397 protein-coding genes, 8 tRNA genes, 1 other RNA gene and 5 riboswitches (1 of these 411 cut by a window edge) are annotated in these 450,398 nt (G+C 71.3%); of the genes, 186 read left to right on the top strand and 220 right to left on the bottom strand.

From position 1 onward, the window contains the following. From ACT80S_RS00430 to ACT80S_RS00445, 4 genes are all read right to left on the bottom strand, one after another. A partial coding sequence (locus tag ACT80S_RS00430; RefSeq protein WP_377411341.1) for an ExeA family protein occupies positions 1–827 on the bottom strand: 827 nt, incomplete at its 3' end. 52 nt (positions 828–879) lie between these two features. After that, entirely contained in the window at positions 880–2,106 is a 1,227-nt protein-coding gene (locus ACT80S_RS00435) for an MFS transporter (protein WP_377411344.1), read from the bottom strand. Positions 2,107–2,159: 53 nt separating this feature from the next. Continuing rightward, positions 2,160–2,597, bottom strand: a complete 438-nt coding sequence (locus ACT80S_RS00440; RefSeq protein ID WP_377411346.1) for a DUF6691 family protein — start codon at positions 2,595–2,597, stop codon at positions 2,160–2,162. A gap of 12 nt (positions 2,598–2,609) precedes the next feature. Further along, positions 2,610–3,041: a YeeE/YedE family protein gene (locus ACT80S_RS00445; protein WP_377411349.1), complete on the bottom strand. Its 432-nt coding sequence runs from the start codon at positions 3,039–3,041 to the stop codon at positions 2,610–2,612. An 83-nt stretch (positions 3,042–3,124) separates the two neighbouring features. Between ACT80S_RS00445 and ACT80S_RS00450 the strand changes: the two genes are divergently transcribed. Both ACT80S_RS00450 and ACT80S_RS00455 read left to right on the top strand, forming a co-directional pair. Continuing rightward, on the top strand, positions 3,125–3,985 hold the full coding sequence (locus tag ACT80S_RS00450) for an MBL fold metallo-hydrolase (protein ID WP_377411351.1): 861 nt from the start codon (positions 3,125–3,127) through the stop codon (positions 3,983–3,985). 7 nt (positions 3,986–3,992) lie between these two features. Beyond that, the gene (locus tag ACT80S_RS00455) at positions 3,993–4,277 is read left to right on the top strand and encodes a hypothetical protein (protein WP_377411353.1); all 285 of its coding nucleotides are present in this window, start codon (positions 3,993–3,995) and stop codon (positions 4,275–4,277) included. A gap of 55 nt (positions 4,278–4,332) precedes the next feature. On the opposite strand, the gene clpB is transcribed toward ACT80S_RS00455, so the two are convergent. The 4 genes from clpB to ACT80S_RS00475 form a co-directional block, all read right to left on the bottom strand. Continuing rightward, positions 4,333–6,930: an ATP-dependent chaperone ClpB gene (gene clpB / locus ACT80S_RS00460; RefSeq protein WP_377411356.1), complete on the bottom strand. Its 2,598-nt coding sequence runs from the start codon at positions 6,928–6,930 to the stop codon at positions 4,333–4,335. A 98-nt stretch (positions 6,931–7,028) separates the two neighbouring features. After that, positions 7,029–8,282, bottom strand: coding sequence for a flavin-dependent oxidoreductase (locus ACT80S_RS00465; protein ID WP_377411358.1), 1,254 nt, complete (start codon positions 8,280–8,282; stop codon positions 7,029–7,031). A 13-nt stretch (positions 8,283–8,295) separates the two neighbouring features. Next, complete coding sequence (locus ACT80S_RS00470; protein ID WP_377411359.1) at positions 8,296–9,282, bottom strand: Bug family tripartite tricarboxylate transporter substrate binding protein; 987 nt, start codon at positions 9,280–9,282, stop codon at positions 8,296–8,298. 35 nt (positions 9,283–9,317) lie between these two features. Further along, positions 9,318–10,394: an amidohydrolase family protein gene (locus ACT80S_RS00475; protein ID WP_377411361.1), complete on the bottom strand. Its 1,077-nt coding sequence runs from the start codon at positions 10,392–10,394 to the stop codon at positions 9,318–9,320. Positions 10,395–10,503: 109 nt separating this feature from the next. Between ACT80S_RS00475 and ACT80S_RS00480 the strand changes: the two genes are divergently transcribed. Both ACT80S_RS00480 and ACT80S_RS00485 read left to right on the top strand, forming a co-directional pair. Continuing rightward, complete coding sequence (locus tag ACT80S_RS00480) at positions 10,504–11,454, top strand: LysR family transcriptional regulator (RefSeq protein WP_377411363.1); 951 nt, start codon at positions 10,504–10,506, stop codon at positions 11,452–11,454. 50 nt (positions 11,455–11,504) lie between these two features. Next, positions 11,505–12,479, top strand: coding sequence for a Bug family tripartite tricarboxylate transporter substrate binding protein (locus ACT80S_RS00485; protein ID WP_377411365.1), 975 nt, complete (start codon positions 11,505–11,507; stop codon positions 12,477–12,479). A gap of 57 nt (positions 12,480–12,536) precedes the next feature. On the opposite strand, the gene moaE is transcribed toward ACT80S_RS00485, so the two are convergent. The 7 genes from moaE to ACT80S_RS00520 are packed head-to-tail and all read right to left on the bottom strand — an operon-like array spanning position 12,537 to position 19,043. After that, positions 12,537–13,010 (bottom strand): molybdopterin synthase catalytic subunit MoaE, encoded by a 474-nt coding sequence (gene moaE, locus ACT80S_RS00490; RefSeq protein ID WP_377411367.1) that lies wholly within the window; start codon positions 13,008–13,010, stop codon positions 12,537–12,539. A 2-nt stretch (positions 13,011–13,012) separates the two neighbouring features. Next, the gene (locus ACT80S_RS00495; protein ID WP_377411369.1) at positions 13,013–13,264 is read right to left on the bottom strand and encodes a MoaD/ThiS family protein; all 252 of its coding nucleotides are present in this window, start codon (positions 13,262–13,264) and stop codon (positions 13,013–13,015) included. Next, entirely contained in the window at positions 13,261–14,490 is a 1,230-nt protein-coding gene (locus ACT80S_RS00500; RefSeq protein WP_377411371.1) for a molybdopterin molybdotransferase MoeA, read from the bottom strand. The genes ACT80S_RS00495 and ACT80S_RS00500 overlap by 4 nt, the downstream gene beginning before the upstream one ends. Beyond that, complete coding sequence (mobB, locus tag ACT80S_RS00505) at positions 14,487–15,020, bottom strand: molybdopterin-guanine dinucleotide biosynthesis protein B (protein WP_377411373.1); 534 nt, start codon at positions 15,018–15,020, stop codon at positions 14,487–14,489. Before mobB ends, ACT80S_RS00500 begins: the two co-directional genes overlap by 4 nt. 13 nt (positions 15,021–15,033) lie before the next feature. After that, positions 15,034–16,443 carry a threonine synthase gene (thrC, locus tag ACT80S_RS00510; RefSeq protein ID WP_377411375.1) on the bottom strand — a complete coding sequence of 470 codons (1,410 nt, stop codon included), beginning with the start codon at positions 16,441–16,443 and terminating at the stop codon, positions 15,034–15,036. Next, positions 16,443–17,753: a homoserine dehydrogenase gene (locus ACT80S_RS00515; protein WP_377411377.1), complete on the bottom strand. Its 1,311-nt coding sequence runs from the start codon at positions 17,751–17,753 to the stop codon at positions 16,443–16,445. Before ACT80S_RS00515 ends, thrC begins: the two co-directional genes overlap by 1 nt. 60 nt (positions 17,754–17,813) lie before the next feature. Further along, entirely contained in the window at positions 17,814–19,043 is a 1,230-nt protein-coding gene (locus tag ACT80S_RS00520; RefSeq protein ID WP_377411379.1) for a pyridoxal phosphate-dependent aminotransferase, read from the bottom strand. Between the two features lie 61 nt (positions 19,044–19,104). On the opposite strand from ACT80S_RS00520, the gene ACT80S_RS00525 reads away from it, so the two are divergent. The 3 genes from ACT80S_RS00525 (at position 19,105) to ACT80S_RS00535 (ending at position 21,952) form a co-directional block, all read left to right on the top strand. After that, the gene (locus ACT80S_RS00525; RefSeq protein WP_377411381.1) at positions 19,105–19,482 is read left to right on the top strand and encodes an Mth938-like domain-containing protein; all 378 of its coding nucleotides are present in this window, start codon (positions 19,105–19,107) and stop codon (positions 19,480–19,482) included. A gap of 111 nt (positions 19,483–19,593) precedes the next feature. Next, a complete protein-coding gene (locus ACT80S_RS00530) occupies positions 19,594–20,070 on the top strand; it encodes a peroxiredoxin (RefSeq protein ID WP_377411383.1) in 477 nt (158 codons plus the stop codon). Positions 20,071–20,251: 181 nt separating this feature from the next. Next, positions 20,252–21,952 (top strand): PhoH family protein, encoded by a 1,701-nt coding sequence (locus ACT80S_RS00535; protein WP_377411385.1) that lies wholly within the window; start codon positions 20,252–20,254, stop codon positions 21,950–21,952. A gap of 57 nt (positions 21,953–22,009) precedes the next feature. Here ACT80S_RS00535 and dnaB read toward each other — a convergent pair whose 3' ends face one another. The 7 genes from dnaB to ppsA all read right to left on the bottom strand — a co-directional run bounded on the left by dnaB (position 22,010) and on the right by ppsA (position 29,697). After that, complete coding sequence (gene dnaB / locus ACT80S_RS00540) at positions 22,010–23,419, bottom strand: replicative DNA helicase (protein WP_377411387.1); 1,410 nt, start codon at positions 23,417–23,419, stop codon at positions 22,010–22,012. 157 nt (positions 23,420–23,576) lie between these two features. After that, a complete protein-coding gene (gene rplI, locus ACT80S_RS00545) occupies positions 23,577–24,029 on the bottom strand; it encodes a 50S ribosomal protein L9 (protein WP_377411389.1) in 453 nt (150 codons plus the stop codon). A gap of 12 nt (positions 24,030–24,041) precedes the next feature. After that, on the bottom strand, positions 24,042–24,323 hold the full coding sequence (rpsR, locus tag ACT80S_RS00550) for a 30S ribosomal protein S18 (RefSeq protein WP_048438842.1): 282 nt from the start codon (positions 24,321–24,323) through the stop codon (positions 24,042–24,044). 18 nt (positions 24,324–24,341) lie between these two features. After that, entirely contained in the window at positions 24,342–24,632 is a 291-nt protein-coding gene (gene priB / locus ACT80S_RS00555; protein WP_377411391.1) for a primosomal replication protein N, read from the bottom strand. Positions 24,633–24,648: 16 nt separating this feature from the next. After that, a complete protein-coding gene (rpsF, locus tag ACT80S_RS00560; protein WP_377411393.1) occupies positions 24,649–25,017 on the bottom strand; it encodes a 30S ribosomal protein S6 in 369 nt (122 codons plus the stop codon). 214 nt (positions 25,018–25,231) lie between these two features. After that, positions 25,232–27,301, bottom strand: coding sequence for a VC_2705 family sodium/solute symporter (locus ACT80S_RS00565; protein ID WP_377411395.1), 2,070 nt, complete (start codon positions 27,299–27,301; stop codon positions 25,232–25,234). Positions 27,302–27,303: 2 nt separating this feature from the next. Continuing rightward, positions 27,304–29,697 carry a phosphoenolpyruvate synthase gene (gene ppsA / locus ACT80S_RS00570; RefSeq protein ID WP_377411397.1) on the bottom strand — a complete coding sequence of 798 codons (2,394 nt, stop codon included), beginning with the start codon at positions 29,695–29,697 and terminating at the stop codon, positions 27,304–27,306. 178 nt (positions 29,698–29,875) lie between these two features. On the opposite strand from ppsA, the gene ppsR reads away from it, so the two are divergent. The 12 genes from ppsR to hemP all read left to right on the top strand — a co-directional run bounded on the left by ppsR (position 29,876) and on the right by hemP (position 40,217). Then, entirely contained in the window at positions 29,876–30,697 is an 822-nt protein-coding gene (ppsR, locus tag ACT80S_RS00575; protein ID WP_377411399.1) for a posphoenolpyruvate synthetase regulatory kinase/phosphorylase PpsR, read from the top strand. A 129-nt stretch (positions 30,698–30,826) separates the two neighbouring features. Continuing rightward, on the top strand, positions 30,827–31,390 hold the full coding sequence (ahpC, locus tag ACT80S_RS00580; RefSeq protein WP_377411401.1) for an alkyl hydroperoxide reductase subunit C: 564 nt from the start codon (positions 30,827–30,829) through the stop codon (positions 31,388–31,390). 155 nt (positions 31,391–31,545) lie between these two features. After that, the gene (gene ahpF / locus ACT80S_RS00585; RefSeq protein WP_377411403.1) at positions 31,546–33,102 is read left to right on the top strand and encodes an alkyl hydroperoxide reductase subunit F; all 1,557 of its coding nucleotides are present in this window, start codon (positions 31,546–31,548) and stop codon (positions 33,100–33,102) included. A 91-nt stretch (positions 33,103–33,193) separates the two neighbouring features. Then, the gene (bfr, locus tag ACT80S_RS00590) at positions 33,194–33,670 is read left to right on the top strand and encodes a bacterioferritin (protein ID WP_377411406.1); all 477 of its coding nucleotides are present in this window, start codon (positions 33,194–33,196) and stop codon (positions 33,668–33,670) included. Between the two features lie 138 nt (positions 33,671–33,808). Next, complete coding sequence (locus ACT80S_RS00595; RefSeq protein ID WP_377411408.1) at positions 33,809–36,007, top strand: TonB-dependent receptor; 2,199 nt, start codon at positions 33,809–33,811, stop codon at positions 36,005–36,007. 5 nt (positions 36,008–36,012) lie between these two features. Continuing rightward, a complete protein-coding gene (locus ACT80S_RS00600; RefSeq protein ID WP_377411410.1) occupies positions 36,013–36,705 on the top strand; it encodes a Fe2+-dependent dioxygenase in 693 nt (230 codons plus the stop codon). 27 nt (positions 36,706–36,732) lie between these two features. Continuing rightward, complete coding sequence (locus ACT80S_RS00605; RefSeq protein ID WP_377411412.1) at positions 36,733–37,800, top strand: alpha-hydroxy acid oxidase; 1,068 nt, start codon at positions 36,733–36,735, stop codon at positions 37,798–37,800. Positions 37,801–37,866: 66 nt separating this feature from the next. After that, positions 37,867–38,112, top strand: a complete 246-nt coding sequence (locus ACT80S_RS00610; RefSeq protein WP_377411414.1) for a (2Fe-2S)-binding protein — start codon at positions 37,867–37,869, stop codon at positions 38,110–38,112. Between the two features lie 72 nt (positions 38,113–38,184). Continuing rightward, positions 38,185–38,877 (top strand): energy transducer TonB, encoded by a 693-nt coding sequence (locus ACT80S_RS00615; RefSeq protein WP_377411416.1) that lies wholly within the window; start codon positions 38,185–38,187, stop codon positions 38,875–38,877. A gap of 8 nt (positions 38,878–38,885) precedes the next feature. Continuing rightward, positions 38,886–39,602, top strand: a complete 717-nt coding sequence (locus tag ACT80S_RS00620) for a MotA/TolQ/ExbB proton channel family protein (RefSeq protein ID WP_377411418.1) — start codon at positions 38,886–38,888, stop codon at positions 39,600–39,602. Position 39,603: 1 nt separating this feature from the next. Next, a complete protein-coding gene (locus tag ACT80S_RS00625) occupies positions 39,604–40,020 on the top strand; it encodes an ExbD/TolR family protein (RefSeq protein ID WP_377411420.1) in 417 nt (138 codons plus the stop codon). Then, positions 40,017–40,217, top strand: a complete 201-nt coding sequence (gene hemP, locus ACT80S_RS00630; protein ID WP_377411422.1) for a hemin uptake protein HemP — start codon at positions 40,017–40,019, stop codon at positions 40,215–40,217. The genes ACT80S_RS00625 and hemP overlap by 4 nt, the downstream gene beginning before the upstream one ends. An 89-nt stretch (positions 40,218–40,306) precedes the next feature. Here the strand turns inward: hemP and ACT80S_RS00635 are convergent, their stop codons facing one another. Continuing rightward, positions 40,307–40,714: a GlcG/HbpS family heme-binding protein gene (locus ACT80S_RS00635; RefSeq protein WP_377411424.1), complete on the bottom strand. Its 408-nt coding sequence runs from the start codon at positions 40,712–40,714 to the stop codon at positions 40,307–40,309. 104 nt (positions 40,715–40,818) lie between these two features. On the opposite strand from ACT80S_RS00635, the gene ACT80S_RS00640 reads away from it, so the two are divergent. After that, positions 40,819–41,508: a Bax inhibitor-1 family protein gene (locus ACT80S_RS00640; protein ID WP_377411425.1), complete on the top strand. Its 690-nt coding sequence runs from the start codon at positions 40,819–40,821 to the stop codon at positions 41,506–41,508. Between the two features lie 562 nt (positions 41,509–42,070). Here ACT80S_RS00640 and rlmD read toward each other — a convergent pair. Genes rlmD through ispD form a run of 4 tightly spaced genes read right to left on the bottom strand, consistent with a single transcriptional unit; the run spans position 42,071 to position 45,474 of the window. Beyond that, the gene (rlmD, locus tag ACT80S_RS00645) at positions 42,071–43,489 is read right to left on the bottom strand and encodes a 23S rRNA (uracil(1939)-C(5))-methyltransferase RlmD (protein WP_377411427.1); all 1,419 of its coding nucleotides are present in this window, start codon (positions 43,487–43,489) and stop codon (positions 42,071–42,073) included. Between the two features lie 13 nt (positions 43,490–43,502). After that, a complete protein-coding gene (locus tag ACT80S_RS00650; RefSeq protein ID WP_377411429.1) occupies positions 43,503–44,288 on the bottom strand; it encodes a 3'-5' exonuclease in 786 nt (261 codons plus the stop codon). Between the two features lie 8 nt (positions 44,289–44,296). Next, positions 44,297–44,776, bottom strand: a complete 480-nt coding sequence (ispF, locus tag ACT80S_RS00655) for a 2-C-methyl-D-erythritol 2,4-cyclodiphosphate synthase (protein ID WP_377411431.1) — start codon at positions 44,774–44,776, stop codon at positions 44,297–44,299. Then, positions 44,773–45,474, bottom strand: coding sequence for a 2-C-methyl-D-erythritol 4-phosphate cytidylyltransferase (gene ispD, locus ACT80S_RS00660; protein WP_377411433.1), 702 nt, complete (start codon positions 45,472–45,474; stop codon positions 44,773–44,775). The genes ispF and ispD overlap by 4 nt, the downstream gene beginning before the upstream one ends. 78 nt (positions 45,475–45,552) lie before the next feature. Between ispD and mfd the strand changes: the two genes are divergently transcribed. From mfd to serB, 3 genes are read left to right on the top strand one after another with little or no spacing between them, the layout of a single operon-like run. Continuing rightward, complete coding sequence (mfd, locus tag ACT80S_RS00665) at positions 45,553–48,996, top strand: transcription-repair coupling factor (protein ID WP_377411435.1); 3,444 nt, start codon at positions 45,553–45,555, stop codon at positions 48,994–48,996. 19 nt (positions 48,997–49,015) lie between these two features. Continuing rightward, entirely contained in the window at positions 49,016–49,636 is a 621-nt protein-coding gene (locus ACT80S_RS00670; protein WP_377411437.1) for a hypothetical protein, read from the top strand. Between the two features lie 30 nt (positions 49,637–49,666). Beyond that, positions 49,667–50,389 (top strand): phosphoserine phosphatase SerB, encoded by a 723-nt coding sequence (gene serB / locus ACT80S_RS00675; RefSeq protein ID WP_377411439.1) that lies wholly within the window; start codon positions 49,667–49,669, stop codon positions 50,387–50,389. Between the two features lie 71 nt (positions 50,390–50,460). Here serB and ACT80S_RS00680 read toward each other — a convergent pair whose 3' ends face one another. Together ACT80S_RS00680 and ACT80S_RS00685 are read right to left on the bottom strand one after the other, a co-directional pair. Next, the gene (locus ACT80S_RS00680; protein ID WP_377411441.1) at positions 50,461–52,026 is read right to left on the bottom strand and encodes an alkaline phosphatase D family protein; all 1,566 of its coding nucleotides are present in this window, start codon (positions 52,024–52,026) and stop codon (positions 50,461–50,463) included. Next, complete coding sequence (locus ACT80S_RS00685) at positions 52,026–52,622, bottom strand: hypothetical protein (protein ID WP_377411443.1); 597 nt, start codon at positions 52,620–52,622, stop codon at positions 52,026–52,028. Before ACT80S_RS00685 ends, ACT80S_RS00680 begins: the two co-directional genes overlap by 1 nt. 296 nt (positions 52,623–52,918) lie before the next feature. On the opposite strand from ACT80S_RS00685, the gene ACT80S_RS00690 reads away from it, so the two are divergent. Further along, positions 52,919–54,262: a WD40/YVTN/BNR-like repeat-containing protein gene (locus ACT80S_RS00690; protein ID WP_377411445.1), complete on the top strand. Its 1,344-nt coding sequence runs from the start codon at positions 52,919–52,921 to the stop codon at positions 54,260–54,262. A gap of 10 nt (positions 54,263–54,272) precedes the next feature. Here the strand turns inward: ACT80S_RS00690 and ACT80S_RS00695 are convergent, their stop codons facing one another. The 10 genes from ACT80S_RS00695 to ACT80S_RS00740 all read right to left on the bottom strand — a co-directional run bounded on the left by ACT80S_RS00695 (position 54,273) and on the right by ACT80S_RS00740 (position 64,204). Then, on the bottom strand, positions 54,273–54,893 hold the full coding sequence (locus ACT80S_RS00695) for a DUF2889 domain-containing protein (protein ID WP_377411447.1): 621 nt from the start codon (positions 54,891–54,893) through the stop codon (positions 54,273–54,275). A gap of 22 nt (positions 54,894–54,915) precedes the next feature. After that, entirely contained in the window at positions 54,916–56,106 is a 1,191-nt protein-coding gene (locus ACT80S_RS00700; protein WP_377412596.1) for an aminotransferase-like domain-containing protein, read from the bottom strand. Positions 56,107–56,177: 71 nt separating this feature from the next. After that, on the bottom strand, positions 56,178–56,972 hold the full coding sequence (locus tag ACT80S_RS00705; RefSeq protein ID WP_377411449.1) for a crotonase/enoyl-CoA hydratase family protein: 795 nt from the start codon (positions 56,970–56,972) through the stop codon (positions 56,178–56,180). A gap of 32 nt (positions 56,973–57,004) precedes the next feature. Further along, positions 57,005–58,039, bottom strand: coding sequence for an acyl-CoA dehydrogenase family protein (locus tag ACT80S_RS00710; RefSeq protein ID WP_377411451.1), 1,035 nt, complete (start codon positions 58,037–58,039; stop codon positions 57,005–57,007). Positions 58,040–58,054: 15 nt separating this feature from the next. Continuing rightward, positions 58,055–59,212: an acyl-CoA dehydrogenase family protein gene (locus ACT80S_RS00715; protein WP_377411453.1), complete on the bottom strand. Its 1,158-nt coding sequence runs from the start codon at positions 59,210–59,212 to the stop codon at positions 58,055–58,057. Next, a complete protein-coding gene (locus ACT80S_RS00720) occupies positions 59,209–60,462 on the bottom strand; it encodes a CaiB/BaiF CoA transferase family protein (RefSeq protein WP_377411455.1) in 1,254 nt (417 codons plus the stop codon). The genes ACT80S_RS00715 and ACT80S_RS00720 overlap by 4 nt, the downstream gene beginning before the upstream one ends. After that, positions 60,462–61,442, bottom strand: a complete 981-nt coding sequence (locus tag ACT80S_RS00725; protein WP_377411457.1) for a Bug family tripartite tricarboxylate transporter substrate binding protein — start codon at positions 61,440–61,442, stop codon at positions 60,462–60,464. The genes ACT80S_RS00720 and ACT80S_RS00725 overlap by 1 nt, the downstream gene beginning before the upstream one ends. Positions 61,443–61,489: 47 nt before the next feature. Continuing rightward, on the bottom strand, positions 61,490–62,464 hold the full coding sequence (locus ACT80S_RS00730) for a tripartite tricarboxylate transporter substrate binding protein (RefSeq protein ID WP_377411459.1): 975 nt from the start codon (positions 62,462–62,464) through the stop codon (positions 61,490–61,492). A 41-nt stretch (positions 62,465–62,505) separates the two neighbouring features. Next, positions 62,506–63,009 (bottom strand): MaoC family dehydratase, encoded by a 504-nt coding sequence (locus tag ACT80S_RS00735; protein WP_377411461.1) that lies wholly within the window; start codon positions 63,007–63,009, stop codon positions 62,506–62,508. Then, entirely contained in the window at positions 63,002–64,204 is a 1,203-nt protein-coding gene (locus ACT80S_RS00740) for a CaiB/BaiF CoA transferase family protein (RefSeq protein ID WP_377411463.1), read from the bottom strand. The genes ACT80S_RS00735 and ACT80S_RS00740 overlap by 8 nt, the downstream gene beginning before the upstream one ends. 84 nt (positions 64,205–64,288) lie before the next feature. On the opposite strand from ACT80S_RS00740, the gene ACT80S_RS00745 reads away from it, so the two are divergent. Then, positions 64,289–65,173 carry a LysR family transcriptional regulator gene (locus ACT80S_RS00745; RefSeq protein WP_377411465.1) on the top strand — a complete coding sequence of 295 codons (885 nt, stop codon included), beginning with the start codon at positions 64,289–64,291 and terminating at the stop codon, positions 65,171–65,173. A gap of 74 nt (positions 65,174–65,247) precedes the next feature. Here the strand turns inward: ACT80S_RS00745 and ACT80S_RS00750 are convergent, their stop codons facing one another. Both ACT80S_RS00750 and ACT80S_RS00755 read right to left on the bottom strand, forming a co-directional pair. Continuing rightward, positions 65,248–66,069, bottom strand: coding sequence for an outer envelope protein (locus ACT80S_RS00750; protein ID WP_377411467.1), 822 nt, complete (start codon positions 66,067–66,069; stop codon positions 65,248–65,250). A gap of 88 nt (positions 66,070–66,157) precedes the next feature. Next, the gene (locus ACT80S_RS00755; protein WP_377411469.1) at positions 66,158–67,081 is read right to left on the bottom strand and encodes a recombination-associated protein RdgC; all 924 of its coding nucleotides are present in this window, start codon (positions 67,079–67,081) and stop codon (positions 66,158–66,160) included. A 99-nt stretch (positions 67,082–67,180) separates the two neighbouring features. Between ACT80S_RS00755 and ACT80S_RS00760 the strand changes: the two genes are divergently transcribed. Together ACT80S_RS00760 and ACT80S_RS00765 are read left to right on the top strand one after the other, a co-directional pair. Continuing rightward, the gene (locus ACT80S_RS00760; protein ID WP_377411471.1) at positions 67,181–68,047 is read left to right on the top strand and encodes a YihY/virulence factor BrkB family protein; all 867 of its coding nucleotides are present in this window, start codon (positions 67,181–67,183) and stop codon (positions 68,045–68,047) included. A gap of 56 nt (positions 68,048–68,103) precedes the next feature. Next, positions 68,104–68,472, top strand: a complete 369-nt coding sequence (locus ACT80S_RS00765; protein WP_377411473.1) for a hypothetical protein — start codon at positions 68,104–68,106, stop codon at positions 68,470–68,472. A gap of 16 nt (positions 68,473–68,488) precedes the next feature. On the opposite strand, the gene ACT80S_RS00770 is transcribed toward ACT80S_RS00765, so the two are convergent. Next, the gene (locus ACT80S_RS00770) at positions 68,489–70,099 is read right to left on the bottom strand and encodes a gamma-glutamyltransferase family protein (protein WP_377411475.1); all 1,611 of its coding nucleotides are present in this window, start codon (positions 70,097–70,099) and stop codon (positions 68,489–68,491) included. Between the two features lie 35 nt (positions 70,100–70,134). Next, positions 70,135–71,109 carry a Bug family tripartite tricarboxylate transporter substrate binding protein gene (locus ACT80S_RS00775; protein WP_377411477.1) on the bottom strand — a complete coding sequence of 325 codons (975 nt, stop codon included), beginning with the start codon at positions 71,107–71,109 and terminating at the stop codon, positions 70,135–70,137. Between the two features lie 110 nt (positions 71,110–71,219). Here ACT80S_RS00775 and nth point away from each other — a divergent pair, with 110 nt between their 5' ends. Beyond that, positions 71,220–71,870 (top strand): endonuclease III, encoded by a 651-nt coding sequence (gene nth / locus ACT80S_RS00780; RefSeq protein WP_377411479.1) that lies wholly within the window; start codon positions 71,220–71,222, stop codon positions 71,868–71,870. 11 nt (positions 71,871–71,881) lie between these two features. Further along, positions 71,882–72,259, top strand: coding sequence for a fluoride efflux transporter CrcB (gene crcB / locus ACT80S_RS00785; protein ID WP_377411481.1), 378 nt, complete (start codon positions 71,882–71,884; stop codon positions 72,257–72,259). Positions 72,260–72,365: 106 nt separating this feature from the next. Here crcB and ACT80S_RS00790 read toward each other — a convergent pair whose 3' ends face one another. The 8 genes from ACT80S_RS00790 to ACT80S_RS00825 form a co-directional block, all read right to left on the bottom strand. After that, positions 72,366–72,803 carry a universal stress protein gene (locus tag ACT80S_RS00790; protein ID WP_377411483.1) on the bottom strand — a complete coding sequence of 146 codons (438 nt, stop codon included), beginning with the start codon at positions 72,801–72,803 and terminating at the stop codon, positions 72,366–72,368. A gap of 147 nt (positions 72,804–72,950) precedes the next feature. Continuing rightward, on the bottom strand, positions 72,951–74,396 hold the full coding sequence (locus tag ACT80S_RS00795; protein WP_377411485.1) for a cobyric acid synthase: 1,446 nt from the start codon (positions 74,394–74,396) through the stop codon (positions 72,951–72,953). A gap of 58 nt (positions 74,397–74,454) precedes the next feature. Next, positions 74,455–75,228 carry an ABC transporter ATP-binding protein gene (locus tag ACT80S_RS00800; protein ID WP_377411487.1) on the bottom strand — a complete coding sequence of 258 codons (774 nt, stop codon included), beginning with the start codon at positions 75,226–75,228 and terminating at the stop codon, positions 74,455–74,457. After that, positions 75,225–76,208: a FecCD family ABC transporter permease gene (locus ACT80S_RS00805; RefSeq protein ID WP_377411489.1), complete on the bottom strand. Its 984-nt coding sequence runs from the start codon at positions 76,206–76,208 to the stop codon at positions 75,225–75,227. The genes ACT80S_RS00800 and ACT80S_RS00805 overlap by 4 nt, the downstream gene beginning before the upstream one ends. Next, entirely contained in the window at positions 76,205–77,227 is a 1,023-nt protein-coding gene (locus ACT80S_RS00810) for an ABC transporter substrate-binding protein (RefSeq protein ID WP_377411491.1), read from the bottom strand. Before ACT80S_RS00810 ends, ACT80S_RS00805 begins: the two co-directional genes overlap by 4 nt. After that, positions 77,224–77,817, bottom strand: coding sequence for a bifunctional adenosylcobinamide kinase/adenosylcobinamide-phosphate guanylyltransferase (locus ACT80S_RS00815; RefSeq protein ID WP_377411493.1), 594 nt, complete (start codon positions 77,815–77,817; stop codon positions 77,224–77,226). Before ACT80S_RS00815 ends, ACT80S_RS00810 begins: the two co-directional genes overlap by 4 nt. After that, on the bottom strand, positions 77,810–78,619 hold the full coding sequence (locus ACT80S_RS00820; RefSeq protein ID WP_377411495.1) for an ABC transporter substrate-binding protein: 810 nt from the start codon (positions 78,617–78,619) through the stop codon (positions 77,810–77,812). The genes ACT80S_RS00815 and ACT80S_RS00820 overlap by 8 nt, the downstream gene beginning before the upstream one ends. Before the next feature lie 10 nt (positions 78,620–78,629). Continuing rightward, positions 78,630–80,456, bottom strand: coding sequence for a TonB-dependent receptor domain-containing protein (locus ACT80S_RS00825; RefSeq protein ID WP_377411497.1), 1,827 nt, complete (start codon positions 80,454–80,456; stop codon positions 78,630–78,632). 77 nt (positions 80,457–80,533) lie between these two features. Next, a riboswitch (cobalamin riboswitch) is annotated at positions 80,534–80,777 on the bottom strand. 34 nt (positions 80,778–80,811) lie between these two features. Here ACT80S_RS00825 and ACT80S_RS00830 point away from each other — a divergent pair. The 4 genes from ACT80S_RS00830 (at position 80,812) to ACT80S_RS00845 (ending at position 82,577) form a co-directional block, all read left to right on the top strand. Then, a complete protein-coding gene (locus tag ACT80S_RS00830; protein WP_377411499.1) occupies positions 80,812–81,024 on the top strand; it encodes a DUF904 domain-containing protein in 213 nt (70 codons plus the stop codon). A gap of 14 nt (positions 81,025–81,038) precedes the next feature. Further along, positions 81,039–81,392 (top strand): cell division protein ZapA, encoded by a 354-nt coding sequence (locus ACT80S_RS00835; protein ID WP_377411500.1) that lies wholly within the window; start codon positions 81,039–81,041, stop codon positions 81,390–81,392. Between the two features lie 129 nt (positions 81,393–81,521). Further along, positions 81,522–81,701, top strand: a non-coding RNA gene (gene ssrS / locus ACT80S_RS00840) — 6S RNA. A gap of 60 nt (positions 81,702–81,761) precedes the next feature. Next, on the top strand, positions 81,762–82,577 hold the full coding sequence (locus tag ACT80S_RS00845) for a sulfite exporter TauE/SafE family protein (protein ID WP_377411502.1): 816 nt from the start codon (positions 81,762–81,764) through the stop codon (positions 82,575–82,577). A 55-nt stretch (positions 82,578–82,632) separates the two neighbouring features. Here the strand turns inward: ACT80S_RS00845 and ACT80S_RS00850 are convergent, their stop codons facing one another. After that, positions 82,633–82,878, bottom strand: coding sequence for a hypothetical protein (locus ACT80S_RS00850; RefSeq protein WP_377411503.1), 246 nt, complete (start codon positions 82,876–82,878; stop codon positions 82,633–82,635). Between the two features lie 59 nt (positions 82,879–82,937). Between ACT80S_RS00850 and ACT80S_RS00855 the strand changes: the two genes are divergently transcribed. Next, positions 82,938–83,387 carry a GNAT family N-acetyltransferase gene (locus ACT80S_RS00855; protein ID WP_377411505.1) on the top strand — a complete coding sequence of 150 codons (450 nt, stop codon included), beginning with the start codon at positions 82,938–82,940 and terminating at the stop codon, positions 83,385–83,387. Positions 83,388–83,605: 218 nt separating this feature from the next. Continuing rightward, positions 83,606–84,430: a DUF535 family protein gene (locus ACT80S_RS00860; protein WP_377411507.1), complete on the top strand. Its 825-nt coding sequence runs from the start codon at positions 83,606–83,608 to the stop codon at positions 84,428–84,430. Here ACT80S_RS00860 and ACT80S_RS00865 read toward each other — a convergent pair. The 4 genes from ACT80S_RS00865 to lgt all read right to left on the bottom strand — a co-directional run bounded on the left by ACT80S_RS00865 (position 84,352) and on the right by lgt (position 89,190). Further along, the gene (locus ACT80S_RS00865; RefSeq protein WP_377411509.1) at positions 84,352–85,989 is read right to left on the bottom strand and encodes a hypothetical protein; all 1,638 of its coding nucleotides are present in this window, start codon (positions 85,987–85,989) and stop codon (positions 84,352–84,354) included. The genes ACT80S_RS00860 and ACT80S_RS00865 overlap by 79 nt on opposite strands. Positions 85,990–86,095: 106 nt before the next feature. Next, positions 86,096–87,625 (bottom strand): malonate--CoA ligase, encoded by a 1,530-nt coding sequence (locus ACT80S_RS00870; RefSeq protein ID WP_377411511.1) that lies wholly within the window; start codon positions 87,623–87,625, stop codon positions 86,096–86,098. Positions 87,626–87,637: 12 nt separating this feature from the next. Continuing rightward, positions 87,638–88,375, bottom strand: coding sequence for an enoyl-CoA hydratase/isomerase family protein (locus ACT80S_RS00875; protein ID WP_377411513.1), 738 nt, complete (start codon positions 88,373–88,375; stop codon positions 87,638–87,640). Then, positions 88,372–89,190, bottom strand: coding sequence for a prolipoprotein diacylglyceryl transferase (gene lgt, locus ACT80S_RS00880; RefSeq protein WP_377411515.1), 819 nt, complete (start codon positions 89,188–89,190; stop codon positions 88,372–88,374). Before lgt ends, ACT80S_RS00875 begins: the two co-directional genes overlap by 4 nt. A 104-nt stretch (positions 89,191–89,294) precedes the next feature. Between lgt and ilvD the strand changes: the two genes are divergently transcribed. After that, positions 89,295–90,986: a dihydroxy-acid dehydratase gene (gene ilvD, locus ACT80S_RS00885; RefSeq protein WP_377411517.1), complete on the top strand. Its 1,692-nt coding sequence runs from the start codon at positions 89,295–89,297 to the stop codon at positions 90,984–90,986. Between the two features lie 18 nt (positions 90,987–91,004). Here ilvD and ACT80S_RS00890 read toward each other — a convergent pair whose 3' ends face one another. Continuing rightward, the gene (locus ACT80S_RS00890; protein ID WP_377411519.1) at positions 91,005–91,256 is read right to left on the bottom strand and encodes a TIGR04438 family Trp-rich protein; all 252 of its coding nucleotides are present in this window, start codon (positions 91,254–91,256) and stop codon (positions 91,005–91,007) included. 132 nt (positions 91,257–91,388) lie between these two features. Here ACT80S_RS00890 and ACT80S_RS00895 point away from each other — a divergent pair, with 132 nt between their 5' ends. Then, positions 91,389–91,694: a c-type cytochrome gene (locus tag ACT80S_RS00895; RefSeq protein WP_377411521.1), complete on the top strand. Its 306-nt coding sequence runs from the start codon at positions 91,389–91,391 to the stop codon at positions 91,692–91,694. A gap of 94 nt (positions 91,695–91,788) precedes the next feature. Here ACT80S_RS00895 and acs read toward each other — a convergent pair whose 3' ends face one another. Further along, positions 91,789–93,774 carry an acetate--CoA ligase gene (acs, locus tag ACT80S_RS00900; RefSeq protein WP_377411523.1) on the bottom strand — a complete coding sequence of 662 codons (1,986 nt, stop codon included), beginning with the start codon at positions 93,772–93,774 and terminating at the stop codon, positions 91,789–91,791. Positions 93,775–93,900: 126 nt separating this feature from the next. On the opposite strand from acs, the gene ACT80S_RS00905 reads away from it, so the two are divergent. Then, a complete protein-coding gene (locus ACT80S_RS00905; protein WP_377411525.1) occupies positions 93,901–94,497 on the top strand; it encodes a YqhA family protein in 597 nt (198 codons plus the stop codon). A gap of 18 nt (positions 94,498–94,515) precedes the next feature. Here the strand turns inward: ACT80S_RS00905 and ACT80S_RS00910 are convergent, their stop codons facing one another. Both ACT80S_RS00910 and fumC read right to left on the bottom strand, forming a co-directional pair. Next, entirely contained in the window at positions 94,516–96,735 is a 2,220-nt protein-coding gene (locus ACT80S_RS00910; RefSeq protein ID WP_377411527.1) for a hypothetical protein, read from the bottom strand. 67 nt (positions 96,736–96,802) lie between these two features. After that, positions 96,803–98,182, bottom strand: a complete 1,380-nt coding sequence (gene fumC / locus ACT80S_RS00915; protein WP_377411529.1) for a class II fumarate hydratase — start codon at positions 98,180–98,182, stop codon at positions 96,803–96,805. A 193-nt stretch (positions 98,183–98,375) separates the two neighbouring features. Here fumC and ACT80S_RS00920 point away from each other — a divergent pair, with 193 nt between their 5' ends. The 3 genes from ACT80S_RS00920 (at position 98,376) to murI (ending at position 101,195) form a co-directional block, all read left to right on the top strand. Beyond that, positions 98,376–98,774: an H-NS histone family protein gene (locus ACT80S_RS00920; protein ID WP_377411531.1), complete on the top strand. Its 399-nt coding sequence runs from the start codon at positions 98,376–98,378 to the stop codon at positions 98,772–98,774. 86 nt (positions 98,775–98,860) lie between these two features. Continuing rightward, complete coding sequence (locus tag ACT80S_RS00925; protein ID WP_377411533.1) at positions 98,861–100,414, top strand: fumarate hydratase; 1,554 nt, start codon at positions 98,861–98,863, stop codon at positions 100,412–100,414. Positions 100,415–100,418: 4 nt separating this feature from the next. Next, positions 100,419–101,195 (top strand): glutamate racemase, encoded by a 777-nt coding sequence (gene murI / locus ACT80S_RS00930; protein ID WP_377411535.1) that lies wholly within the window; start codon positions 100,419–100,421, stop codon positions 101,193–101,195. On the opposite strand, the gene ACT80S_RS00935 is transcribed toward murI, so the two are convergent. The 13 genes from ACT80S_RS00935 to tig all read right to left on the bottom strand — a co-directional run bounded on the left by ACT80S_RS00935 (position 101,192) and on the right by tig (position 112,594). Then, positions 101,192–102,499 carry an MFS transporter gene (locus tag ACT80S_RS00935; protein ID WP_377411537.1) on the bottom strand — a complete coding sequence of 436 codons (1,308 nt, stop codon included), beginning with the start codon at positions 102,497–102,499 and terminating at the stop codon, positions 101,192–101,194. The genes murI and ACT80S_RS00935 overlap by 4 nt on opposite strands. Positions 102,500–102,582: 83 nt before the next feature. Continuing rightward, on the bottom strand, positions 102,583–103,215 hold the full coding sequence (locus ACT80S_RS00940; protein ID WP_377411539.1) for a DUF6806 family protein: 633 nt from the start codon (positions 103,213–103,215) through the stop codon (positions 102,583–102,585). 33 nt (positions 103,216–103,248) lie between these two features. Continuing rightward, a tRNA-Leu gene (locus ACT80S_RS00945) sits at positions 103,249–103,337 on the bottom strand. A gap of 68 nt (positions 103,338–103,405) precedes the next feature. Continuing rightward, positions 103,406–103,481 (bottom strand) — tRNA-Gly (locus ACT80S_RS00950). A gap of 149 nt (positions 103,482–103,630) precedes the next feature. Beyond that, positions 103,631–104,884, bottom strand: coding sequence for a GGDEF domain-containing protein (locus ACT80S_RS00955; protein ID WP_377411541.1), 1,254 nt, complete (start codon positions 104,882–104,884; stop codon positions 103,631–103,633). A 33-nt stretch (positions 104,885–104,917) separates the two neighbouring features. Further along, entirely contained in the window at positions 104,918–105,655 is a 738-nt protein-coding gene (locus ACT80S_RS00960) for a substrate-binding periplasmic protein (RefSeq protein WP_377411543.1), read from the bottom strand. A 93-nt stretch (positions 105,656–105,748) separates the two neighbouring features. Then, positions 105,749–106,324, bottom strand: coding sequence for a hypothetical protein (locus tag ACT80S_RS00965; RefSeq protein ID WP_377411545.1), 576 nt, complete (start codon positions 106,322–106,324; stop codon positions 105,749–105,751). A gap of 86 nt (positions 106,325–106,410) precedes the next feature. Next, positions 106,411–106,484: transfer RNA gene (locus ACT80S_RS00970), tRNA-Cys, on the bottom strand. 51 nt (positions 106,485–106,535) lie between these two features. Beyond that, positions 106,536–106,611, bottom strand: a tRNA-Gly gene (locus ACT80S_RS00975). 71 nt (positions 106,612–106,682) lie between these two features. Further along, positions 106,683–109,121, bottom strand: a complete 2,439-nt coding sequence (gene lon / locus ACT80S_RS00980; protein ID WP_377411547.1) for an endopeptidase La — start codon at positions 109,119–109,121, stop codon at positions 106,683–106,685. Positions 109,122–109,192: 71 nt separating this feature from the next. Next, positions 109,193–110,458 (bottom strand): ATP-dependent Clp protease ATP-binding subunit ClpX, encoded by a 1,266-nt coding sequence (gene clpX / locus ACT80S_RS00985; protein ID WP_377411549.1) that lies wholly within the window; start codon positions 110,456–110,458, stop codon positions 109,193–109,195. Between the two features lie 90 nt (positions 110,459–110,548). Next, the gene (clpP, locus tag ACT80S_RS00990; protein ID WP_377411551.1) at positions 110,549–111,157 is read right to left on the bottom strand and encodes an ATP-dependent Clp endopeptidase proteolytic subunit ClpP; all 609 of its coding nucleotides are present in this window, start codon (positions 111,155–111,157) and stop codon (positions 110,549–110,551) included. 123 nt (positions 111,158–111,280) lie between these two features. Continuing rightward, positions 111,281–112,594 carry a trigger factor gene (gene tig / locus ACT80S_RS00995; RefSeq protein ID WP_377411553.1) on the bottom strand — a complete coding sequence of 438 codons (1,314 nt, stop codon included), beginning with the start codon at positions 112,592–112,594 and terminating at the stop codon, positions 111,281–111,283. Positions 112,595–112,897: 303 nt separating this feature from the next. On the opposite strand from tig, the gene ACT80S_RS01000 reads away from it, so the two are divergent. The 6 genes from ACT80S_RS01000 to ACT80S_RS01025 all read left to right on the top strand — a co-directional run bounded on the left by ACT80S_RS01000 (position 112,898) and on the right by ACT80S_RS01025 (position 120,159). Further along, positions 112,898–113,365 carry a DUF2846 domain-containing protein gene (locus ACT80S_RS01000; protein ID WP_377411555.1) on the top strand — a complete coding sequence of 156 codons (468 nt, stop codon included), beginning with the start codon at positions 112,898–112,900 and terminating at the stop codon, positions 113,363–113,365. Positions 113,366–113,525: 160 nt separating this feature from the next. Continuing rightward, positions 113,526–113,771 (top strand): hypothetical protein, encoded by a 246-nt coding sequence (locus ACT80S_RS01005; protein WP_377411557.1) that lies wholly within the window; start codon positions 113,526–113,528, stop codon positions 113,769–113,771. Further along, positions 113,762–114,703 carry an alpha/beta fold hydrolase gene (locus ACT80S_RS01010; RefSeq protein WP_377411559.1) on the top strand — a complete coding sequence of 314 codons (942 nt, stop codon included), beginning with the start codon at positions 113,762–113,764 and terminating at the stop codon, positions 114,701–114,703. The genes ACT80S_RS01005 and ACT80S_RS01010 overlap by 10 nt, the downstream gene beginning before the upstream one ends. An 84-nt stretch (positions 114,704–114,787) precedes the next feature. Next, positions 114,788–117,661 carry a PAS domain-containing hybrid sensor histidine kinase/response regulator gene (locus tag ACT80S_RS01015; RefSeq protein ID WP_377411561.1) on the top strand — a complete coding sequence of 958 codons (2,874 nt, stop codon included), beginning with the start codon at positions 114,788–114,790 and terminating at the stop codon, positions 117,659–117,661. Positions 117,662–117,791: 130 nt separating this feature from the next. Next, a complete protein-coding gene (locus ACT80S_RS01020; protein ID WP_377411563.1) occupies positions 117,792–118,607 on the top strand; it encodes a substrate-binding periplasmic protein in 816 nt (271 codons plus the stop codon). A 1-nt stretch (position 118,608) separates the two neighbouring features. Beyond that, entirely contained in the window at positions 118,609–120,159 is a 1,551-nt protein-coding gene (locus ACT80S_RS01025; RefSeq protein WP_377411565.1) for a GGDEF domain-containing protein, read from the top strand. A gap of 52 nt (positions 120,160–120,211) precedes the next feature. On the opposite strand, the gene ACT80S_RS01030 is transcribed toward ACT80S_RS01025, so the two are convergent. Next, entirely contained in the window at positions 120,212–121,186 is a 975-nt protein-coding gene (locus ACT80S_RS01030) for an SMP-30/gluconolactonase/LRE family protein (protein ID WP_377411567.1), read from the bottom strand. Between the two features lie 407 nt (positions 121,187–121,593). Here ACT80S_RS01030 and ACT80S_RS01035 point away from each other — a divergent pair, with 407 nt between their 5' ends. Then, entirely contained in the window at positions 121,594–122,637 is a 1,044-nt protein-coding gene (locus ACT80S_RS01035) for an amidohydrolase family protein (RefSeq protein ID WP_377411569.1), read from the top strand. Between the two features lie 22 nt (positions 122,638–122,659). Here the strand turns inward: ACT80S_RS01035 and ACT80S_RS01040 are convergent, their stop codons facing one another. The 9 genes from ACT80S_RS01040 to ACT80S_RS01080 all read right to left on the bottom strand — a co-directional run bounded on the left by ACT80S_RS01040 (position 122,660) and on the right by ACT80S_RS01080 (position 134,050). Next, a complete protein-coding gene (locus ACT80S_RS01040) occupies positions 122,660–124,126 on the bottom strand; it encodes an aldehyde dehydrogenase family protein (protein WP_377411571.1) in 1,467 nt (488 codons plus the stop codon). A 23-nt stretch (positions 124,127–124,149) separates the two neighbouring features. After that, positions 124,150–125,781: a GMC family oxidoreductase gene (locus ACT80S_RS01045; protein WP_377411572.1), complete on the bottom strand. Its 1,632-nt coding sequence runs from the start codon at positions 125,779–125,781 to the stop codon at positions 124,150–124,152. A gap of 72 nt (positions 125,782–125,853) precedes the next feature. After that, positions 125,854–126,849, bottom strand: a complete 996-nt coding sequence (locus ACT80S_RS01050; RefSeq protein ID WP_377411574.1) for a Bug family tripartite tricarboxylate transporter substrate binding protein — start codon at positions 126,847–126,849, stop codon at positions 125,854–125,856. Between the two features lie 151 nt (positions 126,850–127,000). Continuing rightward, positions 127,001–128,260 (bottom strand): ABC transporter substrate-binding protein, encoded by a 1,260-nt coding sequence (locus ACT80S_RS01055; RefSeq protein ID WP_377411576.1) that lies wholly within the window; start codon positions 128,258–128,260, stop codon positions 127,001–127,003. Positions 128,261–128,330: 70 nt separating this feature from the next. After that, on the bottom strand, positions 128,331–129,041 hold the full coding sequence (locus tag ACT80S_RS01060) for an ABC transporter ATP-binding protein (protein WP_377411578.1): 711 nt from the start codon (positions 129,039–129,041) through the stop codon (positions 128,331–128,333). After that, positions 129,028–130,830, bottom strand: coding sequence for a branched-chain amino acid ABC transporter ATP-binding protein/permease (locus ACT80S_RS01065; protein ID WP_377411580.1), 1,803 nt, complete (start codon positions 130,828–130,830; stop codon positions 129,028–129,030). Before ACT80S_RS01065 ends, ACT80S_RS01060 begins: the two co-directional genes overlap by 14 nt. After that, a complete protein-coding gene (locus tag ACT80S_RS01070) occupies positions 130,823–131,779 on the bottom strand; it encodes a branched-chain amino acid ABC transporter permease (protein ID WP_377411582.1) in 957 nt (318 codons plus the stop codon). The genes ACT80S_RS01065 and ACT80S_RS01070 overlap by 8 nt, the downstream gene beginning before the upstream one ends. A 260-nt stretch (positions 131,780–132,039) precedes the next feature. After that, positions 132,040–133,230, bottom strand: coding sequence for a CaiB/BaiF CoA transferase family protein (locus ACT80S_RS01075; protein ID WP_377411584.1), 1,191 nt, complete (start codon positions 133,228–133,230; stop codon positions 132,040–132,042). Positions 133,231–133,264: 34 nt separating this feature from the next. Beyond that, positions 133,265–134,050, bottom strand: coding sequence for an IclR family transcriptional regulator (locus tag ACT80S_RS01080; RefSeq protein ID WP_377411586.1), 786 nt, complete (start codon positions 134,048–134,050; stop codon positions 133,265–133,267). 278 nt (positions 134,051–134,328) lie between these two features. Between ACT80S_RS01080 and ACT80S_RS01085 the strand changes: the two genes are divergently transcribed. From ACT80S_RS01085 to ACT80S_RS01110, 6 genes are read left to right on the top strand one after another with little or no spacing between them, the layout of a single operon-like run. Further along, entirely contained in the window at positions 134,329–135,933 is a 1,605-nt protein-coding gene (locus tag ACT80S_RS01085; protein ID WP_377411588.1) for a class I adenylate-forming enzyme family protein, read from the top strand. A 28-nt stretch (positions 135,934–135,961) separates the two neighbouring features. After that, the gene (locus tag ACT80S_RS01090; protein ID WP_377411590.1) at positions 135,962–136,861 is read left to right on the top strand and encodes a cyclase family protein; all 900 of its coding nucleotides are present in this window, start codon (positions 135,962–135,964) and stop codon (positions 136,859–136,861) included. Positions 136,862–136,871: 10 nt separating this feature from the next. Continuing rightward, positions 136,872–137,900, top strand: a complete 1,029-nt coding sequence (locus ACT80S_RS01095) for a phosphotransferase family protein (RefSeq protein WP_377411592.1) — start codon at positions 136,872–136,874, stop codon at positions 137,898–137,900. A 34-nt stretch (positions 137,901–137,934) separates the two neighbouring features. After that, entirely contained in the window at positions 137,935–138,396 is a 462-nt protein-coding gene (locus tag ACT80S_RS01100) for a hypothetical protein (RefSeq protein ID WP_377411594.1), read from the top strand. Positions 138,397–138,399: 3 nt separating this feature from the next. After that, positions 138,400–139,524: a hypothetical protein gene (locus tag ACT80S_RS01105; protein ID WP_377411596.1), complete on the top strand. Its 1,125-nt coding sequence runs from the start codon at positions 138,400–138,402 to the stop codon at positions 139,522–139,524. 20 nt (positions 139,525–139,544) lie between these two features. Further along, complete coding sequence (locus ACT80S_RS01110) at positions 139,545–140,762, top strand: acetyl-CoA hydrolase/transferase family protein (RefSeq protein ID WP_377411598.1); 1,218 nt, start codon at positions 139,545–139,547, stop codon at positions 140,760–140,762. A 224-nt stretch (positions 140,763–140,986) separates the two neighbouring features. Here the strand turns inward: ACT80S_RS01110 and ACT80S_RS01115 are convergent. The 3 genes from ACT80S_RS01115 to ACT80S_RS01125 all read right to left on the bottom strand — a co-directional run bounded on the left by ACT80S_RS01115 (position 140,987) and on the right by ACT80S_RS01125 (position 145,319). Further along, positions 140,987–141,073 (bottom strand) — tRNA-Leu (locus tag ACT80S_RS01115). A 14-nt stretch (positions 141,074–141,087) separates the two neighbouring features. After that, positions 141,088–144,234 carry an efflux RND transporter permease subunit gene (locus tag ACT80S_RS01120; protein ID WP_377411600.1) on the bottom strand — a complete coding sequence of 1,049 codons (3,147 nt, stop codon included), beginning with the start codon at positions 144,232–144,234 and terminating at the stop codon, positions 141,088–141,090. Continuing rightward, positions 144,231–145,319: an efflux RND transporter periplasmic adaptor subunit gene (locus ACT80S_RS01125; RefSeq protein ID WP_377411602.1), complete on the bottom strand. Its 1,089-nt coding sequence runs from the start codon at positions 145,317–145,319 to the stop codon at positions 144,231–144,233. Before ACT80S_RS01125 ends, ACT80S_RS01120 begins: the two co-directional genes overlap by 4 nt. Before the next feature lie 130 nt (positions 145,320–145,449). On the opposite strand from ACT80S_RS01125, the gene hpnC reads away from it, so the two are divergent. From hpnC to hpnE, 3 genes are read left to right on the top strand one after another with little or no spacing between them, the layout of a single operon-like run. Continuing rightward, complete coding sequence (hpnC, locus tag ACT80S_RS01130) at positions 145,450–146,376, top strand: squalene synthase HpnC (RefSeq protein WP_377411604.1); 927 nt, start codon at positions 145,450–145,452, stop codon at positions 146,374–146,376. Continuing rightward, positions 146,373–147,212: a presqualene diphosphate synthase HpnD gene (gene hpnD / locus ACT80S_RS01135; protein ID WP_377411606.1), complete on the top strand. Its 840-nt coding sequence runs from the start codon at positions 146,373–146,375 to the stop codon at positions 147,210–147,212. The genes hpnC and hpnD overlap by 4 nt, the downstream gene beginning before the upstream one ends. Beyond that, on the top strand, positions 147,199–148,521 hold the full coding sequence (gene hpnE, locus ACT80S_RS01140) for a hydroxysqualene dehydroxylase HpnE (RefSeq protein WP_377411608.1): 1,323 nt from the start codon (positions 147,199–147,201) through the stop codon (positions 148,519–148,521). Before hpnD ends, hpnE begins: the two co-directional genes overlap by 14 nt. Here the strand turns inward: hpnE and ACT80S_RS01145 are convergent. Then, positions 148,493–149,188, bottom strand: coding sequence for an HAD family hydrolase (locus tag ACT80S_RS01145; protein ID WP_377411610.1), 696 nt, complete (start codon positions 149,186–149,188; stop codon positions 148,493–148,495). The genes hpnE and ACT80S_RS01145 overlap by 29 nt on opposite strands. A gap of 17 nt (positions 149,189–149,205) precedes the next feature. Between ACT80S_RS01145 and hemH the strand changes: the two genes are divergently transcribed. Next, the gene (hemH, locus tag ACT80S_RS01150) at positions 149,206–150,309 is read left to right on the top strand and encodes a ferrochelatase (RefSeq protein ID WP_377411612.1); all 1,104 of its coding nucleotides are present in this window, start codon (positions 149,206–149,208) and stop codon (positions 150,307–150,309) included. A gap of 597 nt (positions 150,310–150,906) precedes the next feature. On the opposite strand, the gene ACT80S_RS01155 is transcribed toward hemH, so the two are convergent. The 8 genes from ACT80S_RS01155 to ACT80S_RS01190 all read right to left on the bottom strand — a co-directional run bounded on the left by ACT80S_RS01155 (position 150,907) and on the right by ACT80S_RS01190 (position 158,796). After that, a complete protein-coding gene (locus ACT80S_RS01155) occupies positions 150,907–151,977 on the bottom strand; it encodes a branched-chain amino acid ABC transporter permease (RefSeq protein WP_377411614.1) in 1,071 nt (356 codons plus the stop codon). A gap of 13 nt (positions 151,978–151,990) precedes the next feature. Beyond that, positions 151,991–152,971, bottom strand: coding sequence for a branched-chain amino acid ABC transporter permease (locus ACT80S_RS01160; RefSeq protein WP_377411616.1), 981 nt, complete (start codon positions 152,969–152,971; stop codon positions 151,991–151,993). Then, positions 152,968–153,693 (bottom strand): ABC transporter ATP-binding protein, encoded by a 726-nt coding sequence (locus ACT80S_RS01165; RefSeq protein ID WP_377411618.1) that lies wholly within the window; start codon positions 153,691–153,693, stop codon positions 152,968–152,970. Before ACT80S_RS01165 ends, ACT80S_RS01160 begins: the two co-directional genes overlap by 4 nt. Then, the gene (locus tag ACT80S_RS01170; protein WP_377411620.1) at positions 153,690–154,454 is read right to left on the bottom strand and encodes an ABC transporter ATP-binding protein; all 765 of its coding nucleotides are present in this window, start codon (positions 154,452–154,454) and stop codon (positions 153,690–153,692) included. The genes ACT80S_RS01165 and ACT80S_RS01170 overlap by 4 nt, the downstream gene beginning before the upstream one ends. A 13-nt stretch (positions 154,455–154,467) precedes the next feature. Then, entirely contained in the window at positions 154,468–155,667 is a 1,200-nt protein-coding gene (locus tag ACT80S_RS01175) for a substrate-binding domain-containing protein (RefSeq protein WP_377411622.1), read from the bottom strand. Positions 155,668–155,805: 138 nt separating this feature from the next. Next, positions 155,806–157,323, bottom strand: coding sequence for a tripartite tricarboxylate transporter permease (locus ACT80S_RS01180; RefSeq protein WP_377411624.1), 1,518 nt, complete (start codon positions 157,321–157,323; stop codon positions 155,806–155,808). Then, positions 157,323–157,832: a tripartite tricarboxylate transporter TctB family protein gene (locus tag ACT80S_RS01185; protein ID WP_377411626.1), complete on the bottom strand. Its 510-nt coding sequence runs from the start codon at positions 157,830–157,832 to the stop codon at positions 157,323–157,325. The genes ACT80S_RS01180 and ACT80S_RS01185 overlap by 1 nt, the downstream gene beginning before the upstream one ends. A gap of 4 nt (positions 157,833–157,836) precedes the next feature. Further along, a complete protein-coding gene (locus tag ACT80S_RS01190) occupies positions 157,837–158,796 on the bottom strand; it encodes a Bug family tripartite tricarboxylate transporter substrate binding protein (protein ID WP_377411628.1) in 960 nt (319 codons plus the stop codon). Between the two features lie 118 nt (positions 158,797–158,914). On the opposite strand from ACT80S_RS01190, the gene ACT80S_RS01195 reads away from it, so the two are divergent. Genes ACT80S_RS01195 through ACT80S_RS01205 form a run of 3 tightly spaced genes read left to right on the top strand, consistent with a single transcriptional unit; the run spans position 158,915 to position 161,482 of the window. Continuing rightward, positions 158,915–159,592 carry a response regulator transcription factor gene (locus ACT80S_RS01195; protein WP_377411630.1) on the top strand — a complete coding sequence of 226 codons (678 nt, stop codon included), beginning with the start codon at positions 158,915–158,917 and terminating at the stop codon, positions 159,590–159,592. Positions 159,593–159,622: 30 nt separating this feature from the next. Then, on the top strand, positions 159,623–161,053 hold the full coding sequence (locus tag ACT80S_RS01200; RefSeq protein ID WP_377412598.1) for a sensor histidine kinase: 1,431 nt from the start codon (positions 159,623–159,625) through the stop codon (positions 161,051–161,053). A 15-nt stretch (positions 161,054–161,068) separates the two neighbouring features. After that, positions 161,069–161,482, top strand: a complete 414-nt coding sequence (locus ACT80S_RS01205) for an RNA-binding S4 domain-containing protein (RefSeq protein WP_377411632.1) — start codon at positions 161,069–161,071, stop codon at positions 161,480–161,482. Between the two features lie 34 nt (positions 161,483–161,516). Here ACT80S_RS01205 and ACT80S_RS01210 read toward each other — a convergent pair whose 3' ends face one another. Together ACT80S_RS01210 and ACT80S_RS01215 are read right to left on the bottom strand one after the other, a co-directional pair. Continuing rightward, complete coding sequence (locus ACT80S_RS01210; RefSeq protein ID WP_377411634.1) at positions 161,517–163,289, bottom strand: ATP-binding response regulator; 1,773 nt, start codon at positions 163,287–163,289, stop codon at positions 161,517–161,519. Between the two features lie 40 nt (positions 163,290–163,329). Continuing rightward, entirely contained in the window at positions 163,330–163,944 is a 615-nt protein-coding gene (locus ACT80S_RS01215; protein ID WP_377411636.1) for a LuxR C-terminal-related transcriptional regulator, read from the bottom strand. 182 nt (positions 163,945–164,126) lie between these two features. Here ACT80S_RS01215 and ACT80S_RS01220 point away from each other — a divergent pair, with 182 nt between their 5' ends. Beyond that, positions 164,127–165,002, top strand: coding sequence for an ion transporter (locus tag ACT80S_RS01220; RefSeq protein WP_377411638.1), 876 nt, complete (start codon positions 164,127–164,129; stop codon positions 165,000–165,002). A gap of 99 nt (positions 165,003–165,101) precedes the next feature. Further along, the gene (locus ACT80S_RS01225) at positions 165,102–166,094 is read left to right on the top strand and encodes a tripartite tricarboxylate transporter substrate binding protein (RefSeq protein ID WP_377411640.1); all 993 of its coding nucleotides are present in this window, start codon (positions 165,102–165,104) and stop codon (positions 166,092–166,094) included. A 22-nt stretch (positions 166,095–166,116) separates the two neighbouring features. Here ACT80S_RS01225 and ACT80S_RS01230 read toward each other — a convergent pair whose 3' ends face one another. Beyond that, complete coding sequence (locus tag ACT80S_RS01230) at positions 166,117–167,298, bottom strand: ABC transporter substrate-binding protein (protein WP_377411642.1); 1,182 nt, start codon at positions 167,296–167,298, stop codon at positions 166,117–166,119. Between the two features lie 51 nt (positions 167,299–167,349). Next, a complete protein-coding gene (locus tag ACT80S_RS01235) occupies positions 167,350–168,435 on the bottom strand; it encodes a Rieske 2Fe-2S domain-containing protein (RefSeq protein ID WP_377411644.1) in 1,086 nt (361 codons plus the stop codon). A gap of 90 nt (positions 168,436–168,525) precedes the next feature. Here ACT80S_RS01235 and ACT80S_RS01240 point away from each other — a divergent pair, with 90 nt between their 5' ends. Further along, positions 168,526–169,473 (top strand): LysR family transcriptional regulator, encoded by a 948-nt coding sequence (locus tag ACT80S_RS01240; RefSeq protein WP_377411646.1) that lies wholly within the window; start codon positions 168,526–168,528, stop codon positions 169,471–169,473. On the opposite strand, the gene ACT80S_RS01245 is transcribed toward ACT80S_RS01240, so the two are convergent. The 6 genes from ACT80S_RS01245 to ACT80S_RS01270 all read right to left on the bottom strand — a co-directional run bounded on the left by ACT80S_RS01245 (position 169,437) and on the right by ACT80S_RS01270 (position 194,428). Beyond that, entirely contained in the window at positions 169,437–170,213 is a 777-nt protein-coding gene (locus tag ACT80S_RS01245; RefSeq protein WP_377411648.1) for a hypothetical protein, read from the bottom strand. The genes ACT80S_RS01240 and ACT80S_RS01245 overlap by 37 nt on opposite strands. A 37-nt stretch (positions 170,214–170,250) precedes the next feature. Further along, a complete protein-coding gene (locus ACT80S_RS01250; protein WP_377411650.1) occupies positions 170,251–178,323 on the bottom strand; it encodes a tandem-95 repeat protein in 8,073 nt (2,690 codons plus the stop codon). A gap of 29 nt (positions 178,324–178,352) precedes the next feature. After that, positions 178,353–179,105, bottom strand: coding sequence for a hypothetical protein (locus tag ACT80S_RS01255; protein WP_377411652.1), 753 nt, complete (start codon positions 179,103–179,105; stop codon positions 178,353–178,355). A gap of 44 nt (positions 179,106–179,149) precedes the next feature. Next, on the bottom strand, positions 179,150–192,592 hold the full coding sequence (locus ACT80S_RS01260) for a DUF4347 domain-containing protein (protein WP_377411654.1): 13,443 nt from the start codon (positions 192,590–192,592) through the stop codon (positions 179,150–179,152). Between the two features lie 53 nt (positions 192,593–192,645). Then, positions 192,646–193,551 (bottom strand): GNAT family N-acetyltransferase, encoded by a 906-nt coding sequence (locus ACT80S_RS01265; protein WP_377411656.1) that lies wholly within the window; start codon positions 193,549–193,551, stop codon positions 192,646–192,648. A gap of 196 nt (positions 193,552–193,747) precedes the next feature. Then, the gene (locus ACT80S_RS01270; RefSeq protein ID WP_377411658.1) at positions 193,748–194,428 is read right to left on the bottom strand and encodes a response regulator transcription factor; all 681 of its coding nucleotides are present in this window, start codon (positions 194,426–194,428) and stop codon (positions 193,748–193,750) included. A 45-nt stretch (positions 194,429–194,473) separates the two neighbouring features. On the opposite strand from ACT80S_RS01270, the gene ACT80S_RS01275 reads away from it, so the two are divergent. After that, positions 194,474–196,411: a sensor histidine kinase gene (locus tag ACT80S_RS01275; RefSeq protein ID WP_377411660.1), complete on the top strand. Its 1,938-nt coding sequence runs from the start codon at positions 194,474–194,476 to the stop codon at positions 196,409–196,411. 27 nt (positions 196,412–196,438) lie between these two features. Here the strand turns inward: ACT80S_RS01275 and ACT80S_RS01280 are convergent, their stop codons facing one another. The 8 genes from ACT80S_RS01280 to cysS all read right to left on the bottom strand — a co-directional run bounded on the left by ACT80S_RS01280 (position 196,439) and on the right by cysS (position 203,218). Further along, positions 196,439–196,921 carry an aspartyl/asparaginyl beta-hydroxylase domain-containing protein gene (locus ACT80S_RS01280; RefSeq protein ID WP_377411662.1) on the bottom strand — a complete coding sequence of 161 codons (483 nt, stop codon included), beginning with the start codon at positions 196,919–196,921 and terminating at the stop codon, positions 196,439–196,441. A gap of 16 nt (positions 196,922–196,937) precedes the next feature. Next, positions 196,938–197,597, bottom strand: a complete 660-nt coding sequence (locus tag ACT80S_RS01285) for an aspartyl/asparaginyl beta-hydroxylase domain-containing protein (RefSeq protein WP_377411664.1) — start codon at positions 197,595–197,597, stop codon at positions 196,938–196,940. A gap of 94 nt (positions 197,598–197,691) precedes the next feature. Beyond that, positions 197,692–197,784 (bottom strand) — tRNA-Ser (locus tag ACT80S_RS01290). 34 nt (positions 197,785–197,818) lie between these two features. Next, complete coding sequence (locus tag ACT80S_RS01295) at positions 197,819–199,087, bottom strand: aspartate kinase (protein WP_377411666.1); 1,269 nt, start codon at positions 199,085–199,087, stop codon at positions 197,819–197,821. Positions 199,088–199,194: 107 nt separating this feature from the next. Then, the gene (gene tilS / locus ACT80S_RS01300) at positions 199,195–200,115 is read right to left on the bottom strand and encodes a tRNA lysidine(34) synthetase TilS (RefSeq protein WP_377412601.1); all 921 of its coding nucleotides are present in this window, start codon (positions 200,113–200,115) and stop codon (positions 199,195–199,197) included. Between the two features lie 34 nt (positions 200,116–200,149). Next, complete coding sequence (locus ACT80S_RS01305; RefSeq protein WP_377411668.1) at positions 200,150–201,124, bottom strand: acetyl-CoA carboxylase carboxyltransferase subunit alpha; 975 nt, start codon at positions 201,122–201,124, stop codon at positions 200,150–200,152. A 34-nt stretch (positions 201,125–201,158) separates the two neighbouring features. Next, the gene (locus ACT80S_RS01310; RefSeq protein ID WP_377412603.1) at positions 201,159–201,800 is read right to left on the bottom strand and encodes a DNA-3-methyladenine glycosylase family protein; all 642 of its coding nucleotides are present in this window, start codon (positions 201,798–201,800) and stop codon (positions 201,159–201,161) included. Positions 201,801–201,841: 41 nt separating this feature from the next. After that, positions 201,842–203,218 (bottom strand): cysteine--tRNA ligase, encoded by a 1,377-nt coding sequence (gene cysS, locus ACT80S_RS01315; protein WP_377411670.1) that lies wholly within the window; start codon positions 203,216–203,218, stop codon positions 201,842–201,844. A 151-nt stretch (positions 203,219–203,369) separates the two neighbouring features. Here cysS and ACT80S_RS01320 point away from each other — a divergent pair, with 151 nt between their 5' ends. Genes ACT80S_RS01320 through ACT80S_RS01340 form a run of 5 tightly spaced genes read left to right on the top strand, consistent with a single transcriptional unit; the run spans position 203,370 to position 206,639 of the window. Next, entirely contained in the window at positions 203,370–203,894 is a 525-nt protein-coding gene (locus ACT80S_RS01320; protein WP_377411672.1) for a tetratricopeptide repeat protein, read from the top strand. 29 nt (positions 203,895–203,923) lie between these two features. Beyond that, positions 203,924–204,538, top strand: a complete 615-nt coding sequence (locus ACT80S_RS01325) for a peptidylprolyl isomerase (RefSeq protein WP_377411673.1) — start codon at positions 203,924–203,926, stop codon at positions 204,536–204,538. A gap of 32 nt (positions 204,539–204,570) precedes the next feature. Beyond that, positions 204,571–205,077 carry a peptidylprolyl isomerase gene (locus ACT80S_RS01330; protein ID WP_377411675.1) on the top strand — a complete coding sequence of 169 codons (507 nt, stop codon included), beginning with the start codon at positions 204,571–204,573 and terminating at the stop codon, positions 205,075–205,077. Between the two features lie 6 nt (positions 205,078–205,083). After that, positions 205,084–205,860, top strand: a complete 777-nt coding sequence (locus ACT80S_RS01335; protein WP_377411677.1) for a UDP-2,3-diacylglucosamine diphosphatase — start codon at positions 205,084–205,086, stop codon at positions 205,858–205,860. A gap of 14 nt (positions 205,861–205,874) precedes the next feature. After that, positions 205,875–206,639, top strand: coding sequence for a M90 family metallopeptidase (locus tag ACT80S_RS01340; protein WP_377411679.1), 765 nt, complete (start codon positions 205,875–205,877; stop codon positions 206,637–206,639). Positions 206,640–206,646: 7 nt separating this feature from the next. On the opposite strand, the gene ACT80S_RS01345 is transcribed toward ACT80S_RS01340, so the two are convergent. Both ACT80S_RS01345 and ACT80S_RS01350 read right to left on the bottom strand, forming a co-directional pair. Continuing rightward, the gene (locus tag ACT80S_RS01345) at positions 206,647–208,161 is read right to left on the bottom strand and encodes a methyl-accepting chemotaxis protein (RefSeq protein WP_377411681.1); all 1,515 of its coding nucleotides are present in this window, start codon (positions 208,159–208,161) and stop codon (positions 206,647–206,649) included. A gap of 151 nt (positions 208,162–208,312) precedes the next feature. Then, positions 208,313–211,147, bottom strand: coding sequence for a DUF349 domain-containing protein (locus tag ACT80S_RS01350; RefSeq protein ID WP_377411683.1), 2,835 nt, complete (start codon positions 211,145–211,147; stop codon positions 208,313–208,315). Between the two features lie 636 nt (positions 211,148–211,783). On the opposite strand from ACT80S_RS01350, the gene ACT80S_RS01355 reads away from it, so the two are divergent. The 20 genes from ACT80S_RS01355 to ACT80S_RS01450 all read left to right on the top strand — a co-directional run bounded on the left by ACT80S_RS01355 (position 211,784) and on the right by ACT80S_RS01450 (position 231,377). Then, positions 211,784–212,584 carry a lytic transglycosylase domain-containing protein gene (locus ACT80S_RS01355; protein ID WP_377411685.1) on the top strand — a complete coding sequence of 267 codons (801 nt, stop codon included), beginning with the start codon at positions 211,784–211,786 and terminating at the stop codon, positions 212,582–212,584. Between the two features lie 25 nt (positions 212,585–212,609). Then, a riboswitch (ZMP/ZTP riboswitch) is annotated at positions 212,610–212,734 on the top strand. A gap of 58 nt (positions 212,735–212,792) precedes the next feature. Then, on the top strand, positions 212,793–214,037 hold the full coding sequence (gene glyA / locus ACT80S_RS01360) for a serine hydroxymethyltransferase (protein ID WP_377411687.1): 1,245 nt from the start codon (positions 212,793–212,795) through the stop codon (positions 214,035–214,037). A 15-nt stretch (positions 214,038–214,052) separates the two neighbouring features. After that, a complete protein-coding gene (gene nrdR / locus ACT80S_RS01365; protein ID WP_377411689.1) occupies positions 214,053–214,502 on the top strand; it encodes a transcriptional regulator NrdR in 450 nt (149 codons plus the stop codon). A gap of 87 nt (positions 214,503–214,589) precedes the next feature. After that, complete coding sequence (locus ACT80S_RS01370) at positions 214,590–215,183, top strand: GspH/FimT family pseudopilin (RefSeq protein WP_377411691.1); 594 nt, start codon at positions 214,590–214,592, stop codon at positions 215,181–215,183. Beyond that, positions 215,180–215,671, top strand: a complete 492-nt coding sequence (gene pilV, locus ACT80S_RS01375) for a type IV pilus modification protein PilV (protein WP_377411693.1) — start codon at positions 215,180–215,182, stop codon at positions 215,669–215,671. The genes ACT80S_RS01370 and pilV overlap by 4 nt, the downstream gene beginning before the upstream one ends. Positions 215,672–215,694: 23 nt before the next feature. Then, positions 215,695–216,720, top strand: a complete 1,026-nt coding sequence (locus ACT80S_RS01380; RefSeq protein ID WP_377411695.1) for a PilW family protein — start codon at positions 215,695–215,697, stop codon at positions 216,718–216,720. Further along, entirely contained in the window at positions 216,710–217,270 is a 561-nt protein-coding gene (locus ACT80S_RS01385; RefSeq protein WP_377411697.1) for a pilus assembly PilX family protein, read from the top strand. Before ACT80S_RS01380 ends, ACT80S_RS01385 begins: the two co-directional genes overlap by 11 nt. A gap of 58 nt (positions 217,271–217,328) precedes the next feature. After that, the gene (locus ACT80S_RS01390; protein WP_377411699.1) at positions 217,329–221,672 is read left to right on the top strand and encodes a pilus assembly protein; all 4,344 of its coding nucleotides are present in this window, start codon (positions 217,329–217,331) and stop codon (positions 221,670–221,672) included. Between the two features lie 2 nt (positions 221,673–221,674). Further along, entirely contained in the window at positions 221,675–222,121 is a 447-nt protein-coding gene (locus ACT80S_RS01395) for a type IV pilin protein (RefSeq protein ID WP_377411701.1), read from the top strand. A gap of 77 nt (positions 222,122–222,198) precedes the next feature. Beyond that, positions 222,199–223,284, top strand: coding sequence for a bifunctional diaminohydroxyphosphoribosylaminopyrimidine deaminase/5-amino-6-(5-phosphoribosylamino)uracil reductase RibD (gene ribD, locus ACT80S_RS01400; RefSeq protein WP_377412605.1), 1,086 nt, complete (start codon positions 222,199–222,201; stop codon positions 223,282–223,284). Positions 223,285–223,315: 31 nt separating this feature from the next. After that, positions 223,316–223,957 (top strand): riboflavin synthase, encoded by a 642-nt coding sequence (locus tag ACT80S_RS01405; RefSeq protein ID WP_377411703.1) that lies wholly within the window; start codon positions 223,316–223,318, stop codon positions 223,955–223,957. Further along, on the top strand, positions 223,954–225,090 hold the full coding sequence (gene ribBA / locus ACT80S_RS01410; protein WP_377411705.1) for a bifunctional 3,4-dihydroxy-2-butanone-4-phosphate synthase/GTP cyclohydrolase II: 1,137 nt from the start codon (positions 223,954–223,956) through the stop codon (positions 225,088–225,090). The genes ACT80S_RS01405 and ribBA overlap by 4 nt, the downstream gene beginning before the upstream one ends. 44 nt (positions 225,091–225,134) lie before the next feature. Next, positions 225,135–225,602 (top strand): 6,7-dimethyl-8-ribityllumazine synthase, encoded by a 468-nt coding sequence (gene ribH / locus ACT80S_RS01415; RefSeq protein WP_377411707.1) that lies wholly within the window; start codon positions 225,135–225,137, stop codon positions 225,600–225,602. Further along, positions 225,599–226,126 carry a transcription antitermination factor NusB gene (nusB, locus tag ACT80S_RS01420; protein ID WP_377411709.1) on the top strand — a complete coding sequence of 176 codons (528 nt, stop codon included), beginning with the start codon at positions 225,599–225,601 and terminating at the stop codon, positions 226,124–226,126. The genes ribH and nusB overlap by 4 nt, the downstream gene beginning before the upstream one ends. Positions 226,127–226,128: 2 nt before the next feature. Beyond that, complete coding sequence (locus ACT80S_RS01425) at positions 226,129–227,322, top strand: pyridoxal phosphate-dependent aminotransferase (RefSeq protein ID WP_377412608.1); 1,194 nt, start codon at positions 226,129–226,131, stop codon at positions 227,320–227,322. Continuing rightward, positions 227,319–227,720, top strand: coding sequence for a tol-pal system-associated acyl-CoA thioesterase (gene ybgC / locus ACT80S_RS01430; RefSeq protein WP_377411711.1), 402 nt, complete (start codon positions 227,319–227,321; stop codon positions 227,718–227,720). Before ACT80S_RS01425 ends, ybgC begins: the two co-directional genes overlap by 4 nt. After that, the gene (gene tolQ / locus ACT80S_RS01435; protein WP_377411713.1) at positions 227,717–228,409 is read left to right on the top strand and encodes a protein TolQ; all 693 of its coding nucleotides are present in this window, start codon (positions 227,717–227,719) and stop codon (positions 228,407–228,409) included. Before ybgC ends, tolQ begins: the two co-directional genes overlap by 4 nt. 92 nt (positions 228,410–228,501) lie before the next feature. After that, on the top strand, positions 228,502–228,927 hold the full coding sequence (locus tag ACT80S_RS01440) for a biopolymer transporter ExbD (RefSeq protein ID WP_377411715.1): 426 nt from the start codon (positions 228,502–228,504) through the stop codon (positions 228,925–228,927). A 32-nt stretch (positions 228,928–228,959) separates the two neighbouring features. Next, the gene (gene tolA, locus ACT80S_RS01445) at positions 228,960–229,823 is read left to right on the top strand and encodes a cell envelope integrity protein TolA (RefSeq protein ID WP_377411717.1); all 864 of its coding nucleotides are present in this window, start codon (positions 228,960–228,962) and stop codon (positions 229,821–229,823) included. 93 nt (positions 229,824–229,916) lie between these two features. Then, positions 229,917–231,377, top strand: coding sequence for a hypothetical protein (locus ACT80S_RS01450; protein WP_377411719.1), 1,461 nt, complete (start codon positions 229,917–229,919; stop codon positions 231,375–231,377). Between the two features lie 10 nt (positions 231,378–231,387). Here the strand turns inward: ACT80S_RS01450 and dnaE are convergent, their stop codons facing one another. After that, complete coding sequence (dnaE, locus tag ACT80S_RS01455) at positions 231,388–234,879, bottom strand: DNA polymerase III subunit alpha (protein ID WP_377411721.1); 3,492 nt, start codon at positions 234,877–234,879, stop codon at positions 231,388–231,390. Positions 234,880–234,935: 56 nt separating this feature from the next. On the opposite strand from dnaE, the gene ACT80S_RS01460 reads away from it, so the two are divergent. Further along, positions 234,936–235,673, top strand: a complete 738-nt coding sequence (locus tag ACT80S_RS01460; protein ID WP_377411723.1) for a sulfurtransferase — start codon at positions 234,936–234,938, stop codon at positions 235,671–235,673. A gap of 13 nt (positions 235,674–235,686) precedes the next feature. Here the strand turns inward: ACT80S_RS01460 and ACT80S_RS01465 are convergent, their stop codons facing one another. From ACT80S_RS01465 to ACT80S_RS01485, 5 genes are all read right to left on the bottom strand, one after another. Continuing rightward, positions 235,687–236,382 (bottom strand): DUF599 domain-containing protein, encoded by a 696-nt coding sequence (locus tag ACT80S_RS01465; RefSeq protein ID WP_377411725.1) that lies wholly within the window; start codon positions 236,380–236,382, stop codon positions 235,687–235,689. A gap of 66 nt (positions 236,383–236,448) precedes the next feature. After that, on the bottom strand, positions 236,449–237,339 hold the full coding sequence (locus ACT80S_RS01470; protein WP_377411727.1) for a pirin family protein: 891 nt from the start codon (positions 237,337–237,339) through the stop codon (positions 236,449–236,451). A 16-nt stretch (positions 237,340–237,355) separates the two neighbouring features. Further along, positions 237,356–237,916: a flavodoxin family protein gene (locus tag ACT80S_RS01475; protein WP_377411729.1), complete on the bottom strand. Its 561-nt coding sequence runs from the start codon at positions 237,914–237,916 to the stop codon at positions 237,356–237,358. A gap of 62 nt (positions 237,917–237,978) precedes the next feature. Next, positions 237,979–238,404 carry a DoxX family protein gene (locus ACT80S_RS01480; RefSeq protein ID WP_377411731.1) on the bottom strand — a complete coding sequence of 142 codons (426 nt, stop codon included), beginning with the start codon at positions 238,402–238,404 and terminating at the stop codon, positions 237,979–237,981. Positions 238,405–238,448: 44 nt separating this feature from the next. Beyond that, on the bottom strand, positions 238,449–239,150 hold the full coding sequence (locus tag ACT80S_RS01485) for a pirin family protein (protein WP_377411733.1): 702 nt from the start codon (positions 239,148–239,150) through the stop codon (positions 238,449–238,451). A gap of 117 nt (positions 239,151–239,267) precedes the next feature. Between ACT80S_RS01485 and ACT80S_RS01490 the strand changes: the two genes are divergently transcribed. Genes ACT80S_RS01490 through trmB form a run of 4 tightly spaced genes read left to right on the top strand, consistent with a single transcriptional unit; the run spans position 239,268 to position 242,980 of the window. Beyond that, positions 239,268–240,218, top strand: a complete 951-nt coding sequence (locus ACT80S_RS01490; RefSeq protein ID WP_377412610.1) for a LysR substrate-binding domain-containing protein — start codon at positions 239,268–239,270, stop codon at positions 240,216–240,218. Between the two features lie 18 nt (positions 240,219–240,236). Next, complete coding sequence (locus tag ACT80S_RS01495) at positions 240,237–241,334, top strand: NAD(P)/FAD-dependent oxidoreductase (RefSeq protein ID WP_377411735.1); 1,098 nt, start codon at positions 240,237–240,239, stop codon at positions 241,332–241,334. A gap of 24 nt (positions 241,335–241,358) precedes the next feature. Beyond that, entirely contained in the window at positions 241,359–242,267 is a 909-nt protein-coding gene (gluQRS, locus tag ACT80S_RS01500) for a tRNA glutamyl-Q(34) synthetase GluQRS (RefSeq protein WP_377411737.1), read from the top strand. Then, entirely contained in the window at positions 242,264–242,980 is a 717-nt protein-coding gene (trmB, locus tag ACT80S_RS01505) for a tRNA (guanosine(46)-N7)-methyltransferase TrmB (protein ID WP_377411739.1), read from the top strand. The genes gluQRS and trmB overlap by 4 nt, the downstream gene beginning before the upstream one ends. Here trmB and ACT80S_RS01510 read toward each other — a convergent pair whose 3' ends face one another. From ACT80S_RS01510 to alaS, 4 genes are all read right to left on the bottom strand, one after another. Continuing rightward, positions 242,981–244,276, bottom strand: coding sequence for a hypothetical protein (locus ACT80S_RS01510; protein ID WP_377411741.1), 1,296 nt, complete (start codon positions 244,274–244,276; stop codon positions 242,981–242,983). It lies immediately after the preceding gene. 67 nt (positions 244,277–244,343) lie between these two features. Continuing rightward, a complete protein-coding gene (locus ACT80S_RS01515) occupies positions 244,344–244,793 on the bottom strand; it encodes a CesT family type III secretion system chaperone (RefSeq protein ID WP_377411743.1) in 450 nt (149 codons plus the stop codon). A gap of 172 nt (positions 244,794–244,965) precedes the next feature. Next, positions 244,966–245,760, bottom strand: coding sequence for a dienelactone hydrolase family protein (locus ACT80S_RS01520; protein ID WP_377411745.1), 795 nt, complete (start codon positions 245,758–245,760; stop codon positions 244,966–244,968). A gap of 95 nt (positions 245,761–245,855) precedes the next feature. Beyond that, entirely contained in the window at positions 245,856–248,492 is a 2,637-nt protein-coding gene (gene alaS, locus ACT80S_RS01525) for an alanine--tRNA ligase (RefSeq protein WP_377411747.1), read from the bottom strand. Positions 248,493–248,638: 146 nt separating this feature from the next. On the opposite strand from alaS, the gene ACT80S_RS01530 reads away from it, so the two are divergent. From ACT80S_RS01530 to ACT80S_RS01540, 3 genes are all read left to right on the top strand, one after another. Continuing rightward, the gene (locus ACT80S_RS01530) at positions 248,639–250,117 is read left to right on the top strand and encodes an NAD-dependent succinate-semialdehyde dehydrogenase (RefSeq protein ID WP_377411749.1); all 1,479 of its coding nucleotides are present in this window, start codon (positions 248,639–248,641) and stop codon (positions 250,115–250,117) included. Between the two features lie 31 nt (positions 250,118–250,148). After that, a complete protein-coding gene (gene cysK / locus ACT80S_RS01535; RefSeq protein WP_377411750.1) occupies positions 250,149–251,066 on the top strand; it encodes a cysteine synthase A in 918 nt (305 codons plus the stop codon). 156 nt (positions 251,067–251,222) lie between these two features. Continuing rightward, positions 251,223–252,071 (top strand): mechanosensitive ion channel family protein, encoded by an 849-nt coding sequence (locus ACT80S_RS01540; protein WP_377411752.1) that lies wholly within the window; start codon positions 251,223–251,225, stop codon positions 252,069–252,071. 7 nt (positions 252,072–252,078) lie between these two features. On the opposite strand, the gene ACT80S_RS01545 is transcribed toward ACT80S_RS01540, so the two are convergent. Together ACT80S_RS01545 and ACT80S_RS01550 are read right to left on the bottom strand one after the other, a co-directional pair. Continuing rightward, the gene (locus tag ACT80S_RS01545; RefSeq protein ID WP_377411754.1) at positions 252,079–252,384 is read right to left on the bottom strand and encodes an addiction module antidote protein; all 306 of its coding nucleotides are present in this window, start codon (positions 252,382–252,384) and stop codon (positions 252,079–252,081) included. 6 nt (positions 252,385–252,390) lie between these two features. After that, entirely contained in the window at positions 252,391–252,687 is a 297-nt protein-coding gene (locus ACT80S_RS01550; RefSeq protein WP_377412612.1) for a type II toxin-antitoxin system RelE/ParE family toxin, read from the bottom strand. 107 nt (positions 252,688–252,794) lie between these two features. Here ACT80S_RS01550 and ACT80S_RS01555 point away from each other — a divergent pair. Further along, a tRNA-Gly gene (locus tag ACT80S_RS01555) sits at positions 252,795–252,868 on the top strand. Between the two features lie 24 nt (positions 252,869–252,892). Here the strand turns inward: ACT80S_RS01555 and ACT80S_RS01560 are convergent. The 3 genes from ACT80S_RS01560 to ACT80S_RS01570 form a co-directional block, all read right to left on the bottom strand. After that, positions 252,893–254,152 carry a putative Na+/H+ antiporter gene (locus ACT80S_RS01560; RefSeq protein WP_377411756.1) on the bottom strand — a complete coding sequence of 420 codons (1,260 nt, stop codon included), beginning with the start codon at positions 254,150–254,152 and terminating at the stop codon, positions 252,893–252,895. A 218-nt stretch (positions 254,153–254,370) separates the two neighbouring features. Beyond that, positions 254,371–255,162 carry a substrate-binding domain-containing protein gene (locus ACT80S_RS01565; protein WP_377411758.1) on the bottom strand — a complete coding sequence of 264 codons (792 nt, stop codon included), beginning with the start codon at positions 255,160–255,162 and terminating at the stop codon, positions 254,371–254,373. 34 nt (positions 255,163–255,196) lie between these two features. Then, positions 255,197–256,171, bottom strand: coding sequence for a Bug family tripartite tricarboxylate transporter substrate binding protein (locus ACT80S_RS01570; protein WP_377411760.1), 975 nt, complete (start codon positions 256,169–256,171; stop codon positions 255,197–255,199). A 114-nt stretch (positions 256,172–256,285) separates the two neighbouring features. On the opposite strand from ACT80S_RS01570, the gene ACT80S_RS01575 reads away from it, so the two are divergent. Further along, positions 256,286–257,200: a LysR family transcriptional regulator gene (locus tag ACT80S_RS01575; RefSeq protein ID WP_377411762.1), complete on the top strand. Its 915-nt coding sequence runs from the start codon at positions 256,286–256,288 to the stop codon at positions 257,198–257,200. 69 nt (positions 257,201–257,269) lie between these two features. Here the strand turns inward: ACT80S_RS01575 and thpR are convergent, their stop codons facing one another. From thpR to imuA, 4 genes are read right to left on the bottom strand one after another with little or no spacing between them, the layout of a single operon-like run. Further along, positions 257,270–257,815, bottom strand: a complete 546-nt coding sequence (gene thpR / locus ACT80S_RS01580) for an RNA 2',3'-cyclic phosphodiesterase (RefSeq protein ID WP_377411764.1) — start codon at positions 257,813–257,815, stop codon at positions 257,270–257,272. A gap of 32 nt (positions 257,816–257,847) precedes the next feature. Further along, a complete protein-coding gene (locus ACT80S_RS01585; RefSeq protein WP_377411766.1) occupies positions 257,848–261,156 on the bottom strand; it encodes an error-prone DNA polymerase in 3,309 nt (1,102 codons plus the stop codon). Beyond that, on the bottom strand, positions 261,149–262,657 hold the full coding sequence (locus tag ACT80S_RS01590) for a DNA polymerase Y family protein (protein ID WP_377411768.1): 1,509 nt from the start codon (positions 262,655–262,657) through the stop codon (positions 261,149–261,151). The genes ACT80S_RS01585 and ACT80S_RS01590 overlap by 8 nt, the downstream gene beginning before the upstream one ends. Further along, positions 262,626–263,354: a translesion DNA synthesis-associated protein ImuA gene (gene imuA / locus ACT80S_RS01595; protein ID WP_377411770.1), complete on the bottom strand. Its 729-nt coding sequence runs from the start codon at positions 263,352–263,354 to the stop codon at positions 262,626–262,628. Before imuA ends, ACT80S_RS01590 begins: the two co-directional genes overlap by 32 nt. A 61-nt stretch (positions 263,355–263,415) precedes the next feature. On the opposite strand from imuA, the gene ACT80S_RS01600 reads away from it, so the two are divergent. The 5 genes from ACT80S_RS01600 to ACT80S_RS01620 all read left to right on the top strand — a co-directional run bounded on the left by ACT80S_RS01600 (position 263,416) and on the right by ACT80S_RS01620 (position 267,285). Beyond that, positions 263,416–263,988, top strand: coding sequence for a DNA-3-methyladenine glycosylase (locus ACT80S_RS01600; protein ID WP_377411772.1), 573 nt, complete (start codon positions 263,416–263,418; stop codon positions 263,986–263,988). A gap of 103 nt (positions 263,989–264,091) precedes the next feature. After that, positions 264,092–264,631 carry a TRAP transporter small permease subunit gene (locus ACT80S_RS01605; protein ID WP_377411774.1) on the top strand — a complete coding sequence of 180 codons (540 nt, stop codon included), beginning with the start codon at positions 264,092–264,094 and terminating at the stop codon, positions 264,629–264,631. Next, positions 264,628–266,157 carry a TRAP transporter large permease gene (locus ACT80S_RS01610; protein WP_377411776.1) on the top strand — a complete coding sequence of 510 codons (1,530 nt, stop codon included), beginning with the start codon at positions 264,628–264,630 and terminating at the stop codon, positions 266,155–266,157. Before ACT80S_RS01605 ends, ACT80S_RS01610 begins: the two co-directional genes overlap by 4 nt. After that, positions 266,157–266,636 (top strand): hypothetical protein, encoded by a 480-nt coding sequence (locus ACT80S_RS01615; protein WP_377411778.1) that lies wholly within the window; start codon positions 266,157–266,159, stop codon positions 266,634–266,636. The genes ACT80S_RS01610 and ACT80S_RS01615 overlap by 1 nt, the downstream gene beginning before the upstream one ends. Before the next feature lie 58 nt (positions 266,637–266,694). Continuing rightward, entirely contained in the window at positions 266,695–267,285 is a 591-nt protein-coding gene (locus ACT80S_RS01620) for a thioredoxin fold domain-containing protein (RefSeq protein ID WP_377411780.1), read from the top strand. A gap of 65 nt (positions 267,286–267,350) precedes the next feature. Here the strand turns inward: ACT80S_RS01620 and ACT80S_RS01625 are convergent, their stop codons facing one another. Together ACT80S_RS01625 and ACT80S_RS01630 are read right to left on the bottom strand one after the other, a co-directional pair. Beyond that, on the bottom strand, positions 267,351–267,992 hold the full coding sequence (locus tag ACT80S_RS01625) for a 3-oxoacid CoA-transferase subunit B (RefSeq protein ID WP_377411782.1): 642 nt from the start codon (positions 267,990–267,992) through the stop codon (positions 267,351–267,353). Positions 267,993–268,002: 10 nt separating this feature from the next. Next, positions 268,003–268,704: a CoA transferase subunit A gene (locus tag ACT80S_RS01630; RefSeq protein WP_377411784.1), complete on the bottom strand. Its 702-nt coding sequence runs from the start codon at positions 268,702–268,704 to the stop codon at positions 268,003–268,005. Between the two features lie 102 nt (positions 268,705–268,806). On the opposite strand from ACT80S_RS01630, the gene ACT80S_RS01635 reads away from it, so the two are divergent. Then, on the top strand, positions 268,807–269,355 hold the full coding sequence (locus ACT80S_RS01635; protein ID WP_377411786.1) for a LuxR C-terminal-related transcriptional regulator: 549 nt from the start codon (positions 268,807–268,809) through the stop codon (positions 269,353–269,355). Between the two features lie 28 nt (positions 269,356–269,383). On the opposite strand, the gene ACT80S_RS01640 is transcribed toward ACT80S_RS01635, so the two are convergent. Then, entirely contained in the window at positions 269,384–271,198 is a 1,815-nt protein-coding gene (locus ACT80S_RS01640) for a methyl-accepting chemotaxis protein (RefSeq protein WP_377411788.1), read from the bottom strand. Between the two features lie 75 nt (positions 271,199–271,273). Further along, on the bottom strand, positions 271,274–272,728 hold the full coding sequence (locus ACT80S_RS01645; protein ID WP_377411790.1) for a catalase: 1,455 nt from the start codon (positions 272,726–272,728) through the stop codon (positions 271,274–271,276). Between the two features lie 177 nt (positions 272,729–272,905). Between ACT80S_RS01645 and ACT80S_RS01650 the strand changes: the two genes are divergently transcribed. Next, positions 272,906–273,481: a peroxidase-related enzyme gene (locus tag ACT80S_RS01650; protein ID WP_377411792.1), complete on the top strand. Its 576-nt coding sequence runs from the start codon at positions 272,906–272,908 to the stop codon at positions 273,479–273,481. Between the two features lie 14 nt (positions 273,482–273,495). Here ACT80S_RS01650 and ACT80S_RS01655 read toward each other — a convergent pair whose 3' ends face one another. The 3 genes from ACT80S_RS01655 to ACT80S_RS01665 all read right to left on the bottom strand — a co-directional run bounded on the left by ACT80S_RS01655 (position 273,496) and on the right by ACT80S_RS01665 (position 275,848). Continuing rightward, positions 273,496–273,915: an acyl-CoA thioesterase gene (locus tag ACT80S_RS01655; protein ID WP_377411794.1), complete on the bottom strand. Its 420-nt coding sequence runs from the start codon at positions 273,913–273,915 to the stop codon at positions 273,496–273,498. Next, complete coding sequence (locus ACT80S_RS01660; protein WP_377411796.1) at positions 273,912–274,796, bottom strand: DMT family transporter; 885 nt, start codon at positions 274,794–274,796, stop codon at positions 273,912–273,914. Before ACT80S_RS01660 ends, ACT80S_RS01655 begins: the two co-directional genes overlap by 4 nt. A 269-nt stretch (positions 274,797–275,065) precedes the next feature. After that, a complete protein-coding gene (locus ACT80S_RS01665) occupies positions 275,066–275,848 on the bottom strand; it encodes an SDR family oxidoreductase (RefSeq protein WP_377411798.1) in 783 nt (260 codons plus the stop codon). A 127-nt stretch (positions 275,849–275,975) separates the two neighbouring features. Between ACT80S_RS01665 and ACT80S_RS01670 the strand changes: the two genes are divergently transcribed. The 5 genes from ACT80S_RS01670 (at position 275,976) to ACT80S_RS01690 (ending at position 283,231) form a co-directional block, all read left to right on the top strand. Beyond that, positions 275,976–277,670: an electron transfer flavoprotein-ubiquinone oxidoreductase gene (locus ACT80S_RS01670; protein ID WP_377411800.1), complete on the top strand. Its 1,695-nt coding sequence runs from the start codon at positions 275,976–275,978 to the stop codon at positions 277,668–277,670. A 26-nt stretch (positions 277,671–277,696) separates the two neighbouring features. Beyond that, positions 277,697–277,790: riboswitch (glycine riboswitch) on the top strand. Positions 277,791–277,802: 12 nt separating this feature from the next. Beyond that, a riboswitch (glycine riboswitch) is annotated at positions 277,803–277,901 on the top strand. Positions 277,902–277,957: 56 nt separating this feature from the next. Continuing rightward, positions 277,958–279,100: a glycine cleavage system aminomethyltransferase GcvT gene (gene gcvT / locus ACT80S_RS01675; RefSeq protein WP_377411801.1), complete on the top strand. Its 1,143-nt coding sequence runs from the start codon at positions 277,958–277,960 to the stop codon at positions 279,098–279,100. 44 nt (positions 279,101–279,144) lie between these two features. After that, positions 279,145–279,522 carry a glycine cleavage system protein GcvH gene (gcvH, locus tag ACT80S_RS01680; RefSeq protein WP_377411803.1) on the top strand — a complete coding sequence of 126 codons (378 nt, stop codon included), beginning with the start codon at positions 279,145–279,147 and terminating at the stop codon, positions 279,520–279,522. A 36-nt stretch (positions 279,523–279,558) separates the two neighbouring features. Continuing rightward, positions 279,559–282,453 (top strand): aminomethyl-transferring glycine dehydrogenase, encoded by a 2,895-nt coding sequence (gene gcvP, locus ACT80S_RS01685; protein ID WP_377411805.1) that lies wholly within the window; start codon positions 279,559–279,561, stop codon positions 282,451–282,453. A 17-nt stretch (positions 282,454–282,470) separates the two neighbouring features. Further along, a riboswitch (yybP-ykoY riboswitch) is annotated at positions 282,471–282,645 on the top strand. Between the two features lie 7 nt (positions 282,646–282,652). Next, on the top strand, positions 282,653–283,231 hold the full coding sequence (locus ACT80S_RS01690) for a TMEM165/GDT1 family protein (RefSeq protein ID WP_377411807.1): 579 nt from the start codon (positions 282,653–282,655) through the stop codon (positions 283,229–283,231). Between the two features lies 1 nt (position 283,232). On the opposite strand, the gene ACT80S_RS01695 is transcribed toward ACT80S_RS01690, so the two are convergent. Further along, entirely contained in the window at positions 283,233–284,330 is a 1,098-nt protein-coding gene (locus ACT80S_RS01695; protein WP_377411809.1) for an NAD(P)-dependent alcohol dehydrogenase, read from the bottom strand. 409 nt (positions 284,331–284,739) lie between these two features. Between ACT80S_RS01695 and ACT80S_RS01700 the strand changes: the two genes are divergently transcribed. The 3 genes from ACT80S_RS01700 (at position 284,740) to ACT80S_RS01710 (ending at position 288,057) form a co-directional block, all read left to right on the top strand. Then, the gene (locus ACT80S_RS01700; protein WP_377411811.1) at positions 284,740–285,255 is read left to right on the top strand and encodes a hypothetical protein; all 516 of its coding nucleotides are present in this window, start codon (positions 284,740–284,742) and stop codon (positions 285,253–285,255) included. Between the two features lie 34 nt (positions 285,256–285,289). After that, a complete protein-coding gene (locus ACT80S_RS01705; protein WP_377412614.1) occupies positions 285,290–287,383 on the top strand; it encodes a copper-transporting P-type ATPase in 2,094 nt (697 codons plus the stop codon). A 125-nt stretch (positions 287,384–287,508) separates the two neighbouring features. Further along, positions 287,509–288,057: a hemerythrin domain-containing protein gene (locus tag ACT80S_RS01710; RefSeq protein WP_377411813.1), complete on the top strand. Its 549-nt coding sequence runs from the start codon at positions 287,509–287,511 to the stop codon at positions 288,055–288,057. A gap of 91 nt (positions 288,058–288,148) precedes the next feature. Here the strand turns inward: ACT80S_RS01710 and ACT80S_RS01715 are convergent, their stop codons facing one another. The 6 genes from ACT80S_RS01715 to ACT80S_RS01740 form a co-directional block, all read right to left on the bottom strand. After that, on the bottom strand, positions 288,149–288,811 hold the full coding sequence (locus ACT80S_RS01715; protein ID WP_377411815.1) for a DsbA family oxidoreductase: 663 nt from the start codon (positions 288,809–288,811) through the stop codon (positions 288,149–288,151). A gap of 19 nt (positions 288,812–288,830) precedes the next feature. Continuing rightward, a complete protein-coding gene (locus ACT80S_RS01720) occupies positions 288,831–289,826 on the bottom strand; it encodes an SDR family oxidoreductase (protein ID WP_377411817.1) in 996 nt (331 codons plus the stop codon). A 66-nt stretch (positions 289,827–289,892) separates the two neighbouring features. Then, positions 289,893–291,965 (bottom strand): hybrid sensor histidine kinase/response regulator, encoded by a 2,073-nt coding sequence (locus ACT80S_RS01725; protein ID WP_377411819.1) that lies wholly within the window; start codon positions 291,963–291,965, stop codon positions 289,893–289,895. A gap of 125 nt (positions 291,966–292,090) precedes the next feature. Next, positions 292,091–293,050 (bottom strand): alpha-E domain-containing protein, encoded by a 960-nt coding sequence (locus ACT80S_RS01730; RefSeq protein ID WP_377411821.1) that lies wholly within the window; start codon positions 293,048–293,050, stop codon positions 292,091–292,093. Between the two features lie 21 nt (positions 293,051–293,071). Then, a complete protein-coding gene (locus ACT80S_RS01735; RefSeq protein WP_377411824.1) occupies positions 293,072–294,544 on the bottom strand; it encodes a circularly permuted type 2 ATP-grasp protein in 1,473 nt (490 codons plus the stop codon). Between the two features lie 97 nt (positions 294,545–294,641). Continuing rightward, positions 294,642–297,038 carry a DNA internalization-related competence protein ComEC/Rec2 gene (locus ACT80S_RS01740; RefSeq protein ID WP_377411826.1) on the bottom strand — a complete coding sequence of 799 codons (2,397 nt, stop codon included), beginning with the start codon at positions 297,036–297,038 and terminating at the stop codon, positions 294,642–294,644. Positions 297,039–297,133: 95 nt separating this feature from the next. Between ACT80S_RS01740 and ACT80S_RS01745 the strand changes: the two genes are divergently transcribed. The 9 genes from ACT80S_RS01745 (at position 297,134) to ACT80S_RS01785 (ending at position 314,116) form a co-directional block, all read left to right on the top strand. Beyond that, complete coding sequence (locus tag ACT80S_RS01745; protein WP_377411828.1) at positions 297,134–299,899, top strand: ATP-binding protein; 2,766 nt, start codon at positions 297,134–297,136, stop codon at positions 299,897–299,899. Positions 299,900–299,959: 60 nt separating this feature from the next. Continuing rightward, positions 299,960–303,439 (top strand): transglutaminase family protein, encoded by a 3,480-nt coding sequence (locus tag ACT80S_RS01750; protein WP_377411831.1) that lies wholly within the window; start codon positions 299,960–299,962, stop codon positions 303,437–303,439. An 87-nt stretch (positions 303,440–303,526) separates the two neighbouring features. Continuing rightward, positions 303,527–305,404 (top strand): autotransporter assembly complex protein TamA, encoded by a 1,878-nt coding sequence (locus ACT80S_RS01755; RefSeq protein ID WP_377411833.1) that lies wholly within the window; start codon positions 303,527–303,529, stop codon positions 305,402–305,404. Positions 305,405–305,406: 2 nt separating this feature from the next. Then, the gene (locus tag ACT80S_RS01760; protein WP_377412616.1) at positions 305,407–309,066 is read left to right on the top strand and encodes a translocation/assembly module TamB domain-containing protein; all 3,660 of its coding nucleotides are present in this window, start codon (positions 305,407–305,409) and stop codon (positions 309,064–309,066) included. 33 nt (positions 309,067–309,099) lie between these two features. Next, on the top strand, positions 309,100–311,673 hold the full coding sequence (locus ACT80S_RS01765) for a circularly permuted type 2 ATP-grasp protein (protein WP_377411835.1): 2,574 nt from the start codon (positions 309,100–309,102) through the stop codon (positions 311,671–311,673). 22 nt (positions 311,674–311,695) lie between these two features. Beyond that, positions 311,696–312,577: a transglutaminase family protein gene (locus tag ACT80S_RS01770; protein WP_377411837.1), complete on the top strand. Its 882-nt coding sequence runs from the start codon at positions 311,696–311,698 to the stop codon at positions 312,575–312,577. Between the two features lie 18 nt (positions 312,578–312,595). Further along, positions 312,596–313,315 (top strand): hypothetical protein, encoded by a 720-nt coding sequence (locus ACT80S_RS01775; RefSeq protein WP_377411839.1) that lies wholly within the window; start codon positions 312,596–312,598, stop codon positions 313,313–313,315. Next, positions 313,308–313,589 carry a hypothetical protein gene (locus ACT80S_RS01780; RefSeq protein ID WP_377411841.1) on the top strand — a complete coding sequence of 94 codons (282 nt, stop codon included), beginning with the start codon at positions 313,308–313,310 and terminating at the stop codon, positions 313,587–313,589. The genes ACT80S_RS01775 and ACT80S_RS01780 overlap by 8 nt, the downstream gene beginning before the upstream one ends. A 71-nt stretch (positions 313,590–313,660) precedes the next feature. Continuing rightward, positions 313,661–314,116, top strand: a complete 456-nt coding sequence (locus ACT80S_RS01785; protein WP_377411843.1) for a RidA family protein — start codon at positions 313,661–313,663, stop codon at positions 314,114–314,116. 46 nt (positions 314,117–314,162) lie between these two features. On the opposite strand, the gene ACT80S_RS01790 is transcribed toward ACT80S_RS01785, so the two are convergent. From ACT80S_RS01790 to ACT80S_RS01805, 4 genes are all read right to left on the bottom strand, one after another. Continuing rightward, positions 314,163–314,717, bottom strand: a complete 555-nt coding sequence (locus ACT80S_RS01790; protein WP_377411845.1) for a hypothetical protein — start codon at positions 314,715–314,717, stop codon at positions 314,163–314,165. Between the two features lie 143 nt (positions 314,718–314,860). Next, positions 314,861–317,194 carry a DNA topoisomerase IV subunit A gene (parC, locus tag ACT80S_RS01795; protein ID WP_377411847.1) on the bottom strand — a complete coding sequence of 778 codons (2,334 nt, stop codon included), beginning with the start codon at positions 317,192–317,194 and terminating at the stop codon, positions 314,861–314,863. Positions 317,195–317,209: 15 nt separating this feature from the next. Then, positions 317,210–318,085: a lytic transglycosylase domain-containing protein gene (locus ACT80S_RS01800; protein WP_377411849.1), complete on the bottom strand. Its 876-nt coding sequence runs from the start codon at positions 318,083–318,085 to the stop codon at positions 317,210–317,212. Next, positions 318,085–320,055 (bottom strand): DNA topoisomerase IV subunit B, encoded by a 1,971-nt coding sequence (locus ACT80S_RS01805; RefSeq protein ID WP_377411851.1) that lies wholly within the window; start codon positions 320,053–320,055, stop codon positions 318,085–318,087. Before ACT80S_RS01805 ends, ACT80S_RS01800 begins: the two co-directional genes overlap by 1 nt. Positions 320,056–320,174: 119 nt before the next feature. Between ACT80S_RS01805 and ACT80S_RS01810 the strand changes: the two genes are divergently transcribed. The 6 genes from ACT80S_RS01810 (at position 320,175) to ACT80S_RS01835 (ending at position 324,993) form a co-directional block, all read left to right on the top strand. Continuing rightward, positions 320,175–321,407 (top strand): MFS transporter, encoded by a 1,233-nt coding sequence (locus tag ACT80S_RS01810; RefSeq protein ID WP_377411853.1) that lies wholly within the window; start codon positions 320,175–320,177, stop codon positions 321,405–321,407. Between the two features lie 2 nt (positions 321,408–321,409). Further along, positions 321,410–321,541 (top strand): hypothetical protein, encoded by a 132-nt coding sequence (locus tag ACT80S_RS01815; protein ID WP_377411856.1) that lies wholly within the window; start codon positions 321,410–321,412, stop codon positions 321,539–321,541. A gap of 16 nt (positions 321,542–321,557) precedes the next feature. Beyond that, positions 321,558–322,100, top strand: coding sequence for a class I SAM-dependent methyltransferase (locus ACT80S_RS01820; RefSeq protein WP_377411858.1), 543 nt, complete (start codon positions 321,558–321,560; stop codon positions 322,098–322,100). A 90-nt stretch (positions 322,101–322,190) separates the two neighbouring features. Beyond that, positions 322,191–323,078 (top strand): 4-hydroxy-tetrahydrodipicolinate synthase, encoded by an 888-nt coding sequence (gene dapA / locus ACT80S_RS01825; RefSeq protein WP_377411861.1) that lies wholly within the window; start codon positions 322,191–322,193, stop codon positions 323,076–323,078. 29 nt (positions 323,079–323,107) lie between these two features. Further along, positions 323,108–324,196 carry an outer membrane protein assembly factor BamC gene (bamC, locus tag ACT80S_RS01830; RefSeq protein WP_377411863.1) on the top strand — a complete coding sequence of 363 codons (1,089 nt, stop codon included), beginning with the start codon at positions 323,108–323,110 and terminating at the stop codon, positions 324,194–324,196. A gap of 20 nt (positions 324,197–324,216) precedes the next feature. Continuing rightward, complete coding sequence (locus tag ACT80S_RS01835) at positions 324,217–324,993, top strand: MBL fold metallo-hydrolase (protein WP_377411866.1); 777 nt, start codon at positions 324,217–324,219, stop codon at positions 324,991–324,993. Positions 324,994–325,055: 62 nt separating this feature from the next. Here the strand turns inward: ACT80S_RS01835 and ACT80S_RS01840 are convergent, their stop codons facing one another. Next, a complete protein-coding gene (locus ACT80S_RS01840; RefSeq protein WP_377411868.1) occupies positions 325,056–325,262 on the bottom strand; it encodes a hypothetical protein in 207 nt (68 codons plus the stop codon). Positions 325,263–325,401: 139 nt separating this feature from the next. Further along, entirely contained in the window at positions 325,402–326,553 is a 1,152-nt protein-coding gene (locus ACT80S_RS01845; RefSeq protein ID WP_377411871.1) for a JmjC domain-containing protein, read from the bottom strand. Positions 326,554–326,607: 54 nt separating this feature from the next. On the opposite strand from ACT80S_RS01845, the gene ACT80S_RS01850 reads away from it, so the two are divergent. After that, positions 326,608–327,126 carry an FKBP-type peptidyl-prolyl cis-trans isomerase gene (locus tag ACT80S_RS01850; protein WP_377411874.1) on the top strand — a complete coding sequence of 173 codons (519 nt, stop codon included), beginning with the start codon at positions 326,608–326,610 and terminating at the stop codon, positions 327,124–327,126. Positions 327,127–327,187: 61 nt separating this feature from the next. Here ACT80S_RS01850 and ACT80S_RS01855 read toward each other — a convergent pair whose 3' ends face one another. From ACT80S_RS01855 to coaBC, 3 genes are all read right to left on the bottom strand, one after another. Then, entirely contained in the window at positions 327,188–327,673 is a 486-nt protein-coding gene (locus ACT80S_RS01855; RefSeq protein ID WP_377411876.1) for a glycine zipper 2TM domain-containing protein, read from the bottom strand. A 111-nt stretch (positions 327,674–327,784) separates the two neighbouring features. After that, entirely contained in the window at positions 327,785–328,231 is a 447-nt protein-coding gene (gene dut, locus ACT80S_RS01860; RefSeq protein WP_377411879.1) for a dUTP diphosphatase, read from the bottom strand. 73 nt (positions 328,232–328,304) lie between these two features. After that, the gene (coaBC, locus tag ACT80S_RS01865; protein WP_377411882.1) at positions 328,305–329,519 is read right to left on the bottom strand and encodes a bifunctional phosphopantothenoylcysteine decarboxylase/phosphopantothenate--cysteine ligase CoaBC; all 1,215 of its coding nucleotides are present in this window, start codon (positions 329,517–329,519) and stop codon (positions 328,305–328,307) included. A gap of 93 nt (positions 329,520–329,612) precedes the next feature. On the opposite strand from coaBC, the gene ACT80S_RS01870 reads away from it, so the two are divergent. Genes ACT80S_RS01870 through ACT80S_RS01895 form a run of 6 tightly spaced genes read left to right on the top strand, consistent with a single transcriptional unit; the run spans position 329,613 to position 335,084 of the window. Next, the gene (locus tag ACT80S_RS01870; RefSeq protein ID WP_377411885.1) at positions 329,613–331,277 is read left to right on the top strand and encodes a CTP synthase; all 1,665 of its coding nucleotides are present in this window, start codon (positions 329,613–329,615) and stop codon (positions 331,275–331,277) included. A gap of 3 nt (positions 331,278–331,280) precedes the next feature. Beyond that, positions 331,281–332,138: a 3-deoxy-8-phosphooctulonate synthase gene (gene kdsA, locus ACT80S_RS01875; RefSeq protein WP_377411888.1), complete on the top strand. Its 858-nt coding sequence runs from the start codon at positions 331,281–331,283 to the stop codon at positions 332,136–332,138. Between the two features lie 43 nt (positions 332,139–332,181). Continuing rightward, positions 332,182–333,468 (top strand): phosphopyruvate hydratase, encoded by a 1,287-nt coding sequence (gene eno / locus ACT80S_RS01880; RefSeq protein ID WP_377411891.1) that lies wholly within the window; start codon positions 332,182–332,184, stop codon positions 333,466–333,468. Between the two features lie 15 nt (positions 333,469–333,483). Then, positions 333,484–333,795, top strand: coding sequence for a septum formation initiator family protein (locus ACT80S_RS01885; RefSeq protein ID WP_377411893.1), 312 nt, complete (start codon positions 333,484–333,486; stop codon positions 333,793–333,795). Positions 333,796–333,804: 9 nt separating this feature from the next. Next, positions 333,805–334,401, top strand: a complete 597-nt coding sequence (pnuC, locus tag ACT80S_RS01890; RefSeq protein ID WP_377411895.1) for a nicotinamide riboside transporter PnuC — start codon at positions 333,805–333,807, stop codon at positions 334,399–334,401. Continuing rightward, positions 334,398–335,084, top strand: coding sequence for an AAA family ATPase (locus tag ACT80S_RS01895; protein WP_377411897.1), 687 nt, complete (start codon positions 334,398–334,400; stop codon positions 335,082–335,084). Before pnuC ends, ACT80S_RS01895 begins: the two co-directional genes overlap by 4 nt. Here ACT80S_RS01895 and hslO read toward each other — a convergent pair. Both hslO and ACT80S_RS01905 read right to left on the bottom strand, forming a co-directional pair. Continuing rightward, positions 335,068–336,045, bottom strand: coding sequence for an Hsp33 family molecular chaperone HslO (gene hslO, locus ACT80S_RS01900; protein ID WP_377411899.1), 978 nt, complete (start codon positions 336,043–336,045; stop codon positions 335,068–335,070). The two genes, ACT80S_RS01895 and hslO, sit on opposite strands and share 17 nt — an antisense overlap. Before the next feature lie 8 nt (positions 336,046–336,053). Next, complete coding sequence (locus ACT80S_RS01905; protein ID WP_377411901.1) at positions 336,054–336,578, bottom strand: gamma carbonic anhydrase family protein; 525 nt, start codon at positions 336,576–336,578, stop codon at positions 336,054–336,056. Positions 336,579–336,683: 105 nt separating this feature from the next. On the opposite strand from ACT80S_RS01905, the gene ACT80S_RS01910 reads away from it, so the two are divergent. Both ACT80S_RS01910 and ACT80S_RS01915 read left to right on the top strand, forming a co-directional pair. After that, positions 336,684–337,925, top strand: a complete 1,242-nt coding sequence (locus ACT80S_RS01910; RefSeq protein WP_377411903.1) for an EAL and HDOD domain-containing protein — start codon at positions 336,684–336,686, stop codon at positions 337,923–337,925. 23 nt (positions 337,926–337,948) lie between these two features. Then, a complete protein-coding gene (locus ACT80S_RS01915; protein ID WP_377411905.1) occupies positions 337,949–338,761 on the top strand; it encodes a ferritin-like domain-containing protein in 813 nt (270 codons plus the stop codon). Between the two features lie 42 nt (positions 338,762–338,803). On the opposite strand, the gene ACT80S_RS01920 is transcribed toward ACT80S_RS01915, so the two are convergent. Continuing rightward, positions 338,804–339,811, bottom strand: coding sequence for an ABC transporter substrate-binding protein (locus tag ACT80S_RS01920; protein ID WP_377411907.1), 1,008 nt, complete (start codon positions 339,809–339,811; stop codon positions 338,804–338,806). Positions 339,812–340,016: 205 nt separating this feature from the next. On the opposite strand from ACT80S_RS01920, the gene ACT80S_RS01925 reads away from it, so the two are divergent. The 9 genes from ACT80S_RS01925 to ACT80S_RS01965 all read left to right on the top strand — a co-directional run bounded on the left by ACT80S_RS01925 (position 340,017) and on the right by ACT80S_RS01965 (position 348,723). Next, on the top strand, positions 340,017–341,513 hold the full coding sequence (locus ACT80S_RS01925; RefSeq protein WP_377411910.1) for a sulfatase-like hydrolase/transferase: 1,497 nt from the start codon (positions 340,017–340,019) through the stop codon (positions 341,511–341,513). A gap of 45 nt (positions 341,514–341,558) precedes the next feature. Next, the gene (locus ACT80S_RS01930) at positions 341,559–342,341 is read left to right on the top strand and encodes a formylglycine-generating enzyme family protein (protein WP_377411912.1); all 783 of its coding nucleotides are present in this window, start codon (positions 341,559–341,561) and stop codon (positions 342,339–342,341) included. Positions 342,342–342,362: 21 nt separating this feature from the next. Beyond that, positions 342,363–343,013 carry a TetR/AcrR family transcriptional regulator gene (locus ACT80S_RS01935; protein WP_377411913.1) on the top strand — a complete coding sequence of 217 codons (651 nt, stop codon included), beginning with the start codon at positions 342,363–342,365 and terminating at the stop codon, positions 343,011–343,013. Between the two features lie 164 nt (positions 343,014–343,177). Then, entirely contained in the window at positions 343,178–343,732 is a 555-nt protein-coding gene (locus ACT80S_RS01940; RefSeq protein WP_377411915.1) for a TRAP transporter small permease, read from the top strand. Further along, positions 343,729–345,009, top strand: coding sequence for a TRAP transporter large permease subunit (locus ACT80S_RS01945; protein WP_377411918.1), 1,281 nt, complete (start codon positions 343,729–343,731; stop codon positions 345,007–345,009). Before ACT80S_RS01940 ends, ACT80S_RS01945 begins: the two co-directional genes overlap by 4 nt. 28 nt (positions 345,010–345,037) lie before the next feature. After that, a complete protein-coding gene (locus ACT80S_RS01950; RefSeq protein WP_377411920.1) occupies positions 345,038–346,045 on the top strand; it encodes a TRAP transporter substrate-binding protein in 1,008 nt (335 codons plus the stop codon). A 5-nt stretch (positions 346,046–346,050) separates the two neighbouring features. Beyond that, positions 346,051–346,932, top strand: coding sequence for a shikimate dehydrogenase (locus ACT80S_RS01955; protein ID WP_377411923.1), 882 nt, complete (start codon positions 346,051–346,053; stop codon positions 346,930–346,932). Positions 346,933–346,964: 32 nt separating this feature from the next. Beyond that, positions 346,965–347,834, top strand: coding sequence for a VOC family protein (locus ACT80S_RS01960; RefSeq protein WP_377411927.1), 870 nt, complete (start codon positions 346,965–346,967; stop codon positions 347,832–347,834). Positions 347,835–347,841: 7 nt separating this feature from the next. Next, on the top strand, positions 347,842–348,723 hold the full coding sequence (locus ACT80S_RS01965; protein ID WP_377411930.1) for a sugar phosphate isomerase/epimerase family protein: 882 nt from the start codon (positions 347,842–347,844) through the stop codon (positions 348,721–348,723). A 76-nt stretch (positions 348,724–348,799) separates the two neighbouring features. Here the strand turns inward: ACT80S_RS01965 and ACT80S_RS01970 are convergent, their stop codons facing one another. The 3 genes from ACT80S_RS01970 to ACT80S_RS01980 form a co-directional block, all read right to left on the bottom strand. Continuing rightward, positions 348,800–349,288: a hypothetical protein gene (locus tag ACT80S_RS01970; RefSeq protein WP_377411932.1), complete on the bottom strand. Its 489-nt coding sequence runs from the start codon at positions 349,286–349,288 to the stop codon at positions 348,800–348,802. 190 nt (positions 349,289–349,478) lie between these two features. After that, the gene (gene xerD, locus ACT80S_RS01975; RefSeq protein ID WP_377411935.1) at positions 349,479–350,384 is read right to left on the bottom strand and encodes a site-specific tyrosine recombinase XerD; all 906 of its coding nucleotides are present in this window, start codon (positions 350,382–350,384) and stop codon (positions 349,479–349,481) included. 14 nt (positions 350,385–350,398) lie between these two features. Beyond that, the gene (locus ACT80S_RS01980; protein ID WP_377411937.1) at positions 350,399–351,370 is read right to left on the bottom strand and encodes a tripartite tricarboxylate transporter substrate binding protein BugE; all 972 of its coding nucleotides are present in this window, start codon (positions 351,368–351,370) and stop codon (positions 350,399–350,401) included. A gap of 97 nt (positions 351,371–351,467) precedes the next feature. Between ACT80S_RS01980 and ACT80S_RS01985 the strand changes: the two genes are divergently transcribed. Continuing rightward, positions 351,468–352,385 (top strand): AEC family transporter, encoded by a 918-nt coding sequence (locus ACT80S_RS01985; RefSeq protein ID WP_377411940.1) that lies wholly within the window; start codon positions 351,468–351,470, stop codon positions 352,383–352,385. On the opposite strand, the gene queG is transcribed toward ACT80S_RS01985, so the two are convergent. Next, positions 352,374–353,432 (bottom strand): tRNA epoxyqueuosine(34) reductase QueG, encoded by a 1,059-nt coding sequence (gene queG, locus ACT80S_RS01990; RefSeq protein WP_377412618.1) that lies wholly within the window; start codon positions 353,430–353,432, stop codon positions 352,374–352,376. The genes ACT80S_RS01985 and queG overlap by 12 nt on opposite strands. A 27-nt stretch (positions 353,433–353,459) precedes the next feature. On the opposite strand from queG, the gene tsaE reads away from it, so the two are divergent. After that, complete coding sequence (tsaE, locus tag ACT80S_RS01995) at positions 353,460–353,951, top strand: tRNA (adenosine(37)-N6)-threonylcarbamoyltransferase complex ATPase subunit type 1 TsaE (protein WP_377412620.1); 492 nt, start codon at positions 353,460–353,462, stop codon at positions 353,949–353,951. Further along, positions 353,948–355,279 (top strand): N-acetylmuramoyl-L-alanine amidase, encoded by a 1,332-nt coding sequence (locus ACT80S_RS02000; RefSeq protein WP_377411942.1) that lies wholly within the window; start codon positions 353,948–353,950, stop codon positions 355,277–355,279. Before tsaE ends, ACT80S_RS02000 begins: the two co-directional genes overlap by 4 nt. Before the next feature lie 6 nt (positions 355,280–355,285). Here the strand turns inward: ACT80S_RS02000 and ACT80S_RS02005 are convergent, their stop codons facing one another. Beyond that, complete coding sequence (locus tag ACT80S_RS02005; RefSeq protein ID WP_377411944.1) at positions 355,286–355,942, bottom strand: DedA family protein; 657 nt, start codon at positions 355,940–355,942, stop codon at positions 355,286–355,288. A gap of 84 nt (positions 355,943–356,026) precedes the next feature. Here ACT80S_RS02005 and mutL point away from each other — a divergent pair, with 84 nt between their 5' ends. From mutL to ACT80S_RS02050, 9 genes are all read left to right on the top strand, one after another. Beyond that, the gene (gene mutL / locus ACT80S_RS02010) at positions 356,027–357,913 is read left to right on the top strand and encodes a DNA mismatch repair endonuclease MutL (protein ID WP_377411946.1); all 1,887 of its coding nucleotides are present in this window, start codon (positions 356,027–356,029) and stop codon (positions 357,911–357,913) included. Between the two features lie 33 nt (positions 357,914–357,946). Continuing rightward, complete coding sequence (locus ACT80S_RS02015) at positions 357,947–358,804, top strand: alpha/beta hydrolase (RefSeq protein WP_377411948.1); 858 nt, start codon at positions 357,947–357,949, stop codon at positions 358,802–358,804. Positions 358,805–358,848: 44 nt separating this feature from the next. Beyond that, entirely contained in the window at positions 358,849–360,081 is a 1,233-nt protein-coding gene (locus tag ACT80S_RS02020; protein WP_377411950.1) for a multidrug effflux MFS transporter, read from the top strand. Next, complete coding sequence (miaA, locus tag ACT80S_RS02025; protein WP_377411953.1) at positions 360,074–361,090, top strand: tRNA (adenosine(37)-N6)-dimethylallyltransferase MiaA; 1,017 nt, start codon at positions 360,074–360,076, stop codon at positions 361,088–361,090. Before ACT80S_RS02020 ends, miaA begins: the two co-directional genes overlap by 8 nt. Then, the gene (locus tag ACT80S_RS02030; RefSeq protein WP_377411955.1) at positions 361,087–361,749 is read left to right on the top strand and encodes an ABC transporter ATP-binding protein; all 663 of its coding nucleotides are present in this window, start codon (positions 361,087–361,089) and stop codon (positions 361,747–361,749) included. The genes miaA and ACT80S_RS02030 overlap by 4 nt, the downstream gene beginning before the upstream one ends. A gap of 90 nt (positions 361,750–361,839) precedes the next feature. Further along, on the top strand, positions 361,840–362,343 hold the full coding sequence (locus tag ACT80S_RS02035; RefSeq protein WP_377411956.1) for a hemerythrin domain-containing protein: 504 nt from the start codon (positions 361,840–361,842) through the stop codon (positions 362,341–362,343). 45 nt (positions 362,344–362,388) lie between these two features. After that, the gene (locus ACT80S_RS02040; RefSeq protein WP_377411958.1) at positions 362,389–365,064 is read left to right on the top strand and encodes an ABC transporter permease; all 2,676 of its coding nucleotides are present in this window, start codon (positions 362,389–362,391) and stop codon (positions 365,062–365,064) included. Further along, positions 365,064–366,122: a lipocalin-like domain-containing protein gene (locus ACT80S_RS02045; RefSeq protein ID WP_377411960.1), complete on the top strand. Its 1,059-nt coding sequence runs from the start codon at positions 365,064–365,066 to the stop codon at positions 366,120–366,122. Before ACT80S_RS02040 ends, ACT80S_RS02045 begins: the two co-directional genes overlap by 1 nt. A 59-nt stretch (positions 366,123–366,181) precedes the next feature. After that, on the top strand, positions 366,182–368,614 hold the full coding sequence (locus ACT80S_RS02050) for a hypothetical protein (protein ID WP_377411962.1): 2,433 nt from the start codon (positions 366,182–366,184) through the stop codon (positions 368,612–368,614). Between the two features lie 21 nt (positions 368,615–368,635). Here the strand turns inward: ACT80S_RS02050 and ACT80S_RS02055 are convergent, their stop codons facing one another. The 13 genes from ACT80S_RS02055 to ACT80S_RS02115 form a co-directional block, all read right to left on the bottom strand. Further along, on the bottom strand, positions 368,636–369,610 hold the full coding sequence (locus ACT80S_RS02055) for a Bug family tripartite tricarboxylate transporter substrate binding protein (RefSeq protein WP_377411964.1): 975 nt from the start codon (positions 369,608–369,610) through the stop codon (positions 368,636–368,638). Positions 369,611–369,646: 36 nt separating this feature from the next. After that, complete coding sequence (locus ACT80S_RS02060; RefSeq protein WP_377411966.1) at positions 369,647–370,624, bottom strand: tripartite tricarboxylate transporter substrate binding protein; 978 nt, start codon at positions 370,622–370,624, stop codon at positions 369,647–369,649. 22 nt (positions 370,625–370,646) lie between these two features. After that, positions 370,647–370,937: a muconolactone Delta-isomerase gene (gene catC, locus ACT80S_RS02065; RefSeq protein WP_377411968.1), complete on the bottom strand. Its 291-nt coding sequence runs from the start codon at positions 370,935–370,937 to the stop codon at positions 370,647–370,649. A gap of 24 nt (positions 370,938–370,961) precedes the next feature. Continuing rightward, complete coding sequence (locus ACT80S_RS02070) at positions 370,962–372,143, bottom strand: muconate cycloisomerase family protein (protein WP_377411970.1); 1,182 nt, start codon at positions 372,141–372,143, stop codon at positions 370,962–370,964. Between the two features lie 203 nt (positions 372,144–372,346). Beyond that, entirely contained in the window at positions 372,347–373,510 is a 1,164-nt protein-coding gene (locus tag ACT80S_RS02075) for a PilT/PilU family type 4a pilus ATPase (protein WP_377411972.1), read from the bottom strand. A gap of 92 nt (positions 373,511–373,602) precedes the next feature. Further along, the gene (locus tag ACT80S_RS02080) at positions 373,603–374,040 is read right to left on the bottom strand and encodes a universal stress protein (RefSeq protein WP_377411974.1); all 438 of its coding nucleotides are present in this window, start codon (positions 374,038–374,040) and stop codon (positions 373,603–373,605) included. A gap of 34 nt (positions 374,041–374,074) precedes the next feature. Then, positions 374,075–374,773, bottom strand: coding sequence for a TerC family protein (locus ACT80S_RS02085; protein ID WP_377411977.1), 699 nt, complete (start codon positions 374,771–374,773; stop codon positions 374,075–374,077). 123 nt (positions 374,774–374,896) lie between these two features. After that, positions 374,897–376,312, bottom strand: a complete 1,416-nt coding sequence (locus ACT80S_RS02090) for a sensor histidine kinase (RefSeq protein WP_377411979.1) — start codon at positions 376,310–376,312, stop codon at positions 374,897–374,899. Beyond that, positions 376,293–376,973: a response regulator gene (locus tag ACT80S_RS02095; protein WP_377412622.1), complete on the bottom strand. Its 681-nt coding sequence runs from the start codon at positions 376,971–376,973 to the stop codon at positions 376,293–376,295. Before ACT80S_RS02095 ends, ACT80S_RS02090 begins: the two co-directional genes overlap by 20 nt. Before the next feature lie 44 nt (positions 376,974–377,017). Further along, complete coding sequence (locus ACT80S_RS02100) at positions 377,018–378,649, bottom strand: DHA2 family efflux MFS transporter permease subunit (protein ID WP_377411981.1); 1,632 nt, start codon at positions 378,647–378,649, stop codon at positions 377,018–377,020. 2 nt (positions 378,650–378,651) lie between these two features. Beyond that, a complete protein-coding gene (locus tag ACT80S_RS02105; RefSeq protein WP_377411983.1) occupies positions 378,652–379,878 on the bottom strand; it encodes an HlyD family secretion protein in 1,227 nt (408 codons plus the stop codon). Between the two features lie 26 nt (positions 379,879–379,904). Beyond that, a complete protein-coding gene (locus ACT80S_RS02110) occupies positions 379,905–381,371 on the bottom strand; it encodes an efflux transporter outer membrane subunit (RefSeq protein WP_377411985.1) in 1,467 nt (488 codons plus the stop codon). Beyond that, a complete protein-coding gene (locus ACT80S_RS02115; RefSeq protein ID WP_377411986.1) occupies positions 381,368–381,868 on the bottom strand; it encodes a MarR family winged helix-turn-helix transcriptional regulator in 501 nt (166 codons plus the stop codon). The genes ACT80S_RS02110 and ACT80S_RS02115 overlap by 4 nt, the downstream gene beginning before the upstream one ends. A 65-nt stretch (positions 381,869–381,933) precedes the next feature. Between ACT80S_RS02115 and ACT80S_RS02120 the strand changes: the two genes are divergently transcribed. Beyond that, positions 381,934–383,721: an ABC transporter transmembrane domain-containing protein gene (locus tag ACT80S_RS02120; protein WP_377411989.1), complete on the top strand. Its 1,788-nt coding sequence runs from the start codon at positions 381,934–381,936 to the stop codon at positions 383,719–383,721. A 28-nt stretch (positions 383,722–383,749) separates the two neighbouring features. On the opposite strand, the gene ACT80S_RS02125 is transcribed toward ACT80S_RS02120, so the two are convergent. From ACT80S_RS02125 to ACT80S_RS02245, 25 genes are all read right to left on the bottom strand, one after another. Next, positions 383,750–384,244, bottom strand: coding sequence for a VOC family protein (locus ACT80S_RS02125; RefSeq protein WP_377411991.1), 495 nt, complete (start codon positions 384,242–384,244; stop codon positions 383,750–383,752). 74 nt (positions 384,245–384,318) lie between these two features. Then, complete coding sequence (locus tag ACT80S_RS02130; RefSeq protein ID WP_377411993.1) at positions 384,319–384,783, bottom strand: DUF1178 family protein; 465 nt, start codon at positions 384,781–384,783, stop codon at positions 384,319–384,321. Continuing rightward, complete coding sequence (locus ACT80S_RS02135; RefSeq protein WP_377411995.1) at positions 384,780–385,364, bottom strand: NUDIX domain-containing protein; 585 nt, start codon at positions 385,362–385,364, stop codon at positions 384,780–384,782. The genes ACT80S_RS02130 and ACT80S_RS02135 overlap by 4 nt, the downstream gene beginning before the upstream one ends. 31 nt (positions 385,365–385,395) lie before the next feature. After that, the gene (locus ACT80S_RS02140) at positions 385,396–385,698 is read right to left on the bottom strand and encodes a DUF2818 family protein (protein WP_377411997.1); all 303 of its coding nucleotides are present in this window, start codon (positions 385,696–385,698) and stop codon (positions 385,396–385,398) included. 22 nt (positions 385,699–385,720) lie between these two features. Next, on the bottom strand, positions 385,721–387,208 hold the full coding sequence (nuoN, locus tag ACT80S_RS02145) for an NADH-quinone oxidoreductase subunit NuoN (protein WP_377411999.1): 1,488 nt from the start codon (positions 387,206–387,208) through the stop codon (positions 385,721–385,723). A 21-nt stretch (positions 387,209–387,229) separates the two neighbouring features. Next, complete coding sequence (locus ACT80S_RS02150) at positions 387,230–388,705, bottom strand: NADH-quinone oxidoreductase subunit M (RefSeq protein WP_377412001.1); 1,476 nt, start codon at positions 388,703–388,705, stop codon at positions 387,230–387,232. A gap of 21 nt (positions 388,706–388,726) precedes the next feature. Then, on the bottom strand, positions 388,727–390,763 hold the full coding sequence (nuoL, locus tag ACT80S_RS02155; protein WP_377412003.1) for an NADH-quinone oxidoreductase subunit L: 2,037 nt from the start codon (positions 390,761–390,763) through the stop codon (positions 388,727–388,729). 13 nt (positions 390,764–390,776) lie between these two features. Continuing rightward, positions 390,777–391,085: an NADH-quinone oxidoreductase subunit NuoK gene (nuoK, locus tag ACT80S_RS02160; RefSeq protein WP_377412005.1), complete on the bottom strand. Its 309-nt coding sequence runs from the start codon at positions 391,083–391,085 to the stop codon at positions 390,777–390,779. Then, a complete protein-coding gene (locus ACT80S_RS02165) occupies positions 391,082–391,714 on the bottom strand; it encodes an NADH-quinone oxidoreductase subunit J (RefSeq protein WP_377412007.1) in 633 nt (210 codons plus the stop codon). Before ACT80S_RS02165 ends, nuoK begins: the two co-directional genes overlap by 4 nt. A 21-nt stretch (positions 391,715–391,735) precedes the next feature. After that, positions 391,736–392,254 (bottom strand): NADH-quinone oxidoreductase subunit NuoI, encoded by a 519-nt coding sequence (gene nuoI, locus ACT80S_RS02170; RefSeq protein ID WP_377412010.1) that lies wholly within the window; start codon positions 392,252–392,254, stop codon positions 391,736–391,738. A gap of 4 nt (positions 392,255–392,258) precedes the next feature. Further along, positions 392,259–393,341 carry an NADH-quinone oxidoreductase subunit NuoH gene (nuoH, locus tag ACT80S_RS02175; protein WP_377412012.1) on the bottom strand — a complete coding sequence of 361 codons (1,083 nt, stop codon included), beginning with the start codon at positions 393,339–393,341 and terminating at the stop codon, positions 392,259–392,261. Continuing rightward, the gene (nuoG, locus tag ACT80S_RS02180; RefSeq protein WP_377412014.1) at positions 393,338–395,473 is read right to left on the bottom strand and encodes an NADH-quinone oxidoreductase subunit NuoG; all 2,136 of its coding nucleotides are present in this window, start codon (positions 395,471–395,473) and stop codon (positions 393,338–393,340) included. The genes nuoH and nuoG overlap by 4 nt, the downstream gene beginning before the upstream one ends. A gap of 5 nt (positions 395,474–395,478) precedes the next feature. Then, entirely contained in the window at positions 395,479–396,822 is a 1,344-nt protein-coding gene (gene nuoF / locus ACT80S_RS02185) for an NADH-quinone oxidoreductase subunit NuoF (protein WP_377412624.1), read from the bottom strand. 2 nt (positions 396,823–396,824) lie between these two features. Further along, on the bottom strand, positions 396,825–397,313 hold the full coding sequence (gene nuoE / locus ACT80S_RS02190; RefSeq protein WP_377412016.1) for an NADH-quinone oxidoreductase subunit NuoE: 489 nt from the start codon (positions 397,311–397,313) through the stop codon (positions 396,825–396,827). Further along, a complete protein-coding gene (locus tag ACT80S_RS02195) occupies positions 397,310–398,563 on the bottom strand; it encodes an NADH-quinone oxidoreductase subunit D (protein WP_377412018.1) in 1,254 nt (417 codons plus the stop codon). Before ACT80S_RS02195 ends, nuoE begins: the two co-directional genes overlap by 4 nt. A gap of 11 nt (positions 398,564–398,574) precedes the next feature. Next, positions 398,575–399,189 (bottom strand): NADH-quinone oxidoreductase subunit C, encoded by a 615-nt coding sequence (locus ACT80S_RS02200; protein WP_377412021.1) that lies wholly within the window; start codon positions 399,187–399,189, stop codon positions 398,575–398,577. 13 nt (positions 399,190–399,202) lie between these two features. Next, positions 399,203–399,682, bottom strand: coding sequence for a NuoB/complex I 20 kDa subunit family protein (locus ACT80S_RS02205; RefSeq protein ID WP_377412023.1), 480 nt, complete (start codon positions 399,680–399,682; stop codon positions 399,203–399,205). 39 nt (positions 399,683–399,721) lie between these two features. After that, positions 399,722–400,093 (bottom strand): NADH-quinone oxidoreductase subunit A, encoded by a 372-nt coding sequence (locus ACT80S_RS02210; RefSeq protein WP_377412026.1) that lies wholly within the window; start codon positions 400,091–400,093, stop codon positions 399,722–399,724. A 53-nt stretch (positions 400,094–400,146) separates the two neighbouring features. Continuing rightward, positions 400,147–400,231 (bottom strand) — tRNA-Leu (locus ACT80S_RS02215). Positions 400,232–400,347: 116 nt separating this feature from the next. After that, complete coding sequence (gene secG, locus ACT80S_RS02220) at positions 400,348–400,740, bottom strand: preprotein translocase subunit SecG (protein WP_377412028.1); 393 nt, start codon at positions 400,738–400,740, stop codon at positions 400,348–400,350. A 25-nt stretch (positions 400,741–400,765) separates the two neighbouring features. Further along, positions 400,766–401,533, bottom strand: a complete 768-nt coding sequence (gene tpiA / locus ACT80S_RS02225) for a triose-phosphate isomerase (protein WP_377412030.1) — start codon at positions 401,531–401,533, stop codon at positions 400,766–400,768. Positions 401,534–401,541: 8 nt separating this feature from the next. Next, positions 401,542–402,528: an NAD(P)H-quinone oxidoreductase gene (locus ACT80S_RS02230; protein WP_377412033.1), complete on the bottom strand. Its 987-nt coding sequence runs from the start codon at positions 402,526–402,528 to the stop codon at positions 401,542–401,544. Positions 402,529–402,612: 84 nt separating this feature from the next. Beyond that, the gene (gene pnp / locus ACT80S_RS02235; RefSeq protein ID WP_377412035.1) at positions 402,613–404,811 is read right to left on the bottom strand and encodes a polyribonucleotide nucleotidyltransferase; all 2,199 of its coding nucleotides are present in this window, start codon (positions 404,809–404,811) and stop codon (positions 402,613–402,615) included. Positions 404,812–404,993: 182 nt separating this feature from the next. Next, positions 404,994–405,254, bottom strand: coding sequence for a 30S ribosomal protein S15 (gene rpsO / locus ACT80S_RS02240; protein ID WP_377412038.1), 261 nt, complete (start codon positions 405,252–405,254; stop codon positions 404,994–404,996). 107 nt (positions 405,255–405,361) lie between these two features. Then, positions 405,362–406,522: a pyridoxal phosphate-dependent aminotransferase gene (locus ACT80S_RS02245; protein WP_377412040.1), complete on the bottom strand. Its 1,161-nt coding sequence runs from the start codon at positions 406,520–406,522 to the stop codon at positions 405,362–405,364. A gap of 148 nt (positions 406,523–406,670) precedes the next feature. On the opposite strand from ACT80S_RS02245, the gene ACT80S_RS02250 reads away from it, so the two are divergent. Beyond that, positions 406,671–407,054 (top strand): Hsp20 family protein, encoded by a 384-nt coding sequence (locus ACT80S_RS02250; RefSeq protein WP_377412042.1) that lies wholly within the window; start codon positions 406,671–406,673, stop codon positions 407,052–407,054. 7 nt (positions 407,055–407,061) lie between these two features. On the opposite strand, the gene tsaD is transcribed toward ACT80S_RS02250, so the two are convergent. Next, entirely contained in the window at positions 407,062–408,102 is a 1,041-nt protein-coding gene (tsaD, locus tag ACT80S_RS02255; RefSeq protein WP_377412044.1) for a tRNA (adenosine(37)-N6)-threonylcarbamoyltransferase complex transferase subunit TsaD, read from the bottom strand. 89 nt (positions 408,103–408,191) lie between these two features. Between tsaD and ACT80S_RS02260 the strand changes: the two genes are divergently transcribed. From ACT80S_RS02260 to ACT80S_RS02275, 4 genes are all read left to right on the top strand, one after another. After that, positions 408,192–408,818: an ANTAR domain-containing response regulator gene (locus tag ACT80S_RS02260; RefSeq protein WP_377412046.1), complete on the top strand. Its 627-nt coding sequence runs from the start codon at positions 408,192–408,194 to the stop codon at positions 408,816–408,818. Between the two features lie 273 nt (positions 408,819–409,091). Beyond that, complete coding sequence (locus ACT80S_RS02265) at positions 409,092–410,336, top strand: CmpA/NrtA family ABC transporter substrate-binding protein (protein ID WP_377412048.1); 1,245 nt, start codon at positions 409,092–409,094, stop codon at positions 410,334–410,336. Positions 410,337–410,348: 12 nt separating this feature from the next. Next, positions 410,349–411,263 carry a nitrate ABC transporter permease gene (gene ntrB / locus ACT80S_RS02270; protein WP_377412051.1) on the top strand — a complete coding sequence of 305 codons (915 nt, stop codon included), beginning with the start codon at positions 410,349–410,351 and terminating at the stop codon, positions 411,261–411,263. Then, positions 411,260–412,075: an ABC transporter ATP-binding protein gene (locus ACT80S_RS02275; protein ID WP_377412054.1), complete on the top strand. Its 816-nt coding sequence runs from the start codon at positions 411,260–411,262 to the stop codon at positions 412,073–412,075. The genes ntrB and ACT80S_RS02275 overlap by 4 nt, the downstream gene beginning before the upstream one ends. 42 nt (positions 412,076–412,117) lie before the next feature. On the opposite strand, the gene ACT80S_RS02280 is transcribed toward ACT80S_RS02275, so the two are convergent. After that, positions 412,118–413,401, bottom strand: a complete 1,284-nt coding sequence (locus ACT80S_RS02280; RefSeq protein ID WP_377412058.1) for an ANTAR domain-containing protein — start codon at positions 413,399–413,401, stop codon at positions 412,118–412,120. Positions 413,402–413,612: 211 nt separating this feature from the next. Between ACT80S_RS02280 and ACT80S_RS02285 the strand changes: the two genes are divergently transcribed. Further along, positions 413,613–414,842, top strand: a complete 1,230-nt coding sequence (locus ACT80S_RS02285) for an MFS transporter (protein ID WP_377412060.1) — start codon at positions 413,613–413,615, stop codon at positions 414,840–414,842. Positions 414,843–414,860: 18 nt separating this feature from the next. Here ACT80S_RS02285 and ACT80S_RS02290 read toward each other — a convergent pair whose 3' ends face one another. Next, the gene (locus ACT80S_RS02290; RefSeq protein WP_377412063.1) at positions 414,861–416,579 is read right to left on the bottom strand and encodes a bifunctional protein-serine/threonine kinase/phosphatase; all 1,719 of its coding nucleotides are present in this window, start codon (positions 416,577–416,579) and stop codon (positions 414,861–414,863) included. Positions 416,580–416,636: 57 nt separating this feature from the next. Between ACT80S_RS02290 and nirB the strand changes: the two genes are divergently transcribed. The 12 genes from nirB to ACT80S_RS02350 all read left to right on the top strand — a co-directional run bounded on the left by nirB (position 416,637) and on the right by ACT80S_RS02350 (position 430,271). Beyond that, the gene (gene nirB, locus ACT80S_RS02295) at positions 416,637–419,096 is read left to right on the top strand and encodes a nitrite reductase large subunit NirB (RefSeq protein ID WP_377412065.1); all 2,460 of its coding nucleotides are present in this window, start codon (positions 416,637–416,639) and stop codon (positions 419,094–419,096) included. A 2-nt stretch (positions 419,097–419,098) separates the two neighbouring features. Then, complete coding sequence (gene nirD, locus ACT80S_RS02300; protein WP_377412068.1) at positions 419,099–419,488, top strand: nitrite reductase small subunit NirD; 390 nt, start codon at positions 419,099–419,101, stop codon at positions 419,486–419,488. Between the two features lie 2 nt (positions 419,489–419,490). Continuing rightward, a complete protein-coding gene (locus tag ACT80S_RS02305; protein WP_377412627.1) occupies positions 419,491–422,265 on the top strand; it encodes a nitrate reductase in 2,775 nt (924 codons plus the stop codon). A gap of 44 nt (positions 422,266–422,309) precedes the next feature. Beyond that, positions 422,310–423,254 (top strand): DNA-binding protein YbiB, encoded by a 945-nt coding sequence (gene ybiB, locus ACT80S_RS02310; protein ID WP_377412072.1) that lies wholly within the window; start codon positions 422,310–422,312, stop codon positions 423,252–423,254. Between the two features lie 17 nt (positions 423,255–423,271). Further along, positions 423,272–424,042 carry a uroporphyrinogen-III C-methyltransferase gene (cobA, locus tag ACT80S_RS02315; RefSeq protein WP_377412075.1) on the top strand — a complete coding sequence of 257 codons (771 nt, stop codon included), beginning with the start codon at positions 423,272–423,274 and terminating at the stop codon, positions 424,040–424,042. A 59-nt stretch (positions 424,043–424,101) separates the two neighbouring features. Further along, the gene (locus tag ACT80S_RS02320; protein WP_377412078.1) at positions 424,102–425,337 is read left to right on the top strand and encodes a BaiN/RdsA family NAD(P)/FAD-dependent oxidoreductase; all 1,236 of its coding nucleotides are present in this window, start codon (positions 424,102–424,104) and stop codon (positions 425,335–425,337) included. 81 nt (positions 425,338–425,418) lie between these two features. Further along, complete coding sequence (locus ACT80S_RS02325; RefSeq protein WP_377412081.1) at positions 425,419–426,438, top strand: amino acid ABC transporter substrate-binding protein; 1,020 nt, start codon at positions 425,419–425,421, stop codon at positions 426,436–426,438. After that, positions 426,435–427,469, top strand: coding sequence for an amino acid ABC transporter permease (locus ACT80S_RS02330; protein ID WP_377412085.1), 1,035 nt, complete (start codon positions 426,435–426,437; stop codon positions 427,467–427,469). Before ACT80S_RS02325 ends, ACT80S_RS02330 begins: the two co-directional genes overlap by 4 nt. A 4-nt stretch (positions 427,470–427,473) precedes the next feature. Continuing rightward, positions 427,474–428,607 (top strand): amino acid ABC transporter permease, encoded by a 1,134-nt coding sequence (locus ACT80S_RS02335; protein ID WP_377412088.1) that lies wholly within the window; start codon positions 427,474–427,476, stop codon positions 428,605–428,607. Beyond that, on the top strand, positions 428,608–429,363 hold the full coding sequence (locus ACT80S_RS02340) for an amino acid ABC transporter ATP-binding protein (RefSeq protein WP_377412091.1): 756 nt from the start codon (positions 428,608–428,610) through the stop codon (positions 429,361–429,363). A 148-nt stretch (positions 429,364–429,511) separates the two neighbouring features. Further along, a complete protein-coding gene (gene rpsU / locus ACT80S_RS02345; RefSeq protein ID WP_012346814.1) occupies positions 429,512–429,724 on the top strand; it encodes a 30S ribosomal protein S21 in 213 nt (70 codons plus the stop codon). A 100-nt stretch (positions 429,725–429,824) separates the two neighbouring features. After that, the gene (locus tag ACT80S_RS02350; RefSeq protein WP_377412094.1) at positions 429,825–430,271 is read left to right on the top strand and encodes a GatB/YqeY domain-containing protein; all 447 of its coding nucleotides are present in this window, start codon (positions 429,825–429,827) and stop codon (positions 430,269–430,271) included. Positions 430,272–430,328: 57 nt separating this feature from the next. Here ACT80S_RS02350 and pmbA read toward each other — a convergent pair whose 3' ends face one another. Further along, positions 430,329–431,705: a metalloprotease PmbA gene (pmbA, locus tag ACT80S_RS02355; protein WP_377412097.1), complete on the bottom strand. Its 1,377-nt coding sequence runs from the start codon at positions 431,703–431,705 to the stop codon at positions 430,329–430,331. 60 nt (positions 431,706–431,765) lie between these two features. Between pmbA and yjgA the strand changes: the two genes are divergently transcribed. From yjgA to ACT80S_RS02370, 3 genes are all read left to right on the top strand, one after another. Beyond that, entirely contained in the window at positions 431,766–432,425 is a 660-nt protein-coding gene (gene yjgA / locus ACT80S_RS02360) for a ribosome biogenesis factor YjgA (protein ID WP_377412100.1), read from the top strand. Next, positions 432,418–433,011: a molybdopterin adenylyltransferase gene (gene mog, locus ACT80S_RS02365; protein ID WP_377412103.1), complete on the top strand. Its 594-nt coding sequence runs from the start codon at positions 432,418–432,420 to the stop codon at positions 433,009–433,011. The genes yjgA and mog overlap by 8 nt, the downstream gene beginning before the upstream one ends. Positions 433,012–433,118: 107 nt before the next feature. Then, positions 433,119–433,688: an NADPH-dependent FMN reductase gene (locus ACT80S_RS02370; protein ID WP_377412106.1), complete on the top strand. Its 570-nt coding sequence runs from the start codon at positions 433,119–433,121 to the stop codon at positions 433,686–433,688. Between the two features lie 12 nt (positions 433,689–433,700). Here ACT80S_RS02370 and cysE read toward each other — a convergent pair whose 3' ends face one another. Both cysE and ACT80S_RS02380 read right to left on the bottom strand, forming a co-directional pair. Then, positions 433,701–434,468 (bottom strand): serine O-acetyltransferase, encoded by a 768-nt coding sequence (gene cysE, locus ACT80S_RS02375; protein WP_377412109.1) that lies wholly within the window; start codon positions 434,466–434,468, stop codon positions 433,701–433,703. A 10-nt stretch (positions 434,469–434,478) separates the two neighbouring features. Next, positions 434,479–435,210: an RNA methyltransferase gene (locus ACT80S_RS02380; protein ID WP_377412112.1), complete on the bottom strand. Its 732-nt coding sequence runs from the start codon at positions 435,208–435,210 to the stop codon at positions 434,479–434,481. 90 nt (positions 435,211–435,300) lie between these two features. On the opposite strand from ACT80S_RS02380, the gene ACT80S_RS02385 reads away from it, so the two are divergent. Further along, positions 435,301–436,242 carry an inositol monophosphatase family protein gene (locus tag ACT80S_RS02385; protein WP_377412114.1) on the top strand — a complete coding sequence of 314 codons (942 nt, stop codon included), beginning with the start codon at positions 435,301–435,303 and terminating at the stop codon, positions 436,240–436,242. A 53-nt stretch (positions 436,243–436,295) separates the two neighbouring features. Here ACT80S_RS02385 and ACT80S_RS02390 read toward each other — a convergent pair whose 3' ends face one another. The 10 genes from ACT80S_RS02390 to ACT80S_RS02435 form a co-directional block, all read right to left on the bottom strand. Further along, positions 436,296–436,709 carry a hypothetical protein gene (locus tag ACT80S_RS02390; protein WP_377412117.1) on the bottom strand — a complete coding sequence of 138 codons (414 nt, stop codon included), beginning with the start codon at positions 436,707–436,709 and terminating at the stop codon, positions 436,296–436,298. 168 nt (positions 436,710–436,877) lie between these two features. Beyond that, positions 436,878–437,591: a hypothetical protein gene (locus tag ACT80S_RS02395; RefSeq protein ID WP_377412120.1), complete on the bottom strand. Its 714-nt coding sequence runs from the start codon at positions 437,589–437,591 to the stop codon at positions 436,878–436,880. Between the two features lie 102 nt (positions 437,592–437,693). Next, a complete protein-coding gene (locus tag ACT80S_RS02400) occupies positions 437,694–437,969 on the bottom strand; it encodes an SWIB/MDM2 domain-containing protein (RefSeq protein WP_377412123.1) in 276 nt (91 codons plus the stop codon). Between the two features lie 100 nt (positions 437,970–438,069). Next, positions 438,070–439,035: a Bug family tripartite tricarboxylate transporter substrate binding protein gene (locus ACT80S_RS02405; RefSeq protein WP_377412126.1), complete on the bottom strand. Its 966-nt coding sequence runs from the start codon at positions 439,033–439,035 to the stop codon at positions 438,070–438,072. A 63-nt stretch (positions 439,036–439,098) separates the two neighbouring features. After that, complete coding sequence (locus ACT80S_RS02410) at positions 439,099–439,788, bottom strand: SDR family NAD(P)-dependent oxidoreductase (protein WP_377412128.1); 690 nt, start codon at positions 439,786–439,788, stop codon at positions 439,099–439,101. Between the two features lie 12 nt (positions 439,789–439,800). Beyond that, positions 439,801–440,571: an HpcH/HpaI aldolase family protein gene (locus ACT80S_RS02415; protein ID WP_377412131.1), complete on the bottom strand. Its 771-nt coding sequence runs from the start codon at positions 440,569–440,571 to the stop codon at positions 439,801–439,803. Positions 440,572–440,579: 8 nt separating this feature from the next. Beyond that, a complete protein-coding gene (locus ACT80S_RS02420; RefSeq protein ID WP_377412135.1) occupies positions 440,580–441,749 on the bottom strand; it encodes an iron-containing alcohol dehydrogenase in 1,170 nt (389 codons plus the stop codon). A gap of 13 nt (positions 441,750–441,762) precedes the next feature. Next, the gene (locus tag ACT80S_RS02425; protein ID WP_377412138.1) at positions 441,763–442,932 is read right to left on the bottom strand and encodes a sialidase family protein; all 1,170 of its coding nucleotides are present in this window, start codon (positions 442,930–442,932) and stop codon (positions 441,763–441,765) included. Further along, a complete protein-coding gene (pdxA, locus tag ACT80S_RS02430) occupies positions 442,926–443,963 on the bottom strand; it encodes a 4-hydroxythreonine-4-phosphate dehydrogenase PdxA (protein ID WP_377412142.1) in 1,038 nt (345 codons plus the stop codon). The genes ACT80S_RS02425 and pdxA overlap by 7 nt, the downstream gene beginning before the upstream one ends. A 30-nt stretch (positions 443,964–443,993) precedes the next feature. Further along, positions 443,994–444,989: a Bug family tripartite tricarboxylate transporter substrate binding protein gene (locus ACT80S_RS02435; protein ID WP_377412145.1), complete on the bottom strand. Its 996-nt coding sequence runs from the start codon at positions 444,987–444,989 to the stop codon at positions 443,994–443,996. Between the two features lie 136 nt (positions 444,990–445,125). Between ACT80S_RS02435 and ACT80S_RS02440 the strand changes: the two genes are divergently transcribed. Both ACT80S_RS02440 and ACT80S_RS02445 read left to right on the top strand, forming a co-directional pair. Further along, positions 445,126–445,932, top strand: a complete 807-nt coding sequence (locus ACT80S_RS02440) for a DeoR/GlpR family DNA-binding transcription regulator (RefSeq protein ID WP_377412148.1) — start codon at positions 445,126–445,128, stop codon at positions 445,930–445,932. Further along, positions 445,929–447,080 (top strand): four-carbon acid sugar kinase family protein, encoded by a 1,152-nt coding sequence (locus ACT80S_RS02445; RefSeq protein WP_377412151.1) that lies wholly within the window; start codon positions 445,929–445,931, stop codon positions 447,078–447,080. The genes ACT80S_RS02440 and ACT80S_RS02445 overlap by 4 nt, the downstream gene beginning before the upstream one ends. Here the strand turns inward: ACT80S_RS02445 and ACT80S_RS02450 are convergent. Then, complete coding sequence (locus ACT80S_RS02450; protein WP_377412154.1) at positions 447,077–449,368, bottom strand: NADP-dependent malic enzyme; 2,292 nt, start codon at positions 449,366–449,368, stop codon at positions 447,077–447,079. The genes ACT80S_RS02445 and ACT80S_RS02450 overlap by 4 nt on opposite strands. Before the next feature lie 228 nt (positions 449,369–449,596). On the opposite strand from ACT80S_RS02450, the gene ACT80S_RS02455 reads away from it, so the two are divergent. Continuing rightward, positions 449,597–450,398, top strand: the 5' portion of a protein-coding gene (locus ACT80S_RS02455; RefSeq protein WP_377412156.1) for a dihydrodipicolinate synthase family protein. 131 nt of this gene lie beyond the right edge of the window; the window shows 802 of its 933 coding nt (coding positions 1–802); the start codon lies at positions 449,597–449,599; its stop codon lies off the right edge, out of view.

Consider the following 450,398-nt stretch of genomic DNA (forward strand, 5'->3'; position numbering starts at 1 on the left):
CGCGGCGGCGCGCCGAAGACCTCGGCGGCCGCCGCATCGACCATCGCCGCGGACACGTTGCCCCGGGCCCGGGCGTAGGCGCCGAGCAGCGCCCGGTCGCACAGCAGGTTGATGCGCCGGGGCACGCCGCGCGAACAGCGCCAGACGCGCCGCAGGGCAGCCCGGTCGAAGGGCAGCGTGCGCGCCAGGCCCGCCACCTCGAGGCGGTGCTGCACGTACTGCGCGGTCTCCTGGCGCGACAGCGGGGTCAGGTGGAAGCGCGCGACGACGCGCTGCGCCACCTGCTCCAGCTCGGGCCGGGCGACGATGGCCCGCAGCTCGGGCTGGCCGATCAGCACCACCTGCAGCAGCTTGCGCGAGGGCGTCTCGAGGTTCGTGAGCAGGCGCAGCTGCTCGAGCACCTCCGGCGCCAGGGCCTGGGCCTCGTCGATCACCAGCAGGCTGTCGCGGCCCTCGGCATGGGCGGCGAGCAGGAAGGCATTGAGCGGGTCCAGGCACTCCTTCACCGTGCGAGCCACGCCGCGCGGCGGCGGCAGCGGGATGCGGAATTCCTCGCACACCGACTGCAGCAGCTCCACCGCCGACAGCTTGGGATTGAAGACATAGGCCACCTGGCAGCGCGCCGGCACCTGCGAGAGGAAGCAGCGGCACACCGTGGTCTTGCCGGTGCCGACCTCGCCGGTCAGCATGACGATGCCGCCGCCGCAGGACAGCCCGTGCACCAGGTGCGCCAGCGCCTCGCGGTGCCGCCCGGTCATGAGCAGGTAGCGGGGGTCCGGGGCGATGGAGAACGGCTCCTGCCGCAATCCGAAGAAAGGCGCGTACATGCGCGCCAGATTAGCCCCGCGCCGCGGCGCGCGGGGGTCACTGCAACCGGCGTTACGCGGTCCGCCGTACGCGGCGCACGTTGAAGGCGCTGGTGATCAGCATGGCCTGCACGAGCACCAGGCCCAGCCACACGCCCTGGTACATCTGGCGGTCCATCATCAGGCCGAAGACCAGGGGCGCGGTGGCCTGGCCGATGTCCAGCCCGGAGTAGACGACGCCGTAGACGCGCCCGGTCGACCCCTCGGGGGTGGCGCGCTTGACGATCAGGTCGCGCGAGGGCCCGGAGATGCCCGCGGCGAAGCCCATGGCAGCGAACAGCGCCGGCACCGCCAGCGCCGGCACCGGCGCGAAGCCGATCACCAGCGCGATGCAGGCGGCCACGCCCATGCCCGCACCCACGATCCGCTCGCAGCGCTCCGGCTGCGCCGCCAGGAAGCCGCCCAGCACCATGCCCGAAGCGCTGCCCAGCATGTAAGCGGTGAGGCAGGCGGCCACCAGGGCCAGCGGCACGTCGTGCAGGTGACGCGCAGCCTCGGGCGCGAAGGCCTGGACCACGCTGATCACGAAGGCGTAGAAGAAGAAGAACAGGAAGCACATCCACACGGCCGGGATGCGCAGGAAGCCGAAGGTTCCCTTCCAGGCAGGCGGGGCGGCTGGCGCCCTGGCCGGGCCGGCGGCGGGCGCGGCCTCGGTGAAGGCCAGGCGATCACGGTAGACGAGCAGCACGGCCAGCACGCCGAAGGCCAGCACGCCGGCCCCCACCAGGGCCACGCGCCAGGAGAAGGCCACGGCCAGCGGCACCAGCATCGCCGGCGCCAGGGCCCACCCCAGGGTGCCGGTGATGCCGTGGATGCTGTAGGCATGGCCCAGGCGCGGGCCGCTGACCTTGCGATTGAGGATGGTGAAGTCCACCGGGTGGAAGACGCCGTTGCCGGTGCCCGCGACCACGGCGAACAGCGCCAGCATCGCGTAGCTGGTGGAGGCGGCGAAACCGAAGGCGGCCAGGCCGATCAGGGCCAGGCCGGCAAACAGGATGGGGCGCGGCCCGTAGCGGTCCACCAGGAAGCCCGAGAGCGTCTGCACGCCGCAGGAGACGACGAAGAACACCGTCATGAGGAAGCCCAGCTCGATGTAGCCGACGCCGAAATCGTCCTTGAGCCAGGGGAACAGCGGCGCCAGCAGGAGCTGGCTGTAGTGGCTGATCAGGTGGGCGATGCCGACGAGGCCGATGACGGCCCCATCCTGCCGCAAGGGCACGTGCGCGAGGGTGCTGCTCATGCGCCCGATGCTAACGGCTGCGTGCCGCGGGCGCGGACACCCGCGCGACTGTCCTACTCGTGCACCGGGCCGATCCGGCGCAGGGGGCGCAGCGAGAGTTCGTGCAGCGCCATGCCGGCCAGCATCGCGGCGCAGAACACCCAGGCCTGCCAGTGGCCGGCGCCAGCCGACACCACCGCCGGCCCCGGGCAGAACCCGGCCAGGCCCCAGCCCACGCCGAAGGCGAGGTTGCCCACCACCAGCCGCCGGTCGATGCCGGCGGTGCCGGGCAGGTGCAGCGCGCCCCCCAGCAGGGACACGCCGCGCCGCTGCGCCAAGCGGAAGGCGACCAGGCCCACGCCGACGGCCCCGCCCATGACGAAAGCCAGCGACGGGTCCCAGGCGCCCGCGAGGTCCAGGAAGCCGAGGACCTTGCCGGGATCGGTCATGCCGGCGAGGATCAGGCCGAGGCCGAAAACCAGGCCGGTGAGGAATTCGACGATGCGTTGCATGGCAGGGCCCCCTCAGGCCAGCAGGTGGCGGACGACGAAGACGGTGGCGAAGCCCGCCGCCATGAAGGCCAGCGTGGCCACCAGCGAGCGCGGCGACAGCCGCGACAGGCCGCACACGCCGTGGCCGCTGGTGCAGCCCGACCCCAGGCGCGTGCCCCACCCCACCAGCAGCCCGGCGGCCACCAGCACCGGCGTGCCGGCCTCGATGCGCGGCGCGGGCGGGGCTGCGAACAGCGCCCACACCGCCGGGGCCGCGAGCAGGCCGGCGAGGAAGGACAGGCGCCAGGCCACGTCCCCGGCGCGGGGCCGCAGCAGCCCGCCGAGGATCCCGCTGATGCCCAGGATGCGGCCGCAGCACAGGATGAAGGCCGCCGCCGCCACGCCCAGGGCAATGCCGCCGGCCAGGGAGGTCCAGGGGGTGAAATGCGACCCGTCGATGGTCATGGCGTGTCTCCAGGGGCGCGCGTGCGCTCCCGCCTCTATATCATTGGTTGATTATTGATCGGTTCACCCGCGAAGGAGCCGCGATGACCCCCGAGATCGAATCCTTTTTCGACCCGGCCACCTGCACCTGGACCCATGTGGTCCACGCGGGCCAGGGCACGGCCTGCGCGGTGATCGACCCGGTGCTGGACTACGACGCGAAGGCCGGCCGCACCGCCACCCGCTCGGCGCAGCGGGTCGTCGACTTCGTGCAGGCACGCGGCCTGCGCGTGGAGTGGATCCTGGAGACGCACGCCCATGCCGACCACCTCAGCGCGGCGGCCTGGCTGCGCGGGCAGCTGGGCGGGCGCATCGGCATCGGCGCGCTGATTCCGCAGGTGCAGCGAGTCTTCAAGGCGCTGTTCCACCTGGAGTCGGACTTCGCGGCCGATGGTTCGCAATTCGACCACCTGTTCGAGGACGGCGAGACCTTCGCCATCGGCGCGCTGCAGGCCCGGGTGCTGGCGGTGCCGGGCCACACGCCGGCCTGCGTGGCCTTCGAGGTGGGGGATGCGGTGTTCGCCGGGGACACCCTGTTCCCGCCCGACGTGGGCACCGCGCGCTGCGACTTCCCGGGCGGCAGCGCGCAGCAGCTCTATCGGTCGGTGCGCCGCCTGCTGGCGATGCCGGGCACGACGCGCCTGTTCATGTGCCATGACTACCCGCCCGAGGGCCGCGCCCCCCGTTGCGAGACCACGGTGGCCGAGCAGCGCGCCGGCAACATCCACATCCGCGACGGCGTCGACGAGGCCGACTTCGTCGCCATGCGCACGAAGCGCGACGCGGGACTGGACAAGCCGCTGCTGATCATCCCCGCGATCCAGGTGAACATCCGCGCCGGCCGCCTGCCCGAGCCCGAGGCCAACGGCGTGAGCTACCTGAAGATCCCGCTGAACGCGCTGTGAACCGGCCATGGTGACCGTCTTCCGGCACAGCGAGGTCTGGGTGGTGGACTTCCGCCACGACGGCCGCCCGCGCCGCTGGCTCAAGGCGCTGCCCGCCGGCACCGACGGGCCGCAGACGCTGCAGGCGCAGCTGCAGGACCTGTACGGCGCGCGTGCCACGGCGATCACCGTGCGCCGGGCCACGCCCGCGGAGGACCAGGCCTACGTGCGCGGCGACCTGCCCCGCAACGCCTACTGCCCCAGCGGCCGGCAGCCCCTGACCGACCACGGGCCACCGCGCGGCCCGGAATGAAACAGGGCCCGCCGTCACATCGACGGCGGGCCCTGCGGGCCTGGCCCCACCCGGGTCAGGCAGGCTCGCCGAAGTGGAATACCCCGGGCTCGCGCACCGGGTCGACCTCCACCGGGATCACGCTCTTGGGCGGGAAGCGCCCCTCGAGGATCAGGCGGGACAGCGGGTTCTCGATCCGCTGCTGGATCGCGCGCTTCAGGGGCCGCGCGCCGAACACCGGGTCGAAGCCCACCTTGGCCAGTTCCTCCAGCGCGTGCGGCGACACCTGCAGCGTGAGGTCCATCTTCGCCAGGCGCTGCTCCAGCACCTTGAGCTGGATGGCGGCGATGCGCGCGATGTGGTCCGCGCCCAGGCCGTGGAACACCACGGTCTCGTCGATGCGGTTCAGGAACTCGGGGCGGAAGTGGTTCTTGAGTTCATCCCACACCGCCTCCTTCACGTCCTCGTAGGGCCTGCCGACCATGGCCTGGATCATGTGCGAGCCGATGTTGCTGGTCATCACGATCACCGCGTTCTTGAAGTCCACGGTGCGGCCCTGGCCGTCGGTGAGGCGACCATCGTCGAGGACCTGCAGCAGCACGTTGAAGACGTCGTGGTGGGCCTTCTCGACCTCGTCGAGCAGGATCACGCTGTACGGCTTGCGGCGCACCGCCTCGGTCAGGTAGCCGCCCTCCTCGTAGCCGACGTAGCCCGGAGGCGCGCCGATCAGGCGGGCCACCGAGTGCTTCTCCATGAACTCGCTCATGTCGATGCGAATGAGGTGCTCCTCGCTGTCGAACAGGAAGGTCGCCAGCGCCTTGCACAGCTCGGTCTTGCCCACGCCCGTGGGGCCCAGGAACAGGAAGGAGCCGGTGGGCCGGTTCGGGTCCGACAGGCCCGAGCGGCTGCGGCGGATGGCGTTGGCCACCGCGCTGATCGCCTCGTCCTGGCCGACCACGCGCTGGTGCAGGCGGTCCTCCATCTGCAGCAGCTTCTCGCGCTCGCCCTGCATCAGCTTGGACACCGGGATACCGGTGGCGCGCGCCACCACCTCGGCGATCTCCTCGGCGCCGACCTGGGTGCGAAGCAGCTGCGGCTTGCCGCTGCCGGCCTTGCCGCTTTCCTTGTCCTGCGCCTCCTTGAGCTTCTTCTCCAGCTCGGGCAGCTTGCCGTACTGCAGCTCGGCGACCTTGTTGAAGTCGCCCTTGCGGGTCAGGCCCTCGATCTGCTGGCGCAGGCGGTCGATCTCCTCCTTCACCTGGGCGGAGCCCTGGGCCTGGGCCTTCTCGGCCTTCCAGATCTCCTCGAGGTCGGCCTGCTCCTTGCGCAGCTTGCCGATCTCCTCCTCGATCAGGTCGAGCCGCTTGCGCGAGGCCTCATCGGTCTCCTTGCGCACGGCCTCGCGCTCGATCTGCAGCTGGATCAGGCGGCGATCGAGCTTGTCCATCACCTCGGGCTTGGAGTCGATCTCGATCTTGATCTTCGAGGCGGCTTCGTCGATCAGGTCGATCGCCTTGTCCGGCAGGAAGCGGTCGGTGATGTAGCGGTGCGAGAGCTCGGCGGCGGCCACGATGGCCGGGTCGGTGATCTCCACGCCGTGGTGCACCTCGTACTTCTCCTGCAGCCCGCGCAGGATGGCGATGGTGGCCTCGACGCTGGGCTCGCCGACCAGGATCTTCTGGAAGCGGCGCTCCAGCGCGGCGTCCTTCTCGATGTACTTGCGGTATTCGTCCAGGGTGGTGGCGCCGACACAGTGCAGCTCGCCGCGCGCCAGGGCCGGCTTGAGCATGTTGCCGGCGTCCATCGCGCCCTCGGCCTTGCCGGCGCCCACCATGGTGTGCAGCTCGTCGATGAAGACGATGGTCTGGCCCTCGTCCTTGGCCAGTTCGTTGAGCACGTTCTTCAGGCGCTCCTCGAACTCGCCGCGAAACTTGGCGCCCGCCAGCAGGGCCGCCATGTCCAGGGACAGCACCCGCTTGCCCTTGAGGCTCTCGGGCACCTCGCCGGCCACGATGCGCTGGGCCAGGCCCTCGACGATGGCGGTCTTGCCCACGCCGGGCTCGCCAATGAGGACGGGGTTGTTCTTGGTGCGCCGCTGCAGCACCTGGATGGCGCGGCGGATCTCGTCGTCGCGGCCGATCACCGGGTCCAGCTTGCCCTGGCGGGCGCGCTCGGTGAGGTCCAGGCAGTACTTCTTCAGCGCCTCGCGCTGGCCCTCGGCCTCGGGGTTGTCCACCTTCTCGCCGCCGCGCACCGCGTCGATGGCGGACTCGAAGGACTTGCGGGACAGCCCGTTCTCGCGGGCGATGCGGCCGATGTCGGCCTTGGAGTCGGTCAGCGCCAGCAGGAACAGCTCGCTGGCGATGTACTGGTCGCCGCGCTTGATGCCCTCCTTCTCGGCGGCCTGCAGCAGGCTCACCAGGTCGCGGCCGACCTGGACCTGCTCCTGGCCCTGCACCTGCGGGCGGCGGTGCATCGCGCCCTCGGCGGCGGCCAGCAGGCCGGGCACGTTCACCCCGGCGCGCTGCAGCAGCGCGCGCGGGCCGTCCTCCTGGCGCAGCATGGCCACGAGCAGGTGCTCCGGCTCGATGTAGGCGTGGTCGTTGCCCAGCGCGAGGCTCTGGGCCTCGTTCAGGGCTTCCTGGAACTTGGTGGTGAGTTTGTCGAGTCGCATGGCGTATCCGGTGAATTGAACCGCAGCTTTGGGCCCGTGCCGCGGATTTCAAGGGAGGAACGCCAGGGCGGGCTTGACCCGCGTCAATCCGGCCGGTGTCAGCCGGCCTTGACCGCCTCCTTCGAGAACCCGGCGATGCGCTTGTAGTTCTCGGAGATCTCGCGCAGCTCGGCCTGGCTGATCAGGTCGTCGATGTGGCGGAACGGCTTGCCGCCGCTCAACTCGTCGACCTTGATGTTGATGAAGTCGGGCGGGACGCTGCGGTTGGTCTGCACCACCCGGGCGGTGGGCTCCAGCCGCGCCTTTTCATAGGCGGCCAGGGCATCGACCGGGTCCGGCGTCATGGACAGGATGTCGGCCAGCGTGCGGGCGTCGATCAGGCCCTGGGCCGAGCCGTTGGAGCCGCGCGGGTACATCGGGTGCGCGGCGTCGCCCATGAAGGTGACCCGGCCGAAGGTCCACTGCGGCACCGGGTCCTTGTCGACCATCGGGTACTCCAGGATCTGCTGGGCCCCGCGGATCAGGGCCGGCACGTCCAGCCAGTCGAAGCGCCAGTCGGCGAAGATGGCCTCGAAGTCGGCCACGTCGCCGGGGCGGTTCCAGTCGTTCATGGCCTCGCCCTCGCGCTGGATCTCGGCCATCCAGTTGATCAACTGGTTGCCCTGCCCGTCCACGTTGTCGACGATCGGGTAGATCACCATCTTGCCGGTGTGGATCGAGCCCACGCGCAGGTAGCTCTTGCCGGTGAGGATCGGCTTGTGCACCGTGACCCCGCGCCAGGTGTTGATGCCGGCGAAGGCCATCTTCTCGTTCGGGTAGAACTGGCGGCGGATCGCCGAGTTCACGCCGTCGCAGGCGATGACCACGTCGGCCCGCACCGGCGGGCGGGCGTTGCCCTGGGCGTCGGTGAAGCGGATCGTCGCACCCGAGGCGTCCTGGTCCACCCCGACGCAGCGGTGGTCGGTGTGGATGCGGCCCTCGCCGATCACGGACTGCGCGTGGTCGTAGAGGATGCGGTGCAGCCGGCCGCGGTGGATGCCCACCTCCGGCACCGGGTAGCCCGCATGCCGCCCGCGCGGCTCGCGGTAGATGAACTGGCCCCAGCGGTTGAAGAACACGCTCTCCAGGTTCTCGATGCCGGCGGCCTCCAGCTGCGGCTGCACGCCCAGGGCCGCCAGCTCCCGCATGGCATGCGGCAGCAGCGTGATGCCCACGCCCAGCTCCTTGACCTCGGGCACGGCCTCGTAGACGTCGCAGGCGATGCCGCGCTGGTGCAGCGACAGGGCGAGGCCCAGGCCGGCGATGCCGCCGCCCACGACCGCGATGCGCTTGCCTTGGTGCGTGAATCCCATGGCGTTCTCCCCGTTACTCCGCGGCGATCCCGTTGCGCTTGATCACCTCGCCCCAGCGCGGGTAGTCCTTGGCGGCGATGGCGCCGAGCTCCTGCGGGGTGGAGAAGGCGGCGTCCATGCCGCCCTTGCCCAGGATCTCCTTGACCTCGGGCGTCTTCATGATCGCCACGATCTCGTTGTTCAGGCGGCTGGTGACGGCCTGCGGGGCCTTTGCCGGCACGAAGAAGGCGTACCACAGGTCCACGTCCACGCCCTTGACGCCCAGCTCCTCGAAGGTGGCCACCTCGGGCGCCACCGGGTGGCGCTTGGGGCTGCCCACGGCCAGCGCGTTGAGGCGGCCGGCCTTGACCATGCCGGCGGCGATGTGCACCGGCAGGAAGCCGACGTTGACCTCGCCGGCCAGCAGGTCCTGCTGGTAGCCGGCGGTGCCGCGGTACGGCACGTGCAGCATGAAAGAGCCGGTGCGGGCCTTGAACAGCTCCATCGCCATGTGGTGCGGCGTGCCCACGCCCGGCGAGCCGAAGCTGATGCTGCCCGGCCTGGCCTTGACCGCGGCGATCAGGTCCTGCATGGACTTCAGGTTCGTCTTCGGGTTGGCCACCAGCATCAGCGTGCCCCAGGCGGCCATGGAGACCGGCTGGAAGTCGTTGATCGGGTGGAACGGCACGTTCTTGTACATCTGCGACGCCATCAGCATGGTGTTGGCGCCCATGAGGACGGTGTGGCCGTCGGTGGACTTGGCCACCGCGTCGGCGCCGATGTTGCCGCTGGCGCCGGGCTGGTTCTGGACCACCACCGGCTGGCCGAGGCGCTCGGCCAGCCGCGGCGCGACGGCGCGGGCGATGGTGTCCATGCCGGTGCCGGCGGTGAACGGCACGATGATCTTGACGGTCTGCGTGGGCCAGGCCGGGGCCTGGGCCAGCGCACCGGTGGCGGCCAGGCCGGCCGAAGCAGCGCAGGCGGCGATCAGTGCGCCGCGGCGGGTGATGCCGAAAGTCATGGCGGGAGTCTCCTTGGGGTCGTTCTGCGGCGGTCTCAACGCAGCTTGAACACGGTTTCCGCGTTGGTCTGGAAGAACTGCTTCTTCGCCTCGGGCGACATGGCCATGTCGTCGAGGATGTTCACCTCGTCGGGCGCGTACTGGTAGGGGTAGTCCATCGCGTACAGCACGCGGTCGGCGCCCATGAAGTCCTGCGCGAACTTGATGGCATGCGGCCAGGCCACGCCGCTGTTGGTGACGTAGAAGTTCTCGCGCAGGTACTCGCTGGGCCGGCGCTGGATCGGCTTCATGCTCTCGTAGCGCTGGGAGCGCACGGTGGCGGCGTGCATGTAGTCCAGGCGGTAGGCCCAGTACGGCAGCGCCTCGCCCATGTGGCCCAGGATCATGCGCAGCTTGGGGAAGCGGTCGAATACGCCGGCGGCGATGATGCGCATGGCGTGCAGGCCGGTCTCCACGCCGAAGCCGTAGATCGCGCCGTCCAGGCCCGCCTCGGCGAAACGCTCGTACATGCCGGGCGGCAGCGAGTTGGGGTGCAGGTAGATCGGCGCGTCGTGCGCCTCGGCGGCGGCGAAGATGTCCCAGAACTTCGTGTCCGAGAGGTACTCGCCCTGGGTGTGGGAATTGATCACCACCGCGTTGATGCCCAGCTTCGTCACGCCGCGCTCGATCTCCTTGGCGGCGGCGGCCGGGTCCTGCGGCGCCACGGCGAGCATGCCGGCGTAGCGGGTCGGGTGGCGCCGGATCGCGTCGGCCAGGAAGTCGTTGGCGGTGCGCGCGAAGGACACCGCGGTGGCGGTGTCCATCACCTGCACGCCCGGCGAGGTCAGGGCCAGCACGGCGACGTCGATGCCGGCGTCGTCCATGTGCTTCAGGCGCAGGTCGTCCATGTCGACCAGGCAGCGCATGATGTGCTGGGCGCGCTCGCTGGGGCTGGACATGTAGAAGCCCATGAGGCCCTTGAAGCCGGCGTCGCAGTCACCGCGCTCGAAGATGCGGCGGTAGATATCCAGCATCTCCGGCGGCGCGAAGGCCTCCTCGGTGGCGATGCGCTTGTAGGGGGCGGGGCCGGGGCGGCGGGTCGTGCCGGTGTCGGGCATCCGGATGTCGATCAATGCGGTCTCCTGTTTTTTCCTTGATTTGGATCAAGCGACTTTAATTAGGCATGAAATCAATAACAATACGCCGATTCGTGCGCTCAGCTTTTCCAGATCGAGACAAATCATGGACACCCTGGCCAACCTGCGAGCCTTCATCGCCGCCGCCGAGACCGGCAGCTTTTCCGAGGTGGCGCGGCGCACGGGGCTCGCGCCCTCGGTGATCGCCAAGCGCGTCGACCAGCTCGAATGGCGCATCCGCGCGCCGCTGTTCACCCGCTCGACCCGCAAGCTCACGCTGACCGACGTGGGCGAGCGCTACCTGCCGGTGCTGCGCCACCTGGTGCGCCAGATGGACAGCACCCTGGACGGCATGGCCCAGGCCGACGGCGCGCTGGAGGGCCACATCCGCATCAAGGTGCCCAGCACCCTGGGCGTGCTGTTCCTGTGCGGCCTGCTCAATGAGTTCCTCGCGGCCCAGCCCCTGGTGAGCCTGGAGGTGGTTCTCGCGGACCGCTCGGTCAACCCGGTGGAGGAAGGCTTCGACCTGGCCCTGGGGGCGCGGCCCGAGTCGTACGGCGGCGTGGTGGACCACCCGCTGTGCCCGGTGCGCCGGCGCCTGGTGGCCTCGCCCGCCTACCTCGCGCGAGCCGGCACGCCGCAGGTGGCCACCGACCTGGCCGGGCACGACTGCCTGGTGCTCTCCACCACCGGCACGCGCTGGGAGCTGCACGGGCCGCAGGGCCTGGTGGGGGTGGACGTGCGCGCGCGCCTGCGCACCAACGACGGCATCGCCCTGCGCAACGCCGCGCACGACGGCCTGGGCATCGCCCTGCTGGCGGACTACCTGGTCGCCCCCGGCCTGGGCCGCGGCGAGCTGCTCGAGGTGCTGCCGGACCTGCAACTGCCCGACCTCTGGCTCAAGGCCATGGTGCCCGCCAGCCGCGGCGAGCTGCCCCGCATCCGCGCGCTGCTGCAGTGGCTGTCGCAGCGCATGGCGCAGATGGCGCTGGGCGAGGGCTTCGTGTTCGAGTCGCGCCCGGCGGCGGCGGAAGCGGCCGGCTGCGCGGCCGCCTGAACGCCGCTTCCGTTATTCTTGGCGCGCCCCCAGCCCGACACCCCATGACGATGAAGACCTCCCTCCTGCGCCGCGGCCTGATGGCCGCCGTGGCGGCCGCCGCCTGCGGCGCCCTGCCCGCCTTCGCCCAATCCACCACCCCGGTGCGCATCCTCGTGGGCTTCCCGCCCGGCGGCGGCACCGACGCCATCGCCCGCACCCTGGCCGACAAGCTGAAGGACCAGCTCGGCGTGCCGGTGGTGGTGGAGAACCGGGCCGGCGCCGGCGGCCAGCTCGCGGGCCAGGCGCTCAAGGCCGCCGCACCCGACGGCCACACCTTTTTCCTGAGCCACGACCACAGCATCTCGATCCTGCCGCTGACGATCAAGGAGCCCGGCTTCGACCCGGCGAAGGACTTCGTGCCGGTGGCCGGCTTCGCCACCTTCGCCAACGCCCTGGCCGTCTCCGGCGGCACACCCGCCAAGACGATGGCCGAGTACGTCGCCTGGGTCCGCAGCCACGGCGGCAAGGACACCATCGGCGTGCCGGCCCCTGCCTCGATCCCCGAGTTCCTGGTGGGCCTGGTGGGCGCCCGCTACCAGCTCGACGTGCAGGCCGCCCCCTACCGCGGCAGCGCGCCGATGCTGGCCGACATGATGGGCAACCAGATCAAGGCCGGTGTGGGCTCCATCCCCGACTTCATCGAGGCCCACAAGGCCGGCAAGCTGCGCGTGGTGGCCGTGATCGGCGACAAGCGCCAGGCCCTGCTGCCCGACGTGCCCACCTTCACCGAGCTGGGCTTCGCCAACCTCGAGGACCTGCCGTACTACGGCCTGTTCGCCCCGGCCGGCACGCCCGCGGCGGTGGTCGAGCGCATGAACCAGGCGCTGGCCCGGGTCGTGGCCCTGCCCGAGGTGCGCGAGCGCCTGGCCGGCATGGGACTGACGGTGGCCTACCAGCCGCAGGCGCAGTTCGCGACCGTGGTGCGCCGGTACACCCAGACCTGGGAGCGCATCATCAAGGCCTCCGGCTTCCAGCCGAAGTGACCCTCGCGCGCGCCCGCCCGGGCCGGCGTGGGGCGGGGGCCCTGCAGGCCCGCGCCGTCACCCGTTGGCGGACGCGATGCCCCAGCGGGCCAGCGCCGCGTCGTCCGCCACGCGGGCATCGACCCAGCGGGCGCCCTCGGGCGTCTGTTCCTTCTTCCAGAACGGCGCCTGCGTCTTGAGGTAGTCCATCAGGAACTCGCAGGCCTGGAAGCTTTCGCCGCGGTGCGCCGAGGTCACGGCCACCAGCACGATCTGGTCCTTCAGCGCCAGCGGGCCGACGCGGTGGATCACCTTGACGCCGCGGATGTCGAAGCGGCGGTGCGCCTCGTCGATCATGGCCTCGATGGCCTTCTCGGTCATGCCGGGGTAGTGCTCCAGCTCCATCGCGCTGACGTCCTGGCCGTCATTGCGGTCACGCACGGTGCCGACGAAGGCGCAGACCGCGCCCACGCCGCCGTCCTGCGCGCGCAGCGCGGCGACCTCGGCGGACAGGTCGAAGTCGGCAGCCTGGATGACGACGCGCGCCGCCATGGTCAGCCCCCGGTCACCGGCGGGAAGAACGCCACCTCGGCGCCCTCGCGCAGGGAGGCGGACTCGTCGGCCATCACCTGGTCCAGCGCCAGGCGCACGGCCTTGCCGCGGGCCAGGGCCTCGGCATGGGCGCCGCCGCGGGCGATCAGCTCGTCACGCAGCGCACCGAGGGTGGCGGCGGCGGTGGACAGGGTCTCGCCCGGTCCCAGGGCCTCGCGGATCGAGGCGAAGTAGCGGATTCGCAGCGTGGTCATTGCAGCAGGTCGGCGAAGGCGATGAAGGATACGGCCTCGCCGCGCGCGATCGTGGTGCCGGCGGGAATGTCCACGACGCCGTCGCCCCAGGCGGCCGAGGTCAGCACGCCGGAGCTCTGGTTCGGGAACAGGTCCAGCCCGCCCTGGGCGTTGCGGCGCACCCGCGCGAACTCGCGGCGCTTGTCGGCGCGGGGCCAGTCGAAGTGGGCCGGCAGGCGCGTCACCGGCGGCCAGGTGGCGGCCACGCCCTGCAGCTTCAGCAGGAAGGGACGCACCAGCAGCAGGAAGGTGATGAAGCTGGACACCGGGTTGCCGGGCAGGCCGATGAAGTGGGCCTCGCCCACCCGCCCGTACGCAAACGGCTTGCCGGGCTTCATGGAGATCTGCCACAGGTCCAGCGCACCGAGCTGCTGCACCGCGGGCTTGATGTGGTCCTCCTCGCCGACGGACACGCCGCCGCTGGTGAGGATCAGGTCGTTGGCCTGCGCCGCCTCGCGCAGGGCTGCCAGGGTGGCCTCGCGGTTGTCCGGCACGATGCCCAGGTCGCGGACCTCGCAGCCCAGTCGCTGCAGCAGGGCGCGCAGGAAGAAGCGGTTGGAGTTGTAGATGGCGCCGGGCTTCATCGCCTCGGGCGGCACCTCGCCGGGCATCACCAGCTCGTCGCCGGTGGAGAACAGCGCAACGCGCGGCCGGGCCGCGACGCGCAGGCTCGCCAGCCCGATGCTGGCGGCCAGGCCCAGCGACGCGGGCGAGAGGCGCTCGCCGGCCCGCAGCACCACGGCGCCGCGGGTCACGTCCTCGCCGCTGCGGCGGATCCACTGGCCGACCTTGGGAGGCTGGAGCACGCGCACCGAGCCCTCCCCCGCCGGCTCGGTGTCCTCCTGCATCACGATGGCGTCGGCGCCCTCGGGCACCGGCGCGCCGGTGAAGATGCGGGCCGCGCTGCCGGCGGCCAGGGGCGCGCCGAAGCTGCCGGCCGGGATGCGCTGGCTCACGGGCAGCACCACGCCGGGCTGGGCGCAGTCGGCGGACCGCACGGCATAGCCGTCCATGGAGCTGTTGTCCTGCGGCGGCACCTGCAGCGCGGACACCAGGTCCTGCGCCAGCACGCGGCCGTCAGCCTCGAAGGTGGCCACGGACTCGGTGCGGCCCAGGGAACGCGCGTGTTCCAGGAGCTGGGCCAGCGCCTCATCCAGCGGGCGCAGCGGGGCGCGGGGGGCGTTCATGCGTAATGCTCCGGGTCGTAGTCGAAGCGGTCGCCGTTCTCGACCAGCCAAGCGGCCACCGCCTGCGGGTCGTTCAGGTCCAGGACGGGGCGCAGGGTCTCCTGCGGCAGGCGGGCCGCATCGTCGGTGGCGATGGCGGCGACGAAGGCGTCCTCGGGGTAGCGCACGGGCTGGCCGGCCTCGGCGCGCCAGACCTCGACCTTCTTCAGGTTGCTGTCCTTGAAGCCCTCGACGAGCACCCAGTCGACGCCGTCGTACAGCTCGGCGATCAGCTGGTGCACCGTGAGTTTGGCCTCCCGCTCGAACTCGCGCATCAGCGCCAGCCGGCGGCTGGAGGCGACCACCACCTCGAAGGCGCCGGCCGCGCGGTGGCGGTGGCTGTCCTTGCCGGGGTGGTCGACATCGAAGGCGTGGTGGGCATGCTTGACCACCGACACGCGCAGGCCCCGCGCCTTCAGCGCGGGGATCAGGCGTTCGACCAGCGTCGTCTTGCCCGAGCCGGAGTACCCGGCGAAGCCAACCACCTTCATGCGGGACCTGCCCTTACTGGCAATGCGTGGTGATGTACTGCTTGACGCGGTCCACGTCGGCCGGCAGCACGGTGACCCGCTTGGGCAGGTCCTCGATGCCGGCGAACTTGGCCGGGCGGTCCGGCTCGCGGCCCAGGGCCTCGACGATGGTGGCGGCGAACTTGATCGGCAGCGCCGTCTCCAGCACGATCATCGGGACGCCCGGCTCCATCTGCTCGCGCGCCACCTTCACGCCGTCGGCAGTGTGGGTGTCGATCATCACGCCGAAGCGCTCGAAGGTGTCGCGGATGGTGGCGAGGCGGTTCGCATGCGTGCTCCTGCCGCTGGCGAAGCCGTAGGTCTCGCGCGCGGCCTTCACCTCGGCCGGCAGGTCGAAGCGGCCGGCCGAAGACAGCGCGTCGCCGAACAGGCCCTTGACCTTGGCGCCGTCACGACCGAGCAGGTCGAACACGAAGCGCTCGAAGTTGCTGGCCTTGGAGATGTCCATCGAGGGGCTGGAGGTCTCGAAGGTGTCGGCGCTGCCACGCACGCGGTAGGTGCCGGTGCGGAAGAACTCGTCGAGGACGTCGTTCTCGTTGGTGGCGGCGACCAGTTTGGCAACCGGCAGGCCCATCATGCGGGCCACGTGGCCGGCGCAGATGTTGCCGAAATTGCCCGAGGGCACGGTGAAGCTGACCTTCTGGTCGTTGGACGTCGTGGCCTGGAAGTAGCCGGCGAAGTAATACACCACCTGGGCCACGAGGCGGGCCCAGTTGATGGAGTTCACCGTGCCGATGCGCCACTTGCGCTTGAACTCGAGGTCGTTGGAGACGGCCTTGACGATGTCCTGGCAGTCGTCGAACACGCCCTCGACGGCGAGGTTGTGGATGTTGGCGTCCTGCAGGCTGAACATCTGGGCCTGCTGGAAGGGGCTCATGCGGCCATGCGGCGACGTCATGAACACGCGCACGCCCTGCTTGCCCCGCATGGCGTACTCGGCGGCGCTGCCGGTGTCGCCGGAGGTGGCGCCCAGGATGTTCAGCTGCTCGCCGCGGCGGCCCAGCTCGTACTCGAACAGGTTGCCCAGCAGCTGCATGGCCATGTCCTTGAAGGCCAGCGTGGGGCCGTTGGACAGGGCCTCGAGGTACAGGCCGTCCTCGAGCTTCTTCAGGGGCACGATCTCGCGCGTGCCGAAGACTTCCTCGGTGTAGGTCTTGCGGCAGATGGCGCGCAGGTCCTCGGCGGGGATGTCGTCGATGTACAGCGAGAGGATCTCGAACGCGAGGTCCGCATAGGCCAGGCCGCGCCAGCGCGCGAGCGTGGCACCATCGACCTGGGGATAGCGCTCGGGCAGGTAGAGGCCGCCATCGGGGGCCAGGCCCTCGAGGAGGATCTCGCAGAAATGCTTGCGGTCCGGGTGGCCGCGGGTCGACAGGTACAGCATCAGGCGAGTTCTTCCTTGCGGATGCGGGTGACGGGCGACAGCACCGACGGCAGGCCCTGCAGCTTGGCGAGCACGTCGTTCATGGTGCCCTCGCGGGTGTTGTGCGTGAGGATGATCAGGTCGGTCTGCTTCTCGCCCTCGCCGGCCTCACGCTGGAGCACCGCGTCGATGGAGATGCCGGCGCCGGCCAGCAGGCTGGTGACCTGGGCCAGCACGCCCGGCTCGTCGGCCACGCGCAGGCGCAGGTAGTAGCTGGTGACGACCTCGGACATCGGCAGCACCGGCAGGTCGGTCATCTGGTCCGGCTGGAAGGCCAGGTGCGGCACGCGGTGGGCCGGGTCGGAGGTGTGCAGGCGGGTGATGTCGACCAGGTCGGCGATCACGGCGCTGGCGGTGGGCTCGCTGCCCGCGCCCTTGCCGTAGTACAGCGTGGTGCCGACGGCGTCGCCCTGCACCACCACCGCGTTCATCGCGCCTTCCACGTTGGCCAGCAGGCGCTTGGTGGGCACCAGGCTCGGGTGGACGCGCAGCTCGATGCCCTTGTCCGTGCGCTTGGTGATGCCCAGGAGCTTGATGCGGTAGCCCAGTTGCTCGGCGTAGCGGATGTCCTGCGCGGCGAGCTTGGTGATGCCCTCGACATAGGCCTTGTCGAACTGCACCGGGATGCCGAAGGCGATGGCCGACAGGATGGTCGCCTTGTGCGCGGCGTCCACGCCCTCGATGTCGAAGGTCGGGTCGGCCTCGGCGTAGCCCAGGCGCTGGGCCTCCTTCAGGACCACGTCGAAGTCGAGGCCCTTGTCTCGCATCTCGGACAGGATGAAGTTGGTGGTGCCGTTGATGATGCCGGCCAGCCACTGGATGCGGTTGGCGGTCAGGCCCTCGCGCAGCGCCTTGATGATCGGGATGCCGCCGGCCACCGCAGCCTCGAAGGCCACCATCACGCCGCGGCGGTGCGCGGCGGCGAAGATCTCGGTGCCGTGCACGGCCAGCAGCGCCTTGTTGGCGGTGACCACGTGCTTGCCGGCCTCGATGGCCTCCATCACCAGCTGGCGGGCGATGCCGTAGCCACCAATGAGCTCGACGACGATGTCGATGTCCGGATTGGCGATGACGGCGCGGGCGTCATTCACCACGCGGGCGGCGTCGCCCACCACGGCCTGGGCACGGGCGGTGTCGAGGTCCGCCACCATGGCGATCTCGATACCGCGGCCGGCGCGGCGCATGATCTCCGTCTGGTTGCGCTGGAGGACGTTGAACACGCCGCTGCCGACGGTGCCGATGCCAAGCAGGCCGACTTGAATGGGTTTCATCACGAAGCTCTTATCTGTCTCTGGACGGTGGAAGGGAAATGGGGCGCGCTCGCTGCGGGCTCAGTCGGTGCCCATGCGGCGGCGGTACTGCGCCAGGAACTTCGCGATGCGGCTGATCGCCTCGCGCAGGTCGTCCTCATGGGGCAGGAACACGATGCGGAAATGGTCGGGGCTGGGCCAGTTGAAGCCGGTACCTTGCACCAGCATCACGCGGGTCTCCTGCAGCAGCTCCAGGAAGAACTGGCGGTCGTCCTTGATCGGGTAGACCGCCGGGTCCAGGCGCGGGAACATGTACAGGGCCGCCTGCGGCTTGACGCAGGTCACGCCGGGAATGGCGGTGATCAGCTCGTAGGCCAGGTCACGCTGGCGGCGCAGGCGCCCGCCTTCCTTGACCAGGTCATCGATGCTCTGGTAGCCGCCCAGCGCGGTCTGGATCGCGTACTGGCCCGGCACGTTGGCGCACAGGCGCATGTTCGAGAGCATGTTCAGGCCCTCGATGTAGTCGGCCGCGGCCTTCTTGTCTCCCGAGATCACCAGCCAGCCGGCACGGTAGCCGCAAGAGCGGTAGCTCTTGGAGAGCGAGTTGAAGGTCAGCGTGACCACGTCGGTCGACAGGCTGCCGATGGCGGTGTGGACCACCCCGTCGTACAGCACCTTGTCGTAGACCTCGTCGGCCAGGATCACCAGGCCGTGCTCACGGGCGATCGCCACGATCTGCTTCAGCAGCTCGGGCGAGTACAGCGCGCCGGTGGGGTTGTTCGGGTTGATGACGACGATGCCCTTGGTGCGCGGCGTGATCTTGGCGCGGATGTCGTCGAGGTCAGGCATCCAGCCATTGGCCTCGTCGCACAGGTAGTGCACCGGCTTGCCGCCGGACAGCGTGGTGGCCGCAGTCCACAGCGGGTAGTCGGGCGCGGGCAGCAGCAGCTCGTCGCCGTCATTGAGCAGCGCGTTGGTCGCCATGTGGATCAACTCGCTGGCGCCGTTGCCCAGGTAGATGTCGTCGAGCGTGACGCCCTGGATGCCCTGCTCCTGGGTGCGGTGCATCACCGCCTTGCGCGCGGAGAAGATGCCCTTGCTGTCGGAGTAGCCCGCCGAGTTCGGCAGGTTGCGGATCATGTCCTGCTGGATCTCCTCGGGCGCATCGAAGCCGAACACGGCGAGGTTGCCGATGTTGAGCTTGATGATCTTGTGGCCCTCGTCCTCCATGCGGCGGGCGGCATCCATGATCGGTCCACGGATGTCGTACAGCACATTGGCCAGCTTGTTGGATTTCTGGATGGTCTTCAAGGCCCCTCCGGCAAAGCGTCGCTCGGGTGAAAACCTATAATTTGACCATAGTTGACGTGCCATGAAGCTGCAACCCGACCGCTCCACCGCCCAGACCATCACCGGCCACGGCCCGGGGTGGGTCGCCATCAATGGCGAACGCATCGACCACAGCCTCATCGTGGGCTCCGGCGGCGAGCGCATCGCCTGGGCCGGCGGGACATTCGAGCAACTCGACGCCAGCCATTTCGAGGCGCTCGCCAGGCTCGACGTGGAGGTGGTGATCTTCGGCAGCGGCAGCCGCATCCGCTTCCCCCGCCCCGCCTGGCTGGCCCCCCTGATCGCCCGGCGCATCGGCCTGGAGACCATGGACACCGCGGCGGCCTGCCGCACCTACAACATCCTGGCCCAGGAAGGCCGCACCGTCGCCGCGGCGCTGCTGCTGGAACCGGCCGCCTGATGGCGCGACACACCCGCCGGCCGGGTTGAACGTTTCGGGTAAAATCGCGGGTTCAGCGCAGCCCCACACCGCGCAACAACGACCAAATTACTGTCACACGAGTACAAATCCATGGCGATCGTTGTCAACAAACTCATCCCCGAATTCGAGGCGAACGCCACGGGCGGCATCAAGGTGACCAACACCACCCACCTGGGCCAGGTGCTCGTTCTGTACTTCTACCCCAAGGACAACACGCCGGGCTGCACCACCGAGGCCATGCAGTTCCGCGACAAGTACAAGGACTTTGTGAAGGCCGGTGCCACCGTCTTCGGCGTCTCCCGCGACAACATGAAGTCCCATGACGACTTCAAGGCCAAGCTGGAACTGCCCTTCGAGCTGATCGCCGACACCGAGGAAAAGATGTGCCACATGTTCGGCGTGGTCAAGAACAAGATCATGTACGGCAAGAAGGTCAAGGGCATCGAGCGCAGCACCTTCCTGATCGGCGCCGACGGCATCCTCAAGCAGGAGTGGCGCGGCCTGAAGGTCCCGGGCCACGTGGACGAGGTCCTGAAGGCCGTCAAGCTGCTGAAGAAGGCGGCCTGACGCCGGGCCGCAACAGGCACCGACCCTGTCGGTTGTCGTGTCAATCGGCCCGTGCATAATGGGTTCATGCCGTTGTCCCTGACGCCCTGCGTCAACACCGCCAGCCCCGACAAAGCCGCCCGGCTCGCCCGGCGGCTTTTTTGTTTTTCTTCGCCACTTCCAACCGGGAATTCCTCGTCGTATGCCGCTGCCCCCCGCCCCCACCAAGCGTGCCGCCCTCCTGCCGCCGCAGGCGTTTGACGCCCCGGCCCGTTCCCCGCACAAGGCAGCCCGGAAATCGGAGGCGGCATCCCCCACCGGCAGCCCGTTGCCTGAGCGCGCCCAGATCGAGGACCTGGACCCGCGCAGCGGCGGCGGCGAGTCCGAGGTGATGGCGCTGTTCGAGACGCCCGCCGCGCCGCCGGCCGCCAAACCCGCCGGCCGCCGCAAGGCCGCCCCCGCCGAGGCCAGCGCCCCGGAAGCTCGTACGCGCAAGACCAAGCCGAAGGCCTCCGGCCCCACCAAGCTGTTCGTGCTGGACACCAACGTGCTGATGCACGACCCGATGTGCCTGTTCCGCTTCGAGGAGCACGACATCTTCCTGCCGATGATCGTGCTGGAGGAGCTCGACGGCCACAAGAAGGGCATGACCGAGGTCGCCCGCAACGCCCGCCAGGCCAGCCGCTCGCTCGACGCCCTCGCCGACGCCCAGGGCGCCGACATCGGCAAGGGCCTGAAGCTGGACACCTCCGGCCACGTGGAGGCCGGCGGATGCCTGTTCTTCCAGACCCAGGCGCTGGCCAACCCCCTGCCCAGCACCCTGCCCCAGGGCAAGGCGGACAACCAGATCCTGGGCGTGGTGCAGGCCCTGCGCGAGCAGCATCCCGGCCGCGACGTGGTGCTGGTCTCCAAGGACATCAACATGCGGGTCAAGGCCCGGGCCCTGGGCCTGGCCACCGAGGACTACCGCAACGACAAGACCATCGACGACCTGGACCTGCTGTACGCCGGCAGCCTCGCCCTGCCCCCGGACTTCTGGGCCAAGCACGGCAAGACGGTGGAGAGCTGGCAGAACGGCCAGCACACCTACTACCGCATCACCGGCCCGATCGTGCCGAGCCTGCTGATCAACCAGTTCGTGTACTTCGAGGCGCCGGGCGAGCCGAGCCTGTACGCCCGCGTGACCGAGATCCGCGGCAAGACCGCGGTGCTGCGCACGCTCAAGGACTACGGCCACCTGAAGAACGCGGTCTGGGGCGTGACCACCCGCAACCGCGAGCAGAACTTCGCGATGAACCTGCTGATGGACCCCGAGGTCGACTTCGTCACCCTCACCGGCACCGCGGGTACCGGCAAGACGCTGATGGCCCTGGCCGCCGGGCTGACCCAGGTGCTGGACGACCGCCGCTACACCGAGATCATCATGACCCGCGCCACGGTGAGCGTGGGCGAGGACATCGGCTTCCTGCCCGGCACCGAGGAAGAGAAGATGGGCCCCTGGATGGGCGCGCTGGACGACAACCTCGAGGTGCTGGCCAAGACCGAGACCAGCGCCGGCGAATGGGGCCGCGCAGCCACCAACGAGTTGATCCGCAGCCGCATCAAGATCAAGAGCATGAACTTCATGCGCGGCCGCACCTTCCTGAACAAGTACCTGATCATCGACGAGGCGCAGAACCTCACGCCCAAGCAGATGAAGACCCTGATCACCCGCGCGGGCCCGGGCACCAAGATCATCTGCATGGGCAACCTGGCGCAGATCGACACGCCCTACCTCACCGAGGGCTCGTCGGGCCTGACCTTCGCGGTCGACAAGTTCAAGGGCTGGCCGCACAGCGGCCACATCACCCTGGCGCGCGGCGAGCGTTCGCGCCTGGCGGATTTCGCGTCGGAAGTGCTGTAAAGGGCGGCACACCCAACGAATTGGGCCTGCCTCGCGCAGGCCCTTTTTTCTGGCCGCTCAGAAGTCGTCGTACGCGCCGGAGGCCAGCGACTCGAACTTCGTCAGCTGCTTCATGAACGCCAGCTTGGCCGTGCCGGTGGGGCCGTTACGCTGCTTGCTGATGATGATCTCGGCGACGCCGGGCTCCTTGGAGTCCTTGTTGTAGTAGTCGTCGCGGTAGATGAACATGATCACGTCCGCGTCCTGCTCGATGGCGCCGGATTCGCGCAGGTCCGACATCATCGGGCGCTTGTCGGTGCGCGACTCCACGCCCCGCGACAGCTGCGACAGCGCGATCACCGGGCAGCCCAGTTCCTTGGCCAGCATCTTCAGGCCGCGCGAGATCTCGCCCACGGCGGTGGCGCGGTTCTCGTCGGCGCTGCTGCCGGACACCGACATCAGCTGCAGGTAGTCGATCACGATCAGGCCCAGCTTGCCGCCGCACTGGCGCGCCAGGCGGCGGGCGTTGGCGCGCAGCTCGCTCACCGTCAGGCCCGGGGTTTCGTCGATGTGCAGCTGCACCGAACGCAGCTTCTCGATGGCCTCGGTCAGCCGCGGCCATTCATCGTCGGTCAGCTTGCCGGTGCGCAGGTGGCCCTGGTCGATGCGGCCGATCGAACCCACGATACGCACGGCCAGCTGGGCAGCGCCCATTTCCATCGAGAACACCGCCACCGGCAGCTCCTCGTTGATGGCCACGTGCTCGGCGATGTTGATCGCGAACGAGGTCTTGCCCATGGAGGGCCGCGCCGCCAGGATGATCAGGTCACCGGCCTGCAGGCCGGAGGTCATGCGGTCCAGGTCGTAGAAGCCGGTGGGGATGCCGGTGATGTCGGCCGGGTTGTCGGCCATCTCCTGCACCCGGTCCATGAGGTCGATCACCAGCGAGCCCAGGTCGTGGAAGCCCTGCTTGGAGCGCGTGCCCTCCTCGCCGATGTGGAAGATCTTCTGCTCGGCCTCGTCGAGGATGCGGTCCACCGGCTTGCCCTGCGGGTTGAAGGCGGCGGTGGCGATCTCGTCGGAGGCGGTGACCAGCTTGCGCAGGATCGCGCGCTCGCGCACGATTTCCGCGTAGCGGCGGATGTTGGCCGCGCTGGGCACGTACTGCGCCAGCGAGTTCAGGTAGGCCAGGCCGCCGATCTCGTCCGACTTGCCCAGGCTCTGCAGCGCCTCGAACACCGTGATCACGTCGGCCGGCTTGGTGCCGTTGATCAGGTCGGCGATGGCCTTGAAGACCAGGCGGTGCTCGTAGCGGTAGAAGTCGCCCTCGGTGAGCAGGTCGCCGATGCGGTCCCAGGCGCCGTTGTCGAGCAACAGGCCGCCGAGCACGCTGGACTCGGCCTCGATGGAGTGCGGCGGCACGCGCAGCTGGGCCACTTCGCGGTCACGCGGGAAGTCGTCTTCGAGGGTTGTCAGTACTGCAGACATGATGTTCTCGTGAACCCGCCATGTTAGGCCGACGAGCCCCGCGGGTCACGGGACAAGGCTGTGGATAAACCGTGCCCAACCCGGGAACAAGTCCGGTTTTCCTGTGGGCAAATAAAAAGCCGCCCGGGCGGGCGGCTTTTCGGGCAGCGCAGGCTGCTTAGGCGGTTTCGCCGTAGACGGTGACGTTGATGTCGACCACCACGTCCGTGTGCAGGGACACGGAGACGCTGCTGTCGCCGACCATCTTGATCGGGCCGTTGGGCATGCGGACCTGGGCCTTGGACACGTCGTAGCCGGACTTCTTCAGCTCTTCGGCGATGTCGAAGTTGGTCACGGAGCCGAACAGGCGGCCGTCCACGCCGGCCTTCTGGGTCAGCTTGACGGTGGTACCGGACAGCTTCTCGCCCTGGGCCTGGGCTTCAGCCAGCTTGGCAGCGGCTTGCTTTTCCAGTTCGGCGCGCTTGGCTTCGAACTCGGCCTTGTTGGCGGCGGTCGCACGCTTGGCTTGGCCGGTGGGGATCAGGAAATTGCGGCCGTAACCGTCCTTGACCTTGACGATGTCGCCCAGGTTGCCAAGGTTGATGACCTTCTCGAGCAGGATGATTTCCATGTTCTTGGCTCCTTAGATGCGGTGCTGGTCGCTGTACGGCACCAGGGCCAGGAAGCGGGCGCGCTTGATGGCGGTGTTCAGCTGACGCTGGTAGATGGCGCGCGTGCCGGTCAGGCGCGCGGGGATGATCTTGCCGTTCTCGGCGATGAAGTCGCGCAGGGTGTCGACGTCCTTGTAGTCGATTTCCTCGACGCCGGCGACGGTGAAGCGGCAGAAGCGCTTGCGCTTGAACAGCAGCGACTGGGTGTTGCGCTTCGGACGCTTGTCCTTGTTGAATTTCTTGAACGTGGCCATGAGGGACCTCTCGAAAAATTAATCTTGCTGAAACTCTTGGATGTGCAGCACAGGGTGCTTGCCGTTGCGCGGGTTGGCCAGGAAGCCGGCGAATCGCCAGGGACTTCCCACCGGTTGCCTGGCCAGGGTCTCGGCCAGCGGGCCGAAGGCCACGGCCCTGAGGGCCGCCTTCACCTGCCGCCTGCCGCCTGCCTCGGACATCTCGGACTCGTGCTCGAGCCGAAGGTCCAGGGCGGGCAGCCCGGCCGGGGTGTATCGCAGGGCCGAAGCCTCGGCGATGCAGGCGCTCAGGACAACCTGGTTGGTCACGCGCGCAGCGGGCGCCTTACTGTTGCTGGAACTCCGCCTGCTGGGCCTTGCGGGCCTCTTCGCGCTCGACGGTCTTCATCATGGAAGACGCACCGGTCTCGGCCTTCTTCTTGACCACGGTCAGGTGGCGCAGGACGGCGTCGTTGAAGCGGAAGGCATGCTCGAGCTCGTTCATCACGGCCTGGTCGGCCTCGATGTTCACGCACAGGTAGTGGGCCTTGGCCAGCTTGTTGATCTGGTACGCCAGTTGACGGCGGCCCCAGTCTTCAACGCGGTGGATCTTGCCGCCGCCGGCGGTGATCATGCCCTTGTAGCGCTCCAGCATGGCCGGAACCTGTTCGCTCTGATCCGGGTGGATCAGCAAGACGATCTCGTAATGTCGCATGGATTTCTCCTTGTGGATGAAAGCCACCCGGTTGCGAGCCGGTGTGGCAAGGCAAAGCGCGAGATTGTAGCAGGCTTGCAGCCGGGCAAAAAAGAACCCCGGGCGCGTGAACGCCCGGGGCAATCCTGAAATGACTCTTGCTCAGTCGGGGAGCATGGTCCCGGCCGCCTCTTGCCGGCAGCTTACAAAATCGTCGATGAAACGGGCCACCGCCCTAGGGGTTTCCCGGAGCGGGCTGGGTCGCCGGCGCCAGGCGGGCGCGGGTGGCCAGGCTGGCCACGACCGTCACCGCCACGCCGGCCGCCACGCCGAACACCCCGCCGGAGACCGGCTGGATGCTCCACCAGAGGGATTGGGGCGTGTGCAGGTGCAGCAGGCCCCGCAGCCAGGCGGCGTTGGACAGCATGTAGAACACCGTCACCCCCAGGCCGGCGAGCATGCCCCAGGCGGCGCCCCGGCCGGTGGCGCCGCGCCAGAAGATGCCCAGCACCATCCCCGGCACCAGGGCCGCGGCGGCCAGCGAGAACGAGGCGGTGACCAGGGACAGGATGTCCGAGGGCTTGAACATGGCCACCGTGGCGGCGACCACCGCCACGGCCAGCAGCGCGAACTTGGACAGGATCACCCGCTGCTCGGGCGTGGTGCTGCCGGAGACGTCGGGCACGTACAGGTCGCGGACCAGGGCGCTGCTGATCGTGAGCAGCAGCGCGTCGGCGGTGGACAGGGCCGCGGCCAGGCCGCCCGCCGCCACCAGGGCCGAGACCACGTAGGGCAACCCGCCGATCTCGGGCGTGGCCAGCATGATGATGTCGGCCCCCAGGCGCAGCTCGCTGAACTGCAGCAGGCCGTCGCCGTTCATGTCGCGCACGGAGATCAGGGCCGGGTCGACCCGCGACCACTGGACGATCCAGGTGGGCAGCTCGCTGAAGCGGATGCCGGTCAGGCCCTGCATCACCTCGTACTTGACGAGCGCCGCCAGGGCTGGCGCGCTGACATACAGCAGGCCGATGAAGAACAGCGCCCAGCCCACCGAGGAGCGTGCCTGGCTGACGCTGGACGTGGTGTAGAAGCGCGTGAGCAGGTGCGGCAGGCCCAGGGTGCCCGCCATCAGGCAGAACATCAGCGCCAGGAAGTTGAGGCGGGAGGACTGGAAGGCCGCCCGGTCCTCCGGGCTGCCGGCCGGGTCGCCGGCGAAGGGCTGGGTGTGCAGCGGCAGCCCACCCAGCGGCTGCGAGCGCGCCTCGCTGTCCTGGACGGTGCGCAGCCACTGCTCGCGCGCGGTCGCCGCGTCGCGCGGGATCTCGGCCAGGTCCCGATGGGCGGCGGCCACCGTCATCGCGTCGGCACCCTGCTCGCGCAGGGCCTGCAGCCGCCCGCGCGCCTGCTCGCGCTCCGCGCGCAGGGCCTGGTCCACGTCCTGGAGCTTCAGGCTGTACTCGATGGCCCGCTGCTGGAACGCCATCTGCACCTGCCGCTCGGCGCGGGCGTCGGTCAGCTCCTTTTCCAGGATGGCGATCTTGTCCAGCTGCTGGCCGTAGACCGCCGGCGCGAAAGGACTGCCCAGCTGCTTGTAGGCCAGCCAGGAGACGGGGATGAGGAAGGCCAGCAGCAGCACCACGTACTGCGCAACCTGGGTCCAGGTGATGGCACGCATGCCGCCCAGGAAGGAGCACAGCAGCACGCCACCCAGGCCCAGAAGGATGCCGATCTCGAACTGCACGCCGGTCAGGCGCGAGGCGATCAGGCCGATGCCGTAGATCTGCGCGACCACGTAGACGAAGGAGCACAGCACGGTGGCGATGGCGGCGATGCGCCGGGGCCAGGTGCCGCCGTAGCGCAGCTGGAAGTAGTCGGGGACGGTGTAGAGGGACAGGCTGCGCAGGTAGGGCGCGACCAGCAGGGCCAGCAGGCAGAAGCCGCCGGTCCAGCCCATGATGTAGGCCAGCCCGCCGGCGCTGCCCGGCGCGCCCGAGAAGCCCTGCAGGTACAGGGCGCCGGCCAGGCTGATGAAGGAGGCGGCCGACATCCAGTCGGCCGCGGTGGCCATGCCGTTGTAGAAGGCCGGGATGCGGCGGCCGGCGACGTAGTACTCGAGCGGGTCGGTGGTGCGGCACCAGATGCCGATCACCGCGTACATCATCACCGACGCGAAGAGGAAGGCCGGCCCCAGCCAGCGCCGGGACAGGCCGCCCTCCTCCGCCGCGTGCAGCGCCGCCAGTACCGCCACCAGCCCTGCCACATACAGGGCCATGTTGCGGTGCAGGCGGCCCGGCGCGGCGCTCATGCTCAAGCGGAGGCCAGCCCCTGCCAGGTCTCGATGACGCTGTCCGGATTGAGCGAGATGGAGGAGATGCCCTCCTTCGCCAGCCACTGGGCGAAGTCGGGGTGGTCGCTGGGCCCCTGGCCGCAGATGCCGACGTACTTGCCCTGCTTGCGGCAGGCCGCGATGGCCAGCGACAGCATGGCCTTGACGGCCGGGTCGCGCTCGTCGAAGTCATGCGCCAGCAGCTCCAGGCCGGAGTCGCGGTCCAGGCCCAGGGTCAGCTGCGTCAGGTCGTTGGAGCCGATCGAGAAGCCGTCGAAGTGCTCGAGGAAGGCATCGGCCAGGATGGCGTTGCTCGGGATTTCGCACATCATGATCAGCTTGAGGTCGTCCTCGCCGCGCCTGAGGCCGAACTTGGCCAGCAGGGCCACGACGCGCGCGGCCTGGCTCACCGTGCGAACGAACGGCACCATGACCTGCACATTGGTGAGGCCCATCTCGCCGCGCACGCGCTTGAGCGCCTCGCACTCCATGGCGAACGCTTCGCCGAAGTCCTCGCTGATGTAGCGGGCCGCGCCGCGGAAGCCCAGCATGGGGTTCTCCTCCTCGGGCTCGTAACGCGAGCCGCCGATCAGCTTGCGGTACTCGTTGGACTTGAAGTCCGACAGGCGCACGATGACGGGCTTGGGCCAGAAGGCCGCGGCGATGGTGGCCACGCCCTCGGCGACCTTGTCCACGTAGAAGGCGCGGGGCGAGGCATGGCCGCGGGCCACGGACTCGACCGCCTTCTTCAGGTCGGCATCGACATTCGGGTAGTCCAGGATGGCCTTGGGGTGGACGCCGATGTTGTTGTTGATGATGAATTCCAGGCGGGCCAGGCCCACGCCCTGGTTGGGCAGCTGCGCGAAGTCGAAGGCCAGCTGCGGATTGCCCACGTTCATCATGATCTTGGTGGAGATCTCGGGCATGGCGCCGCGCTTGACCTCGGTGACCTCGGTCTCGAGCAGGCCGTCGTAGATGCGGCCGGTGTCGCCCTCGGCGCAGGAGACGGTGACCAGGGTGCCGTCCTTCAGGGTCTCCATGGCGTCGCCGCAGCCCACCACGGCCGGGATGCCCAGCTCGCGCGCAATGATGGCCGCGTGGCAGGTGCGCCCGCCGCGGTTGGTGACGATGGCGCTGGCGCGCTTCATCACCGGCTCCCAGTTGGGGTCGGTCATGTCGGCGACCAGCACGTCGCCGGGCTGGACCTTGTCCATCTCGGAGACGTTGTGCACCAGGCGCACCGGCCCGGTGCCGATCTTCTGGCCGATGGCCCGACCCTCGGACAGCACGTTGCCCTTGCCCTTGAGCTTGTAGCGAAGCTCCGCCTTGCCCGCGGCCTGGCTCTTCACCGTCTCGGGGCGGGCCTGCAGGATGTAGAGCTGGCCGTCCTGGCCGTCCTTGCCCCACTCGATGTCCATCGGTCGGCCGTAGTGCTTCTCGATGACCTGGGCATAGCGGGCCAGCTGCTCGACATCGGCGTCGGACAGGGAATAGCGGTTGCGCTGCTCCAGCGGCACGTCGACCGTCTTGATCAGCTTGCCGGAGGCCGCCTTCTCCTCCGGGGTGGCGAAGACCATCTGGATCAGCTTGGAGCCGAGGTTGCGGCGGATCACGGCCTTCTTGCCGGCCTGCAGCATCGGCTTGTGGACGTAGAACTCGTCGGGGTTGACGGCGCCCTGGACCACGGTCTCGCCCAGGCCGTAGCTGGCGGTGATGAAGACCACGTCCTCGAAGCCGGACTCGGTGTCGATGGTGAACATCACGCCGGCGGCGCCCAGGTCGGAGCGCACCATGCGCTGCACGCCGGCGGACAGGGCCACGTCGGCATGGGCGAAGCCCTTGTGCACGCGGTAGCTGATGGCGCGGTCGTTGTAGAGGGAGGCGAAGACCTCCTTCATCTTGTGCAGCACCTGCTCGATGCCCTGCACGTTCAGGAAGGTCTCCTGCTGGCCGGCGAAGGAGGCGTCGGGCAGGTCCTCGGCGGTGGCGGAGGAGCGCACCGCGAAGCTGGCGCTGGCGCTGCCGCCCGAGAGCTTGTCGAAGGCGGCGCGGATGGCAGCCTCCAGGTCGGCCGGGAAGGGCTGGGCTTCGACCCAGCCGCGGATCTCCGCGCCGGCGGCGGCCAGGGCGCGCACGTCGTCGGTGTCCAGGGCGTCCAGTCGGGCCTGGATGCGGGCGGCCAGCCCGTCAAAGGCCAGGAACTCGCGGAAGGCGTGCGCGGTGGTGGCGAAGCCGGTGGGCACGCGCACGCCCTGCGGCAGCTGCGAGATCATTTCGCCGAGGCTGGCGTTCTTGCCGCCAACGACCTCGACGTCGCTCATTCTCAGGTCTTCAAAGGGAACGACCAGGGCGGTCGGCTCGAACCGGGTGGACATGGGAAAGCTCCAGAAGTTGAAAACCTGTCGGGCCGGCGGGCGGGCCCGGCCCCCTGAAGCGGCAGCCAGCTTTGTGCTTGTTCGAATGGGCGGCTGCGGGTCATGGGGCCATGAATTCGGATAATGGCGATTCTAGGCGGCCAACCCGGCCGTATTGCAGCCCGTCTGCCGACTTTCCATGGCCCAACGCACCGTTTTCTACATCTCCGACGGCACCGGCATCACGGCCGAAACCTTTGGCAACGCCATCCTGGCGCAGTTCGAGTTCAAGCCGCGCCACGTGCGCCTGCCGTTCGTGGACACGGTGGAAAAGGCCCACCAGGCCGTCCGCCAGGTCAACCACACGGCCCAGGTCGAGGGCAACCGGCCCATCGTCTTCACCACGCTGGTGAACATGGAGGTGCTACGGGTGATCGAGGCAGGCTGCCAGGCGATGCTGCTGGACATGTTCGGCACCTTCGTGCGGCCGCTGGAAGTCGAGCTGGGAATGAAGTCCAACCACCGGGTCGGCCGTTTCTCGGACGTGAGCAAGAGCCAGGCCTACCACGACCGGATCGAGGCCATCAACTTCAGCCTGGCCCACGACGACGGCCAGAGCAACCGCGACCTGGAGGCGGCCGACGTGATCCTCGTCGGCGTGAGCCGCAGCGGCAAGACCCCCACCTCCCTGTACCTGGCCATGCAGTACGGCCTGAAGGCCGCCAACTACCCCCTGATCCCCGAGGACTTCGAGCGCCGCCAGTTGCCGCCGGCCCTGGTGCCGTTCAAGAAGAAGATCTTCGGCCTGACCATCCAGCCCGAACGGCTGTCCGAGATCCGCAACGAGCGCCGGCCCGACTCGCGCTACGCCTCGCTGCAGAACTGCCGCATGGAGGTGTCCGAGGCCGAGGCCATGATGCGGCGCGCCGGCATCCGGTGGCTGTCCACCACCACCAAGTCGATCGAGGAGATCGCCACCACCATCCTGCAGGAAGTCCGGCCCGAGCGGCTGGAGTATTGAGCCGGGTCAAGGCGGCAGTTAATAGATGAAATAAATCGACAGGATTGCTTCAATTGAGTTGATGCATCCCTTCCCCGGGCCTAAGATCCATCCCGTCGACTAACCCGCAACCAACCAGAGGAAACAACGATGTCCGTCATCAACACCCAGATCAAGCCGTTCAAGAACGCCGCGCTCAAGCAAGGCAAGTTCATCGAGGTCTCCGACGAAACCGTGAAGGGCAAGTGGTCGGTGTTCTTCTTCTACCCCGCCGACTTCACCTTCGTCTGCCCCACCGAGCTGGGCGACGTGGCTGACAAGTACGCCGAATTCCAGAAGCTGGGCGTGGAGATCTACTCCGTGTCGACCGACACGCACTTCGTGCACAAGGCCTGGCAGGACGCTTCGGACACCATCCGCAAGATCCAGTACACCATGATCGGCGACCCGACCGGAACCCTGACCCGCAACTTCGAGTGCATGCGCGAAGCCGAGGGCCTGGCCGACCGCGGCACCTTCATCGTCGACCCCCAGGGCGTGATCCAGGCCGTGGAAATCACCGCCGAAGGCATCGGCCGCAACGCCGCCGACCTGCTGCGCAAGGTCAAGGCCGCCCAGTACGTCGCCTCGCACCCGGGTGAAGTCTGCCCCGCCAAGTGGGAAGAAGGCGCCGCCACCCTCAAGCCCTCGCTGGACCTGGTCGGCAAGATCTAAGCCGCCAATCCACGCACGGCACGCAGGCCCCAGGCCTGTACTCCATTCGGCGCGCAGGCCCACCGGCCTGCGCCGCCTGATGAAAGAGGCCCGGGGTGCACCCCGCCCCGGGCCTTTGCTTTTCCGAAATCCAACGAATCCCCACGGAGGCTCCCATGCTCGACGCTGCTCTCAAAGCCCAACTCGCCGCCTACCTCGAACGCATCACGCAGCCGGTGGAGATCACCGCCCAGCTCGATGATTCGCAGGCCTCGGTCGACATGCAGGCCCTGCTGAACGACATCGCGGAGTCCTCGAAACTGATCACCGTGAACACCCTGCAGGGCGGCCCGCACCGCACGCCCTCGTTCGCGGTCAACCGCCCCGGCGAGAACCACGGCCCGCGCTTCGCCGGCCTGCCGATGGGGCATGAATTCACCTCCCTCGTGCTGGCGCTGCTGCAGGTGGGCGGCTACCCGCCCAAGGTGGAACAGGCGCTGCTGGACCAGATCCGCGCCCTGGACACCGACCTGGACTTCGAGGTCTACGTCTCCCTGACCTGCCACAACTGCCCGGACGTGGTCCAGGCCCTGAACCTGATGGCGGTGCAGAACCCGCGCATCAAGGCGACCATGATCGAGGGCAGCCTGTTCCAGGACGAGATCAACGAGCGCCAGATCATGGGCGTGCCCACCGTCTTCCTGAACGGCACCATGTTCGGCAACGGCCGCATGACGCTGGAAGAGATCCTGGCCAAGGTCGACAAGGGCGGCGCCCAGCGCGAGGCCGCCAAGATCGATGCCAAGGACCCGTTCGACGTGCTGATCATCGGCGGCGGCCCGGCCGGCGCCGCGGCTGCGGTGTATGCCGCGCGCAAGGGCATCCGCACCGGCGTGGCCTCCGAGCGCTTCGGCGGCCAGGTGCTGGACACCCTGGGCATCGAGAACTTCGTCTCCATCAAGGAAACCGAGGGCCCGAAGTTCGCCCTGGCCCTGGAGGAGCACGTTCGCCACTACGACGTGGACATCATGAACCTGCAGCGCGCCAAGGCCCTGATCCCGGGCGACCTGGTTCAGGTGCAGCTGGAAAGCGGCGCGACCCTGAAGGCGAAGACCGTGATCCTCACCACCGGCGCGCGCTGGCGCAACGTCAACGTGCCCGGCGAAAAGGAATACAAGAACAAGGGCGTGGCCTACTGCCCGCACTGCGACGGCCCCCTCTTCAAGGGCAAGCGCGTGGCAGTGATCGGCGGCGGCAACTCCGGCGTCGAGGCGGCCATCGACCTGGCCGGCCTGGTGCAGCATGTGACCCTGATCGAGTTCGCCACCGAGCTGCGCGCCGACGCCGTGCTGCAGAAGAAGCTGCACAGCCTGCCGAACGTGACCGTGGTCATGAACGCCCAGACCACCGAGATCACCGGCGACGGCCAGAAGGTCAACGGCCTGTCGTACAAGGACCGCGCCACCGGCGCCGACCACCACGTGCCGCTGGAGGGCGTGTTCGTGCAGATCGGCCTGGTGCCGAACACCGAGTGGCTCAAGGGCACGCTGGAGCTGTCGAAGCATGGCGAGATCGTGGTCGATGCCAAGGGCCAGACCTCGATGCCCGGCGTGTTCGCCGCGGGTGACGCCACCACGGTGCCGTACAAGCAGATCATCATCGCCGCCGGCGAGGGCGCGAAGGCCGCACTCAGCGCCTTCGACCACCTGATCCGCACTCCCGTCGCGGCGTAACAGGGGAGGGACGCCTCGTGAGGGGTGGGCGCTGGCAGGTGTTTCGCGCACAATGCCAGCACCCACCCTTCCTGCTTTCTGGAGCTCCGTGATGCAAGGCGACCCGAAGATCATCCACCACCTGCAGGCCCAGCTGCGCAACGAGCTCACGGCCACCAACCAGTACTTCCTCCACTACCGCATCCTGCAGCACTGGGGCTTCGGCAAGCTGGCCAAGAAGGAGTACCAGGAGTCCATCGGCGAGATGAAGCATGCGGACAAGCTCATGGCCCGCATCCTCATGCTCGACGGCCTGCCCAACCTGCAGGACCTGGGCAAGCTCCTGATCGGCGAGGACGTGCCCGAGCTGCTCGACTGCGACCTTCGCCTGGAGCGCGCCGCCCAGCTCACCATCAAGGAAGGCATCGCGGCCTGCGAGGCGGCCCGTGACTACGTCTCCCGCGACATCCTCCAGGACATCCTGGATGACACCGAGGAGCACATCGACTTCCTCGAAACCCAGCTGGACCTGATCAACAAGGTCGGCCTGCCGAACTACCTGCAGTCCCAGATGGACGAATCGCATTGAGAATGATTCGCATTTGATGTAAACTGCTGAGCTGAATCCAATTCGGCCAGCCAAGTCCGCGCGGGACTCCGTCCGCGCACCCAGCCAGCCTCCAACGTCCACCGTCCCCGGCCCCGGGGACCCACCTGAGGCTGCTGCATGCATTCCCTGTCCGACCACGCCCTCCTGCCGCTGGGCGCCCTCCTCCTGGCCGCGTCCGCCGGCGCCGCCGCCCAGTCCGCCCCCGCCACCACGCCCGCCCGCACCCTGGCCACCGTCGAGGTGAAGGAGAAGGCCGAGATCGCCGAAGGCAAGGACTCGGTGCGCGCCACCCAGTCGCGCATCGGCCGCGGCACGCAGGAACTGCGCGACATCCCGCAATCGGTCACCGTGGTGACCGAGCGCCTGATGGACGACCGCAACCTCGACACGGTGAAGGACGCCCTGAGGAACACCGCCGGCGTGAGCTTCATGGCAGCCGAGGGCGGCGAGGAGGACGTGCGCCTGCGCGGCTTCCCGGTGCAGGGCGCGGGCGACATGTTCATCGACGGCATGCGCGACCCGGCCATCTACGACCGCGACACCTTCGCGCTGGACCGCCTCGAGGTGCTGCGCGGCTCCGCCTCCATGCTCTTCGGCCGCGGCTCCACCGGCGGCGCGATCAACCAGGTCACCAAGCTGCCGCGCCTGATGGACGAGAACCAGGTCGACTACACGATCGGCAGCCACCGCCACCACCGCGTGGTCGGCGACTTCAACCGGGTCACCGGCGAGAACGCCGCCCTGCGCGTGAACGTGATGGCCACCCGGGCCGACAACAACGGCTCGGGCAGCGCCATCGACAAGAACGGCGCCGCCGTCGCCTACCGCCGCGGCATCGGCGAGCGCGACGAATTCCTCGCCTCGCTCTACTACCTGAACAACAACAACGGGGTGAACTACGGCATGCCGTGGATCCGCCCGGGCGCCACGTCCACCGTGGCCCAGACCACCGTGCTGCCGGTCGACCCGACCGCCCGGTACGGCATGGCCACCGACTACAACCACAGCGGCGCGGCCATCGCCAGCCTGGGCCATGTGCACCGCTTCGACGGCGGCGGCGAGCTGCGCACCCAGGCCCGCGTGAGCCACTTCACCCGCGACCTGCGCGCGAGCACCCTCCGCCTGCCCGGCGGCACCTACCTGTCCAACCTGACCGCCGCCAGCGTCCTGAACCGCAGCACCCAGCTGAAGATCCAGGAGATGGACGTGACGCAGCTGCAAAGCGACTACAGCGGCAAGTTCCAGGCCCTGGGCCTGCAGCACGAGCTGCTGGCCGGCGTCGACCTGGCGCTGGAGCGCAAGACGGTCCACGCCGCGCGCGCCGCGGCCCAGGGCGGCGTGACGATCGCCAAGCCGACCACCCTGCTCGGCACGCCCGACGACGGCGCCGCGATCGACGAATCCACCCGCGTGCTGCGCACCAACAACGACTACGAGTCCACCGGCTACGGCGCCTACGTGCAGGACATGGTGCAGGTGGCCGAGCACTGGAAGGTGGTGGCCGGCCTGCGCTGGGACCACCTCTCGGGCAAGTACCGCCAGTTCGCCATCCCCGCCAACGCCGCCGGCCCCGAGACGGTCACGCCCTACCGCATGAAGGTCTCGGAATTCAGCAAGCGCCTGGGCGCGCTGTTCCAGCCGAACGCGCTGCAGTCGTACCACGTCTCGCTGGGCACCTCGTTCAACACCTCGGGCGACGCCTACTCGCTGAGCGCCGCCAACCAGGACACCCCGCCCGAGCAGTCGATCAACTTCGAGGTCGGTGGCAAGTTCGACGCCCCCGGCAAGCAGTGGACCACCCGCGTGGCGGCCTTCCGCACGACCAAGCTGCACGAGCGCAACACCGACCCGCTGGTCAACCTGACCACCCTGTCCGGCAAGCGCCACGTCGCCGGCGCCGAGGTCGACATCAGCGGCCGCATCACCCCGAAGTGGGAGGTGTTCGGCTCGTACATGTGGCTGCCCATCGCCACCATCGACGCGGCGGTCGCCGGCGGTGAAACCGGCCGCCCCTCGCTCACGCCGCGCTACAGCGGCACGCTGTGGAGCACCTACCAGTTCACGCCCAAGCTGCGCGCAGGCGGCGGCCTGAACTTCCGCGGCGAGCAGACGCCGAACCGCAACCCGGGCTGGACCGTCCCCAGCTTCATCACCGCCGACCTGATGGCCGAGTACGTCGTCACGCAGGACCAGCTCACGGTCAAGGCGAACCTGAGCAACCTGGCCAACAAGCGCTATGCCGACCAGCTGTACTCGGGCCATTACATCCCGGGCGCCGGCCGCCTGCTGCAGGTGACGACCAGCTTCAGGTTCTGAGCGCCATGATCACCGTCCTGCCTGCCCTCCTCTCCCCGGACCAGGTCGCCACGGCCCGCCGCCTGCTGGCCGATGCGCCCTGGGAGGACGGCCGCGAAAGCGCCGGCCCGCAGGCCCGGACGGTGAAGAACAACCACCAGCTGCCGCACGACTGCGAGGCCGCCCGCGCGGTCCGCGCCCTGGTGCTGGCGGCGGTGGAGGCCTCGCCCCTGTTCCTCAGCGCGGCCCTGCCCCTGCGGATCTTCACCCCGCGCGTGAACCGCTACCGCGGCGACGCCAACGCCTACGGCGCGCACGTCGACAACGCGCTGCGCCTGAAGGCGGTGCGCGAGGGCGAGCCGCTGTACGTGCGCACCGATGTCTCCTGCACGGTGTTCCTCAGCGAGCCCTCCGCGTACGACGGCGGTGAGCTGGCCTTCGCCTTCGGTGCCGGCGAGCAGCGGGTCAAGCTGCCCGCGGGCCACGCGGTCCTCTACCCCGGCACCACGCTGCACCAGGTGACCCCGGTCACCCGCGGCGAGCGCCTGGGGTGCTTCTTCTGGGCGCAGAGCCTGGTGCGCAGCGCCGAACAGCGGCAGCTGCTGCACGAGATGGACATGCAGCTGCTGTCCTTGCGCCGCCAGCAGGGCGAGACGCCGGAAACCACCGCCCTGACGGGCACGTACCACAACCTCCTGCGGATGTGGTCCGAAACCTGAGACGCCGCGAACGAAGCCGGAATGTCCATGCGCCTGTCCCCCCTGCCCCCCGGCCTGAACACCCTGGCCGACCACGAGGCCCATGCGCGCGGCGTGCTCGATGCCGCGGCCTGGGCCTATTTCAATGGCGGCTCGGCCGACGAGGTCACGCTGGCCGAGAACCTGCAGGCCTGGCGGGCGCTGCGGCTGCTGCCGCGGGCGCTGCGACCGCTGGCCGGCCTGACGCCGGCCACCACCCTGCTCGGGCGCGCCCTGGCCCACCCGGTCCTGGTCGCGCCCCTGGCGCTGCAGCGCCTGGCCCACCCGGACGGCGAACTCGCCACCGCGCAGGCCGCCGCCGCCCAGGGCGCCGGCCTGGTGGTCAGCACCCAGGCCAGCCTGCGGCTGGAGGACGTCGCCGCCGCCGTCCGCGGCGACGCGGACCGCGGCCCGCTGTGGTTCCAGCTGTACGTGCAGGCCGACCGCGGCCTCACCCTCGACCTGGTGCGCCGCGCCGAGGCGGCCGGCTACGAGGCGCTGGTCGTCACGGTCGACGCGCCGGTGCAGGCGCCGCGCGACGCGCAATGGCGCGCCGGCTTCAAGGTGCCTCCCGGGCTGGCGGTGAACCTGCCGGCCACGCCGGCCGCCACCGACCTGGCCGACCTGCTGCGGCAGGCCCCGACCTGGGACGACATCGCCTGGCTGCGGGCGCAGACCCGCCTGCCGGTGGTCCTCAAGGGCCTGGTCCATCCCGACGACGCGCGCGAGGCGCTGCGCCACGGGGTGGATGCGCTCATCGTCTCCAACCACGGCGGGCGGGCGCTCGACACGGTGCCGGCCACCGCCCGCCTGCTGCCCGCGCTGGCCGAGGCCGCCGGCGGCGCCCTGCCCCTGCTCGTGGACGGCGGCATCCGCCGCGGCACCGACGTCCTCAAGGCCCTGGCCCTGGGCGCCCGCGCGGTGCTGGTCGGCCGCCCCGTGGCCTGGGGACTGGCCAACGCCGGCGCCCTGGGGGTGGCCCATGTCCTGCGCCTGCTGCGCGACGAATTCGAGGTCGCCATGGCCCTGTGCGGCTGCGAGCGGACGGACCAGATCACGCCGGACCTCCTATGCTGATTGCAAATGCGATCGATTCGCATTTATAATCAGCTCCAGTTCCACTGACACCCTGCGGGGTCCGCCATGATCGTCTGCGTCTGCAACCGAGTCTCCGACCGCGAGATCACCCGGCATGTCCATGCCGGCATGGATTTCAGCGACCTCCAGCTGGAGCTGGGTGTGGCGACGCAGTGCGGCCAGTGCGAGGGCTGCGCCCGTGAACTGGTGGAACAATGCAACCGCAACCGCAGCGACGCCGCGATGGCGGCGCCCTCGGCCCCCGTCGTCCTGCACCGGCCGGCATGGCTCTCCTCGCTGGCCTCGGCCTGAGCCTCGTGCTGATCGTCGCCGGCGCCTGGTGGGCGCTGCGTACGTGACGCGACCTTTCCTGCAGTACCCGACTTGTCCACCTCGCCCGATTTCCCGCTGTTCGGCTCCCGGCGCAACGCCCTGATCGTGGGCAGCGTCCTGGCCTTCCACGTCGCTGCCCTGTGGGCGCTCAACACCGGCCTGGTGCGGCGCGTGGCCGAGGTCTTCGTGCCCGCCGAGGTCATCGCCGAGATGCTTTCGCCCGCGCCGCAGCCGCGGCCGGCCCCGCCGCCGCCCGCTCCCAAGCCGGCGCCGCGCACCCCGGCCCCCGCCCCGGCGGTGGACAAGCCGCAGCCCCAACCCGTGCCGCAGCCCGCACCCCTGCCGGTGGCGGCGGCGCCGTCGGCCAGCCCCGCCCCCAACGCACCGGTGGTCCCGGCCGCCCCTGCCGCGCCGGCGGTGGCCACCGGCCCGGCCACGCCGGCGCCGCCCGCGCCCGCGCGCATCGACCTGCCCTCGAGCGATGCCGACTACCTGCAGAACCCCAAGCCCGCCTACCCCCCGGTGAGCAAGCGCCTGGGCGAGCAGGGCAAGGTCATCGTTCGCGTCCTCATCGCCGCCGACGGCACGCCGCAGAAGGCGGAACTGCGCCAGTCCAGCGGCTTCGAGCGGCTGGACCAGGCGGCCCTGGCCACCGTCCTCAAATGGCGCTACGTCCCCGGCAAGCGCGGCGGCGTGGCCGAGGCGATGTGGTTCAACGTCCCGATCAATTTCGTGCTGGAGTAAAGAAGACAATGGAAGCCCAATTCGGCCTCGCCCACCTGTGGAACCAGGGAGATTTCGTCACCAAGGCGGTCGCCGTGCTGTTGCTGGTGATGTCGCTGTCCTCGTGGATCGTGCTGATCGTCAAGGCGCTGGACCTGCGCCGCGCCGGCGCCCAGGGCCGCCGCACCGAAGCCTTCTGGCACGCCCCTGATTTCAACGGCGCGCTCGAGGCCCTGGGCAACGAGCCCGGCAACCCCTTCCGCGGGCTGGCCCTGGCCGGCCGCGAGGCCACCGTCCACCACCACGCGCAGCCGCAGTTGCACGACTCGCTGGACGTGAGCGACTGGATCACCCGCTGCCTGCGCAACGCCATCGACGAAGCCACCGCCCGCCTGCAGTCCGGCCTGGCGGTGCTGGCCTCGGTGGGTTCGACCGCGCCCTTCGTGGGCCTGTTCGGCACGGTCTGGGGCATCTACCACGCGCTGCTGTCGATCGGCACCGCGGGCCAGGCCTCGATCGACAAGGTGGCCGGCCCGATCGGCGAGGCGCTGATCATGACCGCCCTGGGCCTGGCCGTGGCCATCCCCGCGGTGCTGGGCTACAACGCGCTGGTGCGTGGCAACAAGGCAGTGGTCCTGAAGATGAACCGCTTCGCCCACGATCTGCACGCCTACTTCATCACCGGCGCGCGCGTGTCCGGCAACGGCGCGCCGTCCAACGTGGTTCCCATGAAGAAGGGCAACTGAGATGGCCTTCGGCACGCAGGACGACACCGACGACGTGATGAACGAGATCAACATGACGCCCCTGGTGGACGTCATGCTGGTCCTGCTGATCATCTTCATCATCACCGTGCCGGTGATGAAGCACGCGGTCAACATCGACCTGCCGCAGGCCTCCAACCAGCGGCAGCAGGACAAGCCCGAGACCATCCAGCTGTCGGTGGACGCGCAGGGCGGCTACCACTGGAACCAGGCCCGGGTGGACGACGCCGACCTGCCCCGCCTGCTGGCGCAGGAGGCGGCGCGCGAGCCGCAGCCCGAGCTGCACATTCGCGGTGACAAGGCGGTGCGCTACGAGCGCGTGGCCCAGGCCATGGCGGCGGCGCAGCAGGCCGGCCTGCGCAAGATCGGCTTCATCACCGAGCCCAAGCCGCTGCAATGACGGCCGAACCCGCCGAGGACCCGCGGCACGCCGTGCCCGTGCCGGCCGCGCGCCAGGAGGCGGCGGCGGTGCAGCGCCCGCCCCTTTTCTCCAGCGATGACCTGCTGCGGGGCCACCGCGCGGTGGAGATCAGCCACAACGGCGTCGTCTACCGGCTGCAGGCCACGCGCCTGGGCAAGCTGATCCTGACCAAGTGACGGCGCCCTGGAGGCGCTGGCGCCGCCAGGCGAACGACCAACGACAAGGGGGCCCGAGGGCCCCCTTGTTTCATTCGGGTGAGGGAGGATTACAGGCCGATGGCGGCGATGCCGGCCTTGGCGATCTGGGCGTCCTCGGTGGACTTCACGCCCGACACGCCGACGGCGCCGATGCACTGGCCGTCCTTCATGACGGGCACGCCGCCCTCGAGCATGCCGCTGACCGTGGGCGCGCTCAGGAAGGAGGTGCGGCCGCCATTGATCACATCTTCGTACACCTTGCTCTCGCGGCGGCCCAGGGCGGCCGTGTGGGCCTTGGACGGGGCGATGTGCGAGGAGATGGCCGGGGCGCCGTCGAGGCGCTGCAGCCACAGCAGGTGGCCGCCGGCATCGACGATGGCGATGGTCACGGCCCAGTTGTTCTTCAGGGCTTCGGCTTCGGCGGCGGCGGCGATGGCCTTGACGTCGGCCAGTTCGAGGAAATGGGTGGTCTTCATAGGGGCGCAAGCATAGCGTTTCCCCGGCCCCCCGGAGAAAACACGGGGAACCAACCTAGAATCCGCCCCATCCAAACAGCACCTCGACGAAAGGAGCTTCCTCAATGAACGAGCAACTGCAACCCACTGCCTACGGCTATGCGCTGCCGGCGGCGGATCGCAACAAGGTCCTTCGCAACACCTACTGGCTGCTGGCGCTGAGCCTGGTGCCCACGGTGCTGGGCGCCTGGGTCGGCGTGGCCACGGGCATCACCCAGATGCTGGGCGGCGTGGTCGGCCTGGTGGTCTTCCTGGCCGGCGCGTTCGGCTTCATCTTCGCCATCGAGAAGACCAAGAACTCCGCGGCCGGCGTGCCGGTGCTGCTGGCGTTCACCTTCTTCATGGGCCTGATGCTCTCGCGCCTGATCGCCATGGTGCTGGGTTTTTCCAACGGCGCCAGCCTGGTGATGACGGCCTTCGGCGGCACCGCCGGCGTCTTCCTGGTGATGGCCAGCCTGGCGAGCGTGATCAAGCGCGACCTCTCCGGCATGGGCAAGTTCCTGTTCGTGGGCGCCCTGGCGGTCATGATCGGCGGCATCATCAACGTCTTCGTGGGCTCCACCACCGGCATGCTGGTGATCAGCGTGATGTGCATCGGCATCTTCAGCGCCTACATGCTGTACGACCTGAAGCAGATCATCGACGGCGGCGAGACCAACTACATCTCCGCCACGCTGGCGCTGTACCTAGACATCATCAACGTCTTCCAGAGCCTGCTGGCGCTGCTGGGCGTGCTGGGCGGCGAGCGCGACTGACGCGGGCGAGCCGCAGGAACGACAGGGGCCTTCGGGCCCCTTTTTCTTTTGGGGAGCGGGGGTCAGGTCTTGCATCGACGCGACTGGTTATCTCGGCCTCCGCTGGCTTCTCCGGCTAAGCGCGCTGCACGGGCGGGGGCAGCAGGCTCCTCCCGGGGGGCTGGTGCGCTCCCGCGCACGGCCCCACGGGTCCCTCCGCCTGCCGCCCCCACCCGCGCATCGCGCACGAACACGTGAGGGCTTCGCGCCGGAAAGTACATGGGTCATTTCTCGCGCCGACGTGCGCTCGAAACGATACGCGCCGAAGTACCTCGCCCGCAGAAGACGGAGGTGATCTCTCCGGCGCGAAGCCCTCAGCGATGCAGCGTGAGCGGCATGGGGCTGGCGGGTGGGCGGAGGGACCCGTGGGCCCGTGCACGGGAGTGCACCAGGCCGCCGGGAGGAGCCTGCCCGCCGGCCCCGCGCCGCGCACCTCGCCGGAGGAAAGCAGGAAGCACCAACGAGCCAATCCGACCGGAAAAAGGACCGTCGCGTCGATGCAAGACCTGACCTCGGCCGCCCCTCAGCCCCGCTCGAACACCGCGATCGACTCCACGTGCGCCGTGTGCGGGAACATGTTCACCACCCCCGCCGCCGTGCAGCGGTAGCCCGCCTGGTGCACCAGCAGGCCGGCGTCACGCGCCAGCGTGGCCGGGTTGCAGGAGACGTAGACGATGCGCGAGGGCGGCGTCCAGCCCGGGGCGATGGCAGGGTCCTGGTGGATGTCCGCCAGCGCCTTGGCCAGGGCGAAGGCGCCCTCGCGCGGCGGGTCGACCAGCCACTTCTGCGCCACCCCGTCGGACACCAGCATCGAGGGCGTCATCTCGAACAGGTTGCGCGCCACGAACTGCGTCGGTGCGCTCGCGTGAGCGCGGTTGCGCTCCAGGTTGGTCCGCGAACGAGCCACCAGGGTCTCGCTGCCCTCGATGCCCAGCACCTCCCCGGCCTGCGTGGCCAGCGGCAGGGTGAAATTGCCGAGGCCGCAGAACCAGTCGATCACGCGCTCGCCCGGCTGCACCTTCAGCAGGCCCAGCGCACGGGTCACCAGCACCTGGTTGATGAAGGGATTCACCTGGGTGAAGTCGGTCGGCTTGAACGGCATGGTGATGCCGAACTCCGGCAGCACATAGGCCAGCTCCGGGCCCGGGTCCATCAGGTGCACGGTATCCGGGCCCTTGGGCTGCAGCCACCACTGCACGCCGGCATGCTCGGCGGCAAACTGGCGCAGCTTGGCCTGGTCGCCTGCCGACAGCGGCTCCAGGTGGCGCAGCACCAGGGCGATCACCGGCTTCGTGGGGTCGGCGGCGTCGACGCCGCAGGCCAGCTCGATCTGCGGGCAGGTCTCGATGGCGTCCATGCTGCCGATGAGGCCGCGCAGCGGCAGCAGCAGGTCGCTCACGTACTTCGGCACCACATGGCATTCCTGGATGTCCGCCACGTAGCGGCTCTTGCGCTCGTGGAAGCCGACCAGCACCGTCTCCTTCTTGCGCACGTGGCGCACCGAGAAGCGGGCGCGCCAGCGGTAGCCCCAGGACGGCCCCTGGATCGGGCGCAGCAGGGACTCGGCCTTGACCTTGCCCAGGTGCCAGAGGTTGTCCTCCAGCACGCGCTGCTTGATCGCCACCTGGGCGGCGGCGTCCAGGTGCTGCATCTTGCAGCCGCCGCAGGCGCCGGCATGCAGGCCGAAGTGCGGGCACTTGGGGGTGACGCGCTGCGACGACTCCCGGTACACCGCCTTCAGCGAGGCCGCCTCCCAGTTGTTCTTCTTGCGGTGCACATTGGCCGCCACCCATTCGCCGGGCAGCGCGCCCTCGATGAAGACGACCTTGCCGTCCTCGCGGCGGGCCACGCCCTGGGCCTCGATGTCCAGGGCGTCCACGTACAGGGCTTCCTCCGGCACGCCCGCGGGGCGGACCGGCTTGTTTTCAATCTCCGATGACATGGGCCCGATTGTCTCAGGCCCAGGCCGCCAGGTACTCCTGCCAGTGCGACTCCTGCGGCGCCAGGCCGGCCAGGGTCTCCTTGATCATCGCGATCTCCTGGTCGTACTCGGCCTCGGTGAAGCCGGCGCGCATCTTCTGGAAGCGGCAGTACATCAGGTAGGTGTTCATCACGTCCGTCTCGCAGTAGCGGCGGATGTCCTCCAGCTTGCCCTCCTGGTAGGCCTGGTACACCAGCGAGCCGTCCATGCCCAGCTTGCCGGGGAAGCCGCACAGCTTGGCCAGGGCGTCCAGCGGCGCGTTGGCGCGCCCGCCGAACATGGCGAGCACGTCCATCAGGTCCAGGTGCCGGTTGTGGTACCGGTTGATGTAGTTGTTGAACTTGAACTCGCGGTCGTCCTCGCCCTGGTCCCAGTACTTGGAGGCCACCACGCCATGGCGCAGGCCGCGGTAATTGAGCACCGGCAGGTCGAAGCCGCCGCCGTTCCAGCTCACGAGCTGCGGCACCTTCTTCTCCAGGGTGTTGAAGAAGGCCTGGATCACCTTGCCCTCGCTCTCGCCGTCGCGGTCGACGAAGGAGTGCACCTTCAGGCCGGCGGCGTCGCGGTACACCGCGCTGATCACCAGCACGCGCTGCAGGTGCAGCGGCATGAAGTCGTTCTGGCCCTTCTCGGCGCGGGCCTGCACCCAGGCCTGGTGGACCTGGGCGTCGGTGGCGTCCGGCGGGTAGTCGCCGAGCTGGCGCAGGCCGGCGATGTCGGGAATGGATTCGATGTCGAAGACGAGGACGGGCCAGGCCATGGGGTTCCTTAGGCGGAGGTGAGCAGGACGACGGCCCGCGCCTCGATGGAGCGGCCTTCGCCGACCGGCCCCATCTTCTCGGCGGTCTTGGCCTTCACGTTGACTTGTTGCGGCGACAGCCCCAGGACCTCGGCGATCCGGGCGCGGATCGCCTCGATGTGCGGAGCCAGCTTCGGCGCCTGGGCGACGATGGTGCTGTCCAGGTTGACGATCTTCCAGCCCTCGGCCTGCACGCGCCGGTAGGCCTCGGCGATGAGGACGGCCGAATCGGCGCCCTTGAAGCGCGCGTCGGTGTCGGGGAAGTGGCGGCCGATGTCGCCCAGGCCGGCCGCGCCCAGGAGGGCGTCGGTGATGGCGTGCAGCAAGGCGTCGGCATCCGAGTGGCCCAGCAGGCCCTTCTCGTGGGGGATGCGCACGCCGCCGAGGATCAGGGGGCGGCCTTCGACCAGGGCGTGCACGTCCCAGCCTTCGCCGATGCGGATGTTCATGAGGGGTTCCGGGTAAGCAGGGCCTCGGCCAGGGCGAAATCCTCCGGCCAGGTCACCTTGAAGTTGCGGGACGAGCCCGGCACCAGCCGGGGCTGGAGGCCGGCGGCCTCGACGGCGCTGGCTTCGTCGGTCACCGCGTCGCCGGCCGCCTCCAGGGCACGGGCCAGCACGCCCAGGCGGAACATCTGCGGCGTCTGGGCCAGCCAGTGGTCCTCGCGCGGCACGGTGGCCCGCACGCGGCCGCCCGGGCCGTGCTTGAGGGTATCCGCCAGGGGCTGGGCCAGCAGGCCGCCCACCGGGTCGTCGAGGCAGGCGTCGATCAGGCGGTCGATGAGGGCCGGGGTGACGAGGCAGCGCGCGGCGTCGTGCACCAGCACCCAGTCCGCGTCCGCCGCGCCGGCCTCGCGCAGCGCGCGCAGGCCGCCCAGCACGGTGGCGGCGCGGGTCGGCCCGCCGCACTCGGCCAGCGTGATGCCGGGCACGCCGGCCAGGGTACGGTCGCCGGCGGCCACCGCCACCAGCACCGTGGCCAGGCGAGGCACGGCGGCGAAGGCGTCCAGCGTGTGGCGAACCATCGGGCGGCCGGCCACGGGCTGGTACTGCTTGGGAATCGCGGTGCCGGCGCGGCTGCCCGTGCCCGCGCAGGGGACCAGGGCATGCAGGCGCGGGGCGCGGGGCGGGGGTGGGGAAGCGGTCATGGAATGAGCGCGCATTCTAAAATCCAGGCGCACTGCACACCCCTCGCCGCCCGGCGCGGGGTGTTCGCCATTTCCCCCATGGACCTGCCCAAGCTCACCCCCGGCAAGCGCTTCGCCCTGCCCCGTCCCGTCGGCTCGGCCGACGCCCTGCTGCTGGCCCGCCTGGCCCAGCGCGAACAGGCCGCCGGCCAGCGCACCGCGATCGTCACCGCCGACGCCACCGACGCCCAGCGCCTGATCGACGAGCTCGCCTTCTTCGCCCCCGGCCTGCGCTGCTGCCTGTTCCCGGACTGGGAGACGCTGCCCTACGACACCTTCTCGCCGCACCAGGACCTGATCTCCGAGCGCCTGGCGACGCTCTGGCGCATCTCGCAGGGCGAGGCCGACGTGGTCATCGTCCCCGCCACCACCGCCCTGTACCGCGTCGCCCCGCCGGCCTTCCTGGCGGGCTACACCTTCCAGTTCAAGGTCAGGCAGAAGCTGGACGAGGCCCGGCTCAAGTCGCAGCTCACGCTGGCCGGCTACAACCACGTGACGCAGGTGGTGAGCCCCGGCGAGTACGCGGTGCGCGGCGGCCTGATCGACCTGTTCCCCATGGGCTCGCCGGTGCCGTACCGGGTCGACCTGTTCGACGACGAGATCGACTCCATCCGCACCTTCGATCCGGACAGCCAGCGCAGCCTCTACCCCGTGCCCGAGGTGCGCCTGCTGCCGGGGCGCGAATTCCCGATGGACGAGGCCGCCCGCGCGCGCTTTCGCAGCCGCTGGCGCGAACTGCTGGAGGGCGACCCCACCCGCAGCCGCATCTACAAGGACATGGGCAACGGCGTGGCCACCGCCGGCATCGAGTACTACCTGCCGCTGTTCTTCGAGGAGACGGCCACCGTCTTCGACTACCTGGGCACCCAGGCCGCCCTGGTGCTGCACGGCGACCTGGAGCCGGCCTTCCAGCGCTTCTGGCAGGACACGAAGGACCGCCACCGCCTGGTGCAGGGCGACCCCGAGCGGCCGGTGCTGCCGCCCGAATCGCTGTTCCTGACCATCGAGCAGTTCTACGCCCGCGCCAACGACCACGCCCAGCTCGCCCTGCGCCCCGGCGCCGCCGATGTCGACGACAGCGCCTTCGTGCAGAAGCTGCCCGACCTCGCCGTGGTGCGCGGCGCCGAGGAGCCCCTGGCCCGCCTGAAGGAGCACCTGCGCCGCACGAAGCAGCGGGTGCTGGTGCTGGCCGAGAGCGACGGCCGCCGCGAGAGCCTGCTGGACTTCCTGCGCGCCAGCCATGTCTCGCCGCCCGCCTTCGACTCGCTGGCCGAGTTCCAGGCCAGCGACGAGGCGCTGGGCATCGCCACCGCGCCGCTGGCCCAGGGCTTCGCCTGGGTCGCCGAGGGCCTGGAGTTCATCACCGAGACCGAGCTGTTCGCCGCCGGCGTGACCGCGCGCCGCCGCCGCAAGCAGGAGCAGGTCTCGGACGTCGAGGCCCTGATCAAGGACCTCTCCGAGCTGAACGTGGGCGACCCGGTGGTCCACGCGCAGCACGGCATCGGCCGCTACAAGGGCCTGGTCAACATGGACCTGGGCCAGGGCAGCACCGAGTTCCTGCACCTCGAGTACGCCGACAAGGCCACGCTCTACGTGCCGGTGAGCCAGCTGCACCAGATCAGCCGCTACACCGGCGTCTCGGCCGACGAGGCGCCGCTGCACAAGCTCGGCTCCGGCCAGTGGGAGAAGGCCAAGCGCAAGGCCGCCGAGCAGGTGCGCGACTCCGCCGCCGAGCTCCTGAACATCTACGCCCGCCGCGCCGCGCGCCAGGGCCATGCCTTCCGCTACTCGCCGCAGGACTACGAGACCTTCGCCAACGACTTCGGCTTCGAGGAGACCGCCGACCAGAACGCCGCCATCCACGCGGTGATCCAGGACATGGTCTCGCCCCGCCCGATGGACCGCCTGGTCTGCGGCGACGTGGGCTTCGGCAAGACCGAGGTGGCGCTGCGCGCGGCCTTCGTCGCCGTCACCGGCGGCAAGCAGGTGGCCTTCCTGGCGCCCACCACCCTGCTCGCCGAGCAGCATTACCAGACCCTGGTGGACCGCTTCTCCAAGTGGCCGGTGAAGATCGCCGAGATGAGCCGCTTCCGCTCGCAGAAGGAGATCACCGCCGCCGCCAGGGGGATCGCCGACGGCAGCGTCGACATCGTCGTCGGCACGCACAAGCTGCTGTCCGAGAGCGTGCAGTTCAAGAACCTGGGCCTCTTGATCATCGACGAGGAGCACCGCTTCGGCGTGCGCCACAAGGAGGCCATGAAGGCCCTGCGCGCCGAGGTCGACGTGCTCACGCTCACCGCCACGCCGATTCCCCGCACCCTGGGCATGGCGCTGGAGGGCCTGCGGGACCTCTCGGTCATCGCCACCGCGCCGCAGCGCCGGCTGGCGATCAAGACCTTCGTGCGCAACGAGGGCCAGGGCGTGATCCGCGAGGCGGTGCTGCGCGAGCTCAAACGCGGCGGCCAGGTCTACTTCCTGCACAACGAGGTGGAGACCATCGAGAACCGCCGCGAGCGGCTGCAGGCGCTGCTGCCCGAGGCCCGCATTGCGGTGGCCCACGGCCAGATGCCCGAGCGCGAGCTGGAGCGGGTGATGCGCGACTTCGTGAACCAGCGCTTCAACCTGCTGCTCTGCTCCACGATCATCGAGACCGGCATCGACGTGCCCTCGGCCAACACCATCGTGATCTCGCGCGCCGACAAGTTCGGCCTGGCGCAGCTGCACCAGCTGCGCGGGCGGGTGGGACGCAGCCACCACCAGGCCTATGCCTACCTGCTGGTGCCGGAGATCGAGGGCCTGACCAAGCAGGCCGCCCAGCGCCTGGACGCGATCCAGGCCATGGAGGAACTGGGCTCGGGCTTCTACCTGGCCATGCACGACCTGGAGATCCGCGGCGCCGGCGAGGTGCTGGGCGAGAACCAGAGCGGCAACATGCTGGAGGTGGGCTTCCAGCTTTACAACGAGATGCTCTCGGAGGCGGTGCGCTCGCTCAAGGCGGGCAAGGAGCCGGACCTGCTGGCGCCGCTCTCGGCCGCCACCGACATCAACCTGCACGCCCCCGCCCTGCTGCCCGACGACTACTGCGGCGACGTGCACCTGCGCCTGTCCTTCTACAAGAAGCTGGCCACCGCGAAGAACGCCGACCAGGTCGACCGCCTGCTCGAGGAGATCATGGACCGCTTCGGCAAGCTGCCGCCGCAGGCGCAGAACCTGGTGGACGTGCACCGCCTGCGCGTGCTGGCGCGGCCCTACGGCGTGGTCAAGGTGGACGCCGCGCCCGGGGTGATCCACATCACCTTCAAGCCCAACCCGCCGGTCGACCCGATGCGCATCATCGAGCTGGTGCAGAAGAACCGGCACATCAAGCTCGCCGGCAACGAGAAGCTGCGCATCGAGCGCGAGCTCAAGGAGACCAAGGACCGCGTGCAGATGGTGCGCGACGTGCTGCGCTCCCTGGGCCAGCCCACCGGGGCGGCGGCCTGAGCCCGCGGGCGCACCGGCGATGACCCCGCACCTGGACCTCGCCCTGCTGCTGCCGGCGCTGGCCGTCGCCCTGGCCCTGCGGCCCTGGCGGCTGCTGGCCGGCGGCGCGCTGCTGGCGCCGATGCTGGGGACGCTGGTGCTCCTGCCCTGGCTGTGGGCCCTGCCCTCGCTGCGCGCCATGCCGCTGCAGCTGCAGCTGTCGGGGGCCTGCCTGGCGGTGCTGATGCTCGGGTGGCCGCTGGCGGTGCCGGTGCTGGTGGCGGTGGGCGCGCTCGCCGCGCTGCTGGCGGGCCAGGGCTGGCAGGCCGCAGCGGACATGGCGGCGTGGCTGGGCGTGGTGCCGGCCACGCTGGCCCTGGCGCTGGGCGCGGCGATCCGCCGCTGGATCGGGCCGCACCTGTTCGTCTACGTGCTGGGGCGGGCTTTCCTGGGCACCGCCCTGTGCGTGTTCGCCGCCGGCGCCCTGGCGCAATGGGCCGGCCATGCGTTGCCGGCGGTGGACAGCGGCCTGTCCCTGGTGGCGCGCTGGCTCATGGCCTGGGGCGACGCCTTCACCACCGGCATGCTGGCCGCGATCTTCGTGGCTTTCCGCCCGCACTGGCTGGCCACCTGGTCGGACCGGCTGTACCTCGGGCGGTGAGGTGGCGGTGATGCGAAAATCACCGGCTCCATGACCTCCCCCGCCCCCCACGAATTCGCCCCCGGCCTGGTGCTGCGCGGCGTCACCCCGCCCCTGTCGCTGAAGGATTTCGGCCTGATCGCCTTCGACATGGACTCCACGCTGATCAACATCGAGTGCGTGGACGAGATCGCCGACGCCACCGGCAAGAAGGCCGAGGTCGCCGCCATCACCGAGGCCACCATGCGCGGCGAGATCGCCGACTTCAAGGAGAGCCTGCGCCGGCGCGTGGCCCTGCTGCGCGGCGTGCGCGTGCAGGACATGCAGGATGTCTACGACCAGCGCCTGCAGCTCAATCCCGGCGCCGGCGAGCTGGTGGCCGCGGCCAAGGCCGCCGGCCTGAAGGTGCTGCTGGTCTCCGGCGGCTTCACCTTCTTCACCGACCGCGTGCGCGACCGCCTGGGCATCGACTACACCCGCTCCAACGTGCTGGAGGTGGTTGACGGCGTGCTCACCGGCCGCATGGTCGACCAGCCCTGGGGCGACATCTGCGACGGCGCCGAGAAGCGCCGCATGATGCTCGAGACCTGCGCCCTGCTGGGCCTCTCGCCGAAGCAGGCCATCGCCGTGGGCGATGGCGCCAACGACCTGCCGATGATGGGCGAGGCCGGCCTGTCGGTGGCCTACCACGCCAAGCCCAAGGTGCGCGAGCAGGCCATGGTCGCCATCAACGAAGGCGGCCTGGACCGGCTGCTGGAGATCGTGCGGGGCTGAGCCTTCGCACCGGCCTCCACGGGAGGCCGTCCACGCGGTCGCGTTGCTGCAAGACCTGACCCCGGAAACCCTCACTCCACCCGCCGGCCGCCGGCCTGCACCGCGAAGCGTGCCAGCGTGCCGATGCCCGAGTCGGCGCGCGCCGGGTCGTCCACCGCGCGCAGCGTGGTGGTGAGCGCACCCGGCGTGAACTCGCACACCCCGTAGCCGCGCTTCCAGCCGTCCGCGAAGACGAAGTGGGGGTTCTCCGCCAGCCGCTGCGCCGCCAGCGCCGCGCCGTTCGCGTGCGAGGTGATGCTGGTGCCGCAGAACTCCACGCCCAGCGCCGGCCCCTCGGGCCGGCGGTAGTCGGCCAGCACATGGCCCACCCAGTTCTCGTGGACGTCCCCGCCCAGCACCACCGGGTTGGCGACGCGGTGGCGGCGCAGGCCGTCGACCAGGCGCTGGCGCGCCGCGGGGTAGCCGTCCCAGCCGTCGTTCCACAGGCGCTCGCCCGGGCCGGGCAGGTTGTCGCGCGGGCCGAACAGGGTCTGCTGCCCCAGCACCGTCCAGGTCGCCGCGGCGGACTCCGCCAGGCGCTCGTCGAGCCAGCGCTCCTGCGCCGCCCCCAGCAGGCTGCGCGCCGGGTCCTGCAGCGCCGGGCAAGCCGCCGGGTCCACCAGGCCGGCCGGGCGCTGCGGGCGGCCGCAGGCCTGCGGGTCGCGCCACTGGCGGGTGTCCAGCAGCAGCAGGTCGGCCAGCCGGCCGAAGCGGTGTCGCTCGTGCAGCCGCAGCTGCCCGCCGGCCACCGCGCGGGAAAAGGCCGCCGCCCGCACCGGCATGTGCTCGTAGTACGCCTGGTAGGCCGCCGCGCGCCGGGCCAGGAAGTCGCGCGCCGCGTTCAGGCCCACCGGGCGGGCGTCGCCGGCATTCACGCCGGCGTAGTCGTTCTGCACCTCGTGGTCGTCCCACGCCAGCAGCCAGGGGCAGGCGGCATGCATGGCCTGCAGCGCCGGGTCGCTGCGGTACTGGGCGTAGCGGTCACGGTAGTCGGCCAGGGTGGTGGCCAGGCCCAGCGTCGGGAAGTTGCGCACCGCGGCGGCGGCGCTGGGGTACTCGTAGATGTAGTCGCCCAGGAACAGGACGAAGTCCAGCCCCTCCCCCTGCATGTGGCGCCACGCGGCGTAGTGGCCATGCTCCCAGCGCTGGCAGGAGGCGTAGGCCAGGCGCAGGCGCGCCGCCGGCGCGTCCGGCGCCGGCAGGGTGCGGGTGCGCCCGACCGGGCTGGCCACGCCGCCGGCGATGAAGCGGTAGAAGTACCAGCGGTCCGGCGCCAGCCCCTGGACCTCGGCATGCACGCTGTGGGCGAGCTCGGCGCTGGCCACGGCCTCGCCGTGGCGGGCGATGCGCGAGAAGCCCTCGTCATGCGCCACCTCCCAGCGCACCGGCACCGGCGCGTCGCCGAGGCGGTCGAACAGGCCGGGGGGCAGCAGGCGCGTCCACAGCACCAGGCCATCGGGCGTGGGCGAGCCGCTGGCCACGCCCAGGGAGAAGGGATCGAAGCCCAAGCGGGGCTGGGCCCGGGACCCGCGCGGCAGCCAGGCGCCGGCGGCGGTGGCGGCGGCCAGTCGCAGCAGGCCGCGGCGGTCGGCCAGCATCAACCGGGCTGGGTGGGCTGGAAGTCGGCGTTGTGGTCGCGACGCTGCGCGATGGCGGCGTCGCGGATCGCGAACAGCGCGCGCAGGTCTTCCTGCAGGGCGGCGTCGCTGGCGCTGCTGTCGGCCTCGCGCACCTCCACCCCGGGCACGGCGCGGGACCAGCTCTCCGGGTCGGGCATGGCGGCCGGCGACTCGTGGCCGCCCTCGAACTGCCAGGCCAGGCCGCGCAGCCAGTCGCCCACGCGCGGGTCGAAGCGCTCCAGCGCCTGCTGCAGGCTGGTCTGGAAGGCAGGCACGTAAGCCAGCAGGCGGTCCTGCCCGCCGCGCACGATCAGGGTGACGTAGGTGCCGGTGCTGCGGTCGGAACGCACCATCGACAGGGTGCGGCACTCGATCCAGTCGGACGGGATGCCGTGCCGGCGCATGGTCTCCCGCAGGACCATGTGGACCACCTCGCGGCGCGAGGCGCTGCGCGAGCTGGCGCCCTGGCGGTCGTCGTCGTCCGGGTCGTGGCCGTCGTGCAGCGACGGTTCGCCCAGGGGGGCGGGACGGGAGGCCGCCGGCTTTTCCCCGAACATCTTGCGCAAGAAGCTCATGTCAGGATTATCCGATCCGCGGCAGTTCCGGACTAGACAGGCGGTCTTCTTTACACGCCATACACGTTGCACCGGCCGCGCGCAGCAGCGGCCCCGGGGCTGTGGCGCCGCCCGGCCGGGCGCGCGCCCGCAGCGCGCCCCGGCGGCTTCCTACAGCGCCTCGGCCGATTCGCCAGCCTCCCCCTCCCGGCGCGCCGCGCAGGATCCGTGTCCGGCCGTGACAGGGTCGCCCATCACGAAACAGGGAGCAGAAGATGTTGATCCGAGCAAGCAGACACGGGGCCGCGTGTGCGGTCGTGACACTCGCCGCCGCGCTGGCACTGGCCGGCTGCGGCGGAGGCGGCGGCGGGAGCGCAGGACCTGGCGCCGCCCCGGCCCCGGCACCGCCGGCCGCCAGCCCGCAGTCGGCCGGGGCCCTGCCGGTCGAGGACGTGGCGGTGCCGGTGCAGGCGCTGGCGCCCAACACCCGCTACGAGGTGACGCGGGCCGGCCGGGTGGCCCTGGTGCTGCCCGCCGGCGGGCTGGCCGCGGGGGACCGCATCGAGGTCGTCGGCCTGGGCAGCGGCCAGTGGCATCTGGACATGGCGGCGGGCACGTCGGTGGTGGCGCCCGCGCCGGTGCGGGCGGACGCCACCTGGGTGGAGGCCGGCCCGGTGCCCGGCGTCGACGAGCGCTGGTGGGCCCTGCAGGCCTCGGCCGACGGCAACACGGTGCTGGCCGCGGCCAACGAGGGGGCGCTGCATGTCTCGCGCGACGGCGGCCGCACCTGGGCCACCCCCCTGCCCGACCCACGCCACTGGTCCGCCCTGGCGGTGAGCGCGGCGGGCAACCGGCTGGCGGCGGCCGCCTACCTCGGCGGCCTGTGGGTCTCGGCCGACGCCGGCGAGACCTGGCGCGAGACGGTCCCCGCCTCCGGCCCCGAGCCGCGCGAGTGGGTCGGCCTGGCCACCTCGGCGGATGGCCTGGTGCTGCTCGCGGCCGAAAAGAGCGGGTGGCTGGAAGTCTCGCGCGATGGCGGCGCCACCTGGGCGCGCCGCGGCGACCAGCCCCGCAGCTGGCGCGCGGTGGCCCTGGCGGGCAACGGCCGCAACATGACCGCGGTGGCGCATGACGGCACCGTCTGGACCAGCGACGACATCGGCTTCAGCTGGACGCGGCGCCTGGAAGGCGACTACGACTGGTACCGCGTGGCGATGTCGGCCGACGGCGCCACGGTGGTGGCCGCGGCCGCGGGCGGGCATGTCTGGGTCTCGTCCGACTACGGCCTGACCTGGGCGCCGCGCTTCCGCGAGGGACCGGTGAACGCGGTGGCCCTGTCCTCCGACGGCCAGCGCATCGTGCTGGCCGTGCCCTGGCACCCGAGCCTGCCGGACGGGCGGGTCCACCTCTCGGTGGACGGCGGCCTGACCTGGGCGCCGATGCTGCATGACGCCAACTGGCGCGCGGTGGCCCTCACCGGCGATGGGCGCACCCTGCTGGCCGCCGACAACCCGGGCCGGCTGTGGCGCGGCACCTCCCCGGAGAGGGCGGCGGTGTCCGCGGTCGAAGGCGGGAGCGCAGACTCGATCGAGCTGGTCTACCTGGGCGACGGCGTCTTCGAGCTGCGCGCGATCCGCGGGCCGGGCGTACGGGCGCAGTGAGGGGCGGCGCTCAGGCCGCCGGCTGGGCCGGTTCGGCGGGCCGGGCCGGCTTGTCGACGCGGCGCAGCGGCGCCCAGCCGGCCCAGCGCGGGTAGTAGCGGGCCACCGGGCCGCCGTCGATGTCCCAGCTGACGCAGCGCCCGAGGTGGAACGGGGGCGTCTGGCTCTCGGAGCCGGGCGGCCCCTGGATGCCGCTGCGGCGCTGCAGGCCGGCGGGGATGGTCTGGTAGGCCGCGGTGGCCGCGTTCACCAGCAACTCGCGCATGTGGGTGCAGCCGCGGGTGCCGCCGAGGACGCGGTCCACCGCCTGGCGCCAGCCCGGGCCCAGGCGCGCGCCGACCAGGCCGGCCACCGGCGGCAGCGCCTGCTGGCACTCGCCCAGCGGCGTGTCGTCCATGGTGGCGACGACGGCCCGCACCTGGAACGCGTCGTCCACCGTGAGGCGCACGGCCATGTGGTGCACGTACTCGCCGGGCGGCAGCTCGCCGCGTTCGTACATCTGGATCGGGTAGGCCTTGCTGTCACGCAGCTCGGCCTCGATGTCCCACAGGCCGTCCTCCCGGGCGTAGCCGCGGAAGGTGACGTTGCGGGTATGCAGGTGTTCCCGTTTCGCGGGTTCGGGCAGGGGCATGGGCGTGGCGGCGGCGAGGGCCTCAGAGCGCGCGGGCCAGGCGGGCCACGCCCTCCTCGATCTTCGCGATGTCGGCGGTGGCGAAGCTCAGACGCAGGCTGGCCGGGTCCGGGTTGCTGGCGTAGAACGGCGCGCCCGGCACGAAGGCCACGCCCTGCTCGATCGCGCGGCGGGCCAGTTCGGCCGCGTCCTTCAGCTTGCCGCCGGCGCCGGTCAGGCGGGCCCAGACGAACAGGCCGCCCTGCGGCTCGGTGAACTCGATGGCGTCGCCCAGCTCGCGGCGCAGCGCCTCGCACATCGCGCGGGCGCGCTGGCCGTAGACCTCGCGCACGTGCGCCAGGGTGGCGGGCATGCGGCCGGCCTGGAGGTAGGCCGCGGCGGTGGCCTGGGCGAAGGTGCTGGTGTGCGCATCGCTGAACTGCTTGCACATGGTGGCCTTGGCGAGCAGCTCGGTCGGGGCGATGAGCCAGCCCACGCGCAGGCCGGGGCTGAGGACCTTGCTCAGGCTGCCGCAGTGGATGGTGAGCTCCCGGCTGCCCGGCACCTGGTCGGTCAGCGCCAGCAGGCTGGGCGGCGGCGCCTCGCGGAAGTACAGGTCGCCGTACGGGTCGTCCTCGACGATGGGCACCTGGTGCTTGACCGCGATCTCCAGGATGCGCCTGCGGCGCTCCAGCGAGGTCAGCGCGCCGCTGGGGTTGCCGAAGGTGGGGATCAGGTAGACGAACTTCGGCTGGTGCTCGGCGACCAGCTGCTCCAGCTTGTCGACCTGTACGCCCTCGCTGTCCACCGGCGCGGCGATCACCTGCGCGCCGTAGAGGCGGAAGCACTGGATGGTGGCCAGGAAGGTGGGGCCCTCGACGATCACCTTGTCGCCCGGGCCGACCAGGGTCTTGCCCAGGAGGTCCAGCGCCTGCTGGCTGCCGGTGGTGACGATCAGCTGCTGCGGCGCCAGGTCCTTCACGCCCTTGGCGCGCATGAAGGCGGCCAGCTCGGCGCGCAGCGGCTCGTGGCCCTCGGTGGCGCCGTACTGGAGGGCGGCGCCGGGGTTGTCGGCCAGGGCCTGCTGGCTGGCCTCGCGCAGGCCCTCGACGTCGAACATCGCGCTGTCGGGGAAGCCGCCGGCGAAGCTGATGATCCCGGGCTTGCCCAGGAGCTTGAACAGCTCGCGGATGGCGGAGGTTTCGACGTTGTCCAGGCGTTGGGCGAAATTCAGGGGCATGGTGGTGCGGTGGGAAAAGGCGCCAAAACCGACATTGTCGCGCGGTCGCGGCGCCCCCTGCCGGGTCAGGAGAACCGGGGCGGGCGCTTCTCGATGAAGGCGTTGACCGCCTCGTGGTGGTCCGCCGTCATGTGGGCGATGGCCTGGTAGCTCGCCGACAGCTCCAGCACCGATTCCAGCGAGGCGCGCTCGCCCTCGCGCAGCAGGCGCTTGGTCATGCGCAGCACGCCGCCGGGGTTGGCGGCGATGCGCCGGGCCAGGGCCAGGGCCTCGTCCATCAGCGCCTCGTGCGGCACGACGCGCGAGACCAGGCCGCAGTCCAGCGCCGCGCGGGCGTCCATCGGCTCGCCGGTGAAGGCCAGCTCGGCGGCCTTGGAGCGGCCCACCGCGCGGGGCAGCAGCCAGGCGCCGCCGTCGCCCGGGACGATGCCGACCTTGACGAAGCTCTCGGCGAAGGTGGCCTTCTCGGAGGCGATGCGGATGTCGCACATGCAGGTCAGGTCCAGGCCGGCGCCGATGGCGGGGCCGTTGACGGCGGCGATCACCGGCACGTCGAGGTGGTAGAGGGCCTTGGGAATGCGCTGGATGCCGTTGCGGTACTCCTCGCGCACCGCGTCGGGCAGCGGCTTGTCCACCTGGTAGCGGCGCATGTCCTTGACGTTGCCGCCGGAGCTGAACACCGGGCCCGCGCCCGTGAGGACGACGCAGCGCACCGTGGTGTCCAGCGTGATGTCGGCGCAGGCCTGGACGAATTCCTCGACGGCGGTGTTGCCGGTCAGGGCGTTGCGCGTCTCGGGCTGGTTCATCGTCAGCACCAGGATCGCGCCCTCGCGGCGGCGGGAAAGGAAGGGAGTGGTCATCGGGTCTCCGGGGGTGTTCTCGTGGGGGGAAATCAACGCAGGTCGGTCAGCTCGCGCACGAGGTCCAGCGTGCTGCCGGCGCGGGCCTCGACCAGCTCGCGCCCGAGCACGTCCTGCCAGTAGCCTTCCGAGCCGGCGGCCTGGCGCCAGGCGTGCAGGCGGCGGGTGTACAGCTGCAGGTCGAACTCGTGGGTGAAGCCGATGGCGCCGTGGATGGAATGCGCCAGCGCCGCCACCTCGCCGGCGGCCTCGCTGGTGCGGGCCTTGGCCACCGCCACGCGCAGGCGGTCGGGCGCGGTGCCCGAGGCCGAGGCCGCGAGGCGGGCCGCCATCGCCGCCGCATAGGCATGCTCGGCGAGCACCGAGAGCTGGTGCTGCACCGCCTGGAACTTGCCGATCGGCTTGCCGAACTGCACGCGGTCATTGGCGTACTGGAGGGTGCGATCCAGCACCTGCTGCAAGGCGCCCGAGAGCAGCGCGGCATGCACGCAGGCCTGCCACTCGCGCACCGGCGGGCGGCCCGGCACCCTCGCCGCGGCGGCGACCACGGCGGCCGGCCAGGTGAGCGTGGCGTCCAGGCAGAAGCCCGAGGGCTCGCGCCGCGCCTGCGCCGCGGGCAGCAGCAGGCTGCCCTGCGGGCCCACGGCCAGCACCCAGTCGGCCACCGCGCCGCCGCGCGCGTCGGGGCAGCACAGGCCGCCCTCGCCTGCCACTTCGCCTGCCACTTCGCCTGCCACTTCGCCGGCGCCGCGGGCCTCGGCCAGCACCAGGCTGCCCGGCGGCCGGGCGATGCCGGCCTGCGCCAGCACGAGGCGGCCCACCAGGGTCTCGGCCAGGGGCACGGGCAGCGCGTACGCGCCGCACAGCGCCATGACCGGGAAGGCCTCGGCCAGCGAGAGGCCCGCGCCACCCTCGGCCTCGGGCACCAGGGCGTCGGCGAAGCCGGCCGCCTCCAGCACGCCCCAGAGGGCGGCGGGGGAGCCCCCGCCTTCGATGGCCCGCACCACGGCGGGCGTGCACTGGTCGGCCAGGAGCTGGCGGACCGCGTCGGTGAACAGGTCGTCCATCGTCTCGTCTCCGTTTCAGCGCAGGCCCAGGCCGCGCGCGATCATGCCGCGCAGGATGTCCCGCGTGCCCCCGCGCAGCGAGAACGACGGCGCCACCTGCGTCACGTGGTTGAGGGTGCGCAGCAGCTCGGCGGGCACCTCGGTGGCCTCGCGCGAGAACAGGTCGTCGGCGATGGCGGCGGGGATGGCCTGCTCCAGGCCGGTGCCCAGGTCCTTGACCAGGGCCGCCTCGACCACCGGGCTCTCGCCGCGGGCCAGCTTGGCGGTGAGCGCCACCGCCATCGCCCGCAGCGGCGCGAGCTGCGCCGCGATGCGCCCGGCCAGGCGCGTGGCCGCCGGCGTGCGGCCCTGCGGCGTGCGCACGAAGGCCAGCCACTCCTCGAACAGCACGATGCTGGAAAGCAGGCGCTCGGGACCGGAGCGCTCGTAGGCGAGTTCGGCCGTGACCTGCTCCCAGCCCTTGCCCTCCTCGCCGATGAGGGCGTCGGGCGCGAGCTTCACCTGGTCGAAGAAGACCTCGCAGAAATGGCTGTCGCCGGAGAGGTCGCGGATCGGGCGGATGGTCACGCCCGGCAGCGACAGGTCGACGATCACCTGCGACAGGCCCTGGTGCCGGTCCTGCGGCTCGCCCGAGGTGCGCACCAGGGCGATCATGAACTGGCAGTGGTGGGCGTTGGTGGTCCAGATCTTCTGGCCCTGCAGCGTCCAGCCCTCGGCGGTGCGGGTGGCGCGGGTCTTCACGCTGGCCAGGTCGGAGCCCGAGTTGGGCTCGCTCATGCCGATGCAGAAGAAGGCCTCGCCCTTGCAGATGCGGGGCAGGTAGAACTGCTTCTGCGCCTCCGTGCCGTACTTGAGGATCAGGGGGCCGCTCTGGCGGTCGGCGATCCAGTGCAGGCCCACCGGCGCGCCGGTGTTCAGGAACTCCTCCACCAGCACGTAGCGGGCGAAGGGGCTGCGGCCGCCGCCGCCATAGGCCGGCGGGAAGGTGATGCCGAGCCAGCCCCGGCGACCGAGCTCGCGGCTGAAGGCGGCGTCGCCCCCCATCCAGCTGCGGGCGCGCACATGGGGCGGCGTCTCCCGCAGGGCCTGCGAGAGGAAGGCCCGGACCTCGGCGCGCAGCGCCTCGTCTTCGGCCGGGATGGCGCCGGGTTGCAGCGCGGCAAGGCTTGTCATTCCAGGACTCCCTGTTCGAAATAGGCGTCGATGCGCTCGGGCGCGAGCCCCAGCACCTGCTGCATCACCGCACGCGTGTCCTGCCCCAGGGTCGGCGGGGCATGGCGGTACTGCACCGGCGTGCCGGACATCCGCACCGGGCTGGCCACCAGCGGGATCGCGCCGGCAGCGGCATGGTCCATCTCGATGCGCAGGCCGCGCGCCTGCACCTGCGGGTCGGCGAAGACGTCGGCCACGGTGTTGATCGGGCCGCAGGGCACGGCCGCGCCCTCGAGCAGGTCCACCCACTCGCGGGTGCTGCGGGTGCGGGTGACGGCGCGGATCATCTCCAGCAGCGCGTCGCGGTTCGCGATGCGCCCGGCATTGCGGGCGAAGCGCTCGTCCTGCGCCCACTCCGGCCTGCCGGCGGCGGCGCAGAAGCGGGCGAACTGGCCGTCGTTGCCCACCGCCAGGATCATGTGGCCGTCGGCCGTGGGGAAGTCCTGGTAGGGGACGGTGTTCGGGTGGCCATTGCCCATGCGGCGCGGCGACTGGCCCGAGTACAGGTAGTTCATGGACTGGTTGGCCAGGCAGGCCACGCCCACGTCGAGCAGCGCGAGGTCGATGTGCTGGCCCTCGCCGGTGCGCTGGCGCGCCTGCACCGCGGCCAGGATGGCGGTGCTGGCGTACAGGCCGGTGAGGATGTCGGTGAGCGCCACGCCCACCTTCATCGGGCCGGCGCCGGGCTCGCCGTCGGGCCGGCCGGTCAGGCTCATGAGGCCGCCCATGCCCTGGATCAGGAAGTCGTAGCCGGCGCGCGGGGCATAGGGCCCGGTCTGGCCGAAGCCGGTGATGCTGCAGTAGATCAGGCGCGGGTTGAGGGCGCGCAGGCTCTCGTAGTCCAGCCCGTACTGCGCCAGGCCGCCGACCTTGAAGTTCTCCACCAGGATGTCGCTGCGGCAGGCCAGCTCGCGCACCAGCGCCTGGCCCTCGGGCCGGGTGAGGTCCACCGCGATCGAGCGCTTGTTGCGGTTGGTGCACAGGTAGTAGGCGGCGTCGGCGGTGGGCTCGCCCGCGGCGTCCTTCAGGAACGGCGGGCCCCAGGTGCGGGTGTCGTCGCCGCTGCCGGGGCGTTCGACCTTGATCACCTCGGCGCCCAGGTCGCCCAGGGTCTGCGAGGCCCAGGGGCCGGCGAGCACGCGCGAGAGGTCCAGCACGCGCAGGCCCGCCAGGGCGCCGGGCGGGGGCGCCCCGGGTGCGTCCGCGTGCATCACTGCTGTTCCACCTTGGCCTGGGTGGCGATGCGTTTCCACAGGCGGATCTCGGCGGCTTGGAACTGGCGCATCTCCTCGGGGCCGCCGACCATGACCTCGGCGCCGAGCTTCTCGTAGAACTCGCGGGTCTCGGGCTGGCGGGCGATGGCGGTGAGCAGCGAGGCCATCTTCTCGGCCTCGGCCTTCGGCGTCTTCGCATGCATCATCGCGCCGACCCAGGTGTAGGCGGTGAAGCCCGGCAGGCCGGCCTCGGCGGCGGTGGGCACCGAGTTCAGCGAGGGCACGCGCTTGTCCGAGGCCACGGCCAGGGCCTTGAGCTTGCCGCCCTTGACCAGCTCCTGCGCCGAGGTCATCTCGGCGAAGGCCAGGTGGACGGTGCCGGCGGCGACCGCGGTGACGGCCTCGCCCGCGCCCTTGAACGGCACATGGTGGGTACTGACCCTGGCGGCGTCGTTGAACAGCTCCGCCATCAGCTGGTAGCCCGCGGACCCGGCGCCGTAATTGAGCTTGCCGGGGTTGGCGCGGGCGGCGGCCATCAGCTCGCCGAGGTTGCGGTGCTCCGAGGCGCCGGGCACCACCAGCAGCGCGGGCGAGCGCATCATCATGCTCAGGGGCGTGAAGTCGGCCACCGGGTCGTAGGGCAGCTCCTTGAACAGCGCCGCGTTCACCGCCAGCGTGGAGTTGCTGCCGACGAACACGGTGTAGCCGTCGGCCGGGGCCTGCAGCACCTGGCGCACGGCGAGGAAGCCGTTGGCGCCGGGCTTGTTCTCCACCACCACCGGCTGGCCGGTCATCTCGGACAGCTTCTTGGCAAAGTAGCGCGCCGAGGTGTCGGTGCCGCTGCCGGGCCCGAAGGGCACGACGAACTTCACCGGGCGCGCGGGGTAGGCCTGGGCGAGGGCGGTGGCCGGGCCGGCCAGGGCCGCCGCGGCGAGCGTGGCCAGGGCGGCGAAGCGGACGATGTGCCTGCGTTGCATGGGAGTCTCCTTGTTCTGTTTGTTCTCGTGTCCGGGCGGCGGCCTGCTCACTCCAGCGTGGCGCCGGTGGCCTTGACCACGCGGTCCCAGCGGGCCAGCTCGTCGCGGATGTAGGCGGCGTACTCGGCGGGCGTGGAGCCCAGGGGCGTGGCGCCCTGCGCCGCCAGCTTGGCCTTGACGTCGGGCGAGGCCAGGGCCTTCATCAGCTCGGCATTCAGCCGGTTCACGATCTCGGGCGCGGTGCGCGCCGGCACCATCACGCCCTGCCAGGCGCCGACCTCGAAGCCGCGCAGGCCGGCCTCCGAGAGCGTGGGCACGTCGGGCAGCACCGGGGAGCGCTGCAGGCTGGTGACGGCCAGGGCCTTCAGGCGCTTGTCCCGGATGAAGGGCAGCGCGGAGTTGATGGTGTCGGTGAGGAACTGGGTCTGGCCGGCGACCGCGTCGGTCAGCGCGGGGGCGCTGCCCTTGTACGGAATGTGCTGCGCGCTGAGGCCCTGGCTTTGCAGCATCAGGAAGGCGCCCAGGTGGGTGATGTTGCCGTTGCCGGCGGAGCCGTAGGAGACCTTGCTGGCGTTGGCCTTCACGTAGGCGAGGAACTCGGGCACGGTGTTGGCGGGCACCGAGGGGTGGACGGCCAGCACCAGCGGGATCACCGCGGTCAGGGCCACCGGCGCGAGGTCGGTGCGCACGTCGTAACTGAGCTTCTTGTACAGGGCCGGGCTGAGGGCGACGGCGGACGTGTTGTAGAAGACGGTGTAGCCGTCGGCCGGGGCCTTGGCCACCAGCTCGGCGGCGATGTTGCCGTTGGCGCCGGGCTTGTTGTCCACCACCACCTGCTGCCCCATCTGCTCGGTGAGCTTCTGAGCCAGCACGCGGGCCACCAGGTCGGTGGGGCCGCCCGGCGGGAAGGCGATGACCATGCGCACCGGCTTGTCCGGGTAGCTGCCCTGCGCGAAGGCGCCCAGGGGCGCGGCGAGCACCGCCATCGCGGCCAGGAGGGTTCTGCGGGTCCAGGATTTCATGGGGTTGTCTCCTCGTTGTCTTGTCTTGGGGGAAAGGTGGATCAGGCCGGCCGCCCGGCGAGCAGGCGGGTGGCGGTGTAACTCATGACCCGCTCGCCGCGCTGGTTGAAGACCTCGATGTCCGAGGTCACCACCGCGCGGTTGCGGCTGGAGGTGGGGCGGATGCCGGTGACGGTGACGGTGGCCTCGATGGTGTCGCCCACCCGCACGGGCGCGTGGATCTTCTGCGCCAGCTCCAGCATCGCCAGGCCGGTGCCCTGGATCATGGTCTGGAGGATGAAGCCTTCGATGAGGGTGTAGGTCAGCGCGCCGGGGACGGGGCGGCCGCGGATGGCGCCGCCCTCGTAGCCCTCCTCGATGAAGATCGCCTCGAGCATGCCGGTGCAGGAGATGAAGTTGACCAGGTCGGTCTCGGTGACGGTTCGGCGGAAGGTGCGGAAGGCCTGGCCCGCCACCAGGTCCTGCCAGTGGAAGCCCTGGCCGAGGCGGGGCAGCGCGGGACCGGGTGCGGGAACCGGGGCGGGGGTGCGGGCGGGTTCAGTCATGGGGTGCTTCCTGGCGGATCGCGCCGCTGGCGAGCCAGGCGGCGATCTGGTCCTCGGTGGCGCCGGCCTCGGCCAGCGCCTCGCGGGTGTGCTCGCCCAGGTGGGGCGGCAGGCCCACCGGCGGGCGCCGGCCGTCGAAGCGCACCGGCACGCCGGTGAAGCGCAGCGTGCCGCCGGCCGAGGGCATCTCCTCGAAGAAGCCGGTGGCGCGCAGGTGCGGGTCGTCCTTCAGGTCGGCCAGTTCGTTCACCGGCGCGGCCGGGATTTCCAGGCGGTCGCACAGGGCGAGCCAGTGCGCGCTGGGCCGCTCGGCCACGATGCGGCCGGTCAGCTCGTAGAGCGCCTCGATGTTGCGGGTGCGGGCGGCCATCGAGGCGAAGCGTTCGTCGGCGGCGCAGTCGGGGCGGCCCGCGCCCTCGAAGAAGCGGCGCCAGTGGGTGTCGGTGTAGGGCATCAGGCAGACATGCCCGTCCAGCGTCTGGTAGGGGCGGCGCCACTCGGACATCACCCGCGGGTAGCCGGTCGTGCCGCGGGGCGGCTCGAAGTGCTGGCCGTACAGGTGCTCCACCAGGTTGAAGGCCACCATGGTCTCGAACATCGGCACCTCGACGAAGCTGCCCTCCCCCGTCTGCCCTCGCCGCACCAGGGCCGCCAGGATCGACATCGCGGCCACCAGGCCGCTGGTCTTGTCGGCAGCGATGGTGGGCAGGTAGCGGGCCACCCCGCCCTGCGCCTTCATCAGCGCGGCGCTGCCGGACATGCCCTGGATGATGTCGTCATAGGCGGGCCGGCCGCCGTAGGGGCCGTCCTGCGCGAAGCCATGCAGGCCGGCGTACACCAGCCGCGGATGCCGCGCGCGCAGCGCCTGCGGGTCCAGGCCGACGGCGGCGAGCTTCTGCGGGCGCATGCTGTGCATGAAGACGTCGGCCGAGGCGATGAGCGTGGCCAGGGCCTGCTGGCCGCCGGGCGTCTTCAGGTCGATGGCGACGCTGCGCTTGCTGCGGTTGACGCCCAGGAAGATGGCGGACATGCCGGGCTCCAGCGCGGGGCCGGTGTGGCGGGTGGAGTCGCCCTCGGGCGCCTCGACCTTGATCACCTCGGCCCCCAGGTCGGCGAGCCACTGGCTCGCGTACGGGCCCATGACCACCACGCTGGCGTCCACCACCCGGATGCCGGCAAGGGGAAGTGCGTTCATGTTGTCTCCTGGGGCGAATCTATCGCCTGCGGCAAAATCAATCCAATATTGAATTGAGCGCCTTCGATACGCTTTGAATATCACATGAACCTGCGCCAGCTCCAGCAGTTCGTCACCCTCGCCGAGACCGGCAACTTCCACCGCGCCGCCGAGCGCCTGCACATGGCGCAGCCGCCGTTGTCGGTGTCGATCCGCAAGCTGGAGGAGGAGCTGGGGGCGCCGCTGTTCGAGCGCACGCCTGCCGGGGTGCGCCTGACCGCGGCGGGCGGCGGCATGCTGGCGCACGCGCAGCGGGCACTGTTCCACGCGCAGCAGTGCCAGGCCTCGGTGCGGGCCGGGGTGCGGGGCGAGGCGGGCCTGCTGAAGCTGGGGTTCGTGGGGTCGGCGACCTACGCGCTGCTGCCGCGGCTGATCGCCTCGTTCCGCAAGCGCTACCCGGCGATCGACCTGGAGCTGACCGAGCACACCACGGCCGGCGCGCTGGACGGGCTGGTGGAGCGCCGGCTGGATGCCGCGATCGTCCGCTACCCGCTGGTGGACCCGCGGCCGTTTCGCCTCACGCCGCTGGAGGCCGACGAGTTCGTGCTGGCGGTGAGTGCGCGCAGCCCGTTCGCGGGGCGCCGGTCGATTCCCCTGAGCGAGGTGGCCGGGGAGCCGTTCATCATGTACGGGGCCCAGCGGGTGCCGGGCCTGTTCGCCATCGCCACGCTGCGTTGCCAGCAATCCGGCTTCACCCCGCGCATCGCGCAGGAGGCGGCGCAGGTGCAGACGATCCTGAGCCTGGTGCAGAGCGGGCTGGGGGTGGCGCTGGTGGCGGGCGTGGCGCGCAAGTACGTGCCCTCGGGGGTGCGGCTGCTGGCGCTGTCGGACACGCCGGCCGGGTTCGAACTGGGGCTGGCGCTGGTCACCCCGGAGGAGAACGCGAGCCGGGTGGCGCAGACCTTCGAGCAGCACGCGCTGGGAGGGTGAGAGGACCTGACCCCAACGAAAAAGGGCCGCAGCGCGAACGCTGCGGCCCCTGGCTTCGGATTCCCGGACGGGAATCAGAAGTGGTATTCGACGCGCAGCTGCGGCGTCTTGGCCAGCGTGCCCGGCACCGAGTGCGGGTTGCCGAACTTGTTGCGCCAGTACTGGTACTGCACGCCGGCCTTCAGGGCCGACTTCGGCAGGCCGACCGTGGAGCTCAGGTCGTACATCACCTGGCCGTCGAAGTTGAACTCGGGGGAGGTGGCGCCACCGAACTCGTCCTTGCCCTTGGCGGCGATCCAGTTGGCGTAGCCCTCGAACGAGAAGCCGGCACCCAGCGGGATGCCCCAGGCGGCCAGCAGCGCGCCATGGGTGTCGAAGTCGTAGCGGGCGACACGGGTGGACTGGCCGAAGCCCGTCACCGGCTGGTTGCTCTCGAACAGCGCGGCAGCCGTCACGTTCAGGAAGCCGGCGGGCACCGCCATGAAGAAGGTCGGGCCGGCGACCAGCATGCGCTTGCGCGAGCTGTAGCCAGCGTCGTTCTTGGTGTTCCAGTCGAAGCCGGCGGTCAGGCCCATGCCCTTGACGGGACCGAAGCCATAGGCCTTGCCGGTGACCTTGCCCAGGTCCACCGTGTGGCGGTACACGACGTAGGCTTCCTGGGCGTTGCCGTCGTTGGCGTCGGAGTTCAGCAGGTCGACGCTCACGAAGTTCGTGCCGTACTTGTAGCCGCTCACATGGCTCAGGTTGAGGATGTTCTTCTTGACATCCTTGGTGTTGTACGGCTCGGCGTACTTGGTGCCCCAGCGATAGCTCAGGGAGGTGTCGCTCCAGTCGGCCGCTTGGGCGGCGACGGCGAGCAGGGACAGGGAGGCCGCGAGGGCGATCTTGGTCTTCAAGGTAACTCCTACTTTTTGTTAAAAACCTGTGAAAGCGTAACAGCCCCTAGGGTTTTTCCGAATACAACTTTCCTCCAGGGAGTTGCGATTACGCGACAGCCGACATGCCCGGCTGAACCTCCCCGCCCAGCGCCTGCAGCAGCTCAGGCAGCAGCGCGGACAGCTCGCCGGTGGCGATCGCGGCGTCGGCATCGAACCCCTTGTCGTCACCGAGGTTCTCGTCCACGCCGTGCATGTCGATCTTCCGGATCGCCAGCAGCTCGGTAAGCAAGAACGAGACCCGTCCCTCCCAGGTCAGGGCCAGCTGGGTCGGCAGCTTGCCTTCCTCGATGTGCCGGGCGATCTCCTCCAGGTCGAGGTTGTGCCGCGCGTAGCGCACCACGGAGCGCTCCTCGCCGGCGTTCTTCAGCTCCAGGTCGCGGTCCACGGTGAAGCCGGCGGGCGCCTCCTGGGATGACAGCCAGTGCGCCATCGCGGCGGCCGGCGAGGTGGCGGTATGCACCGGGGACAGCGGCATCACGCACCGTACCTGTGCCATCGCGTCCACGAGCTGGGCGATCACGCCCTCGGCGGCCTTGGTGCTGCCCACGCCGACCGCCAGCAGGCGGGCGGACGGGTCCAGCCACAGCAGGTGGGCCGAGCGCTTGCTGAAGGCCCGCGGCAGGAAGGCGTGGACGATGTCCTCCTTCAGTTCGGCCTTCTCCTTGCGCCCGGGCTTGCGGCCCTGGGCCTGCTCGATGGCCTTGCAGCGCGCCTCCAGCTCGGCGCGCACCGCGCCGGCCGGCACCGAGCGGCGCTCGACGGCCAGCTTCATGATCCAGTGGCCGTCGACCACTTCCACCATCGGCGCATGGGCCTCGCCGCGCGGCGGCACCCAGCCCACCGAAAGCTCCTGCGTCGCGGCGCAGGGCTGGAAGGTCAGGCGCTGGAGTTCGGCCTCCAGGGCTTCGAGGGCGGGCGGGCTCCACTCGGGCCCGATGCGAAAGGGAATCAGGTTCTTGAACAGCGGCATGGCGCGGGGTCGGACTGCAAAGGCAAAGGGGCGGATTCTGCCTTCGTACGCGTCGTGCGCCGACAACAGCCCGGGCCTTGACAACCGACGCTCGCGCCCATGGGCCGCGCACGCCACGGGCTGCGCCTGCTGCTGCAGGCCGGCCGCACCTGGATCGACGAGGACGCCCCGGCCATGGGCGCGGCCATCGCCTACTACACCGTCTTCTCGCTGGCGCCGCTGCTGGTGATCGTCATCGCCATCGCCGGCGCCCTGTTCGGCCGCGAGGCGGTGCAGGGCCAGGTGGTGGCCGAGATCTCCGGGCTGCTCGGCGCCGAGGGCGCGCGCCTGGTCCAGGACCTGCTCGCCAGCGCCAGCGACACCGGCCACGGCCTGGCCGCCGGCGCGGCCAGCGCCGGCGTGCTGGTGGTCGGCGCCACCACCGTCTTCGCGCAGCTGCAGTCCTCGCTGGACCGCATCTGGCACGTGCCCGCCCGCGCCCGCCCCAGCGGCCTGTGGGCGCTGCTGCGGGCCCGCCTGGTGTCCTTCGGGCTGGTGCTGGGCGTCGCCTTCCTGCTCATGGCCTCGCTGGCGGTGAGCGCCGCCCTGGCGGCCCTGGGCGCCTGGGCCGGCGGGCTGGCGCCGGGCTGGGAGCCGGTGCTGCAGGCCCTGCACCTGGCGACGTCGCTGGCAGTGTTCACCACCCTCTTCGCGATGATCTACAAGCTCCTGCCCTCGACCCCGATCGCCTGGCGCGACGTGTGGGTGGGCGCCCTGGTGACGGCCCTGCTGTTCGAGGCCGGCAAGCTGGCCATCGGCCTGTACCTGGGCAAGAGCGGCATCACCCGCGCCTTCGCCGCGGCGGGCTCGCTGGTGGTGGTGCTGCTGTGGGTCTACTTCGCGGCCCAGGTCTTCCTGTTCGGCGCCGCCTTCACCCGGGCCCAGGCCGAGGACCGGCTCGGGGCCGCGGCTAGGGAATCGACCTAAGGCGCATGCGCCGCGCCCCTATGCGGCGCGGGCGCCGGGCGACCAGACTGGAGCCCATGAACTCGCACCTCTTTCTCGACTCGCTGCCTGGCTGGGCCCGGCGTGCCTGCGGACTGCAGGCGCAGGAACCCACGATCGCCGACGACCCGCACCTGTACAGCCTGCGCGCCTGGCCGGAACTGCCCGAGGAGCAGCGCACCGCCGCCGTCTACCGGCTGCTCTCGGTCATGACCGTGCGCGCCGTGCCCCGCCTGTGGATGGCGCGCCAGTCCGGCCTGGACGCCGCGGCCCTGGACACCCTGCTGCTGTGGCTGGAGCGGGACGGCGTGCTGGTGCGCGGCACCCTGCGGTCGCAGGCCGGCACCGCCCAGCCCCGGGCAGCCGCCCGCGCGCCGGGCTCCGAGGACCTGCTGGCCCTGGTCTGAGGACCGGCCCGCCGGCTCAGAACCCCGCCACCAGGCCGTCGCGGCGGGGGTCGCTGGCGCACACGTAGCCCTCGACCTTCGGGTCGCCGGCGCGCCAGATGAACTGGCCGGCGCCGAAGTCCTGGTAGTTGTCGTTGATCACTTCCACCTGGTGGCCGCGGTCGGCCAGGCCCTGCACCGTGGCCTTGTCCATCTGCTGCTCGACGTTGATCTCGAAGCCGGCGTTGTAGCGCCAGCGCGGCGCGTCGCAGGCGGCCTGCGGGTTCTGGCCGTAATCGACCATGCGCACCGTCGTCTGCATGTGGCCCTGCGGCTGCATGTTGGCGCCCATCACGCCGAAGCTCATGACCGGCTGGCCGTCCTTGGTGAGGAAGGCCGGGATGATGGTGTGGAAGGGGCGCTTGCCCGGCGCGACCTGGTTGGCGCCGGCGTCGAGGCTGAAGGCGTGGCCGCGGTTCTGCAGGCTGATGCCGAAGGACGGCTCCACGCAGCCCGAGCCGAAGCCCATGTAGTTGCTCTGGATGAAGCTGACCATCATGCCGTCCTCGTCGGCGGCGGTGAGGTAGATGGTGCCGCCCTTGACCGGGTTGCCGGCGCCGAAGTCCTGCGCGCGCTTCATGTCGATCAGCTTCGCGCGGCTGGCGAGGTAGGCGTCGTCGAGCATCTGTTCGGCGGTGACCTCCATCGACGAGGGCTCGGCCACGTACTTGTAGACGTCGGCGAAGGCCAGCTTCATGGCCTCGATCTGCAGGTGCTGCGAGTCCACGCCGTCCACCGGCAGGCCGGCGACGTCGAACTTCTCCAGGATGCCCAGCGCGATCAGCGCCGCGATGCCCTGGCCGTTGGGCGGGATCTCGTGCAGCGTGTAGCCGCGGTAGTCGCGGCCGATGGGGGTGACCCACTCGGGCCGGTAGGCGGCGAAGTCACTGGCCTTGAGGCTGGCGCCGTGCTGCGCGGCGAAGCGCTCGATGGCCTGGGCGATCTCGCCGCCGTAGAAGGCCTGGCCCTTCGTCTCGGCGATGGCCTTCAGGCCGCGCGCCGCCGACTTGAACTGGAACAGCTCGCCCACCTTCGGCGCGCGGCCCCAGGGCAGGAAGCCCTCGGCGAAGCCCGGCAGGCCGCCCAGCTCGGGCGTGGCCGCGGCCCACTTCTGCTGCACCACGACCGGCAGCAGGTAGCCGCGCTCGGCCACCTCGATGGCGGGCTCCATCAGGTCGGCGAAGGGCAGCCGGCCGAAACGCTCGGACAGCGCCACCCAGCTGGCGACCGCGCCCGGCACGGTCACGGCGTCGAGGCCGCGCTTGGGCGGGGTCTTGGCGTCGGCGCCGTACTTGCGCTTGAAGTAGTCGGGCGTCCAGGCGGCCGGCGCACGGCCCGAGGCGTTGAGGCCGTGCAGCTGCTTGCCGTCCCACAGGATGGCGAAGGCGTCGCTGCCCAGGCCGTTGCTCACGGGCTCGACGATGGTCATCACCGCCGCGGCGGCGACGGCGGCATCGACCGCGTTGCCGCCCTTCCAGAGCATGCGCAGGCCGGCCTGGGCGGCCAGCGGGTGGGAGGTGGCGACCGCGTTGCGGGCGAACACCGGCAGGCGGGTGGTGGGGTACGGGTTGTGGAAATCGAAATGCATGGTCAGGGTCGGTTGGGGGGCCGGGTCTCGGCTTCTCAGTCGGCGGTGAGCTGGCGCTCGGTGATGATCTTCTTCCACTTGGCGCGGTCGGCGGTGGCCATGGCGGCGAACTGCTGCGGCGTGCCGCCCACGGGCTCGATGCCCAGGCGGGCCAGGCGGTCCTTGACGTCGGCGTCCTGCAGGGCCTGGTTGATGCCCGCGTTGACGCGCGCCACGATGTCGGCCGGCAGGTTCTTCGGGCCGTAGACGCCGAACCAGGTCACGCTCTCGTAGCCGGGCACCGTGTCGGCCACCGGCGGCAGCTCCGGCAGCAGCGGCGAGCGCTTGAGGGAGGTGACGGCCAGGGCGCGTAGGCGGCCCTCCTTCACATGGGGCAGGCCCGAGGGCAGCGAGTCGACCAGCAGGTCCAGCTTGCCGCTGGCGAGGTCCGGGATCGCCAGGGCGGTGCCGCGGTACGGGATGTGGACCATGAACAGGCCCGCCATCGACTTCAGGTGCTCGGTGCCCAGGTGGACCACCGTGCCGTTGCCGCTGGAGGCGTAGTTCAGGCGGCCGGGGTTGCGGCGCGCATGCTCGACGAACTCCTTCATCGTCTTCGCCGGCGAGGAGTTGGGCACCAGCACGATGCTCGGCGCGTTGCCCACATGCGAGATCGGCGTGAAGTCGGCCACCGCGTCATAGGGCAGCTTGCCGGCCGCGGCGAAGCTCGGGCCGATCGCATGGGTGCTGGAGGTGGTGAGCAGCAGCGTGTAGCCGTCGGCGGCGGCCTTGGCCGCGATGTCCGAGCCGATGGTGCCGCCGGCGCCGGGCTTGTTGTCGACGACGATGCTGGTGCCCAGGCGCTCGCCGAGCTTGCCGGCGACGGCGCGGGCGAAGATGTCGGTGGCGCCGCCGGCCGGGAACGGCACGACCAGGCGGATCGGCTTGGCAGGATAGGTCTCGGCCCAGGCGGGTGACGAGGCGAGCGCCGCGGCGGAGGCGGCCAGGAGGAGGCTGCGTCGGGTGGTCATCGCGCGATTATCTGCGCCCGCCCACGCGCCGCGTGACGCCTCGGGCACAGCCTAGAATGCCCGTCGATGACGCTCCCTTGCCGCGCCGGCATCCGGCCCCACTGACCGCCATGAAGACGCAGGACATCGAGCCCTTCTTCGCCACCCTGCGGGCCGCCAACCCGCACCCGGTCACCGAGCTGGAATACACCAGCGTGTTCGAGCTGCTCGCCGCGGTGCTGCTGTCGGCGCAGGCCACCGACGTGGGCGTGAACAAGGCCACGCGCCGGCTGTTCCCGGTGGCGGGCACGCCGCAGGCCATGCTGGACCTGGGGCTGGAGCGGCTGGAGGGCTACATCAAGACCATCGGCCTGTACCGCACCAAGGCACGCAACCTGCTGGAGACCTGCCGCATCCTGGTGGAGCGGCACCAGGGCCGCGTGCCCGCCACGCGCGAGGCGCTGGAGGCCCTGCCCGGCGTGGGCCGCAAGACGGCCAACGTGGTGCTGAACGTGGCTTTCGGCCAGCCCACCATGGCGGTGGACACGCACATCTTCCGCGTCAGCAACCGCACCGGCCTGGCGCCCGGCAAGAACCCGCTGCAGGTGGAACTGGCGCTGGAACGGCGCGTGCCGGCGGCCTATGCGGTGGACTCCCACCACTGGCTGATCCTGCATGGCCGCTACGTGTGCCAGGCGCGCACGCCGCGCTGCTGGGAGTGCGCGGTCGCCCGCTACTGCGACTTCAAGCCCAAGACGCCGGCGCCCGCCGGCAAGCGCTGAGGCACCGGCCGGTGTTCACCGTCTTCGTGCTGTGCGTGGGTGCCTCGCTGGGCGCGCTGGCACGGTGGCAGTTGGCCCTGTGGCTGAACACCGGCGGCACCTGGGTGCCCCTGGGCACGCTGGCCGCCAACCTGGCCGGCGGCTGGCTGATCGGCCTGCTGGTGGGGGTGTTCCAGGCCCTGCCGCACCTGGACCCGGCCTGGCGGCTGGCGCTGGTCACCGGCTTCCTGGGCGCCCTGACCACCTTCTCCACCTTCTCCGCGGAGACGGTGCAGCTGCTGCAGTCCGAGCGCTTCGGCCAGGCCCTGGCCCTGGCGGCGATGCACCTGGCCGGCTCGCTGGCCCTCACCTGGGTGGGGCTGCGGATGGCGCGCTGGGTGATGGCCTGAGGCCTGAGGCCTGAGGCCTGAGGCCTGAGGCCTGAGGCCCGAGGCCTGAGGCCTGAGGCCTGAGGCCCGCGCCGGGCGCCAGGCCCACGCGCCCCGGCCAGGCGCCTCAGTGCGTGATGGTCACCAGCACGCTGCACGGCGCGTGCTCGATCAGCGCGCCCGACACCGAGCCGCGCCACCAGCGGGCGGCCCAGCTGTCCAGGTGCTTGTGGCCCACCACGATCAGGTCGGCCCCGGCCTTGCGGGCGGCGCGGGTGATCTCCTCCACCGCCTCGCCCTGGGCCACCTCGCCGGTGGCCTTGAAGCCGGCGGCCTCCAGGCGCTTGATGCCGTCCTGCAGGATGCCCTCGAACTTCTTGCGCTCGCGCGTCTCCAGCTCGGCGTCGTAGACGCCGCCCTCCAGGCCGACGAAGGCCAGGGTCGAGGGCATCACCGCCACGAGCACGATGCCGGCCTGGTTCCACTGCGCCACCTCGCAGGCATCGAGCAGGGCCCGCTGGCCTGCCTCGCTGCCGTCGTATGCCATCAGGATCTTCTTGTACATGCTGCCTCCTACCGGGTTGGTGATGCTTCCAGCATAGACCCCGGCCTGTGGGAGAGGCAACCTGCCCGCAACAGGTGTAAACGCCAGTAGGCGCACGGCTTGATCGGGGTCAACGGTCCGCCCCGGCGGCGGACCCGGCCGGCGCGCTCAGTCGAGCAGCCCGCGCAGGACGCCGGGCGCGACATGGCGATCGAGGCAGGCCGCCAGGCCGTCGAACACGTCGTCCAGGGTCGGCACGTTCGCACCGAACAGCGCGCGCAGCACGCCCGGGTCCTCGAGCAGTCCGTGCAGGTAGACGCCCAGCACCCGCCCCGTGGCGTCGCACCAGCCCAGGCCGCCGGGCAGCACCGGCAGGCCGGCGCCCATGCCCGGGTGTTGCGCCGTGCGGCCGTGGCGGATCTCGTAGCCGCGCACGCGCAGGCCGGACAGCGCCTGCCACGGCCCCGGCACCGCAGCGAACACCGCCTCGGTGCGGCGCACGCGCTTGTCCGGCTCGAACAGGGTGACCACCGGCAGCAGGCCCAGGCCGGGCGCGTTGCCGTCGATGCCGTGCGGGTCGACCAGGGCCTCGCCGAGCATCTGCAGGCCGCCGCAGATGCCCAGCACGCGGCCGCCGGCCGCGGCATGCGCGGCGATGGCGGCATCCAGGCCCTGGGCGCGCAGCCAGGCCAGGTCGCCGCTGGTGTGCTTGGAGCCGGGCAGGACCACCCAGTCGGCCCCCTGCAGCTGGCGCGGCTCGCGCGCCCACGCCAGCTGCACGCCGGGCAGCCGGCGCAGGGGCTGGAATTCGTCGAGGTTGCTGATGCGCGGGTAGGCGATGACGGCGATGCGCGTGCCGCCGGGGGCCCAGCCGGCGGCGCCGCCGGCCCACCCCTCCCACATCCCGTCCTCCTCCGGCAGGCCGTGGTCACGCCACATCGGCAGGGTGGCCACGGTGGGCACGCCGGTGCGCGCCTGCAGCATCCCGGGGCCGGGCTCGAGCAGGGCCGGGTCGCCCCGGAAGCGATTGAGGACGAAGCCGCGGATGCGCGCGCGCTCGGCGGCCTCCAGCAGCGCCCAGGTGCCGTACAGGTGGGCGAAGGCGCCACCGCGGTCGATGTCGGCGACCAGCAGGCAGCGCGCGTCGGCATGGTCGGCGGTGCGCAGGTTGACGTAGTCGCAGTCACGCAGGTTGATCTCGGCGGGCGAGCCGGCGCCCTCGATGACCACGACATCGTTCTCGGCGCGCAGCGCGTCGAGCGCGCGGGCCACGTGGGGCCAGACCGCCGCGCTGCGCTCGCGCCAGGGCATGGCGGTGAGCGCGGCGTCCACCTGCCCGAGCAGCACGAACTGGCTGTGCGTGTCCCGCTCGGGCTTGAGCAGCACCGGGTTCATGCGCACCTCGGGCGTGCGGCGCGCCGCCAGGGCCTGGAAGTACTGCGCGCTGCCGATCTCGCCGCCCTCGGCGACGCGCGCGTTGTTGCTCATGTTCTGCGCCTTGAAGGGCGCGACGCGCAGGCCCTGGCCGGCATACCACCGGCACAGTGCGGTGGCGAGCCAGCTCTTGCCGGCGCCGCTGGTGGCGCCCCAGACCATCACGCAGCGGGCGGTCATGCGGGCCCCTGCGCCTGGCGCGGCGCACGCGGGCCCCGGGCGGCACGGCGCGGCGCGTTCACCCCAGGTCCTCCACCGGCAGCGCCACCCAGGCGCGGCCCACCGGGTGCACCGCGATGCGCTGGCCGAAGGCCGCTTCGACCGCGCGGTGCGTGGCGGGCGCGTCGCAGGCCCCCTGGTGCGCGATGCGCCCCTCGACGATGACGACGAGTTCGTCCGCATGCAGCGCCATGTTCAGTTCGTGCAGCACGGTGACGGCGGTGCCGCCGCCGCGCACGTGCTCGCGCACCAGTGCCAGCCAGTCGGCCTGGTGCGGCGGGTCGAGGTTGGCCAGCGGCTCGTCCATCAGCAGGATCGGCGCCTGCACCGCCAGCGCCCGCGCCAGCAGCACGCGCTGGCGTTCGCCGCCCGAGAGCTGGCCCAGGGCACGGGACCGCCACTCCCAGCTGCCGGTGCGGCGCATGGCCTCCTCCACCGCCGCGAGGTCGCGGGCCGAGGGGCCGGCCAGCCAGCCCTGGTGCGGCAGGCGCCCGAGCATCACGACATCCTGCGCCCGCAGGTCGCCGCCGCCCGGCTCCTGCTGCCCCAGCCAGGCGAGCAGCCGGCCGCGCTCGCGCGCCGGCAGGCCGGCCGGGTCGCGCCCCAGCCAGGCCACCTCGCCGCGCGCGGGCAGCAGCCGCGCCAGCGACTTGAGCAGCGTGGTCTTGCCCGCGCCGTTGGGGCCGACCAGGGCGGTCCAGCGGCCGGCGGGCAGGCGCAGGTCGAGGCCATGCAGCACCTCGCGCCCGTCGAGGGCGACGCGCAGGCCGGCGCAGGCCAGCGCCGCGCTCACAGCGGCCTCCGGTGCATCAGCCACAGCAGGTAGCCGCCGCCCAGGACGGCGGTGACCGCGCCCACCGGCAGCTCCTGCGGCGCCACCAGCCAGCGCCCGAGGACATCGGCCGCGACCAGCAGCGCACCGCCGGCCAGGGCCGCCAGCGGCAGCAGCCAGGCATGGGTGGGCCGCACCGCCGAGCGCACCAGGTGCGGCGCGACCAGGCCGATGAAGGCGATCAGGCCCACCTGGGCGACCGCCGCGGCGGTGGCCAGGGCCAGGATGGCGACCAGCGCCACCCGCACCGGGCCCAGGGCCACGCCCAGGCTGGCGGCAGTGGACTCGCCGAGGGAGAGCGCGTCCAGCGCGCGGCTGCAGCCCAGGGCCACGGCCAGGGCGGCGGCCAGGGCCAGCGCGAGCAGCTGCACCGCGCCCCAGCCGAGGAAACCGGTGGTGCCGAGCATGAAGCCCTGCATCGCGCGCAGGGCCTCCGGCACGCGGAACAGGACCAGCGCCGCCAGCGCGCCGAGCACCATGCCCACGATCACGCCCGCCAGCAGCAGCCGCAGCGTGTGCTGCACGCCGCGCGCCAGGGCCAGCGTGAGCAGCACCGCGCCGACCGCGCCGGCGAAGGCCGCGCCGGTGATGCCCAGGCGCGCGCCCCAGCCCGCCGCCGCGGCCGGCGACAGGCCCAGGGCCGCCAGCAGCAGCGCGACGCCCAGGCTGGCGCCGGTGGCGCTTCCGAGCAGGTAGGGGTCGGCCAGGGGGTTGCGGAACAGGCCCTGGGCCACCGCGCCCGCCAGCCCCAGCAGCGCGCCGGCCAGCCAGGCGCCCGCGGTGCGCGGCACGCGGATCTCCCAGAGGATGGTGGCGGCCGAGGCGTCGGCCGGCGACAGCGGCTCCCAGCCGGCGCTGCCGACGCAGGCGCCCACCACCAGGAGCGCCAGGCCGGCGAGGGCCAGCGCCACGGCAAGCGGCAGGGGGGCGCGCGGGTTCACGAGGCGCCTCCCTGGCCGCCCCGCAGGCGGCCCTGGAGGCAGTCGACCATCAGGCGCGCGGCCTCGGCCAGGCGCGGGCCGGCGCGCACCAGCACGTCGCCCTGCTGCGGGCTGAAGCGGCAGATGCGGCCGTCGCGCACCGCGCGGATGCGGGACCAGCCGGGGCGCTGCGCCATCGACTCGGCGACGCGGTCGGTGACCATGATCACCTGCGGGTCGGCGCGCACGACGAACTCGGGGTTGACCTTGGGAAACGGGCCCAGCGCGCCGGGCACGACATTGGCCGCGCCGATGCGCGCCAGCAGCTCGCCGATGAAGGAGGACTCGCTGGCCGCATAGGGGGCGCTGGCCACCTCCACGTAGACGCGGGTGCCGCGCAGGGCGGCGGGCATGGCGCGCACCGCGGCCTCCAGGTCGGCGTCGATGCGCCGCACCAGGGCCGGGCCGGCCTGGGTGCCCAGGAGCCGGTCGACCTGGCCGACGACGCGGCGCAGGTCCTCCAGCGTGCGCGGCTCCAGCGCCGCGACCTTCAGGCCCAGCGCCTCCAGGCGCGGCACGGCGCGGGTGGAGTGGGCGGCCAGCACCAGGTCGGGCCGCAGGGCGACGATGCGCTCGACCTGGGCGTCGTCCAGGCCGCCCACATGGGGCAGCGGCTGCACCTCGGCGGGCCAGTTCGAGTAGGTGTCCACGCCCACCAGCCGGTCGCAGGCGCCCAGGGCGCAGACGGTCTCGGTGAGCGAGGGCAGCAGGGTGACGATGCGCCGCGGCGGCGCGGCGAGGGCGACGGCGACGCCGCGGTCGTCGACGATGGCGGGCGCTGCGGGCGCCGCGGGCGTCGCGGCCGTCGGGGATGCGGCGGCGGACGCCGTCGGCACGGTCGCCCCGGGCCCGTTGCGCGGCGCAGGCGTCGCGGCAACCGCCTGCCGCCCCGGCCACGGCACCAGCAGGCCCACCGCCAGGGCCAGGCCGGCCACCCGCAGGCCCACCGACGCGCGCCCCGGCCCGCCCGCCGGCCTCATTCCGCCTCCTTCAGCGTGAGCGCGTCGCCCCCCGCCATGAGGGTGACCCGCTCGCAGGCCCGGGCGGCCTGCTGGTTCAGCGCACCCAGGGTCTCGAGGAAGGCCTCGCTGTCCTTGCGGGCGGGCAGCGCGGCGGCGTCGAGCTGGTGGCTCACCAGCACCAGCGGGCCGGCGCACGCCCGCACCGCGTCGGCCAGGGTGGGCGCACGCGTGGCCGGCGCGTGCGCCTGGGCCTGCGCGGCATCCGACTCGTCCGGCAGCAGCGCCTGCATCAGGGAGGCGGTGAGCCACAGCGTGAGGCAGTCCACCACGATCAGCGTGTCGGCGCGGCTTTGCGTGCCCAGGGCATGGGCCAGCTCGGTGGGTTCTTCCACCGTGACCATGCGCGAACGCTCGCCGCCCTCGCGGCGGTGCCGGTCCACCAGGTCGCGCATGTCGGCGTCCCAGGCCTGGGCGGTGGCGATGTAGACGACGCGGTGGCCGGCGCCCTGCCCCAGCCAGGCATCGGCCAGGGCCTGGGCGCGGGCGAGCTTGCCGCCGGCGTCGCCGCCGAGGATCAACTCGCTGCGGGCGATGCGCAGTTCACGCATGGCGGCGGCCCCAGTCCATCACCAGGCGGTGCATCTGCTCCACGCCGTCGGTGAGCGCGGCGGGGCCGGGCTGCAGGATGTCGGCGGACTTGATCTCGAACAGCTGCCCGTCGCGCACCGCCGGCACGTCCTGCCAGCCGGGGCGCGCGGCCACCTTCTCCGGGCGGAATTTCTTGCCGCACCAGGAGCCGATGATGAGGTCGGGCGCGCGGCGCACGATCTCCAGCGGGTCGGCGACGATGCGGTCCTTGCCCAGGGGCTGGCGGGCCAGCTCGGGGAAGATGTCGTCGCCGCCGGCGATGGCCAGCAGCTCGCTGACCCAGCGGATGCCGCTGATGGCGGGCTCGTCCCACTCCTCGAAGAACACGCGCGGGCGGCGCGGCAAGGCGCGCGCCTCGGCGGCGATGGCGTCGAGCCGGGCGCGCATCGCATCCAGCAGCGCCTGGCCGCGGGCGGCCTGGTCCACCAGGGCCGCCACCTGCCACAGCATGGCGAAGACCTCGTCCACGCTGCGCTGGTTGAAAACGGTGACCTGCACGCCCTGGCGCACCAGGGCCGAGGCGATGTCCGCCTGCAGGTCGGAGAAGCCGAACACGCAGTCCGGCTCCAGCGCGAGGATGCGGTCGATCTTCGCGCTGAGGAAGGCGCTGACGCGCGGCTTCTCGTCCCGCGCGCGGCGGGGCCGCACGGTGTAGCCGGAGATGCCGACGATGCGCGCCTCCTGCCCCAGCAGGTACAGCCACTCGGTCGTCTCCTCGGTGAGGCAGACGATGCGGCGGGGACCTCGCAGGGGCAGGCTCATGGCTGCGAGCTTACTTGGGCTGCCAGCGCAGCGTGAGGTAGGCCGAGCGACCCGGCTGGTTGTAGCCCAGCACCGTCTCGTACTTGCGGTCGGTGAGGTTGTTCACCCGGGCCTGCAGGCTCAGGTCGCGCGCGAACTGCCAGGCGGCATGCACGTCGAGCGTGGTGTAGGCATCGAGCGGCTTGGTGTTGGCCGTGTCGTCGAAGCGCTGGCCCACGTGCAGCACCGTGCCGCCCAGGCGCCAGTCGCCGCGCGCCCACTCGGCGCCGGCGGTGGCGTTGGTGTCGGCGCGGCGCGGCAGGCGGCGGCCGGTGACCTCGTCGCGCGGGTCCAGCGAGTCCACCGAGGCGCGCAGCGCGAAGGCGCCGACGCGGCCGGTGTAGCCCAGCGTCCAGCCGTCGATGCGCGCATGCGGCACGTTGACCGGCGCCATGCCGCTGGTGATGAAGCCGCGGATGCGGTTGTCGAAGTGCACCAGCTTGACCTCGTGCGCGCCCTCGCTCCAGGCCAGGCCCAGGTCGCGGTTGCGGCCACGCTCGGGCTGCAGCAGCGGGTTGCTCCAGCCCGGGTAGTACAGGTCGTTGAACGACGGGGCGACGAAGCTGGTGCCATAGGAGGCATGCACGCGCCAGGCGGGCGAGAGCCGATAGCCGTAGCCGGCGAAGCCGGTGTCGGCATTGCCGAACTGGGAGTTGCGGTCATGCCGCAGGTTGGCCTGCCAGCTGTGCGCGCCGGCCGAGCCGTTGAGGCCGGCGAAGGCGGCGTCGATGGTGCGCTCCTTGACGACGTAGGCCGTGGTGCTGGTCACCTTCTGCACGCGCTGTTCCAGGCCGGCCAGCACGGCGCCCAGGCGCGTGTCGACCGTGTTCTGCCAGGTCACCTGGTTCTGCGCCGTGCGGTAGGAGCCGGGCCACGAGGCCTGGATGCTGTTGTTGGTGTCGGTGCCCTGGCTCACGCGCAGCTCGGTCTGCCAGGCCGGCAGGAGGCGCCCCTTCACGCCGCCCTGCACCACCGAGGCGCGCAGCGCGCTGCGCGCGTCGAGGCCGGGGCCGTCGTCGAAGTGCGAGATGGCGTCGGAGTACAGCACCGAGGCGTCGGCGCGCCAGTCGCGGTTGATGTCGTAGCGCAGCGAGGCGTTGAACGCGTCCTGGCGGAAGGGGTCGCGGTCGGGGTTGTAGTTCCAGGGCTGGCGCGGGTTGGTGGCGGAGAAGCCGCCGTCCACCGTGCGCTGGACACCCAGCGAGTAGCCCAGGGGGCCCTCGCCGCCGGCGAAGCCCGCGGTGGCCTGCGCGTGGCCGCGGCTGCCCGCGGTGACGCTGGCGCCCGGGCGGAAGCCCTGCTGGCCCTTGCGGGTGAAGACCTGCACCACGCCACCGGCGGCGTCGCTGCCGTAGAGGGCGGACGCCGGGCCCTTGAGGACCTCGATGCGCTCGATCGCCTCGAGCGGCAGGGTCTCCCAGATCGGGATGCCGGCGGTGGCCGAGCCCAGTCGCACACCGTCGACCAGCAGCACCGCGTGGCGCGACGAGGTGCCGCGGATGAACACGCTCGAGAGCTGGCCGAAGCCGCCGTTGGAGGCGAACTGCAGGCCGGCCTCGCGCGCCAGCAGCTCGGGCAGGGTGCGGCCGGCGGCGGCCTCGATGGCGGCACGCTCGATCACCACGACCTCGCTGACGAGTTCGTCGGCGCGGCTGTCGGTGCGGGTGGCCGTGACGACGGTCTCGCGCAGGGCGGTGGCGGAAGCGGAGGATTGGGCAAGGGCGGCCTGCGAGGCGGCGACGCCCACGGCGAGCACGACCGCGGCATGGCGCGGCGTGCGGTACGCACGATGGTTCATGGATAACTGCAAAGGTCTGTCGCCCGCACCAGGTTCCCCGCCAGTGCATTGGGCATTACGGCGGCGCGCGCCAGGCGCGCACCGCCACCTCGTTGGCCGGTATCCGGGCTGACGGATCGATGCCATCGCCTTCCCAGGCCGCCCGAGGGCGGCCCAGTGGCACTTCGTGATGGAACCGGGTGCGCGCCGACAGGCTCGCACGCTCCGCTTACCGTTGCGGGGGCAGCGCAGGTTGGGCGTGGCCGGGGCCGTGCCTTCCTGCTTCCCGTTGAACTGCGGCATGAGAACCACACCGCGAGCACCAACCCGAACATTGTAGAAGCCCGACCTTTACCAAACCCTACAATTTGGCCCCATGTCCACCGTCTCCCAGATCGACCAGCTCGCCGAACGCGTCGAGCGCCTGCTGGTGCGCCACGAGGAACTCCAGCGCACGAACGCGCTGCTGCAGGCGCAGGTCGAGACGCTCACGCAGGAACGCGACTCCCTCAAGTCGCGCCTGTCGGCGGCCCGCTCGCGGGTCGACGCCCTCCTCGAGCGCCTGCCCGAGGCCAAGAACGCGGCCTGAGGGCCGCCCCCCCGATGAAGCAGATCGAAGTTCAGATCATGGGCCAGAGCTACCTGCTCGGTTGCCCCGACGGCGGCGAGGCGCGCCTGCGCGACGCGGTCGAGAAGGTGGACGGCGCCATGTGCCGCATCCGCGATGCCGGCAAGGTCAAGGCCCGCGACCGCATCGCGGTGCTGGCGGCCCTGAACCTGGCCTTCGACCTGGCCGACAAGCCGGTCGCAGCCGCTGCAGCGGCCGCGCCCGCGGCCTCCGCGGAAGGCGCGTCCGGCCATGCCGGCGCCCTCGACGACGACGCCTCGCAGGCCCGGCTCGCGCAGCTGGTGCAGCGCCTGGACCAGGCCCTCGGCCAGGACGGCCAGCTGCTCTGAACACCCGCCGCGCGGCCCCGGGGTCCGTGCAGTTCAGTGGCAGCCGCGGCTGTCAAACCGCCCTCGACGAGTCCGGGATCGCGGCAGGTGTTAAGCCTTCGGAAGCGGCCTCGCAGCGCCTACAATCGCGGGTGTCTGCAGTGCGCGCCGGGCTTTATATTTCCTTGAACCAATGCTCTACGAGCTCGGGCTTGGAACAAACCCCGTGAGCGTGAACGTCTCGCGTCAGATGATCCCAACGCGGGGGTGACCTGGCCCACCTGAACCCCCGGTTCAGGATGCCGGTCCGGTGGCATCTGCAGACGCCTCATTCCCCTCGTGCCGTCCGCAACGGACGGCACCCACGACAACAAGAACGACGGGCGACGGATGATCCTCGAACCTCTCCTCGTGGCCGAGCTGCTCGCGCTGGGCATCGGCACGGGCTTCCTGGCGGGCCTGCTGGGCATCGGCGGCGGCATGCTGATGGTCCCCTTCATCACCTTCATCCTCGGCGCGCGCGGCGTCTCGCCCGACCTGGCGGTGAAGATGGCCATCGCCACCTCCATGGCCACCATCATCTTCACCTCGGTGTCCAGCGTGCGCGCGCACCACAAGCGCGGCGCGGTGCGCTGGGACATCGTCAGGCGGCTGGCGCCCGGCATCGTCGCCGGCAGCATGGCCGGCAGCCTGGGCGTGTTCGCCCTCCTCAAGGGCTCGTGGCTGGCGCTGTTCTTCGCGCTCTTCGTGGGCTTCTCGGCCACGCAGATGTTCCTGGACAAGAAGCCCAAGCCCACGCGGCAGATGCCCGGCACCGCCGGCCAGTTCGGCGCCGGCGGCTTCATCGGCTTCCTCTCGGGCCTGGTGGGTGCGGGCGGCGGCTTCATCAGCGTGCCCTTCATGACCTGGTGCAACGTGGCGATCCACAACGCGGTGGCCACCAGCGCGGCGCTGGGCTTCCCGATCGCGGTGGCCAACGTGGTGGGCTACGTGTTCGCCGGCCAGGGCGTGCAGGACCTGCCCGCCGGCTCGTTCGGCTACATCTGGGTGCCCGGCCTGGTGGTGATCGCCGCGGCCAGCGTGCTCACTGCGCCCCTGGGCGCCAGGGCGGCCCATGCCCTGCCGGTGAAGCAGCTGAAGAAGGTGTTCGCCAGCATCCTGTACGTGCTGGCCGCCTACATGGCCTACAAGGGCTTCACCGCCTGATCCGGTCCGCGGGCGGCCCTGCCGCCCGCACGGTCCTGCACCGTCCTTCCCGGGGTCAGCCGCCCCCGATCCCCTCGATGATCCGCCCGGTGCCCAGGCAGTCCGGGCACTCCGTCTCGCCGATGCGCCCGCTGCCGCCGCAGCGGGGGCAGACGCCCTCGCCCGTGCCGGGCGTGCCCGCCGGCGCCTGGTCGCCCGGGGCCATGGGGGCGGCCGGCAGCTCGATGGCCGCGCCGGGGTCTTCCTCGCCCGCCACGGACTCGGCGGCGAGGTCGACGGCGGGCGGCGTGGCGGTGGCCATGGCCCCACCTTAGGCAGCGGCCGCCCCGAGGTCTGTAGGACGCGCGGCACAATGCACCCATGACCGCCCTGGTGATCCGCGCCGCCCTCCCCGCCGACGAACCCGCCTGGCGCTCGCTGTGGCGAGGCTACTGCCAGTTCTACGGCGCCCGGCTGCCCGACGAGGTGACCGACCGCACCTGGCAGCGCATCCTCGACCCGGACTCCTCGGTCATGTGCGTGGTCGCCGAGGTCGAGGGCCGGGTCTACGGCTTCGCCGCCTGCGTGGTCCACGAGGCCACCTGGGAGACCCAGCCCGTGTGCTACCTCGAGGACCTGTACGTGCTGCCCTCGGCGCGCGGCCGCGGCCTGGGGACCGCCCTGCTCGAGTGGCTGCGCGGCGCGATGCGCGCCGAGGGCTGGTCACGCCTGTACTGGATGACCCGCGAGGACAACACGCAGGCGCGCCGGCTCTACGACCGCTTCGCCAGGGCCGACGGCTTCGTGCGCTACGTGGTCCGGGACCGCTGAGGCCCCGGCCGGCCGGCCGGGCCGAAATCAAAACCTTTGACGTAGAACGTCCGGCGGATCGACCCCGAATTCACACCTGGAAGCGCCGCGGGTAGCCGCCTCGTCTTAAGCAAATTCCGAGGGTCGACCCCCCTGGCCGCGCCCCTAGCATCGACCGCATGCCTTTTGCCCACTTGCCCTGGGCCCTTGGCGTGTGTCGAGTCGAAGGCCGCCTGCCCTTGTCCGTTCGCATGCGCTTCGCGGCCCGTCACCTGCTCCTCGGCCCGAGCCTCGACCGCTGGTACGGCCACCTGCGCAACACGCCCTCCATGGCGGACCTGCCGCTGCTGCCGATGCTGCTGCTGCAGGCGCAGCGCCCCTTCTACGACCACCGACTGAGCACCTCCGAGCGGGTGCGAAGCCTCATCCACTCGCACCGGCTGCAGCATGACCTGCTGGGGCAAGGCCTGTACGGGCGCCTGCTCGCCGGCGAGGAGCGCACCGTGTGCACCCTCAGCGGCCGCGACACGCAGCCCTACCGCCTGACCCTCAGCTGCGAAGGCCGCTTCCTCCGCGAGGGCAATATCACCCTGAGCCTGTGGAAGGGTGACGACCGCTACAAGGCCCTGACCTTCTCCCTCGACGCCGACGGCGGCCAGGCGGTGTGCCGGGTCGGCGGCCTGCAGGGGATGACCCAGGACGCGCTGGAGAAATTCCGCGACGCGACGCGCGACCTGCACGGCCTGCAGCCCCGCACCCTGGTGGTCGAGGCCCTGCGCGCGCTGTGCCTGCGCTGGGGCGTCGGGCGCATCGAGGCGATCGCCACGCGCAACCACAGCTGGAACAGCTTGGTCTATCGCGTCTTCAAGCGGGCCAAGCAGCGCCACCTGCGCTACGACGAGACCTGGGCGCTGGTCGGCGGCACGCCCAATGCGCGCGGCAACTACGACATCCCGCTGTTCCAGGAGGCCCGCCCGATCGAGGACTATCCCTCGTCCAAGCGCGCCGCGATCCGCCGCAGGCGCGCCGTGCTGGACGAACTGCGCGAATCGCTCTGGGCCTGACCGGCCGCCGGCTGCGGCCGGCACCGCGGCCCCATGCCGAAGAAGGGCCGCGGCGGGCCGTGGATGGCGCACAGCCCGTGGTGCAGGCGGCGCGGCGGCTTGTAGACCGAGTCCACGTCGTCGAAGGCATAGCCCAGCGCGTTGCGCACCGACTCCGCCACCTCGAGGTGGCCGAGCCGCCCGTGCAGGCGCGGCTGGCGCTGGCGCAGCGCGGCGCGGGTGGCCGCATCGCCGGCGAGCACCACGAAGGGCACCGCGTACTCCGCGTCGCGCACCTGGGCGCCCACGTTGCAGTGCGGCACGGGCGCATCGAAGTCCTGCCCGTGGTCCGACGTGTAGAAGACCACCGTGCCCTCCCCCACCAGGCGCGCCACCTGCGCCAGGTACTGCGCGGCGTTCACGCGCACCGCGACCTCGTAGTCGGCGAGGCGCGCGCCGCGGCGCAGCCCGGGCGGGATCATCTCCGCGTACGGGAAATGCGCGCCCACCTTGTTGACGATGACGAACACCCGCGCCGGCCGCAGCAGTTCGCCCAGCGCGCGCAGCGAGGCCGGGTCGCGCCCGTGGGCAGGGCCGCGCACGGCCACCACCCGGTCCACGGCGGCGAGCTCCGCGGGGTCGAAGTAATTGCGCGCGCCGGGCTCGGCCAGCACGTTCTGCGTGTCGACATAGGCGGTGGCGTAGCCCGCCCGGCGCGCCAGCGAGAACAGGCTCTCGTAGGCCCGCACCGGCGCCGACGCCTCGCCGGTACGCACCCAGCCCGCCTTGCGCAGGAGCAGGTTGGCTGACGCGGAGCAGTTCGCCGCGCTGCGGGCCAGGCCGTAGTCGATCGCGCCGGCCGCGCCGGCGTCGAACACGCGCGCGAACACGTCGTGCCGGATGCTCTCGTCCACCAGCAGCACCACGCGCGAGGCGGCATGGGTGCGGTCCTCGCGCGGCACCCGCACCGCGCCCGCGCCGCCGGCCTGCAGGCGGGCGTCCACGGCCACCGCCGCCGCGCCGAAGCCGTAGGCGAAGCCCTTGGGAAAGCCGATCAGCGCCTGCTCGCCGCGCACAGCGAGCGTGGCCGCATACAGGGCCAGCAGGCCCGCCACCGAGGCCAGCGCCAGGCGCCGGGCCCTCCTCCCGGGCGCCGGGCCGGCCAGCAGCACGAGCGGCGCGAGCAGCAGCAGCGTCCAGCCCGCCGCCCGGCGCGCGGGCCCGGGGAATTCATGCCAGGCCTGCACCACATGGCCGGCCGCCGCCTGGAACACCGCGATGTTCGACAGCGAGGCCGGCCGCCCCAGCGCCGCGTGGGCCGCCAGGTCGGCGGCCAGGCCCAGGCCGAACAGGGCCAGCAGCGGCCAGGCCAGGCGCCGCTCGAGGCGGCTGCAGGCATAGACGGCGAGCGCCGCCGCCAGGTGCTCGCCCAGGAACACCGCGCGGCGGGCGTGGTCGGCCAGCCCGTGGCCGCCGATCCAGAGGAAGCGCGTGACGATGTGGAAGCCGTCGGCCGCGGCGGTGACGGCCGCCACCCAGGCGACGCCGGCCGCGCCCCGCCACGGAATGCAGGCTCGCATGGCCCGGCACGCTAGGCCCGGCCACGGCGCCCCGGCGTCGGCCGGGCGCGCGGCCGCGCCGTGGCCGGCGGCCTGCGCCGCGCACGGCGCCGCCGCCGGGCGCCCCTCAGGCGAACAGCGACTTGTACTGGTCCCGCAGCAGGTTCTTCTGCACCTTGCCCATGGTGTTGCGGGGCAGCTCGCCCACCACGAAGCAGCGCTTGGGGATCTTGAAATTGGCCAGCTGGGACTTGAGCGTGGCGATCACCGTATCGCCATCGACCGTGGCGCCGGCCTTCGGCACCAGCACCGCCACGCCGACCTCGCCGAAGTCGGGGTGCGGCACGCCCACCACCGCGCTCTCGTCGACGCCCGGCAGCTCGTTGATGCAGCCCTCGATCTCGGCGGGGTAGACGTTGTAGCCGCCGGAGATGATCAGGTCCTTGCTGCGGCCGACGATGGTGACGTAGCCGCGCGCGTCGAACTTGCCGACATCGCCGGTCTTGAACCAGCCGTCGTCGGTGAATTCCTCCTTCGTCTTCTCGGGCATGCGCCAGTAGCCCTTGAACACGTTGGGCCCGCGCACCTGGATGCCGCCGATCTCGCCCACCGGCACCGGCTGGCCGGCGTCGTCACGTACCCGCACGCCCACGCCGGGCAGCGGGAAGCCCACGGTGCCGCCGCGGCGCTCGCCGTCCTCGGCCCGGTAGGGATTGGAGGTGAGCATCACCGTCTCGCTCATGCCGTAGCGCTCCAGGATGGTGTGGCCGGTGCGGGCCTGCCAGTCGCGGAAGGTCTCGACCAGCAGCGGCGCCGAGCCCGAGATGAACAGGCGCATGTGGCGGGCCGCCTGCTTCGTGAGCGCCGGCTCGCCCAGCATGCGCACGTAGAGCGTGGGCACCCCCATGAAGACCGTGGCCTCGGGCATGCGGGCGATGACGCGCTTGGGGTCGAACCTGTTCAGCCAGATCATCTTGCTGCCATTGACCAGAGCGCCGTGGATCGCCACGAACAGCCCGTGCACATGGAAGATCGGCAGCGCGTGGATCAACACGTCGCCGGGGACCCATCCCCAGTAGTCCTTGAGCGTGAGCGCGTTCGAGGACAGGTTGCCGTGCGTGAGCATGGCGCCCTTGCTGCGGCCGGTGGTGCCGCTGGTGTAGAGGATGGCGGCGAGGTCGTCGTCGCCGCGCGCCGCGCAGTCATGCGCGTCGCTGCAGTGGGCGGCGCGATCGAGCAGCGAGCCGCTGCGGTCATCACCCAGGGTGAAGACGTTGCGGGTGCCGGCCTGGAAGGCGATCTTGCTGACCCAGCCGAAATTCTTCGGGCTGCACACCACCACCGCGGGCTCGGCGTTGCCGATGAAGTAGGCGATCTCGGCGCTCTGGTAGGCGGTGTTCAGGGGCAGGAAGACATGGCCCGCGCGCAGCGTGGCCAGGTACAGCATCAGCGCCTCGACCGACTTGTCCACCTGGGCCGCGATGCGCGAGCCCGCGGGCAGCTGCAGCGAATCCAGCAGGTTGGCGATCATGGCGCTGGCGCGGTCCAGGTCGCGCCAGGAGTAGCACAGGCCCTCGTCGGTCTCGACCGCGACGGCGTCCAGGTCGGCGGGGAAGGCCGCGCGCAGCACGGCGAAGAGGTTGCGGTGGGTCGTCATGGCGTGGTCCGGTCAGAAGCCGGGCGTTCGTTTCTCGAGGAAGGCGGTGATGCCCTCGCGGTGCTCGGCGCTGTCGGCATAGGCGTAGGTCCCCGGCTCGCCGCGCAGCAACTGCTTGTTCATGCGCGCGGCCTGCGGCGCGAGGCCGGCGATCCGGCGCGCGAGCGCATCGATGCGGGGGGCGAGCTCGCCCGCGGGCAGCACCTCGTTGAGGAAGCCGCGGGCCTTCATCTCGCGGGCATCGAGCACCGCGGCGGCCAGCAGCATCTCGCGCGCGGTGAGGTCGCCGGCCGCGCGGGCGACCAGGCGCGCCTCGCGTTCGGCCATGGGAAAGCCCAGGCGGGCGATGGGCGCGCCGAAGCGCGCCTCCTCGCTGGCCAGGCGCAGGTCGCAGCAGCTGGCGATCTCGACGCCGGCGCCCATGCAGGCGCCGCGGATCGCGGCCACCACGGGCACGTCGCAGGCGAGGATGGCCGACAGGCCGCCCCACACCTCCTCCTCGTGGAAGCGGCGCAGCTGCGGCTCGTCGAAGCGGAAGCCGGGGTACTCGGAGATGTCGCCGCCGGCGCAGAAGGCCTCGCCCTCGCCCTCGATCACCACGCAGCGCCATTGCGGCTCGCGCGCCAGCGCCAGGAACACCTCGCGCAGCGTGACCCACATGGCGCGCGACATCGCATTGAGCTTGCCGGGGTGCGAGAGCGTCACCCGCGCGACACCGCCCTCGCCCGCCAGGCGCACCTCGCCGGTCATGCGCGCGCCTCCCCGCGCCGCGCGGCCCAGGCCCACAGTGCCGCGCCGCCCAGCACCATGGGCACGCACAGCCACTGTCCCATGGACAGGCCCAGCGACAGCAGGCCCAGGTGCGCGTCGGGCTCGCGGAAGTACTCGGCGATGAAGCGCATCACGCCGTAGCCCGCGAGGAACGCCGCCGAGACCTGGGCGGGGCGGCGCGGCCGGCGCGCGTACAGCCACAGCAGGATGAACAGCAGCACGCCCTCGAGCAGGAACTGGTAGACCTGCGAGGGATGGCGCGGCGCGAGCGAGCCGCTGTGGGGGAACACCATCGCCCAGGGCAGCGACGGGTCGGCCGGGCGGCCCCACAGCTCGCCGTTGATGAAGTTGCCCACCCGGCCCGAGGCCAGGCCCAGCGGCACGCAGGGCGCCACCAGGTCCATCACCTGCCAGAACGGCTTGCCGCGCGCGCGGGCGAACCACCACTGCGAGGCGATCACGCCCAGCATGCCGCCGTGGAAACTCATGCCGCCACGCCACACCGCCAGGATCTCCAGCGGATTCGCGGCGTAGTAGGAAGGCTTGTAGAACAGCGCATACCCGAGCCGGCCGCCGACGACGACCCCGACGACCCCCCAGAACAGCATGTCCTCCACGTCCCGCGCGCTCCAGGCGCCCGGGCCGGTGACCGAGGCGAAGGGCTCGTGGCGCAGGCGCCGGCGCGCCAGCAGCAGGAACAGGGAAAACGCCGCCACGTAGGTCAGCCCGTACCAGTGGATCGCCAGGGGCCCCACCTGGAGGGCGACGGGGTCGATGGAGGGGAAGGTCAGCATGCGCGCGATTGTGCCCGGCCCCGGTGCGACAATGGCGGGCTGCCGCGCGCCGCGGCAGCCGCCTCAACGAGACTCCAACTACTCCCAGACTCCCCAGAGACACCATGGACACCAAGCCGATCCAGATGCACCTGCGAAGCAGCAACATCACCGAGGGCAAGTCGCGCGCCCCGAACCGCTCCATGTACTACGGCATGGGCTACAAGGAAACCGACTTCGGCAAGCCCATGGTCGGCGTGGCCAACGGCCACAGCACCATCACCCCCTGCAACAGCGGCCTGCAGCGCCTGGCGGACGCGGCCGTCCAGGGCATCGTCGAGGCCGGCGGCAACCCGCAGGTCTTCGGCACGCCCACCATCTCCGACGGCATGGCCATGGGCACCGAGGGCATGAAGTACTCCCTGGTCTCGCGCGAGGTCATCGCCGACTGCGTCGAGACCTGCGTGCAGGGCCAGTGGATGGACGGCGTGGTCGTCATCGGCGGCTGCGACAAGAACATGCCCGGCGGCCTCATGGGCATGCTGCGCGCCAACGTGCCCGCCATCTACGTCTACGGCGGCACCATCCTGCCGGGCAAGTGGAAGGGCCAGGACCTGAACATCGTCTCCGTGTTCGAGGCCGTGGGCGAGAACGCCGCCGGCAAGATCTCCGACCAGGAGCTCAAGGACATCGAGCAGCACGCCATCCCCGGCACCGGCTCGTGCGGCGGCATGTACACCGCCAACACCATGTCCTCGGCCTTCGAGGCTCTGGGCATCTCCCTGCCCTACTCCTCCACCATGGCCAACGTCCACGAGGAGAAGGTGGCCTCGGCCCGCGAATCGGCCCGGGTCCTGCTGGAGGCGATCCGCAAGGACATCAAGCCGCGCGACATTGTTACCCGCAAGTCGATCGAGAACGCGGTCGCGGTGATCATGGCCACCGGCGGCTCGACCAACGCGGTGCTGCACTTCCTGGCCATCGCCCACGCCGCCGGCGTGGAGTGGACCATCGACGACTTCGAGCGCATCCGCCAGCGCACCCCCGTGCTGTGCGACCTCAAGCCCAGCGGCAAGGCCCTGGCGGTCGACCTGCATGAGGCCGGCGGCATCCCGCAGGTCATGAAGATCCTGCTGAACGCCGGCCTGCTGCACGGCGACTGCATCACCATCACCGGCCAGACCGTCGCCGAGGTGCTCAAGGACGTGCCGGACACGCCGCCCGACCAGGGCGTGATCCACACCATCGACAACGCCATGTACAAGCAGGGCCACCTCGCGATCCTCAAGGGCAACCTCTCGCCCGAGGGTGCGGTCGCCAAGATCACCGGCCTGAAGAACCCGGTCATCACCGGCCCGGCCCGCGTGTTCGACGACGAGCAGTCGGCGCTCAAGGCCATCCTGGACGGCAAGATCAAGGCCGGCGACGTGATGGTGCTGCGTTACCTGGGCCCCAAGGGCGGCCCGGGCATGCCCGAGATGCTGGCCCCCACCGGCGCCCTGATCGGCGCGGGCCTGGGCGAGAGCGTGGGCCTGATCACCGACGGCCGCTTCTCCGGCGGCACCTGGGGCATGGTGGTGGGCCACGTGGCCCCCGAGGCCGCCGCCGGCGGCACCATCGCGCTGGTCAACGAAGGTGACACCATCACCATCGACGCCCACCAGCTGCTGCTGCAGCTGCACGTGAGCGACGAGGAACTGGCCAAGCGCCGCGCCACCTGGACGGCCCCGGCGCCGCGCTACACGCGTGGCGTGCAGGCCAAGTTCGCGTTCAACGCGGCCAGCGCCAGCAAGGGCGCGGTGCTTGACAACTTCTGAGGCTGAACAGCCCCCGGCTCAGCGCGGGCCGGGGTGCTCCCGCGGCGGCAGGCCGGTCGGCGCCTGCGCGCGGGCGATGCGGTCGCGCTTGCGCGCGTCTTCGCGCTCCATCGCCACGCGCTTGGTGTAGCCGGACCAGTCGGCCCAGGTCCACCACAGGGCGGCCAGCGGGAACGGGATCAGCACGGCCCACCAGGACCAGTCGGCCACGGGGCCGAGTTCGAGCAGCTTGAGGGCCACGAGGACGAGGCCGAGTCCGAGGAGGTACATAGCAGTCTTCAGGAGGGCGCGTGTACAACGCTTGCATGACATTTGACCGTACTCCGCCTGGGGTGGTCAACCGTCGCCGGTAGAATGCCGTTTGACGCGTATCAACCATCCGACACATCTCTGGAGCCCCCCATGAAGCGCATCTTGCTCGCCCTTGCCGCGACCTCCGTCCTGTCCGCCCCGGCCTTCGCCGACCAGGCCCTGGCCCAGTCGAAGAACTGCATGGCCTGCCACGCCGTCGACAAGAAGCTGGTCGGTCCTTCCTACAAGGAAGTCGCCGCGAAGTACGCCGGCGACAAGGGCGCCGTCGACAAGCTGGCTGTCAAGATCGTCAAGGGCGGCAGCGGCGTCTGGGGTCCGGTCCCCATGCCCGCGAACACCCAGGTCAGCGACGCCGAGGCCAAGAAGCTGGCGGCGTGGGTCATGAGCCAGAAGTAATCCGGCCCGCCCCCAAGCAAAAACCCGCCTTCCGGCGGGTTTTGTCTTTTCGGCAGTGGAGGGAGAGGGCCCTGGCCGGCCCTCCCCTGCGCCGTCACAGCGACTTCGCCAGCTGCTCCAGGATGTGCGGGTTCTCCAGCGTGGAGGTGTCCTGGGTGATGGTCTCGCCCTTGGCGATGGAGCGCAGCAGGCGGCGCATGATCTTGCCGGAGCGGGTCTTGGGCAGGTTCTCGCCGAAGCGGATGTCCTTGGGCTTGGCGATCGGGCCGATCTCCTTGGCCACCCAGTTGCGCAGCTCGTTGGCGAGCTTCTTGGCGTCGTCGCTGTTGGTCGGCACGCCGCCCTTGAGCACCACGAAGGCGCAGATGGCCTCGCCGGTCAGGTCGTCCGGGCGGCCCACCACGGCGGCCTCGGCCACCAGGTCGGTCTTGGCGACCAGCGCGGACTCGATCTCCATCGTGCCCATGCGGTGGCCAGAGACGTTCAGCACGTCGTCGATGCGGCCGGTGATGCGGAAGTAGCCGCGGTCGGCGCTGCGCACCGCGCCGTCGCCGGCCAGGTAGTAGCCCTTGAGCTCCTCGGGGAAGTAGGACTTCTTGAAGCGCTCGGGGTCGTTCCAGATCGTGCGGATCATCGACGGCCACGGGCGCTTGACCACCAGGATGCCGCCCGCGCCGTTGGGCATGTCACCGCCCTGCTCGTCGACGATGGCCGCCGCGATGCCCGGCAGGGGCAGCGTGCACGAGCCCGGCACCAGCGGCGTGGCGCCCGGCAGCGGGGTGATCATGTGGCCGCCGGTCTCGGTCTGCCAGAAGGTGTCCACGATCGGGCAGCGCTCGCCGCCGATGTTCTTGTGGTACCACATCCAGGCTTCCGGGTTGATCGGCTCGCCCACCGAGCCGAGCAGGCGCAGCGTGGACAGGTTCCAGTTCTTCGGGTGCACCTTCTCGTCGGAGTCGGCGGCCTTGATCAGGGAGCGGATCGCGGTGGGCGCGGTGTAGAAGATCGTGACCTTGTGGGCCTCGATCATCTGCCAGAAGCGGCCGGCGTTCGGGAAGGTGGGCACGCCTTCGAACACCACCTGCGTGGCGCCGGCGGCCAGCGGGCCGTAGGCGATGTAGGTGTGGCCGGTGATCCAGCCGATGTCGGCGGTGCACCAGAAGATGTCGTTCGGCTGGAGGTCGAACGTCCAGTCCATGGTGAGCTTGGCCCACAGCAGGTAGCCGCCGGTGGCGTGCTGCACGCCCTTGGGCTTGCCGGTGGAGCCGGAGGTATAGAGGATGAACAGCGGGTGCTCGGCGCCCACGGGCACCGGGGCGCACTCGGTGGACTGGCCGGCGAGCACTTCCTCGAAGGTCTTGTCGCGGCCGGCGACCATGTTCACCGGGGTCTTGGTGCGGTTGTAGACGATGACGGTCTTGAGCGTGTCGCAGCCGCCCAGGCCGATCGCCTCGTCGACGATGCTCTTGAGGGGCAGTTCCTTGCCGCCGCGCATCTGGTAGTTGGCGGTGATCACGGCCACCGCGCCGGCGTCGACGATGCGCTCGTGCAGCGCCTTGGAGGAGAAGCCGCCGAACACCACGCTGTGGGTGGCGCCGATGCGCGCGCAGGCCTGCATCGCCACCACGCCCTCGATGGTCATGGGCATGTAGATGACGACGCGGTCGCCCTTCTTGATGCCCTGGGCCTTCAGCGCGTTGGCGAACTGGCTCACGCGGGCCAGCAGCTCCTTGTACGTGACCCGGGTCACGGCGCCATCGTCGGCCTCGAAGATGATCGCGGTCTTGTTCTCGACCGGGGTGCCGATGTGGCGGTCCAGGCAGTTGGCCGAGGCGTTCAGCTCGCCGTCGTCGAACCACTTGTAGAAGGGGGCGTTGGATTCGTCGAGGGTCCGGGTGAAGGGCTTGCTCCAGCGCACGTTCTCGCGGGCCAGGCGGGCCCAGAAGCCCTCGAAGTCGCTGGCGGCCTCCTGGCACAACGCCTCGTAGGCGGCCATGCCGCTGATGCGCGCGGCCTTGACGGTGGCCTCAGAGGGCGGGAAAACGCGGTTTTCCACCAGCACCGATTCGATAGCACTCATGCATGTCTCCGTCGTGGTTTGAGTCCGGGCGCAACTGTCATTCCGGGGACTTACAGGGCTCTGACTCAGGCGGCCGCACCCGCCGGTGTCACGGCCTGTCCATACGGCCTACCTACAATCCCGGCCATGCAACCCCAACGTCCCCTTCGTCCCCTCCCGAACCTGATTTTTGCCAGCCGCTGGCTGCAGTTGCCGCTCTACCTCGGCCTGATCGCCGCCCAGGCGGTCTACGTCTTCCACTTCTGGGTCGAGCTGGTCCACCTGCTCGAGGCCGCGTTCGGCAGCCAGGCCGCGCTCGACAAGCTGGTCACCAGCATCGGCTACAAGTCGACGGCGCCTCTGGCGGGCTTGAACGAGACCGTGATCATGCTGGTGGTGCTGGCGCTGATCGACGTGGTGATGATCTCCAACCTGCTGATCATGGTGATCGTGGGCGGCTACGAGACCTTCGTCTCGCGCATGGACCTCGAGGGCCACCCGGACCAGCCCGAGTGGCTCAGCCACGTGAACGCCTCGGTGCTGAAGGTCAAGCTGGCCACCGCGATCATCGGCATCAGCTCGATCCACCTGCTCAAGACCTTCATCAACGCCGACAACTACTCGGACAAGGTACTGATCGCGCAGACCGCGATCCACATCACCTTCCTGCTGTCGGCCCTGGCGATCGCGCTGACCGACCGCCTCATGTCGCACCCGGCCCCGTCCGCGGGCGCGGACCACTGACCCCGCGCTGGACAGACCCTAGCCCACCCGCGCAGGCCGCAGCCAGGCCTGGGCCACGCGCCCGCCATCGGGTCCGGTGGTCAGCCGCACCAGGCCGCCGTTGGCCTCGGCGATGCGTGCGGCCAGGGCCTGGCCGGCGGCGTCCTGCTCGCCGGCCGGCTCGGCGGGGCCGTGGGCGTGGCCGGCGATGCGCACCACGATCCGGCTGGCCTCGAGCGAGGTCGAGATCTCGATCGGCGCGTCCCCATGCCGCACCACCTCGTCCAGCAGGTAGAGGAACAGGCGGCGCGCCTCCGCCGCGGGAATGTCGGCCAGGGGCAGACCGCCGAACGTCCACAGCAGCGGCGGCCCATCCCCGCCCGACAGCAGCGGTCGCAGCGCGCCGAGCTCGCCATTGATGTCGGTGGCGAGCTCCCCCGCGTCCTGCCGGCGCGCCGCGAACAGGTCCAGCTGCGCCACCCGCCGGGCCATCGCCTCCAGGCACTCGGCGGTGCCAGCCGCCTCGGCCGCGCGCGGGATCGCCTCCCGCAAGGCCGCCAGCGCCTCGGCCAGCGCCTCGCCCAGGAGGGCCAGGCCGAGCTCCTCCTTGTCACGCCCTCGGGCCAGGGCGCCTGCGGCGCGCTGGATGCTCCGGCGCATCGCCTGCATCGCCGGGTCGACCGCCCCTGTTTCCTCGTCGTCGGCCGGGGCCGGTGCGACGAGCGGGTCCGCGGCGTCGATGGTCCGGCTGAACCATGCCAGGCGCTGGCGCGCCCGCGCGACCACCAAGGCCGCCGCCGCAACCAGGAGCAGTCCGAGCGCGCCGAGGGCCACCCCCTGCATCGGCACGAAGACGGGGCTGCTGAAGCGGATCCACTGCCTGCGGCCGTCGCCATCCTCGAGCTGGACCCAGAGGAAGGAGTCCGGGAACGGCGTGATGAGGATCGGCAGGTCCGGCCGTCGCTGCCGCAGCGACTCCACCGCCTTCTGGGCAAGCCAGAGCCGCGGCGGCGCGATCGTCCAGCGCGCCGGGTCGTCCACCTGCACGGCCCCGCCGCCATACAGCGACAAGGCCTTGAGGTACGCCGCCCTGTGCTCTGCCGGCAAGGCACGGTAGCTCGCCTGGATGCCGGTGACGACGACATCCATGGTCTCTGCCGCGGATTGCGCGCGGGGCGAGGCCACGACACGGGTGACCACCAGTCCCCCCAGGGCGATCGCCAGGACGAACAGCGCCGTGACCATCACCACGTCACCCACCAGGCTGCGCCAGGGCGGGGACGCGCGGGAGGCGCGCAGCGCGGGAGCGCCTGCACCGGAACGCTTCTCCGGCGTTGCAGCCGCGGCGACGGCATCGAGCCGGGCCAGCGCATCCTCCAGGCGCGCCACGCCCTGCGCTGCCTGCGGCGAGGCCAGCGACGGCTCGGAGCCGGCCAGCCGCACGAGACCGTGGCGCAGGTCGCTGGCCACGGCCACGGCCAGGCTGGCCCGCTCGCGGCTCGCCTGCGCCAGCCGCGCCGCCAGCGCCGAGAGGTGGGGTTGCGGGTCGTCGGCCGCAAGGGCCGCGGTGCGCGGCCCCTTCGCAGACGCAAGGCCCGCCCCCGCGGTCTCGAGGTGCTCGAGTTCACGGCGCATCCAGCCGACCCGGTGCCGCAGCCGCCACGCGAGGAAGGCCGACCCCAGCGCGCCCACCGCGACCAGCAGGGCCAGCGACACCAGCACGGCGGCCCTCCAGTCAGCCGGCCTGGACGGCACGCTCACGCGCAGCCAGGTCCAGCCGCCCCCTCGCGCCGGCAGGGCCAGCCAGATCTGCTGCCCGCCCGGCCCCTTCGTCAACCCCACCCGGCCGACCGGCAGCAGGTTGCGCATGCGATGGAGGACCACGGCCGTCGCCTCGTCCGCGGGCTCGACCAGCCCCCAGGGGAGCGGGTCGTCACGCGCGATCCGCCCCCGTCCCCCGGCCACGACGGCGTCGAGGAAGGCCTCGCGCTGGACCTCGGGCAGCCGGTCGTAGGCTTCCGCCAGCGCGCCGAACTCGGCCGACAGGTGCCTGCCGGCCGCGTCGATGCGCGGCTCGGAGAACATGCGCGTGAAACCGAGGAAGGCCACCGCGAAGACGCCGGCCGTCAACGCCGTCAGCAGCAAGGCCTCGCGCAGGGGCACGACCGGCAGGAACGGTCGCAGCCAGGCGAATGCACGACGCCACCACCCGGCCGGGTCGGACGCCAGGCCACCAATGCGTACGGAAGAGTGGTCCACCCGCACAAAGTAGCACAGCCGTACTAAGAATCAAAATGCCCATGACGGCATCGGCGGTTGCCGCGGCTCAGGTCATCGAGGCCGGGTCGACCCACGCGTCGAACTCCTCGCCGGTCACGGTCCCCAGCGCCAGGGCGGCCTCGCGCAGGCTGCTGCCCTCGCGGTGCGCCTTGCGGGCGATCTCGGCGGCGCGGTCATAGCCGACATGGGGCGCCAGCGCCGTCACCAGCATCAGCGAGCGTCCCACCAGGTCGGCGATGCGCGCCGTGTCGGGCTCGATGCCCTGGGCGCAGTGCCGGTCGAAGCTGCGCATACCGTCCGCCAGCAGGCGGATGCTTTGCAGGACGCCGTGGGCGATCAGCGGCCGGTACACGTTCAGCTCGAAGTGGCCGGAGGCGCCCCCCAGGTTGACGGCCACGTCGTTGCCGAACACCTGGCAGCAGGCCATGGCCAGGGCCTCGCACTGCGTGGGGTTGACCTTGCCCGGCATGATGGAGGAGCCCGGCTCGTTCTCCGGGATGCGGATCTCGCCGAGGCCGCAGCGCGGGCCGCTGGCCAGCCAGCGCACGTCATTGGCGATCTTGGTGAGGCTGGCGGCCAGGCCCTTGAACGCGCCGTGGGCATGCACCAGCGCATCGGCCGCGGCCATCACCTCGAACTTGCTGGTCGCGGTGACCAGGGGCAGGCCGGTGTCCCGGGCGAGTTCGTCGGCCACCGCCTGCGCGTAGCCCGCAGGCGCGTTCAGCCCGGTGCCGACCGCGGTGCCGCCGAGGGCCAGCTCGCACAGGTGCGGCAGGCTCGCCTGCAGGTGCCGGTCGGCCTGGGCGAGCTGGGCGGCGTAGCCGCCGAACTCCTGGCCCAGGGTCAGGGGCGTGGCGTCCTGCAGGTGGGTGCGGCCGATCTTGACGATGCCGGCGAAGTCACGGGACTTGCCCTCCAGGGTGGCGCGCAGGCCGGCCAGCGCGGGGCGCAGGCGCCGCTCGATGCCCTCCACCGCCGCCAGGTGCATGGCCGCGGGGTAGACGTCGTTGGACGACTGGCTCATGTTCACGTCGTCGTTCGGGTGCACCCGGCGACCGGCCCCGCGCGGCCCCCCCAGCAGCTCGCTGGCACGGTTGGCGAGCACCTCGTTGAGGTTCATGTTCGTCTGCGTGCCCGAGCCGGTCTGCCAGACCACGAGGGGAAACTCCGCGTCATGCCGGCCCGCCAGCACCTCGCCGGCGGCGGCGGCGATGGCCTCGGCCCGGTCCGCCGGCATCAGGCCGAGGTTGCGGTGCACCACCGCGGCGGCCCGCTTGATCCGCGCCAGCGCCAGGATGATCTCGCGCGGCTGGCGCTCGCCGGAGATGTCGAAGAAAGCCAGGGAGCGCTGCGTCTGCGCGCCCCAGAGCCGGTCGGCAGGTACCTCGATGGGGCCGAAACTGTCCTGTTCGCGTCGCGTGGCCATGGCATCCCTCCGGAGGAGAAAAGGATTCATTCTGGGCATTCCCGGCCCGTGATCCGGCGACCGGTTGAAACAGGAGAAAACCCGGCGCCGGATTTTTCTCAAAACCTTTTATAGTGCGGCGCGGCGGGTATTTGAAGAAAACCCCAAAACCCTTTTTGAATTGATCAGCAAATAACCCTTGAAGGAGCGGAGCATGGCAAATGGAAATGGCTTGAACCTCGGCGACATCGACCTCGACCGGATCGACCTCGCCACCCTCAAGAAGCTCGCCGACGCCGCCAGCGAGAAGTTCGAGCATCGCAAGCGCAGCGAGCTCAAGACCATGGTCACGAACTGGCTCGCCGAAGCCGGCGCCGTCGGCTACAGCATCCAGGACGTGCTGGCCGAGGTCCGCTCGCGCCAGCCGGCCCAGGCCGGCGCCCCGGGCAAGCGCACGCGCGGCATCCGCGCCGACAAGGGCAAGACCGCCGCGCCCAAGTACCGCGGCCCCAACGGTGAGCTGTGGAGCGGCCGCGGCCAGCCGCCGAACTGGATGCGCCCCCTGCTGGCGGCCGGCAAGACCAAGGAAGACTTCCTGATCGACAAGGCCTGAAGGCCGCGCCGGGAAGCCGGTCAGGAGGGGGGAAGCCGGCGCTGAGATAATCGGCGCCGAGTCAAACCCTCCCCCCTCCCCACGCCATGACCACGAGCATCCAGCAGGCCGACCTGATCGAATCCATCGCCGCGGCACTCCAGTACATCAGCTACTACCACCCGGCCGACTACATCGCCCACCTGGCCCGCGCCTACGAGCGTGAACAGAGCCCCGCCGCCAAGGACGCGATCGCCCAGATCCTCACGAACAGCAAGATGTCCGCGCTGGGCCACCGCCCCATCTGCCAGGACACCGGCATCGTCAACGTCTTCCTCAAGGTCGGCATGGACGTGCGCTGGGAGGGCTTCTCCGGCAGCCTCGACGACGCCATCAACGAAGGCGTGCGTCGCGGCTACAACCACCCCGACAACACCCTGCGCGCCTCGGTCGTGGCCGACCCGCAGTTCGCCCGCAAGAACACCAAGGACAACACGCCCGCGGTGGTCTTCACCGAGATCGTCCCCGGCAACACCGTCGAAGTGACGGTGGCCGCCAAGGGCGGCGGCTCCGAGAACAAGAGCAAGATGGTCATGCTGAACCCGGGCGACTCGGTGGTCGACTGGGTCCTCAAGACCGTGCCCACCATGGGCGCCGGCTGGTGCCCCCCGGGCATGCTGGGCATCGGCATCGGCGGCACCGCCGAGAAGGCCGTCCTCATGGCCAAGGAAAGCCTGATGGACGACATCGACATGTACGAGCTGCAGGCCAAGGCCGCCAAGGGCGAGAAGCTGTCCCAGGTCGAGGAACTGCGCCTGGAGCTGCACGAGAAGGTCAACGCCCTGGGCATCGGCGCGCAGGGCCTGGGCGGCCTCACCACCGTGCTGGACGTCAAGATCAAGATGTACCCCACGCACGCGGCCTCCAAGCCCGTGGCCATGATCCCCAACTGCGCGGCCACCCGCCACGCCCACTTCGTGCTCGACGGCTCCGGCCCCGCCTACGTCGAGCCGCCGAGCCTGGACCTGTGGCCCAACGTCGACTGGACGCCCGACACGAAGAAGTCCAAGCGCGTCGACCTGAACGCCCTCACCCCCGCCGAAGTCGCCAGCTGGAAGCCGGGCGACACCCTGCTGCTGAACGGCAAGATGCTCACCGGCCGTGACGCCGCGCACAAGCGCATCCAGGACATGCTGGCCAAGGGCGAGAAGCTGCCGGTGGACTTCACCAACCGGGTCATCTACTACGTCGGCCCGGTCGATCCGGTCAAGGACGAGGCGGTCGGCCCCGCCGGCCCCACCACCGCCACCCGCATGGACGGCTTCACCGAGATGATGCTGGCCCAGACCGGCCTGATCGCCATGATCGGCAAGGCCGAGCGCGGCCCGGTCGCCATCGAGGCGATCAAGAAGCACAAGAGCGCCTACCTGATGGCCGTGGGCGGCGCCGCCTACCTGGTGTCCAAGGCGATCAAGAAGGCCAAGGTGGTCGGCTTCGAGGACCTGGGCATGGAAGCCATCTACGAGTTCGACGTGGTCGACATGCCCGTGACCGTGGCGGTCGACGCCGGCGGCACCAGCGCCCACATCACCGGCCCGGCCGAGTGGCAAAAGCGCATCGCCTCCGGCGAGTTCAAGGGCATCTCGGTCGCCGCGGCCTGACGCCTTGAGCGCCCCCCTCGGCGTCTTCGACAGCGGCATCGGCGGCCTCAGCGTCCTGCGCGCGCTGCGGCGCGAGCTGCCGCACGAGGACGTCGTCTACTTCGCGGACACGGCCTGGGTGCCCTACGGCGAGCGCGGCGACGCGTTCGTGCAGGAACGCACGCTGGCCGTGGCGCAGGACCTGATCGAGCAGCGCGGCGTGAAGCTGCTGGTGGTGGCCTGCAACACCGCCACCGCCTCGGCCATCGCCGCGGTGCGGGCGCGCTGGCCGCAGGTGCCGGTGGTGGGCGTCGAGCCTGCGCTCAAGCCCGCGGCCCGCGCCACCCGCACCGGGCGCGTGGGCGTGCTGGCCACGCGCGGCACGCTGGCCAGCGCCAAGTTCCGCATGCTGCATGAATCGCTGGCCGCGCAGGCCGAGTTCGTGCTCCAGCCCTGCGACGGCCTGGCCGCCGCCATCGAGGCCGACGACGCGCCGCGCATCGAGTCCCTGTGCGCGCAGTACATCGGCGCGCTCGGCCCCCTGGGCCCGGCCGCCGGCTGCATCGACACCCTGGTGCTCGGCTGCACCCACTATCCCTTCGCCCTGCCCGTGATCGAGCGCCTCGCCGGTCCCGGCGTGGCCATCCTCGAGACCGGGGAGCCGGTGGCCCGGCAGGCGCGTCGCCTGCTCGAACAGGCCGGCCTGCTCGCGCCCGGCCCGCAGCGGGGCCGGCTCACCCTCGCCTGCTCGGGCCCGCCGCCCGCACTGGAAGCGGCGGCACGCCGCTGGCTCGGCGACTAGGCGCCGGACGCCACCGCGGCCGCGCGTCCGCGCGCCACGTCGACCTTCGCCAGCAGCGCCAGTCCCGCGACGAACAGCCCCGAGGTGGCCACGATGGCCACGCGCTGGTTGCCCCCGGTGGCCCAGGTGATCGCCCCGTACATCAGCGGTCCCACGATCGAGGCCAGGCGGATGGCCACGCTCCACAGCCCGAAGAACTCGGCCAGCTGGGCCGGCGGCGCGAACAGCCCCGCCATCGCCCGGCCCGCCGACTGGCTGGAGCCCATGCACAGGCCCGCCAGGCCCGCGGCCCACCAGAACTCATCCTTGCCCTGGGCCGAGGCGGCCAGCACGCAGGTGAGGATCCAGCCCACCAGCGTGAGGGCCAGCGCCGGCTTGTGGCCGATGCGGTCCTGCAGGTAGCCCCAGGCGAAGGCGCCGGCGGCCGCCGCGGCGTTGAGCGCGAAGATCAGCACCATGGTCTCCTGCGGCGCGAAGCCGATCACCTGCTCGGCGTAGATCGCCGCCAGCGCGATCGCCACCGCCACCCCGCCCTGGTAGCAGACCGCGCAGGCCATCAGCCACATGAAGTCACGAAAGCGCCGGGCCTGCGCGAAGGTGCGCCGCAGCTGCGCCAGCGATGCCCGCAGGCCCGCGCGCTGCGGCGCCTGCGGGTCGGGCTGCGCATGCTCGCGCAGCAGTGCGAAGGTGACCAGCGCCGCCGCACCGTACATGAACGCCGTCACGCCCATCGTCACCGGCACGAAGTGCGAGGCCGGCAGCCCCCGGGCCTGCGCGTGCAGCACATAGGCCAGGCACAGCCCCAGCGTGAGCATGCCGCCCAGGTAGCCCAGTCCCCAGCCCCAGCCGCTCACGCGCCCCATCGCCTCGGGCCGTGCGAGCTCCGGCAGGAAGGCCGCGGTCAGCGACTCGCCCCAGGCGTAGAAGGTGTTCGAGATGACCACCAGCACGATGGCCAGCGCCACCTGCCCGGGCCCGGCCAGGGCCAGCGCCGCGGTGGACACCACGCAGCCGGCCGTCACCAGCATCAGCAGCCGCTTCTTGGCCGCGCGCAGGTCGGCCCAGGCGCCGAGGGTCGGCATGGTGAGCATCACGATCGCGTAGGAGGCGCTGAGCGCCGCCGTCCAGGCGAAGGTGGCCCAGGGCGCCTTGCCGGCGATGCCGCCGACGAAATAGGCCGCGAACACCGCGGTGATGACCACGGTCGTGTAGCCCGAGTTGGCGAAGTCGTACATGGCCCAGCCGAAGACTTCGCGCCGGCGCACGCCCGGGCGCAGGGCGGAATTCACGGAATCGGGAGGCATCGCGCGAGGATAGCCCAGCGCCACCGGGGTCCAGGAACGCGAAGGCCGGAACGAGTCCGGCCTGGGCAGCGATGCGGGGGGGGTCAGTGCAGGTGCCGCGGGCGTCGGCCACCGCCGTGCGAGCCCCCGGAGCCCGGCCCGCCACTGCCGCGCGGCGGCTTGCCCAGCTCCAGCGAGCTCACCAGCGCGTCGAAGCGCTGGCTGAACAGGCGATCGACCTCGGCGACCACGCCCCCCAGTTCGGAGGCATCGAAGTGGCGCTCCATCAGGTGGATCACGTCCTCCACCAGCAGGTCCCGCTGCACCTGCATGATCGCGGCCGGCGTGGGGCCGACGAAGAGCATCAGGAAATCGTCGCGCGAGTCCTCCTCGGGCGGGGCCTCCTCCTCGTCGAACTCGGTGTCGTAGAAGGTGACCTCGACCGCGGCGCCCTGGGACGCCAGCTCGTTGAGGCTCATGCACATCTCGTCGAGCGCCTGGCGGAAGTCCTCGTCGCCGGACAGGGTCCAGCACATGGTGAGCAGGTGGGCGGTGGCATCGAAGCGGATGCCCGGCTCCTCTTCGTAGGCGCTCTCGGCGGCATCGGCCAGCGACTTGGCGCCGATGTATTTCCAAAGGGGTTTGAGCGCCTCCTGCAACTGCGCGAACGTCACGTCCGCGCGCAGCGGCACGTCGCCGTGCACATGAATCTCGAAGGGGGCGTTGTAATGGGACATGATGCTCTCGCGCCGGAACGCTGCCTGACCGGATGGTGCCTCGAACCGGAATCGAACCGGTACGCCCGGCAAAGGGCGGCGGATTTTAAGTCCGCTGTGTCTACCAATTTCACCATCGAGGCCAGCAGTGGCCAATGTAATTCAGATGCGCAAAGAAAAAAGGAGAAGCCTAAGCTTCTCCTTTTTGAATTGGAGCGGGAAACGAGACTCGAACTCGCGACCTCAACCTTGGCAAGGTTGCGCTCTACCAACTGAGCTATTCCCGCGGAAGCCGCAAGTATACATCACTTTTCGGGCCTCTTGAAAGCCGACGCAATGACTCGCTCGCAGGGCCTGTGTCAGCGAGACCGGCGCAACGAACAGGCCGGCACCGTCGGCCTGCCGGCTTGAGCCACGCACCGGCCCCCAGGCGCGCCTAACCGGGCGCGATCTGCACCCGGTTGCGTCCCTGGGCCTTGGCCTCGTAGAGGGCGGCATCGGCGCGGCGCAGGGCGGCGTCGAGCGACACATCGGAGGCATCGCCGATGCCGGCGCTGAAAGTGGCGTGGAGCGTGCGCCCCTCGCCCAGGTCGATCGGACGCTGGGCGAACTGCTGCCGGATGCGCTCCACCAGCCGCGCCGCGATCTCCGGCGCGACCTCCGGCAGCACCAGGGCGAACTCCTCGCCGCCGATGCGCCCCACCACATCGGTCTCGCGCAGGCCGCCCTTGAGCAGCGCCGCGAAGGCCTTGAGCACCCGGTCGCCGGCTGCATGGCCGTAGGTGTCGTTGATGGCCTTGAACTGGTCGATGTCGGCCATGACCACCACCACCGGCCGGCGGTGCCGGTGATCGCGGCTGATCTCGGCCTGGGCCATCTCCATGAACTTGCGGCGATTGAGCAGGCCGGTCAGGTCGTCCTGGCTCGCCAGCTCCTCCAGCGCGACCCGGCTCTGCTCCTTCTGCGCCAGCAGCTCGCGCAGCGCGCGGAGGGCGGCCTGGACGGCGGCGATCTCGCGCAGCGGAGACCGCTCCAGCTCGAGAGCAGGATCCACAGTGTCGAGGCGCGACAGGACGCGGTTCATGCCGAGCAGGGGTCGGACCAGCAGGCGGTGCACCTGCCACAGCAGGAACAGGACCGTCGCGATGAACAGGGGCAGGACGACGTACAGCTTGTTGCGCGCGCCCTCCATGCGGTCCGAGACGCGCTGGAGGTCCGCTGCGGCCAGGTTCACGCTGTCGTTGAAGAGCTCGTCCACCAGCAGGGCCAGCTGCCGGGACTGCTGCCGCCAGGCCTCCCGGTGCCGGCCCAGGGCAGCGGGATCCACCTCGGCGCGCTCGACCGCGGCCTGCAGCAGCCGCTGGGACTGCGCTGCCATCTCGCGCGCCCGGCTGTCGTCCACCAGGCTGGGGTGGGCGGCGATCAGCTTGACCATGAACAGGGCCTGCTGGCGGCCTTCCGGCGAGGTGGAGGCGAAGACATTCTCGCCCTCCTCATGGAGCCGCTCGAGGTTACGCGCGAGCTGCTGGTGGCGCCGCATCTGCGGCAGGGTCTCGTCGTGCATGCGGGCCGCCTCGGAGAGCACCCGGCGCTGGTCCCACGCGATCAGTCCGATCCCGACGGCAAACAGCAGGCTCACCACCACCGCCATGACCGCCAGCAGCCGCCCCGTGCCTACGCCTGCTTCCACGGTCGGTGCCACGGGGGTCATCGCGTCAGGCCGTCAGTCGATCCGGAACGGAAGGAACTGCGAATTGATCTTGTCATGGCGGCCATCGCGCCGGATTCGGTCGAGCGCCGCATCGACGCGGACCTTGAGCTCCGGCTGCCGGGGCGAGATGGCAAAGCAGGCGTCGCCGCCGAGTCCGGGGGCATCGAGGGCCTGCGACATGAGGCCGAGCTTCTCGAAGCCCGGCTGCTGGATCAGCGCGATCGCGGTGGGCATGGGGACCAGCCCCGCATCGGCCAGGTCCGCCTGCAGCACCTGCGCGACCTGGTCGTTGCTGCGCAGCGGCTCGACGACCCAGCCCCGCGAGCGCACATAGGCTTCCTGAGCGGAGCCGGCGACCACCGCCACCCGCGCACCCGGCGCGCCCGGGCGCACGCCCCGCTTGGTGAACCAGATGGAGCGCGAGCGGAAGAAGGGTTTGCTCAGGAGCACCTTGGCGCGGCGCTCGGGGGTGTCGAGCAGGCCGATGGCGGCAATGTCGAACTCGTCGGCGAGCAGGCCATCGATCACCTTGTCGAGGGTGATGACCTTGTAGGTGCAGGTGGCGCGCAGCTCTTCGCAGACGGCACGGATGATGCCGATGGTGAAACCGGTGAGCTCGCCCTTGGCGTCGCGGTAGGACATGGGCACCGAGCTGTCGAGGACGGCGACCCGCAAAGGCCTGTCCGTCGCGCGTGCCGCCAAGCTCGCGACGAACAGGGCCAGGACGAGGAAATAACGGAATAAGGCCACGAAAAACCCAGAAGGATGGGCTAGCGATTCCGAATTAGCCTAACACAAAGTAGTCATTTTTACCATTGAAGCAGCCTAGAACCAAAGTGCGACTCAGGGTTGCGGCGCAACGAAAAGGAAGGGGCGGCGAATCTCGACCTTGAGGATGATGTGGGGCGGATAGGCGAACCTTCCCCGGGTCCCCGAACCGGCCGTGGCGGCGCCGATCGCCCCGCCCAGGCCGTCGCCGATGGCGTACCCCTCCAGCATCAGGGGCAGCATGAGTCCGCCGGCTGCGACGCCGGCAAAGGCCGCCAGGCCGGCCCCGACGACGGCACCGGCGCCCACCCCGACCCCTGCGCCGAATCCGGCGGCCCGGTCCGCCCGCTCGACCTGGGCGCCCTGCGGGCGGATGCGCGCCATCGCCGCCGACGCGCCGTCCGCCAGGTGGCACATGACCTGCAGCGGCTGCATCGATGGCTTGACCCGGACGGCACCCGGCGCCTGGAAGTGCCAGGAACCGCGGTCATTGGATGCAATACAGCCCATGCCTTCAGGGACCTGCACGGCCGCTTCGGGCGCAACCGCGAACGCGATCTCCTGGAAGGAAACGTCAGCCCCGGGCAGGAGGGCTGCACAGCCCGCCAGCAAGCCCAGCGGGTACAGGAGCCACGAGCGTCGACAGGCCATCGAGGCATGCTAGCCCCGCCCTGCCCTGCCGCCCAGCCCCAAAAACAAAGCACTCAGGCATTGCTGCGCTGAGTGCTTGTTTGTGTTGGAGGCGCGGGCCGGAGTCGAACCGACCTACACGGATTTGCAATCCGGTGCATAACCGCTTTGCTACCGCGCCGAACTCCGTCGAGAAAAAAGGGAAGCGTGAGCTTCCCTTTTCTTCTTGAATTGGAGCGGGAAACGAGACTCGAACTCGCGACCTCAACCTTGGCAAGGTTGCGCTCTACCAACTGAGCTATTCCCGCGGAAGACCGCTATTCTATGACGAAAATCGCCCCTTTCCGGGAAGCGAGGAAAAAAACTTTCGAAATCTTCCTCAGTGCTTCACCGAGCCGGTGCCGGTGCCCGGCGCGGCGGCCGAACCATCGGGCGTGGCGGGCGCGGCGACGGCCACGGCCTCGTCCTCAGGCAGCGGCGTGGGCTGGCGCTCGAGCGCGATCTCCAGCACCTTGTCGATCCAGCGCACCGGCACGATCTCCAGCCCGTTCTTCACGTTCTCGGGGATCTCCTGCAGGTCCTTGGTGTTCTCCTCGGGGATCAGCACCGTCTTGATGCCGCCGCGCAGGGCTGCCAGGAGCTTCTCCTTCAGGCCGCCGATGGCCGTGACCTCGCCTCGCAGCGTGATCTCGCCGGTCATGGCCACGTCGGCGCGCACCGGGATGCCGGTGAGCGCGGAGACCAGGGCCGTGGTCATGGCGATACCCGCGCTGGGGCCGTCCTTGGGCGTGGCGCCGTCGGGCACGTGGATGTGGATGTCCTTCTTCTCGAAGGCCTCGTCCTTGATGCCCAGCACGCGCGAGCGGCTGCGCACCACGGTGCGGGCGGCCTCGACCGACTCCTTCATCACGTCGCCCAGCGAGCCGGTGCGCAGGATGTTGCCCTTGCCCGGCATCAGCGCGGTCTCGATCGTCAGCAGGTCGCCGCCGACTTCCGTCCACGCCAGGCCGACCACCTGGCCCACCTGGTTCTGCGCCTCGGCACGGCCGTAGGTGTACTTGCGCACGCCGAGGAACTCGTTCAGGTTCTCCGGCGTCACGGCCACCTGCGGCGTCATCTTCTTGAGCTGAAGGCCCTTGACCACCTTGCGGCAGATCTTGGAGAGCTCGCGCTCGAGAGAGCGCACGCCGGCCTCGCGGGTGTAGTAGCGCACCACGTCGCGCACGGCGGCCTCGGTGACCTGCAGCTCCTCGTCCTTCACACCGTTGTTTTTCATCTGCTTGGGCAGCAGGTACTTGATGGCGATGTGGGTCTTCTCGTCCTCGGTGTAGCCGGACAGGCGGATCACCTCCATCCGGTCCAGCAGGGCCGGCGGGATGTTCATCGAGTTCGAGGTGGCCACGAACATCACGTCCGACAGGTCGAAGTCGACCTCGACGTAGTGGTCGCTGAAGGTGTGGTTCTGCTCCGGGTCCAGCACCTCGAGCAGCGCGGACGACGGGTCGCCGCGGAAATCGGTGCCGAGCTTGTCGATCTCGTCCAGCAGGAACAGCGGGTTGCGGGTGCCGACCTTGTTCAGGTTCTGCAGCACCTTGCCCGGCAGCGCGCCGATGTAGGTGCGGCGGTGGCCGCGGATCTCGGCCTCGTCACGCATGCCGCCCAGCGCCATGCGCACGTACTTGCGGCCGGTGGCCTTGGCGATCGACTGGCCCAGCGAGGTCTTGCCTACGCCCGGGGGGCCGACCAGGCACAGGATCGGCGCCTTCACCTTGTCCACGCGCTGCTGCACCGCGAGGTACTCGAGGATGCGGTCCTTGACCTTCTCGAGGCCGAAGTGGTCCTCGTTCAGCACGTCCTCGGCATGGCCGAGGTTGTGCTTGATCTTGGTCTTCTTGCTCCAGGGCAGGCCCACGAGCACGTCGATGTAGTTGCGCACCACGGTGGCCTCGGCCGACATGGGCGACATCAGCTTGAGCTTCTTGAGCTCGGCCTCGGCCTTCTTGCGCGCGTCCTGCGGCATCTTGGCGGCCTTGATCTTCTTCTCGATCTCCTCGATGTCGGCGCCCTCTTCGCCTTCGCCGAGCTCCTTCTGGATGGCCTTGACCTGCTCGTTCAGGTAGAAGTCGCGCTGGTTCTTCTCCATCTGGCGCTTGACGCGGCCGCGGATCTTCTTGTCGACGTTGAGGATGTCGACCTCGCGCTCGATCTGCTCGAACAGGTTCTCCAGGCGGTCCTCGACCTCGGCCAGGTCCAGCACGACCTGCTTGTTGTCCAGCTTGAGCGGGAGGTGGGCGGCAATGGTGTCGGCCAGGCGGCCCGGGTCATCGATGCTGGAGATGCTGGTGAGGATCTCCGGCGGGATCTTCTTGTTCAGCTTGACGTACTGGTCGAACTGCTGGAGCACCGCGCGGCGCAGGGCCTCGACCTCGGCCGAGGCGGCATGGCCAGCGGCCGGGTCGACCGGCACCACGGTGGCGGTGAAATGCTGTTCGCCATCGACGATGCGGCTGACGCGGGCGCGCTGCTGGCCCTCGACCAGCACCTTCACGGTGCCGTCGGGCAGCTTGAGCATCTGCAGGATGGTGGAGACGCAGCCGACCTCGAACATGTCCGAGGCGGCGGGCTCGTCCTTGGCGGCGGCCTTCTGGGCCACCAGCATGATGCGGCGCTCGGCCTCCATCGCGGCCTCCAGGGCCTTGATGCTCTTGGGTCGCCCCACGAACAGCGGGATGACCATGTGGGGGAAGACCACCACGTCGCGCAGCGGCAGCAGCGGCAGCTCGATCGGGTCGGACGGCAGGGGGACGTGGCCGGACATGAAAATCCTTTCTCTACCCGGTCGAGTGTGGACCGGCTGGCTTGTTTTTCAACCCGGAAAACGACAAGGCCTCAGGCCTTTTTCGCGGCTTCGCGATAGACGAGCAAGGGGGGCTTGTTCTCCTCGATCGTCGTTTCGTCGACCACGACCTTTTCGACGTTGTCCGTGGTGGGCAGGTCGAACATGGTGTCGATGAGCGATTGTTCAAGGATGGAACGCAGGCCGCGCGCGCCGGTCTTGCGCGCCAGCGCCTTGCGGGCGATGGCCTTGAGCGCGCTGGGACGGATCTCCAGGTCCACGCCCTCCATGGCCAGCAGCTTGCTGTATTGCTTGACCAGCGCGTTCTTCGGCTCGGTCAGGATCTGGACCAGGGCGTCCTCGCTCAGTTCGGCCAGGGTGGCGACCACGGGCATGCGGCCCACCAGCTCGGGGATCAGGCCGAACTTGATCAGGTCCTCGGGCTCGACGTCGCGGAAGGTGTCGGTCAGCGAGCGCTCCTTCTTGGAGCGCACCGCCGCGCCGAAGCCGATGCCGGAGGCCTCGGTGCGCTGCTCGATCACCTTCTCCAGGCCGGCGAAGGCGCCGCCGCAGATGAACAGGATGTTGGTCGTGTCGATCTGCAGGAAGTCCTGGTTCGGGTGCTTGCGACCGCCCTGGGGCGGCACGCTGGCCATGGTGCCTTCGATCAGCTTCAGCAGGGCCTGCTGCACGCCCTCGCCCGACACATCACGGGTGATGGAGGGGTTGTCGGACTTGCGCGAGATCTTGTCGATCTCGTCGATATAGACGATGCCGCGCTGGGCCCGCTCCACCTCGTAGTTGCAGCTTTGCAGCAGCTTCTGGATGATGTTCTCGACGTCCTCGCCCACGTAGCCGGCCTCGGTCAGCGTGGTGGCGTCGGCCATCACGAAGGGCACGTCCAGCATGCGCGCCAGGGTCTGGGCCAGCAGGGTCTTGCCGGAGCCGGTGGGGCCGATCAGGAGGATGTTGCTCTTGGTGAGCTCGACGTCGTCCTTCTTGGCCTTGTCCTTGTGGCGCAGGCGCTTGTAGTGGTTGTAGACGGCCACCGACAGCGATCGCTTGGCGGGCTCCTGGCCGATCACGTAGTTGTCGAGGTTGGTCTTGATCTCGGCGGGCGTGGGCAGGTCGCCCCGGGCCTCCTTGGGCTCCTCGCCGGCGGGCAGTTCGTCCCGGATGATCTCGTTGCACAGGTCGATGCACTCGTCGCAGATGAAGACCGAAGGTCCCGCGATGAGTTTCTTGACCTCGTGCTGGCTCTTTCCGCAAAACGAGCAGTACAGCGTTTTCTCGCTGGATGAGCCTTTCTTGTCGGCCATGTGGGCGTGCCTCGTAACTTGAGATTCAATGATAACCAAACGAAAACGGCGCTTCCCGGGGCGAGAAGCGCCGTTGCCGGGGCTGCGGCGTCAGGGACGCTTGTCGATCACCTGGTCGACCAGGCCGTAGTCCTTGGCCTCCGCGGCCTCCAGGAAGTAGTCGCGCTCGGTGTCACGCTCGATCTTCTCCAGGGGCTGGCCCGTGCGCTCGGCCAGGATCTTGTTCAACTGCGCGCGGGTCTTGAGGATGTCGCGGGCGTGGATCTCGATGTCCGTGGCCTGGCCCTGGGTGCCGCCCAGGGGCTGGTGGATCATGATCTTGGAGTTGGGCAGCGCGAAGCGCTTGCCCTTCTCGCCGGCGGCCAGGAGGAAGGCGCCCATGCTGGCGGCCATCCCCATGCACAGGGTGGACACCTGCGGCTTGATGAAGTTCATCGTGTCGTAGATGGCCATGCCGGCCGACACGCTGCCGCCGGGGCTGTTGATGTAGAACGAGATGTCCTTGTCGGGATTCTCGGACTCCAGGAACAGCAGCTGCGCCACCACCAGGTTGGCGGTCTGGTCATTGACCGGGCCGACCAGGAAGACCACGCGTTCGCGCAGCAGGCGGGAGTAGATGTCGTAGGACCGCTCGCCGCGGCCGGACTGCTCGATGACGATCGGCACCATGCCGAGGGCCTGGGTATCAAGTGCGCTCATGTAGTTGTGACTCCGTTGCGTGGCCCTTACTGTAGCCAAAAACGACATGGGGTCCGGCCGCCCCGGAACAAGGACGGACGAACCCCATGGCCATGGCGGGCCGCCCGGGCCCGCCGAGGGGCATCAGCCCTGCTGGCCCATCAGCTCGTCGAACGAGACGGACTTGTCGTTGACCTTGGCCTTGGACATCACGAATTCGGTGACGTTGTTCTCGATCACGATGGCCTCGACCTCGGCCAGGCGGCGGTTGTCGCTGAAGTACCAGCGCACCACGTCGGCGGGCTTCTCGTAGGAGGCTGCCAGTTCGTCCACGTGGGCCTTGATCTGGTCGGGGGTGGCGGCCAGGTTGTTGGCCTTGACCAGCTCGGCGACCACCAGACCCAGGCGCACGCGGCGCTCGGCCTGGGCCTGGAACAGCTCGGCGGGGATCGGGGCCTTGTCGGCGTCCTTGATGCCGCGCTGCTTCAGGTCGGCGCGGGCGCCTTCGACCATGCGGTCGACTTCGGCGGCGACGCTGGACTTGGGCAGGTCGAGTTCGGCCTTGGCCACCAGGGCGTCCATGGCGGCGGACTTGTTGCGGGCCAGCAGGCGGAACTTGACCTCGCGCTCGAGGTTCTTCTTGATGTCGGCGCGCAGGGCGTCGACGGTGCCGGCCTCGATGCCCAGGGACTTGACCAGCTGCTCGTTCACTTCGGGCAGGTGGGCGGCCTCGATCTTGTTCACGGTGACCAGGAAGTCGGCCTGCTTGCCGGCGACGTCCTTGCCGTGGTAGTCGGCCGGGAAGGACAGCGGGAAGGTCTTGCTCTCGCCGGACTTCATGCCGCGCACGGCGTCCTCGAACTCCTTGAGCATCTGGCCTTCGCCGACCAGGAACTGGAAGCCGTCGGCCTTGCCGCCGGCGAAGGGCTCGCCGTCGATCTTGCCTTCGAAGTCGACGGTGACGCGGTCGCCGTCCTGGGCGGCGTCGGCCTGGGCGCGCTGGGCGAAGGTGCGGCGCTGCTTGCGCAGGATGTCGATGGTGCGGTCGATGGCGGCGTCGTCCACGGCGGCGGTCAGGCGCTCGACTTCGGCTTCGGCCAGGTCACCGATCTTGACTTCGGGGAACACCTCGAACACGGCGTCGAAGGCCAGCTCGCCCTCGGGCGCGCCTTCCTTCTCGGTGATGCGGGGCTGGCCGGCCACGCGCAGCTTGGCTTCGTTGGCGGCCTGGGCGAAGGCCTCGCCCACCTTGTCGTTCATGACCTCGTACTGCACCGAGTAGCCATAGCGCTGGGCCACGACCGACATCGGCACCTTGCCCGGGCGGAAGCCGTCCATCTTGACGGTGCGCGCCAGGCGCTTGAGGCGGGTATCGACCTCGGCTTGGATCGCGCCGACGGGCAGCGTCAGCGTGATCTTGCGTTCGAGCTTCTCGAGGGTTTCAACGGTCACGGCCATGGTGTATCTCTCTGGTCAGTTCAAGTGTTCTGGCGGGTGCGCACGGGGGTGCCAGGCCTGCGCCCGCCCACCCACGGTAACCCGCCATTGTAGCCCGCCGACCCGGCCATTCCAGCCGCAGGGGCCGGCCCCGGGGCGCCGGGCTTCGCCCTCGCCCGCCCGGGCGAGACGACCCGACCGCAGGGCCACCTTCGGGTGCCTCCGATCCGCTCCGGCCGCGAACCCGGGCGGACCCGATGGCGGGCGATCCTAGACTGCCCCGGCCGCCGAGCCGGCGGCTCACCCTCACCGGATCACAGCCCCATGAACAAGACCGCGCCCTTCCTGGCCCTTTCCGCAGCCCTCCTGATGACCGGCTGCGCCTCCGTGAACCTGGCCCCCAAGGAGGAAGCCACCCGGGCCAAGGCCTTCGACGCCCCTGCCGCCGGCCAGGCGGGCGTCTACGTGTACCGGAACAGCGCGGTGGGCCGGGCGCTCAAGAAGGACATCCACATCGACGGCAAGTGCCTCGGCGAGAGCGCTCCGGACGTGTTCTTCTACACGCAGCTCCCGGGCGGCAAGCGCTACCGGTTCGAAACCGAGTCCGAGTTCTCGCCCAACGCCCTGGAGGTGATGCTGGACGCCGGGAAGAACTACTTCATCCGCCAGTTCATCAAGCTGGGGGTCTTCGTCGGTGGCGCGGACCTGGAGCAGGTGTCCGAGGAACAGGGTCGCCTGGACGTGGCCAAGCTCGAGATGGCCCAGCCGGGCACCTGCGACGGCAAGCCCTGACCGGCTGACCGCCCTCCCCCCCGAGCCGAAGGCAGCGTGGGGCGCGATGGTGATCCCGCCGCCTTCGTCCACCCGCCCACGCAAGGCAAATGCTCAAAATGAACAGGAATTCACCTAAGGCAAGGCAACGCGAGGGAATTAGCCTTGGGGGGCTTATTCCATGCAAGAACGGATCAGTCCCCCCCTGGGCGCGTACCACGTGCACGCCTTCTCCACCCGCTCCGACCCGCAGGGGTGGCTGGCCTGCGGCCAGACCTGGGTCACCGGGGCGGACGGTCAACCCCTGCTCCTGGCGGAGGTGAACTCCGGCCCCCACGACAGCGAGTCGGTCGCCGTGGACCGGGCCTACGAGCGCGCCTACGCCGACACACTCCGCCTCCTCCTTCGCGAGTTCGTATGCCTTTGAGTCCGATCCAGGCCCAGCTCCAGCAACGCCACAACCTGCGGTTTTCCGGCGAGGGTGCCGACACGCTGCTCTTCGTCCATGGCCTGGGATGCGACCAGGCGATGTGGCGCTTCGTCGCGCCGCATTTCGAGGCCCGCGCCCGCGTGATCCGGATGGACCTCATGGGCTTTGGCGCGTCCCTCCACTCCGACTGGAGCGAGCAGCGGTACGCCGACCTGGACGGCCATGCCCGGGACATCGCAGCCGTGGCCGAAGCGTTCGGCAACGGCCGCTGCATCGTGGTCGGCCATTCCGTGAGCACGATGATCGGCCTGCTGGCGGACGCCCATGCGCCGCAGGCCATCGCCGCGCACGCCATGGTCGCGCCCTCCCCTTGCTACCTCAACGACGGTGACTATCGCGGCGGTTTCGACCGGGCGGTACTCGACCAGACCCTGGGCCTCATGGAGACGGACGTCGAGGCCTGGACGCAGGCCATGATGCCCCTGCTGCTGGCGCCGGACGCCAACGACCCGATGGCCCAGGAACTGACCTCGGCCTTCTGCCGTGCCCGGCCCGAGGCGCTGGTCAAGCTGGCCCGCGCCACCTTCCTGGGTGACCTGCGGGGGCAGCTGCCGGGACTGGCCAAGCCGGTCCTGCTCCTGCAGTGCGACCAGGACATGGTCGCTCCCCGCGCCGTCGGCGACTTCATGGCTTCGGCCCTCCCCGACTGCACGCTGGCGGTGATCCGCAATCCGGGCCACTGCCCGCACCTGACCACACCCCAGGCCTGCATCGATGCGATCGGCAAGTTCCTGGACCTGCTGGCGGGCCGGGAGGCCCCCGGCGTTTCGCGCAATGCCCCGGGCCGCGAGGCAGGTCCCCCCGGCCTGCTGGGGCGCCTGGTCTCCAGCTTCAAATCGCGAGCCACCCAGGCTGCCACCGGCCGCTGATGGCCTGATGTGACGCGGGCCCAGCCCACTCGCTCTGGATGGAAGCGGCCTGGCGCCGCGGCACGGGCCTGCGCGCTGGCGGTCGTGGCGGCGCTGGCCTTCGCGGGCGTCGGCTGGCGGGCGGGCATCCCCGGCCCGGACATCCTGGTGGCCGCCGGGCTCCTGGCCTGCTTGCCCCTGTCCTGGGCCGCCGGTTGGCTCATGGGACGGCGCGCGCAATCCCGCCTGCGGGACCCGGAGATGGTCCGCGACCTGCGCCGGCTCGCCACCGTCGTCGAGCACACCTCCAATGCCGTGATCGGCCTGGACCTCGGGCTGAAGGTCCTGTGGGTGAACGAGGGTTTCACCCGCACCACGGGGTGGGAGCCCGACGAGTGCGTGGGCCGGCCGATCGGCGCGGTCTTCTCGCATCCGGACGGCGACCCGTCGGCACGGGCCGCCTTGCGCCAGGCGGCGGCACGCGGCGAGAGCTGCCGGGTGGAGATGATCAACCGCCGCAAGGATGGCAGCGCCGTCTGGATGAATGTCGAAATCCAGCCGACCCGGGATGAGGCCGGGCGGATCAACGGCTGGATCGAGATCGCGCTGGACATCAGCCACCGCAAGCGGGTGGAGGACATGCTGCACAAGCGTGAACACCTGATGCGGGTGATCACCGACAACATCCCGGCCCGCGTCTCCTACTGGGATGCCGACCTGCGCTGCCGGTTCGTCAACCAGACCTTCTGCGACTGGTTCGGCCTGCGGCGGGAAACCCTGCTCGAGCAGCCGATGTCGGCCGAGGTGTTCGGCGCCGACCTCTGGCACAGCATGGAGCCGCTGGTCCAGCGCGTGCTGGGCGGTGAGCCCCAGCTGTTCGAGCATGAGGACCGCAGCGCCGCCGGCGTGTCCGCCACCTGGCTGGTCCATTACCTGCCGGACCAAGACCCCGTCACGGGCCAGGCGCGTGGGGTGTTCGCGCTGGCGCTGGACATCACCGAGCTGAAGACGGCCCGCGACGGCGCGCTCCAGGCCAGCCAGGCCAAGAGCCAGTTCCTCTCGAACATGACGCACGAACTGCGCACGCCCATGAACGCGGTGATCGGCATGCTGGCGCTGCTGGAGGGAACGCCCCTGGATGCCCGGCAGGCGGACTACGCCCGCAAGGCGCATGGCGCTGCCTGCGCGCTGCTGGACCTGCTCAACGACATCCTGGACCTGTCGAAGGTGGAGGCGGGCAAGATGGCCTTGCACCCTCGCCCGTTCGGCTTCGACGACCTGCTGCGCGAGCTGTCCACCATCCTGTCGGTGCAGGTGGGGACCAAGCCGGTGGAGGTGGTGTACGACGTGGACGCCGGCCTGCCCGCCCGCCTCGTGGGCGACGACGTCCGGCTGCGGCAGATCCTCATCAACCTGTGCGGCAACGCCATCAAGTTCACCGAGCGCGGCGAGGTGGTCGTCACGGTCAGGCGGGTCCACGAGCAGGAGGGCCGGGCCCGCATTCGGCTGTCGGTCGAGGATTCCGGCATCGGCATGAACGAGGAGGAACTCGCCCGGCTGTTCCAGGAGTTCACGCAGGCCAATGGCGGCACGACCCGGCGCTTTGGCGGCACCGGGCTGGGCCTGAGCATCTGCCAGCGCCTGGCCGGCCTGATGGACACCCGGATCGAGGTGAGCAGCCGGCCGGGGCACGGCAGCTGCTTCTCGATGGAAGTCGAGCTGCCGGTGGAAACGCCTGCGGCGGACCTGCCCGCGGCGCTCCAGCGAGCCCTGGTCATCGATGACAACCCGCGGACCCGCGCCGCCCTCGCGGTGCAATTGCGCCAGCTGGGCTACCTGGCCGATGTGGCCGCTTCGTTCGAACAGGGGATGGCGCTTTGCGTTTCAGAGGACGCGGGCTATTCGGCCGCCCTGGTGGACTGGGGCCTGCCGGGGCTGGCTGGCCGGGAGGGCCTGAGCGCCTTGCGCAGCCTGCCGGGCGCGAAGGCCGCCAACCTGCTGGCCCTGGCCACGGCGGTCGAACGCGAAGCGGTCGATGCCGGCCAGGCCGGCGCCGACGACCTGCTGGCTGGCTGCGTGACCAAGCCGGTGACGGCATCGATGCTTCGCGACGGATTGGCCGCAGGCGATCGCGCCGCCCGTGCTGCGCCCCGGCCGGTGCCGCGCAAGCCGCAGCGGCTGGCCGGCCTCTCGCTGCTGGTGGCGGAAGACAACCTGCTGAACCAGCAGGTCGCGCGCGAGCTGCTGCAGCGCGAGGGCGCGCAGGTGACGATCGCCCCCAACGGCCTGGAAGCGGTGGCGGCCCTGCGCGACCAACCGCTGGCCTTCGACCTGGTCCTGATGGACCTGCAGATGCCGGTCATGGACGGTTTCACGGCGACGGCGCAGATCCGAGGCATGCCGGGGCTCGGCTCGATGCCGGTCATCGCCATGACGGCCAACGCGATGGACAGCGACCGCCAGGCTTGCCTGGAGGGCGGCATGAACGGGCATGTGGGCAAGCCCTTCGCGATCGACAACCTGGTCCAGGTGGTGCTGCAGCAGGTGGGCCTGGCCCTCCCCAGGGCCGGGGCGCCACGGCGTGCCGTGGATCCTGCAGACGCACTGGATGCAGCCGGGCGCGAAGCGCCGCCGGCCTGGGATCGTCAACGCGCGCTCGAGAACCTCGGGGGGGACGCCGAGCTGCTGGAAAGCGTGCTGGACCTTTTCCGCCTCAGCCTGGCCGAGACCCTGCAGCGATTGCCGGGGCTGCTGGACACGTCCTCACGCGAAGACGCCGTGCGCTGCCTGCATACGCTCAAAGGACACGCGGGAACGATCGCCGCGCAGCGTCTTGCCGAGGCCGCACAGGCTGCCGAGGCCCTGCTGCAACGCCCCTCGGCCGACGCCCGGGCACTGCAGGCGTGCTTGCAGGCGGTGGAGGCTGCCGCCAGGCTCACGCAGGCCGCGTTGCCGGCAGCGGCCAAGGTCGCGGCGTAGGCGCCCGGCCGTGGGGCATTGCGGATGCTTCGCTCCGCGAGCCGGACGGATGCCCCCTCCCATCCAGATGAGCCCAGTGCGCTGAGGGGCTTGCCTGCGAACTGCGGATGCGGTTGACGGATGGATGAGAATGAAAACCCTTTCGCATTACAGTCACGGAATGCTCGCGAAATTCATCGCCGGGATCGCTCTCGGCGCACTGGGGCTCAACGCTGCGAATGCGCAGGTCCTGCCGGAGATCGAGAAGACGCGCACGCTCAAGGTGTGCATCTGGCCGGACTACTTCGGCGTCACCCACCGGAATCCCCGCAACAACGCCCTCCAGGGCATCGACATCGACCTCTCGCGAGCCCTGGCCCGGGACCTGGGCGCCGAGGTGACCTATGTCGAGACGGACTTCTCGCGCTTGCTGGACGACGTCCAGGCGCGCCGCTGCCACATCGCCATGATGGCCGTCGGCGTCACGCCGCAGCGGCAGGAGCGAGTCGACTTTTCCCTCCCGTATCTCCGAAGCGACCTGTATGCGGTCGCGAGCCGCGGCAACGCCCAGGTCCGTCGCTGGGAGGACATCGATCGTCCCGGCCGGGTCGTCGTGGTCCAGAAGGGCACGTTCATGGAGCCGGTGATGCAGGGTCTCCTGAAGCACGCCCGGCTCGAATCGGTCCTGCGCCCCAACGAGCGGGAGCGGGAAGTCGAGTCCGGCCGCGCCGATGTGTTCATCACCGACTACCCGTACAGCCGCCGCGTGCTGGCCAGCTTCGAATGGGCCTCGGTGATTGCGCCGACCCGACCCGTCAGGCTGACGGATTACGCCTACGCAGTCCCCAAGGGCGAGGCGGCCTGGCTGGCCCGGGTCAATGCCTTCGTCATGCAGGTGCGCCAGGATGGACGCCTCGCCGATGCGGCGCGACGCCACGACCTGCTTCCGATCATCGTGAAGGACTGATTTGGCGTTGCCGACTTCCAGGGTGCGCGCGTCCACCTTCTGGCAGTTCGTGGCCGCCTGGGTCTCGACCCAGCTCCTGATCTGGATTGCCTTCGCGATCGCCCACGACGCCATCGTGAGCAACATGGAGCTGGACCTCCAGTACCGCCTGGAGACCGATTCGTTCGTCCTGGAGGATCATGCCTCGCGATCCCTCGACGGGGTGGTCTCGTCGCTCGAGGCGCTGGCGGCGCTGACCACCCGCGCGGAAGCCGTCGACCCGCGCAAGTTCTCGGCCAAGCTGCGGGAGCTGCGGTTCGACGACGTCATCATCCGCAGCGTCTCCCTTGCCGATCCCCAGGGCCGGATCATCGCGAGCTCCAATCTCGGCAACGTGGGGCACCCGATATCCGCCGCCGTGGCAAAGGGGATCGGCCCCCCGGCCCACCCGCCACGCCCGGGTGTCCGGTTCGGTGGTTCGATCGCCCAACGGGACCTGCCGGCCCCCGAGCCGCGGAACGAAACCGGCCACTCGATCTGGCTGGCCTGGATCGACGTCAAGAGTCCCGACCTGCCGGGGCATCGCTGGGTTGCCGCGATCAACTCGGGCTTCTTCGTGAACTTCTGGACGGCTGCGACCAAGGGGATTGGCGTCCAGGTGGCGCTGTTCGATTACAGCGGCCAGCAACTCATCTCCATGGGGCCGGGCCCCAAGGCCTCCGAGGCGTTGTCCAGGAATCTCCGGGAAGCGTTGTTGACGCGTGACAACGGTGACCTGGCGCTGGACGGGTCGAGCGAGGCCTGGCACATCCGGTACCGGGCCAGCTCGCGCCACCCCTTCGCCTTCGTGATCGCCGCGGACCGCGCCCGCCAGGCCGGGCTGGCGTTCAAGCGGACATCGGTCCTGCGGTGGTCGGCCATCGGTGGCACGGTGCTGGCCACGATCGCCATCGCCTTCGCCTTCAACGCCTCATCACGCTACCGGCGCGCCGTCTCGCTGAGCCACCGGCTCCTGCAGGTCGCTCACACCGATCCCCTCACGGGGTTGGGCAACCGGCGCGCATTCGATGAATCCCTCCAGGCGGCGCTGCAGCGAGCGGGGGCGCTGGGCGCCCCGTTGGCGCTGATGATCCTGGACCTGGACCGGTTCAAATCCATCAATGACCGGTTCGGCCACCCGGCCGGCGATGCCGTGCTGCGGGAAGTCGCCGGTCGCTGGAAGGCGCTCCTGCGATCCGACGACTTCATTGCCCGCGTCGGCGGGGAGGAGTTTTTTGCGGTCCTCCCGGACACCGGGTTCAACCAGGCGCAGGCGGTTGCGAGGAAGCTGCTGGAGGCGACCCGGGAGGAGCCCGTCCCCCTGCCCGGCACCGGCACCGCCTTGCCTGTCACGGTCAGCATGGGCATCGTGGGCCTGGAGGTCTGTCCCGCGCAGGTGGACGTCGAATCCCTCATCAGGGCGGCGGACGCCGCGCTGTATCGCGCCAAGGAGCGTGGCCGGGACCAATTCGTCGCGGTCGAGTGGCCCCCTGCGGGCGCCGATGCCAACGGCCCTGGCGGGAGCCCGGTGTGAACCGTCCGCCGGGTGCGCGATGGCCTGGTGGGCCGCGGGGCCGACGAGGAAGTCAGTAGTTCCAGTGCGGCGGGACCGCGCCGGCGATGGGGGAGCGAAAGCTCGCCAGGCGGTCGCCGGCCAGGTTGCCCAGGTACACCGTGCGCAGGTCGGGGCCGCCGAAGGCCACGCTGCTCACGTTGCGCAGCGAGCGGGAGCCGCCCGAGTCGATGTCGCCGCGTGACAGGCTGCCCCGGGCGTAGGCGGCCTCGGCCGCCGCGACCTGCTGCGCATCGGAATCGTCCAGCACCACCTGGACGCGCCCGTCCGGGCCGATGCGCAGCACGCGGTTGGACACCACGCAGGCGACCCAGACCCCGCCCTCCGCGTCGAAGGCAAGCCCGTCGGGGAAGTCGCCGTCGGTGAACTGGTGCACCACCTCGCGCGGGCCGAGCTTCCAGCCGGCGCCCTCGCCCAGGATGGCAAAGCGCGAGAGCTTGCGGCCGTAGGTCTCGTTCACGTACACCCAGCGGCCGCCCGGGTCGACGCGGCATTCGTTGGTGAACTCGATGCCGTCAGCCACGATGCGCGCGCCGCGCGCGTCCGAGACGGCGATGAAGCCGTCGGCGACCTGCGCCTTGAAGGCCAGCTCGCGCGGGACCTGGCGCGTGCTCATCGAGACCCAGGTGCGGCCCTGCGCATCGATCGAGACGAAGTTGGTGCTGGTCAGCGGCACGCCCTCGACCTCCATCAGCAGCGGCCGCATCTGCCCCTGCCGGTCCAGCCGCCAGACCCCGCCGCCGCAGGTGGTGCCCAGGTTGGCCACCAGGAACTCGCGCGCGGGCGTCAGCGCGATGCCGTTGGGCAGGAAGCCCTCGGGCATCCCGAGGGGCCGCGCGGGCACCGTGTCCACCGCGCGCACCGCGCAGTCGTGGTCGGAGACGAAGAGCTCGCCGCGCGCGGTCGCGATCACGCTCTCGGCCCGCTTCAGGCCCTGGCCCACGTGGCTGAGGCTGGACAGGTCGATCAGGGGGTCAGTGGTCTTCACAGTCGGGGATCCGCGGGGTGTTGTCGGCAAGGAGGGGACACGTCGCGTCGGCCGGGCCGCCGGCCGTGATGCGCTTGGCGGCTTTCCTGAGGGGGATCCCGCCGGCGCCGGGCCTCTGCGCCGATCGGGAGGACGCATCCGAAGGGGCGGGGTCGTTCATCGCGCGGGACCGGGGACGGCCGTGCCATGCATTTGTTTCGATTTCTAGAAACTCTCTTCGAAACTTGAGATGCATTTTCGCCTTCACGGGTCGCGGCGCATCAGGCATTTCCCTGAGCCTCTCAGGGGAGACTCGACCTAGAATTTTTCTTTTTACCGGAAACTAATTCACATTTTCGAATTGCGGCAAGTCTTGCCAGGCTTCCGCTTCCACTGCCGGATCGACCCTTCCCTTCCGAGGAATCGCCTTGACCCCACCCGACGCCCCGGCCGTGCCGCACCTCGTCGTCCGCCCGCAGTGGCTGGCCCTGCGCGAGGAGGAGGCGCTCGAGCCCGGGCTGCCCATCATCGACGCCCACCACCACCTCTGGGACCACGAAGGCGCGCGCTACTTCCTCGAGGACCTGCTGGCCGACACGGGCGCCGGGCATGACATTCGCGCCACCGTCGCGGTGGAGTGCAAGGCCCTGTACCGGACGGACGGCCCGGTGGCGCTGCGGCCGCTGGGCGAGACCGAGTTCCTGGTCGACGCCGCCGCGCGCAGCGCCGGGGATGGCCGCTGCCAGGTGGCGGCGGCCATCGTGGGCCATGCCGACCTGTGCCTGGGCGCGGCGGTCCGGCCGGTGCTGGAGGCCCAGGTCCGCGCGGGCGCAGGACGGCTGCGGGGCATCCGCTACAGCGCCGTCTGGCACCCCGACCCGGCCGCGCGCGGCTCGCTCGCGCGGCCCGCGCCCTACGTCATGGCCGACCCGGCCTTCCGTGCCGGCTTCGCCGAGCTCGCGCCCCTGGGCCTGTCCTTCGACGCCTGGGTCTACCACACGCAATTGCCCGAGCTCGCCAGCCTGGCGCGCCAGTTCCCGGGCACGACGCTGGTCCTGAACCATGTGGGCGGCGTGCTCGGCATCGGCCCCTACGCCGGCCACCGCGAGGCCGTGCGGCGGGAATGGACCGCCAGCCTGCGCGAGCTGGCCGACTGCTCCAACGTCTGCGTCAAGCTCGGCGGCCTGGGCATGCGGCTGTTCGGGTTCGATTTCGCCGACCGCGCGCTGCCCCCCGGCTCGCAGGAGCTCGCGCAGGCCTGGCGGCCCTACATCGAGACCTGCATCGAGCTGTTCGGCCCGCAGCGCTGCATGTTCGAAAGCAACTTCCCGGTGGACAAGGGCTGCTGCAGCTACGTCGTCCTGTGGAACGCCTTCAAGCGCATCACGGCCGGCGCGAGCGCGGCCGACAAGCAGGCCCTCTACAGCGGCACCGCGGCACGCGTCTACCGGCTCGCGCCCCCGGACGCCTGAGCCGGCCGGGCCCGCGCCGGGCTCACAGGCCCGGCAGCGAGACCGTCACGACCTTCTCGTCCATCATGTCGCGGATGGCGTAGCGCGGCCCCTCCTTGCCGTGGCCGCTGTCCTTCAGCCCGCCGTACGGCATGCCATCGACCCGCGCGCTGGAGGTTTCGTTGATGTAGACCGAGCCCACCTTCAGCGCGCGCGCGGCATGGAAGGCGCGGTCGATGCGCTGCGTGAAGATGCCGCTGGCCAGGCCGAAGCGCGTGCCATTGATGTCCTCGATGGCCTGCTCAAGGGTGTCGAATGCCAGCACGCAGACCACCGGGGCGAAGATCTCCTCGTCGAGGACCTTCATGCCCGGCCGGACACCCGCCAGCACGGTCGGCGCCATCACCGCGCCCGAGCAGGTGCCCCCCGCATGCACGCGGGCCCCGCCGGCCACGGCTTCCTCGACCCAGCCCATGGCGCGTGCCGCGCTGGCCGGGGTGATCAGCGGCCCCACCACGGTCGCCTCATGGCGCGGGTCGCCCGCCGGCAGGGCGCGCGCCGCGGCCGCCAGCCGCTCGCGCACCGCCTCGGCGAGGGAGCGCTCCACATAGAGGCGCTGCACCGAGGTGCAGACCTGGCCGGCCTTGCGGAAGGACGCGCGCACGATCTTCGGCAGGGCCAGGTCCAGGTCGGCATCGGCGCAGACCAGGGTGCAGGCGATGCTGCCCAGCTCCAGCTGGGTGCGGCGCAGCCCCGCGCCCGCCTGGATCGCTTCGCCGACGCGCGTGCTGCCGGTGAAGGTGTAGAAGTCGATGTCCGGGCACTCGAGCAGCCACTGGCCGACCTGCGCATCGCCGTGCACCAGCGACAGCAGGCCCGGCGGCAGGCCGGCCGCCAGGAAGGTGTCGCACAGCAGGCTGGCCGACAGCGGGGTGAAGCCCGAGGGCTTGAAGACCACCGCATTGCCCGCGGCCAGCGCGGGCCCGAGCTTGTGCAGCACGGCATTGAGCGGCGAGTTGAAGGGCGTGATCGCGCAGACCACGCCCACGGGCGTGCGCAGCGTGAAGCCCAGGCGGTGCTGCTGGCCGGGGTTGCCGTCCAGCGGTACCACCTCGCCGCCGATGCGCTTGGCCTCCTCGGCACACAGCTGCAGGGTGTCCAGCGCGCGGTCGATCTCGCCGGCGGCGTCGGCCCGGGGAAAGCCGGCCTCGGTGACGATCAGGTCCGTCCAGGCCTGGCGCTGCAGGCCGAGCAGCTCGGCCACCCGGCCCAGGATGCGCGCACGCTCGTAGGGCGGCGGCGACAGGCGCACACTGGCGCGCGCGACACGGCCGGCCAGCATGACCTGCTCGCGGGTGGCCTGCGCCACTTCGGCGACCGGCGCCTGCGTGTAGCGGTCGCGAACGGGCAGGCCGGGGCCGCCAGCCAGGCGGCGGCCGTCGATCAGGATGCCCGTGTCGGGAATCCCCAGGGGCAGCAGTTCGGCGGGGGTGGGCAGGGTCACGGTCATGGGCGGCGGGGATCGGGTGGGAGTCAGGCCTGCGGCTGCGCGGCGCGCAACGGCGGGCGGCCGAGGATCATGTCGGCGGCCTTCTCGGCCACCATCAGCGTGGCGGCCAGGGTGTTGGCCGACGGGACCTGCGGCATGACCGAGGCATCGACCACGCGCAGCCGCTCGGTGCCGTGCACGCGCAGCTGCGCATCGACGACCGCCATCGGGTCGGCGGCCGGCCCCATGCGGCACGAACCCACCAGGTGGTAGGCGGTGGAGCCGCGGCGCCGCGCGAAGTCCAGGAGCTCGTCGTCGCTGCGCACCTGGCTCCCGGGCAGGGTCTCGTGCGAGAAATGAGGCGCGAACGCGGCGCTGGCCATCAGCGCGCGGGCGAGCTTGAGCGCCGCCAGGACCACGGCCTGGTCGCGCGCGTCGGCCAGGTAGTTGGGCTGGACCTCGGGCATCACCTGCGGGTCGGCCGAGCGCAGCCGCACATGGCCGGCGCTGTGCGGCCGCTGCTGGCGCACACCGCAGCTCATGCCGGGGAAGTCGTCGAGCACGTAGTTCCTGCCCTCCTTGTAGCTGGCGGGCGTGAACAGCACCTGGATGTCGGAGCGCGCGAGCGCCGGGTCGGATTTCCAGAACAGGTGCATCAGCGACGGGCTCAGGGCCAGGATGCTCGGGCGGCCCAGCAGGTACCGGCCGATCTCCAGGCCCAGGCGCCAGCCGCGCGAGCGCTCGTTGATCGTGGTCACGCCGCGCGCCTGCGCGGCCACGCGCACGGTGAAGTGGTCGCGCAGGTTCTCGCCGACGCCCGGCAGCGCGTGCACCACGGGGATCCCCAGCGCCTGCAGCGCCTGCGGCGCCCCCAGGCCGGACAGCTGCAGCAGACGGGGCGAGTTGAGGGTGCCGGCGCAGACGATGACCTCGCGCCGCGCCCGCACCTCGTGCGTGCGGCCCGCCTGCGTGTAGCGCACGCCCACCGCGCGCCGGCCCTCCATCAGGAGCCGGTCGGCCCGCGCGTCCACCCGCAGGTCGACGCCGCCGCGCCGCACGGCCGGGTGCAGGAAGGCGTGGGCGCAGCTGACCCGGCGGCCGCGGTGGATGTAGCGCTGGAAGTAGCCAACGCCGTCCTGGCTGGCGCCGTTGTAGTCGGGGTTGAAGGGGATGCCCCGGTCCAGCGCGGCCTGGATGAAGGCCTCGCACAGGGGGTGGCGCCAGTCGGGGCTGGTGATGGGCAGCGCACCGTCGCGCCCGCGGTAGCGGCTGTCGGCCGGCCCCAGGCGACGCTCCGAGCGCATGAAGTACGGCAGCACGTCGCAGTAGGCCCAGCCTTCGTTGCCGCCGGCGGCCCAGTCGTCGAAATCCTCGGGCTGGCCGCGGCTGTAGACGAGGCCGTTGAGGGAGCTGGAGCCGCCGACGACGCGGCCCTGCGGCAGGCGGATGGCACGGCCCGCCACGGCCGGCGCGGGCGCCGTCTCGAACGGCCACAGCAGGCGCTCGTCATAGAGCATCTTGACGAAGCCGCCCGGGATGCGGATGTAGGGACTGCGGTCGCGCCCGCCCGCCTCGAGGACGCAGGCCGTGACGCCGGGCTGGGCGGCCAGGCGGTTCGCCAGCAGGCAGCCGGCCGGGCCGGAGCCGACGATCACGTAGTCGAAGCTGTCCGCCATGGGGCTCGATGGATCCAGGAGGGGCGTTCACCGGACCGGGCGGCGCTCGATCGCGCGCCCGGGCGGCGGCGGTCAGTCGAGGGAGATCTTGGTCCGGCTCACCACGGAGCGCCAGGTGGCGACGTTGCGCTTCATCAGGTCGGCCATGTCGGCGGGGTTCAGGTAGGCCGGCTGCACGCCCGCTTCGCGCAGGCGGGACTGGGTGTCCGGATCGGCCAGCACCTTGCGCAGGTCCTCGCTGATCTTCGCGGCCAGGGCCGGCGGCAGCTTGGCCGGCCCGAGCAGGCCGTACCAGACGTCCGCGTCGAAGTCGATCCCGGTGGCCTCCTTGATGGTGGGCACGTCGGGCAGCTGCGGCTGTCGCGCGGCGGTGGTCACCGCCAGCGGTCGCAGCCTGCCGGCCTTGATGAAGGCGTCGAAGGCCGACTGCGCGCCGAAGGACAGCTGGACCTCGTCGGCCAGCAGCGCCTGCACCGAAGGGCCGGAACCCTTGTAGGGGATGTGCGCCATCGACAGGCCCACCTTGTGCGAGAACTCCTCGGTGGCCATGTGCGGCGCGGTGCCCGCGCCGGCGGTGCCGTAGTTCAGCTTGCCGGGGTTGGCCTTGGCGAAGGACACCAGCTCGCCCAGGGTGCGCGCGGGCATCTTCTCGTTGACGACCACGACCAGGGGCATGTGGCCGTAGCGGCCCAGGGGCGTGAAGTCCCTGAGCAGGTCCCAGGACAGGCCCTTGTAGGCGACCGTGTTGATCGTGTAGGAGTTCACCGCCAGGAGCAGCGTGTAGCCGTCGGGCGACGCCTTGGCGACGATGTCGGCGCCGATGTTGCCGGCCGCGCCGGGCTTGTTGTCGACGATGACCTGGTGGCCCCACAGCTGGGACAGCTTCTGCGCAACGATGCGCGCCGAGATGTCCGAGCCGCCGGGTGCGAAGCCGACGACCAGGCGCACCGGGCGCTCGGGGTAGCTGGCCTGGGCGCTGGCCGCCAGCGGCATGCCCAGCGTGAGCGCCAGGAGGCCGGCGACGCGCCGAAGCGTCGAGCGGCGGGCGGGAACGGCGGAAGTCGTCATCCTTGTCTCCTTCGTGTATTCGCTTTTTCGAAACGAATTACCTTTTATCGAATTGACTCTACCAGCGCCTTCCGGGTCGGTCGACCTCGGCAAGCCGCCTCCGGGACAGGAAAAGGGGGACGCAGGCCCCCCTTGGCGCTGCCCCGGCCGTTCAGCGCTTCGGCCACAGCGGCGGCATGACCGCCAGGGAGGCCGGGTAGACCGGCACCGGCACGCCGTCACGCCACTGCAGGATCACGGTCTCGGCGCCCTCGCGCACGCCACGCTCGTTGAACTTCAGGCGGCCGCCGGGGAAGTACTTGGCGGCGCCCTCGGTGGTGTTCATCGCACGGATGGCATCGGCCACCTTGACGCGGTCGGCGGACCGGGCCGACTCCATCGCGTCCTTGAGGATCCACATGTCCCCGTACGTGGAGATGCTGTCCTGGGTCATCCAGGGCTCGTTGAACTTCTGCTTGAAGTCGGCGACCAGCTTCTCGTGGCCCTTGCCGCCCCAGTTGGCGATGACGACCATCACGCCTTCGAGCAGGTCCTTGTTCATGATCTTGAGCAGCTCGGGCGCCCCGAGCGGCCCGCCGTTGGTCACCACCGGAATCACGCCCTTGCCGATGCGCATCTCGCTCATCTTCTCGAGCAGGAGCTTGGTGTCCGGCACGTTGGTGGTGAGCATGAAGGTGAAGTCGGGCCGCGTGTTGCGCAGCTTCTGCACCACGGAGGTCGCGTCGGCCAGCGGCGGGGTGTAGACCTCGTCGACCGCCACCTTGAGCTGCTCCTTGGCGAAACCGCCCTCGCGCATGCCCTTGGTGAAGCTCATCGGGGAGGCCGTGTTGTCCATCACCACGCCGACCGACTGCGGCTTCTTGCCGGTCGCCTCGGTGGCCAGCTTGAGGATGATGGGCAGCGCGTCACCGGCCTGCTGGTTGGCCGTGGGCGAGGTCTGGAAGACGTACTTGAAGCCGCGGCTGGTGATCTGGTCCGAGTACGACAGCGTGAGGAAGGGCAGGTTCGCGCGCTCGGTCACCTCGGTGGCCGCCAGGGTGAAGGAGCTGACGAAGGCGCCGGTGGCGCCCACCAGGTCGGGATGGTCGGCCAGCATGCGCTGCGCGGCGCTGCGCGCCTTTTCCACGCTGTCGCCCGCGTCGACCGTCACCAGGCGCATCCTGGCGCCACCGAGGGCCTTGATGCCACCGGCGGCGTTGATGTCGTCGATGGCCAGCTGCGCGCCCTTGACGTGCAGCTCGCCGTTGCGGGCCCAGGGCCCGGACAGCGGCACGACCACGGCCACCTTCACTTCGGCCGGGCGGGCCTGCGCCAGGGCGGCGCCTTGCGGCAGCGCCCAGCCCAGGGCCACGGCGGCCGTCGCCGCGGCCACCAGGCGCCGCTGGCGGCCCATCACGTCATTCGTTTTCATGCGTATGTCTCCTTTGGAATCGTCGTGGGGAAGAGGCCCGCCCGGCTGGGCCGGGCCCGGGGGAAAGGAACTACATGCCCAGGTAGGCCTTCTTGATCTCGGGGTTCTTCGACAGCGCCTCGTGGGTGCCCTCCAGGGCGACCCGGCCGGTTTCGAGCACGTAGCCGTAGTCGCAGGCCTCCAGGGCCTCGCCCACGCGCTGCTCCACCAGCAGCACCGTGACGCCGTTGTCGCGGTGGATCTGCTCGATGCGCTCGAAGATCGCATCGGCCACCGCCGGGGCCAGGCCCATCGACGGCTCGTCCAGCATCAGCAGCTTGGGCCGCGAGGCCAGGCCGCGGCCGATCGCCACCATCTGCTGCTCGCCCCCCGAGAGCGTGCCGGCCAGCTGCGCGGCGCGCTCCTTCAGGCGCGGGAAGAGCGCGTAGACCTGCTCCAGGGTCTGCCCGAACTGCTTGCGCGCCGCGGCGGACTGCGCGCCCATCTCGAGGTTCTCCAGCACGGTCAGGCCGCTGAACACCTGGCGCCCCTCGGGCACGTGCGCGATGCCCCGGAGGGCGCGCTCGGACGGCGAGCGCACGCGGGTCAGGTCCTCGCCGTCGAAGACGATGCGGCCGGCCTGCGCGGGAACGCTGCCGGAGATGGCCTTGAACAGCGTCGACTTGCCGGCACCGTTGGCGCCGACGATGGCGATCAGCGCGCCGGCCGGCACCTCGACGTGGACATCGACCAGGGCACGGACGTCGCCGTAGGAGACATGAAGCCCTTCAATCTGCAGCATGCTTCACCCATTTCTTGCCGAGGTAGGCCTCGATGACCGTGGGGTCGCTGGTCACGGAAGGCGGGTCGCCGACCTTGAGCACCTTCCCGTGGTCCAGCACGAGCAGGCGGTCGGCGAGGCGGACCATGGCGTGCATGGTGTGTTCGATGATCACCAGGGTCATGCCGGCAGCGCGCAGCCGCTCCAGGACGTGCAGGACCTGTTCCACCTCCGCGCCTCCCAGGCCCGCCAGGACTTCGTCGAGCAGCAGCAGCCGGGGCTGCGAGGCCAGGGCACGGGCCACTTCCATCAGGCGCAACTGGACTGCCGTGAGGTTGCCGGCCAGGCGGGAGGCGACCTGCGCCAGGCCGACCTGCTCGAGTGCGCGCAGCGCGGCATCGCGCGCCCGGTCGTCGTCGGCCTGGCTGGACAGGGCCCCCACCAGCACGTTGTCCAGCACCGTCAGGCGCGCGAACGGGCGGGCCACCTGGAAGGTGCGGCCGATCCCGAGGCGGCACACCTCGAAGGGCTGCAGCCCGGTGAGCTCGCGGCCTTCGAAGAACACCTGGCCGGCCGAGGGCGGCACGATGCCGTTGAGGAGGTTGAACAGGGTGGTCTTGCCCGCGCCGTTCGGGCCGATGATCCCGAGGATCTCGCCCTGGTGGACCTCGAAGCTCACCTGCGAGACGGCCTTCAGGCCGCCGTAGTTGCGGGACATGTCCACCACCCGCATGACGACCTCCTGCGGGCCGCGATCCGGCCGGCGCCCGGGCGCTGTCGCAGCCGCCGGGAACGGGAGGACGGTCGCCGCGGCGGGCTCGGCAGGCTCGGCGGGCCTGGGGGCGGCGCGGGCGCGCCGCTGCGCGACCCACGTGAGCACGCCCTGCGGGGCCACCAGGATCACCGCGATGATCGCCAGGCCATAGATGACCCCCTGGATGCCCGGCAGGTGCTCGCCGATGGTGCTGGTGAGGAACTCGCTCAGCGGGATGAGCGTGACGGCCCCGAGGATCGGCCCCGCCACCTGGCCCACGCCGCCGAACATGGTGAAGATCAGCGCCTGCGCGGAGACCAGCATGCCGAAGGTCGAGTGCGGCGTCACGATGATCAGCAGCACCGCGTACAGGGCGCCCGCCAGGCCGGCGATGCCGCCGGAGATGGCCAGCGCCCTCAGCTTCCAGCGGAACGGGTCGATGCCGCAGGCCTGGGCGGCGAGCTCGTTCTGCTTGATGGCCAGCAGGGACAGGCCGAAGCGCGAGCGCCCCAGCTTCAGGTTCCAGAGCACGGCACCCACGAGCATGGCGGTGGCCAGGAGGATGTAGATGCGCGGCTCGCCGAACTGCATGTAGGCCCAGCCGTTCTCCTTCTTCATCGGCAGGGCCAACTCCTGCAGGCCGAGGTACTCGAAGATGTAGAGCATCGACAGCGGGTAGGCCAGCATGGCCAGGCTGAAGTACACGCCGCGCAGGCGGAAGGTGGGAAAACCCACCAGCAGGCCCGCCAGCGCGCCGACGGCCGCGCCGGCGACGACCCCCACCCAGGGCGTGATGCCGGCGTACTCGAACAGGATGGCCACCGTGTAGGCGCCCAGGCCGAAGAAGGCCGCGTGGCCGAAGGACAGCAGCCCCGAGTAGCCGCTGAAGATGTTCCAGGCCACGCCGAGGGTCGCCCAGATCGGGATCAGGGTCATGACCAGCAGGATGTAGCTGTTGCGGGTGGCGCCCGTGAGGAGCAGGTAGGCCGCCGCCAGGCCGATGGTGAGGAGGAACTGGCGTGCCAGCCCCCGGGAGGACAGGGTGGTCTCAGGCACGGTCGGTGCTCCTTCCGAAGAGTCCCTCTGGGCGCAGCAGCAGCGTGAGCAGGAACACCAGGAAGATGGCGGTGCCTTGCAGCTGCAGCGGCAGGAACAGCGAGGACATCTGCTGGATGAACCCGATCAGGATGCCGCCCCAGAGCGCCCCCTTGACGCTGCCCATCCCGCCGAGCACCACGCCCGTGTACATGATCACGATGAACTCGTGGCCCACGTAGGGCTGGAAGGGATAGGACGAGGCGAGCAGGCCGCCCGCGATGCCGGTGACGGCGCCGCCCAGGGCGAATGCGGTGCGGTGGGCGCGGCTGACGTCTATGCCCATGTAGCTGGCCGCCACCGGGTTGTCGGCGGCGGCCCGCAGGGTCTTGCCCGTGCGCGAGCGCGTGATGAACAGGATGACCACGAGCACCATCGCGAGCGCGACGACGAGGCTCAGGCTGCGGGCCTTGTTGAAGAAGACCATCATCTCCGCACCCAGCGGCAGGCCCCAGGCGTCGCTGGACAGCGGGGTCTGGATGGTGTGCTGGGACGACCCGAACAGCAGCAGGCCGCCGTTGGCCATCACCAGGGAAATGCCCAGGGTCAGGATCAGCTGGGGATAGTGGCCCTCGCCCTCCGTGCCGCTGACGCGCGCGCCGGTCACGCGTGCGAGCAGGCCCGGGTGCAGGGCCGCCCCCAGCAGGTACAGAGCCACGCCGGCGAGCAGCGCGCTCACCACCAGCCCGCCCCAGGCGCCGAGCATCGCGCCCAGGCCCAGGGAGCCGAACGCGAACAGCGCCGCGTACATGCCCAGCATCATGAACTCGCCCTGGGCGAAGTTGATGACCCGCATGATGCTGAAGATCAGGCCGAGGCCCACGCACAGCAGGCCGTACACCCCGCCCATCAGGAGGCTGGTGACCAGGGCCTGCAGGATGTTCTCGACCAGGATCGCGGACGGACTCATCGGGCCCTCCTTCGCGCGATCGCGCCCGGCGCGTGCATGGGATGTCTCATTCTTCGTCTCTTCCCTCTAAATTCGTGAATTGGAAACGTGATCCTCTTTTCGGAAAAATACTCTAGCGGACGAATGTCCGTTTGCAAAGGGGAGAAGGCCTGAGGGCGCGGCGTCGGGCGGTGATGGCGAGCGCGCAGGGACGCGCCGCGCGCCTTACCGGCGCGTCGTGCGTGGGAATGGAGCGCCGCAGTGCGCGACGCCTGGTGGGCTCAGGTCACGCCGGAGCGGGCCAGTTCCTCGATGCGCTCGGGCGACAGGCCGAGCGTGCGCAGGACGTCGGCCGTGTGCTGGCCCAGCGTGGGCGGCGGCGCGTGGATCGCGGCCGGCGTGCCGGAAAACTTGACGGGGAAACCCAGCTGCGGGATACGGCCTTCCACCGGGTGGTCCACGTGCAGCAGCATCTGGCGGGCGCGCACCTGCGGGTCGTCGAAGGCTTCGCGCAGGGTGTTGACCGGGCCGCCAGGGATGTCCTGGCGCATGAACAGCTCCACCCACTCGGCGCGGGTGCGCTGGAGGAAGACGTCCTCGAGCCGCCGGAACTGGCGCGCGCGGGCCTCACCCTCGGGGAACTGGTCCTCCTTGAGCTCCGGCACGCCCGCGGCGTCGCAGAAGCGCGCCCAGAAGTGCGTCTCCAGCGCGCCGAGGGTGACGTAATGGCCGTCCTGGCAACGGAAGATGCCGTAGCAGGCGGCGCCGCCGAGGTTGCGGTACTCGCCGCCGCGCGGCTCGAGGTTGCCGAACAGGGGCTCGGCGGCGTGGTACGTGAGGAAGGACATGGCCGCGTCCATCATGGAGACGTCCACGAACTGGCCTTCGCCGCTGGCCTGGCGGGCCAGCACGGCCGCGAGGATGCCGTACACGCCCGTGAGCGAGGCGCCGATATCGGCGGTCAGCAGGCCCGGCACCATCGGCGGGCCGCCGGCCTGCGAGAACAGCGGCAGCGCGCCGATGATGCCCATGTAGTTGAGGTCGTGGCCCGCGACCTTCCGGTAGGGCCCGTCCTGCCCGTAGCCCGAGATGGCGCAGTACACCAGGCGCGGGTTGACCGCCTTCAGTGATTCGTAGCCCAGGCCCAGCCGGTCCATCACGCCCGGCCGGAAACCCTCGACGACCACGTCACTGGACGCGGCGAGCTCGCGGAAGATGCGCTTGCCCTCCTCGCTCTTGAGGTTGAGCGTCATGCTTCGCTTGTTGCGGTTGCACAGCAGGAAGGTGCCGGAGTCCTGCTGGCCCAGGGGCGGAAACTCCCGCTGGTAGTCACCGCGCCCGGGCTCCTCGACCTTGAGCACGTCGGCGCCGAGGTCGCCGAGCATCTGGGTGCACAGGGCCGCCGGCAGCAGGCGGCTGGCATCCAGGACTTTCAGGCCCGCCAGGGCAGCAGGGTTGTTTGCAGGGGGCATGGGGTCCTCGGGGTTGCTGGCGGGCGGCCCGGCCTCAGGCGCTGCGGCGGGCCGGCCTGGCCTTGGGGCTGTCCTGCCTGAAGTTGCCGAGCAGACGCTCGATCTGGGTGGCGCAGGCCTGTGAGGCGCTGAGCAGCTTGCGTTCGTGCGCCTTCGTGGCGCGGGTGGCCAGCACCGAGACGTGGACGGCGGCGGCGAGCTGGCCGTCCGCGTTGCGGATCGGAATCGCGTAGCCGACCACGCCCGCCGTCGACTCCTCCTGGCTCTTGGAGTAGCCCTGCGCACGGATGCGCTCGTACTCCTGCGCGAGCGCCGCCGGGTCGGTGATGGTGCCGGGCGTGAGCTTGACCAGCTTCTTGCCCATCACCTGGGCGGCCAGCTTGTCGTCGAAGGCGGCGAACAGCTTGCCGGTGGCGGTGCTGTGCAGCAGCAGCGGCTCGCCCAGGCGGATGTCCAGCGAGATGCGCTGGGTGCCCAGGATCCGGTCGGCATAGACGACCCGCGCGCCCAGGCGCAGGCCCAGGTAGATGTCATCGCCGATCTCGCGCGCCAGCTCCTGGAGCGGGCGCCGTGCGAGGCCGCGCACGTCCAGTCCCTGCACCGTGCGCAGCGCCAGCGCCACCGCGCGGGGCCCGACGAAATAGCGCAGGTCGTCGTCGACCACGGCGACCTCGGCCGTCACCATGGTCTGCAGCATGTTGTGCACGCTGCTCACGGGCAGCTGAAGGGCCTCCTTGATCTCCGTCAGCCGCAGCCCCTCCTTGTGGGAGACCAGCAGGTCGAGGATGTCGAAAGTACGCAGGTACCGGTCGGGATTCATGGCGGAAATTGTAGGCGACCGTCTGCGGCGACCCCGGGTCCCGGCGCCTCGGGGGCGGCGCGGGCAGCGTGGCCATATCTTCCTAAATAGCGAAGTTGTTTTCCAGATCTGGAAGATAATCGGGATCGTTCCCCACGTCAACCGAGGGCGTTGCGGGTTCATCCCGAGTTGCCGCGGCCCAGGCTGATCTGCTACATTTTTCGAAATTGAAGAAGCCATTTCGAAAACCGGATGAATCGGCCCTGCCCGGATCGCCGCCTGGACACGGAGGCCTGCACATGACATTCCCGACCCCATCGAGCGAGACCATCCCGGCGCTGCTCGGTGAGCTGGCGCAGCGCTTCGGCGAGCGCGAGGCCTTCGTCGCCGGCGAGCGCCGCCTGACCTACCGCCAGCTGCGCCAGGAGGTGATGCGAACCGCCGCGGGGCTGGCGGCGCTGGGCGTCCGGCGTGGCGATCCCGTGGGCATCCTCATGGGCAACCGCATGGAGTGGGTGCTGGCCTTCCTGGCCCTGCAGCAGCTCGGCGCGACCTCGGTCGGGCTCAACACCTGGTCGACGCCGCGCGAGCTGGAGCACGCGCTCTCGCACGCCGAGGTGCGCCTGCTGGTGGCCGTCGACCGCTTCCGCCGCAGTGACTGGCGCGCCATCCTCGCGGCCCTGCGGCCCGCCGGGAACCTGCCGCACCTGGCGCGCACCGTCTGGGTGGCGGCCGATCCCGGGCAGGCCCCGGTCCTGGACGCCGGCCAGGGCGAGACCTCCTGGGAGGCGATGCTGGCCGGCGTGACGCCGGCGGGCCTCGAGGCCGCCGAGGCGGCCGGGCGCCGCGTCGAGCCCGGGGACGTGGGAATGCTGCTCTACACCTCCGGCTCGACCGCCTTGCCCAAGGGCATCCTGCTGCAGCACCGCCAGTGGATCCGCAACGGCTTCCACATCGGCGAGCGCCAGCACAACACCGAGCAGGACCGCCTGTGGCTGGCCGTCTCGCTGTTCTGGAGTTTCGGCTGCGTCAACGCCCTGCCCAACCTGCTCACGCACGGGGGCTGCGTGGTGCTGCAGGAGCACTTCGACCCGAAGGAGGCGCTGCGGCTGATCGAGGCCGAGCGCTGCAGCGTCCTCTACGCCACGCCCAACATCGTGCAGGCCTTGCACGAGCACCCCGACCGGCCCGCACGTGACCTCACGAGCCTGCGCAGCGGCGCGATCATCGGCACGCCCGAGCAGATCCGGCTGGCCGTGGACCTGGGCGCACACGCAATCTGCAATGTCTACGGCCTGAGCGAGACCTACGGCAATTGCGCCGTCATCGACGCCGGCGAACCGCTGGACCTGCGCCTGCGTTCGGTCGGCGAGCCCCTGCCGGACGTCACGGTGCGCATCTGCCACCTGGAGACCGGCGCGCCGCTGCCGGCCGGCGAGGTCGGCGAGATCCGCGTCCAGGGCCCGCTGTTCCTGGCCTACCACCGCGAGCCGGAGAAGACGCGCGAGTCCTACGACGCCGACGGCTACTTCCGCACCGGCGACCTGGGCCTGCTCGATGCGCAGGGCCGCCTGTACTACAAGGGCCGGCTCAAGGAGATGGTCAAGAGCGGCGGCATCAACATCGCCCCCGCCGAGGTCGAGGAGGTGCTGATGCGCCACCCCGCCGTGCGCACCGCCTACGTCATCGGCGTGCCGCACCCCACGCTGGACGAGGCGCTGGTCGCCATCATCGTCCCCGAAGGCGGCGCCGCGCCGAGCGGCGAGGAACTCAGGGCGCTGTGCGCGCGCGAGATGGCCGCCTACAAGGTGCCGCAGCGCTTCCACTTCACCAGCGAGTCGCAGCTGCCGCTGACCACCACGGGCAAGGTGCAGAAGATGATGCTGCACACCCTCCTGCCGTGAACATGAAGGACATGAAGGGAGCCAGACCATGAGCGACAACCCTTTCGCCAACGAGCGCCCGAACGCCTGGGGCCGCTGGGGCGAGGCGGACGAGGCCGGCGCGCTGAACCTGATCGGACCGGCGCAGGTCAAGCGCGCCGCGGGCCTGGTGCGCTCGGGCGAGGTGGTGCGCCTGGCGCAGCCGCTGTCCAGCCGCACGCCCGTGCCGCTCCACCGCGCCGGGCTGCAGCACTTCATGGGCCGCGACGGCGGCGACTATGCGGCCGGCGCCGGGCGGCCTGGCGGCTTCCAGTTCGCCGAGGACACGGTGGTCATGCCGCTTCACATCGGCACGCACATCGACGCGCTGTGCCACGCCTGGTGCGACGGGCGCCTGTTCAACAACTACCGCGAGACCACGGTCCGAAGCACGACCGGCGCCACGCGCCTGGGCGTGGAGAAGCTGCCACCGGCCGTCACGCGCGGGGTGCTGCTGGACGTGGTCGCCCTGCGAGGCCGCACGCTCGCCGACGGCGAGGTCGTCACCCGCGCCGACCTGCAGGCCTGCCTGGCCGCGGCCGGCCTGGCGCTGGAGCCCGGCGACGCCGTGCTGCTGCACACCGGGTGGCTGGCCGCCCAGCAGGGCAAGTCCGAGGTGGACTTCAATACCGAGCCCGGCATCGACCACGAGGCGGGGCTGTGGCTGGCGCAGCAGGACGTGGCCCTGATCGGCGCGGACAACTACGCCATCGAGGTGCTGCCCTTCGCGGCGGGCACCGTGTTCCCGGTGCACCAGTGCGTGATCCGCGACTTCGGCATCGCCCTGCTGGAAGGCCTGCAGCTCGAGCCGCTGGTGCGCACGGGCCGGCGCGAGTTCCTCTTCGTGGCGGCGGCGCTGCCGATCGTGGGCGCCACGGGCAGCCCGCTCACGCCGCTGGCGATCCTCTGAGTCCACCCCCATGAACACTGCCACGGACACCCCCCTGCCGGACCCCGTCGCCCAGGTGGTCGCGGGCCTGCGCGGGCTGATCACCGAGGCCATTCCCTCGGCACGGGACATCGTGCTGGAGGGATTGGTGCGAAGCGCCGGCGGCCTCTCGCGCGAGAACTGGTCCTTCGATGCGACCTGGACCGACGCCCAGGGTCGGCACGCGCACCGCCTGATGCTCATGCGGGATGCCGCCGGCACCCTGCTCAACACCGAAAGGGCGCGCGAGTTCGCGGTACTGCGAGCCCTGGAGGACACGCCGGTCCCCGCGCCGCGGGTCTTCTGGATGGACGGCGAGGGCCGCTGGCTGGGTGCGCCCTCGGTGGTGATGGAGCGCGTGCCCGGGGCCTGCGACTACATGGTCCTCAACGGCAGCGCGCCGCTGCCCTCCCGGCTGGCGCTCGCCCGCGGATTCATCGAGCTGCTGGCGGCCATCCATGCCGTGGACTGGCGCGCCCGGGCGCTGGACGCGAGCCTGGGCCTGCCGGCAGCCGCACCCTCGCTGGAGGCGCTGGGCCACTGGGAAGCCGAGTACCGCAGGGTGCAGCTCGAACCCCATCCGGAACTCGATTACGTGCGGGCCTGGCTGCGACGCCACGCGCCGCAGGCCGAGGCCATCGTGCTGGTGCACGGCGACTTCAAGCCGGGCAACGCGCTGGTGGTGGACGGCCGCATCACGGCCAAGCTCGACTGGGAGACTGCGCACCTGGGCGACCCGCTGGAGGACCTGGGCTGGGTCACCAACCCGGTGCGCAAGCGCGAGCACCAGGTCCCCGGCCACTGGGAGCGCCAGCAGATCGTCGAGGCCTACCGCGAGCTGACCGGCCGCAGCGTCCGCGAGGCCGACCTGCTGTGGTGGAACGTCTTTTCCTGCTGGAAGCTGTCGGTGATCCAGCTGACCGCCGTGGCCGAGTTCGTGGCGGGCCGCTACAACCGCGTGTTCCAGACGCCCTCGTGGCTGTTCCGGCCCATGTTCCAGATGATGGAGGCCGCCACATGAGCGCCACGCACGACCGCAGCGCGGGGAGCCGTCGATGAAACCCACCGTCCAGGAGCAGCTGCAGGGCACCTGCCGCATCCTCGAAACCGTGGTCGCGCCCTGCGTGGCCGACCCCTTCGCCCGCACCCTCCTCGACGGCCTGGTGGCCAACCTGCGCATGCTGACCGGCGCCCTGCCGGCCGTCGCGGGATTCCTGCGCCACGACAACGAGGCCACGGCGCGCCTGCTGGCCGGCCTGGGGGACGCGCTCGGCCCCGACCTGTCGGCGCGCGTGGACCAGGCTTTGGCGGAGCCCGAGCCGGACGTGGCCGACGCCGCCGCGCTGGAGGCGCGCAACACCCGGCTGCGCGAACTGCTGGCGCAGGCCGTGTGCAGCGAGGCCCTCTCGCCCGGGCACCACCGCGCCATCGTGGCCCACATGACCGAGCGCGCCTCGCGCGTGCCCATGCGCTACGTGCCGACCGCCCCGAGTCCCACCCCCGAAGCGAAGACCTGAACCATGCTGACCGCCCTCGACGACACCCTCTGGCACCAGTTGCCCACCACCTTCGACCATGTCTGGACGAGCGACCCGCGCTGGTTCGACCGCTACTGGTTCGCCATCTACTCGCCCGACGGCCGCGTCGCGATCCAGGTCACGATGGGCGCCTACCGCAACATGAACGTGCTGGACGGCGGCGCGGTGATGATCGTCGACGGCCGGCAGTACAACCTGCGCGTCTCGCGCTCGCTGAACCGCGATGCGCAGACCGTCTGCGGCCCCTTGCGGGTGCAGCCGGTCGAGCCGCTCAAGTCCTTCGAGATCACCATCGCGCCGGGTGACCACGGCCTGCACGGCCAGATCCGCTGGGACTGCGTCGCGCCGGCCCACGAGGAGCATCCGCACTACACCCGCCTGCAGGGGCGCACGGTCGAGGACTACCGCCGCTTCGACCAGATCGGCGAGGCCAGCGGCTGGCTGGAGGCGGGCGGCCAGCGGGTCGAGATCGACCGCTGGTGGGCCTGCCGGGACCACTCCTGGGGCGTGCGGCGCGGCATGGGCGTAGCCGAGCCGGTCACCGGGCCGAAGGTGGCGCTGGCCGAGAAGGGCCACGTGATGTCCTTCCTGTTCTTCTCCACCGACACCCTGAGCGGCTCGCTGCTGTTCTCGGGGCGCGGCGACGACGCGCCCTACACCACGGGCGTGGTGACGGACCGGCGCACGCAGCAGGAGCACCACGCCACGAAGATCGAGCTCGAGGTGGACCTGCACGAGGGCACGCGCCGGTTCCGGCAGGCCGGCGTGCGGGTGAGCTTCGAAGGTGGCCGGCAGCTGCGCCTGGCGGTCGATGCGCGCGGATCGTCCATCGCCATGCAGGGACTGGGCTACAGCGGCGGCTACAACGACGGCAAGGGCCTGGGCGCCTGGCGCGGCGAGGAGGTGGTGGAGCACGACGTCTGGGACGTCTCGCACCCCTCGAAGGTGGTTTTTCCCGACGGCACGCACAAGGAGCACTGGCACCGCATCCAGCCGGTGGGCCTGGAGGCCGACTTCGACGGCGAGGCGAGCCGCGGCGCGGGCAGCATGACGCTGACGATCGCCGGCAGGCTGCCGGAGCACCTGCAACTGCGGGCCGGGTCCTGAGCCGCGCCACGGGAGTCTCGATGGCATGCCCTCCCCTGGCCGATTGCCTGCGCCCCGGTGACCGCCTGCTCGTGGGCCAGGCGCTGGGCGAACCGGTCGGCCTGGTGGCGCAGCTCTTCGAGCTGGCGCCGCGCCTGGGCACGCTGGACGTGTTCTGCGGCTTCTCGCTCAACCCCGCGTGGGAGAAGGAGGTGCCCGAGTCCCTGCACGTCTCCACCTACTGCGGGCTGGGGGCGGTGCGCAAGCTGGTGGCGCGTGGCCGGGCGCGGGTGGTACCGGCCTCGCTGTCGCAGCTGTCGGGCCTGATCGCCTCGCGCAAGCTGGCGGCCGACGTGGTGCTGCTGCAGGTCTCGCCGGCCGACGCGCAGGGCTACCACAGCCTGGGCTGCACGCAGGACTACGCCTGGGAGGCGGCCCGCTCGGCGCGCGCGGTGGTGGTCGAGGTCAATGCGCGCCTGCCCCGGACACGCGGCGCCGGCCGGCTGCACCGCAGCCAGGTGGTGGTGGCGCGTGAATGCGACGAGCCCCTGCTGGAGTCCCCCGCCGAGCCGCCGGGCGAGGTGCAGCGGCAGATGGGGCGGCATGTGGCGCGCTGGGTGCCGGACGGCGCGACCGTGCAACTGGGCATCGGCAGCCTGGCGGCCGCGGTGGCCGAGGCGCTCCGGGACCGGCGCGGCCTGAAGCTGCGTTCGGGCATGCTGGGCGACTGGTTTCTCGGGCTGCTGGACGCAGGCGCGATCGACACGGCCACGCCGGATGCCTGCCTGGCCTCGCTGGCGGTCGGTACGCGGGCGCTCTATGACACGCTGTCGCCCGACGGCGTGCTGGGCTTCGCGTCGCCGTCGCAGCTCGTCGCGCCGGTGCCCGGCTCGCCGCTGATGGCGATCAACTCGGCCATCGAGGTCGACCTGTGCGGGCAGGTGAACGCGGAATTCCTGGGCGCGCGCTACGTGGGCGCGGTCGGCGGCCAGACCGACTATTTCCGTGCGGCGCGCCGGTCGGAGGGCGGGCTGGCGATCCTGGCGCTGCCCTCCACCACGGGCCGGGATGACACGAGCCGCATCGTCGCGCGCTGCGGGTGGGTCACCTCGGCGCAGAGTGACGTGGACCTCGTGGTCACGGAGCACGGCGTGGCGGACCTGCGGGCCACCACGCTGGAGGAGCGCAGGGCCTTGATCGCGGGCGTCGCGCATCCGGCGGCGCGCGAGCGGCTGCTCCTGGAGGGACGCCAGGCGTGAAGGGGGCGTGCCTGTGGCCCGGGCCCGGTCGGCCCCGGCCCGGGCGCCGCAAGAGGCGTGGCGCCGAGGAACGGCAGCGGGACCGGGTTCGCCCCCTGACCCGGCGCGCGGATGCGGCGCGCGGATGCGGCGGGCGGATGCGGCGGGCGGATGCGGCGCGCGGATGCGGCGGGCGGATCGCCCGGCACCCTCGCGAGATGCCGTTGGCTTTTCTTGTCTTCGTCTGGTGCGCGGGGGGGGACTCGAACCCCCACACCCTTGCAGGCGTCAGGACCTAAACCTGGTGCGTCTACCAATTTCGCCACCCGCGCAACGGAGGGCGATTCTAGCCGGTGGATTCGCGCCTCACCCGGAACCAGGCCGCATACATCGCCGGCAGCGCCAGCAGCGTGAGGGCGGTGGCCACGATGAGGCCGCCCATGATGGCCACCGCCATCGGTCCCCAGAACACCGAGCGTGACAGCGGGATCATGGCGAGCACCGCGGCGGCCGCCGTCAGGACGATGGGCCGCAGCCGGCGCACCGCCGCCTCGACGATCGCGTCCCAGGCCGGCACGCCGCGCGCCCGGTCCTGCTCGATCTGGTCGATCAGGATCACCGAGTTGCGCTGGATCATCCCCGTGAGGGCGATCACCCCGAGCAGGGCGACGAAGCCGAAGGGCCGGCCCGAGGCCAGCAGGGCCAGCGCCACGCCGGCGATGCCCAGGGGGCCGGTGAGGAACACCAGCATCGCCCGGCTGAAGCTTTGCAGCTGCAGCATCAGCAGGGTGAAGGTGATGAACAGCATCACCGGCACGCCCACCGCGATCGAGGCCGAGCCCTTGCTGCTCTCCTCCACCGCGCCGGCCACCTGCAGGCGGTAGCCCGGCGCCCACTTCGCCTCCAGCTCGCGCAGGCCCGGCAGCAGCTCGGTGGTGACGGTGGCGCCCTGCAGGCCCTCGACGACATCGGCCTGCACGGTGATGGCGTAGCTGCGGCCCTCGCGCCACAGCACGCCCGGCTCCCAGCCGAACACCGGCCGGGCCACCTGCGCCAGCGGGATCGAACGGCCCGAGGCGGTGGGCAGGTAGGCGTTGGCGATGTCGGAGATCGCGTCGCGCTCGGCCAGCGGCTGGCGCAGGACGATGTCGATCAGCTTGTCGCCCTCGCGGAACTGGCCGATGGTGCCGCCGGTGAAGACGGTGCGCGCCGCCTGCGCGATGGACTGGCTGGACACGCCCAGGGCGCGCGCCTTGTCCTGGTCCACCTCCAGGCGCAGGGCCTTGACCGGCTCGTTCCAGTTGTCGTTGACGCCCCGGGTATTGGGGCTGGCGCGCATCGCCGCCTTGACCTGGTCGGCATAGGCGCGCAGCTGCTGCGGGTCGCTGCCGACCACGCGGAACATCACCGGGTAAGGCACCGGCGGGCCATTGGGCAGCAGCTTGACCCGCCCGCGCACCTCGGGGAACTCCGCGGCGAGCAGCTGCGGCAGGCGCAGGCGCAGGGCCTCGCGCGTGGCCAGGTCGCGGGGCACCACGATCAGCTCGGAGACGTTGGTCTGCGGAAAGATCTGGTCCAGCGGCAGGTAGAAGCGCGGCACGCCCGAGCCCACCCAGCTGCTCACGCCCTCCACGCCATCCTCCTTCATCAAGCGCTGCTCGAAGCGGCGCACCACCGCCTCGTTGGCGGCGAACGAGGTGCCCTCGGGCGACCACAAGCTCACCAGGATCTCGGGCCGGCTGGAGTCGGGGAAGAACTGCTGCTGCACCTTCCCCATGCCGGCGAGGCCCAGCGCGAAGGCGGCCACGGTCAGGCCCAGGGTGGTCCAGCGGTGCGCCACGCACCAGGTGACCAGTCGGCGGAAGCCCCGGTAGAACGGCGTATCGAAATGCTCCTGGTGCTGCGCGGTCACCGGCTTCGGCCTGAGCAGTGCGTTGCCCAGGTAAGGCACGAAGTAGACCGAGACGATCCAGCTCAGGACCAGGGCCACCGCCGTCACCGCGAAGATGGCGAAGGTGTACTCGCCCACCGTGGACCGGGCCATGCCGATCGGCAGGAAGCCGGCCGCCGTGATCAGCGTGCCCGTGAGCATGGGCATGGCGGTGATCTCGTAGGCGAAGGTGGCCGCGCGGACCTTGTCGTAGCCCTCCTCCATCTTCCGCACCATCATCTCGACGGCGATGATGGCGTCGTCCACCAGCAGGCCCAGGGCGATGATCAGTGAGCCCAGCGAGATCTTGTGCAGGCCGATGCCCCCGTAGTGCATCACCAGGAAGGTGGCCGCCAGCACCAGCGGGATGGTGATGGCCACCACCAGGCCGGGGCGCATGTCGACGTAGTAGCGGCGCCAGAGGGGCCGGTACTGGCCGTCGTGGTGCTTGTGCAGGCCCAGCGAGAGGAAGCTCACCGCCAGCACCACCACGATGGCCTCGACCAGCACCTTCACGAATTCGCCCACCGAGGTGGACACCGCCTTCGGCTGGTCCTGCAGCTGCACCAGCTTCACGCCGGCGGGCAGCTGGGCCCCGATGCGGGCGGTGGCCGCGCGCAGGGCCTCGCCCAGGCGGATGATGTCGCCGCCCTTGGCCATGGACACGCCCAGCGCGATCACCTCGCGGCCCTGGTGGCGCACCTTGACCTGCGGCGGGTCGACGTAGCCGCGGCGGATCTCGGCGATGTCCCCCAGGCGCAGCTGCGCGCCCGAGCTGCCCCGGATCGGCATCGCGGCCAGCTGGTCGAGCGCGCGGAACTGGCCGGCCACGCGCACCTGCACCACGTCCAGCGGCGCCTGCACCGCGCCGGCGGACTCCACCGCGTTCTGCTGCCCGAGCTGGGCGATGACCTGGGCCATGTCCAGCCCCAGCTGCGCCAGCCGCTTGTGCGAGATCTCGATGTACAGCTTCTCGTCCTGCACACCGAACAGTTCGACCTTGGCCACGTCGGGCACCTGCAGCAGCGCCTGGCGCGCGTCGTCGGCGAAGCGCTTGACCTCGGCATAGCCGTAGCCGGCCTCGGCCTCGATCGCGTAGATGACGCCGAAGACGTCGCCGAACTCGTCGTTGAAGAAGGGACCCTGCACGCCGGCCGGCAGCGTGGAGCGCATGTCGCCGACCTTCTTGCGCACCTGGTACCAGACGTTGGGCACGTCGGCGGCGCGCGAGGAATCCTTGATCTGCAGGATGGTGAAGGACTCGCCCGGCTTGGCGTAGCTGCGGATGATGTCGGCGTAGGGCACCTCCTGGAGGGTGCGCTCGATCTTGTCGGTGACCTGGTCGGCCACCTGCTGCGCGGTGGCGCCGGGCCAGTAGGCGCGCACCACCATCGCACGGAAGGTGAAGGGTGGGTCCTCGTCCTGCCCGAGCTGGAAGTACGAGGCGAAGCCCAGCACCATCAGCGCGAGCATCAGGTAGCGGGTGAGGGCCGGGTGCTCCAGCGCCCAGCGGGAGAGGTTGAAGCCGGCCTTCGGCTCGTCGCCGGTGCGCGCCTCGCTCATCGCGGCTCCTGGTAGCGGGTGACCTTCTGGCCGGCCTGCAGCACGTGCACGCCGGCTGCCACCACCTGCTGGCCCGGCTGCAGGCCGGCGGTGACGACGACCTCGTTGCCGTCGGCGCCGGCCACCTGCACCGGCTGCGACTTCAGTGTCATGCTCGCCGCGTCCAGCACCCACACCGCGCTGCCCGCGCCCTCCTGGCGCAGCGCGCTGGTGGGCAGCTTGATCACCGGTGCGCTGGCGGGCGCCAGCGCCTGCGGGGTCACGTAGACCGTGGTGCCCAGCGCCAGCGGCGCGCCGGCCGGCAGGGCCACCTTCACCTGGAAGGTGCGGGTGACCGGGTCGGCGCTGGCCGCGACCTCGCGCACCTGGCCGGTAAGCGCCGGCCCGTCGGCCAGCGGGCGCACCGCCACGGCCGACCCGACCCGCACCGCGCGCACGCGGTCCTCGGGCACGGCGAAGACCGCGTCGCGTGGGCCGTCCAGGGCCAGGCGCACCACCGGCGCGCCGGTGGCCACCACCTGCCCCGGCTCGGCCTCCACCGCCGTCACCACGCCGGCGGCCGGCGCCAGCAGGCGTGCGTAGGCTGCCTGGTTGCCCTGCGCCGCGAGCTGCGACTGGGCCTGCTCGAGCTGCGCCTGGGCCGCCTTGAGCGCGGTCTCGCGGCGCTCCAGCTCGGCGCCGCTGATGAAGCCCTGGTCCTTGAGCGAGGCGTAGCGGCGCAGGTCCGCCGCGGCCAGGTCACGCTGGGTCTGGGCCGCCGCCACCTGGGCGCGCGCCGCGTCGGCCGCGAGCTGCAGGTCCTGCGGGTCCAGCTGCGCCAGCACCTGGCCGGCCTGCACCCGCTGGCCGGGCTCGGCCTGGCGCTGCACCAGCTTGCCGCCGACGCGGAAACCGAGGCGGCTCTCCACCCGGGCCCGCACCTCGGCGGAAAACTCGGAGGCGGCCGAGGCGGCGCCCGCCCCCACCGTGATCACCTTGACCGCGCGCACCGGCTCGGGCGCGGGCGGGGCCTTGCCGCAGGCGGCCAGGAGCAGGGTCATGGCCAGCGCCAGGGCGGCGCGCGGGAGGACGGGCAGAGGGTTCATCGGGGGTGGCCTGGAAATGCGGGGATGGTCGGGGTGACGCCAGGACAGCGTCAATGCGATTCTAGTGACTGACCGGTCAGTAATTCAACGGGAGGGGGATCGCTGAACCCGCCAAGCGACAATCGCGCCCGTGACCGAGCCCCTGCCCTCCAAGACGCCTGCGCCTGCGAACGCTCCCGCCCCGGTGGCCAGCGTGGACCACTACGAGAACTTCCCGGTGGCCTCGTGGCTGTGCCCGCCGGCCCTGCGCCCGGCGGTGGCCGCGATCTACGGCTTCGCGCGCACCGCCGACGACATCGCCGACGAGGGCGAGGCCGATGCGGCGCAGCGCCTGGCCGACCTGGCCGCCTACCGGGAGGACCTGGAGGCCTGCGCCGCCGGCCGCCCGGCCTCGGCGCGCTGGGCCGGCGTGTTCGGGCCGCTGGCCGCGGCGCTGCGCTCGCACGCCCTGCCGGTGCAGCCCCTGGCCGACCTCCTCTCGGCCTTCGCGCAGGACGTGCGGCACACCCGCGACGCCCAGGGCTACGCCGACCGCGCTGCGCTCCTCGACTACTGCCGCCGCTCGGCCAACCCGGTGGGCCGGCTGATGCTGCACCTGTACGGCGTGACCGACGACCGCGCCCTGGCCGAGAGCGACGACGTTTGCACGGCGCTGCAGTTGATCAACTTCTGGCAGGACCTGAGCGTGGACCTGCCCCGCGGCCGCCTCTACCTGCCCGCCGCCGACCTGCGCGCCCACGGCCTGGACCCCGACCGCCCCGCCACCTGGGCCGGCGCGGCGCAGGCCCGCGCGCTGGTCGCCAGCGAGTGCGACTGGGCGCGCGGGCTGATGCTGCGCGGCGCCGGCATCGCCCACCGCGTGCCGGGGCGCGCGGGCTGGGAGCTGCGCGCGGTGGTCCAGGGCGGGCTGCGCATCCTCGACAAGATCGAGGCCTCGGGCTGGGACAGCTTCCGCCGCCGTCCCACGGTGGGCGCGGCCGATGCCCCCGTGATCCTGTGGCGGTGCCTGCGCATGCGCCCGCGCGAGGCGGCGCCGATGGGACAATCGCGCGCATGACGCCCGAGCATTACGTCCAGGACAAGGCTGCCGCCTCGGGCAGCAGCTTCTACTACGCCTTCCTGTTCCTGCCTGCGCCGCGCCGCGCCGCCATCACCGCCTTCTATGCCTTCTGCCGCGAGGTCGACGACGTCGTCGACGAGGTCAGCGACCCCACCGTCGCCGCCGCCAAGCTGGCCTGGTGGCGCAAGGAGGTGGCGCAGGCCTTCGCCGGCAACCCGACCCACCCGGTGACCCAGGCGCTGATGCCGTGGACGCAGGAATTCGCCATCGAGGCGCGCCACCTGCAGGCCGTGATCGACGGCTGCGAGATGGACCTCAGCCAGACCCGCTACCTCGACTTCACCGGCCTGGAGCGGTACTGCCACCTGGTGGCCGGCATCGTCGGCGAGGTGGCGGCGCGGATCTTCGGCCAGACCCAGGCCGCCACCACCTCCTACGCCCACAAGCTGGGCCTGGCCTTCCAGCTCACGAACATCATCCGCGACGTCGGCGACGACGCGATGCGCGGGCGCATCTACCTGCCGGTGAACGAGCTCCAGCGCTTCGACGTGAAGGCGCACGAGATCCTCAAGCGCGAGTACTCGGAACGCTTCACCGCGCTGATGAAGTTCCAGGCCGCGCGGGCCCATGCGCTGTACGACGAGGCCCTGGCCCTGCTGCCCGCGGCCGACCGGCGCGCCCAGAAGCCCGGCCTGATGATGGCCAACATCTACCGCACGCTGCTGCGCGAGATCGAGCACGAGGACTTCCGCGTGCTGCACCAGCGCATCGGCCTGACGCCGCTTCGCAAGTTCTGGCTCGCCTGGAAGGTGCAGGCCCTTGGGCGCTTCTGATTCCTTCGCCACCGCCCCCCGCCTGGCCATCGTCGGCGGGGGCTGGGCCGGCCTGGCCGCCGCCGTCGAGGCCGTGCGCGCCGGCCACCAGGTCACCCTGTTCGAGGCGGCCCGCAGCTTCGGCGGCCGCGCCCGCACCCTGGACGTGGGCCTGCCCGGCGGCGGCACCGCGCGCCTGGACAACGGCCAGCATGTCCTGATCGGTGCCTACCGGCAGACCCTGGCGCTGATGGAGGCGGTGGGGGTGGACCCGGCCGCCGTGCTGCACGCCATGCCGCTGGCGCTGCGCGACCCGCAGGGCCGCGGCCTGGCGCTGCCCCCGTGGCCCGCGCCGCTGGACGCGGCCTGGGGCATCGTCACCGCGCGCGGCTGGTCCTGGCGCGAGCGCCTGGCCCTGCTGCGGGCGGCCGGCGGCTGGCGGCGGGCGGGCTTTCGCTGCGCCTCGCACCTGACCGTCGCCGCACTGTGCGAGGCGCTGCCTGCGCGCGTGGTGCGCGAGCTGGTGGAGCCGCTGTGCGTGTCGGCCCTCAACACCCCGGTCGACCGGGCCAGCGGCGCGGTGTTCCTGCGGGTGATGCGCGACGCCCTGTTCGGCCGCGGCTGGGGCCGCTGGGGCGGCTCCTGGCTGCTGCTGCCGCAGGCGCCCCTGGGCGAGCTGCTGCCCGAGGCCGCGGCGCGCTGGCTCACGGCCCATGGCGCCACGCTGCGCCTGGGGCACCGGGTCTCGCTGCTGGTGCAGTCGCCGACCGGCTGGCTGGTCGACGGCGATGCCTTCGAGTCGGTGGTGCTGGCCTGCCCGAGCTGGGACGCGCTGCGCCTGGTGGAGGACAACGCGATCGACGCCCTGGCCTGGCAGGCGCAGGCGCGGGCGCTGCGGCACGAGGCCATCGCCACCGTCTATGCCACGGGCGGGCCGCGCCTGCCGGCGCCGATGCTGGCCCTGGCCAGCGGGCCGGACGCGCCGGCGCAGTTCGTGTTCGACCGCGGGCAACTGGGCGGGCCCGAGGGCCTGCTGGCCTTCGTGGCGAGCGCCAGCCGCGGCGAGCGCGAGGCGATCGAGGAGCAGGTGATGGCGCAGGCCTGCGCCCTGGGCTGGGACGAGGTGCGGCCGCTGCGCACCGTGGTCGAGAAGCGCGCCACCTTCGCCTGCACGCCGGGGCTGGAGCGCCCGGGCATCGCCATCGCGCCGGGCCTGTGGGCCTGCGGCGACTGGGTCGACGGCCCCTACCCCGCCACTCTCGAGGGCGCGGTGCTGTCGGCGCAGCACGCGGTGGGCCGCCTCAGCGCAATGCGTCGCACAGCTCGTTGAAGCCGTAGACCTCGATCTCGGGCGCCTGGTCCTCGTGCGGCCACAGCGCCTCCTTGCGGTTGGCCCAGGCCGCCTGCATGCCGGCGTTCTGCGCGCCGAGCACGTCCAGCAGGGTGTCGTCGCCGACGTGCAGCACCTCGTGGGGCGTGAGGTCCACCGCGCCGGCGGCGGCATGGAAGATGCGCGGGTCGGGCTTGCCGACGCCGAACTCGCGGGCATTGATGGCGGCCTGGAAGAAGTGGTCCAGGCCGACGCGATGGAGTTGCGCGTTGCCGTTGGACAAGGCGACCAGGGGGTAGCGCGCGGCGAGGAATTCGAGCGCGGGCAGCACGTCGGGGTAGAAGGTGACGTGGTGGCGGGCATCGAAGAAGACCTCGAAGGCGGCCTCGGCCAGGAGCGGGTCCTCCCCCGCGCGGTACAGGGCCAGGCGGATCGACTCGCGGCGCAGGGCGCTGAGGTCGTTGTGCAGGTCGGGGCGCAGGCGCTCCATCTCGTTGCGGATCTCGCGCAGGGCGCCGGGATTGGCGTAGAGGGCGGCAGTCATCGGCGCGTGGGCGGCAAGCCACTCGCGCAGCACGCGTTCGGCGTGTTCGATGGTGGGCCAGATGGGCCAGAGGGTGTCGTCGAGGTCCAGCGAAATGGCCCGGATCCGTTCGAGGTTCAGCATGGGGCGAGAATACCCGGATGCCCGCAGTCCTTCCTTTCCGACCCGAGCCTCCCCACACCCATGGCCAGGCTCCCACCACTGGCATCCTCCTGTGCAACCTGGGCACGCCCGACGCGCCGACCGCGCCGGCCGTGCGCCGCTACCTGCGCGAGTTCCTGAGCGACCCGCGGGTGGTGGAGATTCCGCGCGCCGTGTGGCTGCCGCTGCTGCACGGGGTGATCCTGCCGCTTCGCTCCGGCAAGTCGGCCGCCAAGTACGCCAGCATCTGGACGCCCGCCGGTTCGCCGCTGCAGGTGCACACCGAGCGCCAGGCCCGCCTGCTGCAGGGCGCCCTGGGCGAGCGCGGCCACCGGGTGGTGGTGCGCCATGCGATGCGCTATGGCAATCCCTCCATCGCCTCGCAGCTCGACGCGCTGAAGGCCGAGGGCGCGACCCGGATCCTGGTGCTGTCGGCGTACCCGCAGTACTCGGGCACGACCACGGCCAGCGTGATCGACGCGGTGAACGCCTGGACCGTGCGCACCCGCCTGGTGCCGGAGCTGCGCTTCGCCAACCGCTACCACGACGCGCCGGCGTATATCGAGGCGCTGGCCTGCCGCATCGAGGACCACTGGGCGGCGCACGGCAGGCCGGACCACCTCGTCATGAGCTTCCACGGCGTCCCGGAGCGCACCCTGCTCGCCGGCGACCCGTACCACTGCGAATGCCACAAGACCGGCCGCCTGCTGGCCCAGCGCCTGGGGCTGGAGAAGGCGCAGTACACGGTGAGCTTCCAGTCCCGCTTCGGCAAGGCCAAGTGGCTGGAGCCGTACACCGAGCCGGCGCTGCAGGCGCTGGCCCGGCGCGGCGTGGCGCGCGTGGACGTGGCCTGCCCGGGCTTCACCAGCGACTGCCTGGAGACGCTCGAGGAGATCGCGATGGAGGGCAAGGAGGCCTTCCTCGCGGCGGGCGGCAAGGACTACCACGCCATTGCGTGCCTGAACGACCACCCGGCCTGGATCAGGGCGATGGCGGACATCGCCGCCACGCACCTCGCGGGGTGGCCGACGCTGGAGCGGCCGGATGCGGGGGAGTTGAAGGCGCAGAGGGAGAGGGCCCTGGCGATGGGGGCCAAGGACTGAGGGGCCTGGGGGCTGGGGTCAGGTCTTGCATCAACGCGACTGGTTGTCTCGGCCTCCCTCGGCTTCCTCCGGCGGCGCGCGCTGCACGGGCGGGGGCAGCAGGCTCCTCCCGGGGGGCTGGTGCGCTCCCGCGCACGGCCCCACGGGCCCCTCCGCCTGCCGCCCCCACCCGCGCATCGCGCACGAACACGTAAAGGCTTCGCGCCGGAAAGAACCCGGGTCATTTTTCCCGCCCACGTGCACCCCAAATCGCGGGCACCGTGGGCACTGTCCTTCCGACGTCATGGCCCACGCTCCGCGAAGCCACACTTTCTCCCAATACCACCGAAGTGACTCGGCCGGAGAAAACGGAAGTGGCCTCTCCGGTGCGAAGCCTTGACTTGGGCGGCGTGAGCGGCGTGGGGCTGGCGGGTGGGCGGAGGGACCCGTGGGCCCGTGCACGGGAGTGCACCAGGCCCCCGGGAGGAGCCCACCCGCCAGCCCCGCGACGCGAACCTTGCCGGAGGAAGGCGGGTGGCAGCCCCACCCGAACCTGACCGACAAACGAACGCTCGCCTTGATGCAAGACCCCGCAGGCCCGCAGGCTCGTCCCCCCGATCACGCGCCCGGCCGCCCCCTGGCCCGCAGCCGCCCCACCACCCCCGTCGGGAAGTGATAGACCGACAGCACGAACAGCAGCCCCAGCCACAGCAGCCAGCGGTCCGGCGAGAGCAGTGCGGCGAGCCAGGGCAGGCCGGCGGCGGCTTCGCTGGCGAGCTTGAGGAGGTCCTGCAGGTAGCTCTGGGCCACCAGGAAGAGGCCGGAGCCGAGCAGCGCCCCGTACACCGTGCCCATGCCCCCGATCACCACGATCAGCAGCACGTCCAGCATGATCTCGAAGGACAGCGAGGTGTCCGGCCCGTTGTAACGCAGCCAGAGCGCCAGCATCGCCCCCGCCAGCGTGGCGAACAGCGCCGAGAGGATGCTCGAGACCGTGCGGAACACCACCACCCGGTAGCCGATCGCCTCGGCGCGGAACTCGTTCTCCCGGATCGCCTGCAGCACCCGCCCGAACGGCGAGTTGACGATGCGCAGCATGACCAGCACCAGCACCAGCGCGGTGAAGAACAGCAGGTAGTAGCAGGCCAGGCGCCCGTCCAGCGACACCCCCAGGAACGGCGACTCGGAGAACTCGAAGCTCGGCGACAGCAGCTCGGGCACCTTGAAGCTCAGGCCGTCCTCGCCGCCCGTGAACTCGGACAGCTGCGAGGCCAGCGTCTGGAAGGCCGCGGCCACCGCCAGCGTGATCATGGAAAAGAAGATCGCCCGCACCCGCAGCGAGAACAGCCCGATCGCCAGCGCCAGCACGAAGGACACCGCCAGCGCCGCGCCCACGCCCACCCCCAGCGCCGTCCACCCCGCCCCCAGCCGCGTGGAGGCGATCGCCACCCCGTACGCCCCGATGCCGAAGAACATGGTGTGCGCGAAGCTCACGATCCCGGTGTACCCCAGGAGCAGGTCGAAGCTGGCCACCAGCACCACGAACACCAGCACCTTGGCCGCGACGTTCAGCGCCTTCACTCCCGGCACCAGGAACGGCGTGAAGGCCAGGGCCAGCAGCACCAGCACCAGCAGCGCCGCCAGCAACCGGCTGCGCGGGAAATCGTTGGACAGCAGGCGTGTCAGCATGGCCGCCCTCCCCTCACTTGTTCAGGGCGTACACGCCCTGGGGCCGCCACAGCAGGATGGCCATCATCAGCAGGATGTTGGAGAACAGCGCCAGCTTGGGCACCAGGAAGCCGGTGTAGTTGGCCATCAGCCCCACCAGCAGCGCCCCCACCAGCGCCCCCGTGGTGGACCCCAGCCCGCCGATGATCAGGACGATGAAGATCAGCACGTTGACCTGCGCCCCCATCTGCGGCACCACGTTCTGCTGGTACAGGCCCCACATCACGCCGCCCAGCCCGGCCAGCGCGCTGCCCGCGGCGAAGACGCCCACGAACAGCGCCCGCACCCGGTAGCCCAGCGCCTCGACCATCTCGCGGTCCTGCACGCCGGCGCGGATCAACAGGCCGGCCTTGGTGCGCGTGAGCGTCCATAGCAAGGCGGCGAACACCGCCACGCCCACCACCACCGCCAGCAGCCGGTACTTCTCGACCGCCGCGTCGCCCAGGAGCACCGTGCCCTTCATGCCCTCGGGCAGGGGCAGCGGCACCTGCAGCGGGCCCCAGACGACCTTGATCAGCTCCTCGCCGATGATCATCCCGCCCATGGTGATCAGGATCTGCTTGAGGTGGTTGCCGTACACCGGCCGCACGATGAAGCGCTCGAACGCCAGGCCCAGCCCGCCCGCCACCGCCATGGCCACGAGCATCGCGGGGAACACCGCCAGCAGGTTGGTCCAGAGGCTGCCCGACGCGGTGTAGTCGCCCATCGCGCCCAGCACGCTGGTGGCGACGAAGGCGCCCAGGGCGATGAACACGCCATGGCCGAAGTTCAGCACGTCCATCAGCCCGAACACCAGGGTCAGGCCCGAGGCGATCACGAAGATGATCATGCCCATGGCCAGGCCGGCCACCGTGAGCGTGGCCCAGGTCGAGGCGGAGCCGATGAAGGGCCACACCGCCAGCGCCAGCAGGGGCACCAGCGCCAGGGGCTTCCAGTCGACATCGATGCGGTTCATAGCGAGAGCCCCAGCAGCGACTGCTGCAGGCCTTCATCGTCCGCCAGGGCCTGCATGGGCCCGGCGTGGACGATGCGGCCGTTGTCCATCACGGCGACGGTGTCGCCCAGCTGCCGGGCGAAGCTGAAGTTCTGCTCCACGAGCAGCAGGGTCACGCCGCTGGCCTTGAGCTGCGCGAAAGCCTCGATCATGTTCTGCACGATGGCGGGCGCCAGGCCCTTGCTCGGCTCGTCCACCACCAGCAGCCGGCGCGGCTCCACGATCGCGCGGGCCACCGCCAGCATCTGCTTCTGGCCGCCCGAGAGCTTGCCGGCCGGATGGTTCCAGAACTTCTCCACCGCGGGGAACAGGCCGAAGATCCACTGCAGGCGCGCCGCATCCACCTGCTCGATGCGGCGCGCGCCGCGGGCAGCCAGCAGCAGGTTCTCCTTGACGGTGAGGTCGGCGAAGATGCCCATGTTCTCCGGCACATAGGCCACGCCCAGCGAGGCGATGCGCGGGGTCTCCCAGGCGGTGATGTCCTGGCCGTCGAACGAGACCCGGCCCTTCGAGGCCCGCCACAGGCCCATGACCGTGCGCAGCGCGGTGGTCTTGCCCGCGCCGTTGCGCCCCAGCAGCATGGTGAGCTGGCCGCGCGGCACGGCGAGGTCGACGCCGTGGAGGATGTGGTACGCCCCGATGTGCGTGTGCACGCCGCTGAGCGTGAGCAGGTCGGAACTCATGCCGCCTTCACCCCCAGGTACGCTTCCTGCACCACCGACAGCGCGATGACCTCCTCGGGCCGGCCGTCCGCCACCAGCGAGCCGTTATGCAGCACGATGATGCGGTCGGCGAGCTCGCGCACCACGTCCATCTTGTGCTCCACCAGCAGGATGGTCTTGCTGCGGTCGGCCTTGAGCTGGCGAATCAGCTGCAGGATCACCGGCGCCTCCGCGGCGTTCATGCCGGCGGTGGGCTCGTCGAACATGTAGACCTGCGGCTCCAGCGCGATCAGCAGGGCCACCTCCAGCTTGCGCTGGTCGCCGTGCGGCAGGCCGGCGACGCCCTCCCCGGCTCGCGCCTCCAGGGCCACCGCGCGCAGGATCTCCTGCGCCCGCGCGGTGAGCGCGGCGTGGTCGATCCAGATGCTCCAGAGGTTCAGGCCGCGCCGGTGCGCGCCCTCCCTCGCGGCCTGCACCGCCAGGCGCACGTTCTCCAGCACGGTCAGGCGCGGGAACAGGTTCGTGAGCTGGAAGGCCCGCCCGAGCCCGGCGCGGGTGCGCTGCGAGGCCGGCAGGCCGGTGAGGTCGCGTCCGCCGAGCGTGACGCGGCCCGCGGTGGCCGCGAGCTGGCCCGAGATCAGGTTGAAGTAGGTGGTCTTGCCGGCGCCGTTGGGACCGACGATGGCGGTGAGCGTGCCCGGCTCGAACGAGCAGGTCACGCCGTTGACGGCCACATGGCCGCCGAAGCGCACCGTGAGGTCGCGGGTGGCGAGGACGCCCATCGAGCCCGGGCGTTCAGCGCTTGTTGCGGATCGGGACGTCCATCTCGGACGGCAGGATCTCCTTGACCAGCTGCAGGTCCGGCTGCGCGCCCGGCTTGGCCTGGGGCGAGACGCGGAAGTGGTACATGGACTGCATGGCCTGGTGGTCCTCCTTGCGGAAGGTCATCATGCCCTTGGGCGTCTCGAAGCTCATGCCCTCCATGGCGGCGATCAGCTTGTTCGTGGTGGTATCGCCGCCGGTCTTCTTCAGCGCGCTGACCACCGCCATCGCCGCGGAGAAGCCGCCGGCGGTGAAGAAGTCGGGCGGGCTCTTGAAGCGGGTGTAGTGGTTGGTCACCAGCCAGACGTTGGCCGGGTTCTTGGCGAAGCCGTAGTAGTAATAGCTCGCGCCCTCCATGCCCGGGAAGCTGTTGTAGACGGCCATGGCGGGCAGGATGTTGCCGCCGGTGGCGATCTCGATGCCGTGGCGCTTGAGGTCCAGGTCGGCGATCTTGAAGGGGTTGCCGGCGCCGGCCCAAAGGATCCAGATCACCTTGCGGCCAGGCTGGTCCTTCAGCCGGTCGATCAGGCGCTGCGCGCCGGCGGTGAAGTCGGTGGTGGTGGCGGGCAGGTACTCCTCGTGGACGATCTTCGCCTTCTTCACCGACTCCTTGAAGGCCTTCACCCCGTCACGGCCGAAGGCGTAGTCCTGGGCCAGGGTGGCGATGGTCACGCCCGGCTTGTCGAGCGCCACCGCGTTGGAGATGGCGTCCTGCGAGCTGTTGCGGCCGGTGCGGAAGATGTACTTGTTCCACTTGTCGCCGGTGATGGAGTCGGCCACGGCGGGCTCCACCAGCAGGACCTTCTTGTACTCCTCGGCCACCGGCAGCATGGCCAGCGCCACGCCGGAGGAGGTGGGGCCGACGGCGAGGTCCGCCTTGTCGTCGGAGTAGGCGGCGGCCAGCAGGGACTTGCCCAGGTCGGGCTTGCCCTGGTCGTCCTTCTCGATCACGGTGATCTTGCGTCCCGCCACTTCCATGTTGCCGCCGGTGGCGTACTCCAGGCCCAGCATGAAGCCGGTCTGGGTCTGCTTGCCGTAGGCCTCCAGCGGGCCGGTGCGGCTGTAGATGTGGGCGATCCGGATGTCCTTGCCCTGGGCGAAGGCGGGCACGGCGAGGGAGCCGGCGGCAAGGGCGGCGAAGGGGACAAGCGCGAGCCAGTGGCGACGTTGCATGGCAGGGTCTCCTAGTGGAAGGGGCCTGGGCCGGATGAAACCGGCCTCAGGCCCCGATCCTACGTGCGCCGCATGACAGTTGTCATGCCGGCGCCAACAACTTGCGTTGTGTTTGCGCTGCGTCAGTCGCCTGCGTGGTCACGCGGTCATTCCCTCGCGCAGCTGCCGCCGCGAGGCGTAGAAGTGGAACAGGCGCGGCAGCAGCAGCACGGCGGCGATCACGATGACCAGGAACACCGACATCGGCCGCTGCAGGAACACCATCGCGCTGCCCTCGCCGATCGAGACCGCGTTGCGAAGCTGGGCCTCGGCCAGCGGGCCCAGGATCATGCCCACCAGCACCGGCGCGGTGGGGAAGTCGAAGCGGCGCATCACCACCCCCAGCAGGCCCACGCCCCAGAGCAGCACCAGGTCGAACGCGCTCTGGCGCATGCCGTAGGCGCCCACCGTGGCGAAGATCAGGATGCCGGCGTACAGCTGCGGCTTGGGGATCTTCAGCAGCTTCACCCACACCTTCACCAGCGGCAGGTTCAGCACCAGCAGCATCACGTTGCCGATGTACAGCGAGGCGATCAGCGCCCAGACCAGGGCGGCCGAGGCGGTGAACAGCTGCGGGCCGGGCTGGATGCCGTAGTTCTGGAAGGCGCCCAGCAGGATGGCCGTGGTGTTGGAGGTGGGAATGCCCAGCGTGAGCAGCGGGATCATGGCCGCGGTCACGGTGGCATTGTTCGCCGCCTCGGGGCCGGCCACGCCCTCGATCGCGCCCTTGGTGCCGAATTCCGCCTTGTCCTCGCCCTTGGCCAGCTTCTTCTCCACGGCGTACGACAGGAAGGTGGGGATCTCGGTGCCGCCGGCCGGGATGCAGCCGAAGGGCGTGCCGATGACGGTGCCGCGGATCCATGCGGGCAGGGAGCGGCGCCAGTCGCGGGCCGACATGTAGACGCGGCTCATGGTGTTCTGCGTCTCGACCTGGCGGCCCTCGTACAGGGCGAAGTAGATCACCTCGGCCACCGCGAACAGGCCCACGGCCACCAGCACGATCTCCACGCCATCGAGCAGCTCGGGCACGCCCATCGTGTAGCGCGCCTGGCCGGAGATCTGGTCCAGGCCGACGCAGCCCAGGGCCAGGCCGGCGAACAGCGCGGTCATGCCGCGCAGCGTGCTCTTGCCCAGCACCGCGCTGACCGTGGTGAAGGCCAGCGCCATCAGCAGGAAATACTCCGGCGGGCCGAGCTTGACCGCGAACTCCGCGACGAAGGGCGCGAACAGCGTGACCACCACGGTGGCCACCGTGCCGGCGACGAAGGAGCCGATCGCGGCGGTGGCCAGCGCCGCGCCGGCGCGGCCGCTGCGGGCCATCCGGTTGCCCTCCATCGCGGTGACCATGGAGGCGGTCTCGCCCGGCGAGTTCAGCAGGATCGAGGTGGTCGAGCCGCCGTACATGGCGCCGTAGTAGATGCCCGAGAAGAAGATCATCGAGGCGGTGATGTCCACCTTGGCCGTGATCGGCAGCAGCATGGCCACGGCCACCGCGGGGCCGATGCCGGGCAGCACGCCGACGGCGGTGCCCAGGGCGCAGCCCACCAGGGCCCACAGCAGGTTGACGGGGGTGATCGCGGTGGCGAAGCCCGAGAGCAGTGCGTTGAAGATGTCCATCACAGCCACCCGGTCTGCGTGAGGCCCGGCAGGTTGATCGCCAGGAATTGCGTGAAGGCCCAGAACACCGGCGCGGAGATCGCCAGGCCCGAGAGCAGGTCGATGGCCAGCACCGCGGGCGCCGAGGCCGCCTGGCCGCTGGCGCGGCGCAGGCCCTGCACCGCCAGCAGGTAGCACAGCGCGCAGGAAAGGATGAAGCCGATGGTGGTGATCAGGGCCGCATTGGCCAGCAGGCCGGCGGACACCCACACCCCGCCGGGCCACCAGGCGGCGTCACCGCCCGAGGGCGCGTCCATCTCGCGGAAGCCGCCGGTGCGCGCCTCGCGCACGATCAGCAGGCCGCAGGCGGTGAGCACGCCGGCCACCAGCCAGGGCAGGAAGTTGGGGCCGACGCCGGCATAGCCGGCCTCGCCCGGGATCTGCAGGGCGCCGGCCGCCAGGGCCAGCCCGAGCAGCGTGACGCCGGCGCCGACCAGGGTCTGCGCCAGGCGGGTCGAATCGCTCGCCATGGGGTCAGATCATCCCGGACTTGACCATGGTGGCGCGCAGGCTGGCGAACTCGTCGTCGACGAACTTGTCGAAGGCCGCGCCGGACAGGACCGCGGGGGTCCAGCCGTTCTTGTCCAGGGCTTCCTGCCAGGACTTGGTCTTGAGGGCCGCCAGCACCATGTCGGTCAGCGCCTTGCGCTGGGCGTCGGTGATGCCCGGGGCGCCGTAGACGCCGCGCCAGTTGCCGATCACGACGTCGATGCCCTGCTCCTTGAGCGTGGGCACGTCGATGCCCTTGAGGCGGGCGGCCGAGGTCACGCCGATGGTCTTCATCTTGCCGGCGGTGATGTACTCGGCGAACTCCGAGTAGCCCGAGCCGCCGACGGTGACGTTGCCGCCCAGGATGGCGGCGGTGGCCTCGCCGCCCCCGCGGAAGGCGACGTAGTTGATCTTGGCCGGGTCCACGCCCACGGCGCGGGCGATCATGGCCGCCGCGATGTGCTCGGTGGAGCCGCGCGAGCCGCCGCCCCACTTCACGCTGCCGGGATCCTTCTTCAGCTGGGCGACCACGTCGGCCATGGACTTGAAGGGCGAGTTGGCGGGCAGCACGAACACGTTGTATTCGCTGGTCAGGCGGGCGATGGGGGTGGCCTGCGACAGGTTCACCGGCGGCTTGCCGGTGATGATGCCGCCCAGCATCACCGCGCCCATGACCATCAGCGCGTTCGGGTCGCCCTTGCTGGCGTTGACGAACTGGGCCAGGCCCAGCGCGCCGGCGGCGCCGCCCTTGTTGTCGAAGGTCACGTTGTCGGCGGCCTTGGCCTCGATCAGGGCCTTGCCCAGGGCGCGGCCGGTGGTGTCCCAGCCGCCGCCGGGGTTGGCGGGGATCATCATCTTGACGCTGGGGGCGGCGCTGGCGGACAGCGGCAGCGCGCCGGTGGCGGCCAGGGCGGCCAGGGACTTGAGGAAGGTGTCTCGACGCATGGATGTCTCCAGTGGATTGACTACCCCGCGATCGTGGAAGGCCCCGCTGTCAATCGGCTGTCGCGGGCATCAGGGAAACTACGCAGCCCCGGGGCGCTAACCTCGGGCCCTCGGCCCCATGAAACTCCTGCTCGTCGAAGACGACCCCACCCTGCGCGACACCCTGGAGCGCGCCCTCTCGCGGCGCGGCCTGCAGGTCGCCACCTGCGGCGACGGCCCCGGTGCGCTGGCGCGCTGGCAGGCCGCGCCGCCGGATGTCGTGGTGCTGGACCTGAGCCTGCCGGGGCTGGACGGCCTGCAGGTGCTGGAGCGTGCCCGCGCCGCCGGCCTGGCCACGCCGGTGTTGATCCTGACTGCGCGAGGCACGGTGGGCGACCGGGTGCTGGGGCTGAACGCCGGCGCCGACGACTACCTGCCCAAGCCCTTCGACCTCGACGAGCTCGAGGCCCGCCTGCGCGCCCTCGCCCGCCGCCGCGCCGAGCCGGCCGCGGCGGCGCCGGCCTCGCGCATCGAGGTCGGCGGGCTGGCCTTCGACAAGGACAGCGGCGCCTTCTACCACGCCGGCCAGGTCCTCGAGCTGACCCCGCGCGAGGCCGCCCTGCTGCAGGCCCTGGTGGCGCGCCCCGGCCACGCAGTGGCGAAGGAGCGGCTGTTCGAGCTGGTGTTCCCCGGCGCCACCGACGTGCAGTACGAGGCGGTGGAGGTGGTGGTCTACCGCCTGCGCAAGAAGCTCGCCCCCACCGGCGTGAACCTCATGACCCTGCGCGGGCTGGGCTACCTGCTCAAGGCGGCCTGAGCGGCCGCGGCACCCGTGTCACCCGTGGCGATCGGACACCCCGCCTCCCTGCGCCGCCAGCTGCTGGTCGGCATCCTCGTGCCGGTGGTGGTCCTCCTGGCCGTTTCCGGCGCGATGCTGTACCAGCGCGCCCTGGCCGCCGCCAACACCGCCTACGACCGCACGCTGCTGGCCTCGGCCAAGGTGATCGGCGAGCAGCTGGACGTGACCGGCTACGACCGCGACGCCCGGCTGCATGCGCGGGTGCCCTACTCCGCGCTCGAGGCCTTCGAGGCGGACAACCAGAGCCAGATCTTCTACCGCGTCTCCAACCTGCAGGGCGAGCTGGTCTCCGGCTACGGCGACCTGCCGTTCTGGCGCGGCGAGCTGCCGGTGCGCCCGCCCTACGCCGCCCTCGTCGACTTCTACGACGACCGCTTCCGCAGCGACGCCGTGCGCGTGGCGGTGCTGCTGCAGCCGGTGGCCGGCCCGCAGGGGCGCGGCATGGCGGTGGTGCAGGTGGCCGAAACCCTGGAGTTGCGCCAGGCGCTGGCCCGGCAGATCCTGGTGGACACGCTGTGGCGCCAGGCGCTGGTGCTGGCGGTGATCGCCGCGGTGGTGGTGGTGGCGGTGCAGCGCGCCACCCGCCCGGTGCGGCTGCTGTCCTCGCAGCTGCAGCAGCGGCCCGAGGACGACCTCACGCCCCTGCAGGTGGAAGGCGCGCCGCGCGAGCTGCGGCCGCTGCTGGAGGCCACCAACGCGGTAATGCGCCGGCTGGCCCACCTGCTGGAGCACCAGAAGCGCTTCGTGCGCGACGCCGCGCACCAGCTGCGCACCCCCCTGGCGGTGCTGAAGGTCCAGGCCCAGTCGGCCCTGCGTGGCGACGAGCCCCCACTGCAGGCCCTGGCCGCGATCCACCAGACGGTGGACCGGGCCACCGCCCTGGCCAACCAGATGCTGTCGCTGGCCAAGGTCGAACAGCTGCGGCACCAGGCCCCGGCCGCGCCGGTGGACCTGGGCGAGGCGGTGCGCAGCGTGGCGCTGGAGCTGTCGCCGCTGGTGGCCGAGAAGGACCTGGACTTCGAGCTGTCCACCCGGCCCGCCCCGGTCCTGGCCCACGAGTGGATGCTGCGCGAGCTGGCCCGCAACCTCCTGCACAACGCGATCCGCCACAGCCCCCCGGGCGGCCGGCTGGCGGTGCGGGTGGTGGCCGACGGGCGATGGTGCGCCCTGGCCATCGCCGACGACGGCCCGGGCATCGCGCCCGAGCTGCGCGAGCGCCTGTTCCAGCCTTTCTCCCCGGGCCAGGCCGGCTCCGGCTCGGGCCTGGGGCTGGCGATCTGCCAGGAGATCGTGCGCGCGCTCGGCGGCAGCATCGCGCTGGACAACCGCGAAGCCCACGGCCGGGTCCACGGGCTGGACGCCTCGGCCCGCCTGCCGCTCGCGCCCGCCGCGGACAAGGCAGCGGACAATGGGGCCTGAGACCAACCTGCACGCATGGACCGCCTTCGCATCGACAAGTGGCTGTGGGCCGCACGCTTCTACAAGACCCGGGCCCTGGCCGTGGAGGAGATCGGCCGCGGCCGGGTCGAGGTCAACGGCCAGGTGGCCAAGCCAGCGCGCGAGGTCAAGCCCGGCGACACGGTGTCGGTGCGGCGCGAGGCCGTGACCCGCGTGGTCGTGGTGCGCGGCATCTCCTCGGTGCGCGGGCCGGCGCCGGTGGCGCAGCAGCTGTACGAGGAGACAGCCGAGAGCATCGCCGCGCGCGAGCAGGCCGCCGAGCAGCGCCGATTCGCGCGCGAGCCGGCCCTGGCGATCGAGCATGGCCGGCCCACCAAACGCGAGCGCCGCGACCTCGACGAGGCGCAACGCGGCTGGGACGATCGCTGGTCCGCGTCGCTGGACGACTGAGAAGCTGTGAATGAATCCGGCAGGCCGGCGAACCTCAGCGCGCCGGCGGCGCGCCGAGCACCTGCTCGATGGCGTCCATCACGCGCTGGAACGAGATCGGCTTGTGCAGCACCGGCACGTGCAGCTCACGGAAGTGGGCGATGTGCGCGGGCGAGGTGTCGGCCGTCACGATGATGGCGGGGATGTCTCGGTTGAAGTTCTCCCGCAGCATCTGGATCGCGGCTTCGCCCGTGCCATCGGTGAGGCGGAAGTCGCTGAGGATGAAGTCGATCGAGTCGACCTCGGCCAGTGCCGCCTGCATGCGCTTCGGGTCCTCGGGCAGCAGCAGCACCCGGGCGCCGCGCTGCGACAGGGTCTGGCGGTAGGCCTCGGCGATGTTGGCGTCGTCCTCGATGACGGCGATGGTCTTGCCCTCGAGCGTGACGCGGGCGCCCGGGGCCGCCTCCCCGGCTGCGGGCGGCAGCTCGGGACGCTGCACCGAGACCGGCATCGCCGTGATCACGCGGAACAGCGAGCCCTCGCCCACGCGCGACTCGAGCTCGATGCGCGCGTTCAGCAGATCGCACAGGCGCTTGACGATGGACAGGCCCAGCCCCAGCCCGTCGTGACGGCTGCGCGTCCCGCTCACGCGGTAGAACTCGGTGAAGATATGCGCCTGGTCCTCCGCGCTGATGCCGCAGCCGGTGTCTTGCACCTCGACCACCAGGCGGTCGTCCTTGGAGAGGAAGCGCACCTCGACCCGGCCGAACGCGGTGTAGTAGATGCCGTTGGTGATCAAGTTGAGGAGCAGTTGGCGCAGCAGCTTCTCGTCGCCCACCGCCCAGGCCTCGGGGCATTCCACCAGGAACCGGATGCCCTGGTCGTCGGCGAGCGGGGCGCCCACCTGCTCCAGCGCGCCAGCCAGGGCGCGCAGGCGGAACGGCTCGTCCTTCGCGGTGAAGGTGAAGGCGTCGAGCTTGCTCACGTCCAGCAGCGACTCGAACATCTGGTTCAGGTTGCTGACGCTGCTGCGGATCTTGCCGAGGACGACGCGGGCGGCCTCGGGCAAGCGGGCGAGGTCCAGCGACTCGAGGTAGAAGTTGACCGCATGCATCGGCTGGCGCAGGTCGTGGCTGGCCGAGGCGATGAAGCGCGACTTGGCCACGTTGGCCGACACCGAGGCATCGCGCTCGGCCACCAGCTCCTGGTACAGGGACTCGTTGCGCAGGCGCTGCCTGAGCGAGTCCTGGTAGGTACGGGCGAACCGTTTCGAGATGCCCAGCACCGAGATGAACAGGGTGGCCACCCCCACCGAGAACGGCCAGGGGAAGCCGTTATGCGGCCAGAAGGCGGCGGCGATGGCAGGCAGGAAGATCGGCAGGCACATCGCCAGGAAGGTCGGCCGGTGCACGCCGTAGCCGAACATGCTGGAGAACATCGCGCCGGTGGTGACGTACATGTACATCAGCCGGTTCACCATGCCCAGGTCCGGGGTCAGGATGATCCAGCCCAGGCCCCAGCCCACGCCGATGAGGCCCACGCACCAGGTGGTGGTGCGCATGCTGGCCACCGGGTCGTCGATGCGCGCCGGGTCGGTCTCGAGCTGGCGCGCCAGCACGTAGCGGGCGATGCCGGCGGCGATCATGTACACCAGCCACAGGCCGAAGCGCACCGGGTCGGCCTCGTCCCAGAACAGGGGCACGGTGAGCAGCGGTGCGACGAAGTTGGCCACCGTCGTCGAACGCACCGCGCTGGCGAGGTACGACGAGGTCTCGCGCGCGATGTACTGCGCCTCGTGGCCGGTGTCCGGCGGCGGCGGGGGGGGCATGGGCAAGGCGGGGGACGGGGACTCGGGCGCCGTGGCGGGCTCAGATCAGCTGGTGTTCCTGGGCCTTGAGCACGGCCTGCGTGCGGTTGAAGACCCGAAGCTCCTTGAAGATCTGATTCACGTGGATCTTCACCGTCTGCTCGCTGATCTGGAGCTGGCCGGCGATGATCTTGTTCGGGTGGCCGCGGCCGATCAGGGCCAGCACCTCCATCTGGCGGCTGGTCAGGCGGAACCGCTCGGGCGCGGGTGCGGCTTCCTGCGGCAAGGCGTGCAGGCGCAGCAGCTCGGTGAGCCGGCGGCCGATGGCGTCGCTGGTGCTGTTCTTGGAGATGAACAGGCTGGCACCCGCGGCCAGGGTGCGCGCCTCCCAGACCTTCTCCTCCAGCCCGGAGATCGCGACCACGTGCTCCACGCGCTGCGCCGCCTTGAAGGCCCGGATGCCCGCCAGCCCGCTCAGGCCGGGCATGAGGATGTCCAGGATCACCGTCCAGCGCACGCCCGCGGGCGAAGCCTCCACGATCTCCAGGCCCTCGCCCGCGCTGGCAGCCGCGGCCACGCGAAGGCCGGACGGTTCGAATTGGGTACGCAGCTTCTCGCTGAGCGCGTCGCGGTACACGGGATGGTCGTCGACGACCAGGATCCCCGGTTGGCTCATGATGGTTCTTCCTCTGACGACGATCGTACGTTCCCATGATGTCAACGCACAATCCCACAAGAGTTGTGCGCGGGCGGCATCTGCAATACGAAGGCACTCCTCGCACGTCAGTTCGGGGTCAGCGCGCTGGCAACCGCGCGCGGCGCTGGCCAGGCCGCAGCGCAAGCTGGCACACTGGCCGTGTGACCTCCTCCCCGACCATCTCCTCCTCCACCCGCCTGCGGATGCAGCGGGTGATCTTCGGCTCCGACACGCCCGCGGGCCGCGCCTTCGACCTCGTGCTGATGGCGATGATCGTGGCGTCGGTATTGGTGGTCGTCCTGGACAGCATCGAGCCGATCTCCGCGCCGCACGCGCAGGCCTTCTCCATCGCCGAGTGGTTCTTCACCGTGGTGTTCTCGCTGGAATACGCGGCGCGCCTGTACTGCGCCCCGGCCCGCCTGCGCTACGCCACCAGCTTCTTCGGCCTGGTGGACCTGGTCTCGGTGCTCCCGAGCTACCTGGCGCTGTTCTTCCCCGAGCTGCACGCGCTGCTGGACGTGCGCATCCTGCGCATGCTGCGGATCTTCCGGGTGCTGAAGCTCACCTCGTACCTGGTGGAGTTCCGCTACCTGGGCGTGGCGCTGGCCGCCAGCCGCCGCAAGATCCTGGTCTTCCTGGCCACGGTCTCGGCGGTGGTGCTGGTCATGGGCACGGTGATGTACGTGGTGGAGGGGCCGGGCAACGGCTTCACCAGCATCCCCACCGGGGTGTATTGGGCCATCACCACGATGACCACCGTCGGCTTCGGCGACATCACGCCCAAGAGCGACCTGGGCCGCGCGATCGCCTCGGTGATGATGCTCATGGGATGGGGCGTGCTGGCGGTGCCCACCGGCATCGTGACCGCCGCGATGGTGCAGCGCGCCGGCGGCCCGGGCACGCCGGGCGCGGCCGGCCTGCGCGTTGGGCTGCGCTGCACCCACTGCGGCGGCGGGGACCTCGCGGCGACCGACCGGTTCTGCCGGCACTGCGGGATCCCGCTGGCAGGCCCGGCGGGCGAGGCGCTGGAGCCCTAGGGCCTGCGGGCTTGCCCGGGTACGCAGGCACGGGCCCCGCGTTTAGATTGGCGGGTGCATGCAACCGCGCCACGCGCGCCTCACGACCCTCCCGCCACCATGACGCCCACCCTGCCCCGCCGCCTGCGCCGGCTCGCCCTCGCCCTCCCGCTCGCCCTGGCCTTTGCCGCCCTTCCCGCCGCGGCGCAGGTGGCCGGCTACCCGAACAAGCCGGTCAAGCTGATCGTCACCTTCCCGCCCGGCGGCACGCCCGACATCTACGGCCGCCTGATCGCCCAGGAGCTGACCGCGCTGTGGAAGCAGTCGGTGGTGGTGGAGAACAAGACCGGCGCCAGCGGCACCATCGGCACCGACTTCGTGGCCAAGGCCGCCCCGGACGGCTACACCCTCACCTTCGCCTCGGACGCGCCGATCACCATCGTGCCGAACCTGATGGCGGGCATCCCCTACAACTCGCAGAAGGACCTCACGCCCATCGTCAACGTGGCCTCGGGCCCCTTCGTGCTGATGGCGCACCCGGCCTTCCCGGCGAACGACGTGAAGGGCCTGATCGCACTGGCCCGGCAGCAGCCCGGCAAGATCAGCTATGCCTCCTCCGGCGCGGGCGGGCAGCAGCACCTGTCGATGGAGCTGGTCAAGCACCAGGCCGGCGTGGACATCGCGCACGTGCCCTACAAGGGCTTCGGCCAGGGCGTGAACGACGTGATGGCGGGCCATGTGCCGCTGATCTTCGGCGGTATCAGCGCGGCGGCCCAGATCACCAAGGGCGGCAAGCTCAAGGCCCTGGGCGTGACCAGCGCGAAGCGCTCGCGCGCCCTGCCCGAGGTGCCGGCGATCGCGGAGGCGCTGCCCGGGTTCCGCGTGGAGGCCTGGTACGGGCTCATGGGCCCGGCCGGCATGCCGCCGGAGCTGGTGCGCAAGATCCGCGACGACGTCGCTTCCATCGTGCGCCGCCCCGACTTCCAGGCCCGCATCGCGGCCGACGCGATGGAGCCGATCGCCAACACCCCCGAGCAGTTCGCCGCGCAGATCCGCGAGGACCTGCAGGAATGGGGCAAGCTGCTGAAGGCGGCGCAGATCAAGGTCGACTGAAGTCCCCTGCGGCGCCGGGTCCTCAGCGCGTGCGCGGGTCGCGCACGTCCTTCTGCTCCTGGAACTCGATGCTGTAAAGCTCGCCGTCCTGGCGCTCCACCTTGCGGATGTAGATGCTCTGGACGATGTCGCGCGTATTGGCGTCGATGTAGATCTGGCCGCGCGGGCTCTCGAAGATCTGGCCCTTCATCGCGGCCAGCAGCGCGTCGCCATCGGTCTTGCCGCCGGTCTTGCGCAGGGCCTCGTAGATCACGTGCATGCCGTCGTAGGCGAACACGGCCACCGCGTTGGGACGCAGGTTGTTATTGAGCTTGCGGAAGTCAGCGACGAACTTCTTGTTCTTCGCCGAGGGGTGGGCCGTGGAGTACGGGTAGGAGGTGACCACGCCCAGGGCGACGTCGCCCATCTCGTTGACCAGGTCGTCGTCCACCACCTCGCCGGTGCCGATGATGCGGATGCCCGCCTTGGACAGGCCGCGGTCGGCGAACTGCTTCATCACCTGGGTGCCCACGCCCGAGGGCACGAAGACGAAGACGGCGTCGGGCGAGAGGTCGCGCACCCGCTGCAGGAAGGGCGCGAAGTCCGGGTTGCGCAGGGGCACGCGGATCGACTCCAGCACGCGCCCGCCGTTGAACGAGAAGCGGTCGCGGAAGGTGCGCTCGGCGTCGTGGCCGGGGCCGTAGTCGGCCACCAGGGTCACGGCCTTCTGGATGCCGTTCTTCGGCGCCCAGTCGGCGATGCCCAGGGTGATCTGGGGCAGGGTCATCGAGGTGCGCACCATGTACGGCGAGGCGTCGATCACCGAGGAGGTGGCGGCCAGCATGTTCACCATCGGCACCTTGGCCTGCGTGGCCAGGGGCGCGGTCACCAGGGCCAGCGGGGTCAGGCCGAAGCCGGCGAGCACATGCACCTTCTGGTTCACCAGCAGCTCCTGCGCGAGGCGCTTGGTGTTGTCCGGCGTGCCGCCGTCGTCACGCAGGATCAGCTCGATCTTCTTGTTGCCGACCTTGCTGCCGTTCTGCGCCATGTACAGCCTGACCGCCGCCTCCATCTGCTTGCCCGTGGAGGCGAAGGGGCCGGTCATGGGCGCGAGCATGCCGATGCGCAGCGTGTCGTCGGCCTGGGCCCAGGCCGGCAGGGAAGCGCCCAGGCCGGCGGCCAGGGCGGATTGCAGCAGTTGCCGCTTGCTGAGGGAAGGGGTCATGGGTGTCTCCGTGTCGTTGTTGTCGTGGGGGTCGCGGGCGGTGCCGGGTGTTCAGGCCTCGAGCTGCGCCAGCCGCAGCAGGATCTTGCGCATCGCCAGGCCCGGGCGGTCCGGGCCGAAACTCAGCTCGGGCGGCGCGTGGCCGAGGTCGTCGTAGGTCTGCTGGATCCAGTTCAGGGCCTCCTCGTCCTGCGCATAGGCGGTCTGGGACTGCTCGCGCAGGAAGTCGCTGGCGTGGGCGTCGTCGAGGTCGAAGTCGCGGCTGTTGAACCACCAGTAGTGGATGCTGTTCCGGCGCTCCGGCGTGAACAGGTGCGTGATGTTCACGCGGAACTCGGCGGGCCGCCCCGGCGCGGGCGACGGGTCGACGATGCGGGCATGGGCGATGTGGCCGGCCGGCGACTCGAAGCGGCTGTCCGAGTAGCGGTCCACCCGCTTGCCCCCGAGCTTCATCGGCGTGTCGTAGATGCCGGGCGGGGGCGAGTCGTGCAGCGTGCGCAGGATGAAGACGCGGTCGCCCTCGGCGCGGAAGTCCAGCGTGGAGCGCGCGTACTCCGGCGTGCCCACCGCGCCGGGGTGGAGGATGCCGAAGTGCGTCTGGTCAAGGAGGTTCTCGTGCATGGCCACGTAGTTCGACTGGATGCGGAACTGCCCCTGCACGGTGGCCCAGGCCGGGTCGGCCAGCCAGGAGGTGTCGGGGATCTTCGCGGGGTCGGCCAGGGCCGGGTCCCCCATCCACACCCACACCAGCGGGAAGCGCTCCACCGCGGGGTAGCTGGCCACCCGCGCGTGGCTGGGGCAATTGGGCAGCGAGGGCATGCCCTCGCACTGGCCCGAGGGCGCATACGACATGCCGTGGTAGCCGCAGACGATGTTGTCGCCCACCAGGCGACTCCGGGACAGCGGGAAGGAGCGGTGCGCGCAGCGGTTGTTCAGGACCACCGGCGTGCCGTCCTCGCGGCGATAGAGGACCACGGTGGTCCCGAGCAGGGTGCGCTCCAGCAGCGTGCGGCCCACCTCGTCGGAGCGGGCGGCCACGTACCAGCAGTTGCGGACCAGGGGGGTCAGGTGGTCGGCCATCTGCAGGCCGGGCCGGGGGGCCGCGGCGGCGGCCGGGCGGGTGGGCGTGTCTTGCATCGCGGGCGTGTCTCCAAGGGTGGGTGCGAGGCAATTTACGTCAATGCAGGAGAATGAGTGCCGCTCAATTTCGTTTAATTTGATCGCGCCATGGAATCAATCGACGACCTCAAGCCGCTGCGCGCCTTCCTCGCCGTGCTGCAGGCGGGCAGCTTCGTGCAGGCGGCGCGGCAGCTGCACGTGGTGCCCTCGGTGGTGGCCAAGCGCATCGCGCAGCTGGAGGCGGCGCTGGGGGTGCGGCTGTTCGAGCGCACCACGCGCAGGGTGCAGGTGACGGCGGCCGGCGAGCGCCTGCGGGCGCGGGCCGCCGCCCTGCTCGCGGGCATGGAGGAACTGGCGCTGGAGGTCGCGGCCCGGGACGGGCAGGAGGCGCCGCACGGCCACCTGCGGGTGATGGCGCCGGCCACCCTGACCACCCTGCACCTGGGGCCGCTGTTCGCGCGCTTCCTGCAGCAGCACCCGGGGATCACGATGGAGGTGGTGCTGGGCAACCGCTCCACCAACCCGCTGGAGGACGGCTTCGACCTGATCGTCAGCGGCCGGCTCGCCAGCTACGAGGGCGTGGTGCAGCGCCCGCTGGCGCCGATCCACTACGCGCTGTGCGCCGCCCCGGCCTACCTGCGCGAGGCGCCGGCGCTGGAGCATCCGGCGGACCTGGCAAGGCATGCGTGCCTGGTGTTCGAGCCGCTGGGGCGCAACTGGGTCTTCCAGTCCACCCGGGGCGCGCTGCATGTGGACGTGCCGGCCCGCCTGCTGGTGGACGACAACCGCGCGGTGCTGAGTGCGGCCCTGCTGGGCCTGGGCATCGCCATGCTCCCGCGCTACATCGCCGGCGAGGCGCTGGCGCGCGGCGAGCTGCGGCCGCTGCTGCCGGCCTACCCGCCGCAGGAGGCCTGGTTCAAGGCCTTCATCCCGCGGCGCAAGGCCGGCCTGCCGCCGGTGGCGGCGCTGTGCGACTGGCTGGAGGCGCAGATGCCGGGGATCGACGCCCCGGCGCGGGCTCAGTCGAAGGCGAAGCGCACGCCGACGAGGAGCTGATCGACCGAGCGGGCGCCCCAGGTCGTCTTCGGCAGGCCGCCGCCGGTGGTGGCGTCGGGCAGCCAGACGCGGCCGGCCTGCAGCACCAGCTGCGCGCTCTCCGACAGCTGCCGCTCGGCCTGCAGCTTCACCTGGAAGGCGACGCCGGAGCCGCTGGCGCTGGCCAGGCAGTTGCAGGGCGCGAGCGCGCTGGCGTCGGGGACGGTGACGCGGGCGAAGCCCACGCCCGCCCCGAGCCAGGCGCGCCACAGGGGCGTGAAGCGGCGCTTGCCCCGCTCCTCGGATTCCCAGACGCGGCCCGCGCCGTTCAGGAACAGGGCCGAGGCGCGCACCGTGTCACCGGGGCGCACGGTCAGCGCGCCCAGGGAGACCTGCTCGCGCTTGGCCGAGCCCGACCAGAATTCGCCCTCGAGGCGCCAGGGCGTGCGCTCGTCGTCGTCGCGCTCGCCGCCGAGCCACTGGCGGCCCACGGCCAGCGAGTACACCGTGCCGGCGCCGAGGCTGGCCTGGCCGCTCAGGTTGACGCCGGCGCCGAGGGCGAGGTCCACGTCCTGGCTGCCGCTGCGGCCCTGGCCCACCTGGGCCTGGCCGTACCAGAAGGTCTCCTGGCGCTCACGCTCGGCCTTCTCCTGCGGCCCGAGCCTGGGGGCGGCCGCGAACGCGGCGCCCGTCACCGCAGCCAGCGCCAGCGCGATGCCGGCGCGAGTCCAGAGGCCCATTGATTTGCCCGTTGCTTTCATGTCGATCTCGATTCGGGTGGTTTGGCGGACGGCGTGATCAGGATGCCACGCCGACAAGGGTGACATTGTCGGCGGAAGCGAACAGGTAGGCCGCGCCCAGGTCCACGTAGCCCTGGGCCAGCAGCCCGAGCTTCTCGGCGGCGGCCTGGCCCATGACCTGGGTCACGCCCGCGCCGTTCAGGTAGGTGTGGACGTCGAAGACACCCTGGCCCGCGGGCAGGACGTTGCCCAGGACCACCTCGGGACGCTCCACGTAGCAGGCATAGGGCGGCGCCACGTCGGCACGGCCGTAGAACCAGTCGCCCGTGAGCACGTTCTGCCAGGCCTTGAGCGGCACCGTGCCCGGGGTGCCGGGGTCGGCGGCGTAGAACTGCACCTGGGCCGCGAGCGTGGCACTGGTCGGCGCGTTGGGCAGGGGCCGGTCGTCGGCGGAACCGGCGGGCGTGGCGGACAGGGTCCGGTCGCCCACGGTGCCGGTGGCGGCGTAATAGATGGGGACACCCCGGTCGGTGACGAAGACCGTCACCGACTGCACGCTCTTCGCGCCGGCGGCGTTGGTCGCCTCGACCTGCAGCAGGTAGCTGTTGTTGTGGTCCGCGTCGAGCGGTGCCTCGTAGTCGGGAGCGGCCTTGAAGACCAGCTGGCCGTCCGGGGCGATGCTGAACTGGCCGGCCTCGCTGCCGCCGCTCACCTTCCAGGTCACCGGCTCGTTGGCGGTGAAGCGGGTGACCGGCACCGTGCCCTCGGGCACGGTCTTCTCGCTGGCGGCCGCGCCAGGGCCGCCGGAGGGGCCGGTGATGAGGGGGCCGGTCAGGGCCAGCAGGCCGGGGTCGACGATGGTGCCGTTGACCACGCCGTCCTCGTCACCGGGGCCGCCGTCGGTGAGGGTCAGCACGATGCGGTCGATGCGGCCGTCGCCGTTCGTGTCGAGCAGGGCCGCGCCATCGACGAGGCCGAACTGCGCGGCGGGGTTGGTGAAGTCCTTCCAGGTGCGGGTCGTGGCGTTGTACTTCAGGTAGGCGTTGGCCTGGACCCCGGCGGGCAGGTCGATCACGGTCTGCGTCTGCAGGCCCGGGCGCACGTCGATGTCGGTGAGCTGGCCGCCGGCGACCGAGGTGACGCTGAACTTGTACAGGTCCGAGACGGCGCGCGTGCCGGTGGGCAGCGGCGCGCCCGCGGGCAGCGGCGCCAGGCTGATGCCGACCAGCTGCGCGCCGGCATCCAGCGCCACGCCGCCGGGCTGCGACGCGTCCGGGCGGCCGGCCAGGATGGCGCCGAAGGTGGCGTCGGGCGCGTTGCGACCCTGCAGGAAGTCCGCATAGGAAGTCACCGGCAGCTGGGCGACGTTGTTCTGCTCCCAGTCCAGGATGCCGTCGTCGTTGAAGTCGCCGCCGTTGGCGGACAGCTCGATCGAGGGGGCCACGCCGTCGCGGTCGGTGACGATGGTCACGGTGACCGGCGCCGAGGCGACCACGTTGCCCTGGGCGTCGAGGATCTGCGCCGTGTAGGTGTAGACGCCATCATCGAGCTGGCCGGTGGGCACGTTGATCTTGCCGGACTGGGCCTCGGTGGTGGTGACGGTGGCCGAGCCGATCACGGCGCCCGACGGGTCCACCAGGCGCGCGGTGCGACCGGGCTGCAGGTAGGTGCCGCCGTTGAGCGTGAACTGCGGCTCGGTGATGCGGGTCACGTTGTCCAGCGCGCCGGTGTCGGTGGTGGGGTCGAGGTTGGCGGTGAACGGGGGCGGCGCCGGCGGGGGCGGCGGCGGGGGCGGCGGGGGCGCGGCGGCGTCGGTGTTCAGGCCGGTGGTCGTCGTGCCGGTGGGGGCGTTCGTGGTCGGGTCGAAGGTGTAGATGACCCCGCCGCCCGTGTCGTCGATGGTCGCCGTGCCGGTGGTGGCGCGGCCGCCGGTGTTCGTCGCGGCGAGGGTGAAGGTCTGGTCGCCCTCGGCCGCCGTGTCGTTGACGAGGGTGGTGCGGACGTACAGCAGGTTGCCCGCGGGGATCAACGCCCAGCTGTTCGTGGTGTAGGCCACCCACCCGTTGGTGGCGTGCCAGTACTCCAGGCCGGTGCCATAGTCCACCGAGCCGTCGGTGGGCGTGGTGGCGCCGCCGAGGGCCGTGCCGTTGGCCAGGGCGAGCTTCGCCAGCTGGCCGGCGATGCCGGTCACCTCGAAGACGGCGTGCGTGGAGGCTTCGTTGACCCGGATGGAGTTGACGCCCAGCGCCCGGTCGTCGTCGAGGTTGGCCGGGGTGGTGTCGGTCAGCGGCGTCGTCGCGTTGGTGGGGTTGCCGGCGGGGTAGATCGTGCCGTTGCCGTCGTCGACGATGGTGGCCGTGCCGGAGGCGATCGCCGTGCCGTTGGACACGCGCAGCTGGAAGGTTTCATTCGCCTCGTTGACCGCCGGGGAGTCCTGCTCCGCCTGGATGTCGATGCGCACCAGCAGCGTGCCGTTGGCCGGGACCACCACCGAGGAGGAGTAGGTGGACCACTGGCTGGTGGCCGCGTTCCAGTACTTGATCGGCTGGGTCTGGTCGATGTCGGCGAAGCCGGCGCCGCTGCCCTCGACCACCGTCAGCGTGAGCGAGCTGCCCGCGACCGCGTTCACCACGAACACGGCGTAGGGCGAGGCCTCGTTCACCGTGGGGCTGGAGACGCCGATGCTGCTGTCGTCGTCCTTCGTGCTGGAGGAGTCCGTCGCCGGTGCGCCGCCGCTGAAATCGCCGGTGTACAGGGTGCCGTTGCCGGCGTCGACGATCGCGACCTCCGCGGAGGACGCGGGTGCGGGCGTCGCGCCGGCACCCACCGTGCCGGTGAGGCTGAAGGTCTCGGACACCTCATACGAGCCATCGGCCTCGCTGGTGATGTTGACCCGCACGTAGAAGGTGCCGGTGCCACCGCCCAGCGTGCCCGGGACGACCGGGGGCGCGTCCGCGCTGTAGGCCTTCCAGGTCGTGCCGTTGGTGGAGTACTGGATCGTGAAGCCGGTGGTGGTGGCCTGGGTCGTGCCCGAGCCCGCCACACCGAGCAGGATCGGCGCACCCTGCGAGCCGTCGACCTTGAACATCGCCCAGGTCGAGCCTTCGTTCACCGGGCCGTAGCCGGTCACGGTGACCGCGAGGTCGTTGTCCAGCGTGCCGGTGTTGTCGACCGCGCCGGTGATGTTGTCCGGGTACTTGCTGCCCGTACCGTCGTCGACGATGACGATGGTGCCGCTGACAGTCTGGCCGCCCGTGGTGGTCGCCAGCACACCCAGGGTCTCGGGGCCCTCGTAGACGGCGTCGTCCTTGATCGCGACGCGCACCAGCAGGGAGGTGCCGGTGAGGGTGACCCACTCGCCGGTGGTGTACTTCACCCAGCCCGCGCCGTTGTAGACCTCGACTTCGGTCGTGCCGCTGTTGTTGGTGAGCAGGCCATGGTCCGCATCGACGGCGGAGCCGTTGACGAGACTGAGCTGGACCTTCTGGCCCGCGGCGCCGGTGACCTTGAGCACGCCGTAGGGCGAGTCCTCGTTCACCACGATGCCGTTGAGGGTGGCGTCGTTGGGGTCGGTGATGGTGAGCGGGCGGTCGTCGTCCAGGGGGTCGGTGAAGTTGGACGGCGTCAGGCTGGTCGCGTCCTCCAGGTAGATGTCACCCTGGCCGTCGTCCCTGATCGTCCCGGTGCCGTTGTGGGCCGTCGCGGCCTGGTTCCTGGCGGTCAGCGTGAGGGTTTCCGAGCCTTCGTCGAGCTTGTCCTGCAGCACCGCCAGGCGCACCGGGGTGGTGGCCGAGGGCAGCTTGAAGAAGCTGCCGGCGGTGTAATTCACCCAGCCGGTGACAGCGCCGGCGTAGTACTGCAGCTTGGGCAGCGCGTCGAGGCCGAGGGTGGCGGAAACGCCCGCGACGGAGAGCTGGACATACTGCCCCTGGACACCCGCCACCGTGAACATCAGGTACGGCGAGGCCTCGTTGACGGTGGAGCCGGTGACCGTCAGGGGCCGGTTGTCCGCGTCGACCGTGAGGGTCACGGTGTCGAGGTCGGTGAGGCCGCCGGAATCGCGGGTCTGGATCCGCAGCTGGTCGTTGCCGCTGAACAGGTCGTTGGCGGTGTATTGCAGCGTGGCCAGGACGGCGTTGAGGTTGTCCTTGTCGGTGCCGGTCAGGGTCAGCGTGCCGGTGCCCGAGCCGCTGACCGTGACGCCGGTGCCAGCGGTGGCGGCCAGGGTGCCGTGGGACACGCTCAGGACCACGGTGGACAGGCTGTTCTCGACGTCGGCCACGGTGATGGCGTTGCCGTTGCCGCTGTTGAACGCGAGCGTCGTGGTGAAGGCCGTGGTGGGCGTGGCGTTCAGCACCTGCGTGGCCGGCACGGTATTCACCGGCGGGTCGTTCACCGGGGTCACGTTGACCGTGGTGGTGTAGGCCGAGGCGCTGTAGGTGGTGCCGTCATGCACCTTGAAGCCGAAGGTGGTGTAGGCGGTGCCGTTCTCGTTGGCGTCCGGCACGAAGCGCAGCTTGCCGGCGGTGATGTCGGCGGCGGTGAACTCGGCGTTGGCCAGGATGTCTTCCCAGCTGCTGGTGCCGCTGTTGTAGGCCTGCAGCTTGCCGTCGGCCGGCAGCGTCGTGACCTGGACCTTGGCCAGCGCGTCGCCATCGACATCGGCGAAGGTGCCGAAGTCGGAGAGGGCCAGGACGATGGGCGTGTCTTCCGGGGTGGTGACCAGGTCGACGCTGCCTCCGGGAGCATCCGTCGAAGCCGTGACGGTCGGCGCGTCGTTGGCGGGCTGGATGGTCAGGGACAGGGTGGCCGAGGCGCCCGAGGTGGCGAGCACATAGGTGGCCACCGGCACCGCGCCGGTGTAGTCGTCGACCGGGTTGAAGGTGAAGGAGCCGTTCGCGTTGATCGTCAGGACGCCAACGCCCGAGACGGTCAGGGAAGAGCCGGCGCTGGCCGACTGCCCGTTCCACTTGAACGAGGCGACAGCGCTGCCCGTGGGCATCGAGCCGTTCACCAGGTCGTTGGTGAGGACGCTGGTGGCGCCCGAGACATAGGTCCCGGAGTCTTCCGCCACCGTCACGGTGTCGTCGGCGAGGACGGCATTCGTCGTTCCGTTGACCGTGATGCGCAGGATGGCGGCGTCGGTGCAGGTGCCGTCGGACAGCGTGTAGGCGAAGGCCTCGACGTACGACTGGTTGTCGGTCAGCGCGTTGCTGGTCAGGGTGTACGTGTAGCCGCCGTTGGCAGCGAAGGTGAGCGTGCCGTACTTGCCGGTGAGGGTAGTGCCCGCAGTCGCGGTGAAGCTGAGAGATGCCCCGCTCCAGGACACAGCCTGGTCCAGGGTAACTGCCGTCACCTGGCCGCTGCCATCCGTGGTGATAGCCGTGACCTGACGGGTGGTGGTCCCGTCCGAGACGGACATCCCGGCGCTGATGGCACCCGTGATGGACGACACGTTAACCGTCGTCGAAGAGGGACTCACGGTGCCGGCATAAGCCGTGGTCTTGTAGTTGCCGGAGGCATCCGAGTTCGCGGAAAAACCGATGTACCGTGAAGCCCCGGTGGTGGCAAAGACCTTGCCTTGGTCGTTCGAAGCTAGGGCGTTGGGGTAGTTCAGGGTCACGTAGCCATTCGCGTCCTTGGCGGACACGGTGACGGGCTGCCCGGAAACCGTCAGCAGTACCGCGTCCGTTCCCAGGGTACGCGTGGTGGCGCTGTTGTCCGCATCCCAGAAAACGTAGTCCCCGACGCTCACCGAACTCGATGCCGCGACCTGGTACGAGGCATTGCCCTGCGAAGATCCAGTCGCCGCGGCGGTGGAGGACACCACGGTGAGGGTGGGCGAAGTGTCCGGGTCCGTGTCGTTGGTGATCACGTTGCCCGTCGCCATCCCGTAGTTGCCGCCCGACAGGGCCCGCTCCTGCAGGGAGTCGACATCGTCCACCGCATCCGGCGCATCGTTCGAGCCCTTGATGACGGCCGTCAGGGTGGCCGTCGCCGTGCTGCTGCCGTCGGACACGGTGTACGAGAAGGTCTCGGTCAGCAGGTCGCCCGCGCGAAGCTTCTGGACCGTGGTGTTCGTGTTGGCGGGCAGGTAGATATAGGACCCGTCCGCCCCGATGCGCAGCGAGCCATACAGGCCCGTCACGGTCGCATAGTTGGAGACCGAGGTGCTTCCCGCGGTGACAGCCTTCGAATCGTTGGCCGCAATGCTGGCCGCGGCGGTCACCGTCAGCGTGGTGCCGGTGTCGACGTCGGTGTCGTTCGTGCGCACGTTGCCGGACTGGTTGGAGCCGGCGTTCGTGAGCGTGGCGCCCGACTGGTCGGTGCCGGTGACGTGGCAGCCCGACTCCACGGCGAAGGCGGCATAGGTGCCGCCGGAGATGGTGTTGTCGTTGTTGGCAACCGGCGCATCGTTCACCGGGGTGACGTTGACCGTCACGGTGTAGGAGGAGGCGCTGTAGGTGGTGCCGTCGCTCACCTTGAAAGTGAAGGTCGCGTACGGGCTGCCGTTCTCGTTGGCGTCCGGCACGAAGCGCAGCTTGCCGGCAGTGATGTTCGCGGCGGTCACTTCCAGGCCCGTCGCCGAGACGTTGGTGAAGCCCGAGCCGCTGTCGTACTGCAGGCGGCCGTCGGTGGGCAGGCCGGTGATCTGGAGCTTGACCAGGGCGTCGCCGTCGACATCGGCGAAGGTGCCGAAGTCCGACAGGGCCAGGACGATGGGCGTGTCTTCCGGCGTGGTGACGAGGTCCGCGCTGCCGGCCGGCGCGCCGGCCGCGGCGGTCACCGTGGGCGCATCGTTCACCGGCGTGATGGACAGCGACAGCGTGGCGCTGGACGTCAGGCCCCAGGGGTCGGCCACCGTGTACGTGAACACCGGCACCGGGCCGGTGTAGTTCGCCTCCGGGGTAAACGTCCAGGTGCCATTGGAGGCCAGGGTGAAGCTGCCGACGCCGGAGATGCTGGCCGAGCCGGCCGTGGAGGTGGTCACGGTCACGGAGTTGGTCGTGCCGTTCACCGTGTAGGTGAAGCCGGTGACGACCAGCGTGTCGCCATTGGCGTCCGTGTCGTTGGTCAGCACGCTGCCGGTGGCGTTCACCGCGTCTTCGTTGAGGGTGGCCGTATCGTTCTTCGCCACCGGCCCGGAGTTGACCGGGATCAGCGAGTTCAGCGCCGTGTCCACCCGGTCCGACGAGGAGCCGATGCTGCCCGAGCTGAAGGCGCTCTCCTTGCCCGGCACCGCCAGGATGTAGCCCGTGTTCTGCGCGGTGTTGCCGTCGGCGTCCGCGTTGCCGTCGGCCTGCGCCAGCGCCAGCGAGGTGAAGTCGCTGTCGGTCCACATGTAGAAGCCGACGACCTGGCCGCCCACCTTGATCGGCCGGCTGATCCAGCCGTAGACCGGCTGGGCCAGGCCCGGGATGGTCAGGGTGGCCGAGACGTCGTTGCCGGTGAAGGTGCGGCTGGTGGTGCCGTCCACGATCGTGCCGTCCGCCGCGCTGAACAGCGGCGTGGCGTAGTTGAACGTGTGGTTGTTGCTTTCCTTGTCCGCCGTGTTGGTGACCTGCCAGACCTGGCTGAAGGTGAAGCTGGCGAGCTGGTGGTCCCAGGCCGCCAGCACCGGCGCCGCGAACGGCACCTGGGGCGCGCCCTCACCTTCGCCGTCCAGGCGCCAGAGCCGCTCCTCGCCCACCCGGCCCAGCGGGCGGTCGCTCGCGAAGACCTGCGCCCCGGTCAGGCGCGCCAGGGTGCGCACCAGCGCCGAGCCCTGCCCCACCGAGCAGGACCACAGCGCGATGCGGCGAACGTTCCAGCCGGCCACCAGGTGCGCCTGCGCGCGCAGGGCCGCGGCGTCGACCCAGTGCCCGCCGAGGCGGAAACCTTCGCGGCGGCCGTGGGCGACGATGTGCAGGACATCGACCGACTCCCCCGCCAGCGCCAGGCTGATCGCGCGCACCGGGTCCGCGACCTCCCCCACCCGCAGCACGGGCGCCTGGGCGCCCTCCAGCAGCCTGCCGATGTCGGTGGCCAGGCCGTCGGCAAGGATCAACTCGCGCGCGTGTTCAGGCATCAGCGCGGACCGTGAGGCGGGACGCGGGGTGGAGGACGTAGCGTGCGGGTACAGGCTGTTCATGGAGGAGGCTTTCTGTTCAGGCTGTGGAATCAGGTTTTCTTGATGAAATAGAGCGCCTTGGCATAGGCCCCGGCGGGCCCGCGCAGGGTCAGGGTCAGGCGGGCCTTGTCGGAGGCCAGGCTGCCGATGCCCTCGAGGAGCTTGGCGACACCGTCGATGCAGGTCTCGCTGACCTTGGCGTCGTAGACGAAGCTGTTCGGGCGGACCACCACGTAGCCCGCGTAGGTGCAGCCGGTGGTGCTGCTGCCGGTCAAGACACCCTGGGCATCGATGGCGTAGCTGAGGGTGACCAGGTCGGCGCCGAGCTGCGAGGTCCACGCACCGGTGACTTCGCCCTGCACCGCCAGCGGCTGCGCCGCGCTGCGCGTCATGCTGGTTCCATCGGCAAAGGCCAGGCGGGTGGCGCCGTCGACGATCGTCGCCGTGCCGTCCCAGGACGCGGCCGAGGTGGTCTGGGTCGCCGAATCGAGGGTGTAGCGGGTGCCCGAGGCACGGACCTTGCCGTCCGCGGCGACGGTGCCTTCCAGGTACGCCAGGTAGCTGCCATCACGCGCCAGCAGCCAGATCGGCGAGGCCGACTGGCCTGCAGCCGGCGCCAGCCACTTGGCATCCCAGTTGGCGGCGGCGTTCTCCCAACGCCCCTGCATGTCCTGCACCGAACTGGCCGCCTTGGTGGCCGGCGCAGCAGCGCCGCCGCCGCCGCCCCCGCAGGCCGCCAGGAGGCCAGCCAGGGCCAGGGCCGCCAGGGCGCGGGTCCCGCGAATCGTCTTAGTTTCAACCATACACATTAGTTTCATTTTGACACACAAGTCGGAAAATTCGCAGGTCAGAACCAGCCATGGCCCTCGGGCATGGCGGCCGGCGTTCCCATGAGGGACAGCGGCAGGGAACCGACGGCGCCCGGGTCGACCACGACGCCGTTGGCCACGCCGTCGGCATCGAACTCGCCGCCGTCCTGGACGCGGAAGTCGATGCGCAGCTTGTCGCCCTCGCGCACGATGGCGCCGCCGTAGGCCGCGCTCGCCAGGTTGGTCCAGACGCCCGCGGCGTTCTGCTTCCAGTAGCCGTTGAAGCTCAGGGTGGCATCGACGTACAGGCTGTAGCTGCTCGTCGCGCCGCCGACCGGCACCGTGGACTTGAAGGCGATCAGGCCCATCGGCATGGAGACCGGCTGCGGCAGGCCCGCCGGCGCGTCCAGCTGCTGGATGTCGGTGATCTGGGTCATCTCCGAGGCGCCCACCTTGCCGCTGACGGAGGCCGCCACCAGCGTGATGTAGGTCTGCGCGGTGCCTGCGCCTGCGGTGCTCGGCGTCGACGTGACCTTGAGCGGGACGGACACCACGGCGCTTTGCTGCGAATCGGCGATGCCGTCGCCGTTGCCGTCGCCGGCCACGGTCGCGCCGCCCGACGTGCCACTGGGCAGCGAGGGGACGGCGTTCTCGAGGGTGGGCGTGACGTCGACCTTGACGCCCGGCGTGCCACCGGTGCCACCGGTGCCGCCCGTGCCGCCCGTGCCGCCCGTGCCACCCGTGCCACCCGTGCCACCCGTGCCACCCGTGCCACCCGTGCCACCCGTGCCACCCGTGCCACCCGTGCCACCCGTGCCACCCGTGCCACCCGTGCCACCCGTGCCACCCGTGCCACCCGTGCCGCCCGTGCCGCCCGTGCCGCCCGTGCCGCCCGTGCCGCCACCGCCGGTGGCGGGGGCCGGGGTCAGGACGACCACGCTCTGGTTGCTGACCGTCGCCAGGTCGTTGCCGAACTCGTCCTGCAGCGCCAGCGCGTCGTTGGACGCGGTGGGATCCGTGTACCCCAGCGTCACCGTCGCGCCATTGGCGATGAACTGGCCCAGGGTCAGCGTCGCGGTCTTGGCCGTGGCATCCACGCTCACCGCCGTCACCGGCACGGCGGCGCCGTTGCTGGTGACCGTGAATCGGCTGGTCGCGGGCAGGTTCGTCGCGTCGAGCCGGCTCGTGTCCGACAGGTACACGGTCATCGAGGTGCCGTTGACCGTGGCCAGCGTCAGCGCCGGCGGGGTGTTCTCGTTCTCGCCCGGGCCCGTCGTCATGTTCTGGACCAGCACCTGCAGCGGGGCCTCGTCAACGAGGTTGAGGCTGTTGGTCGCGCGCACGATCACGCGGTAGCTGTTGTTGGCGCCCTGGTCCAGCGGGCTCTCGTAGTCCGGTGCGGCAATGAACTTCAGCAGGCCGGTCTGGGCGTTGATCGTGAACTTGGCACTGTCCTCGTTGTCCGCCGTGTTGGCCGTGCTGATGCTGTAGGTCACAGCCAGCTGGCCCGGGTCCAGCGCGACGAAGAAGCCCACGTCGGTGCTGTTCTCGTTCACGGACACCTGGGTCGCGCTGTTCTGGATCACGGGCGCGGCCGAGGCGGTCAGGTCGACGAGCACGGTGGCCGGCGCCGAGGTGCCGCCGTCGCCATCGCTCAGCGTGAAGCTGACCGCGCGGCTGGCCCGGCTCGGCACGGTCTCGCCATTGGAGAACTCGATCGCGCTGACCAGCGCCGCCACCCGGGCCGGGGTGGCATCCGCGTTGAGCGAGACGACCAGGTCGTCCGCGCCGGTGCCGCCGCTGAAGGTGCCGATCGCGGTCGTGCCGACCTTGACCGTGTTGCCGCTCACGTTCACCTGGCCGGCGCCCGTGCCCACGTGGCGGATCGACAGGCTGTCCTTGGCCGCGTTCTTGTTCAGGGTGATCGAGACCCGCAGCGAGCCGCCGCTGAAGTCCGTGGAGTCGCTGTCGGTCACCGACGCGAAGGTCGTGCCCTGGTCCAGCAGCATCTTCACGTTCGGCGTCGGATACGTGAGCAGGTCGCTCACCACGTCCGCGCCGCTCGTGGTGGACAGGCCGCCGATCGCCGGCGCGTCGTTCACCTCGGTCTTGCCGACGGTGAAGGCCACGGCGGACGTCTGCAGCAGGCCGTCGCCGAGCTTCAACGAGAAGGTGTCGCCCGCCTCGGAGCCGCCATGGCGGTAGCGGATCAGGCCCGAGCTCAGGTCGGCCCAGGTGAACTGGCCGCTGGCGGCGATGGCCTCGCCGTCGTCGAGCACCGCGTCGCCGTCGGCGTCGCGGTACAGGGTGCCCGCGGCGGGCGCCGCGGTGACGGTGAAGACATGCGAGCCGGTCAGCCCGTCGTTGTCCACCGCGCGCACCATGGCGCTGGCGCCGCCGGTGAGGGTGATGGAGCCGCCCTCGGCCACGGTGACGGTGCCGGCCGTGAGCGACGGCGCCTCGTTGATGTTGACGACGGTGGCGGTCGGCAGGCTGTCCACGGATTCGGCCGTGGTGCCCTGGTCGGTGTAGCTCACCGTCACGGTCAGCTGCTTGCCGATGTCCGCACGCTGCACGGTGTAAGTGGAGGCGGTGGCGCCGCCGAGGGCGACGCCGTCGGCCTTCCACTGGTAGCTCAGAGAACCCGGCAGGCCGTCGGCATCGGTGAGGCTGGCGACACTGGCCGTCAGCACCTCGCCGCGGCCGGCGGTGCCGGTGATCACCGGCAGGCCGACCGGGCCGTCGTTCACGTTGGTGACGGTGAAGGCGTGCGAGCTGGTGGTCGAGCCGATGCCGTCGGAGACCTTGACCGACAGCGTGTTGGTCGTCGGCTGGCTGCCGTTGTGGCGGATCTTGAGCAGGCCGTTGGCGATGTCCTGCTGGCTGAACGACTCGCCGACCGCGATCGCCTCGCCGGCGTTGACCACGCCATTGAGGTTGATGTCGCGGAACAGGGTCGCATCGGTCAGGCCGGTCAGCGTGAACTTCAGCGTGGAAGCGGCGCTCTCGGAGTCGCTGGCATTCAGCATCGCGGTGGTGACCTGGACCAGGCCGCCTTCCGCGATGGTGAAGCCGGTGTGGGTCACCGTGGGCAGCGCGGCGTTGGCCGGCTGCGCCAGCTCGGTGGCCGTGCCGCTGACGCCCGTCACCGCGATGGCGGAGCCCGTGGTCGGGGTCACGCTGGTGAAGGACACCGTGCGGTCGCCGGCATGCGGCGTGCCCGAGGTGTTGTCGTAGGTCAGGCTGTTCACCACAGCCTCGGCCACGGCTTCGGCCAGGACCGTCGCGGGCGCCGCGGGCGTCGCGGTGACCGTGGCCACGCCGCCGACGACGGACACGGTATAGACCACGCCCGTCGTGGCATCGGTCACCGTCGTGCCGTCAACCAGCGCCACGGTGGTGGCGCCGAACTTCAGCACTTCGCTGCTGCCGTCCTGCACGCCGCTGACCGTGAAGCTCAGGGCGTTGGCGCCGCCGGCGGGGATGGCCGCATTGGCCGCGGTGATGTCGCTGGCGCTGAACGGGTCGGTGCCGGCGTTGCCGTAGGAGGTGGTGCTGTCCGCGTCGGTGATCGGCGTGGCCGTGGGGGTGGTGGACGAACCGGTCAGCACGCCCACGCCGTCCAGGGAGATGGACTTGCTGGCCGCGGCCGGCGGCTCGGCGTTGTTGACGTAGGTGACGCCGTCGACCAGGGCCACGGCCTGGGCTTCGGTGAAGCCCGGGGCCGCCTTGCTGGCGGTGACGGTGGCCACGCCGCCGGTGACGGTGACGGTGTAGGTCACGCCGTCGATCACGGTGATGCCCGCCACCAGAGGGATGTCCTGGCCGTTGACCTTGAGCACCTCGCTCGCGCCATCGGCGACACCGCTGACGCTGAAGGTCAGGCTGCCCACCGTGCTGCCCGTGGGCACCGCGGTGTCCAGCTTGGCGAGGGCGGAGGCGCCGAAGGCGTCCACCGCCGGCTTCACGTTGACCACGCCGTCGAGGTTGACGGCGACGGTGGAGCCCGGCGTACCGGAGTCCGACATGCTGGTGAATTCCACCGAACGCTGGCCCGGGGTGGGCGGGACATGGAGGTTGGCGTAGGCCACGCTCTCCAGGGCCGCCTGCAGGGTGGCGGCGGTCAGGTCGGTGGCGTAGGTGGCGGTCACCGTGGCGATGCCGTTCACATCGACGGTGACGGTGTAGGTCACGCCGTTGGCGGCGTCGGTCACGGTCGTGCCGTTCACGAGCGGCACCGACTTGCCGCCGATCTTCAGCACTTCGTCCGCGCCGTCACGCACCGGGCCGGCGGTGAAGGTCAGGCGGTCGATGCCTTCGCTGGCGGGCATGCTCACCGCGACATCGGTGAACAGCGGCTGCGAGCCATCGGTGCTGCTGGTCACCGTGGCGCCGGCCGCGACATCGGTCACCGGGTCGGCCGGCGTGGCCGTCACGGTGCCTTGCTGGATCGGGGTCTGCGGCAGGGTGGTGCCGGAGCCGCTGTAGTTGCTGGTGCTGGTCAGCTCCACCACGCGCGGGCCGGCCGTCGGCGTGCCCGAGGTGTTGGTGTAGGTGACGCCGTCGATCAGGGCCGCGGCGTCCGAGGCGGTCCAGCCCGGGGCGGTGGTATCGGCCACGGTGACGGTCGCCTTGCCATCGGCATCCACGGTCACGGTGTAGGTGACGCCGCCCGCGGTGACGGTCGTGCCGTTGACCAGGGCCAGCGTCTGGCCGTTGATGGTCAGCTTCTCGCCCGTGTCCTTGATGCCCGACACCGTGAAGGTGAACGACTGCACGGTCTCGCCCGCCGGCACGTTCATGCTCACGCCGCTGAACACGTCGGTCGCCGTGGTGCTGGTGCCGCTGACGGCGCCGCGCACGCTCGAGGCCGGCACGATGGTGATGTCGAAGCCGCGGCTCAGGGGCGTGGCGATCACGCCGTCGGTGACGGTGAAGCTGAAGCTGTCGGCGCCGGTGCTGGTGCCCGCGGCCTGGAACTTGAGCTTGCCGGCGGCCAGTTCGGCCTGGGTGAAGGTGCTGCGCAGCGCCCCACCCTGCAGCGGGGCGCCGGAGGCCACCAGCTTCTCGCCGAAGTCGATGCTGCCGTTGCCGTTGCTGTCGATGAACAGGTCGCCCTTGGCAGGCGCGGTGGCCAGCGTGTAGGCCAGCTTGGCGGTCGCGGCCGCGCCGTCGCCGTCGGTGGCGCCCATGAGCGTGGAGCTGATGAGGCCGGTGGCGCCGTCGATGACCGACAGCGCAAAGGGCGCGGTGTTCAGCGTCGGCGCGGTATTGACCGGCGTCACGGGCACGGTGCGGGCCAGGGCCAGCGTGGCGGTGTTGACGTTCGGCGCGGTGCTGCTGCCGCTGTCGGTGACCGAGGCCAGGGTGATGACGCGGGCGTTGGCGGCCGGGTCGGTGCTGGCGTTGGTGTAGGCCAGGCTTTCCAGCAGGCCCTTCCACGCCGCGGTGGACTGGGTGCTGGCCAGCGTGACGGTGGCCACGTCGCCGCTCACGGTCACGGTGCGGACCACGGTGTAGGTGGAGCCGCCCACGGTCACCGTGAGGTTGCCGGAGCCGGTGGCCACGAGGTCGACCGCGACGGCCGTGCTGCCCAGGAGCAGCTTCTCGTCGGCGCCGTTCTTCACGCCGGACACCGTGAGGGTGGCCTGGGCGATGGACTGCGCCGCGCCGCTGGTGTCGCCGGTGGACACGGTGACCGCGCTGAACACCGGGGCGGCCGCGCCGCCCTCGGTGAAGCCGCCGGTGGCGGCCGTGGCGGTCACGACCGGTGCGTCATTCACCGGGTTGAGGGTGATGTTCAGCGTGGCGCGGACCGGCAGGGCGCCGTCCTGGCCGCCATCGGCCAGGTCCAGGCCCAGGGCGTAGGACGACTTCGACACCGTCACCAGGTAGGTGCCGGCGGTGCCGGTCGCGGTCACGGCGTAGACCGTGCCGCCGGCGGTGATGCTGCCGGGGACCAGCGGGATGTCCTGGCCGCCGATGTGCAGCACTTCGGAGAGGCCGTCACGGACACCCTCGACCTGGAACTTCAGGGTCTTGTAGTCGTCGGCGCCGAGGGCGGTCAGGGTGGTGCTGGCAAACAGCGTGGAGACCACCGCCAGGTCGGTCACGTTGGCCACCGTGCCCAGGGACACGGCCGAGCCTTCGGTGCCCGAGTGGTTCCAGGGGGTCGCCTCGACCAGGGTCACCTTGCGCAGGCCGGCGCCCGGCACCGTGGCGGTACTGGCATCGGTACCCAGCTTGTTCTCGAACGACATCGCCTGCACCAGGGCCTGCGCGTCGGCCTGGCTGAAGCCGGCGAAGACGCGGTCGGCGCCCGACTGCGAGAGCTTGACGCGGCCCGCCAGCAGCTCGGCATGCGTGAAGCTGGAGCCCACGGCCAGGGCTTCGCCCGGGTCGACGTTGCCGTCGCCGTTGGCGTCGACAAAGACGGTCAGGCCGGCAGCGGGCAGCGTAGTGACCGCGTAGGTCAGGGTGGTGACATCGTTGTCGATGTCGGCCGGGTTGAAGTCGTTGCCGGCGCCTCCCGTAATGACGTAGACCCCGCCCTCGTCCATCGTGGCCTTGAAGTCGCCGCCCAGGGTCGGCGCGTCGTTCACCGGGATGATGTTGATGGTGGTGTTCGCGGACACGCCGGACAGCCCGCTGGTGTCCTCCACCGTCACGCTCAGCACGCGCGGCGTGACATTCGGGTTCTCGCTGGTGTTCAGGTACTGCACCGCGCGCAGGGCCAGCTGCATGTCGGCAGCCTTCACGCCGGCGCCGGTGTTGATGGCCGCCAGGGTGATGGTGTGCTGGTCACCGCTCACCGTGGCGGTGATGCCGCGCCCCAGGAGCGCCGTGGTGTAGGCCGGGTTGAGGCGCAGCTGGTCCGCGGTGCCGTCGACCGGGTTGGTGAGCACCGCGACCACGCGGCGCACGTTGACCTCCTGGTTGTCCAGGCTGGCGGAGGCGGCGGCGATCTCGACGCCGTTGGCATTGCCCTCGGTAAAGCTGGTGGTGTAGTCGCGGCCGTTGGCCAGCACGCCGTTCAGGTCCACCTCGGTGGTCCAGATGTTCTGGATGGTGGCCGTGGCGGTGGGCACCGTATTGGTCGCGAAGCTGCGGAAAGTCAGCGCGTCGGTCGTGGCCACGTTCAGCGCGGCGCTCGCGGTGACGGTGGTGCCGGACGCGGCATGGCTGATCGCCGTGATCGTCTTGCCGGTGTCCGTGCCGCCAATGAAGATGTGCTGGCCGACCTTCAGGGTGAGGTCGATGGCGTTCAGGGCCAGCGAGGTGCCGCCGCTCACCGCGGAGGTCACGTTGCGCGTCGCCGAGCTGCCGGTCTCGGTCAGCGGCAGCGTGGTCTCGAAGGACACCTGGGCGCCGGCCGAGAGGCCGTGGGCGGCGGTGGTGGTCACCGTGGTGACGCCGCCCGTCGTGTTGACCGCGCTGACCGTGGCCACCACGCTGCCGCCCACGACGATCTTCTGGCCGGCCTGGATGGCGGCGTCGGCCACCTCCAGCGTCAGCGTGCTGCCGCTGCCGGTGGCGATGACGGCCGCGTCGGCCAGGGTGATGGTCGAGGTCGGCGTCAGCACCGGCATCGGGCTGCTGGTGACGTAGTGCTTGGAGTCCAGCACCTGGGCCACGGAGATGCCCGTGTCCACGCCGTCGATGATGATGCGCAGGCCGGGAGCCACGCTGGTGTTGGCGGCAGCGGCGATCAGCAGCGACTTGTTGGAGTCGGAGCGGTTCGCCGCGGAATCCGCCGTGTCCACCAGGCGCACGGTGACCTCGCGGTCGCCGCCGTAGGCGTTGGGGTTGGCGTTGAGGTAGCTGACGGACTTGATGATCGTCGCGTACTCGGCGTGGGTGCCGAGGCCGGAGACGGTGATCTCCGGCGTGCCGTTCCCCGTGATCGTGAAGCTGTGGCCACCCACGCTGTAGGTGTCGCCCAGCGAGGAGGTCAGGGTCTCGTAGATCGTGCCGAACTCGTTGTCCACGGCGCCACCGGACAGGCGGATCACGGCGGACTGGATGGTGTCGCCGGTGTCGGCGTCGAAGACCACCGCGTCGGTGTCGGCGATCTTGACGGCGTCGCCGCGCGGGCGGAACAGGACGGTGTAGCCGTAGCCCGCGTTGCCCGCCGTGCCGGCCGGGCCGTTCAGGTCCACCACCGGCGAGTCGTTCTGCGCGGTGATGGTCATGTTGATCGCCGGGAAGGTGACGAGGCCGTAGCCGTCGTCCACCGCCACGTTGATCGTGGTCGTGCCCTCGTCGTTGGGCGCGGTGATGTACTGGATGCGGTCGGCGCCCAGCCAGTCCTGGATGGCGGCCATGGAGCCGGTCAGGACGAGCTTGGCGGTGCCGTTGCCGGTCACCGTGATGGCGTTGACGCCCGTGCCGGCGGGAAGCACCGGCACCTTGAGGTGGCCTTCCGCGACCGAGAACACCACCTTGAAGTTGGTGTTGACGCCGCTGGTGCGCTGGGCCGTGTCGCCCATGTCGGGGTCGGTGAAGACCAGCGCGCCGGTGGGCAGGAAGGTGGCCACGTCCTCCAGCACCACGGGGGTGAAGCGGTCGAAGCCGGTCACCGTCGGCTTGTCGTTCGCGCCGTTGATGGTGAAGGTCAGCGTGGCGGTGTCGGTGAGGTAGGCCGGGCGGCCGTCGCTGAGTTCGTAGTTGAATTCCTCGGTCAGGGTCTGGCCGACGGCGAGGGCCTGCACGTCGGCATTGGCCTGGTCCAGGGTGTAGGTGTACTGGCCATTGGCCTGCACCACCAGGGTGCCGTACTTGCCAGCGAGGGTGTACTCGCGGGTGTCGGTGAGCACGCCGCCCGGGTAGCTCAGGCTACCGGTGACGGTGGCCTGCTCGCCCACGCCTTCGGTGCTCCCCAGCATGACGGCGGACACCGCGAACTCGGCGCGGCCGTTGACGTTCACGTCGGTGTCGTTGGTCAGCACGTTGCCGCTGGACGTGGCGGTGCCGACGGTGGCGTTGGCGATGCCGGAGTTCTCGGTCAGCGGGTTGCCGGTGTCGTTGACGGCCACGGGCGCGGTGGGGGCGAGCTCCATCGGGTTGCCGCTGTTGACGGCTTGGGTGATGGATTCGCTGAAGCCCTGGGCGTCGGTGTACGAGACGACGACGGTGATGAACTTGCCGCCGTCGTCGGGAGTCAGCGTGTAGTTGGCGGAGGTGGCGCCGGAGATCGCGGTGCTGACCGAAGGCGTGAAGCCGGTGGACGTGCCGCGGTGCCACTGGTAGTTGAACGAGGCGCCCGAGATGCCGTTGGCGTCGCTCACCTGCGCGAACAGGTTGTCGCCCGGGGCGGGGTAGCCCAGGATGGTGACGGTACCAGCCACGTTGTTGGCGGCGACGGTGAGGGCGTTGGTGGTCAGGGTCTCGACGTTGCCCTGGTTGTCGTCATAGAACGCCAGCGCGCGCACCTGGCCGGTGGCCTCGGCCTGGGTCAGCGTAAGGGTGTTGCCGGCGGTGCCGCGGGCGCCCGGAACGTTGGTCCAGGTGGTGCCGGAGTCGTTCGACACCTGCCACTGGTACTGCACGTTGCCGGCGGTGACGCCGTTGGCGTCGGTGACGGTGGCCGTGACCACGTCGCCGACGGTGGTGCCGGAAGGCGCGTTATCCGTGGTGACGGCGAGCGTGGCCGAGCCGGCGGTGTTGGCCGGGACGTTGGTGAAGTTGAAGGTGAAGCTGGTCGACGCCGTCGTGGTGTCGGCCGAAGTGCCGGTGACGCGGACCTGAAGGAACGGCAGGGTGTCGAGCGGGGTGCCGCTGATCTTGCGGGTCGCGGAGTCGAACGTCAGGCCGGTGCCATGGGTGGCATCGTCCAGCGCCACCCAGGTGGTGCCGTTGTCGTAGCTCCACTCGGCGGCATAGGTCACCGCCTCGCCATCGGCGTCGGTGAAGGTGTTGGCGGGGATGGTGAAGTCCACCGCGCTGCGGGCGTTGACGGTCTGGTCCGGGATGCGGTTGGCCAGGACCAGGGGGTCGTTGGAGCCGGTGACGTCGAGCGTGAAGGACTGCGTGGCGGTCAGCCCGCCGGTGGTGGCCGTGACCAGGACCGCAACGCTCGATGCCCCCGCCGGCGGATTGCCGCTGAAGGTCTGCGTGACGGGATCGAAGGTCAGCCAGGACGGCAGCGGCGTGGTGCCGTCCGCCAGCGTTGCCGTGTAGGTCGGCACCTGGCCGCTGATGGCGAAGGCATCCGGCGGCACGGTGTAGCTGAAGGAGCCGGCGCCGCTGCCGAAGGTCACGTGGCCACCGGTGCCGGGAGTCGTGCCGGCGGTCAGGCTCGTCACCGGGGCACCGGTGTAGACCTGCAGGCCGAACAACAGCTCGGTGCTGGCGTTGGCCGAATCGGTCGCAACCAACTTGATGGTCTTGTTGAAGGTGCTTCCGTCACCGCTGAAGGTGCGTGTGGCAGGATCGAAACTGATCGAGGTGCCAGACGTCGACAGCAGCGTTGCTCCGTCATAGGCGGAGTAGGTCAGCGCCCCGCCCTCGGGGTCGGTGAAAGTGCCCGCCGGGACTTGGTAAGTCCATGCGCCATCGGTCGTAACGACGGTGAGCCCACCCAGCTGCGTGCCATTGAGCGTGAAACCAGCGTCCGTGATGTTTGCCTGGTTGCTGTAATCGGTCGCAGTGAAGGTGACCTTGGCGCCGGCACTCGTGACCGTGTAGCCCGTGTAGGCCGCCCCAGCAATGGAAAAAGCGACTTCTTCAGGGGTAGCGGTATCGCCCGGCGTTGCTGCCGCAACAGTAACGGGAACGGTTGCGCCTGCCGCCGGCAGGGCAACGTCGATGATCATGCCGTCTGCTACGCCGGTGGAGAACGTCACCTCGGTCGTTTCGTGCTGCGCCGCCTTGATCTGGTAGGCGATAGGGCTAGCCACTACGGGCGCGCGGTTGCCCTGACCGGAGAACGTCACGTCAAACGCCTGGTCGACCGACGAAGTCCCGTCGCTGGCCGTGACCTTCAGGTGCAGGGTTTCATCCGCCGTCGGATCGCCGCTGAAGGTGCGGGTCGCGGGATTGAAGCTGAGCCAGCCAGGCAGCGCGCTGCCGTCCGCCTGCTTCGCCGTGTAGGTCAGCGCCGTGCCTTCCGCATCCCAGAACGCATTGGCGGGCACCTGGTACGTCCAGTTGCCGGTGGCGCTGAAGGTCTCATTCCCCAGCACGCCGCCCACCTTGGGTGCATCGTCCGTGCCCGTCAGGGAGACGGTCAGGGTCTGGGTGCTGCTGTAGCCGCCCGCATCGGTGGCCTTGAAGGTGAAGACCTCGGTCGCATTGGACGAGAGCTTGTTGACCGCCGCGTACTTGTTCGGCGCGTAGCTCCACGCGCCGGTGGAGGGCGTGAGCGTCAGCGTGCCGTAGGTGCCCGACTTGGTCACCGAGTCGCCGGACACGGTGCCGCCCAGGATGCCCAGGGTCACCGAGGCGGTGTTCTCGGGGTTGGTGGCGCTCAGCGTGCCGGTGAGCGCGGTGTAGCTGGTGTCATAGGCCGCCGTGTCGGCGACGGTCATCGTCTGGGCCGGGGTGACCGTGATCACCGGCAGGTCGCGGACCGACTGCACCGACAGCGTCATCGTCGCCGCCGCCGTGGCATCCGCGATGCCGTCATTGACCTTGTAGGTGAACGAGGCCGTGCCGTTGTAGTTGGCCACCGGGGTGAACACCAGCTGGCCCAGCGAGGCCTTCGGGATGACCTGGTCCACGGTGACGGCCGTGCCGCCCAGCGTGAGCACGCCCGCCGAGGCGGACGGCAGCGAGGTGATCTTCACGCTGACCAGGGTCGCGCCGAAGCCGGTGGAGCCGCCCGTGGTGTTGTCACGGTCGGTGAACGTGAACAGCGCCTCACGGAAGGTGAAGGCCGTGTCCTCGTTGAAGGTGACCGTATTGCCCGAGCTGGCCGGCGCGTCGTTCACCTGCGCCGCCGTGCCGGTGGTCAGGGTGAACAGCTTGTCGATCGTCGTACCGTCGCTCGACGTGGCCCGCACCGTGATCCGGTACTCCTTGCCCGCGTACTCCGGCGCCAGGTTGTCCACGTAGAAGGTGGTGCCACTGAGCTTCAGCCAGGTCGGCAGCGTGCTGGTGATGGACGTGTAGCTGCCGGACACCTTCTCCTGGATGCCGACGAAGCTGTAGCCGGTGACGTAATCGGCGCTGTCCGGGTCCTGCGCGCCGCGGGCGAAGTTGAAGGTCGAGCGGGAGGCGCTGGTCCAGGACTGGTCCGCCGGCGCGGACGTCCAGGTGATCGCGTCGTTCGCATACGTGCCGTAGACGTAGGTCGTGTACGTCGCCGACTTGTAGCGGCTGTAGGCGGAGTAGTAGTCGGGGTTGAGGTTGTCGCCCCGGCTGTAGTCCACGCCGTCGTTGACGGAGTAGGTGATGCTGCCCAGGTAGACCGTGCCCTTCCAATCGATGCGGTTGGGCGCGTTGAAGGTGGCGTAGTTCGCAGTCGCGTCGTCAACGGTGAACGAGGACGCGGAGATCACGCCGGCATACGCCTGGGTCGCATAGCCGCCAGTGAAGTAGCGCCAGGTGTTGGCCGCGTCGTAGTAGTCGTCCGCGACCAGCTTGGACACGTCGATCGTGCGGCTGGCGCCCTGGCCGATGAAGACGTTGCCGCCGGACAGCCCGATCGAGCTGTCATTGGACACGCGCCAGGGCGTGGCGTTGGCGTACGCACCCCAGTAGGTGTAGCCGCCCGCATCCGGGTCCCAGTTCGACACGTACCACGGCGAGCCGGGGATCGCGCCCGGCGAGCCGGTGAACGTGTACCAGATCGCTTCCCAGTCGCCGTTGTAGCCGCTGGCGTAGAGGTTGGAGACGTTGTACGAACTGACGTTGTTGGCCACGCCGTACTTCGAGCCCTTGCCGCCGCCGTCGGCGTCCCAGATCATCGTGTACTGGGTGCCTCGGTTGATGGCCCAGGGGTCCGTGCCCCCCGGGCTCGTGATCGACACGTTGGCCCACCAGCCCAGGTCGAAGCCGTAGTCGGCCGGCGCAAGCGACGTCGCCTCGACCGGGCCGGTGGCGCTTTCCAGCGACCAGTCACTGGTCGCCGTGGCACTGCCCGTCGCGTCGATCGACGCCGCCACATCCGCGCCGGTTCCGGCCGCCAGCGCCTGGATGAAGCGCTGGCCCGCATCGCCCGCCGCCACGTCACAGCCATACAGGAGGATGTCGGCATCGGCCGACAGGCTGGCGCCGATGGCGGCCAGCGTGGCGCTCTCGGCGGCCAGGGTGTCCGCGTTCACCAGGCTGCTGCCAAGCAGCAACGCACCCGGGCCGCCGTGCGAGACCACGTGGACCCCGGAGACATCCTGGCGCCCCTGCAGCGCCCGCTCGATCTGGACCAGGCCCGACTCCTGATCGTTGAGCATGATCACGTCGGTCGACGGATCGAGGCCCGCCATCAGCAGTTCAGGCGAAGGAACGCGGGAGTCGATGAAAAGGATGTTCTGTGCGGTCATGGAGGGGGCGGAGGCGTTGAGTCTGGGAATTCAGGGGGCGGTGGAGGCCGGCATCAGCGCCGGTGGTCGAACAGCCGGGTCGGGTCCGTGCGCCGGAAGGCCAGGCGCGAGTGCTGCTGGATCCGGGGGTCGGTGTGGAAGTCGGAGAGCAGCAGGCCGTTGAGGTACACGTCCACGCCCTCGGGGTGGCCGGGCACCACCAGGTGGCGGCGCAGGTAGCCCTCCTGGGTCAGGCCCATGCGCAGGGTCATGTCCTGGGCCTCGGGGTTGGTCGCGTAGACCATGCTGCACAGCTTGGCCAGGCGCAGCTCCTGGAAGGTCAGCATGAGGACCAGCTGGAAGGCCTCCATGCGCGCGCGGCCATCGGCCGCGTCACCCCGGAAGCCGAAGACCAGCTCGGCGCGGCGGTTGACGAAGTCCAGCGCCGCCAGCGTGGCCAGGCCGGCCACCTCGCCCGACGGGCTCTGCACGACCCAGTTGATCTGGCGGGCGGCCTCGACGGGCCGGCCCACGCGCTCGATGTACTCGCGCGCCGCGGCTTCCGGCGCCGGCAGGAAGGCGTTGTACTTGGCCCGGAACTCCGCGTCGCCCAGCATCTCGACCAGGGCCGGGGCATGGTGCTCGCGCGGGCGGGCCAGCACCACCCGGTCGCCCTTCACGTCCTGGTGCCACAGCGGGTGGTTGCGCAGCAGCGCGTTCTGCATCGGCAGGGGCAGGTGCTGCGCGCCCCCCAGCAGCCGGGCCGCGTAGTACAGGCCCCACCCCGCATCGGCATGCGAGCCGAAGCGCAGGCAGATCGAGGCGAACAGCTGCAGGGGCTGCGGCTGGTGCAGGGGCGAGTCCGGCTCGAGCACCTGCGCCTGCTGCAGCACGGTCAGGCAGGCGGCGGGCTTGCGGACGGCGACGGAGCGCAGCAATTCCCAGTCGGCCGCGTCGATGGCCTGCCGGGCCACCTCCATCGGGTTTTTCTGGAAAAAGGAAACAGGTTCAGGCGGGGCGGCGGTGATGACCATGAGACGTCCGGTGGGCCGGACGGCCCACTGAGTGGAAGCTCATGGATTGTCGAAATCGACAGTCCCCGCGAACTGTCAATTTATGATTTCAAAGTAGATAAAGACCCGGTATTAAGGCCTGAAGAAGTGAAGCCTTATTCACTCAATATTTCTCTTCCGAGAGGGCCTCGGAGAGCATGTAGCCCGATCCGTGCACGGTCTTCAGCGGCAGGTCCTCGGCGGTATGGTCGCGCACCTTGCGCCGCAGGCGCAGCACCAGGGCGTCGAGGTTCCGGTCGTCATAAACCGTCGCATCCTTGCCCAGCTGCTCGATCAGCTGGCGGCGCGTCAGGGCCTGCCCCTGGCGGGCATTGAGGGCCACCAGGAAGCGGTATTCCATGGCCGTGAGGCGCACCTCGGCCCCCCGCGGCGAGCGCAGCGACCAGCCGCCCAGCTGCAGGCTCCACGAGGGCGGCTCACAGACCCGGCGGGCCAGCGCCTCCAGGATCGCGAGGAGCTCCTCCATGCGGATCGGCTTGGTGACGTAGTGGTCCACGCCCCCGCGGTAGCCGTTGATGCGGTCGCGCGTGCTGTCGCGGGCGGTGAACATCACGATGCCGCACTTCGGGTGTTCCCGGCGAAGCTCCTCGGTGACCGAGGTGCCATCGCCATCGGGAAGCATGGCATCCACCACGACAATGTCGAAGGCGTCCGGCTTGAAGTACTGGTAGAACTGCCGGATCGAGCCGACCTCGACCACCTCGAATCCCCCCCGCTCCCGCAGGAAGGTAGCCACCTCTTCCCTAAGATCCTGCTCGTCGTCCAGCAATAGCACTTTGGTCATGTTGAGCAATCATGCCCATCGGGCGATTCCGATTCCTGATCAAATATGACGTTCCGGCTATTTTCAGTCACTTTTAATTGGCGTATAAGCCCGGCCCGCTGGTTCCTCGCGCTGGCCCTGGCCTGGCTGCCCGCGCTGGCCTTTGCGCAAAGCGAGCCGCTGCCCCCGCCCCTGCGGCTGGCCCAGGCCAAGAAGCTGGACCTCAAGCGGCATGCCCAGGTCCTCCGGGACAGCAGCGGCGCGCTCACGGCGGCCGAGGTCCTCCAGGCGCCGGCAGCGCAGTGGTCGAATCTCACCGGGGAACTGTCGGAGGGGTTCACGGCGAGCGCGATCTGGCTGCGCTTCCGCCTGGCGCGCGAGGCGGCGGACGACCCGACCAGCTGGTACCTGGCGTTGGGCCAGCCCCTGCTGATGGACGTTCGGCTCTACGCCATCGACCGCGAGGGACGGCCCCACGAGCGGCTGGGCACGACGCTTTCAGCCGAGGCCCGACGGGAGCTTGCCCTGCGCCAGCCCACCTTCCACATCCTCAAGCAGGACGAGGCGGCCGACCTGTACCTCCTGCGCATCAGCACTCAGACGGCCCTGAATTCCACGATCGAACTGCACCCGCAGGAATCCCTGCTGCTCCAGCATTCGCGGGAGAACTTCATCTGGGGCCTGATGTTCGGGGCCTATGCCTTCGTGGTCGTCTTCTACGCGTTCTACTGGACGTGGACCCGCGAACGCCTGCACCTGTGGTACCTGGGCTATGTCGGGATCAATTTCCTCGCCGCGCTCTTCACGAGCGGCTGGCCGATCCAGTACGTCGACGCGATGCCCAGCGGCACCTACGTCACCTGGCTCGGCATCTGGCTCGCCCTGTCGCTCACCTCCGGGATGTTCTTTTCCACCGAGTTCATCCGCCTGCCGGACCATGCGCCCAGGCTGTCCACGGCCCTGCGCTACATGGCGATGGCACTCACCGCCGTCGGGCTCGTCCTCGTGCTCGGCGGCCAGTACCGGACGATCGTGCCGGTCATGCAGCTGGTCTCGATCAGCGTGATCGCCCTCCTCCTGGTCCTCGCCCTGCGGCTCGCCCTGGCGGGCGACCGCGAATCGAGGATCTTCCTGGTCGCCTTCAGCCCCTTCTACCTGGGCGTGTGCTGGCGCTACCTGCGCAACATCGGCTGGATCGAGCCCACTTTCTGGAACGACAACAGCTACCAGATCGGCGCCTTCGCCCACATGATGGTCATGAGCGTGGCCATCTTCGCCGGGTACAACAAGCTGATGCGGGACAAGGATGCGGCCGAGACCCGGCTGCGGCTGGAAACGCAGTTGCGGGAGGACCAGGGCAAGTTCATCGACATGGTCTCGCATGAGTTCAAGACGCCCCTGAGCGTGGTCCAGGCCTCGGTCGACAACCTGCGCGCCCTGCATTCCGGCGAAGAGGGCCTGCTCAAGCGCCTGGACAAGATCGAGCGTGCCAACCACCGCATGTCCTCGCTGATCACCAGCTACCTCACCACCGAGCGGCTGCTGCTCGATGCCTGCAGCCCGGACCTGGGCTGGCACGACCTGGCGGCCGTGTGCCGGCTGGCCATCGACGACCTGCCCGAGCCCGAGCGGGGCCGGATCACGCTGGAGATCACCGCCCCGGCCCGGGTCATGTGCGACGCCGGGCTCCTGCGGATCGCGATCGGCAACCTCCTGCGCAACGCCTGCGACCACAGCCCCGAGGAGGAGCCGGTGACCTTGCGGCAGCACCAGGCGGACAACCAGCTGGTGATCCAGGTGCTGGACCAGGGCGAGGGCATCGCCGGCGACGACCGCGAGCACCTGTTCAAGCGGTATTTCCGGGGGCGCCACACGCACAAGCCCGCCGGCACGGGCCTGGGCCTCTACATCGCGCGGTCGATCGTGGACCGCCATCACGGCACCATCCGCGTGGAGGCCAACACGCCCCGGGGCAGCGTGTTCACCATCACCCTGCCCGCGTGAGGCGCGGCGCGGCCCGCCGCGCCGCCTTCAGCGGAAGAAGTCGACGATCAGGACCACCCGGTCCTGCGCCGACTCGTTGGCGGCGCTGTGCAGCTCGGTGTCGTCGAAGACCACCCCCTGCCCGGCCGTCCAGCTGTAGGACTCGCCGGCGACCTGAATCCAGGCGGGCTGGGGGCAGACCAGGCCCAGGTGGGAGCGCAGCACCTCCTGGGTGTAGCCCCGGTGCGGGTGGATGCGGCAGTTCGCCTTCAGCACCGAGAAGCCGGCAAGGAAGAGGCCCGGCACGCCCTCCAGGGCGCGGGTGGTCTCGGGGCAGGCGCCGGCCTCGGGAAGCCACTTGCCGAACTGGTACAGGCCGACGGTGTCCCAGCGCCCGTTGTGGAGGCCGGCCTCGTGCCAGGGCTTGCCGCGGTGGGCGATGGCCAGGTACTCGTCGCGGATCGCCTCCCACCGGGCCTCCAGGGGCTGCAGGAAGGGGAACTGGGCGTAGTCGCGGAAAACGGGCGGCACGGCGCGAGGCAGGCTGTCAGGCGGCATGCCAGGGCCCGCAGATGCCCGGGATGAACCGGGCCACGTAGGTCAGGCGCAGGTCGAACGAGGCGACGATCCGCTCGCGTGCCCCGGCGTGGCGGACGCTGTGCTCGTAGGGGCCGCCGTCCTTGAAGGCCAGGAGTTCGCCCGGCTTCCAGGCATGGGTTTCAGGGCCCACGGTGAGGCGGCAGCCCGGGTCGCACAGCAGCCCGAGGTGGATGCGCAGGTAATGGGGCGTCCAGCCCCGGTGGGGATGGATCACCGACCCGGGGCGCAGGCGGCTGACGAAGGCATTGCGCAGGACGCCCTCACGCTCCAGGGGCTCCACCAGCGCGGACAGCACCGGCAGGTGCTGGCGGATCCGGCGCATCGTGGCGGCCATGTCGATCGAGGCCGCATTCGGGAGGAAGTCATTGAACTCCCCCTCGTAGACCGAGACCGGGAAAGCCTCCCAGCCATTGCTGTAAAGCCCGTAATCGGGGAAGTCGTTGAAGGGCTTGTGCGACAGCGCGAGCTCGTTGAGCTCCATCAGGATGTCGGGGTAGCGCTGCTTGAGCGCCTGGCAGAAGGGGATGGCCTCCACCTCGGCGTTCCAGAAGGGGGGCTCCTGCGCGTGTGCGGGCGCTGCCACCTCGGGAAGATCATGGGTATTCATGCCGGCATGCATTGCGTCAGGTCCATCCGTGATTCTAGGAGTCGCGCCGGACAAGAAAAAACCCCAGGCAATCGCTTGCCTGGGGTCGGGTGCTTGGCGGAAACGGAGGGATTCGAACCCTCGATGCGGCTCTACACCGCATACTCCCTTAGCAGGGGAGCACCTTCGGCCTCTCGGTCACGTTTCCAGCAGACCGGCATTATGCCCGAAGAATGGCCTCTTCAGGCGGCGGGCTGGTCCAGATCGAACGCGCGGTGCAGCGCGCGCACGGCCAGCTCCATGTACTTCTCGTCGATCACGACCGAGGTCTTGATTTCCGAGGTCGAGATCATCTGGATGTTGATGCCCTCGTCGCTCAGCGAACGGAACATCTTGGAGGCGACGCCCACGTGGCTGCGCATGCCGATGCCGACGATGCTGACCTTGCAGATCTTGGTGTCGCCCTCGATGCGGTCCGTGCCCAGCGCGGGCAGCACCTTGGCCTTGAGCAGGTCGACGGTGCGCTGGTAGTCATTGCGGTGCACCGTGAAGCTGAAGTCGGTCTTGCCGTCCTTCGAGACGTTCTGGATGATGATGTCCACCTCGATGTTGGCCTCGGCCACGGCACCCAGGATGGAGAAGGCGATGCCGGGCTTGTCGGGCACGCCCAGGATCGAGATCTTGGCTTCGTCGCGGTTGAACGCGATGCCGGAAACGACGGCTTGTTCCATTTGTTCGTCTTCCTCAAAAGTGATCAAGGTGCCGGACTTGGCCTCTTCCTCGATCGGGATGTCCCAGGCGGTGAAGCTGGACAGCACGCGCAGCGGCACCTTGTACTTGCCGGCGAATTCCACCGAGCGGATCTGCAGCACCTTGGAGCCCATCGAGGCCATCTCGAGCATCTCCTCGAAGGAGACGGTGGAGAGGCGGCGGGCTTCCGGCACCACGCGCGGGTCGGTGGTGTAGACGCCGTCGACATCGGTGTAGATCAGGCATTCCGCGGCCTTCATCGCGGCGGCCACGGCCACGGCGGAGGTGTCGGAGCCGCCACGGCCCAGCGTCGTCACGTTGCCGGCCTCGTCCACGCCCTGGAAGCCGGTGATGACCACCACCTTGCCGGCGGCCAGGTCGGCGCGCACCTTCTGGTCGTCGATGGACTCGATGCGGGCCTTGGTGAAGGCGCTGTTGGTGCGGATCGGGACCTGCCAGCCGGAGTAGCTCACCGACTCGACGCCCTCGGCCTGCAGCGCGATGGCCAGCAGGCCCACCGAGACCTGCTCGCCGGTACAGGCCAGCTGGTCCAGTTCGCGCAGCAGCGCGTCGGAGGACTTGGCGGGAGAGAGCTCCTTGGCCAGGCCCAGCAGGCGGTTGGTCTCGCCGCTCATGGCGCTGGGCACCACCACCATCTGGTGGCCGGCCCGCGCCCACTTGGCCACGCGCTTGGCGACGTTGCGGATGCGCTCGGTGGAGCCCATCGACGTGCCGCCGTATTTGTGAACGATCAATGCCATGGGAAAAATGGGAGGTGGATCGCGCGCACAGTGCGCACCAGCGCGGTCCAGCGTCCCGCACGGCCAGGACGGGCGTCCTGCGCGAAGCCGACGATTATACCGTTGGGCTACACCGCGGCCTGGTAGGCCAGGCGATCCCCGGCCCGCAGCACGAAGCCGCTGGCCACCTTGAGGTGGATGCGGTGGCCGCGCGTGCGGCAGGCCGCCACCTGGTCCAGCAGGGCCTCGAGCTGGGCCGCACTGGGCGCCGCGCCATGGGCCACGCGCAGCCAGTGCCGCAGCAGGTTGGCCTGGCGCTCGCGGGACAGGCGCTGCAGCGACGCCAGGGCGGGCGGGCCGCCCATGGCCTGCAGGTCGTCGGCCGCCACCTGCGCCAGCAGCTGCTGGGCCTGCGCCGCATGGCGCGCCGAGCGCGCGAAGGTCTCGCGGAACTGCGGGAAGGCCGCCTCCAGCGCCGGCAGCAGTTCGTGGCGGATGCGGTTGCGGGTGAAGGCGGTGTCCGCGTTGGTGGGGTCGTCCACCCAGGGCACGCCCTCGGCCTGCAGCCACCGCCGCAGCTGCGGGCCGGGCACGGCCAGCAGCGGGCGCTCGAACGCCAGGCCCTCGCGCTCGAAACGCCGGGGCATGGCGGCCAGGCCCGGCAGGCCCGCGCCGCGGCTCAGGGCCAGCAGCAGGGTCTCGGCCTGGTCGTCGGCATGGTGCCCCAGCCACACGCAGGCGGCGCCGGCCTCGCGCGCGGCCCGGGCCAGCGCGGCGTAGCGGGCGCGGCGGGCGGCGTCCTCCGGGCTCTCGCCCGGGGCGTGGGCGGCCTGCACCCGCACCGTGGCCAGCGGCACGCCCAGGCGCCCGCACAGGGCCTCGCAATGGCGCTGGAAGCCGTCGGCCGCGGCCTGCAGGCCGTGGTGGATGTGGACCGCCCTCACCTGCCCCGGGAAGGCGCGCACCGCCAGCAGCAGCAGCGCCGTGGAGTCGGCGCCGCCGCTCAGGGCAACGGCGAGGGGAAGGGAGGGAGCCGGGCCGCGCAGCATCGCCTCGAGGGCGCCCTGCACGGCCGGCGGGGGATCAGCGTTCGGCCTTGGTGTCGGTGAAGCGGCCATAGCTTTGCAGCCGCTCGTAGCGCCGGTCCTGCAGCTCGCGCGGCTTCAGGTCGGCCAGCTGGCGCCAGGCGTCGTTCAGCGCGCGCTTGAGGTAGGCCGCCATCTGCTTGGCATCGCGGTGGGCGCCGCCCACCGGCTCGTTGACGATCTTGTCGACCAGGCCCAGGGCCTTCAGGCGGTGAGCGGTGATGCCCATGGCCTCGGCCGCGTCCTGCGCCTTGTCGGAGGTCTTCCAGAGGATGGAGGCACAGCCCTCGGGCGAGATCACCGAGTACACGGAGTACTGCAGCATCAGCACCTGGTCGGCCACCGAGATGGCCAGCGCGCCGCCGGAGCCGCCCTCGCCGATCACCGTGGTGATGATCGGCACCTGCAGCTGCGCCATCTCGAAGATGTTGCGGCCGATGGCCTCGGACTGGCCGCGCTCCTCGGCGTCGATGCCGGGGTAGGCGCCGGGCGTGTCGACGAAGGTGAACACCGGGAGCTTGAACTTCTCGGCGGTCTTCATCAGGCGCAGGGCCTTGCGATAGCCCTCCGGCCGGCTCATGCCGAAGTTGCGCAGCCCGCGCTCGCGGGTGTCGCGCCCCTTCTGGTGGCCCAGCACCATGCAGGCATGGCCGTTGAAGCGCGCCAGGCCGCCGACGATGGACTGGTCGTCCGCGAAGTGGCGGTCACCGTGCAGCTCGATGAAGTCGGTGAAGATCTCGTTCACGTAGTCGAGCGTGTACGGGCGCTCGGGGTGGCGCGCGATCTTGGTGATCTGCCAGGGGGTCAGGTCGCTGTAGATGTCCTTCGTGAGCTGCTGGCTCTTCTTGGACAGCTGGTCGATCTCGTCAGAGATGTCGACGGCGGACTCGGACTGCACGTAGCGCAGTTCCTCGATCTTGGTTTCCAGTTCCGCGATGGGCTGCTCGAAATCAAGAAAGGTCTTCTTTGCCAAATTGTTCTCCTCGTGGGGCGTGGCCCGTCGCGTTTCAATACTCGACGGGCAGCGGGTCGAGCGACCGCCAAATATACCAAGTCGCGACGCTGCAGAAGGGCGACCAGGCGGCGGCCACCTCGCGGGCTTCGCTGCGGCTCACCGGGTCGCCCGAAAAATAGTTCTGGCTGATGCCATTGATGAGACCGACATCGTCCAGCGGCAGCACATTGGGCCGCATCAGGTGGAAGATGAGGAACATCTCGGCGGTCCAGCGGCCGATGCCGCGGATGTCCACCAGCTCGGCGATGATGGACTCGTCGTCCATGTCCTGCCACTTCGCCACGTGCAGCGCGCCGGAGTCGAAGTGCAGGGCCAGGTCGACCAGGTACTCGATCTTGCGGGCCGACAGCCCGGCCGCGCGCATGTCGTCGACCTTGAGCTTGAGCACACTGGCCGGCGTCATCTTCCTGGGCAGCACCGCGAAGCGGTCCCACACGCTCTGCGCGGCCTTCACCGAGATCTGCTGGCCCACGATGCTGCGCGCCAGGGTGGTGAAGGCATCGCCGCGCGAGCGCAGCGTGGAGTCGGGGAACTGCGGGATCAGCCGCTTCATCACCCGGTCCTTGCGGGCCAGGTACTTGCAGGCCTCGGCCCAGTACGCCGGGGTGGTCAGCTCGACGGGGCTGCCCGTCACCGCATCCGGGTCCGGCGCCGCGGCGCGCTTGTCGGGTGCGCTCACGACGCGGCCTCCCAGGTGGTGCCGGCGGCCGAGTCCTTGAGCACGATGCCCTGCGCGAGCAGCGCCTGGCGGATGCGGTCGGCCTCGGCGAAGTCCTTGGCCTTCTTGGCGGCGGCGCGTTGTTCGATCATGGACGCAATGGTCGCCTCGTCCAGCGCCGCGCCACTGCGCAGGAAATCACGCGGATCGCCCTGGAGCAGGCCCAGGCAGCCCCCGAGGGCCTTGAGCAGGCCCGACACCTGCGGTGACCGGGTGCGATTGGCCTCGCCGGCGAGGTCGAACAGCACCGCCACCGCCTCGGGCGTGGCGAAGTCGTTGTCCATGGCGGCCTTGAAGCGCGCGGCATGGGGTTCGGCCCAGTCGATCACGACCTCGGCCGGCGCCACCGCGTCCAGCGCGGTGTACAGGCGCTTGAGCGCGCCGCGGGCGTCGTCCAGGTGGACGTCGCTGTAATTGAGCGGGCTGCGGTAGTGGGCGCGCACGATGAAGAAGCGCACCGTCTCCGCGTCGAACTTCTTCAGCACGTCGCGGATGGTGAAGAAGTTGCCCAGCGACTTGGACATCTTCTCGTTGTCGATGTTCACGAAGCCGTTGTGCATCCACGTCTTCGCCAGCGGCACGCCATGCGCGCCCTCGCTCTGGGCGATCTCGTTCTCGTGGTGCGGGAAGGCCAGGTCGGCGCCGCCGCCGTGGATGTCGAAGGTCTCGCCCAGGAGGGCGCAGGCCATCGCCGAGCACTCGATGTGCCAGCCCGGGCGGCCCGGGCCATAGGCGCTGTCCCACTTGGCGTCGGCCGGCTCACTGGGCTTGGCGGACTTCCACAGCACGAAGTCCAGCGGGTCCTCCTTGCCCTCGGCCACCGCCACGCGCTCGCCGGCGTGCAGCTCGTCGAGCGACTTGCCCGAGAGCTTGCCGTAGCCAGGGAAGCGGCGCACCGCGAAGTTCACGTCGCCGCCGGGCGTGCGGTAGGCGAGCTGCCGGCCCTCGAGCGCGCGCACGATGTCCAGCATCTGCGGCACGTAGTCGGTGGCGCGCGGGTCGTGCGTGGGGCGCTCGATGCCCAGGGCATCGAAGTCCCGGTACATCTCGTCGATCATGCGGCTGGTGAGGCCGCGGACGGTCTCGCCGTTCTCCACGGCGCGGCGGATGATCTTGTCGTCGATGTCGGTGATGTTGCGCACGAAGGTCACGCGCAGGCCGCTGGCCTTGAGCCAGCGCTGCACCACGTCGAAGGCGACGTTGGCGCGGGCATGGCCGACGTGGCACAGGTCGTAGACCGTGATGCCGCACACGTACATGCGCACATGGCCGGGATCGATCGGCGAAAAATCTTCCAGCGCACGCGACAGCGTGTTGTAGATGCGCAGACTCATGGGTGTCGGGAGGGCGGGCGGCGGGGATGCGGCCGGCAGTTGTCGGGAACGGGTTCGGGACCTGCGCCGCAGGCACTCCCGCTGGGGGGCCACGGCTACAATCCGGCGCAGTATATAGCCCCGCGCCGAGCCCGGCGCCCCTTGACAGCCCATGTCGCCTGGCCTCCAGAATCCCGTCCGCGCCCGCCACCTCGCCGCCGCCCTCGTGCTGGCGGTGGCCGCCGGCTCCGCGCTGGCCGACGACTACGCCGACGTCGCCCGCCTGCTGCGCGCCGGCCAGAGCGCCGAGGCCCTGGCCCGCGCCGACCGCTACCTCGCCGCCAGCCCGCGCGACCCGCAGATGCGTTTCCTCAAGGGCGTGGCCCTGGGCGATGCGGGCCGCTCCGCCGAGGCCCTCGAGGTCCTAACCCGGCTGGTCGAGGAGTACCCCGAGCTGCCCGAGCCCCACAACAACCTCGCCGTGCTGCACGCCGCGCGCGGCGACCTGGACAAGGCCCGCTCCGCGCTGGAGGCCGCCCTGCGCGTCAACCCCTCGTACGCCACCGCGCACGAGAACCTGGGCGACGTGTACCTGGGCCTGGCCGCACGCGCCTGGGAGCGCGCGCAGCAGCTCGAGCCGGGCCTGGCGCGCAGCGTCGCGCCCAAGCTGGCCGCCGCCCGCAGCCTGGCGCGCTGAGCGCACCCTCGTCCCCAAGGAACCCACGCATGATCCGCACCGCCCGCCGCACGGCCTGCCGCTTCGCCGCCACCTGGCTCACCGCCCTGGCGCTGGCCCCCGCCCTGCCCGCCCTCGCCCAGGACGCGCCGCGCGTGCGCCTGGCCACCAGCCAGGGCGACATCGTCGTCGAGGTCTACCCCGACAAGGCGCCGAAGACCGTGGCCAACTTCCTGCAATACGTGCGGGACGGCCACTACGACGGCACCATCTTCCACCGCGTCATCGACAACTTCATGATCCAGGGTGGCGGCTACGACACGCGCTACGCGCAAAAGCCCACCCGCGCGCCGATCCCGCACGAAGGCGCCGAGGCCCTGGCCGCCGGCGGCCCGCGCAACACCGTGGGCACCATCGCCATGGCCCGCACCATGGACCCGAACTCCGCCTCCGCGCAGTTCTTCATCAACGTGAAGGACAACGCCTTCCTGGACCACACCGCGCCCACCGCGCGGGGCTACGGCTACGTGGCCTTCGGCAAGGTCGTCAGCGGCATGGACATCGTGAACCGCATCAAGGCCCTGCCCACCGGCCCGGGCGGCCCCTTCCCCTCCGACGTGCCGAGGACCCCCGTGGTCATCAACTCGGCCACGCTGGTCAAGTAACCCCCTCGAACAACAGCCCACAGGACACCACCATGAGCAATCCCAAGGTCGAACTGCACATCGCCGGCCACGGCGTCATCACCCTCGAACTCGACGCCGAGAAGGCGCCGGTGTCGACCGCCAACTTCCTGTCCTATGTGAAGAAGGGCCACTACGACGGCACCATCTTCCACCGCATCATCCCCAGCTTCATGATCCAGGGCGGCGGCTTCGACGCCGACATGAACCAGAAGCCCACCGACGCGCCGATCAAGAACGAGGCCGACAACGGCCTGAAGAACAACAAGTACACGATCGCCATGGCCCGCACCAGCGACCCGCACTCGGCCACCGCGCAGTTCTTCATCAACGCCACCGACAACGACTTCCTGAACTTCAAGTCGCCCACCGCCCAGGGCTGGGGCTACGCCGTGTTCGGCAAGGTGGTCTCGGGCGCCGAGATCGTCGACAAGCTCGAGCGCGTGAAGACCGGCAGCAAGGGCTTCCACCAGGACGTGCCGAAGGAGTCCGTGGTGATCGAGAAGGCCGTCGAGGCCTGATCCGCGGTGGGCACGGCGACCGCGCCCTCCTTCGACGAGATGTCGGCGCCGGCCTCCTGGGCCTGCGCCGATTTCATTTCCGACCTGCACCTGCAGCCCTCGCAGCCGGCCACCTTCGCGGCCTGGCGCGACTACCTGGCGGGCACGCCCGCCGATGCGGTGTTCATCCTCGGCGACCTGTTCGAGGCCTGGGTCGGTGACGACGCGGCCCTGGTGCCGAGCTTCGCCGCCGACTGCGCCCGGGTGCTGCAGGAGGCTGCGGCGCGCCGGCCGATGTTCCTGCTGCACGGCAACCGCGACTTCCTGGTCGGCGAGGCGCTGGCGCGCCGCTGCGGCTTCCGGCTGCTGCAGGACCCGGCGGTGCTGGATTTCGGCGGCCGCCGCTACCTGCTCTCGCATGGCGACGCGCTGTGCCTGGCGGACACCGAGTACCTGCGCTTTCGCGCCCAGGTGCGCACGCCGCAGTGGATCGAGGCCTTCCTGGCCCGCCCCCTGGCCGAACGCGAGGCCGTGGCGCGCCAGCTGCGCGACGCCAGCCAGGCCCGCCACGCGGTGACCACCGAGTACGCCGACGCCGACACCGACCTCACCCGGGCCTGGCTCGCCGCGGCCGGCGCCACGGCGATGATCCATGGCCACACACACCGCCCCGCCGACCACGACCTGGGGGGCGGGCTGCGCCGGCTCGTGCTCTCCGACTGGGACCTGGAGGCGGGCACGCCGCGCGCCGAGGCCCTGCGCCTGCACGCGGACGGGCGTAGCGAGCGCATCGCGCTCGCCTGAGGAGGCAGCCCGGCATGTTCGGCTGGTGGCGCAGGCGGCGGACCGCACCGGCCATTCCCGAGGACCTGTGGCTGCAGGTGCTCGCCGACTTTCCCTTCCTCGCGCAGCGCCCGGCCGCGGACCTCACCCGCCTGCGCGAGCTGGCCGCGCGCTTCCTCCGGGACAAGGAATTCCACGGCGCCCAGGGCCTGGTGATCACCGACGCCCTGGCCCTGTCGATCGCCGCCCAGGCGGTGCTGCCGGTGCTGCACCTGGGGCTCGGCTGGTACGACGACTTCGTCGGCATCGTGGTCCACCCCGACGAGGTGGTGGCGCGCCGCAGCGCCGTCGACGAGGCCGGCGTGGTGCACGACTGGGACGAGGTCCTGGCCGGCGAGGCCATGGAGCGGGGGCCGGTGATGCTGTCCTGGCGCGACGTGCGCGAGGCCGGCCAGGGACGCGACGACGGCTACAACGTCGTGGTCCACGAGTTCGTCCACAAGCTGGACATGCGCGACGGGGCCAGCGACGGTTGCCCGCCCCTACCCTCGCGGGCGGCGCGCCAGGCCTGGCTGTCGGTGATGCAGGCCGAGTACGAGGCCTTCCGCGAGCGCGTGGTCATCGCCGAGCGCTTTGGCGGCGAGCCGACCTGGCTGGACCCGTACGGCGCGCAGTCGGTCGACGAGTTCTTCGCCGTCGCCTGCGAGGCCTACTTCGTCCAGCGTGAGCGCTTTGCCACGGAGTTCCCGGTGCTCGTGCCGCTGTTCGACGGCTTCTTCGGCCCGAAGCCAGCCGCCTGACCGGCGCTCACTCCGCCGCGAGGTAGCCCACGCGCACCGCGCCCCAGTGGCGCCCGCGCACCCACACCGGCACCGACAGGTCGTGCATGGTCTGCCCCGTGTCGCGCAGGTAGGTCTGGACCAGCACGCCCTGGTGCTTCGGGCAGCGCTTGCCCACCGCATCGTCGAACACGCGCTTCGTGCGGTTGTTCGCCAGGTCGGTGGCGGCGTCGCCGGTCAGGGGCTTCGAGAAGCGCGCGTTGTGCGTGGGGCAGTAGCCGTCGGCATTGACCACGATGGCATAGGCGGCGCCCTGCTCCAGCAGCGGCTCCTGCAGCGGGGGCAGGGCCTGGTCGCACAGGCTGTCCCAGCCGGTGGTCTTCTTGACGGGATGGGTGCGGGGGATGTCCACGTAGCGCGGCGCGAACAGGTCCTGCTCCTGGACCTCGCCGCGATCGAGCATCGCCTCGAGGGCGCGGCCGGCCTGCGCCGCCAGCGCCAGGGCCTGTCCCTTGCGCGTGGTGTGCTCGCAGGCCACCCCCTGCTCAGCCAACCCGCCCAGGAGCTGCTCCAGGCACTCGCCCACCTCGCGCGCCGAGGCGGCCGACAGGTCGCCCAGCGCGCCCATGTCCGCGGACAGCGCCTGCGCCTGGCCGGACAGGCCCATCGCCTCCCCGGCCGCGCCCTCGCAGACCTGCTGCGCGCCCTGCAGGCGCTCGGTCACCGCCGACACCCCCGCCACCGCCTCCGCGACCTCGGCCAGCGTGGCCTGGACCTGACGCGTCGTGGCCTCGGTCGTCGCGGCCATGCCTTCGACGGCGGCCACCGCTTCGCCATTGAGGGTGATGATCTGGGCCACCTCGCGCTTGATGTCGCTGGCGCGGCCCGAAGCTTCCTCGGACAGCTTGCGCACCTCCGCGGCCACCACCGCGAAGCCCTTGCCGGCCGGACCCGCATGGGCGGCCTCGATGGTGGCGTTCAACGCCAGCAGGCGCGTCTGCACCGCGATCTTCTCGATGGTCGCGGCCGCCGCCTCCACCGCGCGGATGGCCTGCGCGAGCTCACCCACGCGCTGCTGCGCGTGCCGCGAGCCCTCGGCCACCTGGCCCAGTTCGGCGCCAATGCGGCCCAGGCGTTCGGAGGTGTTGCGTGCGGCGGTCAGCGTCTGCTGCGCGGCGCTGGCGGCCGCCTGCACCGAGGCTGCGGCCTCGCGCGAACTCGCGGCGGTGCGGCCGACGCCGCCGGCGGCCTCGCCGGTGCTGCCCGCCACCTCGTGCGAGCGGGTGGCGGCGCGGGCCGCATCGAACGAGGCACGCGACAGGGCCGGCGCGGCCTGGCGGACGATGTCGACCACGGCCTGGGCCTGGTCGCGTTCGCGCGCCAGCCGGCCCCAGCGGCTGGCCACCCAGGCCGCCGGCAAGGCCAGCACCACCGCGGAAAGCGCCGCAGGCTGGCCGGTGAGGAGGTAGAGGCCCGCAGGCGCCAGCAGCCACGCCGAGGCGAGGCCTCGCAACGACCAGACGATCAGGGAATGTGAGGGCATCGAGACGGGCTCCAGGAAGTCCGGGCGCCACGGCAATTCGCCGACGCCCCCAGCCCGTCTTTCGGCCGGCGCCCCAAAAAACTGAGCCCCGGGATTGCCCGGGGCTCCACCGCAGCGCGAGGACGCGCCGGCGCATCAGCGCATCAGCGCATCAGCGCATCAGCGCCTTGAGCGCATTCTGCAGGCGGCGGGCCGCCTGGGCCTGGTGCGGGCTGGCCAGCACGCGGGCCACGTCCTGGCCCCAGGTCTGGGCCGGGGACGGGTCGTTGCGGCGCGTCAGCAGTTGCAGCTGCAGCATGCGGCGGGCCGCCAGGTGCTCGGCGGGCGTAGGCACCTCGGCGGCGATCTCCAGGCGCAGCAGCGCCTCGGCGGCGTCACCGGAGGGGTTGGCCTGCAGGGCCTGCACCCAACCGCCACGCACGGCGGGCGGCACGGACTTGCCCAGCTCGCTGGCGCTGGGCACCTGGTCGCCGGCACGCTGCTCCCAGGCGGACAGCAGGTGGGCCAGCGCCTCGCCGTGGGCCTGGGCGGCCAGCTTGCGCAGGGCCGACTGGGCATGCTCCAGGGCGTCGCGCTGGGCGCGGAAGGCCACGTCGCCCAGGCGGGGGCCGCGGTCCTCGCGCTCGGGACGGTCGCCGAAGCGGCCGCGGCCGCGGTCGCCACGGTCACCACCGCCCTCACCGAAACGGCCCGGGCCGCCCGGCTTGCGGTCACCGAACTTTCCGCCGCGCACGGGGGCCGGCTCGGCCTTCTTCATGCCGGGGCGGTCATCGCCGCGCATGGCCACCACGGGACGTGGCGCGGGCTTGGCCGCGGGCGCGGGAGCCGCGACTTCGCCAGCCGGGGCCTCGGCATCGGCGGCAGGCGCACCAGCCGCGGTGGCATCGGCCGCTGCGGCTTCGCCGGCCGGCGCCGCGGGCGCCGCCTGGGCCGCCGCGTTGGCCTGGGCCATCTCGGCACGGGCCTGGGCCTGGCCCTTCAGGGCGGCTTCCAGGGCGGTCATGGCTTCGCGGATGCGCTGGGCATCCCCGGAGGCGTTGGCCGCCTCGAGGGCCTTGGAAGCCTCGAGCACGACGCGGTCACGGTCGCTCAGTGCGGACGCCGCGCGGTCACGCTCGGCGCCCTTGCGCTGGAAGGCCTCGTCGATCGGCTTGCGGAACGCGTCCCACAGCTTCTGCTCGTGCTTGCGGTCCAGCGGCACCGCCTGGGCTTCAGCCTGCCAGCGCTGCTGCAGCGCCTTGACGGCGTCGATGCGCAGGGACGGCGCGGCGCCCAGCGCCTTGGCCTCCTCGATCATGGCGTGGCGGCGCTCCAGGCTCTGCTTCTGGGCCGCGGCCAGCGGCGCCTCGGCCGCATGGATCGCGGCCTTCCACAGCGGCTGCATTTCGGCGAAGGCCTTCTCGCTGAGGTGGCCGGCCTCGCGCCAGCGGCTCTCGAACTGGTGGATCGCGCGGGCGAAGCTCTTCCAGTCGTTGTTCGCGGGGGCCGGGTGGGCAGCCGCCCAGGCCTGGACCTCCTCGATCAGCGCCGTGCGGCGAGCCCGGTGCTCGGCGGCCTCGGACTTGACCTTCTCCAGCCAGGACTCGACCACCTTGTAGGCCTCATTGCAGGCCTCGTCGAAGCGCTTCCACAAGGCATGGTTGGGGGCGCCGCCCTGGTCCAGCTTCTTCCACTGCTCGCGCAGGCTGCGCAGCTGTTCCTGCATCTTGCGGCCGCCGAAGCGGGGCTTCTTGACGACGGCGGCCGGGGTCGCGGCGGGCGCCGGGGCGGAAGCCGGCGCGGGAGCCGCGGCGGCCACGGCCTCTTCGCCCTCGGCGGCGGGTGCGGCGGCCTCAGCCGCTGCCTCGTCCGCAGCGGGCGCAGGCACGGGCGTAGGTGCGGGTGCGGTCGCCGGCGCCGGCGCGGCAACGCGCTCGAACAGGTCCTCGGCCTTCGCCACCAGCTCCTGGCGCAGCTGGTCGGTGCGCCAGCGCTGCCAGCCTTCCATCTCGCCGGCAGCCGCCAGGGCGCCGTGGGCCTGGCGGTCGAGGTCGGCATCGACCAGCTTGCCGTACTCCTTCAGCGCGTTGCGCAGTGCAGCGGCGGCGCCGGCACTGGCCTTGCCATGGCCCTCGCCCACTTCCTGCTCGACCTTCGCCAGCGCCGCGCGCACGGCCTCGTTGGCCTTGGCACGCAGTTCGGGATCGACCTTGGGGCGGGCCGGCTTGGCCGGCAGCTCGGCCGGCAGGCCGCGCGCCACACGCAGCTCATCGGCCCACACCGGCACGGGCGGCAGCGGCGCGGCGGGATCGTTCTCGGCCGCGCCAGCCTGGGCCAAGGCGCTCTCGAAAGCCTCCCACACCGCCTGCAGCTGGGCACGCGAGGCCTCCAGCAGGGGCGGGAAACGGGCGTCGACGCTGGGCCAGGTCGGGTCCTCGACCAGGGCCTGGGCCTGCTGCTGCCAGACCGGCACGTCGGCGCGCAGCGCCTCGGCCGCCGCCTGCGCGTCGCGCCAGGACTTGGTGGAGAGCACCTCGATGCGCTGGGCCAGCAGCACGGCTGCCTCACGCTGCACCTGCACGCGGTGCTGGAGGTCCTCGACCCCCTTCACGCGCTCGGCCAGCTGCGACTTGAGGCCGGCCAGCGGCTCGCGGCTCAGGGGGGCGCCGGCCTTGGCGGCGTCACGCTGCCAGGCCAGCGCATCGGCGATGTTCAGCTTGGCCTGGGCCAGCAGGGCCTGGGCCTTCTCGGCCCACTCGGCCGCGATGGCTTCCTGCCCCTTGGCCCGCTTGATCTCGTCCAGCCGCTCACGCAGCACGCGGGCCGCGCCCTTGTCTCGGCTGCTGAGTTCTCGGTAGACCTCCTGCATCTGCTCGACGGCGGGTTCGCTGGCCAGCCATTCGCGCAGTCGCGCGGCGCGCTCGCCGGAGGTCGCGGCCGTGAAGGCGCCGCCGGTGAGCGTGTCGAGGGCCTGGGTATCGTGGGGTCGGGTCGGGGCTTGGGTCACTGTGTCTTCTGGAGCGCCACGGGGCGCCCGGGATTCGAAAGCAATCGCGTATTGTCCCCTCGAAACCGGGCGGCTGGCGCGCGGCCCGCGCCACGGGGCCCGGAAAAGAGAAAGCCCGGCAGAAGCCTGAAGCCATCTGCCGGGCTTGGCCCGGACCCGAAGTCCGGCGCCAGGCGCGGTTGGGAGGTTCTCGTCCCGCCCGCAGCGGAAGCAACGATTGCTTCCCGGGTTGGCCGGCGGACCACCGAAGCGGCATCGCCAGCGGGATGCTCGAATCACTCGAGCGAAGTCAGCGTAACCGCCGGCCGCCAGCTGTTCAAGTTTGAGTTTTCAATGGCTCCGGGCGCGTCGATTGCCCCGGGATGGGTGGCCAAGAAGTCAAACCGGGAGGAATAAAGAACGATTCCCTTAATATTGACCGGTTATTAGGAGCCCCCTAGAATCCGCCCATTCCTGTAAAACGTCACAGGGACTCCCGAAACCCGCTGCCGACCCCGGCCAAGTCCCGGCAACCCCGCAGAGTCCTGTCAAGGCCTGTCGCCGCGGACAGCGTACCAATCCAAACGAGGTGCACGAGCCCGAGCCAGACGCTCACAGCGTCTTTCCGGCCCGTCCCCCGCGTAGAAAGGAAGTGCTATGACAGCGTTCGAGAACATCGTCCAGGGCTTGCGAGTCTTCGCATCCGACGTCGCCCAGGGCTTTTTCGAAATCACCCACAACAGCTTCGCCCTCGTCGGCCTGGCCGTCGTGTTCGCCACCGTCACCCTCACCGTCCGCCCCGACCTGCGCGAAAGCGGCGAGGCGCGCCTGATGGGCTGGCTCCAGGCCCGCCAGGCGGATGCGCTGGGCATCGAGGCCGACCTGGCCGCGATCGACCGCGCCACCGCCACCGATCCGGCCGACCTGCCCAAGCAGCAGGCCGCCGTGGCGCATTGGCTCAGCCGCAAGTACCGCGTCGCGCCGGAGCCGATCAGCGCGCTGGTCGCCGAGGCCTACCAGGTCGGCGCCAAGGTCAAGCTCGACCCGACGCTGATCCTGGCCGTGATGGCCGTGGAATCCGGCTTCAACCCGTTCGCCCAGAGCCCGGTGGGCGCCCAGGGGCTGATGCAGGTGATGACCAAGGTCCACAGCGACAAGTACAGCCTGTTCGGCGGCAAGCTCGCCGCCTTCGACCCGGTGTCCAACCTGCGCGTGGGCGTGAAGGTGCTGCAGGAGTGCATCCAGCGCGCCGGCTCGCTCGAGGCGGGCCTGCGCTACTACGTGGGCGCCGCCAACGTCGAGGACGACAACGGCTACGCCGACAAGGTGCTGGCCGAGCACCAGCGCCTCAAGCAGGTCGCGGCCGGCCAGAACGTGCCGCACTCCGCCCCCACCGGCCTGCGCGCCAACAAGCCCGAGACCGGGCCGGCGCGCGTCGCCGCCCTCGCCCTGTCCTGAAGCCCCCCGGGCCTCGGATACACTTACGCCCGTACGCGACTGGCGATAGGCGCGTCCGCCTCGAGCAGGCGGCACGCGCCGACGTGGGACACCACGGGGGAGCGTACCGCCGGCCGTGCCGGTGATCCGCCGTTCGCCTGGGCAGCCCTTGTTCGACGCTTGTTCGACATCAGGGACCACCGTCTGAAAAGACCGAAGGACTGCCGCCGTGTACCACCGCAATACCCTCATCGAGCAAACCGATCCTGAACTGTTCGCCGCGATCCAGGCCGAAAACCGTCGGCAGGAAGAGCACATCGAGCTGATCGCCAGCGAGAACTACGCCTCCCCCGCCGTCATGGCGGCCCAGGGCACCCAGCTGACCAACAAGTACGCCGAGGGCTACCCCGGCAAGCGCTACTACGGCGGCTGCGAGTACGTGGACATCGCCGAGCAACTGGCGATCGACCGCGTCAAGCAGCTGTTCGGCGCCGATGCCGCCAACGTGCAGCCGCACTGCGGCGCCTCCGCCAACGAGGCCGTGTTCCTGGCCTTCCTCAAGCCCGGCGACACCATCATGGGCATGAGCCTGGCCGAAGGCGGCCACCTGACCCACGGCATGCCCCTGAACATGTCGGGCAAGTGGTTCAACGTCGTCTCCTACGGCCTGAACGAGAAGGAAGAGATCGACTACGACGCGATGGAAGCCAAGGCCCGCGAGCACAAGCCCAAGCTGATCGTGGCCGGCGCCTCCGCCTACGCCCTGCGCATCGATTTCGAGCGCTTCGCCAAGATCGCCAAGGAAGTCGGCGCCATCTTCATGGTGGACATGGCCCACTACGCCGGCCTGATCGCCGCGGGCGTGTACCCCAACCCGGTGCCCTTCGCCGACGTGGTGACCTCCACCACCCACAAGAGCCTGCGCGGCCCCCGCGGCGGCATCATCCTGATGAAGGCCGAGCACGAGAAGGCGATCAACTCCGCCATCTTCCCCGGCCTGCAGGGCGGCCCGCTGATGCATGTGATCGCCGCCAAGGCGGTGGCCTTCAAGGAAGCCCTGACGCCCGAATTCAAGGCCTACCAGCAGCAGGTCGTGAAGAACGCCCAGGTCGTCGCCGAGACCCTGACCCAGCGTGGCCTGCGCATCATCAGCGGCCGCACCGAGAGCCACGTGATGCTGGTCGACCTGCGCGCCAAGGGCATCACCGGCAAGGAAGCCGAGGCCGTGCTGGGCGACGCCCACATGACCATCAACAAGAACGCCATCCCGAACGACCCCGAGAAGCCGTTCGTGACCAGCGGCGTGCGCATCGGCACCCCGGCCATGACCACCCGTGGCTTCAAGGAAGAAGAAGCCCGCATCACGGCTAACCTGATCGCCGACGTGCTGGACAACCCGCGCGATCCGGCCAACATCGCCGCGGTGCGCGAGAAGGTCAACGCCCTGACCCGCCGCTTCCCGGTCTACGGCTAAAGCGGCAGCGGCACGATGAAATGCCCCTTCTGCGGCAACGCCGACACCCAGGTGGTGGAAACGCGTGTCGCCGAAGACGGCGACATCGTGCGCCGGCGCCGCCAGTGCGCCCATTGCGAGAAGCGCTTCACCACCTACGAGCGGCCTGACGTCTCGTTCCCGGCCGTCGTCAAGAAGGACGGCCGGCGCATCGAGTACCAGCGGGCCAAGCTGCTCGACTCCCTCAACCTCGCCCTGCGCAAGCGGCCGGTGAGCACCGAGCAGGTCGACTCCGCGATCGAGCGCATCGAGGAAAAGCTCCTGAACCTCGGCGTGCGCGAGATCCCCTCCTCGCGCATCGGCGAGCTGGTGATGCGAGAACTCAAGAAGCTGGACAAGGTGGCGTACGTGCGCTTCGCCAGCGTCTACCGCAGCTTCGAGGACATCGACGAGTTCAAGACCCTCGTCGACGAAGTCCGCAGATAAGCCCGCGACGGGCCCGGCCGCCCGGCCGTCGCCTGCATTCGTCGGCACACCCTGTGAGCCCGGAAGGGCGCCTCGCATAGTCGCGGCATGTCCACGACTGCGACCGCCCGAGCCCCACGCGCCGGCGCCCTGCGCTCCACGCGCGGCGTGACGCTCGTCGAGTCCCTCGTCGCCATCGCGATCCTGGCCGTCCTCGGCGCCCTCGCCGCCCCCTCCTTCCGCACCCAGCTCGCCGCGGCGCGCCTGTCGTCCGCCACCAGCGAGCTCACGGGCAGCCTGATGCAGGCGCGCGCGCTGGCCGTGCGCCTGGGCCGGCGTGTCACCGTATGCCGCAGCCAGGACCAGTCCACCTGCGACACCGATGCCAAGCGCCACTGGGGCAGCGGCTGGATCACCTTCATCGACGCCGACGGCAACGGCTCGCGCAGCGGCACCGAGACCCTCACCTACCAGGTCTCCCCGCTCGATGCCGACCTGCGTGTGCGGGGCAACGGCACCCTGACCGATCGCGTCACCTTCGTCCCCTCCGGCGGGGCGCGCGCCAACGGCACGCTGAGGGTGTGCAGCGCGGACCCGGGCCTGGGCAACGATGCACGGGCCCGCCAGCTCGTGATGCAGCAGACCGGCCGCGTCGTCGTCGAGCGCGTCGCCGGCATCCAGGGGACCTGTCCGGGGCCATGAGGCACCTGCCCGTACGCCCCTCCCGCCCCCGGACCCGGGCGCACCGCGGCGCCAGCCTCATCGAGGTGCTCGTCGCGGTGCTGGTCCTGAGCATCGGCATGCTGGGCCTGGCCGCGCTCCAGGCGCGCAGCCTCCAGGGCAACGTGAGCAGCTTGCAGCGCACCCAGGGCGTGGTGATGGCTCAGCACCTGCTCGACATCCTGCGCGCCGACCGGGCCTCCGCCGCCACGGGTGCCTACGACCTCGGCGCCAGCCTCGAGAAGCCGGCCTGCGTGAGCAGCGACATCGCGGGCACCACCTTCGCCGCCGACAGCCTGCGAGCCTGGCTCGACGCCCTCAAGGCCCACCTGGGCCAGTCCGGCGACACCACCACGTGCGCGCTCGTGCGCTGCGAGGCCAGCGCCGTCTGCGCCGTCGATGTCCTCTGGGACGACCGCCTCGGCGGCGGCCTGGGCGCCCAGAAACTCTCGGTCAGCTCCCGCCTGTGACACCCTCCACTCCCCCTCGCCGCGTGCGCGGCTTCAGCCTCGTGGAAATGCTGGTCAGCCTGGTGCTGGGCCTGGTCGTGCTCCTCGGGGTCATCGGCCTGTACCTCGCCAGCCGCGACATGTTCCGCACCCACGAGGGCCTGGCGCGCCTGCAGGAAGGCGGCCGCTTCGCGCTGGACCGCCTGATGCGCGAGGCGCGCCAGGCGGGCCAGGTGCCTTGCGGCACCCGGCTGGACGCCAACACCCTGCGCACCGTGAACAGCCCCGCCATGGACTGGTGGGCCGACACCGACGCCGGCCTGGTACGCGCGTGGAGCGGCTCGCAGGCCAGCACCGGCATCGCCGACTGGGGCACCGGACCGGGCCAGCGCCTGAAGGGCACCGGCGCACTGCTGCTGATGCGCCCCAGCGACGACCCAGGCCTGGTGCAGCGCGCCACCGGCCACGCCATCGCCGCCCGGCGATTCACGCTCACCGACGTGGGCGACCTGCGCACGAACGACATCATCCTGGCCTGCGACGGCCGGCGCAGCGCGCTGTTCCAGGCCAGCGCCGTCAACACCCAGGGCGCCACGCTGGAGCACAAGGCCACCGGCCGGAACTGCACAGACCGCCTCGGCGCGGTCGGCACCGGCTGCCTGAACCCGGTCGACGCCGAGTTCGAGCCCGCGAGCGGGATCGTGCTGGCCCGCTGGGACCCATCGTTCTGGTTCGTGGGCATGAACGACCAGGGCACCCGCTCCCTGTACCGCATGGCCCTCAACGCAGGAGGCGGCAGCAGCGCCGTGGCAGGCAGCCAGGAGATCGCGCGCGGCGTGGAAGACCTGCAGGTGGAGGCCCTCACGCGGGACGACCAACTGGATGGCGAACTCGCCACCGCCTGGTCGCCGCCGGCGAGCTTCGCCGCCGGCTGGAGCCAGGACAGCCAGCGCGTCGTCTCGCTGCGCATCACGCTCACCCTGCGCAGCGAGGACGCGGTCGGCGCCGGCGGCAAGCCGCTGGAGCGCACGCTGGTCTCCGTCGCCACCTTGCGAAACCGTGACCGCTGACGCCATGCGCAGGCCCGCGGGGCACCCTCGTCGCCGCCAGTCCCGCGGCCTGGCCCTGGTCGTCGGCCTGGTGATCCTGGTCGTCGTGATGGTGCTGGGGCTGGCCGCACTGCGCCTGGGGGCGATGGAGGAGCGCATGGCCGGCTACGCGCAGGACCGCAGCCTCGCCTTCCAGGCCGCCGAGGCGGCGCTGCGCGAGGCCGAGGCGCTGGTCGATGCCATCCAGCCCATGCCAACAGCCGGCGCGGCCTCCGCCTGCACCGATGTCTCCCAGCCCCCCGCCTCCGTGCGTGCCTGCACGATCCCCGCGCCGCAGGACACCCCGCGCTGGACCGACACCGCCTTCACCGGCTGGCGCGACGCCACCACAGTCGGCAGCGGCACCCTCGCCGTCACGCCCCAGTACTTCGCGGAGTACCTCGGCAATGAATTCCCCTGCGGCGACAGCCCGGACGCCCCCCGGAACTGCCGCCGCTACCGAATCACCGCACGTGCCGGCGGCAACGGGCGCGCCGCCGTGATGCTGCAGTCGGTCTACGCCATCGACTGAGAAGCCGGGAACGAATCCGTCACGCCCGCCCATCCCGCGCCCACCCGGAGCCTCGAACATGTCACCATGCCCCCGGACCCCCACCGCCCTGGCCGCCCGCCACGGCGTCATGGCCCTCCTGCTCGCAGCCTGGTGCAGCGCCTGGCCCGCGCGGGCCGACTTCACCATCCCCGGGGTGCCGCTGGCCAGCCGCCCCGCGGTCAAGCCCCTGGTGATGCTGGTCGCGGCCAAGGACCACCGGCTGTTCTACGAGGCGTACAACGACGCCAGCGACATCGACGGTGACGGCGTCCCGGACACCCGCTTCAAGCCCGCCATCACCTACCTGGGCCTGTTCGACAGCAACACCTGCTACAGCCACAACGGGCGGGCGGACAACGCCGGCCTGTTCACGCCAGCGGCCTCGGCCGGAAGCCTAGGCACCTGCACCGGACAGTGGTCCGGCAACTGGCTGAACTACGTCACCACCAGCCGGATCGACGCCTTGCGCGTGGTCCTCTACGGGGGCATGCGCGAGGTCGACGAAGCGAAAAGCACCATCTTGCGCCGCGCCTACATCCCGCAGGACGCCCACTCCTGGGCCAAGGAGTACACGAGCAAGGCGGTGGACGGCTACGCCATCGAGGAGTACACGCCCCTGAAGGCGCCGATGGATGGCAGGCGCCACTTCTTCGGCAACCTCACGCCGAACGCTGCAGTCAATTGCGAAAGGCTCCAGACCTGCAGCGACCTGCCGCCCTGGCTCTCGGTGGTCACGAACTCGACCCGCCGGGTCTGGGACTGGGCCTCGAGCGAGCGGCCCGTTCTGAGCAACAGCAACCACGCAGGCACCCGCAGCGACCTGACCGTGCGGGTGCAGGCCTGCACCGCGGCCTTCCATGGCAGTGACCGGTGCCGCTCCTACCCCGCGGGCTACAAGCCCGCCGGCCTGCTGCACGAGTTCGGCGAGACCGGGTTGATGGACTTCGGCCTGATCACCGGCAGCTACGACAACAGCATGGCGGGGGGGCGCCTGCGCAAGGCCGTCGGGCCCTTCGCCTCGGAGGTCAAGCCGGAAGACGGCACCTTCACCGCATCGGCCACGCTGGTGCGAACCTTCAACGCACTGCGCATCCGGGACTTCAACAACGGCTACACGAGCAGCCGCTACCGCACCTGGAAGACCGACTACCCCCCCAAGCCCGATGACTACCCGGACTGGGGCAATCCGGTGGGCGAAATGATGTACGAGGCCCTGCGCTACTTCGCCGGCGCGGGCGCGGCGACACCCGCCTTCTCGGCCCCCACCGGCGCGGACACCGCGGTGGGGCTGCCCCTGCCCGCCTGGGACGATCCCTATGGCGCCTCCGGCAGCGCCAAGGCCGCGAGCTGCTCGCGCGCCAGCCTGCTGGTGATCTCGGACACCAACCTCTCGTACGACTCCGACCAGGTCCCGGGCGCGGACCCGGCCTTCTCGGCGGGCGCCGGCAGCCAGGCCCTGGCGGGCCTGGACACCAGCCGCGAACTCGACGCGATCACCGCGGCCGAGGCGGACGTCAAGGGCCTGCACTTCATCGGCCAGTCGGGGAACAGGTTCGACGCGGCGTCGACCGCCAAGCCGGTGGAGTCCCTGGCGAGCGTCCGCGGGCTCGTCCCCGAGGAGCCGACCAAGCAGGGCAGCTATACCGCCGCCGCGGTCGCCCGCTTCGGCAAGCGCACCGACCTGCGGGCCGACCTCGCCGGCCGCCAGTCCGTCGACACCTTCGTCGTGGCCCTGGCGTCGCCCCTGCCGCGGATCACGGTGCCCATGGGCGACGGCAAGTCGATCACGCTCGTGCCTTTCGGCAAGTCCATCAGCGGCGGTGGGGTCTCCGAGGCCAAGGGCAACTACCAGCCCACCGCGCAGATCGTCGACTTCTATGTCGACAGCCTGGCCAACACAGGGCCCGGGGACGCCAATGCCTCCGTCAACGGAGGCCGCTACTTCGCACGATTCCTCATCAACTTCGAGGATGCCGAACAGGGAGCCGACCACGACATGGACTTCGTCGTGGAGTACACCGTCCAGGTCACTGCGGAAGGCACCCTGCAGGTCCAGCTTCGGCCCACCCGCACGCAGTTCACCGGCGTGCGCCTGCGCATCGGGTACGTGATTTCGGGGACCGAGGCCGACGGCGTCTACCTCGAGGTCCAGAACGATGAAACCAATGGCGACCCGCAGAAGGAACCCGCCCGGGTCTCCTACTTCCTGAGCACCCCGCCGGGCCAGCGCCCCGGCGACTGCGACGCCGCCTCGCCGCCGCAGGCCTGCGAGCGCCTGCCGATGTACCGCCTGGGCGTGACAGAGGTGGCCAGGCGAACCTTCCGCCCCGGCACGGCCGCTGCCGCCACCTTCCTCAAGGACCCGCTGTGGTACGCCGCCAAGTGGGGCGGCTTCGTCGAGTCCACCCCCGAGACCGAGCCGCACCAGCCCGACCTGAGCACGGAATGGGACGCCGACGGGGACGGCGTACCCGATACCTACCTGATGGTCCAGAACCCGACCCGCCTGCGCGCGGCACTGCGCAAGGCCCTGGGCGAGATCCTGCGCCGCACCAGCAGCGCCAGCAGCGTGGCGACCACCGGCCCCAGCGTGCGCCAGGGCTCGCGGGTCTTCCAGGCCAGCTTCGATTCGCGCCGCTGGTCCGGCGACCTCGTGGCGCGCGCCGTCAGCGCCAGCGGCATCGGCAGCACCACGGCGTGGTCCGCCAACGCCATGCTCCCCGAATGGCAGCAGCGGCGTCTGTTCATGCGCACGGCCACGGGCGGAACCGCGGCGGTCACCTCGTTCGGTGCCCTGCCCTCCGACGACCAGAAGTCCCTCGGCAGCGCCGACGTGTTCGACTACCTGCGCGGCAACCGCGCCGCGGAGCGGGCCAGTGGCGGCACCCTGCGCGATCGCGACGGCGCCCTGGGTGACTTCGTCCACTCCGGCCCGGCCTACGACCGCAACACCGACACCCTGTTCGTCGGTGGCAACGACGGCATGCTCCACGCCTTCCGGGCGCAGGATGGCGTCGAGCTGTTCGGCTTCATCCCGCGCGCCGTGGTCTCGCGCCTGCCGGCACTCGCCCGCAGCGACTACAGCCACCAGTACTTCGTCGACGGCGCCATCGCCCTCGCTCCGCGGAGCACGAACACCTCCAGCCGAGGCTACCTTTACGCCCTCCTGGGCCGGGGCGGCAAGGGCATGTTCTCGCTGGACGTGTCCAACCCCGCGTCCTTCGGCGCCGCCAACTTCCTGTGGGAATACACGCCCGAGGGCAGCACCGAGGCCGCAGGCGACGACGACCTGGGCCTGATGCTCGGCGAGGCCGTGCCGGTGCGCCTGGCCGACGGCCGCCTGGGCGTGGTGGCCGGCAACGGCTACAACAGCCGCAAAGGCGACGCGGTCCTCTACATCTTCATCGTCAGCGCCGACGGCAAGCTGGCCTCGGTCCGCAAGCTCGCCACCGGCAGCGGCGGCGACAACGGCCTGGCCGCTCCCGCCGTCATCGACACCGACAACGACGGCCGGGCCGACCTGGTCGTCGCGGGAGACCTCAAGGGCAACGTCTGGCGCTTCGACATCTCTGCCCAGGCTCCGGGGGATTGGCGCGTGGGCCTGGACGGCCTGCCTCTGTTCAAGGCCCGGGGGCCGGACAACCAGCCTCAGCCCATCACGGCGCGCCTGCACGTGGCGCGCAACGACCGCGCCAGCGACAAGAACTTCGGCAAGCTCTTCGCGTTCTTCGGCACCGGCGCCTACTTCCGCGAAGAGGATCCGGCCAGCACCCGCGTGCAGAGCTGGTACGGCCTGCTGGCCGAGGCAGGCTCGCCGATAGGCCAGGACCGCGGGACTCTGGTGAAGCGGCGCATCGAGCAGGTCGGCACCTTCGCAGGCCGCACCGTGCGCACCTTCTCGCGCGCCGCCAGCGGTGACATGACCGGCCGCCAGGGCTGGTACATCGACTTCAACCAGCCGCCCGCGGGCGAGCGCATCGTCACCAACTCCCAGGTCCTGAACCTGGGCATCCCGGCCCTGCTTGCCGTGTCCCTGGTGCCCACGGCCGACAAGCCCTGCGACCCCGGCGGCCGCGGCTTCCTCAACGTGGTCGAGCCCTTCACCGGCGGGGGCACCGAGGTCGGCCTGCTCGACGTCAATGGCAGCAACCGGTTCGAGGACGACCGGCTCGGGGACCGCCCGATCGGCTCGGTCGAACTCTCCGTCGGCGCCCCGTCCGCCGCCGCAGCCATGAACGCCGGCAACCTCACCCTGGTCCTGGTCGGCGGCTCCGGCACGAAGGACGCCCAGGACGCGACCCCGGCCCTGGCCGCCGTCCGTGCCCGCAGCCCGGGCCCCCTGCGCCGCCGCATCGCCTGGCGCGAACTCCTGGCGGAGTGAGCATGACGACGCCCCGCGCCGCCCGCAAGGCCCCGACCGCCGCACTCCCGCGCGGCTTCACGCTGATGGAGCTGCTGGTCGCCCTGGTCATCGTCGCCCTGCTGGCCATGGTGGCCTACCCGGGGTATGCCAGCCATGCCCGGCGCGCCTACCGCGCCACCGCCGCCGCCTGCCTGCAGTCCCTGGCGCACCAGATGGAGCGGCGCTACACCACCGACATGGCCTACGACGCCGCCAGCGCGGTGCCTGCCGCCGGCTGCGTGCGGGAGCTCGAGAACCGCTACTCCTTCGCCTTCGCCGCCAGCCAGCCCACCGCCACCACCTACGTCCTCCAGGCCGACCCGCAGAACCAGCAGTCGGCCGACACCGGCTGCGGCAGCCTGCGGCTGGACCAGGCGGGCCAGCGCACGGTCAGCGGCGACAGCGATGTACAGTCCTGCTGGCGCTGAACCACCGACCGCCCGCCTTGACCGAACCGACCTCCCCGACCAGCCCCCCGCCCGACGCATCCGCCGTGCCCGCGCCGATGGCCCGGGCCCTCGCGCTGGCCGAAAGCGCCCTCTTCATCACCAGCCCCAATCCGCGCGTGGGCTGCGTGATCACGGCCGCCGACGGCCGCGTGCTCGGCGAAGGCGCCACCCAGGCTGCCGGCGGCCCCCATGCGGAGGTCATGGCCCTGCGTGACGCCCAGGCCCGCGGCCAGGACGTGCGCGGCGCCACGGCCTGGGTCACCCTGGAGCCCTGCTCGCACACCGGCCGCACCGGCCCGTGCTGCGACGCGCTGGCGGCCGCCGGCATCGCCCGCGTGGTGGCCTCCCTCGGCGACCCCAACCCCCTGGTGGGCGGCCGCGGCTTCGAGCGCCTGCGCGCCGCGGGCATCGCGGTCGAGGTCGGCCCCGGCGCGGCGGCCGCGCGCGAGCTGAACCTCGGCTTCTTCAGCCGCATGGTCCGCAAGACCCCCTGGGTGCGGATGAAGGTGGCCGCCTCGCTGGACGGCACCACCGCCCTGGACAACGGCGCCAGCCAGTGGATCACCTCCCCCGCCGCGCGGGCCGACGGCCACGCCTGGCGGGCCCGGGCCTGCGCCGTCCTCACCGGCATCGGCACCGTGCTGGAGGATGACCCTCAGCTGGACGTGCGCCTCGTCGAGACCCCCCGCCAGCCCCGCGTGGTGCTGGTGGACAGCCGCCTCGAACTGCCCCTGGAGGCCCGCCTGCTCAGACCGGGCCGCGAGCTCCTGGTCTACACCGCCAGCGACGACCCGGCCCGCCGCGCGGCCCTGCAGGCGCGCGGCGCCACCGTCATCGCCCGACCCGGCCCCGGCGGCAAGGTGGACCTCGCCGCCATGCTGCGGGACCTGGCCGCGCGCGAGGTCAACGAGCTGCACGTGGAGGCCGGCCACAAGCTCAATGGCTCCCTGGTGCGCGAGGGCCTGGTCGACGAGTTCCTCGTCTACCTCGCGCCCCGGCTGCTGGGCCCCGGCCGCGGCATGGCCGCCCTCGGCCCGCTCACCGCACTGGCGCAGGGCGTGGACCTGGAATTCACGTCCGCCACGCCGGTCGGCCCGGACCTGCGCGTGCTCGCCCGGGTCCCCGGCCGCGACCGCTTCTGAGGCCCTGCCGAATACCTGCGAAAATAGCCGGATGTTCACCGGCATCATCACCGGCGTGGGGCGTATCGCCGCCGTCCACGACCTCGGAAGTTCTTCGCAGCACGGCAAGCGCCTGACCCTGGAGGCGCCCGACGGGTACCTCGATGACGTCGGCCTGGGAGACAGCATCGCCCTCAACGGCGCGTGCATGACCGTCACCAGCTTCGACCCCGCGGCGCGCACCTTCACCATCGACATCTCCGCCGAGTCCCTGGCCCGCACCGCCGGCCTCGACCGGGCGGGCGTCCCGATCAACCTCGAGAAGGCCCTGCGCGCGCACGACCGCCTGGGCGGCCACATCGTCTCGGGCCATGTGGACGGCATCGGCCGCGTCAGCCGCTTCGCCCCGGTGGGCGAGAGCTGGGAGCTGCGGGTGCTGGCCCCGGGCGAGATGGGCAAGTACTTCGCCTACAAGGGCTCCATCACCGTCAACGGCGTGAGCCTCACCGTCAACGCGGTGCGCGACCTGCCCGAGGGCTGCGAGGTGAGCATCAACCTGATCCCGCACACCGTCCAGAACACCGCCCTGCACGCCCTCCAGGACGGCACCCCGGTGAACCTGGAAATCGACCTGATCGCGCGCTACGTCGAGCGCATGCTGGGCGGCTCGCTGCCCGAGAAAGTCTCCCAATGAACGCACTGACCTCCCCCGTCAACCCGGTGGCCATCTCGCCGGTCGAGGACATCGTGGCCGACATGAAGGCCGGCCGCATCGTCATCCTGGTCGACGAGGAAGACCGCGAGAACGAGGGCGACCTGGTCCTCGCCTCCGACCACGTCACCCCCGAGGCCATCAACTTCATGGCCCGCTTCGGCCGCGGCCTGATCTGCCTGACCCTGACCCGCGAGCGCTGCGAGCTGCTGCGCCTGCCGCCCATGGTCTCACGCAACGGCACCAAGCACTCCACCGCCTTCACCGTCTCCATCGAGGCGGCCGAGGGCGTGACCACCGGCATCTCCGCCGCCGACCGCGCCCGCACCGTGCAGGCCGCCGTCGCCAAGGACGCGAAGGCCGAGGACCTGGTCCAGCCGGGCCACATCTTCCCGCTGCAGGCCGTCGACGGCGGCGTGCTGATGCGCGCCGGCCACACCGAGGCCGGCTGCGACCTCGCCGCCATGGCCGGCCTCACGCCCTCCTCGGTGATTTGCGAGATCATGAAGGACGACGGCACCATGGCCCGCCTGCCGGACCTGCAGGTCTTCGCCGCCGAGCACGGCCTGAAGATCGGCACCATCGCCGACCTGATCGAGTACCGCAGCCGCAACGAGTCGCTGGTGCAGAAGGTCGCCTCGCGCCCGCTGAAGACCGCCTACGGCGAGTTCACCGCCCACGCCTGGCAGGACCAGCCGAGCGAGGGCCTGCACCTGGCCCTGGTCATGGGCCAGTGGGGCCCGGCCGACGCCGTGCCGGTGCGCGTGCACGAGCCCCTGTCGGTGCTCGACGCGCTGGAGGTGGGTCGCAAGATGCACTCCTGGAGCCTCGACGCCGCCCTCGCCCACATCGCCAAGGAAGGCCGCGGCGTGGTGGTGCTGCTCAATGCCGGCGAGTCCGCCGAGCAGCTGCTGGCGCAGTTCGAGGGCACGGCCCGTTCCGCCCAGGCTCCCGAGCGGGGCCGCATGGACCTGCGCACCTACGGCGTGGGCGTGCAGATCATCCGCGAATGCGGCGTGCACCGCATGACCGTCATGGGCTCGCCCCGCCGCATGCCCAGCATGGCGGGCTACGGCCTCGAGATCGCCGGCTACGTCACCCCCGGCGCGGCCTGAGCGCGGCGCCCCGAAACAGCCAGAGAACCGAAAGAACACACCGCATGCAAGGCGCAGACAAGGGCCAGGCCCACGCCCTCGACGGCACCGGCCTGAAGGTCGGCATCGTCCAGGCCCGCTTCAACGAGAGCATCACCGACACCCTGGCGCAGTCCTGCAAGGGCGAACTGCACCGCCTGGGCGTGGCCGATGCCGACATCACCCATGTCTTCGTGCCCGGCGCGCTCGAAGTGCCGCTGGCGCTGCAGGCGCTGGCCGACCGGGGCGGCTTCGACGCGCTGGTGGCCCTGGGCTGCATCATCCGCGGCGAGACCTACCACTTCGAGCTGGTGGCCAATGAATCGGCCGCCGGCGTCACCCGCGTGGGCCTGGACTACCGCCTGCCCATCGCCAACGTCATCCTCACCACCGAGAACCTGGAGCAGGCCGTGGCCCGCCAGGTCGAGAAGGGCGTCGACGCCGCCCGCGTGGTCGTGGAAATGTGCAACCTCCTGCAAGGCCTGAAGAAATGAGCGACGAGCCCCAGAACGAAGGCGCCCGTCCCGCGCGCCGCCCCGGCCTGACCGCCACCGGCGCCCGCAAGGCCTCGGCCAAGTCGGCCCGCACCCGCGCGCGCGAGTTCGCGCTGCAGGCCCTCTACCAGCGCCTGGTGGGCGGCAACGAGGCCGAGGCCATCGACCACTTCACCCGCGACCTGTCCGGCTTCCACAAGGCCGACGCGGCCCACTACGACGCGGTGCTGCACGGCTGCATCGCGCAGGCCGCCGAACTCGATGCGCTGATCACGCCCCTGCTCGATCGCAAGTGGGAGGAGATCTCCCCCATCGAGCATGCCGCCATGTGGATCGGCACCTGGGAGTTCCAGCACGCCGTCGAGGTGCCCTGGCGCGTGGTGATCAACGAGTGCGTGGAGCTGGCCAAGGAGTTCGGCGGCACCGACGGCCACAAGTACGTCAACGCCGTCCTCAACGGCCTGGCCGCCCAGCTGCGCCCCCTGGAGGTCGAGGCCGACCGCGCCACCGGGAAGGCGAAGTGACGCTGCGCATCGCGAGGCGCGCCGAACGCATCGAGCCGTTCTACGTGATGGAGGTGGCCAAGGCCGCCTCCCGCCTGGCCCGCGAGAACGCGGGCGGCGACCGGCCGATGGTGTTCCTGAACATCGGCGAGCCGGACTTCACCGCGCCGCCGCTGGTGCAGGAAGCCGCCGCGCGCGCCGTGCGCGACGGCCTCACCCAGTACACCGACGCCCTGGGCCTGGACGCCCTGCGCGAGCGCATCAGCGACTGGTACCGCACCCGCTTCGGGGTGGCGGTGCCGGCCCGCCGCATCGTCCTGACCGCCGGCGCCTCGGCCGCCCTGCAGCTGGCCTGCCTGGCCCTGGTGGAGGCCGGCGACGAGGTGCTGATGCCGGACCCGAGCTACCCCTGCAACCGCCACTTCGTCAGCGCCGCCGAGGGCACGCCGGTGCTGGTGCCGGCCACCGCCGCCGAGCGCTTCCAGCTCAGTGCGGCGAAGGTCGAGGCCCACTGGGGCCCGAAGACCCGCGGCGTGCTGCTCGCCTCGCCCTCCAACCCCACCGGCACCTCGCTGGAGTTCGCCGAGCTGGCGCGCATCCACGAGATCGTGCGCGCCCGCGGCGGCATCACCCTGCTGGACGAGATCTACCTGGGCCTGAGCTACGAGGCGGCCTACGGCCACACCGGCCTGGCCCTGGGCGAGGACGTGATCAGCGTCAACAGCTTCAGCAAGTACTTCAACATGACCGGCTGGCGCCTGGGCTGGCTGGTGGTGCCCGACGCCCTGGTGCCGGTGGTCGAGCGCCTCGCCCAGAACCTGTTCATCTGCCCGAGCGCGGTGGCCCAGCACGCGGCCCTGGCCTGCTTCGAGCCGGCGAGCCTGGCCGAGTACGAGCGCCGGCGCGCCGAGTTCAAGGCGCGGCGCGACGGGTTCATCCCGCAGCTGGAGGCCCTGGGCCTGACGGTGCCGGTACGGCCCGACGGCGCGTTCTACGCCTGGGCCGACTGCCGCGCGTGGTGCGAGCGCCTGGGCGTGGCGGGCAGCTGGGAGCTGGCCTTCGCGGTGATGGAGCGCGCCCATGTGGCCATCACCCCGGGCCGTGACTTCGGCCACACCGACATGGACCGCTACGTGCGCTTTTCCACCGCCAGCTCGATGCCGCAGCTGCAACTGGCCATCGAGCGCCTGCGCGCGCTGCGGGACACCTTCGAATGAGTTTTGAATTCCCCGTCCGCGTCTACTGGGAGGACACCGATGCCGGCGGCATCGTGTTCTACGCCAACTACCTGAAGTTCTTCGAGCGCGCCCGCACCGAGTGGCTGCGGTCCCTGGGCATCGCCCAGAGCACGCTGCGCGAGCAGACCGGCGGGATGTTCGTCGTCAGCGAGACCGCGGTGCGCTACCTGCGGTCCGCGCGGCTCGATGATGAACTCCTGGTCTCCGCCCGGCTCGAAGAAGCGGGACGCGCCTCGCTGGTCATCGCGCAGGACGCGCGCCTGAAATCCGGCGGCACGGTGCTGGCCGAAGGCACCATCCGCATCGGCTGGGTCGAGGCCGCCACGCTGCGCCCTGCCAGAATCCCCACCTCCCTCCTCGAAGTGCTCAAGCCATGAACCAAGACATGTCCATCCTGACCCTGGTGCTGCACGCCAGCTGGGTGGTGCAGCTGGTGATGGCCCTGCTGGTGACCGTCTCGGTCGCGAGCTGGGCGGCCATCTTCCGCAAGCTCATTTCCCTCAAGCGGATCAAGGCACTGAACGAGGACTTCGAACGCGAGTTCTGGTCCGGCACCAGCCTGAACGACCTGTACGCCGCGGCCGCCAAGAACGCCAAGCTCGCCGGCCCGATGGAGCGCATCTTCGCCTCCGGCATGCGCGAGTTCCAGAAGCTGCGCGAGCGCCGCATCACCGACGCCGGCACCCTGCTCGATGGCGCGCGCCGCGCCATGCGGGCCAGTTACCAGCGCGAGGTGGACGCGGTGGAACACCACCTCTCCTTCCTCGCCTCGGTCGGCTCGGTCTCCCCTTACGTGGGCCTGTTCGGCACGGTGTGGGGCATCATGCACGCCTTCACCGGCCTGGCCAGCCTGCAGCAGGTGACCCTGGCCACCGTGGCCCCCGGCATCGCCGAGGCGCTGGTGGCCACCGCCATCGGCCTGTTCGCGGCGATCCCGGCGGTGCTGGCCTACAACCGCTTCGCGCGCGACATCGACCGCGTCTCGATCAAGCTGGAGACCTTCATCGAGGAGTTCTCCAACATCCTGCAACGCAACGTCGGCGCGGGCACCGCGTCGGCCCACTGAAACATGACCCCCACGCTTCTCGCTGCGCGTCGTGCGCTGCCCCCCGAGGGGGCCCAGGCCTGCCTGGGGGCGGCCCGTCGGAGGCCTGAGTAATGCCCGGCGTCGCCTCCCGCGGCAAGGGCCGCCGCGCGGTGAACGAGATCAACATGGTCCCCTTCATCGACGTGATGCTGGTGCTGCTGATCATCTTCATGGTCACCGCGCCCCTGATCACGCCCAGCACCATCGACCTGCCCAGCGTGGGCAAGGCCAACCGCCAGCCGGACCAGAAGATCGAGATCGTGATCGGCAAGGACGAATCGCTGGAGGTGCGGCTGGATGACAAGCTGCAGCGCGTGAGCGCCGCCGAGGTCGCCGCGGTGGTGCAGCGCGCGCAGCAGGGCCAGGCCCCCGGCAGCAGCGCGGTGGTGATCAGCGCCGACCGCAACGTGAAGTACGAGTCCGTGGTGCGGGTGATGGACACCCTGCAGCGCGCCGGCGTGCAGCGCGTGGGCCTGTCGGTGCAGCTCGCGCCCTGACCCTCCCCGGCCCCCGACACCTCGAGCACGCCATGCACGTCGCCGACCCCCAGGCCTTCGCGCCGCCGCCCGAACCCGGGCGGGGCCGCGCCCTGGGCCTGGCGGTGCTGGCCCACCTCGTGCTGGTGGCGGCCCTGACCTGGGGCGTGGGCTGGAAGCGCGACCCGCAGACGCTGGCCGCCGAGGCCGAACTGTGGGCCCCCACCGCGCAGGAGGCCGCGCCCAGGCTGGTCGAGGCCCCGCCGCCCCCTCCCCCGCCGCCCGCCCCGGCGCCCCGGGTGCAGGCCCCGCCGCCGCCACCCGCGGTGAAGGACGCCGACATCGCCCTGCAGAAGCAGCGCAAGGCCGCCGAGGAGAAGAAGAAGCTCGAGGCCGAGCGCGAGAAGCAGAAGAAGCTGGAGGCGGAAAAGGCCGAAGCGAAGAAGAAGCAGCTCGCCGAGCAGAAGCGCCTGGAGGACCAGAAGAAGCGCGAGGCCGCCGAGAAGCTGGCCAAGGCGCAGGCGCAGGAGCAGGCCGAGGCCAAGCGCGCCGAGGCCCTGCGCCAGGAGAACCTGCGCCGCATGCAGGGCCTGGCCGGCGCCACCGGCGGGGCCACGGCCACCGGCAACGCGCTGCGCTCGGCCGGCCCCTCGGACAGCTACGCCGGCCGCATCCGCGCCCGGGTCAAGCCCAACATCGTCTTCAGCGACGACGTGCCGGGCAACCCGGTCGCCGAGGTCGAGGTGCGCATGGCCCCGGACGGGACCATCACCAGCCGCAAGGTCACCAAGTCCAGCGGCAACAAGGCCTGGGACGACGCGGTGCTGCGCGCCCTGGACCGCACCGAGGTCCTGCCCCGCGACACCGACGGGCGCGTTCACAGCCCGCTGCTGATGGAGTTCCGGCCCAAGGGCTGAAGCCCCGGCCGGACCCGACGAGCGGGGAACCCGGCCAGCTCATCCGTTACCACGCCTTTGCCCAGCAGTTCGCCGGGATCCGAGGAGGCGCGCATGCAGCCGGTCGTGAGCATCCAGCAATTCCGGGCCCTGGGCCTGCAGGCGGGCCCGGAGTCCGCCTCGGACCTGGTCCAGGTCAAGTTGGGCAGCGGCCAGGAGCCGGCCACGCTCTCGCTGCAGAAACCGACCAACCCACCCTCCCTCTGGAGCTCGCTGGTCGGCGCCCTGGTCGGTACCCCGACCCCGACCACGGCCGCCCCCTCGGCCGGCGGCGAGGTGACCCTGCTGCAGTTCCGGTCCGCCCTGGCGTCGGGCTACCACGGCGACATCGGGGCGAACGTGGCCCGCACCCTGGAAGGCGACAAGCTCACGCTGTCCCTGATGAACCGCGCCATCGCGATGGCGGACCGGGAACAGGCCGAGTTCCGCGCCGGCAAGGTCGACGCCTTCGCGGCGACCCTCCGGGGCAGCCTGGTCCAGGACGGCGCCGGCACACCCGGGCCCGGCGAGCCAGCGCCCCCGTTCCACCGCAGCTTCCCCGACCGGGCCTGCTGCGAGCTGCTGCGGCAGGCCTTCATGGTCAAGGACATCCTCTCGGCCTCCTCGAAGGACATCCGCGAGGACGCCGGCAAGGCCGCGGCGTGGTTCGACGCCATGCGGCAGACCCCGGGCATGTCGATGCCCCGCCTGATGGCGACCCTCGAATTCGCGCTCGCCGGCCCGGCCGACCAGGTCCGCACCGTGCTGGCGCGCGAGACCGCCCTCGAGCGGCCGAACCAGGCAGGCCCGACGGTCCTGCCGGGGACGGCCATCGCCGGCACCCTGCCCGACACGATCGCCGCCACCGGCAGCAGCGACCGCCAGGCCTTCGCCGAGGCGATGAAGTCCGAGACCAGCTTCCTCGCCGGCCCGAACCCCGGCCTGCGGGACCTGCACCGGGAGGTGGCACGCCAGGTCGGCCTGATGCAGACCGCCGTCGAGCCCATGTCCGTGAAGATCGCCGACGGCCGCACCGTGCAGATCGCCCACCAGGTCCATCGCGACGCGGTCGGCGCCGACTACTCGGTCCAGGGCCGGACGCTTGCGCGCACCCCCGAGGCGGTGGCGGCCGGCCTGCTCTCGGCCCTGCCCGCCGGCGAGCCCGGCGAGCGGATGCTGCCCAAGGTGTCGGCCGCGTTGTGCCAGGCCCTGCAGATGCAACTGGCCAAGTTCACCGCGCTGCACGGGTTCCTCCAGGGCAAGGACAACACGGGCGGCTCGAGACAGAGCTACGACCTGTGGACCGGCGCGGACGGCCTGCTCCATGCGCGCGCCGGCACCTTCCAGCGCTTCTCGGCCGCCATCATCGGCGTCGAGCAGGTGGAGACGCCCGCTTCGGCGGTGCGCATGGCGGTCGAATGCGTGTTCGACCTGCGCGCGGGCAATGAGGCGCCGCTACTGGTGCAGGTCCACACCGACATGGCCTACACCTCCGCCGCGGCCGCGGCGGACGGCAAGCAGGCTCAGACGCCGTGAACGAAGCCTCTCAGGCCTCGTAGACGATCTGCGCCTGCCCCTGGTCCGCCTGGGCCATCCAGCTGGCCAAGGCGGCGTCGCTGGGGAAGAAGCGGGCCTCCTCGCCGAGCAGCAGTTCGGCCACCGCCTGCTCGCGGCGCACGGCCAGGCGCACCGGCAGGCCGCGCACCAGTTCGCCCTGCTCACTCTCGATGCGCTGCGGCGGGAACTCACGCACCAGGCGGTGGATGTCGGGCGCGCGCCCGTTGACGGCCACCTTCAGGTACTTGCCGAAGCGGCAGCGCGCGGTGGCCAGGTCCCAGACCTGCTGCACGTTCAGGCGGAAGCCGCCGGAAAAGCGATCCGGCTGCATCTTGGCCATGACGATCACCAGCTCGTCGTCCTTGAGCAGGTTGCGGCTGGCGTTGATGACGGACTCGTCGGCCACCGCCTCGATCATCCCGGACTTGTCATCGAGCTTGAAGATCGCGACCTTGCCGCGCTGGCCGTTGATCACCCGCAGGTCGCTGATGATGCCGGCGATCAGCTGCGGCTCGCGCGAGTCGATCAGGTCGTCGATGGTGCGCCGGGCGAAGCGGCGCACCTCGGCGGCCACCTCGTCGAACAGGTGGCCCGAGAGGTAGAAGCCCACCGCCGTCTTCTCGAAGGTGAGGCGCTCCTTCACGCCCCAGGGCGTGGCCTCCACCAGGTCGGGCTCGGTGGTGCTGGCGCCATGCGTGTCGTCGCCCAGGTCGAACAGGCCGCCCTGGTTGGCGTTGGCCTCGGCGGCGATGGCGAACTCCCAGGCGCGGTCGATGCTGGCCACCAGGGAGGCGCGATTGAGCTGGATCGCGTCGAAAGCGCCGGCCTTGATCAGGGCCTCCACCGTGCGCTTGTTGATGCGGCTGCGGTCTATGCGCTTGACGAAGTCGAACAGGCTCGTGAACGGCCCGCTCTCGGAGCCGGAGGGGCCGCTGCCCTTGCCTTCGCGCGCCGCCACGATCGCCTCGATGGCCGACTGGCCCGTGCCCTTGACCGCGCCCAGGCCGTAGCGGATCACCTTGTCCGTGACCGGCTCGAAGCGGTAGACGCCGCGGTTCACGTCCGGCGGCTCGAAGGTGATGCCGAAGTTCTTGACCGCGTCCTCGAACAGCACCTTGAGCTTGTCGGTGTCGTCCATTTCCACGGTCATGTTGGCGCAGAAGAACTCCGCCGTGTAATGAACCTTGAGCCAGCCCGTGTGGTACGCCAGCAGCGAGTAGGCGGCGGCGTGCGACTTGTTGAAGCCGTAGCCGGCGAACTTCTCCATCAGGTCGAAGATCTCGTCGGCCTTCTCCTGCGGGATGTCGTTCTTGGCCGCGCCGGCGCGGAAGATCTGCCGGTGCTCGGCCATCTCCTCGGCCTTCTTCTTGCCCATGGCCCGGCGCAGCAGGTCGGCGCCGCCGAGCGAGTAGCCGCCCAGGATCTGCGCGGTCTGCATCACCTGCTCCTGGTAGACCATGATGCCGTAGGTCTCGGAGAGCATGTCGGCCACCAGGGGGTGCGGGTACTCCACTTCCTCGCGCCCGTGCTTGCGGGCCACGAAGCTGGGGATCAGGTCCATCGGGCCCGGGCGGTACAGCGCGTTCAGGGCGATGAGGTCTTCCAGGCGGGTGGGCCGGGCGTCGCGCAGCATGCCCTGCATGCCGCGGGATTCGAACTGGAACACCGCCTCGGTCTTGCCGTCGGAGAACAGCTTGTAGGTGGCGGCGTCATCGAGCGGGATGTTCTCGAACGCGAAGTTCTCCTGGCCCTTGTGGCGCTTCATGATGAACTCGCGCGCGATCTCCAGGATCGTGAGCGTGGCCAGGCCCAGGAAGTCGAACTTCACCAGGCCGGCGGCCTCCACGTCGTCCTTGTCATACTGGCTCACCGCGGAATCGGAGCCGGGCTGCTGGTACAGGGGCGTGAAGTCGGTCAGCTTGCCCGGGGCGATCAGCACGCCGCCGGCGTGCATGCCGACGTTGCGCGTCAGGCCCTCGAGCTTCTTGGCCAGGCCGATCAGGGTCTTGACCTCGTCCTCCTTCTCCAGGCGCTCGGCCAGGATCGGCTCCTGCTCGATGGCGCCGTCGATGGTGATGTGCTGGCCGGGCTTCTGCGGCACCAGCTTGCTGATGCCGTCGCAGAAGGTGTAGCTCATGTCCAGCACGCGGCCGACGTCGCGGATGGCGGCCTTGGCCGCCATGGTGCCGAAGGTGGCGATCTGGGACACGGCGTCGCGGCCGTACTTGTCCTTCACGTACTCGATGACCCGGTCGCGGTTGCCCTGGCAGAAGTCGATGTCGAAGTCGGGCATCGACACCCGCTCCGGGTTCAGGAAACGCTCGAACAGCAGGTTGTACTGCAGCGGGTCGAGGTCGGTGATCTTCAGCGCGTAGGCGACCAGCGAGCCGGCGCCGGAGCCCCGGCCCGGGCCCACCGGGCAGCCGTTGTTCTTGGCCCAGTTGATGAAGTCGCCCACGATCAGGAAGTAGCCCGGGAACCCCATCTTGAGGATGGTGCTGATCTCGAACTCCAGGCGCTCCACGTAGCGGGGCATTTCCTTTTCGCGCTGCGCCTCGTCGGGGTAGAGGTGCGCCATGCGCTCCTTCAGGCCCTCGTGCGAGGCGAAGCGGAAGTACTCCTCCATCGGCATGCCGTTGGGCGTCGGGAAGTGCGGCAGGCGCGGCTTGCCCAGCTCCAGGGTCAGGCTGCAGCGGCGGGCGATCTCCACCGTGTTGGCGATGGCCGAGGGCACGTCGGCGAACAGCGCCTCCATCTGGGCGCTGGACTTGAAATACTGCTCGCGGGTGAACTTGCGCACGCGGCGCTGGTTGCCCAGGATCTCGCCCTCGGAGATGCACACGCGCGCCTCGTGGGCCTCGTAGTCGTCCTCGGTGAGGAACTGGATCGGGTGGGTGGCGACCACGGGCAGGTGCAGCTTGGCGGCCAGTTGCACCGCGGCGGCCACATGGGCCTCGTCGTCGGCGCGGCCGGCGCGCTGCAGCTCGATGTAGAAGCGGTGCGGGAACACGCCCGCCAGCGCCAGCGCCGCCTGGCTGGCGCGGTGCGCGTCGCCCTGCACCAGGGCCTGGCCCACCGGCCCGGCCTGCGCGCCGGACAGCGCGATCAGCCCCTCGCCCAGCTCCTGCAGCCACTCGAGCTTGCACACGGCCTGGGCCTTGACCACGTTGGCGGTCCAGCCGCGGGCCAGGATCTCGCACAGGTTCAGGTAGCCCTGGCGGCTTTGCACCAGCAGCACGATGCGCGAGACCTGGGCGGCGTCCTTGCCCAGGCCCTGGAGCATGACCTCGGCGCCCAGCACCGGCTTGACGCCCGTGCTGCGGCCGGCCTTGTAGAACTTGATGCCGCCGAACAGGTTGTTCAGGTCGGTGATGGCCATGGCCGGCTGGCCATCGGCCGCTGCGGCCTTCAGGGTGTCGTCGATGCGGCAGGTGCCGTCGACCACGGAGAACTCGGAATGCAGGCGCAGGTGGACGAACATAGCCTGCGATTGTAGGAAGTCGCCGGGGGTTGACCCCGCCTAAAATCCGTGGCCTCGTGCCTGAAATCCTCAACGTTTCCGCCTACAAGTTCGTCGAACTCGACGACTGCCCCGCCCTGCGCGAGCGCCTGCTCGCCGACGCCCTGGCCTGCGGCCTGAAGGGCACCATCCTGCTGGCCACCGAGGGCATCAACCTGTTCCTGGCCGGCGAGGCGCAGGCCCTGCGCGGCTTCCTGGCGCGCCTGCAGTCCGACCCGCGCCTGGGCGGCCTGCCGGTCAAGGAGAGCTGGTCGGCCCACCAGCCGTTCCGCAAGATGCTGGTGAAGGTCAAGCGCGAGATCATCCGCATGAACCACCCCACCATCCGCCCGCAGGACGGCCGCGCCCCGGCGGTCGACGCGCTCACCGTGCGCCGCTGGCTGGACCAGGGGCATGACGACGCCGGCCGCCCGGTGGTGACGCTGGACACGCGCAACGCCTTCGAGGTGGACCACGGCACCTTCGAGGGCGCGATCGACTGGCGCATCACCAAGTTCAGCGACTTCCCGCAGGCCGTGCAGGACCACCGCGCCGACCTCGAGGGCAAGACCGTGGTGAGCTTCTGCACCGGCGGCATCCGCTGCGAGAAGGCCGCGATCTACCTGCAGGAGGCCGGCCTGGACAACGTGTGGCAGCTCGAAGGCGGCATCCTGCGCTACTTCGAGGAAGCCGGCGGCGCCCATTACCGGGGCGGCTGCTTCGTGTTCGACGAGCGCGAGGCGCTCGACCCGGCGCTCGCGCCCGCCCGCGACTGAGCCCGCGGCGGGCTCAGCCCCGCAGGACGGTGAGCACCTGCGAGTGGAACTCGCGCCCGTACAGCACCGCGACCACCAGCGCCGCGCCGACCGCGAAGGCCAGCGGCGAGACGAACCAGGCGATGGCGGCGAAGGCGAAGTAGTAGGCCCGCACGCCGTCGTTGAACGACTCCGCGGCCATGCCCACGAGGGCCGCGCCCTGGTCCGCCACCGCCTCGCGGTCCTTGCGGCCGGCCGCGAACTCGCCGGGCGCAGGCATGGCACCCAGCATCAGAGCGGCGAAGGTGTACTGGCGGATCGACCAGGTGAAGCGGAAGAACGCGAAGGTGAAGATCACCAGCAGCAGCACCAGCTTCAGGTCGAACTGCAGCATGTTGGTGCGGGCGGCGAAGGGCAGCTCGCGCACCACCTCGGCGGCCTTGTCGGTGGTGCCCAGGAGCGCCAGCAGGCCGCCGATGATGATGATGGTGGTCGAGGCGAAGAACGAGGGGCTGGAGGACAGGCTCTGCACGATCACGCCGTCGACCACGCGCGGATCGCGCTGGGTGGCCTGGAACAGCCAGGCGCGGCGCCAGCGGTTGGTGATCGCCAGCAGGGTCTGGCCGCGCGCGCTCGCGGCGCGCGAGTACCAGGCATAGCCCCACCAGACGGCGATGAACCAGGCCAGCGCGAGCCAGTCGTACCAGGGGAAGACGTCGGTCAGGGACATGCCGCGCATCATAGAGGCGCGGCATGCCTCCTCACGTGCCGGCACGCGTCGGCCGGCCCGCGGCGCTCAGAGCGGCGGCGCCTGCACGAAGCGCTGCGCCGGCAGGGGGATGGATTCGGTCTCGCCCGGCACCGGCGCGAAGCGGCCGGCCTCCCAGTCGGCCGCGGCCTGGTGGATCCGCTCGGGGCGGGAGTGGACGAAGTTCCACCACATGTGGCGCGGGCCCAGCGGCTCGCCGCCGACCACCGCGATGCGGCTGGCGTCGCGCGCCTCGATGCGCGTCCCCTGCCCGCCCTCCAGCACGCGCATGCGCCGCGCGGCCAGCGGCTGGCCGTCGACCACCGCCTCACCTTCGACCAGGTACAGCGCCAGCTCGGTCGCTACGGCGGGCAGGTCCAGCGTGGCGCCGGCGGGCAGCTGCAGGTCCAGGTAGGTGGTGGGCGATTCGGGTCGCACCGGCGAGCGCGCGCCGAAGGCCTCGCCCACCAGCACGCGCACCCGGGCGCCGCCCAGGTCCAGCACGGGGATGGCAGCCGCCGGCGTGTGGGTAAAGGCCGGCTCGGCCTCCTCCAGCGCCTCGGGCAGGGCCACCCACAGCTGCAGGCCGTGCACCACCATCTCGGTCTGGCGCAGCGCCTGCGGACGGCGCTCGGAGTGCACGATGCCGCGCCCGGCGCGCATCCAGTTGATGGCGCCGGGCTCGATCAGTTGTTCGCAGCCGAGGCTGTCGCGATGCATCATCGCGCCCTCGTACAGGTAGGTCACGGTGGCCAGGCCGATGTGCGGGTGCGGCCGCACATCATGGCTGGCGCCCGGGACCTGGGTCACCGGGCCGAAATGGTCGAAGAAGACGAAGGGCCCCACGCTGCGGCGGCGCGCCGCCGGCAGCAGGCGGCGCACGGTGAAGCCACCGCCCAGGTCCTTGTCGTGTCCCGTCAGTTCGAGCCCGGTGGACATGGCCGTCACCCGGGCCTTACTTGGCCCACTTGCGGGCGACTTCCGCCACGCGGGCGCCGAACTGGCGCGAGGTCTCGAGGTCGCCGGGCAGCATCTCGGCCACCGAGGCGTCGGAGGGCGTGGTGGCCATGGCGCCGGCGGAGGCGCCCATCCAGTTCACGTCGTTGCGGGTGGCGGCCTTGCTGTTGGACGGCATCATGCCGGTGCCGACCCACACGCCGCCGTGCTGCATGGCCAGCGTCATGAAGTAGCTCATGGTGCTGTTCTTGTCGCCGTTGGTGCTGGCGCTGTTGGTGAAGCCGGCGAAGACCTTGTTCTTCCAGGCCTGGGTGAACCAGGCCTTGGAGGAGGCGTCGGCGAACTTCTTGAACTGCCAGCTCGCGCCGCCCATGTAGGTCGGCGAGCCGAAGATGATGGCGTCGGCGTTCAGCAGCTGGTCCCAGCCGCCTTCGGGCAGGTTGCCCTCGGCGTCGATGGCCACCAGGTGGGCGGTGGCGCCGGCGCCTTCGGCGACGGCCTGGGCCTGGCGCTGGGTGTGGCCGTAGCCGGAGTGGTAGACGATAGCGATGGATGCCATGGTTCTTGTCCTGAGTCAGTGGGTGATGGAAAGTGCCCCGGGGGGCGGAAATGGGTGGCGCGTCAATCGCGCTTGAGGCGGGCGTCCAGGCTGAAGCCGCCGGCGCCGAAGGCCGCGAAGGCGAGCAGGCCGCCGGCGATGCCCAGGTTCTTGAAGAACATGATCTGCTGGATCATGACCTTGTCCGCCGGCATGGCCCAGTAGTTGTGGAAGAACACGCCGGCCACGACGGTGAAGGCCGCCAGCACCAGGGCCACCAGGCGCGTGCGGTAGCCCGCCAGCAGCAGCAGGCCCAGGCCCAGCTCCACGATGATGGCGATGGCGACGCCGAGCTGCGGCATCGGCAGGCCGACCGAGGCGATGTAGCCGGCGGTGCCCTCGAAGCCGCCGATCTTGCCGTAGCCGGCGGGCACGAAGAGCGCGGCCAGCAGGATGCGGCCAGCCAGGCTCAAGAGGTCCTGCAGCTTGTCGTTGGGGGAAGCGGTCACGGTGTTTCTCCTTGGAATGAAGTTGAAAGGAAAAGAGGGAAGGGTCAGGCGGGCAGGTCGAACACCAGCACCTCGGCCTCGCGGCCGGCGGCCAGGCGCACGGCCTGCTCGCCTTCGAGCTTGGCGGCGTCGCCGCCCTTGAGGGGCGTGCCGTTGACGGTGAGCTCGCCGCGCACCAGGTGCACGTAGGCCTTGCGGCCGGCGGCCAGGGGGAGTTCGGCGGACTCGGCGCCGTCGAACAGGCCGGCATGCAGGCGGGCGTCGGCATGGATCGTCACGCTGCCCTGCGCGCCGTCGGGCGAGGCGACCAGGCGCAGGCGGCCGCGCTTGTCGGCCTCGGCGAAGGTCTTCTGCTCGTAGCTCGGGGCGATGCCGGTCTCGTTCGGCTCGATCCAGATCTGCAGGAAATGCGTCACCTGGGCCGGCGCGTGGTTGAACTCGCTGTGCATCACGCCGGAGCCCGCGCTCATGCGCTGGACGTCGCCGGGCGGGATGCCCTTGACGTTGCCCATGCTGTCCTTGTGCGCGAGGTTGCCCTCGAGCACGTAGCTGATGATCTCCATGTCGCGGTGACCATGCGTGCCGAAGCCGGTGCCCGGGGCGATGCGGTCCTCGTTGATCACGCGCAGCGGGCCGAAGCCCATGTGCGCGGGGTCGTAGTAGCCGGCGAAGGAGAAGCTGTGGTACGAGTCGAGCCAGCCGTGGTTGGCGTGGCCGCGGTCCTGGGATTTGCGCAGGGTCAACATGTCCGGTCTCCTTTCGTGCTGGGGTGCGTTGGCGTCCCGATGGAGGGACTGTAGGGGCCGGCCCCGCCTCCCGGAGCCTCCGCGTTTGATGGCATCATTCAAAAAAACTGAATGCCCATGCCCAGCCCGCGCGAAGTCCTCACCCCGGAGACCCTGGCCCTGCTGCAGGCGGTGGCGCGGGCCGGCAGCTTCGCTGCCGCGGCGCGCGAGCTGGGGCTGGTGCCCAGCGCGGTGACCTACCGGGTGCGCCAGGTGGAGGACGCGCTGGACGCCCTGCTGTTCGACCGCGCCTCGCGCCAGGCCCGCCTGACGCCCGCCGGCACCGAACTGCTGCGCGAGGGAGAGCGCCTCCTGGGCGAGGTGGACGCGGTGGCCAACCGGGTGCGCCGCGTGGCCACCGGCTGGGAGTCGCAGCTCACGATCGCGGTGGACACCATCATCTCCTGCAGCACGGTGATGGAGCTGGCCCACGACTTCTTCGAGGTGGCGCCGCAGACCCGCCTGCGCCTGCGCGACGAGGCGCTCTCGGGCACGCTGGAGGCGCTGGTCTCCGGCCAGGCCGACCTGGCGCTGGGCGTGTCGCTGGAGGCCGGCACCGCGCCCGGCATCCGCAGCCAGGTCCTGGGCGAGATCGGCTTCGTGTTCGCCGTGGCGCCGCACCACCCGCTGGCCCGCGCGCCCGGGCCGCTGGACGACGACCTGCTGGTCAAGCACCGCGCCGTCGCGGTGGCCGACTCGGTCACGCGCGGCAGCGGCATGACCCTGGGCCTGCTGGCGGGGCAGGACGTGCTCACCGTGCCCACCATGCGCGCCAAGCTCGACGCCCAGCTGCGCGGGCTGGGCGCGGGCTTCCTGCCCGAGCCGCTGGCGCGCCCCTACATCGAGTCGGGCCGGCTGGTCGAGCGCCCGGTGCGCCGCCCGGACCGCCTGACCCGCACCAGCTACGCCTGGCGCGACACCGGCGGCCTCGGTCCCGGGCTGGCGCTCCAGTGGTGGCTCGACCGCCTCGAAACACCGGCCACCCGCCGAGCCCTCCTGGATCGCCCGGGTGGCCCCACCCTGCCGTGATGACACAATCGACCGACCATGCCGCGCAAGACCTCCAAGACCCTCGCCTCGCCCGCCGCTGACACGGCGGTCTCCAACCCCCCGCGCCGCATCGCCGTCATCGGCGCGGGCGTCGCCGGCCTGGCCTGCGCCCGCACCCTGGCGCAGGCGGGGCACGAGGTCATCGTGTTCGAGAAGAGCCGCGGCTTCGGCGGCCGCATGGCCTGCCGGCAGACGCCCTTCGGCGGCTTCGACCACGGCGCCCAGTACTTCACCGTGCGCGACGAGCGCTTCGAGCGCGTGCTCCAGCTCACGCCCGGCCTGGTGCGCCCCTGGAGCGCCAACGCGGTGCGCGTGCTGGACCCGCATGGCCGCGTGGCAGAGGCCGCGCGCACCGGCGTCGAGGCGCACTGGGTGCCGGTCCCCGGCATGAACGCGCTGGCGCGCGCCTGGGCCCAGCCCCTGGCCGACGCCGGCCGGGTGCACCTGGAGACCCAGGCCACCCGCATCGAGCGCGACGCCATCGACCAGGCCCGCTGGCAGCTGCACACCGCCGGCCCCGGCGACACGGTGCATGTGCACTCCGGCTTCGACCAGGTGCTGCTGGCCATCCCCTCGGTGCAGGCGGCGGACCTGCTGCGCGCCTCCTCGCTGGCGCCCGATTTCGTCAAGCGCATCGGCCAGGTGCAGGTTGCGCCGTGCTGGACGCTGATGGTCGCCTTCCCGCAGGCCCAGCAGCCCGGCATGTTCCACCTCGGGCCGCAGTGGAATGCGGCCATGAGCACGCACCACCGCATCACCTGGCTCTCGCGCGAGTCGTCCAAGCCCGGGCGCGCGCTGATCGAGCGCTGGACGGTGCAGGCCAGCCCGGAGTGGTCGCTCGAGCACCTGGAGGACGACCCCCAGCGCGTGGCCGCCAAGCTGCTCAAGGGCTTCGCCGAGGTCACCGGCATCCGCGCCGAGCCGACCCATGCCCAGGTGCACCGCTGGCGCTTCGCCAAGACCCAGGTGCCGCTGGGCCAGTCCTTCCTGTGGGATGCGAAGTCCGGCCTGGGCGTGTGCGGCGACTGGTGCCTGGGCCACCGCGTCGAGGACGGTTTCGTCTCCGGCCTGGAGCTCGCCCTGGCCGCGGCCTGAGGCCGCCGAGCGCCTGCGCGGGCCTTGAGCTACACCGGCCGCTTCGCCCCCTCCCCTACCGGCGCGCTGCACGCCGGCTCGCTGGTCGCCGCGCTGGCCAGCTGGCTGGACGCGCGCGCCCACGGCGGGCGCTGGCTGGTGCGCATCGAGGACGTGGACACGCCGCGCTGCGTGCCCGGCGCCGACCGCGAGATCCTGCGCCAGCTCGCCGCCTGCGGCCTGGTTCCCGACGCGCCGCCGGTGTGGCAGTCGGCCCGCGGCGCGCACTACCAGGCGGCCCTGGACCGGCTCGCCGCCGCCGGCCTGGCCTATCCCTGCGGCTGCTCGCGCAAGGACATCGAGCAGGCCCTGCAGGCGGCCGGCCATGCCCGCGAGCGCCACGGCGAGCTGGTCTACCCCGGCACCTGCCGCGACGGCCTGCACGGCAGGCCCGCGCGGGCCTGGCGCTTCCTCACCCGCGACGCCGGCACCCTCGAATGGACCGACCGCCGCCTCGGCCCGCAGCGCCAGGACCTGGCCCGCGAGGTCGGCGACTTCGTGCTGCGCCGGGCCGACGGCCTGTGGGCCTACCAGCTCGCGGTGGTGGTGGACGACGCCGACCAGGGCATCACCGACGTCGTGCGCGGCGAGGACCTGGCCGACAACACCGCGCGCCAGGTGGCCCTGCAGCGCGCGCTGGGCCTGCCCACGCCGCGCTACCTGCACACGCCGCTGGTGCTGGGCCCCAACGGCGAGAAGCTGTCCAAGCAGAACGGCGCCGCACCGCTGGACCTGGCCGACCCGCTCCAGCGGCTGCGCGAGGCCGGGGCCTGCCTCGGCCTGGACATCGCCGGCGCGCACGCCGCGGCATCCGCCACCGCCGCCACCGGCACCCGCATCGCCGCCTGGCTCGCCGCGGCGACCCGCGCCTGGGCCGCGACAATACGGGGATGACTGATTCCAAGGAAACGCCCGAGGGGACCCCTCCCGAAGGCGTGCAGCACCCCCGCACCATCCGCAGCTTCGTGCGCCGCGCCGGCCGCACCACCACCGGCCAGGCCAAGGCGTTCGAGGTCTACGGCCCGCAGTTCCTGCTGCCCTACACCGGCCAGCCGCTGGACTTCACCGCCGCCTTCGGCCGACCCGCCCCCACCATCCTGGAGATCGGCTTCGGCATGGGCGAGGCCACGGCCCACATCGCCGGCGTCCGCCCGCAGGACAACTTCCTGTGCTGCGAGGTGCACGAGCCGGGCGTCGGCGCGCTGCTCAAACGCATCGGCGAGCAGGGCCTGACCAACATCCGCATCTGCGCGCACGACGCGGTGGAAGTCGTCGACCACATGCTGCCCGAGGGCAGCCTGGCCGGCATCCACGTGTTCTTCCCCGACCCGTGGCACAAGCTTCGCCACAACAAGCGCCGCCTGATCCAGCCGCCGCTGGTGGCCCGCCTCGCGAAGCGCCTGGCGCCCGGCGGCTACTTCCACTGCGCCACCGACTGGGAGCCCTACGCGCAGCAGATGCTCGAGGTGCTGGGCGCCGAGCCGCTGCTGAAAAACACCGCCGAGGGCTTCGCGCCCAAGCCGGACTACCGCCCCCTCACCAAGTTCGAGAACCGCGGCCTGAAGCTGGGCCACGGGGTGTGGGACGTGGTGTTCCGGCGAGCCTGATCAGGCGTCACGCATCACCCGCCGGTCCGGCGCGCCCTCCCCCAGCAGCCGGGGCGCGGGATGCACCCGCACTGGCGCGGCCTCCTCGTCGGCCACCGCCTCGGTCAGGAAGTCGCCGGACTGTGGCGGCAACTCGGCCAGCGCGCTGCGGTGCCTGGCCAGCGTCCCCAGCGCCCGCTGCGGATCGATCAGCGCCCAGGCCACCGCCGACAGCGCCGGCGCCAGGTGCTGCGGCGCCATCAGCGTCAGCGCCACGCTGGTGTCGAGGAACAGGGCATTGAAGAACAGCCGCAGGCTGGCGCGGTCGCGCAGGTTCTCCGTGAGCCGGCGCACCGCGTCGAGGCAGCGCCCCGACTCGGGCCGCGCCGCCGCACCCGGTTGGGGCGGCGCCAGGGCCTCGTCGGTGGCCAGGCCCCGGGCCCCCAGGACGGCGGCGTCGATCGCCGTCGCGGCCAGGGTCTGCAGGCCCTCGATCAGGGCGATGCCCACCCCCACCGACAACGACGACAGGTAGTGGTCCAGCCACGGCCCCTCGCCGAAGGCGGGCGGCTCGGCCACGCCGAGGGACTCGGCCACCCGCGGCATCACGTGGGCGCTGACGCCCCACACCGCCAGGGCATAGGGCACCAGGGCCGGCACCGTCATGCCGCCCAGGGTCGCCAGCCCCCGGGCCGGCGCCTGCGGCCCCGCCAGCAGGGCGTGCTGGTACGCGAGGGTGCCGGGGGCCACCGTGCGGCCGTCCGGCCCCGCCAGCCGCGTCGGCAGCGCCATGCCGGCGCTCAGGTCCGCCGCCACGTCCGAGACCAGGCCCTGCACCACCCGCCCGGCATTGATGGCGAGCAACTGGGCGCCCAGGCGCTGCGCGTCGCGGTCGCCGCACAGGGCCACCGTCGCGGGCACGAGCGAGGCCGCCAGGGCCAGCGAGGTCCCGATGGCCTTGCAGGTGCGGCCGACGGCCTGCGGCCGGCCCGGCGCCTGCGCCGCCGCCCGCACGCCCTCGACGGCGACCTCGACCCCGCGCACCATGCCCAGCCCCGAGGCGCCGATCACCAGCCCGTTGGCCACCACGCCGGCGGTGCGCGGGCCGGTGGCCGAGCAGGCGTAGGTGCCGGCCTTGGCGAGCAGGCCGACCATCAGCACACCGAAGGTATGCAGGCAGCCCCGCACGCCGGCGCGGGCGACGGTGGCCAGCGAGCGGCCGAGGGGCACGGGCACGCCGGAGGGCGGCTCGGGCGGGTCGTCCGGCACCTGCCATGGCTGCGGGGCCGCGAGGGCGGGTCTGTCGTTGCGGATCATGGGCATGCTCCCGGGTTGGAAACGGCGGAATCGGGTATCGGCGGCCGCGGGGCCGGGCCTCGGCCTGTCAGGCCAGGTCGGCGGGGACGGGGTGCGCGTCCTGCGGCGGAAAGGGGTCGTCGCGCCAGCGCGCCACCGCCTCGGTGATGGCGCCGAGGCTGCGGCCCAGGCCCCCGGGATCCGCCTCGGTGAGCCGGAAGCCCTGGTGGTACATGACATGCCCCGTGGTGGGGTCGAGGCCGAACGCCGGCGAGCGCTCGCCCAGCATCAGGAAGTTGGACTCGAGCAGCACGCGGAAGGCCTCGGCCTGGCGCTGCACGGGCGGCGGCCCGAAGTCCACCAGCATCACCGCCGCCGCGGCGTCCCCGGCGCGCGCCTGCACCAGGCCGATGCGCACGCCCTGGTAGTCGAGGCTGAAGGTCGGCGGCCCCTCGCCCTCCGGCTCCAGCCGGGGCGCGGCCACGCCCGCCGCCGCGCAGACCTGGCGGCAGAAATCCTCGAAGTGCTGTGATGGCATGCGCAGGCCCTCCCCGGGCGACGGCTGTTGGACGTCCTGCGATGACGCAAAACGTATGCCTTTTCTCGTCGGGAGTCAGGCCGCCGCCAGCCTCGCACGCCAGCCTCGCACGCCAGCCTCGCACGCCAGCCCCACGCGCCGGACGCGAGCGCCGGACGCGGGCGCGACCGGCTCAGCGCAGGGCGGTGTCCAGCACCTCGGCCAGGCGACGGTAGGCCGCCTCACGGGCCGCCGGGTTCGGCCCCGTGTGCACGCCCATCTCCGGGCGCAGGCCGTTGGGAATGTCGGTGCGCAGCACCACCCGGCCCACCGGGGTGTCGAAGTCGTGGTAGCTGCCGGGGAATACATGGACCTCGGCGCCCACCGCCTGGCCCAGCTCCACGCAGGGGCCGGGCGGGGTCCAGTCGTCCAGCTCGCCAAGCATCAGCACCAGCGGCACGGCCGCCCGGTAGCCCGCGCGCAGCGAGGCGCCGCAGCCCGGGTAGAAGCCGACGGCCACGCGCGGCTGCACCGGGTGGCGGCGCACTTCCTCACGGTTCGCGTTGGTCGTGGCCAGCAGCGTGCTGCCGCCATGCGACCACCCGAGCAGCGCGATGCGGTTCGCGTCGCTCCCCGGCTGGCCCGCGGCCCAGGCCATGGCGGCCTGGGCGTCGGCGCGGCGTCCGCCGGGGTCGATGCGGCGCTCGGCGAATTTCTGCGCGCACAGGGAATCGATGCCGCGCGGGCGCAGGCTGTCGGGAAACACCGCCAGGTAGCCGCGGGCCTGCAGCCACTCGCCCATGGCGTGGTGCCGCGGGTTGAGCCGCCCGGCCCGTGCGCCCGCCCGGGCATACAGGCCGCCGCAGCCATGCAGGGCCACCACCGCGCCGCGCGGCGGGCCCTCGGGGCGGTAGACCCAGGCCTGCAGGGGCGTGCCGTCCAGGCTGTCGAAGGCGACGGCTTCGGGCTCGGCGGCCCGGGCGCCCATGGCGGCGGCGAGGCCGCAAAGAAAAAGCCCCGCGGCCAGGCAGGCACGCAGGGCTCGGGGCGTTCGCGCGGAGGGTCGCATCACGCCGCGGGGGCTCAGGCGCGCTCGGCCACCCAGGCCTGCACCGACTGCAGCGCCGCCGGCAGGGCCGCGGCGTCGGTGCCGCCGGCCATGGCCATGTCGGGCTTGCCGCCCCCCTTGCCGCCGACCTGCTGCGCGACGAAGTTCACCAGCTCGCCGGCCTTGACCTTGCCCATGCTGTCGGCAGTGACGCCGGCGGCGATCTGTACCTTGCCGCCGTCGACGGCCGCCAGCACGATGGCCGCGGTCTTGAGCTTGTCCTTGAGCTTGTCCATGGTGTCGCGCAGCGTCTTGGCGTCGGCGCCCGCCAGGGTGGCGGCCAGCACCTTGATGCCCTTGACGTCCACCGCCTGGGAGACGAGCTCGTCGCCCTGCGAGGAGGCCAGCTTGCCCTTGAGGGCGGCGACTTCCTTCTCCAGCGCGCGGACCTGCTCCAGCACCTGGCCGAGGCGCGACTGCAGCTCGGTGGCCGGCGCCTTGAGCGTGGCGGCGGCGGCATTCACCGTGGCCTCGACCTGCTGCAGGTAGGCCAGCGCGTTGGCGCCGGTGACGGCCTCGAGGCGGCGCACGCCGGCGGCCACGCCGGACTCGGCCACCACCTTGAACAGGCCGATGTCGCCGGTGCGCGCGACGTGGGTGCCGCCGCACAGCTCGCGGCTGGTGCCGATGTCCAGCACGCGCACGGTGTCGCCGTACTTCTCGCCGAACAGCATCATCGCGCCGGTGGCCTTGGCGGACTCGATGTCCATCACGCGGGCCTGGGTGGCGTGGTTGTCCAGGATCTCGGCATTCACGCGGGCCTCGATCTCGCGGATCTGCGCCGCGGTGACGGGGGCGTTGTGGGTGAAGTCGAAGCGGGTCTTGTCGGCGTCGACCAGCGAGCCCTTCTGCTGCACGTGGTCGCCCAGCACCTCGCGCAGGGCCTTGTGCATCAGGTGCGTGACCGAGTGGTTGCGCATGGTGGCGGCGCGGCGGGCCATGTCGACCTGGGCCGTCACCGCGTCGCCCACGGCCAGCGTGCCCTCGGCGACGGTGCCGTGGTGGCCGAAGACGTCGGCCTTGATCTTCTGGGTGTCGTCCACGGTGAAGCGGGCCGAGCCGGCGACGAGGGCGCCGGCATCACCCACCTGGCCGCCGCTCTCGGCGTAGAAGGGGGTGGTGTCCAGCACCACCACGCCGACCTGGCCGGCCTTGATGTCGGCCACGGGCGTGCCGTCGACGTACAGAGCCAGCACCTTCGCGGGGGCCTCGAGCTTCTCGTAGCCGATGAAGGTGTTGCCGGCGCCGGTGTACTCCAGCGCGCGGTCCATCTTGAACTTGCCGGCGGCGCGGCCGGCGGCCTTCTGCTTTTCCATCGCCGCGTGGAAGCCGGCCTCGTCCACCGACACGTCGCGCTCGCGGCAGACGTCGGCCGACAGGTCCAGCGGGAAGCCGTAGGTGTCGTGCAGCTTGAAGGCCACCTCGCCGGGCAGGACCTTGGCGCCGTCCTTCAGGGCGGCGTCGAGGATGTCCATGCCGTTCTCGAGCGTCTCGAAGAAGCGCTCTTCTTCCGCCTTCAGCACCTCGGTGATGCGGGCGGCGTTGGCCTTCAGGCGCGGGTAGGCGTCGCCCATGAGGGCGACCAGGTCCGGCACCAGCTTGTGGAAGAAGGGCTGCTTGCGGCCCAGCTTGTAGCCGTGGCGGATGCCGCGGCGAATGATGCGGCGCTGCACGTAGCCGCGGCCTTCGTTCGACGGGATCACGCCGTCGGACACCAGGAAGGCGGTGGCGCGCACGTGGTCGGCGATCACGCGCAGCGAGGGGTTGGCCAGGTCGGTGACGCCGGTCTCGCGCGCGGCGGCCTTGATCAGCGTGTCGAACAGGTCGATCTCGTAGTTGCTGTGGACGTGCTGCAGGATGGCGGCCAGGCGCTCCAGGCCCATGCCGGTGTCCACGCAGGGCGCGGGCAGCGGGCGCAGCGAGCCATCGGGCTGCATGTCGAACTGCATGAACACGTTGTTCCAGATCTCGATGTAGCGGTCGCCGTCCTGCTCGGGGCTGCCGGGGGGGCCGCCGGCGACCTCGGGGCCATGGTCGTAGAAGATCTCGGAGCACGGGCCGCAGGGGCCGGTGTCGGCCATCATCCAGAAGTTGTCGGAGGCGTACTTGGCGCCCTTGTTGTCGCCGATGCGCACGACGCGTTCGGCGGGCAGGCCGATCTCCTTCGTCCAGATGTCGAAGGCCTCGTCGTCGTCGATGTAGACGGTGGCCCACAGGCGCTCGGCCGGCAGCTGGTAGACCTCGGTGAGCAGCTCCCAGGCCCACTTCAGCGACTCGCGCTTGAAGTAGTCGCCGAAGGACCAGTTGCCCAGCATCTCGAAGAAGGTGTGGTGGCGGGCGGTGTAGCCCACGTTCTCCAGGTCGTTGTGCTTGCCGCCGGCGCGCAGGCAGGCCTGGACCGAGGCCGCGCGCACATAGGGGCGCTTGTCGGTGCCGAGGAAGACGTCCTTGAACTGCACCATGCCGGAGTTGGTGAACATCAGCGTGGGGTCGTTGCCCGGCACCAGCGGGCTGGACTCGACCACCGTGTGGCCCTTGGCGGCGAAGAAGTCCAGGAAGGTCTTGCGGATGTCGGCGACGGTGATCGAGGGCTTGGCGTGGGTGGAGCTCATGGTCTGGGCGTGTCGTGGCCCGGGCGCGAGATGGCCCAGGCGAAGCCTGCGATTATAGGTTTCGCCCCTGCGCGTGCCGGCGCCGCCGGCAACCGGTCCGCGCCGGGCGCACAATGCGGCGCGAGACAGCCATCCAGGAGACACGAATGGACATGAAGACCTCCCCCCTCGCCCTGCTCAAGGACCCCAGCCTGCTCAAGACCGATGCCCTGGTCGGCGGCCGCTGGGTCCCGGGCGCCGGCCGCTTCGCGGTGCATGACCCGGCCACCGGCCACAAGCTGGCCGACGTGGCCAACCTCGGCCCCGCCGAGGCCGAGGCCGCCATCGCCGCCGCCGACGCCGCCTGGCCCGCGTGGCGCGCCAAGACCGCCAAGGAGCGCAGCATCCTCCTGCGCAAGTGGTTCGACCTGCTCATGGCGAACCAGGAGGACCTGGGCCGCCTCATGACCGCCGAACAGGGCAAGCCCTTCGCCGAGGCCAAGGGCGAGGTGGCCTACGCCGCCAGCTTCGTCGAGTGGTACGCCGAGGAGGCCAAGCGCATCAACGGCGAGACCCTCCCCCAGTTCGACAACAACCGCCGCCTGATGGTGGTGCGCCAGCCCATCGGCGTGTGCGCCGCGATCACGCCCTGGAATTTCCCGCTGGCCATGATCACCCGCAAGGTCGCGCCCGCCCTGGCCGCCGGTTGCCCGGTGGTGATCAAGCCCGCCGAGCTCACCCCGCTCACCGCCCTGGCCGCCGCCGAACTGGCGGTGCGCGCCGGCATCCCCGCCGGCGTCATCAACCTGGTCACCGCCGACGGCGCCAACAGCATCGCGGTCGGCAAGACCTTCTGCGCCAGCGACACGGTGCGCCACATCAGCTTCACCGGCTCCACCGAGGTCGGCCGCATCCTGATGGCGCAGAGCGCGCCCACGGTGAAGAAGCTGGCGCTGGAGCTGGGCGGCAACGCGCCCTTCATCGTCTTCGACGACGCCGACCTGGACTCCGCGGTCGAGGGCGCGATCGCCAGCAAGTACCGCAACGCCGGCCAGACCTGCGTCTGCGCCAACCGGATCTACGTGCAGGAGGGCGTGTACGACGCCTTCGTCGAGAAGTTCGCCGCCAGGGTGAAGGCCTTCAAGGTCGGCAACGGCTTCGAGGACGGCGTGGTGCAGGGCCCGCTGATCGAGGACGCGGCGCTGGAGAAGGTGCAGCGCCACGTGGAGGACGCGGTGGCCAAGGGCGGCCGCGTGGTCGCCGGCGGCAAGCGGCTGCACGGCCAGTTCTTCGAGCCCACCGTGGTGGCCGGCGCCACCGCCGACATGCTGTGCGCGCGCGAGGAGACCTTCGGCCCCTTCGCGCCGGTCTTCAAGTTCAAGACCGAGCAGGAGGCCATCGCCGCGGCGAACGACACCGAGTTCGGCCTGGCCAGCTACTTCTACAGCCGCGACGTCGGCCGCATCTTCCGCGTGAGCGAAGCGCTGGAGTACGGCATGGTGGGCATCAACGTGGGCATCATCGCCACCGAGCACGTGCCCTTCGGCGGCGTCAAGCAGTCCGGCCTGGGCCGCGAAGGCTCCGCGCACGGCATCGACGAGTACGTGGAGATGAAATACCTCTGCGTGGGCGATATCCTCAAGTAACCCGATCCACCCCCTCACGGAGACCCCCAGCATGAAGGCAGACAGCATCCTCGCCACCATCGGCGGCACCCCGCACATCCGCATCAACCGCCTGTTCGGCGGCGGCCACGAGGTGTGGGTGAAATCCGAGCGGGCCAACCCGGGCGGCTCGATCAAGGACCGCATCGCCCTGTCCATGGTCGAGGCGGCGGAGGCCAGCGGGCAGCTCAAGCCCGGCGGCACCATCATCGAGCCGACCTCGGGCAACACCGGCGTGGGCCTGGCTATGGTGGCCGCGGTCAAGGGCTACAGGCTGGTGCTGGTGATGCCAGACAGCATGTCCATCGAGCGCCGCCGCCTGATGCTGGCCTACGGCGCCACCTTCGACCTGACCCCGCGCGAAAAGGGCATGAAGGGCGCGATCGCCCGCGCCGAGGAACTCGCCGCGCAGACCCCGGGCGCCTGGATCCCGCAGCAGTTCGAGAACCCGGCCAACATCGACGTGCACGTGCGCACCACGGCGCAGGAGATCCTGGCCGACTTCCCCGAGGGACTGGACGCGATCATCACCGGCGTGGGCACCGGCGGACACATCACCGGCGTGGCCCAGGTGCTCAAGGCCAAGTGGCCGAAGCTCAAGGTCTTCGCCGTCGAGCCCGAGGCCTCGCCGGTGATCTCCGGCGGCCAGCCCGCGCCGCACCCGATCCAGGGCATCGGCGCCGGCTTCATCCCGAAGAACCTCAAGACCGAGCTGCTCGACGGCGTGATCCAGGTCGGCGCCGAGGAGGCGCGCGAATACGGCCGCCGCAGCGCCCGCGAGGAAGGCCTGCTGGTGGGCATCTCCTCGGGCGCGACGCTGGCGGCCATCGCCAAGAAGCTGCCCGAGCTGCCGGCCGGCAGCCGCGTGCTGGGCTTCAACTACGACACGGGCGAGCGTTACCTCTCGGTCGAGGGCTACCTGCCGGCCTGACCTGCCGGCCCCGGGTCGTGACGCGGCCGCCCTGGGCACCTGCCCGGGCGGCCGCGGCGCTTTCCGCCTCCTACATGCGCGGCGGGCGGCAGACGACGTCGCCCGTCGCCCGGCCTCGTGAAAGTGGCTGCCTCACCCGATGTACCGGAGGCTGCCATGGACACGACGATCATTTCCGACTGGGGCACCGCCCTCATGTCATCGCTGGCCGCAGCGATGGCGATGCTGTTCTCCGCGGTCCCCAAGATCCTGGGCTTCGTCGTCATCGTGCTGGCCGGCTGGCTGATCGCGTCGCTCGCGGAGCGGGCGGTGGCGGCGGTGCTCAGGGCGATCCATTTCAACGACCTGGCCGAGCGCTCGGGCTTTGCGGACTTCGTTCGAAAGATGGGCGCGGGCACCGACTCGTCCGGGATGATCGGGCTGGTGGCGAAGTGGTTCATCCGGCTGATCGCGCTGGTGGTGGCCTTCGACGCGCTGGGCCTGCCGGCGGTGTCCGAGGTGCTGCGCCAGCTGCTGCTGTGGCTGCCCAACGTGGTGGTGGCGCTGATGGTGCTGGTGATCGGCGGGCTGGCGGCGCGGGCGCTGTCGAACGTGGTGCGGGGCGCGGCGGCCGAGGGCGGCCTGGGCAACCCCGAGTTCCTGGCCAAGGTGGCCAACACCCTGGTGTGGGCCTTCGCCATCGTGGTGGCGGTCAACCAGATCGGCATCGCCACCGAGCTGGTGAACACGCTGTTCATGGCCTTCGTGGGGGCGATCGCGCTGGCGCTGGGGCTGTCGTTCGGGCTCGGGGGGCGGGACACGGCCGCCGAAGTCGTGCGCAGCTGGTGGGCGCGAGGACAGGCCAATCGCGAAGAGCTGGCACGGACCACGCAGGCGGCATCCAGCCGTGTGGGCTCGATGACAGCAGGCCCCCTGCCGGGCGGCCGCCAGGGCGGCGGCGGTGCTGGCACAGGCGGCGGCTTCCAGCCGACACCGGCGGGTCGGGAGTCGTCGGGCGAGATCTGAGCCGGACTCAGCGTTGGGTGGGCTGGACCACCAGGCGGACCCCCAAGGCCTGGCACACGCGGTGGATCGTGTCGAAGCGAGGATGCGAGGTGGGACGCAATGCCTTGTACAGAGCCTCTCGGGTCAGGCCCGATTGCTCGGCGACCACACTCATGCCCCGGGCACGGGCCACCACCCCCAGCGCATGGGTCAGTTCCGCCATGTCGCCTTCTTCCAGCACCAGGGTCAGGTAGTTGGCGATGTCCTCCTCCGACTTGAGCATCTCGGCCATGTCGAAGTCGGGCAGTTCGGAGACTTTGAGCTTTCGGGACATGGTCAACTACTCCTCGAGGGTGCGGGACAGGGCTATCGCCGCGCTGATATCGGCCTGCTGGGTGCCCTTGGAACCGCCGCCGAGCATCACCACCAGCACCTCGCCCCGTTCCACGTAGTACATGCGCCAGCCGGGGCCGAAGTGCTCGCGCATTTCCCAAACTCCTTCACCCACAGCGGCCACATCGCCCAGCAAGCCGCGCTGCGCCTTGTCCAAGCGACGCGCGAGGCGAATGCGGGTCATGCCATCCTTGATCCCGCTCATCCAGGCATCGAACTCCGGCGTGCGCTTGATGGCGAGGATGGACATAGTGTAATCACTTGTTCACACATGGACAACGCAGGAGAGTTGCACAAAGGTGCCGCCGCCGGATGCGCCTTCCGCCAGCCGGCTAGAATCGCGGCACTCCTGCGGGCGTCGTTCAATGGCAGGACCTGAGCTTCCCAAGCTCAAGACGTGGGTTCGATTCCCATCGCCCGCTCCACCCTCCGCGGCGGATGCGCCCCGGCTACAGCAGCCGGAACGCCAGCACGCTCACCAGCGTGGGCGGCAGCGCCGCCACCAGCAGCCCCAGCGGGTGCACCGCATTGCCCTCGAAATTCCCGCGCAGGATCGCCACGCCTGCGGGGTTCGGCGCATTGGCGATCACCGTCAGGCCGCCCCCCGTCACCGCACCCGCCACCAGCGCGATCTTGAATTCCTCCGTCAGGCCGTCGACCAGCGAGCCCAGGTAGGTGAGCGCCGCGTTGTCGGTGATGGCCGTCAGGGCGATGGAGCCGAAGAAGACGGTGGTGCCGTCCATGCCCATGAGCAACGGCTGCAGCCACCACTGCTGCTGCCCGCCCAGCACCACCAGCCCTGCGAGGAAGAACGCCACGAGCAACCCCTCCCGCAGGATCAGGGGCGACTGGTGGCGGCTGTACGCGGTCGCGAAGCCCAGGAAGAACAGCAGCAGCCCCATGAACATCGCAGGATGGTGCCCAAAGGCCACCACGCCGAGCAGGAACAGCAGGTGCACCAGCACCACCGGCCACGGCACCGGCGCTTCGGCCCGCGCGGGCCGGGCCGCCATGGCGCCGAGTTCACGCCGGAACAGGAGCATGGCGCAACCGGCGTTGACCACCACGGCCACCGCCGCCTTCCAGCCGAAATTGGAGACCATGAACCACAGGTCCCAGTCCCACTTGGCGGCGACCATCAGCACCGGCGGGGCCGCGAAGGGCGTGAGCGTCCCGCCGATGGAGATGTTCACGAACAGCACGCCGACCGTGGTGTATTTCAGCTTCCGCGACACGGGATGCGCGAACAGGGTGTGTCGCAAGGTCAGCGCCGCGAGCGTCATCGCCGCCGGCTCCGTGATGAACGACCCGAGCAGCGGCACCAGCGCCAGCAGCAGGAAGTACAGCGCCAGGCCTCTGTCCAGCGGGAGGAATCCAGCCACCACGCGCACCAGGCTCCCCGTCACCTGCAGGACGGCCCGCGTCCCCGCGATCACCATGATGGCGAACACGAACATCGGCTCGGTGAAGTTGCGGCTGTCCAGGTAGTTGGTGGCCTCGGCCTTCCCCGCCAGGACGAACATGAAGACCATGAGCACCATCGCCCAGAAGCCGAAGACGACCTCGACTTCACCGAGCAGGTGCCAGACCCCGGCATGCCGTGGGTGGCGGTGGGCGAGGCGCTCGAAGATGCGGGAGGAAAAGGTGTGCAGGACGGCCAGCCCGAAAAGGACGGCGCCGATGATCTGGAGGGACGTGGGTGAGGTCATGGTCGCGGCAAATCCGCGAGGCGGCCCGACCATCGCGACAACCTGCCGCCTCGCCCCAGCGCGAGACGGCACCCGCCGCAAGTTTAAGGCCTGTCAGCGAATTCCCCGGATCCGTGGAATTCGCTGGCAGGCCCTGGCGGCCACGCGCCGGGTTGGGCGAGTGGCCGCAGCGCCGCGCCCGCCACCCCGAACCCGGGGCGCGGGCCTGGCGGCCGACCTTACTTGTTGGCCACCGGGTCCAGCCCGGTGCCGCGCACGATGGTCGCCACGGACGCCGAGGACAGGAAGCGAAGCAGCTGGCGCGCCGCCTCAGCCTGCTCGGCGCCGCTGACGATCGCGCCCGAGAAGAAGATGGTCTGCTGCACCGACTCCGGCAGCGTGCCCACGAAGTCCAGCTCCTTGAAGTAGATCAGTTCGCTGACCTGCTGGAAGCCCAGCTCGGCGTCACCACGCGCCACCACGGCGCCCACGCGCTCGCTGAAGATGCGCTTGGCAGTCACGTCGGTGCGATGGGTCACGCCCAGCTTGGGAAACAGCTCGCTGGACAGGTAGGTGCCGCTGGCGCTGGCCGAGTAGGCGATGGACTTGGCTTCCAGGATCGTCTTCTTCAGCGCCTCGACGGTGCTGATGTCGGGCTTCGGCGTGCCCTTCTTCACCGCCACGCCGATCTGCGAGCGGGCCAGGTCGATGCGGCTGCCCGCGACCAGCTTGCCTTCCTTGACCAGGGCCTCCAGGCCGCCCTCGGACAGGATCGCCGCGTCGAAGCGCTCGCCACGGGCGAAGCGGCTCGGGATCGAGTCGGGCGCGTTGCCCACCGAGGCGCCGAAGGAGCTGACCACCTTGTGGCCGGTGGCCGCCTCGAACATCGGCACCAGCACCTTGTAGGCCTCGGTGAAGGCGCCCGAGGTGATCACCTTGATCTCGGCGGCGGACGCCAGTTGCGCGAACAGCAGCGAGCCGGCGAGGACCAGGAAGCGCGAACGCGCGGCGACGGAACGAAGGAATGCCATGGGGATGTCTCCGGGTGTTGTCGGTAGGGGGGGCTTATTCGCCCTTGATGTTCCGCTGCTTGATCACGCGGCCGTAGGTCGCGTACTCGGTGCGGATGGTCTTGTCCAGCTCCTCGCGGGTGCTGGGTTGCGGGGTCAGGCCGTGGGTATTGAGCTGTTCGATCACGTCGGGCGACTTGAGCACCTTGACGATCTCGGTGTTCCAGCGGTCCAGGGTGGCCTTGGGCACCTTGGACGAGGCCACGAAGGCATACCAGTTCGTGGCGCTGAAGCCCGGGAAGCCGGACTCGGCCACCGTCGGGACCTTGGGGTAGCTCGCCAGGCGCTGCGGGCCGGTGCTGGCCAGGGGGATCAGCTTGCCCGCGTCGATGTGGGGCTTGGCGGTGGAGACGGTCGAATAGTGGGCAGCCACGCGGCCGCCGAGCAGGTCCTGCATCGCCGGGGCGCCGCCCTTGTACGGCACGTGCAGCATGTCGACATCCGCGATGTCGTTGACCAGTTCGCCCGCCAGGTGCGAGGCCGAGCCGGGGCCGGTCGAGGCGAAGTCGATCTTGCCCGGGTTCTTGCGGGCGAAGGCGATGAACTCGGCGAAGGTCTTGTAGGGGGAGTTCGCGGGCACGACCAGCAGGTTGGGCGTGTTGATCGCCATGGCGATGGGCGCCAGGTCCTTCAGCGGGTCGTAGGTGACCTTCATCATGTGCGGCGCCAGCGCCAGCGGGCCGATGGAGCCGAGCAGGATGGTGCTGCCGTCGGCGGGGCCGTTGGCGACCAGCGAGTGGGCGATGTTGCCGCCCGCGCCGGGCTTGTTGTCGACGACGACGGTGGCGCCGATGTTCTCGCCCAGCTTCTTGGCGATGATGCGCGCCGCGGTGTCGGCCGCGCCGCCGGCGGCGAAGCCCACGGTCAGGGTGATGGTGGGCTTGGGCGGGAAGGCCTGGGCCATGGCGGCGGTGCCGGTCAGGGCGGCGAGCAGCACGGGCAGCAGGCGGAAGGTGGAGCGTCGGTTCATGGGGAGCCTCAGAAGGAGTGCGAGGGATGTGCAGGACGAAGCCCGGCGGGCATTCCGCGGATTCTGGGTGTCGGTGAAAATTGTGTAAATTGCAATTTTTCAAACTATTGCTGCATGACTCGCATCAATCTCGATCTCCAGGAGCTCTCGGCCTTCGTCGAGGTGGCCGAGTGCGCGAGTTTCCGCGCGGCCTCCGAGCGGCTGCACCTGTCGGCGCCCGCGCTGTCGCGGCGCATCGACAAGCTCGAACGCACGCTGGGCGCGCGGCTGCTCGAACGCACCACGCGCCGGGTGGCGCTGACGCCGGCCGGCCGCGCGTTCGTCGACCCCGCCCGCGATGCGCTGGACGCGCTGGAGCGCGCCGCCCTCGGCATCCAGGAGACCTCGCGGCTTCGCAGCGGCAAGGTCACCATCGCCTGCGTGCCCTCCACCACCTTCACCCTGGTGCCGCGCATGCTGCGGCTGTTCGCCGAGCGCCTGCCCGGCGTGCAGTTCCGCCTGCTCGACTCCACCGAGGCCCTGGTCACCCAGCACGTGATTGCCGGCGAGGCCGATTTCGGCATCGGCTTCATGCAGCGGCGCGCGCCGGAGGTCGACTTCACGCCCCTGAGCCGCGACCCGTACGTGGTGGCGGTGCCGCGCGGCCATGCGCTGGCCGGGCGCAAGCGCATCGGGTGGGCGCGACTGCAGAAGGAGCGCCTGATCACCGTCTCGCGCGCCAGCGGCAACCGGCCCTATGTCGACCAGCTGCTGCGGTCGGCCGGCGACCTGCCGCCGGTGTTCATCGAGGTGAACCGGGTGTCCACCGTCCTGAGCCTGGTGGAGGCCCGCCTGGGGCTGGGCCTGGTGCCGCGGATGTCGCTGCCCGAGACCCACCCGGGCCTCGTCGGCGTCGCGCTGGAGGGCGCCAGCGTGGAGCGCACCATCGGCGTGATGGCACGGCACGGGGCGCCGCTCAAGCCGGTGCCCCGGCTGGCGCTGGACCTGCTGCTGGAAAGCCTGGGGCAGGCGCCGCCAGGCGAAGACTGAACACCGTGTCCCCTGTCAAGCCGAAGCAGTCGCAGCGGCTCGACGCACCAGGGCATCGGGCCGGCGACGTCAGCGGCCCGGAATGGGCGGCACCTCGCCCCAGGCCGCCACGCGCTCGTAGCGCGCCACCGGCACCTGCGGCGGCAGGCGTGACCAGACCAGGGCAAAGCCGCGCACCGGCCAGTCGATGTCCGGCGGCACGGCCGGCGGCTGGGCGCCCGGGGCCTTGCGCGCCAGGGTGAGGTGGGGCTTCCAGCGGGCCTCGCCGGCGGGGAAGCCGGCGGACCGCAGGGCCGCGGTGACCCGGCCCTGCAGCGCGTCGAGAGCCTCGCAGGGGTCAGGGCGCAGCACCACCAGGCCGTGGTGCCAGGCCTCGGGCCGGCCCAGGCGCAGGGTGAAGGGCGCGACGGCCACCGTGTCCAGCGCCGCGCGCAGCGCCGGCAGGCGCGCGGCATCGATCTCGCCGAGGAAGGACAGGGTCAGGTGCGCATGGGCCGGGGCCGAGAGCGCGGTGCCGCGCGGCCAGGCCCAGCGGGCGCGCCAGGCGAGCAGGGCCGCGCGCGTGGCCTCGTCGGGAACGAGGCCGACGAAGAGGCGGCACGTGGGCTCGGGCATGGCCGCAGGATAACGGCGGCCGCGCGGCGGCTTCAGTGGAAATCCCGGCTGCGCCCGTGGGCCCCGGCCAGCCGCCCCAGCAGCGGCGTGAGGTCCTCGGCATGGCGGGCGACCAGGTGGCGCGCCCGCCCGCCGCTGGAGGCGTCGCGCTGCCAGGTGCCCGAGATGGCCAGCAGGCGGGACCGCAGCAGCACGTCGCGCAGGCGGTCCACCAGCGAAGGCCAGACGATCACGTTGATGCTGCCGGTCTCGTCCTCCAGCGTCACGAACATCACGCCCTTGGCGGTGCCCGGGCGCTGGCGCAGGGTGACCAGGCCGCAGGCGCGCGCGGGACGGCCGTCGGCCAGGGTGTTCAGGTGCTGCGCGCTGCGCCAGCCCGCAGCGTCCAGCCGCGCGCGCAGCAGCGCGAGCGGGTGGCGGCGCAGGGTGAAGCCGGTGGCCGCATGGTCGAAGACGATGTCCTCGCCCTCCCCCGCGGCCGGCAGGTGCAGCAGGTCCTCGCGCACCGGCGCCTCGCGCAGCAGGCCGGCGGCGCGGCGCGCGCCGGTGGCGGCCCACACCTGCTGGCGGCGGTGGCCGGCCAGCGTGGCCAGGGCGTCGGCCGAGGCCAGCGCGCCGAGGTCGCCGCGGTCCAGGCCGGCGCGCAGGGCCAGGTCCTCCACGTCGGTGAACGGGGCCTGCGCCCGCGCCCGGGCGATGCGCCGCGCCGCTGCCTCGCCCAGGCCGCCGACCAGGCGCAGGCCCAGGCGCACGGCGGGCTGCAGGCGGCGCGGGTCGAAGCCCGGCGCCTCCTCGCCCAGCGCCGTGCCGGGCACCTCGAGCGCGCACTCCCAGCCGCTGGCGGTGACGTCGATGGGCCGCACCTCGACGCCGTGGCGCTGCGCGTCCTGGATCAACTGCGAGGGCGAGTAGAAGCCCAGGGGCTGCGCGTCGAGCAGCGCAGCGAGGAAGCAGGCCGGCTCGTGCCGCTTGAACCAGCTGCTGAAGTACACCAGCAGCGCGAAGCTGGCGGCATGGCTCTCGGGAAAGCCGTACTCGCCGAAGCCCTCGATCTGCCGGAAGATGCCCTCGGCGAAGTCGCGCGGGTAGCCGTTGGCCACCATGCCCTCCACCAGCGGCTCGCGGAAGCGGTGCACCCCCCCCTTGCGGGACCAGGCCGCCATGGAGCGGCGCAGCGCGTCGGCCTGGTCGGCGCTGAACTTCGCGGCCACCATGGCCAGCTGCATCACCTGCTCCTGGAAGATCGGCACGCCCAAGGTGCGGCCCAGGGGGCCGGCGAGTTCGTCCCTGACGTAGGCGATGGGCCGGCCCTCGCGCCGGCGCTGGCGCGCCTGCAGGTAGGGGTGGACCATGCCGCCCTGGATCGGCCCGGGCCGCACGATGGCCACCTGCACCACCAGGTCGTAGTAGGTCAGCGGGCGCAGGCGCGGCAGCATCGCCATCTGCGCGCGGCTCTCCACCTGGAACACGCCCACGGTGTCGGCGCGGCACAGCATGTCGTAGACCTGCGGGTCCTCGGTGGGGACCTGCTGCAGGCGCCAGTCACGTCCCCGCCACTGGTTGGACAGCTGCAGGCACCGGCGCAAGGCACTGAGCATGCCCAGGGCCAGCACGTCCACCTTCAGCAGGCCCATGGCCTCGAGGTCGTCCTTGTCCCACTGGATGATGGAGCGGTCCGGCATGGCGGCGTTCTCCACCGGCACCAGGCGCGTGAGCTTGTCCTGCGTGAGCACGAAGCCGCCGACGTGCTGGCTCAGGTGGCGCGGGAAGCCGGCCAGCTGCCGCGCCACCGCCAGCCACAGGCGCAGGCGGTGCGGCGGCTCCTGCACGCCGGTCTCCTGCATGGCCTGGGCGAGGCGCTGCGCCAGCAGCTCGCGGTCGAACCAATGGTGGTCCTTCGCGAAGGCATCGACGAGGCGCGCGTCCACCCCCAGGGCCTTGCCGGCGTCGCGCAGCGCGCTGCGGGTGCGCCAGCGCACCACCACCGCGGCGATGGCGGCGCGCTCGCGGCCGTACTTGGCGTAGATGTACTGGATCACCTCCTCGCGGCGCTGGTGCTCGAAGTCGACGTCGATGTCGGGCGCCTCGTCGCGCTCGCGGCTGATGAAGCGCTCGAACAGCATGTTCGACTTCTCCGGCGAGACCTCGGTGATGTGCAGGCAATAGCACACCAGCGAGTTGGCCGAGGAGCCGCGGCCCTGGCACAGGATGTCCTGCCCCCGGGCCCAGCGCACGATGTCCTCCACGGTGAGGAAGAACATCTCGTAGCGCTTCTCGGCGATCAGCCGCAGCTCCTTGGCCAGCTGCGCGCGGTGGACGGGCGCCAGGCCCTGCGGGTAGCGCCGGCGCGCGCCGCGCAGGGCCAGGCGCGCCAGCTGCGTGATCGGGCGGCGCCCCGGCGGCACCGACTCGAGCGGATAGTTGTAGCGGATGTCGCCGAGGTCGAAGCGGCAGCGCGCGGCCACCAGGCCGGTGGCCTCGAGCAGGTCGGGCGGGAAGGCCTGGGCCAGCGCCGCGCGATAGCGCAGGTGGCGCTGGCCGTTGGCCGCCAGCGCGAAGCCGCACTCGGCCACCGGGCGGCCCTGGCGCACTGCGGCGAGCACGTCCAGCAGCGGCTTGCGCGAGCGCCGGTGCATGTGGACGCTGCCCACCGCCACCAGGGGCACGCCCAGCTCGGCGCCGGCCTGCCGCAGCAGCGCGAGCCACAGGTCGTCGCCCAGCTCGCCGGCCAGGGACACGCCGAGCCACAGGCGCGGGCCCAGGCACTCGCGCGCGCGGCGCAGGCCGGCGCGCAGGGTGGCGGCGTCCATCGCGTCGGGCCGGTCGCGGCGCGGCACCCACAGGCACTCGCAGCCGGCCAGCAGGGCCCAGTCGCTGCCGGCCCAGTCGACGGCGTAGCCGCCCTTGGGCGCGGCGCGGCGCGCGGCGGTGATGAACTCGCACAGGTCGCCCCAGCCGAAGGCGTTGCGCGCCAGGGCCACCACCTCGCCCTCGGGCAGCGCGAAACTGCTGCCGAAAAGCAGGCGGAACGGGCGCAGGCGCGGCAGGCCGTCCTCCTGCTCGAGCCGGCGCGCGGCCTGCAGGTGCTCGCGCAGCGCGGTCCAGGCCTGCACCGCGCCGGCCACCGAGCATTCGTCGGTGAGGGCCAGGGCGGCATAGCCCAGGTTGAAGGCGCGGCGCACCAGCTCGTGCGGGTGCGAGGCGCCGCGCTGGAAGCTGAAGTTGGTGAGGCACTGCAGCTCGGCGTACGCGGGCAGGGGCGGCTCGTCGCCGGGCAGGTGCGGCGGCGGGTCCTCGTCCTCCAGGGGCGGCAGCTGCGGCTTCGGCGGCGGCTCAGGCATACAGCCCCTGGAGGAACCATCGCGGCGAGCCGGCCGGCCCGGGCCCGTGCTCGCAGAACACCCACAGCAGGCCGGCGCGCTCGCTGCGCGCGATGCAGTAGTCACGCACCACGGCGCCGCGGCCGTGCGGTCCGTCCTCCCACCAGCCGGTCTCCACCCGCTGGCGGCGCGTGAGCAGGCGCAGCGGCCCCTGGTACCAGGGCCGGTCGCCGCGCACCTCCAGCGGCAGCGGCTCGGGCAGCAGCCAGGGCGGCATCAGGCTGTCGGCGAGCGAGGCGCCCTGGCCCGCCAGGTGGCGCACCGTGCTGCCTCCCTGTCCAGCTCCCTGCCCTGCTCCCTGTCCCGCGCCCCGTCCTGCGACCGTCCCGCCAGCCAGCCCGTGCAGGTGCCGCAGCGCCGGCTCCCAGCGCTGGCGGCGCTCGGGCCGCCAGTCCTGCTGCGGCACGGGCACCTGCACGGCGTCCTCGCCCAGGCGGGCCGACAGGCGCTCGACCAGCTCGTGCAGCCGCTCGCCCTCCACCGCATCCTCCGGCAGGAAGCCGCGGCTGGCGCCGGGCCAGGGCACGGTCTCGAGCGTGCGCAGGCGCAGGTGGTTGGCCGGGGCGGCCAGGCGCACCCGGGCCAGCTGCTCGCCGGCGAGGCGACGCAGGTGGTCCGGGGCCTGCACCGCCTGCGCGGTACGCACCGCCAGCTGCTGGCGCGGCGGCAGCTCGACGCCGTCGAGCCGGCGCAGGTCCAGCGTCCACTCGAGTTCGAAGGCCAGCACGCCGCGCTGGCGCGCGCGCAGCCACAGCTGCAGCAGCGCCAGCAGGTGCTGGGCCGCGTCCAGCAGCGCCGGCGCGTCGGCCACCAGGGCGGGCAGCTCGACGCCCTGGTCGAACACCTCGGGCAGCTGCAGCCAGGGGTAGCGCTCGGGGCGCAGGCCCCAGGCGGCGTCGAGCGCGTCGAGCAGCGGCGGTCCGAAGCGCCGCGCCAGCGGGCCGCGCGGCAGGGCGCGCAGCTGGCCCCAGGTGCGCAGGCCGGCGCGCGCCAGCAGGTCCTGGTGCGGCGCGGCGGCGGACAGCACCGCCAGCGGCAGGTCGTCGGGCAGGCGGGCCGGCGGCGGCACGCCGGCCGCCCGCAGCCGCAGCAGGGCCAGCGCCACCAGGGAGGTGGCGGCACGCGCCCAAGTCACCGGCCCCAGTTCCGGCCCCGACCCCGACCCCGGCTCCGGCTCCGGCTCCGGCTCCGGCTCCGGCTCCGGCTCCGGCTCCGGCTCCGGCTCCGGCTCCGGCTCCAGGTCCAGGTCCAGGTCCAGGTCCAGGTCCAGGCCCACCGCCGCCCCGGGCGCCAGCAGCGCGCGCAGCAGCGCCTCGCCCCCGCCGAACAGGCGCAGGCTGCCCGAGACCTCGAGCAGCACCGCCTCCTCCACCCGGGCGACGCGCGGCGTGAAGCGCAGGGCCTGCCAGCCCCAGGCCGGCGCCGCGTCCTCACGCGAAGGCTGCAGCGCGATCCAGTCCATGGGAGCGTCCGGGAAGGGGGTCGCCGGCACGGGCGCGCAGCAGCTGCCCCAGCAGGCCGTGCCAGGGAGGCAGGCACACCGGCGCGGCCAGCGGCGGGCCGCGGCGCTTGAGGACGTCCAGCTGCAGGGAGTCGCTGGCCCCCGCCCCGCCCGCCACCCGCAGCCGCAGGCGCGCCGGCGAGGCCTGGGCGGCGGCGGCCTGTGGCCGCATCACGAACAGCAGGCGCCGGCGCGGCTGGGCGGCCAGGTGCAGCCGGCGCAGGTCGGCCGGCCGGGCCTGCGGCAGCCAGGCCAGCACCGCCGCCACCTCGGTGCAGCGCAGGGCCTGCTCGGCCGCCCACAGCCGGGCGGACGGCGCCTCGGCCCGCACCCACAGCAGCCGGCCCGCCGGCAGCCCCTGCGCCGCCAGCGCGGGCGCGAAGACCGGGTGCGGCGGCGCCACCAGCAGCACCGGCCCGGCCTGCGCCGCCAGGGCCCGGGCCAGGACCGGCGCCAGCAGGCGCCAGACCTGCTGGTGCGGCACCGCCTGGAGCAGCTCGACCAGCGCCCCCACCGGCCAGCCGCCACCCGGCAGCACCGCGTCCAGCGCCGGCAGGCCGCTGGGCAGGACGGCCTCGTCCCGCGCAGCCAGCTCGTGGGCGCGCCAGACCGCCTCCGGCAGGGAGAAATCAGGACGGACAATCGCGGATCCAGCCACGGCAGACACCTCAAAACTGTATTTTTATACAGTATTCTGCCGTGACTGCAGAGCTTTTTCCATGGCCCGGACGCTCCACCCCGACGACTTCAGCGGCAACGCCGTGGACCTGGCGCGCGCGCTCATCGGCGCGACCTTGCGGGTGGACGGGGTGGGCGGGCGCATCGTCGAGACCGAGGCCTACGACATGGCCGACCCGGCCTCCCACAGCCACGGCGGACCGACCGAACGCAACCGCTCCATGTTCGGCCCGCCCGGCCATGCCTACGTCTACCGCTCCTACGGCATGCACTGGTGCCTGAACTTCGTCTGCCGGGAGGCCGGCCATGGCGCCGGAGTGCTGATCCGCGCGCTGGAGCCCACCGACGGGCTGGACCGGATGCGCGCCCGGCGTGGACTGGCAGCGGTGCGCCTGCTGTGCGCCGGCCCGGGCCGGCTGGGCCAGGCCCTGTGCATCACCCGGGCGCTGGACGGGCTGGCGCTCGACCAGCCGCCCTTCGAGGTGCTGGCGCCGGCCGGGTCGGCGCCGGCGGAGGTGGTGGCGGGGCCCCGCATCGGCATCTCGCGGGCCGTCGAACAGCCCTGGCGTTTCGGGCTGGCCGGATCACCCTTCCTGAGCCGCCGCTTCCCGTAGGACAGGCGCTCGTCCTTGCGTCAGGGGAGAGTCAGAGTGACCATCCCCCCTGGTTTAAATTCGACCGTTTGTTCAATTTTCCCCATCTACGGCCGGAGACAACGTGCAACAACTGCTCGCCTTCGCCCATCTGATCGACTGGATCAACGACCGCTTCGGATCCATCGCCAAATGGGCTGTCACATTGGCCTGCGCCATCAGCGCAGGCAACGCCTTCATACGCTACGGCCTGGACATCAGCTCCAACGCCTGGCTCGAAATCCAGTGGTACCTGTTCGCCGTGTGCGTGATGCTCGGCGCCTCGCAGGTGCTGCGCCTGAATGAGCACGTCCGCGTGGACATCTTCTACGGCAAGCTCTCCAGCAAGGGCCGCGTCTGGATCGACCTGCTGGGCATCCTGTTCTTCCTGCTGCCCGCCATGGCGATCCTGCTGTACTACAGCTGGCCGCTGTTCCTGAACATGTTCCGCACCGGCGAGATGTCCAGCAACGCCGGCGGCCTGATCCGCTGGCCCGCCGCGCTGACGCTGCCGCTGGGCTTCGCGATGGTCGGGCTGCAAGGCGTATCCGAGGCCATCAAGCGCATCGGCTGGCTCACCCACACCTACGACATGGACATCCACTACGAGAGGCCGCTGCAATGACGATGGAGAACTTCCCCCCGCTGATGTTCGCGGGGCTGATCGTCATCATGCTGATCGGCTTCCCCGTGGCGTTCTCACTGGCAGCCCTGGGCCTGCTGTGCGGCTTCTATGCGATCGAGATGAGCTGGTTCCCCGCCAGCTTCATGGCCAACCTGCCGCTGAACGTGTTCGGCATCCTGTCCAACGAGCTGCTGCTGGCCATTCCCTTCTTCACGCTGATGGGCGCCATCCTGGAGAAGTGCGGCCTGGCCGAGGACATGCTCGACTCCATGGGCCAGCTCTTCGGCCCCGTGCGCGGCGGCCTGGGCTACTCGGTGATCATCGTGGGCTTCATCCTCGGCGCCATTACCGGCACCGTGGCCGGCCAGGTGATCGCCATGGCCATGATCTCCCTGCCAGTGATGATGCGCTACGGCTACAACATGCGCTACGCCACCGGCGTGCTGGCCGCCTCGGGCACCATCACGCAGCTGGTGCCGCCCTCCCTGGTGCTGGTCGTGATGGCCGACCAGCTGGGCCGCTCGGTGGGTGACATGTACAAGGGCGCCTGGGGCCCCTCCGTGCTGCAGGTCCTGCTGTTCGCGCTCTACACCTTCCTGCTCTCGCGCATCAAGCCCGAGCATGTGCCGGGCGTGCCGCCCGAGGCCCGCACCCTCAACGGCTGGGCCCTGTGGTCCAAGTGCCTGCGCGGCATCATCCCGTCGGCCGTGCTGATCTTCACCGTGCTGGGCTCCATGGGCGGCCTGCCGGGCATCGACCACGCCATCGCCACCCCGACCGAAGCCGGCGCCATGGGCGCGGTGGGCGCCTTCGTGCTGGCGGCCATCCACCGCCGCCTGAACTGGACTCTGGTCCAGGAGGCCATGGTGGGCACCATGCGCATCACCGCGATGGTGGTGTTCATCCTGATCGGCTCGCGCGTGTTCTCCCTGGTCTTCCAGGGCGTCGATGGCGCGCGCTGGGTGGAGCACCTGCTGTCGCACCTGCCGGGCGGCCAGATCGGCTTCCTGCTGGTGGTCAACATCTTCATCTTCTTCCTGGCCTTCTTCCTCGACTTCTTCGAGATCGCCTTCATCATCCTGCCGATGCTGGGCCCGGTCGCGGACAAGATGGGCATCGACCTGATCTGGTTCGGCGTGCTGCTGTGCGTGAACATGCAGACCAGCTTCATGCACCCGCCCTTCGGCTTCGCCCTGTTCTACCTGCGCGGCATCGCCGACACGCTGCACAAGAACGGCGCCCTGCCCGCCAAGGTGGAATCCAAGGACATCTACCTGGGCTCCGTCCCCTGGGTGATCCTGCAGCTGGTGCTGGTGGTGATCGTGATCTTCGTGCCCCAGTCCGTCACCATGATGCTGGACAAGGAGGAGAAGGTCGACCTGGACAAGGTCAAGATCGAGATGCCGGTCGAGGCTGACCCGGGTGCCGCGGCCCTGTCGGGCGCCAGTGCCCCGGGCGGCGACGACCAGAAGGCCATCGACGACCTGTTCAAGCAGGCCCTGCCCCCGGAAGGCGAGAAGAAGTGATGGCCTTGCCTGAGGGTGGCCCCCAGCCCCTGAGCGCGGAAGGCCCGGCCTTCCCGCTGACCACGCGGGTGCTGGCCACCGCCCTGGTGGGGTGGATGGCGTACTGGGGCCTGCGCTCCGGCGGCGCCCTCGCCGCCACCGACTGGAACCCCACCGCGCTGGCCGTCTTCATCGGCGCGCTGGTGCTGGTGCTGTGGGTCCTGGTCTGGATGTGGCGCAGCCGCACCGGCGTCGACGCCCAGGGCATCCACCAGACCTGGATCTGGAACAAGCGGGTCGCCTGGACCGACATCGCCCAGGCCAAGCTGATCGCGGTGCCCGGCCTGGAGTGGCTGGTCGCCCCGCGCCTGATGGTGCGCGCCCGGGGGGGCGGCCTGCTGGTGTTCCACAGCGCGCACCGCGTGGTGCTGGCCTCCTTCGCCTGCTACGCCGGCACCGGCGTGCCGCTGCTGCAGGAAGGCGACGCCCCCCGGGGCTGAACCCGCCGCCACTCTGGTAAGGTCAAGGCACCGCATGCGCGGTGCCTTTTTTCTTACCATGAACTTCCGTCCCCTCACGACTTTCCTGGCCGCCGCCGCGCTCGCCGCGGGCCTGGCAGCCTGCAAGGACGCCCCCGCACCGGGCGCCGCGCCCGCCGCCCAGAAGGCGCAGCAGGCGGTGTCCATCGAGGCCATCGCCGCCGAGGCCAAGGGCTTCACCGTCGGCTCCGAGATGTCGGTGCGCCGCATCTTCGTCTTCTTCGACCCGCAATGCCCGCACTGCGCGGCGCTGTGGACGGCGGCCAAGCCGCTCAAGCCGCAGGCGCGCTTCATCTGGATCCCGGTGGGCCTGCTCAATGCCGCCAGCGCGCCGCAGGGCGCGGCCCTGCTGGCCGCGGCCGACCCGGTGGCGGCGATGGACCAGCACGAAGCCTCGATGAGCGCCAAGCAGGGCGGCATCACCGCCATCGGCGACCTCGACGCGCAGAAGGCCCAGGTCGCGGCCAACACCGCGCTGATGAACCGCTACGGCTTCGGCGGGGTGCCGGTGATCGTGGCCAAGCATGCCGTCACCGGGGAGCTGGTGGTCAAGGAAGGCGCGATGCCCACGCCCGCACTCGCCGCGGCGCTGGGCCTCACGGCGCCCTGAGCAAGGCGCCACGCCCATGACAAAGGCCTCCCGAGGGAGGCCTTTTGCCTGGGCTTGGCGGGCGGTCAGGCGATCAGCTTCACGCCCGTCTTGGCCTGCACCTGCTCCAGGGTCACGTCGGGCGCCAGTTCGACGACCTTCAGGCCCTGGGGCGTCACGTCCATGACGGCCAGGTCGGTGATGATGCGGTCCACCACGCCCAGGCCGGTCAGCGGCAGGGTGCACTGGGGCAGGATCTTGAGGTCCTCGGTGCCGTCCTTCTTCTTCGCGACGTGCTCCATCAGCACGATCACGCGCGGCACGCCGGCCACCAGGTCCATGGCGCCGCCCATGCCCTTGACCATCTTGCCGGGGATCATCCAGTTGGCCAGGTCGCCCTTCTCGCTGACCTGCATGGCGCCCAGGATGGACAGGTTGATCTTGCCGCCGCGGATCATGGCGAACGACTGGTCGCTGCCGAAGATCGACGAGCCCTTCATCGTGGTGACGGTCTGCTTGCCGGCGTTGATCAGGTCGGCGTCGACCTCGTCCTCGTACGGGAAGGGGCCGATGCCCAGCATGCCGTTCTCGCTTTGCAGCCAGACCTCGATGTGGTCGGGCACATGGTTGGCCACCAGCGTCGGGATGCCGATGCCGAGGTTCACGTAGAAGCCGTCCTGCAGCTCCGCGGCCGCGCGCGCGGCCATCTGGTCTTGGGTCCAGGGCATGTCCGTCTCCTTACTTGCGGTCGCGGGTGGTGCGCTTTTCGATGCGCTTTTCCGGGGTGGGGTTGTGCACGATGCGGTGCACGTAGATGCCGGGCAGGTGCACGTCGTCCGGGGCGATCTCGCCGGTGGCGACGACACGCTCGACCTCGACGATGCAGATCTTGCCGGCAGTCGCCGCGGCGGGGTTGAAGTTGCGCGCGGTGAGGTTGAAGCGCAGGTTGCCCGAGCGGTCGGCGACGTCGGCCTTGATCAGGGCGATGTCCGGCACCAGCGAGCGCTCCATGACGTAGGTCTCGCCGTCGAACTCGCGCAGCTCCTTGCCCTCGGCCACCAGGGTGCCGACGCCGGTCTTGGTGAAGAAGGCCGGGATGCCCGCGCCGCCGGCGCGCAGCTTCTCGGCCAGCGTGCCCTGGGGCGTGAATTCCAGCTCGAGCTCGCCGGCCAGGTACTGGCGCTCGAACTCCTTGTTCTCGCCCACGTAGCTGGAGATCATCTTCTTGATCTGGCGCGTGTCGAGCAGCTTGCCCAGGCCGAAGCCGTCGACGCCGGCGTTGTTGGAGATGACGGTCAGGTCCTTGACGCCCGAGTCGCGCAGTGCGTCGATCAGCGCCTCGGGGATGCCGCACAGGCCGAAGCCGCCCACGGCCAGCAGCTGGCCGTCGCGCACGATGTCGGCCAGGGCCGCAGCGGCGGAGGGGAATACCTTGTTCACGGGATGTGTCTCCTGGTGGATTCGCCGCGGCATGGACAGCCCCGGCATGGCGCTACGATACTACGTAGCACGTTACGTAGTATCCCGTAAAGAGCCACCCGCATGGACACCATCGACTACCGCACCGCCTTCGACCTCGCCCCGGTGGGCCTGTGCCTCTCGCGGGAGCGCCGCATCGTCGACTGCAACCAGCACCTGTGCGAGATGTTCGGCGCGGCGCGCGAGGTCCTGATCGGGCAGACCTTCCAGGTGCTGTATCCCAGCGCCGACGAATACGAGCGACTGGGCGCGCGCATCGCCCCCATCCTCAATGCCCGCGGCTACTACGCCGACGACCGCATCATGAAGCGCGCCAGCGGCGAGATGTTCTGGTGCCATGTGACCGGCCGCGCCCTCAATCGGGAGCACCCGCACGAGGCGGGCATCTGGTCGTTCGAGGACCTGAGCGCGCAGCGGCCGGTGCGCGCCGAGCTCACGCCGCGCGAGCGCGAGGTGGCCGCGCGCCTGCTCGATGGCATGACCTCCAAGGAAATCGGCAAGGCCCTGTCGATCAGCCACCGCACGGTGGAGATCTACAGGGCCCGCCTGATGCGCAAGTACAAGTCCGGGACGACCGCGGACCTGGTGCACAAGCTGATGGCGGGGGTCTGAACCCCCGCCAGGACGGCACGCGCAGCGCTCAGAAGCTGTCCCAGCCGTCCGCCGCAGCCGGCGAGGGCTTGCCGGACAGGGGACTGACGATCGCCGGCTCGCGGTCCGCCTGGGCGGCCTTGGCAGGCGCGTGGGCCGGGGCTGGGGATGCCGCGTGCGCCGGGGCGTGGCCCGTCGTGTGGCCCGTCGTGTGGCCCGTCGTGTGGCCCGTCGTGTGGGCCGGCGCCTGGGTGGCGCCCTTGGCCGGCGCCGCGGCGGCGGCGCGGGGAGCCGCGGCCACGAGGGCCGCCGCGCCCGCCTCCAGGCGGAAGGCGCTGACCGCCGCCACCAGGTGCACCGCCTGCTGGTTCAGGCTCTCGGCGGCGGCGGCGCTCTCCTCCACCAGGGCGGCGTTCTGCTGCGTCACCTGGTCCAGCTGCGTCACCGCGTCGCCGACCTGGGAGATGCCGCGCCCCTGCTCGGTCGTGGCGGTGCTGATCTGGCCGATCAGGTCGCTCACGCGCTGCACGCGGGCCACGATGTCGGCCATGGTGCGGCCCGCCGCGTCGGCCTGCTCGCCGCCGGCCTCGACCTTGGCCACGCTGTCGCCGATCAGGCCCTTGATCTCCTGGGCGGCCGCGGCGGAACGCTGCGCCAGGCTGCGCACCTCGCCGGCCACCACCGCGAAACCGCGGCCCTGCTCGCCGGCCCGGGCGGCTTCCACCGCCGCATTGAGCGCGAGGATGTTGGTCTGGAAGGCGATGCCGTCGATGAGCCCGGTGATGTCCGCGATGCGGCGGCTCGACGCGGTGATGGCCTGCATGGTCTGCACCACCTCGCCCACCGCCGCCCCGCCCTGCTGCGCCACCGCGCTGGCGGCGCTGGCCAGCTCGCTGGCCTCGCGGGCGGTCTCGGCATTGGCCTTCACCGTGGACGTCAGTTCCTCCATCGAGGCCGCCGTCTCCTCCAGGTTGGAGGCCTGCTGCTCGGTGCGCTGGCTCAGGTCCTCGTTGCCGGTGGCGATCTGGCTGGCGCCGGTCGCGATGTTGCTGCTACTGGTGCGCACCTGGCCGACCAGGCGCACCAGGCTGTCATTCATGGCCTGCAGCGCGGCGAGCAGCTGGCCGGGCTCGTCACGGCCGTCGGCCACGATGCGCGAGGTCAGGTCGCCGGCAGCGACCGTGCGGGCCACCGCCAGGGCCTGGGCCAGGGGGCGGCTGATCGAGCGGCTGATCGCCAGCGCCACCGCCGCCGCCACCAGCACCGCGACGCCGGCCAGGATGCCGATGACCCACAGCGCCCGCATCACCAGGGCGTCGGTCGCGCGCTGGGCGTCGCTGGCCTGCGCGGCCAGGAAGGCGCTGAGCTTGTCCAGGGCGTCGTAGTAGGCCTGGTGCGCGGGGATGGCCTCGTCCACCAGGAACTTGCGCGCGTCGGCGACCTTGCCGGCCTGGGCCAGCCTGACCATCTCCTCGCGGGCCTTGAGGAAGGTGCCCCGCACCTGGGCCGCGGCGGCCAGCAGGCCGCGCCCGGTCTCGTCGGTGATGCCCGTGCGCAGCTGCTCCATGCGGGCCGAGATGAAGCGGACGGTGTCCTCCATCTCGGCGATCTCGGTTTCGACCTGCATGGCGTCGGACACGAGCACCAGGTTGCGGATACGCACGCCCTGCATCAGGAACTGCTTCTGGATGCCGTTGATCAATTCGACCTTGCCGTAGCGATCGAGCACCAGGGTGGACATGCCCTGGCGCACGGCCAGGATCTGGGAAGCCCCCACCGCCGCGATGACCGCCAGCAGGAGCACGAGGAGGGCGAAGCCGGCCGCCAGGCGCGGGCCGATGCGCAGGGATCGGATCAGGTTCATGGAAGTCACCGGGTAGGACGGGGGTGTCCCCCCGCTTTTCGGCAGCGACCGCCAGGAACTTGAATCCCCGCAGCGTCAGGCCCGCTGCGCCGCGAGCTTGCGCGCCACCTCGGCGCCGTAGCGCGCGTCGGCGCGGGTGAAGTGGGCCACCTGGCGCTCCTGGATCTCCGCGGCCACCGGGGCCATCGCGTGGGCGATGTTCGTGGTGAGCCGGTCCTGTTCGTCCGGGGACATCAGGCGGAACAGGTTGCCGGCCTGGGTGAAGTCGTCGCTGGTGGCGCGGGGATCGCTGCGCCCGGCCACGCCGTCCAGCACCCAGCCCGGGTCGCCGTGGCCGAAGCCGCGGGTGTCCACGCCGCCGGCCTGCACGCTGTTGTAGTTCGGCGCGGCGCCGCCGTTGTGGATCGCCATCGCACCATCGCGCTGCTGGTTGTGGAAGGGGCAGCGCGGGCGATTCACCGGCAGGTGCTGGTGGTTGGTCCCCACCCGGTACAACTGGGCGTCGTGGTAGGCGAACAGGCGCCCCTGCAGCATGCGGTCCGGGGAGTAGCCCAGGCCCGGCACCACATGGGCCGGCGAGAACGCGGCCTGCTCCACCTCGGCGTGGTAGTTCTCGGGGTTGCGATCGAGCTCCAGCACGCCCACCGGCAGGCGCGGGAAGTCGCCATGCGGCCAGACCTTGGTGAGGTCGAAGGCGTCCCAGCCGGTGCGGGCCTCCCAGGCGATGCGCTGGTCCTCGGTCATCACCTGGATGAACACGTTCCAGCGCGGAAAGTCGCCGCGGGCGATCGCATCGAACAGGTCACGCTGCGCATAGTCCGGGTCCTCGCCGGCCAGGCGCACCGCGTCGGCGGCGGACAGGTTGCGGATGCCCTGCAGGGTCTTGAAGTGCCACTTCACCCACACCCGCTCGCCGGCGGCGTTGATCAGGCTGAAGGTGTGGCTGCCGAAGCCGTCCATGTGGCGGTAGCCGTCGGGCGTGCCGCGGTCGGAGAACAGCATGGTCACCTGGTGCAGCGACTCAGGCGCGCGGCTCCAGAAGTCCCACATCATCGTGGGCGACTTCAGGTTCGTCTGCGGGTCGCGCTTCTGCGTGTGCACGAAGTCGGGGAACTTGATCGGGTCCTTGATGAAGAACATCGGCGTGTTGTTGCCCGCCAGGTCCCAGTTGCCCTCCTCGGTGTAGAAGCGGATCGCGAAGCCGCGCGGGTCGCGCTCGGTGTCGGCGCTGCCCCGCTCGCCGCCGACGGTGGAAAAGCGCACGAAGGTCTCGGTCTTCTTGCCGATCGCGCTGAACAGCGCCGCCCGGGTGTACTTCGTGATGTCGTGCGTGACGGTGAAGGTGCCGTAGGCGCCGGAGCCCTTGGCATGCACCACCCGCTCGGGGATGCGCTCGCGGTTGAAGTGCTGGAGCTTCTCGAGCAGGTGGAAATCCTGCAGCAGGATGGGCCCGCGCGGACCGGCCGTGATCGAGTTCTGGTTGTCGGCCACCGGGATGCCGGAGGCGGTGGTCAGGCGCTGGATGCTCATTCGATCTTCTCCTGGTCGTGGGGTCGGGGGTTCGGTGCGAAGTGTGTTTGCCGCTGCAAAATGGACAAAGCCAATTGCATGAATCGCAGCGATAGCTTTTCTGCCGGGCCACGCGCAAGACTCATCAATGGCCGAGGCACGCTACGCTTGGCCCCGAAGCGATACAAGGAGACAACTGTGAGCAATCGTTACCCCCTGGCCGAACTCGCCGGCCTGCCCGAGGACATGCGCGCGCGCATCCTGGAGGTGCAGGAAAAGAGCGGCTTCGTGCCCAACGTGTTCCTGGCGCTGGCGCGCCGGCCGGCCGAGTGGCGGGCCTTCTTCGACTACCACGACGCGCTGATGCTCAAGGAGGGCGGCAGCCTCACCAAGGGCGACCGCGAGATGATCGTCACCGCGACCAGCGCCGCCAACCACTGCCTGTACTGCGTGGTGGCGCACGGCGCGATCCTGCGCATCTACGAGAAGAAGCCCCTGGTGGCCGACCAGGTGGCGGTGAACCACCGCAAGGCCGACATCACGCCGCGCCAGCGCGCGATGCTGGATTTCGCGATGAAGGTCTGCCTGCGCTCGCACGAGGTCGAGGACGCCGACTTCGAGGCCCTGAAGGCCCATGGCTTCGACGACGAGGACGCCTGGGACATCGCCGCCATCACCGCGTTCTTCGGCCTGTCCAACCGCATGGCCAACGTCACGGGCATGGCGCCCAATCCCGAGTTCTACCTGCTCGGGCGGGTGCCGCGGCAGAAGTAGGGTAGGGCCGGGCCTTACTCGAGGTGGGGCCGCAGCCAGTCGGGCAGCGGCGCCGACTTCTGCCTGGGGAAATCGACCCACACCGTGGTGGCGCCGCCGGCGGCGCAGATCACGTCGGGCTCGCTGGCGCGGGCCATGGTCGCCCAGGTCTCGAAGCTGGTGCGGCCGGGGTCGCTGGCGTACATGCGAAGCAGCACCACGTCGGGGTACTCCAGCTGCTTGTAGAAGTTGCAGAAGGCGTTGACGATCACCGGGCCCTGGCCGGTGGGCGTGGGCGGGCCGCCCAGCGACTGCATCCAGTCCACCCGCGCCATCTCCAGGTAGCGGAAGTAGACCGTGTTGTTCACGTGCCCCATGGCGTCCATGTCGCCCCAGCGCACGGGGAACGTCATCTCGAACACCAGTTTCTTCTTCTCGGGAATCTCGATCTTCATCGGTGGGCCTTGACGGAGGAAAGGATGCCCAGCGTGAACAGCACGCAGGCGACGGATTGTGCGGGGTCGGGCCAGCGGCCCTCCCACGCGAAGGCGTAGAGCAGCGCGAACAGCGTCTCGCTGACGATCAGCTGCCCGCACAGGCTGGCGGACAGCCGCTGGCTGGCCACGTTCCACAGGATCGTGGCCAGCCAGGCCGAGCCCAGGCCGGTGGCCAGGCTCAGGAACAGGTAGCGCCCGGCCTGGGGCTGGGCCAGCATCTCGGCCGGCGACGAGCCCGCCAGAAGCCACAGCGCGAGGGCGCCCAGGCCGGTGGCCACCCCCAGCCAGTTGGCCCAGTCGGTGGCGGCCACCTCGCGGTGCCGGCGCAGCCAGGCGGCATTGAGCAGCGCGAAGGCCGTCCAGCTCGCCAGGGAGACCACGGCCAGCGCCACGCCGCGCCACCAGTGGACGGCCGAGCCCGGCTCCTGCGCCTGCGGCGCGGACATCATCAGCGCCAGGCCGGCCGCCGTGAGCAGCAGGCCCGGCAGCAGCGCCATCCAGCGCAGGTGTCCCGGCTTGCCGAGGAACATCACCCACACCGGGATGGTGCCGATGATCAGCGCGGGCACCTCGGCGCCCGCGTCGCGCACCGCGAACACCAGCAGCGTGTAGTAGCCGGTGAAGCCCAGCAGGCTCAGGCCCAGGGCGCCCAGCGCCTGGCGCAGGGTGGGCAGCGGGCGGCGCGCCAGCGCCATCACCAGCGCGGAGAAGGCGCCGTAAGCCACGAAGCGGCCGCTGGCCAGGTCGACCGCCGAAAAGCCCTCGACCATGCGGGGCATGACGAACACCAGGCCCCACAGGGCCCCGGCCGCGAGGCCCGCCAGGACGCCCCGGAGCACTAGGGTGTGTCCTCGAATTCCCCGGGCCCGCGTTGGGGCGCAATCGGGATGGATTGCGCACCGACGGAGCGCGGCATGGGCTGATGCCCATGCAAGCGACGAGGCGTGCAAGACGCCCGATTTCGCCCCAACCCGAAGGGCTCCTGCCTTGGCGGGCGGTGCGCTGCGTTGCAAAACCGGGCAAGGCGTACAGCCTTGCCCTGGGTTTTGCGCCTTGCGCCCCATCCCGCCAAGGCAGGAGCGCGGCCCGGGGAATCCGATGACACACCCTAGAGGGCGAAGCCATCATCGGCGGCGATGATGGAGCCGTTGATGAAATGGCTCTCGCTGCTGGCGAGCAGCACCAGCAGCGCGTCGAGGTCCTCGGGATGGCCGATGCGCTTGCGCGGGAGCATGTCCACCAGCTTGCGGCCCTGCTCGGTCTGCCAGTGGTGGTGGTTGATCTCGGTGTCGATGTAGCCGGGGCAGATCGCGTTCACGTTGATCTCGAAGCGGCCCCACTCCAGCGCCATCGACTTGGTCATGTGGACCACCGCCGCCTTGGCCATGGCGTACACGCCGATCTGCGGCAGCGGGCGCAGGCCGGCCATCGAGGAGACATTGATGATGCGCCCGCCGGTGAAGGTGCCGGGGGCCGCGCCGCGCGCGCGCGCCAGCATGCGCTTGGCGACTTCCTGCGCGACGAAGAAGGCGCCGCGCACGTTGGTGTCGAAGACGAAATCGAAGTCTTCCTCCGAGACGTCCTGCAGGCGCTGGGTCGTGCCCACGCCGGCGTTGTTCACCAGGATGTCGATGGAGCCGACCTCGGTCTCGGCATGGGCCACGGCGGCGCGGATGCTGTCGAGGTCGGTCACGTCCATGGGCGTGATGTGGGCGTCGCCGCCCTCGCCCTCGATCTGCGCGCGCAGGTCCTTGAGGTTCTCCACGCGGCGGGCCGCGAGCACGACGGCGGCGCCGGCCCGCGCCAGGGTGCGCGCGAACTGCGCGCCCAGGCCGCTGGATGCGCCGGTGACCATTGCAACGCGGCCGGACAGGTCGATGGTGTAGCTCATGTCGTCTCCTCGGGGCGCCAGGGTGCGCCGGAGCGTCCCGCGGCAGGCAATAGAATCGTTCGCGGTGCGCCGGTACCCCTCGGGGCAGCGGCTCAAGACGGACTGGAACCATTATCAGCGAGACAACATGACGCAAGAAGAGATCCTGTCGCAATACGGACCCCGCGAAGCGATGGAGTACGACGTGGTCGTCGTCGGCGCCGGCCCCGCGGGCCTGGCCACCGCGATCCGCCTGAAGCAGCTGGCTGCCGAAAGCGGCAAGGAGGTGTCGGTGGTGGTGCTCGAGAAGGGTTCCGAGCCCGGCGCGCACATCCTGTCCGGCGCCATCATGGACCCGCGCGCGATCAGCGAGCTGTTCCCCGACTGGCAGGCCCTGGGCGCGCCGCTGAACCAGCCCGTCACCGAGGACATCTTCCTTTTCCTCACCGAGCAGGGCGCCACCCGCACGCCCAACGCGCTGCTGCCGAAGAACTTCCACAACGAAGGCAACTACATCATCAGCCTGGCCAACCTCACGCGCTGGATGGCGCAGCAGGCCGAGGCGCTGGGCGTGGAGATCTTCCCCGGCTTCCCCGCCGGCGAGGTGCTTTACCGCGAGGACGGCTCGGTCAAGGGCGTGGCCACCGCCAACATGGGCATCGGCAAGGACGGCGAGCCCACCGAGAACTTCCAGCTCGGCATGGAGCTGCACGCCAAGTACACCGTGTTCGCCGAGGGCGCGCGCGGCCACCTGGGCAAGCAGCTGATCGCGAAGTACAGGCTCGACGAGGGCCGCGACCCGCAAAGCTACAGCATCGGCATCAAGGAGGTCTGGGAGATCGACCCGGCCCGCCACAAGCCGGGCCTGGCCCTGCACAGCGCCGGCTGGCCCCTGGACAACAACACCTACGGCGGTTCCTTCCTGTACCACATGGAGGACAACCAGGTGGCCGTGGGCTACGTGGTCGGCCTGGACTACGCCAACCCCTGGCTCTCGCCCTACGAGGAGTTCCAGCGGTTCAAGACGCACCCCAACATCCGCTGGTACTTCGACACGCCCGAGGGCGGCAAGCCGGCCAAGCGCCTGGCCTATGGCGCCCGCGCGCTGACGGTGGGCGGCCTGCTGTCCCTGCCGAAGCAGGTGTTCCCCGGCGGCGCGCTGGTGGGCTGCGACGCCGGCTACCTCAACGCGTCGCGCATCAAGGGCAGCCATGCCGCCATCAAGAGCGGCATGCTGTGCGCCGAGGCCGCCTTCGAGGCCCTGGGCGCCGGCCGCCAGGGCGACGAGCTCACCGCCTACCCCGAGGCCTTCGAGCAGTCCTGGCTGTACGCCGAGTTGAACAAGGCGCGCAACTTCAAGCAGTGGTTCAAGAAGGGCCTGCCCCTGGCCACCGTCATGACCGGCATCGAGCAGTTCGTGCTGCGCGGGCACATCCCCTGGACCCTGCACCGCGAAAAGCCCGACCACGTGTACCTCAAGCCGGCCGACCAGTGCCCGCGCATCGAGTACCCCAAGGCCGACGGCAAGCTCACCTTCGACCGGCTCTCGTCGGTGTTCATCTCGAACACCAACCATGCCGAGGACCAGCCGGCCCACCTCACGCTCAAGGACGCCTCGGTGCCCGTGAACGTGAACCTGGCGAAGTTCGCCGGCCCCGAGGCGCGCTACTGCCCGGCCGGCGTGTACGAGTTCGTCAAGGACGACAGCACCGGCGCCGACCGCCTGCAGATCAACGCGCAGAACTGCGTGCACTGCAAGACCTGCGACATCAAGGACCCGACGCAGAACATCGTGTGGGTGGTGCCCGAGGGCGGCGGCGGCCCCAACTACGCCAACATGTAAACGGCGCCCGCCTGGCGGCTACAATCGCCGGGTTGTCAGGAGAGCGCCTGCCCCCGAGCAGGCCGCCGAAGGCGCAGGCTCATCGCCGAACGCTCAGGCACCCAGGACTGGCAACGCGCGGCGCTCGCGCCGCGTTTCCTTGCTGGAGAGAGGTACTTTCGCGGTACCCACCGAAGGAGCAAGCCCCCGCGCGGGGTGAATCTCTCAGGTAAAGCGGACAGCAGGGCTCCCCCATGGTCGTACCACATGGTCGTACCATGGCCCGCAGCCCTTTCCCGGAGACCCGGATGTCCGCCCCGAACGCCACCCCTGAGCCCTCCCTGCAGCACACGCCGCTGCACGCGCTGCACCTCGAACTGGGCGCGCGCATGGTCCCCTTCGCGGGCTACGCGATGCCGGTGCAGTACCCGGCCGGCCTCATGGCCGAACACCAGCACACCCGCGCGGCCGCCGGCCTGTTCGACGTCTCGCACATGGGCCAGCTGCGGCTGGTCGGCCCCGACGCCGCGGCCGCCTTCGAGACGCTGATGCCGGTGGACGTGGTCGATCTCGCGGTGGGCCGACAGCGCTACGGCCTGCTGCTCACCGACGAGGGCACCATCATCGACGACCTGATGTTCGTCAACCGCGGCGGCGACCTGTTCGTCGTCGTCAACGGCGCCTGCAAGGCCGGCGACATCGCCCACATCCAGGCCCGCATCGGCTCGCGCTGCGAGGTCGTGCCCCTGCCCGAGCGGGGCCTGCTGGCGCTGCAGGGGCCGCAGGCCGCCGCAGCCCTGTCCGGCCTGGTGCCCGGGGTCGAGAAGCTGGTCTTCATGACCGGCGCCGCCTTCCTGTGGGATGGCACCGAGCTGTTCATCACCCGCAGCGGCTACACCGGCGAGGACGGCTTCGAGATCTCCGTCGAGGCCGGCAAGGCCGAGGCCCTGGCCCGCGCGCTGCTGGCGCAGCCCGGCGTCATGCCGATCGGCCTGGGCGCGCGCAACTCGCTGCGCCTGGAGGCGGGCCTGTGCCTGTACGGCAACGACATCGACACCACCACCACCCCGGTCGAGGCCGGCCTGGCCTGGGCCATCCAGAAGGTGCGCCGCAGCGGCGGCGCGCGCGCGGGCGGCTTCCCCGGCGCCGCCCGGGTGCTGGCCCAGCTCGATGGCACCGCCCCCCCGGCGCGCCGGCGCGTCGGCCTGGTGGCCCTGGAGCGGGTGCCGGTGCGCGAGCACACCGAACTGCGCGACGCGCAGGGCCGACGCGTCGGCGAGGTCACCAGCGGCCTGCTGGCCCCCAGCGTGGACAAGCCGGTCGCCATGGCCTACGTGGACGCCGCGCTGGCAGCCCACGGCACCCGCGTCGACGCCATCGTGCGCGGCAAGGCCGTGCCGATGGAGGTCGCGCCCCTACCCTTCGTGCCGCCCCGCTATTTCCGCGGCTGAACCGCCGCAACGCCCCTCAACGAGACAACAACCGGAGAAAAACCATGACCCTGAAGTTCACCCCCGACCACGAATGGATCCGCGCCGAGGGCGACGGCCCCGCCACGGTGGGCATCACCGTGCACGCGCAGGATGCGCTGGGCGACGTGGTGTTCGTCGACCTGCCCGAGGTCGGCCGCAGCTATGCCAAGGGCGAGGTCGCCGGCGTCGTCGAGTCCGTCAAGGCCGCGGCCGACGTGTACATGCCCCTGGACGGCGAGATCACCGAGGTCAACGAGGCCCTGCGCGCCGACCCGTCGCTCGCCAACAGCGACCCGCTGGCCGCCGGCTGGTTCTTCAAGGTCAAGCTGGCCAATCCCGCCGAGGTCGACGCCCTCATGGACGAGACCGCCTACGACGCCTTCGCCAAGAACGGCGCCTGACCCTTCCTCCCCAACACCTCTGACGGACCCGCCGCGATGCTGATGCAAGCCGCCCGCCCGCTGGGCGAACTCGAGAACCCCAGCGAATTCATCCCGCGCCACATCGGCATCTCCGAGGCCGACGAGCGCCACATGCTCTCGGTCGTGGGCGAAGCCTCGCGCCGCGCCCTGATCGAAGGCATCGTGCCGCGCTCGATCGCGCGCAGCACCGAGATGAAGCTGCCCCCGGCGGTGACCGAGGCCGCCGCGCTCGCCGAGCTCAAGGCCATCGCCTCGCGCAACAAGGTGATGCGCAGCTTCATCGGCCAGGGCTACTACGGCACGCTCACGCCGCCGGTGATCCTGCGCAACATCCTGGAGAACCCGGCCTGGTACACCGCCTACACGCCCTACCAGGCCGAGATCAGCCAGGGCCGCATGGAGGCGCTGGTCAATTTCCAGACGATGGTCTGCGACCTGACCGGCATGCCCATCGCCAACGCCTCGATGCTGGACGAGGCCACCGCCGCCGCCGAGGCGATGACGCTGGCCAAGCGCAGCGTCAGGAGCAAGTCCAACCGCTTCGTGGTCTCGGGCGACTGCCACCCGCAGACCATCGAGGTGGTGCGCACCCGCGCCAAGCCCCTGGGCCTGGAGGTGCTGGTCACGACGACCGCCGATGAATGGGCCGCGGCCCTGGCCGGCGAGCACTTCGCCGCGCTCGCGCAGTACCCGGCCTCCACCGGCCGGATCGACGACCTGCGCGCCGACGCGGACAAGACCCACGCCCAGCACGGCGCCTTCATCGCCGCCGCCGACCTGCTGGCCCTGGCGCTGATCGTGCCGCCCGGCGAATGGGGCGCGGACATCGTGGTCGGCACGACCCAGCGCCTGGGCATGCCCATGGGCGCCGGCGGCCCGCACGCCGCCTACATGGCCTGCCGCGACGAGTACAAGCGTTCGCTGCCCGGCCGCCTGGTCGGCGTGAGCGTGGACAGCCACGGCAACCCCGCCTACCGCCTCGCGCTGCAGACGCGCGAGCAGCACATTCGCCGCGAGAAGGCCACCTCCAACATCTGCACCGCGCAGGTGCTGCCGGCGGTGGTGGCGAGCATGTACGCCGTCTACCACGGCCCCCAGGGCCTGCGGCGCATCGCGCAGCGCGTTGCGGCCTACACGGCCATCCTGGCGCGCGGCCTCGCGCAGCTGGGCTTCCAGGCCGTGAACGCCACCGCCTTCGACACCCTGTGCGTGAAGGCCGGCGAGGAGGCGGTGCGCCGCATCGCCGAGCGCGCCCTGGCCGCCGGCGCCAACCTGCGCCACGTCGACGCGACCACGCTGTCGATCTCGCTGGACGAGACCACCACCCGCGAGGACCTCACCCTGCTGTGGTCCGCCTTCGCCGGCCGCGACCAGGCCGTGCCCGGCTTCGAGGCCTTCGAGAAGGGCGTGGAGCCGCTGATCCCCGAGTCGCTGCGCCGCACCAGCGCCTACCTCACGCACCCGGTGTTCAACACGCACCACAGCGAGACCGGCATGCTGCGCTACATCCGCGCGCTGTCGGACAAGGACCTGGCCCTGGACCGCAGCATGATCCCCCTGGGCTCGTGCACCATGAAGCTGAACGCCACCAGCGAGATGATCCCCATCACCTGGCCGGAGTTCGCCCACCTGCACCCCTTCGCGCCGCGTGATCAGCTCGAGGGCTACGCCGAGCTCGACGAGCAGCTGCGCGCCTGGCTGTGCCAGGCCACCGGCTATGCCGGCATCAGCCTGCAGCCCAATGCCGGCTCGCAGGGCGAGTACGCCGGCCTGCTGGCGATCAAGGCCTGGCACGAGAGCCGCGGCGACCACCACCGCACCGTCTGCCTGATCCCCTCCTCCGCGCACGGCACCAACCCGGCCAGCGCGCAGATGGTGGGCATGCAGGTGGTGGTGACCGCCTGCGACGCCATGGGCAACGTGGACCTGGCCGACCTGCAGGCCAAGTGCGAGCAGCACTCGGACAAGCTGGCCGCGGTGATGATCACCTACCCCAGCACGCACGGCGTGTTCGAGACCCAGGTCAAGGAGCTGTGCGCCCTGGTGCACCGCCACGGCGGCCGCGTCTACGTGGACGGCGCCAACATGAACGCCCTGGTGGGCGTGGCCGCGCCCGGCGAGTTCGGCGGCGACGTGAGCCACCTGAACCTGCACAAGACCTTCTGCATCCCGCACGGCGGCGGCGGCCCGGGCGTCGGCCCGGTGTGCGTGGTGGAGGACCTGGTCCCCTTCCTGCCGGGGCATGCCGCCGGCGGCCTGGGCGAGCGGCCGGTGGGCGCGGTCTCGGCCGCCCCCCTGGGCAATGCGGCGGTGCTGCCGATCTCGTGGATGTACGTGCGCATGATGGGCGCCGAGGGCCTGCGCCAGGCGACCGAGGCGGCCATCCTCTCGGCCAACTACATCAGCCAGCGGCTGGCGGACCACTACCCCACCCTGTACGCCAGCGAGAACGGCCATGTGGCGCACGAGTGCATCCTGGACCTGCGCCCGCTGAAGGAGACCTCCGGCGTAACCGCCGAGGACGTCGCCAAGCGCCTGATCGACTACGGCTTCCACGCGCCCACCCTGAGCTTCCCGGTGGCCGGCACGCTGATGGTGGAGCCCACCGAGAGCGAGACGCTCGAGGAGATCGACCGCTTCATCGACGCGATGATCGCGATCCGCGAGGAGATCCGCCGCGTCGAGCGCGGCGAGTGGCCGCAGGACGACAACCCGCTCAAGCACGCCCCGCACACGGCCGCCGCCCTCCTCCAGGGCGAGTGGCGGCATGCCTACCCGCGCGAGGCCGGCGCCGCCATCCTGGGCGACCGCCGCCACGCCAAGTACTGGCCGCCGGTGGGCCGGGTGGACAACGTCTACGGCGACCGCAACCTGTTCTGCAGCTGCGTGCCGATGTCGGCGTACGAGTGAGACGCGGCTGCTAGAATCCGCCCGTCATTGGGGAGTAGCCGCTCTTTCCCCGCGAAAGAGGCTTGCGTCAACACACTTGTCCCGCAGGACATGGCGCAAGCGGTTCCCGTGCCTGGCAAGACCTTTGACCACGATGCCTCCGTTTTCTGGCCGGGGATGCGTCGTGGTCAATCGTCCTTGAACCGGCCTTGCATTCATCATGGAATCCCTCCTGGTCTCGACCGGCGTCGTCGCCCTCGCGGAAATCGGCGACAAGACGCAGCTGCTGGCCTTCATCCTGGCCGCCCGCTTCAAGAAGCCCCTGCCCATCATCCTCGGCATCCTCGCGGCCACCGTCGTCAACCACGGCCTGGCCGGCGCGCTCGGGGCCTGGATCACCTCGGCGATCAGCCCGGAAGTGCTTCGCTGGGTGCTGGGCGCCTCCTTCATCGGCATGGCGGTCTGGACGATGATCCCGGACGAGATCGAGGAGGACGAGACCCGGGTCGCCCAGCGCTTCGGCGTCTTCGGCGCCACCCTGATCACCTTCTTCCTGGCCGAGATGGGCGACAAGACCCAGATCGCCACCGTGGCCATGGCCGCCCATTACGCGGCGCCGCTGATGGTGGTCATCGGGACCACGCTGGGCATGCTGATCGCCGATGTGCCCGCGGTGTTCGTCGGCGACAAGCTGGCCAACCGGATCCCGATGAAGCTGGTGCACTCGATCGCGGCGGCGGTCTTCGCCGCCCTGGGCGTGGCCACCCTGCTGGGCGCGGGGGCCAGGTTCGGGCTCTGAGTCAGGGCTTGATGGCCACCTTGAGCACGCCATCGCGCTGGTTGGCGAACAGGTCGTAGGCGGCCACGATGTCCTGGAGCTCGTAGTGGTGGGTCACCATCAGGCCCAGGTCCACGCGGCCCGAGGCCAGCACGTTCATCAGGCGGCGCATGCGCTCCTTCCCGCCGGGGCACAGGGCGGTGACGATGCGGTGGTCGCCCAGGCCGGCGGCGAAGGCCGACAGCGGGATCGTCAGGTCGCTGGCGTACACGCCCAGGCTGGACAGCGTGCCGCCCGGCTTGAGCACGCGCAGCGCCGACTCGAAGGTGGACTGCAGGCCCAGCGCCTCGATCGAGGCGTCGGCGCCGCGCCCGCCGGTGGCCTTCATGACCTCGTCGACCACGTCGCAGTGGCGGAAGTTGAGCGTCAGGTCGGCGCCGAGCCGCTTCGCGATGTCCAGCCGGTGGTCGTTGCCGTCCACCGCGATGATGGTGGAGGCGCCCAGCAGGCGGGCGCCGGCGGTGGCGCACAGGCCGATGGGGCCCTGCGCGAACACCACCACCGTGTCGCCGATGCGGATACCGGCGTTCTCTGCGCCCTTGAAGCCGGTGGACATGATGTCCGGGCACATCAGCACCTGTTCGTCGGTCAGCCCGTCGGGGATCGGTGCGAGGTTGGCCTGCGCGTCGGGCACCAGCACGTACTCGGCCTGCGTGCCGTCGATCAGGTTGCCGAAGCGCCAGCCCGCCGTGGCCTTGAAGCCGTGGCAGCCGCACAGGCCCTGGGGCACCAGGTAGCTGCCGTCCTGCGAGGGCGCGCCGTCCTGCGCGGCGTAGGAGTTGAAGTTGGGGCAGATGGCCCCGGCGATCACGCGCTGGCCCTCGGTGTAGCCCTGCACGGCGCTGCCGAGTTTCTCGATCACGCCCACCGGCTCGTGGCCGACGGTCAGGCCCTTGGCCACCGGGTACTCGCCCTTGAGGATGTGGACGTCGGTGCCGCAGATGGTGGTCGTGGTGATGCGCACGAGCGCGTCGTTCGGGCCTACGTCGGGGATGCGCTTGTCGACGATTTCGATGCGGCCTTTCTCGACGAAGACGGCTGCTTTCATCATGCCTGCCATGGGGGCTCCTGGTGGGATTGAACGGGCGCCGGGCCGACAGCCGCGGGCGGATCGCACCGCGCAGCGTAGTGCGGGCTGGCGGCCGCATGGCGACATCCGCGGGCGAAACACGCACCGGATTGATCCGGATCAAGCGGGTTCGGCCGCGTGCCGCCGCGCGCCCTGGAAGCTGCGGGCCGCCTGGCGGCAGGGGCCGGCGGCCGATGCGGCTGATGCGGCTGATGCGGCTGATGCGGCTGATGCGGCTGATGCGGCTGATGCGGCCGATGCGGCCGATGCGGCCGGGTAATCGTTTGCAAATCCAGGGTCGGACCTGCAAGCAGCGGCCCGCGACCGCCGTTGATGCAGGTCAAGATGCACCGGCCCCAACCGTCGGATGCTGCGAGGGAGCCTTCACAAGGAGAGCACCATGCGCCTGCGGATCGTTGCTTCCACCCTGGCCACCCTCGCGGTCGCCGGCTGCGCCGTCGCCCAGGCGCCCAAGGCCGAGGAAGATCACTCGGCCCACCATCCGCCCGGCAGCGCCCCGGCGGCCGCCGCGCCGACGGCGCGGGCCCCGGCCACGCCGGACGCCTTCGACCAGCAGATGAAGGCCATGCAGGACATGCGCCAGCGCATGCAGTCGGCCAGGACCCCGGCCGAGCGCGCGGCCTTGATGGACGAGCACATGAAGCTGATGCAGTCAGGCATGGCCATGATGGGCCAGATGCGCGGCATGGGCGGCCCCGGCACCACGGCCGGCCAGGGCGGCATGGGGATGATGCGGCCCCAGCCGCCGGCGTCCGGCGCCGGTCCCGGCGCCCCTGGAATGCCCGGCATGTCCGGGATGATTGCGATGCACCAGCAGATGGAGCGACGCATGGCCATGATGGAGCAGATGATGCAGATGATGGTCGACCGCGAGGCCGCCATGCCGCGCAGGTAGGCCGGGCGGGAGGCCAGGCGTGTTCACCTGCCCGATGCATCCGCAGGTGCGCCAGGCGGAGCCGGGGTCCTGCCCGATCTGCGGGATGGCCCTGGAGCCTGTGATCGCCACGGGCGGGGCCGGCGAGAGCGCCGAGCTGCGGGACATGACGCGGCGTTTGCGGATCGGCCTGACGCTCACGCTGCCGGTGTTCGCCCTGGAGATGGGAGGCCACCTGTTCGACATCGGCCACCGGGTGCCGGCGCAGGCCGCCAGCTGGGTCCAGATGCTCCTGGCAACACCCGTCGTCCTCTGGGCCGGCTGGCCCTTCTTCGAGCGCGCCCGGGCCTCGCTGGTCCACCGCAGCCTGAACATGTTCACGCTGATCGCCCTGGGCAGCGGCGCCGCCTGGGCCTACAGCATGGCCGGCACCCTCGCCCCCGGCCTGTTTCCCCCGCCGCTGCGCGGGCCCGGGGGCGCGGTGGCCGTGTACTTCGAGGCGGCCGCCGTCATCACGGTGCTGGTGCTGCTGGGGCAGGTGCTGGAGCTGCGGGCGCGCGAGAAGACCTCGGGCGCCATCCAGGCGCTGCTGGCCCTGGCGCCCCGGACGGCGGTGCGCGTGGCGTCCGGCGGCCCGGACCAGACCGTGGCCATCGAGACGCTGCAGGTGGGCGACCTGCTGCGCGTGCGCCCGGGCGAGAAGGTGCCGGTGGACGGCGAAGTCACCGAGGGCAGGGGCACGGTGGACGAGTCCATGGTGACCGGCGAGCCGATGCCGGTGGCCAAGGCGCCAGGCGCCAAGGTCACCGCCGGAACGATGAACCAGACCGGGGGCTTCGTCATGCGCGCCGAGAAGGTCGGCGCGGACACCCTGCTCTCGCAGATCGTGCACATGGTGGCGGCGGCGCAGCGAAGCCGGGCGCCGATCCAGCGCATGGCCGACCAGGTCTCGGCCTGGTTCGTGCCCGCGGTGATCGGGGTGGCCCTCGTGACCTTCGCGGCCTGGCTGGTGGCGGGGCCGGCGCCCGCGCTGTCGCATGCCCTCGTCACGTCGGTGGCGGTGCTGATCATCGCCTGCCCCTGCGCGCTGGGGCTGGCCACGCCCATGTCCATCATGGTCGGCGTGGGCCGGGGCGCGCAGCACGGCGTGCTGGTTCGCGACGCCGAGGCCCTGGAGCGCCTGGAGAAGGTGGACACGCTGGTGGTGGACAAGACCGGCACCCTCACCGAGGGGCGGCCCAGGGTCGTCCACATCGAGGCGGCGGCCGGCTTCGCCGCCGAGGACCTGCTTCGCAAGCTGGCCAGCGTCGAGCGCGCCAGCGAGCACCCGCTGGCCCTGGCCGTGGTCCAGGAGGCGCAGGCGCGCCGGCTGGCGCTCCCGGACGCGCAGGCCTTCGACTCCCCCTTGGGCAAGGGCGTGCTCGGCACGGTGGAAGGCGTGGCCGTCCTGTGCGGCGGCGCCCGGTTCCTCGCCGAGCGCGGGGTGGACGCCGCGCCGCTGCAGCCGGCCGCGGAGGCGCAGCGCGCCCGGGCCGCCACCGTGGTCTTCGTGGCCCTGGACGGCCGGCTCGCCGGCTTCGTCGCCATTGCCGACCCGGTCAAGGCCACCACCCCGGCGGCCCTGCAGGGCCTGCGCGACGCCGGGGTGCGCATCGTCATGCTCACCGGCGACGGCAGGACCACGGCCGAGGCGGTGGGCCGCGAGCTGGGCATCGACGAGGTGGTGGCGGAGGTCTTCCCCGAGGACAAGGCCCGCATCGTGCAGCGCCTGCGCGGCGAGGGCCGCGTGGTGGCCATGGCCGGCGACGGCGTCAACGACGCGCCGGCGCTGGCCGCCGCCGAGGTCGGCATCGCCATGGGCACGGGCACCGACGTCGCGATGGAGAGCGCGGGGGTGACCCTGCTCCATGGCGACCTGCTGGGGATCGTGCGCGCGCGCCGCCTTTCACGGGCCACGATGCGCAACATCCGGCAGAACCTGTTCCTGTCCTTCGCCTACAACGTGGCCGGCATTCCGCTGGCCGCAGGGCTGCTGTACCCCTCCTTCGGGCTGCTGCTGTCGCCGGTGGTGGCGGCGGCGGCGATGGCGCTGTCGTCGGTCAGCGTCATCGCCAATGCCTTGAGGCTGCGCCATCTCCAGGTGGGTTGAATGGCTCCATCCGTCCCGCCCTGCACCCGTCGACTTCCCCCTGGCAGGGCGAGCGGCCGTGGATCCACGACCCGCCGCCCGCAGGGATCGCAGACCCCCATCAACCCCCGAGAAGGAGGCGTCCCATGAGCCGCGCCATCGACGACCTGCGCCATGAACACGAGGCCATCCTGGCCGCCCTGCGAATCCTGGAGCGCTTCGAACAGCGTGCCGCCGCCGGCCAGCCGCTCGACACCGCCGACCTGGCCTCCTTCCTGGGCTTCCTGCAGGAGTTCGCCGACAAGTGCCACCACGGCAAGGAGGAAGGCATCCTGTTTCCCGCCCTGGTGGGGGCGGGCCTTCCCGCGCAGGGCGGGCCCGTCGGCGCGCTGCTCGACGAACACGCGCAGGGGCGCGACTGGATCGCCCGGATGGCGGCCAGCCTGGCGCCCGCGCTGGACCCGGCACGCTTCGCCGAGGCGGCGCGCGGCTACCGCGAGCTGCTGCAGGCGCACATCCGCAAGGAGAACGAGGAGCTGTTCCCGATGGCCGAGGAGATGCTGGGCCCCGACACGATGGACCGCCTCTTCGAGCGCTTCGAGGCGCACGAGGCACAGGTCATCGGGGAGGGCCGCCATGAGCAGCTCCACGCGCTGCTCAAGGGGTTGTGGGCCAAGTACCTGGCTGCGGCCTGACCCGCTCAGGGGCCAGGGTTCCAGCCACCGCCCTGCCCGCCTCAGCCAGCCACCGCCCTGCCCGCCTCAGCCGGCCACCGCCCTGCCCGCCTCAGCCGGCCGCTGCCTGCCCCGCGATCTGCCGCAGCGCCTGCTCGTAGGCCTGCGCCGGCTGCCCGCCCTGGATCAGGTACTGGTCGTTCACGATCACCGAGGGCACGGCGGTGATGCCGGCCTGGGCGTAGAACTGCTGCTGCCGGCGCACGTCGGCCGCATGCGCGTCGCTCTCCACCACCGCGCGCGCGCCGGCCTCGTCCAGGCCCGCGGCGCGGGCCGCGGCCAGCAGCACCTCGGGCGCGGCGGGGTTCTCCGCGCGGCCGAAGTAGGCCTCCAGCAACGCCCGCTTCAGGCGGTGCTGCGCATCGCCGCCCTGCTCGCCCGCCCAGTGCAGCAGGCGGTGCGCGTCGAAGGTGTTCCAGGTGCGGCCCCGGCCCTCGGCGCGGAACTCGAAGCTCGCCGCCGCGGCGCGCTCGCGGATCCCCTGCCAGTTGGCCGCCTGCTGCTCGGGGGTGGCGCCGTACTTGCGCTGCAGGTGCTCCACGATGTCCTCGCCCTCGGGCGGCATCTGCGGATTGAGCTGGAACGGCTGGAAGTGCAGCTCCGCCTCCACCTCCCCCTGCAGTCGCTGCAGCGCCTGCTCCAGGCCACCGAGGCCGACGGCGCACCAGGGGCACACCACGTCGGAGACGAAATCGATCTTGAGTCGTGAGGTCATGCGCCGATGGTAGGCCCGATCACGACGCCCCCACCGAGCCCGTGACCGGCAGCACCAGCCCGGTGATGTAGCTGGCGCAGCAGGGCGCGGCCAGGAAGACATAGGCCGGCGAGAGTTCCTCGGGCTGGGCGGGCCGCTTCATGTCGGTGGACTGGCCGAACTTCGCGACCGCCCCGGCCTCGCGGTCCGCCGGGTTCAGCGGCGTCCACACCGGCCCCGGCGCCACGCAGTTGACCCGCACGCCCTGGTCGACCAGGCTGCGCGCCAGCGACAGCGTGAAGGCATGGATCGCGCCCTTGGTCGCCGCGTAATCCAGCAGCTCGCCGCTGCCGCGCAGGCCCACCACCGAACCGGTGTTGATGATGGAGGCGCCGCGCTGCAGGTGGGGCACGGCCGCCCGGGCCATGTAGAAGTAGCCGCAGACGTTGGTGCGCAGGGTCTCCTCCAGGCGCTCGTCGCTCACGTCGGCGATGGCATGCGCGTGCAGCTGGAAGGCGGCGTTGTTCACGAGGATGTCCAGGTGGCCGAAGGCCTCGAGGGTGCGCGCCACCGCCTCCCGGCAGAAGGCCGAGTCGGTCACGTCGCCCGGGATCAGCTCGCAGCGCCGGCCCTCGGCCTCGACGTAGCGCTTCGTCTCCTGCGCGTCGTCGTGCGAGGCGAGGTAGACGATGGCCACGTCGCAGCCCTCGCGCGCATACAGCACCGCCACCGCACGGCCGATGCCGGAGTCGCCGCCGGTGACCAGGGCGGCCATGCCCTCGAGCTTGCCGCTGCCGCGGTAGTCGGGGGCGAGGAAGCGCGGCTTGAGTTCCATGTCCGCCTCCTGCGCCGGCCGCGGCAGGTGCTGCGCGGGCAGCTGCTCGGGCTGCGGCTGCGGGCCGGCCTGCACCGCCCGCGGCTCGCGCGGGCCCTCGCCTGCCTGCTCCTGCCGGCGCGCCTGCGCGCGGCCCTGGTCCTTCTCGTCCTGCTGGCGCTGCAGCTCGCGCTGGCGCTCGATGCCGGGCTTGTCCTTCATGGCGACCTCCTTGCGATATGTCGACGCGGATGCCGACGGGAATGTCGGCGGGAATGCCGGTGGGAGTCAGACCGCCGCCGCCAGGTCCAGCAGCCGCTGCGGCTCGACGGGCTTGGTCCAGTGCTGGTCGAACCCGGCCTCGGCGGCCAGGCGCTTGTCCTGCGCCTGGCCCCAGCCGGTGAGCGCGATCAGCCGCGGCTGGCGCACGCCCGCCAGCTGGCGGATGCGCCGCGCGGCCTCGTAGCCGCTGATGTCGGGCAGGCCGATGTCCAGCAGCACCACGTCGGGCCGGAAGCTGCGCGCGTGCTCCACGGCCTGCTCGCCGTCATGCACCACGTCGACCTCGCAGCCGGACATGGACAGCAGGTCCGCCACGGTGCTGGCGGCATCGATGTTGTCGTCGACGACGAGCACGCGCCGGGCGGCAGGCGTCGCGGGCGCGTCGGGGGCAGCGGCCGGCGGCGCTTGCGCGTCGGCCTCCCGGGCCGGCGCCGGCCCGCGGGCCAGCCGCGGCAGCCACACGACGAACTCGCTGCCGCGGCCCGGCCCCTCGCTGCGCGCCTCGACCCGCCCGCCGTGCAGGCGCACCAGGCCGTCCACCAGCGACAGCCCGATGCCCAGGCCGCCCTGGCGGCGCTCGTCCTGCTGCGGCACCTGGGTGAACATCCCGAACACCCGCCGCAGCATCGCCGGCTCGATGCCGGCGCCGTTGTCGCGGACGCGCACCACCAGCTGCTCGCCCTGCGCCTCCACCGCCACCTCGATGCGCCCGCCATGCCGCGTGTACCGCGCCGCGTTGTTCAGGAGGTTGGCGAAGACCTGCGCCAGGCGTGCCGGGTCCGCCAGCAGCTCGGTGGGCTCGTTGGTGAAGGACAGCACCAGCTGGTGGTGCGCCGCCTCGATGTGGGGCCGGCTCATCTCCAACGCCGTGGCCAGCACCGGGAGCAGGCTGGTCGGCTCCTTCTTCAGCTCCAGCTTGCCGGTGGCGATGCGCGAGACATCGAGCAGGTCGTCGACCAGCCGCGAGAGCTGGCCGACCTGGCGCTCGATCATCGAGCCCACCTGCTCCACGCGGCCCCGGTCGCCGGGCACGCGCAGCAGGATGGACAGCCCGTTGCGGATCGGCGCGAGCGGGTTGCGCAGCTCGTGGGCGAGCGTGGCCAGGAACACGTCCTTGGCCCGGTCGGCTTCCTGCAGGGCGCGCAGCAGGCGGGCGTTCTGCAGGGCGACGGCGGCGCGGCGCGCGAGGTCGGCGGCCAGGGCCAGGTCGGCCTCGCCGTAGGTGCGCTGCGATTCGGCGGTGGCGAAGCTCAGGACGCCCAGCGCCTGGCCATGCGCCACCAGAGGCGCCGCGATGTACGAGTGCAGGCCCAGCGCCAGCACCGCCTCGCGCCGCTCGGTCGAGGGCATGGCCTGCGCCAGCACCTCGCGCGTGAGCCGCGGCACGAGCACCGGCTGCCGGGTCCGCAGCACATGCCAGGTCCCGCCCCGGGTCTGCGGGTCGGGCGGGAGGCGCTCATGCAGCGCCACCACCTGCGCCCGGCGGGTCGGGTCGCCGTGCGCGAAGGCGACCCGGCGCAGCTGGCCGTCGGCCTCGAGCACGTCCACCGAGCAATAGTCGGCGAAATGCGGCACGGAGAAGTGGGCGATGCGCTCCAGCGTGGAAGGCACGTCGGTGATCTCGGCCAGGGCCTCGCTGGCGCGGGCCAGGAACTGCAGGTCCAGGGCCTGCTGGCGCTGCTCGGTGCGGTCCCGCACGATCTTGAGGAAGCCGCGCACCTGCCCGTCATCGCCGAGCAGCCGCATCATTTCGCCGGAGGCCCAGAAGCGGCTGCCGTCCTTGCGCAGGTGCCAGCGCTCGTTGATGGCGCGGCCGTCCTTCAGGGCCAGCGCGCACTCGCGCCCGGGCACGCCGGCCTCCCGGTCCTCGGGCAGGAACAGCCGCTCCACGCCCTGCCCGAGCATCTCCGCCTCGCTCCAGCCGGTGATGCGCTGCGCGCCCAGGTTCCAGCTGGTCACGCAGGCGTCCTTCGTCAGGGCGACGATGGCGTAGTCGATCGCGCTGGCGACGATCTGCCAGTAGTGGCCCTCGGGCAGCGGCCCGGTCGGCGGGGGTGGGGGTGCAGCGGGGTCGGACATGGCCTGCCTCGCCAGCGTGACGCACAGCGGGCTCAGGCTCCCAGCGTAGTCACAAACCCCGCCGCGGGAGTGTCAGCGGGCGGCGGGTCCCCGCATCGGCGGCAACTTGCGTTGCCGGATGTGGCTCAGGCGAGGGCCGGGACGAGGAAATCGCGGCTGATGCGCACGCCCAGCTCGTTCACGCGGTCCAGGAACTGCGTGAGGAAGGCGTGCAGGCCGGTGGCCAGGATCTCCTCGATGTTGCCGTACTGCACCTCGGCGCGCAGGCGGCCGGCGCGGCGCTGGGTCTCGGCGGACTGGTCGTTGGTGATCATGGCCAGGTTGGCCACCACCTCGTTCATGCTGGCGTGCAGCGAGCGCGGCATGTCCGGGCGCAGGATCAGGAGCTCGGCGACGCGCTCGGGCGTGATCACGTCGCGGTAGACCTTGCGGTAGATCTCGAAGGCGGAGACCGAGCGCAGGATCGCGCTCCAGTGGTAGAAGTCGTACTCCTGGTCCTGCTGCGTGGCGGCGCCGAAGAAGTCGCTGTGCACGGCGTGGAACTTCACGTCCACCAGGCGCGCGGTGTTGTCGGCGCGCTCGAGGAAGGTGCCCAGGCGCATGAAGTGCAGGGCCTCGTCCATCAGCATGGTGCCCACCGTCACGCCGCGCGAGAGGTGCGAGCGGAACTTGACCCACTCGAAGAACTGGCCCGGGTCCTTCTCGAACTCGCCGGCGCGGATCATGCGGTTCACCTCCAGCCAGGTCTGGTTCTGGGTTTCCCAGACCTCGGTGGTGAGCGAGCCGCGCACGGCCCGGGCGTTCTCCCGGGCGGCGCGCAGGCAGGAGATGATGGACGACGGGTTGGCCTCGTCCTTGACCATGAACTCCATCACCGCCTGCGGCGTGATCTCGCCGTGCCTGGCCTGGTAGGCCGGCACCAGCTCGCTGATGGACAGCAGGCCCTTCCACCCGAGCTGGGCGACGGCGGCCGACTGCGGCAGCAGCGAGGTCTGGTAATTCACGTCCAGCATGCGGGCGGTGTTCTCGGCGCGCTCGGTGTAGCGCGACATCCAGAACAGGTGGTCGGCAGTGCGTGACAGCATGGGGGGCCTCCTTGTCGTTCTTCAGTCTTCCAGGATCCAGGTGTCCTTGGTGCCGCCGCCCTGCGACGAGTTGACCACCAGGGAGCCTTCCTTGAGCGCCACGCGGGTGAGGCCGCCCGGCACCATCTGCACCTGCCGGCCCGAGAGCACGAAGGGACGCAGGTCGATGTGGCGCGGCGCGATGCCGCTGTCCACGAAGGTGGGGCAGGACGACAGGCTCAGCGTGGGCTGGGCGATGTAGCCGTCGGGCTTGGCCTCCACCGCCTTGCGGAAGTCCTCGATCTCCTGCTTCGTCGAGGCCGGGCCGACCAGCATGCCGTAGCCGCCGGCGCCATGGACCTCCTTGACCACCAGGTCCTTGAGGTTCGCCAGGATGTACTTCAGGTCCTCGGGGTTGCGGCCCATGAAGGTGGGCACGTTGCTCAGGATCGGCTTCTCGCCCAGGTAGAACTCGATCATCTTCGGCACGTAGGGGTAGATGGACTTGTCGTCCGCCACGCCGGTGCCGATGGCGTTGCAGATGCTCACGTTGCCCGCCGCGTAGGCATCCACCAGGCCGTGGCAGCCGAGGGTGGAGTTGGGGCGGAAGACGGCGGGGTCGAGGAAGTCGTCGTCCACGCGGCGGTAGATCACGTCCACGCGGCGCGGGCCGCGGGTGGTACGCATGTAGACGTAGCGGTCCTTGACGAACAGGTCCTGGCCCTCGACCAGCTCCACCCCCATCTGCTGCGCCAGGAAGGCGTGCTCGAAGTAGGCGCTGTTGTACATGCCGGGGGTGAGCACCACCACCGTCGGGTCGTTGGCGCCGGGCTGGGCCGAGGCGCGCAGCGTCTCCAGCAGCAGGTCCGGGTAGTGCATGACCGGGGCCACGCGGTGCTGGCTGAACAGGTCGGGGAACAGCCGCATCATCATGCGGCGGTCTTCCAGCATGTAGCTCACGCCGGAGGGCACGCGCAGGTTGTCCTCGAGCACGTAGTACTCGCCCTCGCCCTGGGCATTGGGCGCACGCACGATGTCCACGCCGGCGATGTGCGAGTAGACCCGGTGCGGGGTGTAGACACCCATCATCTCCTTGCGGAACTGGGCGTTGTTCAACACCTGCTCGGCGGGGATGACGCCGGCCTTGAGGATCTCCTGGTCGTGGTAGACGTCGTGCAGGAAGCGGTTCAGGGCGGTGACGCGCTGGACCAGGCCCCTTTCCATGCAGCGCCACTCGTGGGCGGGGATGATGCGGGGGATCAGGTCGAAGGGAATCAGGCGCTCGGTGCCCGAGCCGTCCTCGTCCTTCGCGCCGTAGACCGCGAAGGTGATGCCGACGCGGCGGAAGATCATCTCCGCCTCCTCGCGCCGGGCCTGCATCACCTCCTGCGGCTGGCGGGCGAGCCAGCGGGCATAGGCCTCGTAGTGCGGGCGGACGGCGTCGATGGACCCGTCCTTGAATGCGACCGCGCCGGTGCCGGGCAGGCGCGCGAGCATTTCGTCAAATCTCTGCATGCGCTAACAACTCCTCGCAGCAGGTTAGCAATATCCGGGCCGCCTCCGGTTGATCCAGGTCGCGCGCCGGGGATGCCGCCCCGTCGCGCCGCGGTTCTCAGGGCCGGTGCTGCCAGTATCGTCGCGACTGGTTGCGCTCGCATCCCACCTGCCCCGGCCGGGCCGAACTCCAGCGCGCCGCGCCGCAGGCCGGGGTGGCGACCACCTCGATGCCGCGTGCCTCGTAGCGCGCCACCACCGCAGGTGCCGGGTGGCCGAAGCGGTTGCGCCAGCCCGCCTGCACCAGCGCCAGCCTGGGCCGGGCCGCGTCGAGGAAGCCGGGCGTGGACGATGTCTTGCTGCCATGGTGCGGCACCAGCAGCAGGTCCACCGGGGTGATGGCGCCGTCGGCCAGCAGGCGGCGCTCCTGCGGCGCCTCGATGTCGCCGGCCAGCAGGGCCGACCCGCCCGCCCCCTGCACCCGCAGCACGCAGCTCAGGGCATTGGGCGGCTGGCCCGGGTGCGCGTAGTCGGCGGCCCGCGGGTGCAGGAACTCGAACACGACGCCGTCCCAGGCCCAGCGCTGGCCGGCCTCGCAGCGCACCGGCGCATGGGCCTGCGCCAGCGGGTGCTCCGGTTCGACCGAGCTGTGCAGCCGGGCCTGCGGCTGCTGCGCCAGCACCGAGGGGGCGCCGCCGCTGTGGTCGCTGTCACGGTGGCTCACCACCACCACGTCCAGCCGCTCGCCCAGCGCCCGCAGCAGCGGCACCAGCACCCGGTGGCCGGCATCGCCCTCGGCGCTGTAGCGGGGGCCGGTGTCATAGAGCAGCGAATGGCGCGCGGTGCGCACCAGCACCGCGTTGCCCTGGCCGATGTCCGCCGCGAGCAGTTCCACCTCGCCCGGTGCCGGACGGGCCGGCTGCCACAGCAGCACCGGCAGCAGCAGCGGCAAGCCCAGGGCCCGCAGCGACAGGGGCAGCCGCAGCACCAGCAGCAGCCCGCCCAGCAGGGCCGCCGCGGCCAGCGGCAGCGGCGGCGCGGCCACCGAGAGCACGGCCAGGGGCACCGAGGCCAGCACCTGCAGCACGGCCAGCAGGGCCTGCACCGCCCAGGCCCCGGCGGACCACAGCCCCGGCCACAGCGCCCCGCCCAGGGCCAGCGGCGTGACCACCAGGGTCACCCAGGGGATGGCCGCCAGGTTGGCCAGCAGGCCCACCAGCGAGAGCTGCCCGAACAGCAGCAGGCCCAGCGGCGCCAGGGCCACCGTGACCACCGCCTGCTCGCGCAGCAGGGCGCGGGCCCGGCCCGGGAGGGAGGCGGCCGGCGGCGCGGTTCCGTCCCCGTCCCCGGTGGCGAACAGCACGCCCACCGCGACGAAGCTGAGCCAGAAGCCCGGCTGCAGCAGGGCCCAGGGGTCGACCGTCACCACCACCGCCGCGACCAGCGCCCAGGTGCGCGGCCAGGGCCAGCGCCGGCCGGCCAGCCGCAGCGCGGCCACCGTGGCCAGCATCCAGACAGTGCGCTGCGACGGCACGCCGCCGCCGCTGAAGGCGGCGTACAGCGCCGCCAGCGCCACCCCGCCGGCCAGGGCCGCCGAGGGCGCGGGCCAGGCCAGGCAGAGCCGGCCGCTGCGCCGCCACAGCGCGCCCACGGCGGCCGCGGCGGCCCAGGCGAACATCGTCACGTGGAGGCCCGAGATGCTGACGAGGTGGGCCACGCCGGTGGCGCGGAACAGGTCCCACCCGGCGCGGTCGATGGCGGCCTGGTCGCCCACGGCCAGCGCGGCGAGCACGCCGGCCTCGGCGGGCGCCGCCACATGCGCCAGCAGCGCGTCGCGCACCGACTGGCGCGCCCGCTCCAGGTCGTGGCGGTGGGTGCGGCCCAGCCGGCGCGCGGGCGTGCCGGGGCCGTCGCGCACGTAGCCGGTGGCCTGCAGGCCCTGCGACCAGAACCACAGCTCGGCGTCGCCGCCATGGGGGTTGCGCGCGCCATGCGGCGCCTTCAGCCGTACGGTGAATTCCCAGCGGTCCCCGGCTACGGGCAATTCCGCCGGGCCAGGCACCGCCGTGGTGCGCGCCGCATACGAACGTTCATACCAGGACAGCAACATGCGCGGCGGCAGGCGCACCGCCTCGGTGCCCCGCCAGGCCGCCTCGGGGGCGAACACGAAGCGCGGGCCCAGCTCCCCCGGTTGGGGCATCGCCGCCACCACGCCCACCACCCGCAGGTCGCGGCCCTGCAGGTCCGCGGGCAGGGCCCGGGCCTCGAAGGCGCAGGCGCGCAGGCCGGTGATACCGAAGGCCAGGCCCGCGAAGCCGGCGAGCAACAGGGCGCCTGCGCACCCCGGCCAGCGCGCGGCCGGGGCCGCCCGGATCGCCAGGACCGCCAGCAGCAGCCCGCCCGCCCCGGCCAGCAGGTAGGCCCAGGCCTCCCACAGCAGCGGCTGCCGCAGCTGCAGGGCAGGACCCAGCAGCAACCCGCCCAGCACCCATCCCGCGCGTCCCGTCGATGGCATGGCCCTCCCCTGTCCCGGCAGGCCCGGGGCGGCCGAAGAATACCGGGCCCCGCGCGAAAACAGATCCCTTTTTCCTAACCGACGGACCACCGCCCATGCCAGCCGCGCCCCGCGCCCAGCCGCTGAAGGTCATCCTCGCGGGCAGCGATGCCCAGGACCGTGAATGGGTCGGCGAGCTCCTGCGCAGCGGGGCCGCCCGCGCCTGCGCCATCCACCCGGCCGCCGACGGCGAGCAGGCGCTGCACCTGGCGCGCAGCGAACCCTGCGGGGCGCCGCCCGGCCACCTGCTGCTGGCCGCGCCACTGGCCGGCACCGACCCGCTGGACCTGGTCGCCCGCCTCGCCGGCGACGGCGGGGTCACCGCGTGCCCGGTGGTGGTCATCACGCCCGGCACCGGCCGCGAGCTGGGCCCGCGCCTGCTGCGCGCCGGCGCGCAGGACTACATCGGCGAGGGCTGGCTCAGCCCCTACGTGCTGGCCCGCGCGGTCGACAACGCCCTGGTGCGCTGGTCCATGGAGCAGGAGCTGCGCGAGCGCGACGCCGCCCTGCAGCGCAGCGAGGCCTTCGCCCGGGGCGTGCTCAACTCCCTGCCCCAGCATGTGCTGGTCCTCGACGACGAGGGCGCGGTGCGGGCGGCCAACGAGTCCTGGGAGCGCTTCAGCCGGGACTGCCCCGGCGGCGGCCTGCCGGGGGCGCAGGTCGGGGCCAACTACCTCGAGGCCTGCCACCGCGCCGCCGCGTCGGGCGACGCCGGCGCCGGCGAGATCCTCCAGGCCCTGCGCGCCCTGCTCGCCGGCCAGGGCCAGGAGTGCGTGGTGGAGCACGCCCGCCCCTGCCCCGGCCAGCCGCCGCGCTGGTTCCTGATGCATGCGCGCCGGCCCTTCCACGGCCACGGCCTGATCCTCAGCCACGTGGACATCAGCGCGCGCAAGCAGGCCGAGGAGCAGCTGCGGCATGCCCAGCGCCTGACCCAGACCATCATCGACGGCGCCGGCGCGCTGGTCTTCGCCAAGGACCTGGAGGGCCGCTACTTCCTCACCAACCGCGCCTGGCGCGAGCGCATGGGGCTGACCGAGCAGCAGGCCCATGGCGCCACCGACGAGGCCGTCTTCGGCCCGCAGACCGCCGAGGCCCTGCGCCGCAACGACCGGCAGGTGCTGGCCTCGGGCCGGCTCATGGTCGCCGAGGAGACCACCTGGCTGCGGGGGCGGCCGGTGACCTACCTGTCGAGCAAGTTTCCGCTGGTCAACGAGGAGGGCCAGCCCTATGCGGTGTGCGGCGTGTCCACCGACGTCACCGAGCAGAAGCGGGTCGAGAAGCGCCTGGCCGGCCTGCTCGAGGAGGAGCGCCGCCACGCCCGCCTGCTGGCCCGCATGGCCGAGGCCGCGCGCCTGATGCACGCCAGCCTCTCGGCCGAGGAGATCGCCCATGTGCTCACGCAGCAGGCCCGCGAGATCCTGGGCGCGCAGCACGCCGCCACCTCGCTGGCGCCGGCCGGGCCGGGCGCGCGGGCGGTGGAGGCGCTCTCGCAGGCTGGCGACGAGGCGCCCGGCCCCGACGCCGCCCGCCTGGCCGCGTCCCTGGCCGGCCCCGGCGGCCAGGCCCTGGGGCAGGTGCGCCTGGCCGGCCGCCCCGGGGACCCCTTCGGCCCGGCGGACGAGGCGGTGCTGGTGCAGATGGCGGCCATCGCCTCCACCTGCCTGGACAACGCCCGCCTGGTCGCCTCGCTGCGCGAGGCCGACCACCGCAAGGACGAATTCCTCGCCACCCTGGCGCACGAGCTGCGCAACCCGCTGGCCCCGATCCGCAACGGCCTCGAGGTCCTGCGCCGCAGCGGCCAGCTCGCCGGCCCGGCGGCCCGGGCGCGGGACATGATGGAGCGCCAGCTCGCCCACATGGTCCGCCTGGTCGACGACCTGCTCGACGTCTCGCGCATCAGCCGAGGCAAGGTCGACCTGCGCATCGAGCGCATCACCCTGCAGGCGGTGCTGGAGAACGCGCTGGAGGCCAGCCGGCCGGCGCTCGAGGACAGCCGCCACCACCTGGCGCTGCAGGTGCCGCCCGAGCCGCTGTGGGTCGACGGCGACCTCACCCGCCTGGCCCAGGTCGTGAGCAACCTGCTCAATAACGCGGCCAAGTACACGCCGGCGGGCGGCCACATCGGCCTGTCGGCGCGTGACGAGGGCGGCCACGCCGCGGTGCGCGTCACCGACGACGGCACCGGCATCAGCGCCGAGATGCTGCCCCGGGTGTTCGACCTGTTCGCCCAGGCCGGCGGCACCCTGGCCCAGGCCCAGGGCGGCCTGGGCATCGGCCTGTCGCTGGTGCGCCAGCTGGTGGAACTGCACGGCGGCGAGGTGGGCGCGGAAAGCGCCGGGCTGGGCCAGGGCAGCCGCTTCACCGTACGCCTGCCGCTGGCCGCGCCGCCGGCAGCCGCCGCGCCTGCGCCGGCGACCGGAGCCGCCGGCGCGGGCGCCGGCACGGGCCGCCGCATCCTGGTGGTGGACGACAACGTCGACGGCGCGGAAAGCCTGGCGATGATGCTCTCGCTGTCCGGCCATGAGGTGCGAACCTGCCACGACGGCCCGGCGGCCCTGGCCCTGGCGCCGGGCTGGCGCCCCGAGGTGGTGCTGCTGGACATCGGCCTGCCCGGGCTGTCCGGCTACGAGGTGGCCCAGCGCCTGCGCGCCGGGCCGCTGGGCACCGCAGCGTTGCTGGTCGCGGTCACCGGCTGGGGCGCCGAGGACGACCAGCGCCGCGCCGCCGAGGCCGGCTTCGACCACCACCTGACCAAGCCGGTGGACATCGCGGCGCTGGAGTCGGTGCTGGCCCGGCGCCGGCAGCCTGCAGGCGCCGCCTGACGACACCCGCCGCCGGCCGCGGGCCAGGCGCTTGGTCCGGCCCTTGCTAGCATGGTTTGCATGTCCATCCATGCCGCCCTGAACCACGTCACCCACTACACGTACGACCGTCCGGTGCAGCTCGGCCCGCAGGTCGTGCGCCTGCGCCCGGCCCCGCATTGCCGCAGCAAGGTGGTGTCGTATTCGCTGAAGGTCGAGCCCGCCGGCCACTTCATCAACTGGCAGCAGGACCCGTTCTCCAACTACCAGGCCCGCCTCGTCTTTCCGGACAAGACCACCGAATTCAAGGTCACGGTGGACATCGTGGTCGAAATGGCGGTCTACAACCCGTTCGACTTCTTCCTCGAGCCCGCCGCCGAGACATTCCCCTTCCGCTACGAGCCGGGCGTGGCGCAGGAGCTGGCCCCCTACCTCGCCGCCGAGCCGGCCGGCCCCCGGGTGCAGGCCTACCTGGACCGCATCGACCGCAGCGAGCGCCCCACCATCGACTTCCTCGTCGCGCTGAACCAGCGGGTGCAGCAGGACATCGGCTACCTCATTCGCATGGAGCCCGGCGTGCAGTCGCCGGAGGAGACGCTGGACAAGGCCAGCGGCTCCTGCCGCGATTCGGGCTGGCTGCTGGTGCAGCTGCTGCGGCACCTGGGACTGGCCGCGCGCTTCGTCTCGGGCTACCTGATCCAGCTCGCGCCCGACGTGAAATCGCTGGACGGCCCCAGCGGCACCAGCATCGACTTCACCGACCTGCACGCCTGGTGCGAGGTGTTCCTGCCCGGCGCCGGCTGGATCGGCCTGGACCCGACCTCGGGCCTGCTCGCCGGCGAGGGCCACATCCCCCTGGCCTGCACGCCCCAGCCCTCGGGCGCCGCGCCCATCGAGGGCCTGGTCGACGAGGCCGAGGTCCGGTTCGGCCACACCATGCAGATCACGCGCATCCACGAATCGCCGCGCGTGACCAAGCCCTACACCGAGGACCAGTGGGCCGGCGTGCTGGCCCTGGGCGAGGCGGTGGACCGCGCCCTGGAGGAGGGCGACGTGCGCCTGACCATGGGCGGCGAACCCACCTTCGTCGCCACCGCGGACCGCGACGCGCCCGAGTGGAACACCGACGCCCTGGGCCCGACCAAGCGCGGCTACGCCACCGCCCTGGTGGACAAGCTGCGCAAGGCCTACGGCCATGGCGGCTTCCTGCACTTCGGCCAGGGCAAGTGGTACCCGGGCGAGCAGCTGCCCCGGTGGGCGCTGTCCATCTTCTGGCGCGCCGACGGCCTGCCTTGCTGGCACGACCCGGCGCTGTTCGCCGACGAGCGCGAGACGCACCGCTACACGACGCAGGACGCCGGGCGCTTCATCCGCACCCTGGCCCGCAACCTCGGGCTCACCGACGAATTCGTCACCCCCGGCCACGAGGACGCCTGGTACTACCTGTGGCGCGAGCGCCGCCTGCCGGTGAACGTGGACCCGTTCGACTCCCGGCTCGACGACGAGCTCGAGCGCCAGCGGCTGCGCCGCGTCTTCAGCCAGGGGCTGGACACGGTAGTGGGCTACGTGCTGCCGCTGCAGGCCGAGGGCGTCCACCCGGCGCGGGGCGGCCCGGCCTGGTCCACCGGCCCCTGGTTCTTCCGCGACGAGCGCATGTACCTGGTGCCGGGCGACTCGCCCATTGGCTACCGCCTGCCGCTGGACTCGCTGCCCTGGGTCAGCCAGGCCGACTATCCGTACCTGGTCGAACAGGACCACTACGCCGCGCGGGACGAACTGCCCCACCCGGCCCGAATCCGCGCGCAGTACACGCCGCAAGCGGCCGGCGGCGGCTTCGCCGAGGGCGGCACGGTGGCGATGCAGGGCGGCGCGCCGGCGGCCGGCTCCGGCTCCGGCTCCGGCTCCGCCCCGCGCCAGCCCGAGCCCGCGGATTTCGCCCGCCAGCCGGCGCGCTTCGAATCCGCCCACTGGATCACCCGCACCGCGCTGTGCGTGGAGGTGCGCGACCCGCAGCGCGCCAACGGCCCGAAGGCCGAGAAGGACCACGGCGGCAAGAGCGGCGTGATGTACGTCTTCATGCCGCCGCTGGCGCGCCTGGAGGACTACCTGCACCTGCTGGCCGCGGTCGAGGCCAGCGCCGCGGAGCTCGGCGTGAAGATCGTGCTGGAGGGCTACCCGCCGCCGCGCGACGCGCGCCTGAAGCTGCTGCAGGTCACGCCCGACCCGGGCGTGATCGAGGTCAACATCCACCCGGCGCGCAACTGGCGCGAGCTGGTGGACCACACCGAGTTCCTCTACGAGGCGGCCTTCGAGACGCGCCTCACCGCCGAGAAGTTCATGACCGACGGCCGCCACACCGGCACCGGGGGCGGCAACCACTTCGTCCTGGGCGGCGCCACGCCGGCCGACTCGCCCTTCCTGCGCCGGCCCGACCTGCTCGCCAGCCTGGTCGCCTACTGGCACAACCACCCCTCGCTGTCCTACCTGTTCTCGGGCCTGTTCATCGGCCCCACCAGCCAGGCCCCGCGGGTCGACGAGGCGCGCAACGACCAGCTGTACGAGCTGGAGATCGCGATGAAGGAGATCGAGCGGAACCGCCTCGTGCATGCCCAGCACATGCCGCCCTGGCTGGTGGACCGCACGCTGCGCAACATCCTGGTCGACGTGACCGGCAACACCCACCGCAGCGAGTTCTGCATCGACAAGCTGTACTCGCCCGACTCCGCCACCGGCCGCCTGGGCCTGCTGGAGCTGCGCGCCTTCGAGATGCCGCCACACGCGCGAATGAGCATCGTCCAGCAGCTCCTGATCCGCGCCCTGGTCGCCCGCTTCTGGAAGACGCCGTACCGGGCCCCGCTCACGCGCTGGGGCACGCAGCTGCATGACCGCTGGATGCTGCCCGCCTTCGTGCAGATGGACCTGCACGACGTGCTGGCCGAGATGCGCGAGGCCGGCTTCGCCTTCGACGCGGCCTGGTTCGCGCCGCACTTCGAGTTCCGCTTCCCGCTGGTGGGCGAGGTCGCCTCGCGCGGCATCGAGCTGACCTTGCGCACCGCGCTGGAACCCTGGCACGTGATGGGCGAGGAAGGCGCGATCGGCGGCACGGTGCGCTTCGTCGACTCCTCGCTGGAGCGCATCGAGGTGCGGGTCACCGGCCTGAACGACAGCCGCCACGCCATCACCGTCAACGGCCACGCCCTGCCCCTGCAGCCCACCGGCGTGGCCGGCGAGTTCGTGGCGGGTGTGCGTTACCGCGCCTGGAACCCGCCCTCGGCGCTGCACCCCACCATCGGCGTGCACGCGCCCCTGGTCTTCGACATCGTCGACACCTGGATGGGCCGCTCCCTGGGCGGCTGCCAGTACCACGTGGCCCACCCGGGCGGCCGCAACTACGTGACCTTTCCGGTCAACGCCTACGAGGCCGAGAGCCGCCGCCTCGCGCGCTTCTTCCGCATGGGCCACACCCCGGGCCGGCTGGCCGTGGCGCCGGCCACCATCGGCGTGCCGGGCAGCCGGGAGTTCCCCTTCACGCTGGACCTGCGCACGCCGCCGGCCGGCTGAGCCCGGCCTGCCGGGGCCGGGCCGCAGTGCGGGGACAATCAGGCCATTCCTACGCAGGACCGCGGCCGGCCCTGCGATGCTGACCTGATGCCCCGACCCGTCCGCCACCGCTTCCACTGCCTCGCCCGCCTCGCCCGCCTCGCCCGCCTCGCGGGCTTCGCGGGCCGCGCAGGCCTGTCAGGCCTCTCAGGCCTGGTGCTCGCCGCCGCCCTGGCGGCCGGCGAGGCCCGGGCGCAGGCCGGGGCGCCGGCGCCCGTCCCCGCGTTCACGCTGGAGATCAGCGCCCCCGCGCCGGTGCGCGAGCTGCTCGCGCGGCACCTGGCCCTGGGCCGCTACCGCGAGGTCAGCGACCTGGACGAGGCCGAACTCGCCCGCCTGCTGGTACTGGCCGAGCGCGAGGCGCGCGAGCTCCTGGCGACGCAGGGCTACTTCGCGCCCTCGCTCTCGCTGGCCACCGACGCCGCCGCCCGCCCGCCGCGCGTGACGATCCGCGTCGAGCCCGGCGAGGCCACGCGGGTCGAGGCGGTGGCCATCGCCTTCGAGGGCGACATCGCCGCCACCATCGAGCCGGGCGCCGTCGCCCAGCGCGAGGACCTGCGCGCCGGCTGGCGCCTGCGCCCCGGCGAGCGCTTCACGCAGGAGGCCTGGGACGAGGCCAAGGCCCAGGCCACCCGAGCCCTCACCGCGCGCCGCTACCTGCGTGCGCGCATCGCCCACGGCGAGGCCGACGTGGACGCCGCCGCCTCGCGCGCCCGCCTCGGCCTGCGCCTGGACTCCGGCCCGCGCTTTTCCCTCGGCCCGCTGCAGGTCACCGGCCTGGAGCGCTACGACCCGCGCATCGTCCCCCGCCTGGCGCGCCTGAGGGAAGGCGCCGACTACGACCAGGACGAACTCGTGCAGGCCCAGCTGCGGCTGGCCGGCAGCGGCTACTTCGACTCGGCCTTCCTCTACGTGGACCCGGACAGCGACCCGCGCGCCGCGCCGGTGCAGGTGCAGCTGCGCGAGGCGCCGATGCAGCGGGTGGTGCTGGGCCTGGGCCTGACCACCGACCGCGGCCCGCGCCTGTCGCTGGAGCACCGGCACAACCGCGTGCCCGGCCTCGGCTGGCGCGCCGCCACCCGCGTGCAGCTGGAACGGCGCGCCCGGTCCGCCGAGACGGAGTGGACCGACATCCCCGACGCCGCCGGCTGGCGCTGGGGCGTGCTGGCCCGGGCCGAGCGGCAGGAGGACGACACCCAGGTCACCCTCGCGCAGCGCCTGCGCGTGGGCCGCAGCGAGGCGGGTGACCGCATCGAGCGTAATGTCTTCGCCCAGTTCGACCGGGCCACGGTGCACGACATCGCGGGCATCGTCGACCAGGAAGCCGGCGACGGCACCGCCCTCACCGCCGGCCTGGCCTGGACCGGCCGCTGGTTCGACCAGCGCGTGCAGCCCACCCGCGGCTTCGGCGTGGGCCTGGAGCTGGGCGGCGGCGTCACCCTGGCGGGACGCAACATCCCGTTCCAGCGCACGGTGGCCCGCGGCCTGTGGCTGCTGCCGCTGCCCACGGGCCGGCTGCAGCTGCGCGCCGAGGGCGGCGCGGTGCTCACGCGCGGCGACGCCCGCGTGCCCTCGACCCAGTTGTTCCGCACCGGCGGCGACACCACGGTGCGCGGCTACGGCTACCGGGACATCGGCGTCGAGCGCGCCGGCGGCACGGTGAGCGCCGGCCGCTACCTCGCGGTCGGCAGCGTCGAGTGGCAGCGCCCGGTGCGCAGGGACGGCGAGGCGACGCCCTGGGAGCACACCCTGTTCCTGGACGCCGGCTCGGTGGGCGACCGCGCCGGCCGGCTTGCCGACCTGGCCTACGGCCTGGGCACCGGCGTGCGCTACGCCAGCCCGGTGGGGCCGCTGCGCGCCGACATCGCCTGGGCCTCGCGCACCCGCCGCCCGCGCCTGCACCTGAGCGTGGGGGTGGTGTTTTGAGCGTGCTGCGCGGGCTGCGGCGGCTGCACGACGCCCTGCTGGCGCTGGCGGCCCTGCTCGCCATCGCCGCCGGGGCGCTGTGGTGGTGGTCCGGCACGCCCGGCTCGCTGGCCTGGGCCTGGGCCCGCTGGGCCCAGCCCCTGGGGCTGCAGGCCGAGGGGCTCGAGGGCTCGCTGCGCGAGGGCCTGCGCGCGCGGCGGCTGCAGTGGTCGCAGGACGGCCTGCAGGTGCAGGCCGAGGGCGTGGACCTCGCCTGGTCCCCGCTGGACCTGCTGCGCGAGCGCCGGCTGCACCTGGCCCGCCTGCGCGTCGCGCTGCTGGAGGTGCGCGACGAGCGTCCCGCCGCCGCCCCGGCGCCGCCGGCCGACCTGAAGCTGCCCCTGGCCGTCACCATCGACGACATCCACCTCGGCCGCCTGCGCTGGCACGGCCCGCCCGCCTTCGAGACGCGGGACCTCGCCGGCCACTACCGCTACGCCGGCGGGCGGCACCTGGCCAAGTTGCGCCAGGTCCTCGTCGCCCGGGGCCGCTACAGCGGCGAGGCCACGCTGGGCGACACCGCGCCGCTGCCGCTGCAGCTGCGCCTGGAGGGCCAGGTCGAGGCCGCGCCGCCCGGGGGCCGGCCGCAGGCCCTGGCCCTGGACGCCGAGGCCCGCGGCCCGCTCGCGCGGCTCGAGCTGCAGGCCCGCCTGCGTGCGCGCGAGGCCGGCGACGCCGCCCCCGCCGCCGACCTGGAGGCGACGCTGGCGCCGTGGCAGTCCCCCGCCCTGCCGCAGGCCCGCGCCCGGCTGCGCAACATCGACCTGGCGGCCCTGTGGCCGCAGGCGCCGGGCACTGCGCTGGGCGGCCGCCTCGACCTCGCCCCGGCCGGCGCGGGCTGGGCCCTGGACACCGAGCTGGCCAACGCCCGCCCGGGCCCCTGGGACCGCAGGGCGCTGCCCGTCTCGCGCCTGCAGGCCCGGGGCGAGTGGCGGGCGGGCACCTTGCTGGTACGCAGCCTGCAGGCCGACCTGGGGGGCGGCACCGCCCGCGGCGAGGGCGCCTGGACCGGCCCCGGCCGCTGGCGCGCGCAGGCCGAGGTCGCCGGCGTGGACCCGGCCGCCCTGCACGGCGCGCTCGCCTCGCACCCCCTCTCCGGCAGCCTGACGGCGCAAGGGGACGCCCGCGCGATCGACTTCGAGGCCGACCTGCGCGGCGCGCGCCGGACCTCTGCCTCTGCCTCTGCCTCTGCCTCTGCCTCCGCATCCGCATCCGCATCCGCATCCGCATCCGCATCCGCATCCGCAGCCTCCGCTGCCGCGCCTCGCCCGGCCCCGGGCCCGGTCCCTGCCCCGGTGCCAGCTGCCAGTGCCGCCCTGTCGCTCGAAACCCTCCACGCCCAGGGCCGCTGGGATGGCCAGCGCCTGGCCCTGCCGCGCCTGCGCGTTCGCGCCGCCGACGCCGTGCTCGAAGGCGCGCTGGACCTGCAGCCCGCTGCGCGCGCCGGCGAAGGCCGCCTGCGGCTGGAGGCGCCGGGCCTGTCCGCCCAGGCCGAGGGCCGCCTCGCGCCGGACCGGGGCGCCGGCCAGCTCACGCTGCGCGTGCCCCAGCTTGCCGCGGCCCAGGCCTGGCTGGCCCGCCTGCCCGGCGTGGCGGTCCCGGGCTGGGCCCTGGCCAGCGGCGACGCCAGCCTGGACCTGGGCTGGCGCGGCGGCTGGAACGCCCCCGCCCTGGAGGCACGCCTGCAGGCCCGGGCGGCGCAGGGGCCGCGCCGCGCCCGCCTCGCCCTGTCCGCCACCGGCACCCGCGCGGGCAGCGCCTGGCAAGGCCGCATCGACACCTTCCACCTCGCCGCCGCCGACCCCGCCCGCACCGCGGGCGAGTGGCAGCTGCAGGCCCGCCAGCCCGTCACCCTCCAGTTCGCGGACGGCCGCCTCGCCGTCGGCGCCGGCCAGGCCACGCTCACCGCCCCGCCCCTGGGCGGCGCCGGCCCGACGCAGGCGCTGGTGGCCTGGGAGCCCGCGCGCTGGGGCGGCGGCGAGCTGCACACCGCCGGGCGCGTCACCGGCCTGCCGCTGTCGTGGAGCGCCCTGGCGGGCATGGCCCCGCCCGCCGGCGACCTCCTGCTCGACGGCCGCTGGGACCTGCACCTCGCGCAGGCCCTGCGCCTGCGCGCCGAGCTGGCCCGCGCCAGCGGCGACGTCACCCTGCTGGCGGAGACCGCCGAGGGCACGCCCGCGCGCGTGACCGCCGGCGTGCGCGAGGCCCGCCTGACCCTGGACAGCCAGGGCGAGGCCGTGCGCCTGGCCGCGCGCTGGGACAGCGAGCGCGCCGGCGCGCTGCAGGCCGACCTGGCCACCCGCCTGGCCCCTGGCGGCGCCGCCGGCTGGACCTGGCCGCAGGAGGCGCCGCTCACCGGCCGCCTGCAGGCCCGGCTGCCCCGCATGGGCGCCTGGTCGGTGCTGGCCCCGCCCGGCCGGCGCCTGCGCGGCTCCCTCGCCGCCGACCTCGCCCTCTCCGGCACGCGCGGGCAGCCGCGCCTGCAGGGCCCGCTCTCGGCCGACGACCTGGGCCTGCGCTCGGTGGTCGACGGCGTCGCGCTGGAGGGCGGCCGGCTGCGCGCGCGCCTGGACGACACCCGGCTGGTGGTCGACGAGCTCCTGCTCCAGGGCCCCGCCGGCGGCGGCACCCTGCGCGCCAGCGGCGAGGGCCGCTGGCAGGCCGGCGCGCCGGCGCTGCGGCTGGAGGCCCGCCTCGAGCAGCTGCGCGCCAGCGTGCGCACCGACCGCCAGCTCACCGTCTCCGGCACCCTCACCGGCTCGCTCGACGGGCGCGAGGCCGCCCTCGCCGGCCGGCTGCGGGTGGACCGCGCCCGCATCACCCTGCCCGATCGCGGCGCGCCGGCCCTGGGCAGCGACGTGGTGGTCCGCAACCTGCCCGCCGGCGTGCAGCTCGGCGCGCAGGCCCGGCCCGCGGCCCCGGCCCGGGCCCTGCGGCTGGGGGTGGACATCGACCTGGGCGGCGACTTCCGCCTCCAGGGCCTGGGCGCCGCGGTGCGCCTGGGCGGCGAGGTCACCGTCAGCGGCGAGTCGCTGGCGCAGCCGCGCCTGGCGGGCACGGTGCAGGTGCTCGAGGGCGAGTACCAGGCCTACGGCCAGACCCTGGCGATCGAGCGCGGCGTGCTGCGCTTCACCGGCGCCCCCGACAACCCGGCGCTGGACCTGCTCGCGGTGCGGCCCAACCTGGTGCAGAAGGTGGGCGTGCTGGTCACCGGCCGGGCGCAGTCGCCCACGGTGCGCCTGTATGCCGAGCCCGACCTGCCCGAGGGCGAGAAGCTGTCCTGGCTGGTGCTGGGGCGGGCGGCGCCGGCCGGCGGGGCCGAGGCGGCGCTGGTGCAGCAGGCCGCCCTGGGCCTGCTGGCGCAGCGCACCGGCGCGGGCGGCGGCATCGCCACCCGCCTGGGGCTGGACGAGCTCTCGGTGCGCCGCGAGGGCAGCAGCGGCGCGGCCATCACCCTGGGCAAGCGCTTCGCCCGCAACTTCTATGCGGCGTACGAGCGCAGCCTGGGCGGCGCCCTGGGCACGCTCTACGTGTTCTACGACCTGACCCGCCACCTCACCCTGCGCGCCGAGGCCGGCGACCGCGCGGGCGTGGACCTGGTCTACACCCTCAGCTACGACTGACACGACGCCGCGCCTGTCACAATCCCGACCGACGTGGAAGGCACCAACGACTCCCTTTTCGACGGCGATGCGCACGAGGCCCCGGCCGCCCTGGCGGCGACCCTGGCGCAGCCCGCGGCCCCCGGCCGCTTCGACGAACTGCGCGGGCGCAGTTCGCCGGCCGCCACCGACCTGCCCACGCGCGCCTGGAGCCGCTTCTTCGAGCACCTCGGCGCCGAGGGCTTCGCCGACCTGGACCGGCGCACCCTCAACCTGGCGCGCCAGGTGCGGGACAACGGCGTCACCTACAACGTCTACGCCGACGCCAACGGCCCGCAGCGTCCCTGGTCGCTGGACCTGTTCCCCCTGATCCTCACGCCCGAGAGCTGGCGCCGCATCGAGACCGGCGTGCTGCAACGCATGCGCCTGCTCGAGCAGGTGATGGCCGACGTCTACGGCCCGCAGCGCCTGGTGGCAGGCAACCTGCTGCCCCCGGCCCTGGTGCACGGCCACCCCGGCTACCTGCGACCGATGCAGGGCGCCACGCCCGCCGGCGGGCGGCACCTGCACATCGCCGCCTTCGACCTCGCGCGCGACGCCGAGGGCCGCTGGTGGGTGGTCTCGCAAAGCACGCAGGCGCCCTCGGGCCTGGGCTACCTGCTGGAGAACCGGCTGGTCATCTCGCGCCTGTTTCCCGAGGCCTTCGCCGACCTGCGCGTGCAGCGCCTGGCCGCCAGCTACGGCGCCCTGGCCGACAGCCTGCGCACCCTGAGCCCCTGCGACCGCGCCGGCGGCGAGGAGCCGCGCATCGTGCTGCTCACGCCCGGCCCCTGGAACGAGACCTACTTCGAGCACGCCTTCCTGGCGCGCTACCTGGGCCTGACCCTGGTGGAGGGCAGCGACCTCACCGTGCGCGGCGAGCGCCTGTACCTCAAGACCCTGGGCGGGCTGGAGCCGGTGCACGGCATCCTCAAGCGCCTGGACGACGAATTCCTCGACCCGCTGGAACTGCGCGCCGACTCGCGCCTGGGCGTGCCCGGCCTGCTGCAGGCGATCCGCGCGGGCAACGTGCTGGTGGCCAACCAGCCCGGCTCGGCCCTCCTCGAGTCCACCGCCCTGCTCGGCTTCCTGCCCGCGCTGTCGAAGCACCTGCTCGGCGAGGAGCTGCAGCTGCCCTCGCTGCACACCTGGTGGTGCGGCGAGCGCGCGGCGATGGAGGCGGTGCTGCCGCAACTGGGCAAGAGCGTCATCAAGCCCACCTACACCGCGCCGGGCGCGGGCGCGGTGCTGGGGCACACGCTGCCGCGGCGCGCGCTCGACGAATGGGCCGGCCGCATCCTGCGCAACCCGGACGACCACACCGTGCAGGCCTACCTGCCGCTGTCGCAGATGCCCACCTGGGACGGCGAGCGGCTGGCGCCGCGCTCGCTGCTGCTGCGGGTCTTCGCCGTGCCCGACGGCGCGGGCGGCTGGCGGGTGCTGCCCGGCGGCCTGACCCGCCTGGCCGGCGCCACGCAGGAGACCGCCTCCATGCAACGCGGCGGCAGCAGCGCCGACACCTGGGTCATGACCGACGGCGAGGTGGACCGCACCACCCTGCTGCCGCAGGCCAGCACCGACGCGGCCGCCGCCGTGGCCCACCGCAGCCGCGTGGTCACCAGTCGCGCCGCCGAGAACCTCTTCTGGCTGGGGCGCTACACCGAGCGCACCGAGAACACCGCGCGCCTGGCCCGCCTCGCGCTGGACGCCCTCGGCGGCGAGGACCAGGACTCGCAGCCCCTGCTCGCCTGGGTCAGCGCGATGGCCGCCGGCAACGCCCTGCTCCTGCCCGGCGTGCCGCCGGCCACGCAGTCGCGCCGGGTGTTCGAGCGCTCGCTGATCGCGGCGCTGGCCGACACCCGCAAGGCCACCAGCGTGGGCTTCAACCTGGGCGGCATCCGCTCGGCCGCCTCGGCGGTGCGCGAGCGCCTCTCGCTGGAGCAGTGGAACCTCATCGTGCGCGCCGAGCAGGAGTTCCTGCGCGGGTGCGGGCAGTGCACCCGGCATGGCGAGTACGCGCCGGTCGAGGCGGTGCGGGTGCTGGAGCAGCTGTCCGGCCACATGGCCGCCATGACCGGCGCGCAGACCGACCGCATGACCCGCGACAACGGCTGGCGCCTGCTGTCCACCGGCCGCCACCTGGAGCGCCTGGCCTTCCTGGCCTCGGCCCTGTCCGAGGGCTTCGAGACCGGCGCGGTGACCGACGAGGCCGGCTTCGAGGCGCTGCTGGCGCTGTTCGACAGCACCATCACCTTCCAGGCCCTGTACCAGAAGCGGCACGACATCCCGGCGCTGCTGGACCTGCTGGTCCTGGACCGCGACAACCCGCGCTCGCTGGGCTGGGTCACGCAGACCCTGCGTGGCCGCCTCGCCCGCATCGACGAGGGTGCGGCCGGCCTGGCCGAGGTGCTGCCCGACCCGCAGTCGTGGACGCTGCAGGCCCTGTGCGAGCGTGACGCCGACGGCCGCCCGGCGCGCCTGCTGGCGCTCCTGCAGCAGTGCGTGGACGGTGCGCTGCGCCTGAGCGACGACCTCACCGCCCGCTACTTCGCCCACTCCGAGGACGCCCGCCAGACGGTGGGCGCCTGAGCCACTTCGCACCGACATCCCGATGCTGCTGCAGGTCGTCCACGAAACCACCTACGACTACGCGCCCGCGGTGAAGACCGCGCAGCACCTGGCCCACCTCAAGCCGCGGCAGACGCCGCACCAGAAGGTGCTGCGCCATCGCCTGTCCGTCACGCCGCAGCCCGCGCAGCTGCGCGAGGTGCCCGACGCCTGGGGCAACACCCGCACCTTCTTCAGCCTGGCGTCCAGCCATGAGCGGCTGCGGGTGGTGGCCGACAGCCTGGTCGACACCGCGCCGCCGCCCGAGCCGGCCAGCACCATCCCCTGGGAGGACGCGCGCGAGCGCATGCGCTACCACCGGGACGCGCGGTTCGACCCCGCCAGCGAGTTCGCCTTCGCCTCGCCCTACGTGCCGCGGCACGAGGACTTCATGGCCTATGCGCAGCCCAGCTTCACGCCCGGCCGCCCGCTGCTGGCGGCGGCGCGCGAGCTGATGGCGCGCATCCACCGGGAGTTCGAGTACCACTCGCAGGCCACCGACGCCAGCACACCGGCGCTGCAGTCCCTGGCCCTGCGCCAGGGCGTGTGCCAGGACTTCGCGCACGTGATGATCGGCTGCCTGCGCAGCCTGGGCCTGCCGGCGCGCTACGTCAGCGGCTACCTGCTCACCGAGCCGCCGCCGGGCCAGCCCCGGCTGGTGGGCGCCGACGCCTCGCACGCCTGGGCCTCGGTCTGGCTGCCCGGCGAGGGCGGCGAGCCCGGCACCTGGGCCGACCTCGACCCCACGAACGACCGCGCCCCGGGCGAGGACTATGTCGTCCTCGCCATCGGCCGCGACTATGCCGACGTCTCGCCCGTGCGCGGGGTCATCCACGGCGGCGCGAACCACCAGCTGAAGGTGGCGGTGACGGTGGCGCCGGCCTGAGGCAGCGCGAGTCGTTTCATGCCCACGCACGACCAGCTGCTCCACATCCTGCGCACCTGGGGCCGCCAGCCCGCGGGTGAACTGGTCTCGCGCCTGGGGGTCAGCCGCCCCACGCTGATGCGGGCCGTGCGGGCCCTGGGCCCGCAGGTGGTCGCCCTGGGCCGCGCCCGCCGCAGCGCCTACGCGGCCCGCCGCGCGCTGCGGGGAGACTGGGCCTCGCTGCCGGTCTACCGCATCGACGAGTCCGGCCAGGCGCACGAAGCCGCGACGCTGTCGCCCCTGCATCCTGGGGGCTGCGCGGTGGACTGGCGCGAGCCCTGCCCCTGGCCGCTCGACGCCGACATGGCGGACGGCTGGTTCGACGGCCTGCCGTACCTGCTGGACGACCTGCGCCCGCAAGGCTTCCTGGGCCGCCACTTCGCGCGCCAGCATGCGCCCCTGCTGCAGTTGCCGGCGGACCCCGCGCAGTGGTCCGAGGACGACACCCTGCACGCCCTGAGCCTGGTCGGCGGCGACGCGCCCGGCTGCTACGTGCTGGGCGAGCCGGCCTTGCGCGGCTGGCTCGCCGCAGTGCGCCTGGTCCGCGCTCAATGCCGGCCTGCTCGGGCTGCCCGCGCCGGCCTGGGTGACGGGCGCGCGGGCCCTGCAGGCGCGGGGCTGGATCGATGCCGGCACGCGCGAGGCGATCGAGCACGCCTGGCAGTTCGGCCAGCTGATCGCCAACAGCGACATGCATGACGGCAACCTCGCCTTCCTCCCCGGCCTGCGGCTGGCGCCGGTCTACGACATGCTGCCGATGCGCTACGCCCCGCCGCGCGCCGCCGAGGTCGTGACGCCGCCCTTCGCCCCGCCGCTGCCCCTGCCGGCCGAGCGCGAGGCCTGGGCCGCGGCGTTGCCGGCGGCCCGCGCGTTCTGGGCCGAGGCCGCCGGCGACCGCCGCATCAGCGGCGGCTTCCGCCGCGTCTGCGAGGCCAATGCCCGCCACCTCGAAGGCCTGGCCGCGGTGGGCTGATCGCGGCGATGCGACGCCGGCGGCTCCTACAATCGCGCCCTCCCCCGACTCCAGACCTCCAAGAGATTCCCATGACCATCGCCGCCAAGCTCCAGGAACTGAACATCACCCTGCCCCCGGTGGCCGTGCCCGCCGCGGCCTATGTGCCCTTCGTGCGCACCGGCAACCTCGTCTTCCTCTCCGGCCACATCGCCAAGAAGGACGGCAAGCCCTGGGTCGGCCAGCTGGGCAAGGACATGAACACCGAGCAGGGCAAGGAAGCCGCCCGCGCCATCGCCATCGACCTGCTCGGCACGCTGCAGGCCGCCGTGGGCGACCTGGAGAAGGTGGTCCGCATCGTCAAGGTGATGAGCCTGGTCAATTCGACCTCCACCTTCACCGAGCAGCACCTGGTCACCAACGGCGCCAGCGAGCTGTTCGCCCAGGTGTTCGGCGACAAGGGCGCCCACGCCCGCAGCGCCTTCGGCGTGGCCCAGATCCCGATGGGCGCCTGCGTCGAGATCGAGCTGATCGCCGAGGTGGCCTGACCACTCGCGCTCCTGGCGCGCCCGGCGCGCCTCGTGGCGCGTTGCCTCAGCGCACCGGAATCATCAGGTGCTGCCAGGGCGTCCCCGGCCACATGATGTAGGGCACGCCCGTGTCCGGCGTCGCCGACTTCGGGTACTGGTCGTAGAACGCCGCGTCTGCGCCCACGACCATCACGTGCGGCCCGGTGCTGACCCAGTGGTTGCTCGCCGTGGGCTGCTGCGCGAAGGGGTCGGTGTTGCTCGCGTCGGTGCCGCCCTTGAGCATGTACATGAAGCCGATCTTCCCGGCCGGCGGCGGCTTGCGGGCCATCCAGGCCTGGACCCACTCCATCGCCGCCCTGTCCATGCACATCGGGTCCGGGCCGGGCGTGGCCGGGTTGTCCGGCATGCAGGTGAAGCCGTTGCGACCCTCGCGCAGGGTGCGCAGGCGGCCGTCCTTCTCCACGGCCACGATGGTGGCGCCGGCGGCCACCTTGGGCGGCGCGGCCTGCAAGGCGCTGTCGACCAGGGCGGCGTCGGCCGGCGCGGGCGCGGGGACCGCCTGCGCGTGAACGAGGCAGACGCCAGCCAGCAGGCTGGCGGCGATCGGGGTCTTCTTCATGGCGGACTCCGGGAGACGGGGCCCGCAGTCTCGGCGGCAACGGCCCGCCGCCGCCGGGGAATCGGCCGCGCCTGGCCGTGCGGCGCGGCCTACATCGCGCGGCCGTGCTGCGAAGGCCGCGGGTTACCCGCGACCCCAGGCCCTCACTCCACCCGCACGATGGCCGTGGGCTTGAAGCCCAGGTCGGCCGCCTTGCCCTTGCGGCCGCGGCCGGCGCGGGCGTTATTGAGCGAGCGGATCTCCAGCGTCTCCTCGCGGTCCTTGCCGCCGCGGCCCACGCCCGAGATCTTCACGCTGCGGGTGTAGGCCGCCGCGCCGGCCAGGGTGTCCTTGGCCTCGAGGTCGATCAGCATCAGGCCGCGGCCGCCGTTGGCCTGGGCCTTGAGCTCGCCGATCTCGAAGGTGAGGATGCGCCCGCCGGTGGAGGCGCAGGCCACGTGCGTGGCGGCCGCGACCGGCGCCACCTGCGCCGGGGAAGGCCGGCACACGGACTCGCCCTCGCCGCAGGAGATGAAGGACTTGCCCCCGCGCTGGCGCGAGGTCATGTTCTCCACCGTCGCCAGGAAGCCGTAGCCCGCGCTGTTGGACAGCAGCAGGCTGGCGCCGGCGGCGCCGGCGAAGTAGTGCACGACCTGCGTGCCCGCCTCCAGCTCGATGAAGGTGGTGATCGGCTGGCCGTCGCCGCGCGCGCCGGGCAGCGTGGCCACTGGCACCGAGTAGATGCGGCCGTTGCTGCCGAAGACGAGGAGCGTGTCGACCGTGCGGCATTCGAAGGTGCCGTAGAGGCCGTCGCCGGCCTTGAAGGCGAAGCTCGCGGCGTCATGGCCATGGCCCTGGCGCGCGCGCACCCACCCCTTCTGCGAGACGACCACGGTGACCGGCTCGTCGATGATCTTCACTTCGGCCACGGCCTTCTTCTCGGCCTGGATCAGGGTGCGGCGGGCGTCGGCGAAGGTCTTGGCGTCGGCCTCGATCTCCTTGACCATCAGCCGGCGCAGCGCGGCGGGGCTGCCGAGGATCTCCTCCAGCCTGCCCTGCTCCTCGCGCAGCTCCTTGAGCTCCTGCTCGATCTTGATCGCCTCCAGGCGCGCCAGCTGGCGCAGCCGGATCTCGAGGATGTCCTCGGCCTGGCGGTCGCTGAGGTTGAAGCGCGCGATCAGGGCGGCCTTGGGCTCGTCGGCGCCGCGGATGATCGCGATGACTTCGTCGATATTGAGCAGGACGGTCTGGCGGCCCTCCAGGATGTGGATGCGGTCCAGCACCTTGTCCAGGCGGTGCCGCGAGCGGCGCTCCACCGTGCGCTGGCGGAATTCGATCCACTCCACCAGGATCTGGCGCAGCGGCTTCTGCACCGGCTTGCCGTCGAGCCCGATCATGGTCATGTTGACCGGGGCCGAGGTCTCCAGGCTGGTGTGAGCCAGCAGGGCCTGGATCAATTCCGACTGCTCGATGCGGCTGGTCTTGGGCTCGAACACCAGGCGCACCGGCGCGTCCTTGCTGGACTCGTCGCGCACCGCGTCGAGCACGGCGAGCATGGACTGCTTCAGCTGCAGCTGGTCCTGCGTCAGCGCCTTCTTGCCGGCCTTGACCTTGGGGTTGGTGATCTCCTCGATCTCCTCCAGCACGCGCTGCGAGCTCACGCCCGGGGGCAGCTCGTTGACCACCAGCTGCCACTGGCCGCGGGCGAGGTCCTCGATCTTCCAGCGCGCGCGCACCTTCAGCGAGCCGCGGCCGCTGCGGTAGGCGTCGGCGATGTCGGAGGCGCTGGAGATGACCTGGCCGCCGCCCGGGAAGTCGGGGCCCGGGATGACGGCGAACAGCTCCTCGTCGGACAGCTTCGGGTTCTTGATCAGGGCCACGCAGGCGTCGGCCACCTCGCGCAGGTTGTGCGAGGGGATCTCGGTGGCCAGGCCCACGGCGATGCCGCTGGCGCCATTGAGCAGCGTGAACGGCAGGCGCGCGGGCAGCTGCACCGGCTCCTGGGTGCTGCCGTCGTAGTTGGGGCTGAAATCGACCGTGCCCTCGTCGATCTCGTCGAGCAGCAGGTTGGTGATCTTGGCCAGGCGGGCCTCGGTGTAGCGCATGGCCGCGGCGCCGTCGCCGTCACGCGAGCCGAAGTTGCCCTGGCCGTCGATCAGGGGGTAGCGCTGGGAGAAGTCCTGCGCCATGCGCACCAGGGCGTCGTAGGCGGCCTGGTCGCCGTGCGGGTGGAAGCGGCCCAGCACGTCGCCCACCACGCGGGCGCTCTTGACCGGCTTGGCGCCGGCGGTGCCGGAGAAGCCCAGGCCCATCCGGGCCATCGAGTAGAGGATGCGCCGCTGCACCGGCTTCTGGCCGTCGGCCACGTCGGGCAGCGCGCGGCCCTTGACCACGCTGAGGGCGTACTCGAGGTAGGCGCGCTGGGCGTAGGTCGCCAGGTCCAGTTGCGAGTCGTCGTCGCCGCCGTCGGCGGCGAGGGTGATGAGGTCCTGCTCCATGGGGGAAGGTCAGTGTCAGTCGATGTGGGTTCGCACGAGGGACGGCACGGCGGCCAGCGGCGCGCCGAGCGAGGGCGGCATGCGGGCTCGGCCCGGCACCGGGGCCGGCAGCTCCATGCGCACGCGGTGCGCGCCGGTGCCGGCGGTGATCGCGGTCGCCGTGGACGCCGTGGACGCAGCAGACGCCTGGGCCTCGGGCGCCGGCTTCAGCGCGGCGTACAGCTGCATCACGGTGCGCACGTAGTGGCGCGTCTCGCGGATGTCGGGGATGCGGTTGCCGGCGCGCAGCACCGCGCCTTCGCCCGCGTTGTAGGCGGCCAGCGCGAGCTCGAGCCGGCCGGGAAAGAGGTTCACCAGGTGGCGCAGGTAGCGCGCGCCGGCCCGCACATTGGTGCGCGGGTCCAGCAACTGGCGCGCGACCGGGTGGCGCGGCGAGCCGGCCACGCCGAAGCGCTCGGCGGTGGCGGGGATCACCTGCATCAGGCCGATGGCGCCCTTGGGCGAGACTGCCTGCGCATCGAAGCCGGACTCGGTGGCGACCAGGGCCTGAAGCAGCTCGACGTCGAGGTTGTGTGCGCGGGCCGCCTCGTGCAGCAGGGGCTGGGCCTGGCGCACGCCGGGGGCGGCGGCCAGCCAGGCGAGCAGCTTCGGCGAGGCGACGCCGTCGTCGGCGGGCCGGGGAGCGGCCGGCGCTGCGCCTTCGGCCGCCGAGGCCAGGGGCGCGGGCGCGAGGGGCCCGTCACCGCGCGAGAACAGCTCGTAGCGCTCGTCCAGCTTCTCGCCGGCGAAGAAGGCCACGCCGCGCGCGTCGACGAAGCCCCAGACGTCCGCGCGCGCGCCCGCCGACGCTGCCAGCAACAGCGCCAGGAGCCACGCGCGGGCGGGCCGCATCAGATGTCGACCTCCACCTCGTCGCCATGCAGCTCCATCAGCTCGCGGCGGGCCGCGGCCTCGCCCTTGCCCATGAGCTTGGTGATGAGGGTCTCGGTGCCGGCGAAGTCGAAGCGGCCCAGGGCCACCGGCAGCAGGCGGCGGGTGTCGGGGTTGAGCGTGGTCTCCCACAGCTGCTCGGCGCTCATCTCGCCCAGGCCCTTGAAGCGGCTGATGCTCCAGGCGCCTTCGCGCACGCCTTCCTTGCGCAGCTTGTCGAGGATGGCGGTGAGCTCGCCCTCATCCAGCGCGTAGCTCTTGGAGGCGGGCTTCTTGCCGCGCGCCGGCGCATCCACCCGGAACAGCGGCGGGCGGGCCACGTAGACATGGCCGGCCTCGATCAGCTTGGGGAAGTGGCGGAAGAACAGCGTGAGCAGCAGCACCTGGATGTGGGAGCCGTCGACATCCGCGTCGGACAGGATGCAGATCTTGCCGTAGCGAAGGCCGGAGAGGTCCGGCGTGTCGTTCGGCCCGTGCGGGTCGACGCCGATGGCCACCGCGATGTCGTGGATCTCGGTGTTGGCGAAGAGGCGGTCACGCTCCACCTCCCAGGTATTGAGCACCTTGCCGCGCAGGGGCAGGACCGCCTGGCATTCCTTGTCGCGGCCCATCTTGGCGCTGCCGCCGGCAGAGTCTCCCTCGACCAGGAAGACCTCGTTGTGGGCGATGTCGCGGCTCTCGCAGTCGGTCAGCTTGCCCGGGAGCACGGCGACCCCGGAGCCCTTGCGCTTTTCCACCTTCTGGCCGGCGCGCTGGCGGGTCTGGGCCGCCTTGATGGCGAGCTCGGCGAGCTTGCGGCCATAGTCCACGTGCTGGTTCAGCCACAGCTCCAGCGCCGGGCGAACGAAGCTGGAGACCAGGCGCACGGCGTCGCGCGAGTTCAGGCGCTCCTTGATCTGGCCCTGGAACTGCGGGTCCAGCACCTTGGCCGAGAGCACGTAGCTGGCGCGGGCGAAGACGTCCTCGGGCATCAGCTTCACGCCCTTGGGCAGCAGCGAGTGCAGCTCGATGAAGCTCTTGACCGCGTTGAACAGGCCGTCGCGCAGGCCGCTGTCATGCGTGCCGCCGGCGGACGTGGGGATCAGGTTGACGTAGCTCTCGCGCACCGGCGCGCCGTCCTCGGTGAAGGCCACGCACCACTGCGCGCCCTCGCCCTCGGCGAAGGTCTCGCTGTCCTCGGCATAGCCCTCGCCATCGAACAGCGGGATCACCGGGTCGGTGGGCAGGGTCTGCATCAGGTAGTCGCGCAGGCCGCCCTTGTACTGCCAGCTTTGCGTCTCCTTGGTCTTATCGTTCACGAGGTAGACGGCCACGCCCGGCATCAGCACCGCCTTGCTTCGCAGCAGGTGGGCCAGCTCGTTCAGGGGCAGCTGGGAGGACTCGAAGTACTTGGCGTCGGGCCAGACGCGCACGCTGGTGCCCTGGCGGCGGTCGCCCTCCTGGGCCTTGCGCACCTGCAGGTCCTCGGTGACGTCGCCGCCCTCGAACACCAGGCGGGCCACCTGGCCCTCGCGGTGCGAGACCGCCTCGAGCCGCTTGGCCAGGGCGTTGGTCACGGACACGCCGACGCCGTGCAGACCGCCGGAGAAGCTGTAGGCCCCGCCCTTGCCCTTGTCGAACTTGCCGCCGGCATGCAGGCGGGTGAACACCAGCTCGATCACCGGCGCCCCTTCCTCGGGGTGCAGGCCGAACGGGATGCCGCGGCCGTCATCTTCCACGCTGACGGAGCCGTCGGCATGGAGGGTGACCTTGATGCGCTTGCCGTAACCGGCCAGGGCCTCGTCGGCGGCGTTGTCCAACACCTCCTGGATGATGTGCAGGGGGTTGTCGGTCCGCGTGTACATGCCGGGACGCTGCTTGACGGGCTCCAGGCCCTTGAGCACGCGGATCGAACCTTCGGAATACTCGGTGGAGGGTTTGCTGCTTGCCATGGGAGCGGCGATTGTAGTTGCGGGCCAGCCTCGGGGCTGTATGGAACCACAGTCTACCCGACGCACCTGGCGCCCTCACGACAGCGGGGAAGGAGGCGATTGGGTACAGTCGCCCGGTCATGACGTCCTCCCCCCCCAAGCTTTCCATGGTGCAGGTGCTCGCCTGCGGCGCCGCCATCGTCACCCTGTCCATGGGCGTGCGCCACGGCTTCGGCCTGTGGCTGCAGCCGATCACGCAGGCCCAGGGCTGGACGCGCGAGACCTTCGCCTTCGCCCTCGCGGTGCAGAACCTGGCCTGGGGCGTCTTCGGCGTCTTCGCGGGCATGCTGGCCGACCGCTTCGGCGCCTTCCGCGTCATCACCGGCGGCGCCCTCCTGTACGCCGCCGGCCTCCTGGGCATGGCCCTGAGCACCAGCGTCCTGGGCTTCACGCTCACCACCGGCCTCCTGATCGGCGCGGCCCAGGCGGGCACCACCTACGCGGTGATCTATGGCGTGATCGGCCGCCAGGTCGACCCGGCCCGGCGCTCCTGGGCCATGGGCGTGGCGGCCGCCGCCGGCTCCTTCGGCCAGTTCCTCATGGTGCCGACCGAGGGCCTGCTGATCGCCAGCTTCGGCTGGCAACAGGCCCTGATGCTGCTGGCCGCGGCCGTGGTGCTGGCGGTGCCCCTGGCCTTCGGCCTGCGCGAGCCGGGCTTTCGCGGCGGCGCGGCGCCCCGGCGCGACCAGAGCGTGGGCCAGGCCCTGCGCGAGGCCTTCAAGTACCCCAGCTTCCAGCTGCTCACCGCGGGCTACTTCGTCTGCGGCTTCCAGGTGGTATTCATCGGCGTGCACATGCCCAGCTACCTGAAGGACCAAGGCCTCACGCCGCAGGTGGCCAGCTACGCGCTGGCGCTGATCGGCCTGTTCAACGTGTTCGGCACCTACATCGCCGGCTCGCTGGGCCAGCGGCTCGCCAAGCGCAAGATCCTGGCGACCATCTACTTCGGCCGCGCGGTGGCCATCGCCCTGTTCCTGTGGGCGCCGCTGACGCCGATGTCGGTCTACATCTTCTCGGCGGTGATGGGCCTGCTGTGGCTGTCCACCGTGCCGCCCACCAATGCCACCGTGGCCCAGATCTTCGGCGTGGCCCACCTGTCGATGCTGGGGGGCTTCGTGTTCCTCAGCCACCAGTTCGGCTCGTTCATGGGCGTGTGGCTCGGCGGCCTGCTGTACGACCGCACCGGCAGCTACGACATCGTCTGGTACATCGCCATCGCCCTGGGCGTCTTCGCCGCGCTGGTGAACCTGCCGGTGCGCGAGGCGCCCATCGCGCGCCAGCCCCGGCAAGAGACGCAGGCCCAGGCCGCCTGACCATGAAGCCTCGCGCGCGCACCCTGCTGGCCTACGCCGCCGCCCTGGCGGCGCTGGGGGCGGTGTTCGCGCTCTACACCCGGCCCGCGCTGCTGGTCACCCTGGCCGACCAGCTCTGGGCCTGTTTCAACTGATTCCCCCTCCCCTCCCATGCACGGAACCGAAGCCCCCAGCGAGTGGGTGCAGCGCTGGAGCCACCTCGTGCCCGCGGGCGGCGCGGTGCTCGACGTCGCCTGCGGCGCCGGCCGCCACCTGCGCTGGTTCGCGGGGCGGGGCCACCCCGTCACAGGCGTGGACCGCGACCCGGCGGCCCTGGCCGCGGCCCAGGTGGCTGGCGAGCTGCTGCAGGCCGACATCGAGAACGGCCCCTGGCCCTTCGCGGGCCGGCGCTTCGCGGGCGTGGTGGTGACGAACTACCTGTGGCGATCGCTGCTGCCCGCGATCGTGCACAGCGTGGCCGAGGGCGGCGTGCTGGTCTACGAGACCTTCGCCGCCGGCAACGAGACGGTGGGCAAGCCCTCGCGGCCGGATTTCCTGCTGCAGCCGGGGGAGCTGCTGCGGGCCTGCGAGGGCTTGCGGGTGGTGGGCTACGAGGACGGTTTCCTCACCGGGCCCGAGCGGTATGTGCAGCGGGTGGCGGCGGTGCGCCCCCGCCCTGGCGACCTGGGCCGGCCGTTGCGGCTCGCCGGCTGAACGCGTCATCTCCCCGCGGCGACGGCCGGCCCCCCCGCCCTCGCTAGAATGCGCTGTTCCCTTTCACGAGCCCCTCAGACGAGCCCCCAAATGACCCAGATCACAGGCAGCATCGTGGCCCTGGCCACCCCCATGCACGACGACGGCAGCGTGGACTATGCGAGCCTGCGAAAACTGATCGACTGGCACATCGCCGAAGGCACCGACTGCATCGGCGTCGTCGGCACCACCGGCGAGTCGCCCACGGTCAGCGTCGAGGAGCACCGCGAGATCATCCGCGTCTCCGTCGAGCATGCCGCCAGGCGCGTGCCGATCATGGCCGGCTGCGGCGCCAATTCCACGGCCGAGGCCATCGAGCTGGCCAAGTACGCCCGCGAGGTCGGCGCCGACTGCCAGCTGCAGGTCGTCCCCTACTACAACAAGCCCACGCAAGAGGGCCAGTACCTGCACTTCAAGGCCATCGCCGAAGCCACCGGCGACCTGCCGATCGTGCTGTACAACGTCCCCGGCCGCACCGTGGCCGACATGGCCCACGACACCGTGCTGCGCCTGGCCGAAGTGCCCGGCATCGTCGGCATCAAGGAGGCCACCGGCAACATCGAGCGCGCCCAGTGGCTGATCCGCGATGTGCCCCAGGGCTTCGCCGTCTACTCCGGTGACGACCCCACCGCCGTCGCCCTCATGCTGTGCGGCGGCCAGGGCAACGTGAGCGTCACCGCCAACGTCGCCCCTCGCCTGATGCACGAGCTGTGCGTGGCCGCCATCGCCGGCGACCGCAACCGCGCCATGGAGATCCAGCGCCAGCTGATGCCGGTGCACAAGCACCTGTTCTGCGAGGCCAACCCCATCCCCGTGAAGTGGGCCATGGCCCGCATGGGCCTGTGCGGCGGCGCCTTGCGCCTGCCCCTCACGCCGCTGACCCCGGCCAACCACCCCGTGGTCGAGGGCGCGCTGCGCGCCAGCGGCCTGCTCGGTTGAATACGCCCTTTCCCCGAGGAAACCGCTGCATGAAGCACCCCGCACGTCTGGCGCTGCTGGCGCTGTGCGCCCAGCTGGCCGCCTGCTCCAGCCTCCAGAGCGACAAGATCGACTACAAGAGCGCGACCACCGCGCCCTCGCTGCAGGTCCCGCCCGACCTCACGCAACTCGCCCGCGACACCCGTTACTCGGTGGCCGGCGGCGCCGTCACCGCCACCGCGCAGCAGGCCGCCCGCCCGCTGGGCGTGCCCACTGCCGTGTCCAGCGTCGCCGACGTGCGCATCGAGCGCAGCGGCAACCAGCGCTGGCTCGTGGTCAAGCGCCCCGCCGAGCAGATCTACCCCCTGGTGCGCGAGTTCTGGCAGGAGGGCGGCTTCCTCCTCACCCAGGACCAGCCCGAGCTGGGCATCATGGAAACGGACTGGGCCGAGAACCGCGCCAAGATCCCGCAGGACTTCATCCGCGCCACCATCGGCAAGGTGCTGGACTCGCTGTACTCCACCGCCGAGCGTGACCGCTTCCGCACCCGCATCGAGCGGGCCGCCGACGGCAGCACCGAGGTCTACGTGACGCACCGCGGCCTGCAGGAAGTCACCCAGGGCACGCACCCCCAGAACACCACCGGCACGCTGTGGCAGCCCCGTCCGGCCGACCCGGAGCTGGAGACCGAGTTCCTGCGCCGCCTGATGGTCAAGCTGGGCGTGCCGCAGCAGCAGGCCCAGGCCACCGCGCCGGCCGCGCCCGCGCGCGCCACCGCCCGCGTGGCCACTGTGAACAACCAGCCCGTGCTGCAGATAGACGACGCCTTCGACCGCGCCTGGCGCCGCGTCGGCCTGTCGCTGGACCGCACCGGCTTCACCGTGGAAGACCGCAACCGCGCCGAGGGCACCTACTTCGTGCGCTATGTCGAGCCCAACCCCGACCGCCAGCAGGAACGCGGCTTCTTCAGCCGCCTCTTCAGCGGCTCGGAGAAGCCCGCCGCGCCGGCCCGCTACCGCATCGCGGTGCGCAGCCAAGGCGAGGCCACCACCGTGTCGGTGCTGGACGCCAATGGGGCGCCGGTCACCACCCCCGCGGCCCAGCGCATCGTCCAGGTGCTGGCCGACGACCTGAAGTAAGGCCGCCGCCCCCTCCCGCCGTGCTTCGATTCAAGAGCCTGGGCAGCGGCAGCTCGGGCAACGCCACGGTGGTCGAGGCCACCAGTGGCAACGTCACCACCCGGCTGCTCGTCGACTGCGGCCTGGGCATCCGCCGGCTGGACCGGGCCCTGGCGGAGGCCGGCCTCGCGGCCGCCGACCTCGACGCGATCTTCGTCACCCACGAGCATTCCGACCACATCGGCTGCGCCCGGGCGCTGGCCCTGCGCGAGCGGCTGCCAGTCCACATGAGCGCCGGCACCCATGCCGGCTTGCGCGAACGCGACTTCGACGGCCTGCTGCGGGTGGCCGCCGACGGCCAGGCCATCGACCTCGGGGCGCTGCGGGTCATGCCCTTCGACGTGCCGCACGACGCGCGCGAGCCGCTGCAGCTGCATTGCACCGATGGCGACGCGCGCCTGGGCATACTGACCGACCTGGGCCATGTGACCGCGCATGTACTGGCCCACCTCGCAGGCTGCGGCTCGCTGCTGCTCGAGTGCAATCATGACGCGCAGATGCTGGCCAGCGGCCCCTACCCCTGGTTCCTCAAGCGCCGGGTGGGCGGGGACTGGGGCCACCTGGCGAACGCGGCGGCGGCCGAGGCGGCCCGCACGCTGCAGGCGCGGGGCCTGCGCCAGGTCGTGGCAGCGCACCTGAGCGAGAAGAACAACACCCCCGACCTCGCCCGCACCGCGCTGGCGGAGGCCCTGGGGGCTGCGCCGCAGGACATCCACGTGGCGACAGCCTCCGCGGGCTGCGCGTGGCTGCGGGCCTGAGCGCCCAATAAAAAAGCCGCCCCGAAGGGCGGCTTTCGTTCTTTCAAGAACCGGAGAACCGATTACTTGGAAGCGGCGCTGGCGGCCGGGGCAGCAGCGGAAGCGGCAGCAGCGGCGGCGGCGGAAGCGGCGCCAGCAGCGGCGTCGGCAGCGGGGGCGGCCGGGGCGGCGGCGGGAGCGGGAGCCGGGGCCGGAGCCTCTTCCTTCTTGCCGCAGGCGGCCAGGGCGAAGGCGGCGATCACGGAGGCCAGGACGAGCGATTTCTTCATTTCAGGTTCCTTTTATGGGGGTGGACAATTTTCCGGAAAACTGCCCGTGAAGCAGCCGCTCCACGGACTGAAGAACAAGAAGGACTCGAGCTCTTCCTGCTCAACCCAACATTATAGGCACATCGAACCCGAGACTTAATTACTTGGTCGCCGTCAATCCGGACGACCGAGCATCTTCGTGCAGCCAGCCGGCTTCGCACCAGGCCAGGAGCAGGTCGATGGCCGCCTCGCTGGCGCCCGCCAGGTCGCGCGCATCGAGGGCGCGGCGGTCGGCCAGGCGGCGCATCAGGGTGGCGTCGCGCCCGCCGGCGCGCCAGCTCTCGCCATTCAGGTAGATGTGGCGCGCGTCATAGACCATGCGCGATCGCGCGTCCAGGCGCACTGCCCGCAGGCGGCGCGGCGCGCGCTGCGACTCGAACCAGACGTTCGCCTTGGGCTCGGTGAGGTACTCGCCCAGGGCGCGCTCGAGAGCGTCGGGCGTGCGCAGCGCGCGGGCCAGCGCGTCGCGCGCGAAGTCGACGAGCCCGTCGGGCATGGCACCGGGGCTCGCCGTGGCGGCCTGGCGCGGGTCGCGGTAGATCGCCTCGCCCACCTCCTCGGCGGCCTCCTCGGCGATGCGTTGCAGCAGTTCGCGCGCCAGCTCGCCGCGCGCCGGCGAGCGAAAGCCGATGGAGTAGGTCTGGCACTCGCCCTCGGCGATGCCGTCGTGCGCGTAGCGCGGAGGCAGGTACAGCATGTCGCCCGGCTCCAGCACGTATTCGGCCTCGGGCTCGAAGTTGGCGAGGATCTTCAGCGGCACGCCCTCCTGCAGGGTGAAGTCCTCCTGGCGGCCGATGCGCCAGCGGCGGCGGCCGTGGGCCTGCAGCAGGAACACGTCGTAGCTGTCGAAGTGGGGGCCGACGCCGCCGCCATCGGTGGCGTGGCTGATCATGAGGTCGTCCAGCCGCGCCTCCGGCACGAAGCGGAACTGCTGCATCAGCGCATGCACGCCGGCATCATGCAGGTCCATGCCCTGCACCAGCAGGGTCCAGCCGGGACGCTTGCGCGGCGGGATGCCGCGCCCCTCGAACGGGCCGCGCCGCATGCGCCAGCGCCCGCCGCCGAGCTGCTCCACGAGGCGCGACTCCACCTCCTCCTGCCCGGCCAGCTCGAACAGGCGCTCGCGCGGCACCAGCGCCTGGAAGCCGGGGATGGCGCCGCGCACCAGCAGGGGCTTCTTCTGCCAGTGGCGCTTCATGAACTGCGAGGGCGTGAGGCCGCCCAGGAGGGCGAGGGGCTGGTCGATCTGCATGCGGGAGGTGGGCGCGAGCGAGGCGCGAGGGGTGCGAACTGCGACAATTCTCCTATGGAAATTTCGAACCAATGCGTCGTCGCCCTCACGTGGACCCTCAAGGACACGCTGGGCGACACGCTCGACACGCTCGAGGCCCCGGTGGAGTTCCTGGTGGGCGGCGACGACCTGCTCGCCAAGATCGAGGAGGCCCTGCAGGGCCATGAGGTGGGCGACCGGCTCGACCTGCACCTCGAGCCCGAGGAGGCCTTCGGCGACTACGACGAGAACCTGGTGTTCCTCGAGGCGCGAGCCCTCTTCCCCGAGCAGCTCGAGGAGGGCATGACCTTCGAGGAGCTGCCCACGGGCGCCACGTCGCAGGGCCCGGCCAGCGCGCTGTACACCGTCACCGAGATCTACCCGGAGCACGTGGTGCTGGACGCCAACCACCCCCTGGCCGGCATCGCCCTGCGGCTGTCCCTCAAGGTCGAGGGCGTGCGCGAGGCGACCGAGGAGGAGGTGGGCCGCGGCAGCGCGGGCACCGGCTTCTTCCGCGTGCAGCCCCAGGCGCCGGGCAGCGACAGCATCCACTGAGGCCCGGGCCGCGGCCCGCAGCCTCTGCCTCCCGGCCGGCCGCCCGGTCAGGGCCAGCAGATCAGGACCGGTAGATCACGTTGTTCTCGATGCGCACCCGGTCGCCCACGCGCAGGTCGCCGGTGGCCTGAACCTCGTAGACGCGGGAGACGCCCTGGTCGGTCTGCACCGTGATGCGGTAGGCCGGCCCGCTGGTGGCCGCGCCCGCCGGGGCGCCGCGGCCGACCTGGCTGCCCGCCGCCGCTCCCGCCACCCCGCCCAGGACGGTCGCGGCATCACGGCCCGAGCCGCCGCCGATCTGGTGGCCCAGGACGGCGCCGGCAACGCCGCCGACCACCGCGCCGACCACGTTGGGGCCGCGCGCCGCGGCGGGCGTGCCCGGGGGGAGGTACTCGATGCTCGTGACCCGCCCCCACTCCAGCGAGGCGGGCGCGGTGCCGGCCTGCGGGTAGGCGGCCGTCTGCGCCGTGCCCGTGGTGGGGTACTGGGCGCAGGCCGCCAGCAAGGCCAGGCCGGCGGCGGCGAGGATGCGGAGGATGGGTCGCATGGCAGTCTCCTGGGAGCGTCCGGGGAGCGGACGCCGGCGATTGCATCGCCGGCATGCGCCGGGGCGCGTAGGAGACCCGCGACGGCGGCCGTCAGAGGCCGTGACGGGTTCTCAGGCCTTGCCCGTCGAGCCGTAGCCGCCCTCCCCGCGCTCGGTGGCGGGGAACTCGGTGACCACGTTGAACTGCGCCTGCACCACCGGCACGATGACCAGCTGCGCCAGGCGCTCCAGGGGCTGGAGCGTGAATTCGACCGGGCTGCGGTTCCAGCAGCTGACCATTAGCTGGCCCTGGTAGTCGCTGTCGATCAGGCCGACCAGGTTGCCCAGCACGATGCCGTGCTTGTGGCCCAGGCCCGAGCGCGGGAGGATCATCGCGGCGTAGCCCGGGTCCTTGAGCCACATGGCCAGGCCGGTGGGCACCAGCTGCCAGGCGTTGGGCGCCAGGGTCAGCGGCGCGTCGATGCAGGCGCGCAGGTCCAGGCCGGCGCTGCCGGGCGTGGCGTAGGTGGGCATCTGGTCCACCAGGCGGGGATCCAGGATCTTGACGTCGACTTGCATGGGTTCAGGCGTTCAGGGGGCGGGGCATGGCGCGTACGCCGAGGCGGGAGCGCCGCAGGGAAACGGGGCGGGGTCAGGCCGCCATCCGCCGGGCGATCTCGGCCACCAGCTGGCGCGCCAGGGTGAGCTTGTCCGCGGGCGGGAGTTCGTGGGTGCCGGCGGCGTCGACCAGCAGCAGCTGGTTGTCGTCGCGGCCGAAGGTGGCGGGGCCGATGTTGCCCACCAGCAGCGGCACGCCCTTGCGGGCGCGCTTGGCCTGGGCGTTGGCCACCAGGTCGTGGCTCTCCGCGGCGAAGCCGACGCAGAACAGCGCGCCGCTGCGGGCCCGCTCGCCCTGGGCGATGCCGGCGAGGATGTCGGGGTTCTCGATGAACTCCAGCGGCGGCGGCAGGCCGGAGCCGTCCTTCTTGATCTTGCGCTCGCTGGCGGCGGCGGGGCGCCAGTCGGCCACCGCGGCGGTGGCCACGAAGAGGTCGGCCGACTGCGCGGGCGCCTGGCAGGCGGCCTGCATCTCCAGCGCCGACTGCACGTCGACGCGGGCCACGCCGCGCGGCGTGGCCAGGCTCACCGGGCCGGCCACCAGGGTGACCTCGGCGCCGGCCTCGCGGGCGGCGCGGGCGATGGCGAACCCCATCTTGCCCGAGCTGCGGTTGGTGATGCCGCGCACCGGGTCCAGCGCCTCGAAGGTGGGGCCGGCGGTGACCAGCACGCGCTTGCCCGAAAGCAGCTTGGGCTGGAAGAAGGCGATGACGTCCTCGAGCAGTTCGGCCGGCTCGAGCATGCGGCCGTCACCGGTCTCGCCGCAGGCCTGGAAGCCGGTGCCCACGCCGAGCACGTGTGCGCCGTCGGCGACGAGCTGGGCGAGGTTGCGCTGGGTCGCGGGGTGGGCCCACATCTCGCGGTTCATGGCCGGGGCCACCAGCAGCGGCACGGTCTCGATCGGGCGGGCCAGGCACATCAGCGAGAGCAGGTCGTCGGCCCGGCCATGCAGCAGCTTGGCGATGAAATCGGCGCTGGCGGGGGCGATGAGGATGGCGTCGGCCTCGCGCGAGAGGTTGATGTGGGCCATGTTGTTGGCCTCGCGCGCGTCCCACTGCGAGTCGTAGACCGGGCGGTTGGACAGGGCCTGCATCGTCACCGGGGTGATGAACTGGCCGGCGGCCTCGGTCATCACCACCTGCACGGTGGCGCCTTCCTTGATCAGGGCCCGGCACAGCTCGGCGGCCTTGTAGCAGGCGATGCCCCCGGTGAGGCCCAGGACGAAGTGTTTGCCGGCCAGGTCGTTCATGGCGGGCAAGTGTAGCCGCCGGGCCGGGCCGGCTCGGCGGCTGCCTATAATCTCGCTTTACCACCTCCCCGGAAGCACGGCCTTCCGACCGACATGACCAAATTTGTCTTCGTCACCGGCGGTGTGGTGTCTTCCCTGGGCAAGGGAATCGCCTCAGCCTCCCTCGCCGCGATCCTGGAGTCGCGCGGCCTCAAGGTTACTCTCATCAAGCTGGATCCCTACATCAACGTGGATCCGGGCACCATGTCCCCCTTCCAGCACGGCGAAGTGTTCGTCACCGACGACGGCGCCGAGACCGACCTGGACCTGGGCCACTACGAGCGCTTCGTCACCACCCGCATGGGCAAGGTGAACAACTTCACCACCGGCCGCATCTACCAGAGCGTGCTGGAGAAGGAGCGCCGCGGCGACTACCTGGGCAAGACCGTGCAGGTGATCCCGCACGTGACCAACGAGATCCAGGAATTCATCAAGCGCGGCGCCCGCATGGACACGCCCGAGGCGGCCGATGTCGCCATCGTGGAAATCGGCGGCACGGTGGGTGACATCGAGTCCCTCCCCTTCCTGGAGGCGGTGCGCCAGATGTCCCTGCGCATGGGCCCGAACAACACGGCCTTCGTGCACCTGACCTACGTGCCCTGGATCGCCGCTGCTGGCGAGCTCAAGACCAAGCCCACCCAGCACACGGTGCAGAAGCTGCGCGAGATCGGCATCCAGGCCGACGCCCTCCTGTGCCGCGCCGACCGCGCCATCCCCGATGACGAGCGCGCCAAGATCTCGCTGTTCACCAACGTCGCCGAATGGGGCGTGATCTCCATGTGGGACGTGAACACGATCTACAAGGTGCCGCGCATGCTGCACGAGCAGGGCCTGGACGGCCTGATCTGCGACAAGCTGCGCCTGAACACGCCGCCCGCCAGCCTCAAGCGCTGGGACGACCTGGTGTATGAGACCGAGCACCCGCAGGGCGAGGTGCACATCGCCATGGTCGGCAAGTACGTGGACCTGTCGGACAGCTACAAGTCGCTGAACGAGGCCCTGCGCCACGCCGGCATGAAGAACCATGTGCGGGTGAAGATCGACTACGTCGACTCCGAGACCATCACCTCCGAGACCGCCTCGCAGCTGGCCAAGTACGACGCCGTGCTGGTGCCCGGCGGCTTCGGCAAGCGCGGCACGGAAGGCAAGATCAACGCCGCCCGCTTCGCCCGCGAGAACAAGGTCCCCTACCTGGGCATCTGCCTGGGCATGCAGGTCGCCACCATCGAGTACGCCCGCCACGTGGCCGGCCTGAAGGACGCCAACTCCACCGAGTTCGAGCCGCAGTGCCCGCACCCCGTGATCGCCCTGATCACCGAGTGGAAGGACGCCGACGGCAGCATCAAGACCCGCAGCGAGAACTCCGACCTCGGCGGCACCATGCGCCTGGGCGCGCAGAGCTCCGACGTGGCCAAGGGCACGCTGGCGCACAAGATCTACGGCGACGTGGTCACCGAGCGCCATCGCCACCGCTACGAGGCCAACGTGGCCTACCTGGACCAGCTGCGCAAGGCCGGCCTGGTGATCTCCGCGCTGACCCAGCGCGAGCAGCTCACCGAGATCGTCGAGCTGCCGCAGGACGTGCACCCCTGGTACATGGGCGTGCAGTTCCACCCCGAGTTCAAGTCCACCCCCTGGGACGGCCACCCGCTGTTCAACGCCTACATCAAGGCGGCGGTGGATCACCAGAAGACCGGCAAATTGAAGGCAGTGGCTTAAACCATGAAACTCTGCGGCTTCGACATCGGGCTGGACAAGCCCTTCTTCCTGATCGCCGGCCCCTGCGTGGTCGAGAGCGAACAGCTCCAGATGGATGTGGCCGGCCAGCTCAAGGAGATCACCTCCGCGCTGGGCATCCCCTTCATCTTCAAGAGCAGCTACGACAAGGCCAACCGCTCTTCGGGCACGAGCTTCCGCGGCCCGGGCATGTCGCGCGGCCTGGAGATCCTGGCCAAGGTGAAGAAGGAGCTCGACGTTCCCATCATCACCGACGTCCACACCGAGGCCGAGATCCCCGAGGTGGCGAAGGTGGTCGACGTGCTGCAGACCCCCGCCTTCCTGTGCCGCCAGACCGACTTCATCCGCGCCGTGGCGCAGTCGGGCAAGCCGGTGAACATCAAGAAGGGCCAGTTCCTCGCCCCGCACGACATGAAGAACGTGATCGACAAGGCACGCGCCGCAGCCCGCGAGGCCGGCCTGCCCGAGGACAGCTTCATGGCCTGCGAACGCGGCGCCAGCTTCGGCTACAACAACCTGGTCTCGGACATGCGCTCCCTGGCCATCATGCGCGAGACCGGCGCCCCGGTGGTGTTCGACGCCACCCACTCGGTGCAGCTGCCCGGCGGCCAGGGCACCAGCTCCGGCGGCCAGCGCGAGATGGTGCCGGTGCTCTCGCGCGCGGCGGTGGCCGTGGGCGTGGCCGGCCTGTTCATGGAGACCCACCCCGACCCGTCCAACGCCCTGTCGGACGGCCCGAACGCCGTGCCCCTGAAGCACATGAAGGCCCTGCTCGAGACCCTGGTCGCCCTGGATACGGTGACCAAGAAGAACGGCTTCCTCGAGGCGCAGTTCAACGCCTGAACCCGGACGCCAGCCCCCTTTCCAACTTTTCGGAGATCTTCCTGTGAGTGCAATCGTTGATATCGTCGGCCGTGAAATCCTCGACTCGCGCGGCAACCCCACCGTCGAATGCGACGTGCTGCTGGAGTCCGGCACCATGGGCCGCGCCGCGGTCCCCTCGGGCGCCTCGACCGGCTCGCGCGAGGCCATCGAGCTGCGTGACGGCGACAAGTCCCGCTACCTGGGCAAGGGCGTGCTGAAGGCCGTCGAACATATCAACACCGAGATCTCCGAAGCCGTGCTGGGCCTGGACGCCTCCGAGCAGGCCTTCCTGGACAAGACCCTGATCGACCTGGACGGCACCGAGAACAAGAGCCGCCTGGGCGCCAACGCCATGCTGGCCGTCTCCATGGCCGTGGCCCGCGCCGCCGCCGAGGAATCCGGCCTGCCCCTGTACCGCTACTTCGGCGGCATGGGCGCCAACCAGCTGCCGGTGCCGATGATGAACATCATCAACGGCGGCGCGCACGCCAACAACTCCCTGGACCTGCAGGAACTCATGATCATCCCCGTGGGCGCGCCGTCGTTCCGCGAGGCCCTGCGCTGGGGCGCCGAGGTGTTCCACGCCCTCAAGAAGATCCTGCATGACAAGGGCATCAGCACCGCCGTGGGCGACGAGGGCGGCTTCGCCCCCAGCGTCGAGAACCACGAGGCCGCGATCAAGCTGATCCTGGAAGCCATCGACAAGGCCGGCTACACCGCCGGCGAGCAGATCGCCCTGGCCCTGGACTGCGCCGCCAGCGAGTTCTACAAGGACGGCAAGTACGTGCTGGAAGGCGAAGGCGGCATCTCGCTGAGCGCCGAGCAGTGGACCGACATGCTGGCCACCTGGTGCGACAAGTACCCCATCATCTCCATCGAGGACGGCATGGCCGAAGGCGACTGGGACGGCTGGAAGCACCTGACCGAGCGCCTGGGCAAGAACGTGCAGCTGGTGGGCGACGACCTGTTCGTCACCAACACCAAGATCCTGAAGGAAGGCATCGAGAAGGGCATCGGCAACTCGATCCTGATCAAGATCAACCAGATCGGCACTCTGACCGAGACCTTCGCCGCCATCGAGATGGCCAAGCGCGCCGGCTACACCGCCGTGATCTCGCACCGCTCGGGCGAGACCGAGGACAGCACCATCTCCGACATCGCGGTGGGCCTGAACGCCGGCCAGATCAAGACCGGTTCCCTGTCCCGTTCGGACCGCATGGCCAAGTACAACCAGCTGCTTCGCATCGAGGAAGACCTGGGCGACGTCGCCAGCTACCCCGGCCGCGCCGCGTTCTACAACCTGCGCTGAAGCCCCTGAGCGCCCATGTCGCCCCGCGTGGTCACCGGCCTGCTGCTCGCCCTGCTGCTCGTGCTGCACGCGCAGCTGTGGTTCGGCCGAGGCAGCGTGTCCAGCGTCGGCGACATGCAGCGCAAGCTCGATGCCCAGAAGGCCGCCAACGTGGCGGCACAGCAGGCCAACGAGCGCATGGCCTCCGAGGTGCGTGACCTCAAGGAGGGCCTGGAGATGGTCGAGGAAAAGGCCCGCCTGGAGCTCGGCATGGTCAAGCCCAACGAGGTCTTCGTGCAGGTCACGTCCGCGGCCTCCGCGGCCCGGCCGGCCCCGGCGGGCAAGTAGCCGCCGGCGATGCCCGAGTTCCTGTTCGCCGAGGCCTTCGTCCTCGGCGGCTCCCCCACCACCTGGCTCGAGATCGCCGCCGTCGCGATCTCGCTGCTCATGGTGTGGTGCAACATCCGCGAGATCCACTGGGGCTGGCCGCTGGCCATGGTGGCCTCGGGCCTGTACTTCGCGATCTTCTGGCGCAGCCTGCTCTATGGCGAGGCCGGGCTGCAGGTGGTCTTCATCGTCGTCGCGGCCTGGGGCTGGCGGCAGTGGCTGCGCGGCGGCGCCGGCGAGCTGCACGTGACGCGCCTGTCCCCGCGGGGCCGGGCGCTGGCCCTGGCGGCCTGCGCCGCGCTGTGGCCGCTCACCGCCCTCTTCCTCGACCGCCTGACCGACAGCGACGTGCCCTGGTGGGATGCCTTCCCGACCGCCCTCAGCCTGGTCGCCCAGTACCTCCTGGGCCGCAAGATCCTGGAGAACTGGACCGGCTGGGCCGTGGTCAACCTGGCCAGCGTCGCCCTGTTCCTGCACAAGGGGCTGTGGCTCACCGTGGCCCTCTACACCGTCTTCATCGTCCTGAGCGTCGCCGGCTGGCGCGCCTGGCGCCGGCAGCTGCCGTGACCGCGGCCGCCCCCGCCTCCCGCGCGACGCCCCTGCGCATCGCCCTGCTCGGCGCCGAGAGCACCGGCAAGAGCACGCTGGCGCGGGCCATGGCCGGCCGCCTCGAAGAGCGGGGCCACCGCGTCGCCGTGGTCGACGAGGTGCTGCGCGAATGGTGCGCCCGCGAGGGCCGCACGCCGCGGCCCGAGGAGCAGATGCCGATCGCGCAGGAGCAGGAGCGCCGCGTCGAGGCGGCCTGCGCGGGCGCCGACATCGTCATCGCCGACACCACCGCGCTGGTGGTGGCGATCTACAGCGGCATGCTGTTCAGGGACCGGGGGATCTACCCCTACGCCCTGGAGCGCCAGCGTACCTTCCACCTCACCCTGCTCACCGGCCTGGACCTGCCCTGGGTGGCCGACGGCCTGCAGCGGGACGGCCCGCACTCGCGCGAGCCCATGGACGCCCTGCTGCGCGAGGCCCTTGCGCTGGCGCAGGTGGACTGGCGGGTGGTCTACGGCGCCGGCGAGCAGCGCACGCTCAACGCGCTGCAGGCGCTGGCCGAGGTCGCGCCCTGGGCCTGGCAGGCCGAGGCGGACCCGGCGGACATCGAGCGCTGGTCACGCCTGCGGGCCACCTGCGAGAAATGCGGTGACGCCAGCTGCGAGCACCGCCTCTTCACCGGCCTCACTGGACGGACGTAGTCACCGGCGGCTGGTCGCCGGGCGAGGTGAACAGCCTGGCCGCGTCGACCGGGTCGAAGCGGTACTGGCTTCCGCAGAAGTCGCACCCGACCTCGATCTCGCCGCGCTCGGCGAGGATGGACTCGGCCTCCTCGCGGCCCAGGCCGCGGATCATGCCGGCCACGCGCTCGCGGCTGCAGGTGCAGGCGAACTGCGGCCGCTGCGCCGGGAAGCGCAGCAGGCTCTCCTCCCAGAACAGGCGGCGCAGGATGGTGTCCACGTCCAGCTCCAGCAGCTCCTGGCGGGTCAGGCTGGCGGCCAGCGTGGCGATGCGGTTGAAGTCCTCGTGCTGGCCGATGGCGTCCTCGTTGGCGCGGGAGACCATCGAGCCGGCCAGGTTGCCCTCGCCCTCGATCGGCAGGCGCTGGATCAACAGGCCCGCCGCCACCTTCTCGTCGGCCGCCAGGATCAGGCGGGTGTCCAGCTGCTCGGACTGCAGCATGTAGTGCTCCAGCACCTCGGACAGGCGCTCGATCTTCTCGCGCCGGTCGCCATGCAGCGGCACCACGCCCTGGTACGGCTGCTGGCCGGGGAACTTGTCCTTGGGGTCCAGGGTGATCGCGCAGCGGCCCTGGTTGCGCACGTTGACCAGGTCGGACAGGCGCGCGTCCATCGGCACCTCGCCCACCACCTTGGCGGTGGCGCGCAGCGACAGGTCGGGCTGGACCTCGACCACGGCCAGCTTGACCGGGCCGTCGCCGAAGACCTGCAGCACCAGGGCGCCGTTGAACTTGATGTTGGACTGCATGAGGGCGCCGGCCGCGGCCATCTCCCCCATCATCTCGGCGACGGCGCGCGGCCAGGGGCCGGTGGCGGTGTTGGCCTCGCGCCGCTGCAGGACCTCCTGCCAGGCGTCGGTCAGGCGCACGATGATCCCGCGCACCGGCAGGCCGTCGAACAGGAACTTGTGGAGTTCGCTCAAGCCGGGCCTCACGCGATCTTCTTGAGGCCCTGGGCGAAGCGCCGGGCGTTCGCCACATAGCCCTCGGCGCTGGCCGCCAGCTTGCGGGCGGCCTCGTCGTCGAGGGTGCGCACCACCTTGGCGGGGCTGCCCAGGATCAGGGAGTTGTCGGGGAATTCCTTGCCCTCGGTGACCACGCTGCCGGCGCCGACGATGCTGTTGCGGCCGATCTTCGCGCCGTTGAGGATCACCGTCTGGATGCCGATCAGGCTGCCGTCGCCGATGGTGCAGCCATGCAGCATGACCTGGTGGCCCACCGTGACGTTCTCGCCGATGGTGAGGGGCTTGCCGTGGTCGGTGTGCAGCACCGAGCCGTCCTGCACGTTGGAGTTGCGGCCGATGCGGATCGGGTCGTTGTCGCCGCGGACCACCGCGCCGAACCAGACGCTGGCGTTCTCGCCCAGTTCCACCGCGCCGATCACCTGGGCGCTGTCCGCCACCCAGGCGCCTGCGCCGAGCGTGGGGGTCTTTCCGTCGAGTTCGTAAATGGCCATGGGGATGTTCTTGCGTCGAAAAGAGGCATTGTAGGGAGCGTGTTCCGCGCCTGCCCGGGGCCGGGGGGTGACCACAATGGTCCGCCAGCGAACGAATCGCCCCCCATGACCCCGCCCGCCCACGACACCGCCATCGCCGCCACCGCCTTCGCCCGCCTGCCGATCCTCGACGGCAAACGCGCCATCGTCGGCTGGGAGCTGGTGGACAACGGCGGCGGCGCCGAAGGGCCCGCGCGCGACGCCGACCTGCTGCTGCAGGCCCTGGCCCTGCAGGAGCAGGGCGCCCTGGGCAGCGGCGAGCGGCGCCGCCTGCTGTTCGTGCGCTGCGACGCCCGCACCGTGGCCGGCGGCCACCTGGAAGCGATGGACCCGCAGCAGGCGGTGATCGAGGTGGCCCTGCCGCCCCAGCCGGAACCCGGCCTGGTCGACGAGGTCGCCCGCAACCTGGCCGTGCTGCGCGCGCTGGGCCTGCGCTTCGCCTTCCCGCACGAGGCGCTGGCCTCGCACTGGAAGGACTGGCTGGCCCATGCCAGCTACCTGAAGATCGACGTCGCGCGGCTGCCGCCCGCGGCGCTGCCGGCGCTGGTGAAGGTGGCCCGCACCCGGCCGCAGCTGCAGCTGATCGCCGGCGGTATCACCCGCCCCGAGCAGCAGGCCGAGGCCGCCGCCCTGGGCCTGGACTGGTTCCAGGGCCGCTGGTTCACCGAGCCCGTCTGGGTGCGCAGCCAGGTGATGCGGCCGAGCCAGGCCATGATCCTGGAGATGATCGGCCTGATCCAGCGCGGCGCCGAGGTCCCCCACATCGAGGCACTCCTCAAGCGCGACCCGGCGCTGTCGTTCAACCTGCTTCGCTTCATCAACAGCTCGGGCTTCGGCCTGTCCTGCGAGATCACCTCCTTCGCCCACGCGGTGATGATCCTGGGCATGGACCGCCTGCTTCGCTGGGCCTGCCTGCTGGTGGCCGGCGCCCACGCCGGCGCCGCGCCCGCCATCGGCCAGACCGCCGTCGTGCGCGGGCGGCTGATGGAGCTGCTCGCCGACGAACTCCTGCCCCCCGAGCAGTGCGACCATGCCTTCGTCGCCGGCGTGTTCTCCCTGCTCGACGCCATGACCGGCGTGCCCCTGCCGCGCGCGCTGGACGACCTCCCGCTGCCCGACGCGGTGCGCGACGTGCTGCTGTCCCGGCACGGCGTGCTCGCCCCCTTCCTCGAGCTGGCCCAGGCCTGCGAGGCGGCCGACGACGCCGCCTTCGCCCGCGCCGCCGGCACCCTGCAGCTGTCCAGCCACCAGGTGAACATGGCCCACCTCGAGGCCCTGGCCTGGGCCGAGGAACTGCTGGCGGCCTGACGCCCTCGGGCATGATCGGGGGCATGGACGAACTGCGGTCCCTGGCCCTCGCGGCCCTCCTCCAACCCGACCCCGCGGCCAAGGCCGAGGCGGCGTGCGCGCTGCACGGGCGCGCCGCGTCGCTGCCCCTGGCCGAGACCCTGCCCGCCGTCGAGGGCCTGCTGCCGGGCCGCCCGCCGCGGCCGGTGCTGGTGCACCCGGCGAAGGTGCCGCGGCGCTCGCCGTCCCGGCCCGAGGGGCTGGCGGCGCTGCTGCATGCCATCGCCCACATCGAGTTCAACGCCATCAACCTCGCGCTCGACGCGGCCTGGCGCTTCACCGGCATGCCCCGGGCCTTCCACGAGGACTGGCTGCGCGTGGCCGCCGAGGAGGCCATGCATTTCGGCCTGGTGCGCGACCTGCTCGCCGGCCTCGGCCATGCCTACGGCGACTTCCCGGCGCACGACAACCTCTGGGCGATGTGCACCCGCACCCAGGAGGACATCGTCGCGCGCATGGCCCTGGTGCCGCGCACCCTGGAAGCCCGCGGCCTGGACGCCACGCCCCAGATCCAGGACAAGCTGCGCGCGGTGGGCTCGCCCATGGCCCTGCGCGCGGTCGAAGTGCTGGACATCATCCTGCGCGACGAGGTCGGCCACGTGGCGATCGGCAACCACTGGTACCGGTGGCTGTGCGCGCGCGAGGGCCTGGAGCCGGTGGCCCACTACCCGGTGCTGGTCGAGAAGTACGCGGCGCCGCGCCTGTACCCGCCGTTCAACAAGGCGGCGCGGCGGCGCGCCGGCTTCAGCGACGAGGAACTCGACTTCCTCGAGGCTGCTCCCGGAGAGGCTCGCTGACAGGCTCCCGCCGGCGCGCCGGCCCGGGCGGGAGCGCCGCGGTCAGCGCGAGGCCGCGTCGTAGTAGCGCGGCTCGTAGTAGGAGGACACCGGCTGCATCTGGCGGCGGGGCTGGCCGTACTTCTCGCGCAGGGCCACCGTCGTGCGGGTGCCGGCCTCGTCCAGGCGGCCCTGGCGCTGGAACCCGGTGACGGGGTGCAGCAGGATGTCGTAGGCGCGCTCGGCGGACGCCATCGTCGAATTGGGCACGTTGGCGAGGAACAGCTTCAGCGCGGCGTCCTTGTTGCGGCGGTCGTAGAGCCAGTCCAGCGCCTGCCGGTAGCCGCGGATGTAGCCCGTCACCGCCTGCGGGTTCTGCTGCGCCCAGCTGCGGCGCACGCCGCCGACCAGGCCCTGGTAGCTGCCCAGGGCGGCGGAGGCGTCGGCCAGCACGCGCAGGCCCTGGGCCTGGGCCATCACCTCGAACGGCGAGATCAGCATGGTCGCCGCGTGCTTGCCGGCCACGAGCTGCTCGTAGCGTTGCAGCACGCCGCCGGCTGGCACGGTGCGGTAGTCGCGATTGAGCACCAGCCCGTTGCGCTCCAGGATCTCCAGCAGCACGAAGGCGTAGCCGGTGGTGAGCGCGTCGACCGAGACCTCCTTGCCGCGCAGGTCGGCGATCGAGCCCACGGAGGACTGGGCCGTCAGGCGCAGGAAGCCGTTGTCCCCGCCCATGATGGCCACCAGGTCGCTGCCGTCGGCGCCGGGCGCGCCCTGGCCCTCGCGGTAGGCGATCAGGTTGTCGATCGCGGTCACGGCGATGTCGAAGTCGCCCTTGATCAGGCCGGTGAGCTGGAAGGTGGAATTCGGCGTGGGCGTGAGCTTCACGTCGACCCCGTTGCGGGCAAAGAAGCCCTGGGACTGCCCGACCCACAGCGGCCAGTTGAAGCCGCCGGGGAAGACGATGACCTTGAGTTCGCGCGGCGGCTGGGGTGCCGTCGCCTGCATGGGCGCGCAGGCCGCCGCCAGCCACGCCGCCGCCAGCAGCGCCAGCGCCTTGAGGATTCGCATGCTTGTCTCCTGTCGTTGGAAGGGTCGTGGGCCGCGAGGGGCCCGCGCCATGCTAGCCAGCGCCCCGGGCGCCGTCGCGCGCCCCGCCGGAAAACTGTTTTCCCCCAGCCCCGGCCCCGCCCCCTCCTGGCCGTGGAAGATTTACCTCGCGTACACATCCACCGCTTGCTCTCGATACTTTCATTGGACATCATCGGGCTCACCGATGAACCCGAACAACAAGCTGCGGGCCGCCCTGCGCGCCGCCCTCCTGTTCGCCGGCACCTACCTGCTGCTCGCCATCGCCAGCGCCGCGCGATGGCTGCAGCGGCACTTCGGCACGGTCGACATCGACCAGTTCCTGTTCCACCTCCAGCAACGCAGCGCCGGCCTGCTCTCGGGCGACACCACCCTGGTGCGCAGCGCCCTGCGCAACATCGTCGCCGCGCCGGTGGCCTACGCCGCCCTCGCTATCGCGCTCGCCTGGGCCCTGGGCCGCTGGCGGCGCACCGCGCCGGCCGTGCGCCGCCTGCTCGCGCTCTGGCGCCATCCGCTCGGCCAGGCCGGCGCGTTCTGCATGGTCACCGCCTGGGCGGGGCTGTCCACCCTGGCCTGGCACCCGCAGGACCTCGAGCGCCGCGACTGGATCGCCGAACTCCACCGCCCGCCGGAGCGCCTGGTGGCGCCGGCGCGCAAGCCCAACCTGCTGCTGGTCTACGCGGAGTCGCTGGAGGCCACCTACGACACGCCGGCCTTCCCCGAGCGGCTGCTGGCGCCGCTGGAGCTGCCCGGGTTCGGCGGGCACAGCATCTCGTTCGGCGACTTCCAGCAGGCCGCGGGCACCGGCTGGACGATCGCGGGCATCGTCGCCTCGCAGTGCGGCCTGCCCCTCAAGCCCCTGGGCTTCATGGGCCGCAACGACCTGGGCGAGGCCGCCCCCGCCTTCCTGCCCGGGGCCGACTGCCTGGGCGACGTGCTGGCGCGCCACGGCTGGCACAACGTCTTCCTCAATGGCGGCTCGCTCGCCTTCGCCGGCAAGGGGCGGTTCCTCTGGAACCATGGCTACCACGCCGCCTTCGGCCTCGAGGACTGGCAACAGCTCGCGCCGCACGCCCACACCAATGCCTGGGGCCTCGACGACGACGACCTGTTCACGCAGGCCCTCGGCCAGCTGCGCGCCCTGGTCGCGGCCGGGAAGCCCTTCAACCTCACGCTGCTCACGGTGGGCATGCACCCCCCGCGCGGCTTCCTCGCGCCCAGCTGCCCCGGCGTCCATGGCGACATGCGCGACGCGGTGGCCTGCACCGCCCGCCTGCTCGCCGGCTTCCTCGAGGACGCGCGGCGCGAGGGCCTGCTGCGCGACACCCTCGTCGTGGTCATGGGCGACCACCTGGGCATGCACAGCGAGCTCTCGCCGCGCCTGCAGCAGGCCCGCCACCGGCGCATCTACAACCGGATGTTCAACGCGCCGGCGCTGGCCCCCAACCGCGACGCCATCAACCACTTCGACATGCTGCCCACGGTGCTCACCGCGCTGGGCTTCGACCTCGGCGGCGGCCGCTTCGCACTCGGCTGCGCCGCCCTCGGGCCGGTGGACTGCCAGTCGCTCACGCAGGACCTGCAGGCCGACGCCAAGTTGCGCATGCGTTCGGCCTTCTACGAGGCGCTGTGGGGCCTGCCGGACGGCCGCGGCGCCGCCGTGGCGATCCACCCCGAGCCGTGAGGTCATGTCCATGCCGCTAGATTGGCGGCCATGGCCCTTCCTCGCTTGACCCCCTCCCCTGCGGCCCTCGGGCCGCTGGCCCGCCTCGCGGTCACCCTGGCCGTCGCGGCGCTCCTGGCGCCCGCCGCGGGCCGCGCCTCGCCCGGCACCGAGACCCCGATGCAACGCATCGGCGATCGTTTCGAGATCGACCGCACCGAGGTCACGATCGGCCAGTTCCGCCGGTTCGCTCAGGCCACCGGCTTCACGAGCCAGGCCGAGCGCGCCGGCGGCGGCAGCACCTTCGAGGGCGGCTGGGTCCAGCGCCCGGGCTGGACCTGGCGCGCGCCCTACGGCAGCCCCGGCGACGACCGCGAGCCCGCGGTGCACCTGACCTTCGACGAGGCGCGCGCCTTCTGCCGGTGGGCCGGCAAGCGCCTGCCCACCGACGCCGAGTGGATGGAGGCGGCCTACACCGAGCGCCGCGCGCAACCCGCGCCCGGATTCGTCGCCGGCCGCACCTACCCCTACCCCACCGGCGATTCGCCGCAGGGCGCCAACTGCGCCGAAGGCTGCGGCGACCCGCCCACGGTGCTCGCGCAGCCCCGCCAGGCCACCTCGCGCGGGCGCGGCCACGCTCTGGCCGGCAGCACCCGAGCCGGGGTCAACGGCCTGCACGAAATGGCGGCCAATGTCTGGGAATGGACCGACGACGGCAGCGCCTCGCCCGAGCGCCCCACCCGCGGCGGCTCCTGGTGGTACGGGCCGGCGCAGATGCACCGGGAGCACCTGCAGTCCAAGCCGCGCGGCACCGCCGTGGTCTACATCGGCTTGCGCTGCGCGCGCTGAGAAGCGCATACACTCCGCGGAATGAACCGAACGGTACATTCCGCCAAGCCCCCCGGCCGGACCAACGACCCGGAGCGCACGCGGGCCGACATCGTCGAGGTGGCCACGCGGGAGTTCTCGGAGAAGGGCCTGGCCGGCGCCCGCATCGACGACATCGCCGAGGCCATGCGCACCAGCAAGCGCATGATCTACTACTACTTCGGCAGCAAGGAGGGCCTGTACCTCGCGGTGCTCGAGGACGTGTACGCACGCATGCGGCACATCGAGAGCGAGCTGCACCTCGAGGACCTCCCGCCCGAAGGCGCCTTGCGCAAGCTGGTCGGCTTCACCGTCGACTACCAGCTGGCCCACCCCGAGTTCATCCGCCTCGTCATGAACGAGAACATGCTGCGCGGCGAATACCTGCGCCAGAGCAAGATCATCCAGCGCCTGAACGTGCCGGCGATCGAGGGCCTGCGCGACGTCCTGGACCGCGGCCAGCGCGAAGGCGTGTTCCGCGCCGGCATCGACCCGGTGGAACTGCACGCGGCGATCAGCGCGCTGTCCGTGTTCAACGTGGCCAACCGCCACACCTTCGCCCTCCTGTTCGACCGCGACCTCGACACCGCCGCCTCGGTCGTGGCGCGCCGGGACAACATCGTCGAGATGATCGTGCGCTTCGTGCGCAAGTAGGCCGCGCGCCTGCCGCAGCCCGGGACCGCGGACACGGCCTTGCGGATTACGGGTTTTCCCTCATCCCTCAAAACTAACCGGTTCGTACATTACCGGCTGGCCGCCGGATCCCCCCGTGGCCGGAATGCCGCCATCCCGAGCGGAGCCAGGAGACGCGAGAGAGCATGCTCAATTCCCTGATCGACAAATACTGTCGCCTGCTCGGCGTGGCCATGGTGGCCTGCCTGGCTGTCATGGTGGCGCTGGTGTTCGGCAACGTCGTGTTGCGCTACGCCTTCAATTCGGGCATTTCCCTGTCCGACGAACTCTCGCGGTGGCTGTTCGTGTGGATGACGTTCATGGGCGCCGTGGTCGCCCTGCACGAGCACAGCCACCTGGGCACCGACTTCCTGGTCGCCCGCCTGCCCGTCTGGGGCAAGAAGCTGTGCCTGGGCCTGGGCCAGTGCCTGATGCTGTTCGTGACCTGGCTCCTGTTCAAGGGCGCGCTGGACCAGGTGCGCATCAACCTGGAAACCACCAGCGCGGTGATGGAGGCGCCCGTGGCCTGGTTCTATGGCTGCGGGGTGCTGTTCGCGGTCTCCGCCGCCGTGGTGCTGGTGCTGGACCTGTGGCGCCTGCTCACCGGCCAGGTCGCCGACAAGGACCTCATCGCCATCCGTGAATCCGAGGAGGAGGGCCTCGAGGAATTCGCCCCCGAGGCCCTGGAGAAAAAACAATGACCATCGCCGTCTTCCTCGGCGCCCTCCTGGGCACCATGGCCCTGGGCATCCCGATCGCCTTCGCGCTGCTGCTCACGGGCGCCGCCCTGATGTGGCACCTGGACATGTTCGACGCGCAGATCCTGGCGCAGAACGTCATCAACGGCGCCGACAGCTTCCCGCTGCTGGCCGTCCCCTTCTTCATGCTCGCCGGCGAGGTCATGAGCGTGGGCGGCCTGTCGCGCCGCATCATCAACCTGGCCATGGCCCTGGTGGGCCATATCAAGGGCGGCCTGGGCTATGTGGTGATCATCGCCGCCTGCCTGCTGTCCGCGCTGTCCGGTTCCGCCGTGGCCGACGCCGCGGCGCTCACGGCGCTGCTGCTGCCGATGATGAACGCCGCCGGCCACGACAAGACCCGCTCCACCGGCCTGATCGCCGCGTCCGCGGTGATCGGCCCGATCATCCCGCCCTCGATCGGCTTCGTGATTTTCGGCGTGGCCGCCAACGTTTCCATCTCCAAGCTGTTCCTGGCCGGCATCTTCCCGGGCCTGTGCCTGGCGCTGGCACTGTGGGTCACCTGGTGGTGGATGGTGCGCAAGGAGGACGTCACCGCCCCGCCGCGCAAGTCGGGCGCCGAGGTGATGTCGGCGCTCAAGGAGTCCACCTGGGCGCTGGTGCTGCCGGTGATCGTGGTGGCCGGCCTGAAGTTCGGCGTGTTCACGCCGACCGAGGCCGCGGTCGTCGCCGCCGTCTACGCGCTGCTGGTGTCCACCCTGGTCTACCGCGAGCTGGGCCTGAAGGACCTGTACCGCGTGTTCCTGGCCGCGGCCAAGACCACCGCCGTCGTGATGTTCCTGGTGGCCGCCGCCATGGTGTCGGCCTGGCTGATCACGGTGGCCCAGCTGCCGGCCCAGATCGTGGCGCTGCTGCAGCCCTTCATGGACAACCCCAAGCTGCTGATGCTGGCCATCATGATCCTCACGATGATCGTGGGCACCGCGCTGGACATGACGCCCACCATCCTGATGCTGACCCCGGTGCTGATGCCCGTGGTCAAGGCCGCCGGCATCGACCCGGTCTACTTCGGCGTGGTGTTCATCATCAACAACTCCATCGGCCTGGTCACCCCGCCGGTGGGCACCATCCTGAACACCGTCGCCGGCGTCGGCAAGGTGTCGATGGACCAGGTGACCAAGGGCGTCGTGCCCTTCATGGTCGCCCAGTTCGCCATCCTGTTCCTGATGATCCTGTTCCCCGAGATCGTCACCGTCCCCGCCCGTTGGCTCGCCAACTGATTCCCGTTCCCCGAGATCCAGACATCCCATGAAGCGCTTCTTCATCAAGACCCTCGTCGCTGCAGCCACCCTCGCCGTCGCCGGCGGCGCCCTCGCGCAGGACATCAAGGACCGCACCATCAAGCTCGGGCAGCAGAACCCCAAGGGCCACCCCCTGGTGATGGGCGCCGAGAAGTTCGCCGAGATCGTGGCGGCCAGGTCGGGCGGCAAGATCAAGGTCAACCTGTTCCCCGGCGGCGTGCTGGGCGGCGACGCGCAGACCGTCTCCGCCGTTCAGGGCGGCACCGTCGAAATGACCGTGCTGAACTCGGGCATCCTGGCATCGCAGGTCAAGGACTTCGAGATCTACGACTTCCCCTTCCTGTTCGCCAGCCCGCGTGAGGCCGACGCCGTGGTCGACGGCGCCTTCGGCCAGAAGCTGCACGCCAAGCTCGCCGACAAGAACATCGTCGGCCTGGCCTACTGGGAGCTGGGCTTCCGCCAGCTGACCAACTCCAAGCGCCCGATCAACAAGGTCGAGGACATCGAGGGCCTGAAGCTGCGCGTGATCCCCAACGCCATCAACCTGGACTGGGTCAAGGCCCTGGGCGCCAACCCGACCCCGCTGGCCTTCCCCGAGCTGTACGCCGCCCTGGAGCAGAAGGCCGTCGACGGCCAGGAGAACCCGGTCTCGGTGATCCTGGCGAACAAGTTCGCCGAAGTGCAGAAGCACCTGGCCCTGACCAACCACCAGTACAACCCGCAGTCGGTCATCATCTCCAAGAAGTTCTGGGACACCCTCTCGGCCGCCGAGAAGAAGATCCTCCAGGACGCCGCCGTCGAAGCCGGCGCGTTCCAGCGCAAGACCTCGCGCGACCTCGCCGCCGCCCAGCTGGCCGACCTGAGGAAGGCCGGCATGCAGGTCACCGAACTGCCCGCCGCCGAAGTGGCCAAGCTGCGTGACAAGATGAAGCCGGTGATCGACAAGCACTCGGCCTCCGTGGGCGCCGCCGTGGTGCAGGAAGTCCAGGCCGAACTGGCCAAGCTGCGCAAGTGAGCATCGTGAGCGCTTCGACCGCCCACCCCGCCACCGCCGGCAAGATTCTCCTGGGCCTGATCGGCTCGGGGATCCAGCGCTCGCTCACCCCTTCGATGCAGGAGGAGGAGGCGCGTGCCCAGGGCCTGCGGGCCCACTACCAGCTGATCGACCTCGACGTCACCGGCAGCAGCGTGGAGCAGCTGCCCACGCTGATCGCCGCGGCACGGCTCATGGGCTACGCCGGCCTGAACATCACCTACCCGTGCAAGCAGGCGGTGATCCCGCTGCTGAACGACCTGTCCGACGAGGCGCGGGCCATGGGCGCGGTGAACACCGTCGTCTTCAAGGACGGCAAGGCCGTCGGCCACAACACCGACGGCTGGGGCTGGGCCTGGGGCTTCCAGCGCACCCTGCCCGATGCCGACCTGGGCTGCGTGGTCCTGCTCGGCGCCGGCGGCGCGGGCTCGGCCATCGCCCATTCGGTGCTGCGCCTGGGCGCGAAGAAGCTGCGCATCGTCGACGCCGACGCGCCCCGGGCCCAGGCCCTGGCGCAGTCGCTGAACGCGCTCTATGGCGAGCGCGCCGAGGGCCTGGCCGACGTGGCCGCGGCCACCGAGGGCGCCACCGGCCTGATCCACGCCACGCCCACCGGCATGGACAAGCTGCCCGGCCTGCCGCTGCCGGCCGACCTCCTCAAGCCCTCGATGTGGGTCTCGGAGATCGTCTACTTCCCGCTGGACACCGCGCTCCTGAAGGAAGCCCGCGCGCGCGGCTGCCGCACCTGCGACGGCGGTACCATGGCCGTCGGACAGGCGGTGGGAGCCTTCGAGCTGTTCACCGGCCTGAAGGCCGACCCGCAACGCATGCAGGCGCATTTCCGCAGCCTCATCGCGCAGCGAGACTGAGTCACTCACCGCATCTGACCGGAGACCCCGAGATGGACATGAACCGCGAGGCCCTGCCCGACCAGCCCAACCCCCTGGGCCTGGAGGGCATCGAATTCATCGAGTACGCCACCCTGCGCCCGCAGGCGCTGGGCCAGGTGCTCGAGACCATGGGCTTCCGCCCGGTGGCCCGCCACCGCTCGCGCGAGATCACGCTGTACCGCCAGGGCCGCATGAACCTCGTGGTCAATGCCCATCCCGACGACGCGCGCGCCAGCGCCACGGAGGGCGGCCACCCGGTGCTGTCCGCCGTGGCCTTCCGCGTGCACGACGCCCGCGCCGCCCATGCCCGCTGCCTCGAGCTCGGCGCCTGGGAGACGCCCTCGCACGCCGGCGCGATGGAGCTGAACATCCCCGGCATCCGCGGCCCGGGCGGCGCCTACTACATGTTCATCGACCGCTGGCGCGACTTCTCCGTCTACGACATCGACTTCGTGCCGATCCCCAGCGTCGACATGAATCCCCCCGCCATCGCCGACCTGACCTGGTTCGGCGTGGTGCAGTACATCGGCCTGGACCGCAGCGCCGACTGGATCTCGTTCTACGAGCGCCTGTTCGGCTTCATCAGCATCCCCGACGACCAGCGCTATGGCGTGATGCCCGCGGGCAAGCTGATGCAAAGCCCGTGCGGCCAGTTCATGTGGCAGCTGATCGAGCCTGACAGCATCGACGACGACGACGAGCGCGAGCTGCTGCAGCGGGTCGGCCTGGGCACGCCCGACGTGGCCGCCGCCGTCGCCGCGTTGCGCGCGCGCGGCGTGCAGTTCGTGGACTCCGCGCAGCTGCACCCGGACGACCGCGGCGCCCTGACCCGCACCCAGCTCGGGTCGGTGGCGTTCGAGCTGGTCCACCGCACTGCCTGAGGCCGCCATGCAGCGACGCATCAACGGCTTCGGCATGGACACCATCACGCTGGCGGGCCCGCTCGAGGCCAAGCTGGAGGCCATGCGCGAGGCGGGCTTCTCGCAGGTGATGCTGATGGCGCGCGACCTGGTGGGCCACCCCGGCGGCGTGGAGGCGGCGGTGCGCGCGGTGCGCGAGAGCGGCCTGCGCCCCACCGGCTTCCAGGTGCTGCGTGACTTCGAGGGCCTGTCGGGCCACCTGCACGGCTACAAGATCGACATCGCCAAGGCGATGCTGGAGATGTGCGCAGCCACCGGCTCGCGCGTGCTCCTGGCCTGCTCCTCGACCTCGCGCCATGCCTCGCAGGACCTGGACGACATCGCCCGCGACCTGCGCAAGCTGGCCACGCTGGCCATCCCCTTCGGCATCAAGGTGGCCTACGAGGGCCTCTCGTGGGGCCGCACGGTCAACGAGTTCACCACGGCCTGGGAGGCGGTGCTGCGCGCCGACTGCCCGAACCTCGGCCTGGGCATCGACTCCTTCCACATCTTCGCGGCCAAGACGCCGATGGCGGCCATCGACGACCTGGACCCGGAGCGCATCTTCCTGGTGCAGCTGTCGGACTTCATGTGGAACGAGACGCCGACCTTCGAGGAGCGCATGACCACCGCGCGTACCTTCCGGGTCTTCCCCGGCGAGGGCGTGCACAGCGACGACCTGGCCGACCTGGTACAGCGCCTGCACCGACTGGGCTACCGCGGCGACTACAGCTTCGAGGTCTTCAACGACGACTACCAGCAGCTGCCGCTGCCGGTGGTGGCCGAGCGCGCGCGCCGCAGCGCGCTGTGGCTGGCCGAGGACGTGCTGCGCCTGCCGCGGCCGCTGCCGGCGTGGACGCGGGGCGCCTGAGCGCCTGAGCGTGACGCGCCCGGGCGCCAGGCCCGGGCCCTCGAGGGCCGCCAAGGCCTGCCACCGCCGAGGCCCCTCAGGGCCGCTTCAGCACCGCCGGTGCGAGTCCGGTGGGGTAGCCGTCCGCACCCACCGGCTGCGGCAGCGCCACCCGCAGGAACCCGGCGTCGTCCACCCCGAGCAGCGACTTGCGCGCAGGCAGGTCGGCAGCGGACTCGATCACTTCATCGAGCACCACGCCGTCGATCTCGCGGGTGGGCCCCAGCAGCTGCACGTGCCAGGCCGCCTCCGGCAAGCCGGTGCCGGCGCCCTGGCAGCCGGCGACCTCGAAGCGGATGGCGCGGTAGGTGGCGCGCAGCACCGTGTCGCTCACGCGCTCGAAGGTGCGCAACTCGTCGAAGGACGGGCCGGCGGCGGTGTCGCGGCAGCCATGCCAGACGCCGGCGTACTTGCGGCTCACCTCGGGGGCGACGGCGGACCGGCCCGAGGGCTCGACGCCGCCGCCACCGCAGGCCGACAGGAAGGCCGCGGCGCACAGCGCGGCGAAGGACAGACGTGGGGTCATGGAAATCCTCCTTGATGGACTGGCGCCACCGCAGGGGGCGCGGCGGCGCGCGATTGTTCGGCGAGGGGGTCTTCCGATGGCTGTCGGCCGGCGGGGATGCGGGTCGGGCGGGACGGGCGGCGCGCCGGGGACCGGGGCGCGGCGCCAGCGGCCCGCGCGCGCCACGCGCCGGCCGGAGTGGCGGCGGCCGTCAGCCGCGCGGGTGGTGCCGGGCGTGCAGCTGCTTGAGCCGCTCGCGCGCCACGTGGGTGTAGAGGGTGGTGGTGGAGATGTCCGCGTGCCCCAGCAGCATCTGCACTGCGCGCAGGTCGACCCCGTGATTGAGCAGGTGGGTGGCGAAGGCATGCCGCAGGGTGTGCGGCGACAGCGGCGCGGTGATGCCGGCCGCCTGGGCGTGCTTCTTCACGAGGACCCAGAACATCGCCCGGGTCATGCCCGCGCCGCGCGCGGTGACGAACAGGTCGTCGGTGGCCTGGCCGGCGAGGATCTCGCCGCGCGCCTGGTCGAGGTACCGCACCAGCCAGTCATGCGCCACCTCGCCGAAGGGCACCAGCCGCACCTTCGCGCCCTTGCCCAGGACGCGCACCACCTGCTCGCCCAGGCTGACGTCCAGCACCTTCAGCGTGACCAGCTCGCTCACGCGCAGGCCGCTGGCGTACATCAGCTCCAGCATCGCGCGATCGCGCAGGCCCAGGGGCGTGTCGGTGTCGGGCGCGGCCAGCAGGGCCTCCACCTGGGCCTGGGTGAGGGTGCGCGGCACCCGCGCCAGGCGCTTGGCGTTCTCCAGCTGCAGGGTGGGGTCGGCGGCCACCAGGCGCTCGCGCAGGGCCCAGCGGAAGAACCGGCGCAGCACCGCGAGGCGGCGGTTGGCGGAGGTGGCCTTGGTGGTCGCGTGGCGGGCCGAGAAGTAGGCGTCGAGGTCGGCCTTGCCGCAGGCCAGCAGGGCCTGGCCGCGCCCGCGCAGCCAGCGGTCGTACAGGGTGAGGTCGCGCCGGTACGCCGCCAGCGTGTTCCGCGACAGGCCCTCCTCCAGCCAGAGGGCGTCGACGAACTGGTCGATGGCCGGGTCGGGCGTGGCGCCCGCGGGAGCGTCCACGCTCGGCGCCGCGCTCAATCCAGCTTCAGCTTCGCGGTGTCGACGACCTTCTTGTACACCTCGAATTCGGCCTTGATCTGCTGCGTGAATTCGGCGGGCGAGTTGGCGACGACCAGCGAGCCGGTGTCCTCGATGCGCTTGCGCACCGCCGGGTCCTGCAGGGCCTTCACGGTGCCGGCGTGGACCTTGTCGACCACGTCCTTGGGCAGGCCCTTGGGACCGAGGATGCCGTAGTACGCCATGCGGTTCACCGGCTCCAGGCCCAGCTCCTTGAAGGTGGGCACGTTGGGCATGGCCGCCACGCGCTGGGGCGCGGCCACCGCGATGGCGATGAGGCGGCCTTCCTTGATGAAGGGCAGCGCCGAGGGCAGGTTGTCGAAGATGATCGGCACCTGGCCGGCCACGGTGTCGTTCAGGGCCGGGCCCGCGCCGCGGTACGGGATGTGGGTGACGAAGGCGCCGGTCAGGCTCTTGTACAGCTCCATCTGCAGGTGGCCGATGCCGCCGGTGCCGGAGGAGGAGTACGAGTACTTGCCCGGGTTCTTCTTCAGCTCGGCGAGGAAGGCCTTGTGGTCCTTGCCCGGGAAGGTGGGGTGCACCGCGATCACGTTGGGCGTGGCCGCGATGTTGATGATGGGCGTGAAGTCGGTCAGCGGGTTGTACGGGATCTTCGGGTTGATCGCCGGGTTGGCCGCGGTGGTGGACACGGTGGCCACGCCGAGGGAGTAGCCGTCGGGCGCGGAGCGGGCCGTCTCGGTGGCGCCGATCACGCCGCCGCCGCCCGCCTTGTTCTCCACCACCACGCTCTGGCCCAGGGCCTTGCCCAGGGGGTCGGCGATGGTGCGCGCCACGATGTCGGTGGTGCCGCCAGGGGCGAAGGGCACCACCAGCTTGACGGGCTTGGTCGGGTAGGCCTGCGCGAGGGCGGAACCGGCGGACAGGGCCAGCGAGGCGGCGGACAGGGCCAGGACGTGACGGCGTTGCATGAACTCTCTCTCCTTCTTGCAGAACGGGATGTCGTTGAACGACGGATCAACGAGCATGTTAATCCTTCCGGAGCGGGGTGCTTGATATCCTCGCAGGGTGAATTTCTTCCAGCTGCTGTTTCCCGATTTCTCCCTGATCCTGTGCGGCTGGCTGGTGTGCCGCTACACCGCGCTCGATCGCACCGTCTGGCAACAGGCCGAGGCGCTGGTCTACTACTTTCTCTTTCCCGTCCTCCTGTTCCAGTCCATCGTGCGCAGCCCGCTGGACCTGGGCGCGGCCTCCAGCCTGATCGGCGCGGGCGTGACGCTGGGGCTGGCCGGGATCGCCCTGGCCTACGTGCTGCCGTGGGTGCCGGTGATCGGCCGCCACATCGACCGGCACGACCATGCGGGCGCCGCGCAGGTGGCCTTCCGCTTCAACTCCTTCATCGCCCTGGCGCTGGCCGAGCGCGTCGCCGGGCCGAAAGGGCTGCTGTCGATCGCGGTCCTGATCGGCATCTGCGTGCCCATGTTCAACATCGGCGCGGTGTGGCCGATGGCGCGGCGCTCGGGCGCGCACTTCGGCGGCGCCCTGCTGCGCAACCCGCTGATCGTCGGCACCGGCTCGGGTCTGGCGGCGAACCTGCTGGGGTTCACCCTCCCGGCCTGGATCGAGCCGGCGGTCACCCGCATCGGCGCCGCCTCGCTGGCCCTGGGCCTGATGGCCGCGGGCGCCGGCATGCAGTTCGGCTCGCTGGCCCGCGGCAAGGTGCTGGCCGCGAGCATCCTGGGCATCCGGCACTTCGTGCTGCCGGTGCTGGCGCTGCTGATCGCGCGCGCCTTCAGGCTGGATGCCAACCAGACCGCGGTGCTGCTGATGTTCTCGGCCCTGTCCACCGCCTCCAGCTGCTACGTGCTGGCCGCGAAGATGGGCTACAACGGGCCCTACGTGGCGGCCCTGGTCACGCTGTCCACGCTGCTGGCGGCGGCGAGCCTGCCGTTCGCGCTGGGCGTGCTGCCGATGCTAGGCCGCTGAGGCCGGCGGCGGCACCTGCGCCAGCGCCCACGCCACCTGCTCGCGCACCACCGCGTCGGGGTGGTCGGCATGCGCGGCCAGCGCGGCGCGCAGCGCCGGGTCGTCGGCCTGGCGCAGGGCGTTGCCCGCGGCCAGGGCCGCGTTGCGGATCCAGCGCGCGTGGCCGATGCGGCGGATCGGGCTGCCCTCGGTGCGGCGCAGGAACGCGGCCTCGCTCCACCCGAGCAGCGCCGCCAGGCCCTGGCCGGCCAGGCCCTCGCGCGCGTCGAAGTCCGGCAGCGCGCTGCGCACCGCGAACTTGTTCCAGGGGCAGGCGAGCTGGCAGTCGTCGCAGCCGTAGATGCGGTTGCCGATCGCCGCGCGCAGCTCGTGCGGCACCGGGCCCGCATGCTCGATGGTCAGGTAAGAGATGCAACGGCGCGCGTCCACCACGCCCTCGGCCACGATGGCCTGCGTCGGGCAGATGTCCATGCAGGCGCGGCAGCTGCCGCAGTGCGCGGAGGCGGCCGGCGACTCGGGCAGGGCGATGTCCAGGTAGATCTCGCCCAGGAAGAACATCGAGCCGGCCTCGCGGTGCAGCACCAGCGTGTGCTTGCCGCGCCAGCCCAGGCCGCTGCGCGTGGCCAGCTCGGCCTCCAGCACCGGCGCGGAGTCGGTGAACACGCGGTGGCCCAGCGGGCCGACCCGCTGCGCGATGCGCTCGGCCAGCTTCTGCAGGCGCGCGCGCAGCACCTTGTGGTAGTCCCGCCCGCGGGCGTAGAGGGAGACGATGCCCTCGCCCGGGCGGCGCAGGCGCTCGAACTCGATCGCCTGCCAGCCCTCGGGCGTGGCGCGCGGCAGGTAGTCCATGCGCGCGGTGAGCACGCTCACCGTGCCCGGCACCAGTTCGGCGGGACGGGCGCGGCGCAGGCCGTGGGCGGCCATGTAGCCCATCTCGCCGTGGAAGCCGCGCGACAACCACGCCAAAAGCCCGGGTTCCGCCGAGGAAAGATCGATACCGGCCACGCCGATTTGGGAAAATCCGAGCTCGCGGGCCCACTGCCCGATCTCCGATACGAGCGAAGGACCCTCCCACTGACTGCTGCCGAACGTCACGCGCCGATTGTAGGAAGCCCCCTCGCCCTGCGCTGGGCCAGCGAGGAGGACACGCTGGCCTTCGCCCGCCGGCTGGCCGCGCGCCCCGCCATCCGCCAGGCCTTCATCGAGCTGCGCGGCGACCTGGGCGCCGGCAAGACCACCTTCGTGCGCCACCTGCTGCGAGCGCTGGGCGTGCAGGGCCGCATCAAGAGCCCCACCTACGCGGTGGTCGAGCCGCACGAGGCGCCGGGCCTGTCGATCTGGCACTTCGACTTCTACCGCTTCGACGACCCGCGCGAGTGGGAGGACGCGGGCTTTCGCGACGTCTTCGCCAGCCCCGGCCTGAAGATCGCCGAGTGGCCGGACAAGGCCGGCGAGGTGCTGCCCCCGCCGGACCTGGTCATCGACATCACCGCGCAGCCCGACGACACCCGCACGGTCGCCGTGACCGCGGGCACCGCCACCGGGCAGGAGCTGCTCGCGCCATGACGGTGAGCCGCCGCGACCTGCTCCAGGCCGGCTCGCTGGTCCTGCTGCTCGGCGCCCACCAGATCGCGCGCGGCGCCGGCATCCTGGCCGTGCGGCTGTGGCCGGCGCCCGACTACACCCGCGTCACCATCGAGTCCGACGCGCCGCTGGCCACCCGCCTGACCCAGGTGCCCAGCCCGCCGCGGCTGGCGGTGGACATCGAGGGCATCGAGCTGAACCCGCAGCTGCGCGAGCTGGTGGCCAAGGTCAAGCCCGACGACCCCTACATCGCCGGCATCCGCGCGGGCCAGTTCGCGCCCGGCGTGGTGCGGCTGGTCATCGACCTGAAGCAGGCCGCCCTGCCCCAGGTGTTCAACCTGCCGCCGGTGGCGGCCTACGCCCACCGGCTGGTGCTGGACCTCTACCCCACCCGGCCGGTGGACCCGCTGGAGCAACTGATCGCCGAGCGCCTGCGCGAGGTGGCGCCCGCGATGGCGGCCGCCTCCGCCCCGGCGCCCGACCCGCTGGGCGAGCTGATCGCCAGCCGGGGCCAGCGCGCCGGGGCCAGCGCGCCGGCCGCGGCCGCCCCGGCCCGCGCCGCGGCCCCCGCGGTGGCGGCCAAGACCGACCGCCTGATCATCGTCGCCCTGGACCCGGGCCACGGCGGCGAGGACCCGGGCGCCATCGGACCCGCCGGCACCCGCGAGAAGGACGTGGTCCTCAGCGTGGCCCAGCGCCTGCATGACCGCATCAACGCCACGACCATCAACGGCAACCCGATGCGCGCCTTCCTCACCCGCGACGCCGACTTCTTCGTGCCGCTGCACGTGCGCGTGCAGAAGGCGCGGCGCGTGCAGGCCGACCTGTTCGTGAGCATCCACGCCGACGCCTTCATCACCCCCACCGCCCGCGGCGCCAGCGTGTTCGCCCTGAGCGAGAGCGGGGCCTCGAGCACCGCGGCGCGCTGGCTGGCGAACAAGGAGAACCAGGCCGACCTGATCGGCGGGGTCAACGTGAAGACGCAGGACGCCCACGTGGCCCGCGTGCTGCTGGACATGAGCACCACCGCGCAGATCAACGACAGCCTGCGCCTGGGCGGCGCCATGCTCGGCGAGATCGGCCAGGTCGGCCGGCTGCACAAGCCGCGCGTGGAGCAGGCGGGCTTCGCGGTGCTCAAGGCGCCGGACATCCCCAGCGTGCTGGTGGAGACGGCCTTCATCTCCAACCCGCAGGAGGAGCAGCGCCTGCGCAGCGAGGCCTACCAGGAGCAGCTGGCCGATGCGCTCATGAAGGGCATCCTTCGCTACTTCGCGGCGAACCCGCCGCTGGCGCGCACCCGCACCGTCTGAGGCCGCTCAGGCCGACGCGCCGTCGCGGTGCGCCCGGCGCGCCCGCCAGGCCCCGGCCAGCGCGATCAGGCCGGGGATGAAGATCATGGCCCAGATGATCTTGTCCAGGTTCGCCTTGACCCAGGGCAGCCCCCCGAGGAAGTAGCCCGCCGTGCACAGGCCCACCACCCAGACCACCGCCCCGGCCACGTTGTAGGCGGTGAACTTGGAGCGGCTCATCTCCGCCACCCCCGCCACGAAGGGCGCGAAGGTGCGGATGAAGGGCAGGAAGCGCGCGATCACGATGGTGATGCCGCCCCACTTCTCGTAGAACGCGTGGGCCTGCAGGAAGGCCTGCCGGTTGAAGAACCGGGACTGCTCCCACTGGAACACCTTGGGCCCGAGGTAGCGGCCGATCGCGTAGTTGCACTGGTCGCCCAGGATGGCGGCCACCAGCAGCACCGCCATGGCCAGGGACAGGTCCATGAAGCCCAGCCCGCACAGCGCGCCGGTCACGAACAGCAGCGAGTCGCCGGGCAGGAAGGGCATCACCACCAGCCCGGTCTCGACGAAGACGATGAGGAACAGGAGGGCGTAGACCCAGGCGCCGTAGTCCCTCACGAAGGCCTCCAGGTAGCGGTCCACGTGCAGGATGAAGTCGATCAGGAAGGCGGCGTATTCCATCGGCGGCGATTATCGCCGCCCACCTGGGGGCGGGCCCTCGGATCGCCCGGCGGGCCCTGCGACGGCACACCCTAGAATTCCCCGGTGAACGCCGTGCTCTCCCCCACCCAACGCCGCCCCATCCGTGAACTGCCCGACGAGCTGATCTCGCAGATCGCCGCCGGCGAGGTCGTCGAGCGCCCGGCCTCGGTGGTGCGCGAGCTCGTGGACAACGCGCTGGACGCCGGCGCCACCCAGGTCACCGTGCGCCTGGCGGGCGGCGGCGTGCGGCTGGTCAGCGTGGAGGACGACGGCTGCGGCATCCCGCGCGGCGAGCTGGCGGTGGCCCTCAAGCGCCACGCCACCAGCAAGATCGGCTCGCTGGCCGACCTCGAGGCGGTGGGCACCATGGGCTTTCGCGGCGAGGCGCTGGCCGCCATCGCCTCGGTCTCGGAGATGAGCCTGCTCTCGCGCACCGAGGGCGAGGCCACGGCCTTCCTGCTGGACGCCCGCAGCGGCGAGCTGCGTCCCGCGGCCCGCGCCACCGGCACCACGGTGGAAGTCAAGGAGCTGTTCTTCTCCACCCCGGCGCGCCGCAAGTTCCTCAAGACCGACGCCACCGAGCTGGCCCACTGCATCGAGGCCGTGCGCCGCCACGCGCTGGCGCGGCCCGAGGTGGGCTTCGCCATCTGGCACGAGGGCAAGCTGGTCGAGCAGTGGCGCGCCGCCGACTCGGCGGACCAGCGCATGGCCGATGTCCTGGGCCGCGACTTCCTCACCGAGAGCGTGGCCGTGGCCTGGCAGGCCGGCCCGCTGCGCGTCACCGGCCGTGCCGGCGTCCCCGACGCCGCGCGCTCGCGCGCCGACCACCAGTTCGCCTACGTCAACGGCCGCTACGTCCGCGACAAGGTGCTGGCCCACGCGGTGCGCAGCGCCTACGAGGACGTGCTGCACGGCCAGCGCCAGCCGGTCTACGTGCTCTCGCTGGCCATCGACCCGCAGCAGGTGGACGTGAACGTCCACCCCACCAAGATCGAGGTCCGCTTCCGTGACGGCCGCGCCGTGCACCAGGTCGTGCGCCATGCGGTCGACGCCGCCCTGGCGGCGCCGCGCGCGGCGCTGGCCGCGCAGATGGCGCAGACGGCGCAGGCCGCAGCGCAGGCTCCGCTGGATGACGCCGCCGGCGCGCCGTCCTCCGGCGCCCGCGCCCAGCCCGAGCCCCCGCGCTGGTCGCAGCCCTCCATGGCCTTCGAGCGCCGCCCCGACCCGGTGGGCCAGCCCGTCTCCGACCTGGGCCTGCTGTGGCAGCCCTCCGCGGCCCCGCGCGAGGCACCCTCCACGGCCTTCGCCGCCGAGGCGCCCGCCGCCTTCGCCCCCGCCGCGCCCCTGCCCGAGGGCGACTGGCCCCTGGGCCGGGCGATCGCGCAGCTGCATGGCGTCTACATCCTGGCGGAGAACCGCCAGGGGCTGGTCGTGGTCGACATGCACGCGGCGCACGAGCGCATCGTCTACGAGAAGCTCAAGTCCCAGCTCGGCGACGGCGAGGGCCGCGCCCTGGCCAGCCAGCCCCTGCTGATTCCCGCCACCTTCGCCGCCACCGCGCAGGAGGTGGCCACCGCGGAGGCCAGCGCCGACACGCTGCACACCCTCGGCCTGGAGGTCACGCCGATGTCCGCGAAGACCCTGGCCGTGCGCGCCGTGCCCACCAGCCTGGCCCAAGGCGACGCGGTGGAACTCGCGCGCAGCGTGCTGGCCGAACTGTCGCAGCACGACGCCACCACCGTGGTCCAGCGCGCCCGCAACGAGATCCTGGCCACCATGGCCTGCCACGGCGCGGTGCGCGCCAGCCGCCGCCTCACCCTGGAGGAGATGAACGCCCTGCTGCGCCAGATGGAGCAGACCGAACGCTCCGACCAGTGCAACCACGGCCGCCCCACCTGGCGCCAGCTCTCGATGCGCGAGCTGGATGCCCTGTTCCTGCGCGGTCGCTGAACTTCCGGCCGCGGCGGCGATCAGCTCCTGATCATGAAACGCTGGCTCCTGCTCGCCGCGCCCCTGCTGGCCGGCGTCCTGTCCTTCGGCTGCGCGACGCTCGACGAGCGCCAGCGCGAATGGATCTTCCAGCCGTCCGACCGCGCCTGGCCCGGCACCGCCCACCTGGCCGAGGGCCTGCAGGATGTCTGGATCGACCTGCCCGGCGCGGACCCGGCGGCCGGTGCGGCCGCCGCGCCGCCGCGCCTGCACGCCCTCTGGCTGGAGGCCGACGCGCCGCGCGAGGGCCGCCCGGTGCTGCTGTACCTGCATGGCGCCCGCTGGAACGTGGTGGGCTCCGCCGCCCGCATCCGCCGGCTGCAGTCCCTGGGCTTCGCGGTGCTGGCCATCGATTACCGCGGCTTCGGCCGCAGCACCGCCGCCCTGCCCTCCGAGGACACCGCCTACGAGGACGCCCGCGCCGCGTGGGACTGGCTGGCCCGCCAGCACCCGGGCCGCCCGCGCTACATCTTCGGCCACTCGCTGGGCGGGGCCATCGCCATCGACCTCGCCGCCCGGGTGGACGACGAGGCCGGCACCATCGTCGAGGGCACCTTCACCTCCATCCCCGACGTGGTGGCCAGCTTCCGCTGGGGCTGGCTGCCGGTGGGGCCGCTGATCACGCAGCGCTTCGAGTCGGCGGCCAAGGTCTCGCGCATCGGCTCGCCGCTGCTGGTGGTGCATGGCAGCGAGGACCGCCTGATCCCCGCCGACCTGGGCCGCCGCCTGTACGAGGCCGCCCCGGGCCGCAAGCGCTTCGTGCTGGTCGAGGGCGGCTCCCACCACAGCACCATGGCCGTGGGCCTGGCGCAGTACCGCGAGGCGCTGGGCGAGCTGTTCAGCCTGCGTTGACCCGGCGCAAGGGCGCCGCCGGGCCTTCTGCTACCCTCGACCGGATGCCCGCCCCCTCCCGCGCCGCCATCGGCGAGACCCACGCCATGACGCCGCACCTGGTGGTGATGCTGGTGTCCATGCTCCTGGGCTCCCAGGCCATCGCCACCGACCTGTACCTGCCCGCCCTGCCGAGCCTGACCGAGGCCTTCGGCGCCGGCGTGGCCCAGGCCCAGCTCACGCTCACCGGCATGCTGCTGGCCTTCGGCCTCTCGCAGCTCGCCTGGGGCCCGCTGTCCGACCGCTTCGGCCGCCGCCCGATCCTGCTGGCGGGCCTGTCCCTCTTCACCCTGGCCTCGGCCGGCTGCGCCCTGGCCGGCTCGATGCAGGCCCTGGTGGGCTGGCGCATCCTCCAGGGCGCGGCGCTGGGCGCCGGCGTGATGGTGGCGCGCGCCATGGTGCGCGACGTGTTCCAGCCGGTGGAGGGCGCGCACATGATGTCCAAGGCCATGACCGGCCTGGGCGCCATCGCCTGCCTCACCGGGCCGGTGGGCGGCCTGCTGGTGGACCTGGCGGGCTGGCGCGCGCTGCTGGGCCTGGTCTCGGCCTTCGGCGCCCTGATCCTGGCGGTGGTCGCCTGGCGCTTCGAGGAGACCCTGGGCCCCGCGAGCCGCGCGCCGCTGCACCCCGCGGCCATCGCGCGCAGCTGGGGCGCGATCCTGCGGCACCGGGGCTTCCAGGCCAACGCGGCCCTCTCGACCGCCACCTTCGCCGCCCTGCTGACGTTCCTCGCCGCCTCGCCCTTCGTGCTGATGAAGGTGCTGGGCCTGTCGCGGCTGCAGTTCGGCCTGTGCATGTTCAGCATGTCCAGCCTCTACATCGCCGGCACCTTCCTGTGCCGGCGGCTGCTCGCGCGCCTCGGGCTGCGGCGCACGGTGGCCATCGGCGGGGCCCTGGCGCTCACCGGCGGCACGGCCATCGGCGTGCTGGCGCTCGCGGGCGTGCAAGGCCTGTGGGCGATCCTCGGGCCGTTCTGGCTGATCGCCCTGTCGCACGGCATCAACCAGCCCTGCGGCCAGAGCGGCTCGGTCGCGCCCTTCCCGCAGTCCGCCGGCGCGGCCTCGGCCCTCAACGGCTTCCTCATGACCTGCGCCGCCTTCGTCACCGGCGGCTGGATCGGCGCGCACCTGGACGGCACGGTCTTCGCCCTCACGAACACCCTGTGGTTCTGGACCGCGGTGGTCGCCGCCGTCGCCTGGACGGGGATGCAGCGCCACGGCGAGGCGCGCCATGCCTGACACGCCCGCCCGCGGCCCGGTGCCCGCCGCCACGCCCGGCCCGCTGCCCGGCGCTGCACCCGGCGCGGCGCCGCCCTTCGTCGCCCTGGCCGGCCCCACCGCCTCGGGCAAGTCGGCGGCGGCCCTGGCGATCGCGCGCATCCGCCCCGTCGAGATCGTGAGCGTCGACTCGGCGCTGGTGTACCGGGGCATGGACATCGGCACCGCCAAGCCCGCGCCCGATGAACTGGCGCAGGCGCCGCACCACCTGGTCGACATCCGCGACCCGGCGCAGGCCTACAGCGCCGCCGAGTTCGCCGCCGACGCGGGCCGCCTCATCGGCGAGATCCACGCGCGTGGCGCGCTGCCGGTGCTGGCCGGCGGCACGATGCTGTACTTCAAGGCCCTGTTCGAGGGCCTGTCCGCCATGCCCGCGGCCGACCCGCAGGTGCGCGCCGCGCTCGACGCGCAGGCCGCGCGCGAGGGCTGGCCGGCGCTGCACGCGCGGCTGGCGCAGGTCGACCCGGCCACCGCCCGGCGCCTCGCGCCGAACGATGCGCAGCGCATCCAGCGGGCGCTGGAGGTGTTCGAGGTCTCGGGCCGGCCCCTGTCCGACTGGCATGCCGGCGAGGCGCCCCGGGGCGGCCTCGCGCCGGCGCTGTTCATCTCGCTGGAGCCGGCCGACCGCGCCTGGCTGCACCAGCGCATCGCCCTGCGCTTCGACCAGATGCTGGAGGCGGGCTTCCTCGACGAGGTGCGCGCCCTGCGCGCGCGCGGCGACCTGCAGCCGGACCTGCCCGCCCTGCGCTGCGTCGGCTACCGCCAGGCCTGGGAGTGGCTGGACGCGCAGGACGCGGGGCGGCCCGTGCCGCTGTCCGTGCTGCGCGAGCGCGGCATCGCCGCCACCCGCCAGCTGGCCAAGCGCCAGCTCACGTGGCTGCGCGGCATGCCGCAGCGGCGCGTGGTCGCCTGCGACGCGCCGGGCGCGCTGGACGAGGTCCTGCGCCTGGCCGGGGGGCTGCCGGCATGACGGCGCCGGTGCTGCAGGTCGAGGGGCTGGCGCGCCGCTACGGCGAGTCGGTGGTGTTCTCCGGGGTGTCACTGCGGGTGCAGCGCGGCGAGTTCGTCGCCATCGTCGGCGAGTCGGGCGTGGGCAAGTCCACCCTGCTCAATTGCCTGGCCGGCCTGGACCATGGCGAGGCCGGCACGGTCACCCTGTGCGGCCACGACCTCGGCCGCGCCGGCGAGGAGCGCGGCGCGCTGCTGCGGCGGCGGCATGTCGGCTTCGTCTTCCAGGCGTTCCACGTGCTGCCCCACCTCGATGTGGCGCAGAACATCGCCCTGCCCCTGATGCTGCTCGGCGAGCCGCCGGCCACCCACGCGCCGCGCGTGCAGGCCATGCTCGAGGCCGTGGGCCTGGCGGGCCTGGGCGGGCGGCTGCCGCAGCAGCTCAGTGGGGGCCAGCTGCAGCGCGTGGCCATCGCGCGGGCCCTGGTGCACCGGCCCGACCTGCTGCTGGCGGACGAGCCCACCGGCAACCTCGACCCGGCCACCGCCGGGCGGATCATGGACCTGCTGGTGGCCCAGACCCGCGAGCACGACGCGGCGCTGGTGCTGGTCACGCACTCCGAAGGCGCGGCCCAGCGGGCGGACCGCGTCCTGCACCTCACGCCCGCGGGCTTCGCCTGAGGGCCTGTCCGACAGCATCGCCCGGCGCGGCCTGACGCCGGGCGGCACGGCGCGGGCTAGGGTGGCGGGCCGTCATCGAGGGAGATGCGCATGCCCACCCGAAGCAGCACCGCCAAGGATGCCTGCGACCTGCTCGACGCCGACCACCGCGCGGTCAGGAAGCTGTTCAAGGAATACGAGGAACTGGCCGGCTCGCGCGCCCGCGGCGCGGCGCAGCGCCGGCTCGGGCTGGCCCGCCAGGTGTGCCGCGAGCTGGTGGTGCATGCGCAGGTCGAGGAGGAGATCTTCTACCCCCGGCTGCGAGCGGTGATCCGCGAGGGCGCACTGCTCGACGAGGCCGAGGTGGAGCACCAGACGATGCGCGACCTGATCGGGCAGCTGCAGGCCATGGACACCGCCGACGATGCCTTCGACGCCCGCGTGAAGGTGCTGGGCGAGTACGTGGAGCACCATGTGAAGGAGGAGCGCTCGGACCTCTTCACCCGGGCCCGCGCCGCCCGCAAGCTGGACCTCGTCGCCCTGCGCGAGGAGATCGCGCAGCGCAAGGAGGCCCTGCTCGCCGAGCGGGAGGAGGCCGAGGCCACGACGGCCTGAGCCCTCAGCCCGCGGCCCCGGCCGGCCCGGCCACAATCGGGGGCGATGCTCGCCCTGCTCCGCACCTACTCCTGGCAGGAACTGCGCCACCACCCCTGGCGCAGCGCCGCCGCCGCCGTGGCCGTGATGCTGGGCGTGGCCCTGGCCTTCGCGGTGCACCTGATCAACGCGTCGGCCCTGAGCGAGTTCTCCAGCGCGGTGCGCTCGGTGAACGGGCAGCCCGACCTCGAGCTGCGCGCGGCGCAGGGCGGCTTCGACGAAGCCCTCTACGCGCGGGTCGCGGCGCACCCGCAGGTCACGCTGGCCAGCCCGGTGCTGGAGCTGGCGACGCTGGCGGCCACGCCTGCCACGCCTGCCACGCCTGCCACGCCTGCCACGCCTGCCACGCCTGCCACGCCTGCCACGCCTGCCACGCCTGCCACGCCTGCAGCGCCTGCAGCGCCTGCCGCACCCGCAGCACCCGCCGCGGAGGCCCCGCCGGCATCGTCCCCCGCGCCGTCGCCCGGCCCGCGCCGGCCGCTGCGCGTGCTGGGCGTGGACGCCCTGGTGCTGCCCACCATCGCCCCGGCCCTGATGCCGGTGCCCGCGCCCGGCGCGGACCGCTTCGCGCTGTTCGCGCCCGCCACCGTCTTCCTCAATGCCGCGGCGCGCCAGATGCTGCCCGGCGAGCGCGTGCAGCTTCAGGTGGGCCTGCGCCTGGTGGACCTGCGCGTGGCCGGCACCGTGGCCGCGGGCGGCGCCCCCCTGGCGGTGATGGACCTCGGCGCCGCGCAGGACCTGTTCGGGCGCGCCGGCCAGCTCACGCGCATCGACCTGCGCCTGGCCCCCGGCACCGCCCGCGACGCCTTCCTGCGCGACCTCGCCCTGCCCGCCGGCGTGGCGGCGGCCGAGCCCGGCGACGCCGCCGAGCGCGTGGGCAACCTCTCGCGCGCCTACCGCGTCAACCTCACCGTGCTGGCCCTGGTGGCGCTGTTCACCGGGGCCTTCCTGGTGTTCTCGGTGCTGTCCCTGAGCGTGGCCCGGCGCACCCAGCAGCTCGCGCTGCTCGGGGTGCTGGGGCTCACCGCGCGCCAGCGCCTGCGGCTGGTGCTGGCCGAATCCATGGCCCTGGGCGTGACCGGCAGCCTCGCCGGCCTGGCCCTGGGCACCGCCCTGGCCTGGCTGGCCCTGCGCGTGCTGGGCGGCGACCTGGGCGGCGGCTACTTCGCCGGCGTCGCCCCGCAGCTGCAATGGAGCACGGCGGCGGCGGCGGTCTACGGCCTGCTCGGCGTGGCCGCGGCCGCCGTCGGCGGCTGGCTGCCCGCGCGGCAGGCCGAGCGCCTGCCCCTGGCGCAGTCGCTCAAGGGCCTGGGCCAGGCCGCCGCGGGGGGCCGGTGCCACCTCGCCAGCCTAGCGCTGCTGGCCCTGGGCGGCGCGCTCGCCCTGCTGCCCCCCGTCGCCGGCATGCCGCTGGCGGCCTACTTCTCGGTGGCGCTGCTGCTGGTGGGCGGCATCACCGCCCTGCCCGGGGCAGTGGGCCTGGCCTACGACGCGCTCGCGCCGCGCCTGGCGCACCGGCTGCTGCCGCTGCTGGCGGTGGAGCGGGCCCGGCGCGTGCGCGAGAGCGCCGCGGTGGCGGTGAGCGGCGTGGTCGCCGCCCTGAGCCTGGCGGTGGCCCTGACGGTGATGGTGGCGAGCTTCCGCGACTCGGTCTCGCGCTGGCTGGACCAGGTGCTGCCGGCCGACCTGTACCTGCGCACCGCCGACGGCGCCGCCGCCGGCGAAGGCGCCTTCCTCGACCCGGCCTTCGTGCGCGACGCCGCGCAGGCGCCCGGCGTGGCCCGCCTCTCGACCCAGCGCCTGCGCACCCTGCTGCTCGACCCGGCCCTGCCCGCGGTGGCCCTGCTGGTGCGCCCGCTCGGCGAGGGCGGCCGCACGCTGCCGCTGCTGGGGGAGGCCCGGCCGGTGCCGCCGGGGCGCATCGGCGTCTACGTCAGCGAGGCGGTCGCCGACCTGCACGGCGCGCGGCCGGGGCAGGACTTCCCGCGCCTGTCCCAGGCCTTCGACGGCCGCCCCGCCTTCTTCGTCGCCGGCCTCTGGCGCGACTACGCGCGCCAGGGCGGCGCCCTGGTGGTGGACCGCGACGACTACCAGCGCCTGACCGGCGACACCGGCGTGAACGACCTGCTGCTGTGGCTCGCGCCCGGCGCCCGACCGGCCGAGGTGCAGGCCGGCCTGCGCGCGCTGGCCGAACGCCGCGGCACGCCCGGCGCGCTGCTGGACTTCGTCACCTCGCAGGACATCCGCGCCACCTCGCTGCGCATCTTCGACCGCAGCTTCGCCGTGACCTACTGGCTGCAGGCGGTGGCCATCGGCATCGGCCTGTTCGGCGTGGCCGCGAGCTTCAGCGCGCAGGTGCTGGCGCGGCGCAAGGAGTTCGGCCTGCTGCAGCACCTGGGCCTCACGCGCCGGCAGGTGCTGGCGGTGGTGGCCGGCGAGGGCGCGGCCTGGACCGCGATCGGCGCGGCCGCCGGCCTGGCCCTCGGGCTGGCGGTGGCGGTGGTGCTGGTGCACGTGGTCAACCCGCAAAGCTTCCACTGGACCATGGACCTGTTCATACCCTGGGCCCGCCTGCTCGCGCTGTGCGTGGCGGTGGTCGCCGCCGGCACGCTCACCGCCTGGCTGGCCGGCCGCGCCGCCGCCGGGCGCGACGCGGTGCTGGCGGTGAAGGAGGACTGGTGATGCGCCGCCGCGCCCTGCTCGCCCTGCTGGCCGCCGCCGGCCTGCCCCTGCCCGTCCCGGCCCTGCCCGCGCGCGCGCTGGTGTTCCCGCGGGACCACGGCGCCCACCCCGGGCTGCGCACCGAGTGGTGGTACATCACCGGCCAGGCCGCCTCGCGCCAGCGGGTCTTCGGCTTCCAGGTGACCTTCTTCCGCACCCGCGTCGACGCCGCGCAGCCGCTGTCCTCCGCCTTCGCCGCGAAGCAGCTGGTGTTCGCCCATGCCGCGGTCACCGACCTGCAGGGCCGCCGCCTGCTGCACGACCAGCGCATCGCCCGCGCCGGCTTCGGCATCGCCCAGGCCGCCGAGGACGACACCCGCCTGAAGCTGCGGGACTGGTCGCTGGCGCGCGCCGCCGACGGCAGCTACGCCGCGCGGCTGCCCGCCGCCGGCTTCGCCATCGACCTGCGCTTCACGCCGACGCAGCCGCTGCTGCTGCAGGGGCGGGCCGGCCTCTCGCGCAAGGGGCCGGAAGAACGCCAGGCGAGCTACTACTACAGCCAGCCCCAGCTGCGCGCGGCCGGCTCGCTGCGGCTGGACGGCGAGGCCTACGCGGTGGAGGGCCGGGCCTGGCTGGACCACGAGTGGAGCGAGGAGATCCTGCACCCGCAGGCCGAGGGCTGGGACTGGATCGGCATGAACCTGGACGACGGCAGCGCCCTCACCGCCTTCCGCCTGCGCCGCGCCGACGGCAGCGCGCTGTGGGACGGCGGCTCCTTCCGCGCCCCGGGCCGCGAGGCCCGCGCCTTCGAGGCCGGCCGCACCCGCTTCACGCCGGTGCGGCACTGGACCAGCCCGCTCTCCGGCGCGCGCTACCCGGTGGAGTGGGCGCTGGAGACGCCGGCCGGCGCCTTCCGCGTACGCGCCCTGCTCGACGAGCAGGAGCTGGACAGCCGGGCCTCCACCGGCGCGATCTACTGGGAGGGGCTGTCGGAGCTGCTCGACGCGAACGGCCGCGCCATCGGCCGCGGCTACCTGGAGATGACGGGCTACGCCAGCCGGTTGCAACTGGGCGGTTGACGGCCCGGACGGTGCCCGTGGCGGGCGTTACGTAGCGGGCTTCGTTCGAAGGAGCCCCGATGAAACCCGCCGCCGGCCCAACCCGCCCCTCCCCTGCCGTCCATCGGCCTGCCTCCCGGCTGGACACGCCGCCGCACCCCGGCGCCGGCGAGCAGGACCCGCCGCAGCGGGACGCCAAGCACGCCGGCGGCTACGCCGCCCTGCGTCCGTGCGAGGCGGCGGGCGGCCTGCCGGTGCGCCAGCGCCAGGCGCGCCACGGGACCGACGGCGCCTCGTCGTCGACGACCACGACCTCGTCGCCCGCCATCCCCGCCCCCGTGCTCCAGGAGGTGGCCAGGGCCCTCGCCGAGCAGGAGGCCCGCAAGCAGTGCGGCCGGATCCTCATCACCTGCGATGCCGAGCTGCACCGGCTGTGCCCCACGCTCAAGCGGCCGCTGGACACGCGCCTCGTCGAAGGGCTGGCCACGCGGGTGGTCGATGCCCTGGCCCGGTCACCGGGGATCAACATCGGCGCGCTGGCCGGCACCCTGGTCAAGCTGCTGGACGGCCCGGCCCTCGGCGTGCCGGCGCTGCGGACGATGGCCAGCACCCTGATGGCCGCGCGCGAGCGCCTGCCGGCCGAGACCTTCCTGAGCGCGATGCTGGCGATGGTCCGCGAACTGGGCGGCCCGGGCCTGTCCGCGGCGCACCGGGACGCGCTGCTGGACACCCTCGTCGAGCACCTCGCCGGCAAGGGCCTGCCGGAGCAGCCGCTGGCCGACGCCTGCGTGGCCGCGCTGACCGACCCCGCGGCCTGGCCCGACGGGCCGCCCGTACCGCTGGCCGTGATCGCCGCCCGCGCCCTGGCGGCCGGCGCGGCCGGCCCGAGCACCGCGCGGGCGGCACTGCTGCAGGCCATGTCGCGCGCCCTCGCCCGCACCCAGGACCACGCCCAGCGCGGCGCCGCCTACCTCGCGCTGGTGCGGCAGGTGCCCGAAATCGACCCGGCGATGCACGTCCACGTCGGCGCCGAATTCCACCTCCACGAGATGGCCCAGGGCGCGGACGGCGCCGCGCGCATCGAGGCCTTCTTCCGCGGGCTCGCGCAGTGGGCCGTCACCACCGATGCCGGCGCCGCCTTCCACCTGATGACGGGCGCCTGCGACGGCCTGTGGCACGACACCGGGTTCTCCCCGGCCCTGTGGCGCGCCGCGCTGCGCGGCGTGCTGTCGGCCGGCGGACCGGGGCACGAGTGGCTGTTCAGCCGGGCCGTCTCGGGCCTGGTCGGCCAGGCGGTGCACCTGCGGCGCCTCGAGCCGGCGCACATCGGGGCGCTGATGGGCCTGCTCGAGCCGATGCCGCTGCAGCAGGCCGGCGACACGCGCGCCAGCACCGTGCTCACGGTCCTGTGCACCTGCCTGAGCCAGGCCAGCTGGCCGGCCGCGGTGACCGAGGCGCTGGTCGACGAGGTGCTCACCCGGGCGCCCCGGTGGCCCACCGCGCGCTGCATCGAGGCCGGCCGCCACCTCGGCGAGTGCCTGGACGAGCTGGACCGCGAGGCCCCGCTGTTCAGCCAAGTCGTCGACCGCATCGCCGACCTGGCGCCCCTGAGCCATGCCGCGCGCCTGCTGGGCGGCTTCGTCCTGGGCCTGTCCCTGGACCCGGGCGAGGAGGACGCCCTGGCCGCCTTCCAGCGGGCGCTGACCCGCCCGGCCCTGCGCGGGACCGGCCGGGCCATCGCCCTGGGGGCCTCGATCGCCGCCGCGCTGCGCGCCTGGCATGACGCCCGGCAGGGCCCCGGCAGCTGGTCGGCTCACCTGCGGGCCCTGCCTGGCGGCCTCGGCGGCGCCATCTCACCGCTGGGCCAGGGCCTGGCGCTGCTGGCGTCGCCGGTGCCGGCCGTGCGTGCGACGAAGCTGCCGCCGGCCGACCAGATGGAGCTGCTCGAGTTCGCCTGGGGCGATCTCGTCCAGCCGGGCAGCGACGCGCTGCACCGGCAGGTGGACCTGCTGGACACGGCGGATTTCGGGGGAGATGACGCGCTGCGCGTCGACATGCTGCTGGCGCTGTTCCAGCACGCCGGGCGCGCCATCGGCGCCAAGACCTTCCTGCTGGCGCGGGACATCGTCATCGGCGCGATCGCCCGCGCGCCCGCCGACCCGGCGCCGTCCCCGGCTCCCGCCGAGGGCAAGGGTCCGCCGGTCCCCCGCGCGGCGCAGGCCCTGAGCCCGCGCGAGTCCCTGTGGAGCCAGCTGGATGCCCTGTACCGCTACTACCTCACGGCCTCGGGACCGCCCTCGTACCTGCTGTCGCCGCAGGTGCCGGAGATGGCGCGGCGGCTGGCCTGGGCCGAGGACCTGCACCGCCGGGCCCCGCCCGACGTGGTGACGCCGGCCGAGCGGGAACTGCTGCGGCAGGTGGCCGCGGACTACGCCCCGCTGCTGGCAGGCGCCACTCCCGCGCCGCCGCCCCCGCCTTCCGGCGGCGATGGCAAGTCGGCCGCCTCCTCCTGACGCGCGGCGAGGCGTCCGGGCTCAGTCGAGCGTGGCGCCCGAGGTCTTCACCCGCTCGCCCTGGACCTTGTAGTCACGGGCCAGGAAGGCGGCGAATTCCGCCGGCGTCGAGCCCACCGCGACATAGGAGTAGGCGTCGATGTTGGCCTTGCGGAACTCCGGCGCGAGCAGGATGCGGCGCGCGTCGGCGGCGACCTTCTCCACCACCGCGGCGGGCGTGCCAGCGGGCGCGACCAGGCCGATGTTGAACACCGCGTCGATCTCCTTCACGCCCGCCTCCTTGAAGGTGGGCACGTCGGGCAGGGCCACGCTGCGCTGGGGCGAGGAGATCGCCAGGGCCTTGAGCTTGCCGGACTTCACGTGCTGCTCGATCACCGAGACGCCGAGCACCGCCGCATCCACCTGGCCGGAGATCACCTCGGGGATCAGGGGCGCCGCGCCCTTGTACGGCACGTGGACCATCTCCAGGCCCTCCTGCCTGGCGAACATCGCCAGCGGCAGGTGGACGATGCCGCCCGCGCCCGAGGAGCCGTAGCTCAGGGGCTTGTCCTTGGACTGGCGGGCCAGCTGCACGAAGTCCTTCAGCGTGTTGGCCTTGGAGGCCTGCGGCACGAAAAACACCATGGGCACGCTGATCAGGCGGGTGACCGGGGTGAAGTCCTTCTGCGCGTCGTACGGCAGCTTGCGGTACAGGTGCGGGTTCATGGTGAGCGCCGCCTCGGTGGCCGCGAACAGCGTGTAGCCGTCGGGCGCGCTCTTGGCCACGAACTCGGCGCCGATGATCTCGTTGGCGCCGGTCTTGTTCAACACCACCACCGGCTGGCCCCAGGCCTTCTGCAACTGCAGGCCCAGCGCGCGCGCCAGGTTGTCCACCGGGCCGCCGGGGGCGTAGGGCACGACGATGGTGACCGGCTTGGCAGGGAACGACTGGGCGAGGGCCGGCTGCATCGCGAGCGCGGCGACCAGGGGGAGTGCGAACTGGAGGAGTTTCTTCATGTTGTTCTTCAGGACTTGCTGGCGGGAGGGTGGAAATCAGTCGGGCTTGATGCCGCGCTGGGCAATCAGCTGGGTCCAGCGCGCGGACTCGCGGGCCAGGTGGGCGGCCAGTTCCTCGGGGGTCGAGCCCACCGGCTCGGCGCCGATGGTCTCGAAGCGGGCCGCCACGTCGGGCTGCTTCATCGCCTCGGTCAGCGCCGCATGCAGGCGGGTGATGACGGGGCGGGGCGTGCCGGCTGGCGCGAACACCGCGAACCAGGGCGAGACGTCATAGCCGGCCACGCCGGCCTCGGCCATCGTGGGCACGCCCGGCAGCGTGCGCGAGCGCCTGGCCGTGGTCACCGCCAGCGCGCGCAGCTTGCCCGACTGCAGGTGCGGCCCCGCCGAAGTGATGCTGTCGAACATGTAGTTCACCTGGCCGCCGAGCAGGTCGGCCACCGCCGGGCCGCTGCCCCTGTACGGGACATGCAGCATCTCGGTCTGCGTCATCGAGGTGAACATCTCGCCGGCCAGGTGGATCGAGGTGCCGTTGCCGGCCGAGGCGTAGGTCAGCGTACCCGGCGCCTTGCGCGCGGCGGCGACGACATCGGCCACGCTCCGGACGTTCGGCTGCGTGGCATTGGTCACCAGCACGTTGGGCACCACGGCCAGCAGGCTGACCGGGGCGAAGTCCTTCACCGGGTCGTAGCCCAGCCTGCCGTACAGCGCCTTGTTGGTCGCCATGCCGATCGAGGTGATCATGATCGTGTAGCCGTCGGCCGGGGCCTTGGCCACGAACTCGGCGCCGATGTTGCCGCCGGCGCCGGCACGGTTCTCGATCACGACCGGCTGCCCCAGCGTCTTGGCGGCTTTCTCGCCCAGGGTGCGGGCGATGGCGTCCATCGCGCCGCCGGGCGGGAACGGCACGACCCAGCGAATGGGCTTGGCGGGCCAGTCGGCGGCGGGGGCCTGGGCCGATGCGGGAACGGTGAAGGCCAGGCCGGCGGCCAGGGCTGCGCAGAGTCTGCGGATCATGTGGTCGTCTCCGGTCGGGGGGTCAGCGGTCGTCGTCGTGGATGGAGGAAGGATGGCGGCACAGCGGCGTCACCTCGATCTCCATGTACGGGAACAGCGGCAGGCTCGAGAGCATCTCGTGCAGCGTGGCGTTGTCGGGCGCGTCGAACACGCTGTAGTTGGCGTACTCGCCGACCACGCGCCACAGGTGGCGCCAGCGGCCCGCGCGCTGCAGCTGCTGCGAATACGCCTTCTCGAGCGCCTTGATCTCGTCGGCCTTCGCCGCAGGCATGTCATGGGGGATGCGCACATCCATCCGGACCAGGAACAGCATGGTTTCTTCTCTCCTCAGGGTGTCTCAGGTCGTGGCCAGCGCGCCGAGGTCCACATGGACCGGCGTGAGGCCCGCGCGGGCGCGGTCGAAGCGCTCGACCTGCGCCAGGTCCACCTCGACGCCGAAGCCGGGGCCGTCGGGCAGCTGCAGCTCGAAGTCGCGGATCGCCATGCGCTCGGTGACGATGTCGTCCACCAGCAGCTGCGGGCCGAACAGCTCGCAGCCATGGTGCTGCGGGCCGAGGGTGGAGAACACGTGGGCCGAAGCGGCACTGCCCACCGAGGTCTCGAGCATGGTGCCGCCGTACCAGCCGATGTCGGCGGCCTGGGCCACCGCCGCGACCTCGCGGGTGCGCAGCAGGCCGCCATGCTTGGCCACCTTCAGCGAGAACACGTGGCTGGCCTGGGCGCGGGCCAGGGCCATCGCGTCCTGCGGGGTGCACACGGTCTCGTCGGCCATGATGCAGGCGCGGTCGCCCAGCGCGGCGCTCAGCGTGCGCAGGGCCTCGACGTTCCACTTCGCCACCGGCTGCTCGATCAGGGTCACGCCGGCATCGACCAGCGCCGGCAGGTGGCGGCGCGCGGTGGCGCCGTCCCAGGCCTGGTTCACGTCCACGGTCAGGGTGGCCCGGCCCTCGAGGCCGCGGGCGATCTGGGTCACGTGGGCCACGTCCTGCTCGGGCGTGCGCGCGCCGATCTTCATCTTGAAGATGCGGTGGCGGCGCTGCTCCAGGCGCAGGTGGGCCTCCTCGAGGTCGCGCCCGATGTCACCGCTGGCCAGGGTCCAGGCCAGCGGCAGGCTCTGGTGGCACTTGCCCCCGAGCAGCTGCCAGGCCGGCAGGCCCAGGCTGCGGGCCACGGCGTCGACGAGCGCCATCTCCACCGCGCTCTTGGCGAAGGCGTTCCCCTTGCAGGCGAGGTCCATGCGGGCCAGCACCGCGCCGAAGCCGGCGCCGTCCTGCCCGAGCAGGGCCGGGGCGAGGTGGGACTGGATGGCGTGCAGGATGCTCTCGGGCGACTCCTCGTTCCACGAGGGACCGCCGATGGTGGCGGCCTCGCCGAAGCCGCAGGCGCCGCCGGCCAGCCACAGCTGCACGATGACCGGGCTCTGGCGGCTGATCGCGCCGAATGACAGCTTGTGCGGTCGGATGGTGGGGATGTCGAGGATGCGCGCCTCGATGCGCTCGATGGGGAAACGACCCGTCATGGCCCTGGCCTGCTCTCAGATTCGTGAAGACGGCACGAGGTTAGGCGGATCGTCCGTTCGACTCCAATGATTTATTTCCCATGAATCATTCGATGAAATCGAACTTGAGGGCGACCGTCCGCTCCCCGGACGTCCGCCAGCTTCCCGCGAGCAAAAAAAAGGGGCGCATCGCGCCCCGGGCCAGACACGGGGCCGCCGGCCCCTCAGACGGTGCCGCGCCCGTACTCCAGCCCGATCGAATCGCCGTCGGGCCGCAGGCCCTGGCTCAGGCGGATGCGCAGCGACAGGTCGGTCTTGGAGTCGGCATGCTCCAGCGCCTGCTCCATGGTGATGGCGCCCGCGCGGAACAGCTCGTAGAGCGACTGGTCGAAGGTGTGCATTCCCACCGGGCCGGACTTGGCGATGGCCGACTTGATCTGGTCGACCTCGCCCTTCTGGATCAACTCCGCGATGTAGGAAGACCAGAGCATCATCTCGCTGGCCAGCACCCGGCCGGGCGCCTTGCCCTCGATCAGGCGCTGCGCGATCACGCCGCGCAGGTTCATCGACAGGTCCATCAGCACCTGGTGCCGCGAGCCCTCGGGGAAGAAATGGATGATGCGCTCGATCGCCTGGTTGGCGTTGTTCGCGTGCAACGTGGACAGGCACAGGTGGCCGGTCTCGGCATAGTGCAGCGCGTGGCGCATGGTCTCCTCGTCGCGGATCTCGCCGATCATGATCACGTCGGGCGCTTGGCGCAGCACGTGGCGCAGGGCCTCGTGGAAGGACCGGGTGTCCAGGCCGACCTCGCGCTGGTCGACGATGCAGCGCTTGTGGCGGTGCACGAATTCGATCGGGTCCTCCACCGTGAGGATGTGGCCCGGCAGCGTCTGGTTGCGGTATTCCAGCATCGCCGCCAGCGTGGTCGACTTGCCGGAGCCGGCCGCCCCCACCACCAGCACCAGGCCGCGCCGCAGCAGCGCGAGCTGCTCGACGGCCTTGGGCAGGCGCAGTTCCTCGAAACCGGGGATGTGGCTCTTGACGTGGCGCACCACGAGGCTGACCTCGCCGCGCTGCACGTAGACGTTGACCCGGAAGCGCCCCAGGCCCATGACCGGCACGCCGAGGTCGCACTCCAGCTCGCGCTCGAACTCACGCCGCTGGGCGTCGCTCATCACGGAGTAGGCGAAGCGCTTGACCGCGCCGGGCTGCAGGGGCGAGCCGCCCAGGGATGCGATGCGCCCGTCGATCTTGATGGTGGGCGGCGCGCCCACGCTGAGGAAAAGGTCCGAGGCCCCGGCCTGCACCATGTAGTGCAGGTACGGGCCAAGGTCATCGGAGACACCAGGTGCTGCCGCCAGTTCGGCGACGCCATTTTGTTGATTCATGGGTTTCCTGCCTGAGCCGGTCGAACCCATTGTAAGCATCAAGGATGACGTGCCGGGCGAGTGGCGGACGGCACTGACGGGTTATCGCGGGCTCAGGAGCCGATCACCTGGAAGCTGCCGGGACGGGTGTCCAGCAGGTGGCGGACCTGGCCGGCCACCGAGCCGAACAGCCGGCCCACCGGGCCGGGGTTGGCATCCTGGCCCATGAGGATGGTGTCGCAGTGGAGCTCGCGGGCCAGGGCCGCGATGGCCTCGGCGCGCCGCCCCACCCGCACGTGCGGGGTGTAGGCCACGCCGGCGGCCTCCAGCAGCGCCCGCGCGCCGGCCATCTCGTTCTGCCCGGTCTCCTCCTGCAGGCCATGCAGTTCGGACTCGGCGAAGAACAGGGCCACATGGCCGGACACCGGCGGCTGCACGCTCGCCAGGTGCACATGGACAGGCTGCAGGCGGCTGCGGGCGATGGCCTCGGCCACGGCGGTCTGGGTGCGCTCGGCGCTCAGGGCATCGATCGGGACGAGCAGGTGCTGCATGGCGGAACCTCCGTTGCGGGTTGGCGGATCTGGCTTATTCGGCGGCGGCCGGTTCGGCGGCGGCGCCGACGGCACGGCTCTCCAGCCACTTGCCCACGGCCACCACCAGCGCCGCGCCCAGGGCGGGAGCGATGGCGTGCAGGGTGTGCTGGCTGGCGGCCCAGCCGGCGATGGCGGGATCGCCCAGGGCCATCTCGCCGGCGACCCAGCCCAGCAGGCCGGCGCCGATGGTGATGATCACCGGGAAGCGGCCCATCAGCTTCAGGATCAGGGTCGAGCCGTAGATGATCAGCGGGATGCTGATGGCGAGGCCGACGACCAGCAGGACCACGTTGCCCTTGGCGGCGGCGGCCACGCCGATCACGTTGTCCAGGCTCATCACCAGGTCGGCGATGATGATGGTCTTGATCGCGGCGGCCAGGCCGGAGTGGCTCTCCATCTCCTCTTCATCGTCCTCGCCCTTGAGCAGGCCGATGCCGATCCAGACCAGGGCGACGGCGCCCACCAGCTTCAGGTAGGGCATCTCCAGCAGGTAGACCGCGAAGAAGGTCAGCACGATGCGCAGCACGATGGCGCCGACCGAGCCGGCGATGATGGCGCGTTTTTGCTGCACGGGCGGCAGCGAGCGGCAGGCCAGCGCGATGACGACGGCGTTGTCGCCGGACAGCACGATGTTGATCAGGATGATCTGGGTCAGGGCGATCCAGAACTCGGGGCTGGAAAACATTTCCATCGGAATCCTCGGGGGTTGGGTCGCCCGCGGGGTGCGGGCGGGGTGCCGACGAGGATAGGAAGGCCAACTTTCGGGACACTTCCCGAGGCCTGTCAGGAAGATGTCCCGAAACTTTCCCGCAACTTACAGGGGCGCGGTGGCGGGTGGCCCGGGCAGCAGGGGGAACCAGACGCTGAAGGTGTTGCCCACGCCGTCCACGTCCTCCTCCAGCGTGATGCGCGCGCCGTGCAGGGTGGCGATCTCGCTGACGATGGCCAGGCCCAGGCCGCTGCCGTCGGCCGGGGCGCCGAGCAGGCGGTGGAAGCGCTCGAAGATGCGGGTGCGCTCGCCGGGCGGGATGCGCGGGCCGTCGTCGCTGACGGACAGGCGCGCCATGTCCTCGCCGGGCAGGGCCACGCGCACGGTGACGCGCCCGCCCTCGTGGCTGTAGCGGACGGCGTTGTCCACGAGGTTGTTCAGGAGCTCGCGCAGGCGCTCGGCGTCCGCATGGATCATGGCGGGCTGGGGCGGGCCCTCGAAGCCCAGGTCGATCTCGCGGCGCAGGGCCTGCGGCACCCACTCCATGCCCACGTCCAGCGCCAGGGCGGCCAGGTCCAGCGGCACCATGCGCAGGCTCTCGGCCGCGCCGGGCTCGTTGCGCGCCAGCGCCAGCAGCTGGCCCACCAGCCGCGACATGCGCTCCACGCCCACGTAGAGCTGCGCCAGGCCGTGGTGCAGGCGCTGCGGGTCGCTCTCGCGCAGCGCCAGCTCGATCTGCGCCTTCAGCCCGCTCACCGGGGTCTTGAGCTGGTGCGCGGCGTCGGCGATGAAGCGGCTCTGGGAGTCCAGCGTGCCGCCCAGGCGCTGCATCAGGGCGTTCACCTCCAGCACCAGCGGGCGCACCTCGGCGGGCACGCCATCCACCGGCAGGGGCTGCAGGTCGCGGTGGTCGCGCCGCGCCAGCATGTCCCGCAGTCGCATCAGGGGCTCGAGCCCGTGGTGCACGCCGAACCAGATCACGACCGTGGCCAGGATGATCAGCACCACCTGCGGCACCAGGGCATGGGCGAGGATCTCGCGCGCCAGCGCATTGCGCTGGTGCAGGGTCTCGGCCACCTGCACCAGCACGCGGGTGGAGGCGCCCTCCCCCGCCGGCAGCCAGGCCGCGATCACACGCACCGGCGTGCCATGCAGCTGGTCGCGGTAGTAGACCGGCTGGGCGCCGGGCAGGCGCGCCGGCGCGGCCAGGGCGGCCTCGCCGCCGAGGTAGGTGCCGCCCTCGGCGCTGACCTTGAAGGCCAGGCGGTCCTCGGGGTCCACCATCAGGATCTGTTCGGCGGCCGGCGAGAGCACCAGGCGCGGCTGGCCCGCGGCCTGCTGGACGTGCAGCGCGAGCTCGCGGGCGACATCGTGCAGCGAGCGGTCGTGCGCGAGGTCGGCGGCGCGCTGCGAGGCCCACCAGCCCACGCCCGTGTCCACCACCAGCACCAGCAGCAGCGGCCCGAGCAGCCACCGCAGCAGCGCCCGGCGCAGGCTGCCGTCAGCGGGGATGGCCGCCATCCGGGCGTTCCACCAGGTAGCCCATGCCCCGCACGGTGCGGATCTCGCAGCCCAGGGGCTCCACCTTCTTGCGGATGCGGTGCACGTAGACCTCGATGGCGTTGGCGCCGACCTCGTCGCCCCAGCCATAGAGGTGGTTGACCATGTGCTCCTTGCTCACCACGCGGCCCTCGCGCATCAGGAGCAGCTCCAGCACCGCGAACTCGCGGGCCGACAGGTCCACCGGCTGGTCCTCGTGCCAGACGCGCCGCGCCGCGGTGTCCAGGCGCAGCTTGCCGTGCACCAGGCAGGGGTCGGCGCCGGAGCCGCGCCGCAGCAGGGCGCGCACGCGGGCCTCGAGCTCGGGCAGGTCGAAGGGCTTGGTGAGGTAGTCGTCGGCGCCGGCGTCGAGCCCGCGCACCCGGTCGGACAGGGCGTCGCGCGCGGTGAGCAGCAGCACCGGCACGCGCGAGCGCCGGCCCCGCACCCGCTCGACCACCTCCAGGCCGGACAGGCCCGGCAGGCCGATGTCCAGGATGGCGAGGTCGTACACGTGCTGCGCGAGGGCGGCGTCGGCCTCGTCGCCGGTGCCCACCACGTCGACCGCGTAGGCGGATTGCACCAGGGCGCGGGCGATCGCGTCGGCCAGCAGCTTGTCGTCTTCAACCAGGAGGATTCGCACCGGCTGATCGTAAGGCATGCGCCCGGGCCTCCCGCGGACCGGGCTCAATGGGCGCCGGCGGCGGCCTCGCCGCCCCGCCCGGCCGCGCCGGGCCGGCGCGTGAGCCACACCAGCGGGATCATCGCCAGGAACAGCAGGGCCGACAGCCAGAAGATGTCGTCCGCCGCCAGGGTGAAGGCCTGCTGGTCGACCAGCCGGTTCACCTGCGCCAGCGCCTGCTGCGTCGACATCCCGGCCGCCTGCAGTCCCGCCAGGGCCTGCTGCATCGCCGGGCTGGCGGGGTGCACCGACTCGGCCAGCTGCGCGTGGTGCAGCGCGGCGCGGCTCTCCCACAGCGTGGTCGAGACCGAGGTGCCCACCGCGCCGAAGGTGATGCGCACGAAGTTGCTCAGGCCCGAGGCCGCGGCCAGGCGCTCGGGCGACAGGCCGGACATGGTGATCGTGATCAGCGGGATGAAGAAGAACGCCATCGACACGCCCTGCACCAGGGTGGGCGCCAGGAGGGTGGCCATGTCGGTGCCGGTGGTGAACCGCGACCGCATCCACAGCACCAGGGCGAAGACCACGAAGGCGAAGGTGGCGTACTTGCGCGCATCCACCCGGCCGATCGTGCGGCCCACCACCGGCGACAGCACCAGGGCCAGCAGGCCCACCGGGGCCATCACGGTGCCGGCGTCGGTGGCGGTGTAGCCCATGAACTGCTGCAGCCACAGCGGCACCAGGACCACGTTGCCGAAGAACAGGCCGTAGGACACCGACAGGGCCAGCGTGCCGGCCCAGAAGTTGCGCCGCGCGAACAGCCGCAGGTCCACCACCGGGTGGTCGTCCGTGAGCTCCCAGGCGATGAAGAAGGCGAAGCCGACCGCCGCCACCACCGCCAGCCCCGTGATCAGGGGGGACTGGAACCAGTCGTGCTCCTTGCCCAGGTCCAGCGTCATCTGCAGCGCGCCGACCCAGACCACCAGCAGGGCCAGGCCGACCGTGTCGATCGGCAGCCGGCGCACCGCCGTCTCGCGGCGGCGATACAGCATCCACGCGGCGAAGGCCGCCGCCACCCCCACCGGCACGTTGATGTAGAAGATCCAGGGCCAGGAGAAGTTGTCGGTGATCCAGCCCCCGAGCAGCGGGCCCATCACCGGCGCGACCAGCGTCGTCATGGACCACATCGCCATCGCCAGGCCGGCCAGCGCGCGCGGGTAGCTCGCCATCAGCAGCGACTGCGACAGCGGGATCATCGGCCCCGCCACCAGCCCCTGCAGCGCGCGCGCCGCGATCAGCATCGGCATGCTGGGCGCCAGCCCGCACAGCCAGGAGGCGAGCACGAACAGCAGCACGCTGGCGACGAACAGCCGCACCTGGCCGAAACGCTGCGACAGCCAGCCCGTGAGCGGCACCGCGATCGCATTGGCCACCGCGAAGCTGGTGATGACCCAGGTGCCCTGGTTGGGGCTCACGCCGAGGTCGCCGGCGATGGCGGGCAGCGAGACGTTGGCGATCGAGGAGTCCAGCACGTTCATGAACGTGGCGGCGGACAGCGCGATCGTGCCCCAGGCGCGCGCGCTGCCCTCCAGCGGCGCATGGCCGGCCGGCGCTGCGGGCGCGGGCGCGGACGCGGACGCGGACGCGGGCGTGGACGTGGCGACCGGCGCGCCGGCGTCAGCCGAAGGCCCGCCCATGGTCAGCGCACCTGGGGCGCGGCCAGCGCGGCGCCCAGGTTGGCGGCGATGACCTTGCGCACCAGCGCGTCGGCTGCGGCATCGGCCACGCCCAGCGCCTGGGTGGCGGCGGAGGCCGCGGCGGATGCGGCGTCGTCGAGCGTGCGGCCGTCCTGCCGGCTCACGTCCACCTCGGCGTGCATCGACAGGCCCACGCGCAGCGGGTGCGCGGCCAGCTCCTTCGGGTCCAGCGCCACCCGCACCGGCACGCGCTGCACCACCTTGATCCAGTTGCCGGTGGCGTTCTGCGCCGGCAGCAGGGCGAAGGCCGCGCCGGTGCCTGCGCCCAGGCCGGCGACCGTGCCCTGGTAGGTGACCTGCTTGCCGTAGACGTCGGCCACCAGGCGCACCGGCTGGCCGATGCGCATGCGCCGCAGCTGCACCTCCTTGAAGTTGGCGTCGACCCAGACCTGCTGCAGCGGGATCACCGCCATCAGCGGCGCGCCGGCGGCGACGCGCTGGCCCAGCTGCACGGTGCGGCGGGCGACGTAGCCGTCGACCGGCGCGGGCAGCGCCAGGCGCTGCGTGGCCAGCCAGGCCTCGCGCACGCGGGCGGCCGCCACCTGCACGCTGGGGTGGTGCTCGACGTCGGTGCCCTCGGTGAGGGCCTGGCTGGCCGCCAGCTGCTCGCGCGCCGCGGCCAGGGCGGCCTCGGCCGCGGCCTGCGCGCTGCGCGCGGCGCTGGCCAGGGACTGGGCATGCTGCAGTTCCTCCCTGGAGACCGCGCCGTTGCCGACCAGGGACTGGCGCCGCGCGAGGTCGTCGCCGGCGCGGGCCACGTCGGCCTTCGCCCGCTCGAGGTCGGCCTGGCGCAGGGCCACCTGGGCGGCCAGCGCGCCGTTGCCGGCATACAGCTGGCGGGCCTGGCGCACGGCCTGGGCCAGGGCGGCCTCGGCCTGTTGCAAGGCCACCTGCGCGTCGGCCGGGTCGAGCCGGACCAGGGGCTGGCCCGCCTTCACGAAGTCGGTGTCGTCGGCCAGGATGGCGGTGACCGTGCCGCCGATCTGCGGCGTGATCTGCACCAGGTTGCCCTGGACATAGGCGTTGTCGGTGTCCTCGTAGCGGCTGGCGACGAAATGGTCGTAGGCCGCGTAGGCGCCGCCGCCGGCCAGCACCACGCCGGCCAGGACCGTCAGCGCCTTCTTGCGGCGGGGGTTCCAGGGGCTGGGGAGGGTCGTGTCTGGGGTCATGTCGGGACTCGCTGGGCTCGAGGAATTCAAGGGGCGCGCTTCGTGGCCGGGGCCGGGGCCGCGGCGAGGGCATCGGGCCGGTCCGTCCAGCCGCCGCCCAGGGCGCGGGCCAGGCCGGCCTGGGCTTCGAGCGCGCGGGCGGCGAGGTCCACCGCGGCGCGGCGCTGGGCCAGCACCGCGTTCTCGGCGGCCAGCACCTGCAGGTAGTTGCCCAGGCCGGCGCGATAGCGCTGCACCGCGAGGTCGTAGGCCGCCTCGGCGCCCTGCTGCGCCTCGCGCTGCTGCGCCTGCTGGCGCGCCACGCCCTGGCTGGAGGCCGCGGCATCGGCGGCCTCGCGGACCGCGTCGATCACGGTGGCGTCGTAGGCGGCGATGGCGGCGTCGAGGTCGGCCGCCTTGCCGCGCAGGTTGGCGCGCAGGCGGCCGGCGTCGAACAGCGGCAGGCGGATCGCCGGGGTCAGGCCCCACTGCGTGCTGCCGCCGTCGGCCAGGCGGCCCAGGCCGATGCTGGACAGGCCGGCGAAGGCCGCCAGGTTGACGTTGGGATAGAACTGCGCGCGGGCGCTGTCGACCTCGGCGCCGGCCGCCTCGACTCGGGCGCGGGCCGCGGCCACGTCGGCGCGGCGCCCGAGCAGGTCGGCCGGGATCACGGCGGGCACCGCCAGCGGCCGCAGGGCCGCCAGCTGCGCGTCGGCCGGCAGGTTCAGGCCGCCGGGACGGCCGGCCAGCGCCGCGAGGGCATTGCGCGCGAGCTGGGCCTGCTCGCGCAGGGCCTCGACCTGGGCCCGCGCATCGGGCACCGCGCCCTCGGCCTGGCGCAGCTCGAGCTGGCTGTCAAGGCCGGCGGCGACACGGTCCTTCACCAGGGCCAGCACCTCGCCGCGCTGGGCCAGGGTGCGCTCGGCGACCCCGAGCTGCGCCTGCACGCGGGCCAGCTGCACCCAGGCCCGCACCAGGTTGCCGGCGAGCAGCACGCCCGCAGCGTCGGCCTCGGCCTGCGCCGCGCGGGCCTGGCCCAGGGCGGCGTCGAGCGCGGCGCGGTAACGGCCGAAGAAATCCAGCTCCCAGGAGGCCGACAGCTGCAGCAGGCCGGACTCGCGGACGCTGCCGGCCAGCGGCGCCGGCACCATGCCGTTGCGCGTGAAGCGCTGGCGCGTGGCCTCGGCCGCCGCATTCACCTGCGGCAGCAGCGCCGCGTCGGCCACGCCGGTGACGGCCTGGGCGCGCGCCAGGCGGGACCGGGCGACGCGCAGCGAGGGGTGGCCGGCCAGGGCCTGGTCCACCAGGGCATCGAGCTGCGGGTCGCCGAAGGCGCGCCACCACTGCGCCTCGATGGCGGGGACGCTGGCGGCGGCCCCGGCGGCCAGGCCCAGCGAGGCGGCGTCGCGCATCGGCGCCGGCACCGCAACATCGGGCGGGCTGGCGCAGCCGGCCAGGGCCAGCGCGGTCGCCAGCGCCATGGCCACGGCGGCGGTGCGGGGAAGGCGGGTCATGCGTCGGGTCCCTCCTGGGCGGCGGCATCGGCCCGGCCCTCGGGCGTGTTGGCCAGCACCCGGCGCAGCAGGCCCTTGAGGGTGTCGAGCTCGTCGCGGCTGAAGCCGCGCAGCTGGGCGTTCTGCACGTCGCACAGCAGGGCCGGGATCTTGCCGGCGACGGCCTCGCCCCGGGGCGTGAGCTCGAGGTTCACGACCCGGCGGTCCTGCGAGGAACGGACACGGCGCAGGAAGCCCTTGTCCTCCAGCCGGTCCAGCGTGCGGGTGATGGTGGCGGCGTCGACATGCGTCTCGCGCGCCAGCTCGGCGGCGGTGGTCGCCAGGCCCTTGTGGATCTTCAGCAGCGGAATCCACTGGGCATGCGTCAGGCCGTCGGGCTCGAGCTGCTCCCCGACCTCCCGGGCGAAGGCGATGGTGATGCGGCGCATCAGCCAGATGGCGCTGTCCTCGGGCTGGTAGGTGCCCGGGCGGTAGAAGGTGGGAGTGCGCGATGCCATGGAAATTACTTGCAGCTGCAATGATTGTAGGCGCAACCGAATTTCCGTGCTCGCTACACTGCCGCATGGCCCGCTCCCACCCCGCCTCCGACGCCCCCCGGGGCGCGCCGCGCGCCCTGCGCGGCCTGCTGCCGTTCCTGCGCCCGTACCGCGGCCGCATCGCCCTGGCGGTCCTGTTCCTCGGGCTGGCGGCCACGGCCACGCTGCTGTTCCCGCTGGCCCTGCGCAGCCTGATCGACGGCGGCCTGCTCGCCGCCGACCGGGGCGACCAGGCGATGGCGCTGCGCGGGCATTTCCTGGGGCTGTTCGCGGTGGCGGTGGCCCTGGGCCTGTCCTCGGCGGCGCGGTTCTACACGGTGAGCTGGCTGGGCGAGCGGGTGACCGCCGACCTGCGCAACGCGGTCTACGCCCATGTGGTGCGCCAGAGCCCGGCGTTCTTCGAGACCACGCAGACCGGCGAGGTGCTCTCGCGCCTGACCGCCGACACCACCCTGGTGCAGACGGTGGTCGGCAGCTCCTTCTCGCTGGGCCTGCGCAATGCGGTGATGGGCGCGGGCGCGCTGGCGATGCTGGTGTGGACCAACCCCTACGTGATGACCCAGGTGCTGCTGGTGCTGGTGGTCGTGGTGCTGCCGTCGATGGCCTTCGGCCGGCGGGTGCGCCGGCTCTCGCGCGCCAGCCAGGACCGGGTGGCCGACGCCAGCGCCATCGCGGCCGAGGTGCTCAATGCGATCCCGGTGGTCCAGAGCCATGCCGCCGAGGCGCGCGAGGCGCGGCGCTTCGGCGACTCCACCGAGCATGCCTTCGCCACCGGCATCCGGCGCACCCGGGCGCGCGCCTTCCTGGTGGCCTTCGTGATCATCGCCACCGCCGCCCTGCTGCTGTGGGGCGTGTACCAGGGCACGCAGGCGGTGCTGGCCGGGCGCATCAGCGCCGGCCACCTGGGGCAGACGGTGGTGTACGTGATCATCCTCGCCGGGGCGGTGGCGGTGCTCGGCGAGGTCTACGGCGACCTGCTGCGCGCCGCCGGCGCGATGGAGCGGTTGATGGAACTGCTGCACGCGCACTCGCCGGTGGCCTCGCCGGCGCACCCGGTGGCGGCGCCCTCCCCCGCCGGCGGCAGCGCGGTGGTGATCGAGGACCTCAGCTTCCACTACCCCTCGCGGCCGCAGTCGGCGGCGCTGTCGCAGGTCTCGCTGGCCATCGCGCCGGGCGAGACGGTGGCCCTGGTGGGCCCCAGCGGCGCGGGCAAGAGCACGGTGTTCCAGCTGCTGCTGCGGTTCTACGACCCGCAGGCCGGCCGCATCCTGCTCGATGGCGTGCCGGTCGCGGCGCAGGACCTGCAGGCGCTGCGCCAGCGCATCGCCCTGGTGCCGCAGGAGCCGGTGATCTTCTCCGCCAGCGCGATGGAGAACATCCGCTACGGCCGGCCCGGGGCGAGCGACGAGGAGGTGGTGGCCGCCGCGCGCGCCGCCTTCGCGCACGAGTTCATCACGGCCCTGCCCGGGGGCTACGGCAGCTTCCTGGGCGAGCGCGGGGTGCGCCTGTCAGGCGGCCAGCGCCAGCGCATCGCCATCGCCCGCGCCATGCTCAAGGACGCGCCGCTGCTGCTGCTCGACGAGGCCACCAGCGCGCTGGACGCGCAGAGCGAGCGCATGGTGCAGTCGGCGCTGGAGGCGGCCATGCGCGATCGCACGACGCTGGTCATCGCGCACCGCCTGGCCACCGTGCAGCGCGCCGACCGCATCGTGGTCCTGGACCACGGCCGCATCGTGGAGGAAGGCACGCACGAGGCGCTGGTGGCGCGCGGCGGGGTCTACGCGCGGCTGGCGGCGCTGCAGTTCATGGCCTGAGACGCCGCGACCGGATCGGGCTGCCCGCTCATCCCGCGCCCGGGGCCTCGCCCCGGCGCGCGGCCTCGATGGCGGCGATGTCGATCCGGCCCATCTCCATCATGGCCTCGAAGGCGCGCTTCGCGGCCGCCGGGTCGGGGTCGGCGATGGCCTCGAGCAGGACCCGCGGCGTGATCTGCCACGACAGGCCCCACTTGTCCTTGCACCAGCCGCAGGCGCTTTCCTGCCCGCCGTGGCCGACGATGGCGTTCCAGAGGCGGTCGGTCTCGGCCTGGTCCTCGGTCGCGACCTGGAAGGAGAACGCCTCGCTGTGGCGGAACGCCGGCCCGCCGTTGAGGCCCAGGCAGGGGATGCCGAGCACGGTGAATTCCACCGTGAGCACGTCGCCCGCCTTGCCGGCGGGGTAGTCGGCCGGCGCCCGATGCACCGCGCGCACCGCGCTGTCAGGGAAGGTCGCGGCGTAGAACTGCGCGGCCTCGAGGGCGGCGCCGTCGTACCAGAGACAGACCGTGTTCCTGTTCATTCGCACGTCCTCCGAAGCAGGGCCTAGGCGGCCGGGAGGACATTGTGCGACGGCGGGCGCCGGCGCGCGCCGCCTTACTGCAGCGGCCCCTTGAGCCCCTTCGGCAAGGGCAGCGGCACCACGCCGATGCCCTCCTCCAGCAGCGCCTGCGTCTCCTCGCGCGAGGCCTGGCCGCGGATGCCGCGCTCCTCGGTCTCGCCGTAGTGGATCCTGCGGGCCTCCTCGGCAAAACGCTCGCCGACATCCTCGGTGTTCGCCATCACGTGCCGCACCGCCTTCATCCAGGCGGCCTGCAGGGCCGCCTGCTGCGGCGCGGGCACCGCGGCCTCGCGCGCGGCGGCCGGCGCGGGGACGGCGGCCGGCGCCGCCTGCGCGCCGAGGTTCAGGCGCGGCGCACTGAGCTTCTTGGCCACCTGGGTGTCACCGCACACCGGGCACTCCACCAGGCCGCGTTGCAGCTGCGCCTGGAAATCATCTTCCGAAGCGAACCAGCCCTCGAACACGTGGCCCGTGGCGCATTGCAGGTCGAGCACCTTCATGGAGCGGATTGTCCCTGCCAGTCCAAGACCCAGTCGCCGCTCAGGACGTTCTGCAGCCAGACCAGGCAGGACAGCGTCTTGCCGTCGGTGACCTTGCCCTCGCGCACCCACTGCAGCAGCTCGCGCGGCGTGGCGGCGATGACGTCGAGGAACTCGCCCTCGTCGAGGCGGCGCTCGCCGCGGGTCAGCCCGCGGGCGAACCAGATGTCGATGAATTCGTCGGAGTAGCCGATGCAGGGGTGCATCTCGCCGGCATGGGCCCACTCGCGCGCCGAGTAGCCGGTCTCCTCGAGCAGCTCGCGGCGGGCGCAGGCCAGGCGATCCTCGCCCGCATCGAGCTTGCCGGCCGGGAATTCGACCATGACCCGGCCCACCGGGTGCCGGTACTGGCGCTCCAGCACCACCTGCCCGTCATCGAGCAGGCCGATGACGACGACGGCGCCGGGGTGGAGGATGAATTCGCGCCGGGCGGTCTGGCCGTCCGGCAGGCGCACGGTGTCGCGCACCGCGTGCAGGAAGCCGCCGCGCAGCAGCTCCTCACGGCCGGTGGCCACTTCGACGAGGTGCTTGTCGTCGGACATGGGCTTCAGGTGCCGGGGCCGCGCCGCCGCCTCAATGCCGGTGCTTGAACAGGTAGCGCCAGACGAAGCCGGGGAAGGCCAGCGTCACGAACAGGGCGCCGGTGATCGCGTAGAACTCCCAGCCCTGGGGCGCGACCTGGCCGGCGCGCTGCTCCAGCAGCAGGCCGACGCTGCCGACCACGAGGTACAGGACCAGCAGCTCCAGCAGCCGCAGGCCCAGCGACTTCGGGGCGCGCAGCGGCACCACCCCGAACAGCCGCCCGGTCACGAACGGCAGGTTGGCGCCGAGCAGCGCCAGGAAGATCACGAACCAGACCGATGCGGTGAGCGACACGCCCCGCCCCTTCCAGGAAAGATCAGGGCGCCAGGGTCTTGAGGACCGCCTCGGCGCACAGGGTCATCAGGCCGCCGGGAACGATGCCCAGCGCCAGCACCAGCGCGCCGTTGACGGACAGGACCACGCGCACGTCGACCGGGGCCGAGACGGTGGTGGCGGTGATGGGCGCGTCGAAGTACATGACCTTGACCACGCGCAGGTAGTAGAACGCGCCGATCAGCGAGGCGATCACCGCGAACACGGCCAGGCCGATGTGGAACGCGGTGCCCGCGGTCACCAGCGCCTGCAGCACGGCCAGCTTGGCGTAGAAGCCCACCAGCGGCGGCACGCCGGCCAGCGAGAACATGCAGATCGCCATGATGCCGGCGTACAGCGGGCTGCGCTGGTTCAGGCCGGCCAGGTCGGCGATCTCGTCGCTCTCGAAGTGCTCGCGCGCCAGCAGCAGGATGATGCCGAACGAGGCCAGCGTGGTCAGCACGTAGGTCACGATGTAGAACATCGAGGCGCTGTAGGCCGAGGCGGCGTTGGCGGTGCTGCCGTTGACGACGCCAGCGGCCAGGCCCAGGAGCACGAAACCCATTTGCGCGATGGTCGAATAGGCCAGCATGCGCTTGAGGTTGGTCTGCGCGATCGCCGCCAGGTTGCCCACCACCAGCGAGGCCACGGCCAGCACCACCAGCATCTGCTGCCAGTCGATGGCCAGGGGCATCAGGCCCTCCACCAGCAGGCGGATGGCGATGGCGAAGGCAGCCAGCTCGGGGGCGGCACCGATCATCAGGGTCACGGCCGTGGGCGCGCCCTGGTAGACGTCGGGCACCCACATGTGGAACGGCACGGCGCCCAGCTTGAAGGCCAGGCCTGCGACGATGAACACCAGGCCGAACACCAGCACTTCATGCTTGATGCGGCTGGAGCCGATGGCCTTGAAGACCTCGTTGATGTCCAGCGAGCCGGTGGCGCCGTACAGCATGGAAATGCCATACAGCAGGAAGCCCGAGGCCATGGCGCCCAGCACGAAGTACTTCATGGCGGCCTCGACGGCCTTCTCGTTGTCGCGGCGCAGGGCCACCAGCGCATAGCTGGAGAGCGTGAGCAGTTCCAGGCCCAGGTAGATGCCCAGGAAGTTGCTGGCGCCGATCATCACGAAGATGCCCAGGAGCGACAGCAGGGACAGCGAGAACAGCTCGCCGCCGCGCATCATGTCGCGGTCGGCGGCGTAGGGACGGCTGTAGACCAGGGTCACGCCGACGGCGACCGCGGCGAAGACCTTGAGCCAGTTGCCCATGGGGTCGCTCACGACCATCTTGCCGAAGGCGTACTGCACCTGGCCGCCCAGGGCGAACTGGGCGCACATCCAGGCGACGCCCGCCAGGGTCAGCAGGCTCAGCACGTAGGTGAGGTTGCGAAGACGCGTCTTCACGCCCAGGTCCACCAGGGCGATGACGCAGGTCGCCGCCAGCAGGAGGATCTCCGGCGCGACGACGACGAGGCTCAGTGTGTCCAGCATGGCAGGTACGGCCTTCTTGTGTCAGTTCAGTTTGGAAGCCGCCACGTGCTTGAGGAACTCGGCGACGGTGACGTCCATGACGTCGGTGAAGGGCTTGGGATGGATCCCCATGTACAGCACCGCGATGGCCAGCAGCGCCAGCATCACGAACTCGCGGCCGTTGATGTCGGTGAGCGTACGCACGTCGTCGTTGGTGACCGGGCCCAGGTAGACGCGCTTGAACATCCACAGGGTGTAGGCGGCGCCGAAGATCAGCGCGGTCGCGGCCATCAGGCCGAGCCAGAAGTTGGCCTGGGTGGCGCCCAGGATCACCATCCACTCGCCGACGAAACCGGCGGTGGCCGGCAGGCCGCAGTTGGCCATCGAGAACAGCAGCGCGAAGGCGGCGAACTTGGGCATGGTGTTGACCACGCCGCCATAGCTGGCGATCTCGCGCGAGTGGACGCGGTCGTACAGCACGCCGATGCACAGGAACATGGCGCCCGAAACGAAGCCGTGGGCGATCATCTGCACGATGCCGCCGGCCACGCCCAGCGGGTTGAAGATGAAGAAGCCCAGGGTCACGAAGCCCATGTGGGCGACCGACGAATAGGCCACCAGCTTCTTCATGTCCTGCTGGACCATGGCGACCAGGCCCACGTAGATCACCGCCACGATGGACAGGCCGATGATCAGCCAGGCCCACTCGTGCGCCGCATCGGGGGCGATGGGCATGGAGAAGCGCAGGAAGCCGTAGGCGCCCAGCTTCAGCATGATGGCCGCCAGCACCGCGGAACCGCCGGTGGGCGCCTCGACGTGCACGTCGGGCAGCCAGGTGTGCACAGGCCACATCGGCACCTTCACCGCGAAGGCGGCGAAGAACGCGAAGAACAGCAGGGTCTGCACGTTGCCCGCCAGGGGCAGCTTGTGCCAGGCCGCGATGTCGAAGCTGCCGCCGGACTTGTTGTACAGGTAGATCAGGGCGACCAGCATCAGCAGCGAGCCCATGAGCGTGTACAGGAAGAACTTGAACGCGGCGTAGATCTTCCGCGGGCCGCCCCAGATGCCGATGATCAGGTACATCGGGATCAGCGTGGCCTCGAAGAACACGTAGAACAGCATCGCGTCGATGGCGGCGAACACGCCGATCATCAGGCCCGACAGGATCAGGAACGCGCCCATGTACTGGTTCACGCGCTCGGTGATGGCCTCCCACGCCGAGATCACCACGATCACGGTGATGAAGGCGGTCAGCAGGACGAACCACAGCGAGATGCCGTCCACGCCCAGGTGGTAGTTGACGTTGAAGCGCGCGATCCACGGCGCCTTCTCGACGAACTGCATCGCCGCGGTGGAGGCGTCGAAACGGGTGTACAGCGGCAGCGTGACCAGGAAGCTGACGATGGCGCCGACCAGCGCGATCCAGCGCACCGTGCGCGCCTGGTCGTCGCGGCCGAGGGCCAGGAGGACGACGCCGAAGAAGATCGGCGTCCAGATGGCGAGGCTCAAGAGACCCATTTTTGTTCTTCTCCTACTGGCTTACTTGAACCACGGCGAGGCGAACCACGTCAGCAGCACGAACAGGCCGACGATCATGGCCAGCGCGTAGTGGTACAGGTAGCCGGTCTGCACGCGGCGCACGATGAAGGCGAACACGCCCACCAGCTTCGCGCTGCCGTTGACGGCGGCGCCGTCGATGAGGGCCTGGTCGCCACCCTTCCACAGGGCGATGCCGAGACCCCGGGCCGCGCGGGCCAGGATGTTCTCGTTGATCCAGTCCATGTAGTACTTGTTTTCCAGCAGCGTGTAGACCGGCATGGCCGCGCGCTTGATGGCGGCCGGCAGCGCCGGGTTCACCATGTACATGTAGTAGGAGACCGCCACGCCGGCCAGCGCCAGCCAGAACGGCGCGGTGCTGAAGGCGTGCGTGGCCATGGCGGCTGCGCCATGGAAGGCCGCGCCGATCTGGGCCATCGCCGGGTGCCGGGCGGCGTCCACGAAGATCGCGTCCTTGAAGAACTCGCCATACAGCATCGGCTGGATGGTCAGGTAGCCGATCACCACCGAGGGGATCGCCAGCAGCAGCAGCGGCACGGTCACGACCCAGGGGGACTCGTGGGGCTTGCCGTCACCGTGGCCGTGGCCATGGTCGTCGTGCGCATGGTGGTCGTCGTGGTGCGCGTCCGGGTTCTGGTCGTAGCGCTCCTTGCCGTGGAAGACCAGGAAGTACATGCGGAACGAGTAGAACGCGGTGACGAACACGCCGGCCAGGACGGCGAAGTTGGCGAAGCCGGCAGCGGGCAGGTTCGTGGCGTGAACCGCCTCGATGATGCTGTCCTTGGAGTAGAAGCCGGAGAACAGCGGCGTGCCGATCAGGGCCAGCGAACCGAGCAGCGAGGTGATCCAGGTGATCGGCATGTACTTGCGCAGGCCGCCCATCCAGCGGATGTCCTGGTTGTGGTGCACGCCCATGATCACCGAGCCGGCGCCGAGGAACAGCAGGGCCTTGAAGAAGGCGTGCGTCATCAGGTGGAACACGGCGACCGAGTAGGCCGAGGCGCCCAGGGCCACGGTCATGTAGCCCAGCTGGGACAGCGTGGAGTAGGCCACCACGCGCTTGATGTCGTTCTGGATGATGCCCAGGAAGCCCATGAACAGGGCGGTGATGGAGCCGACCACCAGGATGAAGTTCAGCGCCGTGTCCGACAGCTCGAACAGGGGCGACATGCGCGCCACCATGAAGATGCCGGCCGTCACCATGGTGGCGGCGTGGATCAGGGCGGAGATGGGGGTCGGGCCTTCCATGGAGTCGGGCAGCCAGACGTGCAGCGGGAACTGGGCGGACTTGCCCATGGCGCCGATGAACAGGCAGATGCAGATCACGGTGACCAGCATCCAGTCGGTGCCCGGGAAGGCCAGCTTGGCCAGCTCACCGCTCTTGCCGAAGATCTCGGCGTAGTTCATCGTGCCGGTGTAGGCGGCGATCAGGCCGATGCCCAGGATGAAGCCGAAGTCACCGACCCGGTTCACCAGGAAGGCCTTCATGTTGGCGAAGATCGCGCTCGGCTTGTTGTACCAGAAGCCGATCAGCAGGTAGGACACCAGGCCCACGGCTTCCCAGCCGAAGAACAGCTGCAGCAGGTTGTTGCTCATGACGAGCATCAACATGGAGAACGTGAACAGCGAGATGTAGGCGAAGAAGCGGTTGTAGCCCTCGTCTTCCTGCATGTAGCCGATGGTGTAGAGGTGCACCATCAGCGAGACGAAGGTCACCACGCACATCATCATGGCGGTGAGGCCGTCGACCAGGAAGCCGATTTCCATCTTCAGGCCGCCGATCACCATCCACTCGTAGACGGTGCCGGAGAAGCGCGCGCCGTCCATGGCCACGGACTTGAGCGTGAGCGCCGAGATCACGAAGGCGATGAACACGCCCAGGATGGTCAGGCTGTGGGAGGCGGCACGGCCGATGCGGTTGCCGCCGAACTTCGTGCCCAGCACGCCCGCCAGCACCGCGCCGGCGAGCGGCGCGAGCGGAACGGCGAGCAGGGTCGATGCGTTGAGGGTCTGGCTCATGGTTCTTGTTCTTTCAGCCCTTGAGCGTGTTGAGTTCTTCGACGTTGATGTTCGACTTGGCGCGGAACAGCAGCACGAGGATGGCCAGGCCGATCGCCGACTCGGCGGCAGCCACGGTCAGGATGAAGAACACGAACACCTGGCCGTGCATGTCGCCCAGGTAGTAGGAGAACGCCACGAAGTTCATGTTCACGGCCAGGAGCATCAGCTCGATGGCCATGAGCAGCACGATCAGGTTGCGGCGGTTCAGGAAGATGCCGATCACCGACAGCGCGAACAGGATCGCGCCCAGCGAGAGGAAGTGTCCGAGGGAGAGAGTCATGCCTTGGCCTCCGGCGCGGCTTCGGGTTGCGCCGGGGGGGCGGCGACGGTGGCGGGCATCTTGACCACTTCGAAGCGGTCACGGGCCTTGACGCGCACCTGGATGGCGGGGTCGATGTGGCGGCTGTCCTTGCGCTCGCGCAGGGTCAGCGCGATGGCGGCAATCATGGCCACCAGCAGGATGGTGGCGGCGATCTCCAGCGGGAACAGGTACTGCGTGTACAGCAGCTTGCCCAGGGCGTGGGTGTTGGACACGTCGGCGGGCTGCGGCACGGCGTCCGTCACGCGGAAGCCGCCCATGAGGACGGCGGCCATCTCGAGGGCGATGATGGCGCCGATCAGGCCGGCCAGCGGGAAGTGCTTCCAGAAGCCGGCGCGCAGGCTGTCGATATTGATGTCCAGCATCATCACGACGAACAGGAACAGCACCATCACCGCGCCCACATAGACCAGCACCAGCGTGATCGCTAGGAATTCGGCCTTGAGCAGCAGCCACACGGCGGCCGCCTGGGAGAACGCCAGCACCAGGTACAGGGCGGCGTACACCGGGTTGCGGGCGGTGATGACACGGAACGATGCGAACAGCAGCACCGCCGAGAAGAGGTAGAAGAAACCGGTCTTGACGTCCATGAGAGTTCTCTCTTCTTGTTCTTAGCGGTACTTGGCGTCGGCCGCCTTGTTGGCAGCGATCTCGGCTTCGTACTTGTCGCCCACGGCCAGCAGCATGTCCTTGGTGAAGTACAGGTCGCCGCGCTTCTCGCCGTGGTACTCGAGGATGTGCGTCTCGACGATGGAGTCGACCGGGCAGCTCTCCTCGCAGAAGCCGCAGAAGATGCACTTGGTCAGGTCGATGTCGTAGCGCGTGGTGCGGCGGGTGCCGTCGGCGCGCTGGTCCGACTCGATGGTGATGGCCATCGCGGGGCAGATCGCCTCGCACAGCTTGCAGGCGATGCAGCGCTCCTCGCCGTTCTCGTAACGGCGCAGGGCATGCAGGCCGCGGAAACGCGGCGACAGCGGGGTCTTTTCCTCGGGGAACTGGATGGTGATCTTGCGGGCGAAGGCGTACTTGCCCGTGATGGCCAGGCCCTTGAACAACTCCGTCAGCATGAAGCTGGACAGGAAGTCCTTCAGGGAGAACGCCGAGGGTCGATCGAGGGTTTGCGTCGACATGGCTTTAATTCCAGATGTTGTAGGGGGTCTGCATCCACAGGCCCACGACGATCAGCCAGACGAGCGTGACCGGAATGAAGATCTTCCAGCCCAGGCGCATGATCTGGTCGTAGCGGTAGCGCGGGAACGTCGAGCGCACCCACAGGAACATCGTGACGACGATGAAGGTCTTGATGCCCAGCCAGATCCAGCCGGGGATCCAGTTGAACAGCGCCGAGTCGATCGGGGGCAGCCAGCCGCCCAGGAACATGATGACGGCCAGGATGGAGACCAGCCACATGTTGGCGTATTCAGCCAGGAAGAACATGGCGAAGCTCATGCCCGAGTACTCGATCATGTGGCCGGCGACGATCTCGGACTCGCCCTCCACCACGTCAAACGGGTGGCGGTTGGTCTCGGCCAGGCCGGAGATGAAGTACACGACGAAGATCGGCAGCAGGGGCAGCCAGTTCCACGAGAGGAAGTTCAGGCCCATCTGCGCGAAGTAGCCCTTGTCCTGCACCATGACCACCTGGGTCATGTTCAGGCTGCCGGTGACCATCAGCACCACCACCAGGCAGAAGCCCATGGCGATCTCGTAGCTCACCATCTGCGCCGAGGCGCGCAGCGCGCCCAGGAAGGCGTACTTCGAGTTGGAGGCCCAGCCGGCGATGATCACGCCGTACACCTCGAGCGAGGTGATGGCCATCAGGAACAGCAGGCCGGCGTTGATGTTGGACAGCGCGGTCTCGGGGCCGAAGGGGATCACGGCCCAGGCGGCCAGGGCCGGCATGATGGTCATGATCGGGCCGAGGAAGAACAGGCCCTTGTTGGCCGCCGAGGGGCGGATGATTTCCTTGGTGATCAGCTTCAGCGCGTCGGCGATGGGCTGCAGCAGGCCGAACGGGCCGATGCGGTTCGGGCCCACGCGCACCTGGGTGAAGCCGATGGCCTTGCGCTCCCACAGCGTCAGGTAGGCCACGGCGCCCATCAGGGGCGCGACCACGCAGACGATCTTGATCAGGTTCCACACCACGGGCCAGGCCATGGCGGTCCACCAGGGCGCGGCGACCAGGCCGTAACCGAATTCGTAGATCTGGTCGATCATGCCGGGGCTCCTTCAGCGGCGCGGGCCTTGCGGGCGTCGGCCGTCAGTTGCAGCGACGTCGCGCGGCGCACGATGCCGTCAAGCTGGTAGATGGACGCGGCGGCGGGTCGGCCGGCGGTCACGGTGAGGTCGATGGCGGCGCCGGTGGCGTTGTCCAGGCGCGCGCCCTGCACGAAGTCCTGGCCGGCGTCCTGCGGGCCGCGGGCGGCCTGGAGCACGTCCTGCGCGGACTCGAAGTCGAAGCCCGGCAGGCCCAGCAGGTTGCCCAGCACGCGCAGCACCTTCCAGGCGGGACGGGCCTCGCCCTGCGGCTTGACCACGGCATGGAAGCCCTGCACCCGGCCTTCGGCGTTGACGAAGGTGCCCGGGGTCTCGGTGAACGGGGCGATCGGCAGCAGCACGTCGGAGAAGCCGAGGTTGGCCTTGAACGGGCTGAGGGTCACGACCATCTCGGCCTGGCCCAGGGCGGCGGCGGCGCGGTGGCCGTCGGCGGCGTCATGGACCGGCTCGGTGTTCAGCAGGATCGCGGCCTTCAGGCCGCCCGCCAGCATCTGGCCGGCATTCAGGCCGTTGCCGCGCGGCACGGCGCCGGCGAGCTGCGCGCCCACGGTGTTGGCGGCCTCGGTGAGGTAGCCCACGGTGGCGCCGGTCTGGGCGCCGATCCACTGGGCCAGGGCCAGGATCGAGGAGGCCTTGGCGTGGTGCGCCGCGGCATTGCCCAGGAGGATGGCCTTGCGCTCGCCACCCAGCAGGGACTTGGCGATGGCACGTGCGGCGTCGTCGGCCTCGGCCTGGGCCGGGGCGGCGACGCCCTTCTCGGCGGCGACGGCGGCGGCCACGCGGGCCAGGGCCAGGGGCCACTCGCCGGCCGGCACGACGGCGCGGTGGGCCAGGGCCATGGCCTGGTCGTCCTCGGCGTCGTGGAGGAAGGACACCTGGGCGCCCTTGCGGGTCGCGCCGCGCACCCGCAGGGCGAACAGCGGGTGCTCCTTGCGCAGGTTCGAGCCCACCACCAGCGCGCGCTGCAGGTTGGACAGCGAGGCGATGGAGGTGCCGAGCCAGCGCACGCCCTCGCCCGAGGTGAACTCGGCGTGGCGCAGGCGGTAGTCGATGTTCTCGGAGCCGAGCGAGCGCACCAGGGCGCCGGCCAGGTACAGCTCCTCGACGGTGCTGTGCGGGCTCACCAGCGCGCCGATGGCGGCGGCGCCGTGGTCGGCCTTGACCTGCTTCAGGCCATTGGCGACGTACTCGAGGGCGGTCTGCCAGTCGACGGTCTTCCACTCGCCGCCCTGCTTGATCATCGGGGCGGTGAGGCGCTCGTCGCTGTTCAGGGCTTCGTAGGAGAAGCGGTCGCGGTCGGCCAGCCAGCACTCGTTGACGCCGTCGTTCTCCAGCGGGAGCACGCGCATCACGCGGTTGTTCTTGACCTGGACGACCAGGTTGGCGCCGGTGGAATCGTGCGGGCTGACGCTCTTGCGGCGCGACAGCTCCCAGGTGCGGGCGCTGTAGCGGAACGGCTTGCTGGTCAGCGCGCCGACCGGGCACAGGTCGATCATGTTGCCGGACACCTCGGAGTCGACGGTATCGCCCAGCACGGTGGTGATCTCGGAGTGCTCGCCGCGGTGGATCATGCCCAGCTCCATCTCGCCGGCGATTTCCTGGCCGAAGCGCACGCAGCGGGTGCAGTGGATGCAGCGGGACATCTCCTCCATGGAGATCAGCGGGCCGACGTCCTTGTGGAAGACGACGCGCTTTTCCTCTTCGTAGCGCGAGGCCGAGGCGCCGTAGCCCACGGCCAGGTCCTGCAGCTGGCACTCGCCGCCCTGGTCGCAGATCGGGCAGTCCAGCGGGTGGTTGATCAGGAGGAACTCCATGACCGACTGCTGGGCCTTCACGGCCTTGTCGCTCTTGGTGCGGACGATCATGCCCTGGGTCACGGGCGTGGCGCAGGCCGGCATCGGCTTGGGCGCCTTCTCCACGTCGACCAGGCACATGCGGCAGTTCGCCGCGATGGACAGCTTCTTGTGGTAGCAGAAGTGCGGGATGTAGGTGCCGGCCTTCTCGGCGGCATGCATCACCATGCTGCCTTCGGCGATTTCGACCTTTTTCCCGTCGAGTTCGATTTCAACCATGGTTCTTATGCCTTCGCTGCTTCGGCGGCCTGGATCTTGGCCTCGAACTCGTGACGGAAATGCTTGAGCATGGCGCGCACCGGCATGGCCGCCGCGTCGCCCAGGGCGCAGATGGTGCGGCCCTGGATGTTGTCCGCCACGGAGTTGAGCAGGTCGAGGTCGGAGGAGCGGCCGTGCCCGTTGTGGATGCGGTCCACCACGCGCCAGAGCCAGCCCGTGCCTTCGCGGCAGGGGGTGCACTGGCCGCAGGACTCGTGGGCGTAGAAGTACGAGAGGCGGCGCAGGGACTCGACCATGTCACGGCGCTCGTCCATGACGATGACCGCGCCCGAGCCCAGCATGGAGCCGGCCTTGGCGATGGAGTCGTAGTCCATCGTGCACTCCATGATGATGGAGGCGGGCAGCACCGGGGAGGAGGAGCCGCCGGGGATCACGGCCTTGAGCTTGCGGCCGCCGGAGACGCCGCCGGCCAGCTCCAGCAGCTTGCTGAAGGGGGTGCCCAGGGGGATCTCGTAGTTGCCGGGGAGCTCGACGTCACCGGAGATCGAGAAGATCTTGGTGCCGCCGTTGTTGGGCTTGCCGCACTCGAGGTAGGCCTGGCCGCCGTTGCGGATGATCCAGGGCACCGCCGCGAAGGTCTCGGTGTTGTTGATGGTGGTGGGCTTGCCGTACAGGCCGAAGCTGGCCGGGAACGGCGGCTTGAAGCGCGGCTGGCCCTTCTTGCCTTCGAGCGACTCGAGCAGCGCGGTCTCCTCGCCGCAGATGTAGGCGCCGAAGCCGTGGTGGCCGTGCAGCTGGAACGAGAAGTTCGAGCCCAGGATGTTGTTGCCCAGGAGGCCGGCCGCCCTCGCCTCTTCCAGCGCTTCCTCGAAGCGCTCGTAGACCTGGAAGATCTCGCCGTGGATGTAGTTGTAGCCCACGGTGATGCCCATCGCGTAGGCGGCGATGATCATCCCCTCGATCACGATGTGGGGGTTGTACATGAGGATGTCCCGGTCCTTGCAGGTGCCGGGTTCGCCCTCGTCGGAGTTGCACACCAGGTACTTCTGGCCCGGGAACTGGCGGGGCATGAAGCTCCACTTGAGGCCCGAGGGGAAGCCGGCGCCGCCGCGGCCGCGCAGGGCGGATTCCTTCACGGTGGCGATCACCTGGTCCTGCGTGAGGCCTTCGCCGCCATCCTTGCCAAGGATCTTGCGCAGGGCCGCGTAGCCGCCGCGCGCCTCGTAGTCCTTCAGGCGCCAGTTGGTGCCGTTCAGGTCCGCGTAGATCTGGGGGTTGATGTGGCGGCCGTGGAAGCAGGTCTGCACGCCGGTGGCCTGGAACTGCGCCAGGACTTGCTGGGCATTCATGCTCATTGCTGCTCCGCTTTCTTGAGGCCGTCGATCAGCTGGTCCAGCTTGTCCTTGCTCATGAAGCTGCACATGGTGCGGTCGTTCACCAGCATGGCCGGCGCATCGGCGCACGCGCCCAGGCACTCGCACTGCTGCAGGGTGAACAGGCCGTCGGCCGTGGTGCCGCCCATTTCGACGCCCAGGCGCTGCTCCAGGTGGTGCAGGGCTTCCTGGCCGCCGCGCAGCTGGCACGGCAGGTTGGTGCAGACGTTGAGCTTGTACTTGCCCACCGGCCGCTGGTTGTACATGTTGTAGAAGGTCGTGACTTCGTGCACGGCGATCGCGGGCATGCCGAGGTAGTCGGCGATCTGCTGCTCGCTCTCGGGGCTGACGTAGCCCTGCTCCTGCTGAACGATGGACAGGCAGGCCATCACGGCCGACTGCTTCTGGTCCGCGGGGTACTTCGCCACTTCACGATCGAAGCGGGCGCGGGTGGTTTCAGAAATCATCGGTCAATCTCTCCGAACACGATGTCCATGGTGCCAATGATGGCCACGGCATCGGCAATCATGTGGCCGCGGCCCATCTCGTCGAGGGCGGCCAGGTGGGCGAAGCCCGGGGCGCGGATCTTCAGGCGGTAGGGCTTGTTGGCGCCGTCGCTGTTGATGTAGATGCCGAACTCGCCCTTGGGGTGCTCGACGGCCGCATAGGCCTCGCCCTCGGGGACGCGGAAGCCTTCGGTGAAGAGCTTGAAGTGGTGGATCAGCTCTTCCATGTTGGACTTCATGGACTCGCGGTCCGGCGGCGCCACCTTGTGGTTGTCGGTGATGACGGGGCCGGGGTTCGCGCGCAGCCAGGCCACGCACTGCTGGATGATCCGGTTGGACTGGCGCATCTCCTCGACGCGCACCAGGTAGCGGTCATACGAGTCGCCGGTCTTGCCGACCGGGATGTCGAAGTCCATCTGGGCGTAGACGTCGTAGGGCTGCTTCTTGCGCAGGTCCCAGGCGATGCCCGAGCCGCGCAGCATGGCGCCGGTGAAGCCCAGGTTCAGGGCGCGCTCGGGCGTGACCACGCCGATGCCCACGGTGCGCTGCTTCCAGATGCGGTTGTCGGTGAGCAGGGTCTCGTACTCGTCGACGTACTTCGGGAAGCGGTTCGTGAAGTCCTCGATGAAGTCCAGCAGCGAGCCCTGGCGGTTCTCGTTGAGCTGGCGGATGGTCCGCTCGTTCTTGACCTTGCTGGCCTTGTACTGCGGCATCGTCTCCGGCAGGTCGCGGTAGACGCCGCCCGGGCGGAAGTAGGCCGCGTGCATGCGCGCACCGGAGACCGCCTCGTACATGTCGAACAGGTCTTCCCGCTCGCGGAAGCAGTAGATCAGCATGTTCATCGCGCCGCAGTCCATGCCGTGGCAACCCAGCCAGAGCAGGTGGTTCAGCAGGCGGGTGATCTCCGAGAACATCACGCGGATGTACTGGGCGCGCACCGGAACTTCCAGACCCAGCATCTTCTCGATGGCCAGGCAGTAGGCGTGCTCGTTGGACATCATCGACACGTAGTCGAGGCGGTCCATGTAGGGCAGCGACTGGATGTAGGTCTTGGTCTCGGCCAGCTTCTCGGTGGCGCGGTGCAGCAGGCCGATGTGCGGGTCGGCGCGCTGGATGACTTCGCCGTCGAGCTCGAGCACCAGGCGCAGCACGCCGTGGGCGGCCGGGTGCTGGGGACCGAAGTTCAGGGTGTAGTTCTTGATTTCTGCCATGGTCGTCCTCCTTACTGGAGGCCTCCATAGTTGTCTTCGCGGATGATCCGCGGCGTGATCTCGCGCGGCTCGATCGTCACGGGCTGGTAGATCACGCGCTGGCGCTCGGGGTCGTAACGCATCTCGACGTGGCCGGACACCGGGAAGTCCTTGCGGAACGGGTGGCCGATGAAGCCGTAGTCGGTCAGGATGCGGCGCAGGTCGGCGTGGCCTTCGAAGACGATGCCGAACAGGTCGAAGGCTTCGCGCTCGAACCAGTTGGCCGCGCTCCACAGGCCGTTGACCGAGTCGACGGCGGGCAGGTCGTCATCGGGGCAGAAGACCTTCAGGCGGACGCGCTGGTTCAGGCTCACGGACAGCAGGTGCGAGACCACGGCGTAGCGCGGGCCGTCCCAGGTGCCGTTGCGCCACTCGGACATGTCGAGGCCGCACAGGTCCATCAGCTGCTCGAACTGCAGGCCGGCGGCATCGCGCAGGGTCTTGGCGGCCTGCAGGTAGTCGGCGGCGGCGACGGTCACGGTGACCTCGCCGAGGTGGAGGTCGACGCGCTTGGCCAGGGCACCGAGGGTGTTTTCGATCGTCGCCTTGAGGGCCTGCGGATCAACGGCGTAGACAGGAGTCGTCATCGAGGCGGGTCCTTCAGGCGCGGGCGATGGTCTGGGTGCGGCGGATCTTCTGCTGCAGCTGGATGATTCCGTACAGCAGGGCCTCGGCGGTGGGCGGGCAACCGGGCACGTAGACGTCGACCGGCACGATGCGGTCGCAGCCCCGGACCACGGAGTAGCTGTAGTGGTAGTAGCCGCCGCCGTTGGCGCACGAGCCCATGGAGATGACCCAGCGCGGCTCGGGCATCTGGTCATAGACCTTGCGCAGGGCCGGGGCCATCTTATTGCACAGGGTGCCGGCCACGATCATCAGGTCGGACTGCCGGGGACTGGGCCGGAACAGCATGCCGAAGCGGTCGATGTCATAGCGGGCCGCGCCCGCGTGCATCATTTCCACCGCGCAACACGCGAGGCCGAACGTCATCGGCCAGAGCGAGCCGGTCTTGGCCCAGTTGATCACCGTATCCACCGTGGTGGTGACGATGCCCTTGTCGAGAATGCCTTCGTTTGCCATTGCCGTACTTCCTTCTGCACGCCCGTGACCGGGCCGTGCTCACTCCCAGTCCAGGGCGCCTTTTTTCCACTCGTAGACGAAGCCCACGACCAGGATGGCCAGGAAAACCATCACCGACCAGAAGCCCACGGCACCGATCTCCTTGAGCGCGACGGCCCAGGGAAAGAGGAAGGCGATTTCCAGGTCGAACAGGATGAAGAGGATGGCCACGAGGTAGTAGCGCACGTCGAACTTCATGCGCGCGTCCTCGAAGGCCTCGAACCCGCACTCGTAGGGGGAGTTCTTGGCTGCGTCGGGCTTGTTGAAGCCGACTGCGGTGGAGACGATGAACCCGAGAACCTGGGGGATCACCCCGACTGCGACGCCCACCAAAATGAACAGGAGGACGGGGAGATACTGCTCTAGGTTCATCTGGGGCTCCGCTACCGCTGCGTCACGGGATCCGGGCCCGTGACTTTTTTGTATGGTGCCGTCGGCGAGACTCGAACTCGCACAGCTTTCGCCACTACCCCCTCAAGATAGCGTGTCTACCAATTTCACCACGACGGCGGTTTGTGCATCCGGTACTGCGGGCGTTGTTTGAATTTTCAACCCGCTGCTCCGAACAGCCTGAGAGTTTACCCTGAAACCATGTCGCTTCCCGGGGGAAAGCGAAGGAAATTAGCTCAGCGACCCGGAATCTGTGCGGCGCCCGAGGCGGGAACGGCCGGCACCGGGGCGGCGGAGGCCGCCGTGGCGGGGATCTGGGCGGCTGCGCCGGACGCTGCCGGGGCCGCGGGCGCGGCGGCGCGCTCGAGGACCGAGCCGGATTCCACCGGGCGGTTGGTACCCAGGTAGGCCAGGCCCATGGTGCACACGAAGAACACCGTGGCCAGGACGGCGGTGGTGCGCGAGAGGAAGTTCGCGCTGCCCGAGGCGCCGAACAGGCTGCCGGAGCCGCCGCTGCCGAAGGCGGCGCCCATGTCGGCGCCCTTGCCGTGCTGCACCAGCACCAGGCCGATCATGCCGATCGCCGAAATGAGCTGGACGGCCAGCACGATGTTGAACAGGAAACTCATGGATGCACTCCTAATGCGGGAAGACTCAGGCCGCGTTCGCGCTGGCCGAGGCAATGATCTGCAGGAAATCGGGGGCCTTCAGCGAGGCGCCGCCGATGAGGCCGCCGTCGATGTCGGGCTGGGACAGCAGGCTGGCCGCGTTGGCCGCGTTCATGCTGCCGCCGTAGAGGATGCGCACGCGGTCGCTGTGCTCGGTGGCGGCGTGCAGCTGGGCGCGCAGCACGGCGTGCACCTGCTGGGCCTGCTCGGGGGTGGCGGTCTTGCCGGTGCCGATGGCCCACACGGGCTCGTAGGCGACGACGATCTCGCTGATGCAGTGGCCGTTGGTATGGATCACCGCGGCCAGCTGGCGCTTGACCACCGCCTCGGTCTGGCCGGCCTCGCGCTCGGCGAGGGTCTCGCCCACGCAGACGATGGGCGTGATGCCGTGGGCCAGGGCCGCCTTGGCCTTGTCGGCCACGAGCTGGTCGCTCTCGCCGTGGTACTGGCGGCGCTCGGAGTGGCCGACGATCACGTAGCGGGCGCCGAACTCCTTGAGCATGGCGGCCGCGACCTCGCCGGTGTAGGCGCCCTGCTCGTGCGCCGAGCAGTCCTGGGCGCCGAGTTCCAGGCGGGTGCCGTGGCGCAGCATCTGCACCTGCGCCAGGTACGGCGCGGGCACGCAGACCGCGGCCTCGCAGGCGCCGTCACGGGAGGCTTCGCCCAGGCCGGCGATCACGGCGCGCACCAGCGCGTCGTTGGCCTGCACGCTGCCGTTCATTTTCCAGTTGCCGGCAATCAGTTTCTTCTTCATGTCGTGTCTCACCAGGTCAGCACGATCTTGCCGATGTGCTGGTTGGATTCCATCAGCGCGTGGGCCTGGGCCGCACTCGCCGCCGGGAAGGTGCTGTGGATGACGGGCTTGATGGCGCCGGACGCCAGCAGCGGCCAGACCTTCTCGCGCAGGGACTGCGCGATCGCGGCCTTGAAGGCCACCGGGCGCGGGCGCAGCGTCGAGCCGGTGATGGCCAGGCGGCGGCGCAGCACCAGGCCGGCGTTGAATTCGGCCTTGGTGCCGCCCTGCACCGCGATGATGACCAGGCGGCCGTCCTCGGCCAGCGCCTCGACCTCGCGGGCGACATAGCTGCCGGCCACCATGTCGAGGATGACGTTGACGCCGGCGCCGCCGGTGAGGCGCTTGGCCTCGGCGACGAAGTCCTGCGTCTTGTAGTTGATGGCGTGGTCGGCGCCGAGCTTCAGGCAGGCAGCGCACTTGTCGTCGCTGCCGGCGGTGACGATCACCGTCGCGCCCAGGGCCTTGGCCATCTGGATCGCGGTGACGCCGATGCCGCTGGAGCCGCCCTGCACCAGCAGGGTCTCGCCGGCCTGCAGGCGGGCGCGGTCGAAGACGTTGCTCCAGACGGTGAAGAAGGTCTCGGGCAGCGAGGCCGCCTCCACGTCGGACAGGCCGGCGGGCACGGGCAGGCACTGGCCCACGGGCGCCACGCAGTACTCGGCGTAACCGCCGCCGGCGACCAGCGCGCAGACGCGGTCGCCCACCTTCAGGCCGGCCGCGGCCATCGCGGCGGCGTCGCCGCCCTCGATCACGCCGGCGAACTCGAGGCCGGGGATGTCGGAGGCGCCGGGGGGCACGGGGTAGTTGCCGGTGCGTTGCAGCACGTCGGGGCGGTTGACCCCGCTGGCGGCGACGCGCACCAGCACTTCGCCCGCGCCCGCCACGGGCATCGGGCGCTCGCCCAGGCGCAGCACCTCGGGGGCGCCGGGGGTGGTGATCTCAACGGCCTTCATGGATTGCTCTCGCTCGTCGAATGGTCGTCCATCGTCAAAACGGCCCGCGCCGGAGGGCGCGGGCCGCAGCTCGCAAGGCGGTGATTACTCGCCCTGGGCGTCGGCGGCCGGGGCCTGGTCGCGGGACTCGCGCGGCTCGCGACGCTCACGCGGCGCACGCTCCTCACGCGGCTCGCGCTCGTCGCGGGCCGGGCGGTCCAGCAGGGCCTTCATGGACAGCTTGACGCGGCCCTTCTCGTCGGTCTCGAGCACCTTCACGCGCACGACCTGGCCTTCCGACAGGTAGTCGGTGACCTTCTCCACGCGCTCGTGGGCGATCTGCGAGATGTGCAGCAGGCCGTCCTTGCCGGGCAGCAGGTTGACCAGGGCGCCGAAGTCCAGGATCTTGGTGACCGGGCCTTCGTAGACCTTGCCGATCTCCACTTCGGCGGTGATCTGCTCGATGCGCTTCTTGGCCTCGTCGGCCTTGGCGGAATCGGTGGCGGCGATGGTGATGGTGCCGTCTTCCTCGATGTTGATCTGGCAGCCGGTCTCCTCGGTCAGCGCGCGGATCACGGCGCCGCCCTTGCCGATCACGTCGCGGATCTTCTCGGGGTTGATCTTCATCGTGTACAGCTTCGGCGCGAAGCTGGAGACCTCGGTCTTGGCCTCGCCCATGGCGTCCTGCATCTTGCCCAGGATGTGCATGCGCGCTTCCTTGGCCTGGGCCAGGGCGACCTGCATGATTTCCTTGGTGATGCCCTGGATCTTGATGTCCATCTGCAGGGCGGTGATGCCGTTGGTGGTGCCGGCCACCTTGAAGTCCATGTCGCCCAGGTGGTCCTCGTCGCCCAGGATGTCGGTCAGCACGGCGAAGCGGTTGCCTTCCTTGATCAGGCCCATGGCGATGCCGGCCACGTGGGCCTTCATCGGCACGCCGGCGTCCATCATCGCCAGGCAGCCGCCGCAGACGGAGGCCATGGAGGAGGAGCCGTTGGACTCGGTGATCTCGGAGACCACGCGGATCGTGTACGGGAATTCTTCCTTGGTGGGCAGGCACGCCACCAGGGCGCGCTTGGCCAGGCGGCCGTGGCCGATCTCGCGGCGCTTGGTGGAGCCCATGCGGCCGACTTCGCCGGTGGCGAAGGGGGGCATGTTGTAGTGGAACAGGAAGCGGTCCTCGAACTCGCCGGCCAGCGCGTCGATGCGCTGGGCGTCACGCTCGGTGCCCAGGGTGGAGACGACCAGGGCCTGGGTCTCGCCGCGGGTGAACAGGGCCGAGCCGTGGGTGCGGGGCAGCACGCTGTTGCGGATCTCGATGGGGCGCACGGTGCGGGTGTCGCGGCCGTCGATGCGGGGCTCGCCGGCCAGGATCTGGCTGCGCACGATGTTCGACTCGATGGCGAACAGCAGGTCGTCGACCTTGCCGGCCTCGTACTCGACGCCCTCGGCCTTCAGCGCGGCATGCACCGAGGCGGAGGCCTCGCGCAGGGCCTGGGTGCGGGCCTGCTTGGAGCGGATCTGGTAGGCGGCGCGCAGCTTGTCCTCGGCCAGGGCGGTGACCTTGGCGATGAAGGGCTCGTCCTTGGCGGGCGGCTGCCAGTCCCAGGCCGGCTTGCCGGCGTCGCGCACCAGCTCGTGGATGGCGTTGATGGCGATCTTGCCCTGCTCGTGGCCGAACACCACGGCGCCCAGCATGATCTCCTCGGACAGCTGCAGGGCCTCGGACTCGACCATCAGCACGGCGGCCTCGGTGCCGGCGACGACCAGGTCCATCTGGCTGTCCTTGCGCTGGGTCTGGCCCGGGTTCAGGACGTACTCGCCGTTGATGTAGCCCACGCGGGCGGCGCCGATCGGGCCGGCGAAGGGCACGCCGGAGATGGCCAGCGCGGCGCTGGTGCCGATCATGGCGGCGATGTCGGCGTCGACCTCGGGGTTCAGCGACAGGGTGTGGATCACCACGTGGACTTCGTTCAGGAAGCCCTCGGGGAACAGCGGGCGGATCGGGCGGTCGATCAGGCGGGAGGTCAGCGTCTCCAGCTCGGAGGGCTTGGCTTCGCGCTTGAAGAACGAGCCGGGGATCTTGCCGGCGGCGTAGGTCTTCTCGATGTAGTCGACGGTCAGCGGGAAGAAGTCCTGGCCGGGCTTGGCGGACTTGGAGGCGACCACGGTGGCCAGGACCACGGTGTCGTCGATGTTGACGATCACGGCGCCGGACGCCTGGCGGGCGATCTCGCCGGTCTCCAGGGTGACCGTGTGCTGGCCCCACTGGAAGGTCTTGGTGACTTTGTTGAAGATGCTCATGTTCTTGCTCTCTCTGGTGGGCGGAGCTTCAGGCGAACACGATGCCATTCCATCAATCGCCCGCATCCTGCGTGGGGGCGGCTGGTGGAATGACACAGCGCGTATTCGTCTGGAGGGCTCCCGGAAGTGAAAAACGCCTGAGCTAGCGGGACTAACTCAGGCGCTTTTCGTGGGTTCGGTGCTTACTTGCGCAGGCCCAGCTTGGCGATCAGCGCGGTGTAGCGGTCGGCGTCCTTGGCCTTCAGGTAGGCCAGCAGGCTCTTGCGACGGTTCACCAGGCGCAGCAGGCCGCGGCGGCCGTGGTGGTCCTTGGCGTGGGTCTTGAAGTGGGGGGTCAGCTCGTTGATGCGGGCGGTCAGGAGGGCGACCTGCACTTCGGGGCTGCCGGTGTCGGCGGCGCCGCGCGCGTTGGCGGCAACGATTTCAGCCTTGTTGATGGCCATCAGTGATTCCTTGGGAAGAATTGACTTGCGTTGGATGCTGGAATGCGGCTCCAACGTGCGAAAGCACCACCCCGTGAGGGGTAGAACTGCGGGATTATAGCCTGGGATCAGGCCTGGGCGGCCAGCCAGCCCTGGAGGCGCTCCACGCCCTGCCCCAGCCGCGCCAGGTCCTTCGAGGCGAAGCACCAGCGCAGCCAGCCGTCCGCCTCGGGCGCGAAGGCGCTGCCGGGAGCCAGGCCGAGGCCGGCCTCGGCCACCAGCCGCTTGGCCGTGGCCAGCGAGTCGGGGTGGCCCTGGAGCTGGAAGAAGGCGTACATGCCGCCCGGGGCCGGGGCCACCCGCACCTGCGGCAGGGCCTGCAGCAGCGGCACCAGGGTGTCGCGACAGGCCTTCAGGTGGGCCACGACGCGCGGGGTGACCTCGTCGGCGCGGGTCACGGCGGCAATCGCGCCGCGCTGGGTGAAGGTGCTGGCGCAGGAGGTGTTGAACTCGATCAGCTTGCCCATGGGCTCCACCAGCGCCGGCGGCATCACCAGCCAGCCCAGGCGCCAGCCGGTCATGAGGAAGCTCTTGGAGAAGCTGTGGGCCACGACCAGGCGGTCGTCCGGGGCGGCGATGTCGAGGAAGCTGGGGGCGCAGCCCGTGTCGCTGGGCGCGTAGTAGAGCCGCTCGTAGACCTCGTCGGCCAGGATCCAGGTGCCGGTGCGGCGGCAGTGGTCCAGGATGGCCTGCTGCTCCTCGCGCCGGAGTGTCCAGCCGGTCGGGTTGTTGGGGGCGTTGAGCACCAGCAGGCGGGTGGCCGGGGTGACCGCATCGAGCAGGGCCTGCAGGTCCAGCACCCAGGCGCCGCCGACGGGCTTCAGGGACACGGTGCGCAGCGCCGCGCCCATGATCAGGGGCTGGGCCGTGAGGTTGGGCCAGACCGGGGTGACGGCCACCACCTCGTCGCCCGCATCCACCAGGGCCTGCACGGCCAGCATCAGCCCGCTCACGCCGCCGGAGGTGACGGCGATGCGGCCGGCGTCCACCGGGCCGTGAAGGCGCGTCGTGTAGGCCGCCAGGGCCGCGCGCAGCTCGGGCAGGCCGAGGTTGTGGGCATAGAAGGTTTCGCCGGCCCGCAGCGAGGCGATGGCCGCCTCGCGGATGAAGTCCGGCGTGGCCTCGTCGCTCTCGCCGAACCAGAAGGCCAGCACGTCGCTGCGGCCGAGGCCGGCGTTGGCGACCTCGCGGATCTTCGAGGCCTCGAGGTTCTGGATGGCGTGGCGCATGGGCGGGCTTTCGCGTCAAGAACAGCCAGCCCTTGAAAAGTCGCCGGCCGCTCGCAGATCGGGTGCAGGGCGGCATTCGGCTGGCGGATGCCGCGCAGTGTAAGGGGGGCCTGGGGCCCGCCCGGAACCGTCTTCCAGGAGAGTCGCCATGTTTTTCGCACCCGTCGTCCGCACCCGCGCCGTGATCCCCACCCGCCGCACCTTCAACCGCGGCTTCGAGCGCTTCATCGACGAGGCCTTCTTCCAGCCCACGCCCGCCCGCGGCGCCACCGTGTCGGAGGACGACAAGGCCTGGACCGTGACCCTGGACATGCCCGGCATCGCGCGCGAGGACCTGTCCATCAGCGTCGAGGGCCCGGTGGTGCGCATCGAGACGCGCGCCGAGGCGCCGCGCCAGTACAAGGCCGCCTATGAGCTGCCGCAGGACATCGATGTCGATGCCACCGCCGCCAGGCTGGAGAACGGCGTGCTCACGCTGACCCTGGCCAAGCAGGTCCCGGTGAGCAAGGCGCGCACGATCCCGCTGCAGTGAGCGGGCGTCAGGCCGCCGGCACGATCTCGTGCAGCGGCCAGCGCGGCTTCACGTCGAAGGCATACGCCTCGCTGGCCTGCTGCGCGCCGGACTGCAGCCGCATCGCGCCGGCCAGGGCGATCATGGCGCCGTTGTCGGTGCACAGGTGCAGCTCCGGGTAGTGCACCCGCACGCGGCGGCGCGCACAGGCCGCGTCGAGCTGCTCACGCAGCAGGCGGTTGGCGCCCACGCCACCGGCCACCACCAGGCGCTTGAGGCCGGTGGCATCGAGCGCGGCGATCGACTTCTTCACCAGCACCTCCACGATCGCCGCCTGCGTCGCGGCGGCCAGGTCGGCCCGGCGGGCCTCGAGCTCGTCGCCCAGCTTCCTGGCCTGCGTGAGCACCGCGGTCTTCAGGCCGGCGAAGGAAAAATCGAGGTCGCCGCTGTGAAGCAGCGGCCGCGGCAGCTTGAAGGCCTGCGGGTCGCCCGACTGCGCCAGCCGCGACAGCGCCGGCCCGCCCGGATACCCCAGCCCCAGCAGCTTGGCCGACTTGTCGAAGGCCTCGCCCGCCGCGTCGTCGATGGTCTCGCCGAGCAGCTCGTAGCGCCCCACTCCATCGACCCGCATCAGCTGCGTGTGGCCGCCGGACACCAGCAGCGCCACGAACGGGAACTCCGGCGCATCCGCGCTCAGGAACGGGGACAGCAGGTGCCCCTCGAGATGGTGGACCCCCAGCACCGGCTTGCCCAGCGCCGCGCCCAGGGCGCAGGCCACGCCCGCCCCCACCAGCAGCGCGCCGGCCAGGCCGGGGCCGCGGGTGTAGGCCACCACGTCCACCTCGGGCAGGCCGCGGCCCGCCTCGTCCAGCACCTGGCTGGCCAGGGGCAGCACCCGGCGGATGTGGTCGCGGCTGGCCAGCTCGGGCACCACGCCGCCATAGGCCTGGTGCATCTCGATCTGGCTGTGGAGGGCGTGCGCCAGCAGGCGCGGCACGCCGGCGCCGGCGGCCTCCACCAGGGCCACGCCGGTTTCATCACAGGAAGACTCGATACCCAGGACAAGCATGTCCCGAGTGTAGGCGCGCCGGTGGGGCGCCCTCCCCTTTGGCACTTTGGCGCGAAAATTGCACCGCTTTTTCCGTACACGTCCGACCCATGACCGAACCCTTGCGCATCCTGGTCGTCGCCCCCGACCTGGTGGTGGACGACCCGAACGACGAACACGCCCTGGAGCAGGCCGCGCGTTCGCGCAGCCTGCGCATCGGCCTGCTGGAAAACGGCTTCAACCTCATCGCCAGCCTGCCGGCCGACCCCTTCCTGGCCGAGCGCATCGCGCAGCTGCAGCCGGACCTGATCATCGTGGACGCCGAGAGCGCCGCCCGCGACTCGCTGGAGCATGTGGTGATGGCCACCCGCGACGAGCGCCGGCCGATCGTCCTGTTCACGAACGACGACGACACCACGCACGTGAAGGACGCGGTCGCCGCCGGCGTCTCCGCCTACATCGTGGCCGGCCTCGCCCCCGACCGCATCCGCCCCATCCTCGACGTGGCCATGGCCCGCTTCCAGCACGAGCAGGGCCTGCGCCAGGCGCTGGCCGCCGCCCGCTCCGAGCTGGCCGACCGCAAGGTGATCGATCGCGCCAAGGGCCTGCTGATGCAGCGCCAGGGCCTGAGCGAACCCGAGGCCTACGAGAAGCTGCGCCGCACGGCCATGGACAAGGGCCTGAAGATCGCCGACGTGGCCCAGCGCATCCTCGACGTGGCCGACCTGCTCGGTTGATGCGCCGTGATGGTGCGCCGCACAAGCGCAGTGCGGCGACCCGCACCAAAACGTTGGTTCACACCCCACCCTCCCCGCCCGGAAAACCTGGCACGCGCTTTGCACAAGTGAATCCGAATAACCAATGATGGTTTTCGGGCCACCCCGCTTCAACGGCGAAGCATCCCGGTGGCCTTGACCGGACGAAGGCGTCCCCACCCACGGCAGTTGTCCGTGCGCGTGAGGACGCCTTTTCTTTTTTGTTCGATTCCTTGTTGATGGAGTAGCCCCGTGATGACCGACCTGCTGAAAACCCGCCTCTCCCGCCGCAGCCTGCTGCAAGCCGCCGCCGTTGGCGCCGCCGGCGTGTCACCGGCGCTGCGCACCGCGGTCCACGCGCAGGGCTCCGACAAGCCCGAGAAGGAGGAAGTGAAGATCGGCTTCATCCCCCTGACCGACTGCGCCAGCGTGGTGATGGCCTCCGTGCTGGGCTTCGACAAGAAGTACGGCGTGAAGATCATCCCCACCAAGGAAGCCTCCTGGGCCGGCGTTCGCGACAAGCTGGTCAACGGCGAACTCGACATGGCCCACGTGCTCTGGGGCCTGATCTATGGCGTGCACATGGGCACCTCCGGCCCGAAGAAGGACATGGCCGTCCTGATGAACCTGAACCACAACGGCCAGGCCATCACCCTGTCGAAGAAGCTCGCCGACAAGGGCGCGGTCGACGCCGCCTCGCTGGCCAAGCTCATGGCCACCGAGAAGCGTGACTACACCTTCGCCCAGACCTTCCCCACCGGCACGCACGCGATGTGGCTGTACTACTGGCTCGCCAGCGTGGGCGTGAACCCGCTGAAGGAGGCCAAGGTCATCACCGTGCCGCCGCCGCAGATGGTGGCCAACATGCGCGTGGGCAACATGGACGGCTACTGCGTGGGCGAGCCCTGGGGCCACCGCGCGATCGCCGACGGCATCGGCATCACCGCCGCCACCACCCAGGACATCTGGAAGGACCACCCCGAGAAGGCCCTGGGCACCACCGGCGACTTCGCGAAGAAGTACCCCAACACCTGCCGCGCCGTCATCGCCGCCATCCTGGAGGCGAGCAAATGGATCGACGCCAGCCTGTCCAACAAGAACAAGATGGCCGAGACCGTGGCCGACAAGGCCTACGTCAACACCAGCGTGGACGTGATCAACCAGCGCATCCTGGGCCGCTACCAGAACGGCCTGGGCAAGACCTGGGACGACCCCAACCACATGAAGTTCTTCAACGACGGCTACGTGAACTTCCCCTACCTCTCCGACGGCATGTGGTTCCTCACGCAGCACAAGCGCTGGGGCCTGGTCAAGGACCACCCGGACTACCTCGCGATCGCCAGGCAGATCAACCAGGTGGACCTGTACAAGCAGGCCGCCACCGCAGCCAAGGTCGCCGTGCCCAAGGACGTGATGCGCTCGAGCAAGCTGCTCGATGGCGCGGTCTGGGACGGCAAGGACCCGAAGAAGTACGCCGAGTCGTTCAAGGTCCACGCCTAAGGAGTCACGGACATGGTCAGCGCAGTCTTCCACGGCCCGGTCGACGAACCGGCGCCTTCCGCTCCCGCAGCGCGCACGGCCCCCACGGTGGCCGCAGCCCCCGCTCCCGCACCGGCCGCTCCCCGGCCGGCCCGCACCTCCATCGACTGGCGCGGCCTGTGGCTGCGCGTGCTGCCCCCGTGCTTCGGCCTGGGCTTCCTGGTGGGGATCTGGGCCCTGGTCTCCATGGGCTCGGGCGGCAGCATCCCCTCGCCGGCGGAGACCTTCCACCAGGCGGTGGAGGTTTTCAGCGACCCGTTCTACCGCAAGGGGCCCAACGACCAGGGCGTGGGCTGGAACGTGCTCGCCTCGCTGCAGCGCGTGGCGGTGGGCTTCGGCCTGGCCGCGGTGGTGGGCATTCCGGCCGGCTTCCTGATCGGGCGCTTCACCTTCCTCTCGCGGATGTTCAACCCGCTGATCAGCCTGCTGCGCCCGGTCTCCCCCCTGGCCTGGCTGCCGATCGGCCTGCTGGTGTTCAAGGGCGCCAACCCCGCCGCGATCTGGACCATCTTCATCTGCTCGATCTGGCCCATGATCATCAACACCGCGGTCGGCGTGCAGCGCGTGCCGGCCGACTACATGAACGTGGCCCGCGTGCTCAATCTGTCCGAGTGGAAGATCGTCACGAAGATCCTGTTCCCCGCGGTGCTGCCCTACATGCTCACCGGCGTGCGCCTGGCCGTCGGCACCGCGTGGCTGGTGATCGTGGCCGCCGAGATGCTCACCGGCGGCGTCGGCATCGGCTTCTGGGTGTGGGACGAGTGGAACAACCTCAACGTCAAGAACATCATCATCGCCATCTTCGTGATCGGCATCGTCGGCCTGCTGCTGGAGCTGGCCCTGGTCAAGCTGGCCACCGCATTCACCTACGAGGAGACCCGGGCATGAACGAGAGCCTCACCACCAAGTACATCCAGGTCCAGGGCGTCGGCCAGACCTTCCGCACCGCCAAGGGCCCCTTCGTGGCGCTGCAGGGGGTGGACCTCACCGTGGCCAAGGGCGAGTTCGTCGCGCTGATCGGGCACTCGGGCTGCGGCAAGAGCACGCTCCTGAACCTGGTCGCCGGCCTCACCCGCCCCACGCAGGGCGCCCTGATCTGCGCCAACCGCGAGATCGCCGGGCCCGGCCCGGACCGGGCGATGGTGTTCCAGAACCACTCGCTGCTGCCCTGGCTCACCTGCTTCGAGAACGTCTACCTCGCGGTGGAACGCGTCTTCGGTTCCACCGAGACCCGCGCCCAGCTCAAGGCGCGCACCGACGCGGCGCTGGAGCTGGTCGGCCTGTCGCACGCCAGCGCCAAGCGCCCCGGCGAGATCTCGGGCGGCATGAAGCAGCGCGTGGGCATCGCCCGCGCCCTGTCGATGGAGCCCAACGTGCTGCTGATGGACGAGCCCTTCGGCGCGCTCGACGCCCTCACCCGCGCCAAGCTGCAGGACGAGCTCCTGCAGATCGTGGCCAAGACCCGCAGCACCGTGGTCATGGTGACGCACGACGTGGACGAGGCCGTGCTGCTCTCGGACAAGATCGTCATGATGACCAACGGCCCGGCCGCCACCATCGGCGAGGTGCTGCACGTGGACCTGCCGCGCCCCCGCGACCGCGTGGCGCTGGCCGAGGACGCTCGCTACCTGGGCTACCGCAAGGCGGTGATCGACTTCCTCTACACCCGCCAGGCGCACGTGGAGAAGCAGGCCGCCTGAGGCGAGCCTGCCTGGGCCTGGCTGGGGGCGGCTGCGGCCCCCTCAGCCGGCCGACCCGAGCAGCATCTCGACGCTGGTCTGGTAGGCCTCGGTGAGCCGGTCGAAGACCGCGAGCAGGTCCTCGCTGGCCGCGGCCAGCTGCATGCGGCCGCCGGGCTGCGCCGCCAGCGGCACGGTGCCGCGCAGCGCCGCCCAGGCCTGCCGGCCCTCGGCCTGCATCTGGCGGATGGCGGGGGTGGACAGCGGCGCCGACTCCAGCTGCCGCAGGCCCTCCTCGAACGCGGCCTCGCTGGCCGCCAGCTCGCGCCGCACCGCCTCGGCGTCGGCCGGCGCCGCCGCCGGCAGCACCAGGGCCAGCTTGGCCACCCGCTGCGACAGCATGCGCTGGCGGCCCGCCACGTTGACCACGCCCACCGGCTGCGCCACGCCGGAGGACTCCAGCGCCAGCACCAGGGCGTCGGCATTGGCCAGCACCGCCTCGGCCAGGGCATCCAGCCGCGGCAGCTCGGTGGCGCGCGGCGCGGCCTCCAGGCCCTGGCGCAGGTCGGCCCAGGCGGCGCGGCCCGCGGCCACCAGGTCGCCGAAGGTGGCCGGAGACAGCTCGGCCTCCAGCGCCTTCAGGTTCTCGTCCACCCGCGCCACGCTCTCTCGCATCAGCAGGGCCGCGGCCTGGCCGTCGGTGCGGCTGCAGGCCAGGGCATAGAGCTTCACCAGGCGCTGGGACAGCATGCGCTGCTGCCCCGCGCGGTTGATCGCCTCGGCCACGCGCGCGGCGTCGATCACCTGGCGCGAGACCTCGCCCACCTTCTGGTTGCCGTGCATCGAAGCGGTGCGCAGGAGGCGGAAGGCCTCGTCCTCGGTCAGCGAGCGCGCCCGCATCAGGATGCCCTTGGCCTTGTCCACCAGCTTGCGTTCCTCGAGGCGGCCCTCGAGGTCGTCCAGCCGCTGGCGCCACTGCCGCTCGCGCTTCTCCCGCTCGCGGGCCTGGGCCACCAGCGGGCGCAGGCGGTGGCCGCCGTAGCCCTGGACGATCCAGCCGTGCACCCCCGCCTCCAGCGCGCGCTGCATCAGGGCGACGTCGTTGTCGCGGGTGAACACCAGCAGGGGGAAGGACTGCTCCCGCTGCAGCACCGCCACCGCCTGCAGCAGCGCCTCGGGCACCTGCGGCGCCCAGCACACCACCACGTCGGGCTGGGTGCGCAGGGCATCGCGCACCAAGTGGGTGCAGTCCCCCTGCCCGCAAACGGTGAAACCGGCCGCCGTGAAGTCGGCACGCAGGTCGGGCGCGCCCGGGTCGGAGGTCTGGAGCAGGAGGACGGAGGTCAAGGCAGGCACTCGAAGGGGACGCGCAAAGGGGCGAAGGATAGGCCAATCCCCTGGCACGGAAGCTGCTCAAAAGGAATTAACGGGTGTGACGCCGCACCCTGGCCGTGCATCGTACCGCCGGCCCTGCGCACGACGTGGTGTGCTGTCCTGTACTTCCCCGTGGGAAGGGCCGTGCCCCGGCCGCCCCATGGAAACGACACCAACACGTGAGATGAGCGCTCCTACCCCCTTCCTGAAGTCCGGCCATGTGCCCACGCTGTTCGCGGCCTTCCTGTACTTCGCCTTTTCCTGCGGCATCTGGGTGCTCAATGGCGGCATGGCCCCCTTCATCTCGGAGGCCTACCAGCTTTCGCCCGCCCAGATGGGCCTGATGCTCTCCGTCCCCATCATCGCCGGCGCCCTCATGCGCTTCCCGCTCGGCCTGCTGGCCCAGTACATCGGCCGCAAGTCCGCCACGCTGGTGGAGATGGGCCTGATCGCGGTGGCCATGCTGTTCGGCCTGCTCTACGTGGACAGCTTCAACGACCTGCTCGCCATGGGCGTGCTCCTGGGCATCGCCGGCGCCAGCTTCGGCGTCGCCCTCTCCCTCGGCGCGGGCTCCTTCCCGCCGCAGCACAAGGGCCTGGCCATGGGCCTGGTGGGCGCGGGCAACGTCGGCACCGCGGTCTCGGTGCTGCTGGCCCCGCCCCTGGCCCTGTGGCTCGGGTGGAAGGCGGTCTACGGCGTCGCCGCGGTGGCCATCCTGATCCCCGCCGTCGTCATGGTCCTCTGGGCCAAGGAGCCCGACGACGTCGACGCCCACGCCAGCCTGCGCGAGCACGTGGCCTGCCTGTTCGAGAAGGATGGCTGGGTCTTCAGCCTGATCTACTGCGTCACCTTCGGCGGCTTCATCGGGCTGACCAGCTTCCTGCCCTCGTACTACTTCAGCCAGTTCGGCGTGAGCAAGGTGCAGGCGGGCCAGCTCACGATGCTGGCGGCCTTCATGGGCGCCACCCTGCGCGTGGTCGGTGGCTGGATCTCCGACCGCTGGGGCGGCGTGAACACCCTCAGCCTGGTGCTCCTGGTGGTGGCCGGCACCCTCACCCTGATCGGCTTCACCGGCCACTCGCTGGTGCTCACCACCCTGCTGATGATGCTGTGCTTCGCCGCCCTTGGCGCAGGCAACGGCGCGCTGTTCCAGCTGGTGCCCCTGCGCTGGCCCACCACCACCGCGGTGGCCGGCTCCATGATCGGCGAGCTCGGCGCCCTGGGCGGCGGCATCGTGCCCAATGCGCTGGGCCTGTCCAAGCAGTACCTGGGCAGCTACAGCGCCGGCTTCTTCCTGTTCGCGGGCCTGTCGCTGGCGGTGCTGGCCGTCATGCGGGTGATGCAGATCCGCTGGACCCGCACCTGGGCGGAGAAAGGCGGCCGCGCCCGCCTGCGCCCCGCCGCCGCGCGCTGAGGCCGGAGCCCCGCGATGTCATCGAGGCAGGAACAGCAGCCAGAACAGCAGCAGCAGGTTGAGCGCTGCGGAGGCCGCGAGGGCGGCCTTCCAGATGCCGGCCGGGTCGCGCGCGAAGTACGGCGTGGCGGCGGGCCGCTCCAGCGGGCGCGAGGCGCCGCGCTCCAGGGCCAGCACCAGTTCCTCGGCGGTCTCGAAGCGCTGGCGCGGGTCGCGCGCCACGGCGCGCAGCACCACGTGGTCCAGCCAGATCGGCACGTCGGGCCGCAGCCGGCTCGGGGCCTTGGGGTCGCGCCGGAAGCGGGCCAGCTGGTAGGGCTCGACCTCGCCGTACGGCAGGTGGCCGGTGAGCCACTGGTACAGCGTGACGCCCAGGGCGTAGAGGTCGCTGCGGGCGTCGGCCACCGCCTCGCCCTCGGGCGCTTCCCACTGTTCGGGGTTCATGTAGCTGGGCGTGCCGGCGTGCAGGGTGCGGTCCAGGGCCGACTCCTGCCCGGAGACGGCCACGCCCAGGTCCAGGATGCGCCAGCGGCCGTCGTCGCCCAGGTGCAGGTTGCCGGGCTTGATGTCGCGGTGGATCACGCCCTGGCGGTGCAGCCGGCCCAGGGCCTTGGCGACGGCGATGCCGCCCGCCACCACCTGCCCCACGGCGAAGGCCTGGCGCTGCGCCAGGAGCTGCTCCAGGGTGGCGCCGGCATGCCAGTCGAACACGGCGTAGAAGGCGCTGGGCGCGCGCGGCTCGCGCACGCCGATGAAGCCGGTGTCCGCACCGCCCTGCTCCGCGAGCCGCAGGCCCAGCCAGGCCTCGTGGGCCAGCATGGCGCGCTCCTGCGGGTCGCTGGCGCGGGCCTCGTGCAGCGTCTTGATCGCCACCAGCGCGCCGCTGGCGCCGTCGCGGGCCTGGTAGAGGCGGTGCACGCCGGTGTCGGCCACGCGCGCGGTCACGGTGAAGCCGTCCAGGACATCGCCCACCTTGAGGGGGCCGGGCACCGGCAGCTGGCGCGCGCCGAGCAGCACGTCCTCCAGGCGGATCGCGGCGAGCTCGCGCACATGGATCACGAGGGCGCTGGCGTTGTCCCAGCTGCCGGCCTTGAGGGCGGCATCGACCATCGCCTGGCTCGCCGCCTGCGCGCTGGCGGCGGCCTGGGCCGCGGCGCTGGCCAGCTGCTTGCTTGCGAGCACGCCATGGACGCCATCGCTCGTCAGCACGAAGACATCGCCGGCCTGCAGCTCGCCCTGCAGGTAGTCGACATGCACCCGCTCGTCGAGGCCGATGGCGCGGGTGAGCCGGCTCTTCATGTCCGGGTGGTCGAAGACATGGTCCTGCGTGAGCTGCGTCCACTCGCCGCCGCGCAGCAGCCAGGCCCGGGTGTCGCCCACGTGGGCCAGGGTGTAGCTGTGGCCCCGCAGCACCAGCGCGGTGAGCGTGGTCATGGCGCCGCGCGCATTGCGCCGGTTGCTGGCGGCCAGCCAGGCGTTCTGTGCGCCGATGAGGCGGTCGAGCGCCACGCTGGTCTCCCAGGTCGGCGGCGTGCCGAAGTAGTCCTGCACCACGCACATCACCGTGCTCTGGGCCGCCTCGCGGCCGCGGCCGCCGGTGGACACGCCGTCGGCGATGGCGGCCACCAGGCCTCGCTGCGCCTCGTGGGGCGGCGCCTCCTGCGCCGCGGCGAAATCCTCGTTGTCGTCCCTCGGGCCGCGCACGCTGTGCCAGCCGATATCCACATCCAGTGCCATGCGCCCATCGTAGCGAAGGCGCGGGCCCACTCCCTGCTTCACTGAAAGGAATCGATCATGAAGAAACTGAAACTCGTGATGGTCGGCAACGGCATGGCCGGCGTGCGCACGATCGAGGAGCTCCTCAAGATCGCGCCCGACCTGTATGACATCACCGTGTTCGGCGCGGAGCCGCACCCGAACTACAACCGCATCCTGCTGTCCCCGGTGCTCGCCGGCGAGCAGACGGTGGACGAGATCATCCTCAACTCCTGGGAGTGGTACCGCGAGAACGGCATCACCCTGCACGCGGGCAGGAAGGTGGTGGCGGTGGACCGCGTGCGCCGCGTGGTGCGCGCCGACGACGGCACCGAGGCGCCCTACGACCGGCTGCTCCTGGCCACCGGATCCAACCCCTTCATCCTGCCCCTGCCGGGCAAGGACCTGCAGGGCGTGATCGCCTACCGCGACATCGCCGACACCGAGGCCATGATCGACGCCGCGTCGAAGTACAGACACGCGGTCGTCATCGGCGGCGGCCTGCTGGGCCTGGAGGCCGCCAACGGCCTGAAGCTGCGGGGCATGGACGTCAGCGTGGTCCACGTGAACGACTGGCTGATGGAGCGCCAGCTCGATGACGTGGCCGGCGGCCTGCTGCGCAAGTCGCTGGAGGAACGCGGCCTGAAGTTCCTGATGAAGGCCCAGACCCAGGCGCTGGTGGGCGGCGAGGACGGCCGGGTGAAGGCCGTGCAGTTCAAGGACGGCACCGAGGTCCCCGCCGACCTGGTGGTGATGGCCGCGGGCATCCGGCCCAACACCGAGCTGGCCCAGTCCATGCGCCTGCACTGCGACCGCGGCATCGTGGTCAACGACACCCTGCAGACGGTCACCGACGCCCGCATCTACGCGGTGGGTGAATGCGCCGCGCATCGCGGCATCGCCTACGGCCTGGTGGCCCCGCTGTTCGAGCAGGCCAAGGTGGCGGCCAACCACCTGGCGCAGTACGGCATCGGCCGCTATGTCGGCTCGCTCACCTCGACCAAGCTCAAGGTGACCGGCATCGACCTGTTCTCCGCCGGCGACTTCATGGGCGGCGAGGGCACCGAGGAGATCGTCATGTCCGACCCCTTCGGCGGGGTCTACAAGAAGCTGGTGCTGAAGGACGACAAGCTGGTCGGCGCCTGCCTCTACGGCGACACGGTGGACGGCAGCTGGTACTTCAAGCTGCTGCGCGAGGGCCGCAGCGTGGCCGACATCCGCGACAAGCTGATGTTCGGCGAGTCCAACATCGGCGACACCGGACACGAGGGCCACAGCAAGGCCGCCGCCATGCCCGACGACGCCGAGGTCTGCGGCTGCAACGGCGTGAGCAAGGGCACGATCTGCAAGGCGATCAAGGACAAGGGCCTGTTCACCCTGGACGAGGTGCGCAAGCACACCAAGGCCAGCGCCAGCTGCGGCTCCTGCACCGGCCTGGTGGAACAGATCCTGATGTTCACCGCCGGCGGCGACTACTCCGCCACCCCGAAGAAGAAGGCCCTGTGCGGCTGCACCGAGCACTCGCACCAGGACGTGCGCGAAGCGGTCCGCGCCAACAAGCTGCTCACGGTGGCCGACACCATGAAGTTCCTGGAGTGGCGCACCCCCAATGGCTGCGCCACCTGCCGCCCCGCGATCAACTACTACCTGATCTCGACCTGGCCGCGCGAGGCGCAGGACGACCCGCAGAGCCGCTTCATCAACGAGCGCTCGCACGCCAACATCCAGAAGGACGGCACCTACTCGGTGATCCCGCGCATGTGGGGCGGCGAGACCACCGCCGGCGAGCTGCGCCGCATCGCCGACGTGGTGGACAAGTACCAGATCCCCACCGTCAAGGTCACCGGCGGCCAGCGCATCGACCTGCTCGGGGTGAAGAAGGAGGACCTGGTGGGCGTCTGGCAGGACCTGGGCATGCCCTGCGGCCATGCCTACGCCAAGGCCCTGCGCACGGTGAAGACCTGCGTGGGCAGCGAGTGGTGCCGCTTCGGCACCCAGGACTCGACGCAAATGGGCAAGGACCTGGAGCGCGCCCTGTGGCGCATGTACGCGCCGCACAAGGTCAAGCTGGCCGTCTCCGGCTGCCCGCGCAACTGCGCCGAGGCCGGCATCAAGGACGTGGGCGTGATCGGCGTGGACTCCGGCTGGGAGATCTACATCGCCGGCAACGGCGGCATCAAGACCGAGGTGGCCCACTTCCTGTGCAAGCTGAAGACCGCGCAGGAGGTGCTGGAATACAGCGGCGCCTTCCTGCAGCTGTATCGTGAGGAAGGCTGGTACCTGGAGCGCACCGTGCACTACGTGAGCCGCGTCGGCCTGGACTACGTGAAGCAGAAGATCCTCGAGGACCATGAAGGCCGCCAGGCGCTGTGGGAACGCCTGCAGTTCGCGCTCGATGGCGAGCCCGACCCGTGGTTCGACTTCGAGCAGGCCCGGGTCGACACCCGCCAGTTCGACAGGCTTCCCGCCCTCTCCACCCTCCCCGCGCCCAAGGTGTGACCATGAACAACGACTGGAAACTGATCTGCCGGGTCGAGGACATCCCCGTGCTCGGCGCGCGCCGCGTGCAACGCCCCCAGGGCCTGGACGTGGCCGTCTTCCGCAACGACGCCGGCCAGGTTTTCGCCCTGCTCGATCGCTGCCCGCACAAGGGCGGCCCGCTGTCGCAGGGCATCGTCTTCGGCACCCAGGTGGCCTGCCCGCTCCATAACTGGACCATCGGCCTGGAGGACGGCGCGGCCCGCGCGCCCGACCAGGGCTGCACCCAGCGCTTCTCGGTCAAGGTAGACGGCGGCGCCGTCTACCTCGACGCGAACGAGCTCGCCACCCTGGCCCTCACCGAATCCCGACCCATCGCCGGCCCGGCCCGGCGCACCACCGCCTGCCCATGACCCTGAAGGAAACCCGCTCCACCTGCCCCTACTGCGGGGTGGGCTGCGGCGTCATCATCGAATCGCAGGGCGACCAGGTGACCGGCGTGCGCGGCGACCCGCTGCACCCGGCCAACTTCGGCCGCCTGTGCACCAAGGGCTCGACCCTGCACCACACGGCCTCCGCCCCCATCACGCACCAGGCCCGCCTGCTGCACCCGATGCTGCGCGAGGAGCGCAGCGCCCCCGCCCACCGCGTGGGCTGGGACGCGGCGCTGGACCTGGCCGCGCGCAAGTTCGCCCGCACCATCGAGGCCCATGGCCCCGACGCGGTGGGCTTCTATGTCTCGGGCCAGCTGCTCACCGAGGACTACTACGTCTTCAACAAGCTGGCCAAGGGCCTGGTCGGCACCAACAACATCGACACCAACTCGCGCCTGTGCATGTCCAGCGCGGTGGCCGGCTACAAGCTCACGCTGGGCGCCGACGCGCCGCCCGCCTGCTACGACGACGTGAACCATGCCGACTGCCTGTTCATCGTCGGCAGCAACACCGCCTGGGCGCACCCGATCCTGTTCCGCCGTATCGAGGAGGCCAAGGCGAAGCGGCCGCAGATGAAGGTGATCTTCTGCGACCCGCGCCGCACCGACACCGCCGAGATCTGCGACCTCTACCTGCCGATCGAGCCCGGCACCGACGTGATGCTGTTCCACGGCCTGCTGCACATCATGCTGTGGGAAGGCTGGACGAACCCGGCCTACATCGAGGCCCGCACCACCGGCTTCGAGGCGCTCAAGGCCCGCGTGCGTGACTGCACGCCCGAGGCGGTCTCGCGCACCTGCGGCATCCCGGTGGCCGACCTGCACACCGCGGCGAAGTGGTTCGCCGCCTCGCCGGCCACCCTGAGCCTGTACTGCCAGGGCCTGAACCAGTCCGCCAACGGCACGGCCAAGAACGCCGCCCTGATCAACCTGCACCTGGCCTGCGGCCAGATCGGCCGCCCCGGCGCCGGCCCCTTCTCCCTGACCGGCCAGCCCAACGCCATGGGCGGGCGCGAGGTGGGCGGCCTGGCCAACCTGCTGTCCGCGCACCGCGACCTGGCCAACCCGCAGCACCGCGCCGAGGTCGCCGCGCTCTGGGGCCTGCCCGACGTGCCCGCCAAGCCGGGCAAGACCGCGGTGGAGATGTTCCAGGCCGCGGCCGACGGCGAGATCAAGGCGCTGTGGATCGCCTGCACCAACCCGGCCCAGTCCATGCCCGACCAGGCCACCGTGCGCCGGGCGCTGCAGCGCGCCGAGTTCGTGGTGGTGCAGGAGGCCTTCTCCACCACGGCCACGTGCGACTACGCGGACCTGCTCCTGCCCGCCACCACCTGGGGCGAGAAGGACGGCACCGTCACCAACTCCGAGCGCCGCATCAGCCGCGTGCGTCCCGCCGTGGCCGCCCCCGGCGGCACCCGGCACGACTGGCAGATCGCGCTGGATTTCGCGCGCCGCCTCGAGGCCCGCCTGCGTCCCGGCCAGCCCACGCTGTTCCCGTACGAGACCCCGGAACAGGTCTGGCTCGAGCATCGCGAATCCACCCGCGGCCGCGACCTGGACATCACCGGCCTGACCTACGCCATGCTGGAGGAGGCGCCGCGCCAGTGGCCGCTGCGCCCCGGCGAGGACCAGGGCCGGGCCCGCCTCTACGAGGACGGCATCTTCCCCACCGCCGACGGCAAGGCCCGTTTCGCCGACGTGGCCTACGTGCCGGTGGCCGAGCCGCGCGAGTCACGCTTTCCCTTCTCCCTCATCACCGGCCGCCTGCGTGACCAGTGGCACGGCATGAGCCGCACCGGCACCCTGGGCCGGCTGTTCGGGCATGTGCCCGAGCCGGTGATCCAGATGCACCCGCAGGACATGGCGCGCCGCGGCCTGGCCGAGGGCGACCTGGTCCACGTCACCTCCAAGCGCGGCTCCATCGTGGTGCCGGCCCAGGCGTCCAGCGAGGTCGCGCCCTCGCAGGCCTTCATGGGCATGCACTGGGGCGGCGAGTTCCTGGGCGGCGTCTCCAGCACCGGCGAGCCCCTGGCCGGCGTCAACCAGCTCACCACCTCGGCCTACTGCCCCGGCTCCAAGCAGCCCGAGCTGAAGCACGCCGCGGTGAAGATCCTGAAAGCCGAGATGCCCTGGTCGCTCCTGGCGGTGGCCTGGCTGCCCGAGGACGACGCCCTCGCGGTGCGCGAGCAATGCCGGCAGATGATGACGCGGTTCCCCTTCGCCACCTGCGTGCCCTTCGGCCGCGAGCGCACCGGCCTCCTGCTGCGCGCCGCCGCCTACGAGGCGCCGCCCGCCGAGGTGCTGGCGCGGCTGGAGTCGCTGCTGGGGCTGTCCGGCGCCGACGCGATCCGCTACGCCGACCCGCGCAAGGGCCAGCGCCGCGCCATGCGCCTGGCGCGCCAGGCCGATGGCGAGGCCCGGCTGGAAGCCTTCGTGCTGGCCGGCGACACCACCTCCGAGGCCTGGATCAAGGCCCTGCTGCAGGACGAACTGCCCGCCCAGGCCTACGGCCGCCTGCTGCTCTCGCCCGGCGCCAAGGCGCCGGTGGCGGTGCAGGCCCGGGGCAAGCAGGTCTGCACCTGCTTCAACATCACCGAGGACGCGATCCGCGACCGCCTGGCCACCTGCCACGGCGGGCCGGACGCCCGCCTGGCAAGCCTGCAGGCCGACCTGAAGTGCGGCACCAACTGCGGCTCCTGCGTGCCGGAGCTGAAGCGGCTGGTGCGGGCGACGATGCCCGCGGCCCAGGCCGCGTGAGGGCGGCGGCGGGGGTGGCCTGAATCAGCTTATCGCTGGAAGTCATGAGCCATCCCCGACAATCTCGCCCCATGGGCAGCATCAGCCACTACATCAAGGACATCGGCCGCGGCAAGGACGGCGCCCGCGCGATCACGCGCGAGCAGGCCGCCGACCTGTTCGGCCAGCTGCTCGATGGCAGCGTGAGCGACCTGGAGGTGGGCGCGTTCTGCCTGGCCATGCGGATCAAGGGCGAGACGGCCGACGAGATGGCCGGCTTCCTGGACGCCACCGCCTCGCGCATGCAGCGGGTGCCGGCGGGCGAGCGCACCCTGGTGGTGCTTCCGAGCTACAACGGTGCGCGCAAGCTGCCGGTGCTCACGCCCCTGCTGGCGCTGCTGGTGGCGCGCGAGGGCCTGCCGGTGCTGGTGCACGGCGCGGCCACCGAGGTCGTGCAGGGCAGCCGGGTCACCGCGCCCGCCGTGCTGCGCGCCCTCGAGATCGCCCCGCTGCACGCGGTGCGCGCCATCGCCCCCGGGGAGGTGGCCTTCCTGCCCACCGCGACCCTGTGCCCCGGGCTGCAGCGCCTGCTCGATGTGCGCCGCGTGGTCGGCCTGCGCAACTCGGCCCACAGCCTGGTCAAGCTGATGAACCCCAGCGAGGGGCCGGCCGTGGTGGTGGGCAGCTACACCCACCCCGAATACGCCATCTCCATGGCCGAGGTCTTCGAGCGCGTGGGCGCCACCGCCCTGCTGCTGCGCGGCACCGAGGGCGAGCCGGTGGCCGACGCCCGCCGGCTGCCGAAGATGGAAGGATTCATCCGAGGGCGGCGCGTGCTGCTCGAGGAAGGCCGCAAGGGCACCCTGACCGACCTGCCCGACATGCCCGCCGCGATTGACGCCGCCGCCACCGCGGCCTATATCCGCCGGGTGATGGCCGGGAACCTGCCCTTGCCGGCCTCGATCGCAACCCAGGTGGCACACATCGTGCAACTGGCGTTGCAGGCATGAATTTCTCGGAGACACCCATGGCATTCCCCGGCACCGTCACCCTCGTGGGCGCAGGCCCCGGCGACCCGGAGCTGCTGACGCTCAAGGCCGTCAAGGCGATCCAGTCCGCCACCGTGGTGTTCGTGGACGACCTGGTCGGCGACGAGATCGTGGCCCTGGCCGCCCCCACCGCCCGGGTGGTGCACGTGGGCAAGCGCGGCGGCTGCAAGAGCACGCCGCAGGCCTTCATCGAGAAGCTCATGATCACCGCCGCCCGCGAGGGCGAGGTGGTGGTGCGCCTCAAGGGCGGCGACCCCTTCATCTTCGGCCGCGGCGGCGAGGAGCGCGAGCACCTGCAGGCCGCCGGCATCCCGGTGACCGTGGTCAACGGCATCACCGCCGGCCTGGCCGCCGTGACCTCGCTGGGCGTGCCGCTGACGCACCGGGACCACGCCCACGGCGTCGTCTTCGTCACCGGCCATGCCAAGCCCGGCGATGCCGGCACCGACTGGGCCGCCCTGTCCGCGGCGGCGCATTCGGCCAGGCTGACCCTGGTGATCTACATGGGCGTGAGCGGCTGCCGCGAGATCCAGCAGGGCCTGCTGGCCGGCCTGCCCGCCTCCACCCCGGTGGGCGTGATCCAGCACGCCAGCCTGCCCCACCAGCGCCAGGTGGGCTGCACCCTGGGCGAGCTGCCCGCCGCCATCGCCCGCGAGGGCCTGGGCAGCCCCGCGGTCATCGTGGTGGGCGACGTCATGGCCGGCGTCGCCGCCGCCAGCGCCCGCGAGGCGCAGCGCCGCGCGGCCTGATCCCGGCCTGCCTGCCGCGCCCGGGGGCGCGGCACCCCGCCGACTACACTCGGCACCCCATGCAACAGTTCGACGCCGTCATCATCGGTGCCGGCGCGGCCGGCCTGTTCTGCGCCGGCGTCGCCGGCCAGCTGGGCCTGAAGGTCCTGGTCATCGACCATGGCGCCAAGGTCGCCGAGAAGGTCCGCATCGCCGGCGGCGGCCGCTGCAACTTCACCAACCGCGACCTCGACCCGCGCGCCCCGCAGAAGCACTTCCTGGGCGAGAACCCGAACTTCTGCCGCTCCGCCCTCTCCCGCTACACCGCGCAGGACTTCATCGACCTGGTCAGGCGCCACGGCATCCCCTTCCACGAGAAGCACAAGGGCCAGCTCTTTGGCGACCGCTCCTCGGAGGACTTCATCCGCATGCTCCTGGCCGAGTGCGAGGCCGGCGGCGTGCAGCGCTGGCAGCCGTGCAAGGTGGAGGCGGTACGCCACTCGGAAGCCACCGGCTACGAGGTCGACACCGACCGCGGTGCCGTGCGCGCGCCGCAGCTGGTGGTCGCCACCGGCGGGCTGTCCATCCCCCAGATCGGCGCCAGCGACTTCGGCTACCGCCTGGCCCGCCAGTTCGGCCTGCGCATCGTGGAGACCCGCCCCGCCCTGGTGCCCCTGACCTTCGACGGCGAGGCCTGGACGCCCTACGCGCAGCTGGCCGGCCTGGCCCTGCCGGTGCGTATCGAGACCGGCGCGAAGAAGGAGCGCATGGCGTTCGATGAGGACCTGCTGTTCACGCACCGCGGCCTGTCCGGCCCCGCCGTGCTGCAGATCTCCAGCTACTGGAAGCCCGGCGCCCCGATCCGCCTGGACCTCGCGCCCGGCGCCAGCCTGGCCGGCGCGCTGGCCGAGGCCAAGGCGCGCTCGCGCCGGCTGGTGGCCAACGAGCTGGCGGCCTTCGTGCCCGCGCGCCTGGCCGACGCCTGGGTGCAGCAGGACCCGGGCCTGCAGCGCCCGGTGAACGAGGCCTCCGACAAGGCCCTGGCCGCCCTGGCCCAGCGCCTGGCGGCCTGGGAGCTGGTGCCCACCGGCACCGAGGGCTACAAGAAGGCCGAGGTCACCGCCGGCGGCGTGGACACGCGCGAGCTGTCGCAGCAGACGATGGAGTCGCGCCAGCCGGGCCTGTACTTCATCGGCGAGGTGGTCGACGTCACCGGCTGGCTGGGCGGCTACAACTTCCAGTGGGCCTGGTCCAGCGGCTGGGCCTGCGCGCAGGGGATGGCGCAGCGGCAGGCCGAGGCGGCTGCACGCGCCTGAGCGCGCCGGTAGACTCGGGCGCGCTGCGCACGCAGCCCGGCCACCCCGCCCCGGGGCGGCCGGCAGAACAGAGAGGCCCCCATGAAACCGATTCGCCTGACCCTGCTCGCCGCGCTGCTCGCGGCCCTCACCAGCGCCCACGCGGGCAAGACGCTGGACACGATCAAGCAGAAGGACCAGATCGCCGTGGGCGTGAGCACCGGCGTGCCGGGGTTCTCCGCGGCTGACAGCCAGGGCCGCTGGAGCGGGCTGGACGTGGACATCGCCCGCGCCGTCGCCGCCGCCGTGCTGGGCAGCCCCGACAAGGTCAAGTGGGTGCCCCTGGCCTCGCAGCAGCGGTTCACCGCCCTGCAATCCGGCGAGGTGGACGTGCTCTCGCGCAACACCACCGTCACCCTCACCCGCGACGCCTCCATGGGCCTGGCCACCACCGCGGTGGTGTTCTACGACGGCCAGGGCTTCATGGTCCCGGCCAAGACGGGCGTGAAGAGCGCGAAGCAGCTCAAGGGCGCCACCGTCTGCGTGCAGTCGGGGACCACCTCGGAGAAGAACCTCACCGACTTCTCCCGTACCTTCAAGCTCAATCTCAAGCCGGTGGTGTTCGACAAGTTCGACGCCGCCAACGCCGCCTACTTCGCCGGCCGCTGCCAGGCCTACACCACCGACGCCTCGGGCCTGGCCTCGGTGCGCGCCAAGGAGGCGCAGGACCCGAAGGCCCACGTGATCCTGCCGGAGCTGATCTCCAAGGAGCCCCTGGGCCCGCTGGTGCGCCGCGGCGATGACGAGTGGCAGTCCATCGTGCGCTGGGTGATCCACGGCCTGGTCGAGGCCGAGGAGAACGGCATCACCCGCGCCAACGTCGACAAGCTCAAGGCCGAGACCACCGACCCGGTGGTGGGCCGACTGCTCGGCACCACCGAGGACATGGGCAAGCCCCTGGGCCTGGACCGCGACTGGCTGGCCCGCGCGATCCGCGCGGTGGGCAACTACGGCGAGATCTACGAGCGCAACGTCGGCGAGAAGACCCCGGTGGGCCTGCCGCGCGGCAAGAACCAGCTCTGGACCCAGGGCGGCCTGATGTACGCCCTGCCGGTGCGTTGAGCGCCCGCGCCCCGATCCCGGCGCGGCCGGCGCCGCCCGCGCCGCGCGCCGCCTGGTCCTGGCGCAACCCGGCCACCCGCGCCCTGGTGTGGCAGGCGCTGGCGGTGGCCGCGGTGCTGGGCCTGGTCGCCTGGCTGGCGCACAACACCCAGGCCAACATGGCGGCCCGCGGCATCCGCAGCGGCTGGGACTTCCTCACCCAGCCCGCCGGCTTCGACATCGGCGAGCAGCCGATCGCCTTCGACGCGGCCGACGCCTACTGGAAGGCCTTCGGGGTGGGCCTGCTCAACACCCTGCGGGTGGCGGTGGCCGCCATCGTCCTGTGCACGGTGGTCGGCGCGGCGGTCGGCGTGGGCCGCTTCTCGCCCAACGGGCCGGTGCGCGCCCTGTGCCGCGCCTACGTCGAGGCCTTCCGCAACGTGCCGCTGCTGGTGCAGCTGCTGGTCTGGTACCTGCTGCTGATGGAGACCCTGCCCGAGCCGGCCCAGGCCTGGCGCTGGGGCGAGGCGGTGTTCGTGAGCAAGGCGGGCCTGAGCCTGCCCTTTCCCGCGCCCGGCGAGGCCGGCTGGCACTGGAGCGTGCCCGCGCCGGGCGCCTTCGCCATCGAGGGCGGCGCGACGCTGACCTCGGAATTCCTGGCGGTGCTGGCGGGCCTGTCGTTCTACACCGCGGCCTTCGTCGCCGAGGTGGTGCGCGCCGGCATCGCCGCCGTGCCGCGCGGCCAGGTGGAGGCGGCCCAGAGCATCGGCCTCACCCGCTGGCAGGTGCTGCGCCGCGTCACCGGCCCGCAGGCGCTGCGGGTCATGGTGCCGCCCCTGACCAACCAGTACCTGAACCTGACCAAGAACTCGTCGCTGGCGGTGGCGGTGGGCTATCCCGAGCTGGTGTCCATCGCCAACACCAGCCTGAACCAGACCGGCCGGGCGCTGGAGTGCATCGCGATCGTGATGGCGGTCTACCTGGCGCTGTCGCTGGCCACCGCCCTGGCCATGGGACTCGTGAACCGGCGCGCCGCGCTGCGGGAGCGCTGAGGCCATGGACGAAGCCACCCCGCCCACCCAGGCCGCCCGGGCCCGTGATGGCTTCCTGCCGGCCCGCCCGGCGCCCGCCGCCCCCGGCGGCCTGGCAGCGCGCCTGCGCCGCGAGCTGTTCGGCGGAACGCTGGGCAGCCTGACCACCCTCGCCTTCCTGGCCTGGATCGCCTGGACCCTGCCGCCCCTGGCGGACTGGGCCCTGTGGCGGGCCGTCTGGCAGCCCGACGCGAACGCCTGCCAGGCCGCCCGCGGAACTGGCGCCTGCTGGGGCGTGATCGCCGAGAAGTACCGGGTGATCCTGCTCGGACGCTACCCGCTGGAGGCGCAGTGGCGGCCGGTGCTGGCCACCGGGCTGCTGCTGGTGATGGTGGCCGCCAGCGGCATCCGCCGGTGCTGGTCGAAATGGCTGGTGCTGGCCTGGGCGCTGGCCGGCGCGGCCTGCTTCGCCCTGCTGCATGGGGGCGTGGCCGGCCTGGCCCGCGTGCCCACCGACCACTGGGGCGGCCTGCCCCTGACCCTGGTCCTGAGCACCCTGGCCATCGTGCTGGCCTTCCCGCTGGCGGTGGCCCTGGCGCTGGGCCGGCGCAGCGGCATGCCCGCCATCCGCACGCTGTGCGCGGCCTACATCGAGCTGGTGCGCGGCGTGCCCCTGATCTCGGTGCTGTTCATGGCCAGCTTCCTGTTCCCCCTGTTCCTGCCGCCCGGCACCACGCCGGACGTGCTGGTGCGGGTGGTGGCGGGCATCGCCCTGTTCGCCGCGGCCTACCTGGCCGAGACGATCCGCGGCGGCCTGCAATCCGTGCCGCGCGGGCAGCTCGAAGCCGCCGCCAGCGTCGGCCTGGGCTGGTGGGCGACCCAGCGCCGGGTGGTGCTGCCGCAGGCCCTGGGCGCGGTGGTGCCCGGCCTGATGAACAGCTTCATCTCCATCTTCAAGGACAGCTCCCTGGTCACCATCGTGAGCTTGTACGAACTCACCGGCTCCCTCGGCCTGGCCCTCTCCGGCGACCCCGAGTGGCGCCCCTTCCTGGCCGAGGGCTACCTGTTCATCACCGTCATCTACTTCATCTTCTGCGCCGCCATGTCCCGCTACAGCCTGTGGGTCGAGCAACGGCAGGCGCGCTCGCAGGCCCGCTGAATGACCCCAGACACCCTGATCCGCTTCGACAAGGTCAACAAGTGGTTCGGCCCCAACTTCCATGTGCTGCGCGACATCGACCTGCAGGTGCGCCGCGGCGAGCGCGTGGTGGTGTGCGGCCCCTCCGGTTCGGGCAAGTCGACCCTGATCCGCTGCGTCAATGCGCTGGAGCCGTTCCAGGAGGGCCGGCTGGTGGTGGGCGGCGTCACGCTGGAGGCCGAGGGCCGGCAGGACGAGCGCGCCATCCGGGAGGTTCGCCGCCGGGTGGGCATGGTGTTCCAGCAATTCAACCTGTTTCCGCACCTGAGCGTGCTGGACAACCTCACCCTGGGCCCGATCCATGCGCAGAAGCTGCCCCGCGCGCAGGCCGAGGCGACGGCGCTGGCGCAGCTCGAGCGGGTGCACATCGCCGACCAGGCGCACAAATTCCCGCTGCAGCTCTCGGGCGGGCAGCAGCAGCGGGTGGCGATCGCCCGGGCGCTGTGCCTGGAGCCCCAGGTGCTGCTGTTCGACGAGCCCACCTCCGCGCTGGACCCGGAGATGGTGGGCGAGGTGCTGGGCGTGATGACCGAGCTGGCCGGCCAGGGCATCACCATGGTCTGCGTGACCCACGAGATGGGTTTCGCCCGGGCGGTGGCCGACCGCATGGTGTTCATGGACCAGGGCCAGGTGATGGAGGAAGCCCCTGCGGCCGCCTTCTTCGAGCGGCCGCAAAGCCCCCGCGCCCGGGCCTTCCTGGACAGCCTGCGGACCTGAGCGGCCCCGGCTGTTTGGCATGCCCTTCACAATGGCTATAATCTGGGGCTTTGCTGGCAAACCCCCGGCGGCCTGATCAACTACATAGCCGGGGAACCCCCGCTGCAAGCCCGATCTTCTTGCAGCACCAATTTGGATCCAAAGACGAATGACGACCATCCGTGTCAAAGAAAACGAGCCCTTCGACGTGGCCCTGCGCCGCTTCAAGCGCACCATCGAAAAGCTGGGCCTGCTGACCGAACTGCGCGCCCGCGAGTTCTACGAGAAGCCCACCGCCGAGCGCAAGCGCAAGAAGGCCGCCGCCGTCAAGCGCCACTACAAGCGCGTGCGCAGCATGCAGCTGCCCAAGAAGCTGTACTAATCAGCTTCCCGGCTGCCTAGGCATCCACAAAGCCCGCCCGGGGACGCCCGCGCGGGCTTTCGTTTTTTCAGAATCACCCGAATCCCTCAAGGAGAAGACCATGTCCCTCAAGCAGACCCTCAGCGACGACATGAAGGCCGCCATGCGCGCCAAGGACATGGAGCGCCTGGGCACCATCCGCCTGCTGCAGGCCGCGATCAAGCAGAAGGAAGTGGACGAGCGCGTCGAACTGGATGACGCCGGCGTGGTCGCCATCGTCGACAAGCTGATCAAGCAGCGCAAGGACAGCATCGACGCCTTCCAGAAGGCCGCCCGCCAGGACCTGGCCGACAAGGAAGCCGCCGAGATGGCGGTGCTGCAGGCCTACCTGCCGGCGCGCCTGTCCGCCGAGGAAGTGGCCGCCGAGGTCAAGGCCATCGTCACCGAGCTGGGCGCTTCCGGCCCCGGCGACATGGGCAAGGTCATGGGCGCGGTGAAGGCGAAGCTGGCGGGCAAGGCCGACATGGGCCAGGTCTCCGCCGCGGTGAAGGCGGCCCTGGCGGGTTGAGGCAGGGGGCAGGCGCCCCCTCCGGCCGGCCCCTCCCCCGTGGGGGACGGAGGGGAATCAGCTGCCGGCGACCTTCATCCGGTTGACCAGGATCGAGCCCACGGTCTTGGCGCCGTAGCTGTAGGCGTCGGCGCCGATCGCCTCGATGCCCTTGAACATGTCCTTGAGGTTGCCGGCGATGGTGATCTCCTGCACCGGGAAGGCGATCTCGCCGTTCTCGACCCAGAAGCCGCTCGCGCCGCGCGAGTAGTCGCCGGTGACGTAGTTCACCCCCTGCCCCATCAGCTCGATCACGAACAGGCCGGTGCCCAGCTTGCGCAGCATCTCGTCGAGGTCGTCCCCCGTCTTCGTGCGGCGCGAGGTCAGCACCAGGTTGTGCGAGCCGCCGGCGTTGCCGGTGGTGCGCATGCCCAGCTTGCGGGCCGAGTAGCTGGAGAGGAAGTAGCCGCCGACCTTGCCGGCCTCCACCACCTGGCGCGCGCCGGTGCGCACGCCCTCCTCGTCGAACGGGGCGCTGCCCTTGCCGCCACGGACATGGGCATCCTCGGTGATGTCCACATGCCTGGGGAAGACCTGCTTGCCCAGCGAGTCCAGCAGGAACGTGCTGCGGCGGTACAGGGCGCCGCCGCTGGTGGCCTGCACGTAGGACCCCAGCAGGCCCGCGGCCAGCGGCGACTCGAACAGCACCGGGCACTCGCGGGTGGAGATCTTGCGGGCGTTCAGGCGCGAGAGCGCGCGCTCGGCGGCGTAGCGGCCGACGGCCTCGGGCGAGGCCAGGTCCCGGGCGTCGCGCATGGAGCTGTACCAGGCGTCGCGCTGCATGTTGTCGCCGCGGCCGGCGATCGGCGCCACCGACAGCGAGTGCCGCGAGCTGGCGTAGCCGCCGCGAAAGCCCCGGGTGTGGGCGCTGAAGAAGTGGCTTTGCTGCGCGGAGACGCCCGCGCCCTCGCTGTTGGTGATCTTCCGGCTGGTCTTGAGGGCCGCGGCCTCGCAGGCCAGGGCCATCTGCGCCGCCTGCTCGCTGTCGATGGCCCAGGGGTGGAACAGGTCGAGGTCGGGCTGCTCGTGGGGCTGGGCGATGTCCTGCGCGTCGGGCAGGCCGGCCACCGGGTCCTCGGCGGTGAAGCGGGCGATGTCGTAGGCCGCCTGCACGGTCTGGCGGATGGCGGCCTCCGAGAAGTCGGAGGTGCTGGCATTGCCCCGGCGCTGGCCGATGTAGACGGTGACGCCCAGGGACTTGTCCCGGTTGCGCTCCACGTTCTCCAGCTCGCCCTTGCGCACCGAGACGCTCAGGCCGCAGCCCTCGGAGGCCTCGGCGCCGGCGTCGGTGGCCCCCAGCCGCTTGGCGTGGGCCAGGGCGGTGTCCACCAGGTGTTCGAAGTGGGCACGGCTGTACGAGAAGCCGGATTCGGCGCGGTCGGAGGTCTTCGTCATGGCGGGGCTATGATACTTGCGACCCCGTCGCGGCAATGGCCGCGCTCCCTGATTCCCACCATGTCACGCAAACCCAAACGAGGCTACTTCGTGCGCGGCCAGTTCGTCGCCGAAGGCAGCGAACTGGACCTGCAGCTCAAGGCCGAACTCAAAGGCTCGGAGATCAGCAAGACCGACCTGAAACGCGAGAGCACCGAGCTGCAGAAGCTCGGGCAGGATCTCATGACGCTGCGCCGCGACCTGTTCGACGGACTGCAGCTGCCCGACAAGCTGGTCGAGGCCCTGGCCGAGGCCGGCCGCATCACCAACTTCGAGGGCAAGCGCCGGCAGATGCAGTTCGTCGGCAAGCTGATGCGCCAGCTCGACGAGGCGCAGGTCGACGCGATCCGCGCCGCGCTCGAGGTGCAGCAGAAAGGCTCGGCCGCCGAGACGATGGCCCTGCACCTGGCCGAGCGCTGGCGCGACGACCTGATCGAGCGCGACGAGGCCGTGGGCGAATGGCTCACCCAGTACCCCGGCACCGACTCGCAGCAGCTGCGCGCCCTGGTGCGCCAGGCCCGCAAGGACCGGCCCGCGCCGGATGCCGACGCGGTATCCAGGGGCCAGGCCCCGCGCCAGGGCCGTGCCTACCGCGAGATCTTCCAGCTGGTGCGCGAGCAGCTCGACGCGGCCCGCGCGGATGAAGCCGCCGACAGCGGCGAGGACGACGGCGATGAGTGATTTCGACCCGGTCAGGATCGGCATCGTCTCCATAAGCGACCGCGCCTCCAGCGGCGTCTACGAGGACAAGGGCCTGCCCGCCCTGCAGGACTGGCTGACCCGCGCCCTGCGCAACCCGATCACCTTCGAGCCGCGCCTGATCCCCGACGAGAAGGACCGCATCAGCGCCACCCTCGTCGAGCTGGTCGACGCCGGCTGCTCGCTGGTGCTCACCACCGGCGGCACCGGCCCGGCGCCGCGCGATCTCACCCCCGAGGCCACCCTGGCCGTGGCCGACAAGGAGATGCCCGGCTTCGGCGAGCAGATGCGCCAGATCTCGCTGAAATTCGTGCCCACGGCCATCCTGTCGCGGCAGGTGGCGGTGATCCGGGGCCGCAGCCTGATCATCAACCTGCCGGGCCAGCCCAAGTCCATCCAGGAGACGCTGGAGGGCCTGAAGGACGCCGAGGGCAGGAGCCTGGTGCCCGGCATCTTCGCCGCCGTGCCCTATTGCATCGACCTGATCGGCGGCCCCTACCTCGAGGCCGACGAGGCGGTGTGCAAGGCCTTCCGGCCCAAGAACGCGATCCGCCCGCCCAAGGCCTGATCCCTTCGCGTCTGGCTACGGACGCCGCTTGTGGCGGGCGCGCCCGGCTCCTAGAGTGACTCCTGGCGCCGGGGCGGTCCCGGCGCCGCCCCCGCGAAGGAGATCCCATGACCCGCTACAAGGTCGGCTATTTCGTCGGCAGCCTGTCCTCCACCTCCATCAACCGCCTCCTGGCCAGGGCCCTGGTGAAGCTGGCCCCGCCGCAGCTGGAGATGGTGGAGATCCCGATCCGCGACCTGCCCCTGTACAGCCCCGACTACGACGCCGACTACCCGCCGGTGGCGCGCGCCTTCAAGCAGGCCATCGCCGACTGCGACGCGGTGCTGTTCGTGACGCCGGAGTACAACCGCTCGATCCCGGGCTGCCTGAAGAACGCGATCGACTGGGCCAGCCGGCCCTGGGGCCAGAATGCCTTCTCGAAAAAGGCCTCGGGCGTGATCGGCACCTCGCCGGGCTCGATCGGCACCGCCGTGGCGCAGAGCCACCTTCGCAGCGTGCTGTGCTTCTGCAACTCGCCGCTGATGAACACCGTCGAGGCCTACATCCAGTTCAAGCCCGGGCTGATCACGGACGACGGCACGGTGACCGAGGAGCGCGTGCGGGAGTTCCTGGCCAACTACCTCGTCGAGATGCAGGCCTTCGTGGCCCGGGTCCTCACGGTGCTGCCACGCACCTGACCGGGCGCCGGGCTACTTGCCCACCAGCTGCTGCAGCTTGTCGGCCTCGAAGCTCTCCTTCTTGGCCGCATCCAGCGGCACGCAGTCCTGCTGCTTCGTGGAGAGCTTCTCGATCGCGGCCCAGAGCAGCGCGATCTGGTGCTCCTGGGAGGCGGCGTTGTCGATCAGGCCCTTCATGGCCTGGGACAGCGGGTCGTCGCTCTGGGTAATGCCGTAGGCGGAAAAACCCATCTTGCTGGCCACTTCCTCGCGGCGGGCCGAGTCCTCGGCCTGGATGATGCGCGCCGGGATGCCCACCGCCGTGGCGCCGGCGGGCACCGGCTTGGTCACGACCGCATTGGAGCCGATGGCCGCGCCGTCGCCCACCTCGAAGCCGCCCAGCACCTTGGCGCCGGCGCCCACGACCACGTTGCGGCCCAGGGTGGGGTGGCGCTTGGCGCCCTTGGTCAGCGAGGTGCCGCCCAGGGTGACGCCCTGGTAGATGGTGCAGCCGTCGCCGACCTCGGCGGTCTCGCCGATCACCACGCCCATGCCGTGGTCGATGAAGACGCCGTCACCGATCTTCGCGCCGGGGTGGATCTCGATGCCGGTGGCCCAGCGCGAAAACTGCGAAGTGAAGCGCCCCAGCCAGCGCAGGCCGCGCCCCCAGAACCAGTGGGCCACGCGGTGCAGCACCAGCGCATGCAGGCCCGGATAGCAGGTGACCACCTCCCACTTGCTGCGCGCGGCAGGGTCGCGGTCGAGGATGCACTGGATATCGGAACGCAAGCGGCTGAACATGGCGCGCAGTCTAGCCCTTGTGGGATCGGGCAGCTTGGCTCATGGACTTCGCCACGCCGCGCAGGATATGGATTTCCTCGGGCGTGAGCCGGGCCCGGTTGAACAATTGGTTCAGGCGCGGCATCAGCTTCTTGGGCGCGGCCGGGTCGAGGAAGCCGATCTCCACCAGGGAGCGCTCCCAGTGGGCCAGCAGGCCCGCCACCGACTGCGCGTCGGCCTCGGCCGGGGGCGCCGGCGGGGCCACCGTGTAGCCGCCCAGGGCCTGGCGCCACTCGTAGGCGATCACCTGGATCGCCGAGGCCAGGTTCAGGGAGCCGAACTCGGGATTGGTGGGGATGCTCAGGGCCACGTGGCAGCGGTACACGTCGGCATTGGCCAGGCCGAAGCGCTCGGGGCCGAAGAGGAAGGCCACGCCATCGGGCGGCTGGGGCGCGGCCACCAGTCCCGCCAGGTGCTCGCGCGGGGCCGCAGTGGGGGGACCGAAATCGCGCGGGGTCATGGCCGTGGCGCACAGGTGGGAGACGCCGTCGAGCGCCTCGTCCAGCGTGGCGACGATGCGGGCGCGCTCGAGGATGTCGGTGGCGCCGCTGGCGCGCTGCAGGGTTTCCTCGCGCTGGAGCACGTCGGGCCAGCGGGGGTCGACCAGCACCAGGTCGTCGAAACCCATGACCTTCATGGCCCGGGCGGCGGCCCCGACATTGCCGGCGTGGCTGGTCTGAATGAGGATGAAACGGGTCTTCACGCGTCGAAAGTAGAATACGGGCCTATTGTCGCCGCCCGCATCGCCGGGCCTTCCCGTCCGCCCGCGGACGCGCCCAGCCCTTTACCACCGATGTCGTCCACCCTGCACCCGATGCTCAACATGGCCATCAAGGCCGCCCGCGCCGCCGGCGCCATCATCAACCGCGCCGCGCTTGATGTGGAATCCGTGCGCATCTCGCAGAAACAGGTGAACGACTTCGTGACCGAGGTGGACCACGCCAGCGAGCGGGCCATCATCGAGACCCTGCTCACCGCCTACCCCGACCACGCCATCTGGGCCGAGGAGTCGGGCCGCACCGAGGGCCGCCAGGGCTCCGACTTCGTCTGGATCATCGATCCCCTGGACGGCACCACCAACTTCATCCACGGCTTCCCGGTGTACTGCGTGAGCATCGCCCTGGCCGTGAAGGGCAAGGTTGAACAGGCGGTGGTGTACGACCCCACCCGCAACGACCTGTTCACCGCCACCCGCGGCCGCGGCGCCTTCCTGAACGAGCGCCGCATCCGCGTGAGCAAGCGCACCGACCTGCGCCAGTGCCTGATCTCCACCGGCTTCCCGTTCCGCTCCGGCGACAACTTCAACAACTACCTGCGCATGATGGCGGACATCATGCCCCGCACCGCCGGCCTGCGCCGCCCCGGCGCCGCGGCGCTGGACCTGGCCTATGTGGCGGCCGGCTTCACCGACGCCTTCTTCGAGACCGGCCTGGCGCCCTGGGACGTGGCGGCCGGCTCGCTGCTGGTGCAGGAAGCCGGCGGCCTGGTGGGCAACTTCACCGGCGAGTCCGACTTCCTCGAGCAGAAGGAATGCCTGGCCGGCGCGCCGCGCGTGTACGGCCAGCTGGTGCCGATCCTGCACAAGTACAGCAAATTCGCCGGCGCCGGCGAGAAGGCGGCCCTGCGCCAGGCTGTGCCCGCGGCCGCGGAAGAATCCGGCGATGCCGCAGAGGCAGCGCCGGCCGCCGATGCGCCCGCCGCGGGCGACGCACCGGCGCAGGACGCGCCGTTCTGATCCCTGGGTGATCCCCGGCTGATGGCCTGCGGGCGGCTGGCGCCGCCCCGGCCTCAGTGGTGGTCGCCGTCCGAGGGGTGCGGCAGGCGCATCACCTCGTCGAAGCGACGCTCGTAGTCCTGCATCATCGAGTGGTCGAGCATCTTCGCCAGCAGGTGGTCGGGGGTGTCCTGGATGCTGGACACCAGCACGTCGACCAGGGCACCGAGGCGCACCGTGACCGCGTGGGCCTCGTCCGCATCGAGTTGCGCCTCGGCGGCATGCACCCGGTCCTCGTACATGCCCATGATGCGGCGCATCGCCTCGGCATGGACATCGTGCGCCGGCATGCCTTCGCGGCTCACCATCGACGAGTCGCCCGACATGCCCGCGGGCATGGCCCAGGGCATCATGCTGCGCGCGCCCTCGAAGCGGGCCCGCAGCCAGTCGCCCAGGTGCCAGGCGGTGTCGGTGGGGCGAGCGGGCATGCTGTCCTTCGCCTCGGGCATCTGCGGCTGCCCGGACGGGTCCGGGCGGCGGACGTGTCTTGAGAAGGGAGAGGCCATGGCGGATCCTTTCGGCACGCAGCGCCAAGGCGTGGCGCCATCGGCGCGCCATACTCACATTAGTCGATGGAAGGCTCGTTTTGCAAACGGTCAGTTCATCGCGATCGACCGAGCGACTTTCACGGCTCGCTCGGCGCCCTCGATCCGTGCCACATGTTGCTCGACCTCTGCGCTGAAGCGGTCCAGGGCAACCGGATCTTCAAGCATGGAGCGATCCAGGGCAGGGGCCTCGACGTCATCGAGGATCTCGTTGTCCACCTGCATCGCGATCAGGTCCCACATCAACCCCGCATCGTCGGGATCCACGGGGGGCACCACGCCCGCATCGCCGTGCCCCCTGGGCGACTCGGTCGGCGGGGCGGCCGACTGCACCAGCGTCGATGCGGTCGATGTCACATGCATTGCCGGAAGCTCCAGCGATCGATCGACAGGGGGGAGCGGCCTCGGGTTCAGGCGCCCGACAGCCCCATAGATCGCAAAAATTGTCTTTTCATCGACAGCCGTCTGCCGAGGGGCCATGTCGTCCACGACGCTGGCCAGGACCCTCACCGGCAGACGACATCCTTCGGCACGCAGGCTCTCCCTCACGAATCGACTGCGCAGGCGTGCGTCCCGCGAGTCCCAGTCCCTGCAAGCCGTGACGATGCGACGCAGAACCGGCAGCCGGGACACGAGCGCCACGGACACGTAGCGGCCGCAGAAACGGGCCACGGCGCGCTGGAAGGACGAAGGAGGGGGAGTATCCCGGGAGAAGTTGCGCCAGGCTTGCGCGGCGTCATCGAGGCGGATGTCTGGAGAGGTCATGGGAGCTCCGGTCCGGCCTCCCGGCGAGGCCGCGACCGGGTCCGTGACGCCCGAGCCACGATGGTTCACGGCCCGGGCGTCATGCCGGGCCGTGCAGGAGGATCAGGACAGGTGGGCGTTCACCAGCTTGGTCATCTCGAACATCGTGACCTGCGGCTTGCCGAAGATCGCCAGCAGCTTGGCGTCGGCGTTGATGTTGCGCTTGTTGGCGGCGTCCTGCAGGTTGTGCTTCTTGATGTATTCCCAGATCTTCTTGGTCACTTCGGTGCGCGGCTGGGGCTCGGCGCCGATCACGGCGGCCAGGGCGGCGCTGGGCTTCATGGCCTTCATGAAGGCCGGGTTGGCGGCGCGCTTGGCGGGGGTGGCTTTTTCGGTCATGCGTATCTCCTTGTGTAGGGGGTGGGCAGCACGGGCACGGCCCGTGCAAAGGCACGCCATCCTAACCGCATGGCGCGCCCTCCCCCTTTAGTGGGATGCCTCAGTCGATGCGGATGCGGCCTTCGGTGATGATCTTCTGGGACCTGGCCATGTCGTCCGCCTGGAACTTGCGGAAGTCCTCGATGCTGCCGGTGGACACCAGCAGCCCCTGCTGCACGAGGCGATCGCGCATCTCGCCGGCCAGGGCCTTGTTCACCTGCGCGTTCAGCAGGCTGCGGATCTCCGGGGCCACCTTGACCGGCGCCCACAGGCCGTACCAGCTGTAGGCCTCGTAGCCGGGAATGGTCTCGGCCACCGTCGGCACGTCCGGCAGGTTGGGCGTGCGCGTGTTGGACGTCACCGCCACCACCCGCAGCAGGCCGTTCCTGTGGTACTGGAGCGAGCCGAGGATGGGGTCGATGAAGCCATCGATCTGGCCGCCGATCAGGTCCTGGAAGGCCGGCGCCGTGCCCTTGTACGGGACCACGGTGTAGTCCAGGCCGCCGGTGCGCTTGAGGAGTTCGGTGGCCAGGTGGCCGGCCGAGCCGACCGAGCCCACCGCGAAGGTCATCTTGCCCGGGTTGGCCTTGGCGTAGGCGATCAGCGACTTGATGTCGGTGACCGGCAGGTTCTTGTTGATCGCCACCGACAGCGGCGCCTTGGCGACCATGGCCACCGGCGCGAAGTCGTTGACCACGCTGTACGGCACCTGCTTCATCGTCATCGGCGCGGTGGTGAAGGTGGAGGCGTTGAACAGGAGCGTGTAGCCGTCGGCGGGGGCCTTGGCCACCGCGTCCGCGCCGATGATGCCGTTGCCGCCCGGGCGGTTCTCGACCACGAACTGCTGCCCCGTCTGCTCGCTGAGCTTCTGCGCCAGGCCACGGCCCACGGCGTCGAGCGTGCCGCCCGGCGGGAAGGGAATGATCACCCGAACCGGCTTGCTCGGGTAGTTGTCGGCCAGCGCGGGCCAGGGAGCGGCCGCCAGGGCGGCGGACGCGGCGATCAGGGTGAGAAGCTTGCGGCGCATGGTTGTCTCCATTGGATGGTTATGGGTTGCAGAGGGTAGCGATGCGGGGTCGCGCGGCGCGGTTCAGAGGGAGGCCCCGCCGCACATCACGATCTGCTGCCCGGTGATGGCCCCGCCCTCGGGGCCCACCAGGAAGGCCGCCATGCCTGCCACTTCCTCAGGACGCACGAGGCGGCCGATGGGGGGCATGCGCGGCGGGGTCTGCGCCCGCGCGGGATCGCGCAGGAAAGGGGTGTCGGTGGCGCCGGGCGCCAGCACGTTGACGGTGATGCCGCGCGGCGCGAGTTCGGCGGCCCAGGAGCGCGCCATGCCGACCAGGGCGGCCTTGGTGGCGGCGTACTGGCTGCGGGTCGGCGCGCCGATGGCGACGCGGCTGCCCACGAGGACGATGCGGCCGCCGTCGTTCATGCGGCCAACCAGTTGGTTGGCCAGTCGCTCGGCGGCCTGCACGTGCACCTGCCACATGCCCTGCGAGGCCTCGGCGTCGAGCTCGCCCAGGGGCGCGGTGCGCATGAAGCCGGCGGCGTGGACCAGGGCGTCGAGCCGGCCGATGCCTGCGCAGGCGGCATCAATGTGCGCCGGGTCGGCCACGTCGGCCTGCACGATGCGCAGGCGCTCGTGCGTGTCGGCCGGCTGCGAGCGGCACAGGCCGGTGACCTGCCAGCCCTCCTGCAGCAGCCGCAGCGCGATGGCGCGGCCGATGCCGGAGGAGACGCCGGTGATGACGGCGTGGCGCGGGGTGGATGCGGCCATGGGGGCAGGACCTCAGGCCAGGCGGTAGCGCGCGGCCACGGCGTCGGCGCCGGCGATCAGCAGGTGCAGGTCGGTGCCCACGCCCACCATGGTCGCGCCGCCCTCGAAGTAGTGGTCGGCCTTGCCGTCGGCGGCCAGCACGCCGCTGGCCTTGCCGGCGGCAGTGGCCACGGCGAAGGCCTGGCGGATGGCCGCCTGCACCTCGGGGTGGTTGGCCTGGCCGCGGTAGCCCAGGGCGGCGGCGAGGTCCGAGGGGCCGATGAAGACGGCATCGACGCCGGGCACGCGGCAGATCGCGTCCAGGTCATCCAGCGCCTCGCGCGACTCGATCTGCACGATCACGCCGATCTCGTCGTTGGCGCGGGCCATGTAGTCCTTGTAGCGGGTGTAGTTGCCGGCGCGGGTGCTGCCGGCCACGCCGCGCACGCCCTCGGGCGCGAAGCGGGTGAAGGCCACGGCGTCGCGGGCCTCGGCGGCGTTGCGCACGTTGGGGATCATGATGTTGGGCGCGCCGGCGTCGAGCACGCGCTTGATCCAGCCCATGTCGAGGATCGGCACGCGCACGATGGGGGCGACGTCGCGGCCGCGGCAGGCCAGGAGCTGCTGGCCCACGTCGTACAGGTCGGTGGGGCTGTGCTCCATGTCGAACAGCAGCCAGTCGAAGCCGGAGTCGGCCACGACCTCGGCGATCTGCTGGTGGGCGAAGGTGACCCACAGGCCGACCTGGCGGCGGTTCTCGGCCAGGGCGCGCTTGAATTGGTTGACGGGCAGGGAGTTGTTCATCGTTGTTCTCAGATCAGCGCGGCATAGATCGCGCGCATCTCGGCGCGGCCCATGGGGCGGGGGTTGTTGTCCAGGAGGCGGGTGACCTTGGCGGCGCCGTCGACCAGGCCGTCGAGGTCCTGCTCGCCGATGCCGACATGGCGCAGCGTGTCGGGGATGCCGAGGTCGGCGTTCAGCTGGGTCAGGGCGGCGACGAAGGCGTCGGCCGCGGCGGCGTCGGACAGGCCGTCGACGGACAGGCCCATCGCCCGCGCCATGGCGGCGAAGCGCGCCTCGTTGCCGACGCGGTTGTAGGCCATGACCGAGGGCAGCAGGATGGCGTTCGACAGGCCGTGCGGCATGCGGTACTTGCCCCCCAGCGGGTAGGCCAGCGCATGGACCGCGGTGGTGCTGGAGGTGGCGATGCACACGCCGCCCCAGTAGGCGCCCATGAGCATGTCTTCGCGGGCGGCGATGTCGCCGCCGTCGGCCACGGCGCGGCGGATGCTGCGACCGATCAGGCGGATGCCTTCCAGCGCGTACAGGTCGCTGAAGGGGTTGCCCTTCTTCGAGCAGTAGCACTCGATGCAGTGCGTGAGGGCGTCCATGCCGGTGGAGGCCGTCACGTCGGCCGGCAGCGTGAGCGTGAGCAGCGGGTCGAGGATGACCGCGTCGGGCAGCAGGTAGGGGCTGACGATGCCGATCTTCAGTTCGTCCTCGGGCACCAGGATGATGGAGTTGGGCGTGGCCTCGGCGCCGGTGCCCGAGGTGGTGGGCACCATGATGTTCGGCAGGCCACGCGCGGTGATCTCCACCTTCTTCGACAGCAGGTCGCGCAGGTCCTGGCCCTGGGGCAGCATGACGGCGAGGATCTTGGCAACGTCGATCGCGCTGCCGCCGCCGATGCCGACCACCAGGTCGAACGGGCCGGCGGCGCGGGCGGTGGCTTCGATGGCCTGAACGTCAGCCACATCGGGCTCGGCGGGGGTGTTGGCGATGACGGTGACGGCGATGCCGGCCGCTTCCAGGTTGCGGCGGGTGGCCTCGAGGTGGCCGGTAGCGGCGACGCGCTTCGTGCTGACGATCAGCACGCGGCGCGCGCGGAAGTGGCCACGCGCCAGTTCGGGCAACTGGCCGAGGCTGCCGGCACCGGAGTGCACGCGGCCCGGATTGAGCAGGAGGTAGGGTTGGGTCGTCATGGAATACCTGGGGTCAGGCCACGCGCGTGACCCACTCGGGCATCACGCGGGCATGGCGAATGTGCTGGCGGAAGACGGTGTAGGCCAGGTGCAGCGCGCCGTCCGCGCCCTGGCGGATCGAGGGGTAGGAATACTCGCGGTTCAGGCGCTGCTCGCTGTTGTTGGTCATGCAGAAACCGTCGCCGGTTTCGAGGTTGCGTTGCCAGGGCCAGGTCAGGCCGTCGTCGTCGGACAGGGCCAGCGTGAGCGGGGCGCGCGGCGCGCCCCAGAAGGCACGGCGCTCGGGGGCGGCCACGGCGGGGGCGGCGGCCTCGGGCTTCTTGTCTCCCTCGTCCTCGAGCTCGTCGTACAGCGACTCGCGGCGGCCGGTGGCGTCCAGCGCGCTGCTGGCGTTGAAGATCATCGCCAGGCGGCCGTCGGCCAGGCGGATCGCCTGGATCGAGGAGTTGTTGTTCGGGAGGGTCGTGGGCTTCGGCGCTTCCCAGGTCAGGCCGCCGTCGCTGCTGCGGGTGCGCCACACGTGGTCGGCCCAGCGACTGCGGAAGAAGGCGACCAGGCCGCCGTCCTTGCAGGCGATGATGTTCATGTGCACGCAGCCCAGGCTGTCCGGCACCTCGATGCGGGTCCAGGTCTTGCCCTGGTCGGTGGAGCGCAGCACGGCGCTGTCGTCCAGGCTGCCGTCCCAGGCGCGGCCCGGCACCGGCTTGCAGCGGAAGATCGGCAACAGCCAGGAGCCGTCGGCCTGCACCACCACCGGCTGGCGCACGAAGGTGCCGGTGCCGGCGTCGGCGATGGTCTCGACCGGGCCCCAGGTCAGGCCGTTGTCGTGCGAGACGCGGCGGCGAACCACGGCGGTGTCCTGGTGGCCGGCGCTCTGCGCGGTGTGCAGCAGCCACAGGCTGCCGTCGGGCGCGTTGAACAGGATGGGGTTCTGCTCGGAGCGGTCCGGGTCGTCGGACAGCTGCACCGGCTCGGTCCACTGCGTGCTGCCGGGGGCCAGGCGCGACATGAAGACGCAGATGTCCGAGCGGCCTTCCATGGAGCCGCCGAACCACACGCAGGCCAGCGTGCCATCGGGCAGTTCCATCAGGTTGGCAGCGTGGGCCTGCACGCGCGCGGTGGGCAGGTCGGCAACCTGGCGGGCCGGGTCCTCGGGGTGGGTGTGGAGGTGCCCGGTCAGCATGCGGAGGCCTCCTTGGCGGTGGCGCGCTGGCCGGAGATCAGCTTGAAGGCGTACTCGGCGGCCTCGACCAGGCTGTCGGCGTTGGCGATGCCCTGTCCGGCGATGTCGAAGGCGGTGCCGTGGTCCACCGAGGTGCGCAGGATCGGCAGGCCCAGGGTGATGTTCACGCCGTTGATGGCGTTCCACTTGCCCGTCTCCGGGTCGACCTGGAAGCCGAGCAATTTGACCGGAATGTGGCCCTGGTCGTGGAACATGGCCACCACCGCGTCGAACTGGCGCGCGCGCAGCTTGATGAACACGGTGTCGCCGGGCCAGGGGCCGGTGACGCCCTCGCCCCTGGCCGCGTACTCGCGGATCACGGGGGCGATGATCTCGTCGTCCTCCTTGCCCAGGATGCCGCCCTCGCCGCAGTGCGGGTTGAGGCCGGCCACGGCGACGCGCGGGTTCTCGATGCCCAGGGCGCGCAGGGCGTCCAGGGTGACGTCGAAGACGCGGCGCAGGCGGGTCGGGGTGATGCGGCCCGGCACGTCGGCCAGGGCGCAGTGGGTGGTGACGTGGGTCACGTGCATGGCGCCGTGGGCCAGCATCATCACCGCGTCACGCTGGCCGGTGAGGTGGGCCAGCATCTCGGTGTGGCCCTCGAACGGGTGGCCGGCCAGGTGCAGGGCTTCCTTGCACAGGGGGCCGGTGACGATGGCGTCGGCCTCGCCGGCCTGGACCAGCTCCACTGCCTTGGCGACGGCGCGGTAGGACCACTCCCCGCCCGCGGCGCTGACCTGGCCGGTGGTGAAGGGCGGGTCCACCGGGCCGACGTCGACCATGCGGTAGAACGGGCGGCCCTCGTCGTCGGTGGCCGGCAGGCCCATGCGGGCCTCGGCCTCGCGGATCGCGGCGGCGCTGCCCAGGACGATGAACTCGGCGCGGCCGCTGCGGGCCAGGCCGGCCATCTGGCGCGTGGCCTTGGCGGCGATCTCGGGGCCGATGCCGGCGGGGTCACCCATGGTGAAGGCCAGGCGGATGGGGGGGGTCATTCGGAGTGTCCTTTTCGCAAGGGGTGGGGATCAATCGGGCTTGATGTTGGCGGCCTTGATCAGGCGGCCGATGCGCTCGTTCTCGCCGGGCAGGAAGCGGGCGAGCTGCGCCGCCTCGCCGGTGCCGACGGCCACGCCGACGCCATTCAGCTTGGCAATCACGTCGGCATTCTTCAAGGCGGTGCCCAGGGCGGCGGAGAGCTTGGCCACCACGTCCTTGGGCGTCTTCGCCGGCGCGAACACCGCGTACCAGGCGGCGAAGTCGAACTGCGGGAAGCCGGCCTCGGCGAAGGTGGGCACGTTCGGCAGGTCGGCCAGGCGGGCGGAGGTGCCCACGGCCAGGGCGCGGACCTTGCCCGACTTGAGCAGGGGCATGCAGTTGGTGGCGGTGTCGAAGATCACCGGCACGCGGCCGCCCATGAGGTCCATGATGTGCGCGTTGCCGCCCTTGTACGGGACATGGGTCATGTCGACCTTGGTCTGCGACACGAACAGCTCGCCCGCCAGGTGCAGCGGCGAGCCGTTGCCCGACGACCCGTACATCACGCCCTTGGGGTCCTTGCGGGCGGCGTCGACCACTTCCTTGAGCGTCTTGAACGGCGACTCGTTGAAGGTGATGGCGATGATGGGCGCGCTGCCGATCATGCCCACCGGCTCGAAGTCCTTCAGCGGGTCGTAGTCGGCCTTGAGCATGTGCGGGCTGGCGGCGTGGGTGGCCAGCCCGCCGATCAGCAGCGTGTGGCCATCGGCCTGGGCGCGGGCCACGGCGGAGGCGCCGAGCATGGCGCCGGCGCCGGGCTTGTTGTCGATGATGGCGCTGCCGCCCAGGGCGTCGGCCATCTTCTGGCCGATCAGGCGGCCCAGCATGTCGTTCGCGCCGCCGGCGGGGTACGGCACGACGAAGGTCAGGGTCTTGCTCGGGAAGGCGGCCTGCGCGAAGGCCGGGCTGCCCCAGGCGGCGAGCGCGGCAGCCCCACCCGCGGTGGCGATGAACTGGCGGCGGGAGGCGAGCTTCAGGTCGGTCATGGGAGGTCTCCTGGTTGATTTGGAGCGGATTCAACCACAAACAATCATAAACGCGCAACATCGGTCAAACCCGATGACCGGTTATGGCAAGATGTGCGAACTTCGTGGCCCCGCGCCACCCCACCCCGGACGCCCCATGAGCAACGAGTTGACGGCCCCTCCCCTGATGCCGGCGCAGCGCCGCCAGCGCATCGTGGACTTCCTGCAGCGCCACGGTGCGGTCACCATCGGCCAGCTGGAGCAGGCCCTGGGGGCCTCGCTGTCCACCCTGCGCCGCGACCTGGACACGCTGTCGGCCGAGGGCATCGTGGACCGCACCCATGGCGGCGCGCTGCTGCGGCAGCAGGCCCCGGCCTACACCACCTTCGAGCCGGAGGCGGAGGCCGCCGCGGAACTCTCGCCGCGCGAGAAGGCCGCCATCGGCCAGGCCGCCGCCGCGGCGCTGGTGCCGCGCCAGAGCGTGATCTTCGACAGCGGCACCACGGTGCTGGAGGCGGCGCGCGCCGCGGTCCGCCGCGGCATCCCGCTGACGGCGGTGACCAACGACCTGGCCATCGCCCAGGTGCTGGGGCAATCGCCGCTGGTGCAGGTGCATGTGCTCGGGGGCGTGCTGCGCCCGGGCAGCCACACCGTCATCGGCCAGCCCTTGGTGGAACAGGCCGGCACCCTGCGCGCCGAGCTGCTTCTCATGGGGGCGCATGCCGTGACCGGCGACGCCCTCTCCGAGACCTCCGCCGAAGTGGCCGCCGTCAAGCGCGCCCTCATGGGCGCGGCCAACAGCCGCCGCCTGCTGGTGGACTCCTCCAAATTCCGGCCGCGCGCCTTCAAGCAGTTCGGCTCGCTCGCCGACTTCGAGGAGGTGATCACCGACCGCGCCCTGCCCGCCGCCGACGAGGAGCGCCTGCGCGCCCTGCCCCTGAAGCTCACGGTGGTCCAGCCATGACCGGCGCGGTGCAGCGCCTTCGCATCCTGGCCGACGACCTCACCGGCGCGCTGGACTGCGCCGCCGCCTTCGGCGCCGGCGCGCCGGTGCACCTGGGACGGCCGGCCTCGCCCGAGGCCCCGGGCCTGGACCTCGTGGCCACCGCCACGCGCGACGTGCCGGTGGCGGACCTGCCCAGCCTGCTGGCGCCCTGCGTGCCCTGGCTGCGCGGGGCGGACCTCGCCTTCAAGAAGGTGGACAGCCTGCTGCGTGGCAACACCTTCGACGAGGCCGACCACCTGGCCCGCGCCGCCGGCCTGCGCGGCCTGGCGTTCGCGCCCGCCTTCCCGGCGCAGGGGCGTCTCACCGAGGGCGGGCAGCAGTGGTGGGTCAAGGCCGACGGCACGCGCACCGCGGTGGCTGCCTCGATCCGGGAGGCCCTGGCCGCGCGCGGCTGGCGCGTGGAGACCGGGGCCACGCCGCCCGCGCCCGCGATGGGCGATGGCCTCGTCGCCTGGGTGCCCGACGTGCGTGGCGATGCCGACATGGATGCCGTCGCGGCCCGGGCCGTGGACGCCGGCGCCGGCTGGCTGTGGTGCGGCAGCGCGGGGCTGGCGCATGCGCTCGCGCGGCGGCTGCCGGCCGCCCGGCCCGCGGGTTCGGCGGCACCGGCCTCGCCCGCCTCACCGGACGTCCGGGCCGCCGGCGACGCCGGGGGCCCGGTGATGCTGGTCAGCGCCAGCCACCACCCGGTCTCGCGCGAACAGTGGCAGGTGCTGCGCGGCTCGCCGCGCGGCGGCGACTGCCTCCATGCCGAGGACCCGCGCACGCTGGCGCGGGATGCCCGCGGCTACCCGCCCCTGGTCGACCTGTGCGCCAGCGGGCGCCTGTCCCCCGGGGAAGCCGCGCAGCTGCTCGACGCCCAGGCCCGCGCGCTCGCGGCTCATGCGCCGCGCCCGCGCGTGCTCGTGGTGGTGGGCGGCGACACGCTGCTGGCGCTGTGCCGCCACCTGGGCGCCACCGGCCTCACCTCGCAGGTGCCGCTGGACCGCCCCGGCTGGGGCTGCGCGCGCATGGTGGGCGGCCGCTGGGACGGGCTGGTGTGCCACACCCGGTCCGGGGCCTTCGGCGGGCCCCGGGACCTGCTGGAGGTCGTCGGCAGCGTTTAAGCCGACGCCGCGGCGACCGCGGTCATGTTGAACACCCGGCGCACCGTCGCCGCCGGCGTCAGGATGTGGGCCGAGCCGGCCACGCCGAGCAGCATCGGACCCACGGTCACGCCGCCGCTGGTGGTCGTCTTGAGCACGTTGTAGAGGATGTTGGCGGCATCCAGGTTCGGGCACACCAGCAGGTTGGCCGAGCCGGTGAGCGTGCTGTCGTCCAGGTAGACGCTGCGGATGTTCGGCTCCAGGGCGGCGTCGCCATGCAGCTCGCCGTCGCACTCGATGTCGGGGTGCTGGGCCACGAACAGGTCGCGCGCCAGGCGCATCTTGCGGGCCGAGGCGCGCTTGGACGAGCCGTAGCTGGAGTGCGAGAGGAAGGCCACCTTGGGCACGATGCCGAAACGCGCCACTTCCTTGGCCGCCATGGCGGCGATCTCGGCGAGCTGTTCGGCGGTGGGGTCCTCGTTGACGTAGGTGTCGGCGACGAACAGCGGCCCGCGCGGCGTCATCAGCGCATTGACCGCGGCGTAATTGCGCACGCCGGCGCGCCGGCCCAGGATGGAGTCGACGCGCTCCAGGTGCGTCATCCAGTCGCCGGCGAGGCCGCAGATCAGGGCGTCCGCGTCCTTGAGGGCGACCATCAGCGAGCCGATCACGGTGTTGGAGCGGCGCACCGTGGCCTTGGCCGTCTCGGGGCTCACGCCATTGCGCTTCATCAGGCGGTGGTAGGCCTCCCAGTACTGGCGGAAGCGCGCGTCGGACTCGGGGTTGACGTTCTCCACGTCCACGCCCAGGCGCATGCGCAGGCCGGCCTTCTCGATGCGCGCGGCGATCACCGCCGGGCGGCCGATCAGGATCGGCGTGGCCACGCCTTCGTCGATCGCCATCTGCGCGGCGCGCAGCGCGCGCTCGTCCTCGCCGTCGGCATAGGCCACGCGCTTGGCGTCGGCGGGGCGGGCCTTGGCGGCGTTGAACACCGGCCGCATCAGCAGGCCGGTCTGGGTGACGAAGCTTTGCAGCTGCTGGCGGTAGGCCTCCCAGTCGGTGATGGGGCGGGTGGCCACGCCGGACTCGGCGGCCGCCCTGGCCACGGCCGGGGCGATGCGCAGGATCAGGCGCGAGTCGAAGGGCTTGGGGATCAGGTAGTCGGGGCCGAAGGCCAGGTCCTGGCCGGCATAGGCGCTGGCCACTTCCTCGCTGATGTCGGCCTTGGCCAGGTCGGCGATCTGGCGCACGCAGGCCAGCTTCATCGCCTCGGTGATCTTGGTGGCCCCGCAATCCAGCGCGCCGCGGAAGATGTACGGGAAGCACAGGACGTTGTTCACCTGGTTCGGGTAGTCCGAGCGGCCGGTGGCGATGATGCAGTCCGGCCGCACGGCCTTGGCCAGCTCGGGGCGGATCTCGGGCTCGGGGTTGGCCAGCGCCAGGATGATGGGCTTGCTGGCCATGGTCTTGACCATCTCGGCGGTCAGCACGCCGGGGGCGGAGCAGCCGAGGAAGACGTCGGCGTCCTTCACCGCGTCGGCCAGGGTGCGGGCCCCGGTGTCCTGCGCGTAGCGGGCCTTGGACTCGTCGTAGCCGCCGGGGCGGCCTTCGTAGATCACGCCCTTGGAGTCGCACACGAAGATGTTGCGCGGGTTCACGCCCAGGCCGACGAACACGTCCAGGCAGGCCAGGGCCGCGGCGCCGGCGCCGGAGACGGCCACCTTGACCTGGCCGATCTCCTTGCCCACCAGCTCCAGGCCATTGAGCATGGCCGCCGCCGAGATGATGGCGGTGCCGTGCTGGTCGTCGTGGAAGACCGGGATGTTCATGCGCTCGCGCAGCTTCTTCTCGATGTAGAAGCACTCGGGCGCCTTGATGTCCTCGAGGTTGATGCCGCCCAGCGTGGGCTCCATGCTGGCAATGATCTCGACCAGCTTGTCCGGGTCACGCTCGGCCAGCTCGATGTCGAACACGTCGATGCCGGCGAACTTCTTGAACAGGCAGCCCTTGCCCTCCATGACCGGCTTGGCGGCCAGCGGACCGATGTCGCCCAGGCCCAGCACCGCGGTGCCGTTGGTGATCACCGCGACCAGGTTGCCGCGCGAGGTGAAGTCGTGCGCCGTGGCCGGGTCGGCCGCGATGTCCAGGCAGGGATAGGCCACGCCCGGCGAGTAGGCCAGCGACAGGTCGCGCTGGTTGGCCAGGGGCTTGGTCGGCGCGATCGCGATCTTGCCGCGCGTGGGCAGGCGGTGGTAATCACGCGCAGCGTCGCGCAGCGCTTGTTCGGCGGGGGAGAGGTCTTGGGTCATGGGTGGGAGGACTGCGAACGTTCAGGGCGCCGGCCGTCGCGGCGGCCAGCGTGGGAAAAGCAATGGGATCGAGGGTGGAGCAACCGGGCGGGCAATGCTACGCGAGTAAACACCAGTGGCCCAGTGTGCCACCAGCCGCGGGTGCCGCGGCAACGGTGTGCATCCCCCGGGGCGGCCGCTGCGGCTTCCACTATGCTGCGGCCTGCCGACTCTGAAAGTACCGCTCCCATGAACCGTTTCGACCCGTCCGCCCAAGGCGTCTACCTGATCACCGTCACCCCCTTCACCGACACCGGCGCGCTCGACCTCGCGAGCACCGACCGCATGGTCGACTTCTGCCTCGAGCGCGGCGTCACCGGCCTGACCATCCTGGGCATCATGGGCGAGGCCACCAAGCTCACCGCCGAGGAGTCCCGCGCCTACGCCCGCCAGGTGGTGCAGCGCGTGGCCGGCCGGGTGCCGGTGGTGGTGGGGGTCTCGTCGCCCGGCTTCGCCGCCATGGGCGAGCTGACCCGCGCGGTGATGGACCTGGGCGCCTCCGGCGTGATGGTCGCGCCGCCCTCCACCGTGCGCACCGACGACCAGATCACGGGCTACTTCGACATGGTCAACGAGACGCTGGGCGAAGTGCCCTGGTGCCTGCAGGACCACCCCGTCTCCACCGGCGTGCAGATGTCGGCCGGCGTGATGCTGAAGATCCTGAAGAACTCGCCGCACTGCGTGATGGTCAAGCACGAGGACTGCCCCGGCCTGGCCAAGCTCTCCGCGATCCGAGCGGCCAGCGACCGCGGCGAGATCCGCCGCCCCGCCATCCTCACCGGCAACGGCGGCGGCCTGTTCCTGCCCGAGGAACTCACGCGCGGCGCCGACGGCGCCATGACCGGCTTCGCCTGGCCGGAGATGATGGTCGACGTGGTGGCGGCCCATGCGCGCGGCGACGTCGAGCGCGCCCACGACCTGTTCGACGCCTACCTGCCGCTGGCGCGCTACGAGCAGCAGGCCGGCATCGGCCTGGCGGTGCGCAAGCACC

This window comes from Ramlibacter sp. MAHUQ-53, assembly GCF_052600055.1.

What these genes read in the sequence shown, in the direction of transcription:
- clpX (WP_377411549.1), bottom strand. Translation starts at nt 110,458, where the DNA reads ATGGCCGACAAGAAAGGCTCATCCAGCGAGAAAACGCTGTACTGCTCG.
- ACT80S_RS00565 (WP_377411395.1), bottom strand. Translation starts at nt 27,301, where the DNA reads ATGAGCGCCGCGCCGGGCCGCCTGCACCGCAACATGGCCCTGTATGTG.
- ACT80S_RS02035 (WP_377411956.1), top strand. Translation starts at nt 361,840, where the DNA reads ATGCCCACCCGAAGCAGCACCGCCAAGGATGCCTGCGACCTGCTCGAC.
- ACT80S_RS01070 (WP_377411582.1), bottom strand. Translation starts at nt 131,779, where the DNA reads ATGAGTCCGTCCGCGATCCTGGTCGAGAACATCCTGCAGGCCCTGGTC.
- ACT80S_RS02335 (WP_377412088.1), top strand. Translation starts at nt 427,474, where the DNA reads ATGGACGAAGCCACCCCGCCCACCCAGGCCGCCCGGGCCCGTGATGGC.
- ACT80S_RS01240 (WP_377411646.1), top strand. Translation starts at nt 168,526, where the DNA reads ATGGAATCAATCGACGACCTCAAGCCGCTGCGCGCCTTCCTCGCCGTG.
- ACT80S_RS01005 (WP_377411557.1), top strand. Translation starts at nt 113,526, where the DNA reads ATGCAAGAACGGATCAGTCCCCCCCTGGGCGCGTACCACGTGCACGCC.
- ACT80S_RS01610 (WP_377411776.1), top strand. Translation starts at nt 264,628, where the DNA reads ATGACGATGGAGAACTTCCCCCCGCTGATGTTCGCGGGGCTGATCGTC.
- nuoF (WP_377412624.1), bottom strand. Translation starts at nt 396,822, where the DNA reads ATGAATGCCCAGCAAGTCCTGGCGCAGTTCCAGGCCACCGGCGTGCAG.
- ACT80S_RS00635 (WP_377411424.1), bottom strand. Translation starts at nt 40,714, where the DNA reads ATGAAGACCACCCATTTCCTCGAACTGGCCGACGTCAAGGCCATCGCC.
- nirB (WP_377412065.1), top strand. Translation starts at nt 416,637, where the DNA reads ATGAAGAAACTGAAACTCGTGATGGTCGGCAACGGCATGGCCGGCGTG.
- hpnD (WP_377411606.1), top strand. Translation starts at nt 146,373, where the DNA reads ATGACGCCCGAGCATTACGTCCAGGACAAGGCTGCCGCCTCGGGCAGC.
- fumC (WP_377411529.1), bottom strand. Translation starts at nt 98,182, where the DNA reads ATGGCCACGCGACGCGAACAGGACAGTTTCGGCCCCATCGAGGTACCT.
- ACT80S_RS02200 (WP_377412021.1), bottom strand. Translation starts at nt 399,189, where the DNA reads ATGACGACTCCTGTCTACGCCGTTGATCCGCAGGCCCTCAAGGCGACG.
- ACT80S_RS01625 (WP_377411782.1), bottom strand. Translation starts at nt 267,992, where the DNA reads ATGCCCTGGACCCAAGACCAGATGGCCGCGCGCGCGGCCGCGGAGCTG.
- ACT80S_RS01390 (WP_377411699.1), top strand. Translation starts at nt 217,329, where the DNA reads ATGTCACCATGCCCCCGGACCCCCACCGCCCTGGCCGCCCGCCACGGC.
- ACT80S_RS01075 (WP_377411584.1), bottom strand. Translation starts at nt 133,230, where the DNA reads ATGCCCCCTGCAAACAACCCTGCTGCCCTGGCGGGCCTGAAAGTCCTG.
- cobA (WP_377412075.1), top strand. Translation starts at nt 423,272, where the DNA reads ATGGCATTCCCCGGCACCGTCACCCTCGTGGGCGCAGGCCCCGGCGAC.
- ACT80S_RS01080 (WP_377411586.1), bottom strand. Translation starts at nt 134,050, where the DNA reads ATGAATCCCGACCGGTACCTGCGTACTTTCGACATCCTCGACCTGCTG.
- ACT80S_RS01615 (WP_377411778.1), top strand. Translation starts at nt 266,157, where the DNA reads ATGGCCTTGCCTGAGGGTGGCCCCCAGCCCCTGAGCGCGGAAGGCCCG.
- ACT80S_RS01095 (WP_377411592.1), top strand. Translation starts at nt 136,872, where the DNA reads ATGAACACTGCCACGGACACCCCCCTGCCGGACCCCGTCGCCCAGGTG.
- ACT80S_RS01870 (WP_377411885.1), top strand. Translation starts at nt 329,613, where the DNA reads ATGACCAAATTTGTCTTCGTCACCGGCGGTGTGGTGTCTTCCCTGGGC.
- ACT80S_RS00640 (WP_377411425.1), top strand. Translation starts at nt 40,819, where the DNA reads ATGAACGAGCAACTGCAACCCACTGCCTACGGCTATGCGCTGCCGGCG.
- ACT80S_RS01560 (WP_377411756.1), bottom strand. Translation starts at nt 254,152, where the DNA reads ATGACCTCACCCACGTCCCTCCAGATCATCGGCGCCGTCCTTTTCGGG.
- ACT80S_RS01215 (WP_377411636.1), bottom strand. Translation starts at nt 163,944, where the DNA reads ATGAGCCAACCGGGGATCCTGGTCGTCGACGACCATCCCGTGTACCGC.
- kdsA (WP_377411888.1), top strand. Translation starts at nt 331,281, where the DNA reads ATGAAACTCTGCGGCTTCGACATCGGGCTGGACAAGCCCTTCTTCCTG.
- serB (WP_377411439.1), top strand. Translation starts at nt 49,667, where the DNA reads ATGACCTCCCCCGCCCCCCACGAATTCGCCCCCGGCCTGGTGCTGCGC.
- ACT80S_RS01720 (WP_377411817.1), bottom strand. Translation starts at nt 289,826, where the DNA reads ATGAAGGACAAGCCCGGCATCGAGCGCCAGCGCGAGCTGCAGCGCCAG.
- ACT80S_RS02195 (WP_377412018.1), bottom strand. Translation starts at nt 398,563, where the DNA reads ATGGCAGAAATCAAGAACTACACCCTGAACTTCGGTCCCCAGCACCCG.
- ACT80S_RS01940 (WP_377411915.1), top strand. Translation starts at nt 343,178, where the DNA reads ATGCTCAATTCCCTGATCGACAAATACTGTCGCCTGCTCGGCGTGGCC.
- ACT80S_RS01120 (WP_377411600.1), bottom strand. Translation starts at nt 144,234, where the DNA reads ATGAGCGAGGCGCGCACCGGCGACGAGCCGAAGGCCGGCTTCAACCTC.
- ACT80S_RS01275 (WP_377411660.1), top strand. Translation starts at nt 194,474, where the DNA reads ATGACGTTCCGGCTATTTTCAGTCACTTTTAATTGGCGTATAAGCCCG.
- ACT80S_RS02110 (WP_377411985.1), bottom strand. Translation starts at nt 381,371, where the DNA reads ATGACCCGCCTTCCCCGCACCGCCGCCGTGGCCATGGCGCTGGCGACC.
- ACT80S_RS00935 (WP_377411537.1), bottom strand. Translation starts at nt 102,499, where the DNA reads ATGCCTCCCGATTCCGTGAATTCCGCCCTGCGCCCGGGCGTGCGCCGG.
- mog (WP_377412103.1), top strand. Translation starts at nt 432,418, where the DNA reads ATGAGTGATTTCGACCCGGTCAGGATCGGCATCGTCTCCATAAGCGAC.
- ACT80S_RS02450 (WP_377412154.1), bottom strand. Translation starts at nt 449,368, where the DNA reads ATGACCCAAGACCTCTCCCCCGCCGAACAAGCGCTGCGCGACGCTGCG.
- ACT80S_RS00470 (WP_377411359.1), bottom strand. Translation starts at nt 9,282, where the DNA reads ATGACTTTCGGCATCACCCGCCGCGGCGCACTGATCGCCGCCTGCGCT.
- ACT80S_RS02275 (WP_377412054.1), top strand. Translation starts at nt 411,260, where the DNA reads ATGAACGAGAGCCTCACCACCAAGTACATCCAGGTCCAGGGCGTCGGC.
- ACT80S_RS01050 (WP_377411574.1), bottom strand. Translation starts at nt 126,849, where the DNA reads ATGACGACTTCCGCCGTTCCCGCCCGCCGCTCGACGCTTCGGCGCGTC.
- ACT80S_RS01155 (WP_377411614.1), bottom strand. Translation starts at nt 151,977, where the DNA reads ATGCTGACACGCCTGCTGTCCAACGATTTCCCGCGCAGCCGGTTGCTG.
- ACT80S_RS01640 (WP_377411788.1), bottom strand. Translation starts at nt 271,198, where the DNA reads ATGAACCTGATCCGATCCCTGCGCATCGGCCCGCGCCTGGCGGCCGGC.
- tilS (WP_377412601.1), bottom strand. Translation starts at nt 200,115, where the DNA reads ATGCTGCGCGGCCCGGCTCCCTCCCTTCCCCTCGCCGTTGCCCTGAGC.
- ACT80S_RS01195 (WP_377411630.1), top strand. Translation starts at nt 158,915, where the DNA reads ATGAAACTCCTGCTCGTCGAAGACGACCCCACCCTGCGCGACACCCTG.
- cysK (WP_377411750.1), top strand. Translation starts at nt 250,149, where the DNA reads ATGAAGGCAGACAGCATCCTCGCCACCATCGGCGGCACCCCGCACATC.
- ACT80S_RS00855 (WP_377411505.1), top strand. Translation starts at nt 82,938, where the DNA reads ATGACCGCCCTGGTGATCCGCGCCGCCCTCCCCGCCGACGAACCCGCC.
- ACT80S_RS01055 (WP_377411576.1), bottom strand. Translation starts at nt 128,260, where the DNA reads ATGAAAACGAATGACGTGATGGGCCGCCAGCGGCGCCTGGTGGCCGCG.
- ACT80S_RS01810 (WP_377411853.1), top strand. Translation starts at nt 320,175, where the DNA reads ATGACGTCCTCCCCCCCCAAGCTTTCCATGGTGCAGGTGCTCGCCTGC.
- ilvD (WP_377411517.1), top strand. Translation starts at nt 89,295, where the DNA reads ATGGACACCAAGCCGATCCAGATGCACCTGCGAAGCAGCAACATCACC.
- tpiA (WP_377412030.1), bottom strand. Translation starts at nt 401,533, where the DNA reads ATGAAGAAGAAACTGATTGCCGGCAACTGGAAAATGAACGGCAGCGTG.
- ACT80S_RS01175 (WP_377411622.1), bottom strand. Translation starts at nt 155,667, where the DNA reads ATGCAACGTCGCCACTGGCTCGCGCTTGTCCCCTTCGCCGCCCTTGCC.
- ACT80S_RS00685 (WP_377411443.1), bottom strand. Translation starts at nt 52,622, where the DNA reads ATGAGCTTCTTGCGCAAGATGTTCGGGGAAAAGCCGGCGGCCTCCCGT.
- ACT80S_RS01110 (WP_377411598.1), top strand. Translation starts at nt 139,545, where the DNA reads ATGGCATGCCCTCCCCTGGCCGATTGCCTGCGCCCCGGTGACCGCCTG.
- gcvH (WP_377411803.1), top strand. Translation starts at nt 279,145, where the DNA reads ATGACCCTGAAGTTCACCCCCGACCACGAATGGATCCGCGCCGAGGGC.
- ispD (WP_377411433.1), bottom strand. Translation starts at nt 45,474, where the DNA reads ATGACCGCTTCCCCACCCCCGCCCCGCGCCCCGCGCCTGCATGCCCTG.
- nuoE (WP_377412016.1), bottom strand. Translation starts at nt 397,313, where the DNA reads ATGATTTCTGAAACCACCCGCGCCCGCTTCGATCGTGAAGTGGCGAAG.
- ACT80S_RS01470 (WP_377411727.1), bottom strand. Translation starts at nt 237,339, where the DNA reads ATGTCCACCGGGCTCGAACTGACGGGACACGACAAGGACCTGGGCGGT.
- mfd (WP_377411435.1), top strand. Translation starts at nt 45,553, where the DNA reads ATGGACCTGCCCAAGCTCACCCCCGGCAAGCGCTTCGCCCTGCCCCGT.
- ACT80S_RS00810 (WP_377411491.1), bottom strand. Translation starts at nt 77,227, where the DNA reads ATGAGGCCGGCGGGCGGGCCGGGGCGCGCGTCGGTGGGCCTGCGGGTG.
- ACT80S_RS00610 (WP_377411414.1), top strand. Translation starts at nt 37,867, where the DNA reads ATGATCGTCTGCGTCTGCAACCGAGTCTCCGACCGCGAGATCACCCGG.
- ACT80S_RS01945 (WP_377411918.1), top strand. Translation starts at nt 343,729, where the DNA reads ATGACCATCGCCGTCTTCCTCGGCGCCCTCCTGGGCACCATGGCCCTG.
- ACT80S_RS01325 (WP_377411673.1), top strand. Translation starts at nt 203,924, where the DNA reads ATGATCCGCACCGCCCGCCGCACGGCCTGCCGCTTCGCCGCCACCTGG.
- ACT80S_RS00730 (WP_377411459.1), bottom strand. Translation starts at nt 62,464, where the DNA reads ATGAAATCCTGGACCCGCAGAACCCTCCTGGCCGCGATGGCGGTGCTC.
- alaS (WP_377411747.1), bottom strand. Translation starts at nt 248,492, where the DNA reads ATGAGCTCCACCCACGCCAAGCCCTCGATCACCGTCGCCGACATCCGC.
- moaE (WP_377411367.1), bottom strand. Translation starts at nt 13,010, where the DNA reads ATGGCGGCGCGCGTCGTCATCCAGGCTGCCGACTTCGACCTGTCCGCC.
- ACT80S_RS00770 (WP_377411475.1), bottom strand. Translation starts at nt 70,099, where the DNA reads ATGCATTTCGATTTCCACAACCCGTACCCCACCACCCGCCTGCCGGTG.
- ACT80S_RS01565 (WP_377411758.1), bottom strand. Translation starts at nt 255,162, where the DNA reads ATGGCATTCCTTCGTTCCGTCGCCGCGCGTTCGCGCTTCCTGGTCCTC.
- ACT80S_RS01440 (WP_377411715.1), top strand. Translation starts at nt 228,502, where the DNA reads ATGCCCGGCGTCGCCTCCCGCGGCAAGGGCCGCCGCGCGGTGAACGAG.
- ACT80S_RS02080 (WP_377411974.1), bottom strand. Translation starts at nt 374,040, where the DNA reads ATGCAGCACCTGCTCGTCCCGATCGATGCCCTGAGCGCCGAGCGCACC.
- ACT80S_RS01935 (WP_377411913.1), top strand. Translation starts at nt 342,363, where the DNA reads ATGAACCGAACGGTACATTCCGCCAAGCCCCCCGGCCGGACCAACGAC.
- ACT80S_RS00795 (WP_377411485.1), bottom strand. Translation starts at nt 74,396, where the DNA reads ATGACCGCCCGCTGCGTGATGGTCTGGGGCGCCACCAGCGGCGCCGGC.
- ACT80S_RS02395 (WP_377412120.1), bottom strand. Translation starts at nt 437,591, where the DNA reads ATGACCTCTCCAGACATCCGCCTCGATGACGCCGCGCAAGCCTGGCGC.
- ACT80S_RS00895 (WP_377411521.1), top strand. Translation starts at nt 91,389, where the DNA reads ATGAAGCGCATCTTGCTCGCCCTTGCCGCGACCTCCGTCCTGTCCGCC.
- ACT80S_RS01910 (WP_377411903.1), top strand. Translation starts at nt 336,684, where the DNA reads ATGACCCCGCCCGCCCACGACACCGCCATCGCCGCCACCGCCTTCGCC.
- ACT80S_RS02425 (WP_377412138.1), bottom strand. Translation starts at nt 442,932, where the DNA reads ATGCTGACCGGGCACCTCCACACCCACCCCGAGGACCCGGCCCGCCAG.
- hemP (WP_377411422.1), top strand. Translation starts at nt 40,017, where the DNA reads ATGACGGCCGAACCCGCCGAGGACCCGCGGCACGCCGTGCCCGTGCCG.
- ACT80S_RS02325 (WP_377412081.1), top strand. Translation starts at nt 425,419, where the DNA reads ATGAAACCGATTCGCCTGACCCTGCTCGCCGCGCTGCTCGCGGCCCTC.
- ACT80S_RS00450 (WP_377411351.1), top strand. Translation starts at nt 3,125, where the DNA reads ATGACCCCCGAGATCGAATCCTTTTTCGACCCGGCCACCTGCACCTGG.
- ACT80S_RS01225 (WP_377411640.1), top strand. Translation starts at nt 165,102, where the DNA reads ATGACGCCCACCCTGCCCCGCCGCCTGCGCCGGCTCGCCCTCGCCCTC.
- ACT80S_RS00925 (WP_377411533.1), top strand. Translation starts at nt 98,861, where the DNA reads ATGACCACGAGCATCCAGCAGGCCGACCTGATCGAATCCATCGCCGCG.
- ACT80S_RS00845 (WP_377411502.1), top strand. Translation starts at nt 81,762, where the DNA reads ATGATCCTCGAACCTCTCCTCGTGGCCGAGCTGCTCGCGCTGGGCATC.
- ACT80S_RS00920 (WP_377411531.1), top strand. Translation starts at nt 98,376, where the DNA reads ATGGCAAATGGAAATGGCTTGAACCTCGGCGACATCGACCTCGACCGG.
- ACT80S_RS01715 (WP_377411815.1), bottom strand. Translation starts at nt 288,811, where the DNA reads ATGACCTCACGACTCAAGATCGATTTCGTCTCCGACGTGGTGTGCCCC.
- ACT80S_RS02230 (WP_377412033.1), bottom strand. Translation starts at nt 402,528, where the DNA reads ATGAAGGCCGTTGAGATCACCACCCCCGGCGCCCCCGAGGTGCTGCGC.
- ACT80S_RS02085 (WP_377411977.1), bottom strand. Translation starts at nt 374,773, where the DNA reads ATGGAAATGTTTTCCAGCCCCGAGTTCTGGATCGCCCTGACCCAGATC.
- nth (WP_377411479.1), top strand. Translation starts at nt 71,220, where the DNA reads ATGAAGACGCAGGACATCGAGCCCTTCTTCGCCACCCTGCGGGCCGCC.
- ACT80S_RS02000 (WP_377411942.1), top strand. Translation starts at nt 353,948, where the DNA reads ATGACGGTGAGCCGCCGCGACCTGCTCCAGGCCGGCTCGCTGGTCCTG.
- dapA (WP_377411861.1), top strand. Translation starts at nt 322,191, where the DNA reads ATGACCCAGATCACAGGCAGCATCGTGGCCCTGGCCACCCCCATGCAC.
- ACT80S_RS02135 (WP_377411995.1), bottom strand. Translation starts at nt 385,364, where the DNA reads ATGTCCGACGACAAGCACCTCGTCGAAGTGGCCACCGGCCGTGAGGAG.
- nuoL (WP_377412003.1), bottom strand. Translation starts at nt 390,763, where the DNA reads ATGAGCCAGACCCTCAACGCATCGACCCTGCTCGCCGTTCCGCTCGCG.
- ACT80S_RS01330 (WP_377411675.1), top strand. Translation starts at nt 204,571, where the DNA reads ATGAGCAATCCCAAGGTCGAACTGCACATCGCCGGCCACGGCGTCATC.
- pdxA (WP_377412142.1), bottom strand. Translation starts at nt 443,963, where the DNA reads ATGACCCCCCCCATCCGCCTGGCCTTCACCATGGGTGACCCCGCCGGC.
- ACT80S_RS00815 (WP_377411493.1), bottom strand. Translation starts at nt 77,817, where the DNA reads ATGCGTGAACTGCGCATCGCCCGCAGCGAGTTGATCCTCGGCGGCGAC.
- ACT80S_RS01635 (WP_377411786.1), top strand. Translation starts at nt 268,807, where the DNA reads ATGGACACCATCGACTACCGCACCGCCTTCGACCTCGCCCCGGTGGGC.
- miaA (WP_377411953.1), top strand. Translation starts at nt 360,074, where the DNA reads ATGCCTGACACGCCCGCCCGCGGCCCGGTGCCCGCCGCCACGCCCGGC.
- ACT80S_RS01205 (WP_377411632.1), top strand. Translation starts at nt 161,069, where the DNA reads ATGGACCGCCTTCGCATCGACAAGTGGCTGTGGGCCGCACGCTTCTAC.
- ACT80S_RS01905 (WP_377411901.1), bottom strand. Translation starts at nt 336,578, where the DNA reads ATGGCCATTTACGAACTCGACGGAAAGACCCCCACGCTCGGCGCAGGC.
- ACT80S_RS01490 (WP_377412610.1), top strand. Translation starts at nt 239,268, where the DNA reads ATGCCCAGCCCGCGCGAAGTCCTCACCCCGGAGACCCTGGCCCTGCTG.
- ACT80S_RS02090 (WP_377411979.1), bottom strand. Translation starts at nt 376,312, where the DNA reads ATGGCGGCCATCCCCGCTGACGGCAGCCTGCGCCGGGCGCTGCTGCGG.
- ACT80S_RS00745 (WP_377411465.1), top strand. Translation starts at nt 64,289, where the DNA reads ATGAACCTGCGCCAGCTCCAGCAGTTCGTCACCCTCGCCGAGACCGGC.
- ACT80S_RS01735 (WP_377411824.1), bottom strand. Translation starts at nt 294,544, where the DNA reads ATGCAGAGATTTGACGAAATGCTCGCGCGCCTGCCCGGCACCGGCGCG.
- ACT80S_RS02285 (WP_377412060.1), top strand. Translation starts at nt 413,613, where the DNA reads ATGAGCGCTCCTACCCCCTTCCTGAAGTCCGGCCATGTGCCCACGCTG.
- ACT80S_RS01450 (WP_377411719.1), top strand. Translation starts at nt 229,917, where the DNA reads ATGCAGCCGGTCGTGAGCATCCAGCAATTCCGGGCCCTGGGCCTGCAG.
- ppsA (WP_377411397.1), bottom strand. Translation starts at nt 29,697, where the DNA reads ATGTCCACCCGGTTCGAGCCGACCGCCCTGGTCGTTCCCTTTGAAGAC.
- ACT80S_RS01125 (WP_377411602.1), bottom strand. Translation starts at nt 145,319, where the DNA reads ATGAACCCTCTGCCCGTCCTCCCGCGCGCCGCCCTGGCGCTGGCCATG.
- ACT80S_RS00725 (WP_377411457.1), bottom strand. Translation starts at nt 61,442, where the DNA reads ATGCAACGCAGGCACATCGTCCGCTTCGCCGCCCTGGCCACGCTCGCC.
- ACT80S_RS01250 (WP_377411650.1), bottom strand. Translation starts at nt 178,323, where the DNA reads ATGAACAGCCTGTACCCGCACGCTACGTCCTCCACCCCGCGTCCCGCC.
- ACT80S_RS01210 (WP_377411634.1), bottom strand. Translation starts at nt 163,289, where the DNA reads ATGCCCCCCCCGCCGCCGCCGGACACCGGCCACGAGGCGCAGTACATC.
- ACT80S_RS02075 (WP_377411972.1), bottom strand. Translation starts at nt 373,510, where the DNA reads ATGAATCAACAAAATGGCGTCGCCGAACTGGCGGCAGCACCTGGTGTC.
- cysS (WP_377411670.1), bottom strand. Translation starts at nt 203,218, where the DNA reads ATGAGTCTGCGCATCTACAACACGCTGTCGCGTGCGCTGGAAGATTTT.
- thrC (WP_377411375.1), bottom strand. Translation starts at nt 16,443, where the DNA reads ATGCTGTACCTGTCGACCCGCGGCCACCCGGACCGCAAGCATTTCTGC.
- pnp (WP_377412035.1), bottom strand. Translation starts at nt 404,811, where the DNA reads ATGAGCATCTTCAACAAAGTCACCAAGACCTTCCAGTGGGGCCAGCAC.
- ACT80S_RS00905 (WP_377411525.1), top strand. Translation starts at nt 93,901, where the DNA reads ATGCAACCCCAACGTCCCCTTCGTCCCCTCCCGAACCTGATTTTTGCC.
- ACT80S_RS01530 (WP_377411749.1), top strand. Translation starts at nt 248,639, where the DNA reads ATGGACATGAAGACCTCCCCCCTCGCCCTGCTCAAGGACCCCAGCCTG.
- ACT80S_RS01850 (WP_377411874.1), top strand. Translation starts at nt 326,608, where the DNA reads ATGGAAATTTCGAACCAATGCGTCGTCGCCCTCACGTGGACCCTCAAG.
- nrdR (WP_377411689.1), top strand. Translation starts at nt 214,053, where the DNA reads ATGAAATGCCCCTTCTGCGGCAACGCCGACACCCAGGTGGTGGAAACG.
- mobB (WP_377411373.1), bottom strand. Translation starts at nt 15,020, where the DNA reads ATGAAGGTGGTTGGCTTCGCCGGGTACTCCGGCTCGGGCAAGACGACG.
- rplI (WP_377411389.1), bottom strand. Translation starts at nt 24,029, where the DNA reads ATGGAAATCATCCTGCTCGAGAAGGTCATCAACCTTGGCAACCTGGGC.
- nuoG (WP_377412014.1), bottom strand. Translation starts at nt 395,473, where the DNA reads ATGGTTGAAATCGAACTCGACGGGAAAAAGGTCGAAATCGCCGAAGGC.
- ACT80S_RS01045 (WP_377411572.1), bottom strand. Translation starts at nt 125,781, where the DNA reads ATGGCGGACAGCTTCGACTACGTGATCGTCGGCTCCGGCCCGGCCGGC.
- ACT80S_RS01260 (WP_377411654.1), bottom strand. Translation starts at nt 192,592, where the DNA reads ATGACCGCACAGAACATCCTTTTCATCGACTCCCGCGTTCCTTCGCCT.
- ACT80S_RS01020 (WP_377411563.1), top strand. Translation starts at nt 117,792, where the DNA reads ATGAAAACCCTTTCGCATTACAGTCACGGAATGCTCGCGAAATTCATC.
- ACT80S_RS01285 (WP_377411664.1), bottom strand. Translation starts at nt 197,597, where the DNA reads ATGAATACCCATGATCTTCCCGAGGTGGCAGCGCCCGCACACGCGCAG.
- ppsR (WP_377411399.1), top strand. Translation starts at nt 29,876, where the DNA reads ATGGCCCAACGCACCGTTTTCTACATCTCCGACGGCACCGGCATCACG.
- ACT80S_RS00735 (WP_377411461.1), bottom strand. Translation starts at nt 63,009, where the DNA reads ATGACTGAACCCGCCCGCACCCCCGCCCCGGTTCCCGCACCCGGTCCC.
- ACT80S_RS01970 (WP_377411932.1), bottom strand. Translation starts at nt 349,288, where the DNA reads ATGACCCCACGTCTGTCCTTCGCCGCGCTGTGCGCCGCGGCCTTCCTG.
- catC (WP_377411968.1), bottom strand. Translation starts at nt 370,937, where the DNA reads ATGCTGTTCCTGGTCCGGATGGATGTGCGCATCCCCCATGACATGCCT.
- ACT80S_RS02350 (WP_377412094.1), top strand. Translation starts at nt 429,825, where the DNA reads ATGTCCCTCAAGCAGACCCTCAGCGACGACATGAAGGCCGCCATGCGC.
- ACT80S_RS01740 (WP_377411826.1), bottom strand. Translation starts at nt 297,038, where the DNA reads ATGCCATCGACGGGACGCGCGGGATGGGTGCTGGGCGGGTTGCTGCTG.
- gcvT (WP_377411801.1), top strand. Translation starts at nt 277,958, where the DNA reads ATGTCCGCCCCGAACGCCACCCCTGAGCCCTCCCTGCAGCACACGCCG.
- ACT80S_RS00695 (WP_377411447.1), bottom strand. Translation starts at nt 54,893, where the DNA reads ATGCCCCTGCCCGAACCCGCGAAACGGGAACACCTGCATACCCGCAAC.
- coaBC (WP_377411882.1), bottom strand. Translation starts at nt 329,519, where the DNA reads ATGAACGACCTGGCCGGCAAACACTTCGTCCTGGGCCTCACCGGGGGC.
- ACT80S_RS00605 (WP_377411412.1), top strand. Translation starts at nt 36,733, where the DNA reads ATGCGCCTGTCCCCCCTGCCCCCCGGCCTGAACACCCTGGCCGACCAC.
- ACT80S_RS00465 (WP_377411358.1), bottom strand. Translation starts at nt 8,282, where the DNA reads ATGGGATTCACGCACCAAGGCAAGCGCATCGCGGTCGTGGGCGGCGGC.
- ACT80S_RS02390 (WP_377412117.1), bottom strand. Translation starts at nt 436,709, where the DNA reads ATGCCCGCTCGCCCCACCGACACCGCCTGGCACCTGGGCGACTGGCTG.
- ACT80S_RS00890 (WP_377411519.1), bottom strand. Translation starts at nt 91,256, where the DNA reads ATGTACCTCCTCGGACTCGGCCTCGTCCTCGTGGCCCTCAAGCTGCTC.
- ACT80S_RS01965 (WP_377411930.1), top strand. Translation starts at nt 347,842, where the DNA reads ATGCAGCGACGCATCAACGGCTTCGGCATGGACACCATCACGCTGGCG.
- ACT80S_RS02420 (WP_377412135.1), bottom strand. Translation starts at nt 441,749, where the DNA reads ATGACGACCCAACCCTACCTCCTGCTCAATCCGGGCCGCGTGCACTCC.
- ACT80S_RS00835 (WP_377411500.1), top strand. Translation starts at nt 81,039, where the DNA reads ATGAAGCAGATCGAAGTTCAGATCATGGGCCAGAGCTACCTGCTCGGT.
- ACT80S_RS01745 (WP_377411828.1), top strand. Translation starts at nt 297,134, where the DNA reads ATGCCAGCCGCGCCCCGCGCCCAGCCGCTGAAGGTCATCCTCGCGGGC.
- ACT80S_RS01475 (WP_377411729.1), bottom strand. Translation starts at nt 237,916, where the DNA reads ATGGCATCCATCGCTATCGTCTACCACTCCGGCTACGGCCACACCCAG.
- ACT80S_RS00650 (WP_377411429.1), bottom strand. Translation starts at nt 44,288, where the DNA reads ATGGCCTGGCCCGTCCTCGTCTTCGACATCGAATCCATTCCCGACATC.
- ACT80S_RS02040 (WP_377411958.1), top strand. Translation starts at nt 362,389, where the DNA reads ATGCTCGCCCTGCTCCGCACCTACTCCTGGCAGGAACTGCGCCACCAC.
- ACT80S_RS01370 (WP_377411691.1), top strand. Translation starts at nt 214,590, where the DNA reads ATGTCCACGACTGCGACCGCCCGAGCCCCACGCGCCGGCGCCCTGCGC.
- bamC (WP_377411863.1), top strand. Translation starts at nt 323,108, where the DNA reads ATGAAGCACCCCGCACGTCTGGCGCTGCTGGCGCTGTGCGCCCAGCTG.
- ACT80S_RS01590 (WP_377411768.1), bottom strand. Translation starts at nt 262,657, where the DNA reads ATGGACTGGATCGCGCTGCAGCCTTCGCGTGAGGACGCGGCGCCGGCC.
- ACT80S_RS01665 (WP_377411798.1), bottom strand. Translation starts at nt 275,848, where the DNA reads ATGAGCTACACCATCGACCTGTCCGGCCGCGTTGCAATGGTCACCGGC.
- ACT80S_RS01355 (WP_377411685.1), top strand. Translation starts at nt 211,784, where the DNA reads ATGACAGCGTTCGAGAACATCGTCCAGGGCTTGCGAGTCTTCGCATCC.
- ACT80S_RS01165 (WP_377411618.1), bottom strand. Translation starts at nt 153,693, where the DNA reads ATGAGTTCCGACCTGCTCACGCTCAGCGGCGTGCACACGCACATCGGG.
- ACT80S_RS00485 (WP_377411365.1), top strand. Translation starts at nt 11,505, where the DNA reads ATGAAGACCTCCCTCCTGCGCCGCGGCCTGATGGCCGCCGTGGCGGCC.
- ACT80S_RS01710 (WP_377411813.1), top strand. Translation starts at nt 287,509, where the DNA reads ATGAGCCGCGCCATCGACGACCTGCGCCATGAACACGAGGCCATCCTG.
- ACT80S_RS00830 (WP_377411499.1), top strand. Translation starts at nt 80,812, where the DNA reads ATGTCCACCGTCTCCCAGATCGACCAGCTCGCCGAACGCGTCGAGCGC.
- ACT80S_RS00775 (WP_377411477.1), bottom strand. Translation starts at nt 71,109, where the DNA reads ATGACCACCCGACGCAGCCTCCTCCTGGCCGCCTCCGCCGCGGCGCTC.
- rlmD (WP_377411427.1), bottom strand. Translation starts at nt 43,489, where the DNA reads ATGTCATCGGAGATTGAAAACAAGCCGGTCCGCCCCGCGGGCGTGCCG.
- ACT80S_RS01520 (WP_377411745.1), bottom strand. Translation starts at nt 245,760, where the DNA reads ATGGGCGCCCGGGCCGCCGAGCCCGAAGCCGTCGCCTTCGACAGCCTG.
- ACT80S_RS01180 (WP_377411624.1), bottom strand. Translation starts at nt 157,323, where the DNA reads ATGGACATCTTCAACGCACTGCTCTCGGGCTTCGCCACCGCGATCACC.
- ACT80S_RS01785 (WP_377411843.1), top strand. Translation starts at nt 313,661, where the DNA reads ATGACCATCGCCGCCAAGCTCCAGGAACTGAACATCACCCTGCCCCCG.
- tsaD (WP_377412044.1), bottom strand. Translation starts at nt 408,102, where the DNA reads ATGCTTGTCCTGGGTATCGAGTCTTCCTGTGATGAAACCGGCGTGGCC.
- tig (WP_377411553.1), bottom strand. Translation starts at nt 112,594, where the DNA reads ATGGCCGTGACCGTTGAAACCCTCGAGAAGCTCGAACGCAAGATCACG.
- ispF (WP_377411431.1), bottom strand. Translation starts at nt 44,776, where the DNA reads ATGAACATCCGCATCGGCGAAGGCTGGGACGTGCACGCCCTGGTCGAA.
- ACT80S_RS01600 (WP_377411772.1), top strand. Translation starts at nt 263,416, where the DNA reads ATGGCCCGGACGCTCCACCCCGACGACTTCAGCGGCAACGCCGTGGAC.
- ACT80S_RS02385 (WP_377412114.1), top strand. Translation starts at nt 435,301, where the DNA reads ATGTCGTCCACCCTGCACCCGATGCTCAACATGGCCATCAAGGCCGCC.
- ybiB (WP_377412072.1), top strand. Translation starts at nt 422,310, where the DNA reads ATGAGCCATCCCCGACAATCTCGCCCCATGGGCAGCATCAGCCACTAC.
- thpR (WP_377411764.1), bottom strand. Translation starts at nt 257,815, where the DNA reads ATGCCCGAGCCCACGTGCCGCCTCTTCGTCGGCCTCGTTCCCGACGAG.
- ACT80S_RS01725 (WP_377411819.1), bottom strand. Translation starts at nt 291,965, where the DNA reads ATGTCCGACCCCGCTGCACCCCCACCCCCGCCGACCGGGCCGCTGCCC.
- dnaB (WP_377411387.1), bottom strand. Translation starts at nt 23,419, where the DNA reads ATGTCTGCAGTACTGACAACCCTCGAAGACGACTTCCCGCGTGACCGC.
- ACT80S_RS00865 (WP_377411509.1), bottom strand. Translation starts at nt 85,989, where the DNA reads ATGCGAGCCTGCATTCCGTGGCGGGGCGCGGCCGGCGTCGCCTGGGTG.
- ACT80S_RS01690 (WP_377411807.1), top strand. Translation starts at nt 282,653, where the DNA reads ATGGAATCCCTCCTGGTCTCGACCGGCGTCGTCGCCCTCGCGGAAATC.
- ACT80S_RS00670 (WP_377411437.1), top strand. Translation starts at nt 49,016, where the DNA reads ATGACCCCGCACCTGGACCTCGCCCTGCTGCTGCCGGCGCTGGCCGTC.
- parC (WP_377411847.1), bottom strand. Translation starts at nt 317,194, where the DNA reads ATGGAGCAGGACCTCATCACCCTCGCCGCCGACGGCGGCGACGACGAC.
- ACT80S_RS01495 (WP_377411735.1), top strand. Translation starts at nt 240,237, where the DNA reads ATGCCGCGCAAGACCTCCAAGACCCTCGCCTCGCCCGCCGCTGACACG.
- nusB (WP_377411709.1), top strand. Translation starts at nt 225,599, where the DNA reads ATGAGCGACGAGCCCCAGAACGAAGGCGCCCGTCCCGCGCGCCGCCCC.
- ACT80S_RS00710 (WP_377411451.1), bottom strand. Translation starts at nt 58,039, where the DNA reads ATGGACGACCTGTTCACCGACGCGGTCCGCCAGCTCCTGGCCGACCAG.
- ACT80S_RS02410 (WP_377412128.1), bottom strand. Translation starts at nt 439,788, where the DNA reads ATGGCCGCATCCACCCCGCGCCACGCCGTCATCACCGGCGTCTCCTCC.
- ACT80S_RS01815 (WP_377411856.1), top strand. Translation starts at nt 321,410, where the DNA reads ATGAAGCCTCGCGCGCGCACCCTGCTGGCCTACGCCGCCGCCCTGGCG.
- ACT80S_RS01775 (WP_377411839.1), top strand. Translation starts at nt 312,596, where the DNA reads ATGCCCACGCACGACCAGCTGCTCCACATCCTGCGCACCTGGGGCCGC.
- ACT80S_RS02150 (WP_377412001.1), bottom strand. Translation starts at nt 388,705, where the DNA reads ATGGGTCTCTTGAGCCTCGCCATCTGGACGCCGATCTTCTTCGGCGTC.
- ACT80S_RS02045 (WP_377411960.1), top strand. Translation starts at nt 365,064, where the DNA reads ATGCGCCGCCGCGCCCTGCTCGCCCTGCTGGCCGCCGCCGGCCTGCCC.
- ACT80S_RS01270 (WP_377411658.1), bottom strand. Translation starts at nt 194,428, where the DNA reads ATGACCAAAGTGCTATTGCTGGACGACGAGCAGGATCTTAGGGAAGAG.
- nuoK (WP_377412005.1), bottom strand. Translation starts at nt 391,085, where the DNA reads ATGACTCTCTCCCTCGGACACTTCCTCTCGCTGGGCGCGATCCTGTTC.
- ACT80S_RS00790 (WP_377411483.1), bottom strand. Translation starts at nt 72,803, where the DNA reads ATGTACAAGAAGATCCTGATGGCATACGACGGCAGCGAGGCAGGCCAG.
- ACT80S_RS00445 (WP_377411349.1), bottom strand. Translation starts at nt 3,041, where the DNA reads ATGACCATCGACGGGTCGCATTTCACCCCCTGGACCTCCCTGGCCGGC.
- ACT80S_RS02105 (WP_377411983.1), bottom strand. Translation starts at nt 379,878, where the DNA reads ATGACCCCAGACACGACCCTCCCCAGCCCCTGGAACCCCCGCCGCAAG.
- ACT80S_RS01920 (WP_377411907.1), bottom strand. Translation starts at nt 339,811, where the DNA reads ATGCGAATCCTCAAGGCGCTGGCGCTGCTGGCGGCGGCGTGGCTGGCG.
- ACT80S_RS00680 (WP_377411441.1), bottom strand. Translation starts at nt 52,026, where the DNA reads ATGCTGGCCGACCGCCGCGGCCTGCTGCGACTGGCCGCCGCCACCGCC.
- ACT80S_RS01915 (WP_377411905.1), top strand. Translation starts at nt 337,949, where the DNA reads ATGGACGAACTGCGGTCCCTGGCCCTCGCGGCCCTCCTCCAACCCGAC.
- ACT80S_RS00455 (WP_377411353.1), top strand. Translation starts at nt 3,993, where the DNA reads ATGGTGACCGTCTTCCGGCACAGCGAGGTCTGGGTGGTGGACTTCCGC.
- ACT80S_RS02020 (WP_377411950.1), top strand. Translation starts at nt 358,849, where the DNA reads ATGCCCGCCCCCTCCCGCGCCGCCATCGGCGAGACCCACGCCATGACG.
- ACT80S_RS01570 (WP_377411760.1), bottom strand. Translation starts at nt 256,171, where the DNA reads ATGAACCGACGCTCCACCTTCCGCCTGCTGCCCGTGCTGCTCGCCGCC.
- ACT80S_RS00740 (WP_377411463.1), bottom strand. Translation starts at nt 64,204, where the DNA reads ATGAACGCACTTCCCCTTGCCGGCATCCGGGTGGTGGACGCCAGCGTG.
- ACT80S_RS01170 (WP_377411620.1), bottom strand. Translation starts at nt 154,454, where the DNA reads ATGGGCGTCCTCGCCACCCGCGACCTCACGGTGCGCTTCGGCGGCCAT.
- pmbA (WP_377412097.1), bottom strand. Translation starts at nt 431,705, where the DNA reads ATGACGAAGACCTCCGACCGCGCCGAATCCGGCTTCTCGTACAGCCGT.
- ACT80S_RS01235 (WP_377411644.1), bottom strand. Translation starts at nt 168,435, where the DNA reads ATGCAAGACACGCCCACCCGCCCGGCCGCCGCCGCGGCCCCCCGGCCC.
- ACT80S_RS01960 (WP_377411927.1), top strand. Translation starts at nt 346,965, where the DNA reads ATGGACATGAACCGCGAGGCCCTGCCCGACCAGCCCAACCCCCTGGGC.
- ACT80S_RS01820 (WP_377411858.1), top strand. Translation starts at nt 321,558, where the DNA reads ATGCACGGAACCGAAGCCCCCAGCGAGTGGGTGCAGCGCTGGAGCCAC.
- lgt (WP_377411515.1), bottom strand. Translation starts at nt 89,190, where the DNA reads ATGCTGACCTTCCCCTCCATCGACCCCGTCGCCCTCCAGGTGGGGCCC.
- ACT80S_RS02165 (WP_377412007.1), bottom strand. Translation starts at nt 391,714, where the DNA reads ATGGACGTCAAGACCGGTTTCTTCTACCTCTTCTCGGCGGTGCTGCTG.
- ACT80S_RS01465 (WP_377411725.1), bottom strand. Translation starts at nt 236,382, where the DNA reads ATGTCCCTGACCGACGTCTTCCCCTGGTACGACTGGCTCGCGCTGGCC.
- lon (WP_377411547.1), bottom strand. Translation starts at nt 109,121, where the DNA reads ATGTCCGGCCACGTCCCCCTGCCGTCCGACCCGATCGAGCTGCCGCTG.
- ACT80S_RS00480 (WP_377411363.1), top strand. Translation starts at nt 10,504, where the DNA reads ATGGACACCCTGGCCAACCTGCGAGCCTTCATCGCCGCCGCCGAGACC.
- ACT80S_RS01265 (WP_377411656.1), bottom strand. Translation starts at nt 193,551, where the DNA reads ATGGAGGTGGCCCGGCAGGCCATCGACGCGGCCGACTGGGAATTGCTG.
- ACT80S_RS02405 (WP_377412126.1), bottom strand. Translation starts at nt 439,035, where the DNA reads ATGCGCCGCAAGCTTCTCACCCTGATCGCCGCGTCCGCCGCCCTGGCG.
- ACT80S_RS01845 (WP_377411871.1), bottom strand. Translation starts at nt 326,553, where the DNA reads ATGCAGATCGACCAGCCCCTCGCCCTCCTGGGCGGCCTCACGCCCTCG.
- ACT80S_RS01515 (WP_377411743.1), bottom strand. Translation starts at nt 244,793, where the DNA reads ATGCCATCACAGCACTTCGAGGATTTCTGCCGCCAGGTCTGCGCGGCG.
- nuoN (WP_377411999.1), bottom strand. Translation starts at nt 387,208, where the DNA reads ATGCTGGACACACTGAGCCTCGTCGTCGTCGCGCCGGAGATCCTCCTG.
- ACT80S_RS01620 (WP_377411780.1), top strand. Translation starts at nt 266,695, where the DNA reads ATGAACTTCCGTCCCCTCACGACTTTCCTGGCCGCCGCCGCGCTCGCC.
- ACT80S_RS00870 (WP_377411511.1), bottom strand. Translation starts at nt 87,625, where the DNA reads ATGACGACCCACCGCAACCTCTTCGCCGTGCTGCGCGCGGCCTTCCCC.
- ACT80S_RS01540 (WP_377411752.1), top strand. Translation starts at nt 251,223, where the DNA reads ATGGACACGACGATCATTTCCGACTGGGGCACCGCCCTCATGTCATCG.
- ACT80S_RS01345 (WP_377411681.1), bottom strand. Translation starts at nt 208,161, where the DNA reads ATGCCCTCACATTCCCTGATCGTCTGGTCGTTGCGAGGCCTCGCCTCG.
- ACT80S_RS01245 (WP_377411648.1), bottom strand. Translation starts at nt 170,213, where the DNA reads ATGAAAGCAACGGGCAAATCAATGGGCCTCTGGACTCGCGCCGGCATC.
- ACT80S_RS02445 (WP_377412151.1), top strand. Translation starts at nt 445,929, where the DNA reads ATGACCGGCGCGGTGCAGCGCCTTCGCATCCTGGCCGACGACCTCACC.
- acs (WP_377411523.1), bottom strand. Translation starts at nt 93,774, where the DNA reads ATGAGTGCTATCGAATCGGTGCTGGTGGAAAACCGCGTTTTCCCGCCC.
- ACT80S_RS01730 (WP_377411821.1), bottom strand. Translation starts at nt 293,050, where the DNA reads ATGCTGTCACGCACTGCCGACCACCTGTTCTGGATGTCGCGCTACACC.
- ACT80S_RS01750 (WP_377411831.1), top strand. Translation starts at nt 299,960, where the DNA reads ATGTCCATCCATGCCGCCCTGAACCACGTCACCCACTACACGTACGAC.
- tolA (WP_377411717.1), top strand. Translation starts at nt 228,960, where the DNA reads ATGCACGTCGCCGACCCCCAGGCCTTCGCGCCGCCGCCCGAACCCGGG.
- ACT80S_RS00530 (WP_377411383.1), top strand. Translation starts at nt 19,594, where the DNA reads ATGGCGATCGTTGTCAACAAACTCATCCCCGAATTCGAGGCGAACGCC.
- cysE (WP_377412109.1), bottom strand. Translation starts at nt 434,468, where the DNA reads ATGTTCAGCCGCTTGCGTTCCGATATCCAGTGCATCCTCGACCGCGAC.
- ACT80S_RS02290 (WP_377412063.1), bottom strand. Translation starts at nt 416,579, where the DNA reads ATGGCACTGGATGTGGATATCGGCTGGCACAGCGTGCGCGGCCCGAGG.
- ACT80S_RS02120 (WP_377411989.1), top strand. Translation starts at nt 381,934, where the DNA reads ATGGCCCGCTCCCACCCCGCCTCCGACGCCCCCCGGGGCGCGCCGCGC.
- ACT80S_RS02130 (WP_377411993.1), bottom strand. Translation starts at nt 384,783, where the DNA reads ATGAAGGTGCTCGACCTGCAATGCGCCACGGGCCACGTGTTCGAGGGC.
- ACT80S_RS00525 (WP_377411381.1), top strand. Translation starts at nt 19,105, where the DNA reads ATGAAGCTGCAACCCGACCGCTCCACCGCCCAGACCATCACCGGCCAC.
- ACT80S_RS01010 (WP_377411559.1), top strand. Translation starts at nt 113,762, where the DNA reads ATGCCTTTGAGTCCGATCCAGGCCCAGCTCCAGCAACGCCACAACCTG.
- trmB (WP_377411739.1), top strand. Translation starts at nt 242,264, where the DNA reads ATGACTGATTCCAAGGAAACGCCCGAGGGGACCCCTCCCGAAGGCGTG.
- ACT80S_RS01295 (WP_377411666.1), bottom strand. Translation starts at nt 199,087, where the DNA reads ATGGCATTGATCGTTCACAAATACGGCGGCACGTCGATGGGCTCCACC.
- ACT80S_RS02050 (WP_377411962.1), top strand. Translation starts at nt 366,182, where the DNA reads ATGAAACCCGCCGCCGGCCCAACCCGCCCCTCCCCTGCCGTCCATCGG.
- ACT80S_RS00495 (WP_377411369.1), bottom strand. Translation starts at nt 13,264, where the DNA reads ATGACCACGCTGCGAATCCGCTACTTCGCCTCGATCCGCGAGGCCCTG.
- pilV (WP_377411693.1), top strand. Translation starts at nt 215,180, where the DNA reads ATGAGGCACCTGCCCGTACGCCCCTCCCGCCCCCGGACCCGGGCGCAC.
- ACT80S_RS00715 (WP_377411453.1), bottom strand. Translation starts at nt 59,212, where the DNA reads ATGACAAGCCTTGCCGCGCTGCAACCCGGCGCCATCCCGGCCGAAGAC.
- clpP (WP_377411551.1), bottom strand. Translation starts at nt 111,157, where the DNA reads ATGAGCGCACTTGATACCCAGGCCCTCGGCATGGTGCCGATCGTCATC.
- nuoH (WP_377412012.1), bottom strand. Translation starts at nt 393,341, where the DNA reads ATGATCGACCAGATCTACGAATTCGGTTACGGCCTGGTCGCCGCGCCC.
- ACT80S_RS02265 (WP_377412048.1), top strand. Translation starts at nt 409,092, where the DNA reads ATGACCGACCTGCTGAAAACCCGCCTCTCCCGCCGCAGCCTGCTGCAA.
- ACT80S_RS01855 (WP_377411876.1), bottom strand. Translation starts at nt 327,673, where the DNA reads ATGCGACCCATCCTCCGCATCCTCGCCGCCGCCGGCCTGGCCTTGCTG.
- ACT80S_RS01980 (WP_377411937.1), bottom strand. Translation starts at nt 351,370, where the DNA reads ATGCAACGCCGTCACGTCCTGGCCCTGTCCGCCGCCTCGCTGGCCCTG.
- ACT80S_RS01255 (WP_377411652.1), bottom strand. Translation starts at nt 179,105, where the DNA reads ATGGTTGAAACTAAGACGATTCGCGGGACCCGCGCCCTGGCGGCCCTG.
- ACT80S_RS02260 (WP_377412046.1), top strand. Translation starts at nt 408,192, where the DNA reads ATGACCGAACCCTTGCGCATCCTGGTCGTCGCCCCCGACCTGGTGGTG.
- ACT80S_RS01545 (WP_377411754.1), bottom strand. Translation starts at nt 252,384, where the DNA reads ATGTCCCGAAAGCTCAAAGTCTCCGAACTGCCCGACTTCGACATGGCC.
- ribD (WP_377412605.1), top strand. Translation starts at nt 222,199, where the DNA reads ATGGCCCGGGCCCTCGCGCTGGCCGAAAGCGCCCTCTTCATCACCAGC.
- hemH (WP_377411612.1), top strand. Translation starts at nt 149,206, where the DNA reads ATGCCCGCAGTCCTTCCTTTCCGACCCGAGCCTCCCCACACCCATGGC.
- ACT80S_RS01190 (WP_377411628.1), bottom strand. Translation starts at nt 158,796, where the DNA reads ATGCGTCGAGACACCTTCCTCAAGTCCCTGGCCGCCCTGGCCGCCACC.
- ribBA (WP_377411705.1), top strand. Translation starts at nt 223,954, where the DNA reads ATGAACGCACTGACCTCCCCCGTCAACCCGGTGGCCATCTCGCCGGTC.
- ACT80S_RS01780 (WP_377411841.1), top strand. Translation starts at nt 313,308, where the DNA reads ATGCATGACGGCAACCTCGCCTTCCTCCCCGGCCTGCGGCTGGCGCCG.
- ACT80S_RS00820 (WP_377411495.1), bottom strand. Translation starts at nt 78,619, where the DNA reads ATGAGCCTGCCCCTGCGAGGTCCCCGCCGCATCGTCTGCCTCACCGAG.
- ACT80S_RS01925 (WP_377411910.1), top strand. Translation starts at nt 340,017, where the DNA reads ATGAACCCGAACAACAAGCTGCGGGCCGCCCTGCGCGCCGCCCTCCTG.
- ACT80S_RS00720 (WP_377411455.1), bottom strand. Translation starts at nt 60,462, where the DNA reads ATGCACGCGGACGCACCCGGGGCGCCCCCGCCCGGCGCCCTGGCGGGC.
- ACT80S_RS02340 (WP_377412091.1), top strand. Translation starts at nt 428,608, where the DNA reads ATGACCCCAGACACCCTGATCCGCTTCGACAAGGTCAACAAGTGGTTC.
- ACT80S_RS01800 (WP_377411849.1), bottom strand. Translation starts at nt 318,085, where the DNA reads ATGCGGCCCGCCCGCGCGTGGCTCCTGGCGCTGTTGCTGGCAGCGTCG.
- ACT80S_RS00705 (WP_377411449.1), bottom strand. Translation starts at nt 56,972, where the DNA reads ATGACCACTCCCTTCCTTTCCCGCCGCCGCGAGGGCGCGATCCTGGTG.
- ribH (WP_377411707.1), top strand. Translation starts at nt 225,135, where the DNA reads ATGCAAGGCGCAGACAAGGGCCAGGCCCACGCCCTCGACGGCACCGGC.
- ACT80S_RS00965 (WP_377411545.1), bottom strand. Translation starts at nt 106,324, where the DNA reads ATGGCCTGTCGACGCTCGTGGCTCCTGTACCCGCTGGGCTTGCTGGCG.
- ACT80S_RS01705 (WP_377412614.1), top strand. Translation starts at nt 285,290, where the DNA reads ATGCATCCGCAGGTGCGCCAGGCGGAGCCGGGGTCCTGCCCGATCTGC.
- ACT80S_RS00440 (WP_377411346.1), bottom strand. Translation starts at nt 2,597, where the DNA reads ATGCAACGCATCGTCGAATTCCTCACCGGCCTGGTTTTCGGCCTCGGC.
- ACT80S_RS01700 (WP_377411811.1), top strand. Translation starts at nt 284,740, where the DNA reads ATGCGCCTGCGGATCGTTGCTTCCACCCTGGCCACCCTCGCGGTCGCC.
- pnuC (WP_377411895.1), top strand. Translation starts at nt 333,805, where the DNA reads ATGCCCGAGTTCCTGTTCGCCGAGGCCTTCGTCCTCGGCGGCTCCCCC.
- ACT80S_RS01185 (WP_377411626.1), bottom strand. Translation starts at nt 157,832, where the DNA reads ATGGCGAGCGATTCGACCCGCCTGGCGCAGACCCTGGTCGGCGCCGGC.
- ACT80S_RS01695 (WP_377411809.1), bottom strand. Translation starts at nt 284,330, where the DNA reads ATGGCAGGCATGATGAAAGCAGCCGTCTTCGTCGAGAAAGGCCGCATC.
- ACT80S_RS02060 (WP_377411966.1), bottom strand. Translation starts at nt 370,624, where the DNA reads ATGATCCGCAGACTCTGCGCAGCCCTGGCCGCCGGCCTGGCCTTCACC.
- ACT80S_RS02435 (WP_377412145.1), bottom strand. Translation starts at nt 444,989, where the DNA reads ATGACCGACCTGAAGCTCGCCTCCCGCCGCCAGTTCATCGCCACCGCG.
- ACT80S_RS00515 (WP_377411377.1), bottom strand. Translation starts at nt 17,753, where the DNA reads ATGAAACCCATTCAAGTCGGCCTGCTTGGCATCGGCACCGTCGGCAGC.
- nuoI (WP_377412010.1), bottom strand. Translation starts at nt 392,254, where the DNA reads ATGTCGACGCAAACCCTCGATCGACCCTCGGCGTTCTCCCTGAAGGAC.
- ACT80S_RS01790 (WP_377411845.1), bottom strand. Translation starts at nt 314,717, where the DNA reads ATGAAGAAGACCCCGATCGCCGCCAGCCTGCTGGCTGGCGTCTGCCTC.
- ACT80S_RS02100 (WP_377411981.1), bottom strand. Translation starts at nt 378,649, where the DNA reads ATGGGCGGGCCTTCGGCTGACGCCGGCGCGCCGGTCGCCACGTCCACG.
- ACT80S_RS02030 (WP_377411955.1), top strand. Translation starts at nt 361,087, where the DNA reads ATGACGGCGCCGGTGCTGCAGGTCGAGGGGCTGGCGCGCCGCTACGGC.
- rpsU (WP_012346814.1), top strand. Translation starts at nt 429,512, where the DNA reads ATGACGACCATCCGTGTCAAAGAAAACGAGCCCTTCGACGTGGCCCTG.
- ACT80S_RS00875 (WP_377411513.1), bottom strand. Translation starts at nt 88,375, where the DNA reads ATGACCGGCGAGGTGCGCCTGGCGGGCGAGGGCGGTGTCGCGCGGGTG.
- ACT80S_RS02015 (WP_377411948.1), top strand. Translation starts at nt 357,947, where the DNA reads ATGAAACGCTGGCTCCTGCTCGCCGCGCCCCTGCTGGCCGGCGTCCTG.
- dut (WP_377411879.1), bottom strand. Translation starts at nt 328,231, where the DNA reads ATGCAAGTCGACGTCAAGATCCTGGATCCCCGCCTGGTGGACCAGATG.
- ACT80S_RS01670 (WP_377411800.1), top strand. Translation starts at nt 275,976, where the DNA reads ATGACGCAAGAAGAGATCCTGTCGCAATACGGACCCCGCGAAGCGATG.
- ahpF (WP_377411403.1), top strand. Translation starts at nt 31,546, where the DNA reads ATGCTCGACGCTGCTCTCAAAGCCCAACTCGCCGCCTACCTCGAACGC.
- ACT80S_RS01585 (WP_377411766.1), bottom strand. Translation starts at nt 261,156, where the DNA reads ATGCCTGAGCCGCCGCCGAAGCCGCAGCTGCCGCCCCTGGAGGACGAG.
- ACT80S_RS00620 (WP_377411418.1), top strand. Translation starts at nt 38,886, where the DNA reads ATGGAAGCCCAATTCGGCCTCGCCCACCTGTGGAACCAGGGAGATTTC.
- tolQ (WP_377411713.1), top strand. Translation starts at nt 227,717, where the DNA reads ATGAACCAAGACATGTCCATCCTGACCCTGGTGCTGCACGCCAGCTGG.
- ACT80S_RS02415 (WP_377412131.1), bottom strand. Translation starts at nt 440,571, where the DNA reads ATGAACAACTCCCTGCCCGTCAACCAATTCAAGCGCGCCCTGGCCGAG.
- ACT80S_RS01230 (WP_377411642.1), bottom strand. Translation starts at nt 167,298, where the DNA reads ATGACCCCTTCCCTCAGCAAGCGGCAACTGCTGCAATCCGCCCTGGCC.
- ACT80S_RS02250 (WP_377412042.1), top strand. Translation starts at nt 406,671, where the DNA reads ATGTTTTTCGCACCCGTCGTCCGCACCCGCGCCGTGATCCCCACCCGC.
- ACT80S_RS01885 (WP_377411893.1), top strand. Translation starts at nt 333,484, where the DNA reads ATGTCGCCCCGCGTGGTCACCGGCCTGCTGCTCGCCCTGCTGCTCGTG.
- ahpC (WP_377411401.1), top strand. Translation starts at nt 30,827, where the DNA reads ATGTCCGTCATCAACACCCAGATCAAGCCGTTCAAGAACGCCGCGCTC.
- ntrB (WP_377412051.1), top strand. Translation starts at nt 410,349, where the DNA reads ATGGTCAGCGCAGTCTTCCACGGCCCGGTCGACGAACCGGCGCCTTCC.
- ACT80S_RS01655 (WP_377411794.1), bottom strand. Translation starts at nt 273,915, where the DNA reads ATGAAGATCGAGATTCCCGAGAAGAAGAAACTGGTGTTCGAGATGACG.
- ACT80S_RS01090 (WP_377411590.1), top strand. Translation starts at nt 135,962, where the DNA reads ATGAGCGACAACCCTTTCGCCAACGAGCGCCCGAACGCCTGGGGCCGC.
- ACT80S_RS02205 (WP_377412023.1), bottom strand. Translation starts at nt 399,682, where the DNA reads ATGGCAAACGAAGGCATTCTCGACAAGGGCATCGTCACCACCACGGTG.
- ACT80S_RS01340 (WP_377411679.1), top strand. Translation starts at nt 205,875, where the DNA reads ATGTTCGGCTGGTGGCGCAGGCGGCGGACCGCACCGGCCATTCCCGAG.
- ACT80S_RS01000 (WP_377411555.1), top strand. Translation starts at nt 112,898, where the DNA reads ATGAACAAGACCGCGCCCTTCCTGGCCCTTTCCGCAGCCCTCCTGATG.
- ACT80S_RS02440 (WP_377412148.1), top strand. Translation starts at nt 445,126, where the DNA reads ATGAGCAACGAGTTGACGGCCCCTCCCCTGATGCCGGCGCAGCGCCGC.
- yjgA (WP_377412100.1), top strand. Translation starts at nt 431,766, where the DNA reads ATGTCACGCAAACCCAAACGAGGCTACTTCGTGCGCGGCCAGTTCGTC.
- ACT80S_RS02055 (WP_377411964.1), bottom strand. Translation starts at nt 369,610, where the DNA reads ATGAAGAAACTCCTCCAGTTCGCACTCCCCCTGGTCGCCGCGCTCGCG.
- ACT80S_RS01645 (WP_377411790.1), bottom strand. Translation starts at nt 272,728, where the DNA reads ATGAGCATCCAGCGCCTGACCACCGCCTCCGGCATCCCGGTGGCCGAC.
- ACT80S_RS00825 (WP_377411497.1), bottom strand. Translation starts at nt 80,456, where the DNA reads ATGAACCATCGTGCGTACCGCACGCCGCGCCATGCCGCGGTCGTGCTC.
- ACT80S_RS00535 (WP_377411385.1), top strand. Translation starts at nt 20,252, where the DNA reads ATGCCGCTGCCCCCCGCCCCCACCAAGCGTGCCGCCCTCCTGCCGCCG.
- bfr (WP_377411406.1), top strand. Translation starts at nt 33,194, where the DNA reads ATGCAAGGCGACCCGAAGATCATCCACCACCTGCAGGCCCAGCTGCGC.
- ACT80S_RS00600 (WP_377411410.1), top strand. Translation starts at nt 36,013, where the DNA reads ATGATCACCGTCCTGCCTGCCCTCCTCTCCCCGGACCAGGTCGCCACG.
- rpsR (WP_048438842.1), bottom strand. Translation starts at nt 24,323, where the DNA reads ATGGCCACGTTCAAGAAATTCAACAAGGACAAGCGTCCGAAGCGCAAC.
- ACT80S_RS02400 (WP_377412123.1), bottom strand. Translation starts at nt 437,969, where the DNA reads ATGACCGAAAAAGCCACCCCCGCCAAGCGCGCCGCCAACCCGGCCTTC.
- gcvP (WP_377411805.1), top strand. Translation starts at nt 279,559, where the DNA reads ATGCTGATGCAAGCCGCCCGCCCGCTGGGCGAACTCGAGAACCCCAGC.
- ACT80S_RS01575 (WP_377411762.1), top strand. Translation starts at nt 256,286, where the DNA reads ATGACTCGCATCAATCTCGATCTCCAGGAGCTCTCGGCCTTCGTCGAG.
- ACT80S_RS01950 (WP_377411920.1), top strand. Translation starts at nt 345,038, where the DNA reads ATGAAGCGCTTCTTCATCAAGACCCTCGTCGCTGCAGCCACCCTCGCC.
- ACT80S_RS01100 (WP_377411594.1), top strand. Translation starts at nt 137,935, where the DNA reads ATGAAACCCACCGTCCAGGAGCAGCTGCAGGGCACCTGCCGCATCCTC.
- ACT80S_RS01040 (WP_377411571.1), bottom strand. Translation starts at nt 124,126, where the DNA reads ATGACCGTGACCCTGCCCACCCCCGCCGAACTGCTGCCCCTGGGGATT.
- ACT80S_RS01755 (WP_377411833.1), top strand. Translation starts at nt 303,527, where the DNA reads ATGCCCCGACCCGTCCGCCACCGCTTCCACTGCCTCGCCCGCCTCGCC.
- ACT80S_RS02245 (WP_377412040.1), bottom strand. Translation starts at nt 406,522, where the DNA reads ATGCGCCACGCCATCCAGAACCTCGAGGCCTCGAAGATCCGCGAGGTC.
- nirD (WP_377412068.1), top strand. Translation starts at nt 419,099, where the DNA reads ATGAACAACGACTGGAAACTGATCTGCCGGGTCGAGGACATCCCCGTG.
- clpB (WP_377411356.1), bottom strand. Translation starts at nt 6,930, where the DNA reads ATGCGACTCGACAAACTCACCACCAAGTTCCAGGAAGCCCTGAACGAG.
- ACT80S_RS00500 (WP_377411371.1), bottom strand. Translation starts at nt 14,490, where the DNA reads ATGAACGCCCCCCGCGCCCCGCTGCGCCCGCTGGATGAGGCGCTGGCC.
- ACT80S_RS01060 (WP_377411578.1), bottom strand. Translation starts at nt 129,041, where the DNA reads ATGCTGCAGATTGAAGGGCTTCATGTCTCCTACGGCGACGTCCGTGCC.
- rpsF (WP_377411393.1), bottom strand. Translation starts at nt 25,017, where the DNA reads ATGCGACATTACGAGATCGTCTTGCTGATCCACCCGGATCAGAGCGAA.
- ACT80S_RS00625 (WP_377411420.1), top strand. Translation starts at nt 39,604, where the DNA reads ATGGCCTTCGGCACGCAGGACGACACCGACGACGTGATGAACGAGATC.
- ACT80S_RS02370 (WP_377412106.1), top strand. Translation starts at nt 433,119, where the DNA reads ATGACCCGCTACAAGGTCGGCTATTTCGTCGGCAGCCTGTCCTCCACC.
- ACT80S_RS01840 (WP_377411868.1), bottom strand. Translation starts at nt 325,262, where the DNA reads ATGAAGAAATCGCTCGTCCTGGCCTCCGTGATCGCCGCCTTCGCCCTG.
- ACT80S_RS00760 (WP_377411471.1), top strand. Translation starts at nt 67,181, where the DNA reads ATGGGCCGCGCACGCCACGGGCTGCGCCTGCTGCTGCAGGCCGGCCGC.
- ACT80S_RS02210 (WP_377412026.1), bottom strand. Translation starts at nt 400,093, where the DNA reads ATGAACCTAGAGCAGTATCTCCCCGTCCTCCTGTTCATTTTGGTGGGC.
- ACT80S_RS00850 (WP_377411503.1), bottom strand. Translation starts at nt 82,878, where the DNA reads ATGGCCACCGCCACGCCGCCCGCCGTCGACCTCGCCGCCGAGTCCGTG.
- ACT80S_RS01105 (WP_377411596.1), top strand. Translation starts at nt 138,400, where the DNA reads ATGCTGACCGCCCTCGACGACACCCTCTGGCACCAGTTGCCCACCACC.
- ACT80S_RS01160 (WP_377411616.1), bottom strand. Translation starts at nt 152,971, where the DNA reads ATGAACCGCATCGATGTCGACTGGAAGCCCCTGGCGCTGGTGCCCCTG.
- ACT80S_RS00595 (WP_377411408.1), top strand. Translation starts at nt 33,809, where the DNA reads ATGCATTCCCTGTCCGACCACGCCCTCCTGCCGCTGGGCGCCCTCCTC.
- rpsO (WP_377412038.1), bottom strand. Translation starts at nt 405,254, where the DNA reads ATGGCCATCAACAAGGCTGAAATCGTTGCCGCCAACGCGCGCGGCGCC.
- secG (WP_377412028.1), bottom strand. Translation starts at nt 400,740, where the DNA reads ATGAGTTTCCTGTTCAACATCGTGCTGGCCGTCCAGCTCATTTCGGCG.
- ACT80S_RS01320 (WP_377411672.1), top strand. Translation starts at nt 203,370, where the DNA reads ATGTCGCCTGGCCTCCAGAATCCCGTCCGCGCCCGCCACCTCGCCGCC.
- ACT80S_RS01510 (WP_377411741.1), bottom strand. Translation starts at nt 244,276, where the DNA reads ATGATCCGCAACGACAGACCCGCCCTCGCGGCCCCGCAGCCATGGCAG.
- ACT80S_RS01405 (WP_377411703.1), top strand. Translation starts at nt 223,316, where the DNA reads ATGTTCACCGGCATCATCACCGGCGTGGGGCGTATCGCCGCCGTCCAC.
- ACT80S_RS02115 (WP_377411986.1), bottom strand. Translation starts at nt 381,868, where the DNA reads ATGGCATCGCGCACTCCCACCTTCTACCGCCCGGGCACCTACCAGCCC.
- ACT80S_RS01805 (WP_377411851.1), bottom strand. Translation starts at nt 320,055, where the DNA reads ATGGCAAGCAGCAAACCCTCCACCGAGTATTCCGAAGGTTCGATCCGC.
- ACT80S_RS01770 (WP_377411837.1), top strand. Translation starts at nt 311,696, where the DNA reads ATGCTGCTGCAGGTCGTCCACGAAACCACCTACGACTACGCGCCCGCG.
- ACT80S_RS00765 (WP_377411473.1), top strand. Translation starts at nt 68,104, where the DNA reads ATGAACTCGCACCTCTTTCTCGACTCGCTGCCTGGCTGGGCCCGGCGT.
- ACT80S_RS00940 (WP_377411539.1), bottom strand. Translation starts at nt 103,215, where the DNA reads ATGTCCCATTACAACGCCCCCTTCGAGATTCATGTGCACGGCGACGTG.
- ACT80S_RS02125 (WP_377411991.1), bottom strand. Translation starts at nt 384,244, where the DNA reads ATGAACAGGAACACGGTCTGTCTCTGGTACGACGGCGCCGCCCTCGAG.
- ACT80S_RS02320 (WP_377412078.1), top strand. Translation starts at nt 424,102, where the DNA reads ATGCAACAGTTCGACGCCGTCATCATCGGTGCCGGCGCGGCCGGCCTG.
- ACT80S_RS02070 (WP_377411970.1), bottom strand. Translation starts at nt 372,143, where the DNA reads ATGACGGGTCGTTTCCCCATCGAGCGCATCGAGGCGCGCATCCTCGAC.
- ACT80S_RS01395 (WP_377411701.1), top strand. Translation starts at nt 221,675, where the DNA reads ATGACGACGCCCCGCGCCGCCCGCAAGGCCCCGACCGCCGCACTCCCG.
- ACT80S_RS01485 (WP_377411733.1), bottom strand. Translation starts at nt 239,150, where the DNA reads ATGTTGACCCTGCGCAAATCCCAGGACCGCGGCCACGCCAACCACGGC.
- dnaE (WP_377411721.1), bottom strand. Translation starts at nt 234,879, where the DNA reads ATGTTCGTCCACCTGCGCCTGCATTCCGAGTTCTCCGTGGTCGACGGC.
- ACT80S_RS01085 (WP_377411588.1), top strand. Translation starts at nt 134,329, where the DNA reads ATGACATTCCCGACCCCATCGAGCGAGACCATCCCGGCGCTGCTCGGT.
- ACT80S_RS00755 (WP_377411469.1), bottom strand. Translation starts at nt 67,081, where the DNA reads ATGCCGCTGTTCAAGAACCTGATTCCCTTTCGCATCGGGCCCGAGTGG.
- ACT80S_RS02005 (WP_377411944.1), bottom strand. Translation starts at nt 355,942, where the DNA reads ATGGAATACGCCGCCTTCCTGATCGACTTCATCCTGCACGTGGACCGC.
- ybgC (WP_377411711.1), top strand. Translation starts at nt 227,319, where the DNA reads ATGAGTTTTGAATTCCCCGTCCGCGTCTACTGGGAGGACACCGATGCC.
- ACT80S_RS00435 (WP_377411344.1), bottom strand. Translation starts at nt 2,106, where the DNA reads ATGAGCAGCACCCTCGCGCACGTGCCCTTGCGGCAGGATGGGGCCGTC.
- ACT80S_RS01145 (WP_377411610.1), bottom strand. Translation starts at nt 149,188, where the DNA reads ATGCTGAACCTCGAACGGATCCGGGCCATTTCGCTGGACCTCGACGAC.